460 protein-coding genes, 1 tRNA gene, 1 other RNA gene, 2 pseudogenes, 1 riboswitch and 5 other annotated features (2 of these 470 only partly in view) are annotated in these 461,373 nt (G+C 48.5%); of the genes and pseudogenes, 381 read left to right on the top strand and 83 right to left on the bottom strand.

Translation table 11 applies throughout. The annotated features are described in order from the left end of the window. From KNP03_RS08380 to KNP03_RS08350, 7 genes are all read left to right on the top strand, one after another. Positions 1-1,094, top strand: partial view of a heavy metal translocating P-type ATPase gene (locus KNP03_RS08380; protein WP_214828089.1) — the 3' portion only. The gene continues 1,018 nt to the left of window position 1, outside the view; 1,094 of the gene's 2,112 nt are visible here — the last part of the coding sequence; its start codon lies off the left edge, out of view; the stop codon is at positions 1,092-1,094. Further along, positions 1,091-1,297 (top strand): copper chaperone CopZ, encoded by a 207-nt coding sequence (gene copZ / locus KNP03_RS08375; protein ID WP_214828087.1) that lies wholly within the window; start codon positions 1,091-1,093, stop codon positions 1,295-1,297. Before KNP03_RS08380 ends, copZ begins: the two co-directional genes overlap by 4 nt. A 321-nt stretch (positions 1,298-1,618) precedes the next feature. Further along, positions 1,619-2,281 carry a response regulator transcription factor gene (locus KNP03_RS08370; RefSeq protein ID WP_214828085.1) on the top strand — a complete coding sequence of 221 codons (663 nt, stop codon included), beginning with the start codon at positions 1,619-1,621 and terminating at the stop codon, positions 2,279-2,281. Then, positions 2,281-3,651 carry a sensor histidine kinase gene (locus tag KNP03_RS08365; RefSeq protein WP_214828083.1) on the top strand — a complete coding sequence of 457 codons (1,371 nt, stop codon included), beginning with the start codon at positions 2,281-2,283 and terminating at the stop codon, positions 3,649-3,651. Before KNP03_RS08370 ends, KNP03_RS08365 begins: the two co-directional genes overlap by 1 nt. A 128-nt stretch (positions 3,652-3,779) precedes the next feature. Beyond that, positions 3,780-4,250 (top strand): competence protein ComK, encoded by a 471-nt coding sequence (locus KNP03_RS08360; protein ID WP_214828081.1) that lies wholly within the window; start codon positions 3,780-3,782, stop codon positions 4,248-4,250. An 88-nt stretch (positions 4,251-4,338) separates the two neighbouring features. Further along, positions 4,339-7,410: an efflux RND transporter permease subunit gene (locus tag KNP03_RS08355; protein WP_214828078.1), complete on the top strand. Its 3,072-nt coding sequence runs from the start codon at positions 4,339-4,341 to the stop codon at positions 7,408-7,410. A gap of 121 nt (positions 7,411-7,531) precedes the next feature. After that, positions 7,532-7,942, top strand: a complete 411-nt coding sequence (locus tag KNP03_RS08350) for a hypothetical protein (RefSeq protein WP_214828076.1) — start codon at positions 7,532-7,534, stop codon at positions 7,940-7,942. A 24-nt stretch (positions 7,943-7,966) separates the two neighbouring features. Here the strand turns inward: KNP03_RS08350 and KNP03_RS08345 are convergent, their stop codons facing one another. Both KNP03_RS08345 and KNP03_RS08340 read right to left on the bottom strand, forming a co-directional pair. Further along, positions 7,967-8,353, bottom strand: coding sequence for a hypothetical protein (locus KNP03_RS08345; protein WP_214828073.1), 387 nt, complete (start codon positions 8,351-8,353; stop codon positions 7,967-7,969). Positions 8,354-8,408: 55 nt separating this feature from the next. Further along, positions 8,409-8,789, bottom strand: a complete 381-nt coding sequence (locus KNP03_RS08340) for a truncated hemoglobin (protein WP_214828070.1) — start codon at positions 8,787-8,789, stop codon at positions 8,409-8,411. Positions 8,790-8,946: 157 nt separating this feature from the next. On the opposite strand from KNP03_RS08340, the gene addB reads away from it, so the two are divergent. From addB to KNP03_RS08280, 12 genes are all read left to right on the top strand, one after another. Then, the gene (gene addB / locus KNP03_RS08335) at positions 8,947-12,387 is read left to right on the top strand and encodes a helicase-exonuclease AddAB subunit AddB (protein ID WP_214828068.1); all 3,441 of its coding nucleotides are present in this window, start codon (positions 8,947-8,949) and stop codon (positions 12,385-12,387) included. Then, positions 12,371-15,982, top strand: coding sequence for a helicase-exonuclease AddAB subunit AddA (addA, locus tag KNP03_RS08330; protein WP_240544509.1), 3,612 nt, complete (start codon positions 12,371-12,373; stop codon positions 15,980-15,982). The genes addB and addA overlap by 17 nt, the downstream gene beginning before the upstream one ends. Positions 15,983-16,116: 134 nt before the next feature. Next, positions 16,117-16,623, top strand: a complete 507-nt coding sequence (locus KNP03_RS08325) for a MarR family winged helix-turn-helix transcriptional regulator (protein ID WP_240544508.1) — start codon at positions 16,117-16,119, stop codon at positions 16,621-16,623. Further along, the gene (locus KNP03_RS08320) at positions 16,616-18,340 is read left to right on the top strand and encodes an ABC transporter ATP-binding protein (protein WP_214828063.1); all 1,725 of its coding nucleotides are present in this window, start codon (positions 16,616-16,618) and stop codon (positions 18,338-18,340) included. Before KNP03_RS08325 ends, KNP03_RS08320 begins: the two co-directional genes overlap by 8 nt. Further along, positions 18,337-20,199: an ABC transporter ATP-binding protein gene (locus KNP03_RS08315; RefSeq protein ID WP_276313817.1), complete on the top strand. Its 1,863-nt coding sequence runs from the start codon at positions 18,337-18,339 to the stop codon at positions 20,197-20,199. The genes KNP03_RS08320 and KNP03_RS08315 overlap by 4 nt, the downstream gene beginning before the upstream one ends. A gap of 145 nt (positions 20,200-20,344) precedes the next feature. After that, positions 20,345-20,707, top strand: coding sequence for a response regulator transcription factor (locus KNP03_RS08310; RefSeq protein WP_214828060.1), 363 nt, complete (start codon positions 20,345-20,347; stop codon positions 20,705-20,707). Beyond that, the gene (locus KNP03_RS08305; RefSeq protein WP_214828057.1) at positions 20,704-23,259 is read left to right on the top strand and encodes a sensor histidine kinase; all 2,556 of its coding nucleotides are present in this window, start codon (positions 20,704-20,706) and stop codon (positions 23,257-23,259) included. Before KNP03_RS08310 ends, KNP03_RS08305 begins: the two co-directional genes overlap by 4 nt. 123 nt (positions 23,260-23,382) lie before the next feature. Continuing rightward, positions 23,383-23,763 (top strand): YisL family protein, encoded by a 381-nt coding sequence (locus tag KNP03_RS08300; RefSeq protein ID WP_214828054.1) that lies wholly within the window; start codon positions 23,383-23,385, stop codon positions 23,761-23,763. Between the two features lie 101 nt (positions 23,764-23,864). Then, positions 23,865-24,896 carry a class I SAM-dependent methyltransferase gene (locus KNP03_RS08295; protein WP_214828051.1) on the top strand — a complete coding sequence of 344 codons (1,032 nt, stop codon included), beginning with the start codon at positions 23,865-23,867 and terminating at the stop codon, positions 24,894-24,896. A 69-nt stretch (positions 24,897-24,965) separates the two neighbouring features. Continuing rightward, complete coding sequence (locus tag KNP03_RS08290; RefSeq protein WP_214828048.1) at positions 24,966-26,459, top strand: phytoene desaturase family protein; 1,494 nt, start codon at positions 24,966-24,968, stop codon at positions 26,457-26,459. Then, positions 26,456-27,934: a phytoene desaturase family protein gene (locus KNP03_RS08285; protein WP_214828046.1), complete on the top strand. Its 1,479-nt coding sequence runs from the start codon at positions 26,456-26,458 to the stop codon at positions 27,932-27,934. The genes KNP03_RS08290 and KNP03_RS08285 overlap by 4 nt, the downstream gene beginning before the upstream one ends. Continuing rightward, a complete protein-coding gene (locus KNP03_RS08280; protein WP_214828044.1) occupies positions 27,903-28,742 on the top strand; it encodes a phytoene/squalene synthase family protein in 840 nt (279 codons plus the stop codon). Before KNP03_RS08285 ends, KNP03_RS08280 begins: the two co-directional genes overlap by 32 nt. Before the next feature lie 415 nt (positions 28,743-29,157). On the opposite strand, the gene KNP03_RS08275 is transcribed toward KNP03_RS08280, so the two are convergent. From KNP03_RS08275 to ybaK, 6 genes are all read right to left on the bottom strand, one after another. Then, positions 29,158-30,624, bottom strand: a complete 1,467-nt coding sequence (locus KNP03_RS08275) for a phytoene desaturase family protein (RefSeq protein ID WP_214828042.1) — start codon at positions 30,622-30,624, stop codon at positions 29,158-29,160. Positions 30,625-30,647: 23 nt separating this feature from the next. Then, the gene (locus tag KNP03_RS08270; protein WP_214828040.1) at positions 30,648-31,715 is read right to left on the bottom strand and encodes a glycosyltransferase family 2 protein; all 1,068 of its coding nucleotides are present in this window, start codon (positions 31,713-31,715) and stop codon (positions 30,648-30,650) included. After that, positions 31,712-32,410, bottom strand: coding sequence for a lysophospholipid acyltransferase family protein (locus tag KNP03_RS08265; protein ID WP_214828039.1), 699 nt, complete (start codon positions 32,408-32,410; stop codon positions 31,712-31,714). The genes KNP03_RS08270 and KNP03_RS08265 overlap by 4 nt, the downstream gene beginning before the upstream one ends. Further along, positions 32,376-33,125, bottom strand: coding sequence for a carotenoid biosynthesis protein (locus KNP03_RS08260; protein ID WP_214828037.1), 750 nt, complete (start codon positions 33,123-33,125; stop codon positions 32,376-32,378). Before KNP03_RS08260 ends, KNP03_RS08265 begins: the two co-directional genes overlap by 35 nt. Positions 33,126-33,212: 87 nt before the next feature. After that, positions 33,213-33,911 carry a CDP-diacylglycerol--serine O-phosphatidyltransferase gene (gene pssA / locus KNP03_RS08255; protein ID WP_214828035.1) on the bottom strand — a complete coding sequence of 233 codons (699 nt, stop codon included), beginning with the start codon at positions 33,909-33,911 and terminating at the stop codon, positions 33,213-33,215. A gap of 19 nt (positions 33,912-33,930) precedes the next feature. Beyond that, positions 33,931-34,395, bottom strand: coding sequence for a Cys-tRNA(Pro) deacylase (gene ybaK / locus KNP03_RS08250; RefSeq protein WP_214828033.1), 465 nt, complete (start codon positions 34,393-34,395; stop codon positions 33,931-33,933). 149 nt (positions 34,396-34,544) lie between these two features. Here ybaK and KNP03_RS08245 point away from each other — a divergent pair, with 149 nt between their 5' ends. Next, entirely contained in the window at positions 34,545-35,279 is a 735-nt protein-coding gene (locus KNP03_RS08245; protein ID WP_214828031.1) for an enoyl-CoA hydratase/isomerase family protein, read from the top strand. A 27-nt stretch (positions 35,280-35,306) separates the two neighbouring features. Here KNP03_RS08245 and KNP03_RS08240 read toward each other — a convergent pair whose 3' ends face one another. Further along, positions 35,307-36,662 (bottom strand): MATE family efflux transporter, encoded by a 1,356-nt coding sequence (locus tag KNP03_RS08240; protein ID WP_214828029.1) that lies wholly within the window; start codon positions 36,660-36,662, stop codon positions 35,307-35,309. 155 nt (positions 36,663-36,817) lie between these two features. Beyond that, positions 36,818-38,602, bottom strand: a complete 1,785-nt coding sequence (locus KNP03_RS08235) for a glycoside hydrolase family 13 protein (RefSeq protein ID WP_214828027.1) — start codon at positions 38,600-38,602, stop codon at positions 36,818-36,820. 372 nt (positions 38,603-38,974) lie between these two features. Between KNP03_RS08235 and KNP03_RS08230 the strand changes: the two genes are divergently transcribed. The 7 genes from KNP03_RS08230 (at position 38,975) to KNP03_RS08200 (ending at position 48,684) form a co-directional block, all read left to right on the top strand. After that, positions 38,975-40,240 carry an extracellular solute-binding protein gene (locus tag KNP03_RS08230; protein WP_214828025.1) on the top strand — a complete coding sequence of 422 codons (1,266 nt, stop codon included), beginning with the start codon at positions 38,975-38,977 and terminating at the stop codon, positions 40,238-40,240. A gap of 105 nt (positions 40,241-40,345) precedes the next feature. Further along, positions 40,346-41,698 (top strand): carbohydrate ABC transporter permease, encoded by a 1,353-nt coding sequence (locus tag KNP03_RS08225; RefSeq protein ID WP_214828024.1) that lies wholly within the window; start codon positions 40,346-40,348, stop codon positions 41,696-41,698. Between the two features lies 1 nt (position 41,699). Next, complete coding sequence (locus KNP03_RS08220; protein ID WP_214828021.1) at positions 41,700-42,533, top strand: sugar ABC transporter permease; 834 nt, start codon at positions 41,700-41,702, stop codon at positions 42,531-42,533. Positions 42,534-42,556: 23 nt separating this feature from the next. Continuing rightward, positions 42,557-44,071 carry an alpha-amylase family glycosyl hydrolase gene (locus KNP03_RS08215; protein WP_214828018.1) on the top strand — a complete coding sequence of 505 codons (1,515 nt, stop codon included), beginning with the start codon at positions 42,557-42,559 and terminating at the stop codon, positions 44,069-44,071. Between the two features lie 39 nt (positions 44,072-44,110). Continuing rightward, a complete protein-coding gene (locus tag KNP03_RS08210) occupies positions 44,111-45,172 on the top strand; it encodes a LacI family DNA-binding transcriptional regulator (protein ID WP_214828015.1) in 1,062 nt (353 codons plus the stop codon). A 219-nt stretch (positions 45,173-45,391) separates the two neighbouring features. Beyond that, positions 45,392-47,689 (top strand): glycoside hydrolase family 65 protein, encoded by a 2,298-nt coding sequence (locus tag KNP03_RS08205; protein WP_214828012.1) that lies wholly within the window; start codon positions 45,392-45,394, stop codon positions 47,687-47,689. A gap of 146 nt (positions 47,690-47,835) precedes the next feature. Next, a complete protein-coding gene (locus tag KNP03_RS08200; RefSeq protein WP_214828009.1) occupies positions 47,836-48,684 on the top strand; it encodes a YitT family protein in 849 nt (282 codons plus the stop codon). A gap of 32 nt (positions 48,685-48,716) precedes the next feature. On the opposite strand, the gene KNP03_RS08195 is transcribed toward KNP03_RS08200, so the two are convergent. Then, positions 48,717-49,529, bottom strand: coding sequence for a Cof-type HAD-IIB family hydrolase (locus KNP03_RS08195; protein ID WP_214828006.1), 813 nt, complete (start codon positions 49,527-49,529; stop codon positions 48,717-48,719). Between the two features lie 162 nt (positions 49,530-49,691). On the opposite strand from KNP03_RS08195, the gene KNP03_RS08190 reads away from it, so the two are divergent. The 11 genes from KNP03_RS08190 (at position 49,692) to KNP03_RS08140 (ending at position 56,432) form a co-directional block, all read left to right on the top strand. Then, positions 49,692-49,886: a YjzD family protein gene (locus KNP03_RS08190; protein WP_214828003.1), complete on the top strand. Its 195-nt coding sequence runs from the start codon at positions 49,692-49,694 to the stop codon at positions 49,884-49,886. A gap of 67 nt (positions 49,887-49,953) precedes the next feature. Then, the gene (locus KNP03_RS08185) at positions 49,954-50,373 is read left to right on the top strand and encodes a thioredoxin family protein (protein ID WP_214828000.1); all 420 of its coding nucleotides are present in this window, start codon (positions 49,954-49,956) and stop codon (positions 50,371-50,373) included. Beyond that, entirely contained in the window at positions 50,370-51,152 is a 783-nt protein-coding gene (locus tag KNP03_RS08180; RefSeq protein WP_214827997.1) for a phosphatidylserine decarboxylase, read from the top strand. Before KNP03_RS08185 ends, KNP03_RS08180 begins: the two co-directional genes overlap by 4 nt. Before the next feature lie 127 nt (positions 51,153-51,279). Beyond that, complete coding sequence (locus KNP03_RS08175) at positions 51,280-51,906, top strand: YqeG family HAD IIIA-type phosphatase (protein WP_214827994.1); 627 nt, start codon at positions 51,280-51,282, stop codon at positions 51,904-51,906. A gap of 134 nt (positions 51,907-52,040) precedes the next feature. Beyond that, on the top strand, positions 52,041-53,153 hold the full coding sequence (gene yqeH / locus KNP03_RS08170) for a ribosome biogenesis GTPase YqeH (RefSeq protein ID WP_214828329.1): 1,113 nt from the start codon (positions 52,041-52,043) through the stop codon (positions 53,151-53,153). Then, complete coding sequence (gene aroE, locus KNP03_RS08165; protein WP_214827991.1) at positions 53,150-53,935, top strand: shikimate dehydrogenase; 786 nt, start codon at positions 53,150-53,152, stop codon at positions 53,933-53,935. Before yqeH ends, aroE begins: the two co-directional genes overlap by 4 nt. A 4-nt stretch (positions 53,936-53,939) precedes the next feature. Continuing rightward, positions 53,940-54,236: a ribosome assembly RNA-binding protein YhbY gene (gene yhbY, locus KNP03_RS08160; RefSeq protein WP_214827988.1), complete on the top strand. Its 297-nt coding sequence runs from the start codon at positions 53,940-53,942 to the stop codon at positions 54,234-54,236. Between the two features lie 14 nt (positions 54,237-54,250). Then, positions 54,251-54,802, top strand: coding sequence for a nicotinate-nucleotide adenylyltransferase (locus KNP03_RS08155; protein WP_240544538.1), 552 nt, complete (start codon positions 54,251-54,253; stop codon positions 54,800-54,802). After that, a complete protein-coding gene (gene yqeK / locus KNP03_RS08150; RefSeq protein ID WP_214827982.1) occupies positions 54,792-55,349 on the top strand; it encodes a bis(5'-nucleosyl)-tetraphosphatase (symmetrical) YqeK in 558 nt (185 codons plus the stop codon). The genes KNP03_RS08155 and yqeK overlap by 11 nt, the downstream gene beginning before the upstream one ends. A gap of 10 nt (positions 55,350-55,359) precedes the next feature. Further along, on the top strand, positions 55,360-55,707 hold the full coding sequence (rsfS, locus tag KNP03_RS08145) for a ribosome silencing factor (RefSeq protein WP_214827979.1): 348 nt from the start codon (positions 55,360-55,362) through the stop codon (positions 55,705-55,707). Continuing rightward, entirely contained in the window at positions 55,707-56,432 is a 726-nt protein-coding gene (locus KNP03_RS08140; protein ID WP_047795583.1) for a class I SAM-dependent DNA methyltransferase, read from the top strand. Before rsfS ends, KNP03_RS08140 begins: the two co-directional genes overlap by 1 nt. A gap of 43 nt (positions 56,433-56,475) precedes the next feature. Here KNP03_RS08140 and KNP03_RS08135 read toward each other — a convergent pair whose 3' ends face one another. Further along, positions 56,476-56,889: a VOC family protein gene (locus KNP03_RS08135; protein WP_214827976.1), complete on the bottom strand. Its 414-nt coding sequence runs from the start codon at positions 56,887-56,889 to the stop codon at positions 56,476-56,478. A 155-nt stretch (positions 56,890-57,044) separates the two neighbouring features. On the opposite strand from KNP03_RS08135, the gene KNP03_RS08130 reads away from it, so the two are divergent. The 6 genes from KNP03_RS08130 to KNP03_RS08105 all read left to right on the top strand — a co-directional run bounded on the left by KNP03_RS08130 (position 57,045) and on the right by KNP03_RS08105 (position 62,447). Further along, positions 57,045-57,641, top strand: a complete 597-nt coding sequence (locus tag KNP03_RS08130) for a DUF2238 domain-containing protein (protein ID WP_214827973.1) — start codon at positions 57,045-57,047, stop codon at positions 57,639-57,641. An 84-nt stretch (positions 57,642-57,725) separates the two neighbouring features. Further along, a complete protein-coding gene (locus KNP03_RS08125; RefSeq protein ID WP_214827970.1) occupies positions 57,726-59,195 on the top strand; it encodes a catalase in 1,470 nt (489 codons plus the stop codon). 155 nt (positions 59,196-59,350) lie between these two features. Continuing rightward, positions 59,351-60,247 (top strand): helix-turn-helix transcriptional regulator, encoded by an 897-nt coding sequence (locus KNP03_RS08120; protein ID WP_214827968.1) that lies wholly within the window; start codon positions 59,351-59,353, stop codon positions 60,245-60,247. An 87-nt stretch (positions 60,248-60,334) separates the two neighbouring features. Further along, positions 60,335-61,252 (top strand): alpha/beta hydrolase, encoded by a 918-nt coding sequence (locus tag KNP03_RS08115; protein ID WP_214827965.1) that lies wholly within the window; start codon positions 60,335-60,337, stop codon positions 61,250-61,252. Positions 61,253-61,265: 13 nt separating this feature from the next. After that, positions 61,266-61,706, top strand: a complete 441-nt coding sequence (locus KNP03_RS08110; protein WP_214827961.1) for a nuclear transport factor 2 family protein — start codon at positions 61,266-61,268, stop codon at positions 61,704-61,706. A 45-nt stretch (positions 61,707-61,751) separates the two neighbouring features. Then, positions 61,752-62,447 (top strand): SDR family NAD(P)-dependent oxidoreductase, encoded by a 696-nt coding sequence (locus KNP03_RS08105; protein ID WP_214827958.1) that lies wholly within the window; start codon positions 61,752-61,754, stop codon positions 62,445-62,447. Positions 62,448-62,654: 207 nt separating this feature from the next. Here KNP03_RS08105 and KNP03_RS08100 read toward each other — a convergent pair whose 3' ends face one another. Then, the gene (locus KNP03_RS08100; RefSeq protein WP_214827955.1) at positions 62,655-63,548 is read right to left on the bottom strand and encodes a DNA/RNA non-specific endonuclease; all 894 of its coding nucleotides are present in this window, start codon (positions 63,546-63,548) and stop codon (positions 62,655-62,657) included. A 170-nt stretch (positions 63,549-63,718) separates the two neighbouring features. Between KNP03_RS08100 and nfsA the strand changes: the two genes are divergently transcribed. Continuing rightward, positions 63,719-64,468, top strand: coding sequence for an oxygen-insensitive NADPH nitroreductase (gene nfsA / locus KNP03_RS08095; protein WP_214827951.1), 750 nt, complete (start codon positions 63,719-63,721; stop codon positions 64,466-64,468). A gap of 35 nt (positions 64,469-64,503) precedes the next feature. Here the strand turns inward: nfsA and KNP03_RS08090 are convergent, their stop codons facing one another. The 3 genes from KNP03_RS08090 to KNP03_RS08080 form a co-directional block, all read right to left on the bottom strand. Then, complete coding sequence (locus KNP03_RS08090) at positions 64,504-65,625, bottom strand: TlpA family protein disulfide reductase (protein ID WP_214827949.1); 1,122 nt, start codon at positions 65,623-65,625, stop codon at positions 64,504-64,506. A 63-nt stretch (positions 65,626-65,688) separates the two neighbouring features. Then, the gene (locus KNP03_RS08085; RefSeq protein ID WP_214827944.1) at positions 65,689-67,089 is read right to left on the bottom strand and encodes an MBL fold metallo-hydrolase; all 1,401 of its coding nucleotides are present in this window, start codon (positions 67,087-67,089) and stop codon (positions 65,689-65,691) included. A 52-nt stretch (positions 67,090-67,141) separates the two neighbouring features. Beyond that, a complete protein-coding gene (locus KNP03_RS08080) occupies positions 67,142-67,438 on the bottom strand; it encodes a rhodanese-like domain-containing protein (protein ID WP_214827943.1) in 297 nt (98 codons plus the stop codon). 115 nt (positions 67,439-67,553) lie between these two features. Here KNP03_RS08080 and KNP03_RS08075 point away from each other — a divergent pair, with 115 nt between their 5' ends. Together KNP03_RS08075 and KNP03_RS08070 are read left to right on the top strand one after the other, a co-directional pair. Beyond that, a complete protein-coding gene (locus KNP03_RS08075; RefSeq protein WP_214827942.1) occupies positions 67,554-67,925 on the top strand; it encodes a rhodanese-like domain-containing protein in 372 nt (123 codons plus the stop codon). 40 nt (positions 67,926-67,965) lie between these two features. Continuing rightward, positions 67,966-68,745: a sulfite exporter TauE/SafE family protein gene (locus KNP03_RS08070; protein WP_214827939.1), complete on the top strand. Its 780-nt coding sequence runs from the start codon at positions 67,966-67,968 to the stop codon at positions 68,743-68,745. Between the two features lie 43 nt (positions 68,746-68,788). On the opposite strand, the gene KNP03_RS08065 is transcribed toward KNP03_RS08070, so the two are convergent. Both KNP03_RS08065 and KNP03_RS08060 read right to left on the bottom strand, forming a co-directional pair. Continuing rightward, on the bottom strand, positions 68,789-69,526 hold the full coding sequence (locus KNP03_RS08065) for an ABC transporter permease (protein WP_214827936.1): 738 nt from the start codon (positions 69,524-69,526) through the stop codon (positions 68,789-68,791). After that, on the bottom strand, positions 69,504-70,436 hold the full coding sequence (locus KNP03_RS08060) for an ABC transporter ATP-binding protein (protein ID WP_214827933.1): 933 nt from the start codon (positions 70,434-70,436) through the stop codon (positions 69,504-69,506). The genes KNP03_RS08065 and KNP03_RS08060 overlap by 23 nt, the downstream gene beginning before the upstream one ends. A gap of 333 nt (positions 70,437-70,769) precedes the next feature. Here KNP03_RS08060 and KNP03_RS08055 point away from each other — a divergent pair, with 333 nt between their 5' ends. From KNP03_RS08055 to KNP03_RS08045, 3 genes are all read left to right on the top strand, one after another. Then, positions 70,770-73,625 (top strand): 2-oxoglutarate dehydrogenase E1 component, encoded by a 2,856-nt coding sequence (locus KNP03_RS08055; protein WP_214827931.1) that lies wholly within the window; start codon positions 70,770-70,772, stop codon positions 73,623-73,625. 18 nt (positions 73,626-73,643) lie between these two features. Then, positions 73,644-74,918 carry a 2-oxoglutarate dehydrogenase complex dihydrolipoyllysine-residue succinyltransferase gene (gene odhB / locus KNP03_RS08050; protein WP_214827928.1) on the top strand — a complete coding sequence of 425 codons (1,275 nt, stop codon included), beginning with the start codon at positions 73,644-73,646 and terminating at the stop codon, positions 74,916-74,918. 146 nt (positions 74,919-75,064) lie between these two features. Beyond that, the gene (locus tag KNP03_RS08045; protein ID WP_214827922.1) at positions 75,065-75,748 is read left to right on the top strand and encodes a DUF6241 domain-containing protein; all 684 of its coding nucleotides are present in this window, start codon (positions 75,065-75,067) and stop codon (positions 75,746-75,748) included. 49 nt (positions 75,749-75,797) lie between these two features. Here the strand turns inward: KNP03_RS08045 and KNP03_RS08040 are convergent, their stop codons facing one another. Continuing rightward, positions 75,798-77,387, bottom strand: coding sequence for a diguanylate cyclase domain-containing protein (locus KNP03_RS08040; RefSeq protein WP_214827912.1), 1,590 nt, complete (start codon positions 77,385-77,387; stop codon positions 75,798-75,800). A gap of 121 nt (positions 77,388-77,508) precedes the next feature. On the opposite strand from KNP03_RS08040, the gene KNP03_RS08035 reads away from it, so the two are divergent. From KNP03_RS08035 to KNP03_RS08020, 4 genes are all read left to right on the top strand, one after another. Then, entirely contained in the window at positions 77,509-78,168 is a 660-nt protein-coding gene (locus KNP03_RS08035) for a DsbA family protein (RefSeq protein WP_214827893.1), read from the top strand. A gap of 1 nt (position 78,169) precedes the next feature. Then, positions 78,170-78,583: a disulfide oxidoreductase gene (locus tag KNP03_RS08030; protein ID WP_214827890.1), complete on the top strand. Its 414-nt coding sequence runs from the start codon at positions 78,170-78,172 to the stop codon at positions 78,581-78,583. 4 nt (positions 78,584-78,587) lie between these two features. Next, a complete protein-coding gene (locus KNP03_RS08025; protein ID WP_214827881.1) occupies positions 78,588-79,175 on the top strand; it encodes an SCO family protein in 588 nt (195 codons plus the stop codon). A gap of 110 nt (positions 79,176-79,285) precedes the next feature. Then, positions 79,286-79,879, top strand: a complete 594-nt coding sequence (locus KNP03_RS08020; RefSeq protein ID WP_214827879.1) for a Crp/Fnr family transcriptional regulator — start codon at positions 79,286-79,288, stop codon at positions 79,877-79,879. Here the strand turns inward: KNP03_RS08020 and KNP03_RS08015 are convergent. Next, positions 79,850-80,572, bottom strand: coding sequence for a DUF4386 domain-containing protein (locus KNP03_RS08015; RefSeq protein ID WP_214827874.1), 723 nt, complete (start codon positions 80,570-80,572; stop codon positions 79,850-79,852). The two genes, KNP03_RS08020 and KNP03_RS08015, sit on opposite strands and share 30 nt — an antisense overlap. A 194-nt stretch (positions 80,573-80,766) precedes the next feature. Here KNP03_RS08015 and KNP03_RS08010 point away from each other — a divergent pair, with 194 nt between their 5' ends. Continuing rightward, complete coding sequence (locus tag KNP03_RS08010) at positions 80,767-81,861, top strand: MBL fold metallo-hydrolase (protein WP_214827872.1); 1,095 nt, start codon at positions 80,767-80,769, stop codon at positions 81,859-81,861. Between the two features lie 21 nt (positions 81,862-81,882). Here the strand turns inward: KNP03_RS08010 and KNP03_RS08005 are convergent, their stop codons facing one another. From KNP03_RS08005 to trhA, 3 genes are all read right to left on the bottom strand, one after another. Continuing rightward, the gene (locus tag KNP03_RS08005) at positions 81,883-83,100 is read right to left on the bottom strand and encodes an MFS transporter (protein ID WP_214827870.1); all 1,218 of its coding nucleotides are present in this window, start codon (positions 83,098-83,100) and stop codon (positions 81,883-81,885) included. Positions 83,101-83,196: 96 nt separating this feature from the next. Beyond that, positions 83,197-83,892, bottom strand: a complete 696-nt coding sequence (locus tag KNP03_RS08000; protein ID WP_214827868.1) for a DsbA family oxidoreductase — start codon at positions 83,890-83,892, stop codon at positions 83,197-83,199. Positions 83,893-83,978: 86 nt separating this feature from the next. Continuing rightward, positions 83,979-84,623 (bottom strand): PAQR family membrane homeostasis protein TrhA, encoded by a 645-nt coding sequence (trhA, locus tag KNP03_RS07995; RefSeq protein WP_074032708.1) that lies wholly within the window; start codon positions 84,621-84,623, stop codon positions 83,979-83,981. Between the two features lie 126 nt (positions 84,624-84,749). Between trhA and KNP03_RS07990 the strand changes: the two genes are divergently transcribed. Further along, positions 84,750-85,271 carry a DUF1836 domain-containing protein gene (locus KNP03_RS07990; protein WP_214827866.1) on the top strand — a complete coding sequence of 174 codons (522 nt, stop codon included), beginning with the start codon at positions 84,750-84,752 and terminating at the stop codon, positions 85,269-85,271. A 56-nt stretch (positions 85,272-85,327) separates the two neighbouring features. Here the strand turns inward: KNP03_RS07990 and KNP03_RS07985 are convergent, their stop codons facing one another. The 3 genes from KNP03_RS07985 to KNP03_RS07975 all read right to left on the bottom strand — a co-directional run bounded on the left by KNP03_RS07985 (position 85,328) and on the right by KNP03_RS07975 (position 87,746). Continuing rightward, entirely contained in the window at positions 85,328-85,942 is a 615-nt protein-coding gene (locus tag KNP03_RS07985) for a PH domain-containing protein (RefSeq protein WP_214827864.1), read from the bottom strand. Between the two features lie 12 nt (positions 85,943-85,954). Beyond that, on the bottom strand, positions 85,955-86,788 hold the full coding sequence (locus tag KNP03_RS07980; protein WP_214827862.1) for an aldo/keto reductase: 834 nt from the start codon (positions 86,786-86,788) through the stop codon (positions 85,955-85,957). A gap of 61 nt (positions 86,789-86,849) precedes the next feature. Continuing rightward, positions 86,850-87,746, bottom strand: a complete 897-nt coding sequence (locus tag KNP03_RS07975) for an MBL fold metallo-hydrolase (protein ID WP_240544507.1) — start codon at positions 87,744-87,746, stop codon at positions 86,850-86,852. A gap of 379 nt (positions 87,747-88,125) precedes the next feature. Here KNP03_RS07975 and abc-f point away from each other — a divergent pair, with 379 nt between their 5' ends. The 3 genes from abc-f (at position 88,126) to KNP03_RS07960 (ending at position 91,610) form a co-directional block, all read left to right on the top strand. Further along, the gene (gene abc-f, locus KNP03_RS07970) at positions 88,126-89,808 is read left to right on the top strand and encodes a ribosomal protection-like ABC-F family protein (RefSeq protein WP_214827856.1); all 1,683 of its coding nucleotides are present in this window, start codon (positions 88,126-88,128) and stop codon (positions 89,806-89,808) included. A 29-nt stretch (positions 89,809-89,837) separates the two neighbouring features. Then, on the top strand, positions 89,838-90,590 hold the full coding sequence (locus KNP03_RS07965; protein ID WP_214827854.1) for a hypothetical protein: 753 nt from the start codon (positions 89,838-89,840) through the stop codon (positions 90,588-90,590). Between the two features lie 117 nt (positions 90,591-90,707). Next, complete coding sequence (locus tag KNP03_RS07960; RefSeq protein ID WP_214827851.1) at positions 90,708-91,610, top strand: cation diffusion facilitator family transporter; 903 nt, start codon at positions 90,708-90,710, stop codon at positions 91,608-91,610. 39 nt (positions 91,611-91,649) lie between these two features. Here KNP03_RS07960 and KNP03_RS07955 read toward each other — a convergent pair whose 3' ends face one another. Together KNP03_RS07955 and KNP03_RS07950 are read right to left on the bottom strand one after the other, a co-directional pair. Further along, positions 91,650-92,489 carry a metallophosphoesterase gene (locus tag KNP03_RS07955; protein ID WP_214827848.1) on the bottom strand — a complete coding sequence of 280 codons (840 nt, stop codon included), beginning with the start codon at positions 92,487-92,489 and terminating at the stop codon, positions 91,650-91,652. Positions 92,490-92,583: 94 nt separating this feature from the next. Further along, positions 92,584-92,997, bottom strand: a complete 414-nt coding sequence (locus KNP03_RS07950) for an organic hydroperoxide resistance protein (protein WP_214827845.1) — start codon at positions 92,995-92,997, stop codon at positions 92,584-92,586. Positions 92,998-93,114: 117 nt separating this feature from the next. Between KNP03_RS07950 and KNP03_RS07945 the strand changes: the two genes are divergently transcribed. Further along, complete coding sequence (locus KNP03_RS07945; RefSeq protein ID WP_214827842.1) at positions 93,115-93,561, top strand: MarR family winged helix-turn-helix transcriptional regulator; 447 nt, start codon at positions 93,115-93,117, stop codon at positions 93,559-93,561. 18 nt (positions 93,562-93,579) lie between these two features. Next, on the top strand, positions 93,580-94,500 hold the full coding sequence (locus tag KNP03_RS07940) for a CAP domain-containing protein (RefSeq protein WP_214827839.1): 921 nt from the start codon (positions 93,580-93,582) through the stop codon (positions 94,498-94,500). 34 nt (positions 94,501-94,534) lie between these two features. On the opposite strand, the gene KNP03_RS07935 is transcribed toward KNP03_RS07940, so the two are convergent. Next, a complete protein-coding gene (locus tag KNP03_RS07935) occupies positions 94,535-95,008 on the bottom strand; it encodes a glutathione peroxidase (protein ID WP_214827836.1) in 474 nt (157 codons plus the stop codon). Between the two features lie 163 nt (positions 95,009-95,171). On the opposite strand from KNP03_RS07935, the gene KNP03_RS07930 reads away from it, so the two are divergent. Then, a complete protein-coding gene (locus KNP03_RS07930) occupies positions 95,172-95,690 on the top strand; it encodes a VanZ family protein (protein ID WP_214827834.1) in 519 nt (172 codons plus the stop codon). 289 nt (positions 95,691-95,979) lie between these two features. Next, a complete protein-coding gene (locus KNP03_RS07925) occupies positions 95,980-97,257 on the top strand; it encodes a murein hydrolase activator EnvC family protein (RefSeq protein ID WP_214827832.1) in 1,278 nt (425 codons plus the stop codon). Between the two features lie 245 nt (positions 97,258-97,502). Here KNP03_RS07925 and KNP03_RS07920 read toward each other — a convergent pair whose 3' ends face one another. Both KNP03_RS07920 and KNP03_RS07915 read right to left on the bottom strand, forming a co-directional pair. Beyond that, the gene (locus KNP03_RS07920; protein WP_214827829.1) at positions 97,503-98,348 is read right to left on the bottom strand and encodes a GNAT family N-acetyltransferase; all 846 of its coding nucleotides are present in this window, start codon (positions 98,346-98,348) and stop codon (positions 97,503-97,505) included. A gap of 76 nt (positions 98,349-98,424) precedes the next feature. After that, positions 98,425-99,639: a dicarboxylate/amino acid:cation symporter gene (locus tag KNP03_RS07915; RefSeq protein ID WP_214827826.1), complete on the bottom strand. Its 1,215-nt coding sequence runs from the start codon at positions 99,637-99,639 to the stop codon at positions 98,425-98,427. 216 nt (positions 99,640-99,855) lie between these two features. Between KNP03_RS07915 and KNP03_RS07910 the strand changes: the two genes are divergently transcribed. From KNP03_RS07910 to KNP03_RS07880, 7 genes are all read left to right on the top strand, one after another. After that, positions 99,856-100,071: a cell division protein ZapA gene (locus KNP03_RS07910; RefSeq protein ID WP_240544506.1), complete on the top strand. Its 216-nt coding sequence runs from the start codon at positions 99,856-99,858 to the stop codon at positions 100,069-100,071. A gap of 8 nt (positions 100,072-100,079) precedes the next feature. Next, a complete protein-coding gene (locus KNP03_RS07905; RefSeq protein ID WP_214827821.1) occupies positions 100,080-100,616 on the top strand; it encodes a CvpA family protein in 537 nt (178 codons plus the stop codon). Positions 100,617-100,683: 67 nt separating this feature from the next. Next, entirely contained in the window at positions 100,684-102,393 is a 1,710-nt protein-coding gene (polX, locus tag KNP03_RS07900) for a DNA polymerase/3'-5' exonuclease PolX (protein ID WP_214827819.1), read from the top strand. Further along, positions 102,394-104,748, top strand: coding sequence for an endonuclease MutS2 (locus KNP03_RS07895; protein WP_214827815.1), 2,355 nt, complete (start codon positions 102,394-102,396; stop codon positions 104,746-104,748). It begins immediately after the preceding gene. 13 nt (positions 104,749-104,761) lie between these two features. After that, a complete protein-coding gene (locus KNP03_RS07890; protein WP_214827813.1) occupies positions 104,762-105,172 on the top strand; it encodes a DUF350 domain-containing protein in 411 nt (136 codons plus the stop codon). 288 nt (positions 105,173-105,460) lie between these two features. Then, complete coding sequence (locus KNP03_RS07885) at positions 105,461-106,288, top strand: pectinesterase (RefSeq protein ID WP_338082721.1); 828 nt, start codon at positions 105,461-105,463, stop codon at positions 106,286-106,288. Positions 106,289-106,446: 158 nt separating this feature from the next. After that, positions 106,447-106,650 carry a hypothetical protein gene (locus tag KNP03_RS07880; RefSeq protein ID WP_214827810.1) on the top strand — a complete coding sequence of 68 codons (204 nt, stop codon included), beginning with the start codon at positions 106,447-106,449 and terminating at the stop codon, positions 106,648-106,650. 41 nt (positions 106,651-106,691) lie between these two features. On the opposite strand, the gene dptH is transcribed toward KNP03_RS07880, so the two are convergent. The 3 genes from dptH to dptF are packed head-to-tail and all read right to left on the bottom strand — an operon-like array spanning position 106,692 to position 115,567. Next, on the bottom strand, positions 106,692-111,869 hold the full coding sequence (gene dptH, locus KNP03_RS07875; protein WP_214827807.1) for a DNA phosphorothioation-dependent restriction protein DptH: 5,178 nt from the start codon (positions 111,867-111,869) through the stop codon (positions 106,692-106,694). Then, the gene (dptG, locus tag KNP03_RS07870; RefSeq protein WP_214827804.1) at positions 111,850-113,241 is read right to left on the bottom strand and encodes a DNA phosphorothioation-dependent restriction protein DptG; all 1,392 of its coding nucleotides are present in this window, start codon (positions 113,239-113,241) and stop codon (positions 111,850-111,852) included. The genes dptH and dptG overlap by 20 nt, the downstream gene beginning before the upstream one ends. Before the next feature lies 1 nt (position 113,242). Then, positions 113,243-115,567: a DNA phosphorothioation-dependent restriction protein DptF gene (gene dptF / locus KNP03_RS07865; RefSeq protein ID WP_214827801.1), complete on the bottom strand. Its 2,325-nt coding sequence runs from the start codon at positions 115,565-115,567 to the stop codon at positions 113,243-113,245. A 184-nt stretch (positions 115,568-115,751) separates the two neighbouring features. Between dptF and KNP03_RS07860 the strand changes: the two genes are divergently transcribed. The 5 genes from KNP03_RS07860 to KNP03_RS07840 all read left to right on the top strand — a co-directional run bounded on the left by KNP03_RS07860 (position 115,752) and on the right by KNP03_RS07840 (position 120,834). Next, positions 115,752-116,078, top strand: coding sequence for a nucleoside triphosphate pyrophosphohydrolase (locus KNP03_RS07860; RefSeq protein WP_214827798.1), 327 nt, complete (start codon positions 115,752-115,754; stop codon positions 116,076-116,078). Beyond that, positions 116,071-118,425, top strand: coding sequence for a DEAD/DEAH box helicase family protein (locus KNP03_RS07855; protein ID WP_240544505.1), 2,355 nt, complete (start codon positions 116,071-116,073; stop codon positions 118,423-118,425). Before KNP03_RS07860 ends, KNP03_RS07855 begins: the two co-directional genes overlap by 8 nt. Before the next feature lie 7 nt (positions 118,426-118,432). Then, complete coding sequence (locus KNP03_RS07850; protein ID WP_214827797.1) at positions 118,433-118,903, top strand: hypothetical protein; 471 nt, start codon at positions 118,433-118,435, stop codon at positions 118,901-118,903. A gap of 7 nt (positions 118,904-118,910) precedes the next feature. Further along, positions 118,911-119,168: a hypothetical protein gene (locus KNP03_RS07845; RefSeq protein WP_214827796.1), complete on the top strand. Its 258-nt coding sequence runs from the start codon at positions 118,911-118,913 to the stop codon at positions 119,166-119,168. A gap of 127 nt (positions 119,169-119,295) precedes the next feature. Then, on the top strand, positions 119,296-120,834 hold the full coding sequence (locus tag KNP03_RS07840; protein WP_214827795.1) for a hypothetical protein: 1,539 nt from the start codon (positions 119,296-119,298) through the stop codon (positions 120,832-120,834). 87 nt (positions 120,835-120,921) lie between these two features. Here the strand turns inward: KNP03_RS07840 and KNP03_RS07835 are convergent, their stop codons facing one another. The 4 genes from KNP03_RS07835 to KNP03_RS07820 all read right to left on the bottom strand — a co-directional run bounded on the left by KNP03_RS07835 (position 120,922) and on the right by KNP03_RS07820 (position 123,171). Continuing rightward, the gene (locus KNP03_RS07835) at positions 120,922-121,206 is read right to left on the bottom strand and encodes a putative quinol monooxygenase (RefSeq protein WP_214827794.1); all 285 of its coding nucleotides are present in this window, start codon (positions 121,204-121,206) and stop codon (positions 120,922-120,924) included. 15 nt (positions 121,207-121,221) lie between these two features. Beyond that, on the bottom strand, positions 121,222-121,860 hold the full coding sequence (locus tag KNP03_RS07830) for a nitroreductase family protein (protein WP_214827792.1): 639 nt from the start codon (positions 121,858-121,860) through the stop codon (positions 121,222-121,224). Between the two features lie 21 nt (positions 121,861-121,881). Continuing rightward, a complete protein-coding gene (locus KNP03_RS07825) occupies positions 121,882-122,295 on the bottom strand; it encodes a MarR family winged helix-turn-helix transcriptional regulator (protein ID WP_214827790.1) in 414 nt (137 codons plus the stop codon). Between the two features lie 105 nt (positions 122,296-122,400). Further along, positions 122,401-123,171, bottom strand: coding sequence for a hypothetical protein (locus tag KNP03_RS07820; RefSeq protein ID WP_214827787.1), 771 nt, complete (start codon positions 123,169-123,171; stop codon positions 122,401-122,403). Positions 123,172-123,349: 178 nt separating this feature from the next. Between KNP03_RS07820 and KNP03_RS07815 the strand changes: the two genes are divergently transcribed. From KNP03_RS07815 to mnhG, 16 genes are all read left to right on the top strand, one after another. After that, a complete protein-coding gene (locus KNP03_RS07815) occupies positions 123,350-123,751 on the top strand; it encodes a GntR family transcriptional regulator (RefSeq protein ID WP_214827783.1) in 402 nt (133 codons plus the stop codon). Next, positions 123,726-124,607, top strand: a complete 882-nt coding sequence (locus KNP03_RS07810; protein ID WP_214827781.1) for an ABC transporter ATP-binding protein — start codon at positions 123,726-123,728, stop codon at positions 124,605-124,607. The genes KNP03_RS07815 and KNP03_RS07810 overlap by 26 nt, the downstream gene beginning before the upstream one ends. Next, a complete protein-coding gene (locus tag KNP03_RS07805; RefSeq protein WP_214827778.1) occupies positions 124,597-125,721 on the top strand; it encodes an ABC transporter permease subunit in 1,125 nt (374 codons plus the stop codon). The genes KNP03_RS07810 and KNP03_RS07805 overlap by 11 nt, the downstream gene beginning before the upstream one ends. Positions 125,722-125,733: 12 nt before the next feature. Further along, positions 125,734-126,204: a DUF4825 domain-containing protein gene (locus KNP03_RS07800; protein WP_214827775.1), complete on the top strand. Its 471-nt coding sequence runs from the start codon at positions 125,734-125,736 to the stop codon at positions 126,202-126,204. Positions 126,205-126,341: 137 nt separating this feature from the next. Beyond that, positions 126,342-128,015 carry an AMP-binding protein gene (locus KNP03_RS07795; protein ID WP_214827772.1) on the top strand — a complete coding sequence of 558 codons (1,674 nt, stop codon included), beginning with the start codon at positions 126,342-126,344 and terminating at the stop codon, positions 128,013-128,015. 79 nt (positions 128,016-128,094) lie between these two features. After that, entirely contained in the window at positions 128,095-128,673 is a 579-nt protein-coding gene (locus KNP03_RS07790) for a TetR/AcrR family transcriptional regulator (protein ID WP_214827769.1), read from the top strand. A gap of 79 nt (positions 128,674-128,752) precedes the next feature. Further along, positions 128,753-129,526 (top strand): electron transfer flavoprotein subunit beta/FixA family protein, encoded by a 774-nt coding sequence (locus KNP03_RS07785; RefSeq protein WP_214827767.1) that lies wholly within the window; start codon positions 128,753-128,755, stop codon positions 129,524-129,526. A gap of 14 nt (positions 129,527-129,540) precedes the next feature. Next, a complete protein-coding gene (locus tag KNP03_RS07780; RefSeq protein WP_214827766.1) occupies positions 129,541-130,506 on the top strand; it encodes an electron transfer flavoprotein subunit alpha/FixB family protein in 966 nt (321 codons plus the stop codon). A 110-nt stretch (positions 130,507-130,616) separates the two neighbouring features. Then, entirely contained in the window at positions 130,617-130,931 is a 315-nt protein-coding gene (trxA, locus tag KNP03_RS07775; protein ID WP_214827764.1) for a thioredoxin, read from the top strand. 335 nt (positions 130,932-131,266) lie between these two features. Further along, positions 131,267-133,708, top strand: a complete 2,442-nt coding sequence (locus KNP03_RS07770; RefSeq protein ID WP_214827762.1) for a Na+/H+ antiporter subunit A — start codon at positions 131,267-131,269, stop codon at positions 133,706-133,708. After that, the gene (locus KNP03_RS07765) at positions 133,680-134,117 is read left to right on the top strand and encodes a Na(+)/H(+) antiporter subunit B (RefSeq protein ID WP_214827759.1); all 438 of its coding nucleotides are present in this window, start codon (positions 133,680-133,682) and stop codon (positions 134,115-134,117) included. Before KNP03_RS07770 ends, KNP03_RS07765 begins: the two co-directional genes overlap by 29 nt. Beyond that, positions 134,117-134,458, top strand: coding sequence for a Na(+)/H(+) antiporter subunit C (locus KNP03_RS07760; RefSeq protein ID WP_214827756.1), 342 nt, complete (start codon positions 134,117-134,119; stop codon positions 134,456-134,458). The genes KNP03_RS07765 and KNP03_RS07760 overlap by 1 nt, the downstream gene beginning before the upstream one ends. After that, positions 134,451-135,935, top strand: coding sequence for a Na+/H+ antiporter subunit D (locus tag KNP03_RS07755; RefSeq protein ID WP_214827753.1), 1,485 nt, complete (start codon positions 134,451-134,453; stop codon positions 135,933-135,935). The genes KNP03_RS07760 and KNP03_RS07755 overlap by 8 nt, the downstream gene beginning before the upstream one ends. 7 nt (positions 135,936-135,942) lie before the next feature. Then, the gene (locus tag KNP03_RS07750; protein WP_214827750.1) at positions 135,943-136,428 is read left to right on the top strand and encodes a Na+/H+ antiporter subunit E; all 486 of its coding nucleotides are present in this window, start codon (positions 135,943-135,945) and stop codon (positions 136,426-136,428) included. Then, positions 136,425-136,724, top strand: coding sequence for a Na(+)/H(+) antiporter subunit F1 (locus KNP03_RS07745; RefSeq protein ID WP_276313815.1), 300 nt, complete (start codon positions 136,425-136,427; stop codon positions 136,722-136,724). Before KNP03_RS07750 ends, KNP03_RS07745 begins: the two co-directional genes overlap by 4 nt. Beyond that, positions 136,702-137,061, top strand: coding sequence for a monovalent cation/H(+) antiporter subunit G (gene mnhG, locus KNP03_RS07740; RefSeq protein ID WP_214827748.1), 360 nt, complete (start codon positions 136,702-136,704; stop codon positions 137,059-137,061). The genes KNP03_RS07745 and mnhG overlap by 23 nt, the downstream gene beginning before the upstream one ends. 42 nt (positions 137,062-137,103) lie before the next feature. Here mnhG and KNP03_RS07735 read toward each other — a convergent pair whose 3' ends face one another. Next, positions 137,104-138,417: a dihydrolipoyl dehydrogenase family protein gene (locus KNP03_RS07735; protein WP_214827746.1), complete on the bottom strand. Its 1,314-nt coding sequence runs from the start codon at positions 138,415-138,417 to the stop codon at positions 137,104-137,106. Positions 138,418-138,490: 73 nt separating this feature from the next. Here KNP03_RS07735 and uvrC point away from each other — a divergent pair, with 73 nt between their 5' ends. Both uvrC and KNP03_RS07725 read left to right on the top strand, forming a co-directional pair. Further along, complete coding sequence (gene uvrC / locus KNP03_RS07730; RefSeq protein ID WP_214827744.1) at positions 138,491-140,275, top strand: excinuclease ABC subunit UvrC; 1,785 nt, start codon at positions 138,491-138,493, stop codon at positions 140,273-140,275. Continuing rightward, positions 140,272-141,045 carry an aminoglycoside adenylyltransferase domain-containing protein gene (locus tag KNP03_RS07725; protein ID WP_214827743.1) on the top strand — a complete coding sequence of 258 codons (774 nt, stop codon included), beginning with the start codon at positions 140,272-140,274 and terminating at the stop codon, positions 141,043-141,045. The genes uvrC and KNP03_RS07725 overlap by 4 nt, the downstream gene beginning before the upstream one ends. A 24-nt stretch (positions 141,046-141,069) precedes the next feature. On the opposite strand, the gene KNP03_RS07720 is transcribed toward KNP03_RS07725, so the two are convergent. Then, positions 141,070-141,462, bottom strand: a complete 393-nt coding sequence (locus tag KNP03_RS07720) for a YslB family protein (protein ID WP_240544504.1) — start codon at positions 141,460-141,462, stop codon at positions 141,070-141,072. A 219-nt stretch (positions 141,463-141,681) separates the two neighbouring features. Here KNP03_RS07720 and KNP03_RS07715 point away from each other — a divergent pair, with 219 nt between their 5' ends. The 22 genes from KNP03_RS07715 (at position 141,682) to KNP03_RS07610 (ending at position 165,125) form a co-directional block, all read left to right on the top strand. Then, complete coding sequence (locus KNP03_RS07715; RefSeq protein WP_214827739.1) at positions 141,682-142,299, top strand: succinate dehydrogenase cytochrome b558 subunit; 618 nt, start codon at positions 141,682-141,684, stop codon at positions 142,297-142,299. Between the two features lie 16 nt (positions 142,300-142,315). Further along, positions 142,316-144,073, top strand: a complete 1,758-nt coding sequence (sdhA, locus tag KNP03_RS07710) for a succinate dehydrogenase flavoprotein subunit (protein ID WP_214827736.1) — start codon at positions 142,316-142,318, stop codon at positions 144,071-144,073. Between the two features lie 8 nt (positions 144,074-144,081). Then, positions 144,082-144,870 (top strand): succinate dehydrogenase iron-sulfur subunit, encoded by a 789-nt coding sequence (gene sdhB / locus KNP03_RS07705; protein WP_214828320.1) that lies wholly within the window; start codon positions 144,082-144,084, stop codon positions 144,868-144,870. A gap of 8 nt (positions 144,871-144,878) precedes the next feature. After that, positions 144,879-145,319: an acyl-CoA thioesterase gene (locus tag KNP03_RS07700; RefSeq protein WP_214827733.1), complete on the top strand. Its 441-nt coding sequence runs from the start codon at positions 144,879-144,881 to the stop codon at positions 145,317-145,319. 74 nt (positions 145,320-145,393) lie between these two features. Beyond that, positions 145,394-145,657 (top strand): phosphocarrier protein HPr, encoded by a 264-nt coding sequence (locus tag KNP03_RS07695; RefSeq protein ID WP_015881106.1) that lies wholly within the window; start codon positions 145,394-145,396, stop codon positions 145,655-145,657. Positions 145,658-145,769: 112 nt separating this feature from the next. Continuing rightward, on the top strand, positions 145,770-146,576 hold the full coding sequence (racE, locus tag KNP03_RS07690; protein WP_276313814.1) for a glutamate racemase: 807 nt from the start codon (positions 145,770-145,772) through the stop codon (positions 146,574-146,576). Next, positions 146,569-147,318 (top strand): ribonuclease PH, encoded by a 750-nt coding sequence (gene rph / locus KNP03_RS07685; RefSeq protein WP_214827728.1) that lies wholly within the window; start codon positions 146,569-146,571, stop codon positions 147,316-147,318. The genes racE and rph overlap by 8 nt, the downstream gene beginning before the upstream one ends. Next, entirely contained in the window at positions 147,315-147,905 is a 591-nt protein-coding gene (locus KNP03_RS07680; protein WP_214827725.1) for an XTP/dITP diphosphatase, read from the top strand. Before rph ends, KNP03_RS07680 begins: the two co-directional genes overlap by 4 nt. 5 nt (positions 147,906-147,910) lie before the next feature. Continuing rightward, positions 147,911-148,423, top strand: a complete 513-nt coding sequence (locus tag KNP03_RS07675) for a metallophosphoesterase family protein (protein ID WP_214827722.1) — start codon at positions 147,911-147,913, stop codon at positions 148,421-148,423. A gap of 62 nt (positions 148,424-148,485) precedes the next feature. Beyond that, positions 148,486-148,559, top strand: a tRNA-Arg gene (locus KNP03_RS07670). A 70-nt stretch (positions 148,560-148,629) separates the two neighbouring features. After that, positions 148,630-149,589: a hypothetical protein gene (locus KNP03_RS07665; RefSeq protein WP_240544503.1), complete on the top strand. Its 960-nt coding sequence runs from the start codon at positions 148,630-148,632 to the stop codon at positions 149,587-149,589. An 89-nt stretch (positions 149,590-149,678) separates the two neighbouring features. After that, on the top strand, positions 149,679-150,971 hold the full coding sequence (tig, locus tag KNP03_RS07660; RefSeq protein ID WP_214827719.1) for a trigger factor: 1,293 nt from the start codon (positions 149,679-149,681) through the stop codon (positions 150,969-150,971). A gap of 210 nt (positions 150,972-151,181) precedes the next feature. After that, on the top strand, positions 151,182-152,450 hold the full coding sequence (clpX, locus tag KNP03_RS07655; RefSeq protein WP_214827716.1) for an ATP-dependent protease ATP-binding subunit ClpX: 1,269 nt from the start codon (positions 151,182-151,184) through the stop codon (positions 152,448-152,450). A gap of 73 nt (positions 152,451-152,523) precedes the next feature. Beyond that, positions 152,524-154,824, top strand: coding sequence for an endopeptidase La (lon, locus tag KNP03_RS07650; RefSeq protein WP_214827713.1), 2,301 nt, complete (start codon positions 152,524-152,526; stop codon positions 154,822-154,824). Continuing rightward, on the top strand, positions 154,825-155,418 hold the full coding sequence (yihA, locus tag KNP03_RS07645; protein ID WP_214827710.1) for a ribosome biogenesis GTP-binding protein YihA/YsxC: 594 nt from the start codon (positions 154,825-154,827) through the stop codon (positions 155,416-155,418). Between the two features lie 116 nt (positions 155,419-155,534). Next, positions 155,535-156,701 (top strand): AI-2E family transporter, encoded by a 1,167-nt coding sequence (locus tag KNP03_RS07640; protein WP_214827707.1) that lies wholly within the window; start codon positions 155,535-155,537, stop codon positions 156,699-156,701. A gap of 183 nt (positions 156,702-156,884) precedes the next feature. Beyond that, entirely contained in the window at positions 156,885-158,234 is a 1,350-nt protein-coding gene (gene hemA, locus KNP03_RS07635; RefSeq protein ID WP_214827704.1) for a glutamyl-tRNA reductase, read from the top strand. Positions 158,235-158,288: 54 nt separating this feature from the next. Further along, positions 158,289-159,206, top strand: coding sequence for a hydroxymethylbilane synthase (hemC, locus tag KNP03_RS07630; protein ID WP_214827688.1), 918 nt, complete (start codon positions 158,289-158,291; stop codon positions 159,204-159,206). Further along, a complete protein-coding gene (locus KNP03_RS07625; protein ID WP_338082719.1) occupies positions 159,178-159,864 on the top strand; it encodes a uroporphyrinogen-III synthase in 687 nt (228 codons plus the stop codon). Before hemC ends, KNP03_RS07625 begins: the two co-directional genes overlap by 29 nt. Continuing rightward, complete coding sequence (gene hemB / locus KNP03_RS07620) at positions 159,861-160,841, top strand: porphobilinogen synthase (RefSeq protein WP_214827685.1); 981 nt, start codon at positions 159,861-159,863, stop codon at positions 160,839-160,841. The genes KNP03_RS07625 and hemB overlap by 4 nt, the downstream gene beginning before the upstream one ends. Next, on the top strand, positions 160,838-162,142 hold the full coding sequence (hemL, locus tag KNP03_RS07615; RefSeq protein WP_214827682.1) for a glutamate-1-semialdehyde 2,1-aminomutase: 1,305 nt from the start codon (positions 160,838-160,840) through the stop codon (positions 162,140-162,142). Before hemB ends, hemL begins: the two co-directional genes overlap by 4 nt. A gap of 47 nt (positions 162,143-162,189) precedes the next feature. Next, positions 162,190-162,411, top strand: a binding site (T-box leader). A gap of 53 nt (positions 162,412-162,464) precedes the next feature. After that, the gene (locus KNP03_RS07610; protein ID WP_276313813.1) at positions 162,465-165,125 is read left to right on the top strand and encodes a valine--tRNA ligase; all 2,661 of its coding nucleotides are present in this window, start codon (positions 162,465-162,467) and stop codon (positions 165,123-165,125) included. 64 nt (positions 165,126-165,189) lie between these two features. Here KNP03_RS07610 and KNP03_RS07605 read toward each other — a convergent pair whose 3' ends face one another. Beyond that, entirely contained in the window at positions 165,190-165,384 is a 195-nt protein-coding gene (locus KNP03_RS07605) for a hypothetical protein (protein WP_214827679.1), read from the bottom strand. Between the two features lie 93 nt (positions 165,385-165,477). Further along, positions 165,478-166,914, bottom strand: a complete 1,437-nt coding sequence (locus KNP03_RS07600) for a protein adenylyltransferase SelO (protein WP_214827676.1) — start codon at positions 166,912-166,914, stop codon at positions 165,478-165,480. A 108-nt stretch (positions 166,915-167,022) separates the two neighbouring features. On the opposite strand from KNP03_RS07600, the gene KNP03_RS07595 reads away from it, so the two are divergent. Both KNP03_RS07595 and KNP03_RS07590 read left to right on the top strand, forming a co-directional pair. After that, positions 167,023-168,237: a bifunctional folylpolyglutamate synthase/dihydrofolate synthase gene (locus KNP03_RS07595; protein WP_214827673.1), complete on the top strand. Its 1,215-nt coding sequence runs from the start codon at positions 167,023-167,025 to the stop codon at positions 168,235-168,237. A gap of 75 nt (positions 168,238-168,312) precedes the next feature. Then, a complete protein-coding gene (locus tag KNP03_RS07590; RefSeq protein WP_214827669.1) occupies positions 168,313-169,824 on the top strand; it encodes a hypothetical protein in 1,512 nt (503 codons plus the stop codon). Between the two features lie 56 nt (positions 169,825-169,880). Here the strand turns inward: KNP03_RS07590 and KNP03_RS07585 are convergent, their stop codons facing one another. From KNP03_RS07585 to KNP03_RS07575, 3 genes are read right to left on the bottom strand one after another with little or no spacing between them, the layout of a single operon-like run. After that, positions 169,881-171,536 (bottom strand): hypothetical protein, encoded by a 1,656-nt coding sequence (locus KNP03_RS07585; protein WP_214827667.1) that lies wholly within the window; start codon positions 171,534-171,536, stop codon positions 169,881-169,883. A 16-nt stretch (positions 171,537-171,552) separates the two neighbouring features. Beyond that, positions 171,553-172,113, bottom strand: coding sequence for a PilW family protein (locus KNP03_RS07580; RefSeq protein WP_214827665.1), 561 nt, complete (start codon positions 172,111-172,113; stop codon positions 171,553-171,555). Then, positions 172,055-172,504 (bottom strand): type IV pilus modification PilV family protein, encoded by a 450-nt coding sequence (locus tag KNP03_RS07575; RefSeq protein ID WP_214827664.1) that lies wholly within the window; start codon positions 172,502-172,504, stop codon positions 172,055-172,057. The genes KNP03_RS07580 and KNP03_RS07575 overlap by 59 nt, the downstream gene beginning before the upstream one ends. Positions 172,505-172,662: 158 nt before the next feature. Between KNP03_RS07575 and KNP03_RS07570 the strand changes: the two genes are divergently transcribed. The 11 genes from KNP03_RS07570 (at position 172,663) to radC (ending at position 183,174) form a co-directional block, all read left to right on the top strand. Further along, entirely contained in the window at positions 172,663-173,847 is a 1,185-nt protein-coding gene (locus KNP03_RS07570; protein ID WP_214827663.1) for a G5 domain-containing protein, read from the top strand. Further along, the gene (locus KNP03_RS07565) at positions 173,844-174,134 is read left to right on the top strand and encodes a hypothetical protein (RefSeq protein WP_214827662.1); all 291 of its coding nucleotides are present in this window, start codon (positions 173,844-173,846) and stop codon (positions 174,132-174,134) included. Before KNP03_RS07570 ends, KNP03_RS07565 begins: the two co-directional genes overlap by 4 nt. Before the next feature lies 1 nt (position 174,135). Continuing rightward, positions 174,136-175,806 carry a GspE/PulE family protein gene (locus tag KNP03_RS07560; protein ID WP_338082718.1) on the top strand — a complete coding sequence of 557 codons (1,671 nt, stop codon included), beginning with the start codon at positions 174,136-174,138 and terminating at the stop codon, positions 175,804-175,806. After that, the gene (locus KNP03_RS07555) at positions 175,799-176,836 is read left to right on the top strand and encodes a type IV pilus twitching motility protein PilT (protein ID WP_214827661.1); all 1,038 of its coding nucleotides are present in this window, start codon (positions 175,799-175,801) and stop codon (positions 176,834-176,836) included. The genes KNP03_RS07560 and KNP03_RS07555 overlap by 8 nt, the downstream gene beginning before the upstream one ends. A gap of 6 nt (positions 176,837-176,842) precedes the next feature. Then, positions 176,843-178,060: a type II secretion system F family protein gene (locus tag KNP03_RS07550; RefSeq protein ID WP_214827660.1), complete on the top strand. Its 1,218-nt coding sequence runs from the start codon at positions 176,843-176,845 to the stop codon at positions 178,058-178,060. A gap of 142 nt (positions 178,061-178,202) precedes the next feature. Then, positions 178,203-178,706, top strand: coding sequence for a prepilin-type N-terminal cleavage/methylation domain-containing protein (locus KNP03_RS07545; RefSeq protein WP_214827658.1), 504 nt, complete (start codon positions 178,203-178,205; stop codon positions 178,704-178,706). An 82-nt stretch (positions 178,707-178,788) separates the two neighbouring features. After that, positions 178,789-179,541 carry a prepilin peptidase gene (locus KNP03_RS07540; protein ID WP_214827656.1) on the top strand — a complete coding sequence of 251 codons (753 nt, stop codon included), beginning with the start codon at positions 178,789-178,791 and terminating at the stop codon, positions 179,539-179,541. A 12-nt stretch (positions 179,542-179,553) separates the two neighbouring features. Further along, positions 179,554-181,101: a pilus assembly protein PilM gene (pilM, locus tag KNP03_RS07535; protein ID WP_214827654.1), complete on the top strand. Its 1,548-nt coding sequence runs from the start codon at positions 179,554-179,556 to the stop codon at positions 181,099-181,101. After that, complete coding sequence (locus KNP03_RS07530) at positions 181,098-181,796, top strand: hypothetical protein (RefSeq protein WP_214827652.1); 699 nt, start codon at positions 181,098-181,100, stop codon at positions 181,794-181,796. The genes pilM and KNP03_RS07530 overlap by 4 nt, the downstream gene beginning before the upstream one ends. A 137-nt stretch (positions 181,797-181,933) precedes the next feature. Further along, a complete protein-coding gene (locus KNP03_RS07525) occupies positions 181,934-182,521 on the top strand; it encodes a Maf family protein (protein WP_214827649.1) in 588 nt (195 codons plus the stop codon). 23 nt (positions 182,522-182,544) lie between these two features. After that, positions 182,545-183,174 carry a RadC family protein gene (radC, locus tag KNP03_RS07520; protein WP_214827646.1) on the top strand — a complete coding sequence of 210 codons (630 nt, stop codon included), beginning with the start codon at positions 182,545-182,547 and terminating at the stop codon, positions 183,172-183,174. Between the two features lie 180 nt (positions 183,175-183,354). Here radC and KNP03_RS07515 read toward each other — a convergent pair whose 3' ends face one another. Beyond that, positions 183,355-184,308, bottom strand: coding sequence for a hypothetical protein (locus KNP03_RS07515; protein ID WP_214827643.1), 954 nt, complete (start codon positions 184,306-184,308; stop codon positions 183,355-183,357). A gap of 229 nt (positions 184,309-184,537) precedes the next feature. Here KNP03_RS07515 and KNP03_RS07510 point away from each other — a divergent pair, with 229 nt between their 5' ends. From KNP03_RS07510 to KNP03_RS13605, 14 genes are all read left to right on the top strand, one after another. Then, positions 184,538-185,122 (top strand): GrpB family protein, encoded by a 585-nt coding sequence (locus KNP03_RS07510; RefSeq protein WP_214827640.1) that lies wholly within the window; start codon positions 184,538-184,540, stop codon positions 185,120-185,122. A 64-nt stretch (positions 185,123-185,186) separates the two neighbouring features. Beyond that, on the top strand, positions 185,187-185,627 hold the full coding sequence (locus KNP03_RS07505; protein ID WP_214827638.1) for a hypothetical protein: 441 nt from the start codon (positions 185,187-185,189) through the stop codon (positions 185,625-185,627). 196 nt (positions 185,628-185,823) lie between these two features. Further along, a complete protein-coding gene (locus KNP03_RS07500) occupies positions 185,824-186,861 on the top strand; it encodes a rod shape-determining protein (protein ID WP_214827635.1) in 1,038 nt (345 codons plus the stop codon). Between the two features lie 13 nt (positions 186,862-186,874). Then, complete coding sequence (mreC, locus tag KNP03_RS07495) at positions 186,875-187,765, top strand: rod shape-determining protein MreC (RefSeq protein WP_214827628.1); 891 nt, start codon at positions 186,875-186,877, stop codon at positions 187,763-187,765. Position 187,766: 1 nt separating this feature from the next. Then, positions 187,767-188,261 (top strand): rod shape-determining protein MreD, encoded by a 495-nt coding sequence (mreD, locus tag KNP03_RS07490; protein ID WP_214828303.1) that lies wholly within the window; start codon positions 187,767-187,769, stop codon positions 188,259-188,261. Between the two features lie 5 nt (positions 188,262-188,266). Beyond that, positions 188,267-188,935, top strand: coding sequence for a septum site-determining protein MinC (locus KNP03_RS07485; RefSeq protein ID WP_240544502.1), 669 nt, complete (start codon positions 188,267-188,269; stop codon positions 188,933-188,935). Between the two features lie 5 nt (positions 188,936-188,940). After that, positions 188,941-189,798: a septum site-determining protein MinD gene (minD, locus tag KNP03_RS07480; RefSeq protein WP_214827624.1), complete on the top strand. Its 858-nt coding sequence runs from the start codon at positions 188,941-188,943 to the stop codon at positions 189,796-189,798. Between the two features lie 49 nt (positions 189,799-189,847). Then, the gene (locus KNP03_RS07475; protein WP_214827622.1) at positions 189,848-191,173 is read left to right on the top strand and encodes a ribonuclease E/G; all 1,326 of its coding nucleotides are present in this window, start codon (positions 189,848-189,850) and stop codon (positions 191,171-191,173) included. 55 nt (positions 191,174-191,228) lie between these two features. After that, positions 191,229-191,302, top strand: a sequence feature (ribosomal protein L21 leader region). A 15-nt stretch (positions 191,303-191,317) separates the two neighbouring features. After that, complete coding sequence (rplU, locus tag KNP03_RS07470; protein ID WP_015881153.1) at positions 191,318-191,626, top strand: 50S ribosomal protein L21; 309 nt, start codon at positions 191,318-191,320, stop codon at positions 191,624-191,626. A gap of 3 nt (positions 191,627-191,629) precedes the next feature. Then, entirely contained in the window at positions 191,630-191,965 is a 336-nt protein-coding gene (locus tag KNP03_RS07465) for a ribosomal-processing cysteine protease Prp (RefSeq protein ID WP_078146561.1), read from the top strand. A 12-nt stretch (positions 191,966-191,977) separates the two neighbouring features. Then, positions 191,978-192,259, top strand: a complete 282-nt coding sequence (gene rpmA / locus KNP03_RS07460; protein ID WP_015881155.1) for a 50S ribosomal protein L27 — start codon at positions 191,978-191,980, stop codon at positions 192,257-192,259. Between the two features lie 66 nt (positions 192,260-192,325). Beyond that, positions 192,326-192,766 carry a Spo0B domain-containing protein gene (locus tag KNP03_RS07455; RefSeq protein ID WP_214827620.1) on the top strand — a complete coding sequence of 147 codons (441 nt, stop codon included), beginning with the start codon at positions 192,326-192,328 and terminating at the stop codon, positions 192,764-192,766. Beyond that, positions 192,767-194,056 carry a GTPase ObgE gene (gene obgE, locus KNP03_RS07450; RefSeq protein ID WP_214827618.1) on the top strand — a complete coding sequence of 430 codons (1,290 nt, stop codon included), beginning with the start codon at positions 192,767-192,769 and terminating at the stop codon, positions 194,054-194,056. Positions 194,057-194,101: 45 nt separating this feature from the next. After that, complete coding sequence (locus KNP03_RS13605) at positions 194,102-195,376, top strand: hemolysin family protein (RefSeq protein ID WP_214827616.1); 1,275 nt, start codon at positions 194,102-194,104, stop codon at positions 195,374-195,376. 41 nt (positions 195,377-195,417) lie between these two features. Here the strand turns inward: KNP03_RS13605 and KNP03_RS07440 are convergent, their stop codons facing one another. The 4 genes from KNP03_RS07440 to KNP03_RS07425 form a co-directional block, all read right to left on the bottom strand. Then, entirely contained in the window at positions 195,418-196,194 is a 777-nt protein-coding gene (locus tag KNP03_RS07440; protein WP_214827614.1) for an NUDIX domain-containing protein, read from the bottom strand. 113 nt (positions 196,195-196,307) lie between these two features. Continuing rightward, positions 196,308-196,886, bottom strand: coding sequence for a DedA family protein (locus KNP03_RS07435; protein ID WP_214827612.1), 579 nt, complete (start codon positions 196,884-196,886; stop codon positions 196,308-196,310). Positions 196,887-196,985: 99 nt separating this feature from the next. Further along, positions 196,986-197,525 carry a transcription repressor NadR gene (locus tag KNP03_RS07430; protein ID WP_214827610.1) on the bottom strand — a complete coding sequence of 180 codons (540 nt, stop codon included), beginning with the start codon at positions 197,523-197,525 and terminating at the stop codon, positions 196,986-196,988. Next, entirely contained in the window at positions 197,503-198,633 is a 1,131-nt protein-coding gene (locus tag KNP03_RS07425) for a cysteine desulfurase family protein (RefSeq protein ID WP_214827607.1), read from the bottom strand. Before KNP03_RS07425 ends, KNP03_RS07430 begins: the two co-directional genes overlap by 23 nt. A gap of 95 nt (positions 198,634-198,728) precedes the next feature. Here KNP03_RS07425 and KNP03_RS07420 point away from each other — a divergent pair, with 95 nt between their 5' ends. The 9 genes from KNP03_RS07420 (at position 198,729) to KNP03_RS07380 (ending at position 208,223) form a co-directional block, all read left to right on the top strand. Then, positions 198,729-200,162, top strand: coding sequence for an L-aspartate oxidase (locus KNP03_RS07420; RefSeq protein ID WP_214827604.1), 1,434 nt, complete (start codon positions 198,729-198,731; stop codon positions 200,160-200,162). Beyond that, entirely contained in the window at positions 200,116-200,985 is an 870-nt protein-coding gene (gene nadC / locus KNP03_RS07415) for a carboxylating nicotinate-nucleotide diphosphorylase (protein ID WP_214827601.1), read from the top strand. The genes KNP03_RS07420 and nadC overlap by 47 nt, the downstream gene beginning before the upstream one ends. Further along, entirely contained in the window at positions 200,948-202,027 is a 1,080-nt protein-coding gene (gene nadA / locus KNP03_RS07410; protein WP_214827586.1) for a quinolinate synthase NadA, read from the top strand. The genes nadC and nadA overlap by 38 nt, the downstream gene beginning before the upstream one ends. A 94-nt stretch (positions 202,028-202,121) precedes the next feature. Further along, positions 202,122-202,709, top strand: coding sequence for a Holliday junction branch migration protein RuvA (ruvA, locus tag KNP03_RS07405; protein ID WP_214827582.1), 588 nt, complete (start codon positions 202,122-202,124; stop codon positions 202,707-202,709). A gap of 10 nt (positions 202,710-202,719) precedes the next feature. After that, on the top strand, positions 202,720-203,721 hold the full coding sequence (gene ruvB / locus KNP03_RS07400) for a Holliday junction branch migration DNA helicase RuvB (RefSeq protein WP_214827579.1): 1,002 nt from the start codon (positions 202,720-202,722) through the stop codon (positions 203,719-203,721). Between the two features lie 18 nt (positions 203,722-203,739). Further along, positions 203,740-204,783 (top strand): tRNA preQ1(34) S-adenosylmethionine ribosyltransferase-isomerase QueA, encoded by a 1,044-nt coding sequence (gene queA, locus KNP03_RS07395; protein ID WP_214828301.1) that lies wholly within the window; start codon positions 203,740-203,742, stop codon positions 204,781-204,783. Continuing rightward, the gene (gene tgt, locus KNP03_RS07390) at positions 204,780-205,925 is read left to right on the top strand and encodes a tRNA guanosine(34) transglycosylase Tgt (RefSeq protein ID WP_214827576.1); all 1,146 of its coding nucleotides are present in this window, start codon (positions 204,780-204,782) and stop codon (positions 205,923-205,925) included. The genes queA and tgt overlap by 4 nt, the downstream gene beginning before the upstream one ends. A gap of 84 nt (positions 205,926-206,009) precedes the next feature. Next, on the top strand, positions 206,010-206,288 hold the full coding sequence (gene yajC, locus KNP03_RS07385; protein ID WP_214827566.1) for a preprotein translocase subunit YajC: 279 nt from the start codon (positions 206,010-206,012) through the stop codon (positions 206,286-206,288). Positions 206,289-206,453: 165 nt separating this feature from the next. Then, positions 206,454-208,223, top strand: a complete 1,770-nt coding sequence (locus KNP03_RS07380) for a methyl-accepting chemotaxis protein (protein WP_214827562.1) — start codon at positions 206,454-206,456, stop codon at positions 208,221-208,223. Positions 208,224-208,264: 41 nt separating this feature from the next. Here the strand turns inward: KNP03_RS07380 and zupT are convergent, their stop codons facing one another. After that, entirely contained in the window at positions 208,265-209,125 is an 861-nt protein-coding gene (gene zupT / locus KNP03_RS07375) for a zinc transporter ZupT (RefSeq protein WP_214827559.1), read from the bottom strand. 213 nt (positions 209,126-209,338) lie between these two features. Between zupT and secD the strand changes: the two are divergent. The 9 genes and pseudogenes from secD to KNP03_RS07325 all read left to right on the top strand — a co-directional run bounded on the left by secD (position 209,339) and on the right by KNP03_RS07325 (position 221,914). Then, positions 209,339-211,556 (top strand): annotated as a pseudogene (gene secD / locus KNP03_RS13515) (protein translocase subunit SecD). A gap of 36 nt (positions 211,557-211,592) precedes the next feature. Further along, entirely contained in the window at positions 211,593-213,950 is a 2,358-nt protein-coding gene (gene recJ / locus KNP03_RS07360) for a single-stranded-DNA-specific exonuclease RecJ (protein WP_240544500.1), read from the top strand. 1 nt (position 213,951) lies between these two features. After that, positions 213,952-214,470 (top strand): adenine phosphoribosyltransferase, encoded by a 519-nt coding sequence (locus KNP03_RS07355; protein ID WP_214827551.1) that lies wholly within the window; start codon positions 213,952-213,954, stop codon positions 214,468-214,470. 190 nt (positions 214,471-214,660) lie between these two features. After that, positions 214,661-216,850: a RelA/SpoT family protein gene (locus tag KNP03_RS07350; RefSeq protein WP_214827548.1), complete on the top strand. Its 2,190-nt coding sequence runs from the start codon at positions 214,661-214,663 to the stop codon at positions 216,848-216,850. Between the two features lie 16 nt (positions 216,851-216,866). Then, on the top strand, positions 216,867-217,310 hold the full coding sequence (gene dtd / locus KNP03_RS07345) for a D-aminoacyl-tRNA deacylase (RefSeq protein WP_214827546.1): 444 nt from the start codon (positions 216,867-216,869) through the stop codon (positions 217,308-217,310). A gap of 38 nt (positions 217,311-217,348) precedes the next feature. Continuing rightward, positions 217,349-217,582 (top strand) — a binding site (T-box leader). 46 nt (positions 217,583-217,628) lie between these two features. Next, on the top strand, positions 217,629-218,909 hold the full coding sequence (gene hisS, locus KNP03_RS07340) for a histidine--tRNA ligase (RefSeq protein ID WP_214828297.1): 1,281 nt from the start codon (positions 217,629-217,631) through the stop codon (positions 218,907-218,909). Next, positions 218,906-220,678: an aspartate--tRNA ligase gene (aspS, locus tag KNP03_RS07335; RefSeq protein WP_214827540.1), complete on the top strand. Its 1,773-nt coding sequence runs from the start codon at positions 218,906-218,908 to the stop codon at positions 220,676-220,678. Before hisS ends, aspS begins: the two co-directional genes overlap by 4 nt. A gap of 121 nt (positions 220,679-220,799) precedes the next feature. After that, the gene (locus tag KNP03_RS07330) at positions 220,800-221,222 is read left to right on the top strand and encodes a MarR family winged helix-turn-helix transcriptional regulator (RefSeq protein WP_214827537.1); all 423 of its coding nucleotides are present in this window, start codon (positions 220,800-220,802) and stop codon (positions 221,220-221,222) included. Positions 221,223-221,311: 89 nt separating this feature from the next. Then, on the top strand, positions 221,312-221,914 hold the full coding sequence (locus KNP03_RS07325; RefSeq protein ID WP_214827535.1) for an NAD(P)H-dependent oxidoreductase: 603 nt from the start codon (positions 221,312-221,314) through the stop codon (positions 221,912-221,914). Between the two features lie 19 nt (positions 221,915-221,933). Here the strand turns inward: KNP03_RS07325 and KNP03_RS07320 are convergent, their stop codons facing one another. Together KNP03_RS07320 and KNP03_RS07315 are read right to left on the bottom strand one after the other, a co-directional pair. Then, positions 221,934-222,128 carry a hypothetical protein gene (locus KNP03_RS07320; protein WP_214827533.1) on the bottom strand — a complete coding sequence of 65 codons (195 nt, stop codon included), beginning with the start codon at positions 222,126-222,128 and terminating at the stop codon, positions 221,934-221,936. After that, on the bottom strand, positions 222,125-222,475 hold the full coding sequence (locus tag KNP03_RS07315; protein ID WP_214827530.1) for an iron-sulfur cluster biosynthesis family protein: 351 nt from the start codon (positions 222,473-222,475) through the stop codon (positions 222,125-222,127). Before KNP03_RS07315 ends, KNP03_RS07320 begins: the two co-directional genes overlap by 4 nt. 119 nt (positions 222,476-222,594) lie before the next feature. Here KNP03_RS07315 and KNP03_RS07310 point away from each other — a divergent pair, with 119 nt between their 5' ends. Both KNP03_RS07310 and KNP03_RS07305 read left to right on the top strand, forming a co-directional pair. Then, positions 222,595-224,307 carry an ABC transporter ATP-binding protein gene (locus KNP03_RS07310; RefSeq protein ID WP_214827527.1) on the top strand — a complete coding sequence of 571 codons (1,713 nt, stop codon included), beginning with the start codon at positions 222,595-222,597 and terminating at the stop codon, positions 224,305-224,307. Between the two features lie 98 nt (positions 224,308-224,405). Next, entirely contained in the window at positions 224,406-225,446 is a 1,041-nt protein-coding gene (locus KNP03_RS07305; protein WP_214827524.1) for an alcohol dehydrogenase family protein, read from the top strand. Positions 225,447-225,471: 25 nt separating this feature from the next. Here the strand turns inward: KNP03_RS07305 and KNP03_RS07300 are convergent, their stop codons facing one another. Continuing rightward, entirely contained in the window at positions 225,472-226,125 is a 654-nt protein-coding gene (locus tag KNP03_RS07300; protein ID WP_214827521.1) for a YczE/YyaS/YitT family protein, read from the bottom strand. Positions 226,126-226,460: 335 nt separating this feature from the next. Here KNP03_RS07300 and KNP03_RS07295 point away from each other — a divergent pair, with 335 nt between their 5' ends. The 3 genes from KNP03_RS07295 to KNP03_RS07285 all read left to right on the top strand — a co-directional run bounded on the left by KNP03_RS07295 (position 226,461) and on the right by KNP03_RS07285 (position 228,801). Then, complete coding sequence (locus KNP03_RS07295; RefSeq protein WP_214827518.1) at positions 226,461-227,675, top strand: DASH family cryptochrome; 1,215 nt, start codon at positions 226,461-226,463, stop codon at positions 227,673-227,675. 75 nt (positions 227,676-227,750) lie between these two features. After that, positions 227,751-227,937, top strand: a non-coding RNA gene (gene ssrS / locus KNP03_RS07290) — 6S RNA. Between the two features lie 96 nt (positions 227,938-228,033). After that, a complete protein-coding gene (locus tag KNP03_RS07285; protein WP_214827515.1) occupies positions 228,034-228,801 on the top strand; it encodes a tRNA threonylcarbamoyladenosine dehydratase in 768 nt (255 codons plus the stop codon). Positions 228,802-228,829: 28 nt separating this feature from the next. Here the strand turns inward: KNP03_RS07285 and KNP03_RS07280 are convergent, their stop codons facing one another. Next, a complete protein-coding gene (locus KNP03_RS07280) occupies positions 228,830-230,137 on the bottom strand; it encodes a replication-associated recombination protein A (protein WP_214827512.1) in 1,308 nt (435 codons plus the stop codon). 60 nt (positions 230,138-230,197) lie between these two features. On the opposite strand from KNP03_RS07280, the gene cymR reads away from it, so the two are divergent. From cymR to KNP03_RS07260, 4 genes are read left to right on the top strand one after another with little or no spacing between them, the layout of a single operon-like run. After that, entirely contained in the window at positions 230,198-230,605 is a 408-nt protein-coding gene (gene cymR / locus KNP03_RS07275) for a cysteine metabolism transcriptional regulator CymR (RefSeq protein ID WP_214827509.1), read from the top strand. 17 nt (positions 230,606-230,622) lie between these two features. Continuing rightward, the gene (locus KNP03_RS07270) at positions 230,623-231,759 is read left to right on the top strand and encodes a cysteine desulfurase family protein (protein ID WP_214827506.1); all 1,137 of its coding nucleotides are present in this window, start codon (positions 230,623-230,625) and stop codon (positions 231,757-231,759) included. Then, positions 231,760-232,881: a tRNA 2-thiouridine(34) synthase MnmA gene (gene mnmA / locus KNP03_RS07265; RefSeq protein ID WP_214827503.1), complete on the top strand. Its 1,122-nt coding sequence runs from the start codon at positions 231,760-231,762 to the stop codon at positions 232,879-232,881. It begins immediately after the preceding gene. A gap of 10 nt (positions 232,882-232,891) precedes the next feature. Then, a complete protein-coding gene (locus tag KNP03_RS07260) occupies positions 232,892-233,551 on the top strand; it encodes a tetratricopeptide repeat protein (RefSeq protein ID WP_031421459.1) in 660 nt (219 codons plus the stop codon). A 59-nt stretch (positions 233,552-233,610) separates the two neighbouring features. Here KNP03_RS07260 and KNP03_RS07255 read toward each other — a convergent pair whose 3' ends face one another. Then, a complete protein-coding gene (locus KNP03_RS07255) occupies positions 233,611-234,159 on the bottom strand; it encodes a VOC family protein (protein ID WP_214827501.1) in 549 nt (182 codons plus the stop codon). A 114-nt stretch (positions 234,160-234,273) separates the two neighbouring features. On the opposite strand from KNP03_RS07255, the gene KNP03_RS07250 reads away from it, so the two are divergent. From KNP03_RS07250 to KNP03_RS07180, 15 genes are all read left to right on the top strand, one after another. Next, complete coding sequence (locus tag KNP03_RS07250) at positions 234,274-234,960, top strand: hypothetical protein (RefSeq protein WP_214827499.1); 687 nt, start codon at positions 234,274-234,276, stop codon at positions 234,958-234,960. A 67-nt stretch (positions 234,961-235,027) separates the two neighbouring features. Next, positions 235,028-237,238 (top strand): SF1B family DNA helicase RecD2, encoded by a 2,211-nt coding sequence (gene recD2 / locus KNP03_RS07245; RefSeq protein WP_214827496.1) that lies wholly within the window; start codon positions 235,028-235,030, stop codon positions 237,236-237,238. Positions 237,239-237,546: 308 nt separating this feature from the next. Beyond that, a complete protein-coding gene (alaS, locus tag KNP03_RS07240; RefSeq protein WP_214827494.1) occupies positions 237,547-240,189 on the top strand; it encodes an alanine--tRNA ligase in 2,643 nt (880 codons plus the stop codon). Positions 240,190-240,226: 37 nt separating this feature from the next. Further along, positions 240,227-240,493 carry an IreB family regulatory phosphoprotein gene (locus KNP03_RS07235; protein WP_214827492.1) on the top strand — a complete coding sequence of 89 codons (267 nt, stop codon included), beginning with the start codon at positions 240,227-240,229 and terminating at the stop codon, positions 240,491-240,493. 1 nt (position 240,494) lies between these two features. Further along, a complete protein-coding gene (ruvX, locus tag KNP03_RS07230; protein WP_214827490.1) occupies positions 240,495-240,917 on the top strand; it encodes a Holliday junction resolvase RuvX in 423 nt (140 codons plus the stop codon). Between the two features lie 13 nt (positions 240,918-240,930). Then, positions 240,931-241,227, top strand: coding sequence for a DUF1292 domain-containing protein (locus tag KNP03_RS07225; RefSeq protein ID WP_214827487.1), 297 nt, complete (start codon positions 240,931-240,933; stop codon positions 241,225-241,227). Positions 241,228-241,297: 70 nt separating this feature from the next. Then, positions 241,298-242,440: an endolytic transglycosylase MltG gene (gene mltG, locus KNP03_RS07220; protein ID WP_214827484.1), complete on the top strand. Its 1,143-nt coding sequence runs from the start codon at positions 241,298-241,300 to the stop codon at positions 242,438-242,440. A gap of 66 nt (positions 242,441-242,506) precedes the next feature. Then, positions 242,507-243,148: an O-methyltransferase gene (locus KNP03_RS07215; RefSeq protein ID WP_214827481.1), complete on the top strand. Its 642-nt coding sequence runs from the start codon at positions 242,507-242,509 to the stop codon at positions 243,146-243,148. A gap of 16 nt (positions 243,149-243,164) precedes the next feature. Then, on the top strand, positions 243,165-243,800 hold the full coding sequence (gene udk / locus KNP03_RS07210; protein WP_214828295.1) for a uridine kinase: 636 nt from the start codon (positions 243,165-243,167) through the stop codon (positions 243,798-243,800). Between the two features lie 67 nt (positions 243,801-243,867). After that, on the top strand, positions 243,868-244,341 hold the full coding sequence (gene greA / locus KNP03_RS07205; RefSeq protein ID WP_214827477.1) for a transcription elongation factor GreA: 474 nt from the start codon (positions 243,868-243,870) through the stop codon (positions 244,339-244,341). Between the two features lie 54 nt (positions 244,342-244,395). Further along, positions 244,396-245,106 carry a 5'-methylthioadenosine/S-adenosylhomocysteine nucleosidase gene (mtnN, locus tag KNP03_RS07200; protein WP_214827474.1) on the top strand — a complete coding sequence of 237 codons (711 nt, stop codon included), beginning with the start codon at positions 244,396-244,398 and terminating at the stop codon, positions 245,104-245,106. Between the two features lie 78 nt (positions 245,107-245,184). Beyond that, complete coding sequence (locus KNP03_RS07195) at positions 245,185-246,144, top strand: beta-ketoacyl-ACP synthase III (RefSeq protein ID WP_214827471.1); 960 nt, start codon at positions 245,185-245,187, stop codon at positions 246,142-246,144. Continuing rightward, on the top strand, positions 246,141-247,373 hold the full coding sequence (gene fabF / locus KNP03_RS07190; RefSeq protein ID WP_214827468.1) for a beta-ketoacyl-ACP synthase II: 1,233 nt from the start codon (positions 246,141-246,143) through the stop codon (positions 247,371-247,373). The genes KNP03_RS07195 and fabF overlap by 4 nt, the downstream gene beginning before the upstream one ends. 66 nt (positions 247,374-247,439) lie before the next feature. After that, the gene (locus tag KNP03_RS07185; RefSeq protein WP_214827466.1) at positions 247,440-248,972 is read left to right on the top strand and encodes a peptide ABC transporter substrate-binding protein; all 1,533 of its coding nucleotides are present in this window, start codon (positions 247,440-247,442) and stop codon (positions 248,970-248,972) included. Positions 248,973-249,174: 202 nt separating this feature from the next. Further along, on the top strand, positions 249,175-250,833 hold the full coding sequence (locus KNP03_RS07180; RefSeq protein ID WP_214827464.1) for a peptide ABC transporter substrate-binding protein: 1,659 nt from the start codon (positions 249,175-249,177) through the stop codon (positions 250,831-250,833). Between the two features lie 92 nt (positions 250,834-250,925). Here KNP03_RS07180 and trpS read toward each other — a convergent pair whose 3' ends face one another. Next, complete coding sequence (gene trpS, locus KNP03_RS07175; RefSeq protein WP_214827463.1) at positions 250,926-251,927, bottom strand: tryptophan--tRNA ligase; 1,002 nt, start codon at positions 251,925-251,927, stop codon at positions 250,926-250,928. 50 nt (positions 251,928-251,977) lie between these two features. Continuing rightward, positions 251,978-252,186: a binding site (T-box leader), on the bottom strand. Between the two features lie 42 nt (positions 252,187-252,228). Next, the gene (locus KNP03_RS07170; protein ID WP_240544499.1) at positions 252,229-252,501 is read right to left on the bottom strand and encodes a DUF3899 domain-containing protein; all 273 of its coding nucleotides are present in this window, start codon (positions 252,499-252,501) and stop codon (positions 252,229-252,231) included. A gap of 379 nt (positions 252,502-252,880) precedes the next feature. Here KNP03_RS07170 and KNP03_RS07165 point away from each other — a divergent pair, with 379 nt between their 5' ends. The 5 genes from KNP03_RS07165 (at position 252,881) to KNP03_RS07145 (ending at position 258,803) form a co-directional block, all read left to right on the top strand. Next, entirely contained in the window at positions 252,881-254,500 is a 1,620-nt protein-coding gene (locus tag KNP03_RS07165) for a peptide ABC transporter substrate-binding protein (protein ID WP_214827453.1), read from the top strand. 304 nt (positions 254,501-254,804) lie between these two features. Beyond that, positions 254,805-255,731 carry an oligopeptide ABC transporter permease gene (gene opp3b / locus KNP03_RS07160; protein WP_214827450.1) on the top strand — a complete coding sequence of 309 codons (927 nt, stop codon included), beginning with the start codon at positions 254,805-254,807 and terminating at the stop codon, positions 255,729-255,731. Further along, entirely contained in the window at positions 255,731-256,756 is a 1,026-nt protein-coding gene (opp3C, locus tag KNP03_RS07155; protein WP_420827880.1) for an oligopeptide ABC transporter permease, read from the top strand. Before opp3b ends, opp3C begins: the two co-directional genes overlap by 1 nt. A gap of 23 nt (positions 256,757-256,779) precedes the next feature. Continuing rightward, the gene (locus KNP03_RS07150) at positions 256,780-257,853 is read left to right on the top strand and encodes an ABC transporter ATP-binding protein (RefSeq protein ID WP_214827446.1); all 1,074 of its coding nucleotides are present in this window, start codon (positions 256,780-256,782) and stop codon (positions 257,851-257,853) included. Further along, the gene (locus KNP03_RS07145; RefSeq protein WP_214827443.1) at positions 257,853-258,803 is read left to right on the top strand and encodes an ABC transporter ATP-binding protein; all 951 of its coding nucleotides are present in this window, start codon (positions 257,853-257,855) and stop codon (positions 258,801-258,803) included. The genes KNP03_RS07150 and KNP03_RS07145 overlap by 1 nt, the downstream gene beginning before the upstream one ends. A gap of 74 nt (positions 258,804-258,877) precedes the next feature. Here the strand turns inward: KNP03_RS07145 and KNP03_RS07140 are convergent, their stop codons facing one another. Continuing rightward, positions 258,878-259,411, bottom strand: coding sequence for an HD domain-containing protein (locus KNP03_RS07140; RefSeq protein ID WP_214827439.1), 534 nt, complete (start codon positions 259,409-259,411; stop codon positions 258,878-258,880). 218 nt (positions 259,412-259,629) lie between these two features. Between KNP03_RS07140 and KNP03_RS07135 the strand changes: the two genes are divergently transcribed. The 4 genes from KNP03_RS07135 (at position 259,630) to KNP03_RS07120 (ending at position 262,473) form a co-directional block, all read left to right on the top strand. Next, positions 259,630-259,767, top strand: a complete 138-nt coding sequence (locus KNP03_RS07135; protein ID WP_214827436.1) for a hypothetical protein — start codon at positions 259,630-259,632, stop codon at positions 259,765-259,767. A 178-nt stretch (positions 259,768-259,945) separates the two neighbouring features. Continuing rightward, positions 259,946-260,344, top strand: coding sequence for a transcriptional regulator SpxA (spxA, locus tag KNP03_RS07130; RefSeq protein ID WP_015881217.1), 399 nt, complete (start codon positions 259,946-259,948; stop codon positions 260,342-260,344). 175 nt (positions 260,345-260,519) lie between these two features. After that, entirely contained in the window at positions 260,520-261,176 is a 657-nt protein-coding gene (gene mecA / locus KNP03_RS07125; protein ID WP_214827433.1) for an adaptor protein MecA, read from the top strand. Positions 261,177-261,240: 64 nt separating this feature from the next. Next, on the top strand, positions 261,241-262,473 hold the full coding sequence (locus KNP03_RS07120) for a DUF2254 domain-containing protein (protein ID WP_214827431.1): 1,233 nt from the start codon (positions 261,241-261,243) through the stop codon (positions 262,471-262,473). Between the two features lie 31 nt (positions 262,474-262,504). On the opposite strand, the gene KNP03_RS07115 is transcribed toward KNP03_RS07120, so the two are convergent. Continuing rightward, the gene (locus KNP03_RS07115) at positions 262,505-263,230 is read right to left on the bottom strand and encodes an SDR family NAD(P)-dependent oxidoreductase (protein ID WP_214827428.1); all 726 of its coding nucleotides are present in this window, start codon (positions 263,228-263,230) and stop codon (positions 262,505-262,507) included. Between the two features lie 83 nt (positions 263,231-263,313). On the opposite strand from KNP03_RS07115, the gene cls reads away from it, so the two are divergent. The 3 genes from cls to pepF are packed head-to-tail and all read left to right on the top strand — an operon-like array spanning position 263,314 to position 267,719. Beyond that, positions 263,314-264,825: a cardiolipin synthase gene (cls, locus tag KNP03_RS07110; RefSeq protein WP_214827424.1), complete on the top strand. Its 1,512-nt coding sequence runs from the start codon at positions 263,314-263,316 to the stop codon at positions 264,823-264,825. A 12-nt stretch (positions 264,826-264,837) separates the two neighbouring features. Beyond that, positions 264,838-265,899, top strand: coding sequence for a competence protein CoiA (locus KNP03_RS07105; RefSeq protein ID WP_214827420.1), 1,062 nt, complete (start codon positions 264,838-264,840; stop codon positions 265,897-265,899). Positions 265,900-265,916: 17 nt separating this feature from the next. Beyond that, positions 265,917-267,719, top strand: a complete 1,803-nt coding sequence (gene pepF, locus KNP03_RS07100; protein WP_214827417.1) for an oligoendopeptidase F — start codon at positions 265,917-265,919, stop codon at positions 267,717-267,719. A 202-nt stretch (positions 267,720-267,921) separates the two neighbouring features. Here the strand turns inward: pepF and KNP03_RS07095 are convergent, their stop codons facing one another. Both KNP03_RS07095 and KNP03_RS07090 read right to left on the bottom strand, forming a co-directional pair. Continuing rightward, entirely contained in the window at positions 267,922-268,695 is a 774-nt protein-coding gene (locus KNP03_RS07095) for a DsbA family protein (protein ID WP_214827414.1), read from the bottom strand. A gap of 87 nt (positions 268,696-268,782) precedes the next feature. Continuing rightward, on the bottom strand, positions 268,783-269,364 hold the full coding sequence (locus tag KNP03_RS07090) for a CYTH domain-containing protein (RefSeq protein WP_214827411.1): 582 nt from the start codon (positions 269,362-269,364) through the stop codon (positions 268,783-268,785). A gap of 108 nt (positions 269,365-269,472) precedes the next feature. Between KNP03_RS07090 and yjbM the strand changes: the two genes are divergently transcribed. From yjbM to KNP03_RS07060, 6 genes are all read left to right on the top strand, one after another. Then, complete coding sequence (gene yjbM / locus KNP03_RS07085) at positions 269,473-270,117, top strand: GTP diphosphokinase (protein WP_214827408.1); 645 nt, start codon at positions 269,473-269,475, stop codon at positions 270,115-270,117. A gap of 12 nt (positions 270,118-270,129) precedes the next feature. Beyond that, entirely contained in the window at positions 270,130-270,927 is a 798-nt protein-coding gene (locus tag KNP03_RS07080; RefSeq protein ID WP_214827405.1) for an NAD kinase, read from the top strand. A gap of 3 nt (positions 270,928-270,930) precedes the next feature. Then, entirely contained in the window at positions 270,931-271,845 is a 915-nt protein-coding gene (locus tag KNP03_RS07075) for an RluA family pseudouridine synthase (protein WP_214827402.1), read from the top strand. A 140-nt stretch (positions 271,846-271,985) separates the two neighbouring features. After that, a complete protein-coding gene (locus KNP03_RS07070; RefSeq protein WP_214827399.1) occupies positions 271,986-272,315 on the top strand; it encodes an ArsR/SmtB family transcription factor in 330 nt (109 codons plus the stop codon). Positions 272,316-272,557: 242 nt separating this feature from the next. Further along, on the top strand, positions 272,558-273,424 hold the full coding sequence (locus KNP03_RS07065; protein WP_240544530.1) for a permease: 867 nt from the start codon (positions 272,558-272,560) through the stop codon (positions 273,422-273,424). Between the two features lie 86 nt (positions 273,425-273,510). After that, a complete protein-coding gene (locus KNP03_RS07060; RefSeq protein ID WP_214827394.1) occupies positions 273,511-273,666 on the top strand; it encodes a hypothetical protein in 156 nt (51 codons plus the stop codon). 91 nt (positions 273,667-273,757) lie between these two features. Here the strand turns inward: KNP03_RS07060 and KNP03_RS07055 are convergent, their stop codons facing one another. Further along, the gene (locus tag KNP03_RS07055) at positions 273,758-274,924 is read right to left on the bottom strand and encodes an FtsW/RodA/SpoVE family cell cycle protein (RefSeq protein WP_214827391.1); all 1,167 of its coding nucleotides are present in this window, start codon (positions 274,922-274,924) and stop codon (positions 273,758-273,760) included. A 149-nt stretch (positions 274,925-275,073) separates the two neighbouring features. Here KNP03_RS07055 and fabI point away from each other — a divergent pair, with 149 nt between their 5' ends. Both fabI and KNP03_RS07045 read left to right on the top strand, forming a co-directional pair. Continuing rightward, a complete protein-coding gene (gene fabI / locus KNP03_RS07050; protein WP_214827387.1) occupies positions 275,074-275,847 on the top strand; it encodes an enoyl-ACP reductase FabI in 774 nt (257 codons plus the stop codon). A gap of 83 nt (positions 275,848-275,930) precedes the next feature. Continuing rightward, a complete protein-coding gene (locus KNP03_RS07045; protein WP_214827384.1) occupies positions 275,931-276,119 on the top strand; it encodes a hypothetical protein in 189 nt (62 codons plus the stop codon). A 1-nt stretch (position 276,120) separates the two neighbouring features. Here KNP03_RS07045 and KNP03_RS07040 read toward each other — a convergent pair whose 3' ends face one another. Then, positions 276,121-276,630 (bottom strand): YjcG family protein, encoded by a 510-nt coding sequence (locus tag KNP03_RS07040; protein ID WP_214827380.1) that lies wholly within the window; start codon positions 276,628-276,630, stop codon positions 276,121-276,123. Between the two features lie 178 nt (positions 276,631-276,808). On the opposite strand from KNP03_RS07040, the gene KNP03_RS07035 reads away from it, so the two are divergent. The 7 genes from KNP03_RS07035 (at position 276,809) to KNP03_RS07005 (ending at position 282,406) form a co-directional block, all read left to right on the top strand. Continuing rightward, positions 276,809-277,354, top strand: coding sequence for a phosphatidylglycerophosphatase A family protein (locus KNP03_RS07035; RefSeq protein WP_214827377.1), 546 nt, complete (start codon positions 276,809-276,811; stop codon positions 277,352-277,354). After that, positions 277,354-277,941, top strand: coding sequence for a phosphatase PAP2 family protein (locus KNP03_RS07030; RefSeq protein WP_214827374.1), 588 nt, complete (start codon positions 277,354-277,356; stop codon positions 277,939-277,941). Before KNP03_RS07035 ends, KNP03_RS07030 begins: the two co-directional genes overlap by 1 nt. Continuing rightward, complete coding sequence (locus KNP03_RS07025) at positions 277,938-278,474, top strand: hypothetical protein (protein WP_214827371.1); 537 nt, start codon at positions 277,938-277,940, stop codon at positions 278,472-278,474. The genes KNP03_RS07030 and KNP03_RS07025 overlap by 4 nt, the downstream gene beginning before the upstream one ends. Next, positions 278,467-278,655: a hypothetical protein gene (locus tag KNP03_RS07020; protein WP_214827368.1), complete on the top strand. Its 189-nt coding sequence runs from the start codon at positions 278,467-278,469 to the stop codon at positions 278,653-278,655. The genes KNP03_RS07025 and KNP03_RS07020 overlap by 8 nt, the downstream gene beginning before the upstream one ends. 146 nt (positions 278,656-278,801) lie before the next feature. Continuing rightward, positions 278,802-280,826 carry a BglG family transcription antiterminator gene (locus KNP03_RS07015; protein WP_214827365.1) on the top strand — a complete coding sequence of 675 codons (2,025 nt, stop codon included), beginning with the start codon at positions 278,802-278,804 and terminating at the stop codon, positions 280,824-280,826. Beyond that, positions 280,823-281,089, top strand: a complete 267-nt coding sequence (locus KNP03_RS07010) for a PTS sugar transporter subunit IIB (RefSeq protein ID WP_214827363.1) — start codon at positions 280,823-280,825, stop codon at positions 281,087-281,089. The genes KNP03_RS07015 and KNP03_RS07010 overlap by 4 nt, the downstream gene beginning before the upstream one ends. 54 nt (positions 281,090-281,143) lie before the next feature. Further along, a complete protein-coding gene (locus KNP03_RS07005) occupies positions 281,144-282,406 on the top strand; it encodes a PTS ascorbate transporter subunit IIC (RefSeq protein ID WP_214827360.1) in 1,263 nt (420 codons plus the stop codon). 56 nt (positions 282,407-282,462) lie between these two features. On the opposite strand, the gene KNP03_RS07000 is transcribed toward KNP03_RS07005, so the two are convergent. Next, on the bottom strand, positions 282,463-282,750 hold the full coding sequence (locus tag KNP03_RS07000; protein ID WP_214827357.1) for a hypothetical protein: 288 nt from the start codon (positions 282,748-282,750) through the stop codon (positions 282,463-282,465). Positions 282,751-283,023: 273 nt separating this feature from the next. Beyond that, complete coding sequence (locus tag KNP03_RS06995; protein WP_214827355.1) at positions 283,024-283,755, bottom strand: hypothetical protein; 732 nt, start codon at positions 283,753-283,755, stop codon at positions 283,024-283,026. 147 nt (positions 283,756-283,902) lie between these two features. On the opposite strand from KNP03_RS06995, the gene KNP03_RS06990 reads away from it, so the two are divergent. The 8 genes from KNP03_RS06990 to nadE all read left to right on the top strand — a co-directional run bounded on the left by KNP03_RS06990 (position 283,903) and on the right by nadE (position 289,455). Next, on the top strand, positions 283,903-284,475 hold the full coding sequence (locus KNP03_RS06990) for a GNAT family N-acetyltransferase (RefSeq protein WP_214827352.1): 573 nt from the start codon (positions 283,903-283,905) through the stop codon (positions 284,473-284,475). Further along, positions 284,472-285,194 carry an alpha/beta fold hydrolase gene (locus KNP03_RS06985; RefSeq protein WP_214827349.1) on the top strand — a complete coding sequence of 241 codons (723 nt, stop codon included), beginning with the start codon at positions 284,472-284,474 and terminating at the stop codon, positions 285,192-285,194. The genes KNP03_RS06990 and KNP03_RS06985 overlap by 4 nt, the downstream gene beginning before the upstream one ends. Next, a complete protein-coding gene (locus KNP03_RS06980; RefSeq protein WP_214827346.1) occupies positions 285,181-285,741 on the top strand; it encodes an NADPH-dependent FMN reductase in 561 nt (186 codons plus the stop codon). Before KNP03_RS06985 ends, KNP03_RS06980 begins: the two co-directional genes overlap by 14 nt. A 66-nt stretch (positions 285,742-285,807) precedes the next feature. Continuing rightward, positions 285,808-286,047: a hypothetical protein gene (locus KNP03_RS06975; RefSeq protein ID WP_214827344.1), complete on the top strand. Its 240-nt coding sequence runs from the start codon at positions 285,808-285,810 to the stop codon at positions 286,045-286,047. A gap of 84 nt (positions 286,048-286,131) precedes the next feature. Further along, the gene (locus KNP03_RS06970) at positions 286,132-287,223 is read left to right on the top strand and encodes a virulence factor (protein WP_214827342.1); all 1,092 of its coding nucleotides are present in this window, start codon (positions 286,132-286,134) and stop codon (positions 287,221-287,223) included. A gap of 244 nt (positions 287,224-287,467) precedes the next feature. Beyond that, positions 287,468-287,662, top strand: coding sequence for a hypothetical protein (locus KNP03_RS06965; protein WP_214827340.1), 195 nt, complete (start codon positions 287,468-287,470; stop codon positions 287,660-287,662). Between the two features lie 99 nt (positions 287,663-287,761). Continuing rightward, a complete protein-coding gene (locus KNP03_RS06960; protein ID WP_338082716.1) occupies positions 287,762-288,526 on the top strand; it encodes a BsuPI-related putative proteinase inhibitor in 765 nt (254 codons plus the stop codon). A 113-nt stretch (positions 288,527-288,639) separates the two neighbouring features. Beyond that, on the top strand, positions 288,640-289,455 hold the full coding sequence (gene nadE, locus KNP03_RS06955) for an ammonia-dependent NAD(+) synthetase (RefSeq protein ID WP_214827337.1): 816 nt from the start codon (positions 288,640-288,642) through the stop codon (positions 289,453-289,455). Positions 289,456-289,493: 38 nt separating this feature from the next. Here the strand turns inward: nadE and KNP03_RS06950 are convergent, their stop codons facing one another. Continuing rightward, positions 289,494-289,877, bottom strand: coding sequence for a disulfide bond formation protein B (locus KNP03_RS06950; RefSeq protein ID WP_214827324.1), 384 nt, complete (start codon positions 289,875-289,877; stop codon positions 289,494-289,496). A gap of 109 nt (positions 289,878-289,986) precedes the next feature. Here KNP03_RS06950 and KNP03_RS06945 point away from each other — a divergent pair, with 109 nt between their 5' ends. From KNP03_RS06945 to KNP03_RS06925, 5 genes are all read left to right on the top strand, one after another. Then, on the top strand, positions 289,987-290,865 hold the full coding sequence (locus KNP03_RS06945; RefSeq protein WP_214827322.1) for a LysR family transcriptional regulator: 879 nt from the start codon (positions 289,987-289,989) through the stop codon (positions 290,863-290,865). Further along, positions 290,862-291,983 (top strand): N-acetyldiaminopimelate deacetylase, encoded by a 1,122-nt coding sequence (locus tag KNP03_RS06940; protein ID WP_214827319.1) that lies wholly within the window; start codon positions 290,862-290,864, stop codon positions 291,981-291,983. Before KNP03_RS06945 ends, KNP03_RS06940 begins: the two co-directional genes overlap by 4 nt. Positions 291,984-292,250: 267 nt before the next feature. Next, positions 292,251-293,639: a cytochrome ubiquinol oxidase subunit I gene (locus KNP03_RS06935; protein WP_214827316.1), complete on the top strand. Its 1,389-nt coding sequence runs from the start codon at positions 292,251-292,253 to the stop codon at positions 293,637-293,639. A 14-nt stretch (positions 293,640-293,653) separates the two neighbouring features. Beyond that, the gene (locus KNP03_RS06930; protein ID WP_214827314.1) at positions 293,654-294,685 is read left to right on the top strand and encodes a cytochrome d ubiquinol oxidase subunit II; all 1,032 of its coding nucleotides are present in this window, start codon (positions 293,654-293,656) and stop codon (positions 294,683-294,685) included. Between the two features lie 144 nt (positions 294,686-294,829). Then, entirely contained in the window at positions 294,830-295,492 is a 663-nt protein-coding gene (locus KNP03_RS06925; RefSeq protein WP_214827305.1) for a potassium channel family protein, read from the top strand. Positions 295,493-295,524: 32 nt separating this feature from the next. Here the strand turns inward: KNP03_RS06925 and KNP03_RS06920 are convergent, their stop codons facing one another. Then, positions 295,525-296,301, bottom strand: coding sequence for a Cof-type HAD-IIB family hydrolase (locus KNP03_RS06920; RefSeq protein ID WP_240544498.1), 777 nt, complete (start codon positions 296,299-296,301; stop codon positions 295,525-295,527). A 212-nt stretch (positions 296,302-296,513) separates the two neighbouring features. Between KNP03_RS06920 and rnjA the strand changes: the two genes are divergently transcribed. Together rnjA and KNP03_RS06910 are read left to right on the top strand one after the other, a co-directional pair. Beyond that, positions 296,514-298,181 (top strand): ribonuclease J1, encoded by a 1,668-nt coding sequence (rnjA, locus tag KNP03_RS06915; RefSeq protein WP_214827299.1) that lies wholly within the window; start codon positions 296,514-296,516, stop codon positions 298,179-298,181. Between the two features lie 63 nt (positions 298,182-298,244). Beyond that, the gene (locus tag KNP03_RS06910; RefSeq protein ID WP_214827284.1) at positions 298,245-299,705 is read left to right on the top strand and encodes a phospholipase D family protein; all 1,461 of its coding nucleotides are present in this window, start codon (positions 298,245-298,247) and stop codon (positions 299,703-299,705) included. Between the two features lie 39 nt (positions 299,706-299,744). On the opposite strand, the gene KNP03_RS06905 is transcribed toward KNP03_RS06910, so the two are convergent. Next, positions 299,745-301,370 carry an alpha/beta hydrolase gene (locus KNP03_RS06905; RefSeq protein WP_214827281.1) on the bottom strand — a complete coding sequence of 542 codons (1,626 nt, stop codon included), beginning with the start codon at positions 301,368-301,370 and terminating at the stop codon, positions 299,745-299,747. 1 nt (position 301,371) lies between these two features. Further along, positions 301,372-301,911, bottom strand: a complete 540-nt coding sequence (def, locus tag KNP03_RS06900) for a peptide deformylase (protein WP_214827278.1) — start codon at positions 301,909-301,911, stop codon at positions 301,372-301,374. 331 nt (positions 301,912-302,242) lie between these two features. Here def (KNP03_RS06900) and pdhA point away from each other — a divergent pair, with 331 nt between their 5' ends. The 4 genes from pdhA (at position 302,243) to lpdA (ending at position 307,094) form a co-directional block, all read left to right on the top strand. Continuing rightward, a complete protein-coding gene (gene pdhA, locus KNP03_RS06895) occupies positions 302,243-303,328 on the top strand; it encodes a pyruvate dehydrogenase (acetyl-transferring) E1 component subunit alpha (protein ID WP_214827275.1) in 1,086 nt (361 codons plus the stop codon). A gap of 3 nt (positions 303,329-303,331) precedes the next feature. Further along, positions 303,332-304,309 (top strand): alpha-ketoacid dehydrogenase subunit beta, encoded by a 978-nt coding sequence (locus tag KNP03_RS06890; RefSeq protein WP_214827272.1) that lies wholly within the window; start codon positions 303,332-303,334, stop codon positions 304,307-304,309. A gap of 78 nt (positions 304,310-304,387) precedes the next feature. Next, positions 304,388-305,677 (top strand): dihydrolipoamide acetyltransferase family protein, encoded by a 1,290-nt coding sequence (locus tag KNP03_RS06885; protein ID WP_214827269.1) that lies wholly within the window; start codon positions 304,388-304,390, stop codon positions 305,675-305,677. A gap of 4 nt (positions 305,678-305,681) precedes the next feature. Further along, positions 305,682-307,094, top strand: coding sequence for a dihydrolipoyl dehydrogenase (gene lpdA / locus KNP03_RS06880; RefSeq protein WP_214827267.1), 1,413 nt, complete (start codon positions 305,682-305,684; stop codon positions 307,092-307,094). Positions 307,095-307,114: 20 nt separating this feature from the next. On the opposite strand, the gene aac(6') is transcribed toward lpdA, so the two are convergent. Then, entirely contained in the window at positions 307,115-307,567 is a 453-nt protein-coding gene (gene aac(6') / locus KNP03_RS06875; protein WP_214827265.1) for an aminoglycoside 6'-N-acetyltransferase, read from the bottom strand. A 76-nt stretch (positions 307,568-307,643) separates the two neighbouring features. On the opposite strand from aac(6'), the gene KNP03_RS06870 reads away from it, so the two are divergent. Continuing rightward, on the top strand, positions 307,644-307,949 hold the full coding sequence (locus KNP03_RS06870; protein ID WP_214827263.1) for a DUF3055 domain-containing protein: 306 nt from the start codon (positions 307,644-307,646) through the stop codon (positions 307,947-307,949). Positions 307,950-308,073: 124 nt separating this feature from the next. Here the strand turns inward: KNP03_RS06870 and KNP03_RS06865 are convergent, their stop codons facing one another. Beyond that, positions 308,074-309,555: an aminotransferase class I/II-fold pyridoxal phosphate-dependent enzyme gene (locus KNP03_RS06865; protein ID WP_276313810.1), complete on the bottom strand. Its 1,482-nt coding sequence runs from the start codon at positions 309,553-309,555 to the stop codon at positions 308,074-308,076. Positions 309,556-309,709: 154 nt separating this feature from the next. Between KNP03_RS06865 and KNP03_RS06860 the strand changes: the two genes are divergently transcribed. From KNP03_RS06860 to KNP03_RS06850, 3 genes are all read left to right on the top strand, one after another. Next, positions 309,710-309,976 carry a UPF0223 family protein gene (locus tag KNP03_RS06860; protein ID WP_214827261.1) on the top strand — a complete coding sequence of 89 codons (267 nt, stop codon included), beginning with the start codon at positions 309,710-309,712 and terminating at the stop codon, positions 309,974-309,976. A gap of 245 nt (positions 309,977-310,221) precedes the next feature. Next, the gene (locus tag KNP03_RS06855; RefSeq protein WP_015881266.1) at positions 310,222-310,410 is read left to right on the top strand and encodes a hypothetical protein; all 189 of its coding nucleotides are present in this window, start codon (positions 310,222-310,224) and stop codon (positions 310,408-310,410) included. A gap of 80 nt (positions 310,411-310,490) precedes the next feature. Next, entirely contained in the window at positions 310,491-311,744 is a 1,254-nt protein-coding gene (locus KNP03_RS06850; protein WP_214827258.1) for an inositol monophosphatase family protein, read from the top strand. Positions 311,745-311,793: 49 nt separating this feature from the next. Here KNP03_RS06850 and KNP03_RS06845 read toward each other — a convergent pair whose 3' ends face one another. After that, on the bottom strand, positions 311,794-311,970 hold the full coding sequence (locus KNP03_RS06845; protein ID WP_214827255.1) for a hypothetical protein: 177 nt from the start codon (positions 311,968-311,970) through the stop codon (positions 311,794-311,796). Positions 311,971-312,130: 160 nt separating this feature from the next. Between KNP03_RS06845 and typA the strand changes: the two genes are divergently transcribed. Both typA and KNP03_RS06835 read left to right on the top strand, forming a co-directional pair. After that, positions 312,131-313,975: a translational GTPase TypA gene (typA, locus tag KNP03_RS06840; RefSeq protein WP_214827252.1), complete on the top strand. Its 1,845-nt coding sequence runs from the start codon at positions 312,131-312,133 to the stop codon at positions 313,973-313,975. An 85-nt stretch (positions 313,976-314,060) separates the two neighbouring features. After that, positions 314,061-314,399 (top strand): YlaH-like family protein, encoded by a 339-nt coding sequence (locus tag KNP03_RS06835; protein WP_240544496.1) that lies wholly within the window; start codon positions 314,061-314,063, stop codon positions 314,397-314,399. A 47-nt stretch (positions 314,400-314,446) separates the two neighbouring features. Here KNP03_RS06835 and KNP03_RS06830 read toward each other — a convergent pair whose 3' ends face one another. Then, complete coding sequence (locus KNP03_RS06830; protein WP_214827239.1) at positions 314,447-314,647, bottom strand: YlaI family protein; 201 nt, start codon at positions 314,645-314,647, stop codon at positions 314,447-314,449. A gap of 114 nt (positions 314,648-314,761) precedes the next feature. Between KNP03_RS06830 and KNP03_RS06825 the strand changes: the two genes are divergently transcribed. After that, positions 314,762-315,211 (top strand): PNPOx family protein, encoded by a 450-nt coding sequence (locus tag KNP03_RS06825; RefSeq protein WP_214827236.1) that lies wholly within the window; start codon positions 314,762-314,764, stop codon positions 315,209-315,211. 33 nt (positions 315,212-315,244) lie between these two features. After that, the gene (locus KNP03_RS06820) at positions 315,245-316,561 is read left to right on the top strand and encodes a PhoH family protein (RefSeq protein WP_214827232.1); all 1,317 of its coding nucleotides are present in this window, start codon (positions 315,245-315,247) and stop codon (positions 316,559-316,561) included. 28 nt (positions 316,562-316,589) lie between these two features. Here KNP03_RS06820 and KNP03_RS06815 read toward each other — a convergent pair whose 3' ends face one another. Then, complete coding sequence (locus tag KNP03_RS06815) at positions 316,590-317,822, bottom strand: multidrug efflux MFS transporter (protein ID WP_240544495.1); 1,233 nt, start codon at positions 317,820-317,822, stop codon at positions 316,590-316,592. 77 nt (positions 317,823-317,899) lie between these two features. Further along, a complete protein-coding gene (locus KNP03_RS06810; RefSeq protein ID WP_214827229.1) occupies positions 317,900-318,364 on the bottom strand; it encodes a hypothetical protein in 465 nt (154 codons plus the stop codon). 170 nt (positions 318,365-318,534) lie between these two features. Between KNP03_RS06810 and KNP03_RS06805 the strand changes: the two genes are divergently transcribed. The 4 genes from KNP03_RS06805 to KNP03_RS06790 all read left to right on the top strand — a co-directional run bounded on the left by KNP03_RS06805 (position 318,535) and on the right by KNP03_RS06790 (position 325,012). Then, entirely contained in the window at positions 318,535-318,813 is a 279-nt protein-coding gene (locus KNP03_RS06805) for an Fpa/YlaN family protein (RefSeq protein ID WP_214827227.1), read from the top strand. An 86-nt stretch (positions 318,814-318,899) separates the two neighbouring features. Continuing rightward, positions 318,900-320,135: an FtsW/RodA/SpoVE family cell cycle protein gene (locus KNP03_RS06800; protein WP_214827225.1), complete on the top strand. Its 1,236-nt coding sequence runs from the start codon at positions 318,900-318,902 to the stop codon at positions 320,133-320,135. Positions 320,136-320,157: 22 nt separating this feature from the next. Then, positions 320,158-323,607 carry a pyruvate carboxylase gene (locus KNP03_RS06795; RefSeq protein ID WP_214827223.1) on the top strand — a complete coding sequence of 1,150 codons (3,450 nt, stop codon included), beginning with the start codon at positions 320,158-320,160 and terminating at the stop codon, positions 323,605-323,607. Positions 323,608-323,659: 52 nt separating this feature from the next. Next, on the top strand, positions 323,660-325,012 hold the full coding sequence (locus tag KNP03_RS06790) for a cryptochrome/photolyase family protein (RefSeq protein ID WP_214827221.1): 1,353 nt from the start codon (positions 323,660-323,662) through the stop codon (positions 325,010-325,012). 33 nt (positions 325,013-325,045) lie between these two features. Here the strand turns inward: KNP03_RS06790 and KNP03_RS06785 are convergent, their stop codons facing one another. After that, a complete protein-coding gene (locus KNP03_RS06785; RefSeq protein WP_214827219.1) occupies positions 325,046-325,951 on the bottom strand; it encodes a COX15/CtaA family protein in 906 nt (301 codons plus the stop codon). 333 nt (positions 325,952-326,284) lie between these two features. Between KNP03_RS06785 and cyoE the strand changes: the two genes are divergently transcribed. The 10 genes from cyoE to KNP03_RS06735 all read left to right on the top strand — a co-directional run bounded on the left by cyoE (position 326,285) and on the right by KNP03_RS06735 (position 334,114). Further along, positions 326,285-327,202 (top strand): heme o synthase, encoded by a 918-nt coding sequence (gene cyoE / locus KNP03_RS06780; protein WP_214827216.1) that lies wholly within the window; start codon positions 326,285-326,287, stop codon positions 327,200-327,202. A 110-nt stretch (positions 327,203-327,312) separates the two neighbouring features. Beyond that, a complete protein-coding gene (coxB, locus tag KNP03_RS06775) occupies positions 327,313-328,290 on the top strand; it encodes a cytochrome c oxidase subunit II (protein ID WP_214828279.1) in 978 nt (325 codons plus the stop codon). A 68-nt stretch (positions 328,291-328,358) separates the two neighbouring features. Further along, positions 328,359-330,197, top strand: coding sequence for a cytochrome c oxidase subunit I (gene ctaD / locus KNP03_RS06770; protein ID WP_214828276.1), 1,839 nt, complete (start codon positions 328,359-328,361; stop codon positions 330,195-330,197). Beyond that, positions 330,198-330,824 carry a cytochrome (ubi)quinol oxidase subunit III gene (locus KNP03_RS06765; RefSeq protein ID WP_214827214.1) on the top strand — a complete coding sequence of 209 codons (627 nt, stop codon included), beginning with the start codon at positions 330,198-330,200 and terminating at the stop codon, positions 330,822-330,824. Position 330,825: 1 nt separating this feature from the next. Continuing rightward, positions 330,826-331,155 carry a cytochrome C oxidase subunit IV family protein gene (locus KNP03_RS06760; RefSeq protein WP_214827211.1) on the top strand — a complete coding sequence of 110 codons (330 nt, stop codon included), beginning with the start codon at positions 330,826-330,828 and terminating at the stop codon, positions 331,153-331,155. Between the two features lie 132 nt (positions 331,156-331,287). Continuing rightward, positions 331,288-332,211, top strand: a complete 924-nt coding sequence (locus KNP03_RS06755; RefSeq protein WP_214827207.1) for a cytochrome c oxidase assembly protein — start codon at positions 331,288-331,290, stop codon at positions 332,209-332,211. 21 nt (positions 332,212-332,232) lie between these two features. Continuing rightward, complete coding sequence (locus tag KNP03_RS06750; RefSeq protein WP_214827204.1) at positions 332,233-332,694, top strand: DUF420 domain-containing protein; 462 nt, start codon at positions 332,233-332,235, stop codon at positions 332,692-332,694. Positions 332,695-332,715: 21 nt separating this feature from the next. Beyond that, positions 332,716-333,330 (top strand): SCO family protein, encoded by a 615-nt coding sequence (locus tag KNP03_RS06745; protein WP_214827201.1) that lies wholly within the window; start codon positions 332,716-332,718, stop codon positions 333,328-333,330. 5 nt (positions 333,331-333,335) lie between these two features. Further along, on the top strand, positions 333,336-333,611 hold the full coding sequence (locus tag KNP03_RS06740) for a hypothetical protein (RefSeq protein WP_214827200.1): 276 nt from the start codon (positions 333,336-333,338) through the stop codon (positions 333,609-333,611). Between the two features lie 107 nt (positions 333,612-333,718). After that, the gene (locus KNP03_RS06735; RefSeq protein ID WP_214827199.1) at positions 333,719-334,114 is read left to right on the top strand and encodes a hypothetical protein; all 396 of its coding nucleotides are present in this window, start codon (positions 333,719-333,721) and stop codon (positions 334,112-334,114) included. A 121-nt stretch (positions 334,115-334,235) separates the two neighbouring features. On the opposite strand, the gene KNP03_RS06730 is transcribed toward KNP03_RS06735, so the two are convergent. Further along, positions 334,236-334,598, bottom strand: a complete 363-nt coding sequence (locus KNP03_RS06730) for a YugN family protein (RefSeq protein ID WP_214827198.1) — start codon at positions 334,596-334,598, stop codon at positions 334,236-334,238. 100 nt (positions 334,599-334,698) lie between these two features. After that, positions 334,699-335,454 (bottom strand): ATP-grasp domain-containing protein, encoded by a 756-nt coding sequence (locus KNP03_RS06725; protein ID WP_214827197.1) that lies wholly within the window; start codon positions 335,452-335,454, stop codon positions 334,699-334,701. A 130-nt stretch (positions 335,455-335,584) separates the two neighbouring features. Here KNP03_RS06725 and KNP03_RS06720 point away from each other — a divergent pair, with 130 nt between their 5' ends. The 5 genes from KNP03_RS06720 to KNP03_RS06700 are packed head-to-tail and all read left to right on the top strand — an operon-like array spanning position 335,585 to position 338,386. Further along, positions 335,585-336,034 carry a YlbF/YmcA family competence regulator gene (locus tag KNP03_RS06720; protein WP_214827196.1) on the top strand — a complete coding sequence of 150 codons (450 nt, stop codon included), beginning with the start codon at positions 335,585-335,587 and terminating at the stop codon, positions 336,032-336,034. After that, positions 336,018-336,278, top strand: coding sequence for a DUF2129 domain-containing protein (locus tag KNP03_RS06715; protein ID WP_338082715.1), 261 nt, complete (start codon positions 336,018-336,020; stop codon positions 336,276-336,278). The genes KNP03_RS06720 and KNP03_RS06715 overlap by 17 nt, the downstream gene beginning before the upstream one ends. 53 nt (positions 336,279-336,331) lie before the next feature. Next, on the top strand, positions 336,332-336,898 hold the full coding sequence (rsmD, locus tag KNP03_RS06710; protein WP_214827186.1) for a 16S rRNA (guanine(966)-N(2))-methyltransferase RsmD: 567 nt from the start codon (positions 336,332-336,334) through the stop codon (positions 336,896-336,898). 4 nt (positions 336,899-336,902) lie between these two features. Then, positions 336,903-337,397, top strand: coding sequence for a pantetheine-phosphate adenylyltransferase (gene coaD, locus KNP03_RS06705; RefSeq protein WP_214827171.1), 495 nt, complete (start codon positions 336,903-336,905; stop codon positions 337,395-337,397). Further along, a complete protein-coding gene (locus tag KNP03_RS06700) occupies positions 337,394-338,386 on the top strand; it encodes a SepM family pheromone-processing serine protease (protein WP_214827169.1) in 993 nt (330 codons plus the stop codon). Before coaD ends, KNP03_RS06700 begins: the two co-directional genes overlap by 4 nt. Here the strand turns inward: KNP03_RS06700 and KNP03_RS06695 are convergent. Then, positions 338,365-339,495, bottom strand: a complete 1,131-nt coding sequence (locus KNP03_RS06695; protein ID WP_214827167.1) for a tRNA(Met) cytidine acetate ligase — start codon at positions 339,493-339,495, stop codon at positions 338,365-338,367. The two genes, KNP03_RS06700 and KNP03_RS06695, sit on opposite strands and share 22 nt — an antisense overlap. 156 nt (positions 339,496-339,651) lie before the next feature. On the opposite strand from KNP03_RS06695, the gene KNP03_RS06690 reads away from it, so the two are divergent. From KNP03_RS06690 to KNP03_RS06515, 36 genes are all read left to right on the top strand, one after another. Next, the gene (locus tag KNP03_RS06690; protein ID WP_214827165.1) at positions 339,652-340,179 is read left to right on the top strand and encodes a YceD family protein; all 528 of its coding nucleotides are present in this window, start codon (positions 339,652-339,654) and stop codon (positions 340,177-340,179) included. Between the two features lie 22 nt (positions 340,180-340,201). Further along, entirely contained in the window at positions 340,202-340,375 is a 174-nt protein-coding gene (gene rpmF, locus KNP03_RS06685; protein ID WP_015881300.1) for a 50S ribosomal protein L32, read from the top strand. Between the two features lie 106 nt (positions 340,376-340,481). Further along, positions 340,482-341,324 carry a ketopantoate reductase family protein gene (locus KNP03_RS06680; RefSeq protein ID WP_214827161.1) on the top strand — a complete coding sequence of 281 codons (843 nt, stop codon included), beginning with the start codon at positions 340,482-340,484 and terminating at the stop codon, positions 341,322-341,324. After that, the gene (locus tag KNP03_RS06675; RefSeq protein ID WP_214827158.1) at positions 341,318-341,677 is read left to right on the top strand and encodes a DUF3397 domain-containing protein; all 360 of its coding nucleotides are present in this window, start codon (positions 341,318-341,320) and stop codon (positions 341,675-341,677) included. Before KNP03_RS06680 ends, KNP03_RS06675 begins: the two co-directional genes overlap by 7 nt. A gap of 24 nt (positions 341,678-341,701) precedes the next feature. Further along, entirely contained in the window at positions 341,702-343,258 is a 1,557-nt protein-coding gene (gene bshC / locus KNP03_RS06670) for a bacillithiol biosynthesis cysteine-adding enzyme BshC (RefSeq protein WP_338082714.1), read from the top strand. Between the two features lie 158 nt (positions 343,259-343,416). Continuing rightward, entirely contained in the window at positions 343,417-344,355 is a 939-nt protein-coding gene (gene rsmH, locus KNP03_RS06665) for a 16S rRNA (cytosine(1402)-N(4))-methyltransferase RsmH (protein WP_214827155.1), read from the top strand. 24 nt (positions 344,356-344,379) lie between these two features. Then, positions 344,380-344,742, top strand: coding sequence for a cell division protein FtsL (gene ftsL / locus KNP03_RS06660; RefSeq protein WP_214827139.1), 363 nt, complete (start codon positions 344,380-344,382; stop codon positions 344,740-344,742). Beyond that, positions 344,742-346,889 (top strand): penicillin-binding protein, encoded by a 2,148-nt coding sequence (locus KNP03_RS06655; protein ID WP_214827136.1) that lies wholly within the window; start codon positions 344,742-344,744, stop codon positions 346,887-346,889. The genes ftsL and KNP03_RS06655 overlap by 1 nt, the downstream gene beginning before the upstream one ends. Positions 346,890-346,946: 57 nt before the next feature. Then, the gene (locus KNP03_RS06650; protein WP_214827123.1) at positions 346,947-348,251 is read left to right on the top strand and encodes a UDP-N-acetylmuramoyl-tripeptide--D-alanyl-D-alanine ligase; all 1,305 of its coding nucleotides are present in this window, start codon (positions 346,947-346,949) and stop codon (positions 348,249-348,251) included. Positions 348,252-348,272: 21 nt separating this feature from the next. Further along, the gene (mraY, locus tag KNP03_RS06645) at positions 348,273-349,235 is read left to right on the top strand and encodes a phospho-N-acetylmuramoyl-pentapeptide-transferase (protein ID WP_214827120.1); all 963 of its coding nucleotides are present in this window, start codon (positions 348,273-348,275) and stop codon (positions 349,233-349,235) included. Positions 349,236-349,250: 15 nt separating this feature from the next. Then, positions 349,251-350,588, top strand: a complete 1,338-nt coding sequence (gene murD, locus KNP03_RS06640) for a UDP-N-acetylmuramoyl-L-alanine--D-glutamate ligase (protein ID WP_214827117.1) — start codon at positions 349,251-349,253, stop codon at positions 350,586-350,588. Beyond that, positions 350,585-351,661, top strand: coding sequence for an undecaprenyldiphospho-muramoylpentapeptide beta-N-acetylglucosaminyltransferase (gene murG / locus KNP03_RS06635; protein WP_214827113.1), 1,077 nt, complete (start codon positions 350,585-350,587; stop codon positions 351,659-351,661). The genes murD and murG overlap by 4 nt, the downstream gene beginning before the upstream one ends. 14 nt (positions 351,662-351,675) lie before the next feature. After that, positions 351,676-352,446 carry a cell division protein FtsQ/DivIB gene (locus tag KNP03_RS06630; protein ID WP_214827100.1) on the top strand — a complete coding sequence of 257 codons (771 nt, stop codon included), beginning with the start codon at positions 351,676-351,678 and terminating at the stop codon, positions 352,444-352,446. A gap of 228 nt (positions 352,447-352,674) precedes the next feature. Continuing rightward, on the top strand, positions 352,675-353,961 hold the full coding sequence (gene ftsA / locus KNP03_RS06625; protein ID WP_214827097.1) for a cell division protein FtsA: 1,287 nt from the start codon (positions 352,675-352,677) through the stop codon (positions 353,959-353,961). 46 nt (positions 353,962-354,007) lie between these two features. After that, positions 354,008-355,153 carry a cell division protein FtsZ gene (gene ftsZ / locus KNP03_RS06620; protein WP_214827095.1) on the top strand — a complete coding sequence of 382 codons (1,146 nt, stop codon included), beginning with the start codon at positions 354,008-354,010 and terminating at the stop codon, positions 355,151-355,153. Between the two features lie 49 nt (positions 355,154-355,202). Then, positions 355,203-355,967, top strand: a complete 765-nt coding sequence (pgeF, locus tag KNP03_RS06615) for a peptidoglycan editing factor PgeF (RefSeq protein ID WP_214827092.1) — start codon at positions 355,203-355,205, stop codon at positions 355,965-355,967. Further along, complete coding sequence (locus KNP03_RS06610) at positions 355,964-356,617, top strand: YggS family pyridoxal phosphate-dependent enzyme (protein WP_214827089.1); 654 nt, start codon at positions 355,964-355,966, stop codon at positions 356,615-356,617. Before pgeF ends, KNP03_RS06610 begins: the two co-directional genes overlap by 4 nt. A 23-nt stretch (positions 356,618-356,640) precedes the next feature. Further along, positions 356,641-357,105, top strand: coding sequence for a cell division protein SepF (locus KNP03_RS06605; RefSeq protein WP_214827086.1), 465 nt, complete (start codon positions 356,641-356,643; stop codon positions 357,103-357,105). Between the two features lie 4 nt (positions 357,106-357,109). Then, positions 357,110-357,382, top strand: coding sequence for a YggT family protein (locus KNP03_RS06600; protein WP_214827084.1), 273 nt, complete (start codon positions 357,110-357,112; stop codon positions 357,380-357,382). Next, positions 357,383-358,153: a YlmH family RNA-binding protein gene (locus tag KNP03_RS06595; RefSeq protein WP_214827081.1), complete on the top strand. Its 771-nt coding sequence runs from the start codon at positions 357,383-357,385 to the stop codon at positions 358,151-358,153. An 18-nt stretch (positions 358,154-358,171) separates the two neighbouring features. Further along, on the top strand, positions 358,172-358,717 hold the full coding sequence (locus KNP03_RS06590; protein WP_214827079.1) for a DivIVA domain-containing protein: 546 nt from the start codon (positions 358,172-358,174) through the stop codon (positions 358,715-358,717). 3 nt (positions 358,718-358,720) lie between these two features. Continuing rightward, positions 358,721-358,938, top strand: a binding site (T-box leader). Positions 358,939-358,989: 51 nt separating this feature from the next. After that, complete coding sequence (gene ileS, locus KNP03_RS06585; protein ID WP_214827075.1) at positions 358,990-361,716, top strand: isoleucine--tRNA ligase; 2,727 nt, start codon at positions 358,990-358,992, stop codon at positions 361,714-361,716. Between the two features lie 58 nt (positions 361,717-361,774). Then, complete coding sequence (lspA, locus tag KNP03_RS06580) at positions 361,775-362,248, top strand: signal peptidase II (protein WP_214827072.1); 474 nt, start codon at positions 361,775-361,777, stop codon at positions 362,246-362,248. Next, positions 362,248-363,159, top strand: coding sequence for an RluA family pseudouridine synthase (locus KNP03_RS06575; RefSeq protein ID WP_214827070.1), 912 nt, complete (start codon positions 362,248-362,250; stop codon positions 363,157-363,159). Before lspA ends, KNP03_RS06575 begins: the two co-directional genes overlap by 1 nt. A gap of 202 nt (positions 363,160-363,361) precedes the next feature. Then, a complete protein-coding gene (gene pyrR / locus KNP03_RS06570) occupies positions 363,362-363,895 on the top strand; it encodes a bifunctional pyr operon transcriptional regulator/uracil phosphoribosyltransferase PyrR (protein WP_214827068.1) in 534 nt (177 codons plus the stop codon). 49 nt (positions 363,896-363,944) lie between these two features. Then, positions 363,945-365,246 (top strand): uracil-xanthine permease family protein, encoded by a 1,302-nt coding sequence (locus KNP03_RS06565; RefSeq protein WP_214827061.1) that lies wholly within the window; start codon positions 363,945-363,947, stop codon positions 365,244-365,246. Positions 365,247-365,377: 131 nt separating this feature from the next. Further along, positions 365,378-366,295, top strand: a complete 918-nt coding sequence (locus KNP03_RS06560; protein ID WP_214827059.1) for an aspartate carbamoyltransferase catalytic subunit — start codon at positions 365,378-365,380, stop codon at positions 366,293-366,295. Further along, positions 366,292-367,572 (top strand): dihydroorotase, encoded by a 1,281-nt coding sequence (locus tag KNP03_RS06555; RefSeq protein ID WP_214827057.1) that lies wholly within the window; start codon positions 366,292-366,294, stop codon positions 367,570-367,572. The genes KNP03_RS06560 and KNP03_RS06555 overlap by 4 nt, the downstream gene beginning before the upstream one ends. Then, positions 367,550-368,632 carry a carbamoyl phosphate synthase small subunit gene (locus KNP03_RS06550; RefSeq protein WP_214827055.1) on the top strand — a complete coding sequence of 361 codons (1,083 nt, stop codon included), beginning with the start codon at positions 367,550-367,552 and terminating at the stop codon, positions 368,630-368,632. Before KNP03_RS06555 ends, KNP03_RS06550 begins: the two co-directional genes overlap by 23 nt. Position 368,633: 1 nt before the next feature. Next, positions 368,634-371,837, top strand: coding sequence for a carbamoyl-phosphate synthase large subunit (gene carB, locus KNP03_RS06545; protein ID WP_214827053.1), 3,204 nt, complete (start codon positions 368,634-368,636; stop codon positions 371,835-371,837). Continuing rightward, positions 371,834-372,553: a dihydroorotate dehydrogenase electron transfer subunit gene (locus KNP03_RS06540; RefSeq protein ID WP_214827048.1), complete on the top strand. Its 720-nt coding sequence runs from the start codon at positions 371,834-371,836 to the stop codon at positions 372,551-372,553. Before carB ends, KNP03_RS06540 begins: the two co-directional genes overlap by 4 nt. Continuing rightward, positions 372,550-373,476, top strand: coding sequence for a dihydroorotate dehydrogenase (locus tag KNP03_RS06535; RefSeq protein WP_214827043.1), 927 nt, complete (start codon positions 372,550-372,552; stop codon positions 373,474-373,476). The genes KNP03_RS06540 and KNP03_RS06535 overlap by 4 nt, the downstream gene beginning before the upstream one ends. Further along, on the top strand, positions 373,451-374,155 hold the full coding sequence (pyrF, locus tag KNP03_RS06530; protein ID WP_214827041.1) for an orotidine-5'-phosphate decarboxylase: 705 nt from the start codon (positions 373,451-373,453) through the stop codon (positions 374,153-374,155). Before KNP03_RS06535 ends, pyrF begins: the two co-directional genes overlap by 26 nt. Next, on the top strand, positions 374,139-374,765 hold the full coding sequence (gene pyrE, locus KNP03_RS06525; RefSeq protein WP_214827040.1) for an orotate phosphoribosyltransferase: 627 nt from the start codon (positions 374,139-374,141) through the stop codon (positions 374,763-374,765). Before pyrF ends, pyrE begins: the two co-directional genes overlap by 17 nt. Before the next feature lie 91 nt (positions 374,766-374,856). Next, entirely contained in the window at positions 374,857-375,687 is an 831-nt protein-coding gene (locus KNP03_RS06520; RefSeq protein WP_214827037.1) for a DUF4097 family beta strand repeat-containing protein, read from the top strand. Continuing rightward, complete coding sequence (locus KNP03_RS06515) at positions 375,684-376,622, top strand: FUSC family protein (RefSeq protein ID WP_214827034.1); 939 nt, start codon at positions 375,684-375,686, stop codon at positions 376,620-376,622. Before KNP03_RS06520 ends, KNP03_RS06515 begins: the two co-directional genes overlap by 4 nt. A gap of 30 nt (positions 376,623-376,652) precedes the next feature. On the opposite strand, the gene KNP03_RS06510 is transcribed toward KNP03_RS06515, so the two are convergent. Further along, positions 376,653-378,341 carry an Rqc2 family fibronectin-binding protein gene (locus tag KNP03_RS06510; protein WP_214827031.1) on the bottom strand — a complete coding sequence of 563 codons (1,689 nt, stop codon included), beginning with the start codon at positions 378,339-378,341 and terminating at the stop codon, positions 376,653-376,655. Between the two features lie 132 nt (positions 378,342-378,473). Between KNP03_RS06510 and gmk the strand changes: the two genes are divergently transcribed. The 14 genes and pseudogenes from gmk (at position 378,474) to KNP03_RS06445 (ending at position 392,363) form a co-directional block, all read left to right on the top strand. Then, complete coding sequence (gene gmk, locus KNP03_RS06505; protein ID WP_214827028.1) at positions 378,474-379,121, top strand: guanylate kinase; 648 nt, start codon at positions 378,474-378,476, stop codon at positions 379,119-379,121. Beyond that, a complete protein-coding gene (gene rpoZ, locus KNP03_RS06500) occupies positions 379,121-379,330 on the top strand; it encodes a DNA-directed RNA polymerase subunit omega (protein WP_214827025.1) in 210 nt (69 codons plus the stop codon). Before gmk ends, rpoZ begins: the two co-directional genes overlap by 1 nt. A 58-nt stretch (positions 379,331-379,388) precedes the next feature. Continuing rightward, positions 379,389-380,579, top strand: a complete 1,191-nt coding sequence (gene coaBC / locus KNP03_RS06495; protein WP_214827023.1) for a bifunctional phosphopantothenoylcysteine decarboxylase/phosphopantothenate--cysteine ligase CoaBC — start codon at positions 379,389-379,391, stop codon at positions 380,577-380,579. Next, entirely contained in the window at positions 380,576-382,900 is a 2,325-nt protein-coding gene (gene priA / locus KNP03_RS06490; protein ID WP_214827020.1) for a primosomal protein N', read from the top strand. The genes coaBC and priA overlap by 4 nt, the downstream gene beginning before the upstream one ends. 11 nt (positions 382,901-382,911) lie before the next feature. After that, positions 382,912-383,343, top strand: a pseudogene (gene def, locus KNP03_RS13510) (peptide deformylase); the annotation flags it as partial. Then, the gene (fmt, locus tag KNP03_RS06485) at positions 383,323-384,312 is read left to right on the top strand and encodes a methionyl-tRNA formyltransferase (protein ID WP_338082724.1); all 990 of its coding nucleotides are present in this window, start codon (positions 383,323-383,325) and stop codon (positions 384,310-384,312) included. The pseudogene def (KNP03_RS13510) and the gene fmt, both read left to right, overlap by 21 nt. Then, the gene (gene rsmB / locus KNP03_RS06480) at positions 384,299-385,630 is read left to right on the top strand and encodes a 16S rRNA (cytosine(967)-C(5))-methyltransferase RsmB (protein ID WP_214827014.1); all 1,332 of its coding nucleotides are present in this window, start codon (positions 384,299-384,301) and stop codon (positions 385,628-385,630) included. The genes fmt and rsmB overlap by 14 nt, the downstream gene beginning before the upstream one ends. A 2-nt stretch (positions 385,631-385,632) precedes the next feature. After that, positions 385,633-386,718, top strand: coding sequence for a dual-specificity RNA methyltransferase RlmN (rlmN, locus tag KNP03_RS06475; protein WP_214827011.1), 1,086 nt, complete (start codon positions 385,633-385,635; stop codon positions 386,716-386,718). Between the two features lie 8 nt (positions 386,719-386,726). Beyond that, positions 386,727-387,461, top strand: coding sequence for a Stp1/IreP family PP2C-type Ser/Thr phosphatase (locus KNP03_RS06470; RefSeq protein WP_214827008.1), 735 nt, complete (start codon positions 386,727-386,729; stop codon positions 387,459-387,461). A 5-nt stretch (positions 387,462-387,466) separates the two neighbouring features. Next, entirely contained in the window at positions 387,467-389,419 is a 1,953-nt protein-coding gene (gene pknB, locus KNP03_RS06465) for a Stk1 family PASTA domain-containing Ser/Thr kinase (protein WP_214827005.1), read from the top strand. 43 nt (positions 389,420-389,462) lie between these two features. Continuing rightward, entirely contained in the window at positions 389,463-390,347 is an 885-nt protein-coding gene (gene rsgA, locus KNP03_RS06460) for a ribosome small subunit-dependent GTPase A (protein WP_214827002.1), read from the top strand. 4 nt (positions 390,348-390,351) lie between these two features. After that, complete coding sequence (gene rpe, locus KNP03_RS06455) at positions 390,352-391,008, top strand: ribulose-phosphate 3-epimerase (protein WP_214826999.1); 657 nt, start codon at positions 390,352-390,354, stop codon at positions 391,006-391,008. Positions 391,009-391,028: 20 nt separating this feature from the next. Further along, positions 391,029-391,129: riboswitch (TPP riboswitch) on the top strand. Between the two features lie 74 nt (positions 391,130-391,203). Further along, complete coding sequence (thiT, locus tag KNP03_RS06450; RefSeq protein WP_214826996.1) at positions 391,204-391,776, top strand: energy-coupled thiamine transporter ThiT; 573 nt, start codon at positions 391,204-391,206, stop codon at positions 391,774-391,776. Beyond that, the gene (locus KNP03_RS06445) at positions 391,776-392,363 is read left to right on the top strand and encodes a thiamine diphosphokinase (RefSeq protein ID WP_214826993.1); all 588 of its coding nucleotides are present in this window, start codon (positions 391,776-391,778) and stop codon (positions 392,361-392,363) included. The genes thiT and KNP03_RS06445 overlap by 1 nt, the downstream gene beginning before the upstream one ends. A 55-nt stretch (positions 392,364-392,418) precedes the next feature. On the opposite strand, the gene rpmB is transcribed toward KNP03_RS06445, so the two are convergent. Continuing rightward, complete coding sequence (gene rpmB / locus KNP03_RS06440) at positions 392,419-392,607, bottom strand: 50S ribosomal protein L28 (protein ID WP_015881349.1); 189 nt, start codon at positions 392,605-392,607, stop codon at positions 392,419-392,421. 253 nt (positions 392,608-392,860) lie between these two features. Here rpmB and KNP03_RS06435 point away from each other — a divergent pair, with 253 nt between their 5' ends. The 11 genes from KNP03_RS06435 (at position 392,861) to rnc (ending at position 403,018) form a co-directional block, all read left to right on the top strand. Continuing rightward, positions 392,861-393,223: an Asp23/Gls24 family envelope stress response protein gene (locus KNP03_RS06435; protein ID WP_214826984.1), complete on the top strand. Its 363-nt coding sequence runs from the start codon at positions 392,861-392,863 to the stop codon at positions 393,221-393,223. 22 nt (positions 393,224-393,245) lie between these two features. After that, positions 393,246-394,925 (top strand): DAK2 domain-containing protein, encoded by a 1,680-nt coding sequence (locus KNP03_RS06430; RefSeq protein ID WP_214826982.1) that lies wholly within the window; start codon positions 393,246-393,248, stop codon positions 394,923-394,925. A 63-nt stretch (positions 394,926-394,988) separates the two neighbouring features. Further along, entirely contained in the window at positions 394,989-395,651 is a 663-nt protein-coding gene (sdaAB, locus tag KNP03_RS06425) for an L-serine ammonia-lyase, iron-sulfur-dependent subunit beta (RefSeq protein WP_214826980.1), read from the top strand. Positions 395,652-395,663: 12 nt separating this feature from the next. After that, entirely contained in the window at positions 395,664-396,551 is an 888-nt protein-coding gene (gene sdaAA, locus KNP03_RS06420) for an L-serine ammonia-lyase, iron-sulfur-dependent, subunit alpha (protein ID WP_214826977.1), read from the top strand. Continuing rightward, the gene (gene recG, locus KNP03_RS06415; protein ID WP_214826974.1) at positions 396,538-398,568 is read left to right on the top strand and encodes an ATP-dependent DNA helicase RecG; all 2,031 of its coding nucleotides are present in this window, start codon (positions 396,538-396,540) and stop codon (positions 398,566-398,568) included. Before sdaAA ends, recG begins: the two co-directional genes overlap by 14 nt. A gap of 85 nt (positions 398,569-398,653) precedes the next feature. After that, a complete protein-coding gene (gene fapR / locus KNP03_RS06410; RefSeq protein WP_214826971.1) occupies positions 398,654-399,223 on the top strand; it encodes a transcription factor FapR in 570 nt (189 codons plus the stop codon). Beyond that, positions 399,220-400,209 (top strand): phosphate acyltransferase PlsX, encoded by a 990-nt coding sequence (gene plsX / locus KNP03_RS06405; RefSeq protein WP_214826968.1) that lies wholly within the window; start codon positions 399,220-399,222, stop codon positions 400,207-400,209. Before fapR ends, plsX begins: the two co-directional genes overlap by 4 nt. Before the next feature lie 18 nt (positions 400,210-400,227). Next, positions 400,228-401,148 (top strand): ACP S-malonyltransferase, encoded by a 921-nt coding sequence (fabD, locus tag KNP03_RS06400; RefSeq protein WP_214826965.1) that lies wholly within the window; start codon positions 400,228-400,230, stop codon positions 401,146-401,148. After that, entirely contained in the window at positions 401,141-401,881 is a 741-nt protein-coding gene (fabG, locus tag KNP03_RS06395) for a 3-oxoacyl-[acyl-carrier-protein] reductase (protein WP_214826963.1), read from the top strand. Before fabD ends, fabG begins: the two co-directional genes overlap by 8 nt. Before the next feature lie 57 nt (positions 401,882-401,938). Continuing rightward, a complete protein-coding gene (gene acpP, locus KNP03_RS06390) occupies positions 401,939-402,178 on the top strand; it encodes an acyl carrier protein (RefSeq protein WP_214826960.1) in 240 nt (79 codons plus the stop codon). Positions 402,179-402,238: 60 nt separating this feature from the next. Beyond that, a complete protein-coding gene (gene rnc / locus KNP03_RS06385; RefSeq protein WP_240544492.1) occupies positions 402,239-403,018 on the top strand; it encodes a ribonuclease III in 780 nt (259 codons plus the stop codon). Between the two features lie 50 nt (positions 403,019-403,068). On the opposite strand, the gene KNP03_RS06380 is transcribed toward rnc, so the two are convergent. Next, positions 403,069-403,263 carry a DUF1128 family protein gene (locus tag KNP03_RS06380; protein ID WP_214826958.1) on the bottom strand — a complete coding sequence of 65 codons (195 nt, stop codon included), beginning with the start codon at positions 403,261-403,263 and terminating at the stop codon, positions 403,069-403,071. 114 nt (positions 403,264-403,377) lie between these two features. Here KNP03_RS06380 and smc point away from each other — a divergent pair, with 114 nt between their 5' ends. The 63 genes from smc to KNP03_RS06065 all read left to right on the top strand — a co-directional run. Continuing rightward, positions 403,378-406,932, top strand: coding sequence for a chromosome segregation protein SMC (gene smc, locus KNP03_RS06375; RefSeq protein WP_214826955.1), 3,555 nt, complete (start codon positions 403,378-403,380; stop codon positions 406,930-406,932). Then, positions 406,929-407,954, top strand: coding sequence for a signal recognition particle-docking protein FtsY (gene ftsY, locus KNP03_RS06370; RefSeq protein ID WP_214826952.1), 1,026 nt, complete (start codon positions 406,929-406,931; stop codon positions 407,952-407,954). The genes smc and ftsY overlap by 4 nt, the downstream gene beginning before the upstream one ends. 120 nt (positions 407,955-408,074) lie before the next feature. Beyond that, positions 408,075-408,374, top strand: a complete 300-nt coding sequence (locus KNP03_RS06365) for a putative DNA-binding protein (RefSeq protein ID WP_240544525.1) — start codon at positions 408,075-408,077, stop codon at positions 408,372-408,374. A gap of 11 nt (positions 408,375-408,385) precedes the next feature. Next, entirely contained in the window at positions 408,386-409,726 is a 1,341-nt protein-coding gene (ffh, locus tag KNP03_RS06360; RefSeq protein WP_214826940.1) for a signal recognition particle protein, read from the top strand. An 82-nt stretch (positions 409,727-409,808) separates the two neighbouring features. Continuing rightward, positions 409,809-410,084: a 30S ribosomal protein S16 gene (rpsP, locus tag KNP03_RS06355; RefSeq protein ID WP_114165525.1), complete on the top strand. Its 276-nt coding sequence runs from the start codon at positions 409,809-409,811 to the stop codon at positions 410,082-410,084. Between the two features lie 52 nt (positions 410,085-410,136). Next, on the top strand, positions 410,137-410,652 hold the full coding sequence (gene rimM, locus KNP03_RS06350; RefSeq protein WP_214826937.1) for a ribosome maturation factor RimM: 516 nt from the start codon (positions 410,137-410,139) through the stop codon (positions 410,650-410,652). Beyond that, positions 410,642-411,358 (top strand): tRNA (guanosine(37)-N1)-methyltransferase TrmD, encoded by a 717-nt coding sequence (gene trmD, locus KNP03_RS06345; RefSeq protein WP_214826933.1) that lies wholly within the window; start codon positions 410,642-410,644, stop codon positions 411,356-411,358. The genes rimM and trmD overlap by 11 nt, the downstream gene beginning before the upstream one ends. 114 nt (positions 411,359-411,472) lie before the next feature. After that, positions 411,473-411,826, top strand: coding sequence for a 50S ribosomal protein L19 (gene rplS / locus KNP03_RS06340; protein ID WP_214826925.1), 354 nt, complete (start codon positions 411,473-411,475; stop codon positions 411,824-411,826). Between the two features lie 82 nt (positions 411,827-411,908). Beyond that, a complete protein-coding gene (lepB, locus tag KNP03_RS06335) occupies positions 411,909-412,451 on the top strand; it encodes a signal peptidase I (RefSeq protein WP_214826922.1) in 543 nt (180 codons plus the stop codon). A 12-nt stretch (positions 412,452-412,463) separates the two neighbouring features. Then, on the top strand, positions 412,464-413,324 hold the full coding sequence (gene ylqF, locus KNP03_RS06330) for a ribosome biogenesis GTPase YlqF (RefSeq protein WP_214826919.1): 861 nt from the start codon (positions 412,464-412,466) through the stop codon (positions 413,322-413,324). Next, on the top strand, positions 413,311-414,117 hold the full coding sequence (locus KNP03_RS06325) for a ribonuclease HII (protein WP_214826917.1): 807 nt from the start codon (positions 413,311-413,313) through the stop codon (positions 414,115-414,117). The genes ylqF and KNP03_RS06325 overlap by 14 nt, the downstream gene beginning before the upstream one ends. A gap of 12 nt (positions 414,118-414,129) precedes the next feature. After that, entirely contained in the window at positions 414,130-414,975 is an 846-nt protein-coding gene (locus tag KNP03_RS06320; protein WP_214826914.1) for a hypothetical protein, read from the top strand. Further along, on the top strand, positions 414,972-415,247 hold the full coding sequence (locus tag KNP03_RS06315) for an EscU/YscU/HrcU family type III secretion system export apparatus switch protein (RefSeq protein ID WP_214826913.1): 276 nt from the start codon (positions 414,972-414,974) through the stop codon (positions 415,245-415,247). The genes KNP03_RS06320 and KNP03_RS06315 overlap by 4 nt, the downstream gene beginning before the upstream one ends. Positions 415,248-415,352: 105 nt before the next feature. After that, positions 415,353-416,513, top strand: a complete 1,161-nt coding sequence (gene sucC, locus KNP03_RS06310) for an ADP-forming succinate--CoA ligase subunit beta (protein ID WP_214826911.1) — start codon at positions 415,353-415,355, stop codon at positions 416,511-416,513. Between the two features lie 12 nt (positions 416,514-416,525). Continuing rightward, complete coding sequence (gene sucD / locus KNP03_RS06305) at positions 416,526-417,443, top strand: succinate--CoA ligase subunit alpha (protein ID WP_214826909.1); 918 nt, start codon at positions 416,526-416,528, stop codon at positions 417,441-417,443. 56 nt (positions 417,444-417,499) lie between these two features. Then, positions 417,500-418,294: a DNA-processing protein DprA gene (gene dprA / locus KNP03_RS06300; RefSeq protein WP_214826895.1), complete on the top strand. Its 795-nt coding sequence runs from the start codon at positions 417,500-417,502 to the stop codon at positions 418,292-418,294. Positions 418,295-418,359: 65 nt separating this feature from the next. Then, positions 418,360-420,456 (top strand): type I DNA topoisomerase, encoded by a 2,097-nt coding sequence (gene topA / locus KNP03_RS06295; protein ID WP_214826891.1) that lies wholly within the window; start codon positions 418,360-418,362, stop codon positions 420,454-420,456. Beyond that, positions 420,456-421,766 carry an FADH(2)-oxidizing methylenetetrahydrofolate--tRNA-(uracil(54)-C(5))-methyltransferase TrmFO gene (gene trmFO / locus KNP03_RS06290; RefSeq protein ID WP_214826888.1) on the top strand — a complete coding sequence of 437 codons (1,311 nt, stop codon included), beginning with the start codon at positions 420,456-420,458 and terminating at the stop codon, positions 421,764-421,766. The genes topA and trmFO overlap by 1 nt, the downstream gene beginning before the upstream one ends. Positions 421,767-421,950: 184 nt before the next feature. Further along, complete coding sequence (xerA, locus tag KNP03_RS06285) at positions 421,951-422,832, top strand: site-specific tyrosine recombinase/integron integrase (RefSeq protein ID WP_214826885.1); 882 nt, start codon at positions 421,951-421,953, stop codon at positions 422,830-422,832. Between the two features lie 11 nt (positions 422,833-422,843). Next, positions 422,844-423,392, top strand: coding sequence for an ATP-dependent protease subunit HslV (hslV, locus tag KNP03_RS06280; protein ID WP_214826882.1), 549 nt, complete (start codon positions 422,844-422,846; stop codon positions 423,390-423,392). After that, on the top strand, positions 423,389-424,759 hold the full coding sequence (hslU, locus tag KNP03_RS06275) for an ATP-dependent protease ATPase subunit HslU (RefSeq protein ID WP_214826879.1): 1,371 nt from the start codon (positions 423,389-423,391) through the stop codon (positions 424,757-424,759). The genes hslV and hslU overlap by 4 nt, the downstream gene beginning before the upstream one ends. A 36-nt stretch (positions 424,760-424,795) precedes the next feature. Then, entirely contained in the window at positions 424,796-425,575 is a 780-nt protein-coding gene (gene codY / locus KNP03_RS06270) for a GTP-sensing pleiotropic transcriptional regulator CodY (RefSeq protein WP_214826875.1), read from the top strand. Between the two features lie 273 nt (positions 425,576-425,848). Further along, entirely contained in the window at positions 425,849-426,217 is a 369-nt protein-coding gene (flgB, locus tag KNP03_RS06265; RefSeq protein ID WP_214826873.1) for a flagellar basal body rod protein FlgB, read from the top strand. 2 nt (positions 426,218-426,219) lie between these two features. Then, positions 426,220-426,648, top strand: coding sequence for a flagellar basal body rod protein FlgC (gene flgC, locus KNP03_RS06260; protein WP_214826870.1), 429 nt, complete (start codon positions 426,220-426,222; stop codon positions 426,646-426,648). A 13-nt stretch (positions 426,649-426,661) separates the two neighbouring features. Beyond that, positions 426,662-426,943: a flagellar hook-basal body complex protein FliE gene (gene fliE / locus KNP03_RS06255; protein WP_214826867.1), complete on the top strand. Its 282-nt coding sequence runs from the start codon at positions 426,662-426,664 to the stop codon at positions 426,941-426,943. Between the two features lie 22 nt (positions 426,944-426,965). Continuing rightward, a complete protein-coding gene (gene fliF, locus KNP03_RS06250; RefSeq protein ID WP_214826863.1) occupies positions 426,966-428,534 on the top strand; it encodes a flagellar basal-body MS-ring/collar protein FliF in 1,569 nt (522 codons plus the stop codon). A gap of 5 nt (positions 428,535-428,539) precedes the next feature. Beyond that, entirely contained in the window at positions 428,540-429,547 is a 1,008-nt protein-coding gene (gene fliG / locus KNP03_RS06245; protein WP_214826860.1) for a flagellar motor switch protein FliG, read from the top strand. After that, positions 429,531-430,256 (top strand): FliH/SctL family protein, encoded by a 726-nt coding sequence (locus KNP03_RS06240; RefSeq protein ID WP_214826857.1) that lies wholly within the window; start codon positions 429,531-429,533, stop codon positions 430,254-430,256. The genes fliG and KNP03_RS06240 overlap by 17 nt, the downstream gene beginning before the upstream one ends. Further along, positions 430,243-431,559 carry a flagellar protein export ATPase FliI gene (gene fliI, locus KNP03_RS06235; RefSeq protein ID WP_214826854.1) on the top strand — a complete coding sequence of 439 codons (1,317 nt, stop codon included), beginning with the start codon at positions 430,243-430,245 and terminating at the stop codon, positions 431,557-431,559. Before KNP03_RS06240 ends, fliI begins: the two co-directional genes overlap by 14 nt. Further along, the gene (locus KNP03_RS06230; protein WP_214826851.1) at positions 431,559-431,993 is read left to right on the top strand and encodes a flagellar FliJ family protein; all 435 of its coding nucleotides are present in this window, start codon (positions 431,559-431,561) and stop codon (positions 431,991-431,993) included. The genes fliI and KNP03_RS06230 overlap by 1 nt, the downstream gene beginning before the upstream one ends. 4 nt (positions 431,994-431,997) lie before the next feature. Further along, complete coding sequence (locus KNP03_RS06225) at positions 431,998-432,555, top strand: MotE family protein (RefSeq protein ID WP_214826848.1); 558 nt, start codon at positions 431,998-432,000, stop codon at positions 432,553-432,555. A 25-nt stretch (positions 432,556-432,580) separates the two neighbouring features. Then, on the top strand, positions 432,581-433,651 hold the full coding sequence (locus KNP03_RS06220) for a flagellar hook-length control protein FliK (protein ID WP_338082713.1): 1,071 nt from the start codon (positions 432,581-432,583) through the stop codon (positions 433,649-433,651). Continuing rightward, the gene (locus KNP03_RS06215) at positions 433,623-434,057 is read left to right on the top strand and encodes a flagellar hook capping FlgD N-terminal domain-containing protein (RefSeq protein ID WP_214826835.1); all 435 of its coding nucleotides are present in this window, start codon (positions 433,623-433,625) and stop codon (positions 434,055-434,057) included. Before KNP03_RS06220 ends, KNP03_RS06215 begins: the two co-directional genes overlap by 29 nt. Before the next feature lie 11 nt (positions 434,058-434,068). After that, positions 434,069-434,956: a flagellar basal body rod protein FlgG gene (gene flgG, locus KNP03_RS06210; RefSeq protein WP_214826832.1), complete on the top strand. Its 888-nt coding sequence runs from the start codon at positions 434,069-434,071 to the stop codon at positions 434,954-434,956. Then, positions 434,956-435,174, top strand: a complete 219-nt coding sequence (locus KNP03_RS06205; protein WP_214826829.1) for a flagellar FlbD family protein — start codon at positions 434,956-434,958, stop codon at positions 435,172-435,174. Before flgG ends, KNP03_RS06205 begins: the two co-directional genes overlap by 1 nt. After that, a complete protein-coding gene (locus tag KNP03_RS06200) occupies positions 435,167-435,616 on the top strand; it encodes a flagellar basal body-associated FliL family protein (protein ID WP_214826826.1) in 450 nt (149 codons plus the stop codon). Before KNP03_RS06205 ends, KNP03_RS06200 begins: the two co-directional genes overlap by 8 nt. A 9-nt stretch (positions 435,617-435,625) precedes the next feature. Further along, on the top strand, positions 435,626-436,615 hold the full coding sequence (gene fliM, locus KNP03_RS06195) for a flagellar motor switch protein FliM (RefSeq protein WP_214826823.1): 990 nt from the start codon (positions 435,626-435,628) through the stop codon (positions 436,613-436,615). Further along, entirely contained in the window at positions 436,612-437,754 is a 1,143-nt protein-coding gene (gene fliY / locus KNP03_RS06190; protein WP_214826820.1) for a flagellar motor switch phosphatase FliY, read from the top strand. The genes fliM and fliY overlap by 4 nt, the downstream gene beginning before the upstream one ends. A 13-nt stretch (positions 437,755-437,767) precedes the next feature. Beyond that, entirely contained in the window at positions 437,768-438,133 is a 366-nt protein-coding gene (locus KNP03_RS06185) for a response regulator (RefSeq protein ID WP_214826817.1), read from the top strand. Next, on the top strand, positions 438,130-438,624 hold the full coding sequence (locus tag KNP03_RS06180) for a flagellar biosynthetic protein FliO (RefSeq protein ID WP_214826815.1): 495 nt from the start codon (positions 438,130-438,132) through the stop codon (positions 438,622-438,624). The genes KNP03_RS06185 and KNP03_RS06180 overlap by 4 nt, the downstream gene beginning before the upstream one ends. Then, positions 438,621-439,286 carry a flagellar type III secretion system pore protein FliP gene (fliP, locus tag KNP03_RS06175; RefSeq protein ID WP_214826812.1) on the top strand — a complete coding sequence of 222 codons (666 nt, stop codon included), beginning with the start codon at positions 438,621-438,623 and terminating at the stop codon, positions 439,284-439,286. Before KNP03_RS06180 ends, fliP begins: the two co-directional genes overlap by 4 nt. 11 nt (positions 439,287-439,297) lie before the next feature. After that, complete coding sequence (gene fliQ / locus KNP03_RS06170; RefSeq protein ID WP_214826809.1) at positions 439,298-439,570, top strand: flagellar biosynthesis protein FliQ; 273 nt, start codon at positions 439,298-439,300, stop codon at positions 439,568-439,570. After that, positions 439,567-440,337, top strand: coding sequence for a flagellar biosynthetic protein FliR (fliR, locus tag KNP03_RS06165; protein WP_214826806.1), 771 nt, complete (start codon positions 439,567-439,569; stop codon positions 440,335-440,337). The genes fliQ and fliR overlap by 4 nt, the downstream gene beginning before the upstream one ends. After that, the gene (gene flhB / locus KNP03_RS06160) at positions 440,334-441,428 is read left to right on the top strand and encodes a flagellar biosynthesis protein FlhB (protein WP_214826803.1); all 1,095 of its coding nucleotides are present in this window, start codon (positions 440,334-440,336) and stop codon (positions 441,426-441,428) included. The genes fliR and flhB overlap by 4 nt, the downstream gene beginning before the upstream one ends. 13 nt (positions 441,429-441,441) lie before the next feature. After that, a complete protein-coding gene (gene flhA, locus KNP03_RS06155; protein WP_276313802.1) occupies positions 441,442-443,463 on the top strand; it encodes a flagellar biosynthesis protein FlhA in 2,022 nt (673 codons plus the stop codon). Beyond that, positions 443,464-444,543, top strand: a complete 1,080-nt coding sequence (locus KNP03_RS06150; protein WP_214826797.1) for a flagellar biosynthesis protein FlhF — start codon at positions 443,464-443,466, stop codon at positions 444,541-444,543. Next, positions 444,522-445,361 carry a MinD/ParA family protein gene (locus tag KNP03_RS06145; protein WP_214826794.1) on the top strand — a complete coding sequence of 280 codons (840 nt, stop codon included), beginning with the start codon at positions 444,522-444,524 and terminating at the stop codon, positions 445,359-445,361. Before KNP03_RS06150 ends, KNP03_RS06145 begins: the two co-directional genes overlap by 22 nt. Before the next feature lie 19 nt (positions 445,362-445,380). Further along, complete coding sequence (locus KNP03_RS06140) at positions 445,381-447,360, top strand: chemotaxis protein CheA (protein ID WP_214826779.1); 1,980 nt, start codon at positions 445,381-445,383, stop codon at positions 447,358-447,360. A 12-nt stretch (positions 447,361-447,372) separates the two neighbouring features. After that, entirely contained in the window at positions 447,373-447,804 is a 432-nt protein-coding gene (locus KNP03_RS06135; protein WP_214826776.1) for a chemotaxis protein CheW, read from the top strand. Next, entirely contained in the window at positions 447,794-448,393 is a 600-nt protein-coding gene (locus tag KNP03_RS06130; RefSeq protein WP_214826773.1) for a chemotaxis protein CheC, read from the top strand. The genes KNP03_RS06135 and KNP03_RS06130 overlap by 11 nt, the downstream gene beginning before the upstream one ends. Beyond that, a complete protein-coding gene (locus KNP03_RS06125; RefSeq protein WP_214826770.1) occupies positions 448,386-448,871 on the top strand; it encodes a chemotaxis protein CheD in 486 nt (161 codons plus the stop codon). The genes KNP03_RS06130 and KNP03_RS06125 overlap by 8 nt, the downstream gene beginning before the upstream one ends. 13 nt (positions 448,872-448,884) lie before the next feature. Further along, on the top strand, positions 448,885-449,655 hold the full coding sequence (locus KNP03_RS06120) for a FliA/WhiG family RNA polymerase sigma factor (RefSeq protein WP_214826767.1): 771 nt from the start codon (positions 448,885-448,887) through the stop codon (positions 449,653-449,655). Between the two features lie 12 nt (positions 449,656-449,667). Then, entirely contained in the window at positions 449,668-450,069 is a 402-nt protein-coding gene (locus KNP03_RS06115; RefSeq protein WP_214826764.1) for a hypothetical protein, read from the top strand. 151 nt (positions 450,070-450,220) lie between these two features. Further along, positions 450,221-450,961, top strand: a complete 741-nt coding sequence (gene rpsB / locus KNP03_RS06110) for a 30S ribosomal protein S2 (RefSeq protein WP_015881415.1) — start codon at positions 450,221-450,223, stop codon at positions 450,959-450,961. Positions 450,962-451,078: 117 nt separating this feature from the next. Further along, positions 451,079-451,960 (top strand): translation elongation factor Ts, encoded by an 882-nt coding sequence (gene tsf, locus KNP03_RS06105; protein ID WP_214826761.1) that lies wholly within the window; start codon positions 451,079-451,081, stop codon positions 451,958-451,960. 110 nt (positions 451,961-452,070) lie between these two features. Next, positions 452,071-452,796 carry a UMP kinase gene (pyrH, locus tag KNP03_RS06100; RefSeq protein WP_214826758.1) on the top strand — a complete coding sequence of 242 codons (726 nt, stop codon included), beginning with the start codon at positions 452,071-452,073 and terminating at the stop codon, positions 452,794-452,796. Further along, positions 452,793-453,353, top strand: coding sequence for a ribosome recycling factor (frr, locus tag KNP03_RS06095; protein ID WP_214826755.1), 561 nt, complete (start codon positions 452,793-452,795; stop codon positions 453,351-453,353). Before pyrH ends, frr begins: the two co-directional genes overlap by 4 nt. Positions 453,354-453,437: 84 nt before the next feature. After that, positions 453,438-454,175 carry an isoprenyl transferase gene (locus KNP03_RS06090; protein WP_214826753.1) on the top strand — a complete coding sequence of 246 codons (738 nt, stop codon included), beginning with the start codon at positions 453,438-453,440 and terminating at the stop codon, positions 454,173-454,175. 1 nt (position 454,176) lies between these two features. After that, positions 454,177-454,974: a phosphatidate cytidylyltransferase gene (locus KNP03_RS06085; protein ID WP_214826741.1), complete on the top strand. Its 798-nt coding sequence runs from the start codon at positions 454,177-454,179 to the stop codon at positions 454,972-454,974. A gap of 13 nt (positions 454,975-454,987) precedes the next feature. After that, positions 454,988-456,145 (top strand): 1-deoxy-D-xylulose-5-phosphate reductoisomerase, encoded by a 1,158-nt coding sequence (dxr, locus tag KNP03_RS06080; protein ID WP_214826739.1) that lies wholly within the window; start codon positions 454,988-454,990, stop codon positions 456,143-456,145. Positions 456,146-456,148: 3 nt separating this feature from the next. Further along, on the top strand, positions 456,149-457,399 hold the full coding sequence (rseP, locus tag KNP03_RS06075) for an RIP metalloprotease RseP (RefSeq protein WP_214826737.1): 1,251 nt from the start codon (positions 456,149-456,151) through the stop codon (positions 457,397-457,399). 31 nt (positions 457,400-457,430) lie between these two features. Next, on the top strand, positions 457,431-459,131 hold the full coding sequence (locus KNP03_RS06070; protein ID WP_214828262.1) for a proline--tRNA ligase: 1,701 nt from the start codon (positions 457,431-457,433) through the stop codon (positions 459,129-459,131). A 71-nt stretch (positions 459,132-459,202) separates the two neighbouring features. Further along, a protein-coding gene (locus tag KNP03_RS06065) for a PolC-type DNA polymerase III (protein ID WP_214826736.1) crosses the window boundary here: on the top strand, positions 459,203-461,373 show its 5' portion. Its footprint extends 2,125 nt past the window's final position; only the first 2,171 of its 4,296 coding nucleotides appear in the window; it begins with the start codon at positions 459,203-459,205; the stop codon falls past the right edge of the window.

The raw sequence follows: 461,373 nt of genomic DNA, 5'->3' as shown, positions 1-461,373 counted from the left end.
GTGCGTTGACGTTTGCGGTATGGTCACTCGGATTCAACGATCTCGATACGGCCATTCGTGCATCGATTGCCGTCCTGGTCATCGCCTGCCCGTGTGCGCTTGGTTTGGCCACTCCGACATCAATCATGGTCGGAACAGGACGAGCTGCTGAGCAGGGCGTCCTCTTTAAAGGCGGAGGACAGTTGGAGTCCTTGAACGGTGCTGAAATTGTCGTTTTTGACAAAACGGGCACCTTGACGAAAGGCACGCCGGAAGTCGTGTCGACATTCGGTGATGAGACGGCACTTCGTCAAGCGGTCATGGCTGAACGTCAATCGACGCATCCGCTCGCGGCAGCGATTGGCCGTGGAGAAGGCAGCGGGGTTGTCGAACGGGTCGAAGAGATGGCAGGACGCGGGATTAAAGCGGTGGTAGATGGAAAAGAACTCATCATCGGATCCGTGAGAATGATGGAAGAACTCGGTTATCGTCTTCCGGAATGGGAGATGCATGCGATGACTCCGGTGTATGTAGCCGATGAGACCGGCATTACCGCTGCATTTGGTTTACAAGATCAGCTTAAAGAAAAGAGCGTAGAAGTCGTGCGTCGTTTGAACGAAACCCGGGACGTGTATGTGTTGACGGGGGACCGGAAAGAAGTCGCGTACGCCATCGCTGATGACCTGGGTATCCCCCACGAGCAAGTCATTGCTGAAGTACTTCCTGTCGAGAAGGCAGATCATATCGAACGATTGAAGAAGAATGGACGGGTCGCGATGGTCGGGGATGGGATGAACGATGCGCCAGCTCTCGCTGTCGCCGATGTCGGGATTGCGTTCGGAAGTGGGACGGATGTCGCACTTGAAGCAGCAGATGTTACAATTGTAGGGCAAGATATTGAGGGCGTGGCTCGAGCAATTGAGATGAGCCGGCTTACGATGAAGAACATTCGTCAAAACCTGTTCTGGGCACTCGCATACAATAGCCTCGGCATCCCGGTGGCGGCAGCCGGTTTATTGGCCCCGTGGATCGCCGGAGCAGCCATGGCGTTCAGTTCGGTTTCGGTCGTCTTGAACGCGTTACGATTAAAAACGCAAGGAGGAAATCAATCATGAAAGAGACAACATTAAAAGTAGAAGGTATGACATGTAATCATTGCAAAGCATCAGTTGAAGGTGCGTTGAATGAATTAAACGGCGTCGAGTCCGCAACCGTATCGTTGCAAAACGGAAGCGTCGATGTGGTTCATAACGATACGGTGTCGCTCCAAGAGATGGTGGATGCGGTAGAAGAACAAGGTTACGATGTAAACGCCTGAGTACAGAAGGGTCCCGATTAGATCGGGACTTTTTTTATCGTATTCAAAATGGATAGAATGTGCTATATTAATGGTGATAATGAGAATCGATATCAACGGGATGTCGACGGGAGGTCACCGAATATGGAACTCGTCATGATCAGCGGAGTGTTGGCGTTAATTGGCGGAGGGGCAGCTTTTTTAACACAACAATTGCGTATGAAGTCAGCACGTTAAGAAAGGGGAGACCCTTTCTTTTTTTGTGTTGTTGATGAAATGCTTTCCCATCATTCTTCGACAATTATTTGATATGATTATGAAAAACGTGTTGAGGTGACTTGAATGTATACGATCTACTTAGTCGATGATGAAATAAACTTGAATAAAATGCTCGTCACGTATTTGCAGCAGGAAGGATACGTTGTCCGTTCATTCTCAGATGGCACGTCTGCTCAAGCGGCCATCCATGATCAACCGGATTTGTGGGTACTTGACATTATGTTGCCGGACTTGGACGGCTTTCAATTGCTCAAACAGATCAAGGCGGTAAACGCGAATACGCCGACCATCTTTATCTCGGCCCGGGATGAAGACATTGATAAAATCATCGGGCTTGAGATGGGATCGGATGACTACATCGCGAAGCCGTTTTTACCACGTGAATTGGTGATTCGTGTGAAAAAATTGATTGACCGAGTGTACGGTTCGAAATCGAATGAGAACATCGAATATGGAGAGTACACGATTTATCCGGACAAGCGACTCATCAAGCATGGAGAAGAAGAGATTGATTTGACCTCCAAAGAGTTCGATTTATTGCTACTATTCTTGGAGCATCCGGGTTCCGCTTTGTCGCGGGAACAGATTTTAGAGGGCGTGTGGGGGCAGGATTACTTTGGTTCTGACCGGGTCGTGGATGATTTGGTCCGACGGTTACGCAAAAAATTACATCGTCTCGAGTTGGAAACACTCTACGGTGTCGGCTACCGTCTCGTTAAGCCATGATGATCAGCCAGTTAAAACCGAAGCGGCTCATGTGGAAGATTTGGGTGTTGATTTTACTGATCATCGTCACGCTGGCACTCATGATTTTACTGACCATTCGGTCGTCCATCACACAGTTCATAGATGAACAAGTTTATGAAACGTTGCAGGACGTGGATTATTACTTGGGCAATACGAATGAACTCGAGAATTATCCCCAAAATCCGATTGAATACGACCGCCGGCAACAAGAGTCGCGATCGGTGAACCAGCTAATTTTTTTACCGAACGGTCGAATTATTTATGGATCGGCACCGCTCGAGTTGACGAACCGGATGTACAGAGAAGCCTTGAATCAGACAGGAAACGTCAAAAAATATCAGACGACGATTGACGGGGAGGACGTCTACTACATCATCCGTCAAAATGAATATGACGGTACGACGATTTATCAGGCTTCCTATGCCTGGGATGCCTACAGACGGGAACTGGTCTCGACACTATTTTGGAGAATCTCGATTTTGATCGGCATCATCAGCTTATTGTCTCTCATTCCCGCACTCTGGATGTCTCGTGAATTGACCAAGCCGATCGTCGAAATGGAGCGGGCGGTCGAGAAAATATCCAATCGTCAGTGGGAGACAGTTTTACCGTTAGATCGCCAAGACGAACTTGGACAGTTGGCCCAATCGATTGATGCGATGAGAAAAGAACTGAAAGAACAAGACTTGGCACAACAAGCCTTGTTACAGAACATATCGCATGATTTAAAGACTCCAATCATGGTCATTCGTGGATACGCCCAATCAATCGGAGACGGTATTTATCCGACAGGCGATTTGAGAGGTTCCGCCGATGTGATCGACGAAGAAGCCTCCAGGTTAGAAAAGAAAGTTGTCGATTTGCTATATGTGACCAAATTGGAATACTTTAAAGGGCAAGAAATGAAACTTGAACCGATCAACCTGGATAAGTTGATTGAATTGCTCGTCGCGCGCTTCAAACTCAGAGGTGACGTGGAATGGATCGTGGAGGGCGAGGGCGGCGAAATGCTCGGTGATGGTGAACAAATCCGGGTGGCGTTTGAAAACGTTCTCGACAATGCGCTTCGCTATGCAGAAACCACGATTCGGATCAAACTGTCACGCAGCCCAGCCGGTGTGGAACTGTTTATCCTAAACGATGGTCCGCCAGTAGATGAAAACTTGGATTTGTTCCATCAGTTTTCCCGTGGGAAACAAGGGAAGTTTGGGCTCGGTTTGTTCATCGTGCAACGAATTGTAACCCTTCATAAAGGGGAAGTTTCGCTTGGGAATACGAGCGAAGGAACTGCTGTCCGCTTTTACTTTCCACATGTAAATGAGATCAGGAGTTTAAAATCTGACGAATAATTTTGAAAACCAGCCCATAGCAGGCTGGTTTTTTAATGGGAAATACTCTGTAGTCGGTTTGCAGAAGAAACGTAATCTTGCTATGAATGAAGTGTAATTCAATAGATCACGTTATGGGGGATGAAGAGATGACGAAACTGACAAACGAAACAAGAGCTTTGATTCCTGTTTTTAACGAATTTGGTGAGCCGGAAACGTTGGTTTATCAGCCTGAAGGCGTCAAACGGGTAGCGGGTTCGCCAGTTGATTTACTTGAAGACGCTTGCCTTTATTATGGTTCAAGCATACAAGGCCGGATTGAGGCGGCAAGGCATGTGTTGGGACCACACCGAAAAACACCGGTCGTGATGGATTGGCATGCGGATGCCGTCTTTTTCCCGACGATCGCGAAGGAAAGTCCAGAGTGCTCCTGGATCAATTTTCAGCATGTCACGTCGATTAAAAAGGATGGTACCAATACAGTCATTCAGTTTTTAACAGGAGAAACGGTTCGCGTCCCGGTTTCTGATCATACCGTCTCTCGCCAAAAACAACGATCAATCGAATTATCATACGCCTTTCAAAAACGATTTCATGACAGCACATTCCAGCACGTTTAAACGTTGAATTCGATATCAAACCCCTCTATGATGAAGAAGAAGCAATTATATGTGTATTTGCACATTATCTGAAAGTGAGGGGTTGTAAATGTTTTTTGAAAAGATGATTGAGCGAGGGAAACTGGTCATTGTGTTTCTGCTCGTGGCAATCGTAGTCGGGGTGCTAACTTTCTTCCAGCTCCCGAAGCGAGAAATTCCAGAGACGAGCTTTAACATCGTCCTCGTTCAAACACCATACCCGGGGGCGACGGCCGAGGCGGTCGAACGGAATGTGACGAGTGTCCTCGAAGAGGAGCTACGCGGACTTGAAGGTGTTGAAAACGTGACCTCTGTTTCCGCGTCTGAATTCTCAAATATCACAGTTGAATACGAGGATGGGACCGACCAGGCCGAGTTCCAAGCGAACGTCCGCCAGGCCTTGTCAGATGCTACACCAAAGCTTCCGGACAATGCATTGGCACCTACGGTGAACGACTCGCTGGGGCAGTTACCCGTGGCCTCATATTTGTTGACAGCGGGAGATCGTGCGTCTTTTGAAGAGGTGCGAGAAAACCTCGAATCATTGGAAAATCAGCTTCTTCGCACAGACGGTGTAACCGGAGTGACCATTAAAGGCCTACCTGAACAAGAATATGTCGTCTCGCTCGACTCTGAAAAATTGAGCGAACGTCAATTGGCGTTCCCGGATGTCTTGACGGCCATCAACGAAGAATACAAAACGACCCCGCTCGGTCGCCAGTCGACTGAAGAAGGAATCTATCAGTTGGCCATCGACAATTTAACGAACGTCAATGACATGGAGCAGGTCATCGTCGGATCTTTCGATGGAGAAGCAGTGCTCTTAGGTGATGTCGGAACGGTGCAGGAAACGGCTGAGATGGACACCGATCTCGTTTCAATCGACGGGGAACCGGCCGTCTCGATCACGGTTCCGATTGAGGCAGGACTAGATATCCCGACCATGCAGGAACGAGTGGATGACGTCGTGAAAGGGGAAATCGGAGATCTTGACGGTTTTGAGCTTGTCCCATACTACGAACAAGCCAAAGCAGTCGACGATATCTTCTCGTCGTTGACGCGTGAGTTCATCGTTGCCATCATCGCGGTTATCGCCGTGACGACAATCGGATTGACGTTCTCAGGATCAATTATCGTCAGTTTGGCGATTCCGTTGTCGTTCGTGCTTGCTTTGATCCCACTTCGTTTTACAGGAGTCGATTTAAACCAGATTTCGATTATTGGGGCCATCATCGCCCTTGGTATTTTGGTCGATGATGCGATTGTCGTGAATGATAATATTCTGCGACGCTATCGAAACGGAGATTCGGCGATGCTCGGAGCAGTGCGCGGGACGAAAGAAGTATGGGGGTCTATTGTCACCTCGACGCTCGCGGTTGTATTTGCCTTCTTGCCGCTCACACTGTTGTCAGGGGCGAACGGAAACTTCATTCGTGCCTTGCCGACCGTACTCGCATTGTCGGTTCTTGCATCGATGGTCATCAGTTTGACGCTCGTCCCGATTGCGCAGTATCGCTTGAATCGAAAATCTGTGAAGGTTTCAAAACGGGAACCGGGTTGGCTCGGTGGACCACTCCATAAATTGAGTACGTTCTACGCAGACCGACTGTTACCGATTGTGGCGAAACGCCCATGGACCTTCGGGATTGCCGGTTTCGTCATCACGACAGCGCTTTACGGATTGATTTTACTCACGCCGTTCGAGTTCTTCCCGGCTGCAAACCGTCCGGAAGTCGTCACAAGTGTGACGTTCCCGGTTCAGACCGAGTTGAAAGAAACGGAAGAACGATTAAAAGACATCGAGGCAGAATTCCAAAAAGAAGAAGGCGTCATCGAGACATCTATTTTTGCTGGAGGCGGGTTGCCGGGTCTCTTTACAGGCGGGCTCGATCAGTCCGGTGAAAACACGGGGCAAGTCGTGGTACGTGTCGATAACGAATCGATCGATGCGATCGAACTGATTGATGACTATACAACCATGCTGCGTGAAAAGTATCCGGAGGCAGAAATTTTCCTTGATACCCAACAGCAAGGACCTCCTGCTTCAGCGCCTGTCGAATTTACGATGCGTAGTGAGACAATCGACCAGTTAGTCGCTGCACGTGACCAGGTGAAAGCGGCACTCGAACAGGTCGACGGGGCAATCGTTCTGGATAATATTAAAGAACCGTTCCAGACACTCACATATGAATTGAATCGTGATGAGATGGCACAAGCTGGCGTAAGTGCTAAAACCATCAGTGATCAGATCCGTCTTGTCACAGACGGGATCCCAATCGGAACATTTGATGACGGTGTGGAGCAACGTGATGTGAAAATCGTGATTGATGCGGAGGCGAACCGTGAAGCGCTCGCACTCGACGACATTTTGATTCCGGTAGAAACAGAGGCAGGACCTCCGGTTGCGCCACTTAGTACGTTTGTTACAGAGACGAAAACGGAACAAATTCAACAAATTCCGCGCGAAAACGGAGAACGTTCGGTCACGCTCCAGATTTATGCAAGCGAAGGAGTGGATGAGGACGCATTCAAGCAGGAAGTGGAACAACTTTTGGATGATGCGAAGTCTGATTTGACAGATGAAGGCATCAGCTTTGATCAATCCGGGGCAAGTGAGACGCAAAATGAGTTCTTCTTGGAACTTGCAACATTGTTCGTCGTCGTCTTGTTCTTGATCTACTTGATTATCGCGTTCCAATTCAATTCTCTCTCTTTACCGTTACTCGTCTTGTTTACGATTTATTTGGCGATTGCGGGAGCGGTTGTCGGATTGTTCGTGACACAGACGCCATTCAGCTTTATGGCGTCAATGGGAATGGTGTCCCTCGCCGGAATCGTTGTACGGAACGCGGTCGTCTTGTTCGAATTTATCGAACAACGGATTCGTGACGGTATGGCCGTAACGACAGCGGTGTATGAAGCAGGGCGTGCGCGGATTCGGCCGATCCTCTTGACTGCCTTAACGGCGGTGGTCGCCTTACTACCGGTCGCGCTTGGCGAAGATCCACTTTTCAAACCACTTGCGATTGGAATTGTGTCCGGGATCTTATTCTCGACCATTTTAACGCTGGTGCTTGTTCCGGCCTATTATTTGATTTTGGCGAAACGTCGCCATCGGGACAAACCGTTCACAGATCAATAAACGGGAGGTATGACGTTCGAATGGGCGTCATACCTTTTTTTAAGCAGTTCGTCACATGTTTTAGGGGATGTTGTATGGGTATAATAAGAAGAGAGCTTGAATAGCATGGGAGGGAATGAGAATGAACGATTCGTATACATGGTTAAACCGTCGAAAAATACGACCGGCCTATAGCGTGACGGGCAGTCGTTCCTGGTCAAGTGAGCGTATCGTCCGCCCAGATATGGCGCGTGGAAAGATGGTGCGTGATGTAAAACGTGTTCGTCGCCCCTATACCGATGAGTTCGGAAATCGTCGTTGGACGACGGGGCGTGTCGTCGTCACAGATGCTTCGCGAAATGCACGTGCGCACGGTCATGGGGATACGGCAGTGCAGCTTGAGATTTCAACTCCAACACCTTATGAACGCGTGAAAGAAATGATTCCAACAAAACGCGTCCTTGTCCCTGTTGTGGCAGGGTTGGCCGTTGTCGGCGGGATTGCGGGAGTGGCCTATGCCCTTCGTAAAAAGAAACGGAATAAGAAGAATTAAAAAAATCGCCCTCGGGCGATTTTTTTATTTGAAGCGTTCAGCGAGGATTCGTTCGAGTTCGCGCTCGCCAAGCTCACGCATTTCTGCTTCGTTTTCTTCATCATATGAGTCATCGGAGAAACGACCGACAAATTCTACTTTTCCATTTCCGAGTTCACGGAACACAAGGTTTTTACGGTCGTTGTAAAAGACGACACGATATTCACGTCCATTTTCGTGATCGTAATTGAAGACGCCTTTGATGTGATCCATGTTCTTTTCTTCCGGCTGATCCTCGTCATCGTCCTCATCTTCTTCTGCTTCAGCTGCTTCGTTTGCTTCATCAAGCGCGTCGGCGAGGACTACCGTTTCTTCTTTTTCTTCCGTCCCTTCTTCTTCAGATGAGACGATTTCTTTTTCTTCTTCTGTCATGTGAAACGACCTCCTTTACTTACTTTCCTATCATACCCACTTTTTATAGTTGTGACTACTCAAAATGATGCGAACAAACGCGGACGACGTTCGAGGACGACATGATTAGTCGCTGAAAAAGCTGGCGTTTGATGGATTCCGGCGCATCGACCGTCTTGAGAGCTTGCTCCATGCACCCGAGCCAATGACCGGCATGTGTTTCAGAAATCGGGTGTTCATGATGAATCATCGCTAAATTGCCTCCGCCCCGTCGCTCTGAATAGAGTTTCGGACCGCCCAAGAGTTGAGTTAAAAATTCAAACTGATGTTGTTTTACCCGGTCTTTGTCTTCCGGGAATAAAGGTAGTAAAACAGGGTCCGCATAGACGAGGTCGTAAAATGCATCGACGAGCTGTTGGACACCTTGTTCGCCCCCAAATTGTTCATAAGCACTCATTATATTTCCCCCTCATACGTCCAGTCTAATCGATTTCAGCGGAAAAAGGGAATCAAGCGAGCTACCAATTTTTCTGACCGGGTATGGAATAGGTTTCCCTCTACAAATCAAGTAGGATGGGTCATAATGAAGAAAAAAGGGAAGGAGTGTTCGCAATATGTCAGTTACTTTTCATATCGGTCGATCGGGGACGGGAAAAAGTGAACAGATGATGCGTGATGTCATCGACGAGCTGAAAAGCGACCCGAGCGGACCGACGATCTATATGATTGTTCCGGACCAGATGTCATTTGAAATGGAGCGCAAGATGGCGATGGTCGATGGCTTGCATGGTTCCACCCGTATTCAGGTGTTATCGATGCGTCGACTCGCGTTTTTGATGATGCGTGACGCCGGGGTGGCCACCGAACAATTTTTGGATCAGACCGGGACACACTTACTATTACGGAAGGTCGTTGAGAATAGCGAAGAGCGTTTGACGTTATTCAGACGCACTATGAACCAGTTTGGATTTTATGAAGAATTGAACGAATTGATCACGATGCTAAAACGAGGTCTTGTAGAGCCTGACCATTTACTGCAGCTTAGTGAACAGGCGCAACACCGAGCACTGAAGCTTCAGGACCTCTCCATCATATACGAAGGATTTTTGAAGTTGACTGAAGGGAAATCATTACACGCTGAAGACTATTTCAACGTGTTATTACAACTGCTACCTGAGATCGACTTATCCGGCGTCCATATTTATGTCGACGGCTTCAATGAATTCTCAGAGCAGGAATTGGCAGTCCTTGTCGCATTGGCCGAGAAAGCCCCGTTGGACCTATTGGTGACAGTAGATCCTCATTCTTTATCTCGCCCGGACCCTTTGTTTGGACCAACCCAACGAACGTTAATGCGGTTCAAAGAACTGTTATCTGAGCGTCACCTTGAGTTTCAAGACCGTCTTTACCATGAAGTGAGGCGCTTTACACATCCTAGCCTCGCTTATCTTGAAGCAACATTCGATCAAGTGACGGCTGAACCGTATGCCGGTCAGGAGAATCGGGTCGACATTCACGCGGCGGTCGACCGAACGGTAGAAATCGAGGCGGCTGTCCGTGAAGTGATTCGACTCGTGCGGGAAGACGGGTATCGTTATCGTGACATCGCCTTCATTTCCCGGTCACTTGAGGAGTACGGGGATCTTGCGGCGCAGGCTCTCCAGAAGATGGACCTCCCGTATTTTCTTGATGAGCGTCAGCCGATGCTCGATCACCCGCTTGTAGAATTATTAAAGGCCACAATCGACATTGCGCTTCGCGGTTATCGGGAGGAAGCAGTCTTTCGTGCATTAAAAACGGAACTGGTTGTCCTTGACGAACATCATCGGCGGACGTCGGTTGACCGGTTGGAGGCGTTTGTCGTCGAACGGGGGATCAAGCACTATCATTGGCATGATGAATGGCAATTGCGTCGTCGGACAGGGGAAGAAGCACGTCTGACGAGCGAAGAACTGGACATGGAAGCTACGCTCAACGCGTATCGACAACATGTAGTGGACACGTTTGACCCGTTTTTACAGGAATTGAAAACAGCGAAGACGATGCAGGCCTACACGCATGCTGTCTATTCTTTCCTGGAGCGTGTCGGCGTTGCGGACTGTCTGACATACTGGCGAGACGAGGCAATCGAGGCGGCTCAACTTCTCGAAGCGCGTGAACATACTCAAGTGTGGGACGCCGTCCTGCATTTACTGGAACAGCTTGAGGCTGCGGCCCCGGAGGAGACGTTGTCGACCGATTTGTTCCTTCAAATGATGGACACGGGTCTCGACAGTCTTCGTTATGCGCTCGTCCCGCCGTCACTCGATCAGTTGACAGTGACCGATTACGTGAGGGGGCGGCTTCTGGATAAAAAAATCGTCTTTTTGTTCGGCGCCAACGAGGATCAGATTCCACTAGTGACGACTCAATCCAAGCTGTTGACCGACCATGACTTAGACTTTATGCATGAGCATGGGCTTCGAGCCGGAAAAGCGACCGAGCACTTGTTTGACGATGAGACCTATTACTTATATAAAGCTGTGACTGCTCCGAGTGATCGCCTCTACATCAGTTATGCGCTTGTCGACCGTACCGGCAAGGCGATCCAACCGGCCGGATTCATTTCTGATTTAAAGACCCGTCTTCTTAGCGGGAACGTGATTAAAACCCACTTTGCGGAAGCCGGGGAACATCGACCGTCCGATCAGTACACGTTCATTACGAACGTGAAACAAACAGCAGCTGTGACGGCGCTTGAACTTCAACGTTTGAGCCGCCATTACCCGATTCAAGACACGTGGTTCGCGGTTTACAATGAGCTGTTGAAACACCCGGAGGGAAGAGAAAGGCTACGACTGTTGACGAGTGCGTTGTTCTATCAAAACGTACCGAAAGCATTGTCAGATGATATTACGAAATCACTGTATACGCCATCAATCCGCGCCAGTGTGTCACGTCTTGAAACGTTCCAGGCATGTCCGTTCAAACATTTCGCAAGCTACGGGTTGCGTTTGAAAGAACGACGGTTATATCGTCTTGAGGCACCGGATATCGGGAACTTGTATCACCGGACGATTGAACACATGTCGCAAACGGTCAAGATGGAAGGAAAAGAATGGCGCGACGTCTCTCCGGACGAGTGTGAACCTTTGGCTGAACAGGCGGTCGAACTCGTGACGCCTGAAATTCAACACGCGATTTTGATGAGTTCGAACCGCTATGCCTATTTGAAGAAGAAATTGACCGATGTCGTCAGTAAGACCGCAGAAGTCTTGATTGAACAGTCAAAACGGGACGGGTTCGACCCGCAAGCATTTGAACTGGCATTCGGGAGCGGGCAATTCCCTCCTGTATCGTTCACATTATCGAATGGTGCGACATGCGAACTCATCGGGCGAATTGACCGGGTTGATACGGCGATGGTACACGATCAACTGTATGTTCGGATTGTCGATTACAAATCGAGCAAACGGGAAGTGGACTTTGCCGAAATTTATTATGGATTAGCGATGCAGATGCTGATCTATTTGAAAGTATTGATCGAACAGGCGGATGCTTGGACGAAAGAACATGTCTCACCGGCTGCGGCATTGTATTTCCATGTCCATCGACCGCTCGTCCCGCCGGCAGGGTCGGATGAGGACACGAGACGAAAAGTGCTCGAATCTTATCAGATGCAGGGACTGCTCGTAGACGACCCTGATATTTTAGAGATGATGGACCAGACGGCTAAAGGATCGTCAAACAAATCCATAGTCATCCCGGTCAAATATAAAAAGGACGGGACACCTGATTCGAACACTTTGAAAAAAGTTGTCACGCCGTCGCAGCTTGAACAACTGATGGACCATGCGTTTGATTTAGCAAAAGAGAGCGCAGAGGAGATGTATGAAGGAAAGATCGATGTCGAGCCGTACGAATATAAAGAGCGGCGACCATGTCAAACTTGTCCATATCAAAGTGTGTGTCACTTTGACGAGGCGCTCTCGAACGAGCCACGGAAATTGAAAAAACTTGAGAAAGACGAAGTCTTGGCAGAATTAAGGGGGGATGAGCATGAAATGGACGACTGATCAACAAGCCGCGATCGATGCGAGAGGGGCGCACGTTCTCGTGTCGGCCGCAGCAGGATCTGGAAAAACCGCGGTACTCGTTGAGCGGTTATCGAGCCGACTGCTGGATGAATCAGACGAGCTGACAGCAGACCGCATGCTCGTCGTCACATTCACAAATGCGGCCGCGGCCGAAATGAAACGGCGGATCGCGAAGGCTTTGGATGAGGCGCTGCGTGAAGATCCGGCAAATGACTATATTCGAAAGCAACGCCAAATGCTGAACCGGGCTCTGATCACGACCATCCACTCCTTCTGTTTGGAAGTGATTCGGGAGAATTATTATTTACTTGATCTTGACCCGGCTTTCAAAATTGCCGAAGAACGTGACCTGGTCCTCCTGCAGGACGACGTGCTCGAAGAAGTACTGGAAGAAGAGTATGGAAAACAGGACCGTGATTTTTTCGCGCTCGTCGACGCGTATACGTCCGATCGGGGAGATCATGAAATCGAAAGTTTGGTGCTTGGGCTTTATCACTACTCCCGCACCTTGCCGGACCCTGATGCATATTTACAACAACTCGTCTCCCTCTATCAGTTCGGAGAAGACCCGGACCAGGAAGCGATTTTGCGCGAGTATGGGGAACTGCTTTGGAAAGATATCTCCAAAGCCGTTCAGAGTCTTCGGAGTCTTGAGGCGGAGCTCCGTATGGCCGGCTATGAGGCCCAAGCAGAAAATGTGAGACAAGCAATCTTCCCAATCGAACAGATTGAAGAAGAGAACATCGTGTGGAGTGAATTTGAAACGGCAGCCCGGGCAGTGAAGTTCGGGACGATGAAGTCGGTACCGAAGAAAGAAGAACACCACATTTATCATGACGCGTTAAAGCCTGTTTACGACCAGGCGAAAAAGCGATTGATGTCTGCGATCGAACAAGCGAGGGTGAGCGGGGCAGATTTATTGGAATCGGTCTCGATGCAAAAACCGCTCGTAGAGACGCTCGTCCGCACAGTCCGGACGTTCGGTATCGCCTATGAACAAGCGAAGCGGGATCGTGCCTTTGTAGACTTCAGTGATCTCGAGCATTATGCGCTCACGATTTTACGTGAAGATGGAAAGCCGACGAACGTGGCTGAGCTGTATAAAGAGCGTTTCGTCGAAGTGCTCGTCGATGAGTATCAAGACACGAACGAGATTCAGGAAACGATCATCAATCTCGTCGCGAACGAAGTCGAATCGGTGGGGAATTTATTCATGGTCGGGGATATTAAACAATCGATCTATCGTTTCCGTCATGCTGAGCCGGGGCTCTTTATCGATAAGGCCACCCGGTTCAGACAACCTGATGCCGGGATGCGGATCGACTTGTCCCAAAATTTCCGAAGCCGTGCCGAAGTTCTCCACGGAATCAACGATTTATTTGTTCAACTAATGGACGAAGAGGTCGGGGAAGTCGAGTATGATGAAGCGGCACAACTTGTTCCAGGAAGAGAATACGATCCAATTCTAGCCGACCCGGAGTGGATTCTCGTCGACGGGACGAGTCGGGAACTTTCAAAACAAGAAGTGGAAGGACGAGCCATCGCGACGCGTATTTTGGAATTGGTGTCGGGAGATGAACCGTTCAAAGTGACGGATGAGGCGACCGGACAACTTCGTAATTGTGAATATCGGGATATCGTCATCTTAGTCCGCTCTAAAAAAGAACGGGTTGAACAGTTAATGGATATTCTGACACAATACAATATTCCCGCCTATACCGATTCGGATGGCGGATACTTTCAGGCGACGGAAATTCGGATGATGCTCGCTCTGTTAAAGGTGATTGATAACCCGTTACAGGATATCCCGCTCGCCGGGGCACTCCGTTCACCGATGTTTCAGTTCAGTGACGAGGAGTTAGCGAAAATCCGACTCGAATCAGAAGAATCGTTTTTTGAGGCGTTAAAAGCGAAAGCGGATGATGAGGATGAGCTCGGTCTGAAGTGCGGAGATGTACTCGACAAATTATCGCACTGGCGAACGTATGCGCGAAACCATAGCTTGTCCGAATTGATTCAGCAATTGTTCAATGATACGGGCTTCTTTGATTTCACCGGAGGACTTCCAGGCGGGAAAGGCCGGCAAGAAAATTTAAAAGCACTTTACGATCGGGCCCTGTCTTATGAACGAAGCGGTTATCGTGGACTTTATCGCTTCTTGCGAGTCATGGATCGTCTGCAAGACACGGGAGAGGATTTATCCGAGGCCCGTTCACTCGGGGACGAAGAAAACGTTGTCCGAATCATGACCGTCCATAAATCAAAAGGTCTGGAATTCCCTGTGACGATTGTGGCCCAGCTCGGGAAACAGTTCAACAAGCGGGACCAGATGCAACGGGTCATTTTCCATAAACGCTATGGCATCTCACTTGATGCAATCGATGTGGTCACCCGAACCAAATCGGAGACATTCGTGAAAGAGATGATTCGACGCGACTTGGACGCCACGATGAAAGCTGAAGAGATGCGTGTTCTCTATGTGGCGCTGACACGTGCCAAAGAAAAGTTGATCTTGGTCGGCACGGTAGGGGAGCCGGCGAAGCACCTCCAACAATGGCTAGCCGTCGGGCAATCGGGTCATGTCTTGTCTGCAGAAGCAAGACGAGAAGCGAAGACCTATTTAGATTGGATTGCACCGGCATTATTGAAGTTACCAAGTGCATCATCATTTCTCGAGTCATTCGGTGTGTCGGTGGCGAATTCGTTTCCTGAATCCACGACATGGACATATCGAATAATCGGAGAAGACGATTTGGCAGAAGTTGCGACGCTCCAAGAAATGATGGCCCAGCTCCATCATGTTCAACGCTTCGAAGCCATTGATTTTCCGATTCGGGATGAGGAACGGGTAGTCGACAGCGTGCATCGGGCGCTTTCATACGAATATCCGGCAAAAGACGCGACGCGGACGGCCGCCAAGCAAACCGTGACTGAGCTGAAACGAGCGATGCAACTCGAACAAGCGGCGTTTGAAGATCCCGTACGTCCGATTGACACGGCTTACCGCGAGCCGAAGTGGCGACAAGTGAAGCAGACCGGGGCAGAGCGAGGGACGACCTTGCACCTGATTTTCCAGCTCATCGACCCAAGTCAGGCGATTGACACACAAATCAATCGTTGGGAAGAACAAGGTATGCTCAGTCCGGTAGAAGCGGAAACAGCCCGACTTGCAAGAGCGGATATTGAAGCATTTTTCCAAACAGAGGTTGGGGTCGCGTTGGCTAAAGCGATTGAACAAAAGAAAGCCTGGCGGGAGTTACCGTTCACGTACACGGTGCCGGCAGAACGTGTCAATCCGACGGGAGAACTCACCAATGAACATGTCTTGATCCAAGGGGTGATTGACTGTTTGTATTACGACGGCACATCCTATGTGCTCCTTGACTACAAGTCGGACGCTGTGCGGTATCAATCCGATTCACGCGAAATGGCACAGGAACGGTTGCGAGAACGATACGCGATTCAGTTACAGCTCTACCGGGAAGCAATTGAAACGATTTGGAACATACAAGTGGACCACACGTTCATCTATTCACTAGATTTGCAAGAAATCGTTACCGTTCTAACTGAATAAATAATCAAAAGGTGATGGTGATTCCATCACCTTTTACTATGTGTAAAATCACATGGTGATTGTAGTTGACTTCCGTTTGAAAGAGGAGTAGTTTGTTTTATATAAATAACTGTTCCGATACGAACAATTTGTAAATGAACGATATCGAGGTGAAGCAATTGACTGAGATCAATACGGGGCGCGCCAGTGAAATGATGAAATCGTTTTGGAGTGTCCAACGGTATTTGGTGCGAATGATGCATCAAACCGCACAAACGAACGGTATCACGTTACCGCAGTTACATGGATTGATGATGTTGCATGAACAAGGGTCCATCACCCAAAAGGAACTCGTAAGACGAACCCGCATGCCAAAAAGTACATTGAGTCAATCGATCGACGGACTTGTGGAGAGGGGATGGGTATGTCGAGAGATCAATCCGGAAAATCGACGGGAAGTCGTGTTGGAGCTCGCCGATTCAGGAAAGCGGTTTATCGAACAACTCAAACAGCAAGAACAAAGTACCGAACATCAACTGAATCTCATTTTGTCTACCCTGGATGATGAAGTGTATCATCATATGATCGAGGCACATCATCAAATCGTGGAAGGATTGAAAGAGCAGTTTTCAGACTGCGAAGGAGGATGTCGTCATGACTAAATTATTGAAACGACTGGTTGCCTATAAGTGGGCGGTTCTCGCCGTGTTCGTGTTCGTTTTTGCCCAATCGTTAGCCGACTTGTTTTTACCGACTTTAATGGCAGACATCATCGATCAAGGGGTCGTGACCGGCGATACGGCATACATTTGGAAGATGGGCGGCGTCATGCTCGGCGTGACCGGTATCGGGGCCCTTGCCGCCGTGACGGCAAGCTATTACTCATCAAAAGCTGCGATGGGATTTGGTCGTGACTTGAGAAGTCGTGTCTTCAACCATGTCGAACGGTTTTCGCTTGAAGAGTTTGATCGTGTCGGTACGGCGTCTCTCATCACCCGGACAACGAACGATATCACGCAAGTTCAGCAAGTCATCATTATGATGTTACGAATGGTGGTCAGTGCCCCGATCATGTTTGTCGGTGGTCTGATCATGGCCACTTCGAAAGATGCAAAATTATCACTCGTCATCGTGGCGGCGATGCCATTCCTCGTGCTCTCGATTCTGTTGATTTTCTGGAAAGCGATGCCTCTCTTCGCGAAAGTGCAAAAACGATTGGATCAGCTGAATCTTGTCTTGCGCGAGAATTTAACAGGGATTCGGGTCATCCGGGCCTTCAACCGTGAACAAGAGGAACAGGTTCGAATGACGGAAGCGAATAAGCAACTAACCGATGTCTCCATCAAAGTGAACCAGATCATGGCATTCCTGATGCCTGTGCTCATGTTGGTCATGAACCTCACCGTTGTCGGAGTCATTTGGTTCGGGGGGATTCGAATTGACAATGGGGCGATGCAAATCGGGGATCTGATGGCGTTCATTCAATACGTCATGCAAATCATGTTCGCCCTCGTCATGGCCTCGGTCATGTTCGTGATGGTTCCCCGTGCCTCGGTTTCGGCTAAACGAATCAATGAAGTGTTAGAGATGGAGCCGTCCCTTGTGGATGAGGGCACTGGTTCGGCTGATGTGGCGCGCGGAACACTTGTTTTTGACCATGTGACGTTCCGTTATCCGGGAGCGGAAGAACCTGCTCTATCAGATGTAAGCTTTGCTGCAAAACCCGGTGAAGTGACGGCAGTCATCGGAGGGACCGGAGCCGGGAAATCGACACTTGTGAATTTGATTCCACGATTTTATGATGTGGCTTCTGGCCATATTCGTGTGAACGGAGTGGATGTTCAAGCTGTTCCTCAAAGTGAGTTGCGCTCAAAAATTGGGTTCGTCCCCCAAAAAGCACTCCTCTTTACCGGTACGATTTTTGAAAATATCCGCTATGGAAAACAAGATGCGAGTGACGAAGAAATTCGACATGCAGCGAATGTTGCCCAGGCGAATGAGTTCATCGAAAAACTTCCAAACCAATACGACGCCTTGATTGAACAAGGAGGTTCGAACGTTTCCGGTGGTCAGAAACAGCGGTTGTCGATTGCTCGGGCGCTCGTTCGAAAGCCGGATTTATACGTGTTCGATGATAGTTTTTCGGCACTGGACTTCAAAACGGACGCCAAACTTCGGAAGGCGCTAAAAGAAGAGACACGTGACGCGACTGTCTTGATTGTCGCTCAACGTGTGAGCACAATCATGGATGCGGATCGAATCATCGTTCTGGAAAAAGGAAAAGTGGCCGGGATGGGCACTCATGAAGAATTGTTTGCGACCAATGAGGTTTATCAAGAAATCGTCAAGTCGCAACTGTCAGAGGAGGAGATCGCATGAGTGACAAGAGACCAGCAGGCGGACCACCGCATGGCGGTCACGGTGGACCGGGTGGCGGCAATATGATGATGATGGGCGAGAAGCCGAAAGAGTTCGGTGTGACGTTCCGTCGATTGTTAGGTTATTTGAAACCTCGAAGAAACACACTCATCGCGGTGTTTGTTGCGGCAATCCTTAGCACAGTCTTTATGATTGCTGGCCCTAAGATTATGGGTGTGGCCATTACAGAATTGTTTGAAGGGGCTTATGCGAAGTTCTTAGGTGTCCCGGGGGCGGAAATAGACTTTACGAGAATCGGACAAATTTTAGCTCTTCTCGCCGGACTTTATGTGATCAGTAGCTTGTTCAGCTATGTTCAACAGTATTTGATGTCCGGTGTGGCCCAAAAGACGGTATACGAATTACGGGAAGATGTGAATAAAAAACTCGAGCGTCTCCCGCTCAAATATTACGATGGGCGCTCAAATGGTGAAACGTTGAGTCGGGTGACAAATGACATCGATTTAATCGGAAGTACCCTTCAACAAAGTGTGACGTCGTTCATTACGTCGATTGTGACGATTATCGGGATTTTGATCATGATGTTATCGATCAGTCCGTTGTTGACGGTCATTTCCCTCATCTCATTACCGCTCACCATTTTTGCGATCCGACCGATTTTGAAACGGTCACAACAATATTTTTCGGACCAACAGCGAAATCTTGGACACCTGAATGGTCACGTCGAAGAGATGTATACGGGCCATGCCGTCGTGAAGGCGTTCGGTCGTGAGACAGAGGCGGTACGTGAATTTGATGAAGTGAACGAACAGTTATATGAAGCGGGGCGGAAAGCCCAATTCATCTCCGGGATCATCATGCCGATGACACTCTTCATCGGAAACATCAGCTACGTCTTGATTAGTGTCGTCGGGGGAATTCTCGTGACACAACGGAGTATCTCCATCGGAGATATTCAAGCGTTCATCACGTATACCCGTCAATTTACCCAACCGATTACACAGACCGCAAATATCGCCAACATCGTGCAATCGACGGTGGCAGCGGCAGAACGGGTATTTGAATTGCTTGATGAAGAGGAAGAGGTGAAAGAGACGACCACCTATCATCTTGAACGGGCCAAAGGAGAGGTGACGTTCCAACATGTCGATTTCGGATACGGTGACGATTTACTGATCGAAGACATGAACATTCACGTGTCGGCAGGTCAGACGGTTGCGATTGTAGGACCAACAGGAGCCGGGAAGACGACGTTGATCAATTTGCTCATGCGTTTCTATGAATTGAATGATGGGGCGATTTTGATTGACGGAATGGATACGCGAGACATGTCGCGAAGAGATTTGCGCCATACATTCGGAATGGTCCTCCAAGATACATGGCTCTTCAACGGAACCATCCGGGAAAATATCGCCTATGGGAAAACAGGTGCGACGGAATCAGAAGTGGTCGAAGCGGCAAAAACCGCACACGCAGACCGGTTCATTCGGACGTTGCCAGATGGCTATGACACCGTGTTGAATGAAGAAGCGTCGAACATCTCGCAAGGGCAGAAACAGTTATTGACGATTGCACGTGCGGTGTTGGCAAATCCTCCAATCATGATTTTGGACGAGGCGACTTCGAGTGTAGATACCCGTACGGAAATCTTGATCCAACGCGCGATGAAGCGGCTGATGGACGGGCGAACAAGTTTTGTCATTGCCCATCGTCTATCCACCATCAAGGATGCTGATTTGATTCTTGTGATGGACCAAGGACGAGTCATCGAACAAGGAACGCACGAAACGCTTCTTGAAGCGGGCGGATTCTATGAAGAACTGTATACTAGTCAGTTCTCTGAAAAAGAAGTAGTCTAAATAGATTTCCGTTCTACAAGGATGTTTTATCCCAACAAGATATGGAAAAAGACGTATGAAAGACGTTTTCATGCGTCTTTTATTTTGTGTCAATTAAACAAATCCGTTAAAATAATAAAATGGGATAAAAAATGGAGGAACGATTATGGCTAAAATTCTACTCGCTGAAGATGAAGAAGTATTACGCATGCTCGTTTTAGATACACTGGAAGATGAAGGGTATGACATCGATGAGGCACAAGATGGCCTCGAGGCATATCGATTAATTGAAGAAAATGAATACGATTTAGTCATAGTAGACCATATGATGCCTGGTATGACTGGACTTGAAGTGATTGAAAAAGTACGGAAATTACCTGGGCGACAGGAGACGAAAGTGATGATGTTGACAGCGAAGAGCCAACAATCTGACCGTGATTGCGCGAATGAGATTGGTGTCGACTACTTCATTTCGAAACCGTTTAGTCCACTTGAACTCGTTAAAATAATAGGAGGCATCGTGAATTGAAAAGATGGTTTAAACAAAAACTCGGTCGCGACATCATGGTCGTTCTTTATTCCTTCCTCGTGCTGTCATTGGTCGGATCGATCATCACATATGTTCATATCGAGAATCGTCTTGAGGCGAACGAAGCACGTTTGCGTCAGGTGGATGAACGAATTAACCGTTTGACCACGCTTTGGGACGAATGGCAAGCAGATCAGTATGATACACGTGGCTATCTCCTGTTCGGGGATGTCGAATCGCTTGAACGTGCTAGTGCCAATAAAAATGAATTTCAACAGGAAATCAACTGGTTCAAGAGCACCATCAACACGAAACAAGGTGAAGTGTTTGCGAAACAGCTCCAAGATTTCCATGATTTTTACTACGGAGTCATTATTCCGGTAACGTATGAGTATGCTCAGGCACAAGTCGAAGGGGAAGTGACGGAGACGTTTATTGATCCGGAAACGGTAGCCAGCCTGCCGACTGCCCAGCGGTTGATTGACCAGGGGGTCGTCCAGTTTAACCCGAACCGGGGAATCGATATTCTTGGACCGATTGATGAAGTCGAAACGGCCTTGTTGGATTATCGGGAAAAAATGACGGCTGAAAAAGAAACAGTCTATGAAGAATGGCATCAAAATAACAATATTCTTCAATTTTTATGGATTGCGAGTATCATCTCGTTTGCAGCACTTATCCTCTTATTTGTGCAACCGTTTCTACGGAGACAGTCTCGTCTCATTTCCCGCTTATCGGTTGCTTCCAATCGTCTGTTAAGAGGAGAAATCGTCGATTTGAGCGATCAAATGAAACGCGAGGACGAGATTGGAACGATGTCACGTTCGTTTAACAAGATGGCAGAAACGCTTCGTGAGAACGAACGTCACTTGATTGAGAAAAACCATGAACTACAGGCGCAGCAAGAAGAGTTGATTGCGCAACAAGAAGAATTGCAAGCCCAACAGCAAGAACTTGAAGAGATTTTAGAGCAGACTCAACAAAGCGAACAACACCTGGCATATCGAAACGAATTGACAGAAACGCTCGCGTCACGAGAATCACTGACAGCTTATCCTGAAATTATCGAGAAGCTGGTCTCAATCACCGATTCAGAAGTTGGAGCCCTCGTGTTTGTAGAAGAGTCAGGCTCTTATTCAATTACGAGTCACGGGTTAAATGAAACGCTATCCCGTCAATTGTTAGAAAGTGAGAACTCGGTCCTTACCCGTGCGCTGACGCTACGCACGACCGTGCATTCATCGAAACAAGTGGCAAGTGACCATCCGCTCCCTTACCCGTACTACATGTATGAAACAGCGGTGCCGGTCCATGACCCGACCGATGACACGATTATTGCGTTTATTTACCTGGTCCGTTATAAAGACCGTTTCACGCAAACACAAATGGGCGACATCATGTCCTTTGCCCGTCAGCTCTCGCTCTCGCTACTACGGATGCGTCTGTTTGAAGAGATGAAGCGTGAAAAAGGGAAGACGGAACGCATTTTGGATTCAATTCGCGAGGCGGTCGTTTATATCGATAACGCGTCAGATGATGTATTCGTCAACCGTCCGCTATATGAAATGTTCCCTGAACTAAGCATCTCTACGGGAGAACTTGCAGAACAATCGTGGGAAAACTGGCGTGCAACGTTAGCGAGTACAGTCGATCAGGAAGATGATTTCATCAAGTTCACGAATCGATTGTTCACAGATGACTTCCCGCATGACAGTGTGAGCTTCTCCGTACGTAAGGGCGAAATGAACCTTCAAATGTACGCGGAGCGGATCGTTGTCGGCGGCTTATCAAAAGGGACATTGCTCGTCTTCCGTGACATCACAAGTGAGACGGAAGCGGAACGATTGAAGAGTGAGTTTATTTCAACGATTTCACACGAATTGCGGACACCGCTCTCGTCAATTTATGGCTTTACGGAATTGATGGTGAAGAAACAACTGCCAGATGATAAGCAAGCGAAGTACTTGCAGACCATCCATGCCGAGACGGAACGATTGACGAACCTTGTCAACGACTTCCTGGACGTGCAACGGATGGAGTCGGGAAGCCAACTGTACGATCGGGAACATCTCGATATCGAACCGATCGTCCAGGATATGATAACGTTCTACGAGGCGTCTTCCTTGAAGCACCAATTCGAATTGATTGCCGATGGAGACCGACCGTATGAGCTGTTCGTTGATTGCCATAAGTTCAAGCAATTGATGAGTAATCTCCTCTCGAACGCAGTGAAGTACTCACCGAAAGGTGGAAAAATCACTGTCGAGTTGGCACACGAAGAGCATATCGTGTCAATCAAAGTGAAAGATGAAGGGATTGGGATCCCGAAAGATGCAATCGATCGTCTATTCGATAAGTTCTACCGGGTAGATAATTCGGATAGTCGTGAGATTGGCGGAACCGGTCTTGGTCTACCGATTTGTCAGGAGATTGTCCGGGGACATAATGGACAAATTCACGTCGAATCGGTTCAACATGAGGGATCGACATTTATCGTCGAAATTCCGAGTTATGAATATGCAATTCAAGAGTCAGCAGCCACGGTTGAATGATTTGATTGAGCCATCTCTAGCAGATGGCTCTTTTTTCGTTCGGTTCACGAGGTGTGGCTTGACTTGTTTACAAACAATTCGTGTACAATAAAGGTTGTATATGAAAAAAAGGGGGAGTATCGAATGCCACTGATCGCATTCTTACACACACACGTCACGAGTTGGGTATTGTTGCTTGTTTTGTTCGCTGTCGCTTACATAGGATATAAAAACAACAACAAGAGCGGAAAAATCGCACATATGGTCTTTCGCCTCATGTTGCTCGTCGCGTTCGGAACGGGCTTGTACTTATACTTGCAATTAAACGGCGGCGGTGCGTTCTATCACGTGAAAATCACAGTCGGCTTGCTCACGTTGATTTTTGGTGAGATGACGCTCGTACGAGTGAAAAAACAGAAGCCGGCACAAGTCTTACTTGGCGGGTTTATCTTGCTTGCGCTTGTCACGATTTTCATCGGATACGCACTTCCGTACGGACAGTCGTTCTTCAGTAACTTCATTTGATTTTCTTCCCACTTCACACATCGAAGTGGGATTTTTTTGTTTGTCACCAAATTATTAGGGGAAAATAAAAAAATCAGTAATTTTGATGATGAGGTGAAACGATGGATCAACAGATGAACGAATGGACACGCGTCATGCACGCACGAAAATGGATGAAACAAACGGAATCATTCTTGCCCCTCTGGCACGGATATATCGGATATAAGTTTGGTTTGTTTGATGCACTTCAAGGGGGAGCGAGCCTCGCAGAGATGAATCTGCGGTTAAAACGTCCTTTGACGAAGCTGGCGCTGGAGCGTTGGTTAGAGGTCGGGGTAGCCGTTCGCCATTTGAAAAAAAGAGGGTGGCGCTACTATCCGTCTCGTCGTCTGAAGTATCAACTGTCCCAGCAGGATGAACGAAGTGTGGGGTTCATGTTGCAAGAGATGATGGAACTGCATATTCCGGCATTGATTGCCTATCCTGACTTTTTAGAGTCAGGGAAACAAAAGACATATGATGGTTCGGAGCACGGTCAAGTCGTTGCTAAAACGTCGACCCTAGTCGAAACCGTGGCCTTTCCGATTGTGCAACAGTTGCTTCGACAGACCGATGTGCAGTCTCTACTTGATATCGGCTGCGGTCACGGTGGATATTTGCGAAAACTTCATGGGTTAGAACCGAACTGGCACCTGAAAGGGATCGATTTGGAGGAAAGTGTCATTCAAGAGGCAATCGAACGTGACGACGATGGGTCGATTCACTTTGAAGTGGCGGATTTCATGGACTGGGAAAGTGATGAGCAATTTGATGTCGTCATGATGAACAATATGCTCTACTACTTCTCCCCGGAACAACGAATCGATTTGCTCGAACGGATGCGCGCACGACTCGAAGAGGGCGGAGAGGCAATCTTAGTGACCCCACTCGCAGAAACGCCGCTCGGTGCAAGGTTCGCCTCGGCGTTCAATGCGTTCATGACGCTGCACGATAATTTGTATCCACTCCCGACCGTTCAAAGACTGCGTATGCAAATGACGGAAGTCGGATTTGAGAACATTCGCTTTATTCCATTCATTCCGGAAGGTTCTTGGTATATTGTTATGGCCGAACGGGGACATGCGGATGTGCCGGTAGAGCCGATTGAAGTTTGAACTTGCCTCTTGTGATTTCTATAATGAAGAAGAAGTATAAGAGACTATTCACATAGGGAGTTGTTTAGCGTGTCGGAAAAAAGAGTTGCCGTCATCGGGGCGGGTCCGGGTGGTCTTGCTGCGGCGATGATTTTGGCTCATCGTGGCGTTGAGGTCACCGTGTTTGAAAAGCAACCATTTGTCGGTGGACGAACTTCTCGTCTTCAAGTTGGCGAATTTCGGTTTGATCGAGGACCGACTTTTTTGAATATGCCGTACATTTTAGAAGAAATCTTTGAAGAGACCGGCCGAAACTTGCGCGATTATGTCAATATGGTCCGACTAGAGCCGATGTATGATTTATACTTCGAGCGGGGAAATCGAAAGCTATCGATGACGACCGACCGTGACGTCATGCATCAGGCAATTGAAGAACAATTTCCGGGTAACGGTGAGGGGTATGAGCGTTTTATGGCAGAACAGGCGATCAAGCTGTCAAAACTCATGCCGGTTTTGCAAACAGCGCATGATCAGTTGACCGATTATGTGTCGACACGTGTGCTGAAGGCGTTGCCGTTTTTATCGATTGGAAAATCCCTATATGATGTTTTATCGGAGTATTTTACGAGCGAAGAGCTGAAGTATGCCTTCACTTTCCAAGCCAAGTATCTCGGGATGTCCGCTTGGGAATGCCCGGGTGGCTTCTCGATTTTATCCTATATGGAGCACGCGTACGGCGTGCATCATCCGATTGGTGGAGTGAATGAACTGTGTCATGCTATGGCGAAAGTCATTGAAGAAGAAGGTGGAACGATTCGTCTGGGAGAACCGGTGGAGCGTCTGCTGTTAGATGGGAAAGACGTGACGGGGCTGGTGGCGAACAGTGTCCATTATGCGTTCGATGAAGTCGTGATTGGAGCGGATTTCGCACATGCGATGACGTCACTCGTACCAGGAGGGACTCTTTCTAGGTGGAGTCCGGAACAATTGAAGAAAAAACGTTACTCCTGTTCGACGTTCATGCTCTATCTCGGGTTGAACCATGTGTATGACGATGTGGCGCACCATACGATTCACTTCGCGAACGATTATGAGAAAAACGTAAAAGAGATGACGCAGGAATTGAAGTTGAGCGAAGACTTTTCATTCTATGTCCAAAACGCATCACTCGTCGATCCGACGTTAGCGCCACAAGGGAAATCGTCGCTGTACGTACTGGTGCCGGTACCGAATAACTTGTCAAACATCCCTTGGGAACAATTCGAATCAAGGATGACTGAGCGTGTATTAGATGCATTGGAGACGAGATCTCCGTTTCATAATATCCGTGAAAAGATTGAAGTGATGCAAACCATCACGCCACTGGATTGGGAGGCGTTTGGAGTGTATGAAGGAGCCACATTCAACTTAGGACATAACTTGTCACAAATGATGTATTTCCGTCCGCACAATCAGTTTGAAGAGCTGGGGAATGTCTGGCTGGTCGGAGGCGGGACACATCCTGGGAGCGGTTTGCCGACCATTTTTGAGTCCGCTCGTATTACGACGAATCTTCTCCGTGACCGGGCAGGTGTTGGACGATGAAAATCAGTTTTGTGGGAGCCGGGATCGGGTCACTCTATGCGGCACTGCTCTTGACTCATAAGTATCCATCGATTCAAATCACGATTTATGAGAAAGAACATCGAGTCGGGGGACGATTGAACTTCGTCGAATTTGAGAATGGGGCAAGAGTTGATGAAGGACCGACGATTGTCTTATTACCAAATCAATTGAAGGAACAGTTGAGAGAAGCGGGTCTTCCGGAAGGGGAGATTGAACTTCTGGAAATCGATCCACTCTATCGACTCTATTACGAGGATGGGACATCATTTTATAAATTCCGTGACCTCGAGCGTCAAGCCGAAGAAATCGAACAACACTTCGGAGAAGGCATGGCGTTCCGAAACTATATGGCGCAAAAGCGTACAGAATATCAAATCGGGTTTAAGGCATTTTTGAACAGAGGCTACACCTCAAAAGCAGATTTATTTGAGCCGAGGTTACTCATGTTGCTCATGCGACTGAAAGCGTATGAGACAGCCTACACCAATATGAAGCACTATTTCCAGGATGAACGGTTGCGCGTTGCCTATAGCTTTCAAACCTTGTATATCGGTGGTAATCCTTATGCGACCCCGTCCCTATACGGACTCATCCCATACCGGGAGCAGGAAGAAGGGGTTTGGTACGTAAAAGGAGGATATTTCACGCTCGCGACGAAGATGGAACAAGAGCTCAGACGTCGAGGGGTTTGTTTCGAACTGGAGACACCGGTCGAACGTGTCCATGTTTCGGACGGCAGAGCGACGGGGATTACGGTCAACCATACGTTTATCCCGTACGATGCGGTCGTCATGAACGGTGATTTCCCACTTATGGAACGACTGGTGGAAGGAATCACACCGAAATCCTACGTCCCATCGAGCGGAACGCTCCTTCTTTATTTCGCGGTCGATGGACAATTGACGTTACCGGTCCATCAATTTGATTTGCCAAATGATTTCGCAGGAACGATGCACACCATCTTCGAGGATGGTAAACTGAGTGAGTATCCGGCGATGTACACATTCAATCCGTCTAAAGTCGACGATTCGCTCGCACCAGACGGCACAAGTGTACTGTATGTATTGGTACCGGTCCCTCGGAAATTAGACCGTGCAGATTTTGAAAAGAGTGGGACAATCGAACATCTCATGAACCGGATTGAGCGGTTCGTCCCTGATTTCCGTGAGCGGGTGATTGACATGAAAGTACGAACGCCGATGGATGCTGAACGGTTTGGATTGTTTGAAGGAGGAAGTTTTGGAATTGCTCCGAAACTATCGCAATCGGCAGCATTTAAAACACAAGCTCGTCCGTATTCGTATATTCAGCATTTATATGCCGTCGGGGCCTCGGTCCACCCGTGTGGGGGCGTCCCGATTGTGATGATCGGATCGCAATTGTTAGTGAAACGAATGGAAGAAGAAATGGGGGCAATGGACCATGACGACACAAGAAGCGTATCGTCAATGTGAAGCAATCATGAAAAAAGGCTCGTTGACTTTTTACCGGGCCTTCTCTCTGCTCTCGAAGCCGGACCGGCAGGCTGTCATGGCGGTCTATACCTTCTGTCGGACATTGGATGATACGGTCGATGAATCCGAGCATCCTGAGAAAAGCTTAGCGATGTTTTTAGACGAATTTCACCGCTTTTTGGCAGGTGAGGAACAGGACAACGCGCTTTGGGTTGCTTTACGTGATGTATGGCAACGCTACGATATGGACGTTACACCGTTTTTTGAGCTGGCAGAAGGAATGAAGTGGGATTTACATAAATCACGTTATGAGACACTCGAAGAAACCGAGCAGTACAGTTATTATGCAGCGAGTACGGTCGGATTAATGCTTCTTCCGATACTCGTCCCGAATCCTGAAGAAGGAACGAAACAAGAATTGCGTCAAGGTGCAATCGATCTTGGGATCGCCATGCAATTAACAAATATTTTGCGGGATATCGGAGAAGACTTAAGACGTGATCGGATCTACGTCCCTCAAACCCTCATGCGTCAATACGGTGTGACTGAATCAGATCTGAAGAAGCCGGAAGTCACCCCTGCATTCATTCAACTGTGGGAGGAAATGGCCGGACGTGCTGAGAAACTGTACGCACGTGCCCGCACAACGCATCATCTGTATCCTGTGGCCAGCCGGAAACCGGTACAGGCAGCGGCCCTTCTTTATGAAGGGATATTAGATGCGGCAAGATCGAACGGGTATGATGTGTTTACGAAACGGGCTTACGTGTCGACGATGCAAAAAGGAAAATTGCTTGCGAAGCTATGAAAAGAGGCAACTGCCTCTTTTTTTTGCACAAAAAAACCACTTTTGGCGGGGGACCAAAAGTGGCGTAAGCGTTATGTGATTCGTTCATCGGGGAAATGAACGAATCGATTGTGATGAAACCCTAAAGATGTGCCGAATTCATGGGGAATGAATTGATGGGACATCTTCGCTGAAACAGGATGCTTGATGGACTAAGGGGGAACATCAGATGCATGCTGTCTCAACTACGGGATACGAGTGGGGAAACTCGTTCATCACTTTTCTCGGGTGTGACAAGTTCAAAACGCGATAGGCTCGGGGAAGCCATTCGATCGCATCAGATGTAACAAAAGTTACATAACTGTTTGAACTCGAATATGATATTATCACGTCTTCAACTTGTCGACAAGTGTCGAATCCCGCGTTCACAAAATGTTCAAATTGTCAGAGGTATGTCCTCTAACATCGACCGTGCCGCAAATTGTCCAGAAAGCGTCACCATTGGACTTCCACCGCCAGGGTGAGTCGAACCACCGGCAAACCATATGTTTGAAATGTCTTCCGAACGGGCTGCCGGTCTGAAAAAGGCATCTTTCTTTGAATTGGCGGATGTACCATACAACGCGCCGTAATATGCATAAAAATCACGCGCCAAATCATGCGGGGTGACACGTTTATGGTAGATGACGTCGGAATCTTCCCAATCCACTCCAAACGCTCGCAGCCTACGACGGATCAAATGTTCATACGTGTCGGCATCGATTTCGGTCAAATGAGCCGGGGCATTCACAAGGATGAACAGGTTGTCGCCGGCTTCCCCCATCGAAGGGTCAGTGGAGGAAGAGTTCGAGATATAAATCGTCGGCTCGTCCGCATACCGTTCCTCATCAAAAATCGCACGGAATTCAGACTCGTAATCGTCGGAAAAATAGACATTATGGTGAGCGAGATGCAATCGTTTCGACAAGCCGACCATGAGAACGAAAGCCGAGACGGATGGCTCGACCGTATCCCGGGTCGGTAATGGGAAAGAAGGTCGGGCGGCACGTTCTACTAAACGGGGATATTGTGTCAACAGTTCGCCGTTCAACAGGATGGCATCACACGTCACGACTTCTTCATCATCAATGACGACTGCATGAGCTTTCCCGTTCAGCACTTCAATCTTCGTCACTTCGTGCCCTAATCGGAATGTCACGCCGAGCTCACTGGCTCGTTTGGCGAATCCTTTCGCGATGTTCCAGTTCCCGCCTTTGGCGAAATAAACGCCTTCGTTTAATTCGAGGTGGGAGATGAGGGCAAACGTCCCAGGGGTGACGTACGGACTGCTGCCGATGTAGGTGGCGTAACGATCAAGGGATTGGATGATTCGTTCATCTTTAAAATATTTCTTGTGCAAGGCATGGAGACTCTGGAGCGGGTGGACCCGCATCATGTCTGCCCATAAACCCGGATTGATTTTCGACTCCATTTGCGTAAAGAAGCGTTCATTTGCGATGTCGAACAGTTTTTTTGCCTCGTCTAAGTATGCAGACATTTGATTCTGCTTCGCCTTTTCCCCTGTCAGGCGTGTGACTTCCTCCTCCATTTTTGTTCGATCAGAGTGGAAGGTGAAGGTCGATCCGTCAGAAAAGTGATTGACGGTGTGGTGGTCAAGTTTAATCAATTCAAAATAGTTGTCAGGGTCTGCTCCGCTATTTCGAATCACCGAACGGAACACATCCGGCATCGTAATGGTATTCGGTCCAAAGTCAAATCGATGACCATCCGCAATCACAGGCATTAACTTTCCACCGACATGGTCATTTTTTTCAACGACGGTCACATCATACCCGCGTGATGCAAGGGTGACGGCCGCACTCAATCCGCCTAACCCTGCACCGATAATCACAATCTGTTTCATCATTGAAGCCTCCTCGACGTATTCTATGAATAACTGCGTCCTTTCCATGTGACTGGACGTTGTCTCCATTTTCGAATCACAGCACTCGCCAATAAAATTAAATACATCACGACACTCAGTGGATGCAGGAAGAACAGTCTTCCGCCCGATTTCGAATCAATGACGAGTCGGGCGAGAAGGATTGCAATCGCAGACCCGATCGTGTATACGGTCGGGTGAAACACCCAAGACACGAGAGCGGTTAACTGAATGGCGTAATAGAAGAAAAAGTAAAGCGCGAGCCCCACTGATTCATTCATTCCCTTGAATACGTTTTTTGAAAACCCTTCCCATACCTCTTGATTTGAAGCATACATATCACAGGAGATGTATGGAGAGACTTGAACGAGCGTGGTCACCTTTTGATGTCGCTTAAACGTGCGGCATAGGTCGATGTCGTCAATCAAAGACTGCTTGATCGCAGCATGACCACCCACTTCGTCATAACTTTTTCGTTCCATCAACACGTTCATACCGTTCGCTGCAGCAAAAGCCGGATGGCGCACTTTACGCCAAAACAGGGGGAGGTGTTGTGCGATTAACACATGCTGCATCGGAATGAGTAATTTCCCGAGAAATGTGGATGTCGGAAAACGGGGGAATCCTGAGATGAAAACCGCACCTTCTTTTTTAAGCGTGTGGTGCAAACGATCGATGAACGTCGGGTGAATCGTCACGTCTGCATCTAAAAACAGGAGATAAGGCTCGTCGGTACGTGACGCGAGCTGATGACAGGCGTGTACTTTCCCTGACCACCCCTCAGGTAGAGGTACCCCTCTGAAAATGGTGAAGCGTTCATCGGAATCGATGGCCAAGATGAGCTTTTCGTAAGTCGAATCTTCAGAGTTGTCTTCGTAAATGTACACATGACTTCTATCAGGCAACGTCTGTTTCAAGTTTTCAATCAACGAATCGACATGTCGTTCTTCATTCCGCATCGGGATACAAACGGCGGTAGAAGGTGAAGGAATCGGCTCTGCAAGGGAACGTAAAAACATCAAATTGATCACCGTGAAGCCAAGCATGAATAGGGCAATCAGAAAGAGGATCAAGATTTGTCCCTCCTTTTCTGAAACAGCCGTTCCGTCCAATCGGCAAGGTTTCGTCGCGGCTTAAACAGTGGCACATACCCGTCTGACTCATTGATTACATCGATGCGCACATCATCGTACAATTGTTCGAGTGCTTTTGCGAGCTCATGTTTTTGGTCACGGCGATTCGTCGAGACGACATCATGACGCCTGAACCGGATGTAGACAATCGGTTCAGCATGGGCTGAGAAGGCATAATACATCGCACACAAGTTGACCGGTGCGTCAGAGAGTAAAGAGGTCACCCCAGACCCGATTTCGAGTGGACGATATTCTTGTGGATACTCCCGCCCTTGGGGGAACAGCCAGACCGATTTTCCTTCCATCAACAGCCTGTTTGCGTATGCAAGAGAGGCACGGACTTCCGAGAGTTTGCCTTTCTTAATAGAAAACGCACCGAGATGACGAAAGAAAGGGAATCGTCGAAGGCCATCCTCATCCATCAATACATGTGTGTCATGATGTAAATAATGTTCATTCAACATATACATGATGAGCCCGTCCCACCAGGAACTATGCGTACTTAAAAACAGGCCGGGTGTCGGCACGTCATCGGCTTGGATATAAATATTATGAAACGACGGACGAACTTGCCGTTCTCTGACGAACGTTGAAAAGAGTTTATTGAACCATTTCTTTTTGCGAGCCTCGATCATGGCGATTCCTCCGTTTCACGAAAATAAGGATGGTTGTCAGCATACTGAGTACCCCGATCCCTTCGAGACCGGCATGAACAGCCGTTACACCGAACAAGGCGTGGAGCATGACGAACAAGTACACACCATGTGCCATGTACATGTCGTCAGAAGCTTGTTCCGTTCGATGAAGGAGGTAGGAAAACAAAAGGGACACGCCAAACCAGCCGACAAAGTTTTGAGAAGGAATGTCGTAAAATACCCCGTCATTTGCCCATACCCAATATCCTTTCACGTTAGCCGCAACGGGATCAATCGCCATATCGAGCCACACCGCAAGGAATGGGACGAGAATAAGCGTCCGGTAGGCGAAAGTAAACTGGCGCGCAACAGCAAAGCTCGATCCAATCACGGCGAGCCAGGCAGCGCCGATTGTGACGGGGACTCCGAAAAGGGAGGGTCCAAACGCCTCGGCATATATGTAATCACTGAACGGAAAGCCTGTTTTAACGCCAATCGTCTCGACAGCAATCGACCCGAAAAAAATTATGGAAACGACAACCGTTCCGTATCGAACAGACTGATAGAGGATGGTTCCCCCGATGATCCCGGCCAACCATAGAAAGACAGGATTGGCCCACTCCAACCACGGTGGGAGTAAGTCAAATCCGACCAAGATGACACCAAACACATACCACACGACAAACCCTTTCCAAACCCAAGGATACACTTTCATCAAATCACCTCCTCTTTATTCTAAAGCTCCTGCGTGAACGCGTCTAACAAATGCGTGCAACAAAAAACGAGCCTCCTGAGAGACTCGTCAATTCGCCATTCGTTTTCTTCTTTTTACGAATGAGAAAGCGATGAATAGGACATAAAACGGAACTGCAATAAACCAGAAGGACGGCCATTCTTTCCAACGCGCAAAGATCATATACGTCAAATAGACAAGACTGATCGTAATGATGAAGGAGTGACGCGGAAGTGGGACGTCTTTAAAGCTCGGGATGCGTACACGGCTGACCATGAGAAGCGCGAGCCCGGTAAAGAAGATTGGTGTGAGCAGTTCGCTTACGCGATCCCCGAACGTCGTGATGACGGCCAGCATCCCGCCGGCAGCTGTAATCGGGACCCCAGAGAAGTAGCTGGCAGCCACATTGGTTGCCGATAGGTTGAAGCGAGCCAAGCGGTACGCTCCAAAGAGCGGAAACAACGCCGCAAAAAATAATCCATAATTTCCGTAATCGATAAAAAATGTATAATAGGCCAGCATCGCCGGAGCGACACCGAATGTGACGATGTCCGCAAGTGAGTCGAGCTCTTTCCCGAAATCACCAGCTACACCGAGCATGCGCGCCAGACGACCGTCCAAGCTGTCCAACATCATGGCGATAATAATCAACAGTGTGGCATTTGAAAAATCGCCACGTGCCGCATAGACGATGGCGACGATACCACAAAATAAATTTCCGAACGTAAATGAGTTTGGAATCCACGAACGGATACGTTCTTTCCACATAATCTTGCCCCCAGTATGATCATTGAGTGAACCAGCGTCCACCGACAAATTTGAGTAAGTCATCCGGTTTCAGCTCGAGTTGAAACCCTCGTTTACCAGCTGAAATCGTGATCGTTTCTTTTTCTTTAGCCGCCTCGTGTAAAAAGACAGGGAACCGCTTCTTTGCTCCGATTGGAGAAACACCGCCACGGATGTATCCTGTCAGAGCTTCCAGCTCTTTCATCGGAACGGGTGACACTTTTTTCGTCCCCCATGCTTTGGCAGCTGCCTTCAAGTCGATCTCGTCTTCACCCGAAATGAGGAAAAAGGCATGTTGCTTCTTCTCGTTTGAAAGACAAATCGTTTTATACAACTCATCGAGCGGTTTGTTCAATGAGTGAGCGACATGTTTGGCGGAAACGTCTGTTTCATCCACTTCATACATATGATACGTAAACGGGACGTTCCGTTGCTTCAATTGCCGGGCGGCGTTCGTTAGTTGCATACGACTCATCCTTTCATGACCGACTTCTTTTAGAATAGCAAATACTTTGAGCTTCGGGCAATCGAACTTAAAAAACTTTACAGAAATTGAAGGAACTTTCTGTAAAGGTCACGAAATGAATAGTGATTCATTTTAAAGGGGGAATGACCATGGAAACGATTCAAGTGATTCGTCAGAACGGGGTAGGTTGGTTGAAATTAAACCGACCGGAAAAATTGAACGCATTGAATGAGACGCTTCTTCATGAAATGAAAACAGCGGTGGATGAGTTAGAGCAGGATGATGCGGTTCGTGTCATCGTGATGCTCGGGGAAGGGCGCGCTTTCTCTTCCGGACAGGACTTGACCATCGAGAGCGATGCGGACTACGGTGAGTATTTAGAAGAGGTGTATCATCCACTCGTCCGGGCACTTGCAGCGTGTAAAAAACCGCTCATCGCAGGCATTCACGGAGTCGTGGCCGGGGCGGGGCTCAGCTTGGCTCTCGCGGCCGATGTTCGAATCGTCGCAAAATCAACAAAGTTTAGCTCAGCGTTCATTAAAATCGGACTTGTTGCCGATGCCGGCGGGCCGCATCATTTGCGTCGACTCATGAGACATGACCAGGCTTTGGATTGGTTATGGAGCGGAAGTACGATCGATTCGGAAACGGCAGATCGTTTCGGCTTGATCACGAACCTCGTGGAGGATGCGATGTATCAGGAACAGCTGACAGCGTACGCAGAAGCACTCGCAGCAAAATCACCGGTCGCGGTTCAGGGGATGAAGGCGCTCATGCGAGCCGATTCGTTTGAAGAAGGGTTACAGGAAGAAATCGTTTGGCAACGGAAGTGCGGGGACACAGACGTTCATCGACAAGCGATGCAGGCCTTTTTGGCAAGATAAAAAAGAAGCGGCACAGGCCGCTTCTTTTTATGTTGTTTTCGCTTCGAACTGGAATCCTTTTTCTTGCCACGCACCACGTTTCCAACGGCGGAACGCGAAAAATCCGCGGAACCACTCGTCGAGTGAGAAGGCTAGCCAAATCCCTAGAATGCCAAGACCGAGCTGCAATCCGAACAAATAGCTGAAGACGACTGCGACGCCCCACATCGAAGCAATCCCGATCATGACCGGGAAGCGAACGTCCCCGACCGATTTTAGGGATCCCATCAAGACGATATTCATCGCACGTCCTGGCTCCAATAGAAGCATCGCCCATAAAACGGGAACCCCTACAGCGATAATATCAGGGTTTGAAGTGAACAGACCGAGAAGTTGCTCTCCGAATAGGGCGAGTCCGAATGAGGCGATGAGTGAAGCGGACATCGCAATTTTCAATGTCTTGATGGCACGAAGACGTGCCTCATTATAACGTTTTCCACCGATGTCACGTGCAATCAAAAGCTGAGTCCCTTGGGCGATGGCGATGGTGAACAACAATGCGACCATCGTCAAATTCATGACGTAGATCCGTGCGGCCAAGGAGGCTTCTCCCATCGTGGCGATAAATCCGGTGATCACGATTTGTGAGAACTGATACGACAGGTTCTCGCCGGCAGAAGGGACACCGATTTGAAGCAATGCACGAATATCTTCTTGTTTTGGACGAATAAGGTCACGGATTGGGAAACGGATAGACAAGTTTCGTTTGACGAGCCAGAACAACAGGATCAATGCTGAAAAACGGGCAATGACAATCGCCCAGGCGACCCCGGCTACGCCCGTGATCGGGAGACCGAACCACCCTGTAACGGCTAAAATCGCCCCCACAGCAGTAATGATATCAATCAAAAGAGTGGCCAGCATGGCGTGCTTCGTCAGACCATGACTGCGAAGGATCGAGCTGAGTGCGATAATGAGTGCTTCTGCAAACAGCGACAATCCGACGATTTGAAGGAACAGTACGCCATGTTCAACGAGCTCATCGGACAGACCGAATAAATTCAAAAACGTTTCGCCGAACAACAAGATGACGACGACCATCATGCTACCGAGTCCCATGTTCAACGTGACGGCAGATCGTGCGAAGTCGCGACTCTTCTTAATTTGCTTCGCGCCGATGGCTTGACCAATCAAGATGGTGGCACCTACCGAAGTGACGCTGAAGATGAGGATAAAGACGTTCAATATTTGGTTGGCAACTCCGACGGCCGAGGCGGCGGCATCGGAATAGTTGGCGAGCATGAGTGTGGCGATAATACCCGTTCCCATGTGAAGCGCCAGTTCGATAAAAATGGGCCAGGTCAGTTTAAAGAGGCTGAGCTGCTCCGTTTGTTTTGTCTGCATGTGATGAGTCTCCCTTTGTGATTATTCTCTCTCTTAACTATTTATCTTATAAAAATGTCAAAAGTCATCTTACTCCTTATGAAAGGAAAAAGAAAGGGATTTGCAAAATGTTTTTCAATAAAAAAATCGCCTGACAAAACCAGGCGATTTGTTGTTTACTTCATTTTTAAAATAGCTGCACTGAAAGGTGCCAATTCAATGTCAAGTGAAGCGAGATCACGGTCGTTTAATAAATCATACGCCTCACCCGTGTGACCGAGCGGGTTGAGCTTCGATACAGAGTCCGAGTTGTTGAAATAGATTAAATACGTTTCATCTTTCGTACACCGTTCGATGATGACGGCATTGTTCGTATCGTCAACAAGGTTGAAGCGGTACGATCCGGCGTTGGCAAGGAGGGGGTGATCTTTTCGCAACTGGATCAACTTTTGGATATAGCGGAACAGGTTACGGTCTTCTTCAGCCTCATCCCATGGCATACAACGACGGCAACCAGGGTCTTGTTCTCCTTCGAGGCCGATCTCATCACCGTAGTAAATACATGGGCTACCGGTATAGGTGAGCATCGCCGTCATGAGTAACTTGAATTTCCCTTTATGACCTTTTGCTCGCGTGAGGGCACGTGGCGTGTCGTGGGAGTCAATCAAGTTGAATGTGACTTCATTTACATTTGCCGTGTTCATCATTTCGACACGTGTCAATTCGTTACGGAATTCGGATGCGGTCGTACGGTCTAATGCAAAGTAGTTGAGACTGGCGTTCGTGAACGGGTAGTTCATGACAGCATCAAATTGGTCTCCTTGTAGCCAAGGCTGGGCGTCATGCCAAATCTCCCCGAGGATGTAGGCTTCCGGATTGGCCTCTTTGACCGTTTTACGGAAGTCACGCCAAAACGCATGGTCGACTTCGTTCGCGACATCGAGACGCCAGCCGTCGATGCCGAACTCCTCTACCCAGTAACGTGCGACTTCTAATAAGTAGGCTTTCAATTCAGGATGTTCGGTATAAATTTTTGGCATGTTCTTTTCGAAGGCAAACGTATCATAGTTCGGCTTTGGCTCGGTCACGATCGGGAACTCGCGAAGATAGAACCAATCCCGGTATTCCGAAGCAGGACCTTTTTCTACGACGTCCTGGAACCAAGGGTGGTGATAACCGACATGGTTGAAGACGGCGTCGAGCATGACCTTGATACCATTTTCATGAAGAAGGTCGACCATTTCTTTGAACTTTTCTTTCGTTCCGAACTGTGGGTCGATTTCCATATAGTCGAGCGTGTCGTATTTATGGTTTGTCGTCGCTTTGAAAATCGGACAGAAGTAGATGCCGGTAATCCCGAGTTCGACGAGGTGGTCGATATGATCAATGACCCCTTGGAAGTCGCCACCGAAGAAGTTTGTTGTCGTTGGTTCTGTCGAATTCCAAGGTAACGTTTCCGGAGGGTTGATCGAGGCATCACCGTTTGCAAAACGATCCGGGAAAATTTGATACCATACCGTATCTTTCACCCAAGACGGAGCGTGGAAAATATCGATCGGATTTAGGAACGGCACGCAGAAGTAATAACCTGTATCGTCTAGTGGCTTGTCTTCAAACCAACCTTTTTCAGTAAAGACGGCTGTCTCCTGTCCATCATTTAGACGGAAACCGTAACGCAGGCGACGGAAAGGCGGTTTGACAGCGATGAACCAGTAATCATAGGCATCGTCATGCCCGACTTTCTCCATCGGCGTCTCATATGTACGCCAGTAGCTCGGTTTGTCCGGGTCGAAATTCCACATGGCCGGATCTTCTGCATGCCAATCGTACGGGTCGTTCCAAATCAAATCGACAGAAACAATGTCATCTCGTTTCGTATGGAAACGGATATGAATCGTTTCGCGGTCATATTTGTAAACGAACGGGGACATGGCACGATGATAAATCGCTTCTTTCATCATAAGGAAAACATTCCTTTCTTTATATGGGGATGACATCAGTTTACAACACCATTCGATGGAATGAATAAGGAGTTGCGAAAACGTTTGCTCAAGCAAAGGTTAATAAAGCGTTTTCATTTTGTCAATTCCTTATTGCGATAAATCATGAAGAAACAAAGACAAAAAATTTAAAAAAAGATAAACGGGTCAACCATCCTAAAAAAAAGCAAAAAAAAGTCTTGTAAAACGCTTTCACAACTGTATAATAAAAATTGAGGTGAGGATGCAAACGTTTTCACTATCCCATCCATTTCGTAGCGGAGTTTTAAAATGGACGGGATGGTGCGATTGCGCAAATCTGACCATACTATTTCCTTGGGGAGGTTTTTCATCATGAAGATGAAAAAAATGGTAGCAGGACTTTCAACAGCAGTATTCGCTTTCAGTGCACTCGCGGCATGTGGCGGCGGAACGGACAATGAATCGACTACGGATAACAATGCTTCAAGCGACAACAAGCCTGAAAAGATCGTTATCTGGGAAGACATTGAAAAGTCTGAGACAACAAAAGAAGTAGCGAAGAAATTCGAAGAAGAGAACGGCGTAAAAGTTGAAGTCGTTGAAGTACAGATGACAGACCAAAAAGACAAGCTCGCGCTTGATGGTCCAGCTGGTAAAGGCCCAGACATCATTCTTGTACCGCACGACCAAATCGGTACGATTGCGGACCAAGGTCACTTGGCTCCACTTTCTGACGAAAGCGTTCTTGATACGTTCACAGACGCTGCGAAATCAGCTGTCATGTTCGACGGACAAGCATACGGATACCCGAAATCAGTTGAAACACCAGTACTTATGTTCAACAAAGATTTAGTATCAGAAGCGCCGAAAACAATGGATGAGCTTTACAAGTTGTCTAACGATGTAAAAGCTGACGGGCAGTACGGATTCCTCGCACTTTGGGATAACTTCTACTTCGCTCACGGCGTAATCGCTGGCTTCGGCGGATACGTGTTCAAAGAAGACGGTGGCGCACTCGATCCATCTGACATCGGATTGAACAACGAAGGCGCAGTTGAAGGATTCGAATACATCGGTAAGTGGTACCAAGAAGGACTCTTCCCTAAAGGTTTGGTTGGGGAGTCTGGTGGTCAAGCGATGGACCAACTCTTCACTGAGAAGAAAGCACACACAGTCATGAACGGACCATGGGCGGTTGCTGGTTACACTGACGCTGGTGTCAACCTTGGAGCGGCTCCAATGCCTACACTTCCAAACGGTGAACCAATCAAGACGTTCATGGGTGTTAAAACATATGCCCTTTCAGCTTACACTGAAAACCAAGAGTGGGCTGAGAAGTTCCTTCAAGAGTTAACAAACGAAGAGAACGCATTGGCGATGTTTGAAGCATACAACGAAATTCCACCAGTATCTGCACTCGAGTCGAACGAAACAATCACGTCGAACGAAGTAGCGAAAGCGGTATTCGACCAAGCGACAAACGCGATCCCAATGCCAAACATTCCTGAAATGGGACAAGTTTGGGAGCCGATGGCACAAGCGCTTCAGCTCGTGGCAACTGGCAAACAAGATGCACAAAAATCAGCTGACGATGCTGTGAAAGTCATCGAACAACAAATCCAAGCAAACAACCAATAAGGAATTGAAATGACGGGGTACGCCGCTTGGCGTTCCCCCTCATTTTCTAACATTGAGCAAACGTTTGCTTGATTGATTTGCTCAAATCGAAAGGAGAAACTGAGGATGGCTGCAATTGCGAACCCTAAAACACCGGACCAACGCCCGGACAAGCCAACGAACCATGCTCGGAACGCGGGATTACTTTCCATCATTCCGGGACTTGGACAGTTATATAATAAACAGATGGCGAAGGCGATTTCCTTCTTCATCATCATCGTATCTTACTTTGCAGTAAACTATGATTTGTTTTTCAAAGGAGCAGGCGCGGGACCTGGTGACCGTGGTGGCCTTTGGGGATTGATCACGCTTGGTGAAGTACCAGGACCTCGTAACGACCACTCCATCTTCTTGATGGTAGAAGGGATTGTCGCGTTAATCTTACTATTCTTCGGAATCGCATTCTATGTATGGAATATTCGTGACGCATACCGAGTCGGTCGCGCTCGTGATCAGCATCTAAACCTACCATCGTTCAAAATGCAGCTACGCAACTTGCGTGACCATGGATTCCCTTATTTGATGTTAATCCCGTCACTCATTTTGCTCGTCTTTACAGTAATCCTTCCGTTGATCTTCACATTCTTGATCGCGTTTACGAACTATCGTTACAACAACGCGCCACCGGCGAAGCTTGTGGAGTGGGTTGGATTTGAAAACTTCACGCGTATTTTTGAGATCGATATTTTCCGTGACACATTCTTTGGTGTACTCGGTTGGACACTCGTTTGGACGGTCGCATCAACGACCGGTGTTATTGCAATCGGGATTTTCCTCGCGATTCTATTGAACCAGGAAGGACTTCGTTTCCGTCGGATCTTCCGTTCTATCTTGATTCTTTCTTGGGCTGTACCGGCGTTCATCACGATCTTGATTTTCCGTTCGATGTTCAACGAATCATTCGGTGTGTTCAACACGACGATTCTTCCGGCACTTGGAATTGACCCGGTAGACTGGTTCACGAACCCGACGGCAACCCGTTCGGCGCTCGTTCTCATTCAATGGTGGCTTGGATTCCCGTTCATCATGACGCTCATGACAGGGGTCTTACAATCGATCCCATCTGATTTATATGAAGCGGCGACGATTGACGGCGCGTCAATCTTTGATAAGTTCCGTTTGATCACGTTGCCGATGCTCTTGTTCGCGACTGCACCGATTTTGATCACACAGTTCACGTTCAACTTCAACAACTTCAACATTATTTATCTCTTTAACGGCGGTGGACCTGCTGTGCCTGGACAAACAGCCGGTGGTACCGACATCTTGATTTCCTGGATTTACAAATTGTCTCTCGGGGCCAACCCGCAATACGGACTTGCGGCTGCGATCACCCTTATCCTGTCATTCTTCATTATGACGCTAGCGGTCATCCAGTTCCGTCGGACAAAATCTTTCAAAGACGAGGATATGATCTGATATGAAAAAACAAAAACGAATCAATTTGGCGATCTCGTATGTCATCTTGACGCTCGCGTCGATCATCATTCTCTATCCAATGCTTTGGGTTTTAGGGACGTCATTCAACCCTGGACGTACAATCACGTCAACGATTATTCCGTCGAATCCGACATTCGTTCACTATAAAAACTTATTTGACCTCACGGTTTCAGATTATAGTTTATGGTATGTGAACACATTGAAGATTGCCTTCATCACGATGGCACTCGCCGTTATGTTGGTGACAATCACAGGGTATGTATTTTCACGTTACCGTTTCGTCGGACGGAAGAACTCACTCGTCATGTTCCTCGTCCTTCAGATGGTGCCACAGTTCGTTGCCATCATCGCGATTTATGTATTGCTCAATATGCTTGATCTTCTTGACACGCATACAGCGCTCATCCTGCTCTATGCAGGGGGAGCCATTCCGATGAACACGTATTTGGCGAAAGGTTATTTCGATACGATTCCGAAAGAGCTCGATGAAGCGGCCCGGATGGATGGTGCAGGTCACCTCCGTATCTTCTGGCAAATCATCTTGCCACTTGCGAAGCCGATTGTTGCGACGATTGCACTCTTTAACTTCATGGGACCGTTCAACGACTTCATTTTGGCATCGCTCGTTCTTCGTTCACCAGAGAAACAAACCCTTGCGGTAGGTCTTTACAACATGATTTCGAGACAGTTCGATAACAACTTCACGTTGTTCGCAGCGGGAGCAGTCCTCTCTGCATTGCCGATCGTGATCTTGTTCTTCATGTTCCAACGCTACTTCGTTTCTGGCCTCACAGCGGGTGGTACGAAAGGATAATACTCGTAAAAGGAGGAAGCGATATGAGACGAAGCGTCGTGCTCGTTCTCTTGTCGCTTCTTTTGTTTCCGACGGTTGTCGGAGCGAAAGAAGCAGCAACTTGGGAGCAAGAACGCATGTATTTTATAATGGTTGACCGTTTCAACGATGGCAATCCAGATAACAATGAACAGGTGGACCGGGAGGACCCGAAAGCTTTTCATGGGGGGGATATCCCGGGAATCATCGAAAAGCTGGATTACATTGATTCACTCGGGTTCACGTCAATCTGGTTGACCCCAGTGTATGAAAACATGCCAGATGGCTATCATGGCTATTGGATTAAAGATTTTTATAACATCGACCCGCAATTCGGGACGAAAGAAGACTTACAGGAACTCGTCGAGGAAGCGCACAAGCGAGACATGAAAGTCATTCTCGACTTCGTCGTCAATCACGTTGGACCAAACCATCCGTGGGTCGAAGAAAAGCCGGACTGGTTCCACGAACAGCTACCCATCGTGTTCTGGAAAGACCAGAAACAGGTAGAAACGCATTGGTTGTTCGATTTACCGGACTTTAAGACAGAGGACCCGGAAGTTAAAGCGTACTTGATCGACGCGGCGAAATATTGGATCGAGGAAGCAGGGATTGACGGCTATCGATTGGATACAGTCCGCCATGTCGACAAAGCGTTTTGGAAAGACTTCGTCAAAGAAGTCCGTACAGTCGACCCAGACTTCTACTTATTAGCGGAAGTGTTCGACCCAGACCCGAGATACGTCGCCGAGTATGATGATTTAGGATTTAACAGTATTACGAATTTCACATTCTATGACCGGGTCTCAAAGACCATGACGCAAAAGCAAGCGAACGTTGAGGAAATCGATGTTGCCGCAAGCTACGCGGAGGCGTTCTTTAAAGATCCCAATCAAATGTCCATCTTCCTTGATAATCATGATGTCGAACGGTTCATGTATCAAGCAGAGTCCGGTGGAGTCGAATCGGCAGAACGTCGACTACGTCTAGGCTTATTCGCACTATATGCGTCACCCGGAATGCCCATCGTGTTCCAAGGAACCGAGAATGCGCAAGCCGGAGGTGCCGATCCGGCGAACCGTACGATGATGGAATTCCCGGGAAATGAAGATTTGCACGAATATGTGGCGACGATGAATCGAATGCGTGAAGAATATCCGGTATTTGCGACGGGTGACCAACGCATGATTGCCTCAGAGGATGGAATAGCCGTCTTTGAAAGAAAAGATGGGGATGACACCGCATTATACGCCATCAATATGAATAGTGAAGACCGGAAAATTGAATTCGATGCCAGTGAAGTTGGAGAAGACAAGCGTCTTCGGGGACTTTTGTTCTCTCAACTCGTCACAAACAAGCGCGGAACGTATACAATTGAACTATCCGGAGAAAGTGCGAACGCCTACATTGTCGAAGAATCACAAGTGAATCCATGGACAATCGGATTACTTGTTGTTGCAATCCCGATTTTTTTGACAGGTTTGGTCATGTGGAAGCGTCGTAAAGGCACAATGGAATAAACAGCAAGGAATGAAATAACGGAAGCAGGGGGGAACACCATGCAAATCACAATTAAAGATGTCGCAAAACATGCAAATGTTGCACCGTCTACGGTGTCACGCGTCATTGCAAACAGTCCTAGAATCAGCCAAAAGACAAAAGAACGTGTACGGAGTTCAATGGAAGAGCTCGGCTATCATCCGAATATTCACGCAAGAAGTCTCGCAAACCGCTCAACACAGTCGATCGGGCTCGTCATGCCAAGTGCTGCAACGAAGACATTACAAAACCCGTTTTTCCCAGAAGTACTTCGTGGGATCAGCACGAAGGCGCATCAAAATGGTTACTCACTTTACATGACGACTGGCGTGACGGAAGAAGAAGTCTTGTCCGGTGTAATCGAAATGGTGCAAGGTCGTCGCGTTGACGGTGTCATCGTATTGTATTCACGGGAAGACGATCAAGTCGTCCAATACTTACGTCAAACGAAGTTTCCGTTCGTCGTGGTCGGGAAGCCGTTCGGGGATGCTTCTTCGATTACGTATGTCGATACGGATAATTACCTCGCGGGTCGTGAGGTAACGAAACACCTTTATAACTTAGGTCATCGCCGGATCGCCTTCATCGGGGGTTCGGATAAGCTCGCGGTTACTCAAGACCGCCGTAATGGATATGCGACAGCCCTCATGGAGGCGGGGATTCCGGTAAGCGAGGACTACATTGCCAGGGCCGAATTCATGACGAAGGGTGGAGCGAAAGCTGTCCGTGAACTTTGGCAGAATGACCAGCCCCCTACAGCTGTTGTAGTTAGTGACGACATGATGGCGTTAGGGGTCATCAGCACGTTGAGCGAAATGGGATTGAAGATTCCGGATGATGTCGCAATCGTCAGCTTTAACAACGCGTATATCGCTGAACATTCCAATCCGCCGCTCACATCAGTCGAAATCAACATCTTTGGCCTCGGGTTCGAGGCGACGAATTGCTTGATCGAACAGATCGGTGACAGTGCACCGCCTTACGGAAAACGTGTGATCGTCCCGCACTATTTAGTCGTGCGTCAGTCGTGCGGGCAAAAGAAAGACACGCAGACGACTGAGTCGATGGATATTCGAAAATAAAACCGGAGCGATTTCGTTAAGGCGAGATCGCTCTATCTTTTGAATCTGATTTTGTGAGAGAAAAAAGAAAGAAAAGTTTTATGCAAACGATTGCATTCTGTGTTGAGTTGTGTAAAATGAAAGATGAGATTAAATACAGCGCTTTCATAGACAAACGGTTGCATGAAGTTGTTGTCCTTACGAAAGTAGCCTTGTTAAAGAAAAAGGAGTGGCAGACAGATGAAACGATTGTTTGCAGTCGATGAATGGAAAGTAACAGAAGAAGGTCTTCACCCGAAAGAGAACCGGCTTGCTGAGTCAATTACATCGCTCGGAAACGGGCATATGGGGATGCGTGGAAATTTCGAAGAAGATTATTCGAACGATACACACCAGGGCTTCTATGTGGCTGGTGTTTACTATCCGGATAAAACGCGTGTCGGATGGTGGAAGAACGGATATCCTGAGTACTTTGCGAAAGTATTGAATGCGACAAACGTGATCGGATTACGTGTTGCCATTAATGGAACTCCTGTTGACTTGGCAAAATGGGAAGTGAAGGACTTCACTCGTGAATTGGACATGCAACGTGGGGTATTGACGCGTACCTTTACTTTGATGAATGGAACGGAAGAAACAAAAGTTGAAGTCGTCCGCTTCTTCTCAATCGTGGACAAGGAAATTCTTGCGATTCGCTACAACGTGACACCGGTCAACTACGAAGCGAATATTGAGTTCACGCCTTACTTAGATGGAGATGTTGTCAACGAAGACTCGAACTATGACGAGAAGTTCTGGCTCCCTGTCGAACATGGGGTCGAAGAACGGTTCGGATTCGTGACGACGAAAACGAAAAAACTCGACTGGCACGTGACGGCATCGATGATTGCCGACGTCGAGGGTGCACGTTGTGAAGTGTTGGAAGCAACCGATACGTTCGTCGCGAATAAATTCACGGTGAATACGTCTGCAGGTGAGACGGCGACGGCATACAAATACGTCTCGGTCGTCACGAACCGTGACTACGAGGTGGATGCCCTCCAGTCGGAAGGAATGAAGCGTGTCGAAGCGGCGTTCGAAAAAGGATTTGAGACGCTCTTGGCTGAACAGACGGATGCCTGGCTCGCACGCTGGGAAGACGCGGATGTTCGCATCGATGGGGATGCAGAGGCACAACAAGGGATTCGCTTCAACATCTTTAACATGTACCAAACCTACACAGGTGAAGACTCACGTCTGAACATTGGACCGAAAGGCTTCACAGGTGAAAAATATGGTGGTGCCACGTATTGGGATACAGAAGCGTACTGTCTCCACTTCTACTTGGCGACGACTAAACCGGAAGTCTCTTGGAACTTGCTCAAATACCGTCACAACCAATTGCCGCAAGCGAAAGAAAATGCTGTGAAAAATGTCGGGATGGAAGGCGCGCTTTATCCGATGGTGACGATGAACGGGGAAGAGTGCCACAATGAATGGGAAATCACGCACGAAGAAATCCACCGGAACGGAGCAATCGCGCACGCCATCTACAACTACACAAACTTCACAGGCGACAAGTCATACCTTGGACAATACGGGCTTGAAGTATTGGTCGAGATTTCGCGTTACTGGGCAAGTCGTGTCAACTTTGTGCCGCACAAAGACGTGTACATGATCCTGGGCGTCACAGGTCCGAACGAATACGACAACAACGTCAACAACAACTGGTATACAAACTTGATTGCTGCCTGGACACTTGAATACACGCAAGAAGTGTATAACTACTTGAAAGACGCCGAACCGGCACGTCTTGAAGAGCTCGTGTCGACACTTGGCATCACAGACGCGGAGCTCGCGAAGTGGGCGGATATCCAAGCGAAGATGTACTATCCGAAAGATGACCTTGTTCCGGACGTCTTCATGCAACAGGACGGCTTCATGGATAAGGAACAGATTCTCGTTAAAGATCTCGATCCGAAGCACCTCCCGCTCAACCAAAACTGGTCTTGGGACCGGATTCTCCGCTCGAACTTCATCAAACAGGCGGATGTCCTCCAAGGACTCTATACGTTCGGCGATCGTTTCACAGTAGAGCAGAAGCGTGCGAACTTTGACTTCTATGAGCCACGCACGGTTCATGAGTCGAGCTTGTCACCATGTGTGTACTCGATTATTGCAGCAGAGGTCGGTTACGAAGACAAAGCGGTCGAATTGTACCAACGTTCGGCACGACTTGACCTCGACAACTACAATAACGACACGGAAGATGGTCTTCATATCACATCGATGGTCGGTTCGTGGATGTCAATCGTACATGGATTTGCAGGGATGCGTATTCAAAACGATGAACTTTCGTTTAGCCCGATGATTCCAAAAGATTGGAACGGCTATTCATTCAACATGCTTTGGCGTGATCATCACTTGACGGTCTCATCGACTCGTGAACAAGTGACGATCAAACAAACAGGTGGTACGGACGTGACGATTTCAGTTTACGGAAATGCGGTTACTGTACCGGCAAATGACTCGGTTACGATTGAAACTGTGAAAGCGTGACCAATCGCTATACATGAACAAGTCGGCTTTTGCCGGCTTGTTTTTCTATGGAAGAATGGGTGACGCTCCGACAGATTTAATGTATGCAGGGCGATTAAACTATGTTATCTTGATTCTTAGCTATTTTGAGAAAGGGGAGTTGAAGCTTGACGGAAGCCGTTAAAGAACACACACGAATCGGGGTCGTCTCGATTATTGGAGGGCTGTTTGTTGCCTTGTCCATGACATTATTCTTAATTCCAGCCGGTGTCTACTCGACCGGATTCACGGGTCTCGCCCAAATCCTGACGAAACTATTCGCCGGGACACCGTTCGAACTGGGGGAAGGGATTTGGTTCTTCGTACTGAATACACCGCTCTTGATCGTCAGTTATTTCATGCTCGGTCGAAACATGATGATTCACACACTCATCAGTGTTGCTGCTGTTACGGCGTTCATTCGTGTCCTTCCGCAGGCGACAATCCTTTCTGACGATCCGTTGTTGAATGCAGTATTCGGTGGGGTGCTTCTCGCGATCGGATCTGGGATCACGATTCGATACGGGGCCTCGACCGGTGGGTTTGATATCGTCGCTCTGATTTTGGCGAAATTCACGAACAACTCCGTTGGCGTCTATCTATTTCTGATGAACATGATGATTGCGCTATGGGCAGGGTTCTTGTTCGGATGGCCGACGGCGCTTTATACAATCGTCTTCTTATATGTGACTTCAAAAGTAATCGACGAGATTTATACGAACACGCAGCGCCAGACGCTCTTTATCGTGACGAACCATCCCGAGGAAGTGACGAAGGAACTGCATCAGCACGTGTTCCGTGGCATCACGCTCATGCCTGCTATCGGAACGTATTCCAAGGTTGAAAAAGCGACGCTCATGATGGTCGCGCAACGACATGAGGTTCGGGAAATCACACGGATCTGTAAAGATGCCGATCCGTCCGTTTGGATCAATATCTTGCCGACAGAAGACGTGGAAGGAACGTTCCGTCGATAAAGAAAACCCGCTGAACGTTCAGCGGGTTTTACTTATGCCTTGATTCCTAGTTTTTCTTCTAAGAACAATGCGATTCCATCATCCATATTGGAAGCCGTCACTTCATTAGCGACTGCTTTCAGTTCGTCGATGGCGTTCCCCATCGCGACACCGGTGCCGACGTAATCGAGCATCTCGAGGTCGTTTTCTTCATCACCGAACGCGATGATTCGGTTTCGGTCAATGTTTAAATGCTTCGATACCTCACGGATGCCGACGGCTTTCGACGTATGCTTGTTCATGACTTCAATCATATGCTCAGGCACGCGCCACTGACGATTTAAGACGACGTTTGCGTGTACGTCGTTGAGACGGGAGCGGACCTGGTCGACGTGCTGCTCCGTAGCGTGGATGAGGAGTGATGTCGGTTCTTCCTGCAATTGCGTGAGCAGGTTACCTGACGTGACACTTAACGCCCGTTCCGCGTATGGGCTATAAAACGTTTGCGGATCTTTTTGGAAGTAAACATGATCGGTCACTTCGACCACGATGTTGTGCGCTTTCGAGTCAGATACTTCGTGAATGATCTCATGTGCGGTTTTTAACGGAATCGGTCGGTGTGTGACCGCGAAGTTCGGATCTTTTGGATGGTGCACGAGTGCACCGTTGAAGTTGACGAGCGGTGTCGTCAATCCGAGTTGTTCATAATACATGATGGAGTGACGTTTCGGGCGCCCTGTAGCAATCATGACTTCGTGCCCCGCTTCTCTGGCCGCTTGAAGAGCACGTAGGTTTCGTTCACTAATCGTTTTATCATCTTGTAACAGTGTGCCGTCTAGGTCAACTGCGATTAAATAACGTGACATAAGTCATCCTCTTTTCTTCATCTATCTGTTTTTATGACCTTATCATATTTCCGGATTTGACGGAAAGAATATACAATCGACTTCACACATTTTCTGAGAACAATGCTATACTAGTGTCGTATGAATTTTTACGAATCATCTTTGAGATGGAGGGGACATTCAATGCGTTACATCGTAACTTTGTTCTGGGCGATTTTGCTCTCTAATACAGCGGTATTTATCATTTCTGCTGTTGACGGTGTAGAGTTCAACGCTATGCTCGCAACAGGTTTTGGCGTTGCCATCACAATTTTCGTTGCGCTTCTAGATATCTTGAACCAAGACATGGGTATCAGTGAAGTTGAGCCAGAAAAGTAATCCACTACAACCAAACTGACTCCAAGAGTCAGTTCTTTTTTTACTTCATCCACAGGAGGATTAGACAATGAAAAACAGTGCGAAACGTGCGAATTTCATTACATTCGCGATCATTGCAGCAATCATCGTCATCGGAATCGGTCTGTTGTTCTTTTTGAATAACGCCAATGAGGAAACGGGTGTCAATCCGGTGACGGCAGATGAACTACAACAAAAGCTCGATGATGAGAAGGAAGTCGTCGTCTATTTCTGGCAAACAGGGTGTGAATATTGTGCACAAGTAAAGCCATACGTTGAACCGATGATTGAAGAGTACGACGCGGTTTCCATCAACCTTGCGGACCATGACGTATGGAAAACTTACGGAATCAACGGCACGCCGACCGTCATCCGGTTTGAAGACGGAAAAGAGATCGGTCGGATTGAAGGCGCCGTCTCGGAGCAACAATATGAGACGTTCTTCAAAAACGAGGAGGCGAAACAGTGATCCGCCGCCAATTGTATCAAACGTTATTTGAATTGAACGCATCTCCGATGATTGCTAACCGGTTGCAGGCCTTTGCCCAATCGAATATGAGCCGTCACTTGATCCCATCTTTTGCGAAAGTATACGGCATCGATGTCGATGAGGCGGAACAATCCATTGAGACATACCCGAGTCTTCATGCGTTCTTTACGAGACACCTGAAAGAAGGGGCGCGCCCGATCGATTCACAGGAAAACTCGATCGTTTCGCCATGTGACGGGAAGCTTTCGGTCGTCCAGGACATCACGGACGACAGCCGGTTTGAAGTGAAAGGACAGACGTACACGCTCGCTGAACTGCTTGGTTCACAGCAAGAGGCGCGCCGTTATGCAGGTGGGACGGTTTGTGTGCTTTATCTGAGTCCGCGCGACTACCATCGTGTCCATGTGCCGCTAGCGGGCCGCGTGCTCAGTCATTATGAACTTGGGGACCGTTCAGCACCGGTCAATGAAATCGGACTGACAGAAACCGTACGACCGTTATCGCGTAACTACCGTCGAATCACAAGATTTGACAGCGCCGCCGGGACTTATGAGCACATCATGGTTGGGGCGCTGAATGTAAACACGATTGCGTGGACGCTCGAAGGGGAGCAAGCTGAAAAAGGGGAAGAAGTCGGTTACTTCTCGTTCGGGTCAACCGTGGTCCTCTGTTTTGAGAAAGACACCGTCCAAATCGACCGTGAAAAAATCGGTCCGGTTCGACTCGGTGAAGTCATCGGGACGCTTCAGTCCAGCTGATTTTTCTATCAATTTTCTTCCGACCAAACGATACACTAGTCGTTTGGTCGGTTTTCGTTTACCATAGAAGGGATATCAATACTTGTATAAGTAGTTGAATCGTTTAGCTAATTGGAGGAATTTTATCGTGTTTAATCGACTTTATCCGAAACAGTTCGTCGCGTCTGTGTTTGACATCGACTTAAAAGAATTGAAAGACCGTGGCGTAAAGGTCATCATGACTGACTTAGATAATACGCTCGTGGCTTGGGACGTACCACACGCACCCGAGCTTTTAATGATGTGGCTTGAAAAAGTGAAGTCACACGGTTTCGATGTCATCGTCGTGTCGAACAACAATGAAGACCGTGTGCGAACGTTTACGGAGCCGCTCGGCCTCCACTACGTCGCACGTGCCAAAAAACCTTTACCGTCCGGTTTTAAACAAGCACTCGCTAAATACGGCTATTCGCCGAAAGAAGCGATTTTCTTAGGCGATCAGCTCTTTACGGACGTCCTCGGTGCCAACATGGCAGGCATTCATGTCATCCACGTGCAACCGGTCGTCAAAACCGACGGGCTCGTCACGAAGTTTAACCGGATGCTTGAAAAAGTCGTCTTTGCGCACATGAAACGTCGTGGGAAGTATGTATTGATCACGAAAAAAATGGAGGAGCTCGCCGTCGACGCACAACGGGCGAAAGTGACCGTTGCGGAAAAAATCGGAGAAGCGATGCACTCCCGTTCCGAAGATTCACATAAAAAAGATGAATAAGGACCTCGAACGCACAGGAAGAAGGAGGCTGTCCTTGTACGGTGCATAAGGCATCGGAATTAACGCTTCAGGAGTGGCAGCGAGGTGCTACGAGGAATGAAGAAGGGGGAACCTAAATGACAGCAAAGGAAACTATGGAAGAAACAAAACGATATTGCGCCGGATGTGGTGTCGCTATTCAAACAGAAGACCCGAATGGCGTCGGCTACGCTCCGAAATCTGCACTTGACCGAGAAATCGTCATTTGCCAACGCTGCTTCAAGTTGAAGCATTATAACCAAGTGCAAGACGTAGAATTGTCAGATGACGATTTCTTACGTATCTTGAACGGCATTAGTTCACGCGAGGCGCTCGTCATTAAAATCGTAGATATTTTCGATTTCAACGGCAGCTGGTTGCCGGGTCTCCAACGTTCGGTCGGATCAAATCCTGTCCTGTTGGTCGGAAATAAGGTAGACCTTTTACCAAAATCGGTCAACCCGAACCGGATGGCGAACTGGATGAAGGCCGAGGCGAAAGAGTTGGGTCTCAACCCGATCGATGTCCATTTGATCAGTGCCAAAAAAGGTCACGGCATCGATGAGCTCGCTGAGAAAATCGAATATTACCGTAAAGGAAAAGACGTGTTTGTCGTCGGTTGCACGAACGTCGGGAAGTCGACGCTCATCAACCAGGTCATCAAGCGATTCGGTGAAGAGGATGAAGCCATCATCACCGTCAGTCACTTCCCAGGGACAACGCTTGATTTGATTGACATTCCACTCGATGACGATGCGAACCTATACGACACACCAGGAATCATCAATCGTCATCAAATTGCCCACTATGTGGATGCGAAAGACTTGAAGACGATCACACCGAAGAAAGAAATCAAGCCGCATGTGTTCCAGTTGAATCCGCAACAAACGCTCTACTTTGGCGGATTGGCGCGACTTGATTACTTGGAAGGGAACAAACGCTCATTCGTCGTCTATATGTCAAACGAGTTGAAGACACACCGTACGAAATTAGAGCGTGCAGAGGAATTGTATGAAAACCATATCGGTAAAATGCTAAATCCTCCGAACGAGAAGACGCTCGAAATCTTACCGCCACTCGTTCGCCACGAATTCAGCCTCCGTGACGGTGTGAAGACGGACATCGTCTTCAGTGGCCTCGGTTGGGTCGCCATCCACGGAAAAGGTGGCCGTATCGCCGCCTGGGCACCAAAAGGAGTAGCTGTCACATTACGTGAGGCGCTCGTATGAGACTGGCCGTCATCGGTCACCCGATTGCTCATTCGCTCTCTCCCCACTTGCACGAGCAGTGGCTGAGCGCGTCTGGGCTTTTCGGGCGTTATGAGGCGGTCGATGTCACAACGGATGAACTTGAGTCTTTATTCGAAGCGATGCGTGCCGGAAAGTGGGATGGTTTGAATGTGACGATTCCTCATAAAGAAGCGGTTATTCCGTTTTTAGATGAGCTCGAGGAGCCGGCAACCATTGCTGGCGCGGTCAATACCATTTACAAAAGGGAAGGCAGGCTGATTGGTACGAATACGGATGGGGCCGGTCTCGTCCATGCTTTGAACGCATGGACAGATTGGTCAGGGTCTGTTCTCGTCATCGGGGCGGGTGGTGCGGCACGAGGGATCCTCGGCGCATTGCCGACCCGGAATGTTACAATTGTGAACCGGACAGTCGAACGGGCAAGACACCTTGCTGAAGCATTCGCCGTCCATGCCACGACGTTTGAAGCAGTCGATGTTTCTCGATACGATGTCATCATTCAAACGACTTCGGTCGGAATGGACGGGGAATCGTCACCGCTTTCGCTCGAAGGATTACGACAAAACACGCTCGTTTGTGATATCATATATCGTCCGCTTGTTACCCCGTTCTTGCGTGAGGCCTCGTTGAAAGGGGCGCGAACGGTGACGGGTGTCGCCATGTTTGTCGGGCAGGGTGCGCTGGCATTTGAAAAATGGACAGGTGTAAAGCCGGACGAAACAATCGGAATGAAGTTAATTGAAAGCTTATTGGAGGAATAAATAAATGTTATCAGGTAAACAGAAACGATTTTTACGTGCTGAGGCACACCACCTCTCACCAATTTATCAAGTTGGTAAGAATGGAGTCAGTGAAGCAATGTGCAAAGACATCGGAGATGCACTCGAGAAACGTGAATTATTGAAAGTGCAAGTTCTTCAAAACTGCATGGACACACCAAAAGATGTGGCTGGCGAGTTGGCAGAAGGAACGAAGGCAGAAGTTGTGCAAGTGATCGGGAAAGTCATCGTCTTATATAAAGAGGCGACAGAGAAAGAAAATCGCCAGATCAAGCTCCCGTGAGCCGCATCGGATTGATGGGAGGGACGTTCGACCCGCCCCATCTCGGCCATTTACTCATTGCGGAACAAGCCCGGGAACAACTTGATTTGGATGAAGTGTGGTTTTTGCCGGCGGCCATCCCGCCCCATAAGGCAGGTTTCAGTCCGGCAGAGCATCGGATCGAGATGACCCGTCTGGCCATTTCAAAACAACCGGAATTCAAGCTGAATTTGATTGAGTTCGAGCGCAGCGAGCCGTCCTATACGGTCGAAACGATGAAGCGTCTGTTGGAACGCTATCCGGAAGATACATTTATCTTTTTGGTCGGGGCGGATTCACTCGATTCACTCGAATCATGGTACGACTATGAGACGCTCGTCCGTCTCGTCACGTTCGGGGCAGTTGCGCGCCCGGGCAGTCGCTACCGGATTCCGGAACTGGCTGACGTACGCACGATTGATTTGCCGCAACTCGAGATTTCGTCGACCGACATTCGTGAACGTGCGAAAAGAGGTCGGTCCATCAAGTATCTTGTCCCGACGGAAGTCGAGACATACGTGAAGGAGCATGACTTGTATGACGTTTGAAGAAGCGAAAGCATTGATTGAACAAACGCTGCCGGAAAAACGATTCATCCATACGCTCGGTGTCGTCGAGACCGCGGAGCGTTTGGCCAAAAAATATGGTGAAAATGTGGAACAGGCACGTCTTGCGGCGATGCTCCATGATTACGCTAAATATTTTGACGCTGCTGAGATGCGACAAGTCGTGCGTGAGGCGGGATTGGATTCGAACCTCCTCGAGTATGACGACGAACTGTTGCATGCACCGGTAGGCGCAGTGCTGCTGGGGCGGGCGTATCATCTAGAGCCTGCTGTCCTCTCAGCGATTCGAAACCATACGACCGGTGAACCGGGCATGTCACGACTGGATCAAATCTTATTTGTGGCAGACGCGATCGAACCGAACCGTCAATATCCTGGTGTAGAACGCCTTCGGATGGAGGCGGAGCACTCGCTTGAGGCCGCAGTTGTCGCGACGTTGCGTCAAACGATTCAATTTTTGTTGAACAAGTCGGTCCGGATTTTTCCACTGACGATTGAAACATATAATGATTTTGTGAATTTACCTTAGGAGGGTCTTTATGACTGCAAGAGAAGAATTAGAATTGATTGTAAAAGCGGCGGATGATAAACGCGCCGAAGATATTGTCGTCCTCGACATGGAAGGAATCTCACCGATCGCAGATTATTTCGTTATCTGCCACGGGAACTCAGAAAAACAAGTCGAAGCGATCGCACGTGAAATCAAAGATGTCGCGGGTGAGCACGACCTGCCGCTTCATAAGTTTGAAGGACTCGATACAGCACGCTGGGTACTCGCAGACCTTGAAAACGTAGTCGTTCATGTCTTCCACCGGGATGACCGCGACTATTACAACCTCGAAAAATTGTGGGCGGACGCTCCACACGTTGAAGTGGAAGTCGGCTAATGGCTTACGAAGGATTCGCCTATGTATACGACGAGTTGATGAAAGACGCGCCGTATGATGAGTGGGTCGCTTTCGTGCGTCGTCACGTCCAAGATGGCGCGACACTCGCGGATGTCGGATGTGGGACAGGATCGGCTACGATTCGCCTCGCCGAACATTACGACGTGATGGGGATCGACTTATCGGAGTCGATGCTCGAAGTCGCACAAGAAAAGGCACTTGAAGCAGAAATCGAGTTGCCACTTTGGGAACAAGATATGCGTGAGTTGGAACTGCCGGAACCGGTCGACGCGGTGACGATTCTCTGTGACTCGCTCTGCTACCTTCGGGATGAGGCAGATGTGATCGACACGTTCGAATCTGTCTACAACCAACTCAAACCGGGCGGACTGTTCATCTTTGATGTCCATGCGCCAAATAAGATGCAGACGCTCTTCAACCAAAAGACGTACGCGTCGAACGGGGAAGATTGCTCGTATATCTGGTTTGCCGACCCGGGAGAGGCACCGCTCTCGGTTGTTCACGATTTGACGTTCTTCGTCGCGCTTGAAGACGGGACGTACGAACGGATCGAGGAGACACATGAACAACGGACATATGAACCAGGGCAGTACATGCAATGGTTGATTGGTGCCGGGTTCCACGTCAAATCGGTCACATCTGATTTCACCGAACATGCACCGGGAGCGGATGCCGAGCGCATCTTCTTCGTAGCCCAAAAATAAGCAAATCCCCGATTCGTCAAGAATCGGGGATTTTTTGTCGTCCTTACGCTTCGTGGCTAAACTGCCATTGGACACCGAACTGATCTTCGATCATGCCATACGCTTTGCTCCAAAACGTCTCTTGAAGCGGCATCAAGACACGGCCGTTCACAGAGAGCGCTTCGAACTCGCGATGAATGGCATCGAGGTCGTCCGTGACGACGGCGAGTGTGACATTGTCCCCGAACGTGACCGGTCCGTCGGGCATCGCATCGGAAAACATGAGCGATGAGCCGTGAATCGATAGCCGGGTATGCAGAACGAGATCAGCCATTTCACTTGGCACCGGTTGACCGTCTGGACCAGGTTGATCACCGAACGTCATGATGTCTGGAGCGGCATGGTTGAATACGTCCGCATAGAAGTTCACGGCGTCGCGGCAATTCCCGTTAAAGTTGAGATACGGATTGATCGGCATAGCAAGTTCCTCCTCGGATTCATAATATTTATTATAGAACATACGTTCGTAAAAAACAAGTGAGTCCAACTAAATTCGATTGTGTGGTTGAACACAATTGAGACTTGGGAATAAAGCTAATAGAGAACAAATTAGACGAAAGAAGGCGAAGTATCATGAAGCTCACGAAAGGGCGTATCCTCGAATTCGGATTCGTCTTGTTCATGGCGGTCATGCTCGTGACATCGATCATTGAAGAATCCTGGTTCGATGCGAGTGTGGCGGGAGCCGGGATCATCTCTGGTCTCATCCCGTTTTTCATTGAAAAGACGTTTAAAACAGAGCTCGATAGCAAGATGAAGGTGGCATATATCCTGTTCTTGTTTGCCTCACAGTATTTAGGGTCGATTGTCGGATTGTATGGGAATGGCTGGTGGGACACGTTCCTACACCTCTTGAGCGGTATCTTTCTCGCATTTTTAGGATTCGACTTCTTCAGTCGACTTGATGATGACATTCGGATCGAAATCCCGAAACGATTTTTATTCGTCTATATCGTCGTCTTTTCCATGGCCGGTGCGGCGCTTTGGGAGATGTATGAATTCACGTCCGACGTCGTCTTAAACACGACGATGCAAGGGAATGGGAACGACGATACGATGGTCGACATCATCGCCGGGTCACTCGGTGGAGTGCTTGCCGCGTTCTTCGTCGTGACGCTTCATCAACGTGAAAAAGCCAAACAAAAAAGACATATGAAAAAAAGTTCGTGATTCACGAGCTTTTTTATTTGTAATCATTCTAATGTTTTATTAATATCAATATTGTAATAATTATAAATAATGGGAGGCAATCATATGGATCAACACCGTCAACTAACTACTAACCAAGGCGTACCAATCGGGGATAACGCCAACTCCATCACTGCGGGTCGTCGGGGCCCGACGCTTCTCGAAGACTACCAACTAATTGAGAAATTAGCGCATTTCGATCGTGAACGTGTACCAGAACGTGTCGTTCATGCGAGAGGGGCAGGGGCGCATGGTGTCTTCACTGTAAAAAATAGTATGAAACGATATACGAAAGCCGCATTCTTGCAAGAAGAGGGGCAAGAGACGCCAGTGTTTGCGCGTTTCTCGACCGTCATCCACGGTTTAGGTTCACCAGAGACGCTTCGTGACCCACGTGGTTTCGCCGTCAAGTTTTATACGGAAGAAGGGAACTATGATTTCGTCGGAAACAACTTGCCGGTGTTCTTTATCCGTGACGCAATTAAATTTCCGGACGTGATTCACTCGCTCAAACCGGATCCACAAACAAACCTTCAAGACCCGGACCGCTTCTTCGACTTCATGTCGCTCACACCGGAATCGACAAACATGCTTCTTCATTTATTTAGTGACGAGGGTATCCCAGCATCGTATCGCCATATGCGCGGATCGTCTGTCCACTCTTTCAAATGGGTGAATGAATTCGGAAACACGGTGTACATAAAGTTGCGCTGGGTACCGAAGCAAGGCATTCAAAACTTGTCAATGGAAGAAGCCGCGAAGATTCAAGCGGAAGACTTCAACCACGCGACACGTGACTTGTTCAACGCGATTGAGCAAGGAGATTATCCGGAATGGGATCTATATGTACAAATTTTAGACCCGGCAGACATGGACAACTTCGACTTCGACCCGCTCGATGCGACGAAAGATTGGTTCGAAGACGTCATCCCGTATCAATTGGTCGGAACGATGACCCTCAACAAGAACGTCGACAACTTCTTCGCTGAAACAGAATCTGTCGGCTTCAACCCAGGTGTTCTCGTCCCAGGAATCCAGCCGTCGGAAGACAAGATGCTCCAAGGACGCCTCTTCTCGTATTCGGATACACAACGTCATCGCATCGGGCCGAACTACCTTCAACTTCCGATCAACTGCCCGTTCGCTCAAGTCGCGAACAACCAGCGTGACGGGGCGATGCCATTCAAGCAACAGACGAGTCCAGTCAACTACGAGCCGAACCGCAATGAAGACGCGCCGAAGCCGAATGCGGATTACATCGAAACGCCGCAACCGATCACAGGCGTGACAGGTCGTCAGAAGATTGAGAAGACGAACGACTTCGGTCAGGCCGGAGAAGTGTATCGCCGTTATTCTCAAGAAGAGAAGGATGCGCTTATCCGCAACCTCGTCGCTCACATCAAAGAAGTTCGTCATGAGAAGACGGTTCTCCTCTTGATCTGCAACTTCTATCGTGCGGACCGTGAACTAGGGGAACGTCTCTCAAACGAGTTGAACGTTGATCTCGCACCATTCTTGAACCAAATGTCGAACTAAACGAGTAGCCGCGGTCACGTACCGCGGTTTTTTTTGTATGCATATCATTTTTTATTTATTAATTGTAAAAACAGAGTGATGATGTTCTAAAATTATTTCATTCGTAAATCAGGTATATAATAAAAAATGATATGCACTATGAAAGGGGAAAATCCATGAAAACTTTAATCGAATACTTTGACATGAACACCCATAACCGTTCATTTTGTGGTGATACATTACACATTGAGCAATCAAGCAGATTATTAGGATGGGAAGGTGTTTTATTAGAGAAAGGGACTTCTCCTTACTTTTATCCAAAACATGTCGAAACACCTACTTTCTATTTTGCTCTTGAACTAACACAAAAATATGATATCAATGTTATCGATGAAGAAGGTACTTTTTCATCACAAGTACAACCGGATGACATTTGGTTCAATCCTCCCTTTACACCATTCACACATAACATTGAAGTACCTTGTGATTTTATTATCGTGACAATCACGCCAGAGCGAATGGAGCGTAGTTTCGGTAGTCCTTTACCCGATAAGTTACTCTTTTTGAACAACTACAGTTTAAAAGATCCGATTCTTTTGAAATTAATTCAACTTCTTTATTTAGAAGTGATTTCACCTACTAAGAATGGCACATGGTATATCGACCATATAGTCGCTCTCATATCAAATCACGTCATTCGTAACTACTCCAACTATAATTCCTTACAGTCTGAACGCTCTCCTGACTCTTTTCGTGAAGTAGATTTCAGGACTGTAGACAGCTATGTTGATGATCATATTTCAGAACCCATTCATATTGAACAACTTGCGGACCTTGTAAATATGAGTAAATTTTACTTTCTGAAAGAGTTCAAACAATTTACCGCTGTTACTCCTTATCAATACATTATTCGTAAAAAAATAAACTACTCGAAGCGGTTGCTCTCTGAAACATCAGATTCTATTACCTCCATTGCACTCGAACTAGGATTCAATGATACAAGTCATTTTTCAAGGACATTCAAACAGCATGAACAGCTAACACCCAAACAATTTCGAGCACAGGTTCAATAATTTACAAAATACTTCGCAATATAATGCAATCTATCTTTTTCCTATTTTTTTATACTAGATTCATAAAGAAAGGGAGAGTGATGGATTATGAAGAAGCGCATTTCGTTTATGTCAGAAGATTCAACATTGGTTGGTGACTTGTATTTACCTAATCACTTTGAAGAAGGGAAAAGCTACCCAACCATTGTGGTATCAGGTAGCTGGACGACTGTAAAGGAACAAATGGCAGGACTATATGCAAAAAAATTTAGTGAAGAAGGAATGATTGCACTCGCATTCGATTTTCGAAACTATGGTGAATCGGAAGGAGAACCTCGTTTTTATGAAGAGCCTTCTAAAAAAGTCGAAGACATCAAACATGCTGTTTCATATTTATTGACGCTTGATATGGTCGATGCCAACAAATTATATGCATTTGGCGTCTGTGCAGGTGCGATGTACACGGCGATGGCAACGGCAACTGATTCACGTATCAAAGCTCTCGCTACAGCTGCAAGTTGGCTGCATGATGCAGAAGCTGTCAAACTCTTTTATGGTGGGGAAGAAGGTGTGAGAGAAAAACGAGAAGCTGGTCAACGTGCATTAAAAACTTACAAGGAAACTGGTGTGATGGAATATATCGAAACAATCTCGACAACGAATCCTGATGCAGCCATGTTCGGAGAATATGACTATTATTTAAATCCGAGTCGAGGAGGAGTTAAAGAATGGTCGAATGATAAATTTGCTGTAGCCACATGGGAAGAGTGGCTCACACTCGATCCAATGCCCTATGCGTCAGTAATTACCGTTCCTACAATTATGATTCATTCCGATGGTTGTGTTTTACCTCAATATACAAAAAACTTTTATGACAATCTTTCGTCTGTTGACAAGCAGTTGATTTGGCTTGAAAAAGAAATCGCTTACCCAATGGAACATCAATTTAATTTCTATGATCAGGAAGAAGAAACGAACTTCGCTGTTTCACATATTGTCAATTACTTGTCAGAGTTTAAGAATTAAGGCGGTGAGATTTATGAAAGAATTGGAACAATTAATTACAGAAGTATTTATGGCTACAGATACGCATGAATGGGAAACATTAAAAAAATGCTTTACGACACCATTTACACTTGACTATGAATCGATGTCAGACCAACCACCGTCTAAATTAACTCCAAATCAGTTAGTAGAATCATGGAGTAATTTGATGCCGGGATTTGATTCCACACATCATCAAATTGGAAATATTGTCATCACAAAAGTTGATTCTGGTTTTCACGTTACTTGTTACGGAACAGCAACGCACTATATTCAAGATGCGACTCCGCAAACATGGTCTGTGTATGGGACATATGAGTTTGATATATGTGCAGAAAATCAGGTACTTCAAATCGAACGAATGAAGTTTCGGTATAAATTTCAAACTGGAAATACGAATCTTCCCACATTGGCTATCGAACGTATGAAGTCTTGATTTAATTATGTGAAAAACTGTTTCTGTTGTTCAAGGAGGTGCGTCATGTATCACAATCAAGTCGTTCTGATCACTGGAGCCAATCGTGGAATCGGTCTTGCTACTTCGAAGAAATTTTTGGAAGAAGGTTATACAGTCGTATTAACAAGTAGAGACGCAGTGAAGGGACGCCAAGTTGTCGAATCACTTGGAATGTATTCAAATCTTTACTTTTTCCAGCTAGATATATCAGATGATCAAAGCGTAGAAACGTGCATAGATAGTGTCATTCAAAATCTAGGTCGGATTGACATTTTGATTAACAATGCAGGCGTTCATTATGATCCATGGCAAAATCCTTTGAACGTGGATATGAATCAAGTTCTCGATGCGCTCAACGTCAACTCATTAGGTGCTTGGCGTATGAGCAATGCCACAATTCCGATTATGAAACGTCAACATTTCGGTAGAATTATTAATGTTTCAAGTAGTATTGGCTCCTTGACTTCAATCAGTGCAGATACTCCTGCTTATAGTTTGTCAAAAGCAGCTTTAAACATTGTCACAATCAAACTTTCTAAAGCTTTAGAACATACACCGATTTGCATCAATGCATTGTGCCCAGGGTGGGTTCAAACCGATATGGGTGGAAATCATGCTCCAAAATCGCCTCTCGAAGCAGCTGAAGATATCTATTGGTTAACCCAGCAAGATCATCTAAACGGAAAATTTGTTCGCAATCAAAATATTATTCCTTTCTGACGTACAATAGATTTAAAAAGAAAGGAAGCTAACAGAATGAATCGCCCTCTTAACGATAGAAACGTCATAAAAAAATTACACTTGAATTATCCCGTAAAAGTCGTACATGAAAACTCGACTTTTACGGTTTTTTATATGGGCAAATTTATGAGGGCTCTTATGCAAAAAAGACGTTCCTCTCATGGAGAAACGTCTCGTCTATCAGCGTTATTCACCGACCATCCCGTCACCGTCACGGTCGTCCATATACTGATACAACCAATGGTCACGCGTGATCGGCATCTCAAATCCGGCATTTTTAGCTTCTTTGATTGTCACTTGCCCGTTTCCGTCAACGTCGATATCGGATAAGTCTCGCTCCTCGACCGGTTCCGTCGTCACGTCAGGTGGAGAGTCGTCCGTCAAATCGAGCGATTCGTTCACTTCTTCTGGGTCCGCGTTATCATACGTATCCGTGACCGTATTGCCTCGTACGGTATACGTATATTGGTAGCGGGAAGGAATCTGTGTCGTCGTGTTCGGATAGGTAATGATGGCCTCAAAGTCTTTCGCACCGCCAGCCTTTCGAATGACATCTTCCATGAACGCCTGGTCCCCGTAGCGGTTGAGTGCACTGTTTTGTGGTGTGATGTTATAGGCGTTCGAGACACCACCGAGCGAATCGGCGATGATATGACCTTCATCGAGATTCGGGTCTTCGACACCTGGGACTTTCGCTTCGTCTGAGTAATAGCGTCCTGACGAATTAACGTCTTCGGTCTTATCGTCTTGAAGCGTGATTTCGTCGGCAATGACACGAATCAATTGACCATGCTCGTTCGTGAACGCCCAGTACTCACGGTCGCCGAAGCCGATATCGACGACGACATTCGCTTCACGTGTTCCGGACTGATCACCGCCATCGACCTCGATTTGTGTATAGCCTTCAAATAAATCTTCTTCCTGTTCAGGTGAAAGCGTCTCGGTTGTCTGTTCTTCTTGTGTCTGTTCCTCTTCGACGGTTTCTTCAGTCGACGTCGGGACGCTCACATCGGCATCCGTACAACCTGAGAGGAGCAGTACCCCAAGCAGGAATGGAATGTAAAATGGTATTCTTTTCATCTATCTCGCTCCTTATTCGAAGTTACGCTGTCTTATTTACTATGTAAATTATAATGATAGCATAAGAAAACAAGATGTGAGCGTCCCCCTTCAAAATGTGCCCGATGGATTCCTCTCATTTGTGGATTCAGAAAGCTTGTGCCAAGATTGAAAAAAAGGGGGAAGAACGTATGAACGAAGTGATTGAGACATTATTGAACCACCGTTCCGTCCGGGACTTCACGGACGAGAAATTAACAGATGAACAAATCCGAACCATCGTTGAGAGTGCTCAACGTGCCTCGACGTCCAGTTTCATCCAAGCCTACTCCATTATCGGAGTGACAGACCTGCAAAAGAAACAGCAACTGTCCGAGATTGCGGGAAATCAGGCTTATGTCGTGGAGAACGGTCACTTTTTCGTCTTCTGTGCCGACTTTCATCGCCATGAACTGATTGGGGAGCTACACGAAGAAGCGGTTCAAAAAACGCTCGAGACGGATGAGAAGTTACTTGTGGCCGTCATCGATGCGGCTCTCGCCTCACAAAACGCAGCAGTGGCGGCTGAGTCGATGGGTCTCGGGATTTGCTATATTGGCGGCATTCGCAACAATCTGTTTGCAGTCAAAGAACTGTTAGAGCTCCCGGAACGAGTCATTCCACTTTTCGGGATGGCCGTCGGGGTACCGGCGCATGTTGAAGTTCAAAAACCGCGGTTGCCATATAATCATATTTATCATGAGAACACGTATGATGCGAATCCTGACCGGATCAAACAGTCATTGACAGCGTATGATGATGCCATCCACGAATACTATCTGGTTCGCGGTTCGAATCGTCGGTTTGATACATGGACGGGCCAGATGGGACGTATGCTTTCTAAATCGATTCGTTTGGATGTGAAAGACTTCTTGAAGGCCCAAGGATTCTTGAAGCAATAAACAAACCGCCTGCAAAAGCAGGCGGTTTGTTTATTTTAGTTTAGATGAAGATTTAACCATGAGCGGTCAATCGCACCGAATTGTTTTGCGATGATGACTCCTGTTTCGTCCAATACATACGTCGTCGGCATCACCTGAATCCGATAGGCGTCCCCAACGGTCCCGTCAACATCGTAGACGACGAGAAAGTCGTCCTCATACGGGGAAACAAACGCCTTCGCGTCGTCAGGTTGACGCTCGCTCGTTGTCGTATTGATTGCGACGATGGTGACATCTTCCCGGTCCTGCGCAAAGTTCGCCATATCCGGCATTTCCGCCTGACACGGAGGACACCAGGATGCCCAAAAATTAACCACGACCCGTTGACCGCGTAATGATTCCAAGCTTACCGTGCTGCCATCCGTCCGCTGAAGTTCGAACGGGGGCGGCGTCTGGCCGATATTCAATCCAGTAGAGGTCTCAGTCTGTTGCGCGACTGAACCGGTGTCCTGGGGGAGAACCGCGTTGATGACGGCGAAAATGACTGCGATGCCTGCTGCCCATTGGATTACTTTCCGGGAAGGTTTTGAAACATATAGTGCGAGACCGAACAAGCCACCCCACAACAGGAGCCACCACCATGACGGCGTTCCGATCGCGTAAGATTTCATGAGCCAGATCCCGAACGCCCCGACAGCAGTCCAACAGATAGCCCCGAACGTGGGGTGATGTATCCAACGCCAGGTCAATCCAATCAAGAAGAGGATCAAACCGGCGCTCCATAAATGAACCGGTTGAGAGGGGAACGATAAAAATGCCCCGTATGTCGGGATGGCCACTGTAACGGCAAGCCATATGGTGAGCGCCGTGAACACCCAATACCCGCGAAGATTTGGAGAAAGGAGGTAGACGAGCCAAGTCACCACGCTAGCCGCAATCAGTAGCGACCAGATGCCGCCTGTCGCGAACAACGCCAACCGGAAGTCCCCGGTCGACAACAGGCCGATGAGGATTGCGCTCGCTTTCCATACGAGAAATCCAGTAAACCATGTACCAAGGATGGCATCACGTTGTTTGTTCGACAAGCCGAACCATTTTAAGCCGATATAAAGAATCAATAATGTACCCATGAACAAGAGTAAATCGATTCGAATCGTGAGTGGACCAAGCGAGACCACATCATCCCTCCTAGAGAAAAGGCGCCCAAGTTCATGGGCGCCTTTTTTATTTACAGTATAGCATTAGCCGATTTGTTCAGCATTGAGAACAGTCTTCATTGCAGAATAGCCACCGAGGATGTTTTGGATATCCTTATAACCAAGTGATTGAAGGACACTTACTGCCATGCGCGAACGCACTCCTGAAGCACAGTGCACTGCAATCGTTTGGTCAGTCGGGAGACTCTCGTGCTCACGCGCAAGCTTGCCGAGCAGGATGCGTTCTGCTTTTTCGTAATGGCTAGCGTTCCACTCTGTCTTGTTTCGTACGTCGAGGACGAACACTTCGCCTTTTTCAGCAGCTTCAATCGCTTGTTCTGCCGTAACGTCCGTGTATGTCTCTGTCAACAACTCTTGGCCGAGTTCTTCGACAGGGACGACGAAGCGAAGGCGGTCGAGACCGATTGATTGAAGGTCTGTTTGAATTTGGTCGACCTGATCGGCACTAGCGATCACCGTGATATCTTTGTCGAAGTTTACGAGCCAGCCAGCCCATGTCACAAATTTATTGTTGTAAGGGATGTTGATTGTTCCTGGAACGTGACCGTTCGCGAAATCATCGCCTTTACGCGTGTCGACGACTTGTGTGTCTTCGACGAGTGTATCGAGACGGTCTGACCCGACCACTTCAGGACGAGTGATTTCTGTCGTTACTTGAATGCCTTCTTTGTTGACTTTTTTCATCATTGCGAAGTAGTTCGGTGGCTCTGGTTGGTCCGTTGTCAACTCTTTGATGAACGCATCTTTGTCTGTCATTTGAAGCGCCCAGTTTGTCGCTTTCTCATAACCGACTGTTGAAGTTGGAACCGCGCCTAACGCTTTTCCGCATGCGCTACCTGCACCATGACCTGGCCATACTTGAACGAAGTCAGGAAGCGCCATGAATTTCTTGAGTGAGTCGAACATTTGCTCCGCACCGATTGCCGTCGTTCCTTTCACGCCAGCTGCTTCTTCAAGAAGGTCCGGGCGACCGATATCACCGACGAAGACGAAGTCTCCTGTGAAGATCCCCATCGGTTGTGTCTGGTTGCGGTCATATAGTAAGAACGAAATGTGTTCTGGTGTGTGACCTGGCGTGTGCATGACTTCAAGTGTGACGTTCCCGACTTTAAACGTATCGCCATCTTTGACGAGTTGTGAGTCGATTTCTTTCGCAAATGCGTACTTCCAAGAAGCGTCTCCTTCGTCAGACAAATAGGCTTTTGAGCCTGTACGCTTCGCAAGCTCGAGTGAGCCCGAAACGAAGTCTGCGTGGATATGCGTTTCAGCAGTCGCGACAATCTTCATGCCTTCTTTTTCTGCTTCTTTAAGGTATGGTTCAATGTTACGGGCAGGGTCGATGACAACCGCTTCTCCCGTCATTTGGCAACCTACCATATAAGATGCCTGTGCTAATTTCTCATCGTAAAAATAACGTAATAACATGTGAAATCCCCCTAAAAATTTATTGACGTAAAGTAATTTGTTGTGAATTGAATTATTCCACTTCGCCTTGCCAGCTCATCATACCGCCATCAACGTTGATGACGTCGAATCCGAGTGAGTCAAGGTAAGCTGATGCGTTCATGCTGCGTCCACCTGCTGCGCAGATGACGTGAATTGGTTTCGAGCGATCGAGCTCATCGACTTTTGCACCGAATTCAGAAAGTGGTACGTTTTTTGCTTCTTTGATGTGACCTCCAGCGTATTCATCACGCTCGCGTACATCGATTAAGTTGAGCGATCCGTCCGCTTTGAGTAACGATTCTAATTCAGTCGTAGTAATAGTCTTCATGAGTCTTTGATCTCCTTTTCATGTCTTAGGTTTTTGGCAACGAGAATGTTTCGTTGGCTTTAATATACCCCCTAAGGTATAATGAACGCAAGTAAAAAGAATTGGAGGGGATAAAGTGAAGAAAATCACCTTGTTATTAGGCGTTTTAGTCGTTTCTGCTATTTTTGTCATTGTATTTACATCGGAAAACAATGAAATAACGAAAATTAACGTAGAAACACTACAAAACAAATTGGAAAACGAGGAAATAACGTTACTGGATGTCCGGGAACCCGACGAATACGAGGGGGGGCATATCGAAGGAGCGGTGAATGCACCACTTTCTTCATTAGATGCGACAGATTTACCCTACGAGAAAGATGAACCGATCTACGTGATTTGTCGAAGTGGGAATCGAAGCGCACAAGCAGCCTCTTTATTGAAAGACGCAGGGTACACCGAGATTTATGATGTGTCCGGTGGCATGATCGCCTGGGAAGCGAGATAAGGAAGAAAGAAATGATACGGAGAAAAATGGAGGAGTTTACATGGAGTTAAGTTTTATCATCACAATCTTTTTGATTGGTTTCATTGGGTCATTTATTTCAGGGATGGTCGGAATCGGAGGTTCCATCATCAAATATCCGATGTTGTTGTACATTCCGCCACTTCTCGGATTTGCAGCCTTCAGTGCCCACGAAGTATCGGGTATCAGTGCAATTCAGGTCTTCTTTGCGACAATCGGCGGGATTTACGCTTACCGTAAAGGTGGATACTTAAATAAACAATTGATTTTATACATGGGTGTATCAATCTTGATCGGAAGCTTCATCGGTGGTTACGGATCGACATTGTTGTCTGAAACGACCATCAACGTCGTGTACGCCGTTCTTGCAACGATTGCGACGATTATGATGTTCTTGCCTAAACCACAAGTCGATGACCTCCCGCTGGATCAAGTTCAGTTCAACAAACTGATTGCAGCCGGGGCCGCCTTCACGGTCGGTGTAGCAGCGGGGATCGTCGGAGCGGCTGGGGCGTTTATTTTGATGCCGATCATGCTCGTTGTTTTACGTATCCCGACGAAAATGGCAATTGCGAGTTCACTTGCGATTACCTTCATCTCTTCAATCGGTTCGACGTTCGGTAAGATCATCACAGACCAAATCGTCTGGGAACCTGCCATCATCATGATCGTCGCAAGTTTGATTGCGGCACCGATTGGCGCAAATGTCGGAAAAAATATGCATACGAAAGCACTTCAATGGATTTTGGCGTTACTCATCTTGGCAAGTACGGTCAAGATTTGGAGCGACTTGATTTCATAAAAAAACACGAAAGGAGCGTTTGCTCCTTTCGTGTTTTTTGTATTTATTCTGCAAATGTTTTACTTCGGAACATGAAGGCCGTGATGACATAAAAGGCGATGATGTGAAGAAGGACATAAAAGATTGAGAACCAGATTGTCACGTCCATCATTTCCATGATGTTCGGTTCTTGGAAATAAACCGACAAATCGGTATGAAGGAAAACGACCCACTTGGCGATTTCAGGCTTCCACGCAATCAATAGTCCCCCAATCATACCGGATACAAAGTTTGCCAGGACAGTGAAACCGATGACGACACCGACCGATTTGAACACGACCGAGAACATCAGGGTCAGGAAGATGATAAAGATGGGACCAGTCACACTGAGGAGCGTGGTTCGAAGAACTTCCCATGTGACCGAACCGTCCAATGTAAGCGAGAAGGCGAACGCGACGATTAAAATGAAGAAGAATTGGGCGAACATGACAAAGGTCGACATGAGTAATTTCGATAATAAAATTCGGTCCCGCGAATAGGGGCTCATCAATAGATGTTTCAGTGTATCGAATTTCAGTTCGTTCCCGATCATCTCGGCAGTGAAGACGATGGTGAAGATTCCTAAAAAGGCAATCGCGGCCATCGTGCCGTAGTTAAAGAAATCAGCCGCTTCAGGCGAACCGTCACCACTGATCATGATGATATAGGTCAGTAAGATGACCGCGAAGTACATGGCGAGGGCGATGTACGGTTTGATTGTTCGACGCCATTTCATCCATTCATTGCTGAGTAATGAACGCATTGTTGGATCCTCCTTCTTTTTTCGTTAATTTTAAGAACTGTTCTTCAAGCGATTCGTGCTTCATTCCGATTTGGTAGATCTGAATGTCCCGGTCGACGAGTTGTTTAATTAGTCGCGGGATATCGGACTCCGGACGCGGGACGACGAACGTCTCGGCAGACTGTTGAATGATTTTTACATCATCAAACGCAAGTGCTGCAACATCGAGCGCTTCGTTCATCTGTGAGCGGTCGACCTTACATAAAATGACGCTTTCCGCACGAGTTTCTCCATCTTGGACCGATTTGATCTGACCTTGGTCGATGATGGCGAACCGGTCGGTGATCAGCTCCATTTCACTCAGGAGATGACTCGAAATCAAAATAGCGATCCCCCGGTGGTCGGCGAGATGGCGTAAGTAGTTTCTGAGGTCGGCGATTCCGGCCGGGTCGAGACCGTTTGTCGGTTCGTCCAGAATCAATACTTTCGGATTGTGCAACAGGGCGCGGGCGATTCCGAGACGTTGCTTCATCCCGAGCGAATATTGCTTCACTTTCATATCGAGCTTGCCGTCGAGACCGACGAGGGCACCGAGGGCATTTAAATCGACATTTTTTAAATGAGGAATCAGGTTCATCGCGTGGATCAGGTTTTCTCGACCGGACATGTACGGATAGAAGGCCGGATTTTCGACAATCGCCCCGATGCGACTGAGCGCTTCCTGCCGGTCCGTGGCAACATCAAATCCATCAACGGTCACTTTTCCGTGTGTGGCAGGCATTAGACCGGTGATAATTCGAATTGTCGTGGTTTTACCGGCACCGTTTGGACCGAGGAACCCGAAAATTTCTCCCGGGACGACTTCAAAGCTGACGTTCGTAAGTACCGTTGTTTTTCCCATTTTCTTATGGACGTTCTGTACGGATAACATGTAGTCACCTTGCTTTCTTTAATAGATTTTCTGATGCTCGACACTTCTATTACGACACAGCTTGAAATAAGGTTTCACTTTAATTTGAAACGGGTGAAAGAAATGAGGGATGACACAAATTGTTGATAAGCAAAACTTATTGAAATAGTATGGACGAATTGTGAATTTGTAAGGGTCTTTCGTGAAGGAAAGGTGTAGTATGAAGTTGAGCGTAAGAGGCAAGAATTGGTTTCGTTCACCGCCTACGGAGAAAGGTGAACTGCTTCAGGCTACATGTTAAAATGAAAGCGTTCACAGGTCGGACGCATCGGAATGGATAGGGGGATTTATTCAATGGGAGAGTCGTCGAACGGTCACGAGCAATCACAAGCATTTTATGGTCCTAACTTAGGCTACATCATTGAACTGTACGAACAATACTTAGAGGACCCGACATCAGTAGATGAGGAGACGCGTCGCTATTTTGACGAGAACGGGGCACCTGAATCGGCAACGCCAGTCACGTCGGGTGCAGTAGAGCCGGGATTTAATTTGGAAAAGGTGGTCGCGGCCACACGCCTCGTCAACGATATCCGTGCCTTCGGTCATAAAGCGGCAGACATTTACCCGCTCAAGGATCACCCACGCGAACAAGAGTTGTTCGAACTGTCACGATACGAGTTGACAGAGGATGATCTAAAACAGATCCCGGCACACTTATTGACAGAAGACGTGCCGAAGCAAGGGGCAAACGCTCTTGAATTGTTCCGTCATTTGCTTGACGTCTATACAGGCACCGTCGCAATCGAGCTTCGTCACTTGGACGACATGGAAGAAAAGAAATGGATTCGTCGCCGTGTCGAGCAAGGGGCGCTAAAAGCGAAGTTCTCTAAACAAGAAAAAATCGAGCTGTTCGAACGTTTGGCAGAAACAGAATTGTTCGAGTCGTTTCTTCACAAGACGTACGTCGGTCAAAAACGCTTCTCAATTGAAGGACTGGACGCCATGGTACCGCTCCTTGATTCGATGGTCAACGGGCTCATCTCTAGCGGTTCAGAACATATCAACATCGGAATGGCACACCGTGGACGCCTGAACGTCCTGGCTCACGTTCTCGGTAAACCGTACGAGATGATCTTTGCTGAATTCCAGCATGCACCGAACAAGGAATTGATCCCTTCGGAAGGATCGATCGGCATCAACTTCGGTTGGTCAGGCGATGTGAAATATCACCTCGGACTCGACCGGAGAATGCTCGAAGAACATAAAGAAGTCCGGATCAACTTGGCGAACAACCCGAGTCACCTCGAGTTCGTCGGATCCGTCGTCGAAGGATACACGCGTGCCGCACAAGATGATCGTTCTGAAAAAGGAACGGCAACCCAGCATGATGATAAAGCGGCATCGATTCTCATTCACGGGGATGCGGCTTTCCCGGGACAAGGAATTGTCGCGGAGACACTCAACATGACGAATTTGAACGGGTATCGAACTGGTGGGACGGTACATGTCATCGCCAACAACACGATCGGGTTCACGACAGACCCGAACGACTCGCGTTCGACGCGTTATGCGAGTGACATCGCCAAAGGGTACGAAATCCCAGTGTTCCACGTTAACGCGGATGACCCGGAAGCATGTATCGCGGTTGCAAAATTGATCAGTGAATACCGCGCCAAGTTCCATAAAGATATTCTCGTCGACTTGATTGGTTATCGCCGCTATGGGCATAACGAGATGGATGAGCCGATGAACACGAACCCGATTCTTTATAAAGCAATCAAAGGACATCAGTCGGTTCGTCACGTGTATGCCGCTAAGCTCGAAGAAGAAGGCGTGATGTCGAAAGAAGAGAAGGCGAAAATCGAGCAGTCCATTGAGGAAGAACTCAAGGCGGCACGTGACCTCGTTCCTTCGGAGGAAGAGGATTCGGATATCGTCTTACCGGAAGCCGTTCATAAAGGATTCCCTCAAGTCGACACGGCAGTTGAACGGGACTTCCTGACCCAGCTGAATAATGAGTTATTGGATTGGCCGGAAGGGTTCGGAGTCTTCCATAAACTCCAAAAAGTACTGGACCGTCGCCGTGAAGCATTCGGAGAAGGCGGAAAAGTGGACTGGGGTCACGCCGAAACGCTTGCTTTCGCATCGATCCTCTCAGATGGCACACCAATCCGGTTGAGCGGTCAGGATTCCGAGCGCGGTACGTTCGCACAACGTAATATCATGCTCAACGATGTCGAGTCTGGGAAAAAGTTCTCGCCACTTCATCAGCTCTCTACGGCGAAAGCTTCCTTCTCGGTATACAACAGCCCCCTCTCTGAAGGGTCAGTCCTTGGATTTGAGTATGGGTATAATGTATTTGCACAAGACACACTCGTGTTATGGGAAGCACAATACGGAGACTTTGCCAACTCGGCACAAGTCATGTTCGACCAATTCATCTCAGCGGGCCGAGCGAAGTGGGGTCAAAAGTCAGGTCTCGTCATGCTCTTGCCACACGGTTATGAAGGTCAGGGACCTGAACATTCGAGTGCACGCATGGAGCGTTACTTGACGCTCGCAGGGGAGAAGAACTGGACGGTCGCAAACCTGTCGACGGCAGCTCAATACTTCCACATCTTACGTCGCCAAGCGCAAATGCTCGATAGAGAAGAAATTCGCCCGATGATCATCATGACACCGAAGAGTCTTCTCCGTCATCCTCTCGCCGCTTCATCGGTTGACGAGTTGACAGACGGACACTTCAAACCGATCATCGAGCAACCGGGTCTTGGGGAAGATCCATCAAAAGTAGAACGACTCGTTTTCTGTTCTGGTAAGATGGCCATCGACTTGGCAGATGCAGTCGGGAAGTCTGAAGAATCACTCGACTTCCTTCATATCGTCCGTGTAGAAGAAATCTATCCGTTCCCGGTACGTGAGATTCGCGATATTATCAGCCGTTACCCGAACGCACGTGAGATTGTCTGGGTTCAGGAAGAGCCGAAGAACATGGGCGCGTGGACTTATATCGAACCGCGTCTCGAAGCGGTCACGACGAAACGTCTCGATGTTCGTTACATCGGTCGCCGCCGCCGCTCAAGTCCGGCAGAAGGAAACCCGACCGCACACAAACAAGAACAAGCACGCATCATCCGTGATGCTTTATCTCGTGACGTTGTCTCGAGTGGAGCAGGCACGAGCACATACCAAAAAGATCGTAAATAAGTTAAGGGGGAACTCGTTGTGATCGAAATCAAAGTACCGGAATTAGCAGAGTCCATTACGGAAGGAACGGTCGCGTCATGGCTCAAACAGCCAGGCGACCAAGTTGAAAAAGGGGAAGCCATCGTCGAACTGGAGACGGACAAAGTCAATATCGAAGTACCGGCAGATGAAGCGGGTGTGTTAGAAGAACAGCTGGCAGGAGAAGGGGACACGGTGCAAGTGGGCGAAGTCATCGCCCGTCTTGGTTCAGGGTCTGGCGGCGGTACAGCTGTCGCAACGAAAGCGAAGACCGAAACGGCTGCTGAAACGAAGACAGAGGCACCGGCTGAGAAAAAGACCGAGTCAGTCGAAGAAGGCAAGAAAGTCGAGAAGCGTGAAGAGCACGTCGCGAGCCCAGGCAAAGGCCCAATCGCAACGCCGGCGGCACGGAAGCTTGCTCGTGAAAAAGGAATCGACTTATCTGCCGTTCAAACGAACGATCCGATGGGACGCATCAACGTCCACGACGTTTCAAAACATGAAGACAAACCGGCTGTGAAAGAACAAAAGCCGGCCGCATCAGCACCTGCGCCTCAACCGGCAGCAAGCGGGAAAGAGGAAGAGCGCATCAAAATGACGCGTCGTCGTCAAACGATTGCGAACCGCCTCGTCGAAGTGCAACAAACGGCAGCGATGCTCACGACGTTCAATGAAATCGACATGTCAGCCGTGATGGCGCTTCGCAAACGTCGCCAAGAGAAGTTCGTGAAAGACAACGACGTCAAACTCGGCTTCATGTCCTTCTTCACGAAAGCAGCGGTAGCGGCACTCAAACGCATGCCATACTTGAACGCTGAGATTCAAGGGAATGAAATCGTCTTGAAGAAATATTATGACATCGGAATCGCCGTATCGGCTCCAGACGGACTCGTCGTTCCGGTCGTCCGTGAAGCGGATCGTAAAAACTTCGGCGAAATCGAGAAAGATATCCTCCACCTAGCGGACAAGGCCCGTAACAACAAGCTTGGGTTGAGCGACCTTACAGGTGGAACGTTCACGATCACAAACGGTGGCGTGTTCGGTTCACTCCTCTCGACACCAATCTTGAACGGACCACAAGTTGCGATTCTCGGGATGCACTCGATTCAACTCCGTCCGGTCGCCATCGATGCAGATACGATGGAAAACCGCCCGATGATGTATGTTGCCCTCTCCTATGACCATCGCATCGTCGATGGACGTGAGGCTGTAACATTCCTCAAACACATCAAAGAAATGATTGAAGACCCAGAACAGTTGTTGTTCGAAGCTTAAATCGAAAGCCAAGCACTCGTTCCCATTCAAGGGGGCGGGTGCTTTTTTGTTAAGGGTAGTACATAAAAACCTTTATATGGAATTTTATGATGGGTATATATGTTATTCTAAATAAAAGAAAACTATATAAAGGTCGTGATGACAGAATGAAACAGAAAGGTTGGCTTCGGTGGGTGGGTCTTTTCGTAGTGGTCTTGCTCGTGACGGGAGCTACATATGTGCTTTATACGCATTGGATGGGACCAAACGAAAATGAGCTCGACCGGGAACAGTTGACGGAAGAAGAATATGCGCGCGCCCTCGAATTGATTGACATTATAAAAGAGGAAGACCCATTTGGACATCGTCAAAATGTGACGCGACGCATTAATCCGCAAGAGACGACAGGACTCGTCTTTGACGATGCGAAAAAATTGACCAAAGGGAATCTCGTAGAGGCGATGCATCTGATGACACATCAAAAAATCCTGGCGACGGAAAAAGCAGGGGCCATCCCGATGACGCACGACAATCTGAAAGCGGTTCGCGACTATTTGGAGTTACTCCATGATAAAAATAAAATCAAGCAGGAAGACTATCTTCAATTGGGACGAATCATCGAAAGATGGGAACAGGCAATTTTTGACGAAATCGATCAGGAACAAGATGTTCTTTTAGAGGAGATGTATGCCGTAATCGGATTCTCGGACGGATTGGCGACGCGTGCGGAAGAGGAGTTGTTCATCTTGAATAACTTTGGAGCGGAATACGTGTATACAATGGACTTGGAACCGATGCCGGAAAAGGAACGAGAGCAACAGGAAGATGAGAATGAGGAAACAGAACAATAAAACAAAAAAGGAGTTCGTGCTGAACTCCTTTTTATATGGACATGGGAAGTCATTCAAACGATTCATGGAATGAAAGCCGTTGTTTCCCGTTTGTTTTTGAACGATACAAGGCATGGTCCGCCTGTTCGATGGCGAGGTGAGGGGGTTCTGGCGGAATCCATGTTGCCGCACCGATGCTTGCTCCGACAGTGACAGTGGCGATGTCTAAAGTGACGGATTCAGACAACGTATCGATGATGGAAGTCCCGATTTGCCGAATCTCCTGTTGCGTTCGTTCACTCCGCGGGAACAAGAGGAAAAACTCGTCTCCGCTCAAACGGACAGGGAAACTCTTTTCGACATCGATTGCGCGAAGACGTTGTGCCACCTCAATCAATAACTCGTCTCCTACCGCATGACCGTACGTATCATTGACCGCCTTAAATCCATCGAGGTCGATGTAAAAGAATATGTACGGGTCTTTTGAGGAGTGGAGACGATTTAAATATTCTCGTAAGGCTACACGGTTTGCAAGTCCTGTCAGCGCGTCACGATTCGCCAGCGCTTCGAAATGGACACGCTTTGACTCGGAGTGTGTAAGGGACGTGACGAGTGATTCGAGTGCGAAAGCGAGGGATTCAATCTCTTGGATCCCCGACTGATGTGGAAATTTATTCGCTTTCCCTTGCTCCATCAAGGCGGCCGTCTCTGTGATCCGTTTGAGTGGTCGTGTGATGACCGAGGCGAGGAACCAACCGAGAATCGCTGTCACGATGGACGCCAATATCCCGATCCAAAGAATGGTTTGTTCGAGTGTGGCGACAGGGGCGAACGCCACGGTTGTCGGTTGCCGAACGACGACACGCCAACCGAGTCCGGGGTAATCGTCGTACCCTTCCCCGACGGCCATGCCTGTCAGATATTGCGCGCCATCCGACCATTCTCTCACGGATGCCCCTTCTTCTAACACGACAGGGAGCGGTTTACCGACCATGTCGTCAGGTCCTAATAAGACCGTATTGTCACGCTCGGATACGACGAATAAATCGGTATGGTCGGCCTGATCATGGAGGGTTCGATTGAAGTGGTCCAGCACTTCTTCTCCCCATTCCCAACTCAAATGCGTGGCGAGTACACCTTGAAATTCGCCGTTTTGCATGAGCGGGACACTGATATCGACAAATTGAAGCGGCTCGCCGGTTGGATTTGGCAACAGTTCAGCGAGCAGCACGGCCTCATGTACATCCCCGATGAACGGACCGTTTTTGGCTTCTTGATAGACGGGGCGTTTGGCGATGGACACCCCTTCTAAAATCCCGTTCGTGGATGCGGTCACTTCACCGTCTGAGTCCGTCACCCCGATCCAGGAGAACGCAGGGATGTTGGACTGGACTTGGTCGAGGAGGCGTCGCGTGTCTGCCTGCTCTTTCCAGTCGAGTCCCTGGAGCAATTGGACTTCTTTATATCGGGACCACATATAGAAATCGAGTTTATCGACCAATTGATGAGAGGTGGTCGAGAGCTGCTCCCCGATTTCCTGTTCAAGCGAATCGGCCGAGCGTTGACTGATGAGATAAGTCAAGGTGAGGGTCAATAAAAATACGAGCGTAGCGATGCTGAGTGCTAAGATGAGTCCGAGACGCATCGTAAAGGATTTCATAGGGTTACCTCCTGACGGGCATGCGATGAGCTGAATTGTGAAAAAAGAGTCGATTTCATCGCAGAAGTTTGGGATTCCGCTATAATGAAAGGCGAATCGACTAAAGATAGAGGTGAAGAAAATGAACAAAAATCAATTACTGGTCGTGTTCACCGTTGGGGTGGTCGCGCTTATCGCCGTCGTTTTCTTTTTGGTGAATCAATCGAATGAAAAAGAACAGACGGTTGATCGGGGTGACCATGTCTCCATTGCAGGACAACCGACGCTCGGTGACCCGAACGCGAAAGTATCCATCGTCGAGTTTGGTGACTACAAATGCCCTTCCTGCAAACAGTGGGGAGAAATGATTTATCCGCAATTGAAAGAGGATTATCTCGATAACGAAGACGTTAGTTTTAGCTACATCAACGTATTGTTCCATGGACAGGAATCGATTTTGGCGTCTCTTGCATCGGAGTCGGTCTACAAACAAGATCCCGATTCATTTTGGGCGTTCCACAAAGCCTTATATGCCGCGCAACCAGAAGTCCAACACGATGAAGTCTGGGTGACGGTTGAAAAATTAAAAGAAATTGCGAGCGAAACAACGTCGGTCGACCTGGGGCAGTTTGAAGCAGACCTCGGTGAGAACTCGACCGTGCTGGAAAACGTCAGCATAGACGACGGTCTCGTGAAAGAAAGCGGTGTCCAGTTCACCCCATCGATTATGATCAATGGCGTCATGTTAGAAGACCCGTTTGACTATGATCGGATCAAACAATTGATTGAGCAGGACTTGTGAGATGAAATCAATGGTTCAAAAATACGGATTATATCTCGCATGGCTCGTCGCATTGACAGCGACGCTGGGCAGTCTTTATTTCAGTGAAATCAGAGGCTTCGTCCCTTGTGAGTTGTGTTGGATTCAACGCATCTTTATGTATCCGCTCTCGATTATTCTCGGGATTGCTGTGTTCACAGATGACCGGACGGTTAAAAAATATGTGTTACCGCTTACTATCATAGGCGGTTTCATCTCACTTTACCATTACTTGGTTCAGAAAGTGCCAGGTTTTGCAGACATCAAGCCATGTGTCCAAGGAGTTCCTTGCAGTGCGCAATATATCAATTGGCTCGGATTCGTGACCATCCCGTTCCTCGCCTTGACCGCGTTCACACTGATCACGGTACTCTTGTGGAACGTAAAAAAGCGATAAGGAGATGACACGATTGAAGAGATGGTGGTTGATTGGCGTGACGGCACTCTTTTTTGTACTGGCAGGTTGCGGGCAGGAAATTGAAGACCCGCTCAATTGGGAAATCGAGCCGTTCGAATATATGAATCAAGATGAGGAAATGGTCAGTCTCGATGACTTGAAAGGACAAGTCTGGATGGCCGATTTCGTTTTCACAAATTGTGAGACCATCTGTCCGCCGATGACATATAACATGTCGAAATTGAATGAAGCCCTCGAGACAGAAGGGGTCGAAGGCGTACAATTCGTCTCGTTCAGTGTCGACCCGACAGTGGATACACCGGACAAGATGAAGGCGTTCATGGAAGGGTACGATTTATCAAAAGCAGATTGGAACTTCTTGACGGGATATACCCAGGAGGAGATCGAGGCGTTCGCAAAAGATAACTTTAAAGCGTACGTCTTTAAACCGGATGAAGGGACACAAGTCGATCACGGCACATACTTCTATTTGGTCGGAAAAGACGGGAAAATCATGAAAGCTTATCAAGGGTTCCAAAACGTTCCGATGGAAGACATCGTGAACGATATCAAAATCTTACAGCAGTCATAAAAGAGAGACCCGGGTCAAAGGGGGATACCTATGATCCGGGTCTCTTGTCTCGAACAAAACTGATATACTAGGAGGATAGGACAACGTGCTTCGAATAAGGAGTGAATCTCATGAAAGATGTTTTAATCGAGTATATGAAGCGTTTTTCCGATTTGAGCGAGTCGGAATTACGTCGATTGACTGCCGATGTGCCGGTCGCTTCTTTTCGGAAAGGGACCGTCCTGTTACACCAAGGCGACCTTCCCAATCAATGTTATTTTGTACTGGAAGGATGTATCCGGCAATTTGCTGTCGATGAGGACGGGAATGAGCATACGACCAACTTCTTCACGGAAGAACAGAGCATCACGGTCTTCACCCAGCATACATCCGACGGACTGTCCCCGTATTCTCTCAGCTGTCTAGAAGACTGTACGCTCATCGTCGGAGAGTTAGCGACGGAACAAGAGCAGTATGAGATGAATCCGGTGCTTGAGACGATGACGCGTCAGATGATTCAAGAAGACATGGGGGTGATGCGGGATGACTTTTCCTCATTCATTGCCTCTTCCCCTGAAGAACGCTATCAGACGTTAATGGAAAAGCGACCGGGTCTGATCGATCGGGTACCGCAGTATCAGCTCGCGAGCTACCTTGGGATCACGCCAGAGTCCTTAAGCCGAATCAAGAAACGTTCAGCCCGTCACCTCAGAATTGTGGAGTAGTGGGAACGTGTCGTCCACCTTTCTTCCTTTCACGAGTAACCAGATCCCGAACGCCAATTCACCGATAAACATCGGGGCAATCAGGACGAGTTCAAGTCGTGCGGTCAAGTCCGCCAGTTGCGGGAAGAAGCCGTATAGAAAATGAATGAGGGAATAGCTGACCCCGGCTAGGACGAGGAGAGCAGCGATGATTTTTGGAATACGTGTCGTTCCGAACGCGGCGAGTCCGACTGCTATAAGGTGAAGCCCGAACAGAATCAAGCCGAAGGACCATGTCCGTTCAAACGCAGTGAGGGAACGCATCACTTGCTCGGCTGATCCATCAGATGAACGGATCACTTGGTCGACATTCAAGAGATGGTAGACGGCAATGGCCAGGATGACAGTGTAAAAGACTCGAAGTCCGCCAGCCAGCAGTGCATAACCTGGTCGGTACGGCTTCAGGAATAAATAAAATCCCCATGCCACGATCAAGTCAAGCAAGACGATAAGGGACCAGCCGAAGAGCTCGAGTCTAAAAAGGGTGAGATTCGCCTGAATGTTCGAGAGCGTTGTTGTGGCATCGCCCTCGACGACCAATGAACTGTGAACATAACCCTGCGCAAAAAATGCGGCAACGGTCATGATGAGTAAAGCGACTCCTGAAAAGACGGCTGCTTTCTGCTGCGTGGTGTACCCTGTTGTGCTGTTCATACAATGAACCTCCTCAATATGATGGTAAGTTCACTGTATAAGATTTGTGGGAGACGTGCCTTGACTTAAGTCAAGGCACCGTATATTTCTAAATAAATGATACGTTTTAAGTGACCAAGATTTTTTCTCACCAGGATGATATTTTCGAGTAGTGGATTGAAACATCTCAACGATACATAGAAAAGAGGAGCAATATGAAAAAAGCGTTATTGTACTCATTAATTGGTGTGGCGGCTGTGACAGGGACGGTGTTGACGCAATATAAACCGCTCGGAAAAAAACCGAAGTCCTTACAATCGCCAAACCGTGTGAACGGCAAGTTTCGGAATCAAATCGAGACACCGATGCGTTTTTCAGCAGAGGATATGGTGTCGATGGCACGGGATTATAAGGACGTGACTTCGCTTCGAAAACCGACGGAACGGCTCCCGATTGTCCCAATCGACTTTACTGAAAAGCTCGGTTCGAGCTTCACACGTATCTTCTGGTTGGGGCATTCGGCTTTGATGGTACAGATGGACGGAAAGACGATGCTTGTCGACCCGATGTTCGGACGCAGTCCTTCACCGCTTCCGTTCGCCAAAAACGAGCGGTTCAGTGAAGACTTACCGTTTGAACTCGATGACTTACCTGAAATCGATGTCGTCTTGTTGACACATGACCATTATGACCATCTCGATTACGGTACGATTCAGGCGATCAAAGACAAAGTTGCGCTGTTCATCGTGCCGCTCGGCGTTGGAAGCCATCTGAAACGATGGGGAGTCGGGGCAGAACGGATTGTCGAGCGGGATTGGAACGAGTCTTACCAGTTTGGGACGTGGACGTTCGTTTGTACACCCGCACGCCATTTCTCCGGTCGATCCCTCAACGACCGCAACAGCACGCTATGGGCTTCATGGGTGGTACTAGGCGAGACAGACCGTCTATTCTTCAGCGGGGACAGCGGATATGGCCCGCACTTCAAGGAAATCGGTGAACATTACGGTCCGTTTGATTTTGCGGCACTCGAATGTGGACAATATGATGTGCGCTGGCCTGATGTCCATATGCAGCCGGAAGAAACAGCACAGGCGTTTAAAGATCTTCGTGCCGATCAAATGATGCCGATTCATTGGGGGGCTTTCACACTATCGTTCCATGATTGGTTCGACCCGGCTGAAAAAATGGCGACGTTATTACCGAAAGAGCAAGTCCTCACGCCGATCATCGGCGAACGGATCACACTCGACGGTCGGAACGATACGACAACGTGGTGGCGAGACATGAATGACGCAAACAAGCGATGACCGAGGTCACCGCTTGTTTTTTTATGAAGACAACTGCTCCGGGTCATCTTTGTCGAGGTGAAGTTGATGTTTACGTGAATACGATAAAAATACAGCCGTCAGGACGAGCGAACTGACGCCGAACAAGACGACCATTAGTTGAAGTCCAATCAAGTCGAGGAAAAATCCGGTCACGAGCAGTACGATTTGAAAGACGATCCGGTCGAGCATGTTACGGAACGAGAAGAAACGACCGTGATATTCTTTCGGCATCCGTGTCTGGAAGATCGTGACCGCTGTCGGGAAGAAACAACCGACCGAAAAACCGAACACGACAAAGGCGAAAATCGACATGAACGGAATATCCGCGAAGTACAGCATGAGCTGGGCGATTCCGATCATGAACGAGAACGTGAACAAAATCGTGAATGCAGAGAATTTTTCTCCGATTCGCTTGATCAAAAACGCACCCGTCATGAAGGCGAGCCCTTCTGCCGTATAAATCCAACCTTTGATGGCGGTTGAATCCTGAAGCTCGCTAATGTTGATGACGAGCAAGTTGAATCCACCGATGAAAAGAAGTGGAATGAGCGTCATGATGAGCGTCATGAAAATGACGGGGATGGACTTGATGATCGGGAAGACGTCCTTGAACCCGCTCGACGGTTTGGCATCCACCTTTTTAGCGGCAGGTGTCTTTGATTCATCAAGACGTAAAAACAACGTGGCGACAGCCAGTAATAAATAAGCGACGAGCGAGAGCGCATAAACGTTTCGGAGAGAGATGAGCGTGAGTAACACTCCCGCAATCGCCGTTCCGATGACCCGCGACAGCGTCGAGACATTCATATGAACCCCGTTCAAGGCGAGGAGTTCCCGTTCCTTCACGATGAGCGGAATCGCTGCCTGTAGGGCGGGGAAGTAAAAAGCGGCCGACCCTTGGAGGATGATCAAGAAAATGACCATCCAAGCGACGGAGTTCGTTTCAATGGCGACAAACATGAATAAAACACTGAGGGCACGCACGATGCTCGAGATGAGCATGATGTTCTTCTTCGATCCCTGATCGGTCAAGCGCCCCGCGAGCGGACCGATGGCGACGCCAGCGAGTAAGCCGATGGCGAGAATGACCGCCTTAATAAAGTCAGACGGCACACGGTCTTGCATAAACTCCAAGTTTCCGATGATGCCGAGCCATAGACCTAAACCAGCGATGAACTCACCGGTCAAAATGATCCAGACGTTTCGATTTTTCCACATAGATGTAGTCCTCGATTCTTTTATGCTAAACACTATTATCAAGTAGTGGGATGGAGAATACCACAAAAAAGAAGCCGAACGTCGGCTTCTCCTGAATCAAATGTCACAGTTGTCATCGGTGCAGGTCGCACCGTTTGAAAGGACTTGGATTGTCGGGTTGTTTTCAGACCATACTTTTTCGAGTACTTGCGTGAAGGCTTCCGTCGGCTGAGCACCAGATACCCCGTATTTGTTGTCGAATACGAAGAACGGCACACCTGTGATCCCGAGGTCGCTTGCGCGCTTCTCTTCGGCACGAACGTCTTCCGTATACACATCTGTCGTCAAGACTTCACGGACAGCGTCACGGTCGAGACCGACGCTTGTCGCGATTTCAAGAAGTGCATCGTGGTTCCCGATGTGTTTCGCGTCGACGAAGTAAGCCTGAAGCAATGCTTCCGACAATTCTTTTTCTTTTCCGACCGTCTTCGCATAATGCGTCAAACGATGTGAATCGAGCGTACCCGTGACGACCATGTTTTCAAAATCGTAATCGAGTCCGACCTCACGGGCTTGTGCCGCGACTTGCGCTGTCGTCCCTTTCGCTTGCTCAATCGGCATCTGATATTTCGTCGCGAGCGCCTCATAAATGGTACGTGAATCGTTCGTCGGCGCGTTTGGGTCGAGTTCAAAGCTCTTGAATTCGACTTCAACTTGTTCCGCATGCGGGAACTGTTCGAGCGCCTCTTCTAAGCGGCGCTTTCCAATATAACAAAACGGGCAGACATAATCTGACCATACTTGAATTTTCATCAATCATCCCTCCTACAAACAGTGTAGGAAATCTTGAATTCAAAGTACAGGAAACGGCTCATGAAAAAAGTCCTCACAAGGAGGACTTAGAACACGTACCAGAAGACACAGACGAAGTGGGCAAAGCTTCCGAACAAGATGAATAAGTGGAACACCTCATGGAATCCCCAACCGCGCCAGTTGACGAACTTCGGTTTGAACCCGTAGATGAGTCCGCCAATCGTATACATCACCCCGCCTAACACGAGCCAGAAGATTCCGGCGTTGCCGATCACGTCATGAAGCGGTCCAATGAAAAAGACCGACAACCAGCCCATCCCGATATAAAGAGCTGTCGACAAGAAGCGGGGGGCGTGGAACCAAACGAGTTTAAACACGATGCCAAACAAGGCGAGCGCGTGAACGGTACCGAACAGGACCCAGCGTGTCGGTCCTTCGAGCGCGAGGAGCGTGAGCGGTGCGTATGTACCCGCAATCAACGCATAAATCATCGCATGATCGATTCGTCGGAAGAACGCGATGACGTTCGGTGAGGCGATGATGCTATGGTAAAGACCTGACGATAAATAAAGAAAGACGAGGCTGATCCCGAATAAAATCGCAGCCATAATCGCAAGGGGTGAGCCAAGTAGTGAAGCTTTGACGACCATCGCAATCAGCGCAATGAAAGCGAGTACCGCGCCAGCGAGATGCGTTAGCGCGTTGATCGGTTCACGGAAAATCGAATTCATGTAAAACACTCCTTATTACGTCATGTAGTATCGATAACTACATGATATACTGAAGGAGAATAAACAGCAAGGAATACCTTTCGACAAATAGAAGATTTCTTTATACTGAGAAATGAGGTGAGACGGATGAAAGCGAAGCATATTACCGAAACGGAAGGGACGCTCCCGCGTGAAGTGTTGCCGACGATTGATTTATACATGGACCAGGTCATCCAATTGTTCGAGCAGCATTATGGCAAGATGAAACGTGACGAGGCTGAGACAATTTTGACGAAGACGATGATCAACAACTACGCCAAAGGCAAGCTGTTCCATCCCGTCAAAAATAAGAAGTATACGAATGAACATCTGATGTTACTCAGTTTGATCTATGAGATGAAGGGTCTTTTGTCGATCAGTGACATTAAGGAGACGCTCCGTCCGTTGAATGAGGCGGATGAGACGTTCTCACTCGAGGACTTCTATGAAGCGTACCAGGCGCAGAAAGTAAAGAATCTAGAAGCGTTTGAAGTCCAGGCGGATACACTTTTGAATTCGTCGGTCGAAAAAGAGAGCGGTGTCCAACGGTCTCTTGCTATCGCATCTGCCGTCCATATGAGTCACTTGTACCAGCGGCTGGCCGAACAGCTGATTGACGAGCAAACATAAAAACTCCTCCGCACCAGTCGTGTGCGGAGGAGTTTTTATCGATGTGAACGTCCTTCTCAATTATTGATGTACTTCTCGTAGACGTCGCCGAAATCTTTGCGGTTCCACTCATGATAGTGACGTTGTAACCAGTCGAACGATTGCTCGTTCAATTCCTTGAACGTGTTCGGCACGTTCATGTCCCCTTCACGGAGTCCACTTAAGATTGAGACCGAATGCGTGAGCGACGTATTCGCATACTCCATCATACGGCGTCCTTCCCGTTGGATCTCTTCGATCGCGAGGAGCGCTTTATATAAGTCTTTGACGTGTTCGATTTGCTTTTTATGAATATCAATCGAGTACGGTTTGTCACCGATGATGAACTTCACTTCCACATCGAGGTCGACCGTTCCGGCCGTCTCGAACATGACCTGTTTGATCGGGTGATGTGAATACGGATAACGGTGAAGCAGACGTTTCGAACTGACTGCACTCGTTCCGTCTAAATGAATCATGGCCAAGTTCGTGAAGCAATACTCATCAGATTTCGATTTGATCAAAAAGTAGATCTTCTCTTGATCCTCGTGGAGGACGTAATCGTCGGCGTCCGCTTTTCCAAAGTCCGACGGGTCGATGACCTCCCCGATATCGCTGAAGCCGGTCAAATCGGAAGCTAGTTTTTTGAACATGTCACTCACTCCTCAATAATGGATTTTGTGCATTTCTTTCGGGTCAGATCCTGTCCGTTCATGACGATTGAGCGCATCCATGGCAACCATCTCGTCTTCAGTCAACGTGAAGTCGAAGACTTGAATGTTTTCCTGGATACGGCTTGGTGTCACTGATTTCGGGATGACAGCGACCCCATTTTGTAAGTGCCAGCGCAAGATGACTTGAGCCGGTGATTTGCCGTGACGGTTCGCAATCTCGACAATCGTGTCATCTTCGAGCGCTTCGCGTCCTTTCATGAGTGGACTCCACGCTTGAATTTGAATATCATATCGTTTGCAGAAGGCAATCAAATCTTTTTGAGACAAGTACGGATGAATCTCGACCTGATTCACAGCCGGAACAATCGAGCACGACTGAATGATTTGTTCGAGGTGCTCGATTTCGAAGTTGGAGACGCCGATGGCGCGGACCCGTCCTTCTTCATACAATCGTTCGAGTGCTTTGTACGTTTCAATGAATTTGCCGTGACGCGGCATCGGCCAGTGAATCAGGAACAAGTCGACATATTCGAGACCGAGCCGGTCGAGGCTGTCCTGGTAAGCTTGTAACGCTTCATCAAATCCGTGGAATTCGTTCCAAAGCTTCGTCGTCACGAAGATTTCTTCACGTGGAATCCCTGACTCGCGAATCGCTTGACCGACACTCTCTTCATTTTGATAAATCGCTGCTGTATCGATCAGTCGGTAACCGGAATCGAGTGCTGCTTTGACCGTGTCGACCGTCACATCCCCATCTTCTACTTTGTAGACGCCGAGCCCGAGCATCGGCATGTTTACTTCATTGTTCAATGTAGTCCATTCCATGATTATTCCCTCCCTCTCATCTCTAACGTTACCGAAAATTTAAGTGTAGGGGAAGGGAAAACTAGAGGCGGACACTTTCTCCGTGCGACTTGATCACAATTTGGTCACGCTCGAGTTTCGCTGCTGCAATGAGACGGTCATATGGCTCTTCGACAGGTTCATAAGACAAGACGAACGTGTCCCAATGCATTGGGAAAAATCGTTTGGCACCGCTTTGTTTAAACATTGTCCAGGCTTGCTCAGGTGTACAGTGTGCTTCCTGGAACGAATCCGGCTGATAGGCACCGATCGGGAAGAAGGCAAGGTCGATCGGCTCCCGATCTGCCAGTCCGGTGAAAGTCTCGGTATAGGCTGTATCTCCGGCAAATAGCATCCGGATGCCTTTATATTTGAGCAGATATCCGTTATACCCCATATTTTTATCCCACGGGAAGCGGTTGCCCCAATGTTTGACCGGGATCGCCCGCACCTCTAACCCGTTTCCGAGCGTCACTTTATCCTCTGGGTGGAGCTCGATCGTCTGAAGGCTCGGGTAACGTCTCAATAACCGATTCGTTCCGGGTGCCGACACGACGATCGTATCTCGCGTGATGAGGCGCTTTAGGCTCTTATGGTCAAAATGATCCATATGGGCATGACTGAGCAGGATGACATCAATCGGTCCGATTTCTTCGATAGAGAGTGCAGGTGCCGTATGGCGTTTCATCCCGACGGTCACGGGACCGAGATGGACGCCGATTCGTTTTGAGAAGACAGGGTCTGTCAAAATTTTGAGCCCGTACCAATGGATGAGCACAGTCGAGTGCCCAATCCATGTCGCTTGGACGTTCGTGTCGTCAATCGTCTGCAGGTTTGGCTTCACGGAAGGGGTTTTAAAGTGGGGGCGAGGAAGCCGCCTTTTCAATCTTGTATATAAAAATGTACCGACACTGGCCAAAACGGCACTGGGAATGAGCATACGTCGTCGCATCCTAAATCACCTCGATGTTCGATTATAGTGCCATCATACCGTGACAAGGCAACGACCGCATCCGCCTTGAGGTGTAGAAAAAAATGGGAAATTGTGGGGAGGGTGTTGCGAACGCGCTTTCAATTTGTTAAAGTGGCAGTAGACTAGGAAAGGAAGGTACTTGGTGCCATGAAAAATTCACATTCACTCAACCGATGAGACGAATCATCACTGTTCGCACGAACAGTCTCGGGTGAAGTGTGTCCTTTTTCGAGCCAAGGGAGAAGCCTGCCTTTCTGCTTGAACGGATTCCTTCACACCATCGCCTGCTGGCGGATGGTGTTTTTTGTTTCATCACGTATCGGACGATTAAGCGAGGTGAAACGATATGCTACATGTAAAAAATGTCCGGTTTGACTATGACCGGAAACCATTATTTGAATCGGTCTCGTTCGAAGTCGCGGCCGGCGAAAGAGCCGTTCTTTTTGGGCAGAACGGAACTGGGAAGACAACGCTTTTCAAGTTGATTGCACAGGACATCCAACCCGATGAAGGGATGATTGAGGTAAAAGGAGAAGTCGGGGTCGTTGAGCAGACGATCGAAGACGAGTCCCAGACGGTGATGGAGTTTGTCTTGCGGAGCGATATGACGCGATTTCACCTGTATGAAGAAGTCTTTTCCGGAGACGACGAACGCGTGTTGTGTGCTTATGAACGCGCGCTTGAACAAGACATCTATTCATTTGAGTCGGAAGCGAGACAGGCGCTCAAACGTCTTGGGATTGATCATCTGGCAAACCGAAGACTCCGTGATTTGAGCGGGGGGGAGCAGACGCGGACGCAACTTGCGAGACTGTCGATGCGCTCAGTCGATGTCGTCTTATTAGACGAACCAACGAATCATCTGGATCTCGATTCAATTCATTGGCTCACTTCCTGGGTGAAAGATTTTTCAGGGACGGTTCTTCTCATCTCCCACGATCGGCAGTTCATCGAGGATGTGGCGACCGTCATTCTGGAACTTGAGGACGGACGAGTGACGCGTTATCCGGGAAACTATCGTGCCTACAAGCGTCAAAAGGAAGAGGAACGAGTGCGCGATGAACGGGCACATGCGCGTTACCTCACTCGAAAAGCGGAGTTAATCGATATGATCAAGCGATATAAAGGGTGGCACCTGCAAGCGAAAGCGACAGCGAGCGTCCGTAGTCCCGGCGCTCAAAAAGGGGTGGCCAATCTGGCCGTCAAAATGAAGGCGCGGGAGCAACAGCTTGAACAGCTTGAACAAGGACGTCCGACGAAACCGAAAGAAGAAACGCCCATCTCCGTACGTTTCCAGGCAGAGGAACTCGAGGCAAAAACTTGGCTCACTTGTGAGGATGTGACGTTCGGGTATGATTGCCCGTTGTACGACCCGATGTCGTTCTCAATTCAAAAAGGGGACCGGATTTCGATTATCGGACCGAACGGGAGCGGGAAGACGACCCTGATGAAACTGCTCATTGGTGATCTCGAACCGATGAGCGGGACAATCAGACGCCATCCCAAGTTGAAGATCGGCTATTTTTCGCAAACGCTCGAGCGGTTGCCACAACAGGGGACACTCCTTGAGGCGCTCCTTTCAAACAGCGACATTTCGGAGACGGAGGCGAGAACCTTACTGGCGCATTTCCTGTTTCGACGGGAGGAAGTGCATCGACCGATTCAAGAGGCGAGTATGGGAGAAAAGTGTCGCATCGCTTTCCTGATCCTTTACTTTTCGGATGCCCAACTTCTTGCGCTCGACGAACCGACGAACTACTTGGATGTGGCGACCCGGGAGCAGATCGAAGCGGCTTTGTCTGTCTATCGGGGCGGGTTAATCTTGATTTCCCATGATCGCTTGTTCCACCGCTTGACTTCGAGGACGATTGAACTCAGTCAGGACGGTTTTCTTATCTATGAAGGGAATGGGAAAGAAGAGTCTGTGGATGTGGAGGCGACCGTTCGCACGATGGATGAGTTATCGATGGCCCCAACGAAATATATCGATGAGGCAGGAAACGTGATCCCGTTTGACGAAACGGAATAAATGAATCGAATGGATTAGGAGTGGATAGGATGAAAGTAGGACGATTGTCACGGGCTGCGACGCGGAGGCGGAAGCGACTGTTTCGGACGACATCGGTCATTGCATTACTTCTTGCATTGGTCGGCATGATCGCATTGGCTGCACTATTAGACCCGAAAGAAGATACCGCGTTACCCAACTCGGATGAGATTGCGACGGAGATGGTCGGGGCAGAAACGGAGAAACCGGTTGACGGAGACTCGACGGATCACGTTTACATCGGAAAGCCGTTTACGACCGTGTATGCGGATGATCGCGAGACCGTCGTGTATGAGGCGGACCTCGGGGATAAGTATGAACGACTCGAGACAATCAGCGGATTTGTAAAAGTCCAGTTGAACGAGCGGATGACAGGTTGGGTGACCGAAGAAAGTGTGACAACAGATGCGCAGGCGTTGTCTGACGATGAAGTCGTTGCCGCGTGGCAGCAAGTCGTCCCTTCGGCGTCCGAGAGTGTGTTGGACTGGATTGGGAAAGACGTGGCGACCGTTCGTGAACAAATCGGTTCTCCCCTCGTCGTCCAACGGGATCAGGTGAACGAGTATCATTTTTATGATGGGTTTTTCTTAATGGTTCGAAATCAGCAAGTCCGCGCCGTGGATTGGGACAAACAGGCCGTCACTTCACCTGACGTGGAAGCGACGAGTGAACAGGCGTCTGGAATCTGGTACGAAGGGGAGAACTATCAGTTGAAGTTGTTCCCTTATAGTGGCGTCATGCGCGTCCGTTTAGAAAAGAAATAACGAGCTGGTCGAAGGGGGAGCACTTCTTCGACCAACTTTTTAAGTTAACATTCAAATGTTCGTTTGAATGTTTGTGGAAAATGGAATACTATAGAGAGTAGAAGGAGTGATTCGTTTATGGGACATCATCATGATCATCACAATCACGATCATCATTCATCAAACCAAAAAGCATTATTTTGGGCATTTCTATTGATTGCCACGTTCATGGTCGTCGAGGTCGTTGGCGGATTATGGACGAATAGCTTGGCCTTGTTGTCTGATGCGGGGCACATGCTCGGGGATGCGGCGGCACTCGGACTCAGCTTCTTAGCTGTCCGGTTTGGAGCGAAGAAAGCGACACCGAATCGAACGTTCGGTTATCGTCGATTTGAAATTTTAGCTGCGTTTATAAATGGGCTGACGTTACTCGTCATTTCGATTTATATCCTGTTCGAGGCCTATCAGCGCTTTTTCTCACCACCGAAAATTTTGAGCGGAGGCATGCTGATTGTGGCCGTCATCGGGCTCGTAGTCAATATTCTTGCCGCATGGATTTTGATGCGGGGTGAGAAAGATAACTTGAACGTGAAAAGTGCGCTCTTACATGTATTCGGGGACCTGCTCGGATCGGTCGGTGCCATCTCGGCGGCGCTTTTGATCCTGTTTTTCGGCTGGGCATGGGCAGATCCGGTCGCCAGTATTCTTGTCGCCGTCCTAATCTTGATCAGCGGATACCGTGTCACGCGGGATGCCATCCATATCCTGATGGAAGGCTCACCGGAACAGATTGACGTACGGGCGATGCAAGCGGAGATTGCTGAAGTGGAAGGCGTAAAAGAAGTGCATGATTTGCACGTCTGGTCGATCTCCTCAAGTGAGCATGCGGTCACCTGTCACGTCCTGATCGGTGAGGCGACAGATGACCAGGATGTATTGCGATTAGTGACAGAACGGATTCGAAAATATGGATCGTTCGAACGGTCGACCGTACAAATCGAACGGGAACATCAAGGTTGTGAAGAACGAATCATCTGGTAACGGCAAAGACGGCTCCCGATTATTATGGGATCCGTCTTTTTAGCCATGTACATCAATGACCACGATTTCCGGGGGATTGTAGATCCGAGGGATGCTGAAGCTATAATCGAACCCGCGCCCGATGATGTGGGTGAACGTCTCGTGTTCATACAGTCCGCCTGCATATTTCGGGAAAAAACCTTGGTCGGGTGCGAATAATCCATTCAGGAGATACGGGATTCGGAACTGACCGCCATGTGCATGACCGGACAAGACGAGGTCGAATGGGAGAGCGGCGTACGTGTCAATCAGCTCAGCGCGATGGGACAGAAGGATATTCAATGTATCTTCGGAATCAACATCCCCTAAGTCGGAGACGGCTGAAGCCTCCCAATCGGCATATATATTTTCTGTATAGATCCGGAGCGGATCCTCGAGTCCACCGATGACGAGCGGGATGTCATTGATCGTGATTTCTTCCCATTCGTTCTCTAAGACGGTCACGCCTGAGGAACGGAAAACGTTGACGACGTCGTGGCGAATGAAGTCATCGGAATCATCGATTTCATGATTCCCCGTGACAAAGTACATGGGAGCGATGCCTTTTAGTCCCTCAATTAAATCAAACGCAGCATCTGGTGAACGGAAGCGGTCGATCAAGTCACCCGGTAGGGCGATCAAGTCAGGCTGTTGCGCTTTGATGTTGTTGATTAAGATGGATTGCTTGTAGCCATAGGAAGCGCTATGTAAATCAGATAATAAAATGATCCGAAGGGATTGGTCGGAGCGGAGCTTGTCTGAGGTCACCTCATAAGTCCGGACGGTCAGACCGTTATAGGTTGCAGTGGCCAAAATCAGGCCGAGTATCAGGAATAGATACGTTCTCTTTCGTTTCCACACAGTCGTCCGCCCCCCTTTTTATGTCGTGCTATACTCTTACCCGTGAAGAGGTAAATGAAATCAAAAAATCCCACTCGAGGAGTGGGATGTAGGATTACGCAGCGATCGCCGTCAGTTTGACGTCCACATTGCCGCGAGTCGCTTTCGAGTATGGGCAAACTTGATGAGCTGCTTCGACGAGTCGCTCTGCCGTCGCCTGGTCGACCCCTTTAATTTCAACTTCGAGTTCGACGGAGATGAAGAAGCCGTCTTCACTTTGATTGAGCGTGACGTGACCGGTGACGCTTGACCCTTCAGTTTGGATGCGTTCTTTTCCGATGATCAAGTTGAGGGCACTGCCGAAACAAGCTGCATAGCCCGCTGCAAAGAGTTGTTCCGGGTTCGTCGCTTCTTCGGTTTTTTTAGCGCCAGGCATCGAGACGTTCATGTCGATGATTCCGTCAGTTGACGTGACACGTCCCTCACGGCCACCGATTGCAGTTGCTGAGGCTGTGAATAATGGTTTCATTCGAGATTCCTCCAATCAATTTTAAACAATTAAGTTGTGCACAATTTAAATTATAGAGGAGTCAAAAAGTTTCGCAAATGATATGCTTGGTAAAAGAATTGTACCGGAGGAAGACGCATGAAACGTTCATTACTGCTAGAGAACCAAATCTGTTTTCAATTGTATACTGCTTCTAAAGAAATGACGCGCTTGTATCGCCCAATCCTGGAACCACTGAACCTGACGTATAGCCAATACCTGGTCATGCTTGTTTTGTGGGAAGAGGATGGCATCGACTTGCGACAGCTCGGGTCAAGACTTAGTCTTGATTCGGGAACCTTATCCCCGCTCGTCAAACGATTGATTCAAATTGGGTATATAAAAAAAGAGAGAGTGAAGGAAGACGAGCGGCGCGTGGTGTTGACCTTGACGGACGATGGATGCGCGCTTCGTGAGCAGGCGGAGGAGGTCCCGCGTAAAGTCAGTGGTATGCTGAATGTAGATGAAGCGACATACACCGCCTATATGGAAATGCTCACCGATATCAAATCGCGCTTGTATGCGTTTGGAGGGCGTGAAAGCTAAGGTGAGAAAGGAGGAGCCATGTTCCGAAAATTAATGATCGTCTTGATCGCCATCGGATTGTACGCGGCCTGGAAGGTTGAGATTCCCAACGTATCTGCTCCGACAAGCGTTCAAGTGAAGTCGTCTGAAATCGCAGATGAGCTGGTCATGACCGATGCGCCCAAGTTTGCGAGTCAGTATGACGGGCATGAGTGGTATTTAGTCGAACGTGGGGGCAACCGGGTCTTAGAGTTGATTGACCAGAACGGTGCGAAGAAGGGATTTTATCAGTTTGAATCCGAGAGCACGTTTGAAGGGTTGATCCTCGATCAGACGACACGGGACGAGGTCGAAAAAATCGGATTCGAGTCCGTCCGTTCGTACAACAAAGGCTTGAACCGCTATTTGATTCCGGACGACCCGTCATTCGAGGTCTTCGCCATCGATGGGAGTTACGTGACTTTCTTTTTCGATCAACATGATGATGACCGCCTGAAAGGGATTTTATCCGTCGACCGTCGCGTCGAAGAAGCGAGTGACGGATATTACGGCGACCTCTCGAAAGAAGGGACGGTCGCAAACGAGCGACTGATGCGCATTTTGATGAACTGGGATCGTGAGAAATTTGGTCTCGACGCACTGGCGTATTATGAGCCCCTGTATCCTGTCGTCCGTGCGCACAGCCAAAACATGGCCGAGAATGATTTTTTCAGTCACACGGACCCGCAAGGCCGTGACCCGTTCAACCGGATGGACGAGGCTGGATTGACTTATACGATGGCCGGTGAAAATTTGGCGATGGGGCAGATGAGCGTGTTTCATGCTCACTGGGGACTGATGAACTCAAAAGGGCATCGGGAAAATATCATGCAGCCGAATTTTACACACGCCGCAGTCGGTCTCGCCTATAGTGAGGACGATAGTCCGTTTTATACAATCAATTTCATTACCCCACGATAAAAGGATGACTCCGAGGAGCCATCCTTTTTTATGATTACATCAACTTTCGAATCGCATCTTCGATCTCATCAGGTGTTGTTTGAGGGGAGAACCGCTCAATCACATTCCCTTGCCGATCGACGAGGAATTTCGTAAAGTTCCATTTGATTGTTTTTGACCCGAGAAGACCGGGTGCCTCTTTCGATAAATATTGGAAGAGCGGGTGTGCCTCTTTTCCGTTCACGTCGACTTTGGCGAACATAGGGAAGGAGACACCGTAGTTCAATTGACAAAATTCTTGAATCTCTTCATTTGACCCGGGATCTTGCTTACCGAACTGATTGCATGGAAAACCTAAAATTTGCAGACCTTGATCCTTATACGTATGATACAGTTTTTCGAGCCCTTCAAACTGCGGTGTAAACCCGCACTTGCTCGCCGTATTGACGATGAGCAGCACATCCCCCTTGTAGTCGGATAAAGGCTGTACTTGTCCTTTCATGTCCATTGCTTCAAAATCATAAATCATCTTACTTCCCCCTTTTACGACCATTATAGCAAGGCACGACTGCGAATCACGAGTTTCAATCGGCTGGCCGCAATCAAATTGTTATAAAATCATGATGTCACTGTTACATTAATCATTCTTCGTAACCCGTATAATGAAAAACGTTGTAGAAAGGAACGGTGTTATGCGTATTTTAAAAAATGAATTCTTATGGATTGCGATTATTCTACTTGGCTTGTTCTTCTCGAGTGCGACTCCGTACTCGGACCAAAGTATCGTCTCACCGCTTGAAAAAGTGAACTGGTCATGGATCGAGCCGACTTTGGAAAAGGTACAGTTCGATTATGCCTCTCATGAGGTGTCTCTCGAAACGAAAGGGACTGCCGGATTGATTGAATTTTTAATTCGAAAAGCCGCTCATTTCTTTACCTTTTTCGCACTCGGCTTCTTATTTGTGAAGGCTGTGTCCCGGACGAGCCTGCATGTCAGTCTGACATTGCTCTTTGCCTGGACCCTCTCCAACACGGTTGCAATTTTTGATGAGACCCATCAAAGTTTGACGCCTGAACGGACGCCGTTGTTGCAAGACGTCCTGTTAGACAGTACCGGAGCGATGTTCGGCGTGCTGTTGGTCGGCGGAATTTATTTAGCACTACGAAAAGGAAAGACTCAAAAGCGAACCGGGTATATTTCTTTGGGCTAAAAAGTAACGGTAGTTACTATGTGAAAAGCGCTTTCATCAGGCGCTTTTTTGTTTTCAAAAATTATTTTGTGACAGGATTTTGAGCAAATTTATACTTATACCCACGTTTTTTACAGTATAAAACCTAAATTAGGTCAATGTCATATGATTGAAATATAAGTGTAAAATAATTTTGGGTTTAGATTGATATAATGAGTCACAGAGCGAAAGAAATTCTCGCACTTCTTAATTAGAAACTACACGAACGATTATAGATAAAAATACACGAGACTCAGCGGAGGGAAGCACATTGTTTAACTTGAAGAAATTCGCAGCAACAGTCACTCTAGGCGCACTTTTGATTGGCGGCACGTCACCGACTTATGCGGCCTCACTTACAGAGAAGCAGAAGAAAGTACAAGAACAACAGAAGAAGAACAGCAGTGAACAGTCGCGGGCGAACGCTTCGATTAAATCACGTGAGCAAGCGATCAGCAAAGAGCAACAGGAAATCAATAAGTTAGATGCTGAACTCCAAGACGTCATCAACGACGTCGCTCAGAAAAAAGCTGAGATTCGTGCAACTGAAGAGAAAATCAAACAACTCCAAGCACAAATCAAAAAGTACGAAGCGAAAATGAAAGCACAGGAAGACCTCATGAAAGAGCGTATGGCGACGATGCAAAAGAACGGTGGCTCGTCAGTCAACTGGGCAGAGTTCATCTTCGGTTCGAAAAACTTCAGCGATTTGATCACGCGCATGATTACAGCGGGTACGATCCAAGAGAACGACAAACAAATCTTCGATGAGTACCAAGCGACGAAAGATAAGCTCGCTAAGGCACAGGCTGAGTTGAAGTCAGAGCGTGACTCACTCGTCAAACAAAAAGAAGTACTCGAGCAGCGTCAAAAAGAGCTCGACAAGAAAATGAAAGAACGCGCAGCGAAAATCAAAAAACTCGAGGCAGAGAAAGTGAAGTTCGAATCGAAACTCATGAGCCTTCAAGAGATGGAGTCAACACTCAAAGCGCAAGAGAAAGCGATTCAAGCTGAAATCGAAGCACAACGTCGTGCTGAAGAAGAAGCACGTCGTGCAGCGGCTGCGAAGAAGCAACAAAGCGCAAACAGCTCTTCAGGTACTGCAACAGCACCTGTGGCGTCTAAGCCTTCAAGTGGCGGCATGTTCCAACTTCCGGCAAACGGTCGCCGTTCACAAGGCTGGGGTCATGCTAGCGGCGCACATGGATACTCATTCCACAACGGATTTGATATCGCAGGTCCTGTCGGTACACCAATCTATGCTTCTCAAACAGGTACGGTCATCCGTGCAGGTTGGGGTGGCGCATACGGAAACCACGTCATGATCGCACACGTCATCAACGGTCAAGTTTGGACGACGGTATACGCGCACATGAGCTCGGTATCGGTTTCTGCCGGACAACGTGTATCACAAGGTCAAAACATCGGGAAAATGGGTAGCACAGGGAACTCGACAGGTTCACACCTTCACTTCGAGATCCACAAAGGCGGCTATTCTTACTCAGCTACAAGCGCGGGGAACACAGTCAACCCGTCATCATTCTTCTAAACACAATAAAAGTGATCGACGACCGCGTCGATCACTTTTTTGATGTCTGAAATATGATAAAGGTGAGTAATGCCGCCCCGATCACACTCAGCCAAAGCGTGTCCCAGTTCGGGTCGTTCAGGACACTTAGTCCACCGACGATCAACATGTACAAAAAGACAGCGACAAGTAAGGCGCGCTATACGAAACGAAATCGGTTCATCAAAATCGCCTCCACCTTTTCAGTATAGGGGAGGCGATGCATTTCATCTACTGAGTCGTATCCAAGTGGCGTTCATGATCGGGTAGTATCCAACTTCCTGATAGATCTTATTGGATGTCGGATTCGTAAGGTCCGTGTAGAGTGTGCAAAATGACTTTGTCTCGAGCAAGTGACGGCTGAGTTCGGCGACGAGGGTGCAGGCATATCCTTGCCCACGTGCGTCAGGGGACGTGTACACGAATGAGACGGTGATCCCGTTTGCGGTCGGTCGGGACTTTTTGGCGCACGACACGACGTGCCCGTCGACTTCCCAAAAGAACGCATCCTCCTTCTCGATCATCATCGTGACCGCCCGGGTGACTATTTCAGGAGCTGAGTCGCGGAGGCCGGATTCTTTCTCGAAGGCATGGTACCAGGCCTCAAGTTGAGGTTGGTCTTCATGTGTCGCCAGTCGCATCCTTCCGTTCGCCATCTCGACGTCATTCACCGTATCGAGGCGATATAAGCGCTGTGACATGAATGTCTCGGTCGATTGATGTGTCACCTCTTGCCAGACGGCGCCAAATCGTTCTGCCTGTTCTCTCTCGGAGACGACGTCGACGAACGGAATCTGGAGCTCGATGAGGTGAGGGATGACGAAACGGGCAATCTCGTCTTGTTTTTCTTTTGACAAGACGATGTAATGAAGCGGGTGCGGTGGCGTCACCTGCAGGATGGCAAGGAGTTCTCCATCCTCTTCTACCGTGAACTGATGATACGTCTCATAAACCCCTTGTTTGATATTGTCGAGCACCCCGATCATCAGACTGTGTTTCGCCTCTTCCTCAAGTAAGCGGGGCATGACCCGCTCTGCAAATTCAAACGTGTCCTTCCATTGAATCCATTTCATATGAATCTTTCCTTCCTATATGTAAGGTATGTAAGAAAAACGGGCAAACCTTCTGGCTTGCCCGTTCTGTGAAACATTATGCGGCTTCTTCTTTTGACGACTTCGTCTCGAGAAGATTTGTATGGTGCTTGAAGTAGTGGACGATTTTTGCAATGGCACCGTCACCTGTGACGTTCGTTGCCGTACCGAAGCTATCTTGTGCCAAGTAGAGGGCGATGACAAGGCTGAGCATCGTCTCGTCAAATCCGAGAATTGACCCGAACAATCCAAGGGCTGCCATGACGGCCCCGCCTGGAACGCCGGGAGCGGCAATCATCGTCACGCCGAGTGCGAGAATGAACTTGAGGACGAGCGCGTAAGAGAGTGGCATGCCATTCAAGTACATGAGCGCGACCCCGACAGAAGTGAGGGTGATCGTTGATCCGGATAGATGGATCGTTGCCGAGAGCGGGATGACGAAGTTGGCCACCCCTTCATCCGTCTTGTTCGCTTTCGCTTGGCGGAGTGTGACCGGAATGGTCGCGGCCGATGATTGTGTCCCGATGGCTGTGAAGTAAGCCGGCATCATCGTTTTCAGCAGCTTGAACGGATTCTCTTTGTTGAGACCGCCGGCGATCGAATATTGAATCATGAGCATTGTCATATGCAGGACGATGATCGTGACGAAGACGAGCGAGAAGACCGAAAGAATCTCAGCGACTTGTCCGGCATACGTCATGTTCATGAAGATTCCTGCGATGTGGAACGGGAGGAGCGGGATGATGACCTTGCTGATCAACAGCTCGATGATATCCCGGAAATCCATCGCCAGTTCAAGCGAGCGTTTACTCTCGATGGCGGCAATTCCAATCCCGATGACGAAAGCTAGAATGAGTGCGGTCATGACGCCGAACACCGGTGGAATCTCCATTTCCATGAATCCTTTTAAGAGGGCTTCTTCCGGATTTTCAGCCGACGCTTCCGACTGTGTCAAAATGCGTGGGAACAAATTGCTCGTTGCGAAGTAGGCGAGCGTCCCGGCAAGGACGGTCGACACGTAAGCGATGAGCGCTGTCAGCCCGACGAGCTTTCCAGCCCCTTTTCCAAGTTCCCCGATACCAGGGATGATAAAAGCAAGAATAATGAGTGGAATCGCAAAGCCTAAGAACTGCCCGAAGACCGTGTTGAACGTGACAAACGTCCGGACGATCCAGTTCTGACTTTCCGGTACGATGCTTCCTAATAAAATCCCGAAAGCGATCGCGATGATGATGCGACCTAGGAGGCCCATGCGTAATTTCAAATCAATCATCCTTTCTATCTGTTTGAATAGTTGATATTTTCGCACATTTTCGCACGCGTTGCCACCCTCCCGTTCAACAAATTGAAAGAAAGACGTTTGACAACTTCAAATTAGGGTATTAGAAAAACTTGTACATATCAAGTGAAGGGGCTTCTCCTTTTCCTAATATAAAAACGATGTTATGATTAATTTTGAATAGACGTAAAGGAGGGGTGACGCGTGCAGATGCAACGAACAACAATTCACATTGCGGGACAAGACTATACGATTGTAAGCGAAGAGCCCGCCGATCATGTGAGGGAAGTAGGCTTTTTGGTCGACAGTAAAATCCGCGAGATTCGTGAACAATCCCCTCATCTAGACGCTCGTCAAGCAGCGGTCTTGGCTGCGATTCAAATCGCGAGCGACCACGTCAAAACTAAACGAAATGTGGGAGAATAATTCAATCCATGGTTACGCTACTTATTCTGTTTTTCTTGTTTATCGGAATCGTCAATGGCTTCCGTCGTGGGGCGATTATCCAGCTCGGACATTGGGTCGCGCTCATTATCAGTTTTCTTGTCGCGAATGCCTACTATAAAGACTTAGCGGAGGCGTTCAAGCTTTGGATCCCGTATCCATCGCAACTGGACGGGACGTTGCCGGGCGGTGTCCTCGATTTGAATTCACTTTCAGGGATCGAGATGACATTTTATAACGTCTTTTGGTTCGTCGTCTTGTTCCTCATCACGAAACTCGTTTTGCATCTCATCCTGGCGATGCTCGATTTCTTGACGGACTTGCCGGTTTTACGCCAATTGAAAGGGTTGATCGGAGCAGTACTCGGATTTTTCGAAGCCTACGTCATCACGTTCTTCATTCTATGGGTGATTGCGTTCGTACCGATGGCAGGCGTCCAAAATGCCGTCGACAACTCGTCACTTGCGACATACATCATTCAAGATACACCATATCTTTCGGATTGGTTCTCAAATAAGATGTTGTGACACGACAGGCCGGAATGCAAGCTAGTGCTTGTGTCTCGGTCTTTTCTGTGTGAAGAGGGGGAAAAGCATGAATAAAGTGGAAGCGATGATGCTTTTAGAAAAGATTGCGCAGTATATGGAAATCAAGGGCGAGAACCCGTTTAAAATCAACGCGTTCCGTAAAGCGGCAACGTCTCTTGAAAACTCGGAGCTTGAACTTGAAGAAATGGAAGACTTCACCTCGATCCCTGGAATCGGGAAAGGGACAGCGGCCGTACTCGAGGAATATCGTGATACGGGACGTAGTGAAGTGCTCGAGGCGCTGCAGGAAGAAATCCCGTTCGGCTTGATGAAATTGCTCAAGATTCAGGGACTCGGTGGGAAAAAACTCGGCAAACTCCGTGAAGTCGGGGTCGTCGACCTCGAGTCGCTCATTCAGGTGCTCGAAGACGGGACAGCTGCTTCTCTTCCGGGCTTCGGTGCGAAAAGTGTCGAAAAGCTCTTGGCGGCAGCGAAAAACCTGGAGTCACGTCCGGAGCGCCTTGCCTATGCGGTCATGCGTCCGATCGTGGAAGAACTGAATAAAGTGTTGGAAGACGAACCGCTCGTCCTGCGTCATTCCGTCGGCGGGAGTTTCCGCCGGGCAGAAGAGACGTGTAAGGACCTCGACTTTATCATCGCGACAGACGAACCGCTCGAACTGCGTGAGAAACTGTTAGCGCTCCCGTTCATCAATGAAGTGATTGCGGCAGGGGAGACGAAAGTGTCGCTCCTCCTTGAGCGCGAAGAAATGGTATCGGTCGACTTCCGTATGGTCGAACCGAAAGCCTTTGCGGCGACGTTGCATCACTTCACAGGCTCGAAAGACCATAACGTCCGGATGCGCCAACTCGCGAAAGCGAAAGGTGAATCGATTTCCGAATACGGTGTCGAGACGGCGGACGGTCTATGGCAACCGGAGACGGAAGCCGAGTTATTCGAACGATACGGATTGCCGTTCATCCCGCCTGAACTACGGGAAGGGCACGCGGAGTTCGAGCACGACATCTCGAAACTCGTCACATTAGACGATATTAAGGCAGACGCCCATATGCATACGGTCTGGTCCGACGGAAAGCTGACGGTAGACGAGCTCGTCCAGGCGATGAAAGGTCGCGGCTATGAGTGGATGGCGATCACCGATCACGGGAAGCTAATGACGTTCGTCAACGGCTTGACCGAGGAGCGGCTCGAGGCACAAGGCGAGGAAATCCGGGAAGCGGCGGAGAAGCATGACATGAACGTGTTACGCGGCGTCGAGATGGATATCCGTCCGGACGGGACACTCGACTTCGATCCGGAGTTTTTACAGACGCTCGACTATGTCGTCGCCTCGATTCACCTGAAGATGGACCAATCCGTTGACGAGATCATGGAACGGCTTGAGAATGCATGCCGGTCGCCATACGTCAACGTCATCGCACACCCGACCGGACGACTCATCGGTCGCCGTGACGGGTACCCGATCGACGAGGACCGCTTGATCGCACTGGCAAAAGAGACCGGAACGGCGCTCGAGCTGAACGCCAACCCGAACCGGTTGGATTTGACGGCATCGACGCTAAAGAAAGTGAAGGCGGCAGGGGTCAAAGTGATGATCAATACGGATACCCACCACCCGGATATGATGGAAGATATGGCTCTCGGGGTGCTGCACGCCCGCAAAGCCTATCTCGAGCCGTCTGATATCATCAACTGCCTCTCGTTTGAGGACGCGAAGGCGTTCTTTGACGCGAAGCGAAAGAAAGGAACATGCTAGATGGACCACGCGTTACGCGTATTAGAATATGAAAAATTGCGCCAACAGCTCGCCGGTCACGCCGCGAGCTCGCTCGGTAAAGACATGGCGCTGAAGATGCAACCGGACTACACGTACGACCGGGTGCTTTCCAATTTGAATTTGACGAAAGAAGCGACCGAGGTCGTGCGTCTCCGTGACCGACTCCCGCTCGGCGGACTTTCGGACGTCCGCGCCGAGGTGAAACGGGCAGCAATCGGATCGGTTCTGTCGACAAGTGAGCTGCTTGCGGTTGCGGCCGTCATGTACAGCGGACGCCAAGTGAAGAACTTTTTCGAGAAGCTTCATGAGGACAACGAAGAGATTCGAATTCCACGATTAGATGAATACGTCGAGCGATTGACGAAACTCATCGAGGTCGAACAATCGATTCGTCATGCCATCGACGACCAAGGGACGGTCCAAGACTCGGCAAGCTCACAGCTTCGCGGACTGCGGACGCAGCTCCGGAGCTACGAAGGCAGTGTTCGCTCCCGGATCGACAACATTCTTCGAAACAACGCCAAGATGCTCTCGGACGCCATCGTCACGATCCGTAACGACCGCTACGTCGTACCGGTCAAACAAGAGTATCGCCAAGCGTTCGGAGGGATCGTCCATGACCAGTCGGCATCCGGTCAGACCCTCTTCATCGAGCCGCAAGCGATCGTCTCCATTAACAATGAGATCCAGGAGGTTCGATTGAAGGAACGTGTCGAAATCGAACGAATCTTGAGCGAACTCTCCAACCTGGTCGGTGGTGTCCACGACGCCATCATGACCAACTTAGACGTGTTGGCAGAGCTTGATTTTGTGTTCGCCAAAGTCGCTTATGGTTTGGAGATGAAAGCGGCAGAGCCGAAGCTGAACGACAATCGCGAGATTAAGTTGAAGCAGGCACGCCATCCGTTCATCCCGCAAGACGAGGTCGTGCCGATCACGGTCGAACTCGGTGAGGACTACACGTCACTCGTCATCACCGGACCGAACACCGGCGGGAAGACCGTGACGCTCAAGACAATCGGATTGCTTCAGTTGATGGTGCAGTCCGGTCTATACGTGCCGGCTGAATTCGGGACAGAGCTGTCCGTGTTCGATGCGGTTTATGCCGATATCGGAGACGAGCAGTCGATCGAGCAGAGTCTCTCGACGTTCAGCTCGCACATGACGAACATCGTCAGCATGCTCGACAAAATCGACTTCATGTCACTTGTCCTCTTCGATGAGCTCGGTGCCGGGACGGACCCGCAGGAAGGGGCTGCCCTCGCCATCGCCATCTTAGACGAAGTGAAGCGTCGCGGGGCACGTGTCGCGGCAACGACGCACTACTCGGAACTGAAGGCATACGCGTATAACCGCGAAGGCGTCATGAACGCCTCGATGGAGTTTGATATCGAGTCGCTCAGCCCGACATACCGCCTATTGATCGGTGTGCCGGGTCGCTCGAACGCGTTTGAGATCAGTCGTCGTCTCGGTCTGTCGGAGCAAGTCATCGACAAGGCACGGAGCCATGTCGGCAGTGACGCCGAGTCGGTCGAATCGATGATCAATGAGCTCGAGGCGGCGAAACAACGGGCCGAACAGCTCGAACAGGAACTGATTGTCAAACGTCACGACCTCGAAGAAGAACAGGCAGCGTTTGAGGCGAAGATGACCGAATTCGAGCAGGAACGCGATAACCTATACAGTGCGGCTGAGGCGAAAGCGGAGAAAGCCGTCGAACAGGCGAAGCGTCAGGCGAACGAAGTCATCGACCGCCTGAAGAAGCTTCGTGAGCAGGGAATCGTCAAAGAGCACGAGATTATCGCAGCGAAAAAAGATCTCGAGTCGGCAAAACCGACGTTACAAGATAAAAAGATCCAAAAAGTGAAACAAAAAGCCCAACAGAAACGTACGTTCAGTAAAGGCGAAGAAGTGAAAGTGACAACGTTCAACCAAAAAGGCTACATTGTGAAGCAAATCAACGATAACGAGTACAACGTCCAGGTCGGAATCATGAAAGTGAACGTCAAAGCGGACGACCTTCAGAAGATCGGTCCATCGAAAGAGAAGCCGCTCCAGTCGAAAGGCAGTTCGCTTAAACGTCAAAGCTCGACGAAGTCCGAGCTCGATCTCCGGGGTGTCCGTGTCGAAGAAGGCCTAAGCCGTCTCGACAAGTATATCGACGAGGCGCTCGTGTCTGGATATGATCACGTCCGGATCATCCACGGTCTTGGGACCGGAGCGATGCGTCAGGCGACACAGGAGTTCTTGAAAGGACATCGTCACGTGAAGAGTCAGCGCCCAGGCGGAATGGGAGAAGGCGGACTCGGGGTCACGGTCGTCGAACTGAAGTGAGGAGATTAGGTGAATGGGCACAGTTTCGTTTAATGTGATGCTAGAATCGCTTGGGCTGTATACGATTGCGGGACTCATGATCGTCGTCGGTCTCGCCATCTTTGAGGTGACGACGCCGTACAGCAACTGGCGAGAGATTCAAAAAGGGAATATTGCCGTCGCACTTGCGACCGGAGGGAAGATCGTGGGTCTCGCCAACATCTTCCGAGTCGTCGAGAGTCACAACGACGCGGCGTTTGATGTCATTGCCGGGGGCGGATTCGGCTTTTTGTTGCTCCTTGCGACCTATTGGTTGTTTGAGTTTTTGACGCCGACCTTAAAGGTGAACGACGAGATTCAAAAAGGGAATATTGCGGTCGGGTTATTGGCATTTTTGCTGTCTCTCGGGGTGTCCCTCGTGGTCGGCGCAGCTTTGGTGAGGTGAAGACATGGTATACGAACGATTGGCAAAAATCTTGTTTATCGGGGCCGGGCTGTTCTTATTGGCAGCGGCGCTCTGGTATATGTTTTATTGATTGAAGAAGGTGGAGTATCCTAAGGGCTACTCCACCTTTTATTTTTAGGTACCTTTGTTATAAATTGTATGGGTGAAAGGAAAATTATTTACAATTAATCGCTTTATACATATATACTTAAATTGAAGGTTGAGAATGGTTACATACTGCATTTCGTATTAAGACGAAATGGATTAGAAAAGGATGGGGTATACAAAGTGTCAAACGGAACAGAAGTGTTTGAAGTATTAATGACGAATGCGGTGAAACTTCCTGGAGTAAAAGTGGATCGGAAAGATTTTCTCGCTCAAAGTTTTAGTAAGTATGTACCGGCAGAGCAGTTATCCCTCGTGGTAGAAAAAGGACCGATCGAGGCAAATGTATCTCCTGCAATCATTAAAAAAGTAGCAAAACGCAACATTGCCAACCATACGATGAAGAGTTCCAGCGCCTCTTTTGCTGCAGGCCTTCCGGGTGGCGTGGCATTGGCTGCCACGATTCCGGCAGATACGGCACAATTTTTTGGATTCGCGCTCCGTTTGGCGCAAGAGACAGGTTACTTATACGGTTATGAAGACTTCTGGGAAGGTGGCGAACTTGATGTTGACCGGGTAAATGGTGATCTGGTGCTCTTCTTAGGCGTCATGTTCGGTGTCGGAGGTGCGACAGCCACGATCAAGGCGCTATCTGCCCAACTGTCGAAACAAGCGTTAAAAAAACTGCCGAACAAAGCATTGACGAAAACGGTTTACTTTCCAATCATTAAGAAGATGTCAGCGATGATTGGTGTGAAGATGACAAAAGATACGTTCGCTAAAGGGGTATCGAAAATGATTCCACTTGCTGGGGGAGTTATTTCCGGGGGACTTACGTTCTCTTCAATGACGAAGATGGGAAATCGACTATTGAATGCGCTCGAAGAGAGTATCAACATCTCAGAAGAAGAAGTGCTGGAAAGCTTTGAAGAACTAAAGAGAGAGAACCTGGATATCATCGATGCCGATTTCGTTGTGATCGAAGAGGCCATTCGAGAAGAAGGCGTATAAGAACGATAGGGGACGACGTTTTCGGACGTCGTTTTGTTTTGTTTTGTTCCACGATTAATGGGTGATGAGACGGGAAAAGAAGTTTAGACATCTAAATGATAAAGCCAAGTAAATGGACAGTCGGACGAAACTCAAACCGGTACAGGGAGTGAGCTATGATGAAAACGTATGAAATCGAATTCCACTTAAGAAATGGAGAAGTGCTGGCATACACGACAGAAGCAGGAAGTCGGTACGAAGCGCTAGAATCGATCTATCAATTATTTCGGCATGCGACGGATGGGTTTGTACAATTTGACGATGAGTTGATTATTTTTTTAGACCATGTGGGTTATGTGAAAGCGTTTGAGGTGGTGGAGTAAACTGAAGAAAGCGCGCGTCCATTTTGGGCGCGCGCTTTTCATTATTTCATTGGGGGTACTTTGACATGGTGAAATTCTTGATTGCTTAATTCCGATTCATTGATTTTGAATTGTCCAACAGCTAGACAATGAGCTTTTTTCAAACTTCGTAAGTCATCGAGTGAGACTGAACCGATTCGATTCGCGATAACTTTTAATTCACTGTCTGCTGGTGCAAAGTATATCTTTGTAGCGGCATTATCCAAAACCGCAAGTTCTTCCTTATCGAAGTTACTGAACGATTGTGTAGCAAACCAAGCAGACCAACCGAACTTTCGACCTTCTCTTAATATTTTCTCGGAAGGTGATCCTTTGCGGAAAGATAAATTCTGTGCTTCATCTAGGATAACTGGCATTGGTCGGCTCTCTGATCCAGATAAAGAGTAATACCATAAATCCCAAAGAATAAATTCGGCCAGTAATTTTTTGATTTCGTCTTGATCATATCCTTCGAGTTGAATGACGGTCACTCCATTATTGCTGTCAAAAATCTTACTCCAATCGTTATCTGATTCATAATCGAATGGATCCATATCAACCATTTGGGTAAGTCGACTGATGACAGATTGAACTGTAGATTTAGAGGACTCAAGGTTCTCTAATTCTTCGATAAGTAACTCCATTCGCATCTCATCACCGTATTTTTCAATCCCATTTTTTGTTGCCATATAGATAGCATTTTTTTGTTGGTCTCCTAAGCCTCTATAGACAGAAGCAAACACAGCTGCCACTCTTGTAGCAACAGAAGTAATCTTCTCAGGCTCTTTTCGACCACTAATTTCCTTTTCTCGTCTTTTGAATGGGTTTAGTGGAAACGACTCGTGGTAAACAATGCGTTCATTCAATTTTGAACCCATTCGATTCACAAATGTTTCGTCAAGTTGGCTTAACGTGTAACTGTTCGAGTAATCGATAACTAAAGCAGATTGATTTTGTTCGACCAACTGTAGTAGAAGAGATTGGACGAAATAGGTTTTCCCTTGACCAGATCGACCACCGATTAGGAGATGTCGATTGGATAGACGCGGGTGTCCATATTCCCAATAGTAGTCTTGATTAAATTCACTACCTAGAAGCAATCTGACATCGTCTAATGTAACTGACTTAGGTGTTGCAGGTTCAGTTATTGCCTGAACTGATTGAGGTGCTATTGAATCATTTTCAGTGACAATCTGATTTAGTTCTTCAACTGACTTTCTATTTATCAAAGCCTCATTTTCAGAATTATTTTGAATGACCGATGCAGGTGCAGCTGGAATTTCTTCTTTCTTGAAAGAATGCGTAGATGATTTTTCTTTATGGTGAGACTCAAGTGAATCTAGAGATTGTGTGAGTACTTCATAACCATATTGTTCGGGAAGTTCTAAGATTACGACACCCTGACTTCTTGTATGACGAACAGCGTCTGAATGTTTTTTAAATGAAACGAGGACGCCATTACCAAATTTGGCTCGCTTCTCATCGACAATCTCAAAATCATCATTCATCAATCGATCAATTAATTCTGGGTTTAAACAATAGTCTTTGCTCGGCCAAATTTCATTTTCTTGCATTTTATATGCGTTATTGATGAAAAGTCTAACAAAATAATTGCGTAAAAATCTCGCATCAAATGTTGTTAAGTCGAGTAAGTGATCATTTAAACGAGCTTTTAATTCTGTAATCTGTGAAATACCTTTTGTGATGACGGTATTATCATTCAGTCCTATTTTTACTTCTACCGGGAATAAATGGACTTTCAAATTAGATTGTCCCATCTCTAGACCAATCATCAATAAATCATCACTACAGTTTCCTTTTCGACCGATTGTTTTTCCTGAAAATAAACCTGCGCGTTTACTAAGTTTCACATTCCCTGTTACACGTACGACTTCTTCCATAGAAATTGGTACCCATATTGTGTTCTCTTCATTGAAAAGTAGGAGTGTCTCCTTAATTGCAGAAACGATGCTCATTTTCTCCCGCTTATCGTATCCTCTTCCTTGAACAGCTCGAAGCAACCATTCACCATTGAATGTATTGAAAGCACGAATAGTTTCTTCTATCTGTTCTTGGGTGGATGTGACACCTTGGGAGTTGATAAATTCTTCGATGACATTGAAATATTGTTTAGATTTATCAGTGACAGTAATGGCATCGTACCCATTTGTCGAGGAATATTGATCACTATAATGCACGATAATTAAGTTATCGGAAGAAGATTTAAAGAAATCTAATCCTACAGGTGGATCGATAAATGTGACCCAATGGGAAGCGTTATAAATACTTTCAAGTTCATCTTTATCAGCGACATCGATGTGCATTGTCAATGATACATCCTTCATATAAGAACTGTGTCCGCCATCTTTCATGTTTGCAGTAAGTTCATTAAAGAGAGAACCGAATTTTGTCATAAGACTTCGATTGATATCCGCACCTTCAGTACCAAATCCGACGCGGTAACCTGTTTCGTCACTCTGGACAGACGATACTGTAGTAAATAAGCCATCTAGATTCATGCTGTTTGCTAAGTCTCGCATTGGTTGGGTAACAACTCTTGATTCGTTCCCCATTTTATAAAACGAGACGTGAGCGTAAAGAATCGGGTCCTTTAGGTTTAACTTACGATAAAGAATAGACTGTTGAAGAACATGCAAAATTTCGTTTGTCTCAAATTCATGAACTGACAAATCAATGCCGAATACATCTTTTAATTGTTCTGCAGTCTCGATATCGTTCAATTTATCGAACGCACTTAATCCAGAAGCATCTGGAAGATATAGAGATACTTCAAGCGGCTTAACTGATTCAAGGTTACCTTTAGAGGAAATTTGTTTCTTGAACCAAGAAATGATTCCTTTTAATATCTCCTCATCGTTTGTGACATTAATGACATTGATACAAAGAGGAGCGGAACTTTGTATCGAGAATAAATAATCATAATGGTCAGTGAAATGAACCATTTTATCTTCGACAACTTTTGCTAAGTAAGAATTTGTTTCACCTATGCTAACTCGTTCTCTTATGACATACTCATGCCACTCAGGCAACGGTGATTGATCTGTAGGTTTAAGAAGCATCTCATGAATGTTGAACGCATAAGGCAAGGTATAGCTTGCTTTTAATTTTTTCAAAATGTTTGAATCAATGTCTTCAGACCCTAATGCTGAATTTACCTGCCATTGATAAGCAATATTTAATGGCGAAAACGGTGTTAATAATAGACCATCGACCGTTTCAATTTGTCCCAAACGATATAGATTTCGTTGCTGTACACTCATTAATGACTGAGAAGGAATTTTCTCGATTTCAGACAAATAGTCGTCAACAAAAGTATAGGCAGCTGTCAGAACCTCATCATCGTAATACAGTAATGAGGGGATGGTTCCTTTGTTTTTTACAGTGGTTAAAAAAAGATCATAGCTTTTTTCAACAGCAGCTGGTAATTCTAAAGGAATGCTCTCAAAAGTGTCTTCTGATACTTGTTTTCCATAACGAACATGGTTATCTAGCCATGCTTGTTCCATTTGGAAAAAGTTTCGATCAATTGACTTTGTCGAATATGTGCGTTGACCATTATGAATGGTTTTAAAATTTGAGTCGATGATAAATGATGCCTCATCTTTTCTTTTTCTTGTCCAAATGCTTAGTCCGTCCAAAGGTGTGGTTTTTAGCATATCATCTTTAATAGCAAGAGGGACTTCAACTCCAGAAAGCATCACCGAGAAACGAATACGAGATTCTCCTTCGTCTAGAACATTTAAGGGAACATTGAGCACATCATTATGGTCAATTTCGAGTGCTTCGGATGAACTGATGGCAACATCATTCGTATCTCCGGAACCATCACCAAGCTCAACCTTATGATGACCGTCTAGTATTAAGCGAATTGCTTGCTGACTTTTCGGAGTAGTATCAATCAAATACCTTGTCTGATATGGTTTTAAAAACTCGGGTGATAATGGAACGACAGCGATATTAAATAAATAGGTAGTCGAAGACTGCCCTTCGTGTTTATAACGGACTCGAGAAAAAGCGACTTGATTGGTTTCATTTTTAATAGTAGTAATAAGAGAATGTCCAGAACTTGTTGTTGTTTTTGCACTCTTGTTATCCAAAAACTGTTTCGATGTATGGCGATCGAAAGACAGGTGAATTTGAACTGTCTCAGTTTCTTGTGACGAAAAGACAATGATATGCCAAGTACGTTGTCCGGATTTCGTTTCAGACTGAGGACGTCTCCAAAAGTGTGATGATTCTAATTTGGAACCATCGACTTTTGCGGTCATTTTTTCTGAAATGAATTGAATATCGCGATTTGATTTTGCTTTTTCTTCCCATTCTCTCAAAACATTATAATCAGCGTGTTGCCAGGTATCTTCTTTCAATTTTGTAGCGCCATTATCAAAACGCTCTTCTAATTTTTCCCGAGCATTCCCTAAAGTGAAGTAACGTTCGACATCTTCAAACAACTCATGGTTATCTGTTAAACGATTTTCAATTTGTCTATTCATTTTTCTCCAAGGAGCTGAACCGACTTTTTGTTCGTCCCGTTCACGAATAAGTGAACTTAGGTCGCCGTCTTGAAAGTATTGTAAAGAAGTGTAGTCTTCCGAATCTAGCGTGTCTTTGTGTAATAGTCCTAAAATGTCGATGAAATCAAGAAACGAACCACTTATGATTTGTTTTTGATGGTTTCGTCTTTTTAAATAATCGGAGATAATCATCTGCTCAGATTTAGATAATTGACTGCTAGCCAGTTGCTTATCTAAATGTTGAATGATTTTACTAATGTGGAGTGGTCGTCCCTCAGAAGTTAAATCGATACTTCCCCCGCGGATAGAGTCATTTAAATTATCAGTTAGAATCATTAGGGAAGTGTTAGACCATTGTCCACTTTGCTCGCTCATCTCATTTCTCAAAGTGACGAGGAAATCAATATCTGTATCGAATGAACTTGCTACGACTAATTTCCCGGAAGAGAAGTTAAGTGAAGTTGTCACATAATCTTCGTTTCCAAACGGATGCTTGTAAGTGAATTTTTCAGATACATTTAGATTTGATAGTGCATCATACATCTCTTTTACATCTTTTTTTGTTGGAAGATAAACATAATATCGATCAGTTCTTTTCTGTTGAATCTCATTTTTAAAAAAATCGAGTAATTGCTGAGTAATAAATTTATAAAATTGATTTGACATACTGTGCATCCCCGCTATCACTTTTCTTTTCTAAGTAGTTTAATTTATCTAATAGTCCTACAATCTCTTCTTTAGAATGGTGATCAAAGAATAACCCTCTCGATTCAAGTTCATCCCAAAGTTTATTCAATTCTACTTTATCCTGTTTTACGGAACATGCTACTAGAGTCAATAATTGTTCCTGATTGATGGCAAGCAATGAGCCGAGAGAACCACCATGTTTTCTATAAAACTTTAAAACAAACGCCTCGAGTGCAGCTGGATATCGAGATTTCAACTCTTTATTCAATCCTATCGAAATCACCTCTGCTAAATCTCTGAAAGTGTCATCTAACGTTTTAGTAGAGCTATATTTTGGTGTTTCGATACCTTTATATTTTGTATAAAAATTATTCATCCAATCATACAGAGACTGAATATACTTTTTCTTAGGTTCTTCACCAGCTTCGCTCAACATTTCATCAAGATGATGATAGTACAAATTCTTTTGTGACTGAAAAGCCGGTGTTTGGCAAACGATATTCAATAGATGTTCATGCTTATAAAAGTCTTTTACTTGTTCTTTTAGTAAACGGTATCCGTTTGTATAACTCGTTCTCCAACGAGCGGCTTTTTCCCATTCCATTAAGAAGTAGATAGGAATCAGCATTTCACTATCAAATCTTGTGAAACGATTAGTGTGAAGAACAGTTTGAGAAATCATAATGAACGTATAATGAACTACCAGATGGTTTAAGTTGTCCAAGAAGAACTTTGGATTTCTAGACATATAGATTAAATCTTCTTTGAACTGTTCCTTTATATGCGGGAACAAACACGGATAGGGACTATTAAATGGAGCATCATTGGTAGAATGCGTACTCCGGAAAATTTGGGTCAAAAGATCATCACTTTCTTCATCCGAAAATAATGGTGAAAGCAATTCTTCGTTTCCTTCTATTAAAGTACCGTATACATAGTTAATAAAATCAATTTGACCATTTTTTTCTTTTTTCTCACTTAACGAGAGGAAAGATAGTTGCGATAAATTGGAGATTTCTGTTTCTTCTATTTTACGCTGTTGACTCTTGAGAAAATGTTTGAACCATTCACTTGTTTCTTTGGAGTCGAATTTTCCAATTGATAAAATGTGATCTACATCCATCTGATGATTATCAAGAATAAGTGATTCATTTGATAATAATCTTGCAAGACCACCGGTTATCGGCCAAAATCCGTTTTCAAACTTCGATCGTTCGGGTTCACGTGTAGGTAAAGGTAATACGTAAGTATTCTTACGTCGGGCATAGCGATACCCTTTATTGTGAATTAGAAAAGATTCGAGGAGTTTCCAATCTAACTCATAATGTTTTGTATCCTGAGCATTCATCATATTACTGTTTCACCTTTCTGATTTCGAACTTTGATTTACTGAATTTCGGTTTAGAGAGTTCCACCATTGAACCATCGTGCGTTGAAACTAGTAAAATTGACTTGGATTTATCTGTATATCGAATAAGTTCATCATAAAAATCAATAAACTGGACTGCGTCTCTTAAATCATTTCGGTTCGGACGGTATCCTTTTCTAATCTTTACCAATAGATTATAAAGCTTATAGTCAAGGTCAAACAGAATCTCTTTTCCACTAACCTCAAAACCGATTCGAATGAACGGATTGAAGCGATAAAAAGCAGAGTCTTTGATTTCAGCACTTTCAAAAAGACGTTGGTCTACAATTTCCTCTGCCTGGAACGGGTAGGCCACCCTGTACTCATTATTCGTGCTGTCGATAAATAAGTAGTTTTCTCGTGGAGAGCCTCTCCATAAATAGATGACGTTACGGACAAGTTCAAATAATGATTCGATATTTTCTCCATCTCCAAGGTAATATGCTTTTAGATATTGTAAAAAATCAACGTATGACTGATCGACCTCTTGAGGATTTAGGAGTGAATAGCTTCGAACGAGAAACGAACCTAATGTATTTATTGTGCTTTCACTTTCCGTTGAATGGTGAATGAAGCTATATACGTCACCTATTTCTTTTAATTCATTCTTTGCAATTTCTTGAGGGTTTTGTGCCAACACATATTTTGTAATAAGCTCATCGAAATATGGAATGCGGAATGAAATTGGATCGATTCGATGTAAAGCATTCAAAATATTTGAACGATCAGGATGACCAAAGATTAAGTTTGGAAGTGCAGCATGCGGTCTTTCTCGATCAAAGTTCAAGTCTGATGGAACAAGGATATCAAAAATAAAGTTGTAAAATGCACGAGTCGAAATAATGAGTTTTTCCTTTACCATCGTTTGAATAATGACATTCGCAACGGAGTCACGCACAGAAGGATTTGAAAGAAAATCATAATTATCATGCACAATAGAGCGATGACCATTTTCAATGTCCTCGCGATATGCAACATAAAAAGTATTATCATTTGAATCTGAAATAACTTTTTCAAGGATGTTCGAGAAAAATACAGATTGAGCTCCTTCTTCACCTACGCTGTATGTTTGAAAGCCGGCGATATTCAATAAGTGAGTTGAATTTGAAGAATAGACGATATTTTCTCCATTCCCAAAAATGTCTGAAGCATCGATAAAGTTTCTAAGCGATTCGTATAAATTCTCAGACTCTGCGAAATTATAGAAATTGTGTAGCACTCCAAGGTTAATGGCGATCAATAAGTGCTTGGCATCTGAATCTTGATTATAGAAGGATGACATGACACTATCTAAGGTTTCAATAGAGTTTTTTGATGGATCGAATGACTCAGTGGAATCGTTATGAATCCTAACGTTAGTGACTAAGTGCGGATATTTTTCTTTGACATAAGCGAGCAAGTGGCTTTTTCCGTCTCCGACGCTACCACTTAATAAAATTAATTGAGGAGCCGATTCCTTATTCACTGCCTCTAGAGTCTCAAGTAAAGAGTTTTGAATCGGTCGATCTATATGCATATACTCTCGAAAATCACCGAAACTATCGGCATTGACGACTGACTCCTTAGAAGAAGACTGAAGCATGCGAAGACGCTCTAATAATATACTCGTTTCTTCTGTACCTGTTATTTGTGTTTGATGATCAATACTTTCGACTAAAGATTCCTTTACTTCTAGATCTTGATGTACAGCTTCGTCTTCATGTTTTGCTATCATGCTGTTTTCTGTAAGGGGTTCATCAGAAGATAATTGCTGCTGCTCTTTATCGGTTACTTGTACGAAGTTGGGAAATTCAGTAACAGTTGATGGAGAAACATCAAAAGTATCGACTATATGGTCCTGACCAGTACTATCAATTGCTTCATCTGATTCTTGTAGAAATACTTCACTTAAGGCAATTAGTTTTTCGAATGCTTCCATAGTCTCTGTCTTCAATAAATTTCGTTTTGTATATAAGTCACTCAATTCTATGTATCGATGTGCCCATTTCAATTCTTTCATAGAAGCATTGAGCTCAACTTTCAGCTTTTGCCAACCAAATTTGATGACGTGGCGATCAAAGTATCGTTCCGAGAGCGCAGGACGTCTTGTTTTTTTTGATAACATATACATACGCTTCAAAGTCAACGATTGGAAAATGCCATCTAAGTAAACCATGGCCTCTGTAGGTGAATCAGTCATCCACTTACTGAATTCTTCATAAGTGAACTTCGTATCTTCATCTGGAACTAGATTTGTAACTAAAAACGACCAATTCTTTTGGGTGTTCATTGTTAATTCCCTTCCTGCAAAAAATGATATTTTACAAACATTGTAACAAAATATAGAAACATATTCATCGATTCTGACGAATTATCCATAACCATAACCAAAAAAAGTATAGGTTTGATACTTGAGATGATTTTCCAATCCAATTTTATTAAGATGTAAGTAGATGATTGAGAGGAGATGTGACATGATTTACAACAAGTTGGTAAGGGACGGTATTCCAAATATCATTCACGAAGCAGGAAAGGTCCCGATTGTGAGACAACTAAATCAAGCCGAACATTTCGAACAAGCACGATTAAAACTGTATGAAGAAATTAAAGAATATGAAGAGACAAACATTGATGAAGAGTCGCTTGAGGAGTTAGCCGACATCTTGGAGTTGGTCTATACACTTGGAAAAATGCATGGAGCTGACTTTGAAGAGTTGAATCAAATTCGTGAAGAGAAACGCAAAAAGCGTGGCGGTTTTGAGAAAGGGTTATTCCTAGAAGAGGTATTGGATCATGAATGATTTACGCCTTCATACGAGCAATCTCGGCACCCCTTTACAAGAACACATTGACGCGGCGACTGAAATTTATATGGTCGTCGCGTTTGCTCAAGTGTCTGGAGTAAAGGAATTATTTGCTTCATTAAAAAATGCGAGTGAACGAGGTGCGCAAATCAGGATTTTAGTCGGGGACTATCTGTATCTCACGAATCCGGATGCATTGGACATGCTACTCAAAATCCCAGATATCGAGCTCCGGTTATACCGTTCAAAAGGAAGGTCATTCCACCCGAAAGCGTATTTGTTCCGTACAAAAGATAGCGGTACGTTTTTTGTCGGTTCGTCGAACTTATCACATAGCGCATTGAACTACGGCGTGGAATGGAATGTTGAAATTCCTTCGAGTGTTTCAGAAACAGTATTTGAAGAATCCGTCGATGCGTTCCATGAATTATTTTATAGTGAATATGCGCAGACTATGAATGAGATTTCGTTGCAACCTTATCGCGAAGAGTATGAAGCACGAAAGGATCGGATGAAAGAGTTAGAGGTCGCTGAGAGTTCTCCTGTTTACATAGAAGATGACACCATCACACCAACGTCTGTCCAGGATGCAGCGTTGACTGCCCTTCGAGAAACAATAGGAGAGGGGCGTAAAAAGGCGATGCTCGTTTTGGCGACCGGATTAGGGAAGACGTATTTAAGTGCGTTTTTCGCTCGTCAATTCAAACGTATTCTTTTCGTTGCGCACCAGAAGGAACTCTTACTGCAAGCTGAAAAGTCATTCCTTAATGTGACAACGGATTGGAAGACAGGGTTACTACTCGGAGGGGAATCACGAGATCATGAAACAGCTGACGTCGTGTTCGCCTCGATCCAAACGTTGGCATCAAAGCAACGAATGGAACAGTTTGACCCGGAAAGATTCGATTTGATTATTATCGATGAGTTTCATCATTCGGCTGCACCGTCCTATCGTCGGGTATTGGACTATTTTCAACCAAAGTTTTTACTTGGTTTGACTGCGACGCCTGACCGTTTGGATGGGGGAGACGTGTATGCACTTTGCGATGATAACGTCGCCTTCCAAATGCATTTTACGGAAGCGATTGAAGAATCGTTTTTGACACCATTTCATTATGTAGGGATTTATGACGAGATTGACTATTCTCAAATTCGTTTGATTAATGGCCGTCGTTACGACCAGGATGAACTACTGGCGGAACAGTTGAAAGAGAGTGTCGCACAAAAAATCTATGAAGCTTGGCAAACTCACCATCAATCACGGGCACTCGGTTTTTGTTCCTCGGTCGTCCAAGCCGAGTACTTGGCAGACTATTTCCGTTTACAAGGCGTCCAGGCGGTAGCACTCCACAGCCAAGCAGAATACGACCGTGCGGAAGTGATTCATCAATTGAAACAAGGACAACTCGACATCATTTTTGCAGTGAACCTGTTTAACGAAGGTGTCGATATTCCTGAGATCGACACGCTGTTGTTCTGTCGGCCGACTGAATCCTTAACGGTCTTCACCCAGCAGATTGGTCGAGGTCTCCGGCTTTCAAAAGGAAAGACACACTGTACGATTATCGATCTGATCGGGAACTATAAGAATATTGATAAAAAGTTGGCGCTCTTGACGACCAAACGTCAGGATACAATCAGTTCCTTGCCGACAAAAGGAGACTTGCCAACGTCCTGTACAATCGAGTTTGATTTAGAAACAATCGATTTACTCAAAAAAATGGTCACTCGGTCCTCAACGCGTCATCAGTTACTGGAGCGGAATTATTTCATGGTGAAAGAAGAATTGGGTAAACGTCCAAGCTATTTGGAACTAATCCAACGTGGTGAGTACTCTATCGATGCTTACCGTTCGGAATGGAGAAAGCTGGGAGGTTTCTTCGGCTTCTTGCATAAGCTCGGAGAACTGACTGCTGAAGAAGCGAAAGTGTATGATGATGTGAAGTCACTTCTCTTTGAAGTGGAGTACACGAGCATGACCAAAAGCTATAAAATGGTCGTGCTGTCTATCATGTTAGAACGAGGGGAATGGAATTGGTACAAGCCACTTAGAGCAACTGAAGCGGCGCATCCTTTTTACGACTACATCGTAGAGAAACCATATCGTCAGCAGATTGATGGAAAGACGAAGGATTTTCAGCAACCATTCAATCAACAAAAAATAGAAAAACTTTTACTGCGTATGCCATTTGACAAAATCGCAAAAGGACCATTCTATGTCGAGAACGAAACGCTCCACATTGAGGTTCAAGAATCGCTTCAAAGTCCAATCGTGTATGAGTGGGTGCGACAAATCGTTGATGTACGATTGCATTACTACTTCAGTAAGAAAGCAGAGGGATGAGAGAAATATGACGACTTCGGATATGACAGAAACTAACGCTACAGTTACAGTATTCTGTGACTTCATTGAAAGCTTTGAACGGCAAGGTCCATATAAAATGAACGTCATCAAGATTATGCTTAAAAGAGGACATGAAGAATGGTTTCAGCCTATATCCGCAGATAGTATCGCAAATGAATATTATGATATGGTAAGAGAACAGTGTGAAACGCATTCGTTAACTGGTGTAAGCAAAGTTTTTCACGAGCCATTTTCACAAGCAAAAATTGAAAATCACTTATCGTCACTACCGTTCGAAAAATTGACGACAGAACCCTCTAAAACGGGTAAGTCACCATTCGAAGTCATAGATGGAAAGTTGGTTGTTAAAGAAGAGTTTTGTATTTCAACTAAAGAAGCACATGCAATGATTCAATTTGCGGTAGAAAAAAAGTTGGAGCAATATTTTGAAATGAAGGTAAGCACAACAGAAAGGTGAGGGGAACTTGAAACGCCTATTACTACGCAAAATCCAATTCGCCCTCGAGCATCATGGCGGGTCGGCATCCTTGAAAGACATTTATACATACGTTGAAAAATCGTATTATCAACTGGAACTCGATCGTTATAAAGATTGGAAGGCGCACGTCAACAAGCAAATCCGTGCCCATTCCAGCGACTCGGCCAGTTTTAATGGAACAGAAGATTTGTTTTATTCCACAGGAAATAAAGGCATTTGGGGCCTACGACAATCAAATCACTAACTGGAAGCGGGACCAATTTATTTGGTTCCGCTTTCAATGTTTACAATACGTCACACCCTATTGTCACATAATGTTCAATCCTGTACACTTCGATATTGTGTGAAAAAATAATGTTAGGGGTTTATGGATGGAACTTGTACAGCAATTATCTCAAATGCAACTCATCAACCAATTCTGGTTGCTCATGGCCTTCGTCATTCCGATGGTCATTTTATCACGGATGGTCGTAGCGGGGACGCGCTTTTCGCCAATCCTCGTCATCGTCATCTTCGGTCTCGGTCTCGGCTTCGGTATGGTCGAACTCGGCATCGCGACACCGGGGCTCCCTGAGTTCCCACTCGTCGACTTCCTCTCACGGACGACAATCATTGCTCTTGTCGTTTCGTTCTTCGTCGGAGGGCAGGAACTCCGTAAAATCTTGAGTAAGCAAGACCTCGAGATGGAAGATATCGTCGTACCGTCGAAAGAGGAGATGTTCCTCGGGACAGGTCGGACGCAATTTATCTTTATCATCCGTTCGTTTTTCTTACTCGTCGGTCTAGAAGGTTTCTTCCGCATGGTCATTCAAGAAGGGTCAGCAGAAGGGGTCGCGCTTTTCTATCCGATTCTCGCACTCATCGGTCTGGCGGCATCTTTCTTATTGATTGACCATAAGGCACAAATTCAGGACAAGAAAGTGTACATGCAAAAGGGTGTCATCGAGACAGTCCTCCTGCTTGTGGTCTTGTTCGTCTCATTCTTGATTGCGACAGCGGTACAGCCGGTCATCGCGCTTCCGCAAATCTTCTTTGCGATGTTGATTTCGTCGGCGCTCGGTGCCATCTTCCATAACTGGACGTATGGACCGACAGTCCGTGCACTCCTCTTCGCAGGGATTCCGGTCGTTTTGGCTGCCAACTTCATGGTCGGTGGTTCCCGGATCGGTGATGCGTTCGCCATCGAAGGCATGAACTCGATTCTCGTGTATGGCTTCTTCGGTCAGTTGTTCTGGATGTTCGGCGGAATCGCGCTCATCATGTGGTTCGCACGCACTGGTCACGTTCGTAACCTTGCACCGGGTATGGCCGGTTCACTCTCACACAGTGGTCTCACGGGTGCATGTACGGCCGGGGACTTCGGTCAAGTCGCGGCAAAACGTGCGCCAATCATGATCAACATCCCGTTCTTTGGACATATCTTCGTCTTTTCAGTCCTCGCAGTCAGTGCCGATAACGGTGCGCTCTGGATCTGGCCGACGATGATCATTGTCTTGTTCGGTCTCGGTCTCACGGCTCTTGCGCTTAAAAACTTGCGAGCGGCCAATGGTGAAGACTTTAAAGAAGTCAAAGCCCTCATGCAGTTCTCGTTCGGCTGGCAGATGATGGCCGTATTCGGCGGTCTCGTCATCTTGACGTTCAGCACGATTGCATTTGATTACACGACGATGGCTCAGTCGTCAGCGATCTCGCACTTCGGTCTGTTCGCAGCAGTTCAAGGCGGCATGTTCGGGACGGAAGCGTCGCTTCTCATCCCGCTCATCTTCTCGATGCCGTTCCTCGTGCACCCGATCGTCTTCTACATGTTCGGGAAAGCGCTCGACAACAATGGCGAAATGCCACGTGTGCCGGTATATGCGATGGCGCTCGTCGGTGTCGTCGGTGTATCGGCAGCGATTTTCGTTTTATAATACGATTCCGCTCTGACTTAGGTCAGGGCGGTTTTTTTATGGAGAGGGGGAACAAAAAAACGGCCGACATGAAGTCGACCGTTCGTTTTAGTTCAATTCTGCTACTTGAATCACCGGTTTCGCAGACACGTAGTTCGCGACGTTTTGTGCGAAGTTGAGGAGGACCGGGTTTTGGTTATGCTGCTCGAGAGCGGCTTGGTCTTCCCAGTTCTCGATCATGACGAAACGATTCTCAACCGAAGTTGACTCGTACAGGTCATACCCGACGCATCCCGCTTCCTGTTTGGATGAGTCGATCAACGTTTGGATGGCTTGCAGGAAGTTCTCGCGTTGCGAAGCTTGTATATCGAATGTTGCATTGACTAGGACCATGATTGATTCCTCCGATTATTTGAATGATGTGATCGTTTCAGCATCGAGACGTACAGACTTGTAACCTTCTTCTGCCGCTTTCCCGACAGAGAGGATCATGACCGGTACGTAACGATCTTTGTCGAGACCGAATGTTTCGGCGAGTTGATCTTTCTCGAAACCGCCGATCGGGTTCGTGTCATAGCCATGAGCACGTGCTGTGAGCATGAATTGCATCGCGGCAAGGCTCGCATCGATCTTCACGATATCGTTCATCTCTTGTCTTGAGAGATTTTTGTAGTAAGGGATGATCGCGCCGAGCTGTTGGTCACGGACTTCTTGTGGCATTTTGCCTGCTGCGACCGCTTGGTCATAGATTTGTTCGCCGTACTCGTAGCACTCCATGTCGCCGAAGATGAGAAGCATCGCTGACGATGTGTCATTTTGACGCGTGTTAAATTTGATGAGTGGCTTGAGCGTCTCTTTCGCTTCCGGGCTTTCGACGACGACGAAGCGCCATGGCTGCATGTTGACCGATGATGGGGCAGTTGTCGCTTCTTGGATCATCTCGAGCATTTCTTCTTTCGAGATTTTTACGTTCTCGTCATACACACGGATTGATTTACGGCCGAGCATCACGTCTGTGAATGTGTTGTTTTCGAATGTAGTTGCCATTGGTGAATTCCTTCTTTCTCTTTATAAAGCGTGACTGTTCAATTTTTGAAGCAGTCCGGATAATTGGTGAATCTCTTCATCGGACAAGGCTTTGAGGACAAGGTGGTTGGCCCGTTCGCCGCGTTCGCAATACCTTAGGTCTTGTTCTGCCTTTTCCGTCACACGGACGAACATTTCACGATGATTCTCGGCATTCCGTTCCCGAACGACATATCCTTTCTCTTCGAGGATTTTCAAATGTCGGGTGATCGCGGCATTGTCGATTTTCATTTCTTCTTTAATCACACGTTGCGTGCAGACGCCGCGCTCTTTGGCGACTTGCAACATCTCGTAGCGGGTCAGGCTGAAGCCTGTCTCTCGTTCAAAGGATGAGGCGACATGTTGATCCGCCAGCTTGATTTGATAGAGTAATCGGCTGATTTCTCGGAGATCCATTGCGTTCCACCTTTCTCAATTGACTTGTCAATTATTGACTCATCAAACAATACAGCATCTCGATTTTTGTGTAAAGTCAAACGACTCAAAAAAGACGACACCGATTTACGGTGTCGTCTGCATTTCATCTTCGATTTTCGTTCCGTCAAAATGATATTCATAGATAAACGTCGTACTGTCATACCCGTATAAGCGGTCATATGCATTCAAATCATCAACCGTTTGGATATCTAAGAAAGAGGTCGCGATAGAGTCGGCATTCCGGGACAGAAGCATATACCGTTCGGTGAAGTCGTCATTCCCACCTGGATTTCCGTCAAATGAGAAGTGAAACATATTCACATCGTCACGTAGTTGGTGAATGACGTCGACGATGCGCTGCTTCTGTTCATCGGTGTTGTTCCAATCCTCATGAAACATGATTGAGAGGTCAAGGAACTGCTCCGGGTGGACCTCATAGATGGAGGTCGGGGAGGGCAGGATTTGAATGTCACGGTCAAGATCGACGCCATTCGGTACGGTCGCACGAACCGTTTCCTCTTTTTGAAGAACTCCTGCCTTTACGAGTCGTTCATGCATGGAGGTCTCGGCTTCCTTTTGCCAATAGACCTCCATGACGTCATCGTACATCGAGCCGTCCGGATACGTCACGACCCAATAGCTTCCCTTGAACGGTTCTTCTTTTAAAGTGAACCTGCCGACATAACCACCTTGTTTCCAGTCGAAAGTAGCCTCCACATCCGCTTCTTCTTTATAAGTCGTTTGGACATAGTCCGCATACACGCTCTTTGCCTCGTGCTTCGCGAAACTCGTCCATCCAACGATCCCAAGCGCGATCAATCCCGCTCCAATTATGATCAGTTGCTTCTTCATCATCGTCACCTCTCCACCAATGTACCTGATAATACGAGGGGATACCTCGGTCCAAAGTCGTATTCAAAACTTTTCCAATTCCCTGTAAACTAAAAGTACCCTCAAAGAACTATTGTGTTTACGTGTACTAATACATATAATACACTTAGAGTAAGACCTTGACTAGGAGAGGGTGTGACCCATGTTATACAAAATGGATATGAAGAGTTCAGAGCCTTTATATGAACAAATCGTCAATCAGACAAAAGAGCTTGTCATTCGAGGGATCCTGCGACCGGGGGACAAGGTGATGTCGGTCCGGGAGTTGGCGACTGACCTTGTCATCAATCCGAACACGGTCAGTAAAGCCTACCAGGAGCTGGAGCGGCTCGGGTTGCTCGAGATGCATCGTGGGCGTGGTACGTTCGTATCGGAAGATTGGGTCGCGCAGCGCTCGGCGCGTGATCCGGTCATCGAGTCCATCAAAAAACTCGCCATCGACTGCCACTATGCGAACGTGTCACTGGAAGAGGCGATTTCAGTATTACGGACAGAATATAAGAAAGTAGGGGAAAGCCATGCTGACAGTAGAACATCTGAGTAAGAAAATCGACCGGCAGACCGTGCTTGATGGGATCGACTTTTCTGTCGAACCGGGGGAAATCATTGCGCTAGTCGGACGAAACGGTGCCGGGAAGACGACACTTCTTCGAACGATGGTCGGGATCATCCGTCCCGATACGGGCGATGTCGTATATGGGAAGAAGAGTATCTTTAAAGACGCGGGGTTAAAGCGGGACGTCATCTTCGTTCCGGATTCGGCCGATGCACTCAAACACTACACGGTAGACGAGGCGGTAGGACTGTATGAATCCATCTATCCGTCGTTCAGTCGTTCGGCGTTCCGGGAGACGCTCACGCGGTACAACATTGAAAATAAAAAAATCCGCCAGCTGTCGAAAGGACAAAAGGCGCTCGTGACACTATCGCTCGCTTTTGCCGTTCAGGCGAAGTATTATCTGCTCGATGAGCCGACGGACGGACTTGACGTCGTCGCCAAATCAGATGTACTGAAGCTCATGATCGCTCAGGTTGAAAGCCGAAACTGCTCGATCATCGTGTCCAGTCACCAGCTGCACGAACTCGAGCGGATCGCTGACAAAGTGATCATGATTGAAACAGGGCGTGTCAAAGCGATCATGTCGCTTGAAGAGGCACGCACCTCGAGCGTCAAGTGGCAGGTGGTCTTTAATGACCACGTACCGGTCGAATTGCTGGAGCGCAAAGACATTGAAATCGTCAGCGTGACAGGGCGGGTCGTGTTATTCATGGCAAAAGAACGGACCGAGGAACTCGAGGCGTTCATCGACGCCCATGACCCGATGCTGATTGAAGAAATTCCGATGTCCCTTGAAGACGTATTTCGGGTTCAGTTAGGAGGGGAAGCCCATGCTGTCTAAAGTATTGCTGAAGAAGGATTGGAAACAGGTGTCGCTACTTTGGATCTTGCTCGTCTTCTTAGGCGTCGTCGCCTTTACGGTGCCGGTCTGGACGCAAATGCAAGTGTATGAAGAACAGATTCGCAACATTCAAGAGAACCCTAGTGACTATTTGGATGTGGTTCAAGAAGATGTTGAGACGATGAACACCGAGGATTTCTTCAATAGTAATTCAGATTACGGGTATCTCGGTGGCCTCGAAGCACTCATCCCGATGGGGGTCGTCCTCTTCTTATATGTCATCTTCGGTGCACTCATGGCGTCCGTATTGATTGGGAGTGAGCGAAACAGTCAAATGTCGGACTTTTCGATGTCGCTACCTTACACCCGTACCCAGCTTTACATATCGAAGTGGGTGATTGGAATCACAGGTATCATTGCAACGACATTGGTTGGAGGGACATTGATGTTCCTCATCATTCGTCTTTCCGATTATTCATTTTTGTTGGAAGGGAATGAAATGAAAGTACTTGGGTTGATTCTTTTCTTACTATTATCGGGGATTTCATTCTTCTCGGTCTCGCTATGGATGGGATCGTTTGGAGGAGAGGCCATCTCCCAAGTCGTTTGGACGTTCGTCGCACTCGTTTTTCCGATGGGGATTTTACTACTCATTCAAGGGTCACTTTTTGCCTTTTCTCCAAATGCTTCCTATTTGTTCTTTGAGGAAGCATTCGAAAGTGTACCGATGCGAATCCTTTCACCTTTGAATAACATCATTAATACCGATATGTATTTAATCTTTGATTCTCGGGCGGAATGGACAGAGTTTCTCACAATCGGTTTATCTAGCCCGATTATATTTATTGTCCTCACGTTCGGTCTTGGGTTGTGGATGTTTAAAGAATCGCCCCAAGAAAACAATGGTCGCTTCTTCATGTTCTCGAACTGGTTATGGCTCATCCACATCATCATCATCATTTGCTTCGCGATGTTTGGCGGGGTATTCTTCTCGGGCATTTTTTATCCACAAAGCGTGACATTGTATCTCGTCGGCTTTGTGATTGGCGCGTTCTTGGCACACTTACTTGCCAAACGCCTGCTCTACCGTTTCAACTTGAAACTGAAATCATAAGGAGGATGTTCCATGAAACGCCTTGGTATGCTGTTCATAGCTGTTCTGATGTTGGCTGGCTGCACGCAAAACATGACTCAGTCGAACGCTTTTCAATACAAGGGTTCGTTTGTCGGGGACAATAATGCTGTGATTGGAATTACTCAAAATTTGCCGCTACATGACTCCTATCAGTCAATCGAACTCCAAACGAAGAATCGTCCGTATGGGGTGACCGTCCGCTACAACGATCCGGGGCTTGACGTGCAGGAACAGGAAAGGTTGGCCATCCGGAATGCGGCAGCGTATTTCACACTCCTCGACAATGCAGAAATCGTTCGGTTTGCATTCCCGAATCGGACGTATGCTTTCTCTCGTCCTGAGATGGAGGCGTGGTTTGAGACAGATTTCTCGACGATTGAATGGGAAGAGGATTTAAATGACCGGCTCAATGAAAAGATGAACGACGCGAATGAAGCGACGCCATATTTTAAGCAAGTCTAAAGCGATTGGATTTTTTTCATCCAATCGCTTTTTTTGATATTTTCTGAAAATTATAGGGTAAAGGGTAGATGAAAGCGTTTTCTTAGCATTATAATAGAGTTAACTGAATGACTATTCATTTTTAGGGAGGAACAGCGATGAACAAACCGTGGTTACAAGATTATCCAGAAGGTATGCCCCAGTCGATTGATTACGAGGTAAAGCCACTTTATGAGGCGTTGTCTCGCGCAGCAAAGGATTATCCGAATCGTACGGCCGTCTCCTTTATCGGGAAAGAATGGACATTCGCGGAAATCGATGATGCCGCACGCCGACTCGCCACGATGCTTCAAGCGAAAGGGCTTGAAAAAGGGGACCGCGTCAGCCTCATGCTTCCGAACTGTCCTCAATATGTGATCTCGTTCTATGCAGTGCTGTATGCAGGGGGGACGGTCGTTCAGACGAACCCGCTCTATACGGAACGCGAACTTGAAAACCTCGTCACGGACGCGGGCGTCAAAATCGTCATCACCCTCGACTTGTTATATCCGAAAACACTTCGCGTCAGTGAGAAAACGGAGATTCAAACCGTCATCACGACAAGTATCGCTGACTACTTACCATTCCCGAAAAACAAACTGTATCCGATCAAAGTGAAACGTGAGAATAATATCGTGATCGATACGACTGGTTCGACTCCATTTAAAGACTACAAAGACTTCAATCCGGTCACGCCGCTCGAAATCGACCCGAAAGAAGACGTTGCGGTTCTTCAATATACAGGAGGGACGACGGGACTCCCGAAAGGCGTCATGTTGACCCACTTCAACTTGACGGCGAATGCGGACCAAATCACGAACTTATTCTATAAATACAATCGCGGGGACGAAAAGCGCGTGCTTTGTGTCGTTCCATTCTTCCACGTATACGGAATGTCGTGCTGTCTAAACTTCGGGGTCACAAATGGCTATGAACTCGTGCTCGTGCCTCGATTTGAAGTGACCGACGTTTTGAAGACGATTCAGAAGAAGAAACCACACTTCTTCCCGGGTGCCCCGACGATGTATGTCGGGATTCTGAACGATCCGAAACTGAAAAAATACGATTTGTCTTCGATTGAGGCGTGTATCTCCGGTTCGGCACCGCTCCCTGTTGAAGTACAGGAAGAGTTCGAGAAGATCACAGGTGGTCGAATCGTTGAAGGATATGGTCTATCTGAGACGTCTCCGGTCACACATGCGAACTTCCTATGGGATAAACGGATTGTCGGCTCGATTGGTGCCCCGCTCTCGGATACTTCTGCTAAAATAGTAAAAGCAGATGGCGAGACGGAGGCTGAGGTCGGTGAAATCGGTGAAATCATGCTGAGCGGACCTCAAGTCATGAAAGGGTACTGGCAGAAACCTGAAGAGACGGCAGCGGTCTTGAAGGATGGATGGCTTGCGACCGGTGACCTCGGATATATGGGCGAGGACGGATTCTTCTATATCGTCGACCGGAAGAAAGACATGATCATCGCCGGCGGCTTCAACGTCTATCCGCGTGAGATTGAAGAAATTCTCTATGAACACCCAGCCGTCAAGGAAGCGGTCTGTATCGGGGTGCCTGACCCGTATCGCGGGGAGACGGTGAAAGCGTTCATTGTCTTGCGGGATGGGATGAACGTGACGGAAGAAGAGCTCGACAAGCATTGTCGTGAGAAGCTCGCGGCCTATAAAGTACCGAAGTTATATGAATTCCGTGACGAGTTACCGAAGACGTTCGTCGGGAAGATCTTGCGTCGCGTCCTCGTTGACGAAGAGAAGGCGAAACAAGTGAAACAAAGCAGTTGACACCAAGCCCATGCGTGATAGAATAATAAATGAATGAACCATCATTCATTTTTCTGCAGCGGTAAGGAGCTTGGGGTTTATGACAAATAACGGATCAAAAAGTGACCGCATCATTGATGCGGCAGTGAAAGTGATTGCAGACCATGGCTATCACGGTGCAAAGGTGACGGCCATCGCCAAAGAGGCGGGCGTCGCGGACGGCACAATTTACTTGTATTTCAAGAACAAGGAACACCTTCTCATCGAGTTGTTCCAGACGAAGATGGGGCTGTTCATCGATTACTCGAAGCAACAAATCGAGAAAGAGGAAACAGCCGGTGATAAATTGTACCAGTTGATTGAATCACATCTGAAACAGCTGTCGGTCGATTACGACCTCGCCGTCGTGACACAGATCGAGCTCAGACAGTCAAACTTGGCACTCCGCCAAAAAATCGGGGAAGTGCTCAAACCGTATTTGAACTTGATCGACTCGGTCGTCAAACACGGAATCGCGACGGGTGAGTTTGATCAAGCATTGGATTATCGACTCGCGCGTCAAATGATCTTTGGCACGATTGATGAGGTCGTCACGAGTTGGATGGCAAGCGGCTTCAAGTACGACTTGTTGTCGACGTTACCAAAAGTACACCATATGTTAAAAAAGGGGCTTGCTTAACAGTGAGCCCTATCACTAGCTCAAAAAATGAATGCTGATTCATGAATGATGGGAAGAATTGATAAAAGGGGGATCAACCATGAATATTTTTGTGTTGCTGAAGCGTACGTTTGATACTGAGGAAGCGATTCAGCTTGAAAATGGGGAAATTCAAGAAGACGGAGCTGAATTCATCATCAACCCTTACGATGAGTATGCGGTCGAGGAAGCGATTCAAAAACGTGATGCACTCGGGGGAGAGGTCACGGTTGTCACGGTCGGACCAGAGGATGCGGATAAAGAACTCCGTACAGCACTCGCGATGGGAGCGGACAAAGCAGTCCGGATCTCGATTGAGGACGATATCGAAGAGGCAGACCATGTGACGATTTCAAAAGTACTCGCCACGTTCTTGAAAGAACAAGAGGTTGACCTCATTTTCGCAGGGAACGTTGCCATCGACGGCGGAAGTGGTCAAGTTGCACCACGTGTCGCGGAATTACTCGACATGAACTATGTAACGACAATCACGGCACTAGACATCGACGGTACAACAGCGACAGTCACACGAGACGTCGAAGGAGACACAGAAGTGATCGAAGTCGGTCTCCCGCTTCTTGTAACAGCGCAACAAGGCTTGAACGAGCCGCGTTATCCAAGTCTTCCAGGAATCATGAAGGCGAAGAAAAAGCCGCTTGAAGAACTCGAACTCATGGACCTCGACCTCGATGAAGATGAAATCGAAGCGAAGATCGAGACAATCGAACGATTCTTGCCGGAAGAGAAGAAAGCCGGACGTATTCTCGAAGGCGACTTGTCATCACAAGTCAGCGAACTCGTTCAACTTCTTCGCACAGAAGCGAAAGTCATTTAAGGGGGAGATCATAGATGAAAGCTTTAGTACTCGCAGAGGCGCGTGAAGGCGCATTACGTAACGTATCATTTGAAGCAATCGCAGCGGCGAAACAATTGACGGACGATGTGACGGCAGTCGTGATTGGGGATCACGTGCAAGCACTCGCTCAAGAGCTCGGAGAATACGGTGCAGGCCGCGTTCTCGTTGTTGAAGATGAACGGCTCAAGCACTATACGCCAGACGGATACGGACAAGTCCTTCGTCAGTTGATTGACCAGGAAAGCCCGGATCTGATTGTCCTCGGACATACGGCCCTCGGAAAAGATATCGCACCGAAACTCGCGGCTCGACTTGATGCCGGTCTGATCAGTGATGTCGTTTCCATCGAGGGAACGGGGCAAGACGCGGAGTTTGTCCGTCCGATTTACTCAGGAAAAGCGTTTGAAAAAGTGAAGTTCAAAGAATCAGTCATGTTCTTCACGATTCGTCCGAACAACATCGATGCATTGCCGCGCCAAGCAGGTGCGAGCGTGACGGTCGAGACACCGGCAGTCGAAATAAAAGACCTTGCGATGATCGTCAAAGAAGTCGTTCGCAAAGCGACAGGGAAAGTCGACTTGTCAGAAGCGAAAGTCATCGTCGCGGGTGGTCGCGGCGTGAAGAGCGAAGACGGCTTCAAACCGCTCGAAGAGCTTGCTGAACTGCTCGGTGGAGCGGTCGGTGCTTCACGTGGAGCATGTGACGCGGACTACTGTGACTACGCACTCCAAATCGGTCAAACCGGTAAAGTCGTCACACCGGACCTTTACATCGCTTGCGGGATTTCAGGTGCGATCCAGCACTTGGCTGGGATGAGCAACGCGAAAGTCATCGTCGCCATCAACAAAGACCCGGAAGCAAACATCTTCAGCGTGGCGGATTATGGCATCGTTGGCGATTTGTTCGACGTCGTCCCGATGTTGACAGAAGAATTCCGTAAACACCTCGTCAATAGCTAAGAGGCAAAACGTTTTGGAGTTTTTACCCTCCGTGGTATACTCTGAACATGAAATGCATGAGGGTTCTTTATTTCGAGCTCTCTCATCTTATTGGGGAGGTATTTACTAAAATGGCTATTAAACATGCAACGACTCAATCATTTGAACAAGACGTAAAAGAGGGCGTAGTCCTCGTAGATTTCTGGGCAGCTTGGTGTGGACCATGCCGCATGATCGCACCGGTTCTTGAAGAACTCGATCAAGAGATGGGCGACAAAGTTCAAATCGTCAAACTCGACGTGGACGAAAACCCAGAAGTAGCGGGTGCTTTCCAAATCCAAAGTATCCCGACACTCATGATGTTCAAAGACGGACAACCTGTTTCGAAAACAATGGGCTTCCAACCAAAAGAAGCGCTCAAAGAGTTTATCGCGACAGCACAATAAGTCAATCGACAGCCGATCATCAGATCGGCTGTTTTTTTGTTTGGATTCAAGGGAAAAAGGATTAGATAGGAGAAACTGGTTCGGATTCGATTCAAGTTCAAATAACCATGACTTTGATTGGTTCCGTTTACATAACGTAGTCTCCTCAAAATTTTTTTTATGATTTTCTGTCGCGTCTCTTCATATTTAACAGAATGGGATGAATTCAAGGCGCGACGAACATACTGGAAGCTTTTATCATGGAAACAGACTGAAAATTTGCGCTATACTCATGAAGAAGATGTGATGGAGTCAAGTGAACTTACTTTACGACTCTGTTCGAAGGAGGAATTTTCTTGTCGGTTTTACATCTAGCTATTTTATTGCCGCTGCTCGCGGCTCCGTTCATCCCGTTATTCTTCTGGGGACTGAAGCGGATTCATACAGGATGGTTCGTCCTCATCGTACCGGTTCTTCTGTTTACGTACTTTGCCGGATACATGCCAACAACGAGTGCAGGAGAAGTCGTCACAAAGACAGTGTCCTGGATGCCTTCGCTCGGTGTGGAATTCACAGCGTATGTTGACGGACTCAGTTTGTTATTCGCTCTTTTGATTACCGGAATCGGGGCGCTTGTCGTCTTGTATTCCATTTACTACTTGGATAAGGACAAAGAGTCACTTGGACATTTCTACGTATACTTGTTGATGTTCATGGGGGCGATGCTCGGGGTTGTGCTTTCAGACAACATGATTGTGATGTACATGTTCTGGGAACTCACGTCGATTTCATCTTTCCTCTTAATCGGGTATTGGTATGAAAAAGAACGTTCTCGTTACGGCGCGCAGAAATCGATGCTCCTTACGGTGTTTGGGGGACTTGCGATGCTCGGGGGGATTATCCTCTTGGAATCGATGGTCGGTTCATACAGCATCCGTGAGATGGTGGCCAACCAAGCGGTCATCGCTGAGAGTCCGCTCTTCCTCGTCGCGATGGTATTGATTCTCCTTGGGGCCTTCACGAAGTCTGCCCAGTTCCCATTCCATATCTGGTTACCGGATGCGATGGAAGCCCCGACGCCGGTCAGTGCATACCTGCATTCGGCGACGATGGTCAAGGCCGGTCTTTATCTGGTCGCCCGGATGAGCCCGGTGTTCCAGGAATCGCCGGTTTGGTTATGGACGATCGCCTCGGTTGGGATGTTCACGATGTTCTGGGGGTCGTTCAATGCGGTCAAACAGACGGATTTGAAAGGGATCCTCGCGTTCTCGACCGTCAGTCAGCTCGGGTTGATCATGTCTCTTCTCGGTCTCGGGGCGGCAGCGCTTCATTACGAGGGGTTGGACGAGAACATTTATATGGTGGCGACCATTGCAGCCATCTTCCATTTGATCAACCACGCGACGTTCAAAGGCTCGCTCTTCATGATGGTCGGGATTATCGACCATGAGACCGGGACGCGGGATGTGCGAAAGCTCGGCGGTCTCATGACCGTCATGCCGATCTCATTCACCGTTGCCGTCATCGGGTCATTATCTATGGCAGGTCTTCCGCCGTTCAACGGCTTTTTGAGTAAAGAGATGTTCTTGAAGGCGACGACCAAAGTGGCCTCGATGGATTTCTTCGCATTGGATTCAATTGGTCTCATCTTACCGATTGTCGCATTTATCGGAAGTGTGTTTACGTTCATCTACAGTTTGTTGATTTTCACGCGGACGTTTATGGGGAAAGCGAAGTTTGAGCTGTTACCGAAAACACCTCATGAAGCACCGGTCGGCATGTTGATTTCGCCTGTCATTCTCGCGATTCTCGTCGTCGGATTCGGTTTGTTCCCGAACGTGTTGTCCCACTCTTTGATTCAACCGGCCGTCGAAGCGATTTATCCATCGCTTGTGGCAGGTGGGGAAGAGGTTGAGGTTCATATTTCCTTCTGGCATGGCTTGACTCCTGAACTCATGATGACAATCGGAGTCGTCTTGCTCGGAACGCTTCTGTTCTGGCAGATTGGAAGATGGATGGGCATTTATAACCGCATTCCGCATCGTTTGACGTTGAACGGGATGTACGACGGCTCGCTCGTCTGGTCGAATAAGGCAGCGTACCGGTTTAAGGATAACTATATGACCGGCTTCATTCGCTCTTACTTGATTTATATCTTTGTATTCTTGTCTGGCATGATGTTGTTCACGATGGCATGGCTTGATTTGTTCAACTTCTCATTCGAGAATTTGGCAGAGATTGCGCCATATGAATACGTGCTCGGCGCAGTCGTCGTGTTAGCGGCATTGGCCATTCTGTTCATGCGCTCACGTCTCCCGTCGATTATCCTGCTTGGTGTAGTCGGGTATGGGGTTGCGCTCTTCTTCGTATTCTTCGGGGCACCGGACTTGGCGCTTACACAGCTCGTCATCGAGACGGTTTCGGTCGCACTCTTCTTGCTCGTGTTCTACCACATGCCGGACATCAGTAAAAAAGAAGTTCGGATGCGTTTCAAGATTGGAAATGCGATGATTGCGATTCTAGTCGGGGCAACGGTCACGATGCTCAGCTTCATGGCCCTCTCGAACAAATCGCTCACATCGATTTCGGAATACTACAAAGAGAACGTATACGAGCTAGCTGCAGGGAAAAACATGGTCAACGTCGTCTTAGTCGACTTCCGTGGATTTGATACCTTGTTTGAAATCGTCGTTCTCTCGCTTGCTTCACTCGGGATTTACACGATGATTAAATTTAGAACGACACGACGTACGAAAGGAGAAGGTGCACATGAAGCGCAAAAGCAAACCCGTCAATGATGTCATTCTGCAGACGGCGGCCATCATCATCTTCTTCATCATCGTCATTTTCTCAATCGATTTATTCTTCGCCGGTCACTATTCACCGGGGGGAGGATTCATCGGGGGATTGATGACGTCTTCGGCACTTGTTTTATTGTTGCTCGCATTTGACTCGCAGACGCTTAAAACCGTCCTGCCGATCGATTACCGGTTAATGACCGCTACAGGATTATTGATTGCGTTAGGAACATCGTTACATTCAATCTTTTGGGGTCGCCCGTTCCTGACGCATGCCTATGATAAGTTTCACTTGCCGCTTCTCGGTGAGCAGACCCTTCATACGGCGATTGCGTTCGACCTCGGGGTTTATCTCGTGGTCATTGGTGTCACCATGACGATTATTCAAACGATTGGAGAGAGTGAATAATGGAAGTTTTCATCAGCATCATCATCGGCGTATTGACGATGTGTGCAGTCTATCTTGTTCTCTCAAGGAGTTTGTTGCGCATCATCATCGGTACGGCACTATTTAGTCACGCTGCCCATTTACTTGTGTTGACGACCGCAGGGTTGAAGACAGGAGACGCTCCTGTCCTCGTCCATGGAGTGACCGATTATACGGACCCGCTCCCGCAAGCGCTCGTCTTGACGGCGATTGTCATCAGCTTTGGGGTGACCGCGTTCTTCCTGGTACTCGCTTACCGGACGTACCAAGAGTTGAACACGGATAATATGGAGGAAATGAAAGGAACCGAAACATATGATTAACTTACCGATCTTTCCGATTGTCATCCCGGCCCTTGCCGCCATTATCATGATGTTTATGCCAAAGCGGGTCGTTATCCAGCGCGCCATGGCACTCGGAGCTTTAGTCCTTACGTTGATCGTGTCGCTCTTCTTAGTGCACACGGTCTCTATTGACGGCATTCAAACCCTCAACCTCGGAGACTGGATGGCCCCGTTCGGGATTACGCTCGTCTCGGACATGTTGTCGGCACTTCTTGTTACGACATCGACCTTATTGACGTTGTTCGTCGTCTGGTTCGCCGTCCATTACTTTTTCGAGTCCTATGAAGGGAACTACTTGTATGTCGCGATGTTATTCTTGCTTGTCGGGGTGAATGGAGCGTTCACGACGGGCGATATCTTTAACTTATTCGTCTTCTTCGAGGTCTTCCTGATGTCTTCATACGTCTTGATCGTCCTCGGGGGACGCGGTGTCCAACTACGGGAATCGATTAAGTATCTACTTGTGAACATCATTGCCTCTGCCCTCTTCGTCATGTCCGTCGCGCTCCTCTACAGTGTGACCGGCACGTTGAACTTGGCAGACTTGGCCATGAAGATCCCGCTCATAGAGAATCAGAACGTCATTACGGCCATCGGGGTCATGTTCATCATTGTCTTCGGGATGAAAGGGGCGCTTGTTCCCCTCCATTATTGGCTACCCGGGGCATATGTCGTCGCACCGACGCCGATTCTCGCCATGTTCGGGGCCTTATTGACGAAAGTCGGCGTGTACTCGATTTTCCGTACGTACACGTTGCTGTTTGACGGGAACGGAACGTTTCTTCAAACATTCCTCATGGTGCTTGCGGTCTTGACGATTTTCATCGGGATGACCGGAGCCATTGCCTACAACGATGTCAAACTGATCATCATTTACAACATCATGATTGCCGTCGGTGTCATCTTGTATGGGATTTCTGTCAACACGCAGACCTCGCTTGAAGGGTCACTCTATTATTTGATTCACGACATGTTGATCAAAGCCGTCTTGTTCATGCTCGTCGGAATGATGATCGGCATCACGAAATCTGGACTGCTTCGCGATATGGGTGGATTGATCACCCGTTTCCCAATGCTCGGGTGGACCTTCTTCGTAGCGGCCCTGTCGCTTGCGGGCATTCCGCCGCTTAGCGGATTCTTCGGGAAGCTCTTGATTGTCTCGGGCGGAATGGACGAAGGAGAACTGTTTGCTCCGATTCTCGTCTTGTTATCGAGCCTGTTTGTCCTCTTCTCCGTGATGAAAATTTTCATGTATGGATTCTGGGGTGAAGCGAAACGGGAATACGATGGACCGCTCGCACCGTTTGCGAAACGACTGGTCATTCCGGTTTTCTTGTTACTTGCCGTGTCCGTGGCCTATGGTTTTGGTGCGGAATGGATTCATCCGTATATCACACAAGCGATCGAGCCGCTCGTTAGCCCGGAAATCTACATCGATGCTGTACTAAAGGAGTGAGGACGAGATGGCATATCAATTATTGATTAACTTCTTCCTGGCGTTCATTTGGATGTTCCTCACGGAATCATTCACGTCCAGCGGATTTTTTATCGGTTATTTACTTGGGCTGTTCATCTTGTTCATGATGCGCCGATTCTTTCGCACGGACGGTGGGAGCTTCTATTTCGCACGTGTCTGGAGACTGTTCAAGCTGTTCGTCATTTTCATTCGCGAACTGTTCCTTGCGAACTTTGAAGTGTTGCGACTCGTGATGAGCCCGAAACTAAAAATTCAACCTGGGATTTTCCGTTACGAAACGGAGCTCGACAAAGGATGGAAAGTCAGTCTTTTATCGATGCTCATCACCCTGACACCCGGGACGCTCGTCGTCCAAGTGTCGAGGGACAATTCGGCATTGTACATTCATGCACTCAATATGCCGGATAAAGAAGTGATTAAAAAAGAAATCTATAAGAATTTCGAATTGAGTATTAAGGAGGCGACGGAATGATGAATGTATTGGATGTGCTCATCTATATTTCTCTCGCCATTCTCGTTCTGGCGATGATGTTGATGCTGTACCGTGTGGTTAAAGGACCGACGACAGCGGACCGCGTCATTGCCCTTGACTCGATCGGGATTGCCTTGATTTCCGTCGTCGCATTGCTCTCCATTTTGCTGGACACGACGATGTACTTTGAAGTCATTCTTCTTTTGAGTATTCTGGCGTTCATCGGTACGGTGGCATTCTCGAAATTCCTGGAGAGAGGGGAGATTATTCAAAATGACCGCAACGACGATCTTTGATATTATCACGGGCGTCTTCACGATCATTGGGGTCTTTTTAACGGTCGTCGCCGCCATCGGCCTCGTCCGGCTCCCTGATATTTATTCAAGGACACACGCCGCCTCGAAGAGCTCGACGCTCGGCGTCATGTTTGTCTTGTTTGCAGCGGTTCTCCATGTGTATGTGGATGAACGTGTCTTTGATGCCCGTCTGTTGCTCGGATTGTTTTTCGTCTTGTTGACCGCTCCGGTCGGAGGACATCTCATTTCTCGTGCGGCGCACGCAAAAGGTGTCCCGCTCTGGGAGAAGTCGTTACAAGACGCTTTGAAGGAAGACAAGGAAAAAGGAATCGAATAATCAGCAAAACGGGATTCGCAGTGGATGCGAATCCCGTTTTTTTCAAATCAGGTACGTCAAGTCAGAGGCGGCGGTCGGATAGGCGAACTCTAAGTGTTTCACATGCTGATGGGAGAGATTGTTCTGTATAATGAAAGAAAACAAATTGATCAGTTCGGGAGCGTGTTGACCGATGAGGTGTGCCCCGATGACGTGACCTTCTGCATCAATCAATATACGGGAGAATGCCGTCTCGTCATGAATCCGCTCATATGTGAGGAAATGGGACATCTCATGGTCTCTCACATCAAACTCAATTCCTTTTGCTTTCGCCTCTTCAATGGTCAGTCCGACTTTGGCGATCGGCGGTGTCGCATAGACGATGGTCGGGGCTGGACGTTCTGGAAGAGGACGTGTGTTGCCCCGCAACATGTTCAGGGCTGCAATTCTTCCTTCCTGTCCTGCGAACGGCGTAAGTGCTGGATTTCGACTGTCCGCCACATCACCGGCGGCATAAATGTCCGGATTGCTCGTTTGCAAAAAATCATTCACGATAATGCCTCGTTGATTGGTTTCGACCTCACCAACATCTAAATGTAGTCGCTCGATGCTCGGAATTCTTCCGGTGGCGTTAAGGACGAGACCTTCAAGGGTAGAGTCATCTGAAAGTGTCAGCGTGTCGCCATCAATGCGGACAGGCTCGACCCCATGCCGGATTTCAATCCCGATCCGTCTCGATTCGTCGATCAACCGATTCACGACTTTCCGGTCGAACGCTTTCAACGCTTGTGACCGAATCAGTAACGTCACCTGGCTGCCGAAACGGCGGAAAATGTGAGCGAACTCAAACGCGACATAACCGGCCCCAACGATTAGGATGTGTTCGGGTAAGTGATCGAGGTCGAACACCTCATCGCTCGTAATGGCATGTTCGCCCCCCGGAATATCGAGCGGGCGAGGGGTTTGCCCACTCGCAATCAAAAATTGATGGGCTGAAATCTCATGCCCGTCGATCTGAATCGAGTCTGCATCGACAAAGTGCGGCTCGCCTTGAAATAAATCGATATTTAATTCGTTCCAATGTTGCGTCTTCGATGTTGGAATGGAAAAACGGTATTCGTCGATTCGCTGCTTAAAGGTTGACCAATCAAGTGTGAGTGAACCATTTACCCCGAGCGGTTGCATCTGTTTGAAGCGGGCGATGAGGTCTGCTCCTTCGACGAGCATTTTCTTCGGGTCGCATCCCCGTTGCGGGCATGTCCCACCGAACGTCCAGTTCTCAACAATGGCGATTTCTTTCCCGGCATCGCTTAAAATCGATGCGGCTTGGCTCGCAGCGGAACCACTCCCGATGATGATTACATCGTACCGTTTCATGAAAAACTCCTCCTATACGAGATGTCACACTCTTTTTCCCGTCTCATAGGAACCTAAACTGAGGTGAAATCAATTGAGTCATACGGACCATATAAAACATAAACTAGCACTCCTGCCGGACGAGCCGGGTTGCTATTTGCATAAAAATGAATATGATGAGGTCATTTATGTCGGAAAGGCGAAGAACTTGAAGAACCGTGTCCGTTCGTATTTCACGGGGGCACATGACATCAAAACGATGCGACTTGTCGCTGAGATTCGTGATTTCGAATACATCGTCACGGCGAGTGAACTCGAGGCGCTATTGTTAGAGATGACCTTGATCAAAAAGCATGACCCGAAATACAACATCCGCTTGAAGGACGATAAGACGTACCCGTATATCAAGATTACGAACGAGCCTTATCCCCGTCTCCTGACGACCCGCAAGTTGAAGAAAGACGGAGGCTATTATTTCGGACCTTACCCGAACGCCTACGCGGCAAACGAGACGAAACGTCTACTCGATAAACTCTATCCACTCCGCAAGTGTCAACCGATGCCGAGGAAGCTCTGTCTGTACTACCATATCGGACAGTGCATGGGGCCATGCGAACTCGCGGTCGATACAGAGGACCAGAAGAAAATCGTCAATGAAATTCGCCGGTTCCTGAACGGGGAGACGAGCGAGACGCTCGCGAAACTGAATGTAGAGATGGGGAAAGCCGCGGAGGATATGCAGTTCGAACGCGCAGCAGAGCTTCGGGACCAAATCCGGGCGGTCGAGTCAATCATGAACAAACAAAACATGATCACAGCCGACCCGACGGCCCGTGACGTGTTCGGCTACACGCTCGACCGAGGCTGGATGTGTGTCCAGGTCTTTTACATGCGGGGCGGAAAAATGATTGAACGAGACGTCTCCTTGTTCCCGATGCACGGTGAACCGTCGGAAGAGCTGGAGAGCTTCATCGTTCAATTTTACGAACAAAACGTTGTCCCAAAAGAAATTCTTGTTCCGGAAACGGTTCGTCTGGATCTGTTGAACGAGGCACTGGCCACAAAAGTCATGCAACCGAAGCGGGGCGCAAAGCGTCAGCTACTGGAACTCGCGACGAAGAATGCGACGATCGCCTTGAACGAGAAGTTTGAATTGCTCGCCCGAGACGAGGAACGGACGCTTTTGGCAATGCGTGAACTTGGGGAAGCAATCGGGATCCCGAATTTATCCCGCGTTGACATCATCGACAATGCGAACATTCAAGGGGCGGACGCGGTATCGGCTCTCGTTGTGTTCGAGGATGGGAAGCCGCTCAAGAAAGAGTATCGAAAATATAAAATTCGGACTGTACAAGGGCCGGACGATTACGAGACGATGCGCGAAGTCGTTCGCCGCAGGTTCCGTCGTCTCCTGACAGAAGGGAAGCGTCTGCCTGACCTGCTCCTGATTGATGGCGGGATCGGTCAATTGAATGCGGCACTCGATGTCATCCAAAACGAGTTCGGCCTCGACTTGCCCGTCGGTTCCTTGAAAAAAGATGATCGTCACCGAACGAGTCAATTGTTGTTTGGGGAAACCGGAGCGATCGTCGAGTTGCATCCGCGATCCAGTGCATTCTATTTACTGCAACGGATGCAAGATGAGGTGCACCGGTTTGCCATCACGTTCCACCGGAGCTTACGAACGAAGAAGATGACGAAGTCAGTCCTGGATGAGATTCCAGGGGTCGGTCCGAAACGACGTCAACAGCTCATTCGTCACTTCGGGTCGATGAAGCAAATCCGGCTCGCCTCCCTTGAACAGTTGAAAGAGGCGGGACTTCCGGAGAAGTTGGCGGAGACGGTCCTGCAATACGTCCATGAGGAGACGGATGAATGAAACAGGTCTGGATTCCTCGGGACGTCGGGCATGTGATCCGTTCGTTTTTGACCGAGGTAGAAAAAGCGGTGCCCCACTTGAGGCATGTATACGTTCACGGGTCATTGGCAATGGGTGGATTTCAACCGGACCGAAGTGATCTTGATTTGCTACTCGTGACATCCCGTTCCCTTGACCAGACAGAAAAAGAAGCCGTCCTCAACCTTTGTTTGAAGTGGTCCGCTTCTCCCTATCCGCTTGAATTGAGTATTTTGTCACAGGATCAGCTACAAAATTGGTGCCACCCGAGTCCGTTTGAATTTCATTTTAGTGAAGGGTGGAGAGAGCGGTTCGAACGGGCGGAAGCGGCAATGAAGGCGACGCTTCAGACAGGGGTGCGTGACCCGGACCTTGCCGCTCATGTGAAAGTCATCATGGAGCGGGGAATCGTCTGGAAAGGAGAGGCAATCGAACATATTCTGAGCGGTTACGAGGAATCTCACTTTGAAGACGCGATCCATCGGGATGTGATGGATTGCTTTGATTCGGTCCAGTTCGATCCAGTATACGCATTACTCAATATGGTTCGTGCATTCGCTTATAAGAAAGAGCAATACCTGTTGTCAAAACAAGAAGCCTATTCATGGTTACGCACGCGAAATGATTTTCCGGGGAATATTGAAGCGACGGTACGGAAAGCGTCCCTTGTATATAGCGGGGAAGCCCATTCTTTCTCAAAGGAAGAACTGGACGAGGCGGTCGCTTTCTTTTGGGACCAATTCAAAAAATAAGAGCCGATGCAATCGCATCGGCTCTTATTCGTAGTCATCTTTACGGTCTAGTTGGACGGTGATTTGGACGGCTTTTCGTGACGGCTCGGCGTAGCCTTCCGCCACACATTGGAAACGTCCTGCAATCTGTTCGGCCAAAAAACCTGCTTCAAGCTGATAATAGCCAGTCGCTTTTTCCTGGGTCGCGGGTGGAGGGACCAATTCAAAAGTGAATTTGTTGCCTCTCTCTTTTACAGGGGTCAACAGTCCCCATCCAGCTTCCATGAAGAAAGCACTCAACTCATCGTTTGTCATTGTCGGGAACTTACGGGCGACCCGTTTTCCTGACCAGTAGATGACTTGGGCGTAATCATCGCCTAGCAAGTCCGTCAACACATAGTCGCGAAGTAATTCAATCGCGAAAATAGGTTGGCTCATCGTTTCCATTCCCTACCATCACTCCAATCTCTCTATATCATTATAACGAGCAATTCGGATTTGGTCACCGTGTATTTTAAAGAATGTGGGATAAATCGGTTAGGTTATCTTGTCATACAATTTTCACAAGAGTAGAATAGGAGTCAGAAAGCTATATCTGCATTTGAAAACGCTTTTATTGACAAAACGAGCCAGTGCTCGTAAAAAGGGGGAACTAGAATGGCTTCGCATCGTGACTACTTTAGTCGTAAAGTCCATTCGCTACTTGGGGTCATCCCAATCGGTTTGTTTTTGATCGTTCACTTGACGGTCAACTACTACATCGTTGATGGGGTGGAGTCTTATAACAAGGCAGCAGAATTTATGGAGAGCTTACCGTACCTGTATTTCCTTGAGGTGGCGCTCATCGCGTTACCAATGCTTTTCCACGGGGTATACGGCGTGTATTATGCGTTTCTCGGGTCAATCAACTCGAACCGTTACTCATATGCACGAAACTGGATGTATCTCTTCCAGCGCTTCACGGGAGTCATTCTCGTCATCTTCATCTCGTGGCACGTTTGGGAAACGCGTCTCGCGAAGTTGCGTGGCGTTGAGGTGAACGCGGAGATGATGCAAAACATCGTCGACAATCCGCTTATGCTTCTTTTCTACATAGTCGGGATCCTTTCGGCTACGTTCCACTTTGCGAACGGTCTTTGGTCGTTTGCAATCACATGGGGAATCACACAGTCACCTCGTTCACAACGCTTCATGAGCTACGTATCAGGTGCCGTGTTCTTGGCACTATCTTTTGTCGGCATCCGTTCGATTTTGACGTTTGCAGGCATCTTGTAATTAGGGGGAATTTTTCATGGCAAATCAAAGTTTGATCGTCATCGGTGGCGGTCTGGCTGGACTCATGGCGACCATCAAGTCGGCTGAGATGGGTGTTCCGGTAAAACTATTCTCGCTTGTACCAGTCAAGCGTTCACATTCAGTTTGTGCTCAAGGCGGAATCAACGGTGCCGTCAACACGAAAGGGGAAGGGGATTCTCCTTGGCAGCATTTTGATGACACGGTATATGGAGGCGACTTCCTTGCCAACCAACCGCCTGTTCAAAAAATGGCGGAGGCCGCTCCGAAAATCATTCACATGTTCGACCGGATGGGCGTCATGTTCAACCGTACGCCGGAAGGTCTCTTGGACTTCCGTCGTTTCGGAGGAACCTTGCACCACCGTACGGCTTATGCCGGGGCGACGACAGGTCAACAGCTCCTTTACGCACTCGATGAGCAGGTTCGCCGTTACGAGGCACAGGGCCTTGTAGAAAAATACGAGGGATGGGAATTCCTTCGTGCTGTCATCGATGAGGAAGGCGTCTGTCGCGGAGCGGTTTGTCAGGATCTTCGTTCGATGGAAATTAAAGCGTTCCCATCTGACGCGGTGATCTTAGCGACAGGTGGCCCTGGGGTCATCTTCGGAAAATCGACAAACTCGGTCATCAACACCGGGCAAGCGGCTGCGGCGGTTTACCGTCAAGGTGCCGTCTATGCGAACGGAGAATTCATTCAAATTCACCCGACGGCGATTCCTGGGGACGACAAACTCCGTCTCATGAGTGAATCGGCTCGTGGGGAAGGTGGACGTGTCTGGACGTATAAAGACGGGAAACCTTGGTACTTCCTCGAAGAGAAGTATCCGGCATACGGAAACCTCGTACCGCGTGACATCGCGACGCGTGAAATCTTTGACGTCTGTGTCAACCAGAAGCTCGGTGTCAACGGCGAGAACATGGTCTACCTCGACTTGTCTCATAAAGATTCGAAAGAACTCGATATCAAACTCGGAGGAATCCTCGAGATTTACGAGAAGTTCGTCGGCGACGACCCACGTAAAGTCCCGATGAAGATTTTCCCGGCAGTCCACTATTCGATGGGCGGACTTTGGGTCGACTACGATCAAATGACGAACATCCCGGGACTGTTCGCTGCGGGTGAATGCGACTACTCGATGCACGGTGCGAACCGACTCGGCGCGAACTCACTCCTCTCTGCCGTGTTCGGCGGGATGGAAGCAGGTCCTGCAGCCGTCACCTATATGCGCGGTCTCGACCAGGCAACCGAGAGTGTGCCGGAAGCGCTCTTCAACTTCAATGAACGTGAAGAAATTGAACGCTTCAACAACATCCTGACGATGGACGGTACAGAAAACGCATACCAAATCCACCGTGAGCTCGGTGAACTCATGACGGATAACGTCACGGTCGTCCGTTACAATGACAAACTTAAAGAAACAGACAAGAAAATCCAAGAATTGCGTGAACGTTTCCATAACATCTCGGCTACGGATACGGCACGTTGGAGCAACCAAGGGGCATCGTTCATCCGACAACTCGACCACATGCTCGACCTCGCACGCGTCATCACACTTGGCGCCCTCAATCGCGACGAGAGCCGTGGTGCGCATTACAAACCGGAGTTCCCGGAACGTGATGACGAGAAGTTCATGAAGACGACGATGGCACGTTACAAAGATGGGGAAGTCGATCTCTCATATGAAGATATCGACGTTTCGTTAATCCCGCCACGTAAACGGGATTACTCGAAGAAAGGGGCGAAGACGAAATGACGACGCCGATGCAATCTGAACAAAAAGACATCCGCTTCATCATCGAACGACAGGATGGACCGGATCAAGCGACCTATACAGAAGAATTCACGGTGCCATACCGTCCGAACATGAACGTCATCTCAGCACTCATGGAGATCCGCCGGAACCCGGTTAATGCGAATGGGGACAAGACGACACCGATCAACTGGGACATGAACTGTCTTGAAGAAGTGTGTGGCGCCTGCTCGATGATCATCAACGGCAAGCCGCGTCAGTCTTGTACTGCACTCGTCGACAAGCTCGAGCAACCGATCCGTCTCGCACCGATGAAGACGTTCCCGGTCATTCGTGACCTTCAAGTCGACCGTCAACGTATGTTTGACGCGTTGAAAAAAGTGAAAGCTTGGGTTCCAATCGATGGAACATACGACCTCGGTCCTGGACCGCGTATGCCGGAAAACAAACGCCAATGGGCGTATGAGTTGTCAAAATGTATGACGTGCGGGGTTTGCCTTGAGGCATGTCCGAACGTCAATGACAAATCGGACTTCATTGGACCAGCTGCCATTTCACAGGTTCGCCTCTTCAACTCGCATCCGACAGGCGCCTTCCATTCGGAAGACCGTCTCGAGGCACTCATGGAAGATGGTGGCATCATGCAGTGCGGAAACGCACAAAACTGTGTCGAGGTTTGTCCGAAAGGCATCCCGCTCACGACATCGATCGCTTCAATGAACCGTCAAACGACACTTCACTCGTTCAAGCAGTTCTTCGGAAGCGACAAAGATCGCACCGGTTCTGCGGTTAAGGCGTAAGATTGCCGATGACCAAGTACTTTCGAGAGCCCGATTGGGAGACACGTGTCAAAGCAGGGATTGCGTTAGATGTGAAGGTTCGCTTTTCGGAGTGTGACCCGTACGGACATATGAACAATACCATCCCGTTCATTTACTTCGAGGACGCCCGAATCGAGCTCCTCGAGGCGACGGGATTCTCTTTGAAAGATGGATTCGTCGTTGTGGCGGATGCGCAATGTGATTACGTCCGACAAGTCATGCCCCGTCAACAATTGACGGTGTATGCCAATGTCTTGACGGTCGGAAATACTTCATGTGATATTCATTACGGGGCATATGACGGAGCACAACTTCTGTTCGCCGGACGCACGAGCCTCGTCCATTTGTCGAAGCAAGGCCGTCCGATGGAATGGACTCCGGAATATAAAAATCGCTTGCAGAATTTTAGTGAATCCGCTATTATTTGATAATGAGTTCACAAACAAAAAATATTCTGCCGGTTCGCCTGTAGAATTGAATTTTGAAGGGAGACCATCATCTCATGGAAAAAACGTTCACAGTCGTTGCTGATTCAGGAATTCACGCTCGTCCAGCTACACAGCTTGTTAACACAGCATCTAAGTTCCAATCAGACATCAACCTCGAGTACAATGGTAAAACAGTAAACTTGAAATCGATCATGGGTGTTCTTTCACTCGGTATCGCAAAAGATTCAACAATCAAGATCACTGCTGAAGGTGAAGATGCAGAAGAAGCGATCAACACGCTTTCTGACATGCTCACAAGCGAAGGTCTTGCACAGTAATTCGGGTAAAGGACGAGGCGCCACTGGCGACCTCGTCTTTTTTTGTCATGGGACCGTTTCTTTTTCCGTGAGATGTTTTTTGATAAGATAAGTGGGAATGGAAGTGATGAATATGAAACAAGCGATTGGAGTGCTCGATTCAGGCGTCGGCGGCTTGACCGTGGTCAAAGAATTGATGCGCCAGCTCCCAAAGGAAGAAATCATCTACATCGGGGACACCGAGCGATGCCCGTACGGCCCGCGTCCACACGATGAGATTGAAGCTTACACGTGGGAACTGATCGAATTTTTATTGAAAAAACAAGTCAAAATGATTGTCATCGCCTGCAATACGGCGACGGCTGTCGTTTTGAAAGAGGCGCGGAAACGCCTTGATATTCCGGTCATCGGTGTCATCGACCCGGGTGCCCGGGCTGCCGTTAAAGGCACACGCAACAAACATATCGGGGTCATCGGAACGAAGATGACGATCGAGAGTGGTTCGTATGAAAAAGCACTGCGCCATGTCGCAGGTGAGGTCGATGTCTATTCGTTGGCGTGCCCACCGTTTGTCCCGCTCGTCGAAGCAGGCGAGTTGTCTGGCGATCGTGTTCATCAAATCGTCAAGGATACGATTTGTCCGCTGCAATCTTCGGAAATGGACACATTGATTTTGGGATGTACGCATTATCCGCTCCTGGCTCCGGTCATTCAAGATGTCGTCGGTCCGGAGGTTCATCTGATTTCATCCGGTGACGAAACCGCGCTTGAAGTGGCGGCGATTCTAGATTATCAGGAATTGGAGAATGATTTGGACACGGTGCCGGGTCACAAGTTCTTCGCAACGGGAGATGTCGAACTGTTCGACCGTCTTGCGACAGAATGGCTCGGGCATCCGGTCCATGCCGAGAAAGTCGAGGTGACCGGAATCGATGCGTAAAAATCGAGAAAACAACGAGTTGCGACCTGTTGAGATTGTGCCGCATGTGAATAAACACGCCGAAGGGTCTGTCCTGATTTCGATCGGAGACACGAAGGTCATCTGTACGGCCACCGTTGAAGAACGGGTTCCGAATTTCCTTCGTGGAAAACGACAAGGGTGGATCAATGCTGAATATGCGATGCTCCCACGGGCGACCGGAGACCGGACCGTCCGGGAATCGGTTCGTGGCAAACAGTCCGGACGCACGATGGAGATTCAACGTTTGATCGGACGTTCGTTACGTTCGGTCGTCGATTTGGAACGGCTCGGTGAGCGCACGATCTGGATTGATTGTGATGTCATCCAAGCCGATGGCGGCACACGAACGGCGTCGATCACCGGAGGATTTTGTGCACTCGTCTTAGCGGTCGATCGATTAATCCGTCAAGGAAAGCTAGACGATACCCCGATCAAGGAAGGCGTTGCAGCCATCTCGGTCGGGCGGACGGATGAACTGGTTCTTGACTTGAACTATGAAGAGGACGCTGCCGCTGAAGTGGACATGAACGTCGTCATGACGGCGAGCGGTCGTTTCGTCGAAGTACAAGGGACAGGTGAAGAAGCTACCTTTACCTTAATGGAAATGAACGACATGCTGGCACTCGCACAAGACGGGATTGAAAAGTTATTCCACGTTGCAGAGGAAGCACTCGGTGCCTCCTGGTGGTATGTCGGAGAACGTTCGGAGGAGACATTATGAAGTTGATTCTAGCAACACACAACCCGGGAAAAGTGAAAGAGTTGGAAGGAATGTTGACCCCGCTCGGTTTTGAGGTCGAATCGCTTTTGGATTACCCGGACGCGCCTGAAACGGACGAGACCGGGACGACGTTTGAAGAAAATGCGGAACTGAAAGCGACGGAAGCCGCCCGCTACTTCGGACATGCCGTCTTGGCGGATGACTCGGGACTCGAAGTCGATGCACTCGACGGAGCGCCTGGCGTGTACTCTGCCCGCTTTGCCGGTCCTGAAAAGTCTGATGAGGCGAACAACGCTTTGTTGCTTGAAAAATTGAACGGGACATCGAATCGCGGAGCCCGTTTCGTCTGCACGTTATGCTTGGCCAAACCGGACGGGGAAACCTTGACGGTACGGGGCACGCTCGAAGGCTCAATCGGATACGCGCCGCGCGGTGAGAACGGATTCGGATACGATCCACTCTTTATCGTGCCGTCGCTTCATAAGACGGCAGCGGAATTGGAGCGCGAAGAAAAAGCGGCAATCAGTCACCGCGGTCAGGCGTTGCGTAAGCTGCAGGAAGCCATCGTACCATTCATGAAAGGGTGAGGGTTATGCGATTTCTCATTGTGAGTGATAGTCACGGTTTAACGGAAGAACTGCTCGAAATTTTTAATCGGCACGAACAAGAGATTGACGACGCATTTCATTGCGGGGACTCCCAGCTCGCATTGGTGGATGAACATCTGCTTCCGTATCATACCGTACGAGGCAACTGTGACTTTGGCGGCGACTTGCCGCTCGAACGAATCGAGAATACACCTGAAGGAACGATTTTGATGGTCCATGGGCACCATCACGATGTCAAATATGACTTGAACCGACTGCGCTACCGGGCTGAAGAAATCGGGGCAAGCGTTGTCCTCTTCGGTCATTCGCATGTCGCCGGGGCATTGATTGAGGACGGGGTCCTCTACATCAATCCGGGCTCGATTCGGATGCCGCGTGGCCGGACGGACAAGACGTATGCGCTTCTCGAATTAGGAGACGGGGCGGCCTCGGTTCGTTTCTATCGTTCGGAGGACGGTTCGCATGTGAGTGACTTGGACGTAGAAGGAAGACTCTGAGGCATAAATGGAAAGAATCGATTGACAGAGAACCATTTTTCTATTATAGTTTTCATGTCAATGTCCCAATAGCTCAGCAGGATAGAGCAACGGCCTTCTAAGCCGTCGGTCGGGGGTTCGAATCCCTCTTGGGACGCTTCCATTAAAATAGAGATGGTCTCTACGGAGATCGTCTCTTTTTTCATTTTCTGGGAAATTGATTGACAATGAATCAAGTCCTAACGGAAGATGAAGAGGAGTGGGAGAAAGGGTGTGGGAAGATGGAGAAGGAAAAAGATTATCCGTTCCCGGGGAATTGGTCACGTCTTCATAAAATGATTCAAGAAGCGGATGCGGCTGGTGAGCGTCAGCGGATTGAGCCGATCTTATGGGACTGGTATCAGACGATTCCGGGGGACCCGTTTATTTTCATGGAAATCTTCCAGTGCGTGATGGAACGACCAGACGAGGCGGACACGATTGAAAAGCTCCAGGAATTGGTCGCCATTCACATGGCGGAAGCGGAAGAACCGGCATCGGGCGGACTGCAAATCGCACAGTATTACATCATGCGCGATCAGCCGTTTGAGGCGGCGCATTGGATCAATCGCTATCTTGAGTGGCAGGATGAAAAAGACACGGTAAACACGCAGGCACATCAGGTGCTACAAGTGTTGAAAATGACCGAGTTCCCTTCTGCCATCGCCAAGTTGAAACGGACGTTGACGCGTGGAAGTGCGGGAGAACAAATCGAGATGCTCCAGCATGTACATTTCAATATCGACGCGGTGCTCGACAATGTTTTAAACGATTTGCTTCTTTCCGATCGACCAAAGCTGGTCAAGCTGGTCGTATTGGAGAAGGCGTTCGTTGAACAACCGGTCGTCGAATGGAACGATCTCGGAACACGTCATCGCTTGTCACGTGATGAGGCGAGTGAACAGATTGCGACTTGGGAAACAGTCGTCACGACGCTTCAAAAACGGGTAAAAGGGGACGAAATCGGGACGCAGTTGTTGATGAACTATATGTATTCACATTATCCGTATGTCCCGGCAGAGGTGGAAGAGATTGATCGTGCCATCGAGTCTGCCAAACAGGCGATTCTGCAGGATGAAAAACCGGATGGTCTAGCCGCTGAAGTATTGGAGGCCGATCTACGCTTTACACAGGCGTTATTAGACTAAATCCTTGTGTGCACACCCCGGATTTATGCTATAATACGGATTGTTGTACATTTTTGTACGGTATAAACGAATTGTTGGAGGGACTTAGCATGACAGCAAAATGGGAAAAAACAGCAGGCAGCCAAGGCGTACTCACGTACGAAGCACCTGCAGAAGCTTTTGATAAAGCAGTTGACGCCGCATTTAAAAAAGTCGTCAAAGACTTGAACGTGCCTGGCTTCCGTAAAGGGAAATTGCCACGCCCAATGTTCAACAAAATGTACGGAGAAGAAGCACTCTACCAAGATGCGCTCGACATTCTCTACCGCGACACAATCGAAGGTGCGGTTGAAGAAGCTGGTTTCGAACCAATCGCGCTCGAAAACATCGATGTAGACGGCACGCTCGAGAAAGGCAAACCAGTTACGTTCAAAGTAACATTCGTGGTTGAGCCTGAAGCTGAGCTTGGCGAATACAAAGGTCTTGAGTACGAAGCTGTTGCGACAGAAGTGACAGAAGAAGAAGTGACAGCAGAACTTGAAACACTTCAACAGCAAGGCGCAGAGCTCGCTGTTAAAGAAGGTGCGATCGAAAACGGCGATACAGCTGTCTTTGATTTTGCAGGTTTCGCTGACGGTGAGCAGTTCGAAGGCGGTACAGCTGAGAACTACACACTCGAAATCGGTTCTGGTCAATTCATCCCAGGCTTCGAAGAGCAAATGATCGGCATGACGGCTGGTGAAGAAAAAGACGTTGAAGTAACATTCCCTGAAGAGTACCACGCTGAAAACTTGGCGGGTAAACCAGCGACATTCAAAGTCAAACTTCACGAAGTCAAAACAAAACAAGTTCCTGAGCTTGACGACGAGTTCGCAAAAGACATCGACGAGTCAGTATCTTCACTCGAAGAGTTGAAAGCGAAAATCCGCGAGCGCTTAGAAGCTGGCAAGAAACAAGAAGCTGAAGGAACAATGCGCGACCAACTCGTTGAGCAGGCAACTGCAAACGCGACAATCGACGTACCTGCAGTACTTGTTGAACAAGAAGTAGACCGCATGGTTCAAGAGTTCGGTTCACGTGTTTCTTCACAAGGAATCGACCTCAACATGTACTTCGAACTCACAGGAACTTCTGAAGAAGCAATGCGCGAAGAGATGAAAGAGCAAGCTGAAGAGCGCGTAAAAGCTCGTCTCGTCTTGAAAGCAATCGCTGAAAAAGAAGCTGTTGAAGTATCTGACGAAGATGCTGAAAAAGAGCTCGAAGAAATGTCTAAACTTTACAACATCGCGCCAGATCAACTCCGCACGATGCTCGCACCACAAGGTGGTCTTGAGACACTTAAAGGTGACCTCAAATTCCGTAAAGCGATCGACATCCTCGTTGAGAACGGAAAAGCGAAGTAATTCGATTTACAGTGGGACGACTGCTCAGCGGTCGTCCTTTTTTGTTGAGCAGGTTGCATGTGTAATTCTTTGAAGTCCTCTATAAGTTCATGCTACAATTATTTCAACGCAGAGATGTAAATGTTGTTTCGAGGTGGATGACACCAGAAAAACACAAATAGGCGATTTATCGCACTTACATCCATTTTCACCACAGAAGGGGTGTACCGAATGTTCAAATTTAACGAGGAAAAGGGGCAACTCAAGTGCTCGTTTTGCGGAAAATCGCAAGAACAAGTCCGTAAATTAGTCGCCGGTCCTGGCGTATACATTTGCGACGAATGTATCGAACTTTGCAATGAAATCGTTGAGGAAGAACTCGGTGTGGAGGAAGAAGTCGAATTTAAAGACATTCCAAAACCACAAGAGATTCGTAATGTCCTCGATGAGTATGTCATTGGTCAAGACCGTGCAAAACGCTCACTTGCTGTAGCCGTCTATAACCACTATAAACGAATCAATGCGGGTGGCCGCGCAGATGATGTCGAGCTTTCGAAATCGAACATCGTCATGATTGGACCAACAGGTAGCGGGAAGACGCTCCTCGCTCAGACAATGGCACGCATCTTGAACGTCCCATTCGCGATTGCGGATGCGACGAGCTTGACGGAAGCCGGTTATGTCGGGGAAGACGTCGAGAACATCTTGCTCAAGTTGATCCAGGCTGCCGACTATGATGTCGAAAAAGCAGAAAAAGGAATCATCTACATCGATGAAATCGATAAGATTGCCCGTAAGTCTGAAAACCCGTCGATTACGCGTGACGTATCGGGTGAAGGGGTTCAGCAGGCGCTTCTTAAAATTCTTGAAGGGACGACAGCGAGCGTACCGCCACAAGGTGGTCGTAAGCATCCGCATCAGGAATTCATCCAAATCGATACGACGAATATACTCTTCATCGTCGGTGGTGCTTTTGCCGGAATCGAATCGGTCGTCAAGCGCCGGATCGGGAAAAAAGTCATCGGTTTCGGAAACGATCAGGAAAACCGCGAGTTGACGCAAGAAGACTTGCTCGCCCGTGCGTTGCCTGAAGACCTTCAGAAATTCGGATTGATTCCTGAGTTTATCGGACGTTTGCCGGTTATGGCGACGCTCACGACGCTCGATGAGGCTGCCCTCGTTGAGATCTTGACGAAGCCGAAGAACGCACTTGTTCGTCAATACGAGAAGATGCTTGAGCTAGATGATGTCGAACTTTCGTTCACGGACGAAGCGTTGATTGAAATCGCGAAGCTTGCCATCAAACGGAAGACGGGTGCACGTGGTCTCCGCTCGATCATCGAAGAAATGATGCTTGATGTGATGTTTACCGTCCCATCGCGCGACGATATCGAGAAAGTCATCATCACTGACGATACGATTACGGGTCTTGCCGGTCCGAAATACGTACTCCGTGATGGTACTGTCGAACAGACAGGGGACAACAAAGAGACAGCATAATTCTTTTAATGAAGAAGGCTCAAACACTCGGCACACCCGAGTTTTGGGCCTTTTTGCACAGGAGGCGTTGTAAATGGAACAGTTACCCATCCTTCCTTTGCGAGGAGTCGTCGTTTATCCGCTCATCGGTGTAACCATCGATGTCGGACGCCCGCTATCCCTGCGGGCGCTCCTTGCCGCAAAGGAGCATGAGACCGATTTAATTGTCGTGACCCAAAAAGAAACGGGGAAAGAATCGCCCGAGCCGGAAGATTTGTATACGGTCGGGACACGGGTTCACATCGCAAAAATGAGTGAGCTCTCGAATGAGACGATTCGGGTTCGTCTCGTCGGTAAAGAACGTGTCCGAGTCGATTCGATCGAATCAACGGACGAAGGTTGGTTTGCCAATGTCGAACCAGTCGAACTCGTCGAAGGGGAAGAAGTCGAGCGGACAGCGCTCGTCCGGCTATTGAAAGAACAGTTCGGCAAACTTGTCGGGAAAATCAAAGGTTTGTCACCGGATGAACGCCGTCGCTTTGAAATGTATGAGCGGCTCGAGTCGCTCACGGATTACATTTCGTCAAAACTCGATGTCGACGTTGAAATCCGTCAAGCGATGCTTGAAGAAGCGGATGCCGTCAAACGGGGGCTTGAACTGCTTGAAATCATGACACATGAAGTCGAAGTCATCGAGCTAGAGCAAGAATTGCGCGAACGGACGAAAAAGACGATTGAACAGTCGCAACGCGAATACTACTTACGTGAACAAATGAAGACGATCCAGCAAGAGCTCGGAGACCAGTCCCAGGAGTCCGAACCGAACCGTCTCCGTGAAAAGCTCGAGGCACTCGACCTGCCGGAAGCGACACGCAAAAACGTGATGCGGGAAGCGGATCGATTGAACGTCGTGCCCGCGACTTCACCGGAATATGCGGTCATCCGTAATTACCTGGACTGGGTCGCTTCGCTGCCATGGGGGATTGAAACGGAAGACAAACTGGATGTGAAACATGCGGCGGAAGTGCTCGATGATGACCATTACGGGTTGGAGTCGGTCAAGGACCGTATTCTCGAATACTTAGCCGTCCGTCAATTGACGAACTCGCTCCGGGGACCCATCCTCTGTTTGGCTGGACCTCCAGGGGTCGGGAAGACATCGCTCGCCCGTTCCATCGCCTCAGCGCTCGAACGGCATTTCGTCCGCGTCTCACTCGGTGGAGTTCGGGACGAGGCTGAAATCCGTGGTCATCGCCGGACGTATATCGGCGCGATGCCGGGGCGGATCATCCGGGGATTGAAGCAGGCGGAAAGCAAGAACCCGGTGTTCCTGCTCGATGAAATCGATAAGATGGCATCTGACTTCCGCGGCGATCCGGCGTCGGCAATGCTAGAAGTGCTCGACCCGGAACAAAACGTCTCCTTCTCGGATCATTACATCGAGGAGCCGTTTGATCTCTCGAACGTCCTGTTCATCGCAACGGCAAACGATGTGTCGCAAATCCCGGCACCTCTTCTTGACCGGATGGAGCTCATTCAAATCGGTGGGTACACGGAACTCGAGAAAGTCGAGATTGCGAAGCGACACTTGATGCCGAAGCAATATAAAGAACACGGCTTGAAGAAGAGCCAGCTCAACATCAAAGAGGACGCACTGTATGAAGTGGTTCGCCGTTATACGCGGGAGGCAGGAGTACGTAGCCTCGAGCGCGTCATCGGTTCACTTTGCCGCAAAGCTGCGAAGCAAATTGCACTTGGTGAGAAAAAGAGCGTCACCATTTCGAAGAAAAGCCTGGGGAATTATCTCGGGAAGCCGAAATACCGGTACGGCAAGGGTGAGACGGAAGATTCGATCGGAGCGGTCACAGGTCTGGCGTACACGGCGTTCGGCGGAGATACGTTGACGATTGAAGTCGCGCTCGCCCCAGGGAAAGGGAAGTTACAATTGACGGGTAAACTCGGTGACGTGATGCAGGAGTCGGCCCAGACGGCGTATAGTTATGTCCGTTCAAACGCGGAGCGCTTCGGGATCGACCCGACGTTTTATGAGCGGCAGGATATTCATATCCACGTCCCGGAAGGCGCGGTACCGAAAGATGGACCGTCTGCCGGAATCACGATCGCGACCGCACTCATTTCGGCTTTAACCGGTAAAAAAGTGCATCGTGACATCGGGATGACAGGAGAAATCACGTTACGTGGCCGTGTCTTACCGATTGGCGGGCTGAAGGAAAAAGCACTCGCTGCCCACCGCGCCGGTTTGACGACCATCGTCATTCCGAAAGATAATGAACGAGACATCGATGACATTCAAGATACGGTACGTGAGAAATTGACGTTTGTTCCCGTAACCACACTCGATGAAGTATTAGACGTAGCATTTGGAGGAGAATAAATGAAGATCAATAAAGCAGAATTTGTGACGAGTGCCGTGGCACCAGACCATTATCCGGTTCATGAGTTACCGGAAGTGGCGCTCGCGGGACGGTCAAACGTCGGGAAATCGTCGTTCATCAATAAGATTTGCCAACGGAAAGCGCTCGCCCGCACTTCTTCGAAACCAGGGAAGACGCAGACGCTCAACTTCTTTAACATCAACGACGAAATCATGTTCGTCGACGTCCCGGGATACGGCTATGCCAAAGTCTCGAAGACGGAGCGTGAGAAGTGGGGCGTGATGATGGAGCAGTATTTGACGAAACAGGAGGCGCTTCGCGGTGTCGTCTTACTCGTCGATATCCGTCATGACCCGACCGGGGATGACGTGACGATGTATAACTTCTTGAAACATTACGACATCCCGGTCATCGTCGTGGCGACGAAGCTGGATAAAATCAAGAAGAGTCAACGGCAAAAGCATGAGTCGGCTGTGAAGCGGAAGCTTCAGTTCGACCCATCAGACCGCTTCGTTGCGTTCTCGGCCGAGACGGCAGAAGGAAAAGATGAAGCCTGGAAAGCAATCTACGATTTGATTTCGGACGGCGAATGAACAAGAGACGGAGGGGAAACCCTTCGTCTTTTCGTTTTCCTCGTCACGAGGTCGGGTAAGTATCGTATAATCATGATAGTACATAGTCATAATAGAATCATAAACGAGGTGAAGGCATGCAACGAATGTTCGAAAGTAAATGGTACCGCGCCCTTTTTTGGACGTTAACCATCTTTTTAGTCATTTGGGTCGGGACACAGATTTCCTTTGTCTTTGAACCGATTCAAGTGATTTTGGCACTTGTCACGGTACCGCTGATCATAGCGGGCTTGTTCTTTTATTTCCTGGTCGGGATCGTCGACTTTCTTGAGAAACGCTTGAAAGGAAAGCGTCCGCTCGCTGTAGCCATCACGTTGGTCGGACTCGTCCTTATTTTCACGATCGTCTTCAGCGTACTCGGTCCGGTGCTCGGGGAGCAGATTACAGCACTGATCGATGCGCTGCCAAGCATCGCGAAAGAGCTGCAACAACAGGCGTTCGCAGTTCGGGACTCACTGCTTGAGAATGACTTCCTGTCGCGATTCATGGCGGCGAACGATGAAATGTTCCGTAACTTGACGACGAGCATCACTTCCTATTTGGGAGACTTGTTTGGAAATATCGCGTCATCGTTCGGTCAGGTCATCGGCTTTGTCACGTCTGCAGTTATTACGGTCGTCGTCATTCCGTTCATGCTCCTTTACATGCTTCTTGACGGGAAGCGTCTGCCGGACGCCATCGTCAAATTGCTTCCATCGAGCTATGAAAAAGAAACCCGCCATATCTTGCACGATATGCATGAAACAGTCCGCAGTTACGTCAATGCCCAAATCCTTGTGGCTTTCTTCGTCGGGATCACCTCGCTCATCGGATTATGGATTGTCGGTGTCGATTATGCGATTTTATTAGCGCTCTTTATGATGGTGACGAACATCATCCCGTACGTCGGACCGTTCTTAGGGGCCGCACCAGCGGTCGTCGTGGCGTTCATCCAGGACCCAATCAAAGTGCTTTGGGTCATCGTGGTCATTATTATCGTCCAGCAGATTGAATCGAACGTCATCTCGCCACTCATTCAAGGGAAGTCGCTCAAGGTACACCCACTCACGATCATCATCGTCTTACTCGTGGCTGGAAACTTGGCAGGGCTCATCGGCATGCTGATTGCTGTTCCATTCTATGCCGTCGCCAAAACGGTCATTCAAAATATTGTACGCATCTATAAATTGCGCGAACGGGAGCAGTATTTAGAAAAAGAAGAGACGGAGAGCCCAATCATCACAGAACCGAACGCATCTGAATAAGGACAAGGGTAGAAATGGGAATTTGTCCATTTCTACTTCTTTTTGTCACAAAAAGTTCTTATTTTATTTCACAAAAATCAAACAGAAGATTATAGTTCGTACATGAAAATTGTTATAATGTACGGTAGAGATTGAAAAAGAAGAGATAACCGTCGGTGGATTTTAGATGAGGGGAAGAGATACATGCATATTGTCGTCGTTGGACTAAATAACAAGACAGCCCCTGTCGCGATTCGGGAGCAGTTCTCGTTTGGGGAGCAGGAAATCGTGGATGCGATGATTGCGCTTCGCGAAGAGAAAAGCATTTTCGAATCGGTTATTTTGTCTACGTGTAACCGGACCGAGCTATACGTCGTGACGGACCAGCTCCATACAGGTCGTTATTACACGAAACGTTTCTTGGCGAACTGGTTCGACTTGGAGATGGACCAATTCACGCCATACTTGTCGATCCGGGAGGGAGAAGAGGCAATCCGCCACTTGTTCCGTGTCACGTCTGGACTCGACTCGATGATCATCGGGGAAACACAAATTTTAGGTCAGGTGAAGACGAGCTTCTTCCGTGCCCAGGAGAATGGGACGACGGGAACGGTCTTCAATAAATTATTCAAAGAAGCAGTCACACTCGCCAAACGTGCCCATACGGACACACAAATTGGGGAAATGTCTGTATCGGTCAGTTCGGCTGCCGTGACGCTCGCACAAGAAATGTATCAGCAATTGGATGACAAGCAAGTGGTCGTCGTCGGGGCTGGTGAGACCGGTGAATTGACGACGCTCAACTTGTTTGAAGCGGGTGCGAAGCAAATCGCCGTCTTCAACCGGACCGAAAGCAAGGCGAAAGCGGTCGCCGACAAATTCCAGGGTCGTGCCCACTCGATTCGCGAGATCGCTTGCGGATTGCTCGATGCGGATATTTTGATCAGCTCGACGGGTGCGAAGGATGCCGTCATCACGTATGAGGATGTCGCCGCCGCGCAGTTGCTACGTCGAAGCCGTCCGCTTCTTTTGATCGACATCGCGGTACCACGGGATATCGACCCGGCCGTTGCGACGCTTCCGGGTGTCCACCTGTTTGATGTCGATGACTTGAACGGAATCGTCAATAAGAACTTGGCGGCCCGCCTCGTCGAAGCAGAGAAAATCGAAATGAAGATTGACGAAGCGATTCAAGAATTCCAATCCTGGCTCGTCACACTCGGTGTCGTCCCCATCATGAATGAATTGCGTGGACGTGCCCTCGACATTCAGGAAGAGACGATGACGAGTCTTGAGCGCAAGCTCGACCATTTGTCGGATCGGGATAAAAAAGTCATCGGGAAGCATATGAAGTCCATCATCAACCAGATGCTTCGTGAACCGATTGATTATATTAAGGATGCTGCCGCACAGCCGGATGCGAACGAGCGGATTGCTCAGTTCATTGAGACGTTCGGTTTAGATGTCGACCTCCCGACGCAAGAGACGGAGACGGACGTCGAAGAGACGGATGCGACGGCTGCAAAAGCACCATTACGCGCATTGATGCGCTAAACGAAAATCAACAGGCGACGTTCGTCGCCTTTTTTTATGAAGGGGAGACTCACTATGCGTAAAATCATCGTCGGCTCACGCCGTTCACAACTCGCCATGACGCAAACGAAATGGTTTATCGACCAATTGAAAAAAGCCGGTGCCGAGAATGAGTTTGAAATTAAAGAAATCGTGACGAAAGGTGACCAAATCGTCGACGTTCAATTATCGAAAGTCGGCGGGAAAGGGTTGTTCGTCAAAGAAATCCAACAACAGATGCTCGACGGAGACATCGATTTCGCTGTTCACAGCATGAAAGACGTCCCGGCCGAACTGCCGGAAGAGCTTTTCATCAGTTGTATGCCAAAGCGGGTTGATGCGCGGGACGTGCTCATCTGCGAGAACGGCTACACGTTCGAGACCTTGCCGAAAGGTGCGGTTGTCGGCACGAGCTCGTTACGCCGTGGAGCTCAGATTTTGGCGGCACGTCCGGACCTCGAGATTCAGTGGATCCGCGGGAATATCGATACACGCTTGAAAAAGCTTGAGACTGAAAACTACAATGCAATCTTACTCGCGAAAGCGGGTCTCGAACGGATGGGATGGACGGACCGTGTCGACTTTGAAGCGCTTGACGCAGACATCATGGTACCGGCTGTCGGCCAAGGTGTGCTCGCAATCGAAAGTCGTAAAGACGATGCGGAAGTGACGAAAGTGTTGCAGCTCCTGCATGACGACGTGACGGCAAAAGCGGCAACAGCGGAGCGGACGTTCCTCAAAGCGATTGAGGGAAGCTGCCATGTTCCGGTCGGCGGATATGCGACAGTGGACGGTGAAAACGTGTCACTTACAGGACTCATCGCTTCCGTAGACGGAAAAGAAGTGCTTCGCGTGACGAAGACATCGACCGACGTGGTCGCGCTTGGACAAGCTGTCGCAGACGAATTGCTCGAACGTGGCGGGCGTGAAATTCTCGCCTCGGTCAATGCGTGACGTCTGGTACACGGGATCAAAACGATTGACCGCTTCGCAACGGGCTAGGCTCGAAGCGAGCGGTCTTTCCGTTCATCACGTCCCGCTCATCCGAACGACGCTGACAGGTAAACCGATGCCGATCGATCGATTCGATTGGCTCGTCGTCACGAGTCAAAATGCCGTCCCGGCACTCCATGAGGTCCCGCGTGATGTACGTGTTGCGGCTGTTGGGGAGAAAACGAAAAAAGCACTCGAAGCCGTGGGATTCACCGTTTCGCTCATGCCGGAACCGTATACGGGAGAAGCGCTGTTTCGTGAATTGAAACAGATGCTGAAACCGGAGGAAACCGTGCTGTTCGCACGCGGCAACCTCGCGAATACGGATCATTTGTCGGTTTTTCCAAATGTGTATGACTGGGTCGTCTATGAGACGGAACCTGTGACGTTATCAAAAACAGAGCAAACGCAACTCGAGACCGTGGAGGCCCTGCTCGTCCTGAGTCCTTCCGCCGTCAACGCGCTCGTCCCCTATGTGGAACGATTCCACGGGACGTGGTATGCCATCGGTGAAGTGACGGAACAGGCCGTTCGAGAAGTGTCCACGTTACCGGTTCGAGTGCCAGAATGTTATACTATGGATGCATTAATACAGTGTGTAGGGGAGGATTTTTCATGAACCAATTCGATCGTCACCGTCGCCTTCGCTCGTCGAAGTCGATGCGTGCCCTCGTACGTGAAAACCATGTTCGAAAAGAAGATTTGATTTACCCGCTCTTCATCATCGAAGGGACCGATATCCGACGCGAAGTCAGTTCGATGCCTGGCGTCTTCAATTTCTCACTCGACCGTCTCGAAGACGAGATTCGTGAGATTGTCGACCTTGGAATCCAGTCGGTCATCCTGTTCGGTGTACCGGAGCATAAAGACCCGGAAGGAAGCGAAGCGTATCACGACCACGGAATCGTCCAGGAAGCGATTCGCAAAGTGAAAGAGTGGGCACCCGAGCTCACGGTCATCGCCGATACGTGTCTTTGTGAATATACGTCGACAGGGCATTGCGGCATCGTGAAGGATGGGGACGTCGATAACGACGCGTCACTTCCGCTTCACGTCCAAACGGCCATCACGCAAGCACGGGCAGGTGCTGACATCATCGCACCGAGTTCGATGATGGACGGATTCGTCGCAGCCATCCGTGAAGGACTCGACCAAAACGGCTTCAGCCATATCCCAATCATGAGCTACGGCGTGAAATATGCGTCCGCGTATTATGGACCGTTCCGTGATGCAGCCCAATCGGCACCAGGAGAAGGCGACCGCAAAGGCTACCAGATGGACCCGGCGAATCGTCGTGAGGCGTTCCGTGAGTCACAATCGGACGTCGAGCAAGGTGCGGACTTCATGATCGTGAAACCTGCGCTTGCGTTCATGGATATCATCCGTGACATGCGCGACTCGCTCGATATGCCAATCGTGGCATATAACGTGAGCGGGGAATACGCGATGATCAAAGCGGCATCGCTCAACGACTGGGTCGATGAGGAGCGAATCGTCATGGAGACGATGGTCGGCTTCAAGCGTGCCGGCGCAGACCTCATCATCACGTATTTCGCAAAAGATGTCTGTCGTTACTTGGAAGGAGACTACTCATGACTTACAAACAAACTCGCTCACAAGAAGCGTTCGAACAAGCACGTCCACTCATGCCGGGTGGCGTGAACAGTCCGGTCCGTGCCTACAAGTCGGTCGGGATGACACCGATCTTCGCAGAGCGCGGAGAAGGGTCACGTGTCTATGACATCGATGGCAACGAATATATCGACTACGTCCTCTCATGGGGACCGCTCATTCTCGGTCACCGCGATCCGGTCGTCACAAAAGCGATCCAGGAACAAGCTGAAAAAGGCTGGACGTTCGGGACGCCGACGGAGCTTGAGACGAAGATGGCAGAGCTCGTCATCGACCGTGTCCCATCAATCGAGATGGTCCGCATGGTCAACTCCGGTACGGAAGCAACGATGGCGGCGCTTCGCCTTGCCCGTGGCTATACAGGGAAGACGAAGATTTTGAAATTTGAAGGTTGCTACCACGGACATGGAGACTCGCTCCTCATTAAAGCGGGATCTGGTGTCGCGACACTCGGTCTCCCGGATTCACCTGGAGTTCCAAAAGAACTCGCGAGCCACACGCTCACGGTGCCTTACAATGACTTGGAAGCAGTCCGCGTCGCCTTTGACAAATACGGCGACGATCTCGCCGGTGTCATCGTCGAGCCGGCTGCCGGAAACATGGGCTTCGTTCCGCCGCAAGCCGGATTCCTTGAAGGACTCCGCGAGATCACGGAGCAAAACGGTGCCCTCCTCATCTTTGACGAGGTCATGACGGGCTTCCGTGTCGGCTACAACTGCGCCCAAGGCTACTTCGGAGTCACACCGGACCTCACGTGTCTCGGGAAAGTCATCGGTGGAGGACTTCCGGTCGGCGCATACGGCGGGAAACGCGAAATCATGGAACAGATTGCGCCGCAAGGTCCGATCTATCAGGCAGGTACGCTCTCAGGTAACCCGCTCGCGATGATCGCCGGTTATACGACACTCTCGCAACTGAAGCCTGAACATTACGAAGAGTTCGAGCGTAAGGCGGACCGTCTCGCCGAAGGCTTCACGAAAGCCGGTGAGAAGTACAACATCCCGCACGACACGAACCGTGCCGGCTCGATGTTCGGCTTCTTCTTCACGAACGAAAAAGTGACGAACTTCGAAAAAGCGAAATCGGCGAACCTCGAGATGTTCCGTTCGTACTATCAGAAGATGGCAGCACGCGGCGTCTTCTTGCCGCCGTCACAGTTTGAGGGCTTGTTCCTCTCGACGGCGCACACAGACGAAGATATCGAGAAGACGATTGCAGCGGTCGAAGCGACATTCAAAGAGCTTCAAGAAGAGTTTTCACTCTAATCTTGACGGCTGACGTTTCTGTCGCTACAATTATTGAACAGATACGATGAATTGCATTGATGAGGAGTAGTACGCATCATTCATTCCTTTATAGAGACGCGACCGCTTGGTGAAAGGTTGTGAGGGATGGACGCGGAAGTCGCCTCGGAGCTGACTTTCTGAATGGAGTAGGAAAGTTCGGTCCATCGACCGTTATTCGATTTTGAGGGCGCCAATTTTGGCGAACTAAGGTGGTACCGCGGAAGATCACGGCTTCTTTCGTCCTTAGCGTAGGACGAGAGTAGCCGTTTTTTGTTGAAAATTTTTAGAGGAGGTTGGGCACATGGCCAACGAAACAAACGAGACAAACGAAATCACCATGCCGACGAAGTACGACCCAAGTGCGACAGAAGCAAAATGGTACGACTATTGGTTAGAGAACGATGTATTTAAAGCAGACGAGGACGATTCGAAACAACCGTACACGATCGTCATCCCGCCACCGAACGTTACGGGGAAACTTCACCTTGGTCACGCGTGGGATACGACGCTCCAGGACTTGTTGACACGCCTCAAGCGTATGCAAGGCTATGACGTCCTCTGGCTCCCAGGGATGGACCATGCCGGCATTGCGACACAGGCGAAAGTCGAACAAAAACTTCGTGAAGAAGGCGTCATGCGTTACGACCTCGGTCGTGAGAAGTTCCTCGAGAAGACGTGGGAATGGAAAGACGAGTACGCGAAGACGATTCGCGACCAATGGTCTAAACTTGGTCTCGGCCTCGACTACTCGCGTGAACGCTTCACACTCGACGAAGGGCTCTCAAAAGCCGTTCAAGAAGTATTCGTTCGTTTGTATGAAAAAGGCTTGATCTACCGTGGCGAATATATCGTCAACTGGGATCCGGCTCAAAAGACGGCCGTTTCGGATATCGAGGTTATTTACCAAGAAGTCGAGGGTGCGTTCTATCATATGAAGTATCCACTCGCTGACGGATCGGGTCACATCGAGATCGCGACGACACGTCCTGAGACGATGCTCGGAGATACAGCGGTTGCCGTCAACCCGAAAGATGAGCGTTACACACACCTCATCGGGAAGACGATCATGCTTCCGGTCATGAACCGTGAAATCCCAATCGTTGCCGACGATTACGTGGACATGGAGTTCGGTACAGGTTGCGTGAAGATCACGCCAGCCCACGACCCGAACGACTTTGAAATCGGAAACCGTCACGAGCTTCCACGCATCCTCGTCATGGACGAAGGCGGGAAGATGAACGAGAACGCCGGCAAGTACGAAGGGCTCGACCGCTTCGAATGCCGGAAGCAGCTCGTCAAAGACCTAGAGGCGGACGGCACACTCGTGAAGATTGAGCCGCACACGCACTCGGTCGGTCACTCAGAGCGTTCAGGCGCAGTCATCGAGCCATACCTTTCGAAACAATGGTTCGTTGACATGGAGCCACTCGCGAAAGCGGCACTCGAAGCACAAGGAAACGACGACACGAAAGTCAACTTCGTCCCAGAACGCTTCGAAGGCACGTACCTCCGCTGGATGGAGAACATCCGTGACTGGTGTATCAGCCGTCAGCTTTGGTGGGGTCACCGCATCCCGGCCTGGTACCATAACGAAACAGGCGAAGTGTATGTAGGGAAAGAGGCACCGGCGGACAGTGAAAACTGGACACAGGACGAAGACGTCCTCGACACATGGTTCTCGTCAGCGCTTTGGCCGTTCTCAACGATGGGCTGGCCGGACACGGACGCACCGGACTTCAACCGTTACTTCCCGACGAGCGCCCTCGTCACAGGATACGACATCATCTTCTTCTGGGTATCTCGCATGATCTTCCAATCACTCGAGTTCACAGGGAAGCAACCGTTCAACGATGTGCTCATTCACGGTCTCATCCGTGACTCGGAAGGACGCAAGATGTCGAAATCCCTCGGAAACGGCGTTGACCCGATGGAAGTCATCGACCAATACGGAGCGGATTCACTCCGTTGGTTCCTCCTTACTGGTTCGACACCAGGGAACGACCTTCGTTTCTATTGGGAGAAGATCGAGTCGACGTGGAACTTCGCGAACAAGATTTGGAACGCGAGCCGTTTCGCCCTCATGAATATGGAAGGGCTCAAGTACGAGGACATCGACCTAACGGGCGAGAAGACGCTTGCTGACAAGTGGATCCTCACACGCTTGAACGATACGATTGACCAAGTGACACGCCTCGTCGACAAGTACGAGTTCGGTGAAGCTGGCCGTTACCTGTATAACTTCATCTGGGAAGAGTTCTGTAACTGGTACATCGAAATGGCGAAACTCACGCTCTACGGTGAGGACGAAGCGGCGAAGCACACGACACGTTCGGTGCTCGCGTACACGCTTGATTCGATCATGCGTCTCATGCACCCGTTCATGCCGTTCCTCACAGAGGAAATTTGGCAACACTTGCCGCACGAAGGTGATTCAATTGTTCGTGCAAGCTACCCGACGCGCCGTGACGACCTTCACTTCGCGGACTCGGTTCCAGCGTTTGAAGCCGTGATGAACGTTATCCGTTCGGTTCGTAACATCCGTGCCGAAGTGAACGCACCGATGTCGAAACCGATTCAGCTCTTCATCTCGACGAGCGACGATGCAACACAAGGCTACTTGAGCGCAAATGAAGCGACAATCGGCAAGTTCACGAACGCGACAGAGCTTGAAATCGGACGTGGCCTCACGGCTCCGGACAAGTCGATGTCCGCAATCATGACAGGAGCGGAGCTCTTCATCCCGCTCGCAGACCTCATCAACTTCGAAGAAGAAATCGCCCGTCTTGAAAAAGAAGTGGCGAAGTATGAGAAAGAAGTCGAGCGCGTGCAGAAGAAACTCGGAAACCAAGGCTTCATCGCCAAGGCACCGGCTCACGTCATCGACGAAGAGAAAGCAAAAGAAAAAGATTACCTCGACAAGCGTGACGCGGTCCGCGCCCGTTTGGAAGAGTTGCGTAAATAATAAAAAGTTCCCCCTTCTGACTGAGCTTGTGCTTTGTCAAAAGGGGGTTTTTTGTTGAAACCGATTAGGCTTCAGTTTCTTCTTTAGGAAGTGGTTCCATCAAATCATTCAAATGCCTTAAAAACTGAAAAAGTGAGATGAGTGAAAAGAATAGAGGGATGATTAGAAACCAATCTCGATGATCAGAAGAAAGTTGCAAAATCTCAAGAAATGACAGACAGGCGAAACCGAGCGAAACGACTGCAATCAATAGACGCATCACGTACCTCCGAAGTAAAAAGTATGTAGGCAATATATAGGTTGAGTGTATCGGATTGTTCCAAAAAAAACCATCCTACAGTGGTAGGATGGTTCACGTCCCGCAAAACGTCTGATACGGATACGTTCGAGGCGGACCTGGTGATACGTATTCGGACGAATGGTCGTAGTTATAAGGTTCGCGTAGTACCTGAAGCAGTGCCTCGGTCGGCCCGAAATCACCGCGCTCCGCTGAAAGGATGGCTTTTTCAACGTGATGGTTACGTGGGATGACAGATGGATTATATTGACGCATGATTCGAACGACGTCTTCGTTTGGCAATCCTTGTTCACCAATCCGTTTTCGCCAAGCCTGAATCCATGCCTTCCCATCTTCACGTGTTGCAAATGGAAGGGATTCAATCTCGCCGAGCGTCAACGAGCGGAACGTATTCGTATAGTCTGCCTCCGTCTCTAACATTAACCGAAGCAATTCATCGGTGAGCGCATCGTCACCTTCTTTTCGGGCGTAAAGACCGACTTTATGGGCAAGTCCGGTGAAGTACGTTTCTTTATACAGTTCGGTGTAGCGGGTGAGCTGTTTGTTCGCCACATCGACTGCCTCTTCTTTTGTTTCGCCAAGGAGTGGCAGCAATGTTTCTGCGAGTCGGGCAAGGTTCCACGAACCGATATACGGTTGATTTGCATAGGCATAGCGTCCTTCATGGTCAATCGAGCTAAAGACGGTATGAGGGTGATACGTATCCATGAACGCACACGGGCCATAGTCGAGACCTTCTCCGCTGATGAACATGTTGTCCGTGTTCATCACGCCGTGAATGAAACCGACAAGTTGCCAGTTCGCGATGAGTCGCGCCTGCCGTTCCACGACACGACCGAGGAATTGCTCGTATCGATTGGGTGCATCCATCAGGTCAGGGTCGTGACGTCTGATTGCATAATCTGCTAGTGCGATGACGTCATCGATCGAACCGGCCGCAGCGGCGTATTGAAATGTGCCGACACGAAGATGGCTCGAGGCGACACGCGTCAACACGGCACCGTGTTTCGGCCCTTGGCGCATGATGGCTTCACCGGTCTTGACGACGGCGAGGGCACGGTTTGTCGGAATGCCGAGGGCGTGCATCGCTTCGCTGATGAGATATTCACGAACCATCGGACCGACGGCGGCACGTCCATCCCCACCACGGGAGTATGCGGTCGGACCGGATCCTTTCAATTGAACGTCAACACGTTTGCCGTTCGGGGTCACCCATTCACCGAGGATCAGGGCACGTCCGTCTCCGAGCATCGTGAAATTACCGAACTGATGACCGGCATAGGCTTGGGAGAACGCGGTCTCCACCTGGCGATTTCCCGCAAACAAGTCAACCTCGTTCTGTATTGCCACTGGGGCAAGACCGAGCGATTCAGCCAATTGCGTGTTGAACAAGACGAGTTCCGGCTTGTCGACCGGGTGAATATTTCCCTGGTCATAAAAGATGTCCCGTAGTTCGAGGTAGCTCGCCTCGAAGTTCCAGTTAGTTGTCATGGCGATTCCTCCTTCTTCGCTTCGAGTATAGCACAGACGCTTTTTCATAACGGCTGTCACGAATTTTGATAAGATAGAACAGAAGTGGAAAGAGTAGGGGTGAGTCGATTGAAGACGAGACAAGATGTATTTGAATGGTTGAGCGGACAGCTTCGGTTTGGGATCAAACCGGGGCTTGAACGAATGAAATGGATGCTCGAACGGTTGAAGTTAGAAGAACTTCCGGCGATTCATGTGGCAGGGACGAACGGCAAAGGATCGACGGTCGCTTTTTTACGTACGATGGCCATGGAACAAGGATTGACGGTCGGCACGTTCACCTCTCCATACATCATCCAGTTCGAGGAACGCATCATGCTGAATGGAGAGCCGATCCGGGAAGAAGACCTTGTCCGGGTGGCAAATCGTGTGAAGGCTTGTGCCGAAGAGGCGCCTGAGACATTGACGGAGTTTGAACTGCTGACCACGATGGCGTGGTTATATTTTCATGAAAAACAACCCGATTTGGTCATCTGGGAAGTCGGTCTCGGAGGTCGGCTCGATTCGACGAACATCCTCGAGCACCCGCTTGCGACGGTGGTCACCTCGGTCGGACATGATCACCAAGGTATTCTCGGGGAGACGATTGAAGAGATTGCGATGGAGAAGTTTGGTGTTATGAAGCCAAGTGTCCCGATGTTCCATGCTTTAGAGGCGGAGAACCTTATTGAACTGATTGAGAAGGAAGGTCAAACCCATCGGTCTCCTGTTCAGTCTGTGCGGCTTCTGGTGAAAACGGTCGAAGACGGGACAGAGACTGTGGTCACGTATGAAGACATGCGACCGGTCACACTCGGCTTGACCGGACGACATCAGGCGGATAATGGGGCGTGCGCGGTCGCAGTCGCCCGTTATTTAAAGTGGGATGAGGCTGCGATTGCTTCAGGTTTGGAGAAAGCGCAACATCCCGGGCGCTATGAACTCATTTCGAGACAACCTCGTATTCTATTGGACGGGGCACATAATAAAGAAGGGATCGAGGCACTCGTTCACCAACTGAGTGTCGAGCGAGAGGTCGTGATCTTAACAGCAATTCTCGAAGATAAGGACCGGGACAGCATGATCCGTTCCCTTCAGTCGGTTGGTGAGGTATTTGAGACGACGTTTGACTTCCCCCGAGCGCGGACGAAAGAGAGTTTGCTTCAGGACGGGGCACGTTTCGTTGAATGGAAGGCGTGGCTGAGTGACCGGATCCAAGAGAATTCGAACAAGACGCTCGTCGTCACAGGTTCCTTGTATTTTATAAGCGAAGTAAGAACTTATTTCCAAACTTTGCAAAAATAAACTTGTATATTCCTTGGGGAAGGGGTATGAATTAATTGAAGTAGTGTGATGACAAACCGACTGGAGGAGCCCCTGATGCGTAAGCAGCTTAGATCCAAGTACGGCATTTTGATCCTGTTTGTCTTTTTACTCGCAAGTGCCATCATCACGAAAAGCTTTGCGAGCCAGCAAAACTTTACGAGTGTGACGAATCCGCTCATCGGTGAGATCTCGCGAACACTCTCGCCTGACACCGAAGTAGTGGGTTCTGTGTTTGAACTGACGTACACGTTTGATTTGGAGAAGGTGTTGACCCAAATCAGCGGACCGAATTTAAATTCGTATGAACTGATTCAATGGCAGGCCGAACTCGTCGAAGTGATCCCGGAAGGATTTGACGTGTTGTTCCCGTTACCGGACGGGGCCACGTACGATGCGAATACGCGGGAATTAAAGGCGAGCCTCGACTTTGAATGTGGGAAAACAAACTCGGGGGCTACCGTTACGTGTAAGGAAGGGACAACGAACTTGAAGCCGTCGATTGTCATTCAATTATTGGGTCATACGCCAGGGGAATACGCCTTCGGAGAAGGGAAGTTCGAGTATAACTTCTATGCGGATCATGCCGGGCAAGGAGCGAGCTCCGTGAAACATGACCGCACATACGAGGGGAACCCGGGGTTGTTGGGGACAAGAATCGCAACCGTGAAAGGTCTCGTGCTCGAACTGCCTGAATCGCTCACACTTTACATGAATGAGCGTGATTCGGTCGAAGCGAAACTATCCTCGACCATACCTGACAACGTCTCGATCGACTGGGAAGTCGCTGACGACGAAATCCTCGAACTGGCGAAAGAGACGGATACATCGACGGAGTTAACAGCAGTCGGGGTCGGAGAGACAGAAGTCCGGGCGACTTATACGTACCCGAACGGATTCACCGTTCGATCGAACGCCCTGAAGGTCACGACAAAATTACCGATGCTGTCGCTCGTCCCTGAACCGGATGTGCTTTGGGTATATAAAAACAGTGAAGGCGACATGGTCTATCAAACAATCGACGTCGCGTTGGAGCAATCGAAAGCAGATGGTACCGTTCTTCAGGATCGGTTAGGCGTGTCCTGGAAATCTGACTCCAGTGCGCTCACTGTCGCCTCGACGGGACTTCATACGGCGATGATTCAGGCACAACATGGCAGTATGCAAAGCGTGCAAATCACCGGTGCTTTGACCGACTATATCGATCAATCGAAGAGTGTGCTCGTTCAAGTGAATGAATACCCGCAGCTTGTGTCGACACCGAACGTCATCCTTTATATGAGTGACAGCCCTTATGCGTACCCGGTTTCGTTCTGGCCGGAGACGGCGAACGTGACAGGGTACGGTTTGACCGTGCTAGAGGGAGTGGACGTGCTCCAGGTCGACGGGGACAAACTGATTCTATTAAAACCGGGACTTGCGAAAGTCGGTCTCGTGACCGAGGACGTCAGTGGCTCGTTCCCGGAAGGGGAAGGACCGGAACCGATTTCCCAAACGTTTTACGTTCAGGTGAAGGACGGGACCGATCCGAATCCGGGGACGGAAAATCCGACCGGAGATTTTTATTAAATGAAATGCACATAAAAAGGAAGCCGCCTGTGAACAGACGGCTTCCTTTTTTGTAGTCATTGTTTGATCGCTTGTCCGACGAACAATTGGAGCTGATTCGAGACGGGGAGGGTGTCAATCTGTTGGAAGACCCCATCGTTATATTCCATGACGAGCCGTGATTGTACGATGTCATCTGTGGCGGTGACGTTTCCTGAGGCGAATCGTGCTTCTTTCGCACTTTGGTCAGGTAGCGAGCGGAACGTTCCGCGGAATGTATTGATCTCGAGAGGGCCTTTACTATAGAACCCACCGTTGATTTGAATGATGGAGCCTACCGCATACAATTGACTCTTTTCCGTCGAGTCACTGTAAAGAAACGCCTGCAACGGTTGCGCCGTATCAGAGAATTCATTGATCCGGTTCAACAGCACTTTCCCTTTTGCGAGTAAGACGAGCGAGCTGTCTTGCGAATGACTGACCCCGGTGATCTCCGCCCGGTCGATGAACGCATCCTCCAACGTATAGACGGTCGTGTTGAAGGAGACTTCCCCACGGATCGTCAAGTTTCCATTGATGAGTAACGGACGGCTGATGGTGATACCGTTCAGTCCATCAATCGTGACGTCCCCATCAAATAAAAGAGGGACGTTCGAACTCGCGACCGTCTCGGTAATCATCATCGGAGTCGCATTCGAATTAGGCGACCGGATGATCGTGAGAGAATCGATCGCATCCAGTTTTTGCGGGTCGAGGTATTCCGTCGAGCGGGTCAATGGTGTCGTCTCACCGGGTGCCGTGTAAGATTGCTGGACAAATGGTTCGATATCATCAGTTAGTAAGCCGCTCGAAAAGATGGAATCGATTGGCGGTGTGTCATATGAGAATTTTGGTAAAGACGATTTGAAGCGGTTGGCATACTGAATAATCGAGTAATCAAAGTGAAACGGTGAGAAGGAGGACTCGATTTGTCCGATGTTCGGTTGATCGTTTGCGCTCGGGGTGAGACTCGTTGCAAAATAGCCGGATGTTCCACATCCGGTACACGAGGTGCCGGGTGCCAGGTCGATTTGTCCGTCCAGGTAGAAGCGGCTCGTCGACAGGTTGTCGATGCTCTTTCTCGTCGTCCCGAGTTGATACATCGCCGTACGTTGTAAAGAGAGCGAGGTTTCCGCGTAAATGTCACCCGTGACCATCGGCGGTCCGTTGATGGTCAACGCATCGTCTGAACCGAGAACGTAGTAGAGGAATGACGGAAGGGCCGTCAAATACACTTCTTGGGAATAGGTCGCCGTTTGGGTCGGTTGCTCGGGTCTCGCGTTGGTCGTTCCGGTCGCCGTTAGCGTCAGAACGGTTGTGAAAGGAGCGTTGACCCGGTCCGTCGCGGACCGGCTGATGGAATAGATGACGGTATTGTTCCCTGAAAGGCGGGTGCCGGTATAGGTTTCGTTCGAAACGAGCACGCCATCGACCGCATCCTGAAACGCTTGCTGCGTCTCCATATAGGACGGGACGGTATCAACATCGTGAATCGGAAACGTCTTTCGTAGATCGGAGACGAGGAGGTTCAACGTACTTTTTACATCTGTGTCGAGTTGTGTCTCATCGACCCGGATGACCGTCTGCTTGTTCGTGGCTAGGTTCACTTGAATCGCGGCGAGTGACAGGACGGCTAGAGCGGCCATCGTCACGAGGACGAGAATGAGAACATAGCCTCGTTCATCTTGCTTCATACGGGTTCCACCTTTCCTAGAATGGGATTGTACTCGTGAACGTCTTTGCTTGTGAAGGGTTATTTGACGGGGCGACGGTCACCTTCACTTCAAACAGTCCGGATGTGTAATAAGTCTGGTCGATCATGCGGGCATCAGCCTCTGCCCCGACAATCGAGACGACGACCTCCTGAAGCACGACTTCATTCGATGAGGACGCAAGGGCGGTTGAGGAGAGGGTCTTCCCTGTATCGACGTATCCGTTCTCCCGGTACAAGATTCCATTTGACGACACTTTAGGGTCGGTCAATACATAAAACGTGTACAAGTCGTCGGTTTTTGTCACGGCATCAAATTTCGTCTGATTCAAATCCTGCATGACGGAAGATACGAGATAGTCCGCTTCCGCCCGAAGTGAACTCGTATCATTCGTCAGTCTGAATCCGAGTGAGCCGGATAAGAAAACGGTGATGACGATGCCTGCGAAAATAGATGAGATGACGAGTGCGAGCAACAGTTCGACCAGGGTCACGCCATCCTCATGGCGTCGAAGCTTCAGGATTACTGGTTTTAGGGAATTTTTCATGAAGTGACGCATGGGTGACGACTCCTTTCAGGGTGATCGGTTGAAGTAGTGTATCCGAATCAACGAGAATCGTGATGTTCATGACCGTCTCCGAGGACTCGGGTGACGTGATGGCAATCGAGAAGTCACGTCCGTTGATGCTGACTTGGCACAAGTTACATTGTCCGGTCGCATCTTCTGTCAGTGACTCGATATCGAATGCGGTAGCCGTGTCGCTTGCCCGACGTTCGATCGTATGTAGTGTGTTCTGAGCGATTTGGTTGGCGACAGTCCGATCCAAATCGGAGGAGGTGATTTGAAGACTTTTCGAGAATATACTCATCATCGACAGTGCTAGGATCGAGATGACGACGATTGAGACGAGTACTTCGACGAGGGTGAAGCCGGATTCTGAACGGGACATCGGTTGACCTCCTTTTCAAAATAAAATAAAAGAATAGGAAAAACTACCTACAAATACAAAGTAATTGTAATTTTCTGTACAATATCGATTATACTAAAGTTACATCAATAACGGATACATATTCTATAAGTCTCATCAAGATTACGGGGGGAATTTTCATGAAGCGGTTTGGGATGCACGTTTTCATTTTGGTCGGCCTCGTCTTACTCATCACCATGCCGACAATCGGTCTAATGAACTATTTGAATGCATCGGCCGAAACGAGCCGTACATACGAAAATACGAAGGTCGGAGGAGTCGACATTTCGGGGATGACGACAGATGAAGCATCGCTTCGACTCAACCAAGCCATTGAGGATTTCAATACACTCCCGTTCTCCGTCAACCTGATGAATGGGACGTTGATTGATATTGCAAAAGATGTCGTATCGTTCGATGTCGCGAAGACACTCGCCTCCATCGAAGAACCAGGAAATTATCCGCTTGAGGCAACCATTGACGAAATGAGGGTCGCCCCATATATCGAGAATCAACCGGTGACTGAATCGATGCTCATCCCTCTGATGAAAGAAGCCGCTTCAAACTTGAACTCGACACTCACGCTCGAACAGATCGCAAAAGAAAACGAGGTCGTCGCATCGTTCACGGTCAGTCAGACTCCGGCGATTCAATCTGTTCTTGACCGGATGAACGGCCTTGAGCTTACTGCGGGTGACATCTTCAGTTTGAAGGCGTTCGGAGAAGACATGGACGTCCTCACGAAACTGGGACCGTCCTTCTATCGAATGTTTGCCGCGACACCTTTTGAGATTCTGGAACGGGTTCCGCATACGAAGCTCCCGTCAGGAGTCGAACTCGGATACGATGTCAAAATCGATGTGCGCTCCAATTTTGCCGTCCAGAACCGGGAAACGTCGACCTACACGATGCTCGTATTATACGAAGGAAATACGGCAACCGTGCAGCTCCTCGGTCAGCCATTCTCGAATGCGTATGAGACACGGATCGAAGAGGTGATGACCGTGCCTTATCCGAAAGTCATTCGCTTCTCCTCTGCTCTCCCGTCCGGTACTTCGACGGTGACGCAAACCGGGAAGACTGGTCAAACCGGGAAACTCTATCGCATCATCGTAAAAAATGATACGGAAACGACCGAGCTTCTCGGGTTTGATTTTTATGAACCGACACCGGAAATCGTGACGAAAAGTTCGGTACCGGCCGAAGGACCGGCTCCGAGTGAACCGGTCATCCCGACTTTCCCTGACGATGAGGTCGAGGAAGACGAAAAGGATGAGCCACCCGTTTTAAATGAAGACCCTTCTGAACAGGGGGCGGTCGGATGATCGGCTATTTGATTTTACTCGGCTTTTGGGTACTGGCCACGCTCACTTTATTCGCATTGCCTGTCCCGTCCATGCTGAAGAAGGAAACGAAAATCGTGATCAGTTTGTCGGCTGCGCTCATCGCAGCCGGTGTATTTACCGGATATATCGAATCATACGAACGGACGTGGTGGGCCTGGCTTCTCCTCGTCCTTGCTTTCATTGGAAGTGTCTCCTTGAGCGTTTATGTGGAAGAGCGTGAGCTCGAACATGAGCAAGAGGAGGTCCCGCAAAGGATGGTGAAGTAAGGTGAGACGGACTAAAAGACGATTAGGCGAGATGCTGATCGAGGGTGGATTGATCACGACGGACCAACTCGATGAAGCACTTGAACAAAAGCGGAAGGGTGAGAAGCTAGGGGACACACTCATCCGCTTGAATTACATAACCGAGACACAGTTGATTCAGTCACTGCATGAGCAGTTGGATGTCCCTGTCATTTCCTTGTATTCAAGGGAAATCAAAGTGGCGGTGACAAAACTTGTCCCGAAAGTGATTGCCCAAAAGCACGACATCATGCCGATCGACATGGATGGAAACACGCTCTTTGTGGCGACGGCCGACCCACTCGACTTGATCGCAATCGATGACATCCGCTTGCAGACGGGAATGAATATCGACGTCGGGATCGCGACACGTGAACAAATTCGTAAAACGATCAGTCGTTACTATGAGATGGACCATTCCCTCGTAGAAATCTTGAAGGATGACGTACCGGAGTTAGAACGACAAGAGGCGATGAACCGCGAAGACGCACCGATCATCCGACTCGTCAATCAACTGTTTTTAAGTGCGATCGACCAACGGGCCTCGGATATTCATTTTGACCCGCACGAGAACCAGCTACATGTCCGGTTCCGGGTCGACGGTGACTTACGGACCGAGACGATTTATCCGAAAAAGATTCAAAGCGTCATGCTGACGCGTCTTAAAGTAATGAGCGACTTAGACATCACCGAAAGTCGTCTGCCGCAAGACGGACGCATCAAATACACGCTCCGAAATCGCGCATATGACTTCCGCGTGTCAACGCTCCCGACGATGTACGGAGAAAAAATCGTCATCCGGGTGCTGGATTCATCCCAAGGGCTGACCGACTTGACGAAACTTGGGTTTGGTAAGCAGAACGAGCTCGTATATCGGGACATGTTGAAGCGACCGAACGGCATCATCTTGATTACGGGGCCGACCGGTTCCGGTAAGTCCTCGACTCTATACGCCTCACTGAAGGAATTGAACGATGAGACGAAGAACATCATCACGGTCGAAGACCCGGTCGAGTATCAACTCGACGGAATCAATCAGGTACAAGTCAACACAAAAGTCGGATTGACGTTCGCGTCCGGACTGCGCTCCATCTTGCGCCAAGACCCGAACATCGTCATGGTCGGAGAAATTCGGGATACCGAGACCGCAGAGATTGCCATTCGCGCCTCGCTGACCGGTCACCTCGTCCTCTCGACCTTACATACGAACTCGGCGATCAGCTCCATCACGCGTCTCGTGGATATGGGGGTCGAACCGTTCCTTGTCGCCGCCTCGACGAGCGGACTGGTCGCACAACGTCTCGTGCGTCGCGTTTGTCGGGATTGTGGACAAGAAGAGCCAGTATCCAAACGGGAACGGATCCTTTTCGAGGCGGAGGATGTGCCGGTTGAACACATCATCCGGGGGAGTGGCTGCGCATCATGCAACTTCACCGGCTACCGGGGGCGCCTTGCCATTCACGAGGTCGTCCCAATCGATGAAGGGATGCGCCGGATGATTATGAACCAGGCGACCGAATCGGAAATGGTCGACTATGCCAAACAGTCGGGCGTCACCTTCTTGTTGAAAGACGGTCTTGAGAAAGTTGCGGCCGGTCTAACGACGACAGAAGAGATTTTAAGAACGGTCATAACGGAGAGTGCATATGATTAATCAATCGATTGAAGACATCTTAACGCAAGCGGTCACCCAAGGTGCATCCGATATCCATCTGACTGCGGGGGCGCCACCGATTATTCGGGTCGACGGCAGCTTGATCAACTTAGGGGACGAAAAACTTCTCCCGCCTCATATCGAGTCTTATTTGCAGGAAATCATGACCGAAGAGATGCGCGAGCGCCTCGATCATGACCGGGACCTCGACTTTTCGTTCGGCATCCCGCGAATCTGTCGTTTTCGGGTCAACGCTTACTATCAGCGGGGGACGATTGCCCTTGCCTTTCGTTCCATTTCCGGGGAAATTCCGACGATGAATGATTTGAACTTGCCGCCGGTATTAAACCGCCTCATCGAGAAACCGCATGGGCTGATCCTTGTCACGGGTCCGACCGGGTCAGGGAAATCGACGACGCTTGCGGCAATGATTCAAGAAATCAATCGGACACAGCGGAAGCGCATCATCACGCTTGAGGACCCGATTGAATATCTACATACGCATGACAAAAGTATCGTCGACCAGCGGGAAATCGGGACGGACGTCACGCAGTTCGTGAGTGGGCTCCGTGCCGCGCTTCGCCAGGACCCGGACGTCATCCTGTTAGGGGAGATGCGTGATCTGGAGACAATTTCGACGGCGATGACCGCAGCCGAAACCGGTCACCTCGTCATGGCGACACTCCATACGTCGAGTGCCATGTCGACCGTCAGCCGGATCATCGATGCCTTCCCGGCAGAACAGCAGGATCAAATCCGGACACAGCTCGCGAACGTTTTGGTCGGTGTCGTCAGTCAACGCCTGTACCCCCGAATCGATATTCCGAAAGGCCGGGTCGCAGCGATGGAAATTTTAGTCGGCAATACCGCGGTCGCGAACCTGATTCGAAATGAGAAGGAGTTCCAACTTCCGACGGTCATCCAGACAAACCGCCAGTCCGGTATGCAGTCGATGGACGCCGCAATTGAACAGCTCCTCCGGCAAGGCATGATCAATCCGAATCCAGTCGCAGTAGAAGAGATGAGGTGACGATGAATGGCCATATTTCAATACGAAGGGAAGCTATTGAACGGAAGACGCAAGAAAGGTCGGATCACGGCCGTCTCCGTCCGTGAGGCGAAAGAGAAGCTGCGGCAGGAGTCGATTCTTGTCACGGACTTGGCCGAACTGGAGTCGAAAGGGCTCAACCAGGAAGTGAACTTGTTACCGGAACGCGTCAAAATCGAACATTTGATCATGTATGTGCGTCAGTTCGCGACGCTCATCCGGGCCGGGGTCCCGATCGTCCGTGCGACGTCAATCCTCCGTGTTCAGACCGAGTCCAAGCTGTTGAAGCAAACGCTCAGTCAAGTCGAAGATGATTTGCGTGAAGGGATTTCCTATTCGGAGGCGATCAAAAAGCATCCGAAAGTGTTCTCGAACTTTTTCGTTGCGATGGCGCTGGCCGGGGAGACGAGCGGAAACTTGGAAGAAGTGCTCGATCAGATCGGTTTACAGCTGCAAAAGCAATATGACGTGAAGCGGAAAGTCGTTTCCGCGCTCACGTATCCGTTCGTCGTCTCGCTCGTGGCCATCGGGGTCGTCGCCTTTTTAATGGTGAGTGTCGTCCCGACGTTCGCAAGTATTTTTGGACAGCTCGGGAGTGAGCTGCCACTCATCACAAGAATCGTCGTTGCGGTCTCTGACTTTGTCGCCGCCTATTGGTGGTTGATCCTCGGTCTTGTCGTCGCTGGTATTTTCACCTTCACGTGGATGGTCAGGCATGAAAAAGAACGCCTCGTCATTGACCGTGTATTGCTGAAACTCCCGATTTTTGGTCCGCTCGTCCTGAAGTCACAGATTGCCTTGTTGACGCGTAGTCTTGCTGTCCTGATTCGCGCAGCCGTTCCGATTTTGGCTGCCATTGAGATCACCGAAAAAATCATCTCGAACCGGGTCATCCGTAAAGGCTTGACGCGAGCCCGGGAAATGATGGCTCAAGGTGTACCGCTTCATCAACCGCTCATGCGGGATCAAAAATTCCCGCCGCTCATGACTCAAATGATTGCCGTCGGGGAGGAGAGCGGGGACTTGGACGCCATGTTAAGTGAGGTGGCTGAGTTTTACGAGAGTGAAGTCGAGACGACGACCGACCGATTGAAATCGATTATCGAACCGCTGCTCATCGTTGTCCTCGCGAGTATCGTAGGGGTCATCGTCATTTCAATCGTCGTGCCGATGTTCCAAATCTACAGCGACATTCAAAATCAATAGAAGAAATATGCAGAATTGTTCATTTGTGCCTTTTCAATATGTTTTTTAGAAGGTATAGTAAAATTGTTCTACTTGATTTCTAGTACTTTAGTAATTGCTTTTGTTTTACACACAACACATTACGTAAAGGGGAGAATGAATCATGTTGGAAAAAATGAAGATGATTTGGCAAGACGCGAAACAACTGAAAGACGAACGTGGACTCACACTCGTCGAGTTGCTCGTCGTCGTCGTGATTTTGGGTATTATCGCAGCCATCGCAGTCGTTGCAATTGGCGGAATTATTGAGAACTCGAAGAAAGATGCGATGGTTGCGGATGCGAAGCAGATGGTAAGTGCGGCGAAGTTGTACACGGCTTCGAACCCGGTAGAAGATCCAACAATATTAGATTTTAAATCTGTAACGAATACAGCAGCATCCGGATCGGGCACTTCAGCTGTTTTAGCAACAGTTGGTACTCAATCTTATATTAGTGAATTAACTGATCCGTTTGGTGGTTCAGCTTATTCTACTGCAACAGTTAAAGTTACGGAAAACAGCGGAAATTATGAATACGAAGTAAACTTAGCTGGAACAGATTATAAATTTGCAGATAAGGCATCTTCAAGTCTCAAAAAAGACAATTTGGATAAAGTTACAAACTAATTTTTCCTCCGGCTGGCGCTGGGCAATCGCTCAGCCTGGCCGGTTTTTACTATCCACTTCATCTGAACAGGAGGGGCTTTGATTGGTTGATCTGATTGGATTGCTATACAGCATCGTCCTCGGTGCGGTCATCACATCATTCACGAACGTCGTCGGGCTCCGCGTGCCACGCAAACAATCGATCGTGACGCCGCGCTCACACTGTCCGTCATGCGGGCATGAACTGTCGGCTTGGGAACTCATACCGGTCTTCGGTTATCTTGCGTTACGAGGCAGATGCCGCGGTTGCGGCACCCGGATCGCGCCGACGTATCCATTATTTGAACTACTTGGGGCCATCGGGTACGGCTATAGCTATTCATTGTATGGTATGAGTGCGACGACCTTGCTCGCTTTCATCTTCTTATCGACGCTCCTCGCGCTTGCCATGTCCGATCTTTCGACGATGCTTGTGCCGAATGTGATCTTACGGGTGACAGCACCCGTTCTCCTCGTTCTTGCCTACATTTCAGGTGCGGACTGGTGGGTCCCGCTCGCCGGGGCGGCGCTCGGTTTCGCAATTTTAGCGACCGTGTTTTTCCTCTCAAAAGGGGGACTTGGGGCAGGCGATGTCAAACTCTTTACTATGATCGGACTTGTCCTTGGACCACGCGATGTGCTTGTCGCGTTGTTTCTCGCCAGTTTGATCGGCGCCATTGTCGGAATCGGTCTGATGGTCACGAAGAAAATCGGAAGGAAACAGCCGATTCCGTTCGTTCCATCGATTGCGCTCGGGACGATGTTGACGTTTTGGTTCAGCGAAAGCTTTTTTGATTGGTACTTTCACTTGATGTAGGGGGAAACGAACATGGGCCGCTTAATTGAGAAAGGAACGGTCGCGTACTTCTCGTTCGATGCGTTCAGCATCCACGGAGCCGTGATCAAGCAAGGGGTGTTCAAACGAAGAGCCTCTCTCCAGTTGGCCAAAGGGGCTTACGAAGAGGGGCGAATTAAAGATGAGACGGCCTTTGGTCTCGCTTTTGATGAACTATGTCGAAAGCTGAAGGTCCGTCGGGGGATGACATGCGCCGTCGCGCTCGATGAGACGGAAGTCTTGTCACGTAAAGTCGAGATTCCGCCGACCATCCCGAACGATGAAATCCGAGGGTACTTGTTCATGGAAATCGGCAGTTCGATCATCTTGCCGTTCGATGATGTCTCATTCGACTATGAGGTGCTCACCGAAGACGAGACGAAGACCGAGGTCATGCTACATGCCGTCTCCGTCGATTTGACGAAGTCACTTCGTACATATATGAAAAAACGCGGGCTTACCTTGAAAAAGATCGTTCCCCGCTCGGTCGCTGTTGCCAACGGGATCATCCGGATTTCTGACGTTGACCCGCTCCAGTCGACACTGCTGTGGCATGTGACCCCGTTCTCGCATCAGTTGCTTGTTTTAGAAGAAGGGCAGATCCGCTTCATCCGTTCCATCCAGACAAATCTTCCTTATCACGTCGATACGAGAGAAGGCATCGTCAACTATTCGTTTGATGGTACGGAAGAAGCGAAAGAAAGTCAGATGGATGACTGGTTGAACGAACTCGTCCGCTTCCTGGACTTTTATCGCTATTCACTGAGGGCAGATGGCCGTTCCATTGATAAACTACTTGTCTCCGGAACAGTGCCGGAAGTTGACGAACTCGTTCAATCGATTGAAACGGAGGCGCTCGTTTCGGTCAAGCGCGTATCCGATCCGCTCCCGATTGCCCACACGATTCCGCTCTCCCATCAAATGTTGCCGCTACTGGGAATGGCAACGCTAGAGCGTGACACGAATTTCATCAACTCGACGGACGTGACGTTACGTTGGCCGATTGTCGCTGGATTGTTTGCATTATTGATTGGCGGAGGGGCTACCGGTTACTTGTACTATGAGACAGATCGACTTGAACAGGATCAGGCGCGGATTGAAGAACAACTTCAACTCGTTCGGATCTATCAGACCGAACAAGTGAACTCGAAAGGTCAGCAGGTCCTGTCGCTCGACCAGACGGTGACAGCACTGAACGACATGGAGAAACAAGCCGTGCCGGCACTTCGTGCATTGACAGAGCAGTTACCGCCGACCGGTTATGTTCTCACGTACAACTACGCGGATCAATCGCTCTTGAGTGTCCGTGTGCAATTTGAGACGTTACCGGATTTGAATGCATTCCAACGATCATTGATGAATGATGAACGGTTCGACTCGGTCAACCTGCTCGGCGTCACAACGGAAACGAAGGCGGACCCGGACGAAGAAGAGTCCACCGTGGCAAAAGAGCCGCTCCCGCGCTATATCGGGGAGTTCACCTTTACGTATGTCCCTGTAGAAGAGGCAGTCGAGACGGATGAGGAGGTCGTGAGCCGATGAAACGTTCTACTATTTATACGTTGTTCGTCTGTTGTCTTCTTCTCGCCATCGCGGCCCCGGCGTATTACGGCTACGCCTTTTTCGTCAAACAAGGTGAGGTGAAGGCGCTCGAACGTGATTTGTCGCTCGAACAAACGAAACTTGAGGTGTTACGTCAAAAAGGCAAGACGGTCGATGTGGCCGAGTCGCAACGCCTACAGACGCGAGTCCCGACCGTCACTGCCTTAGATACTGTCATCGAATCGTTGTCACAAGCGAGCCTGTTGTCGAATGTCAATGTGATGAGCATCGCATTTTCGGATGGGGAGGGGCTAGCGTCCGACGTGCCTGTAGTCATTGACCCGTCCCCAACGAATACGACGTCTGAACCATCCGCATCGATTGATGTCGCACCGGTGAACGCTTCGACGGTTCGGACAACGGTGGCCCTGCAGGCGGAGACGTACGAAGAGCTCGTCCTGTTTTTAGAGGCGATTGAATCGATGAACCGGATTCAAGTATTGCGGACCGTCCAATTCACTGGACCTTCCGAGACGGGACCGAATACGACAGAAGAAGCGCAACCGCTCGACTTCACGGTCGAATTGAATGCGTTCTATCGACCGGACCTTGACCAACTCGTGCCGGACCGCTATATTCCGGCAGCGACGTTCCCGCAAAAAGATGTCCCGGTGTACGATTATACGTCACCTTGAGCGAACGCCCCTTCCAAATGAAGGGGCGTTTTTTCAGGCGGCAGTCATTGTGTTTGACTCGCACATTGCCTACAATCAACAGAGGAATGAGAAACGGGAAGGAAGCCCGTTTTAGAAAAAACGAAGGAGTCGGTACAATGAAGCCAACACAGAAACGTGTCATTCTCGCATCGATGTCGCCACGGCGGACCGAATTATTGAAACAGGCGGGGATTGCCCATGAGGTCATTCCCTCGAACGTGACGGAAGGAACGAACGGACGGGAGACGCCTGCCGAGTATGTCGGACGTCTCGCCAGAGAGAAGGCGATGGACGTCGCCCGGGGAAATCGGGATGCCATCGTCATCGGTTCGGATACGGTCGTCGTCTTAGATGAGGTGATCTTAGAAAAACCGGCAAACCGTGAGGACGCACACCGGATGTTACGCCGCCTCTCCGGCTCGACACACGAAGTGCTGACCGGTGTCAGTATCATCGGTCCGGACCGGCATGACCTGTTCGTGACGACGACGCACGTGACGTTCTGCGACATCCCGGACGCCTGGCTAGAAGATTATTTGGATTCGACTGAGCCGTATGACAAGGCGGGAGCCTACGGAATCCAAGGGTCAGGCGGATTGTTCGTCGAACGGATCGAGGGTGACTTTTATAATGTCGTCGGATTGCCCATCCATCCGCTCGTTCAAACGCTCGAGCGTCATGGGGTGAACCCGCGCTTTCTGTGAATGCCACGAAAGCAGGTGAAGGAATGACTATGGTGCTCGACCGAAGTGTAGAGACCGCGATTGCGAGATTGCTTCAGATTGGGGGACGTGGGTCCGACCCGATGGAGACGGCACGACGGATTTCGGACGTATATCCGACACTACGGGCGCTCTCGCAAGCTTCCGTCCACGATTTATGTCAAATCGAAGGAATGACGAAAAAGAAAGCCGAGCAGTTGCTTGCCGCGTTCACGATCGGGATCCGTTATGTGGAAGAACCGAAAGCGGACATGCCGACCATCCGTTCTCCGCAGGATGCGTATGAATTGTTGCGGGATGAGTTACGGCTGTTGAACCAAGAGCATTTCATTTGTCTCTATCTCAACACAAAGAACCAACTCATTTCCCGGAAGACACTCTTCGTCGGTGGGCTTAACTCGTCAATCGTCCATCCGCGAGATGTGTTCCGCGAAGCACTCAAACTCTCCGCGGCGTGCTTTATCGCCGTGCACAACCATCCGAGCGGGGATGCGACCCCGAGTCGGGAAGATATCGAAGTGTCCGAGCGGTTGGTCGAAGCGGGGAATATAGTCGGCATCGCGTGTCTCGATCACGTCATCCTCGGGGAAGACCATTATGTCAGCATGAAACAGCGCGGATATATGAATGGATGAGTTGGACAAGTGAGGCAAATAATTCGCAAAACGAAAACCACCTCGTGAAAAGGTGGTTTTCGTTTTGCGAAGGTGTACATAAGTAATCGCAGTTCAATCATACAATGATTTGAATTAGCTGATTCGTAAGTCTGAAAACTGATGTATTCGCACCACAGATTTCTTCAATACGGACTAAATTCAATTATAGTTGGCTACTAATGCAGCCGCTAACGCATCGAATCCGTCAATCATCTCTTCGGCTCTAGCTACCTCACTATCATTGCCGGTCTTTATACCGTTAAGTCCGACCGCGATTGAGTCTTGAACGAGTGCGACAAGATTAATGTAATCCGTTTTTGCCTGCGCTCGTGTTGCCGGTGCGTCCAATTTGTTCGCGGAAGAGAGAAGATCGTCCATGATGCCTGTCAGATCCGCTGCAGCGCCCGCGAAGTCCTCTGTCTGACCTACAAGCGGGTCTTCTGCGTAAACGAGGTCAAGTTCAGCCATAAACTCGATGGCGTATACTAAATTCGTAAATTCTTCATGGAGTGCGAGGTCAAAAGTGTCTTCTTCGATTTTTTGCTGCGATGCGTCTGCTTCATCAGTCGTTGTCTGTTCAACGTCTGTCTGTTCGGTTTGCTCCGCGTCTTCTTCCGTTGTTTGCTCTGTGTTAGTCTGTTCGGCTTCTTTTTGGTCGTTATTCGCGGTTTCTTCTTTTTTAGTCTGCTCTTGTTTCATTGCATCCGTTTCGGTCGTTGCTGGTTGTTCTTCTTCAGATGTGTCAGCTTTTACTGAGACCGATTGTTTAGTTTGCTCTTTGTCTTCCTTGTCGGCTTCTGTTGTGTCAACTTCCTCAGCATTCTCTTCCTCTATTTCAGTATCTACAGTGTCTGCCTCTTTTGTCTCTTCTTCATCGGACGTTTCTGCATCGACCGCTTCGGCGACAATCTTATCCTGCTTCGCAGTTGTTTCCGTTTTTGGATTGTTCAACGCAAAGGCCGTATAGCCGATAATCAAAGAACCGGCGAAAACGGAAAGGACAATGCGAGCACCTTTGTTGAACGTTTCATATTTCCACATCAAAAATAGCCCGACTGGGAAAAATACGATGAGCATCAGGATGCTAAACCAGGCTTGTTCGTAAAACTTCATGAATAAATACCTCCAAAATAATTATGATTCATATGTAATCATAGCATTTTTATTAATAATTCCCACCTCAATTAGAATTTTTTTCTAATTAATTAGTAAATTAGTATATTCTTTGACAATTTTAGTGTTTGATTTGTTCTATTTATTCGCTCGATATAAAAAACGATAGAATAGGGATGCATGATGCATATTTATTTGAAATGGAATGGTAAAAAGGAGTGGGTGAAACATGGGTAAAAAGCTATCGGAGCTTTCATTAGAAGAACTATGGCTGCTCTTCCCGATTATTCTCGAGGAATCGAATCCATTATGGAAAGATTGGTATCGTGAAGAAGCGGATGTTCTATGTGAGTTACTCGGTGCACCATTCATCGAACGGATGAACCATATCGGAAGTACGGCGGTCGTTGGGTTACTTGCCAAGCCGACGATCGACATCCTATTAGAAGTGAAGACAGAGAGTGATCTCCGACTGCTCATCGATTTGCTTGAAAGTGCCGGGTATATTTGTGAGCGACAACCGAACAAGCCAGCACCACACCTCGTGTTTATGAAAGGATATACGGAATCGGGGTTCGCCGAACGGGTATTTCATCTCCATGTCCGATATGTTGGCGATTGGGATGAACTCTATTTTAGAGATTACTTGAAAAAATACTCTGACGTTGCACACGCATACGCGGCCTTGAAGTCTTCCTTATCGCTTCCATATCGAAACAACCGGGACGGTTACACCGATGCGAAACACGAATTTGTTTCTACTTATTCAATGAAGGCTAAGCAAGAGTTCACCGGTCGCTATCAAGTTGAGTGAAACTTTATGAAATCGTTCACGTATGAATTGGCTATAATCATTTCATTCATATCGAGGTGTCTCTATGGAAAAAGTTATGTGGATTTTGATGTTTGGTGTCGCAATGGGTGCGGGCTTTCTTTCACTTGACCGAATCCCATTCGCAATTGTGATCTTCTTATTGCTCGTTTTCGTCAGTACGTCATTGTTCCATCGGTTTCAAAAAAATCATTGGTTAGACCGTGTTTCGCCGTTAGTCGGTGTCGGGATAGGCGTTTTGTCGCTCGTTTTGTATGCTCTTTTGTTCGTCACCTTCGCAAGCGTTTTTAGCACGAATGATGTGTGGAGTGTATTCGCTCATCTCGTCTTCATGTACGTCGGAATTTACTTGTTTGTGTTAACGACATCGAGCTTTTTAGCCGGTGCGACGCGGCGCAAACCGTCCCGCTTCTTCCGACCGCTCCTCATCTTTTCGGTCTTCTTCTATGGGACGATGCTACTTCTCCCGCTCCAACCGGGTTTGTGAGCAATAAAACGCATGGCAGGCGCGAAAGCGTCTGCTTTTTTGATTTGCCTTTTTACCGAAAAGAAGGCACACTAATATACGGTGAGACAGGACTGAGATGCGGTTATTGTAAATAACCTGTAATCGAATGAACGTTTTCAAACATGATTTTTCCGTTATAATAAAAAATAGTGTATTGAAGAGAGGAGCAACACCTATGTTTCGTAGTTTTAACCGAGAAATCGGAATCGACCTTGGTACAGCGAACACGCTCGTATATGTAAAAGGTCAGGGAATTGTAGTACGTGAACCGTCCGTCGTGGCGTTCCGCACAGATACAGGCAAAATTGAGGCCGTGGGGAACCAGGCCAAAGATATGATTGGTCGTACGCCTGGCAATGTCACGGCGCGCCGTCCAATGAAAGACGGAGTAATCGCCGACTTTGAGACGACAGCAACGATGATCAAATACTTCATGGAACAAGCCCAAAAATCAAAAGGCGGATTGTTCTCTTCGAAGACGAACGTCATGGTATGTGTACCGAGCGGCATCACGTCGGTCGAAAAGCGTGCCGTTGAAGATGCAGCGAAGCAAGCGGGTGCGCGTGAAGCGTACACGATTGAAGAACCGTTTGCAGCAGCAATCGGTGCCGGTCTCCCAGTTTGGGAACCAACGGGCTCGATGGTTGTGGATATCGGTGGCGGTACGACTGAAGTCGCAGTGATCTCACTCGGCGGCATCGTGACGAGCCAATCGATTCGTGTCGGTGGTGACGAAATGGATGATGCCATCATTCGTTACATCAAAAACAAATACAACCTCATGATCGGGGAACGTACGGCAGAAACGCTCAAGATGGAAATCGGTTCAGCTCGTATCGATGGTTCGAACGAAAATGAGAAGATGGAAATCCGTGGACGCGACCTCGTGACGGGACTTCCGAAACAAATCGAAGTATCGGCAAACGAAGTGTGTGAGGCACTTTCGGATACAGTTGAAGCGATTTTGGCCGGTGTCAAACAAACGCTTGAACAGACCCCTCCTGAACTTGCGGCAGACGTCATGGACCGTGGGATCGTGTTGACAGGTGGTGGCGCACTCCTTAAAAACTTGGATGACGTCATCTCTGACGAAACACACATCCCGACGCTTGTTGCGGATGAGCCGCTTGACTGTGTTGCAGTCGGTACAGGGAAATCTCTTGAAATGATGGACGTCCTCCGTTCGAAATCTGGCATTTCGTCTCGTCGATGAGAGGTGATCACCGATGAGCCGATTCGTTCGAAATAAAAAGCTCATCATCACGCTGATCGTGCTCATCTTGTTTTTCGTCATTTTAGGGCTTTCGATTCGAGGACGGTCGGAATCAGCCTGGTACCAAGACGTCACGCGTGATGTGGTCGGCACGTTCCAGCGAGTGTTCGCGGTACCAATCGGATGGATGGATACTACCGTTTCCTCCATTTCCGAAGTCCGGGACATCTATGAAGAGAACCGCCAGCTGAAAGAACACTTGACGAAGTATGCGGAAGTATCGGTCGAGGCGGATGACCTTCGCCGTGAGAATGAGGAACTGCGCAAGATGGTCGAGGCGAGCGAACAGTCGCTTCGGGATTTTGACCTCATTCCGGCGGAAGTCATCGGTCGGACACCGAATGATTGGCAGCGTTACGTGACCATTAACGTCGGTTCGGAACGTGGCGTTGAAAAAGGGATGGCCGTCACGGCCGCCGGCGGGATGGTCGGGCGTGTCATCCAAACGAGTGCCTATACGTCACAAGTTCAGCTCCTAAGTGACAACAACCGGACGAACAACGTCTCGGCGGTCGTCAAAGATGCGGACGGGAAAGCGACGTATGGAACGATTGACGGGTTCGATACGGAAACGAACGAACTGTTCTTCACGAAAGTATCGAACAGCGTCAAGTTGAAAGAAGGAGAAATCGTCTCGACTTCCGGGCTCGGTGGACGTTACCCGGCCGGTCTCGTCATTGGTACGATTGCGTCGATCGAGACGGACGAATACGGCGTCTCTCAAGTCGCTCGAATTCAGCCTGAGGCCGACTTCAACGAGTTCTCACAAATGTACGTGATTGATCGGACACTAGACGAACCGTTTTTGACGGGTCCCGAGGAAGGAGGAGCAGCGGGTGAGTAACATGAGAGTGTTCATCGCCCTGTTCCTCCTTTTTCTAATTGAAGGAACATGGGCCGCCATTTTTTCCTGGCACTATGCAACGCCTTATTTATTGTTGACGTTGATCGGATTGATGTTCGTCAGTCTGTTCGGCAGATGGGAGTCGGCTTTAGGATTCGGTCTCGTGTTTGGATTGTTGTACGATATCGTTTACACCGACTTGATCGGAATTTACGTATTTACTTTTTCACTCATTCCTCTCTTAGTCAGCTTCGTGTTAAAATATATAGGTGAGAACTTCTTCTCGGTCACCATCACCTGTACGTTCATGATTCTTGTCTTTACTTTTTCTATTTACAGCATCATGACGGCGATTGGTGGGACGATGATGACGGTTCACACGCTATTGGTTGAACAGATTCCAGGGACGATGATCGTCAATGCGGTCGCCATCGCGATTCTTTATTATCCGATGACCCGCTATGTGACGACACGGCCTGCACCGAAAAGAGGGTAGCCATGATGGAGCGTAAACGACACATTACGATTAAAGGACATCGCAACGGAATTGCCATTCATTTCAATCCGAAGAGTGGCATCGAGGACGTTCTTGCTGATTTTGAGGCGACATTAGATGAAATGGAGCCGCCATCCGGTAAGATTGCCCTCAAGTTGCACGCGGGTACTCGTCATTTGGACGAGGAGCTGACACGTCAAATTCGTGAGGTCGTCGCTCGTCATGGCGTTTTTTATATCGAAGATTTGGCGAGCGATGTCATGTTGACGGAAGAAGCGAAAGCGACTTATGGAAAGAAAACGTTCCACTATCACAGCGGGACGATTCGGAGCGGACAAGTTCTCTCGTTTGACGGCTCGGTCCTTGTCATCGGGGATATTAACCCGGGGTCCGAAGTTCGGGCGACCGGCAGTATATATTGTTTAGGCACGATACGAGGAAATGTCCGCGCCGGTGTCGAAGGATGGGAGGAAGCGGTGATTACGGCCAGCCTGCTCCATCCGAAGTTTTTAGCCATCGGTGAACAGATTCTCGCATCGGAAGATGGAGAAGAACTGCCGGAGATTGAGATGGGTTGTGCGTATCAAACGAATCAAGGCATCGAGATGACACGTCTCCGTCAAGTCTTGACCGGTTTGAAAGACGCTTATGCGATGGAATTACAGAGAGGGTGAGTGGAATGGAGCAAGTAATGGAGCCTGTACATACAGCAAAAGAAGTAAAAAACGGCAGAGCCATCGTCGTGACATCAGGTAAAGGGGGCGTCGGAAAAACGACGACGACCGCCAATATCGGGACGGGGCTCGCTTTATCGGGACATTCGGTTTGTCTCGTCGATACGGATATCGGACTACGTAACCTCGATATCATTCTAGGTCTCGACAACCGAAGCATCTACAATCTCGTCGATGTCATCACGGGGCAGTGCAAGCTGAATCAGGCGCTCGTCCGTGACAAGCGGTTCGAAGAGATGTACTTGTTGCCGGCTGCCCAGTCCAAGGACAAAACATCGGTGAATCCCGAACAGGTGAAAGAGATTGTGGATCAGTTGAAGACGGAATACGATTTCGTCTTGATCGACTGCCCGGCCGGAATCGAACAAGGATTCATGAACGCCATCGCCGGTGCGGACGAAGCGGTCGTCGTCACGACGCCTGAGAAGGCAGCTGTCCAAGATGCGGACCGGATCATCGGGATGCTCGAACAGGCAGAACATATCGATGCGCCGAAGCTCATCGTCAACCGGGTGAAGAACCACCTTGTCGAATCAGGCGACATGCTCGACATCGATGACATCATGCGTATCTTGTCGATCGATCTCCTTGGTGTCGTCGTGGACGATGAGGAAGTCATCTCGGCTGCGAACCGTGGAGTGCCCGTGACGATGAATCCGGACAATTACGCGGGACAAGCGTACCGTAATATCACGCGTCGTATCCTCGGGGAGTCGGTGCCGCTCATGTCGATTCAGACGGACAAAGAGCCGGTCGGCTTCTGGGCACGTCTCATGATGAAATTTGGAATGAAAAAAGCGTAACGGATCAAGGCGACGAAAGTTGCCTTTTTCTGTCGAAAGGAGAGTTCGTATGCGTTTGATTTATGAACGAACCCCGTCCATCGAGCGGGCGATGCTCGTCGATGGGGAACGGTTGCTCGAGGTCGAGGAACGCTTTGTCGATCAACTGTCAGTCGGGACAATCCTTGAAGCGGCGGTCGAGCGAATCCATCCGTCTCTCGGGGCGGCGTTTTTAACAGCCGGCGACACGACGTTTTTCTTACCGATCGCGGAGACATTGCGGTCGCTGGAGACGTATCCGGAAGTTCCGGCTATCGGTCAGGCGGCCGTCGTTGGGGACAAGCGTCTCATTCAAGTGACGAAAGAAGGGGTGAACGGCAAACACCACAAAGTGACGGAAAATATCCGTTTTGGTGGCCGCTATCTCGTCTACTTCCCGTTCGGGCGCCGAAAACTGTATAGCCGGAAACTCGACCTTGTCACACAGGACCGGCTGTCGAAGACGTTAGACCTGACCGAAAAAGAGGGCGTACTGTTTCGGACAGAGGCCGGACATGCCACACCTTCCGACTTGAGCGAGGAGTTAAATCTTCTGCGAACACGTGCTGCGTCCGTACTCGAGAGTCGTCGTGGTCAGGATGAACTGCTCTGTGAACAGTTCGCGCGCCGGCACCCGGTCGACTCGGTCTTACTGAATGACAAAGAGGCGCAGTCCAGGTTGGAACGTCTGGACGTGGCGGTCGAACGATATGTCGGAAAAGGGCGGATGAAAGAGGCGAAACGCCTGGACGCCACCATCGAGAAGCTGGAGAGTCGTGCGGTTTGGTTAGAGGGCGGGGCTTTTGTCCTGATTGAACAAGTCGAAACGATGACCGTGATCGACGTTAACAGCGGGAAAAACGTCGCCGTCAAAGATAAGGGACGCGCGGCCGACACGATCAATGAAGCGGCACTCTATTCGATCATGGAACAGCTTCGCCTCCGGAATATCGGCGGCATGGTCGTGATCGACTTTTTACGAGGGTCAAAAGATGGACAGACCCGGCTCCTTAAGAAAATGAAAGAGCTCGGGGCACGTGACCCGCGCCGCGTCGAGGTGTACGGCTTCACGCGGATGGGATTGTTCGAGATGTCCCGGGAACGGACGGGTCGCTCGATTCAAGACCGGATGACACATGCCGGAAAGCCGTCAAAGCTGGCTGTTTTCTCGCAGTTTGAACGCGCGCTCCTTGATCTTGGCGGGCAATATGAGGCGGTTGTCCTGTCCCTTCCGAAGAAGTGGCATGACTCATCCTGGAACGAATTCGATATCGAGGTGCTGCTCGTCGAAGGGGAGCCGGAGTTCGCTTTTTACGGCACGGTCGAAGAATGTCAGAATTTCATATCTCGCCGTTGACAATAATTATTTGAGAGTGGTATTATCTATAACGTTAGTTCGTTTGGAAGCACCCAAATGGCTACAACCGCACAGAACGGGTTTTTAAAGGTTTTTGCCCTGCCCAGGATGGCGAGTCTGAGTTTAACAAGGAGGTGCACGTATATGTACGCAATCATCAAAACTGGTGGTAAGCAAATCAAAGTTGAAGCAGGTCAAGAGATCTACATCGAAAAACTCGATGCTGATGTCGAAGGTACTGTAGAATTCGGTGAGGTTCTTTTCGTTGGTGGTGACGATGTTAAAGTCGGCGCTCCACTCGTAGAAGGCGCTAAAGTTGTCGGTACTGTGGTAAAACACGGCCGCGCTAAGAAGATCACTGTCTTCAAAATGAAAGCTAAGAAAAACTACCGTCGTAAGCAAGGTCACCGTCAGCCTTACACGAAAGTCCGCATCGAGAAAATCGAAGCGTAAGCTATGATTCGGGTCAAGGTAAGACGAGACGAGGCGAACTCGATTCGCTCCGTCGAAGTGACTGGTCATGCCAATTTTGCAGAACCTGGTTCTGACTTGGTGTGCGCCGGTGTTTCAGCCATCATATTTGGTGCCTATAACGCCGTCGAAACGCTTGCGGGTCAATCGCTTCTTGTAGAAATGGCAGATCAAACAGAGGGTGGTTACTTTTATGTCGAGACGTATCCTGACTTATCACCGCAGGATATGGAGCGCACCCAACTGTTATTAGAAGGGATGCTCGTGCAGTTAGACACGATCGCCCAAAGCTACGGTGAATATATCCAAATTGAACAATAGGAGGTGGACCTCATGTTACAATTGAACCTTCAGTTCTTCGCTTCGAAAAAGGGAGTTGGTTCGACTAAAAACGGTCGTGACTCAATTTCGAAACGCCTCGGTGCAAAACGCGCTGACGGACAAACAGTTTCAGCTGGATCAATCCTTTACCGTCAACGCGGTACAAAGATTCACCCAGGTGAAAACGTTGGCCGTGGTGGCGACGACACTTTGTTTGCGAAAGTTGACGGCGTAGTACGCTATGAGCGTCTTGGTCGCGACAAGAAACAAGTGAGCGTTTACCCAGTCGCGTAAGTTGAACGACGCAGAAGACTCTAGCCACTTATTTGGTTAGAGTCTTTTTTTCTAGGAGAGGATCATATGGATTCAGATCAAGTACTCACGTTATTATCGACTGTCCGTCACGAATGGATGAATCGGCTACAAATGATCTCCCTGTACGCGGCGCTCGAGCCGGCCAAGCTCGAGGAGTTGTACGAGCGTTATCGTCGACAAGCCGATGAGGAGAGTGCACTCGTCCGTTTGAACGTGCCTATGACAAGCCTCGTTGTCATTCAAGCGAATTGGGAAGGTCGATTGACGTATACGATTTCGACCGATCACCTTGCCATCAATGACGCAGAGGTCGCACAACAGCTTGCCCGTTTATTGGGAGCAACGGACGGGTCGATTCATGTGACGTTCACGGACGGACTGACGGTTCGCGTCACAGGAGAAGTACCGGAAGACGTGTTCACGTCAGAGGACGTGTACGAACAGGACGTAGCAAGTACTACGTTTCGCTTAAAGGAGGGGAAATAAATGTTTGTCGATCAGGTTAATATTTTTGTTAAAGCTGGAGACGGCGGAAAAGGGATGGTTGCCTTCCGTCGCGAAAAATATGTTCCAGACGGTGGACCTGCAGGTGGTGACGGTGGTCACGGTGGGGACGTTGTCTTTGAGGTAGAAGAAGGACTACGGACGCTCGTTGATTTCCGTTATTCGAAGAAGTTTATCGCCCATGACGGTGAAAAAGGGATGTCAAAAGGGATGCACGGACGTAAAGCGAAGCCGCTCATCGTCAAAGTCCCACCTGGTACCATTGTATTCGATGCAGAGACGGATACGGTCATTGCCGATTTGACAGAGCATGGACAACAAGCGACGATCGCCAAAGGCGGTCGTGGCGGCCGTGGGAACTGTCGTTTCGCAACACCAGCCAACCCGGCACCAGAGATCGCAGAGAACGGTGAACCAGGACAAGAGCGCGAATTGCGTCTCGAGTTGAAATTGCTCGCTGACGTTGGACTCGTCGGCTTCCCGTCTGTCGGGAAATCGACGCTTCTTTCAGTCGTCTCTTCGGCACGTCCAAAAATCGGGGCGTACCACTTCACGACGATCACACCGAACCTCGGTGTCGTCAAGACGGCAGACGACCGTAGTTTCGTCATGGCCGACCTTCCAGGTCTGATCGAAGGGGCAAGCCAAGGTGTCGGCCTCGGTCACCAGTTCCTTCGTCATATCGAACGGACGAAAGTCATCGTCCACATGATCGATATGAGTGGAATGGAAGGGCGCGATCCATTTGAGGACTACACGACAATCAACCGTGAGCTCGAGTCGTATAACTTACGTCTCCTTGAGCGTCCACAAGTTGTCGTTGCCAACAAGATGGATATGCCGGATGCGCAGGAAAACTTGGAAGAGTTCCAGAAGAAAGTGGGAGAGGACGTCAAAGTCTTCCCGATTTCGGCTCTTGCGAAAGACGGCCTTCGTAACTTGTTGATCGAAGTGGCGAACCTTGTCGATTCGACACCGGAGTTCCCGCTCGATGAGCTTGAAGAGAAGACAGCGACACCACGTGTCGTGTATCGTTATGAGAAAGAAGAGAAAGGATACCAAATCCACATCGACGAATACGATCGTTTCGTCATCACGGGACCACGTATCGAAAAACTCTTCAAGATGACAAACTTCGATCACGATGAGTCGATTAAGCGTTTTGCTCGTCAGATGCGTCAAATGGGCGTCGACGAGGATCTACGCAAAATGGGTGCCGAAGACGGTAGCGTCGTGGCCATCCTCGACTTTGAGTTCGAATTTGTCGAATAAGTACAAATTCTATTTAGTTAAGAAGAAACGGAGTGTGAAGCTAACGTGGACCCTGTGCCCTCGTCAAGTTTAATTCTATATGCAGTTCTAATCCTTTTGTCAGCGTTCTTCTCGTCAGCCGAGACCGCCTTGTCCAGTGTGAACCGGGTGCGGATGATTCGAATGGCCGAAGACGGGGACAAGCGCGCCGGACGCGTGCTCAGTCTCGTCGACCGCTTTGACGATACGCTCTCGACGATTCTCGTCGGGAACAATATCGTCAACATCGGTTCGGCGACCGTGTCGACGGCGATTGCGACATCGATTTTTAGTGGTGGGACGGGGCTTCTCGTGTCGACATTCGCGACGACGGTGCTCATCTTGATCTTCGGTGAGATTTTACCGAAGTCACTCGCAAAAGAGTTCGCGGAGAAGTATTCGCTCGCAATCAGCGGAATTCTCGTCTTTCTCGTCAAAGTGCTCAAGCCGGTGACGATACTGTTCACGGGTCTGAAACATTTGACGCTTCGGGTAATCGGCATGAAGGACAAAGAGCCTTCGGTGACAGAAGAAGAGTTGAAAGTGCTCGTCGACATGGGTGAAGAAGAAGGGGTGCTCGGTGAGACCGAGGCCGAACTCGTCCACAGTGCCTTTGCCTTCAACGATATCAGTGTCGATGATGTCTTGACGCCGCGGATTGATATTTTGGCCGTCGATATCGATGATTCACTCGATGAGATCAAAGATACGATTTTCAGTGGCGGACATTCCCGCTTGCCGGTCTACAAAGATTCCATCGATAATGTCATCGGTGTCTTGTCGGAACGGGATTTCTTGCGCTCGATGATGCGGGATGAAGTGACGGACATCCGTTCGCTCATCCGCCCGGTCACATTCGTGTCACCGCAGACAAAACTGATTGAACTGCTTCCGATTCTCCAACAAAAACAATCTCATATGGCCGTCGTCCTCGACGAGTTCGGGGGAACGGCCGGCCTCATCACCCTCGAAGATATGCTTGAGGAGCTTGTCGGCGACATTTGGGACGAACACGACGAATCCGTCGTCTATCTCCGTCGTTTACGGGATGGCGTCTATGAATGTATGGCTGACATGGACGTGGATGAGTTTGCTGAAGAGATGGGGATTGCTGAGCCAGACATTGATTCGAATACGATGGGGGGATGGTTCGTCGAGATGCTCGGCGACATTCCGGAGAAAGGGGCGCGTGTCACGTATGAGGACATGACGTTCACGGTTCTTCACATCGAAAAGCGCCGTGTCCGCAAGTTGTTAGTGGAGACGGGACAATCGAAACAAGAAGAGGTAGAACAAGCATAAACAAAAGGGATGACCTGCATAGCGGGTCATCCCTTTTTCGTTTATACCGATTGATGGCGTTCGACGCGCTCGATCAATTCATACGGACGAACTTTATAAATCGCGTGTGGCATAAAGGTTGGGTCAATCGCATCCAGGAAGCGCATTTGGAAATGCTCGCGACGGATGTAGTCAGAGACGTTGCTTGCGTCAATCGAATAGAAGCCGACTTCCTGCGTCTCACCTTCTTGTGGACGTAGTTCACCGGATACATACTTGGCGCGGAATGCGACGCAAAGGACGCGAGACGAGATGTTTTGATAAATGCCGGTGATCCCCTCGACCTCGATCTCGATTCCGGTCTCTTCCTTGACCTCGCGATGGATGGCGTCGACGATGGATTCATGTTCTTCGACTTGCCCACCCGGCATTTCATACGAGTCGTTTCGATGCATGTTTTTGACGAGCAGGACGTCCCCGTCCTCATTCGTGATATAGGCGGTCACCGAGACGATCGTGCGGGGCGGTGTATAGTGTCCGGTGGGCATCATGAACTCCTCGCTTGAGCGGATATATAACTCTTTACCGAGGCGGGCCCGTTTTTTCATCGCTTCACGCCGGAGCGAGCTGCTGCGGTAGTCGCGCTCGACTTGTTCGTAATGCTCACGGTCACGATACTCCCAGAGCGCCATGACTTCAGACTGGTCTTCAGTGACCCAGCGGCCGACGAGACGCGCTCCGTGCGACACTTGGATCGGATAAATATATGTATGGAAGAAGTCGGTGAACTCTTGCAGGCGTTCTGGGCGGATCGTGTACGTTTTACGGCGATGGAACATGATAATTCCTCCTTTGTAGTGAGCAAGCAGATTCTCTTTAACATGCTATTCTTACCCTCACTACTTCGACAAATCGAATCGATTTCCCTTCAAACAAAAAAGCCAGCCCGGTTTCAGGCTGACTCGTTAAATCGTTTTGGTTGGGTCCGGACGTGACGGATCAAAAAGAGGAGACCGATCCCGACGACGATATATGGACCGATGTCATCCATGAAATGTCCGATCATGCGCCAATTGCTACCGAGCATCATCCCGAGATGAATGAAGAGGAAGGACCAAAAGGCGAAAATCATGGTCGTAACGGACACGAACTTTTTAAAGGATAGGCGCATGACGCCGGCACTAAGTGCAAAAAGTTGACGCCAAAGCAGGCTCAGGCAGACAATCCAGGCCCCATACTTCTCAAACCACCGTTCTGCCCGGAGTTGTTTCTCCTGGCGGATCCGGAAATAGCGGTAGAGCCGAAGCGCGACCGGTCTGCCCCCTAAGCGGCCAATCCAATACAGGCCAATCTGGCTTAATGTGAAAGAACCCCAAGCCAGCAGGAACATGGTGAGAAAAGACGCGTCGTGCGAATCAACGAGAAAGCCACCGTATGCGAGAACGAGTTCGTTCGGGATAAATTGAATGAAAATGCCGATGGGAATGCTAAACACGCCGCATGCGAGGAGCAGATGCTCGAGGAAATGCAAGACGGGTCCCTCCTTTCTAATCATAGTTCCATCCCTCAGTATAACGGACATGACCAAAAACCTAAAGAAGAGATGTCACGTATTTGTGACATCTCTTCTTTAATCGAGTTCAGATACGAGAATTCCGAGTCGGTCCAGTTCCTCAATTGCCGCATCCAGTGCTTCTTTATGATCCGCTTCAAGCGTATGGATGTGGAGCCCTCCGGTCAAATGAGACAACGGAGAGGCACCATGTGTTTTGACACGTTCTAAGAAAGCGCGCACGTCCCGACGGCTTTTCACCATGAGCTGTCCGGTGAGCGAGCCGTAGACGGGGTGATCGATGATGACGTCTCTTAGGGTGACGCCTTCATCGACGATGGCATTCATCTCGGTCTCCATCTCGTCTGCCGTATGGCGGCAAACGACTTTTTTTGTAAAGACAGACGGGTTCACATCGTGTTGTAAATAAACATACCCGCGGGCAGTTGCGACGATTTGGTGGCCTTTCGCTTTTAAGAGCGACAAATCCTGGACGATGACTTGGCGGCTGACCGATACTTGCCGGGCGAGTTCGGACCCTGTGATGGGTTCTGTGCTCGATTCGATTAATTGGAGTAAAGTGCGCCGGCGTTCCTCACCGGCTATACGTTTGTTCATGATGATCGACTCTCCTTGCTAGAGTGACAATGGCATCGGCGAGAGAGGCGGTCGCCTCCAATGTAGTGAACTCACCGAAAGAAATGCGGACGAGGCCGTAGCAGGCACTCGATTCATAGCCGAGCGATTCGAGCATCCGGTTCGGTCCGTTCTGACCGGCGCGACATGCAGATCCGGCAGATACTTGGAAGCCGTGATCTTCTAACTCGGTCATCCACCATTGACCATCCCGCTGATGGGAGATGAATGAGAAAATCGCAGGGCTCTGATCGTCAAATTCGAGCCATTGTACGTATGATGAAGTCTTCTCTTTCAAGATAGCACGAAATGCCATGAAATTTCTTTCGAAACGTGACAATTGTTCCTGTCGCTCGGTAAATGCTTTAACGAATGAACTGATCCCAGGGACATCGATCGTTCCGGGACGTATCCCATACTGATGGTGCCCCGGATAGTATGCGGGAGGGAGAAGACGCTCCATGTAAAGACCACCCACTCCTTTTGGTCCCCCGACTTTGTGGGCACTGAACGAATAAGCATCGACCCCATTCACTGATACCGGGATCTTTCCGAGCGCCTGTACGCCGTCCACATGAAGCAGGATTTTCTTGAATTTGATGAGACATTGAATTTGGTGGAGCGGTAAGACCCATCCTGTGTCCGAGTTGACGTGCTGGAATGTGACGAGCCCGATATCACGATCTAATAGCTCGACGAACGTATCAAAGTCGAAACGACCATTCTTCAGCTTCAATCGATGCACGACGACCCCTTCTGCCTCCCATTCATCCAACAAGAGCGACACCGAGTCATGCTCGTGCCAGGAGGTGATCACTTCTTTTCCTTTCATCCGTTTCCGTAAGCTCGTCAAAGCGATGTAGTTACTTTCCGACCCACTCCCAGTAAAAATGATTTTTCCGCGAAGGAGGTCGAGGCCGAGTGCCAGTTTTAATAAGCGGCGCGCCTCGGTTAAGTAATCTTCGGCCATATATCCTTGTGTGTGCAGGGATGAAGGATTGCCATATACGTTTTTGGCCATGGCCACATAATGGGTGAGTGCGGAGTCTGTCATCGGGTGGGTAGCGGCATAATCGAAGTATCGGTTCATCGCGGATTCCCCTTTTCTCGTGTTGTCTTCTAAATAAAATTATGCGAAACTAGTTTACAAGTCAACTTTACATATGGAATACAGGTGATATACAGGTGTCTTTACAGTTAAAGAAAGTGGATGTGTTGATTGTCGGAACCGGACTTGCCGCCGTCACCACGGCGTTGCATCTTCCAAAAGCACTGAATGTCTTGCTCGTTGCGAAAGAAAGTGTGCATATGACAAATTCAGATTTGGCGCAAGGTGGGATTGCAAGCTCCTATTTGGAAGAGACGAGTGAGGCGCATGGTCGAGATACTTACGCGGCCTCGAAAGGGACGTCCGAAAAGAAGCGTGTCTCCTTGCTCGTCGAAGAAGGAAGGCGAGCCATCGTGGAGATGGAACGTTTCGGTGTCCAGTTCGATCGTGAAGAGGAAACATACCATCTTGGTAAAGAAGGGGCTCATGGTCTACCGCGCATTTATCATGCTGGTGGTGACGAGACGGGACGATATGTGATGCAAGCGCTAAGACGAGCGTTACCCGGGAACGTCACGGTACTTGAGCACGTGTTGGTGGACGACCTGATTGTTCATCAAGGCCGGGTCGTCGGTGCAAATGCATTTTTGCACGAGGAACGATTTCGAATCCTTGCCGGTGCCGTCGTCCTGGCAACGGGCGGAATTGGCGCCCTCGTCGACTGGACTTCGAATTGTCCGGCGGTGACCGGTGACGGATTGATCCTTGCCCACCGGGTAGGGGCAAGGCTGACACATTTGCAGCGAATCCAATTTCACCCGACGCTCCTGGCGGTAGAAGAACCGCAGCTTGTGACTGAGGCATTACGGGGAGCGGGAGCGTTGCTTGTCGACCGGTATGGACAACATGTCATGCGGCACCATCCGCTCGGAAGCCTGGCACCGCGTGATGACGTCTCTCACACCTTGACGAATCATGGTGGACCGGTCTATCTCGATACCCGTCACGTCGAACGATTGACTGAACGGTTCCCGAGACTGGCGAAGACGTGTGATCGTTGCGGGATTGATGTTGCTCGTATCCCGGTTCGACCCGGCCTTCATTTTCACATGGGTGGTGTGGAAGTAGATGAGTTCGGACGTACGGCTGTCGACGGACTGTATGCCGTCGGAGAAGTGGCGGATACAGGAGTCCACGGTGCGAACCGTCTCGCTTCGAATTCACTCCTCGAGTGCTGGGTGTTCGGAAAACGTGTGGCTGAATCGATGCAAGTGCAGCAAACCGATGCTCACGCATTCGAATCTGTTGCGTATGACCTGGACCGGTTGGGTTTCCAGACTCTCCGGAAGCAGATCGGAAAATGGTTAACGATTTCGCCTGACAAAGATGAATTGAAACTTTTCTTAAAAAATACCCAATCCTTGCCACTCACGAAACACGTGACAAGACAATTATGCGAACAAACTTTACAACTGGATGCGGCACGTCTTCTCGCACGTGCCCTCTTGGAAATGGAGAACGATGATGAACACGATATTACTGCGCGAACAACTCACGCAATTCCTAATTGAGGATATCGGCTATGGAGATATGTCCAGCTCCCTGATCGATCCAAACGATCAAGCAGTGGCAACGGTTGTAGCGAAGGAAAACGGGGTATTTGCCGGACAAGCGATTGTAGCCGCCCTGGCTTCGCTACAACAATTGACAGTCGAGTGGTGCACGGCAGACGGGACGACCGTCGCACCAGGTGAACCGTTAGTCGTATTGAAGGGAGATACCCGGACCATTCTTGAGACGGAGCGTGTCTTACTCAATTTGATTCAACACGTCTGCGGGATCGCGACGAAAACCCGACGATGCGTCGAGGCGTTGGCGGATCCGACGATTCAAGTCGTGGACACGAGGAAGACGACCCCGGGTCTCCGGATGATCGAGAAATATGCTGTACGTGTCGGCGGAGGACAGAACCATCGGCAACGTCTCGATGATGCAGTCATGCTCAAGGATAACCATATCGTCGCACTCGGCAGTATCCGGGCGGCTGTCGAAGCGGCGCGGAAACAGGTCGGTCACACGACGCCGATTGAAGTAGAGGTCGAGACATTTGAACAGTTGTTAGAAGCAATCGAAGCAGAACCGGATATTTTGATGCTCGATAATCGGACACCGGAAGATTTGAAGAAATGGATTCAACATGTGCCGTCCCATATCCGGACCGAGGCGTCCGGAGGCATCACGCTCGAGACGATCGCTACTTATCGTGGAACCGGTGTCGATGTGATTTCTCTCGGAGAGTTGACCCATTCTGTGAAAGCACTCGACTGCAGTTTGAACTTACAAGGAGGAATGAAAGATGCAATTGCTCGGCACACTACCCCCAACGTACGCTGAATTATCGACTGAAGAGATGGAAGCGCGTATTCGTACGATCAAATCTCGATTGGGTAACCGTCTCTTTTTACCGGCCCACCATTATCAAAAAGACGAGGTCGTTCAGTTTGCTGACGCGACGGGGGACTCCCTGCAACTGGCGCGTCTGGCAGAACAAATGAGCGAGGCAGAATACATCGTGTTCTGTGGCGTCCATTTTATGGCCGAGACAGCAGACATGCTGACGCGAGACGATCAACTCGTCGTCTTGCCCGATCTGCGGGCCGGTTGCTCGATGGCAGATATGGCCGATATCGATCAGACGGAGATTGCGTGGGAGGAGCTGACCGATCAGTTCGGGGAAGACATCATCCCGATTACATACGTCAACTCGACAGCGGCTATCAAAGCGTTTGTCGGAAGACATGGCGGTGCGACAGTGACTTCCTCCAATGCCCACGACATCGTTCAATGGGCGCTTGATTCTGGAAAGCGCATCCTGTTCTTACCCGATCAACATCTGGGAAGGAATACGGCGTTTGACCTCGGAATTCCGCTCGAGGCGATGGCAGTTTGGGACCCGTTGCGGGAGCAATTGAATATCGATGGGGCGATCGAGGATGTGCAGGTCATTTTATGGAAAGGGCATTGTTCCGTACATGAGAAGTTCAATGTGAACCAAATTAAGACGTTCCGTGAACGGGAGCCGGAGCGGCGCATCATTGTCCACCCGGAATGTGCGTTTGACGTCGTACAGGAGGCGGACGAGGCGGGGTCGACCTCATACATTATCCAACAAATCGAAGCAAGCGCACCGGGTACGAAGTGGGCGATTGGCACGGAGATGAATCTGGTCAATCGTTTGGCCGCGACACACCCGGAACTCGATATCGTTTCACTCAACCCGTATATGTGTCCCTGTCTTACGATGAACCGGATCGACTTACCCCATTTATTGTGGGCACTTGAATCACTCGAGACGGAACCGGTGAATGTGATCAAAGTGGACGCGGAGACGACGAAATGGTCAAAACAAGCACTTGAACGAATGTTAGGTCGATAAAAGGAAGAGGACGGGCTAAATGCCTGTCCTTTTTTCAGACCGGTCGTTATGGTACAATGAATGCAGTTTTTCCGACTGAAAAGGAGATTACAACGTGATTGAATTCGTAAAAGGACCCGTCGCCTATGTGTGCGCGGAATATATAACGTTAGATGTCTCGGGCGTCGGCTACAAAGTACATGTGCCTAACCCGTTTTTTTATCGTGAACAAGACGAACATGTAATCGTGTTTACGCATCATTATGTGCGTGAAGACCAACAAACCTTATACGGGTTCCGTTCCCGTCGTGAACGCGAACTGTTCAACAAGCTGCTCAGTGTGAGCGGAATCGGACCGAAAGGCGCGCTTGCGATTGTGGCGTCTGGCGACATCGATGCGTTGATCGACGCGATTGAAACGGAGAACGAGAAGTATTTGACGAAATTCCCGGGAGTCGGGAAGAAGACGGCCAAGCAAATGGCGCTCGATTTGAAAGGGAAGTTGTCTGAGCTCGCACCGGACTATGTACCAAATGAGGGCTTGTTCGCGCAAGGAGCATCAGAACTCGATGAGGCGTGTGAAGCACTCGTCGCGCTCGGTTACTCGGAACGTGAGATTACGAAAGTACGAAAAGCACTCAGCTCAGAGATTTTGACGACGGACGCGTACATAAAGCGCGCGCTACAGCTGTTATTGAAATAAGGAGGAAGCTATGGACGAACGATTGTTGTCACAATCCCACCAACAATATGAAGACTCAGAAGAGTGGAGCCTACGTCCGCAACGCTTCGAGCAATATATCGGACAGGAGAAGGCGAAAGGGAACTTGTCTGTCTTCATCCAAGCGGCAAAACTGCGGAGTGAGACGCTCGACCACGTTCTATTATACGGTCAGCCTGGACTCGGGAAGACGACGCTTGCTCAAATCATCGCGAACGAGATGGGGGTCGGGATCAAGACGACCGCAGGCCCTGCCATTGAACGTCCGGGGGATTTAGCTGCGATTTTGTCGACGTTAGAGCCGGGAGACGTGTTATTCATTGATGAGATTCACCGTCTGAGCCGGACAATCGAAGAAATTTTATATCCGGCAATGGAAGATTACTGTCTCGATATCGTCTATGGTCAAGGCGAGATGGCGCGAAGTGTCCGGATCGATTTACCACCGTTCACCCTCGTCGGTGCAACGACCCGGGCCGGTATGCTGTCCGCGCCACTGCGGGACCGATTCGGTGTCACGCTCAAGCTCGAATATTACGAACCGCACGAATTGGCGGCAATCGTCAGCCGCACAGCCCAATTGTTCCGTCTCTCGATTTCGCCGGAAGCGAGCGGTGCCATTGCGAAACGTTCACGAGGGACTCCGCGGATTGCCAATCGTCTGTTGCGCCGCGTCCGTGATTTTGCACAAGTCGCGGGAACAAAGGAAATCGACCCGATGTTAGCTTCGGACGCACTCGACCGGCTGCATGTTGACGCGCTCGGTCTTGACGAAGTCGATCACCGCTTGCTACGGGCAATGGTCGAACGCTTCGGGGGTGGACCGGTCGGGCTCGAGACACTCGCCGCTACCATCGGTGAGGACGCACAGACAATCGAAGACGTCTATGAACCTTATTTGTTACAACAAGGGTTCTTACAGCGTACACCGCGAGGACGTATGATCACACAGTATGCCAAGTCGCATTTTGGATATGAAGAGGAAGAGGAGTAAGGTATGCAAGACATTCAATTGAACGTGAACGATTATGATTTTGAATTACCAGAAGAACTGATTGCCCAAGTCCCGTTGCTCGATCGCACGAGCTCACGCCTTCTCGTGTTAGACCGTGAGACAGGGGACATCGAACACCGTCATTTCCGTGACGTGCTCGACTATTTGAACGAAGGTGATGCACTCGTCGTCAACGATTCACGCGTCTTACCGGCCCGCCTGTTCGGGGCGAAAAAGGAGACGGGTGGCAAAGTGGAATTGCTCTTATTGAAGCAGACCGAGGACGATGTGTGGGAAGCGCTCGTCAAACCGGCGAAAAAAGTCCGCGTCGGGGCCATCGTCGAGTTCGGCGATGGACTGTTGCGTGCGGAATGTGTCGAGGAATTGCCGGAAGGCGGTCGCCGTTTCAAATTTGATTACGACGGCATTTTCTATGAGATTTTAGACGAGCTCGGCACGATGCCGCTCCCGCCTTATATCCGCGAACAGCTTGATGACCAGGACCGCTATCAAACGGTCTATGCGCGTGAACGGGGAAGTGCGGCAGCACCGACAGCTGGACTTCACTTCACGGAAGAACTGCTCGAGGCGGCGAAAGCAAAAGGCGTCCGGTTGGTTCCCCTTACGCTCCACGTCGGACTCGGAACGTTCCGTCCGGTGACGGCTGAATCGATCGAAGAACATACGATGCATAGCGAATATTTCGAGTTATCAGCGGAATCAGCAGCCGCATTACGTGAAGTTCGGGCACAAGGCGGTCGCATTTTTGCCGTCGGTACGACATCGACGCGTACACTGGAGACCATCATGCGCGACCACGGGGATTTCGTCGAGTCATTGGGCTGGACGGACATTTTCATTTACCCGGGTGTCGAGCTGAAGGCGATTGATGGGCTCATCACGAACTTCCATCTGCCGAAATCGACGCTCGTCATGCTCGTCTCGGCATTTGCTACGCGCGACATCATCTTAAACGCATACCGGACCGCGGTCGCGGAACGTTACCGCTTCTTCAGCTTTGGAGACGCGATGCTCATCACGAGGAAGGAAGAAACAAAATGACAAAACACGCAGTCACATATGAACATATTCACACTTGTAAGCAGACGGGAGCGCGGCACGGAATCGTCCATACGCCGCACGGGTCGTTCGAGACGCCTGTCTTCATGCCGGTCGGGACGCAAGCGAGCGTCAAGACGATGGCTCCGGAACAAATCAAAGACATGGGTGCGAACATCATCTTGTCGAACACGTATCACCTATGGATCCGTCCAGGTCATGAAGTCATCAAGCAAGCCGGCGGACTTCACAAGTTTATGAACTGGGATGGGGCCATCCTCACGGACTCTGGTGGGTTCCAGGTGTTCTCACTCGCTGACCTCCGGAACATTCAAGAAGAAGGAGTTCATTTCCGTAACCACTTGAACGGGGACAAGTTGTTCTTGTCACCTGAGAAGGCGATGGAAATCCAGAACGCGCTCGGTTCGGACATCATGATGGCGTTTGACGAGTGTCCGCCATATCCGGCGACGCATGAATACATGAAGAAATCGGTTGAACGGACGAGCCGCTGGGCGGAGCGTTGTCTCGAGGCCCATGAGCGCCCGCATGATCAGGCACTCTTCGGAATCATCCAAGGTGGCGAATATGAAGATCTCCGTCGTCAAAGTGCCGCTGACCTCGTCTCACTCGACTTCCCGGGATATGCGGTCGGTGGTCTTTCGGTCGGTGAACCGAAGGATGTCATGTATCGTGCACTCGAGTTCACGACACCACTCATGCCGGAGAACAAGCCGCGTTATTTGATGGGTGTCGGCTCACCGGATGCGTTGATCGAAGGGTCGATTCGCGGAATCGATATGTTCGACTGCGTCCTCCCGACTCGAATTGCCCGAAACGGAACACTCATGACATCGAAAGGTCGTCTCGTCATCAAGCATGCGAAGCATAAGACGGACTTTGGACCAATCGATGAGAAATGTGATTGCTACACGTGTAAAAACTATTCCCGTGCGTACGTACATCACTTGATTCGTGCGGATGAAACATTCGGTCTCCACTTATGCACGACGCATAACCTCCATTTCCTCGTGAAGTTGATGGAACAGGTTCGCCAAGCGATTCGTGAAGACCGTCTCCTCGATTTCAAAGAAGAGTTCTTCGAGGAATATGGATACAATAAACCGAACGCGAAGAATTTCTAACACAACGTGTCGGACATTGTGTGACAATGTTTCAGTTTCACGGTATAATGAACCTGATATTGAAGGAAAGGGTGAATGTTACACATGGAAACAATCGTTGCATTATTACCAATGATTCTTATTTTCGTCGTGTTCTACTTCTTGTTGATTCGTCCACAGACGAAACGTCAAAAAGAAGTACAGTCGATGCAAAATGCACTCGAGCGTGGCGACAGCGTCGTGACGATCGGTGGCCTTCATGGCGTCGTGCATCAAATTGAAGACACATTTGTCGTATTGAAATGCGATCAGTCGCTTCTCCGTTTCAACCGCAGTGCGGTTGCTGAAGTCGTGAAGAAAGCGAACGCATCGTTCGAGGAATAAGTCGTGAACGTCTGACCAACGGGTCAGGCGTTTTTTTGTCTGTTTTTTTACAAATTTCATCAATCCGATGAATCATCGACCTCATTTCGAAAAATCAAATTGAATAGTGAAAACGTTTGCATTAATGTCAAAATGAGATGAAATCGAGATGAAGGAGAAAACAACATGGACGTAAAACGATTTGTACGACCAGTCAAGAGTTGGAAAGGGTTTAAACTAAAACGCTCTTCAAAAATGCAAAAACGATCTTCCCTGCGACGCAAGATGTCCGTCGCACTCGTACCGACCATCATCGCGTTGATGCTCGTCGGTGCACTCGGGTCATACCAGTTGAAACAGGCAACAGCCAAATATGACCGTGTGCTGAATGAAGGAATGCAGGAGATGTTCCTCGCCGAGAATTTGGCATTGGAAGTGACGGACGCTGAGCGATTCGTGAACTACTACATGTTAGTGGCCAATCCGAAGACACTCATCAGCTTGCAGGCGTCGCAGGAAAAGCGCGATGAATTGATGGCAGAACTGAAAGCTTCATCGTCGGATGAAAAAATTCAGAAATGGCTCAGTGATTTGGAAAAATTCAATGAATTGCTCGACCGGGAAATGGCGCGAGCCATTGAATTACGTCAACAACAAGATGAAATCGGATATAAGACCGTGTTAAATACGAGTGTGACACCGACGACGGACCGGGTTCGGATGACGGTAACCGATCTTGTAGCCCACCAGGGGGAGAACCTTGCTGCCGAAACGGAACAAGTTCAATCGGAGGCAGAAAGTTCAATCCTTTGGATGGTGCTCATCAGTATTGGGGGCATCTTAATTGGAGTCTTCTCGTTGCTTGCGCTTCAACGCTTGTTCTTAAAACCGATCAACGGACTCGTCCGCGAAGCACGTGTCGTTGCTGAAGGTGATTTGACGGGAGAAGACATCGAGGTCGGATCAAATGATGAACTCGGTGACCTCGTCACGGCATTCAACGATATGAAACGCAATCTTGTCGGACTGATTCGCCAAGTGGGGGACGCCTCAGACAAGGTGACAGCCTATTCCGAGGAATTGTATGCAAGTACGGAGCACGTCGCAACGACGACACAAGGCGTATCCGGATTATTCGAAGAGATGAGCGTGGCGGCGCAAGTCTCAGCGAAACGCGCCGAAGAAGGAACGACAGGGGTCAATCAGGCAGTCGAAGGATTGAATCAAATTGCCGCGGCATCCCAAGGTGTGAACGAACAGACCATTCATACGCTCGAAGCAGCGACAGGCGGATTAGAGACGATTCAAATTGCGGAAGAACGCATGCTAGACATTCAACGGGCGAACGAGTTGACCCAACAGATGGTCGAACGTTTGTCGAATCAATCGCTCGAGATTGAAAAAATTACCCGTTCGATTACGGCGATCACAGAGCAGACGAACTTGCTCGCATTGAACGCGGCCATCGAAGCAGCGCGTGCCGGGGAGCACGGAAAAGGGTTCGCTGTCGTAGCGGCCGAAGTAAGGAAACTGGCAGAAGAATCGAAGCAATCGGCCATTCAAATCCAGAAGGTCGTACGCGATATTCAACGCGACACGGAAGAAGTTGAGTCTGCGTTCGAAGAAACGAGCGGACACGTCGAAAATGGCGTCTCGCAAATGGGAGCGGTCGCTGAAGCGTTCCGTGAGATTGTGACGGTCATTCAGGAGACGTCGCGTCAAATGAGCGAGATAGCAGCCGCGACGGAAGAAGTCAGCTCAAACACGACGGAGGTAGCGGTCTCGGTCGAGGATATGTCTTCAAACGCCGTCACGACACAACGGAGTGTCGAAGAGGCTGGAGCAAACGTAGAAGAACAACTCGCAGCGATCCAAGAAATCAATGGCATTGCGGAGACGATGAGCCACATGTCGGTCGAGTTGAAAGATTTGGTACATGTGTTTAAAACCACATGAAAAAACGTCCTTGCGCAAATACTGCGCAAGGACGTTTTCGATTACATTAACAGGATTAAGCTTGTCGCCATGACGATCATGCCGGCGACCATCCCGTACATGGAATGGTGCGCATGACCGTATTCTCGTGCGGCCGGAAGCAACTCGTCAAGCGAGATGAAGACCATGATGCCGCCGACTGCTGCGAATAACAGTCCGAATACAGTGTCGCTTAAAAATGGCATCAGGATCAAGAAACCGATTGCGGCTCCTGCAGGCTCCGCCAAACCGGAAAGCAGGGAAAGCTTGAACGCTTTTTTTCGTGATCCGGTCGCATAGTAAATTGGAACGGATACGGCAATCCCTTCTGGAATGTTGTGAAGCGCGATGGCAATCGCAATCGCCAAACCGACAGTCGGGTCATCGAGCGCTGAAATAAAGGTCGCCAATCCTTCAGGGAAGTTATGAATCCCGATAGCGAGCGCCATGAAGATCCCCATCTTCTTCAAACGGTTTTGGGTATGTGGATTGCTCACCGTCGACGCTTCGTTCGTCGCCGTCGTTGCCAATTCTTGTGACGAGGCATCGTTTTGCATCGATTCGACGAATTTGACCTCATGCGGATTCTCGAGCTTCGGAATAAACTTGTCGATCAATCCGATGATGAGCATGCCGCCGAAGAAGGCGAGAACAGTATAGATCGTCCCCGTTTTCTCCCCGTGGGCACCGACCAGCTCGACTAAGGCTTTCGGGAAAATCTCGATGAACGAGACGTACACCATGACCCCTCCCGAGAAACCGAGCGAGACCGACAAGAAGGCCGTGTTCGTCCGTTTTGCGAAAAAGGCAAGCATACTCCCGATCCCGGTTGCGAGTCCGGCGAATAAGGTGAGTAAGAAGGCGTAGAAAATTGTGCTGTCCATATGTGAGGACTCCTTTATAATCATAATTTGATAAATTCATCATACACGAAGTTTTGCCCATGCGCAACATTTAGTCGTAAAGGCAATTTTAAGGGGAGAATCCGTGAACGCCCGTTACAATTTCAGGAAAACGATTGATAAATGTTTAGAATATTTGTAATGTAAACAAGAGAAGTTTTATCAAGAACATCGGTTTAGAAAGGAAATAGTCGTATGTACAAAAAAGGGAATATCGCGATTTTTGCAATCATCATGGTTGCGACAATCCTGCTCGCCGTATTCACGACACCATGGGTCGTGAAAAATACGAACCTTGGCCTCGACTTAAAAGGCGGGTTCGAAGTGCTTTATGAAGTACAACCACTCGAAGACGGCGACGTCATCGACGACTCGGCGATGAATGCAACCGTTCGCGCCATCAACAACCGGATCAACGTCCTTGGAGTCTCCGAACCGGACGTTCGAATCGAAGAAAATAACCGGATTCGTGTCCAGCTCGCGGGTATCTCGGACCAAAACGAGGCACGGGAAGTCATTTCCTCGACTGCCCAGTTGACGTTCCGTGACGTCGAGGACAATGTACTACTCGACGGGAAAGATTTGAAGCCGCGTGGCGCTGCGCTCGGGTATAAACAAACCGGCGAACCGGTCGTCGAATTGACACTTCAATCGGCAGAAAAGTTCGGTGAAGTGACGTCTGAGATTGCGCAACGTCCAGAACCGGAAAACCGTCTCGTCATCTGGCTCGACTATGAGGAAGGCGACACGTACGAAGAAGAAGTGCAAAAAGAGAACTCGAAGATCGTATCCGATGCTCGCGTTACGAGTCCGATCCTGTCAGATAAAGCCACCATTTCAGGTGGCGATATCACAGCTGAGAGTGCGAAGCAGCTTGCCGACATTTTGAATGCCGGGGCACTTCCAGTTAAATTAGATGAGATTTACTCGACGTCGGTCTCGGCCCAGTTCGGTCAGGACGCGTTAGATAAGACGGTGTTTGCCGCGATGATCGGGATTATTGCCGTATTCGTGTTCATGCTGGTCTTCTACCGCCTGCCAGGTCTCGTCTCGATCATCACGCTCATTTTGTATATCAACTTGATCATGCTGTTCTTTAACGGAATCAATGCGGTGCTGACACTACCAGGGATTGCAGCCCTCGTCCTCGGGGTCGGGATGGCTGTCGATGCGAACATCATCACGGCAGAACGGATCAAAGATGAACTCCGTTCAGGAAAGTCGGTTCTTTCCGCATTCCGTGCCGGTAACCGTCGCTCACTCAGCACGATCATCGATGCGAACTTGACGACGCTCATTTCGGCAGCAGTTCTCTTCTATTTCGGACAAAGCTCCGTCAAAGGGTTTGCGATCATGTTGATGATCTCAATTGCGATGACGTTCATCTCGAACGTCTTCATCTCACGTTATTTGATGCACCTCCTCGTCGCCAGTCGCCTGTTCGACAAACGCAAAGGATGGTTTGGTGTGAAGGAGAGTGAAATCCGTGAACTTTAAATTAACAGAATGGAATTACGTCAAGCACATGCGTAAGATGTTCTTGATTTCGACGGCAATCGTCATTCTCGGAATCGGGCTCCTCTTTTTCCGCGGGTTGAACCTCGGAATCGATTTCGCTTCAGGAACACGTGTAGAAGTGCAGACAGAAGAAAAAGTTTCGCAAGAAGAATTTACTTCGGCTTTCTCAGAGGCCGGTATTGACCAGGAATTTTCTGAAGTCCTGTATGCGGATAATGACCGTCTGGCTTACGTCACGTTCGTTGGTCAGCTGAAACAGGAAGAAGTGGCGGCCATCAAGACGACGTTCACGGAGAAGTTCGAAAGCGATCCAAACATTAGCACGGTCTCGGCACAAGTCGGTCGGGACTTGGCGAAAAATGCCTTGTATGCGGTCGCGGTCGCTTCAATCGGGATCATTCTCTACATCACGATCCGCTTCCAATTCTCGTATGCGGTCGCAACCGTCGTGGCGATGCTGCACGATGCGTTCTTCATGATTGTTGCGTTCTCCCTCTTTGGAGTGGAAGTCAACTTGTACTTCATTGCCGCGATCTTGACGATCATCGGGTACTCGGTCAACGATACGATTGTGACGTTCGACCGTGTTCGTGAAAACATCAAGGCGTATGAGAAGGATCGTAAAATCAAATCGATGGACGTATATGAGTCCCTCATCAACCGTTCGATTCAAGAGACGATCATCCGTTCTGTGAACACGGTCATCACCGTTCTCGTGACGGCAGTCGCGCTCTATATCTTCGGTGCCGATTCGATTCGCGGATTCTCGCTCGCCCTCTTGATTGGTTTGTTCATGGGGATGTACTCGTCGATCTTCATCGCGTCGTACCTATGGCTCCTCATCAAACGGACCACGATCAACAAGAAGAAAGAAACGCCGGCAACAGAGGCATAAGCAATGGGTCTCCCTCAAAAAGGGAGGCCTTTTTAAATGTCAAGACGGCACATCTCTGACGCGGTCTGCTATAATCAACAATTGATTGGAGTGAAGGACATGTACCATTCGAAAAAACAGTGGGTCTATCCGGAAACGAATTCCGAAGACGTGACCCGTTTACAAGAAGAACTCAATATATCCGAGCAGCTCGCACGCTTGCTTGTTCAACGCGGGCATCGTGATCTCGATTCGGCCAAGGCGTTTTTACACGTGGAGGACGAGCACGATTTTCACGACCCGTTCGCGTTCGAACAGATGGAAAAAGTGGTCGCGCGTATTCAACAGGCAGCCGATGAGGGCGAGATGGTGCTCATTTACGGCGATTATGACGTCGATGGTGTCAGCGCCTCGGCGGTCATGTGGCATGCGTTGACAGAAATCGGAGTCATGGCGGAATGCTATATCCCGAACCGTTTCACAGAAGGATACGGTCCGAACAAAGAGGCGTTCCAGTGGGCGGCGAACGAAGGCTTCACGTTGATCGTCACTGTGGACTGCGGCATCTCCGGTATCGAAGAAGCGACACTCTTGAAAGAGCTCGGTGTCGATTTGATCATCACCGATCACCATGAACCGAAAGAGACGCTCCCTGACGCATTCGCCATCATCCACCCACACATTGATCCGAGTTATCCATATGATAAATTGGCCGGGGCAGGCGTTGCGTTGAAAGTGGCCCATGCCGTGCTCGGACGGATGCCGGAGGAACTGCTTGATTTGGCAGTCCTCGGTACGATTGCCGACCTGGTCCCGCTGGACGGGGAAAACCGTTTGCTCGCCAAGAAGGGGCTGGCCGCCCTCGATGCATCGAAACGTCCCGGAATTTTGGCGTTACGTGACGTCTGTGGCTTAAACGATGGAGAGTTGAACGAAGAATCGGTCGGGTTTGCCTTTGGTCCGCGCATTAACGCCGCAGGACGGTTGGACTCGGCGATGCCCGCGCTACAGATGCTTCTTTCGGAACATGTGGAAGAAGCGCTTGATTTGGCGAAAAAACTCGACAAGCAAAATAAAGAGCGGCAAGACATCGTCAAGGCAATCGCGTCTGAGGCGACAGAGCTCGTCGAGTCCTCGATGAAAGATGACCGCGTGCTCGTCGTTGCCAGTGAAAACTGGAACCCTGGAGTCGTCGGAATCGTCGCTTCACGGCTCGTCGAAAAATATTATCGCCCGGTCATCTTACTCTGCCATGACCCGGAAACGGGGAAGGCGAAAGGTTCGGGACGATCGATTGATGGATTTGACCTGTTCAAGGAATTATCGAAGAACGAAGACATCCTTCCTCATTTCGGGGGGCACCCGGCAGCGGCGGGGATGACGCTTCAGTCAGAAAACGTCGCCGAACTTCGTGAGCGCTTAAACCGTCAGGCCGAGACGATTCCGGATGATGTGTTCGTTCCGCGTGTCAAGGTCGACCTGAAGTTATGTGTGAACGATGTGTCGCTCGACTTGATTGCTGATATCGGAAAACTCGCTCCGTTCGGGATGGGAAATCCGTCACCGCGTGTCGTCGTAGCCGATGCGAAACTTCGAGATATTCGCCAAATCGGACGCGATGCGACGCATTTGAAGGTGCAACTCGCAGGGGATAAACGTGAATTGGATGGTATCGGATTCGGTTTTGGACATGTCGTTTCAGAAATTTCGCAAATGGCACACCTCTCCGTCATGGGAAGTCTGCAAGTGAATGAATGGAACGGGATGCGTAAACCACAGCTGATGATTCAGGATTTACGTGTCGACGACTTTCAAGTGTTCGACTACCGGGGCAAGAAAAAATCGATTCACGAGTTGAAGGAGCTACCGAAAGAGCATACGTCTTTCGTCTCGTTCCAAGGGACGAACGAAGACTTTCCGATTCACGATGAAGAAGAACCACTCAACCGGTTTGTCGTCCTACTTGATCTCCCGGACGATGAGGCATTGCTCGCAGAACGATTACACGAAGGGGTCGAGCGGGTGTACTGCGCATTTGGTCAAGGCGATTCGTTCTTCGAACGCTTGCCGTCCCGTGAAGATTTCCGAACATATTATGTCCATATGGCGACTTGCGAACGGAAAAACTTGCGAGAAAACCTGATTCGGCTCTCAAAAGAACGAAAATGGTCAAAAAATACGATTCAATTTATGCATCAAGTATTCTCTGAACTCGAATTTCTTGTTACAATGGAAGACGGACTGCCTGGAGTAAATCCAGAAGCACCGAAACGCGATTTGACCGAAGCCCCGTGTTACAAACGACGGATTGGGCGCCAGCAACTCGAAGAGCGTTTCGTTTATGCGTCATTGGCAGAGCTCAAAGAGCGGTTACAATCGTTGCGGTCGAACACGATGCAGGAGGCATACACATAAAATGGATTTCAAACAGCATATTAAAGAAGTAGCGGATTATCCGAAAGAAGGCATCAGCTTCAAAGACATCACGTCACTCATGCAAGACGGTGAAGTGTATAAGAAAGCAGTCGATGAACTCGTCGTTTACGCACGTGAGCGTGGAGCAGAGCTCATCGCTGGACCGGAGGCGCGCGGTTTTGTCGTCGGTTGTCCGGCAGCGTATGCACTTGAACTCGGATTCGTTCCGGTTCGTAAAGAAGGAAAATTACCACGTGAGACGGTCCGCGTCGCATATGGTCTCGAGTACGGAACAGACATTTTGACGATGCACAAGGATTCAATCAAACCAGGGCAACAAGTGGTCATCTTGGACGACTTGCTCGCAACCGGTGGAACAATCGAAGCAACGATCAAAATGATCGAACAACTCGGTGGAGTTGTAGCAGGAATCGGGTTCTTGATCGAGCTCGACGGACTCGGTGGACGTGAGCGTCTTGAAGGATATGACGTGTTCTCACTCATCCGTTACGAGGACTAAAAATAAACGGGAAGCGATACGCTTCCCGTTTTTGAATAGTTTTTATAGGAAAGTAACCCACAACCTTTGACAGGTCGTCAGATTTTTTCGATAATGGATATAAAAATTATCGAATTTCGAATGAAAAATACTACCATGCTGCGACGAATCCGAGGCGATTGGAGCGGTAAGAAAAAGGGTGTCGAATGTTATGACCAAAAAACAAATCGTAAGTATTGAGGATCTTCTCGACGCGCTCGGGGAGTATATGGTTGACGAAGATATAGCCGAAGTGAAACGCGCTTACGAATACGCAAAACTTCATCATACCGGTCAGTTCCGACGTTCGGGCGAACCCTACATCCTGCACCCGGTCCAAGTGGCCGGCATCCTCGTTGATATCGGACTGGACGCCACGACGATTATCGGTGCACTCTTACACGATGTCGTGGAAGACACGGATGTGACGCTCCAACAACTCGCGAACGATTTCGGAGCGGACGTCGCCATGCTCGTTGACGGCGTGACGAAGCTCGGTAAGATCAAGTACAAGTCGAAAAAAGAAGAACTTGCGGAAAACCACCGGAAGATGATCATTGCGATGGCGGAAGATGTACGCGTCATTCTGATTAAGCTGGCAGACCGTCTTCACAATATGCGGACGCTTCAACATATGCCAAAAGAGAAGCAAGTCCAAAAAGCGGAGGAGACGCTTGAAATCTTTGCCCCGCTTGCCCACCGGATGGGGATCTCGACGATCAAATGGGAGCTCGAGGATATCTCACTCCGATATATCAATCCGCAGCAATACTATAAGATCGTCTCGATGATGAAGCAGAAACGGACCGAGCGGGAAGCGCTCGTCACGTCTGTCATTACAGAAGTGGACAGTGTTCTCGAAGAAGTAAACATTGACGCGGATGTAAATGGTCGTCCGAAGCACATCTACTCCATCTACAACAAGATGGTGAAACATAAGAAAGAATTCAATGAAATCTATGACTTGATGGCGGTGCGGATCATTGTCGACTCGATCCGTGACTGCTACGCAGTGCTTGGCATCATCCATACGCAATATAAACCGATGCCGGGACGATTTAAAGACTATATCGCCATGCCGAAACCGAACATGTATCAATCGCTCCATACGACGGTGATTGGTCCGAAAGGTGAGCCGCTCGAAGTGCAGATTCGTACGAAGGACATGCATTTCATCGCCGAATTCGGGATTGCGGCCCACTGGGCATACAAGGAAGGCAAAAACGTCTCGACGAACGGGTTTGACGAAAAGATTGCCCACCTTCGGGAGATTTTAGAGCTTCAAAAAGATACGACCGATGCCGAAGAGTTCATGGAGTCGCTGAAAGTCGATTTCTTTAGTGATATGCTCTACGTCTTTACGCCGAAAGGGGACGTGTTTGAATTACCGAAAGGCTCTGTCCCGATCGACTATGCGTATCGGATCCATACGGAAATTGGACATCGCATGACCGGTGCGAAAGTAAACGGGCGCATGGTCCCGCTTGACCATAAACTCGAGACGGGGGATATCATTGAGATTATTACCTCGAAGCACAGTTACGGACCGAGCAAGGACTGGTTGAAGCTGGCTGTATCGAGTCAGGCGAAAAATAAGATTCGTCAATGGTTCAAGCGGCAGCAACGGGAAGAGAACGTTGAAAAAGGAAAAGAACTCGTCGATGCGGAAATCAAAAAACTCGGGTTTGAACCGAAGGAAGTCATTGATGACCAATCGGTTGCGGTCGTCGTCGAGAAGTTCAACTTTGGAAACGAAGAAGAGATGTATGCCGCAGTCGGCTATCAGGGAATCACAGCAGCCCAGGTCGCCCATAAGTTGACCGAGCGCCAACGGAAAGAACCGAAGCTCGAGCTATCTGAAGCGATCAGCGGTTTGAAAGTGAGTCAGGCACCGAAAAAGAAATCGACCGAAGCGGGTGTCACCGTGAAAGGAATCGACAACATGCTCATTCGAATGAGCCGTTGTTGTAACCCGGTGCCAGGGGATGAAATCGTCGGCTACATCACACGCGGACGCGGCGTCTCGATTCACCGGAAGGACTGTTTGAACATCGTCAACGAGCAGCATCCAGAACGTCTTCTTGACGTGGAATGGGAAGCAGGACAGGCAAAAGAGAAGAATTATAACGTCGATATCGAAATCACCGGCTATGACCGTTCCGGCCTCTTAAATGACGTCTTACAAGCCGTTTCGGCGACGAATACGAATATCATCGCCGTCAGTGGTCGGGGAGACCAGAATAAACAGGCACGTATCTCGATGACGATTTCGATTCCGAACGTGAATCATTTGCAAAAAGTCGTCGACCGGATCAAGCAGATCTCGGATGTGTACTCGGTGAGCCGGGTCATGATGACGTGACGAAAGGAAGAGTGTAGTGCGAGTATTGTTGCAACGCGTGAAAGAAGCATCGGTCACGGTCGAGGAAGAAGTCGTCGGCAAAATCGGAACCGGCTATTTACTCCTCGTCGGTGTGAAGCATGAAGATACGGAAGAAGAAGTAAATTGGCTCGCCGACAAAGTGGCGGGGCTCCGCGTCTTTGAAGATGAATTTGAAAAGATGAACTTATCCATTCAAGATGTAGACGGTCAAATCTTGTCCGTCTCTCAGTTCACGTTATACGGAGACACGATGAAGGGTCGCCGTCCGGCCTTCACGAAGGCCGCAAAACCGGATGTGGCGGAGGCATTGTATGAAACATTCAATGCACGTCTCCGGTCTCACGGACTAATCGTCGAGACGGGGCGTTTCGGCGCCATGATGGACGTCGCGCTCGTCAATGATGGTCCAGTCACACTCATGCTCGAAAAAAACGCTTGACAGGAGCCGGCTCGATTCGGCATCATGAAGCATATAACCTAACACCTATGAAGAAGAGGAGTACGGTCACCCCACCAGCAAAGAGAGCGATGCCTTGGCTGAAAGCATCGACTGGATGATGACCCGAACGACACTTTGGAGGTGCTTCCTTGAACGTGAGTAGGGGAAGCCGTTATTCGGGCGTTAACCGATTTCGAGTGGCAGAGTTTCAAGCAATGGCTCTGCAACGAGGGTGGTACCACGGGAAACCTACACAGGCTCTCGTCCCTTTGCGGACGAGGGCCTTTTTTGTATTCATTAAGGAGGGAACAATAGATGATGAAAGCACCACGCGGCACACAAGATCTGCTCCCGGGCACGGTCGAGACGTGGCAATATGTCGAGGAGAAGCTCCGCGACATCAGCGCCCGTTACAACTATAAAGAGATCCGCACACCAATCTTTGAAACAACGAACTTGTTCACACGAAGTGTCGGGGAGACGACGGACATCGTACAAAAAGAGATGTTCACGCTCGTGAAGAAAGGGAAAGACGAGTACACACTTCGTCCGGAAGGGACGGCTTCCGTCGTTCGTTCTTTCGTGACGAACAAACTGTTCGGAAATCCGGACCAACCGACGAAGCTCTACTACATGGGACCGATGTTCCGTTATGAACGTCCGCAAAAAGGCCGTTTCCGTCAGCTTCACCAGTACGGCGTCGAGGCAATCGGCAGTAGTGACCCGGCGGTCGACGCAGAGGTCATCAGTCTCGCGTATTCGATTTACAAGTCGTTTGGACTTCAGAAAATTAAAGTCGTCGTCAACTCGCTCGGGGACGCCGAGAGCCGCAACGCCCACCGCGATGCGCTCATCCGTCACTTCGAACCGGTCGCTGGTGAGCTTTGCCAAGACTGCCAGTCACGCCTTCACAAGAACCCGCTTCGCATCTTGGATTGTAAAGTCGACCGCGATCACCCGTCGATGAAAACGGCACCTTCGATTCTCGAATACTTGAACGAAGAGTCGAAAGCCTACTTTGATCAAGTGCTTGAGCAACTCGATGCGCTCGGCGTCGCGTATGAAATCGATCCGACACTCGTTCGTGGACTCGATTACTACACGCACACGGCGTTTGAGATCATGTCGGAGGCAGAAGGATTCGGAGCCATCACGACACTTTGTGGCGGCGGACGCTACAACGGTCTCGTACAAGATATCGGCGGACCGGACATGCCGGGAATCGGATTCGGGATTGGGTTGGAGCGCCTCATCCTCGCACTTGAGAACGAAGGCGTTTTACCTGAACTCGAGACCGGACTTGACGTCTTCATCGTCGCGCAAGGCGGGAAAGAAGTCGAATTGACGGCGACACGCCTCTTACAACTCCTTCGTATGGAAGGGTTGAAGGCGGACCGTGATTACCAGGGACGGAAGTTCAAAGGACAATTCAAACAGGCGGACCGCTTGAAAGCCAAGTTCACAGTCATCTTAGGGGATGATGAAGTGGAACGCGGGGCAGCTGCCTTGAAAGACATGACAACTGGTGAACAAGTCGACGTGCCACTCTCGGCCGTCGCAGACAAAATTCGTGAACTATCGGAAGGAGCAGGACAATGATCGGACGCACACATATGAACGGCCGCGTGACAGAGTCACTGATCGGCCAAGAAGTACAATTAAAAGGATGGGTACAAAAACGTCGTGACCTCGGAGGATTGATCTTCATCGACCTTCGTGACCGTACAGGGATCGTCCAAGTCGTCGTACGTCCGGAAAACGAAGCAGTCCATCAACTCGCGGAGACAATCCGTAGCGAGTTCGTCCTCGACGTGAAAGGAACGGTTCTCGAGCGTGAGAACAAGAACCCGAACATGCCGACAGGAAACATCGAGGTTATCGCGTCCGAGATCAATATCTTGAACGCGGCGAAGATGACACCAATTCCAATCGGTGACGAAGCAGAAAACGTCTCAGAAGACCTCCGTCTCAAGTATCGTTACCTCGACCTTCGTCGTCCGGCGCTTCAGGAGACGTTCCGTCTCCGCTCGAAGACGTCAAACACGATCCGTAACTTCTTGACGGAGCAAGAGTTCCTTGAAGTCGAAACACCGATCTTGACGAAGTCGACACCGGAAGGCGCACGTGACTATCTCGTACCGAGCCGTGTCCACGGTGGAGAGTTCTATGCACTCCCACAATCACCACAGCTCTTCAAACAGTTGCTCATGGTTGCAGGATTTGACCGTTACTTCCAAATCGCGCGCTGCTTCCGTGACGAGGACCTTCGTGCAGACCGTCAGCCTGAATTCACGCAAGTCGACATCGAGACGAGCTTCATGGACATTGAAGACTTGATGGCGATGATGGAGTCAATGATGGGACAAGTCATGGAATCGACGCTCGGTCGTACGGACACACCAGCGAAGTTCGAGCGCATGACACATGAAGAAGCGATGCGCCGCTTTGGTTCAGACAAACCGGACACACGTTTTGGTCTCGAATTGATCGACGTGGCAGACGCGGTGAAAGGTGCCGGCTTCAAAGTGTTCGACGCCGCACTCGAATCAAACGGACAAGTCAAAGCGATCAACGTAAAAGGGGAAGCGGACAACTTCTCACGTAAAGACATCGACAAGCTTCAGGAGTTCACAGCGGTCTACGGTGCGAAAGGTCTCGCATGGCTCAAAGTGACTGCAGAAGGCTTGAACGGCCCGATCGCGAAGTTCTTCGACGAGACGTATGCACAGAAGTTGATCGAAGCAACGAATGCAGAAGCAGGTGACCTTCTCCTCTTCGTCGCATCGAAACCAACTGTCGTCGCAGACAGCCTTGGCGCACTCCGCGTCAAACTCGGACATGACCTCGGTCTCATCGACGAGTCGAAGTTCAACTTCCTTTGGGTGACAGACTTCCCACTCGTAACGTTCGAAGAAGAAGACGGTCGCTTTTATGCGAACCACCACCCGTTCACGATGCCGAACCGTGAAGACCTTCACCTTCTCGAAACAGACCCGGGAAGCGTTCGCGCGGTTGCGTATGACCTCGTCTTGAACGGTTATGAGCTCGGTGGCGGCTCACAGCGTATTTACGAACGTGACATCCAGGAGCGCATGTTCAAATTGCTCGGCTTCACACAAGAAGAAGCAGTTGAACAGTTCGGCTTCTTGCTTGAAGCGTTCGAATACGGGACGCCACCGCACGCAGGAATCGCACTCGGTCTTGACCGTCTCGTCATGATTCTTGCAGGTCGTTCGAACCTTCGTGACACAATCGCCTTCCCGAAAACGGCTTCGGCGAGCTGTCTCTTGACGCAAGCACCGAGCCCGGTCGCAGATGCGCAGCTTGAAGAGTTGTCGATTCGTACAGCGGTAAAAGAGAAAAAATAATACGCTTCAGACAGGATTCGTCGTTCTCGGCGAATCCTTTTTTAGTACGAAGAAATCGAAAAGATAAAATAAATGAACGAATATGGTTGACAAAAGTTAGATATCTAACTAATATGAAGACATGGCAAAGAAAAACGCAATTTCATTAATTGGTCGTATTCGAGATGAGTCGAACAAACTAATTTTATCGGAACTTGAGAAGCATGGTGTGACAGAAATTGCGCCATCTCACGGTGGAATCTTTTTAGCATTGTATCGACATCATCGGCTTACGATGAAGGAGCTATCTGAAGAAATCAGTCGTTCTAAACCGACAGTGACGGTTCTCGTAAACAAGTTATTGAAGCTAGGGTATATTGAAAAACGAAAAGACTTAACCGATCAACGTATCTCATATATAACGTTGACCGAGAAAGGCGAAGCGTTGAAACCGATATTTGATGAGGTATCTCATACACTGAACACACTGGTTTATGGAAATATGTCAGAGGATGAACAGACTAGATTCGAAGAGACGCTAAACAAGATTCTAGATAGATTTTAATCTATCTTAAATCTTGAACATATAGTTAGATATAAAACTAATAACTTTGCCAAATAGTTAGATATAAAACTAAAGGGAGAGAATTTTTAATGAAACATCTTATTTTGTACGCCCATCCAAATCCAAAAAGTTTTAATCATGCGATCCTTAACACTACAGTAGAAACACTCCAAGCAAATCATCATGAGGTTGTTGTTCGTGATCTCTATGCACTCGGGTTCGATCCTGTCTTAAAAGCAGAAGATTTCATGACGTTCCAATCCGGGAATATTCCTGCTGATATTAAGGTTGAGCAAGATTATATTTCTGAAGCGGATGTTATTACGTTCATCTATCCGGTTTGGTGGACTGGTCTTCCAGCACTTTTGAAAGGTTATGTGGATCGTGTCTTTTCATACGGATTTGCTTATGCCTATGATGGTGAAGGCAATCAACTGCAATTGTTGAAAGGGAAAAAAGGGTTTACTGTCAAAACACATGGTAACCTGAATGAGTACTACGATGCGACGGGGATGACTTCATCACTCATACAAACGACAGATACAGGAATCTTTGAATTCGTTGGAATCGAACCAGTCGGTCATATTGCACTCGGGGGAGTAGTTTCGGTTGATGATGTATCGAGACAACAGATGCTTGAAAAGATAAAGCAGACAATCACAACGACTTTTTCAGACAAAGTGAACGCTTAAAAGCAAAGCCATTCGGAATTCAATCCGAATGGCTTTGCTGCATATACTTTGCTGTTCGTTGCAATGCAAACCCGAATGCAAACAGCGAAGCGATGACTGCGGACATCGTGTAGACCGAATCGCTGAACGCCAGATAGATTCCGAACAGTCCGAGTCCGAAGCTTAGGAGAAACCATAGCCAAAGAATCGAATGTTCACGTAACGCCTGTTTCATCGGCTCGGTACGTTCAACTGACAGCCGGTGCCATCCGTGACGAGCAGATTCGCATTGAACACTTGACCATCACTCTTTAAAACGAGTGAACGTTTGTCTTCGCGATAGTCGATTTTCATCTGTTCATCCAAAAATACCTTCGTCCAGTTTTTGATCAAGATCGGACCCGTATTCGAATCGATTTCGACATCTTCCGAGTCTGTCTCGGTCACATAACGGATTTCGAAGATCCCGCTGTTCCCGCAGCCGCATCCTTCTGTCTCATAAAAGAGGTGCATCCGTCCTTTTCGTTCACCCTTTAACGCCTCGATCCGGTCGAGGGCGGATTCTGTAATGTGTACGTACATGTTGCATCACTCCTTATAGTTAGTATACTGCGTTGGAAAAAAGAATGAAAAAGAGGTGCTTCCCATTTTCCACATCCCATTAAAAGGCGTAAACTTAATGGTTAGAAGGGGGAAGGGGTATGATTTCACGTTTTTTCAGTTATTATCGACCACATAAAAAGTTGTTTATGCTCGATTTTTCATTCGCAATTCTCGTCGGACTGCTTGAACTCGGTTTTCCGCTTGCCGTCCAATGGTTCATCGACGACCTGTTGCCGGGTGGGGAATGGAACTGGATTATCACGGTCAGCATTGGTCTGCTCATACTGTACATATTGGCCATGATGATGCAGTATGTCGTCAACTACTGGGGACATAAGCTCGGCATCAACATTGAGACGGACATGCGGGAGGAATTATTCACGCACATCCAGAAACAGTCGTTCCGATTCTTTGATAACCATAAGACCGGACACTTGATGAGTCGTGTGACGAACGATTTGTTCGATATCGGGGAAGTGGCGCATCACGGACCGGAGGACTTTTTCATCGCCATCATGACGTTGCTCGGTGCGTTCGGGATCATGTTCTCGATCGACCCGGAACTGGCACTCGTCACCGTTGTCGCGGTCCCGTTTTTAATTGCGATGATCACGTATGCCAATAAAAATATGAACAAGGCATGGCAAAAGATGTACACGAACATCGGGGAAGTCAACGCAAGGGTTGAGGACAGTGTCTCCGGGGCACGCGTCGTCCAATCCTTCACGAATGAAGGGTTTGAAATCAACCGATTCCAAAAAGATAACCATTTCTATCGCCGCTCTAAGATTGAGGCGTACCGGGTCATGAGTACGTCGCTGGCGGGCATTTATATCACGACCCGCCTGATGACGCTTCTCGTCCTCGTATACGGCGCGTATTTAACGTATGAAGGTCAATTGTCTTATGGACAACTTGTCGGGTTTATCCTGTATATGAATCTTCTCATCAAGCCGATTGAAAAAATCACGGCACTTTTGGAGATGTATCCGAAAGGGATGGCCGGATTTAAACGGTTCACGCAGTTGCTCGATGAAGAGCCAGACATCGAGAACCGTGCGGATGCGATTGAGGTCGAGACACTGAAAGGCGATATCGTCTTCAACGACGTCTCGTTCGGCTACTCAGACTACCGCCAAGTGTTGACGGATATTGACTTGTCGATCAAAGCCGGGACGACCGTCGCTTTAGTCGGGACGAGCGGAGCCGGGAAGACGACCATCTGCTCACTCATTCCACGGTTTTACGACGTGACGTCAGGAGCAATCTCAATCGACGGCATCGATGTCCGGAATATGACGAAAGAAAGCCTTCGTCGACAAATCGGGATCGTGCAACAAGACGTCTTCTTATTTGCGGGCACACTACGTGAGAACATCGCTTACGGGAAACTGGAGGCGACAGATGAAGACATTCTGCGCGCCATTGAAAAAGCGCACCTGACGTCTCTAGTCGAGGAGCTCGAACATGGACTGGATACACAAATCGGGGAACGCGGACTGAAGCTCTCAGGTGGACAGAAGCAACGGATTGCCATCGCGCGTATGTTCTTGAAAAATCCGCCGATTTTGATTTTGGATGAGGCGACCTCGGCGCTCGACACGGAAACTGAGGCAATCATTCAAGATTCACTCAATGAATTGGCGGCGAATCGAACGACGCTCATCATTGCCCACCGACTGGCCACGGTGAAAAATGCCGACCGGATCCTCGTCGTGACGTCTGAGGGAATCGTAGAGGACGGGACACATGACGAATTGAGTCGACAAGGCGGGGTCTTCTCGAACTTGCTACAACGTCAACAGCTTTGACACAAAGCCACCTTTTGAAAAGGTGGCTTTTGTTGCGTGATATTAGTTAGTGTCGGGTAAAGACAATGGAGAATCATATAAAAGGAGGCGGCAAATCGATGAAAGCCGTGCAAGTCGTTGGCTACGGAGATGTCGATCAACTTCAGGTTGTAGACATCCCAAAACCTGTACCGAAAGAAAATGAGGTCCTCATTAAGGTTCGGGCATGTGCGATTAACAATACGGAAATTTGGATGCGTGAAGGGGCTTACGGAACCGGAGAAAAGTCGGGCTGGCGACCGGAAGGTGTCCAATTCCCGAGGATACCGGGTTCCGATATCACGGGAGAAGTGGTTGAGGTCGGTCGTGACATCGATTCATCGATGATGGGCCGGCATGTCGTCTTATTCCCGTTCACGTCTAGTGGACCGGAACGGAAAGAACATCTGTCTGATGACATGTCCTTTATCGGTTCGGAATATGACGGGGGATACGCAGAATATGTTGCCTGGCCGGCAGACCTGTGCTTTGATATGCCGCTTGATGACTTCGTTGAGAGCGCGGTGTTTTCCGTGAGCGGATTGACGGCGTGGCATATGAATGAACAGCTCCATATTCGTTCGGGGGAGACAATTGTCGTCACCGGGGCCAGTGGCGGCGTCGGTTCGCTCAATGTTCAAATTGCAGCGAATGTTTTCGGTGCGAAGGTGTTCGCCATTGTCGGTGATTTAAAAAATGAGAAAGAATTGAAAGCGTTCGGTGCGACCGAAGTCTTTTCATATCGTTCTGAGACGCTCGCGGAGGCGATCATCGCGGCGAACGGTGGTCCGGTCGATGCCGTGCTTGATGTCGTCGGGGATGCGCTGTTTGATGTATCCCTTCAAATTTTGAAGAAAGGTGGGAAGTTCTGCATTTCTGGTTCTGCCGGTGGACAGACGACCTATCTCGACTTCCGAACGCTCTACTTGAAGCATATTGTGATGTACGGGTCTGTACTCGGGACGCGTCATGAATTTGCGGAGATGTTGCGTTCGATTACAGAAGGGAAGTTAAAACCGGTCATCGACCGGACTTTCCCGCTTGAAGAGGCACGCGAGGCACAAACGTATTTCAAACAATCTGGTAAGTTCGGAAAAATTGTATTGATTCCGAACGCATAAAAAGAGAGGGGGGGTCCCTCTCTTTTTATGCAAATTTCACTTTAAGGCGATCGACGTAGGCGATGAGCAGGCGGAATCGTTCTAACCAAAACTGAAAGAACGGACCGATGAGGAAAATCGACAAGACGGTGCCGAAGAAGAGCGGTCCACCGAGCACCCATCCGATGAGACAAGCAGTCAGCTCCATCCAGGTCCGCATGGCGCGGACGGACGTTTGGAAACGGTCTGATAAGGCAAGTGTCAGTCCATCGCGGGGTCCGGCTCCGTACCCGACGGCGACGTAAAGACCGGCACCCATCCCCATGACGAATATCCCGAAGGTGAGCCAAACGACGTTTACCATCAGACCGTTGAATGTCGGGAGCCATTGCTCGTTCAAAATCAGGTTCATAAATACCCCGACAAAGACCGCGTTGACGAGCGTTCCGAACTGAGGGCGAATCCGATCGAGTATGTATTTGAATAAGACAAGTAAAAGTCCGACGCATAAAATCACCGTCCCGATTGAAATCGGAAGATGACGTGCAATCCCGATATGGAGAACGTCCCATGTGGAGACACCGAGATTTGCCGTGATCATGATCGATGACCCGAGTGCGAGTAAGAACAACCCGGTCATGAAAAGGACCCATTTGAAGAGAATACGTAAAAAGTGGATGGATCGGATGTACACGAACATCGCCTCGTTTCAATGAAATGGTTGATTTATCTTAGCACAATCGATTGGAAAACATGAAAAAAACGTCTCAGCTTGTTGGCTGAGACGCAGGAGTTATTTCTTCGGTGATTTCTTTGCTTTGTTCTTTTTATAGTAATCGTAGACGAACGGTGCGACCGCCGTCGCGATTTTGATCAATGTTCCCATTTTGCCTTTCTTAGCCAATGTGTAGCACCCCTTTCTCTTCTAAATGAATATATTCCACACAATTTAATTTTAAAAACATATTTCCAGCACACACCATCCTCATTGATCGTAATAAACCAGACATACAATGTAGTGGAGGAGGCCTATTCTTGAAAACAATCATTTGGTACCAAAACGATTTACGTGTCGATGATCATTTGCCCCTTGAAGAAGCATTGCGTCATGACGATCCGATTGAAGGTCATTATTTTATCAGCCCAAAACAGCTCGTTGAAAATCGTTATGGCGTTATTCCACTCGGGAGCGAACGGCTCCATTTCTTGAAAGAATCGTTAGAGGATGTGGCCGGTTCATTGGATGCGCTCGGGATTCCGTTTTTTGTCCACGTCGGTCATCCGCTCGAGACACTCGACCCAACCGACCGCCTCTTGTTTCAACGGGCAATCGGGTACAATGAGCGCCGACGTGAAGATGAGGTGATGAAAAAGTGGAAGGGGGCGTACGAAGCGTTCGATGGATTTACGTTATTTGAAGAAGACGACATTCCGTTTGAGAAAATGCCGTTTCTCTTCACAGAGTTTAGAAAAGCGGTCGAATATGATGTCCGTCCTCGCGAACTGATTGCCCGAAAGGCGACTGCTGCCACACGCGAGGTGACGTTCCCATTCTCTTTTCAAGAAATCGAGCAAGACCCAAGGACGGCATTTCCGTTTAAAGGTGGCGAACTGTCTGCGAAGCGCCGGTTGAATGACTATTTGTCTGTGCCGATTCGAACGTATAAAGAGACGAGAAATGGGTTTGGGGTCGACGACTCGACCAAGTTGTCTGCGTATTTGGCGAATGGGTCGCTATCAGTACGACGGGTTTTCTTTGAACTTGAGGCGCATGAGCGAACGCATGGGGTGAACGAATCGACCTATTGGCTCTACTTTGAACTATTGTGGCGTGAGTTTTTCCAATGGGTTGCGCTGGAACAGGGAAAACGCTTGTTTCGGGCACAAGGCATCCGGTCAAAACGAAAAGACTGGCGAGTCGAGGCGGATGTCATTGAACAATGGCGACGGGGAGAGACGGGCGTCGATTTCGTCGATGCCTTTATGCGGGAGTTGAATACAACCGGATGGATGTCGAATCGAGGACGTCAAATCGTCGCGAATTATTTTGCCAAAGAGCTCGGTCAAGACTGGCGGTATGGGGCGGCCTATTTTGAGTCGAAGTTAATCGACTATGACGTGGCCAGTAACTACGGCAATTGGGCATATCAGGCAGGTGTCGGAAATGACGCACGAAATCGACGGTTTAACATCGAGAGGCAACAATTCACTTATGACCCTGACGGTGCGTTTCGTAACAAGTGGTTGTGACGAAACTGTCACGAGAAGTCGGTGATTCTCATTGACTTCTTTTTGCATAGAGTGCTATAGTTAAGTCAACAGATGGGATACCTGAGGTGTACGAGAGCCGCCTTCGTTATTTTGAGCCAACACTTTGAATACGGGAGATCGAACTGCCAACCAGATCAACTGCCTCATCACGTGCAGGAGGACTTGTGAAGGGGACGCTAGATCACCCACCTGCATACGCAGGTTCAAAAGCAGGGCATCGTCACGGCACTCCGGGCCCCATCGATTTTTGTGTAGAAACGTCGCGAGACGTCTTTTTTTTGAATATAATTCCGAGTAAAATAGTATGAGAAAAAAGAATTAGTTGGAGGAAGAATCAATGTTACACCAATTTTCACGAAATGAATTGGCCATCGGCTCTGAAGGCCTTGATGCTTTAAAGAATAAAACGGTTGCCATCCTCGGTGTCGGAGGCGTCGGCTCGTTCGCAGCGGAGGCACTCGCACGGAGCGGGGTAGGTCGTCTCGTGCTCGTGGATAAAGACGACATCGACATCACGAACGTCAATCGCCAAATCCATGCCCTCATGTCTACGGTCGGGCAACCGAAAGTCGAGGCGATGGGGAAGCGACTGCTCGACATCAATCCTGACTTGGATCTTGTAAAGTTGAAAATGTTCTATACAGAGGAGACGTATGAGGAGTTCTTCGCTCAAAACATCGACTATGTCATTGATGCATCGGACACGATCATTTATAAGATTCACCTGATCGTCGAGTGTAAGCGACGTGGCATTCCGGTCATCTCGAGTATGGGGATGGCAAACAAGATGGACCCGACACGTATCAAAGTCGTCGACATTAAAGATACGTCATACGATCCGATTGCGAAGATGGTCCGCACCCGTCTCCGTAAAGAAAACATTTATAAAGGCGTGCCGGTCGTGTTCTCAGACGAATCTCCGATTGTGACACGTGAAGACGTGAATGAGGTCGTCGGGAAAAAAGATGCTGCCATTCGTAAGGCGAAGATGCCACCGAGTTCGAATGCGTTCGTCCCATCTGTCGCCGGACTCGTCGCTGCAGGCTATGTCATCAACGAGCTGCTTGAAGAAGCGGGTGTCGTAATCGAACGAGTCCACAAATAATGAAAAACGACGCGACTCAAATGTGGAGTCAGCGTCGTTTTTCCCAATAGTCGAGGCGTTTTTGGATTTGTTGTTCAAATCCCCGGCTCGTTGGTGTGTAATAGGTCGGTCGTTTTCTAGCCAAATTCTCCGGCCAGTAGTTTTGGGCGACGAACCCGTCTTTCTCATCATGCGGATATTTGTAGCCGACCCCGTTCCCCAGTTCACGGGCTCCTGGACTGTGGGCGTCACGCAAATGTACGGGTACCGGACCGCCCTCGACTGTCCGGACATGATGGAGTGCTTTGTCGATGGCTGTGATGACGGCATTGGATTTTGGTGCTGTTGCGAGATAAAGGACAGCTTCGGCAATCGGGATCCGGGCTTCCGGAAATCCGATATACTCGCTTGCCCTTGCAGCGGCATCGACGACGAGCAAGGCGTTTGGGTCGCTCAATCCGATGTCTTCGGCGGCGTGGACATAGAGACGTCGCATAATAAAGCGTGGCGATTCGCCAGCTTCGATCATGACCGCGAGCCAATAGAGCGCCGCATCAGGGTCTGAACCACGAATCGATTTGATGAAGGCGGAGATGACGTCGTAATGACGGTCCCCTGACTTATCGTATTTGATCGCCTTCTGTTGGATTGACTCCTCTGCAACTTCTAGTGTGATGGTGATTTGACCATCGACTTCCGGGGTCGTCAACACGGCGAGTTCGAGCGCATTTAACAACACGCGGTAGTCACCGTCTGCCATTTTGATATAATGGTCAACAGCTGCCTCTTCCATTTTGACCGGATAGTGACCAAGACCGCGCGGGTCGGTCAATGCACGATCGAGGACGCGTTTCAGTTCATCTGGTCCAGGCGGCTCGAGCCGAAACACCGTAGCGCGGGACAACAGTGCCGCGTTGACTTCGAAACTTGGATTTTCGGTCGTCGCCCCGATCAGGATGAGCTTTCCGGATTCAAGAGCCGGGAGCAGGGCGTCTTGTTGTAATTTATTGAAACGATGGATCTCATCTAAAAATAAAATGGTGCGCTCGTCTTCGTAATCAAAGCGTGATTCGGCTTCTCGAATCACGTTGCGCAATTCCTCCAATTTAGCGGTGACGGCATTCAATTGGACGAATGTCGCTTTCGTATAGTTGGAAATCACGCGAGCGAGCGTCGTTTTACCGGTCCCGGGCGGTCCATACAAGATGATGGTCCCTAACCGGTCGGCCTCGATGGCCCGTCGGAGCAATTTTCCTTCGCCTATGATGTGCCGTTGACCGATGACATCGTCTAGCGTCTCGGGACGCATCCGATTGGCGAGCGGACCACTATTGGATTGATGAAACAAATCACTCATGCGTAACCATTCCTTTCAACAAACGTTTGTTCGATTAGTATAACAGAAGGAGACAGGAACATGAAAATATCTACTAAAGGCCGCTATGGGCTAACGATTATGATTGCATTGGCACGAGAAAATGATAACAAGCCACTCAGTTTGAAAAAAATCGCGGCGCGTCATGAACTCCCTGAGCATTATCTCGAGCAATTGATCGGTCCCCTCCGTAACGGTGGACTCGTGAAAAGTGTACGCGGGGCATACGGCGGCTATCAACTCGTCAAACCTGCTGATGAGATCACGGCCGGTGAAATCATTCGACTACTCGAAGGCCCGCTCACAATCGTGGAAGATTCTGAAGCAGATGATGCGGTCAAACGGAAGCTTTGGGATAAAATAAAGTCTGCCATCGAGGCTGTTCTCGAAGAGACGACGCTAGCAGACCTGGCTGAAGAAGAGTCAGAAGGTTATATGTTTTACATTTAAGAACGAGGTGACACAGAATGAACTATTTTGACCACGCCGCGACGACGCCCATGCGACCTGAAGTACTGGAAGCGATGACGCCATATTTTCTCGAGACATACGGGAACGCTTCTAGTATCCATGGGATCGGACGAAAAGCTCGAGCGGCGCTTGATGCATCGCGCCGTTCGCTCGCAAAATGGATTGGAGCGACCCCGAACGAGATCATTTTCACATCGGGCGGGACCGAATCGGACAATTATGCGTTATTTGGAACGGCTTATGCTTACCGTGAACAAGGGAACCATATCATCACATCAAAAGTTGAACACCATGCGGTCCTCCACGCGTTGCAGCAACTCGAACGTGAAGGGTTCGAGGTCACCTATCTGGATGTCGATGCGTCAGGCGCGGTATCGGTCGAGTCCGTTCGAGCGGCATTGCGGGAAGATACGATTCTCGTTTCTCTAATGTACGGGAACAATGAGGTCGGGACGCTTCAACCGATTCAACAAATCGGTGAGTTGCTCGAAACGCACCAGGCTGTATTTCACACGGATGCGGTCCAGGCGTTAGGGACCGAACGGATTGATGTAAATGCGTTAGGTGTCGATTTATTGTCCGCCTCGGCCCATAAAATCAACGGTCCGAAAGGTATCGGTTTCCTTTTCGTGAAAACAGGTGTAAAATTAGCGACGCGTTCTTTTGGTGGACAACAAGAACGGAAACGTCGAGCCGGCACGGAAAATGTTCCGGGTGCCGTCGGATTCCAAAAAGCGGCCGAACTCGTCATGTCGGAACGAACGGAGCGAATCGAGCGATATCGTATGCTCGAAACGACTTTGCTCGCCACATTGGACGAACTCGGTGTCACGTATGAAGTGAACGGAGCGAACCGTTTACCGCATATCGTCAACCTATATCTCCCGGGAATTGACCTTGAACCGTTCTTGATCATGATGGACATGCGGGGCATGGCAATTTCGAGCGGGAGTGCTTGTACGGCAGGGTCGGTCGAACCATCGCACGTATTGACGGCGATGTATGGTGAGTCGAATCGGACGAAACAATCGGTACGCATCAGTTTTGGTTACGGCAACTCGGTCGAAGATGTGAAACGGCTCGCAGAACGACTGGATGAAGTCGTCTCGACATTTACGAACGGAGTGAGATAGATGAACTTACGCACGAAAGCCCCTGAAGACACGACAGTCGTCGTCGGCATGTCGGGTGGCGTCGATTCATCGGTGACAGCACACGTGCTGAAAGAGCAAGGGTACAACGTCATCGGAATCTTTATGAAAAACTGGGATGACACGGATGAGAACGGTGTATGTACGGCGACGGAAGACTACGAAGACGTCATCGCCGTGGCGAACCAAATTGGGATCCCGTATTATGCGGTCAATTTCGAAAAAGAATATTGGGACCGTGTCTTTGAATACTTCCTGGCGGAATACCGTCTAGGCCGTACGCCGAACCCGGACGTTATGTGTAACAAGGAGATCAAGTTCAAGGCATTCCTGGACCATGCGCTCAAGCTCGGTGCCGATTTTGTCGCAACCGGTCATTATGCGCAAGTGAAATACATTGACGGAGAACATCGTCTGTTGCGTGGGAAAGACGACAATAAGGACCAAACATACTTCTTGAATCAGTTGTCTCAAGACCAATTGGCACGCACGATGTTCCCAATCGGTCACATGGACAAGAAAGATGTGCGTGCGATTGCTGAAGAAGCAGGGCTCGCGACTGCGAAGAAAAAAGACTCGACTGGGATCTGCTTCATCGGTGAGCGGAACTTTAAAGAGTTCTTGTCGGAATACCTTCCGTCACAGCCAGGTGAAATGCGGACGCTCGATGGTGTCGTCAAAGGACGTCATGACGGGTTGATGTATTATACGCTCGGACAACGCCACGGTCTCGGAATCGGTGGAGACGGGGACCCGTGGTTCGTCGTCGGAAAAGATGTCGAGAACAACGTCTTGTTCGTCGGACAAGGATTCCATCACGACGCATTGTATTCTGATGCACTCGTCGCATCGAAATTGTCGTGGACTGGTGCTGCACCGACGGGAGAATTCCGGGCGACGGCGAAATTCCGTTATCGTCAACAAGACGTGCCGGTAACGGTCGCGCCACTTGAAAACGGCGAAGTGCTCGTCAAATTCGATGAGCCACAACGTGCCATTACACCGGGACAAGCAGTCGTCTTTTATGACGGTGACATCTGTCTCGGCGGGGCGACGATTGACGAAGCGTTCCGAAATGGAAAACGACTCGACTATATCGGATGAGGTGATTGATATGAACGCAAACGAACAAGGCATCCAAGCGATGCAACAAGGTGAATTCGAACAGGCAGCCAAACATTTCAATGAGGCGATTGAAGCGAACCCGACAGACCCGACTGGTTTCGTCAACATGGGGACGTTGCTTCAGGCAATCAACGATTACGATCGTGCCGTCATCTTCTATGACAAAGCGATCGAACTCGATGGTTCGTTCGGTGCCGCGCACTATGCGAAAGGTGCTCTTGCCTATGAACTCGAGCAATTGGAGTCCGCAGAGGCGTCGCTTCGCCAAGCGCTCCTCTCGGGAATGGATGATGCCGATCTTCATTTCATGCTCGGCTTGACGTACAAGGCGATGGGTGACTTCGTTCGTGCGATGCCACGCCTGCGTGAAGCGAAGAAGCAATCGCCGGAAGACGTAGAAATCACGTTCCAATACGGACTAGCACTCGCACAAAGTGAACAACTTGAAGAGGCGGTCGTCGCGTTAGAAGAGACGCTCGACCTCGATGCGAGTCATACGGATGCCCGTTACAACTTGGCAATCGCGTATGCGTTCTTAGGTGACCAGGAACGGACGTATGCCGAGCTTCAACGTGTCCTTGAGATGCAACCGGATCATGAACTCGCACGTGACGCCATCGCGAAGATGGACGCACTGCTTGGAAACTGATCTCTTGAATAGGAAAGTGCCATCGCAATGGAGCGATGGCACTTTTTTGGTGCTCGTGATCAAAGTTGTTTCGTTGTGATGCGAACCGGTTCCCCAGCAAAATCACCATATGCATCATCCATATTTTTCGTATACAGCTCGATGATATTATGGTTCGGGTCTTTAAAATAGGCGGAACGCTCTTTTACGTTCTTTGTCTCGTCCTCGTCCCACGTCCGTAATTTGACCGGAACATCCGCCTCATCCAACACGTCGAGTGCCTGTTCGAACGACTCCATCGGAACGAAAAAGGCACAGTGCACGTGGGCGCCCCCTTCATCGTATAAGGTGTCCCAATCGGTCACTTCCTGACGACGATTTGCCTCCTCTGCTTCTGTGAAGTTTCGTTTCAACCATAAACCGAGTCGTGTATTTCCACCGACATAGAGCCAGGTTGCCCATGGCTCGCTTGCCTGTTCCTGTGCCTCACTCGGCTCGGCATCATCACCAACCCATTGTTCGACGATCGGGAGTCCGAGCTTGCCGTGCCAAAAATCGACGGCTTCTTGCATATTCGCCACTTCAAGAACAAGTTCGCACAATCCGCTGATCGGGATTCGTTTGCCCATGCCTGATTCCTCCTTCATTGTGTCACTCGAACAGTTCCCCGTTTCCTGTTTTCAAAAACGCGACTAGCTGGGGACGAGGGAGGGAATGATTTCCTTAGAAGGAGGGTGAACAGGTTGAGGAAATGGAGCATTGTCAGTGTCGTCATCTTTTTTGTGTTGGAGTATTGGTGGCTCAACCGATTAATCGACAGAGTGAACGTACGGCTTGAGGACGGAAAGTGGACGAATACCATTTTGTATCAGGTCGTGATTGAACCCCGGGGAATGGTGAGTCTACTTTTCATTCTTCTCGGAAGTCTATTCGTAGTGGGATTTGTCATTCATTATTTGTTTTACACCCCGAAATCATGGCAAGCGACGATGGCACATGTGGGGATCGGATGGACAGTACCGCTCCTTCTCGTCCTTCTTGCGCTTGTAATCCCGAATGTATACGTCCAAGTCGGGTTACTTGTTTTACAATTTACGTTCATCCCGCTTATTCCTTATGTGGGTCAAACGGTTCCGTTTTGGAAAATCGTCACGAATTGGCTCGTTCAGTTAGCGGTGATTGGCGTCATTTTGTATGGGGGACGTGGCATGGTAGAGGACGTCATTCGGGTTGAAAAGACCGAATTGTTCTCGCGTCTTGAGTCGTATGAGGCATCCGGTGATTTAGAACGAATCGAGCGCCTGATGGAGCAAGTCGATCTCGAACAGGTCGAACGAATATTGGACAAAGTGGATATCGAACAGCTGATTCGAATTTTGGAAGTCGTTGATTTGGACAGAATCGAGCAGCTTTTGGATTTGTTCAGCTAGACGATTTGTCCGATCGATTCAACTCGGGCTATAATGAGGGATGGAAAAATAGCTGGAGGTGTCAGATATGATGACAGCACCTTACGAGTTGACAGGTAAAGTCATTCGAGTCCTGTTTCAATCAGAAGAAGAGGCGCATACGATTGCGCTTGTACGCATAAAAGAAAAGAACTTTGAGACGGACGAGACGGAAATGGTCATCGCTGGCGTCGGGGTCGGTATTGAAAAAGGGGAAACGTATAAAGCCCATGGCCGACTCGTCGAACACCCCCGGTTCGGGAAGCAGATGAAGGCCGAATGGATTCGTCGCGTCGTGCCGATGACAAAACGGGCCGCCGTCCGTTTCTTGACGAACGGTTCCTTTCCGGGCATCGGACAAAAAACGGCACAAAAAATCGCAGACACGCTCGGTGATGATTGTATCGACCAGATCGTGAAACATCCGAGTGTCTTATCGAATGTGGACGGGCTGAAAGAAAAGCAGGCGCGCGTGATCACAGAACGGTTAAACGTGCTATACGGTGTCGACCAGCTCCTGCTGTTTTTGGCGCCGTTTGACGTGACGCCCCGTCTCGCTTCAAAGATTCATAAAGAGTATGAAGGCCGGGCGATGGAGACGATCGAGAAGAATCCATATGCGCTGATGTATGATGTCCAGGGCATCGGGTTTAAGACAGCCGATGCGATCGCCGCGCATTTCGGGATTCAAGGGATACATCCGGAGCGGATTGCGGCAGCCGTCTTATACGTGCTTGAACTCGAGCAGGGGAACGGACATCTGTACGTGACCGCCGAGCAGTTGGAGTCCGAGATGCCACGTATTATCGGGGCAGACCCGGGAGAGGCGCTGGTGTCGGCGCTCGAGACACTCGCCAAGGACGAACGCGTCGTCATCGAGGACGGCGTCGTCTATCATCCTCGTGTCTATCGGGCGGAACGAAAAGCGGCAGAGGAATTGGCGCGTATCATGGCGACATCTTCAACTGAGGAAGTAGATATGACGACAATCTTTGATGCGATCGGTCGAGTCGAGGAGATGTTCTCGATCGAATATGCGACGCAACAGCGTGAGGCAATCGAGCTCGCACTCAAATCACCGCTCATGGTGCTTACCGGAGGACCGGGTACCGGAAAAACAACAGTAGTCCGAGGCATCATTCATGCGCTCAGTGATGTGTTCGATTGGAAACTGGAGCCGGTACCGAATCAACCGTTCCCGTTCGTGTTGGCCGCACCGACCGGCCGGGCTGCCAAACGATTGAGCGAATCGACCGGATTACCGGCTTCGACCATTCACCGCCTGTTGAAATTCGACGGGAGTTCGTTCCAAGTCGATGAGACGAATCCGCTAGTCGGGAAAGTCCTCATCGTCGACGAGGCATCGATGATTGATATTTTCTTATTCAGAAGCTTGCTTAAGGCCGTGCCGAACGGGATGAAAATCTTATTTGTCGGGGACCGCGATCAACTTCCTTCGGTCGGTCCGGGTCAAGTGCTCGCTGATTTGATGGCGACCGACGGCATCCCGGTCGTCCGACTTGACGTCGTTCACCGTCAGGCATCCGAGTCGAGTATTCTTCGCCTGGCGCACTCGCTCAATGCGAAACGAATGCCGGATGATCTGCTCGCGGCTCTGCCGGATCGCCGCTTTTATACGGCAAATCAGGAGACGGCGCTCCAAGCGATTTGTCAAATGGCGGATGCGGCGCTTCGGAAAGGCTATTCCCCGTTTGATATTCAAGTGCTCGCTCCGACGTACCGGGGGGTATGCGGGATTGACGGCTTGAACGAGGCGCTTCAAAACGTCTTTAATCCGAAGTCGACGGCGCGGGAAGTGAAGCATGGTACCCGGATCTATCGGAACGGCGACAAAGTGCTTCAGCTCGTGAACAACGCCGAGGAGAATGTCTATAACGGCGACATCGGAGAAATCACCAATATTTTTTATGCGAAAGAGAATGTCGACAAGGTCGATAAGATTTATATTCGATTTGATCAGACGGAAGTCGAGTACAACCGGAGTGACTGGGATCAATTCACGCATGCCTATGCGATCACGATACACAAATCCCAAGGGTCAGAATTCCCAATCGTGCTCATGCCGGTGTTCTTTACGGGGGGCTTCCGTTCATCACGGAACTTGATCTATACAGCCGTTACCCGGGCGAAGAAAAGTCTGCTCCTATTCGGAGACGTACGGGCGTTCGAAGCGGCAACGCGTGAAGAGGAACCGGTTCGTCGAACAAAATTGGTCGAGCGACTCGGAGGCAAGTCTTGACGTCCTCGCAGGCGCGTGTGATAATGACGAATAGACAACTGAAACGAAAAAGACGATGAAGGAAATGAGTACGTCGTCACCGCCTCTACAGAGACATCTTCCAAGGCTGCGAGAAGATGGGGGTCGGCCGACCGAAGCTATTCTGGAGTCCCCACTCAACCTGGGCGCCTCATCCCCGTTACCGGATGTTCGAGGCACGGTGTTTACCGTGCGAACGAGGGTGGTACCACGAAGCGATGCTTTCGTCCCTTTCCAGGGGCAGGCATCGTTTTTTTTTCGTTTCGCTTTAGAACAAGGAGGAATTGCAGATGAAACCGCTCAAACCATTAACTGGCGCACAGATTCGCCAAATGTACTTAGATTTCTTCAAGTCAAAGGGGCACAGCATTGAACCGAGTGCCTCACTCGTACCGGTCGATGACCCGACCCTTCTTTGGATCAACTCAGGGGTGGCGACGTTGAAAAAATATTTTGACGGTCGCGTCATTCCGGAAAACCCGCGAATCGTGAACGCACAAAAGTCGATTCGTACGAACGATATCGAAAATGTCGGAAAGACTGCACGTCACCATACGTTCTTCGAGATGCTCGGGAACTTCTCGGTCGGTGAATATTTCCGTGAGGAAGCGATCACGTGGGGCTGGGAACTCTTAACGAGTGATGAATGGTACGGACTTGACCCGGACCGTCTCTCTGTCACCATCCACCCGGATGATGAAGAATCGAAGCAAATTTGGTTGAAGCTCGGAGTACCGGCAGACCGCATCATTCCGCTTGAAGATAACTTCTGGGAAATCGGTGAAGGCCCATCAGGTCCGAACACAGAGATCTTCTTCGACCGTGGACCGGCGTTCGGTGACGACCCGACTGACCCTGAACTTTATCCGGGCGGAGAGAACGAACGATACCTCGAAATCTGGAATATCGTGTTCAGCCAATACAACCATGACGGCCATGGCAACTACACAGAATTGCCGCGTAAAAACATTGATACCGGGATGGGACTCGAACGGATGGCAAGTGTCATGCAGGATGTCCCGACGAACTTTGACACAGACCTCTTCATGCCGATTATCCGCGAGACAGAACGCATCAGCGGTATGAAATATCGTGAGGATAGCAGTAAGGACGTCGCATTCAAAGTCATCGCAGACCACATTCGGACTGTTTCATTCGCAATCGGCGATGGAGCGCTCCCGTCGAATGAAGGACGCGGTTACGTCCTCCGTCGTCTCCTCCGTCGTGCGGTTCGTTATGCGAAGATGCTCGGCATCGAGCGTCCGTTCATGTATGAGCTCGTCGATGTGGTCGGAGACATCATGGTCGACTTCTATCCGCAAGTGAATGAGAAGAAAGATTTCATCAAGAAAGTCATCAAGAACGAAGAAGAACGTTTCCACGAAACGCTCAATGACGGGCTTGCAATCTTGAATGAGGTCGCGAAAGCACAAAAAGCGGCAGGTTCGAACATGATCAGCGGCCAAGATGCGTTCCGTCTCTATGACACATACGGGTTCCCGCTCGAGTTGACAATCGAGTATGCAGAAGATCACAAATTGACGGTCGACGAAGACGGGTTCAAAGAAGCGATGAATGAACAGCGGGAACGTGCTCGTCAAGCGCGTGCGGATGTCGACTCGATGCAAATCCAGTCAGGTGTATTGGCAGATATTAAAGTGCCATCGACGTTTGTCGGATATGCAAACTTGCAGACAGAAGCGAAAATCGTCAGCTTGATCCATGAGGGTGAATTGGTGGATGTCGTCGGTGCAGGGGAAGAAGCGCAAGTCATTCTCGACCAGACGCCGTTCTATGCAGAGAGTGGCGGTCAGATCGGTGACAAAGGACAAATTGTCGGAGCTGATTTTGTCCTTCAAGTAAAAGACGTCTCTAAAGCACCGAACGGTCAAAACTTGCATACGGTAACAGTCGAGTCAGGAGTCGCGAAAGCGGAAGTCGCGGTCACCGCAACAGTTGACCAGGCTTCACGCCAGGCCATCGTGAAAAACCATACGGCAACGCACCTCCTTCACCGTGCACTCAAAGACACGCTCGGTGAGCACGTCAACCAAGCGGGCTCACTCGTCACACCGGACCGCCTTCGTTTTGACTTCTCTCACTTCGGCCAAGTGACGTCTGAAGAACTCCAGTCGATCGAACGTCAGGTGAACGAGAAGATTTGGGCATCAATCGGCGTCGACATCGAAGAGATGAACATTGCGGATGCGAAAGCAAAAGGCGCAATGGCGTTGTTCGGTGAAAAATATGGAAATGTTGTCCGCGTCGTGTCGGCAGGCGATTACTCTGTCGAACTTTGTGGAGGCTGCCACGTATCGAACACGGCGGAAATCGGACTCTTCAAAATCTTGTCGGAGTCAGGAATCGGTGCCGGAACACGTCGGATCGAGGCGGTAACAGGTGCAGGCGCATATGAAGTCATGAACGAACAAATCGAGACGCTCGAAGCGGCTGCAAAACTTCTCAAAACGAAACCGCTTGAAGTACCGGCACGCGTCCAGGCGCTCCAAGCTGAAGTGAAAGAAGTCGAACGGGCTTCCGAATCACTTAAAGCAAAACTGGCTAACATCGAGGCGTCATCGCTCACAGATGCGGTTGAAACGATTGGGGATGTTCAGTTGATCGCAAAACGCGTCGACGGACAAGACATGGATGCGCTTCGCAGCATGGTCGACGACTTGAAAGGCAAGCTCGGATCAGCCGTCATTATCCTCGGTTCGGCGAACGGTGAGAAAGTCAACCTCGTCGCGGGTGTGACAAAAGACCTAAATGATCGTGGTTTCCATGCCGGAAAACTGATCAAAGAAGTGGCGACGCGTTGCGGCGGAGGCGGCGGTGGCCGTCCGGATATGGCGCAAGCAGGTGGGAAAGATGCGACAAAACTTGATGAAGCATTGAAGTTTGCTTCACATTACGTCCAATCACTGGCATAATAGAGTGTGAAGTGCAAACGGAAAGAGGTGGATTCTTGTGAGCCAAATGGATCGCACGATGCAATTCAATTTTCCAGAAGATGATCAACGAGCCAACACTCGTGAAACACTGATTACTGTATATCAGGCACTCGAGGAAAAAGGTTATCAACCGATCAATCAAATCGTGGGATACTTGTTGTCAGGTGACCCTGCCTACATTCCACGTCATAATGATGCGCGAAACTTGATTCGCAAAATTGAGCGAGATGAACTACTCGAAGAGTTGGTCAAATCGTATTTGAGCGATCGTAGAGAGGGATAATATGAAGCGAGTCATGGGACTCGATGTCGGTTCGAAGACAATCGGGGTTGCAGTGAGCGACCTCATGGGATGGACGGCGCAAGGTGTGGAGACGGTGTATTGGACCGAACCCGACTTTGATGAGGCCGTTCGTCTCCTTCGTCCGTTTATCGAGCAGTACGATGTGAAAGAAGTCGTCGTCGGTCATCCGAAAAACATGAATGGGACGATTGGCCCACGTGGAGAAGCGTCTGAAGCGTTCGCTGAAGCGTTCACTGCGCAAACCGGCCTACCGACAATTCTTGTAGATGAGCGGTTGACGACGATGCAGGCGGAGCGGATGCTCATTTCAGCAGACGTTAGCCGAAAAAAACGCAAGGCCGTCATCGATAAGATGGCAGCCGTCATGATTTTACAAAATTACCTGGACCGTTCCGGGAAATAAGGAGGAATTCCTCATGGCAGAAATCCGTCGTGAAGAAGAAATGTACCGTATCCCAGATGAAAATGGAGACGAGCATTTATTTGCAGAGATTTTCCGTATGACAAGCGACCGCACGAAAAAGACATTTGTCGTTCTCGAGCCGGTCGGCGCCCCGGAAACAGAAGATGAAGATACAATCGAAGTATATGCGTTTGAAATTGAAGAACTTGAGGATGGCGAGTTCATCTTGAAGCTTGTCGAAGACGACGAAGACTTCGAAGAAGTGATGGAAGCATTCGACATCGTCAGTGACGAAGTCGGTCTAGACTAAACATGGGAAGGGCGACCAGGGTGCACCCCTCGTCGCCCCTCTTCATAACAGAAGAACAGGGGAGAAATGCATGAACTATCCATCGATGCCAGATGAGAAGCGTGCACGTAGCCGGATTGTTCGTCGAATCACGGTTGTCATCCTTGCAGTCTTTCTTCTCGTCATCGCCACGGGATCTGCTCTCGCGTACGTATTCGTGAAGCGCTCGGTTGAACCGATTGACCCGACTTCTACAGAAACCGTTGAAGTCGAGGTGCCATATGGTGTTGGTTCAGGATATATCGGTGAACTACTTGAAGAGAAAGGCCTCGTAAGGAGTAGCACGATTTTCCGCTTATACACACGGTTTAAAAATGAATCATCGTTCCAGGCGGGGACGTATACGCTGTCTCCGTCATTATCGCTCGATGAAATGATTTCGACACTGAAGACCGGTAAAGTGATTGTCGTTCCAGACATCAAGCTGGTCATTCCGGAAGGGTTTACCATTGACCAGGTAACCGCACGTCTAGCGAAGACGGCCGATCTTCCGAAAGAACAGATATCGGAAAAGTTGAGTGACCGTGAATACATCCGTTCGCTCGTAAACCAGCACGAGATGTTGACAGAAGAAGTCCTTGCCGATGGAATCTATCATCCACTCGAAGGCTACTTATTCCCAGCAACGTACGAATTCAACAAAGGTGTGACGCTTGAAGAAATCATTGAAAACATGCTTGAGCCGACAGAACGTTTGTACCAGGAAAACAAAAATCAAATCGCAGCATCTGGTCGAACGTTCCATGAATTATTGGCCCTCGCATCAGTGGTCGAGAAAGAAGCCGTCACGTCAGAAGACCGTAAGGAAATTGCAGGCGTGTTCGAGAATCGTCTAGCAGATGGAATGAAACTACAGTCCGACCCGACAGTTTGGTATGGGACTGGAGAATCATCGATCTTCACAACATTCGCGGATCTTGAAAATGATTCGTTGTATAATACGTATCGATATGGAGGAATTCCAATCGGTCCGATCGCATCGGTCAGTCGGGACGCCTTCGAGGCGACACTGAATCCGAACGATACGGAAAACTATTATTTCTATGCCCGTCCTCCGCGGGAAGATTTCCCGAAAGGGGAGGTCTTGTTCGAGGTGAGTTATGAGGACCATCAAAAAAATGTGAGCAAGTATCGTTCTGAATGGGAAGAATTTGAGGAAGCAAACAAAAATTGATGGGACTGCGACCGGAAGCTGAAGCTTCCGGTCGTTTGAATGATGAGAGAGTAAGAGGTGTAACGAGTGGACCATGCATCCTATGAAGGATATGTAGAAGAGTTAATCAAAGAACGCTCCCCGTTGCTGATGGAAATGGAGGCATTTGCCCGTGAACACCACGTGCCCATCATGGACTTGACGGGGTCGGAAGTGTTATTGTCACTGTTGGCCATGCAACGTCCTGCCCGGATTTTAGAGGTGGGGACGGCCATTGGATATAGCGCGATTCGAATGGCGGAACTTTTACCGGAGGCACAAATCGTCACGGTCGAACGAAACGCCAGAAGATATGAAGAGGCACTCGGCTTTATCGGACGGTCTGGTGTCTCAGACCGTATTACCGTCATTCACGGGGATGCCGTAGAGTTGATTGGGTCCATCGAAGGGCCGTTTGATGCGGTCTTTATCGATGCGGCGAAAGGTCAATATCAAAAATTCTTTGATGGGTATGGCGCTTTAGTACCGATTGGTGGTACGATTTACAGCGATAATTTGTTTTTGAGAGGGGATGTGCTGCTCGAAGACGTGTCTGTACTAGACCGTCGCCGACGCCGGCTCGTCCGTCTTGTGAAACAGTTTACTGAGCAATTGATGGCACGGACCGATTATCATACTGCAATTTTGCCCCTTGGTGATGGCCTAGCAATCAGTCGTAAATTACGATGAGGAGGACTTAACTTTGATGCAACATAAACCCGTCATTATTGGCGTGGCCGGGGGTACCGGTTCTGGAAAGACGACAGTAGCCCGCGCGCTCGTAGATGCGTTTAAAGGACAATCGGTCGTCATGATCGAGCAAGACGCGTATTATAAAGACCAGTCAGAGATGACGATGGAGGAGCGGTATAAGACGAATTACGACCACCCCTTCGCCTTTGATAACGATTTGTTGATTGAACACATTCAACAGTTACAAGCCCACCAGGCAATCGAGAAGCCAGTCTATGACTATGCGGCTCACACCCGTTCCGACGAGACGATTTTAATCGAACCGGTCGATGTGGTCATCGTAGAAGGGATTCTCGCGCTCGAGGATGCCCGTTTGCGTGAACTGATGGATATTAAAGTGTTCGTGGATACGGACGCGGATGTCCGCATCCTACGCCGGATGCAGCGGGACATCAATGAACGTGGACGTTCAATCGACTCTGTCGTCAAACAATACACGAATGTCGTCCGTCCGATGCATTTGCAGTTTTGTGAACCGACAAAGCGTTACGCAGATATCATCGTTCCTGAAGGCGGAGAGAATTTCGTCGCGATTGATTTACTCGTGACCAAAATACGTTGGGTGCTCACTGAGCGTAACCGGGCGTGAGGAAATAAAACGTTTTCAAATCACCCCTAGCTGTAATATACTAGGAGACAATGAAGGAGTGACAGAAATGGCTGAAAAACAACATTACATGACGTTAGACGGAAAAGCGAAGATTGAAAATGAATTAAACGAACTGAAGACGGTGCGCCGTAAAGAAGTCGTTGAAAATATTAAGATTGCTCGTGATTTCGGAGATTTATCAGAAAACGCGGAATATGACGCGGCAAAAGAAGAGCAAGCGATGGTCGAAGGCCGAATCGCACAACTTGAGGAAATGCTCCGTAACTCGGTCATTATCCAGGATGATGCAGCGGACAACTCAGTCGTCTCGATCGGGAAGACCGTGACGTTCTTCATTCAAGAAGACAACGAAGAAGAGACATATACAATCGTGGGTGGCGCAGAGGCGGATCCGTTCACAGGAAAGATCTCGAACGAATCACCAATCGCGAAAGCACTTCTTGGCCGTACGGTCGGAGAAGTGGTGACGGTTCAAACACCAGGCGGCGACATGATCGTCGAGATCAAAGAAATTAAATAATCGTACAGAGCGACCTCCACTCGGAAGTCGCTCTCTTTCTGAGGAGGAATCATGATGAAAATTGGCATTATCGGCGCAATGGAAGAAGAAGTGAACTTACTTCGGAATGAATTGACGGAGCGCGTTGACACGGAAATCGCGAACTATCATTTTTACGAAGGGTACCTCGGCAACATGGAAGTCGTCATTTTGAAATCCGGTATCGGGAAAGTGAACGCGGCGATTGGGACCACGCTTCTTCTCGACAAGTTCAAACCGGATGTCGTCATCAACACCGGATCGGCCGGCGGGTTCAAAAAAGGGATGAAAGTCGGAGATGTCGTCGTCTCGACAGAAGTTCGTCACCATGACGTCGATGTGACCGCGTTTGGTTACGAATATGGGCAAGTCCCGGGCATGCCGCCGGCGTACGAAGCCGATGCGAAACTCGTCGCCGTCTGTAAGGACGTCATTGAAAGTTTACCGGACGTAAATGTTCACCAGGGACTCATCGTCACAGGTGATTCGTTCATCAACGACTCGAATCGAGTGGCCGACATTTTAGGTCATTTCGACGGCGTGGCGGCGGTTGAGATGGAGGCGGCTCCGATCGCACAGACGTGTTACCAGTTTGGCGTGCCGTTCGTCGTCACCCGTTCGATCTCAGACAGCGCGGATGAGGAAGCGAACTTGTCGTTCGATGAGTTTTTGGAGACCGCGTCAATCAACTCTGCGAAGATGGTCATGGCCGTCACAAAACGGTTAGGGCAAGAATCTGCATCATGAAAAACAAGGGGGATGCGTTGACATCCTCTTTTTATTCCCTTATATTAGTACCAGATACTAAGAATAGGGGTCGACGATATGAATATTGGAATCATCGGCATCGGGTCGTTCCTGCCGGACAACCGGGTGACTAATATCGATTTAGAAAAACAAATGGATACGAGCGATGAATGGATTCGGACACGTACGGGAATCGAGGCACGTCATCTAGCGGAAGAAGACGTCACAGTCGCGGATATGGCGACGAAGGCTGCTCAACGCGCGCTTCAGAGTGCGGGTGTATCCATCGACGAGATTGACGCCATCATCTGTGCGACAGCGACAGCACCTGCATTTCCGGCGACAGCCTGCCTTGTGCAGGCGAACCTCGGGGCGAAACGTGCCGTCGCATTTGATGTCAGCGCGGCGTGCAGCGGATTCATATTTGCAATGGATACAGCGAAGAGCCTGATGCAGTCGAAGGGATACAACCGAGCGCTCGTCATCGGGGCAGAAAAAATGGGAAGCTTAATTGATTGGGATGATCGATCGACTGCCGTTCTTTTCGGAGATGGAGCCGGGGCTGTCGTCCTTGGGGAAGACCCAATCGCTTCAATCGATTCGATTCTCTTAGGCAGCGATGGAACGGGTGGAAAACATTTATACGAGAGTGAAGACGGAAAAATCGTCATGAACGGTCGTGAGGTATTCAAGTTTGCGGTCCGTAAAATGCCGGAGATCGTCTTGGAGTCATTGAAGATAGCCGGGAAGTCTCTGGATGATTTAGACGTCCTTGTACCGCATCAGGCGAACCGTCGTATTATTGACGCGGCGATGGAACGATTAGACCTGGAAGAAGATAAAGTCGTCGTCACCATCCAGGATCATGCGAATACGTCCGCGGCATCGATACCGCTCGCGTTAGCAGAAGCGGTCCGTTCAGGAAGAGTTCAAGAAGGTCAGACGATTGTCATTGCCGGTTTTGGAGCCGGTTTGACGTGGGGGGCAAGTTGTCTCACATGGAATAACGCAACAATCACGGAGGAGATTAACACATGAAACGAGTAGTAGTGACAGGACTGGGTGTCGTATCACCGTTAGGTAACGATGTCTCGAAAATGTGGGAACGGTTATTAAACGGGGAAAATGCAGTCGACACGTTAACGAAGATTGATATTAGTCAGTATCCGGCAAAAGTCGGTGCGGAAGTGAAAGAGTGGAATATTGATCACCTGGTCGAACCGAAAGAAGCGAGAAAGATGGATTCTTTCATTCAATATTCGATTTTGGCAGCGGATGCCGCACATAAAGATAGTGGGCTCGACGTCGAGTCGATTGCGGACGAGGTCGGCATTTGGATTGGGAGCGGAATCGGAGGCGTCGAAACAATCGACAAGCAATCGGTCATCTTACACGATCGCGGACCGCGTCGTGTCAGTCCTTTCTTCATCCCGATGATGATTCCGAACATGGCGAGCGGTCAAGTCTCGATCTATCTTGGTGCAAAAGGGCCGAGTAACTGTTCCGTCACAGCCTGTGCTTCGGGAACGAACTCAATCGGGGAAGCGTTCCGGGTCATCCAGCGAGGCGATGCAACAGCGATGTTTGCCGGTGGGGCGGAAGCACCGATCACACCGCTCTCATTCGCAGGATTCTGTGCGAACAAAGCGTTATCAACAAATCCGGATCCGGAAACGGCATGCCGTCCGTTCGATGAAAATCGCGACGGGTTCATTATGGGCGAAGGGGCAGGGGTTCTTGTTCTGGAAGAATATGAACATGCGAAAGCACGTGGTGCGAAAATGTATGCTGAAGTCGTGGGCTATGGAATGAGCTCGGATGCGTACCATATCACGGCACCGTCACCGGAAGCGGAAGGCGGTTCAAAAGCGATGAGTGAGGCGATTCGTGACGCGGGGATCACTCCAAAGGATGTTCAATACATCAACGCCCACGGTACGAGCACGCCGTTAAACGATATGTTGGAGACGAAAGCCATTCGCAATGTTTTCGGGGAACATGCGGATCAACTGGCCGTCAACTCATCAAAATCGATGATCGGTCACCTTTTAGGTGCAGCAGGCGGAGTGGAAGCAGTCATTACGGCCTTATCAATCTATGAAGGCAAGATTCATCCGACGATTCATTGTGAATCACCGGCCGCTGATTGTGACCTTGATTATGTACGTGAAGGCAATCGGGAACTTGACATTCGGTACGCACTCAGTAACTCACTTGGCTTCGGGGGCCATAATGCAACACTTGCATTTGCAAAAGTGACGGACTGATAGTAGAAAAATCATTCAAAAAAGGTTAGGGTATAAGGGTTGGTCTAACAGAAAGGAGCACAGCGGATGAAACGAAAATCATTCCTCGCGGCCGCCTTGTTAGGTGCAATCCTTATGCTTTTTTTCATTGTGTGGATTGTACAACGTGAGCAGGCACGCGAGTTGGTACCACCTGAAGAACAAATTTTAAGCATTCATGGGGAATCTCTCCCAGAGCAACCGGACGTCATGCTCGCCATCGATCCGAGCTCACAAACGGTATTATCTCATTTATACGAAGGACTCTATCGATTCGGGGTCGATGGTTCCATTGAACCGGCACTCGTTGAAACGTTAGAACGTTCTGACGACGGAAAAGTCTATACGTTCACGCTAAGGGAAAGCGTCACATCAAAAGGGAACGCGATCACGGCACAAACGTTCGTCGACCACTTCCGAAAGTTGGCCGACGATGAGACGAATTCACCGTTCAGCTTTTTCTTGGCAGATGTGAAAAATGGAAAGGAAATCAGTCTCGGTCAAGCGGAGCCTGACACATTAGGAGTCAAGGCAATCGATGACAACACACTCGAACTGACGCTCGTCAGACCGATGGAAGGATTCGAGCAAATGCTCGCAATGCCAGCCTTCCTGCCTCAACTATCTCCCGGACCTTGGGAAGAACTGGAGACGAACGGCCCGTTCCAGGTCGAAGCGTTAGATGAAAACCAACTCACGCTACATAAGCATGACGGTTATCGTGAAGCAGAGAAGGTAACACTTGAGAAAATCCTCATCCACACCGAGCGAGAGTCGGAAAAACAAGAAGGGGTCCAACCTCTCCCTTACGGATTCGATGTCTCCACACTAGATGAGGAAATCAGTAAAGTGGTGGACGTCCCACGGAGTGGGGTGTTCTATTTGAAGCCGAATGTTAAGAAGGCCCCGTTTGACGATCCCGAGTTCCGTCGTGCGCTCGCCCTCGTAATCAATCGGAACGAGATTCAGACGTCACTCTCTCGTGCGGAACAGACGACAGAACGACTGTTGGTCATGGATGAAGGGGAGTCGACGACGGCGATTGAAGGGGAGGCCGAGTCTCTCTTTGCCAACGTGAAAAAACGCCTCGGAAATGAGACGGTGGAAATTGAACTTCTTAGTTTTGTTGACGAAGAAGCGCGTCAACTCTCAACACGTTTGAAAAATAATTTAGAAGAGCTGGAAGGTCTTAAGGTCAACGTGACGGAGCTTCCGCTTGGTGAGAAAGTTAGGAAAGAAGTCTCAGGAAACTATGAATTTTCTATTTCGGGATGGCAGCCGGACTATCCACTTCTATCCGCCTATTTGACTCAATTCGAGACGAACAATTATTTAAATTCGAGCCGTTACTCGGATGAAACGTTCGATGAATTGATGGAAAAATCTCGTGTAACCGAAAAATTGTCAGAGCGAAATGACATATTGCGGCAAGCGGAAGCACGATTGCTCGAACAAGGTGTCGTTATTCCAATCTATCAAGCGGGAGTCTCATATCGCGTGGATCAACGTTATGAAGATATCGGATATCCAATCATTGGTCCTTCTTACGTCCTAACCTTTTCGAAAATTTATAAAAAATGAGCTAAAAGCCCGCCATACCAGGCGGGCTTTTAGCCTATGGACAAAATTTTTTAGAAAAATCAAAATAAATACTTTGCAAAATTATCAGAATATTGTATTATTGCTTCAACGGGATTGTGGTAGCAAATACTGTAAAGTGAAAAAACTGAATTTTCTACCATCGTTCATTTCGTTAAAACGAAAAAATCAGGGGGTCATCGCAATGAATAAGAAAAAAGGTTTTGCTTTAGCATCATCGGTAACGCTTCTTTCGAGCGCGTTCCTAGCTGCATGTTCTACAGGAGACGAAGAGAATTCTTCAACTGACACACCAAGTAATGGATCAGGAGACGAAGCGCAAGTCCTCAACTTGCTCGACAGCTCAGACATTCCTTCACTTAACCCAACACTTGCAACGGATGCAGTTTCGTTCAACGTATTGAACAACGTAAACGAAGGTCTTTATCGCATGGACGAGAAAGATCAGCCAACACCAGGTGTTGCTGAGTCTCACGAAGTGTCTGAAGACGGAAAAACGTACACGTTCAAAATCCGTGAAGGTGTTACTTGGTCAAACGGGGAGCCTGTAACAGCGAACGACTTCGAATACGCTTGGAAAGAAGTTCTTAACCCAGACAACGGTTCACAATATGCTTACGTTATGTCAGTTATTGAAGGCGCAGACGCTTACAATGCTGGTGAAGGCGAGCGTGACGCTGTTGGCGTTAAAGCAATCGACGATCAAACACTTGAAGTTAAATTGACTGCACCTGCAGAATACTTCCTCGGCTTGACAAGCTTCGGCGTCTTCATGCCAAAACTTGAGTCATTCGACAAAGAACAAGGCGAGAACTTCGGTACATCTGCTGAAACGACTCTTTACAACGGACCGTTCAAACTCGAAAGCTGGGAGCGCGAACAAGGTTGGAAGATGGTCAAAAACGACGACTACTGGGATGCTGATACAGTCAAACTTGACGAAATCAACGTTAAAGTCGTTAAAGAAGTTTCAACAGGCGTTAACTTGTACGAAAACGGTGATGTTGACCGCACTGGTTTGACTTCTGAGCTCGTTGCTCAATACCAAGACAACGAAGACTTCTCAACTATGGTTGAACCTACACTCTTCTACCTTCAGTTCAACACGAAAGTGGAAGCGCTCAACAACACGAAAATCCGTAACGCGATCGACCGCGCTTACGATAAATCAGCGATCACTGGCACACTTCTTGCTAACGGATCTGAGCCTGCATACTTCCTCGTACCGAAAGACTTCGTAAAAGGTCCAGACGGTAAAGACTTCCGTGAAGCAAATGGCGACATCGGTGAGTACAACGTAGAAGAAGCTCAAAAACTTTGGGAAGAAGGACTTAAAGAAGTCGGAACTGACAAAGTTGAACTTGAACTCCTTAACTACGACTCTGAATCTGCGAAGCAAATCGGTGAGTTCATCAAAGGTGAACTTGAGAAGAACCTTCCAGGTATGAGCGTTTCAATCAAGCAACAGCCGTTCAACAACAAACTTGACCTCGAGAACAAAGGTGAGTTCGAATTCACGTTCGCTGGTTGGGGACCTGACTACCAGGATCCAATGACATTCGTTGACCTCTTCGTCACAGACGGACCATACAACCGTGGTAAATGGTCAAACGAAGAATTCGATAGCCTCATCAAGTCTGCGAAGACAAGCACAGATGCTGATCAGCGTTGGGCTGACCTTCAAGAAGCAGAGAAAATCGTTCTTGAAGAGAACGCAATCTCGCCTGTTTACCAACGTGGATCTGCTCGCCTCACGAAGCCTTATGTTAAAGGAATCGTTGAGCACGGATTCGGTGCAGACTACTCTTACAAGTGGGCTTACATCGAAGGTAAAGAGCAATAAGAATAAGCTTTCAAGAGAGACAGGGACGCCTGTCTCTTTTTTTTGTACAGAGGGAACAATAAAACGACTCTCAATGTGAGAGTCGTCGATGATCATTTCTTCACTTTTGCCCGCTTGCGGTTAAGGCCCATTGCTTTTTCAATCTTCGCTAGATTTTTATTGGCAACGGCTTCAGCTTTCGCTCTGCCTTCATCAAGAATTGTATCCAATTCAGGAGAATTGACGAGTTCGTGGTATCGCTCCTGGATTGGTTCTAATAGTGCGACGACTGCCTCGGCAACGTCCTGCTTGAATGTTCCGTAGTTTGAATCTTTGTATTGCTCGACTAAGTCATTGATAGGTGTACCGGTTGAAAGAGAGTAGATCTCCAATAAGTTCGAGATACCGGGTTTGTTCGCGCGGTCGAAGGCAATCACACCGCTTGAATCCGTCACTGCACTCTTAATTTTTTTACGAATCACGTTTGGTTCATCAAGCATCGAGATGAAGCCTTTGACGTTCGTATCCGATTTTGACATTTTCTTTTCAGGGTTTGTCAAACTCATGATGCGTGCGCCTTCTTTTTGGATGAGCGGTTCTGGAATCGTGAACGTCTCGTAGTATCGTTTATTGAAACGTTCCGCCAAGTCACGCGTCAATTCGATATGTTGTTTTTGATCGTCCCCGACTGGAACGAGTTCCGTTCCGTAGAGTAAAATGTCTGCTGCCATGAGTGTCGGGTAAACGAACAGACCGGCACCGACGTTGTCACTTCCCTGCGACTTGTCTTTATACTGAGTCATTCGACCGAGTTCACCCATACCGGTGATACACGTCAGCATCCATCCGAGTTGAGCGTGCGCCTTCACTTCGGATTGTACAAAAATCGTTGCTTTCTCGGGGTCGAGCCCGCAGGCAAGGTAAAGCGCCGCAAGCTTTCTTGTATTATCCATCAATTCGACCCGGTCGAGAGGAACCGTAATCGAATGAAGGTCCACGACACAATAATACGCATCGTGTTCATCTTGCAAATCGACAAACTGCTTCATTGCACCTAAGTAGTTACCAAGCGTTACGACGCCGGTCGGTTTAATTCCAGAAAAAATAGTTGCCATTTCGACACACCTCCAATAAATATAAAAAACCGCAGTCGTCCACCCGAAAAAATCGGGACGAATAACCGCGGTGCCACCCAAATTTGCATACATATATGCCACTTGAACGCGTTAACGGGCGTGAACCGTCCCGCCATACTTGAGTTCAGGCGGGCCACTCTAAAGTCCATTCATTCAATCGCTTCTCATCTACTCGCAGCACCGTAGACTCTCTGAGGAGAAGGGAGATTCAATTACTTGTCTTTTTCATCGTGTTCTTATTCTGGTTTTAGTTTAGCATACGTTTGATGAAACCAAAAGATTAAACCAATGCAATCAAGAAGGAAAGAACGACACTAACGACCCCAATCAGCACCCAATACCAGGCTGCCTGTTTTCGAAGTTGCCGTTCTTCAACTGACTCTTCTTCGTCTTCTTCATAGTCCGGGTCGATCTCTTTTAATTTGGCACGACGGTTCCGTTTAAAACCGTACATGATGCCATCAAACAGGCCGGTTGCGCTCATATGTGAAAACATACCGATTGCAAACAGCACCATCCCCGATACGAATAGCCCTCCACTTACATGAAACATTATATTTTCGTCACGATAGTAAGAAAAATAGGACCATATAGTGTAGATTGTCGTGAAAATGAGCCACACAAATAATATATTTCTAAACTTTTTCAAACTGCTGTACTCCTTTCGGGAAAATCGAGTGAAATCTGACCGAATTCACGTTCTTTCTATGATAATAGCATGTTGTGATAAATGACGAGTAAGAATTTGAAATGAATGTGAGCGTTTTAATAAGGAGTTGACAGTTTGATTAAAAATTTCTTACAATAGCCCTAACGTTCTTTCGTCGAATACTTTATGAAATATTCAGAAAATTAAAGAAAAAAGTAAGATGTTCCTTCATAAGGTTCATTTGACGAACGGCTATCTTTTCAAAAAGAAAGGGGATATCGCAATGAAGAAAAAATCGATTTTGCTCATGATGACGATCATCTTGGCACTCGGTTCAGTCCTCGCAGCTTGCTCGACAGGCGGAGACTCTGATGGCGGCGGTTCTTCTTCAAATGGAGAAAAAATTCTTCGTTTGACGGATACGTCTGACATCACGACGGCCGACCCGGCCCTCGCGACAGATGCGGTCGCATTCAACTTGATCGCCAACACAATGGAAGGTCTTTACCGTCTTGATAAAGACGGAAAAGCTGTACCAGCTCTCTCGGATGGGGAGCCTGAAGTAAGCGAAGACAACACGGTTTATACGTTCACACTTCGTGACGCTGAGTGGTCAAACGGTGAGCCGGTAACAGCAAACGACTTTGTTTATGCATGGCAACGTGCAGTTGATCCGGCTACGGGTTCACAATACGCATACATCATGAACACGATTAAAAACGCAGAAGCAATCAACACAGGTGACACACCGAAAGAAGAACTTGGTGTAAAAGCAATCGATGAGAAGACACTTGAGGTTACACTCGAACGTCCAGACCCATCATTCCTTTCCCTCACTTCATTTGGAACATTCACACCAATCAACGAAGCATTCGCAACTGAAAAAGGTGAAGACTTCGCGTCTAATCCGGAAAACCTTCTCTACAACGGACCGTTCACTTGGTCTGAGTGGGATCGGGAACAAGGATATAAAATGACGAAAAACGACACATACTGGGACAAAGACAACGTCGCACTTGACACAGTTGACGTTCGTGTCGTAAAAGAAACATCAACAGTTGTAAACTTGTACGAAGCAGGAGAAGTTGACTACGCTGGACTTTCTTCAGAGCAAGTCGCTGCCTTCGAGGAAGATGAAGACTTCAACACAGGACTCCGTTCTTCTGTGGCTTACTTCAAGTTTAACCACGAAGATGAAATCTTCAAAAACGTCGATGCACGTAAAGCAATCGCGCGTGCAGTAGACCCTTCAGGAATCATCGACCAGTTATTGAACAACGGTTCAATCGCTACGACGACGTTCATTCCAAAAGACTTCATCAAATATGAAGATGGAACGGACTTTACTGAAGGCATCAAATACTTTGAGACAAACGCTGACGAAGCGGCGTCACTTTGGGAAAAAGCGACAGGTGGGGAAGCGACGACAATCGAACTTCTCTCATTCGATAGCGAAGTATCAAAACAAATCTCTGAGTACATGAAAGGTCAAATTGAGTCGAACTTACCGAACGTAACGGTAAAAATCGCGCAACAGCCTTTCAACAACAAACTCGATCGTGAAGCAAAAGGGGACTACCAAATGTCATTCGCCCTTTGGGGACCTGACTACCAGGATCCACTTACGAACCTTGGTATCTTCACATCAAACAACGGTCAAAACGACATCAACTACAAGTCAGCTGCATACGACAAGTTGATTGATGAAGCATCGGCTGAAACAGCAATCGATGCCCGTTACGACAAGTTTAAAGAAGCTGAAAAACTCTTGATTGAAGAAGATCAAGCAATCATGCCGATTTATCAAGCCGGTGTTGCTTACTTGATTCGCCCGTCGGTCGAGAACTTCAACCGTCAATTATTCGGTGCTGACTACCAGTACAAATACGTTGACATCAACTAATGGAATGAGGGGGCATGCGATGCGCATGTCCCCGATTTTCTAAAAAATTCTGAAGAAGTAAGAGAAAATACTATTCAAATGTTTTGTTGGTAAAGTATAATGGAGTAACAGTGAAAATTCAGAATAATCTTTAGATAGGGGTATTCTTTATTTTCCATCGCTGTACTAAGAGCCTTGAGATGACGTTTAACCTATTCTTTCAGAAAATTCCTTTCATTTTGTGAATTTAAAAAATGGGTAAGATGTCATAGTGAAGCTGTTGGTGCAAGTGTAGAAAGATTTAGAAAACAGGGGGTTTTTATTAATGGGACGTTATATCCTACAACGGCTGACTTACGGCCTCATCACGTTCTTCTTGATTGCCACGTTCACGTTCTTCCTGATGGACCTGCTCCCAGGTTCTCCGTATCAAAACCAGGAAAAACTGACAGAATCACAAATTCAATTATTGAATGACCGCTATGGTTTGAACGATCCGCTTCCGGTTCGTTACGCGACGTACATCGGAAACATGCTCCAAGGAGATCTTGGTGTATCATTCCGTACGGCTAACCGTCCAGTAACGGATTTGATTTTGGAACGAATCGGCCCATCCGCACAATTAGGGCTCCAGGCATTAGTTCTAGGAACTCTAGTAGGTATTTTGTTAGGTGTCATTGCGGCGATTCGTCATAACACTGTAGTCGATTATGGTGCGATGTTCGTATCCGTTATCGGGATTTCTGTCCCATCGTTCGTTTTTGCAGCCCTCCTTCAGTACTATGTTGGGGTTAAGTTGCAGTTGCTTCCGGTTGCCTTCTGGGAATCACCAGCGCATACGATTCTACCAACAATCTCCTTGTCGCTCGGTGTAACAGCGTCGATTGCCCGTTTCGTACGGACTGAGATGCTTGAGGTCACAGGTCAAGACTATGTTACGCTTGCGAAAGCAAAAGGTCTCAGCGGGAATGCAATCGTATGGAAACATATGGTCCGTAACGCGATGATTCCAGCGATTACGATTCTTGGACCAATGACGGCGGCTCTTTTGACGGGTACATTCGTCATCGAGAAAATCTTCGCGGTCCCTGGACTCGGAGAACTCTTCGTCACATCGATCACATTGAACGATTATACAGTCATCATGGGTACGACCCTCTTCTTCTCGGCTGTATTCATCATTATCATTTTGCTCGTCGACTTGCTCTATGGAGTTGTTGACCCACGTATTCGTCTTGGGGGGAATAACTGATGATTGAAAACAAAAAGAATTTCGAACAGTTTGACCAAGACATGTTCACGCCCGTTGAGATGAATGAACAGCTTGGTGAACGAATTGCCGGCAAAAGTCTAAACTTCTGGCAAGATGCATGGATCCGTCTAAAGAAAAACAGAGCGGCCATCGTCTCGCTTTCGATTATTTTGATTCTCGTATTGCTCGCACTCTTCGGCCCGATGCTTTCAGGTCGTGATGCATACGAGCAAAACATTTCACAAGCGAAGCTTCCACCAAAAGTCACAGGTCTTGAATGGGCCGGATTTGACGGAATGGCGACGCTCGGTAGCCGGGATATTGACTTCTATGAACAAAAGAAAGTAGAAGAAAACTTCTGGTTCGGGACGGACTACCTCGGACGTGATCTTTGGTCACGTATTTGGGAAGGGACGCGAATCTCGCTCTTCATCGGTTTGATGGCTGCCATCATTGATACAGTCATCGGCGTTGCTTATGGTGGAGTCTCTGCCTACTTCGGTGGCCGAGTTGATAACATCATGCAGCGTATTGTTGAGATTTTGACAGGTGTACCGAACTTGATCTTGATCATCTTGTTCATTCTGATCTTCGATCCGGGTGTCTTCACGATCATCCTGGCGATGGCGATCACAGGATGGATCGGGATGAGCCGACTCGTTCGTGGTCAGATTTTGAAACTTAAAAACCAAGAGTTCGTCTTAGCGGCACGCACGCTTGGTGCCTCAAGCGGACGCTTGATTTTCAAACACTTAATTCCAAACACATTAGGTGCGATCATCATCACACTCATGTTCACGATTCCATCTGCCATCTTCTTCGAGGCATTCCTCAGCTTTATCGGGATCGGACTTCAACCGCCACAAGCTTCACTTGGTACGTTGATCAACGATGGATACAAAGAGTTACGGACATTCCCGTTCCTCCTCGTCATTCCATCAACCATCATCGTCTTGCTCATGGTCAGCTTCAACTTGCTTGCCGATGGCTTGCGTGATGCATTCGATCCGAAAATGCGTAAATAATAAAGAAAGAGGGGGACTCGTGCATGGAAACGATTTTATCAGTCCGAGACTTAGCGGTCTCGTTCCACACATATGCAGGTACGGTACAAGCCGTCCGTGGCGTATCGTTTGATTTGAAAAAAGGCGAGACGCTCGCCATCGTAGGAGAATCGGGTTCAGGTAAATCCGTTACTTCGAAGGCGATTATGCGTCTCATTCCGAACCCTCCAGGTGAAATCACGAACGGAGAAATCATGTTCGAAGGAAAAGACTTGGCGAAGCTTTCGGAAAAAGAAATGTTAAAAATTCGTGGTCGCGATATCGCAATGATTTTCCAAGACCCGATGACATCACTCAACCCGACAATGACGATTTATAAACAAATCGCAGAAGGGTTGAAACAGCACCAGGGATTAACTGGTGAAGATGCGAAAAAACGTACGCTTGAGTTGCTCACACTCGTAGGGATTCCAAACCCTGAAGCTCGTTTGAAACAATATCCACACCAACTTTCTGGTGGGATGCGTCAACGGATCGTAATCGCAATCGCACTTGCGTGTAACCCGAAAGTGTTGATTGCCGATGAGCCGACGACGGCACTTGATGTAACGATTCAAGCGCAAATTCTTGAATTGTTAAAAGACATCCAACAAAAAACAGGTACAGCGATCATCTTCATCACGCACGACCTTGGTGTCGTCGCAAACATGGCTGACCGTGTCGCTGTTATGTATGCAGGTCGTCTTGTTGAAAAAGGAACGGTTGATGAGATTTTCTACGAGCCACGTCACCCATACACGTGGGGACTTCTCGGTTCGATGCCGCGTCCGACAGATGACCGTAATGAAGCGTTACCGGCAATCCCGGGTACGCCTCCAAACTTGCTCGATCCTCCTAAAGGGGATGCGTTCGCACCGCGTAACCCATACGCGATGAAGATTGATTTCGAGAAAGAGCCACCGATGTTCCAGGTAAGTGATACACACTTTGCATCAAGCTGGTTATTACACCCGCAAGCGCCAACGGTTAACCCGCCACGCGCGATTCGTGAACTCGCTCTCAAGTATCGTCCGGACAGTGCGTTCGCTAAATCGTTTACGAAAGGTGGTGCTGAATAATGGAACGCGAGAAATTACTCGAGGTAAAGAACCTGAAGCAGCACTTTAAAATTGGTCGTGGCCGTGTCGTAAAAGCGGTCGACGGCATCACATTTGATATTTATAAAGGTGAAGTGCTCGGACTCGTAGGAGAGTCGGGTTGTGGGAAGTCAACGACAGGACGTACGATTATCGGTCTTTATGATGCGACTGATGGCGACGTTGTGTTCAAAGGCGAAAACGTCCACGATAAAAAATCAAAAGCAGACAAGTTGAAATTCAACCGTGCGATGCAAATGATTTTCCAAGATCCATACGCCTCTCTTAACCCGCGTATGACGGTTGCGGATATCATTGCAGAAGGGATCGATATCCACGGTCTTGCGAAAACGAAAGAAGATCGCATGAACCGCGTATATGACCTTCTTGAGACAGTTGGTTTGACGAAAGAGCACGCTAGCCGTTACCCACACGAATTCTCGGGTGGTCAGCGTCAGCGGATCGGGATTGCCCGTGCTCTTGCGGTAGAACCGGACTTCATCATCGCCGATGAGCCGATCTCTGCACTTGATGTATCGATTCAAGCACAGGTCGTCAACTTGATGAAAGAATTACAACGTGATCGCGATTTGACGTATTTGTTCATCGCCCATGACTTATCGATGGTTAAATACATCTCAGACCGTATCGGTGTAATGTATCAAGGTCACCTCGTTGAGCTAGCGACAGCTGATCGTCTCTACGAGAACCCGATCCATGCTTACACGAAGTCGCTCTTGTCTGCGATTCCACTTCCAGACCCAGAGCACGAACGTACTCGTAAACGGATTGTGTACGAATCAACATCTAAAGGACCAGTCGGTCGTGCGGACGAAGATTCGAGCATCCCGCCATTACGTGAAGTCGAGCCAGGACACTTCGTCTCACTTACAGACGAAGAGTACGAAGCGTATAAAGCGCAGCTCGTATAATAGTAAAAAACCCCTCACTTCGGTGAGGGGTTTTCTGCATAAAAAAACATCACACTGAACGGTCAGGTGATGTATCAGCCGTTGGAGATACGAGGAAGATTAGAGAGTCTTTCGACCACTGCGTCAATTCGGCGGACACGTTCTAATGCATCTTCAATCTCCATCGTCTCGTAGTGGTGGAGCCCGCCCGGTTGTTCCACGTACGTATCCGCATCGTGAACGAGCTGCTGAAGTGGTGTACGCTGAATGCGGTTAGGTGGAAGATAGGAGTCGGTGTGAAGTAGGATCATGACGGAAATCTCTTTTGCCCGAGCTGGATCTTCTCCTAAGCGAATCAACAGCTTATGAGCACGCTCTGCACCTTTAATGGCATGGATGTCGTTCTGTCGATACAAGTCATAATTCCATTTACCTTCTGTATACCATTCATAGTGACCGATATCATGAAGTAGGCCGGCTTTTGTCGCGAGGTCGGTATCGAGACCGCGACGAGTGGCCATTTCGAGAGCGCGTTCACATACATCGACGGCATGTTTCAGGCCAGATCGCGTCAAATACTTTTGTGTAACAGGGTGCTGCATAATCGTCTCTAACGTGATTCTCATCATCGCTCTCCTCCTTAAAGAAAAAGGTTATTTCTATAAACTATACAGGTTTTTCGTATTGTTTGCAAACCTCAAGTGTTAAAACAACGGAGAATATTCAAAGAATGATTCACACTTCACATACATGTGTGCTATAATTTGATTATAGATTTAGTGCAACTTCAAGATTTTCAGAATCGGTAATGGTCAGTGGGTCCTTGTGAAGTTGGGGGTGAGAGACCATGAAAGAGCGCGACAAAGTATTGCGCGAAAAAAAGAAATTACTAAAAGAAGTGCTGAAGAAAAAATTGAAAGACTTGCAAGTCAAGCCTGGTAAAGAAACGGTATCTCAACCTGTTTCACGCATCCCGGCGTCCTGACTTGAGTCATTCAAGGTCGCATTCTCTTGGGTGCGTCCTCTTTTCTTATATGAATGAGAAAGAATATCATTGAAGTTTGAATAAATAAGAATTATTATAATTAAGTGGATACGATTTTGGGTATACAAGTAGAGTCACGAAAAAAGAAGGACTTACACTTGATCAGGGAGGAAGGAATATGGTTACACTTTATACGTCTCCGAGCTGTACGTCTTGCCGTAAGGCACGAGCTTGGCTTGAGGAACATGATATTCCGTTTACAGAACGAAACATATTTTCAGAACCGCTCTCACTAAATGAGATTAAACAAATTTTACGTATGACAGAAGATGGGACAGATGAGATTATCTCGACTCGTTCGAAAGTTTTCTCAAAAATCGATGTATCGGTTGATGCGCTATCCCTTCAACAGTTATACGATTTGATTCAAGAATATCCTGGCTTATTGCGTCGCCCGATTCTTATTGATGAAAAGCGTCTTCAAGTCGGATATAACGAGGATGAGATCCGACGCTTCCTTCCAAGGAAAGTCCGGACGTTCCAATTACAAGAAGCGCAACGCCTCGTGAATGAATGAGAGCATACTGTGTAAGCAGTGTGCTTTTTATTATCCGATATTTCCTATAAAATAAAGGTACAACCCCATCACATCAAGATTGACATGTATAAAAAAGGGTACAAGGATAACAAGACAATTTCCCCTCTCCTCCTGATAAACAGATAGGAGCGAGGTGAGAAGGGAGTGGACAATCGTGAAAATTGAGCGCATCAACGACAATACGGTCAAGTTTTTCATCACCTATGTGGATATTGAGAAACGCGGGTTCGCACGTGATGAGATTTGGTATAACCGAGAACGTGGTGAACAGCTGTTCTGGCAAATGATGGACGAGGCGCATGAACGCGAAGATATCTCGTTTGATGGTCCACTATGGATTCAAGTACAAGCATTTGAAAAAGGACTAGAAGTGACAGTGACGATTGCGAAAAACGTCATTGATACAGAAGATGATTCTGAACTCGGATCATTGCTCCGCTCAGCGATTGATGAGGCACGAGACCAGCAATCCGTGCTCGATCAATTGAGCGAGTTAGATGAACTCGAGGAAGAGACGGAGGCGTGGGCTCCGCTCGCCATGGAAACCGATGATTTTGAATCGATGATTTCGTTAAGTAAGCGTGTAGATGAGACGCTGAACAATCTCGATTTGAAGCTGTATCACTATCAAGATCGTTACTACTTGTGGATTGACTTCCCGGATGAAATGGAACCGGAAGAAGAAGAAAATGCACTGAGCTTACTTGCTGAATATTTAACGTTCAGTACGCAGACCCTTCCGATGTTACAAGAGTATGGGAAGCTGATTCTCGACGGAGATGTGTTTGCGAAAGTACGTCACTATTTTTAAACAAAATCGCCTGTTCATATGGACAGGCGTTTTTTTGCAAAATCATAGGTGAAGAGGTGTTGGTATGATGAGACGAATTCGATTGTTACTACAAGAGAGCGCATGGTTTGTTCCGTTCTTATATGGCGCAGCCGGCATTGTCTTGACACTTATCACGCAAGTGTTTGGATCTTATTTTCGTGAACTGTTGCCGGAGTTCATCTATTTGGATTTAGACTCGGCAGCCTCCGTGTTATCTTCAACGTTCACGAGCTTGATGACGATGATGACGTTTAGTTTTTCGACAATATTAGTCGTTCTGACGACATACTCATCCCAATTCTCTCCGAGGACCGTCAATAACTTTTTAACAAATGCCGCTGCAAAGCATACGCTCGGCCTTTTTATTATGACGACGGTTTACGGGATTTCGAATCTGTTTCTCGTTCGAACCGCCGATGAAGGGGTCGTCCTTTCTTCCGGAATCAGTGTCATGCTCGTCATTGGATCGATTTGGGCGTTTGTAAAATTCATTCAAACAATCAGTGAATCGATTCAAGCAGAACGATTGTTGTCGACGCTACATAAAGAAGCTTTATCGGTCATTAGTAATCAAAAAGAAGCAATCGAAGAAGAACGGGTCAAACTTGTATTGAAGCGTTCTGTCCATTCCTTTGAAGGGACGGCCGTCCGTGCGCCTCGAACGGGTTACGTACGGTTATTTATGAGTGAGAAACAGGAGGAACACGATGTGGATTTTGAATCGGTCGTGGCTGTAGGGGATTTCGTCGCAAAGGGAGACCTTTTGGGGTATTGGAAGGGTGACGAGGCACTTGATATCGAACTGTTTCAAATCGGGGAAGTCCGTTCGTCGATTCAAGACCCTTCGTTCGCCATCGAAAAGTTGAGTGAAGTCGCCCTGAGAGGGATTTCGCCGGGGATCAACGACCCGAACACGGCAATCCATGCGATTCACTACATCGGGGATATCCTGCGTGAATTATGCGAGCTTCCGGATGGGGACTTCCTTCATTCGAATGGGAAGTCCGACTGGCACGTGAAACGGAAATCATTAGATACGATTTTGTTTGAGTCATTGTCTCCTATGAAGACATATGCCAGCTCCGACGTGTTTGTCATGGGCGCCGTGTTTGAGGCGATTCGCATGGCACGAATTAAAGCCCATTCTTCCCTTCATTCAACGTTTGAAGACATCATCTCTTATTTTGATGACATGATTGAATGGGAGAAGTTTCATGAGAAAGAACAGCAATATTTGAAGAACAAGATGTCCGATGCGAAAAAAATGGTCACATAAAAGAGCCTGTCATTGCGACAGGCTCTTTTTCCTAAGACAATGTGTATCCGCCATCTACAGTAAGTGTTTGACCATTCATATAAGACGCACCGTCGCTCAATAAGAAGGCGACGACAGGAGCCACCTCTTCGGGGGACGCAGCATGTCCCCGGAAATGATGTTGCATCGCCTCTTTGAATTTTTCTTCGCCCCCATACAGTTTATGGCTGAGCGGCGTATCGACGGGACCGAAGCAGATCGCATTGAATCGGATTTTTCCTTTCATTCGGTGGGCAAACGTCTTCGTCAAAGCGATGACGGCTGCTTTAGAGGCGGCATAGTGAGCGAGCATCGGTGGAAATTTAACGTGCCCAACGATGGCAGCATTATTGACGACGCTTGCTCCTGACCCCAGTAGAGGAATTGCCAATTGGGTGATGTAGTTCGTAGCGAATAAATTGACATCAAACACTTCATTGAACGATTGATGGGACAGTCGTTCGGGTGTTCCGGGTCGCCCAAACGTTGCAGCATTATTAAATAGCCCGTTCAATGTCACCCCGTCCTGTTTCAATCCAGACATCATTTGATTGATTTCTTCCTCGGAAGCTAAATCACATTGTAAAAACGTGACACGACCTTCAGAAGCGGCTTCAAGGTCTGCTCCTTTTGAAACATCCCGTCCGACGCCGTAAACATGATGCCCTTCGGTTGCTAACAACAAAGCCACAGCGCGCCCGATCCCGCTTGTGGCCCCTGTGATGAGAAAAGTCCCCATTTTTTCTTCGCTCCCCTCAAAAGAATACCGTTACGATGTATAATTAATGATAATACATGACAGAAACGAGGTCAGGTTATAATATGTTGCGACGCATACAAGTGTTATTTTCCCTCATTCTGCTCGCGGGGCTCATTGCTGTATTATCTTATTACTGGAGTTCACAAGTGATCGGCCTGTTCTCGATCCTTGTGTTTTTGACGACGTTCAGTATATTGCTCGTCATTCTACTTGAGAACCGAAATCCGCAACGTACGTTGATTTGGGCGATTGTCATGATCGGCTTTCCCGTCATTGGTCTCTTCGCATACTTTGTCTTTGGTCAAAATTATCGGAGAAAGCGGATGTTTAAAGAAAAGGCGATGCTGGATGAAGAGACGTACCTCGCGTATCGCCAGAAAGCCATGACGGTCTCGCCGTCGCTCATGTTTGCCCATGATGATTATGAGAAATTGTTGCATCTCACCTCATCGTTGAATCAATTGCCGGTCTCGTCAAACACCTATACACAAATCTTGACAAACGGCGAAGAAAAATTCTCTAAGCTCTTACCGGCGTTACGTGGTGCGACCCGTCATATTCATTTGGAGTATTACATTTTTCGCGATGACCGTATTTCTCGGGAAATACAACGTATTTTAATCGAGAAAGCGAAATCAGGGGTCGAAGTACGTTTTTTGTATGATGCTGTAGGGTCCATTCATACAAGTGGTTCTTTTTTTGAGGAAATGAGACAAGCCGGCATACAAGTTCAAGCGTTCTTTCCGGTTATTCTTCCGCTCGTATCGAGTAAGACCAACTATCGAAATCATCGTAAAATCGTCGTGATTGATGGGACGGAGGCGTTTACAGGAGGGTTGAACGTCGGAGATGAGTATTTGGGGGAACACTCGAAATTCGGATTTTGGCGGGACACTCATCTGTATGTCAGGGGTGAAGGGGTATCGGAGTTGCAGCTTGTATTTCTACAAGATTGGTACTACATGACTGGAGAGCGGTTGTTCACACCGTTTTATTTAGAACCGCTGGAAACGGTTCGGAGTGCGAGTGGCGGTGTCCAAATCGTGGCGAGTGGTCCGGATGAACCTTATGAGACGATGAAGTCGATTTATTTCGCTTTAATTAATTCGGCGAAAAAGTCAGTATATATTTCCTCGCCATACCTTATTCCGGACGAAGACATCATGAGTGCCCTGAAAACGGCATCGTTATCCGGTATCGATGTCCGGATTGTATTGCCGAGCTACCCTGATCATAAGATCGTGTTTTATGCGAGCCGTTCCTATTATGAGGAATTGTTACTCGCCGGGGTCAAAATCTACTTGTATGAAGAAGGGTTTATGCATTCAAAAGTGATTGTCGTCGATGACGGTCTGGCGACCATCGGAACGGCAAATATGGACTTTCGGAGTTTCCATCTGAATTTTGAAGTGAACGCCCTTCTATATAACACGAATTCGGTACACAAGTTAAAACAAGACTTGTATCAGGACTTCGAAGGTTCTCACGAATTGGAACTGACCACTTTTGAAAAACGGTCGTTCTTTATAAAATTGATTGAATCACTCGCCCGAATGTTTTCACCACTACTTTGAGGAGGGAGCAAGATGCGGTTTGCAATCGGAAAGGAAGGGGACATGGTCGATGCCTATACCCTAAAACCGACGCAGATCAGGCAACTTGCTCCTTTCGCATGCCCGGTTTGCAATGAAGGGGTGATTCTCAAACAAGGGACAAAACGCCGGCTTCATTTCGCCCACATCCATACGTGCGGTCGGGCTGAGTCTGTCGGGCATCATCAGGACAAATGGAATGTTCGGCAATGGCTGCAATCTCGTGGCTATGAAGTCGACCAGGAAGTGCGCATCGGTTCCCGTCGGGCCGATCTCGTGGCTAAAAGAGATGGGAAATCACTGATTGTCGAAGTACAAGCCTCTCCACTCAGCGTCGAGCAATATGAAAAGAGAACGGCGGACTACATGCGTGCGGGGCTGGATGTCATTTGGATGGCCAGTGGGTTCGAAGTCAATCAAGCGGCAGCCTTCAAACCATGGATGCGTTTCGAGATGAATCGCTTGCACACCTTGATGGCGATCTCTCAGAAAACCATCTATCGTTATGTCGGATTTCCGGTTTCCTTGAAATATGCGCATGGGACGTGGATGGAAACGTCTTGCCTTGAGGGATTCCCGTATGAAGCATATTATCACTTTGATCATCATGGTTGGGGGGAGGTCGTTCGAAGGAAACGTTCAATGCCTCCTTTTCCATCATCGGTCAATCGTCGTCTCATCTTAAACCGCTTGTATCCGCTTGGAATTCCGCCTTCCTTACTTCCGTCAGCGTGTTATTTACCGTTGACCGGTTTATGGGGGATTCACATACACCCTTTTGATTTCCAAACTGTTTTGTACATTAATCGTCTGGAGCGACCGAACGATGCAGTCGAGTGGAGTATCGAGAAGACGTGTCGTCAATTTGGGATCGTACCGACAAGCGACTTTTCCCCTCGATTTCATGTACAATGGAAACAACTCTTGAACGTGTGCCATTTATCGGAAAACGTTTGTGACTGGCCGATCCCTCAATCACCAGAAGAAGCACGACGTCACGATAAACGGATGTTTCAAGGAATTCAACGATTGATTGAAAAATCGTACAAATCATAGGAAAAGGGAGTGGACATATGTCTGAAGTATTAACACGACAACAAGTTCCGGTCGAGGAGACGTGGAATTTGGAAACCATCTATGCAGATGATCAGGCTTGGGAAGCAGATTTTTCATCTTTGAAAGAAAAAGTTCCAGCATTACTCGCGTATAAAGGCCGCCTTGGGGAGGCAGCTGAAACATTATTTGAAGCGTTACAGCTTCGTGATGATTTATCGCGTCAGCTACATAAACTGTATACATATGCGCATATGCGCTACGACGAAGATACGGCGAATAGCCATTATCAGGCGTTAAATGACCGGGCGGGATCGCTTGCCTCGCAAATCTCTGCTCAACTCGCTTTCATGACACCGGAGCTCTTGGCTATTGAAGAAGAGAAAATTCAATCGTTCATGGATGCGCATGAACCGCTGCGTGTTTATCGTCATGCGTTCGACGAATTGGCGCAAGAGCGCCCTCATGTATTGACAGAGGCAGAAGAAGCGATTCTCGCGCAGGCGGGGGATGTGCTCGGTCAATCCAGTTCGACATTCGGGATGTTGAATAATGCGGATTTGAAATTCCCGAAAGTCAAAAATGAAAAAGGTGAGGAAGTCGAGTTGACGCATGGCCGCTACATCACCTTCCTTGAATCGTCAGACCGTAGTGTGCGCGAAGGCGCGTTTAAAGCGATGTATGGGACGTATCAACAATATTTGAATACGTTCGCCTCAACACTTTCAGGAAGTGTGAAAAAAGACAATTTCTACGCTTCTGTGAGAAAGTTTGAGAGTGCAAGACAAGCTGCGCTTCACCATAACGCCATTCCTGAGTCTGTATACGATGGACTAGTCGAAGCAGTCAACGAGCGTCTGGATTTGTTACATCGGTATGTGGCTTTGCGTAAGCGTGCCCTTGATGTGGAAGAGTTGCATATGTATGACTTGTACACACCGCTCGTTAAAGACGTTGAAATGAAAATTTCATACGATGAAGCCAAACAGTTGATGATTGATGGGTTGGCACCACTCGGCGAGGAGTACAGTCAGATTGTGAAAGAGGGTCTTGCTTCTCGTTGGGTAGACGTCCGTGAGACGAGAGGGAAGCGGAGCGGAGCGTATTCTTCCGGGGCATACGACACGCAACCATTCATCTTGATGAACTGGCAAGATAACGTCAACAACTTGTTCACGTTAGCCCATGAATTCGGTCACTCGGTCCATAGTCATTACACTCGAGCATCACAGCCCTATCCGTACGGCGATTATTCCATCTTTGTCGCGGAGGTTGCATCCACGACGAACGAGGCATTGCTCAATGATCACCTTCTCAAAACCCGGACGGCGAAAGAAGAGAGACTCTATCTATTGAACAACCAATTGGAGACATTCCGAGGTACGTTGTTCCGTCAGACCATGTTTGCGGAATTCGAACATATGATTCATAAAGCGGCTCAAGAAGGCGTGTCGTTAACACCAGAATACTTGAATGAAACGTACCTTGAGTTGAACAAGCGATACTTCGGAGAAGAGATTGTGATTGATGAAGAAATCGCTTATGAGTGGGCACGAATCCCGCACTTCTATTACAACTACTATGTCTACCAGTACGCAACGGGCATCTCTGCATCAACCGCGCTCTCGCAACAGATCATGGAAGAAGGAGAACCGGCAGTCAGACGCTACATCGATAACTTCTTAAAAGCTGGTTCTAGTGACTATCCGATTGAAGTATTGAAAGCAGCGGGTGTCGATATGACGACGAAACAACCGGTCCAAGCTGCACTCGAACAGTTTGAAGCGGTCCTTGATGAAATGGAATCATTATTGTTCGCGTGAACAATATGTGACAGTGTACACAAAGAGGTTGTCAAATGAATCTACACTCGGTATATTATAAGTGTGAAATCAATCACAAACCCCTTTATTGACCGTAAACTTTCTCCCATCTTGCAGGCCTTCCCCGGGCCTCAAGACAGATGTCTCTTGTCCCCGCTTGAGACATCAAAAACCCCACGGCTCCCCGGCCGTGGGGTTCTTTTTATTTCGTTTTAGCCCATGCCTCACCGCTGCACCCTGGTACAGGTCGGCAGCGTTGCTGGAGGGAAAGCTTTTTTAACTCTCGTTCGATCGCCGTTTTGTCTAAATCTAGAATATAAGCGAGTTCTGTGATTGTCGAAGCATCATAACGTGCGAGTACTTTTGCAACGTCCCAATCTTTGGAGCGGACGGGCGTGTAGCCCAATAACTCTGCCATAACAGACTGATAAACGTCGTAAGGATATACGCCTTCAATTTTAAGAGCCTCATCCCGTGTCACGAATGTGAGGGCGGGCAATGACTCAATCTCCCAGTCCTTCAGTACTTGATGGTCAACGGCCAGGGCACTGAGAAGCTGATTGGAATGAAAATCGGCTTCCAGCTCATTCAAATCAAGCCCGTAGTCTTCGAATGAACGTGCGATTTCCCATAAATCAGCCGTAGCAGATTGTTTGTCTGAAAAGAGATCATTTATATGCAGATGGCGCAAAAAGCGCATCGCATGACGTTTTCCTTGAAGTTCTAACGCTTTGATCATCGTGAGAAGGCGAACCTCTTCCTGACATCCGCCAACACAGCTAGGAACGGTAGAGACCATACGAAAACGAATCACATGACCGTATTCGAGCTCTAATTTTTTAATGAGCGTCATCACTTGAAAGTTATCCGGATTAGAGATATCCATGAAATAGAATAGCTCTAATGGCTTATACGTGACTTGTATAGGAGATTCTTCCAGAGAACAGGATGACCCATTACATTGTTCAAGTTCCATTTGTGTCGCCTCCTCTCGGCAAAAAAATCATGTTCAACTTGTATGCTCATTGTAGCAACGACAAAAAAAGGTTGGCAAAGTATCTGCTCAACCTTCAGTGCGTCCCGCTTTCAATTCCATGAACCGTACGATTTTATTTTTGGCCGGGCGTATTGGGATTTCGTGTTTGGCCAGCAGTTGTTCGAACGCAAGTTTTCCGGCTTCTTCATCCGATACTTCAAATTCTATTTCGTAGTCGGTTGTCTCCAAATAATGGCTTTGGTCCAGGACAAGAAGTCCGTCCGGTGTCTCTAGTTCGGCCCGATTCGTTTCAAGACGTCCTAAGTGTTCGAGTGGGGAAGACAGCTCGAATGGAGCAAGTGCTTCTTTCATCTTTTGATCATGAATGATCCCGTATTTGAATAAATCTTCCGCTTCTGATTCCGTGATAGAGGCATGTGTTTCCAACAGACCGACTTCATGCGGTTGCTTCAATGTCAAAACCTGACCATTCTTTTTTTCGCGAATTCTGAGGGCGGCCCCATGACGTTTCAGGTCAAAATTTGACGTATCGAAATAATCGTTTGCTTGCCATTTAATCGAGTTGTCGAGTTGATAGGCATGTAGAAGCGTTTCATATTCTTCTTTTGTTAACATCGATTTGAATTCAATTTCCACTTCTTGGGTCATGAATCATCGCTCCATTCTATGAACAATTGTTCGTTTATGATACCATACATACGGACACATACGGAAAAATCGTGTTTTTCCTGAAATGAACGAAAGTGGTGACAACGTATGCAATCAGTGAACTGGGATCAATTTTTAGTACCGTATCAGATTGCGGTCGACGAATTGAAAGTGAAGCTAAAAGCCGTCCGAAAGCAATTTAAGTCGCAAAATGATCATTCACCCATTGAATTCGTCACGGGACGAGTGAAGCCGGTGGGAAGCATTTTGGAAAAAGCGAAGCGCAAGCAGATTGCCGAGGATGAACTTGCGACCGATATGCAGGACATCGCAGGACTACGAATTATGTGCCAATTCGTTGATGATATCGTTCACGTATTGGACCTTTTGCATCAGCGGACGGACTTCAGAATCGTCGAAGAGCGAAACTACATCACGAATCAAAAAGCATCAGGGTACCGTTCATACCATGTCATTTTAGAGTATCCTGTCCAGACGATCCATGGAGAATTCCCGACCTTGGTCGAGGTACAGATTCGTACACTGGCCATGAACTTTTGGGCGACCATCGAACATTCATTGAACTATAAATACGACGGCGACATGCCACTTGAAGTACAGGAGCGGTTGCGTCGGGCAGCGGAAGCGGCGTTCTTACTGGATGCGGAAATGAGCCAACTCCGTGTCGAGATACAGGATGCGCAACAAGTGTTTCGGGATAAAGAGATGAATGTACAATCGGATCAGGAATAGGGGGAGTAACGCATGCAGTTTGCGATTGTGACTAGGGGAGATGCGCGATCGGCGGAAATCGCACACGAATTGACCGAGAAACTTCAAGCCGCGGGGCACACGATGTCGGAACAACCGAGGATTGTCGTGTCGGTCGGAGGTGATGGAACGATGTTGCAGGCGTTTCATGAATATGTCGATCGACTGGACGAGACGTTGCTTGTCGGGATTCATACAGGTCATCTCGGATTTTATGCCGATTGGCAGCCGGATGAATTGGACGAGCTCACGGACATGATTACGAGTGAATCGTTCGAACCGGTATCGTACCCACTTGTTGAAGTGTTGATTGACTATGAAGACGGGACGTCGGACCGGCAGTTGGCAATGAACGAATGTACCATCAAAAACTATAAGCGGACGCTTGTTTGTGATTTATCCATTCGAGAAGATTACTTCGAGACGTTCCGGGGAGACGGATTATGCATTTCGACTCCGTCCGGTTCGACAGCGTATAACAAGGCACTCGGCGGAGCGATCGTTCATCCGTCAATCGAAGCGATCCAAGTGACCGAGATGGCATCCATCAACAACCTGGTTTATCGTACAATCGGAGCCCCGCTTCTTTTGCCAAAACATCACCAGGTTGAAATCAAGCCCCATACGAAAACAGAATTTGAATTGGCGTTTGACCACCAGGAAGCCTTATCCTGGTCCGATGTCGTCTCGATTCGTTGTGCGGTGGCAAAAGAGAAAGTGACATTTGCACGTTTCCGACCTTTTCCGTTTTGGAGACGCGTCAGAGAATCGTTTATCGAAGAAGGGAAGTAACACATGTACGGATTTACATTACGTCGCGTCGCAGAGACGACAGTCTCGCTTCGCGATTTTTTACGGGAAGAGATGGGCATCTCCCGAAAAATGCTGACGCAAGTGAAGCACGGCGGTAAAATCGAAGTGAATGGTCTGGAACGAACGGTGCGCCACGAGCTGAATCCTGGCGAAGAAGTCATCGTTTACTTCCCTGAAGAGACACCTTCTGCGACGATGGTCGCTTCGAATCGACCAATCACCATTCTATTCGAGGACGAGTACTTACTTGCGGTGGATAAACCGGCAGGGATTGCGACGATTCCTTCTCGTTTGCACCCTTCCGATACGCTTGCGAATGCGGTGCTCGGCTATTACCATACGATTGGTCTGAAATCAGCGATTCATGTCATCAATCGTCTCGATCGGGACACGAGCGGTGTCGTGTTGTTTGCTAAATACTCATATATCCATCATTTATGCAGTGAGCTTCAAAAAAAGAGTGAGCTGTCCCGTTCCTATTTGGCACTAGTAGAAGGGGAACTCGAACCCCAAACAATCGACGCCCCGATCGGTCGTGCTGCTGACTCGATCATGGAGCGAGTCGTGACAGAAGATGGACAACGGGCCGTAACACATATCCGCAAAGTAGAGCGTTTTGGCGAAGTATCGGCATTGACGATTCAACTTGAGACGGGACGAACCCACCAAATTCGTGTCCACTTGCGTCATATCAGTCATCCCCTCATTGGGGACACGATGTACGGTGGTGTGACCGTGATGGGGCGTCATGCACTCCACAGCATGTCAGCTCGACTTTGTCATCCGATGACGGGGCAGGAGCTGATTATCGAATCCCCGGTACCGAATGATTTTTACCTTGTGATGAGCCATCATCTCTCACCTGGCGAAATGGCCGCTACCGGAATCGATGCATAAAACCTACATGAACGGTGCAAGGTGTAATGTCGTGAGACGTTACACCGTTTTTATTTTTATGATTTAAAAGAGTTGTTATTTTTTATGACAGGCGCTACAATACAATTAATCAATAAAATTTGATTAAAGGAGGCGGACGAATGAATGCTCAATCAGAACGACTTCCGGACGCTTCATTGGAAAGTACTTTTTCTCATTATGAAGCGAAATTCAAAGCGTTAGCCGATCAAAAACGACTGCATATTCTGAACCAACTATGTCGTGGACCTATCAATGTATGTGATCTGTCTGAGATTTTTGATATGCCACAATCTAAGTTGTCTTATCATTTGAAAATCTTATTGAACGCAGATTTGATTACCAAAGAGACAAAAGGAACTTGGAGTTATTATGAGATCAATGAAAAAGAAGTGAATCACCTTTTATCTCCAGAGTTATGTTGTTTATTTAGACCTAACAATGTTTGTTAGGTCTAAATATAAATCAATTAATCAATTTTTTTTGATTATTAAATCAATATTTTTTGATTAAATAAGGAGGGAAGTCATGTTTTCGTTCCAGCAAGAAATGATGATCGTTCAGTTAAAGCAAGAGGAATTGGAAAGCAGTTCAAGAGAGGCATGGAAGTATTTTGTGTTGCCTGAAGAACCGAAACGGAATTCTGAGTCATTGCCATGTTGCCATTGTACTTGTGAAGTCTAGGAGGATGAGTCTGATGCTTGATGTTTTGAAAAGTTTTGGAGTGATCGTGCTAGAGCTGACCGTGTTATTTGTCGTGATTTCGCTAGTTATTCATGTTTTACAGGGATACATCCCGTATGAACAGTTAGAGAAACGGTTCACCGGAAAAAACAAGATATGGGCCAGTCTGGCAGCACTCCTTTTCGCATTTATCACGCCGTTTTGTTCCTGTTCAACCATCCCAATCATGGTGAATATGTTAAAAAATAAGATTCCGTTTTCAATTGTGATGGTCTTTCTTTTTTCATCCCCTGTCCTCGATCCGACGATTTTGACGGTGATGGGTGTCGTCATGGGTTGGAAAGTGACATTCTTATACACGGTAATCACTGCGGTATCTTCTATCATGATTGGGTTTACACTGAACCGTTTCGGTTTCGAGAAATATGTGAAAAACGTGTCGATGACGGGGTTCAATCAATCGAGGACTTCAGTAAATTGGAAAAGCGCGCTGACAGAGACCTGGAACTTGATGAAAACCGTCTATCCTTATTTGGTTGTTGGGGCAGCAATCGGGGCTATTATACACGGTCTCGTCCCCACTGAATTTATCGTGAAATGGTTTGGTCATGATGCCTGGTGGCTTATTCCTGTGGCGGCCGTCATTGGAATACCTTTGTACATTCGTTTATCCAGTATGATTCCAATTTCACAAATCCTGATCATGAAAGGAATGGCATTAGGTCCGGTCATGGCGATGTTAATCAGTTCGGCAGGGGCGAGCTTGCCAGAAGTCGTTCTCATGAAATCAATCTTTAAAAAGCAGCTCATTGTGGCATTCATCTTATCGGTCGTATCGATGTCGACGGTTTCGGGGATCATCTTTTACCTATTGTAGCGCTTTGTCACGTATAGGCTCGTCGTACCGAACGAATACGTTTAATCTATTCATCAATAAAATTTGATTTAAAGGAGAGAGTGAACATGATCAAATTCATTAATCAACTGCTCGGGAAACAATCCAAAAAAGATTGTTGTGACGTATTAATCCAAGAGATTGAAGAGAGACCACAAGGTTCCTGCTGTAGAGCGGATGAGGATCAAAGTGAATGGGTAGAGAAAGGTCATCCGATCGAATGAACGGTTTGACTGTTGCATACAAAAAGACAGAATGACCGGAGACGTGTCCTCCATTCATTCTGTCTTTTTGTTTATAGCGCAGCGGGAAACATCAATCGTCGTCAAACATATACGTTTTCGACTTCGATGCCACATTCATGACCAGTCCGATGGCAATCATGTTCATGAGGAGCGAAGTCCCCCCGTAACTGACGAACGGGAGAGGTAATCCTGTGATGGGAAGGACGCCGATCGTCATCCCGATATTCTGGAATACTTGGAATGTGAACATGGCGACGATTCCGGTTACGATATAGCTGCCAAATGGGCTGCTTGATTCTAGCGCGATGTGAATCATCCGGTATAAGAACAAGAAGAAGACGATGATCACGAGAGCTGCGCCGATGAAACCATAATGCTCGGCGATGACCGCGAAAATGAAGTCTGTCTGCGATTCTGGTAAATAAACAAGTCCCTGCCCGTATCCGGCACCGAACATTTGACCGGAACCGATCGCTTGAAGTGATTTGATCAGCTGAAATGCGAGGTCATCTGAATATTCGTACGGATAGATCCAAGCCTGGAAACGGTTCAAGGCATGACCGGGGAAAATCTTCGACAATGTCTCAAACTGGAAGAAGAACAGATACATGAATCCTGTGATCGCAACCCCGGCCGCAGCAAAGAGACTGAGTAACCACTTCCACCCGATACCGGAAACGATGATGACGGCACCAAGCATGGTGATGAGGACGAGACCAATCCCTAAGTCAGGCTGTGTGACGACAAGTCCCAATGGTGGCAAGGTCACAAGGACGAGCTTTGCGAGGAGCCACGTGTCCAGTTGCGACGTTCCATATCGTTTATTGTGGTCATAAATGATCGTCGATAATGAAATAAGCAGGAACAGTTTCATGAACTCGGCAGGTTGGAAGCTGATCCCGGGCAAGTTGTACCAGCCATACGCCCCGTTGATGTTCGGGACGAGCGACGTGTCACGAAGTGGAATCAGTCCGATCAGCAAGATGAGGCCAAGCGCATACAAAAACCAATGGATTTTTCGAAGTTGCTCATACTCGATGGTCATGACGGCGAGCATCGCAACGAATCCAATCATGTACCAGGTCGCTTGCTGGAAAGCAAAATTGATCCCTTGTAAACGAACCGGAAGCATCGGTTGTGCTGTATAAATGGCACCGAGGCTAATGACCATTAACATGAAGACAATGGACAGAAGCGTGGTGTCTAAACTTTTTAAATATGATTGAATACGATTCATAATGGAGTCGAGTCACCCTTTCTATACGTATTTTATCTTACCTGAACTTAAAAAAATCGCAATACGTATTGAGGCGGTTGACAAAACAGAAACCTTTCTGTAATCTGATAACAGTTATTATAACCAGGTACTAAAAAGGGGAGTTTACGATGTCCATTTTTCCATCATTAACGAATAAAACATATGTCGTCATGGGAATCGCCAACAAGCGTTCAATCGCGTGGGCGATCGCCAAAACATTAGATGAGGCTGGTGCAAAACTCGTGTTGACGTATGCGGCTGAACGATTCAAGTCGGGGCTTGAAGCACTTGCGTCAGAACTTAACAGCGAGCCGCTTCTTTTAGAATGCGACGTCACGAATGACGAGGCAATTGAAACGACATTCCGCGCCATTCATGATCAAGCTGGAGAAGTACAAGGGATCGCCCATTCCATCGCTTTCGCAGATAAAGAGGCGTTACGAGGCGAATTCTCAGAAATGACACGTGCGCAGTTCGCACAGGCGTTGGATATCTCTGCTTATAGTTTGACGGCAGTCGTGAAAGCCGCCAAGCCCTATTTTGCAAAAGATGCTTCTGTCATCACGTTGACGTATCTCGGTGGTGAGCGAGTCGTGCCAAACTATAACTTGATGGGCGTGGCGAAAGCGGCACTGGATTCAAGCGTGAAGTATTTGGCAAACGAATATGGTCCGCATGGTGTCCGCGTTAACGCAATCTCGGCCGGTCCGATCCGTACACTTTCAGCAAAAGGAGTTGGCGATTTTAACAGCATTTTGTCTGAGCTCGAGCAAAAGGCGCCGCTTCGACGTAACGTATCGGCGGAAGAAGTCGCTTCGACAGGATTGTTCCTTTTGTCTGGTATGGGCAGCGGTGTGACAGGTGAAATCATCCATGTCGACAGCGGATATCATATTTTATAAGTTTGGGGAATGGCGCAGTAATGCGCCTTTTTTGTATTATCGATTCATTGATTCGGGTATGTACCTATGAAGGAGGTCATGTCATGGGTCCATATCAAATTGATTTTACGATTGTGCAATACGTTAACCGTCAAGTGCAACCATCCGGTCGAGCGAGTATCGAACCTGTGACACGAATCAACCGTGTCCAGCGGATTCGACCTCGACAAGAAGAATGGTTAGAAGAAGAACAAGCAAAAAGCCCCGGTCGTCTGATTGACCGGAGCGTATAGATTATCCGCGGAACCGGAACGTCTCATAGACGTTCCACGTTTCGTTTTCGAGTTCATACATGACTGCCATGCGCGTGACGGTCTCTTCAAAGTGAACTTGCTCCATTCGTAGACGCTCGAGGACGTCGAACAATTCAGCGTCGGTCAAATCTTGACCGATGGTGATGTGAGGGAGAAATTCGTATTTTGGTGCCTGGTCGAGCGGACCTTCGTGGAGCCGGTCATGCAATGCCGCCAGTTCCCGTGTCGGAAGTACTTTCAAATACAATACGTTGTTTGTCGGAGCGAATGAACGAACCCCGTCGACTTTCAATTGGATCGGCTTCGTCGATTCGGCAACCTGTTGCAGGTACTCTAACACTTTCGGCAAGTCCTCTTCGGAAACTTCCGTGCGCTCCTTGATGGTGACGTGAGGCGAAATGAGCGCGTATTTTGTATCATAACGTTTTCGATATGAGTTCGCAAAATCTTGAACTTGTTTAGATGGAAATAAGACTACCCCAATCTTCATTCCAGTTCCCCCTTTAGTCGTTTAACCTACAGTTTTATGATGAACGATTTATGAAGGGAAGTCAAAGCGGGGGTTCGTCTTTTTTTCAATTTTTCAGTATAATAGCCATATGATGATGAGAGCGATTGACTCTCAGAAACGAAGGGATGTGAAGCGGGATTGATTTCCCGCCATAACGATGAAACATGTACCACACTCAAGAGATGTTCGTGAAGCAGCCCGAGCCCGTTTGCTCGAACGCGGTGTCACGATTGAAGCGATTGGTGAAATCGTATATCAAATGCAGGCCCCATATTCTCCGCATTTATCATTGAAGGATTGTATGGACTCTGTCGAAGCGGTTCTTGATAAACGTGAGCTTCAACATGCGATTCTCGTCGGATCCGAGCTAGACATTTTGGCTGAAAAGGGTCAGCTCTCAGAGCCGTTATTGTCGATTATTACCTCAGACGAAGGTTTGTTCGGGGTGGATGAGACGATTGCGATCGGGGCGGTCAACACATACGGGTCCATCGCCGTCACGACATTCGGATACTTAGACAAAGCGAAAATCGGTATTATCAAACAGCTTGATACTAAAATGGACGATGGTCAGGTTCATACTTTCATGGATGATCTCGTCGGTGCCATCGCCGCAAACGCATCCGGACGTCTTGCGCACCGTCTTCGTGATATGACGGACTTTGGCGAAGAAGAAATGCGCGAGCGTAAAGGACTATATTAATGAAACCGACACCGAGAGCAGTGACAATCACCGGAATCATCGCCTATGTCATTTTATCTCTATTTGTTGTATCAGAAGCCGTTGCGCCGATGAACACATTCGTTTATGAACTCGTTCAACCGTTATCGGGTCGGGTATTTGCGTATTTGACGGAGCTTGGAAGCGCACAAGTCGTGGTCGTTCTGACATTTATCGCCATGCTGTATTGGATATGGCGTGGGGAAAAGGTCGAAGCGTGGAGACTGGTTCTTGTAGGGGTCGTCACGTTACTGCTCACTCAAACTTTAAAAATACTCTATGGAATTGACCGGCCACTCATTGATGCGTCGTTAGACGCGACAACGTATAGTTTCCCGAGCGGACATGCATCGGGCTCGCTCGCTTTTTACGGCTTGTTGGCCTATGTTTTTTATCGCCGGAACAGCTCACCTCTCCTGGTGGGGTTACTCGTACTGTTCGTCTTGATTATTTCGATGAGCCGTGTCATTTTGAACGTTCACTACTTTAGTGATGTGCTCGGAGGATGGCTAGTGGGATTAACGGTCATTGCTGCCTCGGAATGGTTTTTAAGGAGGAAGTCTGCTTGATTCTTTTAGTAGATGTAGAAAAATGGTTGTTCGTGAACAAACAGGAAGCAGACGCTGCTTCGGTCCCTACGATCTTAGTGGAAAAAGACTCGGAGGGTGCGAAGCGGTTCACATCGATGCGAATCCTGTTCCAATTAAAGAAATGGACGAGCGAACGTCGTTTCATACCGATTTTATCGTGTGATGAAGCGGCGTATCGTGCGTATGAGGTGTTTCATGTCGATGCAAAGCCGTCGATGGCGCTATTGGATCGCGGGCAAACGCTGTTGATTGATAATGAGAAAGACTCGGCATACTCGACAAAACTAATCGAGAGCGGTCATACGTCCACTCAAGACGTGATGCGCTTCGCAATCGAGTATATCGAAGGCTCAACGGGTGATGTCGTCGTAGTGGCCGATTCAATCGATTGTACTCCTCGTACGACTGTCCCTGAATCTTTGTATGATGAAAAACAGCCACTTGATTCGGGACGTCGCCTGTTTGAATGGGCGAAGGAACAAGGGGTAAGAAAGGAGAGTCCGTATGAATGAATGGATTGAAAAGTTGAATCAATTGTTCGAACAGAACGTGGAGGAAGTGCTCGTACCAAAAGAGGATTTTTTGACCGTGCGGACACTTCTCATAGAAAAAGAATGGCTCCAACGCGTCGTGGGTGAAGCAAAGCATGGCGGCATCACGATTTATCGACTTAACATAATCGAGAACGAATAACACGTTTGGCGGGGGATTCCTCGCCTTTTTTGTATACATAAAACTATGAAACAGAATTTTGAGAAAGCGTGATACAAAATTCTTTCGTAAACGCTTACATTATTTTTCTTGGTTTGGGCTATATTAAGAGTGTAGGAGGCCTCTACATGCAACTAAATGAAAAAAGTAAACGGATTTTAGATGTGATCCTTCACGAAAAACAAATGACAGTTGAAACCCTCACCCTCATGCTCCCTTACTCGAGAAGAACCGTTGAGTATGAATTAGAGCGAATTCAAGAGTGGCTTGTGGCCAACAACTTGTCTAATTTGAAAATCGAAGGAGTCCACATCGCATTGGACGTGACGAAGGAATTATTCGATCACGTCGATCAAGCCGAATGGGTATGGTCGGAAGAAGAACGGGAACTATTGATTGTCCTGTATGCACTCACGAACGAAGAGTTTTTGTCAGCTTTTCATTTTCAGCATTTACTCGACGTATCCAAGTTTACGGTGCAGGAAAGCTTGAACGCTGTAAAGAAAAGTGCTGCTCGATTCGGGATTGATTTTGCGTATACACGCAAGCACGGGTATCACTTCAACGGTCACTTTCAAACCGTTACCTTGTATCTTTATCGCACGATCGAACAGTTGATGGACAAATCAACGAAACATCAGTTGCTCGATTTATGTTTGAACGAATGGCAAGAACAGTTCGACCAGATCATCGACCAGATTGAACAGTACGAAGCATTGAAGCAATTTCAATTCGTCGAGGAGCATCGCGAGAAAATGGCTTATTTTCTTTTGATGGGTCGTCATCTGGATCCGGATTCGTTCGTTCGTGATGAAGAGAATGCGTTATCTGAAAATGTAGAGCGGTCGGTCCGTGAATATTTTCAGGATGTCCCCCATCTATGGGCGACACTGACGATGTTGATTCAAAGTGGACCTAAAGTGTCGGAAGAGATGGATGAAGAAATTCAACAGAATTTGGCGCAGACGATGTTCGAGGTCATTGATCGTTTCGAAGCATTCAGTTGTACGCGTGTCATTGAACGTGTTGCATTATGTGAAAAACTCGTGTTGCATGCAAAAGCGACTTTGCAACGAGTCTACACCGAAATCATGCCTCCTGAAGAACTGGAACGCTATGTGATGAACGAGCACGGTGTATTGAATGTCCTTGTCGACAAATCGCTGGAGCCGTTCCGATTACAACTTGGGACGGATATTCCTCCAACGGAAGTAATGTATTTCACGCTTCACTTTGCAGCACACCTTCATCAGCAAGGTCAAAACCTGGACGAAAAGATGAAAGCTATCGTCGTCTGTCCGAGCGGGATCAGTGTGTCCCACATGCTGGACCATATCTTGAAAAATCAGTTTCCGGAATTCGTCTTTTTACCGCCAATCTCACAGCGGGATGTCCAACAATTCGCGCCACTTGTTGACTTGATCTTCACGACAGTTCCGCTCCCGTTAACTGTTCAGGAGCAGGCGCACGTCACGTTAGTACCGACGCTTCCGACGCGTTTGGAACAGCTGGCGTTAAAACGTCAAATCGGGAAGCGTTTTTTGAACACACACGAACTACCTTCTCTTCAAATCGAAGATGTACTCGAAGTCATCAAGCATCATGCGACAATCCATAACGAGAAGCAGTTGCGACGTGACTTGAAGACGATGTTCCAAAATGAACAGAGGATGGATGATTGGAAAGGAGGGCAACCTGTGCTCAATCAATTAATAACAAAAGAGGAAATTCGACTAGGGGACCGGATTCCGGATTGGAAAGAATCGATTCGGGTCGCAGCAAAACCGCTCGTTGAAAACAAATCAATCGATGTGAGTTACATCGAGACGATGATTGAGAATGTCGAAGAACATGGACCGTATATCGTCCTAATGCCGGATGTCGCCATTCCGCACGCCCGTCCTGAGGATGGGGTGCACCAACTCGGAATGAGTATCTTGAAGTTGGATGAACCGACGATGTTCCCGGGCGATAAGCCTGTACGAATTTTCTTCGTCTTGGCTGCGATCGACCAGACGACCCATTTAAAAGCGCTCGCTCAATTGACAGAACTATTAGGGAATGAGACGGATTTGTCGACCGTTTTGGCAGCGAAGTCATCGGATGACATTCTCGAAGTGATTAACCAATATTCAGAGGAGGAAGAAAAATGAAAAAGATCTTAGTGGTATGTGGTAATGGATTAGGTTCGAGTTTCATCATGGAATTGAACGTGAAAAAAGCACTTGAGCAAATGGGGAAAGAGGCTGAAGTGTCGCACACGGATATCACGACTGCGCGTACTGAATCAGCGGATATTTACCTTGGAGCACAGGATATCATCGGGACGTTAGATGATGGTTCACGTGAAATTGTGGCACTTGAAAATGTCATGAATGTTGAAGAAATTAAAACGAAGCTGGATGGAAAAGTGTAAACCTACGCAATACGATATGTAATCACTCACAACTACTCAAAGGGGGCACGGCTTATGCTTGATTTGATTATGCGAGATATACTGGGGACGCCAGCGATCTTGGTTGGTCTGTTCGCACTGATCGGGTTAGTACTTCAGAAGAAGGATATTGCGTCAATCGTTTCCGGGACATTGAAGACGATCATGGGGTTCGTGATCATCGGTGCGGGTGCTGGGGTAATCATCGCAGCACTCGACATCTTTGGTCAAATGTTCGATGAGGCATTCAATATTCGGGGTGTCATTCCGAACAACGAAGCGATTGTAGCAGTGGCGCAAGACGCTTTTGGTGTCGAGACGGCCATGATCATGGTATTCGGTATGGTGATGAACATCGTACTTGCCCGCTTTACGCCATTTAAATATATTTTCTTAACAGGGCATCACACGTTGTTCATGGCAAGCTTACTCGCCGCGATCTTATCCGTCTCTGGTCTTGACGGAACATGGCTCATCATTATCGGTTCGGTCTTACTTGGATTATGTATGGTATTATTCCCAGCGTTGCTTCAACCATACGTCCGCCAGATCACAGGATCAGATGACTTTGCAGTCGGACACTTCGGCTCACTCGGTTATTTCGTTTCCGGTACAATCGGAAAATATGCAGGGAACAAAGAGCATTCGACAGAGCACATTGAAGTGCCGAAACAACTTGGTTTCTTACGTGACACATCTGTCGCCGTCTCTCTGACGATGACGCTGTTGTTCGTCGTCGTAGCGCTATTCGCAGGACCGACATTCATCGAATCTGAATTGTCTGGCGGCTCGAACTATATCGTCTTCTCGGTCATTCAGGCCATCACGTTCGCTGCAGGTGTGTATATCGTTCTCGCAGGGGTTCGGATGTTGATTGCTGAAATCGTTCCGGCCTTCAAAGGGATTGCAGACAAGATGGTTCCAAATGCGAAACCGGCGCTTGACTGTCCGACAGTCTTCCCATTCGCACCAAATGCCGTGATCATTGGTTTCTTGGCAAGTTTCGCGGCAGGGCTCGTCTCGATGTTCCTCTTACCATTCTTCGGACTTGCGGTGATTGTTCCGGGACTCGTACCTCACTTCTTTACGGGTGCGACGGCCGGTGTCTTCGGAAATGCGACAGGTGGACGACGTGGGGCAATTCTCGGTTCACTTGCGAACGGGGTATTGATCAGTTTCCTCCCAGCGTTCCTGCTCCCGTTACTCGGTAACCTCGGGTTTGAGAGCACAACGTTCGGCGATTCTGACTTCGCACTTGTCGGGATTTTGGTCAGCTGGCTCGTTTCACTATTCAGCTAAAATGAATAAATAAGCAAACGGTCCGTCCTAGTTCATAGGACGGACCATTTTTGTCGTTAAGCGTTTGAGGCCAATTTAATTTTTTGTCGTTTCAATTTGTGTAATAGCCATGCGTGTAGTACGTCGCATGAATTGTGAGGAAGGGTCAATTCCACGAGTGGGTGGCTCTGACCGAATATAGTGAAGCGCGAATGGTCTTCGTCGAGTAGCGACACTTGAATATCAGTCGCTTCCTGGAGTGAAATCCGTTGCTCGCCGGCATGTGCATCTTTTAGTTTGAGTACTTTTCCATTCGTCGCAAACTTGGTGAACGAAGAGACTCCCTGTACTTTCAGTTGTTCCATTTCGTGTATCTATCCATCTGCGTGATGAATAGATTTTCACCTCGCTTTCTCTATATTGCCTTCTGTTCCTCTAGAAGGTTATTCCTAGTATACCGCCTCATCCCGAAAAGAAAAGTGTTAATTTAACAAAAAATTAAGACAATTTGTTATCAATTTTTAAGAATAGTTCCTCATTGCCAAGGCAAGGCGTTTTTCATTGAAACATTCGGCGTGGAAATAGCAAAAAAAGACCTGTGGCAACCAGGTCTTTTTGGATTGGGTACATACATGACCTTATAATCGTTCAATCTGCCAAGTGCGCCGGCGATAAATCAATTGCCCTTTCAAGGCGATGGACTCTTTTTTAGCCGAAAAATCTTCTTCGAGGACGGACATATCCTCGTATCGACCGGCCACATAGAATGAGATGTTGATTTGTCGGTTAAACAGGCTGCGTTTTGTGTGATCGAAGTCGATGATTAGCCCTTGCGGTGCAAGTGAAAGCAATTCATCGATTACAGTCAACGGAATGGGAACAAAGCTAATGTTTCGAAGATCCCGGTCTAGTTTACTTTGCAAAATGTTTTGCAGAAATTTGTTGACGACCGACCAGTCCCGGATATAGAGACTGCTATGACGGTCATTGGCTTCATTGAAATAAGCAATCTCGTTTTCGAGCGAATCGAGGAAAGGTCTTTTCAAACCTCGTTCCATATGACTCAGGAACAAGATCTCTGCGATTTCGTGGTCAGAAAGTGTCTCAAGTGTATTGTAATCCGGGAAATCGATTGCTGTGAATGTCGTTTGGTTGTTCAAGTATTTTGTAGAAAAAGATGATAGCTCATGGGCTTCAATGTATCGGAACCTCGAGCGAGACGATTGCCGCATGCCTTTTATGTCAGTTCGACAAATAATCATCGGCCGGGTTAACGATAGCGCGTCCGTTACATCTGTCAAAGTCACTCCGTGCAACGTGAAGCGTTGCTGTTCACGGTCTTGTTTCAAGTAAAATAGTTGTTTTGACATGTTTATCCCCTCAGTTCGAATTACTACTCTCATAGTAGCAAATTCACATGTCTGGTGCCATGTCCGATGCTTCGGATGGGTTGAGTAGAGTGCTTTTGGGAAAAGAGAAGTATAATTGAGGAAACAAGATGGAAAGGCGGATTCCATATGTGGGGATTGAAACGAAGTTTTCCAGAGCTCGCTACGCCCCGGTTTATGTTGAGAGAGCTTGAACCGCGCGATGCTAGAGCATTGTATACGATTTTGTCCACGGAAGAAGTCATGCGCTATTATGGCTCTGACCCTTTATTAGCTGTATATGAGGCAAAAAACGTCATTGCTTATTTTAAAGATCAGTTCCAACAAGGAAAAGCGATTCGATGGGCGATTTGCGATCGAATGACAAATGAATTGATCGGTACGATTGGTTTTCATAATTGGACCCCGCAGTATTATCGAGCTGAAATCGGGTTCGAAGTGGCGCCGACCCACTGGCGGCAAGGGGTCGCGTTTGAAGCCGCGACTGCCGTGATCAACTATGGGTTTGATGAGTTCAAGTTTCATCGGATATCGGCGCTCGTTGCACCCGATAACGACGGGTCGAATCGGCTCGTACAAAAATTAGGGTTTGTGGAAGAAGGACTATTACAGGATTATGCTTACAGTCACGGGCAATTTATGGACTTGACCATGTATCGTCTACTAAAACATGAATGGAGAGAAAGGGAGAGTCGCAGATGAAATCAATCGTACTGTTGCACGGACTATGTGGGTCACCTGCTTATTTTGAGGAATTGGAGCCGTTGCTCGATGCGAACGTGGTGGCACTGACTTTGCCCGGACATGCCGGTGCAGAAGCCGGACCGGATACAATGGATCAATTCGCGGACTGGGTCATGGAAGAGATTCGGATAAGAGCCATTCATAAACCAATTGTTCTCGGTCACTCGTTTGGCGGTTATATCACGACCAACCTGGTTCGTCGTTACGCAGATGAACTATCGGGTTTTGGATTGATTCATTCTACAGCGGCGGATGATTCAGAAGAAGCGAGAGAAAAACGAAACGGTGCGATCAATAAGGTGATCGAGGAAGGGGTCGTTCCATTCATTGATGTCATGATTCCTGGCGTCTTTTCTGAAACATCTGATTCCATACTGATCGAACGAGCCAAAGCGATCGGCTACGAGATGACGAAAGAAGGAATCATATCTGCTCAACAAGCAATTCGGGATCGCGAGAATGAGGTTGAGACGGTTCGTTCCACAACTCTACCCGGATTATTCATATACGGGACGAAAGACCCGAACATGGACGAGGAGCGCGCATTCCTCGGAGCAGAACGGCATACGACATCTGTCGTTCCGTTTAGTCACATGGGGATGATGGAGGCACCGGTTCAGGAAGCAGAAATCATTAACAAGTGGCTGAAGGGAGTGGGCATGAATGGAGAAGTATAAGTTGATTGCCCTTTCAGGAAGCTTGCGAAAAGCCTCCTATAATACAGCCTTGCTTCATTCGATTATTCAACTCGGGGAAGATCGCTTTGACATGGAAATTGCCTCGATCGAACTGCCACTTCTAAATATTGATTTGATTGACCCGGATGAACCCGAAGTTGTCCTTTCGTTTAAACAAAAAGTGCGTGAGGCGGATGGACTACTCGTCGTCACACCGGAATATAATCACAGTATTCCGGGTGTGTTAAAAAACGCGATCGATTGGTTGTCGTTAGAGCCCGGGACACCGTTACGCGGTAAACCCGTCATGATTGTCGGAGCCTCGCCCGGTATATTGGGGACGGCGAGATGTCAGATTCACCTCCGACAAGTATTTGCCACAAATCGCACAAATACTTTACCAGGAAACGAAATCTTCATCACGCATTGTAAGGATAAAATTGATGAGAACGGTCTCCACGACGAAAGGTCGATTCGGCACATTGATAAGACATTATCGGAGTATCATGATTGGATCACTTTTTGGAAGCGTAACACAAAAAATTAACTTGAAGTCGCTCATATTGTCTGATAGAAATGAATTGTGAAAACAAACACAAGAGGAGCGACTACAATGGAAACTTACATTGAACTGTACAACGGCGGCGAATTAGGCGATCAAGCGGTTATGAATGACGGGATGACTTTTGGACGTTTGACCATCGTTGAATTGTTCTATCAGACCAGTCATATTTTTGGCTATGTGAAAGAAAACGGACAAAAACGTTTCTTCCTTGAACCGCTCACTGCGGATGACACATTTATGGTAGATGGGGAGACGTATTCCCTTCAACAGTTCATTGCTCTCTTTTAATAAATTGATGTACGACCGAAGACGCAAGCGACTCGCTTGCGTTTTTTTGTCGTTTTCGTCACGATTGATAATGAGGTGATGAAGATGAAACTAGTCGCAATTGAACCGACACCAAGTCCAAATAACTTAAAAATTATTGTGGAGCCTGCTTTTGAAGGAAGAGGGGTCACGTACGACCAAGCCAGTACAGATGTCCCGGAAGTGATTCGGGACATCGTTGCGCTAAGAGGCGTAAAGTCTGTTTACGCCGTATCCGACTTCTTGGCGGTCGAGCGTCATCCGAAACATGATTGGCACGACGTGATGAATGATATTCGTCGCGCTTTCGGGGAAGTAGTTGAGGAAGTCGAGACGAAGAAGATGAATGCGGACTATGAACCGGTCCATGTATCTGTTCAGTTTGTACTGGACGTCCCGATGCAGATGAAACTCGTCAAAGGGGATGAGGAGAAACGGGTAGGATTGTCGAAACGCTTTGTCGACGCTGCGATGGAAGTTCAAGCCCAAGTTAAAAATGTCATTCAAGATCGCCGTTGGGTCGAACAAGCGCCTCGATATGGGGAGTTGGAGGAAGTAGGGACCGTCGCACAGGAAGAGCTTGAGGCAGCCTATCCGCCAGAACGGGTTGAACGAATCGTAGCCCGAGCATTTGGACGAGAAGCGGATTTCCAAGCAAACATCAATCATTTGCAGTCTGATGACTGGAAAGTGAGGCTGGCGTTTTTAGATGAACTCGAAATCAAGCATGAGAACATGAAGTATTTCCGTCGTGCATTAGAAGATAAAGTCATGGCAATCCGACGTCAAGCTGTTGTCATGATTGGCATGTTCGAAGAACGGCGTGAAGATTATGTTACGTATATCGAACAAGCGCTCGTGGACCCTTCTCCAATTGTAAGGAGAACCGCGGGGGACACCGTATCTGACTGGGCACTGCCACAATCACAGCCATCGATGATCGAAGCATTGAAAGACAAAAACAAACTTGTCCGTTGGCGTGCGGCACGCTTCCTGTTTGATTGTGGTGATGAACGCGCGGTGCCCGCTTTGACAGTAGCGGAAGAGGACCGGGAGTTTGAAGTCTCTCTTCAGGCCCGTCTGGCAAAAGAACGGATTACAAGTGGTGAGACTGCCTTAGGAACGGTCTGGCAACAAATTTCAAATCGCGCGAAGTAACATTCGTTCGACAATCGATTGTTTCACTTCATTTACAATAATAGGAATTGAGAGGAGTCTAGTAAGTAGATTTCCTCTCTTTTTGTTCATTTGATATGTACAATTCACCAACTGATTAACAATACATACCAATGTTTCGACAATGGGACAAACGTCATGACTCGACTGTCGAACGATGGGACGTTTTTCAGGGTTTAATCTTGGTACACTAGGCATATCACATATGAACAAAGGAGTTATACTTATGATGTTGTTTGCAGAAACACCGGAACTTGTTGCGTATAAAGAAATTGTTGGAGATCGAATGGTAGTCACTTTTGAATCGTCCCAAAGTGAAACGTTTTCGATTTCGGCTCAAGTTCGGTCGGACGTCGATGTCGCCGATTCGTTGTTCATGACTGGTTGGCAACAATATGTTCAAGAGGCCCAAGTTTCGTAAAAAAGGTAAATATTATATAGGAAATTATCACAAACGTCTGCACCTCGTATACACTAGTGCTATAGACGTTTTTTAATTTGGTTGAGGAGTGTGGGAAGTGTGAAAAAAACTTGGTTACTCACCATGATCACGGTATTCATATTAGTCATCACAGCGTGTGGGAAAGAGGAGGAGAAGCCGAGTCAAGTGAATGGAGACTCTTCGCAGCCGCCTGCTTTGTTAACGCTCGAATCGGATGTGTCTTACGATCCGGCTTCTAGTAAACTATCCGCGACGGTTTCGATGACAAACCCTAACGAAAATGCGGTTGATGTGACATTCAATTCTTCACAACGTTTTCAGTTGACTGTCATGCGTGATGGGGAGACAGTGTTTGATTACGGTAGCGACTATTTATTCACAGAAGCCCTCGTGGAAGAAACGTGGGAAGCGGGCACGACAAAAGTTTTTGATGAGGTATTTCCTTTAGAGTTGGAAGCGGGAGAATACACAGTTGAAATCGTTGGCCTTGGACAAGTGGAAGGTGCGCCTGAAATGGCTGTGACAAATCAGCATTCCCTTCAAGTTGAAGCGACATCGACTGAAGGGGACGAAGGGACAGCCCCGCAATCGGAAGGACCTTTCCAGGACGTGCGCATTCAATTAAACGAGCAGACGATTCAAGTAACCGGGTTCACGGATGAGCCTGAATTCGAATGGACCGTATCAGATGGTCATAATATTTACGCACAAGGTGCAGCGGAAGTAACAGGTGGTGGCTTCACATTTGGTGTGTTGTTAGATGAGGCGCCAACTGCTGACCAACAACTCTTTTTAGAACTAACACCGATTGGTGGAAGTGTGACTTCCTTCCGAATCCAATAATTTTGTGACGGGGACCCTGGTTCCCGTCTTTCTTTTTTTATCGTAAAGAGTTGACGGGTATTCCGGATTGTCAGACAATAAAGCAAACTGAGAGAGAATAGGGAGGACCTGGCATGCAACAGCATATTATTGAATCCACGCACGTCAAACCAGCAATCGATCCACAAGCAGAAATCCGCCTGCGCATTGACTTTTTAAAAGCATATGTGAAAAAAGCAGGAGCGAAAGGACTTGTACTCGGAATTTCCGGAGGACAAGATTCGAGTCTCGCCGGTCGACTTTGTCAATTGGCGGTAGAAGAACTACGAGCTGAAGAAGAAGGCGACTACACATTTTATGCCGTACGTCTTCCTTATGGAGAGCAGCATGATGAGCATGACGCACAGCTCGCCCTCAATTTTATTCGTCCGGACCAGTCGTACACGGTGAACATTAAACCGGCCGTCGACGCCTCTGCCGAAGCGTTCGAAAAAGCGACAGGACAAAAGCTAAGTGACTTCCATAAAGGGAATACGAAAGCGCGCGAACGAATGAAAGTACAATATGATCTCGCTGCCACGTTCGGCGCTCTTGTAGTCGGTACAGACCATGCCGCCGAGTATGTGACCGGTTTTTACACGAAACATGGTGACGGAGCGGCTGATCTCACGCCGCTGACCGGTCTCAATAAACGTCAAGGAAAAGCCTTGCTACATGAGCTCGAAGCGCACGAAAGTGTGATTTATAAAGTGCCGACAGCTGACTTGGAAGACGATCGTCCTGGTCTTCCAGACGAAGTGGCACTCGGGATGACATATGATCAATTAGACGACTACTTAGAAGGAAAGTCGGTTGACCCTGCCATCGCAGAACGCATCGAAACGATTTTCCAACGGTCACGTCATAAACACCATATGCCTGCATCCCTTTATGATGAGTGGTGGCAATAAAAAAGAGAAGTCGTCCTTTTACCGGACGACTTCTCTTTTTATTTCTTTGTGGGCATGAATTGAATGATCAGAATCAGTGTGAACGCGACGAAACTGAGCAATGGGATGGTGATGAATCCGAAATAGTTAATCCAGCGAATCAGACAGTCGTTCGTACAAAAAGCGTCACCGTTCGGAATACGCTCTAAGATGACATGATACAAGCTGATCAACCATCCTGCTCCTGCCATCAATCCGACAAAGAGACGATTGACGTTCCGTTCTGTCAATAAGACCGTCAAATAATAGATTGCCAGCGGATACATAAAGATTCGTTGGAACCAACATAGTTTACACGGAAGAAATAACATGACTTCCGAAAAATACAAACTACCCAATGTGGCGACCGTGGCGACAATAAAGGCGAAATGATGTCGTTGCATCCGAATTCCTCCTGAGACTCAAAAATATAGAACAAACATGATATGATACAGTGAAACAAATCCTTATTCAGTATACAAGCTTTTAATCGATAGAGAAACAGGTGACGTTATGCAAGTATCGGAAGTTGAAGTGTTGATTATCCTAGCGGAAGAATTAAACATGCGAAAAGCGGCAGAGCGTTTATTCGTCTCTCAGCCAGCCTTGAGTCAGCGACTCGTCACGATTGAGCATCAGTGGGGGAAAAAGATTTTTGTCCGCTCCACAAGGGGGTTGGCTTTGACACCGGCTGGGGAGAAGATCATCGAATTCGCTAAAAAAATGTATAGTGAAGAACAAGAACTGAGGGGTGAGCTCACGGCCAATCAAGGAGAGGTATATGGAACCTTGAAGATTGCTGTCGCCTCGATTATGGGGCAATACTGGCTTCCCGAAGTATTGAAGCGTTTTGTCGAACGTTATCCATCTGTCCGGGTCAAGTTGGTGACAGGCTGGTCGAGCGAGATGATGCGCTATATGCTCGAAGAAAACTTTCACATCGGAATTATCCGGGGGAATCCGGACTGGCGTGGTGAACGGATGAAGCTGTTCGCTGACTCGCTGCATCTTGTCGATTTGAAAATGACAAATCTCGAACAATTGAAAAATAATGAACGGTCATTTATTCAATTTAAAAGTGACTCTACCTATTACCAGGAAATTTTAGAGTGGTGGCAAGAGCGATTCTCAAGTCCACCACTCACCACACTCGTCGTCGATCAAATCGAAACATGTAAACAAATGGCGTTGCACGGGATTGGATTTGCGATCTTACCGGAGTCGACGATTCAAGATGTGAATGAGATGAACAAGATTCCATTGACTTCTTCGGATGGTGTACCGCTTGTGCGGGACACGTGGATGTTGTCGACAGAGTCGATGTTGGAATTGGCACAAGTGAGAGCGTTTTGGGAAATCGTTGAAGAAGTAACGAAGGAGAGTACATCATGAATTGGGCAATTGAAGCAAGAAGACAATTACATTTGATCCCTGAGCCAGGGTACGGCGAATATAAGACACAGGCATTATTGGAACAGTTAATCCGTTCTCTTGATTCTCCAAGAGTCCATATTTCTCATTGGAGGACCGGACTCTTCGTACGAGTAGATGGACTTGTCGGCGAAAAGACAATCGGGTATCGGGCAGACATGGACGGACTCCCGATATTGGAAGAAACCGGACTTGATTTTGCATCGATTCACGAAGGGATGATGCATGCATGTGGACATGATGTCCATATGGCGATCGCACTCGGATTGATTAAACGGGCGGTGGAAGTACCGTTCAATCATCACCTCGTCGTCTTCTTCCAACCGGCCGAAGAAGGTCCCGGAGGAGCTGAGCCGATGGCGATGTCCGAGTTATTTTATCACTTCCGCCCGGATGTGATGTTCGGCCTCCACGTCGCGCCGGAATATCCGGTCGGAACGATTGCTTCACGCCCTGGTGTCCTGTTCGCGAGTGCACGGGAGCTTCATATCACCATTCATGGAAAAGGTGGACACGGTGCATTTCCTCATGCGGGAATCGATGCGATTATCGTGCAGGCGGCATTGATCATGCAACTTCAAACGATCGTGTCCCGGAATATTGATCCGATGGGAAGCGCCGTTATTAGCATTGGCAAGGTGTCGGCGGGCACGAAGGAGAATATCATCGCTGAGAAAGCAAAGCTCGATGGGACGATTCGTGCGCTATCTGATAAAGAGATGGTTGTGTTAGAAAGTCGTATTCGTCAAATCATTGCAGGTGTCGAGATGACTTACAACGTCCAAATCGACCTCGAGTTCGGCAACCGGTATCATGAGGTCGTAAACGACGAACGATACTTGTATCAGTTTGAGGAAGCTGTCGAAGAAATCGGATACTCGTATAAAACCTGTGTCCCGGCCATGACCGGTGAGGACTTCGGTTATATGCTGAAACAAGTGCCCGGGTTTATGGTATGGCTTGGTGTAAACGACATGGCTTCCGGACTTCATCAATCGACATTGAATCCGGACGAAGGGGCGATTGAAGTGGCAGTCGAGCTATTCGATCATTTCTTCCGAACGGTCATTATTCAATAACTTTTCAAGCGAACACTTTTGTGTTCGTTTTTTGTTTGGAACGTGTAATGTTGTGTCTCATCCGTGATAGAAAAGGGAAATAAAGATGTTGTAAAGAGACGAATTTGTGGCGATTGTGCAAATGTGAACATTTTGCGAACTCAAGCATTCAGACATTACATCGCAATATAAAATCATTATGATGTAAGTATCGAAGGGTATTCATCTGTGATGTGCGCTTCTTACATCGGTTCGAAGCGGTAGAGAGAGATAGGAGGTAATCAATAGATGTTTCAAGATCCTGTCCTGATGAGTCGAGCGTTAACGGCACTCACGTTAGGTTTCCATGTGATATTTGCCACACTCGGCGTCGGGGTTCCACTTTTGATTTTATTGGCAGAATTTTTAGGGATTCGTAAGAACGATCCAAAATATACGTTAATGGCTCGTCGTTGGTCGCGCGGGTATGTCGTGACTGTCGCAGTCGGTGTCGTCACGGGTACGGCCATCGGTTTACAGTTGTCACTTTTATGGCCGAATTTGATGCGGGTCGCCGGGCAGACGATTGCGTTACCGCTCTTTATGGAGACGTTCGCATTCTTCTTCGAAGCGATTTTCCTCGGTATTTACCTGTACACATGGGATCGCTTTAAAAACCCGTGGCACCATATGCTAGTTGGGATCCCGGTTGCGGTCGGTGCGTTGTTCTCGGGATTCTTTATTACGACGGTTAACAGTTTTATGAACCAACCGGTCGGGTTTGATATCATTGATGGCCGTTTGGCAAACGTGAGTCCGCTCGAAGCGATGTTCAGTCCTGCTATGCCGACGAAGATGGCTCACGTGTTGACGTCTGCCATTTTGACATCAGCCTTCATTCTGGCTGCGGTTGCGGCGGTCCAGTTATTACGTCGACAACGAAATCAATTGGACGACATGTCTGTTGATTACCACAAAAAAGGGTTACGTTTGACGATGACGGTCGCGCTCATTTTCGCGATTGCGACGGCATTGGTCGGTGACTTCTCAGGGAAATATTTGGCGCAGTATCAGCCGGATAAACTGGCGGCAGCTGAGTGGCACTTTGAATCTTCATCCGAGGCCGAACTCATTTTGGGTGGATGGCTAGAAGATGATGGTGAAGGTGGATATGAAGTGCGCGGGGCACTGAAGATCCCGTATGCGCTCTCGATTCTCGCCGGTGGCGTCCCGAATTACGAGGTCACGGGACTGGATGAGTTCGCGAAGGAAGACCAACCGCCTCTCTTTGTACATTATTTGTTTGACGCGATGGTCGGGATTGGCATGTTACTCGCCCTCATTTCGTTCTTGTTCGTCCTAGGGCGGTATTTAAAACGATTGAATCAGTTCAGTAAGCCGATGCTCATCGCAATTGCTGCAGGTGGCCCATTGGCAATGGGAGCAATCGAGTTCGGTTGGTTCTTTGCAGAGTTTGGTCGTCAGCCATGGGCGCTTTATGAATTGATGCGTACGAGCGAAGCGGCTACTACGTCGGCGAACGTCGGCTGGATGCTTGTCGCCTTTGCCATCCTCTATGCAGTGCTCGGAACAGTCACAGTCATCGTCTTGACTCGTTTGTTCAAAGACAATCCTGTTGGGAAAGAATTAAAACAATCGGAACATCGTGGTGAAGCGATGTTTGCGGATGAAGTGTGATCGGAGGATATGACATGCAAATTCAAGAACTAGGGATTGCCGTCCTCTGGACATTTTTGTACGGTTATCTCATTGTCGCATCGATTGACTTCGGTGCAGGTTTCTTCGCCTTTTATAGTCGCTACACGAAGCGGGATCAGATGGTGAACCGTCTGATTCAGCGTTACTTGTCACCGACATGGGAAGTGACCAATGTATTTTTCGTCTTCTTCTTTGTCGGCATTGTAGGATTCTTCCCGGACACGGCGTATTACTATGGGACGGCGTTGCTCGTTCCGGCATCCGTTGTCCTTATCTTACTTGCAATCCGTGGAAGTTTTTATGCGTTTGCTAACTACGGATCAAAAGAAAGTATGCTCTACATGTTTTTGTATGGGGCGACAGGTTTACTGATTCCGGCATCGATGTCAACCGTACTGACAGTCAGTCAAGGTGGTTTCATCAATGAGACGGACAGTGGGGTCCTCTTTAATGGGATGAAGTTGTTTACGAACTTTTACTCCTGGACGGTTGTCCTTCTCGCGATCGTGTCTGTCTTGTACATTAGTGCCATGTTCCTTCTGTTTTATGCAGACAAGGCGAAGGATTACAAGGCAGTCGAGCTCGTGCGGAAATGGGCACTTTTCTGGAGCGTACCAACCATTATTGCATCAGGACTCGTCTTCTTCGGGTTAAAATCACAGGCCGCTTGGCACTATGAGAGTATTCTGAATGGGAACTGGTGGTGGTTCGCGACGAGCTTTGTCTTCTTCGTGATTGCCGTCTCGTTCGTTTATATGAAACGAAACTACGGTATCGCCTTCCTGATGGTCATGGGACAATTCTTTATGGCGTGGTTCGGCTACGGGTATACACATCTCCCGTACATCCTGTACCCGTATATCGACATTAACGGAAGCGTCGTCAACGAAACGATGGCAATCGGATTGGTCATCGTCTTCATCCTCGGTCTTCTGTTACTCGTGCCTGCGCTCTATCTGTTACTTCGCTTGTTCCTGTTTGACAATGATTATGTTCGAGGGAAACGATCGAGCGGGAAAGCTTAAGACTGAATGTGAACCGATGTCGCACCATTTATGGGGCAGGCGGTTCACGGTCAGTCTTTTTTTATATAGTGTTTTGTAAGAGAATCAGGTAAACTGAACGAAGAATCAAGAAGAGAACATGTGTAGGAAAGGGATGTAGCATACATGACAGGAGAATTTGCAGTCATCGGTTTAGGTCGATTTGGCGGTTCGATTGTTCGTGAGTTATCGTCAAACGGATACGACGTCCTTGCAATCGATGCTGACGAAGAACGTGTCAATGAATTCATGGGATTGGCGACACACGCCGTCATTGCAGATACGACCGATGAAAATGTATTAAAGAGCCTAGGAATTCGTAACTTTGAACATGTCATCGTCGCCATCGGTGAAAATATCCAAGCGTCGATATTGACGACACTTATTTTAAAAGAACTCGGTGTTCAAATCATTACTGTAAAAGCGACGAACGATTACCATGAGAAGGTGTTGCGTCGCATTGGAGCGGATAACATCGTTCACCCGGAGCGGGACATGGGGGTCCGGATTGCGAACGGCTTGATGAGCCAAAGCATCCTGGACTATCTCGAATTGTCTAACGAACACTCGATTGTCGAGATTAAGGCGTCAGACAAACTGTCGAACAAGTCACTGATCGATTTAGATTTACGTGCGAAATACGGAGTGAACATCGTGGCGATTCGTCGGGATGACGATGTATTGATTTCACCACAAGCAGACGAGATGATTTTACCGGAAGACATTTTAATCATCATCGGAAAAGATACGGATTTGGATCGATTGGAACGAATGTTGCGTTCAAAATAAAAATGAGGAGCCAGTTGGCTCCTCATTTTTTGTTAGATCAATTTCATTGCTTTCAAGCCGTATTCGATTCCATCTTCGAGGATCGGTTTTGTAATGAAGTCAGCCACTGCTTTTGTTTCGCTACGGGCATTTCCCATCGCAATTCCTGTCCCGACATACTGTAGCATCGCCAAATCGTTTAAAGCATCTCCGAATGCATACGTATTCTCAAGCCGATAACCATTTGTCTCAATGAAATGTCGAATTCCGTCCGCCTTGCTCGCGCCGCGATTAATAACGTCCATCGCATGGGGATGCCAACGAATGAAATCGAACTCGCCGTACGCATCTACATAATGATGCTCATCTTCCGGAGTGCAGTATAGCAAGGTTTGATACACGTCTTCTGCAATATGGAAATTTGGTTCGAATGTTGGGACCGGAATCTCGAGTTCACTTAACGATTGTTCGACAACGGTATCGTGTTCTTTCGTCGCACCGCCACGGTGTTGACCGAGGTAGACGAGTGTGTGGTCGTGGGTCGAGGCTTGTGTCGTCAAACGGTTTAATGCATCTTTTGGCAATGTATTTTGATAGACAACTTCTCCTTTATGCACGACGATTTGTCCATTGTAGCAGACGAGACTGTCAATCCCGAGGCGTTCCGGGATATCGGACATCATGGCCGGTCCACGACCTGTCGCGATAAACGTTTCCACGCCGTTTTGCTGCAGGGTTTGAATCGCGGCGATGGTTGACGGAGGGATATAACTTCCTTCATGCAACAAGGTTCCGTCAATGTCGAAAAATACAACTTTTTGATCTTCCATTTGTTTCACCATTCTTTCTCTATGTCTAAAACAGGTTTCACTATCCACTAAAAGGATAACATGAAATGGAGAAACTACCACGAATCATACATCGATAGTGAAATGTGGTTGCCATATGAGCTATAATGAAAAAAGAATCTTACGGACATATATGGAGAATCACTTATGTTTCACATAGATGGAATTAATTAATTGGAGTAAGGAGAGATTAAATGAAGTTTGTTAAGAACCACCAAACAGCCGTGTTCGCATTAGGCGGACTGGGAGAAATCGGGAAAAACACATACGTCGTTCAATTCCAAGATGAAATCATTGTCATCGATGCAGGAATCATGTTCCCAGAGGATGACTTGCTTGGAATCGACTATGTGATTCCCGATTACTCGTATTTGATTAAAAACAAGGACAAAGTAAAAGGGGTATTCATCACACACGGTCACGAAGACCACATTGGCGGGATTCCGTTCTTGCTCAAGCAGGTCCAACTGCCAATCTACGCGACGAAGCTCGCACTGGGACTCATTAAAGTGAAGTTGGAAGAGCACGGACTATTGCGTGATGCTGAACTGCATGAAATTGACGAGGATTCGCTCGTGAAATTCCGTAAGACGAGTATTTCGTTCTTCCGGACAACGCACTCGATCCCGAACTCTCTTGGGGTAGTCGTCAAAACACCGCAAGGAAACATTGTCCATACCGGAGACTTTAAGTTCGATTTCACACCGGTTGGAGAACCGGCGGACCTTGCCAAAATGGCGGAAATCGGAAAAGAGGGTGTCCTTTGTCTCTTGTCTGACTCAACGAACGCTGAAGTAGAAGGGTTCACGATGAGTGAGAGTGTGGTCGGAGGCACAATCAGTGAAACGTTCCGAAAAGCAGACGGACGGATCATCTTTGCCACATTCGCCTCAAACATTTATCGACTTCAACAGGTCGTTGACGCGTGTGCCGAGACGGGTCGTCATCTCATGATTTTCGGTCGCTCGATGGAAAAAGTCATGACGATTGGTCAAGAGCTCGGTTTCATCAACGTGCCAAAAGGGATGATTATCGAACCGAATCAGATGCGCAACCATGACCCGAATGAGATCACGATTCTCTGTACGGGTTCACAAGGGGAACCGATGGCCGCACTCAGTCGCATTGCCAACGGAACACACCGTCAAGTGTCGATCATTCCGGGTGACACGGTCATCTTCTCTTCTTCACCGATTCCGGGGAATGCCATCTCGGTTGGGAAGACGATTGACCAGCTGTATAAAGCAGGGGCGGACGTTGTCTACGGGAAGTTGACGAACATCCATACTTCTGGACACGGATCGCAACAGGAGCAATTGCTCATGATCCGCTTGCTCAACCCGAAATTCTTTATGCCGATTCATGGAGAATATCGAATGTTGAAAAAACATGCTGAGCTCGCAGAGTCGGTCGGCATCCCGAAAGAGAACAGTTTTGTCATGGATAACGGGGAAGTATTGGCAGTGGATTCAGATTCAGCTGCCATCACCGGAAAAATCTCAGCCAATGCCGTATATATTGATGGGAATGGAATTGGTGATATTGGGAATATAGTATTAAGAGATCGGCGTATTCTTTCAGAGGATGGTCTCGTCGTTGTCGTTGTCAGTATCGATGGAAAGACGCGAAAACTCGTTTCAGGGCCGGACATCATCTCACGCGGTTTCGTTTACATGCGTGAATCCGGCAGTTTGATTCGTGACGGAGAACGCCTCCTGAAGAAGACGGTCGAACAAGGGTTGTCGAACAAACAGATGAAGTGGTCAGAATTGAAACAGTTGGTTTCAGATACACTTACGCCGTATTTAGCTCAAAAAACACGGAGACACCCAATGGTTCTTCCGATCATCATGGAAGTTTGAACAAACGGGCTGTAGGGGACTACAGCCCGTTTTTCGAACAAGTAGGATGGGAGAGATGGAAGTATGAAGGGGAATCAGAAAAAGAAAAAGAAGGGTTGGGTCAAATGGGGACTTGCCCTGTTCGCGTTACTTTTTTTGATCACACTGATTTATCACCAGGTGAAACCACTGCCTGAGGGGGTATCTCGTGAATCAGATGCGATTACGATTTCAGATGATCAAATTGACTTTATGTCTGACCTGACCTATACGGCTGACGGCGATCGTGTGGTGGAACAAGAGATATTTGATGAGGTCGAACGTGCGATTCGGGATGCGAAAGAATTTATCGTCATGGATTTTTTCCTGTTCAATCCCTATTCGAACGGAGATCGTGAATATCCTGAAATCACGAAACGACTTTCGACAGCCATAGTGGAGCAGATGGAAAAGTATCCGGACTTAAAAGTCGTCTTCATCACAGATGAAATCAACACGACGTATAAAGGGCACAAGTCCGAACACTTTGATTTACTCGAGGAAAAAGGGGTCGAAGTCGTTTATACCGATCTCGACGATTTACGTGACCCGAACTTGCTGTATTCGACACTTTACCGGATCGGATTCCAATGGTTCGGTCATAGTTATGACGGCTGGTTGCCAAATCCGATGGCTAAAACTGCCCCGGATATCAATATCCGTGCGTACTTAAGACTATTGAATATTAAAGCGAACCACCGGAAAGTGATGGTCACGGAAAACGAAGGATTTGTATTATCCGCTAACCCGCACGATGCAAGCGGGTATCACTCGAATGTCGGTGTACGACTAACTGGCCCGATCTTATCCGAAATCATTGAAGGGGAAGAGGCCGTCGCCGCATTTTCAGAAGGAGATTTAGACCGATTCCCGGACGAGGATCAACGTGAGGCATTCGGCCCGGAGGCGGACGGTGACATGGAAATACAATTTGTCACGGAATCAAAAATTCAAGATGCCGTCATTGAAGCAATGGATGGTGCGGAAGAAGGCGATGCTATTTGGCTTGGTATGTTTTATTTGGCAGACCGGAACATCATCCAAGCAATCGAAGATGCCGCTGGTCGCGGTGTGGACGTCCGAATCATCTTAGACCCGAATACGAATGCGTTCGGTCGACAAAAATCGGGTCTTCCGAACCTGCCTGTTACGGCTGAGTTGGATACGGTAGATGCGGAACATATCGAGATTCGCTGGTACGATGTCGGAAAAGAACAGTATCATTCGAAAATTCTTTACGTCGATGGGAAAGAAAAAACGGTCGTTTTAGGGTCGGGGAATTACACGACCCGAAACATGAACGACTACAACATCGAAGCGGACGTAGCAGTGAGGGGAACGACGGACACGGCATTCTTCGACGAGGTAGACGGTTATTTCAATCGTCTCTGGAACAATGAGGACGGGGTCTTCACAGTCGGGTATGATGAGATCCAAACGGATATACCACTCACGAAGTATTTGCTCTATTGGCTACAGAAGATCACCTGGACGATGACTTACTAACACGAAAGCCCGCCTTTAAAAAAGGCGGGCTTTTCAGCGTCATTGCGTTTCGACCGGGTTGAATTCATTCGAATATTCGTACAGGAATTTTCCGGTCTCTTTGAGTACATTACTTTTTCGATGCAAGGAGAAATGGTCGTAAGGAACCGTTTCTGTCAGAATATTGTTCGTATATTCTTCAAGTAATAAGGAACTCGACGGCTCGATCAGATTGAACTCGCCGCCATGCCCTGAAAACGATAGGACTTGGACCGAGCGTGGCCATGTTTCGAGTTTTGCCTGAAAAGCTTTCAAACCGTCCGAACTCGGAGACAGGTCTCGGATTGCCGGGCTCCCTGTATTGATTCCGAAATTGCTGGCTGAAAGACCGAAGTTAGCGAGTCTTGTGCCGGCGAATGGGCTATCAAACGAGACGAACTTATCGATGAGATATTGATCCTGATTGAGGATGTAGTTCGCAGCAGCGACACCGCCCATACTGTGTCCGAGAATATACATCCGTTCAAACGATTTGTTCCGCTCTTTTTTATACGTTTCAATCGCTTTATTCAACCACTTCGTCTGATTGTTCAATGAGGCCTCTGCGTCTTCAAACTCGACGCGGACAATCGGTCGATTCGAGCTGAAATCGTGAACCTCGCAGTCAGCCTTTCCTTTGTCCGTGATCGTACATAGACCGCCGTCTGTTGCTAAGCTGTTTTGCTCCATAACTTGTGTGAACCGTAAAAATGTCCGATCGGTTCCGAGTAGTCCGTGGACGGCGAAGGTCGGAATAAATTCATCCGTCTGGGAGGCTTGTCTGATCGCATCCATTTTTCTCTCGGTCGTCAATTCCTTATAGGCAGTGACGACGATCAAGGAAAGGGAGAGGGTGACAATCAGTAAGCCGAGTAACCGGGAACGGATGGATGTGATGCGGGGATTCCCGATGTTCCGTCTGTAGCGCCGCCACACGAAATAGGCAAATACGATTGCTGCAACGGCGATAATGCCTGTAATGATCCATGCCTTCACGTTCGGGACATGGGCGACAAGTGTCAGGTTGTTTTGTCTGCCACCATACACTTGCCATTCGACATGTTGCATGGAGCGGACGTCGAGCCCGGTGCCGTCTTCCACGAACACGCCTGTTGGGACATTCAAGTTAAACTGAATGTCCGCTTGACGGACGTATCGCTCTGCCAGTTTTTTCGCGTTCCCGCTTAATTTGACGCCAGGTACATTGATTTGCTCGAGACGAAGGTCGAGATTGGTTTGAAGTTCATAGGAATCAAACCAAATCCCGTCTTTCTTCTCGATGTCAAATTGAAGATCGGGCGGGACGAGGATTCCTGCCGGACCGGTCTTCCATTCTTCTTTAATATTTTGAAGCTCTTCTACATTTTGAAATGTCTTCTTCAGGACCATGCCTTCGTAGTCATCGTTACTTGCATAGTCTTCCGTTGCGTAACCGTTCGCTTCAGCTTGTTGTTTCCACGTGTCCCAATCAAGACGAAGGTTTAACAGCTTCATGACCGGATGATCACGAAATGCGTACGTCGTCTCGAGGGTGACGGACTGGTCATAGTGCACGGTCGCGTCATAGTTGATGCGGACACATCCCCCGATTAAAAGAAATAAAAATGGGAATAGTAACAACAGTGCCCTTTTTCTCGAGCGTTTCATGTTAAATCGGTTCGCCGTAAGTCTCTAACGGGTTCGTCGTATTGATGCGATCATAGAACAGAATCCCGTCGAGATGGTCGAGTTCATGTTGACAGACAATCGCTCGCATCCCACGAAGTCTTAACTTGATCGGCTTGCCGTCACGGTCGAATCCTTCGAGTGTGATTCGTCGGAAGCGCGGCACGTTCCCTTTCACGACGCGATCGACGGAAAGGCAGCCTTCACCGCCGTTCAAGTACGTCATTTCGACGGAGTGGCTCGTGATTTTAGGGTTGAAAATCGAAAGCTTGAACGTCTCTTCTTCTTCGGGTAACAGAACGGAGAAGAAACGACGATTCACACCTAATTGAGGGGCTGCGATGCCAACACCGCCGCGCAGCTCGTATTTTTCGCTTATTTCAGGGTCCTGGCTATTGACGAGAAATGTCTCCATTTCGTCGAGTAAGGCAAGGTCCTCCTCTGTAGGTGGGATTGGTACTTCAATTGAGTGTGCCCGGAGTCGTTCGTCTCCTTCACGAATCACGTCTTTCATCGTTAACATACACAACTTCCTTTCTAAAAAACGATTATGAATCATTATATCATATTTAAACAGGAAAGAAGTCTGATGGTACAGAAAGTGAAATGCAATTGATACAGCGATGAAACAAGAATGTAAGTGTTGGAATGTAAGCGTTTTAATTTAGTAAGCATATTTTTTGCGTTATTATAACAACCCGTTTTATACTGACAAAGAAACGGCAGGATAAAATAACTTTCCTGAATCACGTTAATACAGATTGCTTTTTTGGACAGATACACGTAAGATTTGAGGTAGTGTTTGATCACAAAAAAGACAATTGTCTCATAGTTGAAAGGATGAGGTGAAACGAATGAACAACGTTCAGGTACTTCAAAACGTGGAAGAAAACTTCCAAACGTTCCGTATTCTCGACGAGAAGGGTGAGGTCGTCAACCAAGACGCAATGCCTGACTTAACGGACGAGCAACTTCAGGAACTCATGCGCCGCATGGTCTATACTCGAATTTGGGACCAACGCGCCATCTCACTTAACCGTCAAGGTCGCTTAGGATTCTATGCGCCAGTGGCAGGTCAAGAAGCGACAATGATCGGGACGCAATACGCGCTCGACAAAAAAGACTGGATCCTTCCAGGATACCGTGATATCCCACAACTCGTGTTCCACGGACTTCCGCTTTATCAAGCGTTCTTATTCTCACGTGGTCACATGGCAGGAAACCGTATTCCTGAAGATGTCAACGTATTGATGCCACAAATCATCATCGGTGCACAAATCATTCAAACTGCGGGTGTGGCAATGGGCCTCAAACGCAACGGCAACACAAACGTCGCCATTACTTACACGGGTGACGGCGGATCGTCACAAGGTGACTTCTACGAAGGTTTAAACTTTGCGGGTGCATTCAAATCGCCAGCTATCTTCGTCGTCCAAAACAACCGTTTCGCTATTTCGACTCCAGTTGAGAAGCAAACAGCAGCTAAAACGATCGCGCAAAAAGCTGTTGCAGCCGGAATCAACGGAATCCAAGTAGATGGAATGGACGTTCTTGCGGTGCTTGCGGCAACACAACAAGCTCGTAAAGACGCACTTGATGGAACACCAACACTCATCGAGTCACTCACATACCGTTACGGACCACACACACTCGCAGGGGATGACCCAACGCGTTACCGTACGAAGGAACTCGATACAGAGTACCAAGAAAAAGATCCACTCGTTCGTTTCCGTCTCTTCCTCGAGAACAAGAAACTCTGGAACGAAGACATGGAAAACGAAGTCATCGAGCAAGCGAAAGCTGATGTTAAAGAAGCAATCGGTCTCGCTGACAAAGAACCAAAACAAAAAGTTTCGGACTTCATCAACCACATGTTCGAAGAACTTCCTTCAAACTTGAAAGAACAGCTTGAAGAATATACTGCAAAGGAGTCGAAGTAAGTTATGGCTCAAATGACAATGATCCAAGCGATTACTGATGCGATGCGCGTTGAAATGAAACGCGACGAAAAAGTTCTTCTCTTCGGGGAAGACGTTGGTAAAAACGGTGGGGTCTTCCGTGCGACGGAAGGTCTCCAAGACGAGTTCGGCGAAGACCGTGTATTCGATACGCCGCTTGCTGAGTCAGGTATCGGTGGTCTTGCAATCGGTCTCGGACTTACTGGCTTCCGTCCAATCATGGAAGTTCAGTTCTTCGGATTCGTATTCGAAGTGTTCGACTCAGTGGCAGCTCAAATGGCACGTATGCGTTACCGTTCTGGCGGTGCTTACAGCCAACCGGTAACAATCCGTTCACCATTCGGTGGTGGAGTAAAAACACCTGAGCTTCACGCAGACAGCCTCGAAGGTTTGATGGCACAGACTCCAGGTCTTAAAGTCGTTATTCCATCGACTCCGTATGATGCTAAAGGTCTCTTGATCGCGTCAATCCGTGACAACGATCCAGTCGTATTCCTTGAGCACATGAAGTTATACCGTTCATTCCGTGGCGAAGTACCTGAAGGTGAGTACACGATCGAGCTTGGTAAAGCAGACGTGAAACGCGAAGGTACAGACGTTTCAATCATCACATACGGTGCGATGGTTCATACGTCACTTAAAGCAGCGGAAGAACTTGAAAAAGAAAACATCAACGTTGAAGTCATCGACCTCATGACAGTGAGCCCACTTGATATCGACACAATCGTTGAATCTGTTAAGAAAACAGGTCGTGCGATCGTCGTTCAAGAAGCACAACGTCAAGCAGGTATCGCGGCAAACGTTGTAACTGAAATTCAAGAGCGCGCAATTCTTCACCTCGAAGCTCCAGTACTTCGAGTAACTGCACCAGACACAGTCTTCGCATTCGCACAAGGTGAAGATGTATGGTTACCAGACCATAAAGATGTCGTTGCAAAAGTTAAGGAAGTTGTGAACTTCTAAGATCGTGTCGAATAGACGATGAGGGAGATTGGTCTCCCTTGTCGTGTTTACATGATGAATTGATGGGAGGAAAAACCAGTGGCAGTATTTGAATTTAAATTACCAGACATCGGTGAAGGAATTCACGAAGGTGAGATCGTCAAGTGGTTCGTAAAAGCAGGGGACACTGTCAAAGAGGACGACGTTCTTTTGGAAGTACAAAACGACAAAGCAGTCGTTGAAATCCCGGCTCCAGTCGACGGTACAGTCAAAGAAGTCAAAGTATCTGAAGGAACAGTTGCTGTAGTCGGCGATGTTCTCGTTACATTTGATATCGAAGGGGATGCACCAGCAGGTGAAGAAGAGACACCTGAGCAACCTAAATCAGAAGAGAAGACTGAAGACGTGAAAGAAGATGTGAAAGAAGACGCGCCACGCGACGTTCAACTTCACAAATCAGAACGCGTCATCGCAATGCCTTCTGTTCGTAAATATGCACGTGAAAAAGGTGTCGACATCCGTGAAGTGAGCGGTTCTGGCGACAACGGACGTGTATTGAAAGAAGATATCGATGCATTCGCGAACGGTGAAGCACCGTCTGCAGAAGCTACGACAGAGAAAACAGATTCTGTAGCACCAGCAGCTGCTGAGAAAACGGAAATCAAGCCTTACGAGTCAGCGACTCCGGAACTTGAAACACGTGAGAAAATCCGTGGAATCCGTAAAGCCATCTCGAAAGCAATGGTTAACTCGAAACACACTGCACCGCACGTTACACTTATGGACGAAGTCGACGTTACAAAACTCGTCGCACTCCGCAAAGACTTCAAACAAGTCGCGGCTGACCAAGGCGTGAAACTCACGTACTTGCCATTCGTCGTAAAAGCATTGACTGCTGCAGCGAAAGCATTCCCAACAATCAACGCTTCAATCGATGACGTGAACGAAGAGATCGTTTACAAAAACTACTACAACATCGGGATCGCAGCTGACACGGACAACGGACTCGTTGTACCAGTCGTAAAAGATGCAGACCGTAAATCAATCTACGCACTTGCTACAAACATTAACGAACTTGCAGGTAAAGCTCGTGAAGGCAAGCTCGCTGGGGAAGACATGAAAGGCGGATCGATCACAATCACAAACATCGGTTCAGCTGGTGGACAATGGTTCACTCCTGTCATCAACCACCCGGAAGTTGCGATTCTCGGTATCGGCCGTATCGCTGAGAAAGCTGTCGTGAAAAACGGTGAAATCGTTGCCGCGCCAGTACTTGCACTCTCATTCAGCTTTGACCACCGCCTCATCGACGGTGCGACTGCACAAAACGCTCTTAACATGGTGAAACGCTTGCTCGAAGACCCAGCACTTCTAATGATGGAGGGATAAGAACATGGTAGTAGGAGAATTCGCACAAGAAACTGATTTGCTTGTCATCGGTGCCGGTCCTGGTGGATACGTTGCCGCAATCCGTGGCGCACAGCTCGGAATGAAAGTAACAATCGTTGAGAAAGGCAACTTCGGTGGTGTTTGCTTGAACGTCGGCTGTATCCCATCGAAAGCGTTGATCACAGCGGGACACAACTTCCAACACGCAAAAGGACACGATTCAATGGGAATCACGTCTGACAACGTGTCAGTGGACTTCACAAAAGTTCAAGACTGGAAACAGTCAGTTGTTAACAAATTGACTGGCGGTGTCAAAGGTCTCCTTAAAGGAAACAAAATTGAGATCGTTCAAGGTGAAGCTTTCTTCGCTTCTGAAGACACAGTGCGTGTCATCACAGAAGACAGCTCGACTCCTTATAAATTCAAAAAAGCGATCATCGCGACTGGTTCTACTCCAATCGAGATCCCATCGTTCAAATGGTCTAAACGTGTCCTTTCTTCAACTGGCGCATTGAACCTTCCTGAAGTACCGAAGAAACTCGTCGTCATCGGCGGCGGATACATCGGTATGGAGCTTGGTACTGCATACGCGAACTTCGATACAGAAGTCGTCGTTGTAGAAGGCGCGAGCGACATCTTGTCTGGTTTCGAACCACAAATGACGCAAATCGTTAAGAAGAAGCTCAAACAAAAAGGGAACGTCACAATCCACACGAACGCACTTGCTAAAGGTGTCGAAGAAACGGAAGATGGCGTAACAGTTAAGTTTGAAGTGAATGGTGAAGAGCAATCTGTTGAAGCGGACTATGTCCTCGTCACAGTTGGTCGTCGTCCGAACACTGCTGACATCGGTCTTGAGAACGCGGAAGTGAAAATCAGCGACCGTGGCATCATCGAAATCGATGACCAGTGTAAGACATCGAACGAAAACATCTACGCAATCGGTGATATCGTTCCTGGACCACCACTTGCACACAAAGCTTCTTACGAAGCGAAAATCGCAGCAGAAGCAGCTGCAGGTAAGCCTGCTTACCTCGACTACTCTGCAATCCCTGCAGTCGTCTTCACAGACCCTGAACTCGCAACTGTCGGGTACACTGAGCCACTCGCAAAAGAAGAAGGACTCGAAATCACAGTTTCGAAATTCCCATTCGCAGCGAACGGTCGTGCCCTTGCACTTGACGAGCCAGACGGCTTCATGAAGCTCATCACGCGTAAAGCAGACGGTCTTTTGATCGGTGCACAAATCGCGGGTACTGGCGCATCAGACATGATTGCAGAGCTTGGCCTTGCAATCGAAGCTGGTATGACGGCTGAAGATATCGCACTTACAATCCACGCTCACCCATCACTCGGTGAGATGGCAATGGAAGCTGCTGAAATCGCAATGGGTATGCCAATCCACGTCGTTAAATAAGAACGCCAATAAAACCTCTCTCACGTTTCGTGGGAGAGGTTTTTAATGTAGGTGACAACGCGCTCGACTTCCTTAAATCCGGATTTCTTGTGGAACTGCTGACTGATGAAATTTTCGAGCTCCGTATCCGAAGCAAGCTGTATGCACCCTTTTGACACGGCAAAAGCGGACGCATGTTCGACGAGCTGTGTCGCAATGCGTTGATGGCGAGCCGTTTTGACGACATAAAGTCCTTCTAAATATGCGGTAGGAGAAGAGAGCGAGCCGGGGACATAGTCGTATCGGAAACTTAACTGGCAGAAGCCGAGCGGTTTCCTGGTCTGATCGATTGCGATGAAATAATGCATATTTCCAGAACGCAAACCGAGCCGGACTTCTTGCGTGAGTTCATCTGCAGAAGCGTGGGGCCAGAGCTCTTGCATAAGCTGCACGAGCCGTTTCAGATCCGCTTCGTTCGCTTTCAGGATTCTCATGAACTTTGCCTCCTTATGTTTCGTACGTCTAGTATAAAGGAAAATAACTACTGAAGTGAGAAAGGAGGGAATTCTAATGGCATTCGATGAGGAGTTACTCTATACAGTCTCCGAAACGAGTCGTGTACGGTTCAGTGGGATTGAGACCGAAGCAGCCCGTTATGATTTTGGATTTGTTTACACGCATCAATTCATGGGCAAAGTCCTTGTTGTTTGTATGCAAACCGGTCAATCAGCCCTGTTGGACGGGCATGCGTTAGAAGAACCACGTCAACTCTATCCGATGCTCGGAATCGATTTGAAAGACACAGAACATGTTGCCGAATTTTTGCGACTTTGTATAGAAGAGGGTACAGTGGAAAAAGAAGAAATTGAAGAATAACCCCTTGCAAAAATGTAAGCGTTTTCTTATAATGGGACACAGGGGAAGCAATTCGATCATACACAGCCACCTTTTCTGTGATGATAGTAAAAGAGCCGGTCGTCATGACCGGCTCTTTTTTTATTTAACGGATCGCTTTCGTTTGTTGAATCACTTTGATCATTTGCAAGGATTCATCTTCAAGTCCCTGAACAGGTAGGCCTGCCTCGATATTCGCCATGATGTAGTTCAACGTCGAAGTCGTGATCAGCTCGCCTGGGATGATGATTGGAATTCCCGGCGGGTACACCATGATGAACTCGGCAGAAATACGACCGACCGCATTTTCTAACGGAATCGTCTCCGTCTCTTCATAGAAAGCATCACGAGGACTGAGCGCGAGTGGCGGAATTTCAGGCAACATGATCGAGAGTGAATCGTTTCCTGACTGATTATAGACAGACACCACGTCACGCATCGCATCGATCAAGGCTTGGATTGTCGATTCATCGTCAGCTGACGTCACGATGAACAAGACATTCAGCAAGTCTGACATTTCCACTTCAATCCGGTGGTTTTCACGCAAATATTTCTCTACTTCAAAACCGGTCACTCCGAGTTCACGGACGGACACGAGGACTTTTGTTTCGTCGAGTGCGTACGTTGATTCTGAGTGAAGTTCGGCATGACCGTATACAGAAAGGTTTGGCATGTTTCCGATTGCCGTGCGGGCCGTTCTTGCAAGATACAACGCACGTTCGTTCATCGCTTCCCCTTTTGTCGCCAACTGGCGGCGAGCCGCGTCCAATGAAGCGAGGAGAAGGTAAGATGTCGACGTTGTAGTAATCATTGAAAGCATTGCGTGAATGCGTTCAGGTGAAACGAGGCCACGTCGTACGTTCAAGATTGAGCTGCCGGTCATTGAACCGCCAAGCTTATGAACGCTCGTCGCGGCGACATCTGCCCCTGCCTGCATCGCTGATAGCGGCAATTCGTCGTGGAATGGTAAATGTACCCCGTGTGCCTCATCGACGAGTACAGGCACGTCCTGGGCGTGGGCGACCGCGACGATTCGTTCTAAGTCACCAGCTACCCCGAAGTAGGTCGGGTTGATGACGAGGACAGCTTTCGTGTCGGGATGCAGTTCCAATGCCCGTTCAACCGCGCTTGCCGTAATCCCGTGTGCGATACCATACGTCTCATCGAACTCCGGATGGATGAAGACCGGGTGCGCGCCCGTTAGAACAAGGGCGGACATGACGGATTTATGGACGTTTCGTGGAACGATAATTTTTTCGTTCGGTCCGACGACTCCCATAATCATCGCCATGATGGCACTCGATGTACCCTGCACGGAGAAAAAGGTTTCGTCAGCACGGAACGCCTCTGCCGCTAAGCGTTCCGCTTCAGCGATGGCCGCTTTCGGATGATGAAGGTCATCAAGCGGCGCAATGTTAATCAAGTCAATTTTCAGAGCGTTCTCGCCAATAAAATCACGAAACTCCGGGTCCATTCCTTTTCCGCTCTTATGTCCTGGAATATGGAATGCAATCGGGTTTGTGTCAACGTGTGACAGCAACGTATCAAATAATGGCGTTTCGAGCTGAGTAGCACCTTTCAATTTCAATCGTAAGTCCCCCTTGGAATCAGTTTATCTATTCTTATAAAAACATCAATTTTCACTGTTCGAAAAAAATGAAGCAACAAAAAAACTATAGAGATTTCTTCTTCAACTTGCAATAGTTTTTTTTGTTGATACAATGGTTGTCGAGGTGAAGCATATGCAAATCAATTACCCGATCAATCCGGATTGGACGACAGAAGAGCTGATCGACGTCGTCGAATTCTATAATCAGGTCGCTCTCGCAAACGAGGGCGGTGTTGACCGCGAAGTGTTTATGGATGCCTACCGTGCATACAAACAAATCGTAACATCAAAGTCTGAAGAGAAACAATTAAATGCGGCTCACGATGAGCAGACCGGATACTCTACCTATCGTACGGTCCAAGCCGCCTTAAAATCAAACAGTAAGATTGTCAAGCTGTGAGGATGTGAAAATGTGCCTTCCATATATAATTTGGAGGCGCATTTTTGTTTTTTTCTGAATTTTTCGGGTACATATCATTAACAGTTAATTAAGGTTTACGAGGATTGAATGTGGGAATATATCCAATAAGATAAAAAATTCAAAATAGTCAGACAATTCTCTTTATTTTTTGAAATTTATCTGATATACTCGATTCAACTCATTAAACCGTAACTTGTAGCCCAACAAAAGGAGTGTGGCATCTTATGAAACAAGTGATTGAGGCATTCAAAAGAAAAGACGCAGAAAAACGGATTCCGGTGCTGCGCTTGGAGATTGACTATGAATTGGCAACACTCTTCGATGCGATGGCGTCACAAGACGATGCCACAGTTCAGGCTAGCAAGCATCGGTTAGAGAAGTACCGCCAAGAACTCTTGCGTCTCGAAGCCTGACCGACATACACACACATTCAGCCAGTATTCCGAGCGGATACTGGTTTTTGTTTGGTACAATACAGTTGAGGTGATGATCTATGTTGGAATGGTTTGCGATCGATATGATCAAACAGGCAGGGGAATTAATCCGTCGGAAAATCGACGAAAACTATGAAGTAGAACGAAAAACCGGTAAAGGGGATTTAGTCACAGAAATCGATCGAGCCGTCGAGCAACTGATCGTTCGTCGCATTCAATCGAGATTTCCGGATCACCACATCATCGGCGAGGAAGGAATGGCTCCTCAACCGGATGATTTATCCGGTACCGTCTGGTTCGTCGATCCGATTGATGGCACACTAAACTTTATCCACCAAAAGAGGATGTTTGCGATATCGGTCGCCATCATGATCGATGGGGTGATCGAGTACGGTTTTGTATACGACGTCATGGCGGATGAATTGTTCGTCGCCCGTCGTGGGCGCGGGGCGACCTTGAATGGTCGGACATTAGTTCCGATTCAAGAGCATCATGTACGAGATGCCTTCTTAAGTATGAATGCGACATGGGTGACACCGAACCACCAAATCGCTCCCGAGATATTGGCACCGATTGTCCGTGATTCGATTGGTACGCGTGCACATGGTGCGGCTTCACTTGAATTGGCATGGCTCGCGGCAGGGCGGGTGGACGGCTATATTACGATGCGAAACATGCCATGGGATTACGCGGCTGGAAAGTTACTTGTTGAAGAAGTAGGTGGGCGTGTTGTTTCATTATATGGGGAGAAGGTACGCTACGAGGGGAAAACCTCTGTACTTGCAGGTAGCGAGACGTTTGTGAAGGACGTGGTGAAGCATTACGTCATTGCCAAAGGTGCAACTCCGGAAGTGCGCCCTGATCTTCAAATCGAAAAAAACACGAACTATGACAACGTGCGCGATCTGCTCATTTTGGCGAATCCGAATGAGGCGATGGTACGTGAACAATATGCGGTCGGTGAGACCTTTGAGGCACTGCTCGGTGGAGAGCTTGTCGGGGTGTACATGCTCGTTGAGCGTGAACGGGGAAAAATGGAGTTAGTAAATATTGCTGTGAAACCGGAACGGCAAAACCAGACGATCGGTCAACGGATGTTACAAGATGCCATTCGTCGTGCAGAAACGACAGGGGCAAGCGAATTGATTGTTTGTACAGGAAATTCGAGTGTGATGCAGCTGCGATTTTATCAGCAGGCTGGCTTCCGATTTGAATCTGTGGAGCGGGATTATTTTCCGAACCACGGGTATGAGCCGATTGAAGAAGATGGGTTAGCACTTCGCGATCGAATTTGTCTGTCCCGTTCACTATAATGAAAAGGATAAACAAAGAGAGGCTCAGACAATTTGTCTGAGCCTCTCTTCATGGCTGGCGGTTGGCAAGGACACGTCGACGTAAATTAATTCCGAAGAATGTGGCAATACCGCTTAACGCGAGACTGCCGAATATGATGGCGGCGCTTCCTTCCGCGACACCGATTCCAATGCCGACGAAGCCTGCGACGACGGCAGTTGCTATAAGTACAAACATGAGTTGCATGGAGACTCCCCCTTTTTCTCTAGTCTTCTACATTGTAAGACAAATTTGCTCCAATGAAAACGTTCACAGTCAATAACGCTCGACAAAGGTACTGTGACGTGTGCTATACTCTTAAAGTTGAAGAAAAGCTGAAACTTTTAAATAAGAGAGGAATAACTACATGAACGTAAGAACAAACCTTCGGAACGTAGCCATCATCGCGCACGTTGACCACGGGAAAACAACGTTAGTTGATGAATTATTGAAACAGTCTGGTACATTCCGGACAAACGAAGCAGTCGCTGAACGTGCGATGGACTCGAACGATATCGAACGTGAACGCGGAATCACAATTCTCGCGAAAAACACGGCAATCGATTACAAAGATACACGCATTAACATCGTAGATACGCCAGGTCACGCAGACTTTGGTGGGGAAGTTGAGCGAATCATGCGTATGGTTGATGGCGTTATCCTCGTCGTCGATGCACGTGAGGGCTGTATGCCACAAACTCGCTTCGTATTGAAAAAAGCACTCGACCAAGGACTTCGTCCAATCGTCGTTGTTAACAAAATCGATAAGCCGATGGTTCGTCCACTCGACGTTGTCGATGAAGTCGTCGATCTCTTGATCGATCTTGGCGCAGATGAAGATCAACTTGAATTCCCTGTCGTCTATACTTCGGCTGTCAGCGGTTCAAGTTCGTTCGATCCTGACCCAGAAAAACAAGAAGATACAATCACACACGTACTCGATACGATTCTTGAGAACACACCGGCTCCAGTAGACAACTCAGATGAGCCGCTTCAGTTCCAAGTGACAATGCTCGACTACGACAACTATCTCGGTCGAATCGGTGTCGGTCGCGTCTTCCGTGGGGAAATCAAAGTCGGTGAGCAAGTATCACTCTGTAAGACAGACGGTACGGTGAAGCAACTCCGTGTCACGAAATTGTTCGGTTACTTCGGCCTCAAGCGCGTCGAAATCGAAGAAGCAAAAGCAGGTGACTTGATTGCTATCGCCGGGATGGAAGACATCAACGTTGGTGAGACAGTTACGCCAGTCGGTAAAGAAGAGCCACTTCCGCTCCTTCGTATCGATGAGCCAACACTTCAAATGCGCTTCATGACGAACAACTCGCCGTTCGCAGGACGTGAAGGGGACTTCGTCACTGCACGTAAGATCGAAGAGCGTTTGATGAAACAATTGGAGACAGACGTATCACTCCGCGTAGAAAACACCGATTCTCCTGACCAGTGGGTCGTATCAGGACGCGGTGAGCTTCACCTCGGTATCTTGATCGAGAACATGCGTCGTGAAGGCTACGAGCTTCAAGTGTCGAAGCCACAAGTTATCATCCGTGAAGACGAAAACGGTACGAAAGTTGAGCCGTTTGAGCGCGTGATCATCGACGTACCAGAAGAGTACACAGGTTCAGTCATGGAGTCGATCGGTCTCCGTAAAGGTGAACTTGCTAACATGAACACGAACGATAACGGTCAGACACGTATGGAATTCATCGTTCCATCACGCGGTCTCATCGGTTACCGTAACGAATTCTTGTCGGCGACACGCGGATACGGAATCTTGAACCACACGTTCGAAGAGTACCGTCCGTATATCGCAGCTGATATCGGTGGTCGTCGCAGTGGTGTTATGGTTTGTATCGAAAACGGGAAGTCAACGGCTTACTCAATCGGTGCACTTGAAGACCGTGGAACGATCTTCATCGAGCCAGGTACGGATGTATACGAAGGAATGATCATCGGTGAATGTAACCGTGACGTCGACCTTGCGATTAACGCCGTTAAAGGGAAGCAATTGACAAACATGCGTGCTTCTGCAAAAGACTCGACACAAGTCTTGAAACGTCCGCGCGTCTTCTCACTTGAAGAGTCGCTCACGTTCTTGAACGATGACGAGTACTGTGAAATCACGCCGGAGTCAATCCGTCTTCGTAAGAAAGTCTTGAATAAAAACGAACGCGAGAAAGCGGAAAAACGCCGCAAGCTCGGTAAAGAATAATTCAGAAAAGGGAACGCCGAGGCGTTCCCTTTTGTATAGAATAGTGTAGAATGGATGTGTATGAATTAAAGGGGGACTATCTGTCTTGAATGCTTCTCAAACTATAAATATCACACAAATTGATGTTCCATGGATTGCTTCAATGCTCGGCGTCGGAAGCGACGCGAACAATGTGGCGGCCGGTTTTAACGCCTTGGTCATCGTCGTTATTCTATTGACGATTCTTGTTTTTAAACTCGGTTTTGCCAAACAGCTGACATGGTGGAAATCATTGATCGTTTATTTTTTACTCTCGCTCGGTGCAGGGACGATGGCGCTTGTTTTCTTTACATGGCCAATCCCAGAAGTCTTGTCCATCATGGCAGTCGTCCTCGCGATTTATCGCGGTCGCCTCTGGTGGAACCGTCGGCAAGAGGTAGCTTGATCAAAAAAAAGGGGGGTTCACGTCTTTTCGTGAACTCCCCTTTTTGATTACCAATTTCGTTTTTGGCGGAATGACGGATATAGTTTGAACTGACCAGAAGCGATACGCTCAGCTGTCCGTTCACTGATTCTGTCATGGCACGCTTGACACATATATGTTTTAGCTGGTTTGTTGCGAAGTCGTTTTGCTTCGAACGACCATGAATCAATCGTATCGATTTTATCGCAAAGAGAGCACTTTACGCGCATAGTTTCACCATCCTCTATAGATAGAGTATAGCATGATTTCAACATAGGAAAGCAGGGAATGATATCGATAAGGGCGAATGGTTAGGTAAGCCCGCTTGATAAGGAGGGGAGTCTATGGCAAGCAAGGCGACATTTGAATTGACCACATCCCAACAACAACTTTTAAATGACATGCCGTTGACCTTTCTCGTCGGTTTTGACGATGCGAAACGGTGGCCGATTACCCATGCGATCAGCTGGATTCAAGCACTCGATTCCGTAACGCTGCGACTGGCACTGACCCGGAATTCACACTTAGTGACGATTCTGTCAGCTGAAAAAACGGCAGGACTTATTTTTATCGAGGACGGTCAAGCCTATCACATTTTACTTTCATCTGTGGCTGAATTTGAACCGGCCGTTAAACCTAACCTTCACCTCCGATTTTTTGAAGGACATATCGAAGAAGTGCGCAACATCTCTTTTTACGGAGCATCGTTTACGCAACCGGAAATAACCAAGACCTATGATCCTGAAGCAGCAGAAAAACTGGACCGTGAAGTCAAGGAAAGTTTGCATTCCTGATCACCATCCTATTTTCGAGGGGCGGCAAAGTCTATGAAAAAAACGTATGTGCTCGATACGAACGTACTTCTACATGATCCGCTTTCCTTATTCCAATTTGAAGAACATGATGTGGTAGTTCCGGCTATCGTGTTGGAAGAATTAGATGGCAAAAAGCGCAATATGGATGAAGTTGGCCGGAATGCCCGCGAGACGGCTCGTGTGCTCGATCAATTGCGAACGACCGGAAAACTACATGACGGGGTACCGCTGGAAAATGGCGGACGGCTGTTTGTGGAAATCGGTCATGAACATACTGTAGATTTCCCGTTTGACGTAATGACAAATGATAACCGGATTTTGACGGTTGCCCTTGGACTCATGAAACAACTTGAAGGGGATACCGAGCGAAAAGTCGTCGTCGTCTCAAAAGATATTCTGGTTCGTGTCAAAGCCGACGCGATTGGAATTGAGGCTGAGGATTATTTGACAGACCATATCGTCGATACGACAGACCTTTACGCCGGATACCGGGAGTTTGAAGTGGACCAGTCGATCATCGACGAGTTTTATAAAGTACGTCAACTGCCGACGTCCGCACTGACAAAACAAGCAATGTATCCGAACTCTTTCATCATTTTGAAGAGCAATGTCTCGAAAGCGAGCGCATTGGCTGTTGTTGACGCTTTGCAACCCATCGTTCGTCCGTTAGCGCTCGATGCCGAACATATTTGGGGCATTCACCCAAGAAACGTGCAACAACGGATGGCGCTTGACTTGTTGCTTCGTGATGACATCCCGTTTGTCACGCTCCTGGGTAAGGCAGGGACCGGAAAGACGTTGCTTGCACTGGCAGCGGGCCTTTCACTCGTTGAAGATGAGCATCGATATAATAAATTAGTCGTTGCCCGACCGGTCGTCCCGATGGGGAATGATATCGGCTATCTTCCTGGAGAAATGGAAGAGAAGCTGAGACCGTGGATGCAACCGATTTACGATAATCTTGAGTTTTTGTTTAACGCCAATTCGAAGGATGAACTTGGCAATATTTTAGCAGGAATGAAGTCCATTCAGCTTGAGGCGCTAACGTATATCCGTGGTCGGAGCATGCCCGACCAGTTTATCATCATCGATGAGGCGCAAAATTTGACGAAGCATGAAATCAAAACAATTCTGACCCGGGTCGGTGAGAACTCTAAAATTGTTCTCGTCGGAGACCCTTATCAAATCGACCATCCGTATTTAGATGAATATTCGAATGGTTTGACGTATGCGGTCGAGCGCTTCAAAGGACAAAACGTATTCGGTCACGTTCAACTCATCAAAGGAGAACGTTCGTCACTCGCTCGATTGGCTGCCGATCTACTATAAAAAAATGACGCTGAGCAAATGCTCGGCGTCATTTTGTGTTCGGGTGAAGGACATGGACGTTTGTCCGTTCCAAAAATGCGTTTGAAACCATAATCAATCCGGTCACGATAAAGAGAGAAGAGAATCCGAAGTGGGCGACGATTTGTGAGCCGAACAACGGACCGAGAAGGTTTCCCATGAACTGTGCGGACTGATTGTAAGAAAAAATCCTACCTGTGGCTGTAGACGGCGTGTTCTGGCGCAACAGCGATTGGACAGATGGCATGAGCGCCGCTGTCGCAAAGCCGATGCCGAAGCGTAAGAATACGAGCTGCGTCGTTGATGTGACGAACGCTTGCGGAATCAAAAAGGCACTGTAAATTAAAAGCGCCCAAAACAAGATGCGTTCTGCACCGTAACGGTCGGATAGTCTGCCGAGACGCTGGGCTGATAAGAGTGCGGCTAAACCCGGGGCGGAGGCGACGATGCCGGCCATGAATGCGAGCGATGACGCATAAGGGTTTAGTTCGCGGACATAGAGCGTCAATAATGGACCGATCGACTGGGTCGAGAATTGAATCAGGAAAGTCGTTGCGAACAATCCGATAATGAGTTGCGGGTGTTTCAGTGAAGTGAAGATAGTTCGCATCGAAGCGAGTTCTTCCCGTTTGACCGGTACAAAGTCTTCCTTAATAAAGATCAGGGTGATAATAAAGGTGAGGAAGAGCGCACTTCCTGTAAAGAGAAAAACGGATCGAAGCCCAATCCAGTCTGCGAGCAGTCCGCCAATCAAGGGACCGAGTAGACCGCCTGTTATTCCGCCGGTCGAGAGTGTCCCGAGCGCCCAGCCACTTTTCTCTTTTGGAGTTTGTGATGCAACAAGTGTGATGCCTGCGGAGATGAATCCTGAAACGGCACCCATCAGAAGGCGTAAACCAACGAGCTGGTATACATTTTCGACAAAACTGATTAATACCATGACAATCGACATCCCGAGACTTGCCCGAATCAGCATTAATTTTCTCCCTTTACGGTCGGCGAGGCGTCCCCATAGCGGGGAGACGATCGCGGCCACAAGAAACGTTGCGCCAAAAGCGACTGCTGACCACGTGACCACATGATCGGGGTCGCTTACGCCCAAGTCCTCAATGAACAGAGGGAGAAACGGTAACACGAGGCTCATCGATGCAGCGGTTAAAAAGCTGCCGAGCCAAACAATCCATAAATTCTTTTTCCATAACGGTATCGTAAGCGTCACGACCTTTCTATATTGTCTATTCATAAGTAGTGTCAACATGCTATATGTTACACTTTGTGAAGTAAAATGTCCAAAAAAAGAGAAGGGGAGACCCCTTCTCTTCATTGTGAAAGTACGGTGATGTGATTGACGTTTCGAATGACTTGGTGGTCGTACAACACATAGACCGGACCGTCGCTCAATACCTTTCCATTTTGAGAAAACTGAAGGTACACGGTTGATGCCTCATCCAGCGGGAGCGTCAACACCGTGTCCCCGTAAAACCGGACGTGCGTCGCATGCTCTTCGGGCTCCGTATTTTGGAGAAACGGTGCGAGCGGCATCGCGAACGAATCGCGTAATGCAGCGTCTTTGTCCGCCCGGCTCATCGGCTTATTGTGATCAATTTTTGATCCTTGGGCTAAACCTTCGTCCCATGCTTTCCCCATTTTCGCATAGTATGCCTCACTGTCGTTCTCTACGGTCTTGTCCAACTCCTCGACATTTCGCTTGCGCTCGTCAAAAATCCATACGGTCGGATCGATTGTCAATGGATGACGAACCGCCCCATCCAGTGGAAAAATCATATAAGCTCCCCCTTTATAACCAATACATTTTTCATTATAGCGTTCTTTTTTGTAAAATGGAAAAGAGAGAAACTCGTCTTGAGAGTAGACTGTACATTGAATTATGATGAAATATAATGTACAGTTGATATATGACAAACAGTCTGTCATCGTACGGAGGAGGGGTCGTAGTGGCAACAAATTTGGCCGCAATCCAACGGGAGCAGGCGCTTCAGTTACTTGAAGCGGATGCTGAGAAAATCCGTTGCCTGATTGAAGTGCAGTTAGAAAACCTGAAAATGCCGAAATGCCCTCTTTATGAAGAGGTGCTTGATACACATATGTTTGGACTTTCGCGCCAAATTGATTTTGCTGTCCGCCTTGGACTTATTTCTGATATTGAAGGTAAGGGACTGCTCGATTCATTGGAACAAAAGCTATCTGCACTTGCGGATGCTTCAGAACTATGAACCTTATACTCAAACTGTGCAAGTGGCGCTGTTTGAGTATTTTTTTATAAAGGTTGTCGGATTGTATTACATAAGGAAGTGAATATATGAAAGCTCGGTTTCGGTATTTTGATTTTTCACTGTTCATTGCGGTGCTCATGCTCGTAGGGCTCAGCTCCATTATGATTTATAGTGCGAGTGTTTGGAATCGCGGTGATTACGCGAACAGCGGTTTGTTTTATCGACAGCTGATCTATGCGGGAATTGGGATTGTCGTCTATTTCATCGCGACGATGTTCCGCTATGAAAACTTTAGAAAACCAAATATCCTGTACAGCCTCTATTTTGTCTCGGTCGTGCTCTTGTTCGTCACGTGGGCGATGCGACCGCTCAACGGGGCGCGGGCTTGGCTGATTATCGGGTCGTTTACGATTCAGCCAATCGAGATTGCGAAGTTTGTTCTCGTCTTGCTGCTCGCCAATTATTATCACCGGTTGTGGAATGGTGAGTTGAAAGGATTGCCGGGTCGACTTGCGCGGGCGGCGATTACGAAAAAAGGAATTCGGCCTCAAATTGGAGCATTCTTCTTAATTCCGGTCATTTATTTCTTTTTCCCGTACGCAATCGCAATCAACGGGCAGCCGGATATGGGAGGACTGTTCGTCCTCGGCTCGATCATGTTTCTCATGTGGCTCGCCGTCGGGGCACCGCTCCGTATCATCATTCCTTCCGTGCTCGCAGGGATTGGGATCGTCTATTTGATGTTCACAACAATCTTCACGGAAAACCAGCGGAGCCGGATTGAGGTCGTATTCAATCCGTTTATGGATCCTGAAAACTATGGCCACCAATTACTCATGTCAATCATCTCGATTGTGCACGGAGGGTTGACCGGTGTCGGGCTCGGGAACAGCTTTCAAAAGTATGGGTATTTGCCAGAACCTGAGACTGACTACATCATGTCAATCATTGCTGAGGAGTTAGGGTTCTTCGGTGTCATGGCAGTTTTGGCGCTACTCTTCTTCATCGCCTTCCGGGCTGTCAATATCGCCAATCACAGCGATAGTCATTTCGCGATGTTCGTCGCGTTCGGCATCGCCGCGCAAATCATTGTCCAGACTGGGATCAACATTGGTGCCATGTCCGGCTGGTTCCCAGGTACCGGCGTCACGCTTCCGCTAGTCAGTTACGGGGGGACATCGCTGATCATGACCATGGGCATATTAGGAGTGTTAAGTAGTATCTCGATGCGAAATCGTCATCGGGAAGCAACCAGACGGGCTGAAATACGTGAAACGTCTGAACAAAATGTTCAACGTTCTTCGCTACATGTTGTAAGGTAAGGGGCTTTATACAATTTCAATAATGGGGGGATTTCATTTGAAACCAATTAAGAAGTTACTTGTAGCAAACCGTGGGGAAATTGCGATTCGTGTATTCCGAGCTGCTTCCGAGCTAGGGATGCGTACCGTAGCAGTCTATTCACAAGAGGATAGTGGCTCATTACACCGTTTTAAAGCGGATGAGGCCTATTTGGTCGGACTGGATCAAAAGCCGATTGATGCGTATCTGGATATTGAAGACGTGATTCGAATCGCAAAAGAGTCAGGGAGTGACGCAATCCACCCTGGCTACGGTTTCTTATCTGAGAACATTGAGCTCGCTCGTCGTTGTCGTGAAGAAGGGATTGTGTTTGTCGGTCCTCATGAGTCTCATCTACATGCGTTCGGGGATAAAGTGCGCGCGCGCCAAAGTGCGATTGCGGCAGGTCTTCCTGTAATCCCGGGTTCGGACGGTCCGTTGACGTCGTATGAAGATGCAGAAGCATTTGCGAACGAGCACGGTTTCCCGCTCATGGTCAAAGCGGCGATGGGTGGCGGTGGCCGCGGGATGCGTGTCATCCGTACGGAAGCGGAGATGAGAGATTTAATCGAGCGCGCCAAATCGGAAGCGAAGCAGGCGTTCGGTTCGGACGAAGTGTACATAGAAAAACTGGTCGAACGGCCAAAACATATCGAAGTTCAAATTTTAGGGGATGAACATGGAAACATCGTTCATTTGTTTGAACGAGATTGTTCGGTACAGCGTCGCCACCAAAAAGTGGTCGAGGTGGCCCCGTGCGTCACGTTGACCGAAGCGTCACGTCAAGCAATCTGTGATGCGGCAGTCCAACTTATGCGACACGTCGGCTATGTGAATGCAGGGACGGTCGAGTTCCTCGTCACGGAAGATGAATCGTTCTACTTCATCGAAGTCAACCCGCGTATTCAAGTCGAGCACACGATCACCGAGATGGTGACCGGGTTTGACATCGTTCAAACCCAGCTCATGATTGCGCAAGGTGAGTCCTTGCACGGGGAAATGATTCAGATGCCGAAACAGGAAGAGATCAAATTGTTAGGCTATGCGATTCAGTCTCGTGTCACTTCTGAGGATCCGGGAAATAACTTTATGCCGGACACAGGGAAGATTATGGCGTATCGTTCACCGGGTGGCTTCGGGGTGCGCCTTGACGGGGGGAACGCCTATGTCGGAGCTGAGATTTCGCCTTATTACGATTCCCTTCTTGTAAAATTGTCTACACACGGGATGACGTTTGAACAGGCGGCCTCAAAAATGGTCCGTAACTTGAACGAGTTCCGGATTCGTGGAATCAAGACGAACATCCCGTTCTTGATCAATGTGATGAAACATCAAAACTTTATTAGTGGGGATTACAATACGTCGTTCATCGATGAGACGCCAGAACTGTTCGTCTTCCCGAAACGAAAAGACCGGGGCACGAAGCTTCTGAACTATATCGGAGATGTGACCGTAAACGGATTCCCGGGTGTCGGGTTGAAAGATAAACCGATCAGTCGTTCGGTTCGGATTCCGCACAATTTGCCGAAAGAAGCAAAACCGGGCACGAAACAAATCTTGACGGAACTTGGTCCGGAAGGATTAGCGGACTGGATTAAACGTCAACCTGAACTGTTATTGACGGACACGACGATGCGAGACGCGCATCAATCCCTCTTGGCGACACGTATGCGTACGCAAGACATCATCAATATCGCTGAGCCGACAAGTAAGCTCATGCCGGAGTTGTTCTCGGTCGAGGCGTGGGGCGGTGCGACGTTTGACGTAGCCTACCGTTTCTTATCGGAAGACCCGTGGGCTCGTCTCATGAAACTTCGTGAGAAGATGCCGAACGTCTTGATTCAGATGCTATTACGCGGTGCGAATGCGGTCGGTTACAAAAACTACGCCGACAATGTGATTGAGAAGTTCGTACATGAGGCAGCTTATGCCGGTGTCGACGTATTCCGTATTTTCGATAGCTTGAACAACTTGGAGTCCATCCAGCTCGCGATTGATGCAACATTGCCAACAGGGAAAGTTGCGGAGGCTGCTATTTGCTATACGGGTGACCTATATGACGGCAATCGTCCGAAGTATCACTTGCCATACTATGTCGACCTCGCGAAAAAACTTGAGGCGAGTGGAGCTCATATTTTAGCAATCAAAGACATGGCAGGTCTCCTGAAACCTGAATCTGCCTATGCTCTCGTCTCTGCGTTAAAAGATGCTGTCGACTTGCCGATCCATTTGCATACGCATGATGCTTCAGGGAATGGGATTTTCACCTATGCCCGTGCGACTGACGCTGGGGTGGACATCGTTGACGTCGCGGCGAGCTCGATGTCAGGTATGACGTCGCAACCGTCCGGAGGAAGTTTGGTTTACGCTCTCAATCATCATGAACGTCAACCGAAAATTGATGCGAAGCAATATGAAGTCATCAGTGATTACTGGCAAGATGTACGTCATAACTATGAACCGTTTGAGAGCGATATGCGTGCACCACATCCATCGGTATATGAGCACGAAATGCCAGGTGGACAGTATTCAAACCTTCAACAGCAAGCGAAAGCGGTCGGTCTTGGCGACCGTTGGGGTGAAGTGAAAGCAATGTATGCCCGTGTGAACATGCTGTTTGGCGATATCGTGAAAGTGACGCCTTCTTCGAAGGTTGTCGGAGACATGGCGCTCTTCATGGTACAGCACAATCTGACAGAAGAAGACGTGATGACTCGTGGTCATCAGCTCGACTTCCCGGATTCTGTCGTTGAAATGATGCGTGGTGAACTCGGGACGCCTCCAGGAGGATTCCCGGAAGACGTACAAAAAGTGATTCTAAAAGGGGAAGAACCGTTAAACGTTCGCCCTGGTAAATTGATCAAACCATATGACTTTGAAGCAGCGCGGACCGAATTGTTCGAGAGATGGGAACGCCCGGTCACAGACTTTGAATTGCTCGCGCATGCGTTATATCCAAAAGTCTACGAAGATTATGTCAAACATACGAAGACGTACGGGGATGTCTCCGTTCTCGACACGTTGACATTCTTCTACGGATTAAATGTTGGAGAGACGATTCAAGTTGAAATTGAGACTGGGAAGACCTTGATTATCAAACTCGTTCAGGTCAGCGCACCGAACGATGAAGGTGTCCGTCTCGTATCATACGAAATGAACGGAGTGCCGCGTGAAATCGAAATTAAGGATGCGAACATCAAGTCTGCGACGACGAGTCGTCCGAAGGTTGATCGCTCGAATCCGAAGCAAGTCGGTGCATCGATGCCAGGTTCGGTATTGAAAGTGTTGGTCGAGCCGGGAAGTCGTATTCACCGTGGGGAGCAGTTGCTCGTCACAGAAGCGATGAAGATGGAAACGACCGTTCAAGCAGCGCAAGACGGTGAAATCAAAGCGATTCATATCAAAGAAGGCGACACAATACAAAGTGACGACTTGTTGATTGAGTTTGTATAATGAGAAGAAGCATAGTTCGCTATGCTTCTTTTTTTAGATGGGAGAGGGGAACATGAAACGAGTTTGTTGGTTTCGATCAGACTTTCGGTTAACGGACAATCATATGCTGCACCGTGTGCTGACAGACGTTGAGGACGGAGATGAGATCGAGTTCGTATTTTGGCTCAATCCGAAATACTGTGAACCGTTTGATACACGACATGATTACTTCTTTTCGACAATGCGAGTCTTCATGGACGACTTGAACTCGAAAAAATTGGGGTTACGTGTGATTGTTACTGAAACGAGCGAACAATTTGTTGAAGAATTAGGTGAGGTCGATGCGCTGTACTTCAATGCTGAATATGTAGAACCATTTAAGCAGCGGGACGATGCGGTCATCAAATCGCTTGGGGAGCAGGTGAAAGTCGTTCGCTTACTCGACCGGCACTTGTTTCATCCGGATGCATTTTCCACAAAAGACGGGAACCCCTACAAAGTATATACACCGTTCAAAAAAGCAGCATATAGCGAATCTCCTCCGAAGCCGTACCATGTTGACGTCGATCAATTGAAACGCTTTGTCGGATTGTCATCTGACATCCCGAAAGAGCTCAAAGAACAGTTTGAACGCTGTGAGCGGGACTGGAAAGCGCTCGGCGAGACGGAGGCGAAAAAACGACTGACCCGTTTTGTGAATGAGCGGCTGACGAATTATGCAGATGACCGGGACATTCCGAGTATTGCCGGTACGAGTCGACTGTCTCCCTATCTGAGGACAGGTGTACTTTCCATTCGCACCGTGGTGGAACAAGTCCTCGCTGCGCCGAAATCCAAAGGGCGGGATATGTACTTTGATGAACTGCTTTGGCGTGAATTCTATTATATGGTCATGGCGAAATTTCCAGGATTGAAAGAGGAACCGTTTAACGAAAAGTATAAGCGGCTTGTGTGGGAAGACGATGAAGCACATTTTGAAAGATGGTGTAAAGGCGAAACAGGTTATCCGCTCGTCGATGCGGCGATGCGTCAACTGAATGAGACCGGCTGGATGCATAATCGACTCAGAATGGTCGTCGCCTCCTTTTTGACGAAACATTTGTTGCTGGACTGGCGTAAAGGAGAACGGTTTTTTGAGCAGAAACTGATCGATTACGAGGCGGCGTCAAATATTGGAGGATGGCAATGGGCGGCATCGGTCGGGACGGACGCGGTCCCTTACTTCCGCATATTCAACCCGGTAACACAATCGGAGCGATTCGACCCGGAGGGGACGTTCATCCGTCGATACGTTCATGAATTATCCCATGTCACAGGGAAAGACATTCACTTTCCGAAAAAAGAGGATCGCCAAGACTACATCGATCCAATCGTTGATCACAAAGAGGCAAGGGAAAGAGCGTTATCACGTTTTAAGGATTTATAGACACAAAAAAAGCGCAGGAGCGCTTTTTTTGATTCAACCGTTCACTTGATCAAGTGAGGAGGTCGAGTGTTGGTTTGAAGTTCGGTATGCGTGATAAGCCAAATATGAAATGATTCCGAAATAGCAAGTAATCAGGAAAGCATGCAGTAGCGGAACATATGTGGCGTGACCACCAAGGACAATCCATGCCCCGGTACCGACTTGGAGCGAAATGAAGAATAAAGAGGCGAACATGCCCCGTTCAATTAATCGATTCGCTTCAGTACGGGCCAAATAGAGTACGTATAACGTATACATCACGAGGAGTCCCGCCATCACGCGATGCCCCATTTGGACATATGACTCGAACGTCCAGATGTTCTGGCTACAAACCGGCCAACCGACGCAAGCGTACGTGGCTCCGAGATGGCGTACATACGCCCCGGTGTAGACGACAATCATCGTATAAAGGGTCAATCCATAAAGATGACGTTTTAATTGGCCTGAAACGGATTGGTGCGTTCGCTCTCCTTCGAACAACAAAATCGTCAAGATGAGTAGAGAAGCGAAGGACACTAGCGAGATACCGAAATGGAGGGCCAAGATAGCATCAGATTGTTGCCAAATGACGGCACCGGCTCCAATGATCGATTGGATGAGCATGAAGATAAATGCGAGAAACGCAAAAATTTTCACGTCGACGCGATGTTTCACCGCGATAAACGTCCAAATCGTCAAAGCGATGATTAACAATCCTTCAACACCAGAGACGACACGGTGGCTATATTCAATCATTGTTTCGACACTTGGGTTCGTCGGAATCAACTTGCCATGACACAATGGCCAGTCTGTTCCGCAACCGTCACCCGAATCCGTCTTCGTCACGGTTCCACCCATGATGAGGACGAGCATCATCCCAAGGGTGACAATCCCTGAGAAGAATGCGAGTTTTTTATGCATTCGATACCACCTGCTTTTTATTCAAAATCCAAAAAAATGCGCCTTGTTTATTTATATTTTTTTCGCCATACTTATTATACGGCTTTCTGTTCAAAAAACGAAATGGAAAAGCTTGCAATCGTTATCAAAAACGTTATTCTAATATTAGTATTGAACACTTACTGTGACAAACATCACACTAACATCATAAAAAACTCGCTATTTTACAAGCATAAAAGGCGTATTTTTTATAAAATTATGGTATCTTTGTAGAGAGTTAAGTGTATTTTGTTCATATTGTGTTTTTTCTGTGAAGAGAATGCGAGGAATTCGTGATTATGTGGGGGGGTCAGTATGACAAAAGTCAACCCAGGAATGGCGGCAGATGTAGAATATACAGAATCCACGTCATTTCGTGATTACGTTGCCTTAGCGAAGATGGGAATTGTTCGTGCCAACCTGATGTTGGTGTTCGCCGGTTTCTTCGTAGCAGCAACGTATCAGAGCGACACGCCGATACTTTATTTACTTGAGGTTTGGCCACAGCTCTTATTAACGATGTTAGGAAGCGCACTCGTGATTTCGGGGAGTTGTTACCTAAACAACTTTGTGGACCGGGATATCGATTACTTGATGGATCGTACAGACAATCGACCGAGTGTAACCGGCAAGATAACAGGAGAACGGATTTTACTCCTCGGCTTGACGCAACTTGCTATCGGAACACTGATGTTATTGATTGTATCGTACGTCGCTGCAGTATTCGGTCTAATCGGGTCATTTTTTTATGTCGTCATTTACACGATGTGGATGAAGCGCACGAGCACACTGAATACGGTCGTCGGAAGTATCTCTGGTGCAGTACCGCCACTGATTGGTTGGGCTGCGATCGACCCGGCTCTTCATATCGATGCTTGGCTCATGTTCCTGGTCATGTTTTTGTGGCAACCGCCACATTTTCTTGCACTCGCCATGCGCCGGGTGGAAGAATATCGAGCAGCGGGCATTCCGATGCTACCGGTCGTGAACGGTTTTGCGATTACTAAACGACAAATCATTTGGTGGATCGCTACGCTCATACCGGCTTCACTCTTATTCATGCATTACGGTCCAGTATACTTGGTCATTGCGGCTGGTTTAGGGGGCTACTGGTTGTATCTCGGTTTGAAAGGATTCAATGCCGATGATGAGATCAAGTGGGCAAATAAGATGTTCTTTTATTCATTAATTTATTTAGTCGTGTGGATTATCGCGCTCATATTAACCGCTTAACGGGCTCAGGTAATCGCACTCACTATATAGAAAACCAATACACATCATTTTGGGAGAAAGTGGGGATTGTTGTGAAATCATTTAAGAAGCTTCTGTTTGGCATCGTCCCGATGATGATGTTCGCAGTCCTGTTATCAGGTTGCGGTCAAGAGGGATTGTCTGCATTGAAGCCGATGGGAGAAGGGGCTGAACTTCAGCTCCGCATCATTCTCATCAGTTTGGCAATCATGCTCTTCGTACTCGTCGTCGTATCGATTATTTATGTGTACGTACTCATGAAGTTCCGTCGGAAAGATGAATCGATTCCGAAACAAGTGGAAGGAAGCAGTACACTTGAGATGATCTGGACAGTTGTACCAATCATCCTCCTCATCATTCTCGCTGTACCGACAATTTCAACAACTGTCGAACTCGCGAAAGCGAAAGAAGCGAAAAAAGAGGAAGAAATCAATGTTACAGCCAACCTTTATTGGTGGGAGTTCGAATATCCGAACGCGGGCGTTGTAACAGGTCAAGAACTCGTCATCCCAGTTGGGAAACGCGTTGGAATCAACTTGACATCAAAAGATGTTATTCACTCGTTCTGGGTACCGGCTTTGTCAGGTAAAACAGATACGAACCCAGGGCTTGATAATGAAATGTGGTTACAAGCAAATGAACCAGGTACTTATTACGGAAAATGTGCGGAACTCTGTGGTCCGTCACACGCGCTTATGGACTTCAAAGTCGTCGCACTCGAGCAAGCAGAATACGACAAATGGCTAGAAGATATGAAAGCGAAGCAAGATGAAAACGCAGAGAAACTCGTTGCAGACAACGCAGACTTGACACAAGGTGAACAAGTCTATGTCCAAAGCTGCTTGAGCTGTCACGGCGGTGGTAAAGTTGCGCCGAGCTTGACGAACTTCGGTGATCGCGAATGGCTCGCAGGTTACCTCGAAAATAACGAGGATAACTTGAAAGAGTGGATCCGTGACCCGCAAGACAAGAAACAAGGTGCTAAAATGCCAGGTTTCAATGAAGGTCAAATCAGCAACGAAGAACTAGACGCACTCGTTGACTTCTTGTATGAGCAGAAGATTGACTAACGGGAAAAGGGGGATTTCACGTGGCACAGACCACTGCTTTGCAGCAATCGCGTAAATACAATGGCATTATGGATTGGATTACGACGGTTGACCACAAAAAAATCGGTATTTTGTATTTGTTCTCAGGAATCTTCTTCCTCCTTCTCGGTGGAATTGAAGCCCTATTGATTCGTTGGCAGTTAGTACAACCAATGAATGACTTTGTCGATGGAGAAACGTTTAACCAATTGATTACGATGCACGGGACGACGATGATTTTCCTTGCAGCGATGCCAATGTTATTCGGATTCATGAACGCGGTTGTACCGCTCCAAATCGGAGCTCGTGACGTTGCGTTCCCATTCGTTAACTCACTTGGCTTTTGGTTATTCTTCTTCGGTGGCGTCATGCTCAACTTGAGCTGGTTCTTCGGAGCTGCGCCGAACGCAGGGTGGACAGCATACGCACCACTCTCGACTCAACCCGAAGCAACGGGTGTTGACTTCTATGCACTCGGTCTTCAGATTTCAGGTTTCGGTTCATTGATGGCCGGAATCAACTTCTTAGTTACTATTTTGAACATGCGGGCACCAGGTATGAAACTCATGCGGATGCCGCTCTTCACATGGACAACGTTCGTTGCATCGGCATTGATCGTCTTCGCATTCCCGCCACTTACGGTCGGATTGTTCATGTTGATGTTTGAACGCCTCTTCGGAGCTGCGTACTTCGACCCGGCACTTGGCGGGAACGTCGTCATCTGGGAACACCTTTTCTGGATTTTCGGACACCCGGAAGTTTACATTTTGATCTTACCGGCATTCGGTATTTTCTCGGAAATCATTCCGACATTCGCTCGTAAACGTCTCTTCGGTTACACGACGATGGTGTTTGCAACGATGCTCATCGGTTTCCTAGGATTCATGGTTTGGGTTCACCACATGTTTACAGTCGGCCTAGGTCCGGTTGCGAACTCGATTTTCGCAGTTGCGACGATGGCGATCGCTGTCCCAACAGGGGTGAAAATCTTCAACTGGCTCTTTACGTTATGGGGCGGACAAATCAAGTTTAACGTCGCGATGCTTTACTCGGTTGCGTTTATTCCTTCATTCCTCGTAGGTGGGATGACTGGGGTTATGCTTTCAGTAGCACCAGCTGACTATCAGTACCACGACAGCTACTTCGTTGTCGCTCACTTCCACTACGTTATCGTAGGTGGGGTCGTGTATGGTCTCTTCGCAGGACTTTACTACTGGTTCCCGCTCATGTTTGGAAAAGCACTCTCAGAGAAACTTGGTTTTTGGCAGTTCTGGTTATTCTTCATTGGTTTCCACTTGACGTTCTTCCCACAACACTTCCTCGGATTGTTCGGGATGCCACGTCGTGTCTTCACTTACATCGGCGACCAAGGTTGGGATACGTTGAACTTGCTATCAACAATCGGTGCATTCTTCATGGGTGTGTCGACAATCGTCTTACTCGTTGCAGTTGTGAAAGCATTCTTGTCTAAAGAACGCGTCAAACCGGATCACTGGGGTGACGGACGTACGCTTGAGTGGACATTACCTGTTCCGACTCCCGAGTACAACTTTGCACAAACACCGCTCGTCAAAGGGCTCGATACGTTCTGGCTCGAAAAAATGGCAGGCAACAAACGGGTGTCAGTCGCTGAACAAGTGACAGATATCCACATGCCGAACAACTCAATTATTCCGTTCTTCATGTCACTTGGTCTCTTCATCGCGGGACTCGGAGCAATCTTCCGTCTCGATAATGATGTTGTAGGTTGGGTCTTGATTGGATTTGGTTTGCTCGTGACGTTTGTATCGATGTTCCTTCGTTCTTGGATCGACGATCATGGATACTACATTCCGAAATCACAGATTGAAGCGGATTTGAAAGCGATTCGTGAGAAAGGAGACCAATAAATGGCACATGCAGTTGAAAAACACCCGGTGACCGGTATTCCGGCCCATCCAGAGAAAGCTACTTTGGAAGGGAAAAATAAATATGTGGCCTTCTGGTTCTTCCTTGGCGGAGAGACAGTCCTCTTTGCTTCACTCTTTGGAACATATGTTGGTCTTCTAAACTCTGGTGCGCCAGAAGAGTTACGTTCTTACAACATCTTCGAGATGGAACTCGTATTCCTTATGACGATGCTCCTTCTCACAAGTTCCCTTACAAGTGTTCTCGCAATGATGAACATGAAAGCGAACAACCCGGGGCGTATGAAGCTTTGGTTGATCGTGACACTCCTTCTCGGTGCAGGATTCCTAAGTGCTGAGATTTATGAGTTCATTCACTACTACCATATCGGTCATACGTTCACGTCGAGTGCATTCGGTTCAGCCTTCTATACACTCGTTGGATTCCACGGAGGTCACGTAACATTTGGTCTTCTCTGGATCACGACACTGTTGATTCGTAACTGGAACCGTCCGATCGACGTTTACAATGCACCGAAGTTTTACGTATCGAGCTTATATTGGCACTTCATTGATGTCGTATGGGTATTCATCTTCTCAATCGTTTATCTCCTAGGGATGGTGAACTAATATGGAAAAACGGACATTGCACGAATCACACAAACAGTTGGAACTGGAAGTAAAAGCAGAATCAAAGCGTGAGTATCAGCTTCAATTAATCAGTTTTGCGATGATGATTTTACTCACATTCATCGCGTTCGGAGCAGTACATGCTGAACTCATGCCAGTTTGGGCAGCCGGTGGATTCTTGATTATCTTGGCGATTATTCAAGTATTCCTGCAGTTGTACATCTTCATGCATATGAACAACCGTGGAAATACGTGGATTGTTGTCATGATGTGGCTCGGAATCTTTGTAGCCATCATCACGGTCGCTGCGCTTCGTTTACTCATTTGGTAATTGTGACAAAGGATTGAACATCTGTGGAAACACAGATGATTCGGTCCTTTTTCCTTTACTTCAAAAATGAATGAATAGTAATCTTAAAGTGAACGGTTTCAAAGGTTAGGGAGAGAGAGAAGGGGTGAACGGATGATTTGGAATACGTCCGATTTACTCAATCAATTTGATTGGGTAACACTATGGAGTCCGTGGTTTGGTGTGTTGATGGTCGCTTTATATGTATTATATGCGGACGTAACAGAAAAAATGGCGAAACAAGGCTACGCCTCAACCACATTGTTGCAAAAGTTTAGTATGTTATTCGCGATTTTATTGTATTACATCGGATTTGGGAGTCCGGTGGACGTGTTGGCGCACATCATTTTATCGGTGCATATGTTCCAAATGGTATTGGTCTATGTACTGGCACCTGCATTGGTTATATACGGTTTGCCTCATTGGGTGTTTGAAAAACTATTTAGCTATAAAGTGATCGGACCGACATTTAAGTTTATGACGAAGCCGTTAATCGCACTTATTTTGTTTAATGCGTTGTTCACGTTCTATCATATGCCATTCATCTTTGATTATGTCTTAACGAACTATGGTGTGCATCGTATATTCCATAGCGCGCTCGTCCTTTTCAGTTTGACGATGTGGTATCCGGTCATCGTGCCGCTCGTGTCGGATGAAGAAGAAGGAATGTCCGACCTGAAACGCATGGTCTACATCATCGCGAATGGTGTGTTATTAACACCCGCCTGTGCCTTCATCATCTTCAGTCAAAGCGTACTGTATGATGCCTATACCGATGTCCAGACATTTGCGACTGTGCTCGGATATTGTATGCCTAACGGTGACGTGTCTGGTATTAATTTAGAGGCATTACTCGGTGCGACGAGCAGTGCGCTTGAAGACCAACGCTTCGGCGGCGTCTTAATGAAACTCGGTCAAGAAATCGTTTACGGTTTCTTCTTCGGCTGGACATTCTTCGGTTGGGTACGCCGTACGAAATCACTCGCGGTCGATGAAGGGATGTCATTCTCACCACAAGAGACACAAGAAAAAAATTGATTGTATAAAGGGGAAACATTGATGAACTATCTTGCTTTAATAAGTGTGTCGTTTATTGTCATCAGCGCCATTTTAGTTGCGATTGGCTGGGTCATCATCGCTCGAGACCGCAGCGCGATTGAGAAACATAAGAAAGTAATGACGGCAGCAGCTGTTGCGGCCACTACATTCTTCATTTTGTATGTCTCTCGCACTATTTTTGTAGGAAATACGGCATTCGGTGGTCCGGATGCTGTCAAACCGTACTATTTAGGATTCATGATTTTCCATATCCTTTTAGCGACAACCGGAGGGGTTCTCGGACTCATCTCTCTTTATCTCGGCTATAAAAATAAAGTCGAGAAGCATCGCAAGATTGCTCCTAAAGCGTCTGTCATTTGGTTTTTAACAGCCATTACGGGTGTCACGGTGTATACATTACTGTATGTCGCCTACGACCCGGGTGAAACGACGAACGTGTTTCGGGCGATTATTGGAGGATAACGAAGAAAGAGGGAGAACATCATGAAACGAAATAGTTATCTAACCGTTGTGATTTCCGTACTTGTACTCGTCGTGATGGGACTCGCTGTCTACTTCATTTTCTTCAATGAAGACGAGCTGCCTGTGATCCAAGAGCCGACTCCATTCACGTTGACGAATGCTTTGAATGGGGAAACGTACAACTCAGATAATGGCAAGGTTAAAGTCGTCACCTTTTTCTACACGAATTGTCCGGATATTTGTCCGCTCACTTTACGTGATTTTATGAAACTGGAAAAAGAGTTGAAGGCGGAAGGCTTGTACGGCAACGATGTGGAGTTGGTCGCGATTACCGTCGATCCGGAAGTCGATACGGTTCCTGTCCTAAAGAACTACGGGGACGCATTCCAAGCTGAACCGACGGGATGGAAGCTGTTGACGGGTGAAAAGGTCGATATCGACCGCATCACACGCCAACTGCAGTTCTACTATTCAAAAGCGAATAGCGGTCTCGTCACGCACGCCACGACCATGTATGTGATCGATCGAAACCATGATGTGCGTGCTGTCGCCCAAATGGCGACAGCAGGTGATGAACCGGTGGATATCGAATCTATCATGGAGGACGTAAAAGTGCTCGCTAACGAAAAGGAGTGAACACAATGAATGATACGATGGCAGTCATCGGAAACGACTATTCATATGGTGACGTGACAATCGCAGAACGCGCCATTAAAGATTTGATTGCGTGCAGTGCAATTGAATTCGGACTTCAGGAAGTGAAAATCGTCTCATTATCAAAAGATCGCTATGATTATGAAATGATTGCGCCGCTCACTCTAGTAGAGGCGGAGCGTTTATACCGATATGTTCGCGATCAATTTAATCTCTTGCTCGGGCAAGTGGATATCACATTAAATGTGATTGCGACATCGTGAAGAATTTGAAACCAGCAGGACATGCCATGTCAGACCTGTTGGTTTCTTTTTTTATATTCATTAAAACGGTCCAGGGAGGAACGGCAGTGAAAAGTAGGAGAGGTATCGTGATCACGACAATTGGAGTCATGATGTTAGGCTTTATATGGTGGTCAAGCCCGGTTCATTTTCTGAAAGATGTCCTGCCGGAGGAGATTTCCCGCATCGATGTATTTGATGGAAGTACCGGGTATCAATTTCAGATTGAACGTCCGGAAGAAATCGAGTACATCATATCGAACATTCAAAATCGGGAGATGAGGCGGGAGAAAGTTTCCCTTGGGTATATGGGAACCAGTTATCGCCTTACGTTTTTAGATACACAGGACCGAGTCGTTGAGGAGTTCATTGTCAATCATGCTGAAACGATTCGAAAAGATCCGTTCTTTTATACAGATGCGTCAGCGGGTCTCTGTGTAGACTATCTCGAGCGTTTGGGGGAACAGCTTGTAAAGGGTCAATAAGGCGACTTCTGCCAAAATCAAAGAGAGGGCACCGGAAAATCTGTGCTCGCCTCATTGTGAGAAAGAAAAAAACGATTGGGCCGGGACGTCCCGGTTCAATCGTTTTTTATCTTTCCTTCCATTACGAAAGGGGTTTTACTTCTAATGTCTCAGCGAGTGCTGCAAGACGACGTTCGCAATCGCGAACGATTTCTTCCGGGAAGACTTCATCGTACTCGACGCCGTGCGGGTAGTAATGTTTTCCTAGAATCGGAGTCAACATTTTGACGACAGCGTGGCGATCTTCAATTTGTCCTTCGATTGCATATACAGGTAAGCGAAGGTAGAACGTTTCGCCAGTCGATTGTTTCTCATATTTCATATCATACGTGGCACGCTCGTAGTCCCAAGCACCTTCACGGATGAAATGATGATGATCCATGATCGTCTCGAGCAAACCAAAACGGATTTCTTTTCCCTCGATGTGGAACTGCTCAAATTTCATCATAATCCCCCTTTTCGATTAAACCTCATATGTCATCATACCATATTCAAAAACGTTCTTGGAATAACGTGTGTTTAAATTGTGAAAAAAAGATGAACGATCATGACAAGGAATCGAGATATTCTTCAATTTTTTGAGGAAGTCTTACTCCGAGCGGCAACAAGCCTTCTGAACCGAAAAAGACATTGAATTCGAGAATATAGAATCCGTCTTCTGTCACGATGACATCGAATGCGGCATGGTTGACGTTAAGCGTCTTCGCAATGGACTGAACTTCGTTGACCACATCTTCCGGGATGTCATCATAGGAGAAGTGCGCTCCTTGGGCGACGTTGTTCAAAAAGGCCTCACTGACACGCCAGTAAGCTCCGACGACCTGTTCACCGATGACGATGATTCGAAGATCTCGGTCGTTCGGGATGAACTGCTGTACATAAAACGTATCGTGTTTTTCAACATACTCCAACCATTCTTGATCGTTTTTGATGAGCCATACCCCTTGTCCCATCGACGATTTTGCTTTTTTCGCAACGAACGGGTATTCAAACTCCTCAAGCACCCGCTCAATCGTGTAAGGGTTTTTCCCATAGATGAGCGTTTTCGGAATACGGTGCGGATACGTCGCTTGGAAAGCACGGGTCATTTCAATCTTGTCGTGTCCGAGGTGATAGGTGGCTGGAGACGGGAAGATTGGTTTATTCAGTCCGTAAATGATGGAATTGACCATCCAATATTCCGGGAATAATACGAGGTCGGCTTCCCGCACCTTATCGAGTTGGTCGTAATAATACTCCGGTTTAGCGTAGTCTGTTTTGATGCCGGCAGAACGAATCATGTTAAATGAAACTTTTTTCATGTTAAGACGTACATGTACGTCTATTCACTTCCTTTCTCTGTTGAACGACACGAGTCTTCTTCAATTATAGTGTGGATTGCTTACATAGGGAAACAATTGTGGTAAAATCATGGCAGAAAGGGTGAGGCGTATGATAATCACTGAACAGACAATTGCCCTGCTCGATCAAACTGAAGAATTGACCGATTTGATTGAAGCAAGCGAATCGTTTCAAACATATATCCGCACGAAGCAGGCGAGACTTGCCTCAAATGAAGCGCGGGAAATTGAACGAGAGTTCCTTCAGATGAAAGAAGGGTACGAGTACGTTCAACGATTCGGGAAGCATCATCCCGACCATGACCGCATCAAAAAGGACATGCATCTCGTCAAACGACGTCTTGATGTCCAGCCGGAGGTCGCTGCGTTCAAAAAAGCAGAGCGTCAACTGGATAAATTGCTGGGAGAAGTGAGTGGGATTTTAGCTCATGCAGTCTCTCCTCAAATTAAAGTGCCTACAGGAAATCCATTCTTCGACCAGGGAGGATGTTCTGGAGGCGGAAGCTGTGGAGGAGGCGGAAGCTGTGGATGTGCCGTCTAAGTCGTCGATGAAGGAACGGATTGGATTCGTCGTCTATGTGAAGTCGATGAAACAAGTGAAAGCGCTGAGACGATATGCGAGTTTATATTTTGTCTCACGCCGGGAAAAATATGCGTTTTTATACACAGACCTCGAAAATCATGAGGATGTATTGAATCAGGTTCGAGAGTTACCGTTCGTCGAATCGGTCGTGAGAAGTGAACGACCGTTTATCGCGGAAACGTATGAACCGAAATCGAAATAAATTGAAAAGATGAAGGTGGTGACGCCTTCATCTTTTCTGCTGGAGGGAAACCAATGCGTGTCATTTCAGGAGAGCGGAAAGGGACCCGGTTAAAGGCGGTTCCAGGGTCGGCGACACGACCGACCACGGATAAAGTGAAAGAATCACTCTTTAATATTATCGGCCCTTATTTTGCCGGGGGGCAGGCGCTTGATTTATATGCCGGGAGCGGGGGTCTCGGCATCGAAGCCTTGTCGCGAGGGTGTGAGCAGGCAGTCTTCGTCGACCGGCAGTCAAAAGCGATTCAGACGATTCAAGAAAACCTTCGAGCGACACATTATGAATCACAGGCGACGCTTTTGAAACAGGACGCTCGCGCCGTGCTCGAACAAATGGTTGCACGACAGGAGTCGTTCAAACTGATTTTTATGGACCCCCCGTACCATGAAGAGAAACATATTCCATTTTTAGAAATCATTGAACAGAACAATTTGTTAACGGACAACGGTGTCATCGTCTGTGAACACGGAAGTGACGTGACGTTACCCGATCGGGTTGGACGATTGGAAAAAATTAAGACTCAACGCTACTCAGATGTGATCACGATCAGTTTTTATGAGTATGCGATGTATGAGGAGTGACAAGATGAAACGGATTGCAATTTGTCCTGGGAGTTTTGATCCCATTACGAACGGACATTTAGATATTATTGAACGGGCCGCCGCAATTTTTGACGAAGTGATCGTGGCTGTGCTTGAAAACTCGAGTAAGGCACCATTGTTCGATGTAGAGGAGCGTTTAGCCCTGATTCGGGAAGTGACGACTCATTTACCAAATGTGACCGCGGATGCCTTCGGCGGCTTGCTCGTCGAATACGCGGCAAAACGTGAGGCCGCGACCATCGTTCGAGGACTTCGCGCCGTCTCTGATTTTGAATATGAGTTGCAAATTGCTTCCATCAATAAAAAGTTGAACGAAGACGTGGAGACGTTATTCATGATGACAAACAGTAAATACTCGTTTTTAAGCTCCTCCATTGTAAAGGAAGTTGCCAAGTACGGAGCGTCCGTGAGTGAGCTCGTCCCTGAGAAGGTGGAAGTGGCGCTACGTAAAAAATACGAAGTGAGAACGGGACAATGAAAACCATTAAAGTGGGTCTTGGGCTATTGATTACGGCTCTTCTCTTCATTTTTGTGCCGCTTCCTTATTACATCACGTCACCGGGGTCGGCCACGACAATTGAAGACTTTATGACGGTTGAGGGCGGTGAAAAAGAAGCGGGTGAGTTGATGATGGTTACCATCTCTCAACGGCGTGCGACCCCTTTTTGGCTGGTGGAGAGCTGGTTGACACCGTTCACGGAAGCGAATTCAGCGAGCCGCTATCTGTTTGAAGGGGAAAGTGAAGCAGACTACGAACGTCGTCAACAGCTACTGATGTCTTCTTCGCAACAAGCTGCCATTCAATATGCATACGAGCTGGCTGAAAAAGATGTCACGGTACTATTTGACGGGATTTATGTATCGGCGCCTGTGCCGGGTTCACTCGCTTCAAACGTTTTGAAAGCGGGGGATGTCATCACGGCAATCAATGGCACTTCGTTTGCGAACCGGATTGACTTCATGGAACGAGTCGCTCAGTTTGAGGCGGGAGACGAAGTGGAATTGACCATCGAGCGGGACGGGAAAGAACGTGTCGTCAAGACGTTGATCCAGCCGATCGACCAAAGTGGAAACCGAGTTGGCATCGGGATCTATGAACCGCTCCCTGTTCAGGAAGTGGTGGCAGACCCGGAAGTTGATTTTGCTTTAACGAACGTAGGCGGTCCTTCGGCAGGGTTAATGTTCACGTTGGAGTTATATGACCAACTCACTCCTGGTGACTTACCGAACGGGAGATTGATTGCAGGGACTGGGACCGTTGATGAAGAAGGCAATGTCGGTCCGATCGGCGGTGCCTGGCAAAAAATTGTCGCGGCAGACGAGGCCGGTGCCAAAGTCTTCTTCGTCCCGGAGGGGTCAAACTATGACGAGGCGATGGAATCACGTGACCGCCTTGATAGTGACATCAAAGTCGTACCGGTCAAGACGGTCGAAGACGCGATTCGTTATTTAGAAGAGATAAATTGAGGACGCTGCTGATGTTCGATGAGCAAGTCGTTTTGTAAGGGAAGACGATAAGCTTCCGTTACGCGGGCTTCGAACGCGAGGCGGTCATCATATTTACTCAGGAGCGGGATGTCTTTTTTCACATCCCGTAGGACACGACGGCCTGTCTCATTGAACGCGAGTGGTCTGATGTAAGGGACCTCATCGAAACGTGAAGGCAGTTCATCTTTCGTCCAATGAAGTAACACGGCAACGAAGGCGCGTTGAATCGCCGTGCGTGTATAACGCCGTGTCGCCACCGTGGCGAGCGCACGCTCGAACGTCGGCTCTAATCCGGCTTGGATGAGTCGGGGGGCGAGAGAGGCGTCAATACCAACTAGTTGAACAAGTAGGTTTGCCGGTGTCGTTCGAAGCTTATATTGTAAAACCGGCCAATAGTTCGACCAGTGGTTCATTGGCGCACCGGCAAACATTTCCCTTGTTGAGGCGGGGACGGCCCTTGCTTCCCCCGTCTCCAAATAATGTGCTCTAATGCCGGTTGCGGACATGACATCCATCACGGATAACTCATGGTAATCTGCTCCAAGCCGTTTGACGGTGTGGAGTTTGATTGACTTGGCTGCTTTGGCGTAATGATAGGCTAAAATGTTATTAGGACGTGTAAGGTCGAACGCTGGATATACTTCGTGAAACGCGAGGCTCGATGCTTGTGCAGGTGACTTGCCTTCCTGTAGCGCGTTCTGTAGCGCATGTTGATAAGTCGAAGTCTGTTCGACTTCTGCGTGAGCCGCGTGTTCAATCGCGGTCACGTCCCCGCTCTCGCTTCCGAACGACAAGGTCTGGCATTGAAGTTGTTCTGCGATCGAGACGGCGGCGGCCGCGAATCGGTCGGCGCGTTGTACACCGTAGCGGGTAGGGAGTTCCACGACGAGGTCGATGGCCCCGCTTTTCACAGCTGCTTTTGCGCGTTGCCATTTGTCGAACGAGGCCGGTTCGCCGCGTTGAGTGAATTGTGCACTCATGACCGCAATCACGGCGTCTGCGCCCGTTTCGGTACGTGCTGTTTCAGCTTGATAGAAGTGCCCGTTATGGAATGGATTGTACTCTGCGATAATGGCCGTCTTTTGCATGATTTACTCCTTTGCAATGTCGAATGGATTGGTGTAAGATGGATAAGTACGCTTTGGCAAAGCGCCGTCGTCAACTGATTTTAGTGTAAAGAAAAAACATTGACAAAACAAGTTGGCCTATCTATAATTCATATTGTTGCAATTGAGGTGATTCGGATGAAATGGTCTATTGCACAGCTACTTAAGCTCCGAAACCAGGGTGACAGATTCACGATCGATGAGATGGTGGAACTACCAGAGCTGACTCAGCTCCATCCGGATATCCGTTCGATTCGCCCGGTGCATGTGCACGGGGATGCATCGTTCACATCTAATCAAGTTACATTCAATTTGAAGATTCAAGGTGATCTGACGTTGCCAGATGCGCGTACGTTGGAAGATGTCACTTATGAATTCGATATTGAATCGCTCGAGCCTTTCTTTTTGGAGAATGGGCGTTATACGGAGCAATTCGATGACGTGAATTTGCCAGAAGGAAATACGATTGATCTTGTACCAATCGTAAAAGAGCTCATCATGTTAGACGTCCCGATGCAAATCTTCGGGAACGAGACAGACAAAACTCAGGTTGAAGGGGAAGGCTGGTCCCTCATCGAGGAACAGCCAGACGCACAACCAAAAATTGACCCGCGCCTCGCGGGGCTTGCCGACTTGTTCTCTAAAAAAGAGGACGAGGAAGGCTAACTTTTCAAGGAGGTGGACAACGATGGCAGTACCATTCCGTAGAACGTCGAAAACTCGCAAACGTCTTCGTCGTACTCACTTCAAACTCAACGTACCTGGTATGAACGAGTGCCCGAACTGTGGCGAAATGAAACTTTCACACCGTGTTTGCAAATCTTGCGGACATTACAACGGGAAAGAAGTAACAAGCAAATAATGCAAAAAGAAGCGACCTTTTAAAGGCCGCTTCTTTTTTTGTTTTTGGGTCATGGAATTGAGTTATGGTAAAATTTTTGTGCGAAGACGTATGAAGGAGGGAAGACATGATGCATTCCATTGAACGAATCGGAATCATCGGGAACGGCGCTGTCGGCATGCTGATGGCATCCTTTCTGAGTCAGGATTATGAAGTGACGTTGTATGGTCGGGTAAGTGAGGAACAAACAATCAGAATTGAACGAACGGGTGTGACGAGTGCGGACGTACCGGTTCGGCTTGTTCCGACTCATTTATTGAATGAACGCAATCAGGACGTCTTTTTTGTGACGACAAAAGCACATCAACTGGAACAGGCGACGAGTGGGTTGAGTGGTGCGGTTCCTGTCTTTATTTGTTCCAACGGGATTTCTCATCTTGAGTTGGCGAAAGCGCGTGGGTTTCATCTTGGTGTCGTCGAGCATGGCGTGATTCGGCATGGATCCATGATTGAACACCGTGGACTGGGTCGGGTACGGATCGGCAGTCAAACAGGGCTTCGACCGATTCGATTCAAGGATTCGTTATTGCAGATTGTCTGGGAAGAGGATATTGAACAGGTGGTCATCGAAAAACTGTTTGCGAATGCCATCATCAATCCAATCACGGCACTCTGTCGTGTATCGAATGGGGCGTTGCGTCAACCACCTTACCGAGAGATTGCTGCCTCCATCTATGAAGAACTGACGCTGTTATATGGCGATCGCGTCCCTTACAGCTACGTTGAGGCTGTCATCGCCAATACGGCAGAAAATCGATCGTCGATGTTGAGAGACCTGGAGGAAGGGCGACCGACAGAAGTTGATGCCATCTTGGCCCCATTAGTACGACAGGCTGAAGAAAGTGGGATTTCGCTAAGTGTGATCCCGTTACTACATAAACTGATTTTAGGAGCGAGCGCATCGTGTTAGTGTATATTGTTTCATTTCCACTTATCGTATGGTTTATGGTGTATATGATACTGAATAAAATTTTGCCGAAATCAATCAACTCATTCAAGCTCGTATGCGATGCGGGAGTCGTTCTTTGGTTCTACGCATGCGGGATTTTACTCAAGGCGATTGTGGGAACTGACGTGTCCTGGGTTTTGCTCGTGACATGTTGCGCCATTTTTCCACTCAATGCGATTTGGCAACGGGTTCGTCACGAGGAAGTACTGTTCACGAAAATGTTCGTACACGGGTGGAGAATCTTGTTTTTGGTGCTCGTTCCCACGCATGCCATCCTATTTGTATTTGGAATCGCCCAAGAAATGATTCGTTGATTGATTGAAAGGAAGTTGTTACACGTGAGGATAGAATCGTTCGATGCCTTATATGGCAAGACGTCCCCGATGATGCAAGTGAATGATGGGTACGTAAAGTGGCTCGACTATAAAGGGATCGAAGAATTAGAGCAACGGGCGATGGAGTTAGACGGACGAACGTTCCCCCACCTTGATCGACTTGTGCAGGTCATTCGCTCCCAGCAACGAACGTTTGGAGACGTGACCGAACCATTGGATGAAAAACTGTCACTCCTTGCGAAAGGGGAGGCCTATACGATGGTGACGGGACAGCAAGTCGGGGTCTTTGGTGGTCCGCTCTTTGCGGTATATAAATTACTAACGGTGATCAAACAATCAAATCGAGCGGAGCGGATGTTAGGGAAGCCTGTCATCCCGATCTTTTGGATGGCGACAGAGGACCATGACTATGCTGAGATCAATCATGTTTTCACAACACAGTCGCTTTCCCGAACCCTCAAAAAAGACGCTTTATCATCCATTCCGTTGGCAGGGAAAGCCTCGGTCGGAGATTTGGAATTTGAGCGATTGAAAATCGAATTGGTTCAAATGCTTCAGCGTCTGTTAATGAGTGAGACAGAGACGGCGCATACCCCGACGTTGTATGCTGAGCTCGTCGACTTGATTCAGGAAAGTCATTCGTTTGCGCAATTTTTTGGAGGGATGATGCGGAAGTTTGTCGGCAATGATTTTGTGCTGCTCGACCCGCATCATAAAGAAATTCGTGAACTGGAAGTCCCGATGTTTAAACAGATCGTCAAAAAGCATGATTCCATTCTTAACACGTTCAGACATACGTTTGAAGAAGGTATGCCGGAAGTGGAATTGAATAAAGAGGCGGCCCACTTGTTTTATCACGATGGAACGCGAGAACTGTTGACGAAAACAGAGGATGCGTTCACGACAAAGCGGGGGCACCGCTTCACGGAGACGGAATTGTTGGAAATGATCGAACAGCATCCGGAGCGCTTTTCGAATAATGTCGTCTCAAGACCTTTGATGCAAGATTTCCTGCTTCCGACCCTCGGCTATGTGGGAGGTCCTGGTGAAATTTCTTACTGGTTGCAATTGCGTCCTCTCTTCCATCTATTTGATTGGAAGATGCCTTTGTTGCTCCCGCGCCTTGGAGCACTGATTGTATCGAGCAATGATGAGAAGAAGCTGTCACAAGAACACGTTACAGTTGAGGAATATATTCAAGCGCCGCTTCCGGACCATCTGTTCGATGATGAGGCATTCGACCTTGACTTGTATCCGTTTCGAACGTTGACAGAGTCCGTGAGCCAGGAGGCGAAAAAACACGGAAGACGGTTTGAGTCACAGGCGCGCTATGCCCTTGAAAAATTGGCCGAAGAGATGCGGGCGGATGCGAAACGGCGTCAATATCGTCTGAATGAGCGGCGAATTCGCCTTTCGACACGGTTGATGCCAATGAACGCCCCACAAGAACGAATCCTCTCCATGGTCCCCATGTTAAATCGCCATGGCGTCGAACTGTTCAAACGAATAAAATCTGAATATGAACGTTCTGAATATGAACGTTGTCTCATTAAAGTTTGATTTTGATGAAAGGCTCTTGACACGCGTCAAAAGCCTTTTTTTCTCTGTTACCTTTTTGTTTCCTCTTTTCGTTAAAAACCGATGTGGTTCTTGACATTTTTATGATAAAGTAAGTGTAATAATACAGTTGAAATATGTAGGTTGAGAGGGTTTTTTGAATGTTTGAGCATGAAACGGTTTTAAAAATGGAGTCCATCGACGGATTGAACATCAAACCGGATGGAATTTACGTAGATTGTACGCTTGGTGGAGCTGGTCACAGCGAAGAAATTGTCAAGCGTCTCACTACAGGACATCTGTATGCGTTCGACCAGGATGATGTCGCACTTGCTCACGCCGCAGAGCGATTGGCTCCGTATTCAGACCGGGTTACATTTATAAAGAGTAATTTCGTCCACTTGAAAGAAGAGTTAGGGCAACGCGGAATAACAAAAGTGGATGGCGTGCTATTCGACCTCGGGGTCTCTTCTCCACAACTTGACGAGGCGGAGCGTGGATTCAGTTATAATTATGACGCGCCACTTGATATGAGAATGGATCGTTCACGTGAGTTATCGGCTTATCACGTCGTAAACGAATGGTCGTATGGAGAACTTGCTCGCATTTTCTTTACATACGGTGAGGAAAAGTTTTCGAAGCAAATTGCACGAAAGATTGAACAAGCTCGTGCCGATAAACCAATTGAGACGACGTTTGAACTCGTCGACTTGATTAAAGAAGCCATTCCGGCACCAGCAAGACGCAAAGGAGGTCATCCTGCGAAGCGGACGTTCCAAGCGATTCGAATCGCTGTCAACGATGAATTGAATGTATTCGACCGTGCCGTTCAAGACGCGATTGATTTACTCGCCATCGGTGGTCGCATTTGTGTCATCACGTTCCACTCGCTTGAAGACCGAATCTGTAAGCAAGTGTTTAAAGAGCGAAGCCAGCATCCTCCATTACCACCAGGATTGCCGGTCATTCCAGAAGAATTCGAGCCTGAACTTAAACTCGTTACCCGAAAGCCGATTGTGGCGAGTGACATAGAACTCGAAGACAACCGCCGCTCACGCTCAGCTAAACTGAGAGTTGCGGAAAAACAAAAACAAAAATAAACAAGCAAGTAGGAGGGATACCTGATGCCAGAAGCTGCCCGTAAGGCGTTGCAGCCTCAAGTTTCACCGAATCGTAATCCGATTCCGCAAGAACGACCGATACCTGCTCCGAAACGACGAACGTTGACCTTGTTTGAATCGATTCTGTACCCTGTCATGATTGGTTCAGTCGTCATGTTCGGTGGCATCACGGTGTCGAAACACAATGAAGCGTATAACATGATGCGCGACACTTCTGCAATCAACCAGCAAGTGAATACGGTTGCGAAAGAGAATGAAGAACTAAAGTATGAAATCGCCCAATTAAGCTCGCCTGAAAGAATCTATGCGATTGCTGAAAAGCTCGGAATGAAGTTCAATGAGAAGAACGTCAAGGTGATTGATTGATGAATTCTCTACAACAGAGTAAAAAAAGAGTGGCGTGGGTGGCGATAGTCTGCTTCACACCGCTCTTTTTATTTTTTGTCGGATGGTTCTTTTATTTAGCTGTTTTTCATACGTATAAAGGCGAGAATATGCTTGCTTTTGCGGAAGAAGAACGTTGGAAGTCAGTCAGCACGTTAAAGGCGGAGCGTGGTGAAATATATGACCGGTTTGGTCAACCGATCGCAATCAACATCCCGTCCTATCGTCTCGTCGCCGTCTTGAAGCTTGGCGGGGAACGGGTGGAAGGGAAGACGCTGTTACCTGAAGAGTTTGCAGAGGCGGCAAAACAGCTCGCGACCGTCCTATCCATGACCGAGGAAGATTTGTTGAAGCGGCTCGAGCAAAATGTCGACCGTGGGCAGATTGAATTCGGGATCCCGGGACGAGATTTGAGCGTCGAACAAAAAGAAAAGATTGAAGCCTTCGATTTACCGGGAATCACGTTTGTCGAGGAACCGAAACGCTATTACCCGAACAAGGTATTCGCATCCTCTGTCGTCGGATATGCTCAAAAGATTGACCAGGACGGACGAATCGAACTCGTCGGTGAGATGGGTATTGAGAAATCGTTAAATGATATCTTGAGTGAGTCGTACGGGTTATATCGATTTGAAAAAGATTTGGCTGGTCGTCAGCTTATTTCAAGCGATGAATGGTTGAAAGTAGAACCGGAGGACGGAGCGGATGTCCAACTGACGCTCGACCACCGGATTCAACAATTGTTAGAAAAGAAGATGGATGAACTTTACGAAGAATACGAACCGAAGCATGCGACAGCCATCGTCATGGATCCAAAGACGGGGGAAATTGTCGCGTTATCCGACCGACCGTCCTTTGACCCGAACACACGGGAGATTACATCATATAGTAACTTCTCTGTTTCTTCCCGCTTCGAGCCGGGGTCGACGATGAAGATTTTCACCCTTGCTGCAGCCATCAATGAAGGGGTCTTTCATCCGAATGAGTTATATGAATCGGGTTCATATAAGTACGGAAAGACAACATTCAATGATTACAACATCACGGGATGGGGTACCATTCCTATGGTAGAAGGGGTTTGGCACTCCTCCAACGTTGCGTTTTCCATCCTGGCGAACGAACGTCTTGGGTTAAGCCGATACGAAGATTACTTTAAAGCCTTTAAGTTTGACCAACGAACAGGTGTCGACTTGCCGGGTGAGGTAAACAGTCAATATAACTTTGAAAGCCCGATGAACGTGTTGATCACGGCGTGGGGACAATCGACTGCCGTCACGCCGATGCAGATTTTGCAAGCGACGTCCGCCATTGCGACCGACGGAACGATGAAACAGCCTCATGTCATCAAAAAAGTTGTGAACCGTGAAACCGGTGAGACGATCCGGACAACCAACCCGAAAGAGGTCGGTCAACCGATCACGGCCGAGACGGCAGAGAAGACACGGGAGGCATTAGATGGTGTCGTCAACAGTGAAGTCGGGACCGGACGACTGTACGCGTTAGATAATTATCGCGTCATAGGGAAAACGGGAACGGCACAGATTGCTGAAAACGGGAAGTATTTGAGTGGTCAGTATATTCACTCATTCGTCGGGATGGCGCCAAAAGACGACCCGGAACTCGTCATGTACATTGCGGTCGACCGCCCGAACAGCGACTCTTCCACGACTGGTCCACGCGTCATGGCACCGCTGTTTAAAGACGTGATGGACGTGGCTCTCCGGTATCGGAGTGTCGAACCTGACAAACAGAAGAAGACGGTTGAAGCTTCAACGAAAACTGTTGAGACGTATATCGGCACGAAACGGGAAGAAGCGGTCGATCAAGCACAGGCTGCTGCGTTTGAACCGATTGTACTCGGCAACGGTGAAGCAGTAACTGCACAAAGTCCTGTGAAAGGTCAATCTTACGTCGTCGGGGAGCGATTATTACTCAAAACGAGTGAGACGTTCAACATGCCGGTCTTGAAAGGTTGGTCACTACGGGACGTGAAGCGGTTGGCGACGTTATATCAACTGAATTTAGAAATCAATGGGACGGGGTATGTCACTTCTCAATCAATTGGGAAAGGGAAGCCGGTGAAAAATGGGGCGACCTTAAAAGTGAAACTGGAAACCCCGTCGAATTAACGCACAAGAGGGAGAGGGCTGCGGCTCTCTTTTCCTGTGTCACAGGAGGAAATAGGTATGGAACAATTGACGATTCAAACATTGGCATCATGGTTCGGAGTTGAAATCGCCGACCAGCGGCTCGTCGAACGCGTCGCAACCGACTCTCGGGACCACAACGAAGAGGGACTGTTCGTACCGATCGTGGGTGCCCGTGTCGATGGACATGACTATATCGATGCAGCCATCAAGCAAGGGGCAATCGTCACGTTTTGGGAGAAGGGAAGACCGGAACCAGAAGGCATCATCGTCATTCCGGTCGAATCGACAGTGGAAGCACTTCAAACTGCGGCAGCCCGTTATTTGGCGGAGATTGCCCCGCTCGTCGTCGCCATCACCGGATCCAACGGAAAAACGTCGACGAAAGACATGGTCGCCGTCGTCCTAGAAGAGAAGTATAAAACGCATAAGACGGCTGGGAATTTCAATTCCGACGTTGGGTTGCCGCTTACGGTGCTCCGCATGCCTCGGGATACGGAAGTCGCTGTACTCGAGATGGGAATGAACGGGTTCGGCCAAATCGAACTGTTATCCCAGCTCGCCAAACCGGACGTCGCATTTGTGACAAACATTGGAGAGTCTCACGGCGAACAAGTCGGTGGACGCTCCGGGATTGCGAAGGCGAAACTGGAAATCAAGTCCGGTTTGAAGTCGGACGGACGTTTGATCGTCGATGCGGATGAGCCACTATTAGAAGGACAGGGCTACCGGGTCGGCTATGATTCATCGGCAGATGGAAAAATCGAGGTCGTCGAGACGACATTTGATGCTTCGATCTTTAAGTACAACGGAGATCTATACGAGCTGAAAGTGCTCGGTGCCCACCAGATTCGTAATGCAGCATACGCCATCGCATGCGGCCTTCATCTTGGACTGGATCACGAGATGATCCAGCGCGGACTCGATCGGATCAAATTGACATCGATGCGCATGGAAAAACAGATGTTTGGCGATGCCCATCTGATCAATGACGCCTACAACGCGAGTCCGACTTCCATGATTGCGGCAATCGAGACGGTCAAATCACTCGAAGGTTTTAGTCGGCGCGTGCTCGTCCTTGGCGATATGTATGAGTTAGGCGAAGAGGAACAAATGCAACATGAGCGTGTCGGGCATGTCGTGACAAGTCCAGTGACCGATTGCATTCTTGTCGGGGAGAAGGCGAAGTGGATTGCTGACGGCATTTCTGATTCGCGGGTGAACGTTACCATCGTCCCGACGATTGAGGAAGCGAAGGCGTTACTGAATAATTATCAACGTCCACAGACTGTGGTATTGTTAAAGGCATCTCGAGGGATGGCGCTTGAGCGTCTCGTTCAATAAAAAAGGTAGTGAGGGAACAATATGTTATTAACTAGTCTAATTGTAGCAATCAGTTCATTATTGACGGTATTGATTGCGATGCCACGTGCAATCCCGGCATTGCATAAATTGAAGTTTGGACAAGAAATTCGGGAAGAGGGTCCTGATTGGCATCAAAAGAAATCGGGGACACCGACGATGGGCGGGATGATCATCCTGCTTGCGATTTTGGTCGGCTTCGTCGTTTCCATTGTCTTTGGAGAGGCGGCAGTCGGGTTTGGAACATTACTGTTCGTCACGTTGGCGTTTGGTGTCATCGGGTTCTTGGATGACTACTTGAAAGTCGTAAACAAACGAAACCTTGGTTTGACGTCGCTTCAAAAGTTGATCGGGCAAATCATCGTGTCTGTCCTCTTCGCCTGGTTCTTATCTCTTGGTGGAGAACTCGATACGACCATTTCGATCCCGTTCACATCGATTGCGTTTGAAACGGGTTGGTTCTACATCGCGATTGTGATTTTCTGGCTCGTCGGATTCTCGAACGCAGTGAACTTGACGGATGGATTAGACGGACTCGTTTCATTCTCAGCTATCCCGACGTTTGCATTCTTTGGGATTTATGCGGTTGGACAAGATGAAGTCGGAATCGCCTGGTTCGCTTTTAGTGTGGTCGGGGCATTGCTCGGCTTCCTCGTCTTCAACAAATACCCGGCAAAAATCTTCATGGGCGATACGGGCTCGCTCGCACTCGGTGGGGCTGTCGCAGGATTGGCTCTCATGCTGAAACTTGAATTATTGCTCGTTTTTGTCGGCATCATCTTTGTTATTGAAACGTTGAGTGTCATCCTGCAAGTCATCTCGTTCAAAACGACAGGAAAGCGGATCTTTAAAATGAGTCCGATTCACCACCACTTCGAGATGGTCGGCTGGTCGGAGTGGCGGATCGTGTTGACGTTTGGCGGGATCAGTTTAATCACAGCAGTATTATCATTACTACTCATGTAACGGACGGTGAGATCAATGGAGCAACAGTGGCACGGTAAAAAAGTACTCGTTCTCGGTGCTGCTAAAAGCGGGATCGCGGCGGCGACTTACCTGCATCAAGCGGGGGCGGACGTCACCATCAACACAGGGAACATTCCATCTGAAGAGGAACAACAAAAAATCAAGGCGCTCGGAGTGAAGTCGGTTTACAATGACCATCCGCTCAACTTGTTGAATGAAGCCGAAGTAATTGTGAAGAACCCGGGGATCCCGTATCATATTCCGTTACTTCAAGAAGCACTTCTTCGCGAAATCCCGATCTATACAGAAGTCGAGCTCGCCTATTTGGCGACGGACGCAGAATTTGTCGCCATCACGGGCTCGAATGGGAAAACGACGACGACGACACTTGTCCATGAATTGCTCAAAGGGGGAGAGCGTCCAGTGCATCTGGCTGGAAACATCGGATTCCCGGCGATTGAAGTGGCGGCAGAAGCCAAAGTGGGTGATGTGATCGTTATCGAGCTTTCCAGTTTTCAGCTGATGGGCGTGGATGCGTTCCATCCCCGCTCGGCGGCTCTATTGAACTTATCTGAAGCGCACCTGGACTACCACGGGGACTTTGACTCGTACGCCGACGCCAAAGCACGAATGTTCCGGAACATGACGGAACAAGACCGTGTTGTCGTGAAAAAGGCGGACCCGGAAGTGATGAAACGAGTACCAACTGGAATTTCGCCTCAGACGTTCGGTTATAACGAAGGAGATGCATGTGTCAAAGAGGGATGGATCACGTTGCATGGAGAGCGGATTTTACAAGTGAAAGAATTGGCTCTCGGAGGTGCCCATAACGTTGAAAACGTATTGGCGGCATTGTTGTTGGTCGAACCGTTTGACATTCCACATCATCATATCGAACGCGTCCTGCGTACATTCGGCGGAGTGTCGCACCGTACGGAGAATCTTGGACAAGTGCTTGGGCGTTCCGTCTATAACGACTCGAAAGCGACCAATAATGTAGCTGCTGAAGCTGCACTGAATGGATTTGAAGAACCGATTGTTTGGTTATGCGGCGGTCTCGAACGCGGGGCAGATTTGTCTTCGCTCGTTCCTGCGCTGAAGCATGTCAAGGCAGTCATTGCATACGGTGAAACGGCTGAACGGTTCAAAGAATTAGGGGAATCACAACGCATTCCTTCATTCTCTGTTGAAACATTGGCTGAGGCGGTACCGTTGGCGTTTGCTCAATCTAAAGCGGGCGATGTGATTTTACTGTCACCAGCTTGTGCGAGTTGGGATCAATTCAAAACGTTTGAAGAGCGTGGCGAGCAGTTCGTGAAACTCGTTCGTGAAGTAGAGGAGGCGAACCGATGAGAGTGATGATTTCCGGAGGCGGGACCGGGGGACATATTTATCCGGCCCTTGCTTTGATTGAAACATTAAAAAAACGTCACCCTGAGTTAGAGGTCCTTTACATCGGGACGGAGAATGGATTAGAGGCGGATCTCGTTCCTCGAGCGGGCGTGCCGTTTAAATCGATTCAAATCGCAGGGTTAAAACGTTCGTTATCTCTTGAAAATCTTAAGACGGCCTATTGGTTTTTGCAGTCCGTCCGTTCATTGCGTAAAGAAATGAAATCATTTCGTCCGGATGTTGTCATCGGGACAGGAGGGTTCGTGTCAGGTCCGGTCGTTTACACGGCTCAGCGACTCGGCATTCCGACGATTCTTCATGAACAAAATAGTATCCCAGGTTTGACGAACAAGTTCCTCTCCAAGAAAGCGGATCGAGTAGCGCTTTCGTTTAAGGGGTCGGAAGAACATTTTCCAGGCGCGAACGTTCGGCTCATCGGGAATCCCCGTGGCAGCGAAGTGCTGGGCACAAAAGTTGATGCTGCGAGCGTCCGTGCTGAGTATCAGCTTGATGAGCGTCCGATTGTCCTGATCTATGGGGGGAGTAGAGGAGCCGATGCAATCAACCGTGCTGTCATCGAGGCCATCCCGGATTTATCGAATGAAGACATTAACGTTTTATATGTGACCGGGAACGTTCACTACGAGACCGTCATTGAGAAAGCACCAAAAGCAGAAAACGTTCATATTCATCCGTATGTGTACGATATGCCTGCCGTTCTCGCATGTGCGAGCGTTGTCGTCTCTCGAGCGGGTGCGTCCACGATTTCTGAGTTGACCGCGCTCGGTTTACCGAGTGTGTTGATTCCGAGTCCTTACGTGACAGCTGATCATCAAACGAAAAATGCTTCGGCATTAGTCGAAAGTGGGGCAGCAAAACTAGTAAAAGAAGATGAACTGAACGGGGATACACTTTTATCAGCCATTCGTCATGTGCTCGCACATGAGGATGAAATGGCGGCTGCATCGAGACGACTTGGCTTCCCGCAGGCGGCAGATGCGTTGGCTGACCTTGTGGAGGAAGTTATTCGGTAAAGGAGATTAACCCGATGGAACCACGTCAAAATACCGTCCGAAGCTTGGAAGACCGCATTCCGTACATGAAACGACAACGTCAAAAGAAGGCGAATCGCCGTTTGCTGTCTGTTCTATTGCTATTCGGCTTACTCATTGCACTTGTCGTTTACATGCAAACCTCAATGTCTGATGTGAAGGAAGTTCGTGTGAACGGTCTTTACTGGTTGGATCAATCCTATGTGTTAGACGGAACGGGACTTGATGAAAAGGCGAAGATTGTCTCGATTTCACCCAAACGGATCGTTTCAGAGATGGAGGCCCGCGCCGGCATTAAAAACGTTGAAATCGACCGATCTTGGTATAATGTTGTGACGGTCGATGTGACCGAAGAAAAAATGATTGCCTACGCAAAGTCAGAAGAAACCGATGTCGTCGTTCTTGCGGACGGCACCCTTCATCCGACAGGTACGATTACTGACCCGAATAAGTTAAAAGATGGGCCAATCCTTCGAAAATTCGAAGACCAGGCAGATTTAGAAAGAATTGCCAGCGAATTGGAGTCGGTCGACGATGCGACACGTGCCCGCATGTCTGAAGTCGTTTTGTCCAGAAAAAAAGGCGAACCGACTCGTTATGAAATCTTTATGAATGACGGTAACACGATTCTGACACCGACGTTAAAGTTAAGCCAGACGGTCTCGAAATACGGAGATATTTATGAAAATATCCCGAAAGGTCAACGGGGAACGGTCGTCATGGACGGCGGGTATTATTTTGTTCCGTATGAAAAAAAGAAGGAATAGTCAGTTTTTTAACAGTCCTTAGACAGTTTAAGGACTGTTTTTTTATGTTTGTAAACGAATTGATAACGCGAAACCGCTTAAATTGTAGGATTCTACCTTTTCTCACTATCTTATTTGTTGTAAACTTAGACGTGAGATATCTTAACAAAACATGCGCCATTTTCGGATATCTGTAAAAATTGTCATGGAATTTGGTAAGGAAAATTTTAGAGCGGAGGTGTTTCCCTTTTGGAAGCGAATGGTTATGTAGCCGCATTAGATATAGGAACGTCAGAAATTAAGCTCGTCGTTGGCGAACTTCTTGGCGGTACACTTAATATTTTGGCGGAAGGGTGCGCTCCGTCTGCAGGAGTGAAACGTGGAGCTGTCGTAGATATCGACAAGACAGTCCAGGCAATCAAGCAGGCAGTTGAGCACGCCGAAACATCATTAGGTGATCAAATTCGATCTGTATACGTGGCCATCGAAGGGGAGCATATCCAAATTGCCCCATGTCACGGAATTGCTTCAGTGAAGCGAGATGATCAAGAAATTACGGACGCAGACGTCATGGAAGTCATCAATTCAGCACAAGTCATGCGGTTGCCGGACGAAATGAGCGTGATTGACGTCATTCCATCCGCATTTACCGTTGACCAACAGACCGGGGTCATCGACCCTAGAGGAATGATTGGTTACCGCTTAGAGATGCACGGGAAAATGGTCACCGGTTCAAAGACGATTTTACATAGTATTCGGCGGTCGATTGAACGTGCAGGACTGAAGCTCGAGGGATTTGTCCTTGGAAATCTAGCACTTGGTATGAGTGCAGCATCCGTAGATGAGATTGATTTAGGAATTGGACTCGTCGACGTCGGTCATGAAAAAACGACCGTTTCGGTATTCTATCGTGGAGACCTCGTGTATTCTTACATCCTGCCGGTTGGTGGCGATCACATGACACGTGACTTGGTATACAAGTTGAATTGTAAGTATCAAGACGCAAAAGTCGCGAAAGAAGAATATGGACTTGCCCTCGAAGAAATGGCTGATACGACTGAAGGTTTCTCCTATACGAACATCAATGGGGAAGTGTCGTTCGAACCACAGGCAGAAATCAGTTATGTTTTAGAGGCGAGAATAGAGGAAATGTTCAGTCTCATGTTGAATAAGGTTCAAAAAGTAGGCGTTCCAATGTTGAATGGTGGATACCTGCTTTGTGGTGGCGCTGCAGCCCTACCTGGGATTCAAGAGCTAGCGACACGTATCATGGGTCAAAAGACGAGATTGTATCAACCATCGTCCATCGGCGTCAGACATCCGAAATATGCAACTGCAGTTGGCGTTTTGAAATATGTATTGATGAGTGACCATCATGTATCGAAATCTCAGCTCGAGAAGCCGGAGGATCGTGTAGAAGTACATAAACATAATCCGAATGCGGCCGATACGTATATTGAAGATCCAGATTTAGAAATGGAACGTGAAACCAAAAATGGTTTTGGTCGTTTGATGGAAAAATTATTTGGCGTTTAAGCTGTGGATAAAAAACAACTTGGAAATTATGTAGGGGGATACCTTAATGATGTACTTTGATGAGGCGATTGACGCCGTAGCAAAAATTAAAGTAATTGGAGTCGGCGGCGGCGGTTCTAACGCCGTCAACCGAATGATCGAACACGGTGTGCAAGGGGTAGAATTCATCGCGGTCAACACGGACGCACAAGCGTTGAACATGTCAAAAGCTGACGTGAAGCTTCAACTTGGCGCTAAATTGACTCGCGGCCTCGGGGCAGGCGCGAACCCTGACATCGGGAAAAAAGCGGCTGAAGAAAGCCGTGAACAATTGATTGAAGCGCTCGATGGAGCTGACATGGTCTTCGTTACTGCCGGAATGGGTGGCGGAACAGGTACAGGTGCCGCACCGGTCATCGCTGAAATTTCAAAAGAAATTGGCGCACTCACGGTCGGTGTCGTGACGAAGCCGTTCATGTTTGAAGGTCGTAAACGGATGCAGCATGCCCAGCAAGGGATTCAAGCGTTCAAGGAAAAAGTAGATACTTTGATTGTCATTCCAAACGACAAGTTGCTCGAGATTGTGGAACGCAACACACCAATGATCGAAGCTTTCCGTGAAGCGGATAACGTTCTTCGTCAAGGTGTCCAAGGGATTACCGACTTGATTGCGATTCCTGGTTTGATCAACCTTGATTTCGCTGACGTGAAGACAATCATGACGGAAAAAGGATCTGCTCTCATGGGTGTCGGCGTGGCAACGGGAGAAAACCGTGCTGTCGAAGCTGCGAAGAAAGCAATCTCATCACCGCTTCTTGAATCTTCGATTGAAGGAGCAAAAGGCGTCTTGATGAACATCACAGGTGGTCTCAGCCTCAGCTTGTTCGAAGTGACAGAAGCGGCTCAGATCGTTCAAAGTGCTGCGGATGAAGAAGTCAACTTGATCTTCGGTTCTGTCATCAATGAAAACTTGAACGATGAAATCATCGTGACGGTCATTGCGACAGAGTTCGCTGAAGAAACGCAAGGAGCAAATCCATTCTTGCAGCAACCGAAAAAACAGCCAGAGATGGATTCGAAAAAAGAAGCACAACCGAAGTCGAATGAATCGGCTCAATCAGAAGAAGGGAACTTCCATCGCCCAGTCTATGGAGGAGACGTCCCAGACGAGACGATCAACATCCCTGCGTTCGTGAGACAACGCCGTAACTAAACAAAAGGGATGCCTGCAGGCATCCCTTTTTCAATAAAGGAGAAGGTTTATGCGACTCATACATACTTGGGAGACAGAAACAACTCGATATCATGCTTACGTGACGACGCGAATGACCGATAAACCTAATGAAGGGAACGTCGGCTTACATGTGGGGGACGATCCCGCACAAGTTGTGGCGAATCGCGAACAGTTCTTTCAAACAGTGAATTTGCAATTGGCGGACTCCGTGTGGGCCGAACAAGTGCATGGCACGCACGTGACGCAAGTGGACGAGTCGGATCGAGGTAAAGGGGCGTTTCGATATGATGAGGCGATCCCGGCCACGGACGGTTTAATTACGATGAGTGAAGACGTCCCGCTCGCCCTCGTCTTTGCTGACTGTGTTCCTTTATTCTTTTGTGCAAAGGAGAGCGGGGTCATCGGTGTCGCACATGCGGGATGGAAAGGAACGGTTGGAAACATCGTCTCCTCGATGATTGAATCGTTCGAACGACTCGGTGTGAATGCCGAAGACATCGATATGTTGGTCGGACCGGCCATCACGGCAGAAAATTATGAGGTAGACCAACGCGTGCTCGATGCCGTGAAAGCTGTATCGACCGAAGCGTATGAACAATCGGTGTTTCATGAATCAAACGGACACGCACAGCTGTCACTTCAATCGGTCAATGAGACGCTCGCGAGAGAAAAGAGAGCCCGCGTTGACCAGTCCCGGTTGGCGACAGGGGGAGACACTTCCTTTTTCTCTTATCGAGATGGAGATTCGAAGCGACGCTTTGCGGCCGTCCTGGTGAAGGAGAGGAAAGTGTGAGTATTGCGGAAAATGTTAGACGCGTGAAAGCGGCGATTCAAGCACATCAAACTGGCGACGACGTGACAATGATTGCGGTCACAAAATCTGTCGACCCGGACGTGGCGCTTGCGCTTTATGAAGAAGGAATTCGCGACTTCGGCGAAAACCGGCCGGACAGCCTGCTTGAAAAAGTGAATGCGATGCCAGAAGATGCAAGATTTCACTTCATCGGCACGCTCCAAACGCGAAAAGTGCGGCAAATCATCGACAAGGTGACGGCGATTCATTCGCTCGATCGCCTCTCACTCGCTGAGGAAATCAATAAGCGGGCCGATCGGGTCATAGATTGTTTCGTACAGGTCAATATTTCCGGCGAAGCTTCAAAACATGGACTGGAAAAAGAGGAAGTTCTCCCATTCATCGAGAACTGTATTCAGTATCCTCATATTCGGGTCATCGGTTTGATGACGATGGCTCCTTTAACCGAAAATGATACCATCATTCGTCAAACATTCCACGAATTACGGCTACTGCGTGACGATATAAAGCGTCGAGACCTTCCTCATGCGCCTTGTACGGAATTATCCATGGGGATGTCGAATGACTTTAACATCGCAATCGAAGAAGGCGCATCGTTTGTTCGTATTGGAACCATACTTGTGCAATAATATATTTTAAGGAGGAATCCGTTATGTCAATCAAAAACAAGATGAAAGACTTCTTTGGTCTTGAGGAAGATCCGAATAACACATATGAGGAAGAGTTTCATCTTCCTGAATCTGTCGTCTCCTCATCGAACGAATCAATGGTGAAGACTGATGATCGTCCGAAATCATCAAACAATATCGTCGCCTTGAACTCAAAGAAAAAAGAACGCTCGAAGGTTGTTCTTGCGGAGCCACGTGTCTTTGCTGAAGCGCAAGACATCGGTGATCACTTGAAGGAGAACCGTGCGGTCATCGTGAACCTTCAGCGGATGTCAAAAGAACAATCGCGTCAAGTCGTCAATTTCCTGTCAGGTGTCGTGTATGCACTTGAAGGATCGATGACATCGATTGGACATAACACGATTCTGTGTACCCCGAACAACGTCGAATTGACTGGTTCAATTTCGAATCTTATTTCGGAGGACGAACTTCACAGTAAAGGGTGGTAATTGAATGGAAAATGCAATACCTGCGTTAGGACAAACGATTTATACGTTACTCGGCTATTACAGCTGGGTACTCATTGGTTATATTTTATTGTCGTGGTTCCCGAACGCGCGTGAATCAAAGTTTGGTCAAGTTTTGTCATTCCTTTGTGAACCTTTTTTGGCTCCGTTTCGCCGCATCATCCCGCCAATCGGTGGCATGCTCGACATTTCGCCGATCGTTGCCCTATTCGTATTACGAATGGCGCAAGCGGGTGTGCGCGCCATTTTCGGTCTGTAAATGAGCGTCTTCGACCATTATCGACCAAGTGAGCGGGCATTCGTCGAACAAGTACTTGATTGGGTCCAGCAAGTCGAACAGAACTATGTGCTGAAATTGACTGATTTTTTGGACCCGCGAGAGCAACAGATTGTAAAACAACTCGTCGGGAAGCAACTCGTGATTTATGACGACGGGGGATTTGAAGGGGCAGAACGCCGGCGAATGATTTTAGCGCCAGACTATTATGTGCTCGAACCGGACGATTTTGAAATCGAGATTCGGCAGATCGATTATCCGACAAAGTTTGTTGAGTTGACACACCGTCAAGTGACCGGGACATTGTTGAATGCCGGAATGAAACGCCAAAAATTTGGTGATATCGTCCTCGCTGACGGAGTGGCTCAATTTGCGACGACGCGAGAAGCGTCCGCATTTATCGAAATGAATGTGGACCGGGTCGGGAAAGCGAAGGTCCGAATTTCGAAGGTTTCGGAGGAAGACCTCCTGACTGTGCCGAAGACAGAATGGACGGATGAGTTTGGAATTGTCTCCTCATTACGATTTGATGCTGTCGTCAGCGAAGTGCTTGGTATTTCAAGACAAAAAGCACAAGCCCTCGTGAAACATGGGGATTGTAAAGTGAATCATAAAGTGATTGAAGATTCGAGTTTCATCCTCGAACCCGATGACCTGTTGTCGGTTCGCGGATATGGTCGTGTCAAACTGATGGCGATTCTCGGGTCTACAAAACGTGAAAAAATTAAAATACAGTATGGAATCATACGTTAAATTTAGGAGGAAAGTCGAATGGCGTTGACACCGATTGATATTCATAATAAAGAGTTCTCTTCCCGTTTTCGTGGGTACGACATCGATGAAGTCAATGAATTCTTGGACCAAATCATTAAAGAGTTTGAATTATTGATTCGTGAGAATAGAAGATATGAAGAACTTGTCAACGATATGCAAGCCCGCATTGACTACTTCTCCTCGATGGAAGACACGTTAAACAAGTCGATCATCGTCGCACAGGAAGCTGCTGAAGAAGTGAAGACGAACGCACAGAAGGAAGCGAGTCTCATTTTGAAGCAGGCAGAGCGTGAAGCACTTGCCCGTGAAGAAGAGGCTGCTCGAAAGGAACAATTGGCGGAACGTGAAGTTGTTCAAATGTTGAAAAAAGTTGAATTATACCGTACGCGATTCCGTGTGCTCGTTGACGCACAAATGGAACTGCTTAATAGTACGGAATGGGATTCGATTGTCGGAGAACCACCTGTCCAGACGGTTCTTGACGACTCAACTGAACTTGCGTATAATGACGACGAAGTCACACAGAATGAACATCATGGATAATTGTCGAACACGTTGAATAGGACGCGTCGGTCAAGTCAAACCTACGAAGCGACTTAGGGGTGGTGAAAGCCTAAGAGAAAGACTTGAATCGGTATCCCCTATGAGTGTCACGCTGAAACGAGTAAGCGTGAACGGCTGACCTCGTTATCGGTTACCGAGAGCGGTCTCACAACGGTGAGACTAGTAGGGTGGTACCGCGAGTCAACCAACTCGTCCCTATCAGGGATGGGTTGGTTTTTTTGTTTTCTAAAAAAGTTGATGGAGGAGTTTCGATGAACTACAAAGACACGTTATTGATGCCAAAAACGGAATTTGCGATGCGTGGGAATTTACCAAAACGCGAACCGGCAATGCAAGAAGAATGGGAGAAGATGGACTTATACAACCGGGTCCAAGAAAAAAATGCGGGGAAACCACAATATATCCTTCATGACGGTCCCCCGTATGCGAATGGCGACATCCATATGGGCCATGCGATGAACAAAGTGTTGAAAGACATCATCGTCCGTTTCAAGTCGATGAATGGCTACCAATCTCCGATGATTCCGGGATGGGACACACACGGTCTTCCAATCGAAAACGCCCTTCAAAAAGCTGGCGTGAATCGTAAAGAGATGACGGTCGCTGAATTCCGTCAAAAATGTGCGGAATACGCGATGGAACAGGTGAATTCGCAGCGTGAACAATTCAAACGTCTCGGTCTCATGGCCGACTTTGAGAATCCATATATCACGCTCCAACCTGAGTACGAAGCGGCACAGATCCGTCTATTTGGAACGATGGCTGAAAAAGGGTACATCTACAAAGGGAAAAAACCGGTCTACTGGTCACCGTCTTCTGAATCAGCCCTTGCTGAGGCGGAGATCGAGTACTACGATAAAAAATCACCTGCCATCTACGTGGCATTTAAAGTCGTTGATGGAAAAGACGTCTTGTCTTCAACTGACCATTTCGTCATCTGGACGACGACGCCATGGACCATCCCGGCCAACCTTGGGATCGCAGTCAGCGATGAGTTGACATATACACGAATCGAGCACGACGGCAAGGGCTACATCGTCGCAGAGACGCTCGTCGAGGAAGTGACGACTGCACTCGGATGGACAGATTATTCAGTGAGCGGCTCATGGAACGGACGCGAGTTCGAATACATGACGGCGCAGCACCCACTCTATGACCGGACGTCGCTCGTTATGCTCGGAGACCATGTCACTGCCGATGCGACAGGTCTTGTTCATACGGCTCCAGGACACGGGGAAGATGACTATCGAGTCGGACAAGTGTACGGTCTCGACGTCCTTTGCCCGGTCGATGACCGTGGATATATGACAGATGAGGCACCAGGATTTGAAGGTCTCTTCTATGAGGATGCCAATAAACAAATCGGGATGAAGCTCGAGGAGAACGGCTACCTGCTCAACTTGAAATTCATCAAACACTCGTACCCGCATGACTGGCGTACGAAGAAACCGGTTATCTTCCGTGCGACACCACAATGGTTCGCCTCAATCAAAGATTTCCGTGAGGATATGCTCCGTGAGATCGAAGAAGTGAACTGGGTCCCTGAATGGGGGATGACACGTCTTTATAACATGGTCCGTGACCGTGGGGACTGGGTCATCAGCCGTCAGCGTGCATGGGGTGTTCCAATCCCGATCTTCTATGCAGAAGATGGAACGGAAATCATCACGAACGAAACAATCGACCACATCGCGAACTTATTCCGTGAGCACGGATCGAACGTGTGGTACGAATGGGATGCAAAAGACCTTCTCCCAGAAGGATTTACGCACCCGAACAGCCCGAACGGGGAGTTCCGTAAAGAACTCGATATCATGGATGTATGGTTTGACTCAGGTTCGTCACACGCCGGCGTATTGGAAGAGCGTGAATACCTCCGCCGTCCGGCTGACCTTTACCTTGAAGGATCGGACCAATACCGTGGTTGGTTCAACTCGTCACTCTCGACAGCTGTTGCCACGACAGGCAAAGCGCCTTACCGGAACGTATTGAGCCACGGCTTCGTACTCGACGGCGACGGCCGCAAAATGTCGAAATCATTGGGGAATACGATTGCACCAAATGACCTTGTGAAGCAATACGGTGCTGAAATCGTTCGTCTATGGGTCGCATCTGTCGACTATCAATCAGACGTTCGGGCATCCCACGATAACTTCAAACAAGTGTCAGAAGTGTACCGTAAAATCCGAAACACAATCCGTTTCTTGCTCGGTAACTTGAGTGGGTTCGACCCGTCGATGCGCGTCGCACTTCAAGATATGCCAGAGGCGGACCGTTTCATGGCGACGAAATTGAAACAGCTTCAGGCAAAAGTCGTCAAAGCGTATGACACATTCGACTTTATGGCGGTTTACCATATCGTCCATAACTTCTGTGTCAACGAACTTTCGTCATTCTATCTCGATTTCACAAAGGATATCCTTTATATCGAGCGTGAGGATGATCTCCGTCGTCGTGCCGTTCAAACGGTGATGTACGATGCGGTCGTCACGTTGACGAAACTTCTCGCGCCAATCCTTCCACACACTGCGGATGAGGCGTGGCAAGAAGTACCGGCGAAAACAGAAGACAGCATCTTCTTGACAGACCTTGAGGAAGTCGAAGCATTGACAGAGGACGAACAGGCTCTCCTTGAAAAATGGTCGAAATTCCTTGTCTTCCGTGACGATGTCTTAAAAGCCATCGAAGTGGCACGTGGAGAGAAATTAATCGGGAAACCGCTGGAAGCGAAGCTCGTTCTCGCTCCTAAAGGCGAGACAGCAGCGTTGCTCGAGACGATTGACCACGTGAGTCAGCTCCTTCAAGTGTCGCAACTTGAATACGCAGACACGGCTGATGTGGATTATGCAACTGCCAAAATTACTGTATCGAAAGCAGACGGGGAAGCTTGTGCCCGCTGTTGGACATACTCAACCGAGCTTGGACAAAACGAAGAACATCCAGAGCTTTGCCCACGCTGTGCATCAGTAATCGGTTAAGTCGGACCGGAGTGGCGTCGTTCACTCCGGTTTCTTAACGACTTGAAAGGAGAAGCGAATGAAACGTTACTATGGATTAGCACTTTTCCTCATCCTGATTGATCAATTGACAAAATGGATCGTCGTTCAGACGATGACGATTGCTCAATCGATTGAAGTGATTCCCGGATGGCTCTATTGGACATCTTATCGGAATAAAGGGGCCGCATGGGGAATGTTAGAAGGACAGATGTACTTTTTCTTTGCCATCACCTTACTCGTCATCATCGGGTTGATTTATTTCTTGCATAAAGAAGTGAACGGCTACCGTTTACTTGGTTACAGTGTAGGATTATTGCTCGCAGGAGCCATCGGAAACTTTATTGACCGCCTGTTCCGCGGGGAAGTCGTTGATTTTATCGACACTTACCCGTTCGGCTATAATTTCCCGATCTTTAACGTGGCGGATATGGCTCTGACATTCGGGGTGATCTTTATGATCATCGCCGTGCTATTTGAAGAAAAATTACACAAAGAAAGGGGACAATCGTAATGGAAACCTATACTTTTGTCGCCGATGAAAAGGCAAGGATCGATAAATGGGTAAGTGAGCAAGGCGAATGGTCACGCTCACAAGTTCAGGAATGGATCAAGGCGGGCGACCTGCTCGTCAATGGAAGTAGCGTAAAACCAAACTATAAACTCCAGGTCGGTGACGAAATCGAACTGAACGTCCCGGAAGCAGTCGAACTCGAAGTGCTGCCGGAAGAGATTCCGCTCGATATCGTGTATGAGGACGAAGATGTGATTGTCGTCAACAAACCTCGTGGAATGGTTGTCCATCCTGCGGCAGGACACACATCCGGTACGCTCGTGAATGCCTTGCTCGGACATTGTGATGACCTCTCTGGGATCAATGGTGTCAAGCGCCCTGGAATCGTGCACCGGATCGATAAGGACACGACGGGACTACTCATGGTGGCAAAAAATGATTTGGCACATGAGTCGCTTGCAAGCCAATTGAAAGACAAGACGATCAAGCGCGAATATACGGCACTCGTTCATGGCGAACTCGTTCATGAGCTCGGAACAATCGAAGCACCGATTGGCAGAGATACGAATGACCGTCAACGTATGACCGTGACGGATAAAAATGCGAAAGAGGCAGTGACGCACTTCCGCATTCTCGAGCGGTATAAAGATTTCACGCTCGTCGAGTGTAAGCTCGAGACAGGACGTACCCACCAAATTCGTGTGCACATGCGTTACATCGGCCATCCACTTGCAGGAGACCCGAAGTACGGCCCACGCCGGACGATTGATTTAGGAGGGCAAGCCCTTCATGCAGCAACGCTCGGTTTTACCCACCCGCGCACGAAAGAGTGGTTAGAATTCGAGGCACCGCTTCCGGAAGACTTTAAAGCAGAGCTTGCGAAGTTGGATAAAATCGAGAAAACTCGTTGACATTCCTTCGATTCCGTTTTATAGTCTAGAAAGCAAAACACCTTTAAACCCAGTCCAGAGAGGCTGTGAAAGGATTGTGACTGCGGTCACGAACAAGTCGCTCATACAATGGCAGAAGACTGCCGTTTTTTATGAAGACTCCCTTTCCAGCAGGATGAGGGAGTCTTCTTTTTTGTAAATAAAAATCGAGAGGAGGAGAAACGTGAAAAAATCTGTTATTTTGGATGAATCAGCGATTCGGCGTGCGTTGACACGAATTGCCCATGAGATCATTGAGCGTAACAAAGGAATCGATGACGTCGTCTTGGTCGGCATCAAGACAAGAGGCGAGACACTCGCTGACCGACTCGCTCGTAGAATCGAAGAGATTGAAGGGAAGCCGGTCGCCTTAGGGAATCTCGACATCACGATGTACCGAGATGACCTTTCTAAGAAATCACTTGACCCGGAAGTGAAAGGGACTGAACTGCCACACGACATTAACGGGAAGACAGTCGTCCTGATAGACGACGTCCTCTACACGGGTCGCACGGTCCGTGCCGCGATGGACGCACTCGTCGATCACGGTCGACCGGATTATATCCAACTTGCGGTCTTGATCGACCGTGGACATCGGGAACTGCCGATTCGGCCTGACTTTATCGGTAAGAACGTCCCGACCTCCAAGTCAGAACAAGTCGTCGTCCGACTCAGTGAAGTCGACACGGCAGATGAAGTAACCATTAATCAGCAATAATCCAAAACCTTTAAGGTGGTCCAGAGAGGCCAGGAAGGAGAAATTCAATATGAAACAACCTGTTCTAAACATCCACGAGCGTCCAGCTCATTTCCCACAATGGCTTTTATTCAGCCTTCAACACGTCTTCGCCATGTTCGGAGCGACGATTTTAGTGCCGATTTTAACGGGATTGAACACATCCGTCGCACTCGTCGCCTCCGGGGTGGCCACGCTCTCATTCTTAGCCATCACCCGCTTCAAAGTCCCAACATACCTCGGCTCAAGTTTCGCATATATCGCTCCAATCATTGCGGTCAGTCAGCAATGGGGAGTCGAAGCCGCCCTCTTTGGCGGAATCGTCGCCGGTTCGGTGTACGGGGTCGTTTCCCTGATCATCTATAAAACAGGCGTCAACTGGTTATTGCGTTTACTTCCGCCAATCGTTGTCGGTCCGGTCATCATGGTCATCGGATTGTCGCTTGCACCGGTTGCAATCGATATGTCAATGAATAAAGACGGTGCCTATAACGGGACGTACATCACGATCGCATTACTTACGCTCGGTATCACGATGCTCGCTATGACGAAACTAAAAGGGGTTTGGGGCGCGGTCCCAATCTTGTTCGGAATCGTCGGAGGATATGCGGTTGCCGCCATGTTCGGTATCATTGACTACTCGGCCATCAGTCAAGCGAGCCTGTTCCAGCTTCCAGACTTCACCATGGTGTTCGTCGACTACATGCCGATGTGGCAAGCCGGTGCGCTTCTTGCCATCGTTCCGGTTGCGCTCGTCACGATGACCGAGCATATCGGTGACCAGATGGTGACATCAAAAATCATCGGTCGTGAAACGATGAAAGACCCAGGCCTTCACCGTACACTTCTCGGAGATGGCGTCGGAAAAGCGGTGGCCTCGGCACTCGGTGGTCCGCCATGTACGACATACGGTGAAAACAACGGGGTCATGGCAATCACACGAGTATACAGCGTCTACGTCATCGCCGGTGCGGCACTCATGGCGATCAGCTTCGGCTTCCTCGGTCATATCGAAGCATTCATCTCGACGATCCCGAACCCGGTCAAAGGCGGTATCTCGATTCTCTTGTTCGGTGTCATCGCTTCGAACGGATTACGAACAATGGTAGAAAGCAAAGTCGACTTGGCCGAAAAGCGCAACTTGATCATCTCATCTGTCATCCTCGTCATCGGACTCGGTGGTGCGATGGTTCAAATCGGTAGCTTCCCGATTCAAGGAATGGCACTCGCGACAGTCGTCGGGATCTTGCTCAACGCGATCTTGCCGAAAGAAGAAGTGGAAACAGTGGTTGAAGCGAAAACTGAAAATACGAAACAAGCAAGTAACTTTTAAATCGATCCCGTGAGGTCGGCAAAGTGAAGGCTCGTTTATTTGGGTGTGGTTTGCCCGAATGAAGGCGTCCCTTCACGACAGGTGAAGAGGCGCCTTTTCTCTTTGCCTTTACAACAAAGGAGGAGACGAACATGAATACTACCCAATCCAAGTCCGTACAAGAAACGAAGCATTTTGTGAGCTTAGAATCACTCTCGCTTGAAGAAATCATGGGCATGATTGAAGAATCCTTGCGCTATAAGCAAGGGGATTTGCCGCCCCTCTTTAACGGAAAGACCGTGGCAAACCTGTTCTTTGAAAACTCGACACGGACAAAAAATTCTTTTCAGATGGCGGAGCGTCACTTGAGCATCCAGGAGATTCCATTCGATGTGACGACTTCATCGGTCACAAAAGGTGAAACGCTCTACGATACGTGCAAAACACTTGAGGCAATCGGTGTAAACGCCCTCGTCATCCGCCATCCGGAAGCGGGATACTACCATGAACTCGTTGAGAAGTTGAACATCCCTGTATTAAACGGCGGAGACGGGAGCGGCGAACATCCGTCTCAGTCCCTGCTCGATCTTGTCACCATCTTTGAGGAGTTCAAGACGTTTCAAGGATTGAACGTTGCCATCTGCGGTGACCTCGTCCATAGCCGCGTGGCCCGTTCAAACGCAAGCGTATTAAAACGTCTCGGCGCCAATGTGGTCGGCTGCAGTCCGGAATCTTGGTGGGATGACTCGATGGGATTGGAACGAAAAGAATTGGATGACGTCCTCGCGACGTGTGACGTCATCATGTTACTGCGCGTCCAGCACGAGCGGCATATTATGGGCGACATCTTTTCAAAAGAAGAATATCACGAGCGATACGGATTGACGGTTGAACGGGTTGCAAAAATGAAAGACGGGGCGATCATCATGCACCCCGCTCCGGTAAACCGGGATGTCGAAATTGCGGGGTGTTTGATCGAGCATGACAAATCACGCATCTTTCCGCAGATGACGAACGGGGTATACGCGCGGATGGCCATTTTAAATCGAGCACTAGGGGGACAATCATGATACTTCAACACGCGACGTGGTATGACGGGGAAACAAAACGGACAGGTAACATTCTCATTCAAGACGGCTTCATTCAATCGCTTGATTACAAAGGAGATCAGGGCGGGCACGAGGTCATTGATGCGGCGAATTATCTCGTCGCACCGGGGCTCGTTGACGTACATGTTCATTTACGAGAACCTGGCGGTGAAGCGAAAGAAACGATTCAATCCGGGACAAAAGCGGCTGCTGCTGGCGGGTTTACAACCGTTTGTGCGATGCCGAATACGAGACCTGTACCGGATGACCGAAAGACGATGGATGATTTGTTATCACGAATCGACCAGGATGCACGTGTACGGGTTCTCCCGTATGCGGCAATTACGAAACGTCAACTCGGGCAGGAACAGGTGGACATGGCATCCTTGTCTGATGCGTTCGCTTTCACGGATGATGGCGTCGGCGTGCAGTCAGCTGCGATGATGCGTGCAGCGATGAGAGAAGCCAAAAGGCTGAACAAGGCGGTGGTCGCACATTGTGAAGATAATACGTTAAAAGCAGGCTCCGTGCACGAAGGGAAATTCAGTGCAGCGCATGGGATCCAAGGGATTCCTAGTTTGGCCGAAAGTATTCATATCGCAAGAGACGTCTTGATCGCAGAAGAGACAGGTTGCCATTATCATGTGTGTCACGTCTCATCCAGACAGTCGGTACGGGTCATCCGCGATGCGAAACGGGCAGGAATTCATGTGACGGCCGAAGTGACGCCGCACCATCTCGTCTTGAGCGAGGATGATATTCCTGGACTCGATGCGAACTTCAAAATGAATCCGCCGCTACGAAGTGAAGACGACCGGCAGGCATTGATTGAAGGACTATTCGATGGGACGATCGATTTGATCGCCACCGACCATGCTCCACATACAGCCGAGGAAAAGGCGCAGGGGATGGAACGGGCACCATTTGGCATCACAGGATTTGAGACAGCATTTCCCCTCCTTTATACACGGTTTGTCAAAACACGGATGATGAAAGAAAACGAGTTGATCGAGTGGATGACGAAACGGCCATGTGACGTGTTCGACTTGCCTTACGGGGTGATTGAAGAGAATGCGGCGGCCGACTTGGTGTTGATCGATACAGAGACAGAACGATTGGTCGATCCGGTTACGTTTTACTCGAAAGGAAAAAACACGCCGTTTGCTGGTGAGACACTGGTCGGATGGCCAGTGATGACGATTGTCGGGGGAAAAATCGTATATAAGGGGAGATTCGATGAAACGAACATTATGGCTTGAGGACGGGGCATCATTTGTTGGAAAAGGATTCGGTGCAATGGCAGACACGATGGGGGAAGTCGTTTTCCAAACCGGGATGACCGGCTACCAGGAGATCTTATCGGATCCTTCTTACTGTGACCAAATGATTGTCCTCACAAATCCGTTGATTGGAAACTACGGCATTAACCGCGAAGATTTTGAAACGACGGTACCTGTTGCGAAAGCATTGATCGTGAAGGAAGCATGCGACACGCCGTCAAACTTCAGATCAACGGCGACACTTGGAAAGACGCTCGAACGATTTGGAATCCCGGGACTGTCTGATATCGATACGCGCATGTTGACACGTCATTTACGAGCTCAAGGTGTCATGCGAGGCGTCATGGTTGATGGTGAATCGACGTGGGAGGACGTATCGGCGCGATTCCTCGCTTCGTCACCCGTCGATCAAGTAGAGCGTGTCTCGACAAAACGGACGTATGTAAGTACAGGGAAGGGTCCGCGGATCGCATTGATCGATTTTGGGGCGAAGCTCGGCATCATGCGTGAACTCATGAAACGGGACTGTGAGGTCGTCGTGTTCCCGCATAATGTGACAGCAGAGGACGTTTTGCGTTACGAACCGGACGGCGTCATGCTGTCAAACGGACCCGGAGACCCGAAAGACGTCCCGACCGCTCTGCCACTCATTAAGACACTCATGCCAAACCTGCCGATGTTCGGCATTTGCCTCGGCCATCAACTCATTGCCTTGGCAAGCGGGGCGAATACGTTTAAACTTCCGTTCGGACACCGTGGGGCCAACCATCCGGTGCTCGAGCTTGACACAGGGGCCGTGACAATCACGTCACAAAACCACGGATACGCAGTAGATGAGGTCACGCTTCCATCCACCTCGCTCGTCGTGACACATCGTGCGGTAAACGATGGAACGATTGAAGGACTCAAGCACCTCCATTATCCGACGTTCTCTGTTCAATATCACCCGGAAGCCGCACCCGGACCGTTTGATGCGAATGATTTGTTTGACCGCTTCATGCAACTCGTACAAGAAAACAAACAGAAAGTGGGAATTTGACATGCCAAAACGTCCAGATATTCAAAAAATCCTTGTGATCGGATCCGGTCCAATCGTCATCGGACAAGCAGCAGAGTTTGATTACGCTGGAACTCAGGCATGTCTCGCCTTGAAAGAAGAAGGCTATGAAGTGATTCTCGTCAACTCGAACCCGGCGACCATCATGACTGACCCGACGACGGCGGACCGTGTCTATATCGAACCGTTAGAACCAGAATTTGTCGAGCGGATCATTCGTCAGGAACGGCCCGATGCGCTTCTCGCAACACTTGGGGGACAGACAGGGTTGAACCTGGCTGTAGAGCTTGAGCAGCGCGGCGTCTTACGGGATTGTGGTGTGGAACTGCTCGGTACGAAGTTGACCGCAATCGAACAAGCGGAGGACCGCGAGCAATTTCGGAACTTGATGTTTGAACTCGGGCATGGCGTACCTGAAAGTGAAATTGTCCACTCACTCGATGAAGCATGGGGATTTGCCGAGCGTATCGGGTATCCGATCATCATTCGTCCGGCGTATACACTTGGGGGGACCGGGGGAGGGATTGCCCACGACCGGGAATCATTTGAACGAATCGTCGAGTCCGGATTGAAAGCGAGCCCGGTCACACAAGTGTTACTCGAAAAATCAATTGCCGGCATGAAAGAAGTCGAATTTGAGGTGATGCGCGACTCGAGTGACCAGGCCATCATCGTTTGTGCGATGGAAAACTTTGACCCTGTCGGCGTACATACGGGTGATTCGATTGTATTCGCCCCGACGCAGACACTTTCAGACCGTGACTATCAAATGCTTCGAAGCGTCTCACTCGATATCATCCGTGCGCTTGGGATTGAAGGGGGATGTAACATCCAGTTCGCCCTCGATCCAAACAGTTTCACGTATTATGTCATCGAAGTGAATCCGCGCGTATCAAGAAGTTCTGCCCTCGCCTCGAAAGCGACAGGATATCCGATCGCGAAACTCGCTGCAAAAGTCGCGGTCGGCTACAAGCTCTCAGAACTTAAAAACCCGGTCACGGAAACAAGCTACGCATCATTCGAACCGGCACTCGACTATGTGGTCGCCAAAATCCCGAGGTTCGCTTTCGATAAATTTGAGTCCGCGGATCGCCGCTTAGGCACACAAATGAAAGCGACGGGTGAAGTCATGGCCATCGGTCGAAACTTAGAAGAAGCGTTATTGAAGGCCGTCCGTTCCCTTGAACTTGGGGTAGACGAACTGTACGTGCCGCAACTAGCCACATTGTCGAAAGATGCGCTCGACCAAGCGCTACACACACCGACGGATGAGCGATTGTTCATGATTTATGAGGCGTTGCGTCGAGGCTATTCGACTGAAGACCTTCATCGGTTGACCCAGATTGACCGCTTCTACTTGCATAAACTCGAACGGATCTGGGAAGCGGAACAGGCCCTTCTCCGAGAAGACATGACGGCAGACCGCTTGCTTGAAGTGAAACGGATCGGGTTCAGTGATGCTTCTATCGCCCGTATCAAACAGACCGATGTGGATTCAATCCAAGCGTTACGCACGGACTGGGGGATCAAGCCGGTTTACAAGATGGTCGACACGTGTGCGGCCGAGTTCGCATCGGAGACACCGTATTTTTACGGAACGTATGAAGTGGAGAACGAAGCGGTGAAGACCGACCGACCGTCGATTCTTGTCCTCGGGTCAGGACCAATCCGAATTGGTCAAGGTGTCGAGTTTGATTATGCGACCGTTCACTCGATTCAAACGATTCGAGATGCAGGTTATGAAGCCATCATCATCAACAACAACCCGGAGACGGTCTCGACGGACTTCTCCATCTCGGATCGTCTCTATTTCGAACCGCTCACAACGGAAGATGTCCTTGAAGTCATTCGGAATGAACAACCGCTTGGTGTTATCGTCCAGTTCGGTGGACAAACCGCCATCAACCTGGCGGCTTCCCTTGAAGCGAACGGGGTGAAGATTCTCGGGACGACGCTTGAGGATATCGACCGCGCCGAAGACCGGAAAGCGTTCGAAGCGACGCTTACAGCTGAACGACTGGCGCAACCACCGGGCAAAACTGCGACCAACGTCGAAGAGGCCGTCGCTTGCGCGAATGAACTTGGCTATCCGGTACTCGTCCGACCATCATATGTCCTCGGGGGACGGGCGATGGAAATCGTCTATGAACAAACAGAGCTCGAACGGTATATGCGTCATGCGGTCGTCGCCTCGAAAGATCGACCGGTACTCATCGACCGGTACCTGACAGGGATTGAAATCGAGGTTGATGCGATTTGTGACGGGACAGACGTCTATATCCCGGGCATCATGGAACATATCGAACGTGCCGGCGTTCACTCGGGCGACTCCATCGCGGTCTATCCTCCCCAACGCTTGAGTGCTGAACTGAAACAAAAAGTCATGGATTATACAATCAAGTTGGCCAAAGCATTTAACATTAGAGGCCTGTTAAATATCCAGTTTGTGTATGCGGACGATTTATATGTGATTGAAGTCAACCCGCGCGCGAGCCGTACGGTACCTTTCATCTCAAAAGTGACCGGACTTCCAGTCGCCCGAATCGCCACACAGACGATTCTAGGTACAACACTGAAAGAGCTTGGACTCGGGACCGGCATTCATCCGGAAGCGGAGAGCATTTCTGTCAAAGTACCGGTGTTCTCGTTTGCGAAGTTAAAAGAAGTCGATCCATCGCTTGGACCGGAGATGAAATCGACCGGAGAAGTCATGGCAACGGATCGAACGTTAGAAAAAGCACTGTATAAAGGTCTTGTCGCAGCCGGTATGAAAATCGCATTAAAAGGAAATGTGCTCATGACAATCGCTGACCATGATAAAGAAGAGGCACTTGCCTTGGCAAAACGTTTCGATGAGCTCGGGTTCCGCCTTATGGCAACGAGTGGTACGGCCGATCGCCTTGAGGCAGAGCAGATGCGCGTCCGCCGCGTCGGGAAGATTCAGGAATCGGGTGAGACGATGCTCAGTGTCATCGAACGGGGAGATGTTGACTTGATCATCAACACGACGAGTCGTGACGCGCTCGTCACAAAAGACGGCTTCCTAATTCGAAGAACAGCTGCCGAACAAGGGACACTTTGTCTGACGTCACTTGATACGGTTGAGGCTCTCTTAAAGGTCATCGAAAGTCTGTCGTTCCAAACTGTCAGGATTCCGGCTTTTACACAATTCGGGGTGACGGTATGAGACGTGACGTAACCATCATCAGCAACCAACAAATCGCCAAAGCGACGATGGAGATGAAAGTCCGTTGTCCCGGGGTCACAGTCGCCCCGGGGACGTTCTTTCACATTAAAACGTCAGGCTTGTTACGGCGACCGCTCTCGGTCGCGAATGTAGAAGGAGACATCGTTACATTCCTGTATAAAGTGGTCGGGGAAGGGACAACCGAGTTAGCCGGAAAACGAATCGGGGATGTGTTAGACGTCCTCGGTCCACTCGGGAACGGGTTTCCGCTCGAACAATATGGCAAACGTGTCGTATTGGTCGGTGGCGGGATCGGTGTACCCCCGCTTTACTATGTGAGGCGAAAACTACAGGCGATGGGGATTGAAACGGTTGCCATTCTCGGGTTTGATTCTAAAGACAGTGTGTTTTATGAGCAGGCGTTCCGTGAACTTGGGGAGACCATCATCACGACGGTGGATGGGAGTCACGGGGAACGAGGATTCGTAACGGGACCGCTTGCGCGAGTCGAAGCGGACGTTTTGTTCAGTTGTGGTCCGGAGGCGATGTTGAAGGCAGTGGCAACCTCATCAATCCCGGAACGATATTTGTCGATTGAAAATCGGATGGGGTGCGGGATCGGGGCATGCTTCGCCTGTGTCTGCCAAGCACCGGACGGGTATGTGAAAGTTTGTATTGACGGTCCCGTCTTTAAAGCGGAAGAGGTGTTGTTATGAGGATGAATGTTGATTTGCCAGGTCTTCGACTAAAGAATCCAATCATCCCGGCTTCCGGGTGTTTCGGGTTTGGAGAGGAGTTTGCCAAGCTGTACGACTTGTCCATCCTAGGCGGGATCATGATCAAGGCAGCGACCGGCGAGGCACGATTTGGGAACCAGACACCCCGGGTAGCGGAGACGGCACAAGGCATGTTGAATGCGATCGGACTTCAAAATCCGGGGGTAGAAACGATCATTGCCGAGAAATTACCTTTTCTGTCCACATTTGATACAGAAATCATCGCGAACGTGGCCGGGTCGACTCCGGAAGAATATATCGAGGTCACAAGACAACTGAGCGCCGACCCAACCGTAAAGGCGATTGAGTTAAATATTTCGTGCCCGAATGTAAAGTGTGGGGGTATGCAGTTCGGAACGGACCCTGTGATGGCAGCAGAACTCACGCGACGTGTGAAAGCAGCGTCATCGAAACCGGTATATGTCAAACTCTCTCCGAATGTCACATCGATTGTGGAGATGGCAAAAGCCGTGGAGGCAGCGGGTGCTGACGGTTTGACGATGATCAATACGCTCGTCGGGATGCGAATTGATGTGCAGACCGGAAAACCGATCTTGGCGAATCGAATCGGCGGATTATCAGGTCCAGCCATTAAACCGGTGGCGGTCCGGATGGTATATGAAGTCGCACAAGCGGTCGATATCCCAATCATCGGCATGGGCGGAGTTCGGACGGTCGACGACGTGCTCGAATTCATCTATGCGGGAGCGTCCGCCGTTGCGGTCGGCACCGCAAACTTTGAAAATCCATACGTTTGTCAAGAAATCATCGAGGCATTACCGGCACGACTCGATTCACTTGGAATCGATCATATACTGGACGTGAGGGGGAAAGCATATGCACAACTTGTATCTCGCCCTTGACGTGGAGACATGCGATGAGGCATTTCATTTATTAAAACCGTTCCCGGGGCGACCTGCTGTCAAAGTGGGGATGGAACTGTTTTATCGGGAAGGTGGACGCTTTGTTGAAGAGTTGGTCGACCTCGGGTATCCGGTCTTTCTCGATGTGAAAGTACATGATATTCCAGAGACGGCACGTCGCACGATGCGTCAAATCGGAAAGCTTGGGGTCGCGATGACGAACGTGCATACGCTAGGCGGTGAAAAGATGATGCGCTACGCGTTGGATGGGCTTCGCCAAGAAAATGACACGACCCGTTTGATTGGTGTCACCCAATTGACGTCTACGGATGAACAGATGATGCAGACGGAGCTCGGGATTCCGGGTCGCCTCGACCAAGCCGTCATTCGTCAGGCATCGCTCGCCAAACAGGCGGGACTTGACGGTGTCGTCGCATCTGTTCAGGAAGCGAAGATGATTCATCAGGAACTCGGTGACATGTTTATGACGGTCACACCTGGGATTCGACTCGGTCAAACAGATGACGACCAAGTACGTGTGGCGACGCCGCGTGAAGCGAGACTAGCCGGTGTCCATGCAATCGTCGTCGGTCGCCCGATCACACGCGCAAATGATTCGGTGGCCATGTATGAACAATTTATGATGGAATGGGGACAATCATATGAAACAAATCGCTGAAGCCTTATTACAAATCAAAGCCGTCACATTATCACCGACGGAGCCATATACATGGTCGAGCGGGTTGAGAAGCCCAATCTATTGTGACAACCGATTGACGCTCAGTTATCCCGACATCCGTAACATGATCATCGATGGATTGGTGGACGCACTCGGGTCAACAGAAGTCGATGTCATCGCGGGAACGGCCACAGCCGGTATCCCACACGGAGTTTTACTTGCCGACCGTCTCGGCCTTCCATTCATTTACGTCCGTTCGAGTGCGAAAGGTCATGGGAAAGGGAATCAAATCGAGGGGAAACTCGACAGCAGAGCACGCGTACTTGTCATCGAGGATTTGTTGTCGACGGGTATGTCGAGTATCGATGCAGCCCATGCCATTCGTGAAGCGGGTGGTGAGGTAATCGGCATTCAAGCCATCTTCTCTTACGGATTGCCGATTTTAGAGAAGAATTTAGCGAATGCAAATCTCAGTGCTACTTCATTGACGACATTCCCTGAATTGGTCGAGGTTGCGGAATCGACAGGGAACTTAAACGAATCAGAGATTCACTCTCTTCGCGAGTGGCAACAAGACCCTCGCGCCTGGAGCGACCTCGTCACATCTTAAGAATCCACCTTCGGGCGGATTCTTTTTCATGTGGTACCATGTGATACTGAACATGGTAAAATAGGAGAAGCAAGTCTAGAAGGAGAGTCTTATGGCGTATTCAAGAACAAAAGAAAAATCATGGAGTGCCCGTTTCAAAGCCGTTCCGGGACATCGAAAACTTGCCTTTGGTCTCGTCTTTACCGTGATCCCTGTCTTATTTTTTGTGAATTTATTTGTATTCAGTCACTTGTTGGCGCTAGGGGATCGATATGAAGACCGTTATCAGATGAAGAAGTTGCGTCTTGAGACGAGTCACGGGAACGTAGAATTTGTACGTAGTCCGAACGAGAAAGTTCAAATCGAGGTACTGCAGACGAATTCGAAAGAACGACGAATCAAAGTGAAGGCGGTCGGCGATACGATGTACGTCGTCGAACGTTACGGTTGGTCGAGTTATTTCGGAAGTCGGGCCAGTACACAACCGTCACGGTATAAATTACGTGTATATTTACCGAGTTCGATGACCTCGATTCATTTAGAGGCGGAGCAAGTGACCGGACAAGGACTCAGTGCAAAAACCATTGTCCTGGATGCGAACGCGGTCAACGTGAAAAAAGTAGACAGTGACCGGCTGCGTGTGGAAACGAAAAGTGATACGACGATTGAATCGGCCCGATTCGTGACCGGTACAATCCGCTCGTATCGTCACGCCACGGTACGGGACGTCGTCGTCAATCAAGCGATGACGATTCAAACGGAGGCCGGCACATTAAGTTATGAACCACGTCATGCTACCGGTCAAGTCAATGTAGCCACTGCGGGAAAAGTTTCAAGTTCGGATCGTTATGAAGAAATCGAACCTGGAGTTTACCAACTGTCGACATCGAATCGACCGGTCGTTGACTTGATTTCTGAGACAGGAAAGGTCGAATTGAAATGAACGTGAAGCGCTATATCCCCAAAGTTGGTTTGCGCACGCTGAAGACCGGGATTGCCGTGTCGATCACCGTCGCCATCTCGTGGTACGTATTTGGAATCTATTCGGGTATGGGAGCAATCGCAGCAGTCGTCGCGATGCAACCGACGGTCAAACGTTCTTCTAAAATTGTCTTCAGTCGTATTTTTGGAACGATTGTCGGACTCATGTGCGGACTGTTCATCGTCTATCTGTTCGGTGTCAATCCGATCTCGATCGGGTTGGCTGTCATCGTCGCCCTGACACTCAATACAACATTCGATAAAACGCACATGTCAACGTATGCCGCGTTTGCGATTGTGATGATGCTCGAGAGTCCTACGTCGGACTTCTTCCATTATGCATGGACGAGGTCGCTTTTGACGGCCGTTGGTGTGTTCGTCTCGTTAGGCGTCAACTATGCCTTCATGCCGCCCCGTTATGAAGACCGGCTGTTAAATGAGATTCGAAAGACGTCCTCTTACATGTTTCATCACTGGCGGGAACTTGTCGGGTCTCCGGCTGAACTGTTAGAGACACGGGCCCGAATCCTGAATCATCAGGAATTGCATATGATGCTCCAGGAAGACATGAAAGTGACGAACGTCAAATTAAAGCATTTGACGATCAAACAGTATCGACTATTGATCCACCTTGAAGACAAGCTCGTATTACTCCTCGAAAGCCTTGCCGAACACCGTGAGGCACTGCTTATGATGAGCGAGGAAGAACGGCAGACGTTTGAAGCGGAGTTTCTATTTTTATTAGCCCATCATCACGATATTCTTTATACATGCGACAAGCCGTATTCGTTATTCAAGCTTCCGCATGAAGATTTATCTGTTTCTGAAATTTTACATGGGCATCTACTCGATTATCATGAACAGCTCGAAGCATTTAAACATCAACCGAAATCATAAACCCCGCGTGCACATCACGCGGGGTTTTGGTCATTGCTGCAGTTGTTTGACGAGTTGTTCGTCCGGTGTGACATAGATTGTCTGTTGGTCCGTATAGATGACGAAACCTGGTTTTGCTCCACTCGGTTTTTTCACAAAGCGGGCTTTCGTATAGTCGACCGGCACCCCGCTTGAGGCACGTGCTTTTGAGAAATAAGCGGCGACGGTCGCGGCTTCTTTTAAGGTCGTCTCGTCCGGTTCGGTCGAACGGATGATGACGTGAGAGCCGGGGATCTCTTTCACGTGAAGCCAAATCTCATCACGGCGTGCGAATTTGAACGTCAAATAATCGTTTTGCGTATTGTTCTTCCCGACGAAAAATTCGGTGCCGGTGGAAGAAGTATACGCTTCAAGCGAGATTTTTGTGCTCGCTTTTTTCTTTTGACGTTTTTGACGAATATAGCCTTGTTCGGCGAGTTCTTCACGAATCTCTAAAATATCGGCAGGTGAGGCGACGTCGAGTTGGGCGATCAAGGTTTCCAAGTATTCGATTTCCGCCTCGTTCAACTCGAGTTGCTTTTTCACTTCAACCTTCGCGACTTTCAGTTTGTTATATTTTTTATAGTATTGTTGCGCGTTCTCATTCGGTGTTTTGAGCGGATCGAGCGGGATGTCGAGGGTGCGCCCTTCTTCATCGTAGTAATCAACGACAGTTGCGACACGCATTCCTTTTTCGAGCTGGAACAGGTAGGTCGTCAACAACTCACCATATTTCTGAAGCTCGTCGGCACGATCTGTTGCTTGTAAGTCCTCGTTCAAACGTTTACGTTTCAGCTGATTCTTTTCAAGCTCAGACTTCAACAGACGTTCGACGTCGTGAGCTTGTTGCCGTACCCGGTCGCGGTTCGCCTTCTCATAGAAAAACCGGTCGAGCACTTCTTTACTCGAGTCGTACGTTTCTTCGTGTGCAATGTCACCAGTCGTGAGAACAAGCGGGGCGAAGCGTTCTTTTCCGTTTTCGAGTCGTTGGAACACATACGGTCCGGTTAACTGTTCAAGCACTTCCTTGAATGCAACCTGTAAGGAGGTGCGATTTGGTAATTTGGCCCGGTGCACGATTTCCTGAGCGATTTGAGGACTGAGACCGGCAAATGTCGCCACGAGCTGTTTGTCTAAGCCCCCGGCGTTCCAGTCAATTCGTTTTAAGCCTTCTTCCATCTCTGTGAGCGGGTCGGCTTTATGTTGAGCGGGCGGGAGTAAATAGTCACTGCCCGGCATGATGGTCCGATAGGTGTTTTGAGAAGGCGGGAGGTGCTTGATGGCATCTAAAATTTTCCCGTCTTCGTTCGTCAAAATGACGTTGGAATGACGGCCCATCAATTCCACGTATAGTTTCTTCTGTTCTTCGTCGCCGAGCTCGTTACGTGAGCGGACAGAGAACACGATGACGCGGTCCCGTCCGATTTGCTCGACCGCCGTAATAAATCCGCCCTCTAAATGTTTACGGAGCATCATACAAAACATCGGAGGTTCCTGCGGGTTTTTGGTCGGTGTATCCGTCAGTTGCAGGCGGGCATACATCGCATTTGCAGATACGAGCAATTGCGCGTTCTGTCGGTTCGAACGGATTTGAAAGAGCAAGTCGAGTGCATAAGGCTGGTGTACCTTATTGATCCGTCCGCCGACGAGCGTTTGTAGTTCTTTTACGACACGATATGTCATTAATCCATCATAAGCCAATTGATCTCATCACCTTTGTTCATTTTCTGTCTCTACGTTATCAGAAAAACGGAAAATATGGTACGATGGAGTAGGAAAACCGAACTTCTTCTTGCCGTAACAATTGATTGACTGCTATTATAATTAAATGTGATGTTAGAAGATGGAGGGCTTGCAGTGAATTTTAAAGAACGAGGACTATTGATCGTCTTATCTGGACCAAGCGGTGTCGGAAAAGGGACCGTTTGTCGTGCTCTTCGTGAAGAAGAGAACAACAACCTTCAATATTCTGTGTCGGCAACGACGCGGAAGCCGCGTGAAGGCGAAGTTGAAGGCGTACATTACTTCTTTAAATCTAGAGAAGAATTCGAGGATATGATTAAACATAATCAACTGCTCGAGCATGCCGAGTTCGTCGGTAATTATTACGGAACACCGGTAGAGTGGGTAAAAGAAACGCTCGAAAGTGGTCAGGATGTCATTCTTGAAATTGAGGTGCAAGGAGCGTTCCAAGTAAAAGAACTTCTCCCGGAAGCCGTCTTTTTATTCTTGGCACCACCTAGCCTTCAAGAACTCCGCAACCGCTTGATTGGTCGCGGAACAGAATCAGAAGAAGTCATCAAGCAACGCCTTCTTGTCGCGCGCGAAGAGATTGAGTTGATGGACGCATATGATTACGTTGTCACAAACGACGAAGTCGATAAAGCCATCGATCGAATCAAAGCGATCGTGACAGCTGAGCATTGTAAACGTGAACGTGTTGCGTCACTCTATAAAAAAGCCATGATGGAGGTCATTTAATGTTATATCCTTCGATTGATGCCTTACAACGTACTATCCCGTCAAAATATACGATCGTCACGGTCGCTGCAAAACGGGCGCGTCAGATTCAAGATGGAAAAGCACCAAAAATCGCCGAGCCAAAATCATATAAGCCGGTCGGTCAAGCGTTAGAAGAACTATTTTCGGGTGATACGACAATCATCGTGAACGAAAAGAACAACGGATGAATTGTGACCCAAGTCGTTTGCGACTTGGGTCTCATTGTCTATAAGGGGGAGTTTGGGAATGGTGAAGGATCGACAGATTTTATTGTGTGTGAGTGGCGGAATCGCTGCGTATAAAGCGTGCGCGCTCACATCAAAACTGGTTCAAGCCGGAGCGAACGTGCGCGTGGCGATGACAAAATCGGCAGAACAGTTCGTGGGTCAGGCGACCTTCCAGGCGCTCAGTCGAAATCCGGTCTATACGGATGTGTTTGAAGAACATGACCCGACAAAAATCGCACATATTGATGTTGTCGACTCAAGTGATTTGATTGTCGTGGCGCCAGCAACGGCGAACATCATCGCGAAATTGGCAAACGGGATCGCGGATGATTTTATCACAACATCGATTTTAGCGGCGAAGTGTCCGGTCATCGTTTCGCCGGCGATGAACGTCAACATGTTAGAGCATCCGGCGACACAACGGAATATCGAAACGTTAAAATCATACGGTTATCAGTTGATCGAGCCCGGTGTCGGGAATTTGGCATGCGGCTGGATCGGTGGGGGGCGCTTGCCTGAACCGGAAGACCTGGTCCGCATCATTGAAAGCCAATTTATGCCGAAGCTCTACCTCGGAAAACGTGTGCTGATCACAGCAGGTCCGACCGTCGAACGCATTGATCCGGTCCGTTACTTATCAAACGACTCTTCCGGTAAGATGGGGGTCGCCCTTGCGGAAGTGGCACGTGACATGGGGGCGAATGTGACACTCGTCCACGGTCCGCTCCAAGTATCCGTCCCTGATGGAGTGAACGCCGTCCCAGTCATGTCGAGTGAAGAAATGTTTGAGCAGGTGCTCGCCCATTTCCCTGAACAGGATCTTGTCATCAAGTCGGCAGCGGTGGCGGATTATCGTCCGAAGTCCGTATATGCCGAAAAACATAAAAAAATTCATGGACAACTCACGATTGAACTTGAAGAGACGACAGACATTTTGAAAGCGCTCGGCGAAAAGAAGACGCATCAAGTGTTAGTCGGCTTCGCTGCGGAGACGGAACGGCTTGAAGAACATGCGGTTGCCAAATTGAAACGGAAAAACGTCGATTTTCTTGTAGCCAACGATGTGTCGAACAGTGAAATCGGCTTCCGCTCAAATGACAACGAAGTGACCTTGTTCCGGGCAAACGGGTCTTCTGTTGAATTTCCGAAACAAACAAAAAAACAGTTGGCGTTCGAGTTGCTCACTTATTTTAAGGAAGAAATCCGATGATTGCGCACGTCCATGTCGATGCACCGGTCATCACAATCGATCGACCATTTGATTATGAGGTCCCGAAACAGTTCGAAGCGTTGATCGAACCGGGGATGCGTGTCTCGGTCCCGTTCGGTTCGAGACGGCTTCTCGGGATTGTCGTCGGAACATCAGATGAAACGAGAGAAGGGTTGAAGCCACTCGAAGCCCTGCTCGATGAGGAATCTTCTTTCACAGAGGAACTGCTCGAATTATCGATTCATATTAAAGAAACGACGCTCTGCTTTCGGTCTTCCGCTTTGCTTGCGATGCTGCCGGCTGCGCTGAAAGTCAGTTACGACAAGGAAATCAAGGGAGATGCGCTCCCAGAAGGGGTACGGGCGGGAACACACTTGTCCGAATATCCAAAAGACGTCCAATCGACGATTCTTAGCCTTGCCAAGCGAGGCGAACTGACGCTGTCTCCGGTCTTGAAAGAGAAGAAGACAGTAAAAACGGATCTCGTCGTTGAACTGCTGGATGCCTCCGTCGTACCAAAGCGTGCCAAAAAACAGCTTGAGGCGGTTCAGACGTTAGAAGAAACGCCACGGATGTTTTGGTCGTCCTTACGTCAGATGGGATTGACTAGACCCCAACTTTCCAAGATGGAAGAATTGGGTGCAGTCCGCGTGACGGAAGTCGAGTTAAATCGTGACCCGTATGCTACGATTGAACAAGTGAATGAGTCGGTTCAATTGAACGAGAGTCAGGCTGCTGCGGTGCAGGCAATCGATGAAGCGGAGGCTGGTGAGACACTACTCGTCCACGGAGTAACGGGGAGCGGCAAGACAGAAGTATACCTGGAAGCGATCGGACGGGTGATCGATGAAGGTAAACAGGCGATTTTACTCGTACCCGAGATCAGTCTGACTCCGATGATGGTCAAACGATTTAAACGTCGATTCGGCGATCGTGTGGCCGTACTTCATAGTGCCCTGTCTAAAGGTGAGAAGTACGACGAGTGGCGGAAGATCAAACGACGAGAAGTCGATGTCGTAGTGGGTGCCCGTTCGGCCATCTTTGCTCCACTCGAGCGGATCGGTCTGATGATTTTGGACGAAGAACACGAGACGACCTATAAACAAGAAGAAAATCCACGATACCACGCCCGGGACGTCGCCATTTGGCGTGCCCGCTATCATGGATGTCCGGTCGTCCTCGGGAGTGCGACACCGTCCCTTGAGTCTTACGCCCGTGCCCAGAAGGGTGTGTATCGCTATCTGCATTTGAAAGAGCGCTACGGAGGCGAGATGCCGCCGGTTCATATTATTGACATGCGCCGTGAGCTCGCAAAGGGAAACACGACGATGTTCTCAGAAGATTTATTCAATGGGATCGTCGACCGGATCGAGAAAAAAGAGCAGTGTGTCATCCTGTTGAACCGCCGCGGTTTCACAACGTTCGTCATGTGCCGTGATTGCGGAGAAGGATTGACATGCCCGCACTGTGCCGTCAACCTGACGTATCATCAATACGGTGAACGGTTGAAATGCCATTATTGCGGATACGAGATGGGGATGCCGTCGACTTGTCCGACGTGTAACAGCAAAAAAATCAAACAGTTCGGGACCGGTACGCAAAAAATCGAGACCGAGCTGTTGAACCGGATCCCTGAGGCGAGAATCATTCGAATGGACCAGGACACGACTTCTCGCAAAGGAGCGCATGAACAGTTACTCAAGCGTTTCGAAGAAGGCGAAGCGGATATTTTGCTTGGTACCCAAATGATTGCCAAAGGGCTCGATTTTCCAAATGTGACACTCGTTGGGGTGTTGGCAGCCGATGCGACGCTCGGGATGCCTGATTTCCGGGCGACCGAACGAACGTTTCAACTCGTTACGCAAGTGGCCGGCAGAGCGGGCAGAGGGAAGCTTCCGGGAGAGGCGTTCGTCCAAACATATAACCCGGACCATTACGTGATCGAGACGGCGAGTCAGCATGACTACGAGACGTTTTTCGCGAAAGAGATGCAACTCAGGCAAGTCGGGAATCACCCGCCGTACTGGTATGTGACGCTCGTGACGTTCGCTGCGGAAAGTCCGCTCGTTGCCAAAGCGGAGGCGGAAGTGTTCGCATCTGACTTTTTGAATGCACACGTTGAGCAGAGCCGGTTGGCCGGACCGATGCCGGCTCCACTTTCGAAATTGAAGAACCATTTCCGGTATCAGGTGTTCATCAAAACGAAGCAACCCGAACCGTTATATGAAGAGCTGGCGCGACTGCAACAAGCCCGTGCCAAAGCAATTAGCAAAAAAGAATATCAAATGAGTATCGATGTGAACCCATACGTATTCATGTGAGGTGGAAAGAAATGTATAAAGTAGTAGAAGTACCAAATGATATTTTACGTGTGACATGTGAACCTGTGACAAAATTTGATAAAAAATTGCGCCAAACAGTCGACCGTCTGTTCGATACGATGTACGAATATGACGGGGTCGGCGTCGCAGCACCGCAAGTCAATTTGAACCAGCGATTGGCCGTCGTGCATACAGACGATGAAACCGGTCCTCTCGTTTTAATCAACCCTGAGATTGTGGAGGCATCGGGTCACGAGGTCGGACTTGAAGGTTGTTTGAGTATTCCAGGCGAATTCGGCTTCGTTGAACGTCATGCCTCGATCGTTGTTAAAAACCAGGATTTAAAAGGACGGACGCATACGGTTAAAGCGAGCGGATTTTTCGCCCGGGCGATTCAACATGAGATGGATCATTTAGACGGTGTGCTCTTTACGGACAAATTAGCCGTACCGAACGCAGGGAAAGATAAACGGATCGTGTTCATGGGAACACCGACCTTCGCGGTATCTGTCCTTGAGCGTCTGCTGCAAGAAGGGTACAATGTCGTAGGTGTCGTTTCTCAACCGGATAAACCGGTTGGGCGAAAACGCGAGTTGAAACCGACCCCGGTCAAAGAATGTGCCCTCCGTCATGGAATTCAGGTGCTTCAACCGGAAAAAATTCGAACAGATTATCAAGCTGTCCTTGATTTAAATCCTGATTTGATTGTGACTGCGGCATACGGGCAAATCGTACCGACCGAACTGTTGGACGCACCCCCACACGGCGCAATCAATGTGCACGCCTCGCTTCTTCCAAAATACCGTGGTGGCGCACCGATTCACCAAGCCATCCTTGATGGAGAATCAGAGACGGGTGTAACCATCATGTATATGGTCGACAAACTCGATGCCGGTGATATGATTGCCAACACGATTGTGCCGATTGAAGAGACGGACACAGTCGGTACACTGTTCGATAAATTGGCGGAGGCAGGCAGTGACTTGCTCATTCGTACCCTGCCAGCATTTTTAGAAGGTTGGATTGAAGCGGTTCCGCAAGATGAGCGGGAAGTGACATTCGCTCCGAACATCAGCCGGGAACGTGAACAAATCGATTGGGCGAACGATGGGGAAGTCATCTATAATCATATTCGCGGGATGAATCCATTCCCGACCGCATATACCATCATGGACGGCGAACGAGTGAAACTGTTTATGAGTGAGAAAACGACAGGGACGGGCGAACCGGGAACCATCATTCGATTAGAAGAAGATGGATTTGTCGTCGCTACCGGGAATCATGTCGCCATTAAAGTGACGGATCTTCAACCTGCCGGTAAGAAACGAATGGATGGTGCTACATTTATGCGTGGTGCCGGGCAGAAGCTGACGGTCGGTGAACGATTAGGAGGAACACATGAACGTACGTGAAGCAGCACTAGACACGCTGATCAAAATCGAACAAGGCGGCGCATATTCGACGATCGCCGTGAATGATTTATTGAAACAAAAGAAACTGGCCGCAAAAGATACGGGACTCTACACGGAACTTGTGTACGGGACACTCAGTCATAAAGGGACGCTCGATTATATTTTAAAAGAGCGCATCCGCTCGCCGAAAAAGTTAGACAAATTCGTCCTTCCGTTGCTTCGAATGAGCGTCTATCAGCTATTCTATTTAGATAAAATTCCGGATCGGGCTGTTTTACATGAAGCAGTGGAGATTGCGAAAAAACGAGGACATCACGTGGGGACGAGTAAATTTGTCAATGGCGTGTTGCGAAACGTGATTCGTGAAGGGTTCCCTGACTTCAGTCATTTGACTGATGCCGAACGCATCTCGATTGAACACAGTCACCCCGAGTGGCTCGTTTCCGATTGGATTGAAACGTACGGTGTTGAGGCGACTGAAGCCATGTGTAAAATAAACAATGAACCGGCTCCCGTGACGGTACGGGTGAATCGGAAGCAGGTGACCGTAGAAGAGATGATGAATCGGTTGGCTGAGGAAGGTGTGATGACTTCCCGTTCGGAGTTGTCAGTCGATGGATTGGTCGTCGAATCCGGAAATGTCCACTCCACTTCCTTCATTGAGGACGGGTATTTGTCCGTCCAGGACGAAAGTTCGATGCTTGTTGCAGATGCGGTAGGCGTAAGTCCGGATGACCGTGTATTAGATGCGTGCGCAGCACCAGGCGGAAAAGCGATGCACACCGCAGAACGGATGAAAGACGGCACGTTGACGGCGCTCGACCTTCATCCGCACAAGGCCAAACTGATTGAACAACAAGCAAAACGATTACACATCGATGGAGTGACCGCACTTGCCCTTGATGCCCGTCTTGCCGGTGAACAGTTTGATCAGGAAAGTTTTGACCGCATCATTTTGGACGTCCCTTGCTCCGGACTCGGTGTCATCCGACGTAAACCGGATATTAAATGGACGAAAGATCGGGCTGCATTAGCCGGTCTTCCAAAGATTCAACGTCAAATCATCGATGCTGTATTGCCACTATTAAAACCAGGTGGTACGCTAGTTTACTCGACATGTACAATCGACCCGTCTGAAAATGAGGCGCAAGCGGATTATATCTTGTCAAAAGGACTGGAATGGGACGCGACACTTCGCGACCGCCTTCCGTCATCTGTCCGATCGATGGTGACATCGGAGCGTGCAGAACTCAAATTATTACCGACGACATTTGGTACCGACGGCTTCTATATTGCCGCATTTAAGAAAGAGGTATAAACATGAATCCAAAAGCAGTAGAAAAAAATCCTTTAATCGGCGCTAAGCCGTCACTCTATTCCCTTACATTCCCTGAACTCGAACAGTGGGTGGTCGAGGCAGGAGAAAAATCATTTCGTGCGAAACAATTATATGACTGGATGTACGTGAAGCGCGTGACGTCGTTTGATGACATGACGAACGTTCCGAAAGCACTCCGTGACAAACTCGACGCGTCGTTCCAATTGACGACGTTGAAGGAATTGGTCAAACAAGAATCACAAGACGGTACAATCAAATTCTTATTTGAACTTCAAGACGGTTATTCCATTGAAACGGTACTCATGCGTCATGAATACGGAAACTCGATTTGCGTCACGACACAAGTCGGCTGCCGCATCGGCTGTACGTTCTGTGCGTCTACGCTCGGCGGATTGAAACGAAACTTAGAAGCCGGTGAAATCACGGCACAAGTACTCGACGTTCAACGCGCGCTCGACGCGACAGGTGAACGTGTCGATTCAATCGTCGTTATGGGAATCGGCGAACCGTTCGATAACTATGATGAGTTGATGCGATTCTTGCGCACAGTCAACCACGATCACGGACTTAACATCGGGGCGCGCCACATTACCGTCTCGACGAGTGGAATCGTTCCGAAAATTTACAAGTTCGCAGATGAAGGGATGCGCATCAACTTTGCGATTTCACTTCACGCGCCGACGACTGAACTTCGTACACGCCTCATGCCAATCAACCGTGCCTTTAATTTGGATAAATTGATGGATGCAGTCCGTTATTACACGGAGAAGAGTGGACGACGAATCACATTTGAATATGGCTTGTTCGGTGGAGTGAACGATACGGAAGAGCATGCACATCAATTGGCTGACCTCTTGAAGGGGATTAAATGTCATGTCAACTTGATTCCAGTCAACCACGTACTTGAACGAGACTATGTGCGTACACCGAGAGCTCAAATCTTTGCCTTTGAAAAAGTGCTGAAAGACCGCAACGTCAATGTGACGATTCGTCGCGAACAAGGTTCGGACATTGATGCAGCATGCGGTCAGCTTCGAGCGAAGGAGCGCGAACAAGAAACGAGGTAACGAGAAAGATGGAATTTGCATTTCGAACAGATCGCGGGCGAGTGAGGACGCAAAATGAGGATGCCGTCTTGATCGTCGGGGATGAGCATGCCGGGATCGCCCTTGTTGCGGATGGAATGGGCGGACATGAAGCGGGAGAGGTCGCCAGTCAAATTGTCATTGAACAATTTCGGCGGGCGTTCCCGTCGCTTCCGTCGACGCCTTTAGAAATTGAGCAATGGTTTCGTGAGCAAATCAATCAAGCGAACGGACAAGTGCTAAATTTTTCCAAACAGGCCAACTTAATCATGATGGGAACTACGGTGGCCGGAATATGCTGGCATGGAGAGACGATTGTGATCGTCCATGTAGGCGACAGCCGGGTATATGCGCTTCAAAATGATGGCTTGAAACGATTGACTGAAGACCATTCCTACGTCAATGTATTAAAGCAATTAGGTGAGTTGACCGAGGAAGAGATGCGGGTCCATCCGAAACGGAATGTCATCACACGTGCCATCGGATCTAGTGAGCATGTCGAACCCGACATACAAGTGTTAGCCGATCCTGAATTCGATACGATGCTCATCTGTACAGATGGGTTGACGACACATTTGACAGATGAAGCGATTCGTGACGTCTTACAACGGTCTGCTACCGCTGACATGAAAGCGGATTGGTTAATAGAAGAAGCGAATCAATTGGGAGGGAGCGACAATGTAACCGTTGCCCTCGTTCAATTTACTGATAGAAAGAGAGGATGAATCCGATGCGAAGCGGAGACCGAATCAACGATCGTTATCGGATCGAACAGCAAATCGGCAGCGGAGGCATGGCAAATGTCTACCGGGCTCATGATGAGATTTTAAACCGAACCGTCGCCATCAAAGTGTTACGATCTGAGTTCTCGCACAATGAACAATTTATACGAAGGTTCGAACGCGAGGCACATGCGGCAACGAGTTTGAACCATCCAAATATCGTCGCCATCTACGACGTGGGTGACGAAGATGATTTGTACTATATTGTCATGGAACATGTGGATGGCATGACGTTGAAGCAATATTTGCAAGAAGAATACATATCTGTCGATGAAGCGTTACGCATCATGGGGCAGATTTGTGATGCGATTGATCATGCGCATGCGAACCGAATCATTCATCGGGATATCAAGCCACAAAATATGATGATTGACCAGACTGGGAATGTGAAGGTGACAGACTTTGGGATTGCCGTGGCCATGTCGAATGCGACGTTGACCCATACCATGTCTGTATTGGGGTCGGTGCATTATTTCTCTCCCGAACAGGCAAGAGGGAAGTTTGCCGACGAAAAGTCAGACATTTATTCGCTAGGTGCGGTCTTATACGAACTTGTCACAGGACGTGTTCCGTTTATCGGTGAGACACCTGTCGCGGTGGCCCTTCAGCATTTACAGGACGATCCTATCCGGCCGATGGATTTGAACCCGAATGTTCCACAGGCACTGGAAAACTGCATTACGCAAGCGTTGGCGAAATCGCCTGGAGAACGTCACGCCTCGGTGGCGGCTTTCAAAAAAGATTGCATGACCTCACTTAGCCGGGAACGGAGCAATGAACCAAAACGGTCTCTCACGGATGAGGACCCGTTCGATAAAACGCTGGTCATGGCACCGATTGTCACAGATGAAGTGAAGGAAAAGCAACGTCCGGTAACGCCAATCGCATCTACAGAAGAGACACCGGTCTCAAAAATCACACCACCGAAGAAAAAGAAACGAAAATGGTGGATTTGGCTTTTACTCGTGATTGTGTTGATCGGCGGAAGTATCACGGCCTACGTCGTGGCAGACGAGATGTCCCGTGCAGTCGTACCGGATGTGGTCGGAATGAGTATCGGTGATGCGACGACGGAACTGGAGGCGTCCGGTTTTGAAGTTGAAGTAACCGAACGTTCGAGCGACAACATTGAAGAAGGAAATGTGATTTCGCAAAATCCGCAGGAAGGGCGTAAACCGAAACGGGGCACTACGGTCAACATTGTGGTGTCAGCAGGGAAAGATACGGTTGATATGCCGAATGTGGAAGGCTTGTCACAGACGGCTGCCGAGCGGATGTTGAAGGACTTGGCTTTCATCGATTTGGAAATCAAAACAGAGCCGTCTGAAACAGTCGATAGCGGCGATGTCATCTCTCAATCGATTGACCCAGGGGATGAAGTCATTCCTTCGGAAGTGACGGTGACGCTCATCGTCTCAACCGGTAGTAATAAAGTAGAACTGGCAAACTTGGCCGGCTATACGTTTGAAGAAGCAACGACCTATGCGGAGCAGAATAAATTGAAAATCGTTCGCCGTGATGAATTTTCAACGAGTGTACCGAAAGGGCAAATCATTCGTCAGCTTCCGACCGCTGGAACCGCGGTTGACCCGGATACAGAGCTTACTGTCATCGTCTCGGAAGGGGTAGAACCTACGGACGTTTCGATCGAACGGGAAGTCGACGTAGAAGTCGAACAACCAGGAAACGGGAAAAAATCAAAATCGGTTGAAGTCGTCATTCGTACGGTCGATGCGAGAGGTGAAATCGAAGTATTACGTGACAAAATTACGGAAACAACGACATATTCCTATACGCTCGTCATTGCTCCGGATGAAGTGGGGACAGCAACGATTGAAGTAAATGGTGATGTCGTTCGGACCGACTCCGTCACATACGCTCAAGCAAAAGAAGCACAATAAGGGATGGCGGGAACGTCATCCTTTTTTTAAAGGAGGACCATGAATGAAAGGGACAATCATTCGTCTGCAAGGCGGGTTTTATGATGTCATGACGGAAACGGATCAAGAGATTCGCTGCCGGGCACGTGGGAACTTTCGAAAACGAAACATCTCTCCTGTGGTGGGGGATGATGTCGTCATTCAAGACCAAGGGGACGGGACCGGCTATATTTTAGAAGTCGAGGAACGTGAAAATCATCTCATTCGTCCACCGATCGCCAATATCGATCAAGCGTTTCTTTTATTCTCAGTGAAAGAGCCGGCTTTCTCTTATCACTTGCTGGACCGCTTTCTCGTCTTGATCGAATCGAAACAGATTCATCCGATCATCGTGTTGACGAAAATGGATTTGCTTGATGATGAAGAGACGGAAAAAATTCGTGAGGCAACGACCCTCTACCGTCGAATCGGCTATGAGGTCATCGAGACATCGACCGAATCGAGTGTTGGCGTTGAGCTGATCCGATCGGCATTCAAGCAGAAGACGAGCGTCTTTGCGGGCCAGACAGGTGTCGGCAAGAGTTCTTTGTTGAATGCGGTGGCGCCAGAGCTTGCATTGGCGACCGGGAAGATTTCAAAATCTCTCGGACGCGGGAAGCATACGACACGCCACGTCACACTCATTCGATTAGCGGAAGGGCTCGTAGCCGATACACCGGGCTTTTCGAGTTTAGAGTTTCCACAAGAACTTGAAACGGAAGAATTACGCTGGTGTTTCCCTGAGTTCGTCGAGCTGCATGATGAATGTAAATTCCGTGGCTGCGTGCATATGAACGAGCCTGGGTGTGCAGTAAAAGCGGCAGTCGATTCGGGCGAGATCGCTTCCACGCGATATGAGAATTATGTTACGTTTATGGAAGAATTAAATGACCGAAAGCGGAGGTATTGAACAGATGATTAAAATTGCACCATCTATCTTGTCGGCCGATTTTGCCAATTTAGAAGCGGAAGTAAAAGCCGTTCAAGACGCCGGAGCGGACTATATTCATTTTGATGTGATGGACGGCCAATTCGTACCGAACATTTCGATTGGTTTGCCGGTTCTTGCTAGTTTGCGTGCGAAATCGGATATGGTTCTCGACGTGCATTTGATGATTGACCAGCCCGAACGTTTTGTCGAAGATTTCGTCAAGGCGGGGGCAGACATCGTGACCGTTCACGTTGAAGCGACGAACCACCTGCACCGTGTCTTGCAACAAATCAAAGCTGCCGGAGCCAAATGTGGAGTTGTTTTGAATCCGCACACACCGCTCTCAACAATCGAGCACATCCTCGGGGATGTAGACATGGTTCTTCTCATGACAGTAAACCCTGGATTCGGGGGACAGGCATTCATTGAGTCTGTCGTACCTAAAATTTCAGCGTTGAGTGAAATGCGTGCGGCGCGTCAACTCGACTTTGAGATTGAGATTGACGGAGGGGTGAACCCGGAAACGGCGAAATTATGTATCGATGCAGGAGCTGATGTACTCGTTGCCGGTTCTGCCATCTACAACCAACCGGATTATAAAGTCGCAATCGATAGCATTCGCGACGCATCTCGTGTATAATCGAAGTCAGAACAACAAGATAGAGTCGCAAGGGGTGTCACATGATGTGGCTGAGAGGCATACGCTAACCCTTTGAACCTGTTCCGTTCACACGGACGTAGGGATGTGGCGAAAATGCACGTTGCGAATCCAAGCAGCATGGCGTTTACGTCATGCTGCTTTTTGTCGTTCATTATCATGAAGGAGGAGATTTTTATGAACCAACGATTTAAACTGCAAACGCTGATCGAAATTTCACTGTTTGCGGCGCTCGGGATCATTTTTGACTTACTGATTCCGTTTCGATTACCACAAGGAGGTTCGATCAGTTTAGCGATGCTCCCGATTTTCGTTATGGCATTCCGGCACGGGGTGAAAGGCGGACTGGCTACCGGTGCACTCGTCGGAACGATGCAATTCATGTTCGGGGTTTACATTTTTACACCTGTTCAATTTTTACTCGACTATACGGTCGCATTTGGATTGGTCGGAATGGCCGGCATCTTTGCCGGTCGTGTGAAACAGGCTGCACAGCAAGGGGCGATGAAAACATTGACCACGTATTTGATTCTCGGGTCTTTCTTGGGTGCATTCCTGCGTTTTCTCGCCCACTTCATCTCCGGGGTCGTCTTTTTTGCCGAATATGCTGAAGGTCCGGTCGTGACTTACTCGATCCTCTACAATGCGACGTACATGGTACCTTCCTTTATCCTATGTGCGATCGTGCTTGTCACGCTCTTTACGGCTGCGCCACGTTTTGTAAGTGTCGCGACAAGAGACGTACGGTAATGCGTGTACTCATCGTGGCGGCAAGTCCGGATCCTGTTCCGGACTTGCCGCATGACGCGGATGTGATCATCGGTGTGGACGGGGGATATCAAGTCCTGCTCGATAAAGGGATCACACCCGATCTGATCGTCGGTGATTTTGATTCGTTTACAGGGACAGTTCCTGCTGATGCCGTTCGCTATCCCTCAGAGAAAGACGTGACCGACCTTGAGATTGCACTTGAAGCTGCGCGGGAGCGAGGGGCGTCAGAGATTGAGGTTTATGGCGCACTCGGCGGAAGACTTGATATGACGTTAGGAAATATCGGGTTACTCGAGGCTTATCCGGAAATGAGGCTCCACGCTGTGGGGCAGGAGGTATTTCTCGCAACGGAAGGGGAACATTGGATCGAACGGAAAGAAAACCATTATCTTTCGTTCATTCCGTGGAAAGAGGCAACGCTCTCGATTGCCGGAGTCAAATATCCTCTCCGTCACCGAGCGGTGTTCAGTCATGAGGCGTTGACCATTTCGAACGAGTGGTCAGCGGATGTGGCCGAATTGAAGGTTCATCGTGGGAAAGTACTCGTCATGCTCATAAAAAAATAAACAAAAAAATCCCATCGGCGCATGCCGCTGGGATTTATTCGTTCGTGTATAAGTATTATACGCGTTCAACGAGACCTGATTTAAGTGCGCGAGCTGAAACCCAAACGCGTTTCGGTTTACCGTCAACGAGAATACGAACTTTTTGTACGTTTACACCCCAAGTACGTTTTGTCTTGTTAAGTGCGTGCGAACGGTTGTTACCTGATTTAGGTGATTTACCTGTTACGTAGCATTTACGTGCCATGCGTTTCCCCTCCTTTTTTATGTGGGTTCGTCCTAATAGACACTCGTTTATATTAGCACGGCTTTTTTATCGATGCAACTAGAAAATCGTACCATGACAAGAAAAAAACTTGACATTACTCTCAAGGATTTGAATAATGAATGAGGTTATGACGTTCATTGAACGATGTTTCTGGAGCAGGTTCTTTTAATAACTAGGTACTTATTGTAGAATATACTGTAGGAATCATTCCGAATAAAGGAGGCTACTCCATATGGCAATTGAAATGAAGACAACATATGGCAATATTGACATCACAAGTGACGTCATCGCGACGCTTGCAGGCGGTGCGGCGATGGAATGTTTCGGTGTCGTCGGCATGGCATCACAAGCACAGTTAAAAGACGGGATCGCAGAATTATTGAAACGTGAAAACTATGCGCGTGGAGTCGTCGTGCGTCAGGATGATGAAGACGTACATATCGACATGCATATCATTGTGAGCTACGGAACGAAAGTATCTGAAGTCGCATACAACGTGCAAAGCCGAGTCAAGTATACGCTCGGAGAAACTTTAGGATTAAACGTTTCGTCGGTAAATATATTTGTTCAAGGCGTTCGTCTGACGAATGACTGACGAATACGGAGGAGGATTTGGTGTGGGTTTAAAACGTTTAGATGGATTGGCGCTCGCGAACATGATTGCAAACGGAGCGGCCAACTTGAGCCAAAACGCGGATTATGTGGATTCGCTTAACGTCTTCCCGGTTCCAGATGGAGACACGGGGACGAACATGAATTTGACGATGACTTCAGGTGCCAAGGAAGTCGCGGCATTGAACACGGAAGATATCGCTGAAGTATCATCGAAATTCGCACGTGGATTACTCATGGGAGCACGCGGGAACTCTGGTGTTATTTTGAGTCAATTGTTCCGCGGATTCGGAAAAGCGGTTGAAGGAAAGACTGAACTTTCTACAGTCGATTTTGCCGAAGCGCTCAAACGCGGTGTCGACACAGCTTACAAGGCGGTCATGAAACCGGTTGAAGGGACGATTCTGACGGTTGCTCGTGAAGCGGCAGACGAAGCGCTCCTAGCGTCTGAGTCGACGAGTGATTTTAATGAATTTATGGAACGTGTCGTCGCGGAAGCGAAAGCATCACTCGATCGTACACCTGACTTGTTGCCGGTATTGAAAGAAGTCGGTGTCGTCGATTCAGGTGGTCAAGGACTACTCGTGATCTATGAAGGGTTCCTTGCGACACTCGAAGGGAAAGAACTTGAAAAGCCGCACGCTCCAGTAATGGACGCGTTGATCGAAGCAGAGCATCATGCTCATGCGGCTCAAGGCTTCATGTCGACGGAAGATATTGAGTTCGGTTACTGTACTGAAATCATGGTACGCTTCCAGGATGAGAAGTTGAAGGATGCCCCGTTCAATGAAGATGCATTCCGGAACGAATTGTCTGAGCTTGGTGACTCACTTCTCGTCGTCGCTGACGAAGAGTTATTGAAAGTCCACGTCCATGTTGAAACGCCGGGTGAAGTCATCACGAAAGGGCAACGCTTCGGTGAACTCGTTGCCGTTAAGATTGAGAACATGCGTCAACAACACTCGACAATTCTTGAAGAAGAACAAGGAGCAAACCAACATGGGGTTGCAGCTCCTGCCAAACCGAAAGCGCCATTTGCAATCGTGACGGTCGCGATGGGCGAGGGTGTCAGTGAATTGTTCCGTTCACTCGGAGCAGCACATGTGATTGAAGGCGGACAGACAATGAACCCGTCGACGGAAGATATCGTGAAAGCGATCGAGTCTGCAAATGCGGATCATGTCTTCATCTTCCCGAACAACTCGAACATCATCATGGCGGCTGAGCAAGCAGCATCTGTCGCACCATGTGGTGTATCGGTCATCCCGACGAAGACGGTTCCACAAGGTCTTGCTGCGGCAATCGCCTTCAACCCGGAAGCGGATGTGGAAATGAACGAACAAGCGATGAATACAGCGGCAAATACGGTCAAATCTGGCCAAGTCACTTACGCCGTTCGTGATACAAGTATCGACGGTGTCGAGATTCGTAAAGACGACCATATGGCAATCGCTGAGAAGAAAATTGTTGCGTCGTCACCATCGAGCCTTGAAGCGGCAAAACAACTTGTCGACGCTCTCGTCGATGCGGATGATGAAATCATCACGATTTTGACGGGTGAAGGTTCTTCAGAAGCGGACGTCGCTGAATTGACATCCTATATCGAGTCTGTGAACGATGAGATCGAGATTGAAGTTCATGACGGTAAACAACCGCTCTACTCCTACATTTTTAGTGTGGAATAAGCTGTTTCTAGTCCCTACCTTCTGTATAATGAAGGTAGGGCTTTTTTGAAAGGGGGAAAAGTGATGAAATATCGTAGCGTGTTTGATATTATCGGGCCGGTCATGGTCGGTCCGTCGAGCTCACATACGGCCGGAGCAGCCCGAATCGGTTTAATGGCGGGGAAACTGTTCGGTCGGACACCGAAAGTGGCTCGAATCACCTTTTATGGATCGTTCGCTGATACGTACCGGGGTCATGGTACGGACGTGGCGATCGTAGGGGGGATTATGGGGTTCGATACGTTCGATCTCAGGATTCCCGAGTCACTCGACATCGCTCGAGAGAAAGGGATAGAAGTTATCTTTGAGACGAGCGACTTATTGACCGAACACCCGAATACGGCTCGGGTCCATCTTGAGGATGAAGCTGGGACATTTGAGATTGTCGGGATTTCAATTGGAGGGGGAACGATTGAAATTTCGGAATTGAATGGGTTCCCGTTGAAATTGACGGGAGGTGGACCGGCGCTTGTTGTGTTACACCATGACCGCTTTGGGGCGATCGCGGCTGTGACGGGCGTCCTGGCCAACCATCAATTGAACATCGGCCATATGGAAGTGAGTCGTCATGAGAAAGGAAAACAGGCACTCATGGCCATCGAGATTGATGAACCGATCTCATCGGACGTTATTGCAGAACTTGAACGGTTGCCGCAAATCGAACGGGTAGCCATTTTTGGGGAATAAGGAGAATGCTTCATGTTTAAATCAGTTGAAGAATTAGTCACGATGGCAACGGAACGGGGGATTCCGATTTCAGAAGTGATGATTGAGCAGGAAATGCATGTCAGACGCTCGACACGTGAAGAAGTCGTGGGCATGATGGACCGGAACCTGGAAGTAATGGAAGAAGCGGTCGAACGGGCGCTTCAAGGCGTCACTTCGGTGACAGGGCTTACCGGGAATGACGCAGTGCTCATGCAAGAATATATCCGCTCAGGAAAGTCGCTTGCAGGGGATTTGATTTTGGACGCCGTCTCGAAAGCGATCGGAACGAACGAAGTGAATGCGGCCATGGGACGCATCTGTGCGACACCGACAGCGGGTAGCGCGGGCGTTGTACCTGGAACATTGTTTGCGGTGAAAGACCGGCTCGGTATGGATCGTGAGGCGATGGTCCGTTACTTGTTCACCTCAGGAGCTTTCGGATTTGTCGTAGCAAACAATGCTTCGATTTCCGGGGCGGCTGGAGGCTGTCAAGCAGAGGTCGGCTCGGCGACAGGGATGGCCGCTGCGGCGATCGTCGAGGCGGCAGGAGGCACGCCGGACCAGTCGGCGACTGCATTTGCGATCGCCTTGAAAAATATGCTTGGTCTGGTCTGTGATCCGGTTGCGGGTCTGGTCGAGGTCCCGTGTGTGAAACGAAATGCGATGGGCGGGGCGAATGCAATCGTTGCGGCGGATATGGCGCTTGCGGGCATTACCTCGCGCATTCCATGTGACGAGGTCATCTCTGCGATGCATGAGGTCGGGCAAATGATGCCGACCGCCTTGAAAGAAACCGCCCGTGGAGGACTGGCGAACACACCGACAGCCCGTCGGCTTGAACGAAATATTTTTGGAGAGAAAGAAGATGCCAAACAATGATGCAATCACGACTCTGAAAGGAGTCGGGCCGGAAATGGCTAAAAAATTAGAGACGATGGGTCTTGAGCGAATCGAGGACGTGCTGGAGCACGTCCCGTTTCGTTATGAAAATTATAATAGCGGCACGGTGACGACAGCCGTACATGGCGACCTCGTCAAATGGAGCGGGACGGTACAAGCGGAAGCGCTCGTCCGTTATTACAGTAAAGGGAAAAACCGTTTGCAGTTCCGACTCCTGCTTGAAGACCGCTATGCCGTACAAGTGACGATGTTTAACCGTGCTTTCTACAAAGATAAGCTGACAGTCGGGACGACCGTAACGGTGAAAGGGAAATGGGATATGAATCGGATGACGATCAGCGCTACCGATTTAGAGTTTGGCGAACAGTCAAACGGCCTGCAACCGATCTATTCATTACGGGCCGGGCTGACCCAAAAGAACTTTAGCCGCATCGTGAAACTGGCATTTGATCAGGTGGATGCGATTCCGGAACGTGTGCCGGAACCAATCCGTGCCCGATACCGGCTTGAAGACCGAATGTCGATGCTTCGCGGAATGCATTTCCCGGACACGGTGGCAACATACAAACAGGCAAGAAGAAGCTACGTCTACGAAGAATGTTTACTGTACCAATTGAAATTGCAGGCGTTTCGGAAAATGGAGCGCTCCGGAAACGGCCGGGCACTGACTTTAGACAAAGAGCGCTTAAATGATTTTGTCAGACATCTCTCTTTTCCGCTCACCGGTGCCCAGACACGGGTTGTGAGAGAGATTGTATCCGACTTGGAGAAAACGGAACGGATGAACCGCCTATTACAGGGGGATGTCGGGAGCGGGAAGACCGTCGTTGCCGCGATCGCCTTGTATGCGACTGTCATGGCAGGGTATCAAGGGGCACTTATGGTACCGACTGAGATTTTGGCCGAACAGCATGCGTCGTCTTTGCAGGAATTGTTTGAGCCATACGGAGTGACCATTGCTTTACTGACAAGTTCGGTGAAAGGAAAGGCACGAACCACCCTGCTTTCGGCGATTCGATCAGGTGAAGTGGATATCATCGTCGGCACCCATGCGCTGATTCAAGGACCGGTCGAGTTTCATCGGCTCCATTTGGCTATTACCGATGAACAGCATCGCTTCGGTGTGGAGCAACGGAAAATGCTCCGTGACAAAGCAGAGTTAGCGGATGTGCTGTATATGACGGCGACTCCGATTCCGCGGACTTTGGCAATCAGTGCGTTCGGGGAGATGGATGTCTCGACGATTGATGAGATGCCGAAAGGGCGAAAACCGATCGAGACGTACTGGGCAAAGAATGACCAGATTGATCGTGTCCACGCAATGGTCGACCGTGAGTTATCCCTCGGAAGACAGGCATATGTGATTGCGCCGCTGATTGAAGAATCCGATACACTTGAGGTGGAGAGTGCGACGGCACTTTATGAGCTGTTAAAAGAACGCTTCCCGGCCTATGCGGTCGGTCTGATGCACGGGAAGCTATCGAGCGCGGAAAAAGATGAAGTGATGAAATCGTTTGCCGAGAATAAAACGCAGATTCTCGTGTCGACAACCGTCGTCGAGGTCGGTGTGAACGTCCCGAATGCCTCAGCGATCATCATTCATGATGCGGAGCGCTTCGGACTGGCGCAACTTCACCAGTTGAGGGGACGTGTCGGCCGGGGGGCGCATCAGTCCTATTGTATTTTGGTCGGTGATCCGAAGTCGGATGTCGGGAAAGTCCGGTTGAAGACGATGACTGAAACGAATGATGGCTTCGTTCTCGCGGAAAAAGATTTAGAATTGCGTGGCGCCGGGGATTTCTTCGGAACGGCACAAAGCGGACTCCCGAGTTTCCGTGTCGCAGACCCGGTCCTCGATTTGAAGGTGATGGAGGTCGCGCGGCAAGATGCGGTGAAGTTGCTTGAAAGCGAAACGTTTTGGGAGGATTCGATTTATCAGACACTCCGCACCTATCTAAAACGGCTCGACCTGCTTGTTGGAGAAAGGTTAGAATAATACTTGAAAATGACGACTAAAGAATATATACTGCTATTAGTACCAGGTATTAAGTTCTTTAGCGAATAGTTTAGGAGGGAACTGAATGCGGGTACCTAAGAAAGAGCGGCAACGCTTGTTGCAAGAGACGATTGAACACAACCCGTTCATTAAAGATGAAGAACTGTCAAAACAGTTCTCCGTTAGCATCCAAACCATCCGGCTCGATCGAATGGAATTGAAAATTCCAGAGGTTCGGGAACGGATCAAACATGTGGCTTCTGAACACCTCGATGAAGTCAAATCGCTCGCTTTGAGCGAGGTCATCGGGGATATGATCGACTTAAAACTCGACGATTCGGCCATTTCTGTCCTCGATATAGAAAAAGAACACGTCTTTAGCCGTAACGAAATTGCCCGTGGACATGTATTGTTCGCGCAGGCCAACTCGTTAGCGGTGGCGCTGATCGACGATGAGTTGGCGTTGACCACTAAAGCGGAGATTCGCTTTAGTCGCCAAGTTCATCTCGGTGAGCGAGTCGTTGCCAAGGCTCGTGTCGAAAAACTTCGTCGGGACGGACGGACGGACGTGACAGTGGAAAGTTTTGTCGGTGAGGAATGTGTCTTCAATGGAGAATTCACGATCTATCGACGTGGTGAGGAGGAACAAGCATGAAGCTAGCGATTGATGCAATGGGTGGAGATCACGCACCAAAAGCAATCGTCGAAGGGGTCAAACAGTTCATAGAACAGTTCCCGAATACACAGATGGAGCTCTTTTTAGTCGGAGATGAAGTGAAGATTGCTTCCTACGGCATAGAAGACTCACGTGTGACGATTGTACCGGCGAGCGAAGTGATAACGGGAGAGGACGAGCCTGTCCGTGCGGTCCGCCGCAAAAAAGACAGTTCACTCGTCGTGGCTGCCCGACTTGTAAAAGAAGGAAAAGCCGATGCACTCGTGTCTGCAGGAAATACCGGGGCACTTATGGCGGCATCTCTTTTCATCATCGGGCGCATCCCGGGAATCGAACGCCCGGCGCTGTCTCCAACATTCCCTACATATACGGGCAATGGTGTCGTCGTATTGGATGTAGGGGCAAACCCGGACGCGAAAGCGGAACATTTGGTTGACTACGCAATCATGGGGTCGCTTTATGCGGAGCATGTGCGAGGAGTCAAACAGCCACGCGTCGCGCTCTTGAATATCGGAACGGAGGCTGGCAAAGGAAATGCGCTCACAAAAGAAGCGTTCCCCCTCCTTGAACAAGCACCGGTCCACTTCGTCGGTAACGTCGAGGCGAGAGAGGCGATGTCTGGTGACGTGGACGTCATCGTGACAGAAGGATTTGCCGGCAACATCCTGTTAAAAGGGGTAGAAGGCTCATCGGCCATGCTCATGAAGATGATGAAAGAGCAATTCACAAGTAATCTTGTCTCGAAGCTCGCCGCTCTCATCTTAAAACCGAAATTGACAAAATTGAAGCAAACGCTCGATTATCGAGAACATGGGGGTGCCGGCCTATTCGGAATCAACGCGCCGGTCATTAAAGCACACGGTTCAAGCGATGCCCTCGCCGTGATGAGTGCTTTGAAACAGGCGAAGATTATGGTCGACCATGATGTTGTCTCGAAAATCAAGCAAGCGAAAGCAATAGACTAATTGAAAGCAGGTGAGGACATGGGGAAAGTAGCATGGGTGTTCCCAGGACAAGGATCGCAGGCGGTCGGTATGGGACAGACGTTCTTGCATGACCCGGAAAACTTCCAAGCAATCGGTCGCCGACTTGGCTTCGACCTTCTTGATGTCATGTCGTCTGGTTCAAAAGAAGACTTACAGGAAACAGACGTAGCACAACCGGCCATCGTGACACATGCAGCAACGCTTGCCCTTGCTTACGAGAAGCAAGGCGCAAAACCGGATGTCGTCATCGGTCACAGTGTGGGCGAATATGCCGCACTTGTACTGGCTGGTGTCATCGATTTGGAGGAAGCGGCGGTGCTCGTACATGAGCGCGGAAAGTTGATGTCGACCGTCAAAGACGGTACGATGGCAGCGGTCGTCGGTATGACGGATTTACAGGAAGCGTTCCACATCACGGAAAAAATTAGTGCGAGCGGTGACTTAGTACAAATCGCAAACTATAATTGTCCGGGGCAATTCGTTATTTCTGGACATGTCGATGCCGTCAAGCAGGCGGGTGAAGAATTGAAGGCTGCCGGAGCCAAACGTGTATTACCTTTAAACGTGTCCGGAGCGTTCCATAGTTCTTATATGATGCCGGCTGCGACCCGCTTCAAGGACATCTTGGCCTCCTCACCGTTTCAACAGGCTTCAATCGACTTCATTTCGAACGTCGATGCAACGATTCATCGCGAACCGGTGAAATTGAAGGCGTTATTGACCGAGCAATTGTATGCCTCGGTCCGATTCGAAGACTGTGTCCGCAAGGCAATCGAAGAAGGTGTGGATACGTTCATCGAGTTCGGCCCGTCCTCACCGCTATCTGGACTGATCAAACGCATCGACGGAAACGTGACGATTCGAAAAGCGACAACCTTGGAAGAGGTTGTTGCGTTAGGAGGAGAAGTACGTGCATGACCATGTAGCCATCGTGACCGGTGCGTCCCGAGGAATCGGGGCCGCCATCGCGAAGCGTTTAGGGGAAGACGGCTTTCGGGTCGTCGTGAATTACTCGGGTAGTGAAGCAAAAGCACAGGCTGTCGTCTCTGCGATTGAAGAAAGCGGTGGAGAGGCGATTGCTGTGAAAGCGGACATTTCGAATGCGGATGAAGTGAAAGCGCTCGTTAAAACGACGCTGGACCAATTCGGACGCATCGACTGTCTCGTCAACAATGCCGGGATTACGCGTGACGGTTTGTTGATGCGAATGAAAGAGGCGGACTTCAACGATGTGTTGTCCACCAACTTGAAAGGGGCCTTCTTGACATCTCAAGCGGTGACGCGGTCCCTGCTCAAATCCCAAACCGGGCGAATCATTAACATCGCTTCGGTTGTCGGCATCACGGGGAATGCCGGTCAAGCGAATTACGCAGCGGCAAAGGCTGGCTTGATCGGCTTGACGAAATCTGTCGCACGGGAGTTGGCAGGTCGTCATGTGACGGTCAACGCCGTCTGCCCGGGATTCATTCAAACGGACATGACAGACGCCTTGACAGAAGCGCAGCGGGACGCTACACTCGAGCAGATTCCGTTTAAGCGTTTCGGACAAGTGGACGATGTTGCGAACCTCGTCTCGTTCCTGGCGTCAGAACAAGCCTCTTATGTGACCGGTCAGACGATTGCTGTCGACGGTGGCATGACGATGGCATAAAACAGAACTTTACCATTAGACTGACATTTTATATACTTTACTTGGAGGGATTTTATCATGACAAAAGAACAAATTTTAGTAGATGTGCAAGAAGCAGTGGCAGAAAAGCTTGGAAAAGATGTTTCAGAAGTGACACCTGAGAAATCATTCAAAGATGACCTCGGTGCGGACTCGCTCGAAGTGATGGAAATGGTCATGGACCTCGAAGACAAATTCGACATCACAATCGAAGACGAAGATGCTGAAAAACTCGCGACTGTTGGCGACGTCGTTGCCTACATCGAAACAAAATTGTAATCAAGCCTTCCCACCGCTCGTTCACGGGCGGTGGGCTTGTGCTTATTCACGGAGGGAATTATGACAAAAGACAAACGGCGGTTCGACCGTCAAAGCTCGGCGCAGCGTCGCCGGCGACAAGAGATCGAACGGGCACGGATCATCGAGCTGTTCAAGTCACTCGAAGATCGACTGGGCGTTCACTTTACAAATCAAGACTTGCTCATGCAAGCCTTTACCCACTCTTCCTATGTCAACGAACAGCGCGGTTTGCGAAAAGACAACGAACGATTAGAGTTTCTAGGAGATGCTGTACTTGAGTTGACCGTGTCCCGCTTTTTATATGAGACTTATCCGGAGCGCTCCGAGGGGGAATTAACTAAATTACGAGCGGCGATCGTATGTGAGCCGTCTCTCGTCAATTTTGCGGAAGCTTATGCTTTCTCTGAATTTATCTTACTTGGAAAAGGAGAAGAGTTGACTGGTGGAAGAAAACGTCCGGCACTTCTGGCCGACGTATTCGAATCTTATATCGGTGCTCTCTACTTGGACCAAGGGATTGAATCAGTGGAACGATTCCTCGCCGAAGCGGTTTTTCCGAAAGTCTTAGCCGGTGTGTTTGAAGAACAGACCGATTATAAAAGTCAGCTCCAAGAAAGTGTACAACGTGAAGGTCTCGGTCCGGTCTCGTATGAAATCATTGAGGAAAAAGGACCGGCGCATAGTCGTGAATTCGTCGCGCACGCCCGTCTCTCTGACGGGATCGTCGGGGAAGGGGTCGGCCGTTCGAAAAAAGAAGCCGAACAGCTTGCAGCGAAAGAAGCGCTCATCGCCTTTAATCGTAGCTATGCGGATCTATAAAAAACTATAAAAAGAAGTGGGTGCCGAGTAATTTCGGGACCCACTTCTTTTTATGTCAATTGTCCGAGTTCTTCAACGATGCCGTCGACTTCTGAAAGGGAAAGTGAGGCTCTCCCCATCACGTAATCGTAAATTTCTTTTACGGCTGTTGCATCGGCTTGATTATATTCTTCCGCCTTGATTGCGCCGCGATTGATGATGTTCATTTTATCAAGGATGGCTTCGATCATTTGTTCGTTTGTCATCTGTATACCCCTTTCTACAGTTCTTTTAAGAATAGCATGATTCGGGCATTTTGACGAACTGGTAACTGTGGTAAAATAAACTGATGAATGCTTACTGCGGATAGGATGGTCACGATGCACTTAAAACGAATCGAACTCGCTGGCTTTAAATCATTTGCCAAGCGGATTGAATTAGATTTTCGTCCCGGCGTCACTGCGGTGGTGGGACCGAACGGAAGTGGGAAATCAAATATATCGGACGCTGTTCGCTGGGTACTCGGGGAACAGTCGGCCAAATCGCTCCGTGGAGCGAAAATGGAAGATGTCATCTTTGCGGGTAGTGAAGGGGAGAATCACCGGAACGTCGCGGAAGTGACGTTGGTTCTTGATAACCGTGATGAACATTTACGTCTTCCATACGAAGAAGTGAGTGTGACGCGTCGTGTAACCCGTAGTGGGGACAGCGATTATTTTTTGAATAAAAAACCATGCCGATTGAAAGATGTGATTGAGCTCTTCATGGATACCGGCTTATCGCGGGATGCGTTTGCGATCATCGGTCAAGGCCGTGTCGAACAAGTCATCTCGGGGAAACCGGAAGACCGTCGTGCCGTCATCGAAGAAGCGGCAGGCGTATTAAAATATCGTCAACGGAAAAAACAAGCTGAACGAAAGCTCCAGGATACAGAGTTGAATTTGTCTCGGGTGGACGATATTCTGTTCGAGCTCGCTGACCGGGTCGAACCGTTACGCGAACAGGCAGCACTCGCGAGGGAGTACCAGGTCGCAAAAGCCAGACATGATGAATTGGAGACCGGGATCCTCGGTGCTGAAATCAAACTTCTCCATACCGAAATCGGTCAGGCGACAGAACGTCGTCTCCAGGCTGATTCGAATCTTGAGCAGCAAGATGCAAGTTTAAGTGAGTTACTGGAAAAGCGGACAGCACTCGAGACGTCTTTAGCGACGATGCGCGAACAATTGACCTCGCTTCAATCGGAAGAACGGGAGCAAACAACGGCTGTCGAACGATTGGTCGGTGACATCAATCTGGCGAAAGCGCGTGAAGAGCACGGCGCTGAAATGAAGGGCCGCCTCGAGCGCCAGCGTGATGAGATTGAACAGGAAGTCACGCAACTCGAAGGACGCTTAGCCGTCGTCGAACAGGAATTGGCAGACAAAACAAGAGCACTGCAAGCTGTCGAGTCGACACGGGCAGGACTTGAAGCAAAATTGTCTGACGCAACGCGGGACTTTGCCACAGAAATCGAACAACTGCAAAGTGAGGCGTTCGAGCTCGCGACGGCACGTGCGACGCTCAGCAACCAACAAAAACGCGAGCGTCGTGATATCGAATTGGCTGAAGAGGCTAGAGAGCGACTTCTCCATGAAAACAAACACCGCTTGGAAGAACGGACGTCTCAAGTGGCGTCACTTGAAACAGAACGCCGAAAATTCGAGGAGGTCCAATCCGAGTGGACGCGTCTGAATGAACGTGAATCTGAGCTGGTAGAGCAGGAATCGACGACCCGCGACAAACTGGACCGGGCTGAGAAGTCATACCACGATCTCGATCGTCGTCGTCAGAAGACGGAAGACCGGATTGAGATGCTTGAGCGGATGAAGCAGTCGTACGAAGGGTATTTCCATGCCGTTAAATTCGTTTTGAAAGACCGTTCGCCTGGTGTACTTGGTGCGGTTGCCGAATTGATTCGTGTCCGTCCATCTTACGAGGCGGCCATTGAAACCGCACTCGGGCAGACGCAACAACATATCGTCGTAGAAGATGAAGCGGTCGGTCGTCGCGAAATCGATCAATTGCGTAAAGCCAACGCAGGACGTGCGACGTTTGTCCCAATGACGACGGTGAAAGAACGATACGTGCCATCGGAAGTCATTCATCGTCTCGAGTCGATGCGTGGGTTTGTCGGCGTTGCCTCAGATTTGGTCGATACAGATGAACGTTTTGAAAAATTGAAACGCTCGTTACTCGGTGCGGTCATCGTTGCCGAAACGTTAGAAGTGGCGAACCGGATTGCCCAAACGACGGGCTATCGTTTCCGTATCGTCACCCTCGAAGGCGATATCGTCAACGTCGGTGGTTCGATGACGGGGGGTAGCCGTAAACAAGGTGTCGCGCTGTTTACCCAGTCACGGGAATTGGATGACTTGAAGCAAGGGCTCACGCAAGGAATGGCCATGCTCCACGAACAACGCTTACGCGTCAATGAATATTCGGAAGAACTGACACGTGTGAATCAAGAGTTGAAATCTCTACGTATCGAGAAACGTTCCGTCGAGGAAGCGCTTCGCGCAGCCGAGGCGTCGTATCGAACGATGGAGCGTGCTACGCAGGATGCCAAATCGCAGCTCGAGCTGTATGATCACGAAATGAACCGATATGAAAAGACGATTGAAGCGGCGACTGCAGAACTGGAGCGGATCACGGTCTCATTACAAGAAACAGACGAACTACAGTCTAAAATCCGTGAGCAACTCGAATCACTTCGTGAAGAACAGGCGAAAGGCGCCGAGACGACGGAGCAGATTCAAACGGCGATGCGGCAAAATGAGTTGGATGTCCAGCGTCATACACTCGAACAAGAACGCGTCCAGCATGAGGTGGACCGCTTGGTGTCTGAGCGAGACCGCCAACAAGAACGACTTGCCCAAATCCGGCATGAACTTGAACGTCTTGAGAGTGGGGATGTCGTTTCCTCTGAAGAGCTTGAACGGAAACATGTCGTCGCTGTAGAGGCGCTCGAGACGCTCCGGACGCAACTTGAACAACAAACGGGAGCGCTTCGGACGGAAGAAGAAGCGTACCGGATTATGCGTCAACGTGTCGATCAGGCGACTGAGGCTCGTCGCCAGGCGGAAGGGATTGTGCGCAAAGCTGAAGCAGAAACGAAAGAGTTGGAGTTGAAGCGACAGTGGAAGATGGATGCGCTTGAAGAGAACGGTCTTGTGTATGAATTGTTGCCTGAGCTTGAGATTCCGTTAGAAGAAGCGAAAGAAGAGTTTAAATTGCTCGTTCGCCAAATTGACGAAATCGGTCCGGTCAACATGAACGCCATCGAAGAGTTCGAGGTCGTCAACGAACGGTTCACGTTCTTGTCCGAGCAACGGGATGACCTGGTCAATGCCAAACAGGATCTTTATGAGGTCATTAATGAGATGGACCAGGAAGTGACGCGTTTGTTCAAGGAGACATATACGACCGTCCGCATGCACTTCAAGCAGACGTTCACCGAATTGTTCGGAGGTGGCGAAGCTGACTTGAAGCTTGTGGATGAGACCGACCTGCTCAACACAGGGATCGACATTGTGGCAAAACCACCAGGGAAGAAATTACAAACGCTCAGTTTATTGTCCGGTGGAGAGCGTGCATTAACTGCCATCGCCTTGTTGTTCGCGATTTTGAAAACACGGCCGGTACCATTTTGTGTGCTCGATGAGGTTGAGGCGGCGCTCGATGAGGCGAACGTCCATCGATTTGGGGAATACATTCGTACGCTCTCAATCGATACGCAGTTCGTCATCATCACCCACCGTAAAGGGACGATGGAAGCGGCGGATACATTATATGGCGTGACGATGCAACAGAACGGAGTCTCCGAAGTGCTTTCGGTTGAACTATCTGAAGCAAAACGTGTCATAGATGAAGAAGAGATGGAGGAATCACGTTGAGTTTTTTTAAGAAATTAAAAGAGAAGTTATCGACATCGACACAGGAAGTGTCTCAAAAGTTTACGGATGGACTGACGAAAACGCGTGACGGATTTGCAAGTGCCGTCAACGATCTCGTCTATCGTTTCCGGGAGGTCGATGAAGACTTCTTTGATGAATTAGAAGATCTACTCATTCAGGCCGACGTCGGGGTGACGACGACGATGGACCTCGTCGAGGATTTGAAAGAAGAAGTGAAACGCCGTAATTTGAAAGACCCTGTTGCGGTACGGGATGCGCTTGTCGAAGTGGTGGCGAACCGTCTGCAAGAAGACGAGTCAGACCGTGAACTCAACATGCAGGACGGGCTCACTGTCATCTTGTTTGTCGGGGTCAATGGTGTCGGGAAGACAACAACGATCGGCAAGCTGGCGCATCAATTGAAGTCAGAAGGACGTTCTGTCATGTTGGCCGCCGGTGATACGTTCCGTGCCGGTGCGATTGAACAGCTTCAAGTATGGGGAGAACGTGTCGGCGTCCCTGTGATTCGACAAACGGAAGGCTCCGACCCGGCAGCCGTCGTATATGACGCCGTCCAATCTGCGAAATCGCGTAACATGGATGTACTCATCTGTGATACGGCCGGTCGACTCCAAAACAAAGTCAATTTAATGAAAGAACTCGAAAAAGTAAAACGGGTGATCGAACGGGAAGTACCGAATGGACCGCATGAAGTGCTACTCGCGTTAGATGCGACCACGGGACAAAATGCGATGATCCAAGCGAAGGCGTTCAAAGAAGCGACAAATGTGAGCGGAATCGTCTTGACGAAACTCGATGGTACGGCCAAAGGCGGGATCGTCCTCGCGATTCGAAATGAACTCGATATCCCTGTGAAATTTGTTGGACTCGGGGAGAAGATGGATGACCTGCAAGTGTTCGATCCGGAGCAGTTCGTCTACGGCCTCTTCGGGGACATCTTCGAAGAAAAAGAGCAATCGGATGATTCCGAAAAAGAAGAGTCAAACGAAGACCTCGCCTAACTTTTACTGTTAAGAAAAAAACTTGACAAGTTATAGGCACGGCTGTACTATTGGTAGTTGTAAAGGGATTTCACTTAACATGTGGAGGTGAAAGGTTTGACGCTCGAAAAAACGAATCGAATGAACTATCTCATCGATTTTTATCAAGCGCTCCTCACACCGAAACAGCGCAACTATATGTCTCTTTATTACCTAGATGACTACTCGCTCGGAGAGATTGCGGAAGAGTTTGAAGTCAGCCGTCAAGCGGTCTACGATAACATAAAGCGTACGGAAACGATGCTTGAACAGTACGAAGAAAAGCTCGGTCTATTCGAAAAATTCGAAGAGCGGCAGCAACTTCTTCAGACCCTCAAACGTCAAGTCGAGCTCACGGATGATGTGAGTGCCACGATTTCTGCGCTTGAGAATTTAGAGTAGGGGGCTGAAGCATGGCATTTGAAGGATTATCAGAACGGTTGCAATCGTCGCTGGCGAAAATGCGCGGCAAAGGGAAAATCTCTGAGGCAGATGTCAAAGAGATGATGCGTGAGGTGCGCCTCGCCCTCTTAGAAGCCGACGTCAACTTTAAGGTTGTTAAACAATTTGTCAACGATGTGAAAGAACGCGCGGTTGGACAGGACGTCATGAAATCACTGACACCTGGACAACAAGTCGTCAAAATCGTTCATGAAGAATTGTCGAACCTGATGGGAAGCGATGTCGTCCCGATCACTTTTAGTCCGAAACCTCCGACAGTCGTCATGATGGTCGGGTTACAAGGTGCCGGTAAGACGACGACGACCGGGAAGCTAGCGAACTTGATTCGTAAAAAGCATAACCGCAGTCCACTTCTCGTCGCGGCGGATATTTATCGTCCGGCGGCAATCAAGCAGCTCGAGACGCTTGGAAAACAACTCGATTTGCCGGTATTCTCACTTGGAGACCAAGTGAAGCCGGAAGAGATTGTCACGAAAGCACTTGAGTACGCAAAAACAAATCATCACGATTTCGTGTTGATCGATACGGCGGGTCGCCTCCATATTGACGAGACACTCATGGGTGAGCTTGAAAATGTGAAGACGATCGCCAAACCAAATGAAATCTTCCTCGTCGTCGATTCGATGACGGGTCAAGATGCGGTCAATGTGGCCGACAGCTTCAATGAGAAACTCGGAATCACCGGGGTCGTGTTAACAAAACTCGATGGAGATACACGTGGTGGGGCAGCCCTTTCAATCAAGGCAGTCACGGGAGCGCCGATTAAGTTCGTCGGTCTCGGTGAAAAGTTGGATGCCCTCGAACCGTTCCACCCTGAGCGCATGGCGTCTCGGATTCTTGGAATGGGGGACGTGCTCTCGCTCATTGAAAAAGCCGAGACACAGATGGACCAAGATGCCGCGAAAGAGCTTGAAAGCAAAATTCGTGACGCATCGTTCACATTCGATGATTTTATCGAGCAGTTGGGTCAAGTGAAAAACATGGGCCCAATCGATGAATTGCTCTCGATGCTACCTGGTGCAGGTAAGATGAAAGGGTTGAAAAACGTCCAAATCGACGAAAAACAACTCGATCACGTAGAGGCAATCATTCGTTCGATGACCAAACACGAGCGCGCGAATCCAGAAGTGCTCAACGCGAGTCGCCGAAAGCGAATCGCAAAAGGGAGCGGTCGCTCAATTCAAGAAGTGAACCGTCTCATCAAACAGTTCGATGACATGAAGAAGCTGATGAAGCAAATGTCAGGACAAATGAAAGGGAAGAAAAAAGGCCTAGGTCTTCCATTCTTCTAACAAAAACTTTTGTCAGTCGGACAAAAAAGCTGTATACTATTAAAGTTGTCAATTCTTAAACACATGATGGAGGTATATTACCATGGCAGTTAAAATTCGTCTTAAGCGCATGGGCGCAAAAAAATCACCTTTCTACCGGATCGTTGTAGCAGACTCACGTTCACCACGTGATGGTCGTTTCATCGAGCAAGTCGGTCACTACAACCCGGTTGCAAAACCAGAAGCAGAAGTTCGCATTGATGAAGAACTCGCGCTCAAATGGTTGGCAGACGGCGCGAAGCCTTCTGACACAGTACGTAACTTGTTCTCTAAAGCAGGGATCATGGAGAAATTCCACAACGCGAAAAACGCGAAGTAATCATGAGGCCGACCTTTTCTGAGGTCGGCCCATTTTTTTGAGGAGGGATAAGATGGAGTGGTTATACGTTGGTAAAATCGCCAATACACACGGCTTAAAAGGAGAACTCAAAATCCTCGCCGCAACTGATTTTCCCGAGGAACGGTTTAAAAAAGGAGCGGTTCTGTACCTGGATGTCGATGGGGACAAGAAAGAGCTTGAAGTGACGACATATCGTCCGCACAAGCAATTCCATCTCGTGACGTTCAAAGGGCTCGAAAACATTAACCTCGTGGAGAAGTATAAAGGATTGAAACTATACGTTCACGCAGAGGATGTACATGAACTCCCGGAGAACGAATATTATTATCACGAAATCATCGGGTGTGAGGCGATTGTCGATGGTGAGACGATCGGTATCGTCGATGACATATTTGAAACAGGGGCAAACGATGTTTGGGTCATTAAGCGACCAGGAAAATCGGACGCACTCATTCCATATATTGAATCGGTCGTAAAAGAAATCGATGTAGACGCCAAACGGGTCGTCATCACACCGATTCCTGGAATGATTGACGATGAAGATTGATGTCCTGACGCTGTTCCCTGAAATGTTTTCGGCGTTGGACCATTCCATCGTTGGCCGGGCGAAAGCGCTCGGACAGGTGGATATGACGTTCATCAACTTTCGGAACTTCTCAACGAACAAGCATCATAAAGTCGATGATTATCCATACGGCGGCGGAGCGGGCATGCTGCTCACACCACAGCCGATTTTTGATGCGTTTGACTCCCTTGAGGCGAAAAAGCCTCGAGTCATCCTCACAACTCCTACCGGGAAGCCGTTCAATCAACAGATGGCGGAAGAATGGGCACGTGAAGAGCATCTGATCTTTCTGTGCGGGCATTATGAAGGGTTTGACCAGCGCATCCATGATGAACTGGCGACCGATGAGGTATCGATTGGTGACTTCGTCCTGACGGGCGGAGAGCTCGCGACGATGGTGATGATCGATGCGACCGTGAGACTGCTTCCGGATGTACTCGGCGATCAGGCGAGTCATGAAGACGATTCGTTCTCGACCGGTCTCTTGGAATATCCGCATTATACGCGCCCGGCAGATTTTCGTGGGTTGAAAGTACCGGATGTCCTTCTTTCTGGGAATCATGCCAAGATTGAGACGTGGCGGCGCGAGCAATCACTCGAACGGACGTACCGACGACGGCCGGAGCTTCTTGACCGGATCGAGTTGCGTGATTCGGATAAAAAGTTCCTTGAATCGTTGCGCGATTGAAGAATATGTGCTATGTTTGAGCATGTGGGTTAAACCCATCGATTACCGATGTTCCGCTGTTGGATGCCTGGGCATATGAAGATATGAACATTGAAGAAAAAGGAGATATGATTCATGAACACACAAAAACTGTTCCGTGAAATCACAGAAGAACAATTCAAATCGGACGTACCTGCTTTCCGTCCTGGTGACACAGTACGTGTCCACGTTAAAGTTGTAGAGGGAACGCGTGAGCGTATCCAGATCTTCGAAGGCGTTGTCATCAAGCGTAAAGGTGGCGGCATCAGCGAAACATTTACAGTCCGTAAAGTATCTTACGGTGTAGGTGTTGAGCGTGCATTCCCGCTTCACTCACCACGCGTTGCACAAATCGAAGTTGTACGCTACGGTAAAGTTCGCCGTGCGAAACTTTACTACCTCCGTAACCTTCGCGGTAAAGCAGCACGTATTAAAGAAATCCGTCGTTAAGATGGGGACTGAGCTTGTCGCTTGCGACAAGCTTCTTTTTTTCTAGTACAATAAGTTCAAATGGATAGAGGAGTGAGTGAAGTTGAAAGAAGTGTTCAGCTGGTTGAAAGCAATCGTCGTTGCACTCGTGATTGCCTTTGTGATTCGAACATTTATTTTTGTTCCTGTGATCGTCGAGGGTGAATCGATGATGCCGACGCTCCATAATGCGGATCGAATGATTGTCAGCAAAATTTCAAACTACGTGGGAGAATTGGAACGCGGCGATATTGTCGTCTTCCATGCGACAGAATCTAAGGACTATATTAAACGTGTCATTGCCATTCCTGGTGATACGCTCGAATATCGTGACGATATGCTCTATATTAATGGTGAAGCTGTCGAAGAACCTTATTTGGAGGAGTTTCGTGCTCAAATGAACGGATTCCCGCTCACAGAAAACTTCACTCTCGAACAAGTGACAGGCGAGTCAGTCGTCCCTGAAGATTCTTATTTTGTCATGGGCGATAATCGTCAAAACTCGAAAGACAGTCGAGAAATCGGATTTGTCGGAAAAGAAAAGATTGTCGGCAAAACGAATTTTATATTCTGGCCGCTCGATGATTTCGGTACGGTAGAAGATTAAGGTGGTGCTTTTTTGGCAATTCAATGGTTTCCTGGCCACATGGCCAAAGCAAGAAGACAAGTTACTGAAAAATTAAAATTGATCGATGTCGTGATCGAGCTCGTGGACGCACGTGTCCCGCAATCGAGCCGTAACCCGATGGTTGATGAGATCACGGCAGGGAAGCCGCGACTCATCGTCCTCAACAAAGCGGACATGGCCGATCCCGTCGTGACGGACGCGTGGTTACGTGCCCTAAAGCGAGAAGAGGTCGAAGTCGTAGCAGTTGATGCGAAGCATAGCAAAGGCTTGAAACAGCTCATTACAGGCGCTCAAAAGTTGATGAAAGAAAAACATGATCGCATGCGTGAAAAGGGACGTAACCCTGGCCCAATCCGTGCCCTCATCATCGGGATCCCCAACGTCGGGAAATCCACGCTGATCAACCGTTTGGCAGGCCGTAACATCGCCATCACAGGGGACCGCCCCGGTGTGACGAAGCGTCAACAGTGGATCAAGATGAAAGGCGGCGAGATGGAACTGCTCGACACGCCTGGGATCCTGTGGCCGAAGTTCGAAGATCAGATCGTCGGATATCGTCTCGCCGCGACAGGCGCCATCAAAGATGAAATTTTGAACTTGGATGATATCGCGCTTTATACGGCACGTGAATTAAGCGCTCGTTATCCGGAACAATTGAAGGCTCGTTTTAAATTGGACGACCTTCCGGAGGACGGGGTGGAGCTGCTCGAGTTGATTGGAAAGAAACGTGGACTCATCAGTGGTGGGTACGTTGATTTCGAAAAAGCGAGTGAATTATTATTGAATGAACTACGTCATGAAAAAATCGGGCGCATCTCTCTCGAGACGCCAGAAGATCATGAAATGGCGTAAGCCCTGTGGAAACAGGGCTTTTTTGAATAGGAGGGGCACCGTGACGATTCAACAGATTAAACAACGATTGCAGCAAGTCCGATATGAAGAGTGGAATGACATTTTAATGGAGTTCGGGCAGGACCCGCGGGCGGGCGTTCAGGCACTGATCCGTCAGAAAGAACGGCAATTCAAACGGGAGCAGGAGCTACGGGAAGACTTTGAGCGTCGTATGCACTACGAGCGTGAGATGAAAGCGGAGGGACACGGACTCGTGGCAGGAGTCGACGAGGTTGGCCGCGGACCGCTCGCTGGTCCGGTCGTCGCTGCTGCTGTGATTTTGCCGGAGGGTTTTTATGCCGCCGGTCTGAACGATTCAAAAAAGATGACGAAAGCGGCGAGAGAAGCCGCATATGACTTAATCATGGAGCAGGCTACAGTCGGAGTCGGGATTGTGGAGGCTGGAGTCATTGATGACATTAACATCTATGAAGCGACAAAACTCGCCATGGGAGAAGCGGTTCGACAACTTGGTGATGTAGAGGCGCTTCTCATCGATGCGATGAAACTCGACTTGGACGTTCGCCAATTGTCCCTGATCAAAGGGGATGCGAAAAGTGTGTCGATTGCAGCGGCAAGTGTCGTCGCAAAAGTCGTTCGAGACAGGATGATGGAAGAGTATGCCGAACTTTATCCGGGTTATGGTTTTGAACGGAATGCGGGGTATGGAACGGATACCCACCTAAAAGGACTCGAACAATTCGGTGTCACCCCGATTCACCGACGTTCGTTCGCACCTATCAAACATATGTAAAGGAGTGGGGAGATGCGGGTCGATCATCAGGGGGTATTGCCGTTTAAAGTGACGGAACAGACCCCTCGTCAATTGTTGCTCGGCAATACGGTTGTCGGAAAAGTATTACAGTTGTTGCCAGGGAACGAAGCCGTCATGCAATTGCCACAAGGGTTGTTTCGTGTCGGGGTCAATGCGAACGTGAAAGAGAACGTCACGTACAAAATGGTCGTGACCGAGGTCGAGCCTAAGCTCGTTTTAAAGGTTGTCCCTCAGTCGACCGATACCAGTCTTCAAATGAGGTCGCCCCTACAAATTCTGGGCGAACAGCTCGCACGATTGATGCGGGAACCACAACAGACTCCGGACTCTCTCCAAGCAGCTGGGAAGAAGGCACTTGAGAGCGGGGCGGGGAGCGACGTGAAGGCGCTCGTCGGTGAACTGTTCAAGGCGAAAGGGGATCTGAAGTTCGAGCAATTCGTCCGAGCACAAGAAGCGTTCAATGCGGCACAGTCCCCACCGTACGTTGCACAAGCATTTCACATACCGCAAGTTGGTCCGTTTGAACACGTTCAATTTCGAATCGAGGCACCGAAACGGGAGGCGATTGATGCAGACCACGCGCGAATCGTCCTGTTTTTGGAGACACCGCGCTTTGGCGAGACCGGGGTTGATTTACTCATACAAAAACGCTATGTTTCCGTCAAAGTGTATAATGAACAGCATGATTTGTCCTCCTATGTCCGTGCATATGAACCGTTGCTAAAAGCCGGGATAAATCGGCTCGACTACGAATTGTCCTCTTTTTCATATGAAGAAAAACGAGAGCGTGTGCCGGAAGTATTTGCCCCTCTCGGAAAGGTGGATTTTCAAGTATGAACGATAAGAAACGGGCCATCGCGCTTTCGTATGAGCAATCGATGGAGTCTCCTCATGTAGTCGCCAAAGGGGCAGGACTTGTCGCAGAACGCATGCTTGCCCTTGCACATGAGAATGGTGTGCCGGTTCACGAAGACCCGGCGCTATTGGCGTTACTGTCTTCCCTGGATATCGAAGACCAAATTCCGGAAGAATTGTATCAAGTAATTGCGGAACTTTTTGTGTTTCTGTATAAGATGGAACAAGATAAGATTCAAGATGTCCAGGGGTAGATGTGAAAAAAAGATGAAAACTTAAAGCAAGAACAATAGACAGCGCTTTCAGTTTTTCGTTACAATAGACGTGCCGATATTAAAGGGGACTAAGGGGGAAAACATATGAATATCCATGAGTATCAGGCGAAAGAATTGTTAAGAGAATTTGGGGTGGCCGTACCGACTGGCTATCCGGCATTCACCGTCGAGGAAGCTGTGGCAGCTGCTGCGAAGCTTGAAGGCGAAGTGAAAGTAGTTAAAGCACAAATTCATGCAGGTGGCCGCGGGAAAGCCGGCGGTGTCAAACTTGCTAAGACAGACGAAGAAGTGAAGCAATACGCTTCAGAGATTCTCGGTAAAACGCTTGTGACACATCAGACTGGTCCGGAAGGAAAAGTCGTGCAACGTCTTTATATCGAAGAAGGATCTGCCATTGACCAAGAATTTTACTTAGGACTTGTGCTTGACCGTTCGATCGGCCGAATTGTCATCATGGGTTCATCTGAAGGTGGTATGGACATCGAAGAAGTCGCTGAACATACACCGGAGAAGATTCATAAGGAAGTTGTCGACCCGGTTGTGGGCTTGCGTCCATTCCAGGCCCGTCGTCTTGCTTTCAAGATGGAAGTTCCGACGAAGCTTGTCAACAAGTTTAGCGACATGGTGATGAAGCTTTATAAAGTATACATCGAGACAGATTGTACGATTGCGGAAATCAACCCGCTCGTTACGACGAAAGATGGCAATGTCATCGCACTTGATGCGAAGTTAAACTTCGACAGCAATGCGCTCTATCGTCATTCGGACATCCTTGCACTACGTGATACGACGGAAGAAGATCCGCGTGAAGTAGAAGCCTCAAAACACGACCTCAGCTACATCGCACTCGATGGAAACATCGGTTGCCTTGTAAATGGTGCTGGTCTTGCGATGGCGACAATGGATATTATCAAACATTACGGCGCTGAACCCGCTAACTTCCTCGATGTAGGTGGCGGTGCGACGAAAGAAAAAGTTACAGAAGCATTCAAGTTGATTTTGTCGGATGACCAAGTCAAAGGGATCTTTGTCAACATCTTCGGGGGTATCATGAAGTGTGACATCATCGCTGAAGGCATTGTCGCGGCAACGAAAGAAATCGGTCTTGACTTGCCACTCGTCGTTCGTTTAGAAGGAACGAACGTCGACGCCGGGAAACGCATTCTCGATGAATCTGGACTTGCGATCACGACAGCCAGCTCGATGGCTGACGGGGCAGAAAAAATCGCATCACTCGTTCGATAAGGGGGAAACGACATGAGTATTTGGGCGAATAAAGACACGAAAGTGATCATTCAAGGGATCACAGGAAAACAAGGTCTGTTCCATGGTGAGCAGATGCTAGCATATAACACGAAACTAGTCGGTGGCGTAACTCCTGGTAAAGGTGGCACGACAGTTCTCGATAACGTACCGGTATTCAACACGGTCTCAGAAGCGGTAGAAGCGACAGGTGCCAACGCCTCGATTATCTATGTGCCGCCAGCATTCGCAGCGGATTCAATCATGGAAGCTGCAGATAGTGGGATTGAACTCATTATCTGTATCACAGAAGGCATTCCGGTTGTGGATATGATTCAAGTGAAACGCTATCTCGAAGATAAACCAGCTCGTTTGATTGGGCCAAACTGCCCAGGAATCATCACACCGGGTGAAGCGAAGCTTGGAATCATGCCGGGTTATATTCATACGAAGGGTCACGTCGGGATCGTCTCTCGTTCGGGGACGCTCACGTATGAGGCCGTTCATCAGTTGACGACAGCAGGCATCGGTCAATCGACTGCTGTTGGAATCGGGGGAGACCCGGTCAACGGTACGAACTTCATCGATACGCTCAAAGCGTTCAATGAAGATGAAGACACGAAAGCTGTCATCATGATTGGTGAGATCGGTGGAACAGCGGAAGAAGAAGCGGCTGAATGGGTGAAAGCAAACATGAAGAAACCTGTCATCGGCTTCATCGGCGGTCAAACTGCACCTGAAGGTAAACGAATGGGGCATGCCGGTGCCATCATTTCAGGTGGTAAAGGGACTGCGGCTGAAAAAATCAAAACGTTGAACGCGAATGGAATCGAAGTCGCGGAAACACCAGCGGTCATCGGTGAAACATTGATTCGTGTATTGAAAAATGAAGGTCTTTACGAGGCTTGTGTCACAGGCCAGCCTACGACGTAAGACAAACGATTGTGAGGGATGCGTGCATCCCTCACTTTTTTGAAAGGGAGATTGTGATGAATCAAACAATTGCTCGGTTTGCAGCAGAACGACTGCCTGTAGAATTTATTCATCATTATTTGTCCGGGACGGTGGACCGACACATGAACGAGTTTCCTCCAGAAGTCATACGTCGTGCTGAAAAGGCGTCGCGGCAGCCACACACGTATAAGGATTTTGTGACGTGGGAAGATGATCGGTTCCCGAAACGTTTACTGGACATTCCAAATCCACCGTACTGTCTGTTTTACAAAGGGGATTTAGAGGTACTACAAGAGAGAACGACCGCATTGGTCGGAAGTCGTGAATTGAATCGGATTAGTCGTTCATTAGTACGACATTATCATTCTTTAATAGAAGAAACTGTTTCTGTTTCGGGCGGGGCGCTCGGAATCGATGGTCTCATTCATGAGGCGGCTGTCTCAAGTGAACGCCCGACGGTTGCCGTACTAGGTTCAGGATTTAATCATCTGTATCCGGCGGCAAATCGGGAATTGTTTCAGAAAATCCCAAAACAAGGGATTTTGCTCACTGAATACGCACCTGGGACAACTGTTAAAAAATTTCAGTTTTTAGAAAGAAATCGATTGGTCAGTGGATTGGGAGACGTCCTTGTCGTCGTTCAAGCAAGGCAGAAGAGCGGAACGATGAATACGGTCGGGCATGCCCTCGAGCAAGGGAAAACCGTGTTTGCAGTCCCGGGCAGCCCGCTCGATCCTCTCGCGGAAGGACCGAATCGATTGATTGAAGAAGGAGCGATTCCATTGACGAATTCCGATCAAATTATTCGTGATCTTTGGATTGCACGTTGACAAACATAGGAGAACATGAATATTATGGTAGGGATTTAAATGACCTCTAAAAGGGGAGCAGATGTATGGCAAAATATTTGGTGATCGTCGAATCACCTGCGAAAGCAAAAACGATTAAACGTTATTTAGGTCCGAATTATATGGTCAAAGCCTCGATGGGGCACGTCATCGATTTACCGAAAAGTCAGCTCGGTGTCGACGTGGAACACGATTTTGAACCGAAATATATCACGATTCGTGGTAAAGGACCTGTGTTGAAAGAATTGAAGACGGCCGCAAAAAAAGCGACAAAAATCTTTCTCGCGGCCGACCCCGACAGAGAAGGGGAAGCCATTGCCTGGCATTTGGCTCGGGCGCTAGGGGTAGATGAAACGACGGAGTGTCGTGTCGTCTTCAACGAAATTACGAAAGACGCAATCAAAGAGTCGTTTAAGCATCCACGTAAAATCAATCATGATTTAGTAGATGCCCAACAAGCACGACGGATTTTGGACCGTCTAGTTGGTTATGGAATGAGTCCTTTATTATGGAAGAAAGTTAAAAAAGGTTTGTCGGCAGGACGTGTTCAGTCTGTAGCTGTAAAAATGATCATCGACCGTGAACGCGAAATCAATGCGTTCGACCCGGAAGAATATTGGACAATCAAACTTAACTTAAATCATGATGGGGAAACGTTCGAGACTTCTTTCTACGGTAAAGATGGTAAGAAGATGGAATTGAAATCAGAGCAGGATGCTCAAGCCGTGCTTGATGCCATCGGTGAAACGTTCAAAGTCATCGATGTGACGAAGAAAGAACGGAAACGCAATGCATCCCTTCCATTTACTACGAGCTCACTCCAACAGGAGGCTGCCCGTAAGTTGAATTTCCGAGCGAAGAAGACGATGATGCTCGCACAGCAACTTTACGAAGGGATTGACCTCGGTAAGAAAGAAGGGACAGTCGGTCTGATCACATACATGCGTACCGACTCGACTCGAATCTCGGACTTGGCGAAGGCAGAAGCGAAAGACTACATCGAATCAACATTCGGTGAAGAATACGTTTCGTCCCAAAAGCAAAAAGAGAAAAAAGCGGCGAACGCACAGGACGCGCACGAAGCAATCCGTCCGACCTCGGCGCTACGTGACCCGGCATCACTTAAAGCCTACTTGTCCCGGGACCAGCTCCGTTTGTACAAACTGATTTGGGAGCGGTTGGTCGCGAGTCAAATGGCTCCAGCTATTTTAGACACTGTGAAAATTGATGTCGAGTCAAACGGTATGATTTTCCGTGCGAACGGATCGACCGTTAAATTCCCTGGTTTCATGAAAGTGTACATCGAATCGAAAGATGACGATATCGAAGATGCGAACCAGGAAAAGGAAGGCTTGCTACCAGCGCTTGAAGTTGAAGATGAAGTGACGTTCGAAACAATCGAACCGAAGCAACACTTCACGCAACCGCCACCGCGCTATACCGAAGCACGATTAGTACGTGCGATGGAAGAACTCGGGATTGGCCGGCCGTCGACTTACGCACCAACACTCGATACGATTCAACGTCGCGGCTATGTCGTCTTGGAAGAGAAAAAATTCGTCCCAACCGAACTGGGTGAGCTTGTAATCGAGATGATTGACGAATACTTCAACGACTTCATTACCGTCCAATTCACAGCGGACATGGAAACGCTTCTCGATTCGATTGAAAATGAGGAAGTGACTTGGACAGAAGTTGTCGCACCGATCTATCGCTCGTTCGAGAAACGGTTGAAGCGTGCCGAAGAAGAGATTGAGAAGATTGAAGTGAAGGATGAACCTGCCGGAATCGATTGTGAGGTCTGCGGGTCTCCGATGGTCATTAAAATGGGACGCTATGGGAAGTTCATGGCATGCTCGAATTTCCCGAACTGTACGAATACGAAGCCTGTCCAGGTCGAGATCGGCGTACCGTGTCCTGAATGTGAGGACGGGCAAATCGTCGAACGACGCAGTAAAAAAGGTCGTCTCTTCTATGGCTGTTCGAACTATCCGGATTGCGAGTTTGTCTCTTGGGACAAACCGGTCTCGAAACCGTGTCCGGTATGTAATAGTCTGATGGTCGAGAAGAAGATTAAAGACGGCGTGAAATATCAATGTACGAACTGTACCCACACTGAGGTACATCAGCAAGAGGAGGAGTAATGTTGCAACAACGTGTAACTGTCATCGGAGCCGGCCTTGCCGGTTCTGAGGCGGCTTGGCAACTCGCAAAGCGTGGCATTCAAGTCGACTTATATGAAATGAGACCGGTTCGGAAAACGCCGGCGCACCACACGGACCAATTCGCAGAACTGGTTTGTTCGAACTCATTACGAGCGAACGGACTTCAAAATGCGGTCGGTGTCCTGAAAGAAGAAATGCGTACATTGGATTCGCTCATTTTGAAAGCGGCTGACAATGCAAGTGTACCTGCAGGCGGAGCGTTGGCAGTTGATCGCCACGATTTCGCTGGTTATGTAACGGAGACGTTAAAAAACCATCCGAACGTCACTGTTCACAATGAAGAGATTACAGAGATTCCTGAAGGGATTGTCATTGTCGCAACCGGCCCATTGACGTCACCTGAACTCTCGGCATCTCTCAAAGCCTTCACAGGAGAGGACTACCTCTACTTCTATGACGCGGCAGCCCCGATCCTTGACGGCGAGACAATTGACCGTGACAAAGTGTATTTGAAGTCTCGCTACGATAAAGGGGAAGCGGCTTACTTGAACTGTCCGATGACCGAAGAAGAATTCAACGTCTTCTACGAAGAACTCATTAACGCAGAAGTCGTGCCGCTTAAAGAATTCGAGAAAGAAATCTACTTCGAAGGCTGCATGCCGTTTGAAGTCATGGCGGAGCGTGGGAAGAAAACCCTTTTATTCGGACCGATGAAACCGGTCGGTCTTGAAGATCCGAAGACTGGGAAACGTCCATATGCCGTTGTCCAGCTCCGGCAGGATAATTCGGCTGGAACACTCTACAACTTAGTCGGTTTCCAAACGCACTTGAAATGGGGCGAGCAAAAACGAATTATTCGTCTCATCCCTGGACTTGAAAATGCCGAGATCGTTCGGTACGGCGTCATGCACCGTAATACATTCATCAACTCACCGAGCTTGTTGAAACCAACTTATCAGGCGCGCACACGTGATACCCTGTTCTTCGCAGGGCAAATGACTGGCGTGGAAGGATACGTTGAATCTGCTGCATCCGGACTGCTAGCTGGAATTAATGCGGCGAAAATGATTGCAGGTGAAGAACTCGTCGTCTTGCCACGTGAGACGATGCTCGGTTCGATGGCCCATTATATTACAACAACTGACGGGAAACACTTCCAACCGATGAATGCAAACTTTGGTCTCGTACCGTCTCTCGAAGATGCCCCGAAAAAAATGAAAAAACAGGAACGTTATGAGCGCTATGCAAACCGTGCGCTTGAGACAATCCAACAATTTAAAGATCTTTAAACAAAAGAGCCGATTTTGGCTCTTTTGTTTTGAAGTTAAGTTTCAATTGTGTAATTTGTACAACACTTTGAAAATTTTCAGATTATTGAAGAACAATCTATTGTCACCATACTGTCTGTATGCTATGCTAATTTCGATTTGACGAGAACATGCGTTTTTGGACGGAAGATGAGGAGGCAAAAGTATGGGATTCTTAGAGGATCAACAAGCATTTCTGCGCTTTTGTCAGATAGAACGACGACTTTCTCCTCATACGAAACGTTCTTACGAGCAGACGCTCACCCATTACGCCGCATATTGCCAATCGACACATCAAGATCCTTACGATGTGCAATCGGCGCGGCGTTATTTATATGTCCTTTATGAAAAGGATGTCGCGACGACGACCGTTTCACAGAAAGTCTCTTGCCTGAAACAGTTCGGGAAGTATTTGGCGAGAGAGCATGGAGGAGAGCCGTTGTTTCATGAATTGACGGCACCGAAGCGGCGAAAGACGTTACCGACGTTTGCCGTTCCAACAGAAGTGGAACAACTTTTGATGGCAGCAGAAGATCAAGACGATTCCTTCTTACAGGCTAGAGATGTCGCCATCATCGAGGTGTTATACGGCACCGGTGTACGGGTCGCTGAGTTGTGTGGGATGGATGAATCCTCTTTCGATGCAACACTTGGGTTTGTCCATGTCGTCGGAAAAGGGAAGAAAGAACGGTACGTTCCGGTCGGGAAATATGCTATTGAGGCCATTGAACGGTACCGGAACATTCGTCGTGAAATCGTACAACCATCAGAAAACGCATTATTTTTAAGTCAAAAAGGGAATCGAGTGACAACGGACCAAATACGGTACATTTTGAAACGTTTGCGAAAACAGAGCGGGCTTCACAAACCATTGACCCCCCACTCATTACGACATAGTTTCGCAACAGACCTACTGGAACGCGGGGCCGACTTGCGTGCAGTCCAAGAATTACTTGGACACGAGTCATTGTCTACGACCGGACGCTATACCCACGTATCCACTGAGAGATTACGGTCAATTTATCAAGCGACACATCCAAGAAAGTAGGAGGTTACGATATGTTCCATGCAACAACGATTTTCGCCGTTCGTCATAACGGACAAGGGGCGATGAGCGGAGACGGACAAGTCACATTTGGCAATGCGGTCATCATGAAGAACAAAGCAAAAAAAGTAAGACGTCTGTATGGCGGAAAAGTCGTAGCCGGCTTTGCTGGAAGCGTGGCCGATGCGTTCACGTTGTTTGAGAAGTTTGAATCAAAGCTCGAAATGTACAATGGCAATTTACCGCGCGCAGCGGTAGAGTTGGCGAAAGAATGGCGGGGGGACAAGATGCTCCGTCAGCTTGAGGCCTTGTTGATTGTCATGGATGCAGATCATCTTCTGCTCGTCTCCGGAAACGGGGAAGTGATTGAGCCGGATGATGGAATTCTTGCCATCGGGTCTGGCGGGAATTACGCCCTCGCAGCCGGAAGGGCTCTCGTTCGTCATTCTTCTGAGAAGACAGCAGAAGAAATCGCACGAGCCGCGTTAGAGATTGCCGGTGAGCTTTGCGTGTATACAAACGACCAAGTCATTGTCGAAACGATCGGAGGCGATTCTGAATGAAACGAGAATTGACACCTAGACAAATCGTGTCAGAGCTTGACCGGTTCGTCATCGGTCAAAAGGATGCTAAACGGGCCGTGGCGATTGCGTTACGAAATCGTTATCGGCGCCAAAAGCTGACGGCAGATCTACGAGACGAGGTCACGCCGAAGAATATCTTGATGATCGGACCGACCGGTGTCGGGAAAACAGAAATCGCGCGGCGTTTGGCGAAACTGGTCGGAGCTCCTTTTGTTAAAGTAGAAGCGACCAAGTTCACCGAAGTCGGATATGTGGGGCGTGACGTGGAATCGATGGTTCGTGACCTTGTGGAGGCGTCTGTTCGCCTCGTGAAGGAAGAAAAGAAAGAAGACGTAAAAGAACCGGCTGAAGCGGCTGCCACGGAGCGAATTTTAGATGCGTTGCAAGGAAAGGCCAAAGTGACACCGAATGCTTCGAACCCGTTTGAAGCGTTGTTCGGTGGACAACAGCAACAGTCGGAGCAAACCTCATCTTCTGATACAACAGATCGGAACCAACTCCGCCGTCTGTTAGAACTTGGCGAACTGGAAGAACGCACGATTGAAGTAGAACTTGAAGAAAAGCAGACGGTTGATCTATTCCAAGGTCAAGGGATGGAGGGGCTGTCTAACCTTCAAGATATGCTCGGACAAATCGTTCCGAAGAAACGTAAAAACCGTAAACTCACTGTACGTGAAGCGAGACCCCTACTCATCGCAGAAGAGGCAGAGAACCTTCTCGATATGAACGAGGTGCATGACGAGGCAGTCCGGCGCAGTGAGCAGATGGGGATCATCTTTGTGGATGAGATTGATAAAATCGCAACGAAATCGCAGGACCACGCCGGTGTTTCTCGTGAAGGTGTCCAACGGGATATCTTACCGATTGTCGAAGGTTCTACTGTGGTCACAAAATATGGCCCGGTCAAGACCGACCACGTCCTCTTTATGGCGGCAGGCGCCTTCCACATGGCGAAGCCTTCCGATTTGATTCCGGAACTTCAAGGGCGCTTCCCAATCCGTGTCGAACTGAACAGTTTGACCGAAGAGGATTTCGTCAAGATTTTGACGGAGCCGTCACAAGCATTGATCAAGCAGTATACGGCCCTTTTAGAATCAGAAGAGATCAGTGTTGAATTTACTGCAGAGGCAATCGAAGAGATTGCCAAGATTGCAACCCATGTGAACCGGGAAACGGATGATATCGGAGCACGTCGTCTGTATACGATCATGGAGCGTGTTCTTGAGGATCTATCCTTTGAGGCCGCCGACATGCCGCAGACACATGTTCAAATCACACCGGCATATGTACAAGAAAAAGTAGGTTCGATTGCAGATGATCGAGACCTAAGCCAATATATTTTATAAGATTCTGTATGCATATACAGGGAGGAAATTTACATTATGAACTTACTAGACAAAACACGCCAATTAAACACAATGCTTCAACAGGAAGCCAGTGCACATGTTGACTTCAAAGAAATGGCGGACAAGATGCGCGAAGTGCTCGAGTCCAATACGTTTATCGTGAGCAGACGGGGCCGCTTACTCGGATTTGCTATCAAACAACAGATTGAGAATGAGCGGATGAAGGCGTTTCTTGTCGATCGACAATTCCCGGAACCGTATGCTTCAAACTTGTTTAACGTGAAAGAAACGACGGCGAACATTGATATCGATAGTGAATATACAGCCTTCCCGGTTGAGAACCATGACTTGTTCCTCAACTCGAAAACGACGATTGTCCCAATCATCGGTGGAGGAGAGCGTTTAGGTACACTCGTACTCGGTCGCTTGACTAATGAATTCACTGAAGATGACCTCGTTCTTGCAGAGTATAGTGCTACAGTCGTAGGCATGGAGATTCTTCGTGAAAAAGCGGCAGAAGCTGAAACATCGGCCCGTAAAAAAGCAGTCGTCCAAATGGCAATCAATTCACTTTCTTATTCGGAACTTGAAGCCATTGAGCACATTTTTGAAGAGCTTGGAGGAAACGAAGGGTTGTTAGTCGCTTCCAAAATTGCCGACCGTGTGGGAATTACGCGCTCTGTTATTGTCAACGCGCTTCGTAAACTAGAGAGCGCCGGTGTAATAGAATCACGTTCACTCGGTATGAAAGGAACATATATCAAGATACTAAATGACAACTTTTTATTCGAGTTACAAAAACTAAAATCGAATTAAATGACAGGATTTTATGTGTATTTACCCATGAATCTCCTTCGTTTAGGGACTTTTTTCCTAAAAAACCGCTTTCTTTTATGAAGAAGCGGTTTTTTTTAGTGCGAAAGTAATCATTTTCAGAATTTGTCGTAAATTCGACAAATTCGGGTCATACCATTTACCTGTTTTAACAAAAATATCTTTCAGTTCTGTTACAGATTTGTTTCAATGAAATAGTACAATTTCCAAATCAGGTATATACATGTATTCATCTATCGAAAGTGAGTGAGGTTCATGAGTTGGATCGGCAGCGATTATCAATTATTAAAACAAGCAGTCAATCATGCAGTCCTGAATCAAAAAGTGATCAGTCATAATCTCTCGAATATTGATACTCCGAACTTTAAAGCGAAGCAAGCCGTCTTTGAAGAGACATTGCACACCGAGATGCGACTAAAACTAGAGGGCGGACGACCTAGCGATTCGGCGACTTCAAAAATTGTCGATCGGGCAGGCGGTGCAATGAGAAGTGATGGAAACAACGTAGATTTAGATTATGAAATGAGTGAGTTGGCACGAAACCAGCTTCAATATGAGGCGATGATGGAACAATTGAATCGTCGACTTGGGGGAATAAAATCAGTCATTAGAGGAGGTCGTTAACGATGGGAATGTTCGATAGCTTTCATATATCTGCTACTGCACTGACGTCTCAACGGTTACGCATGGACACTGTGTCCGCGAACATTGCCAACGCACAGACAACGCGTGGCAAGCTCGTTGACGGTGAATGGCAGCCTTACACACGGAAAATGACGGTTCTTCAAGAGGCGCCGTTTCGAAAGCGGTTAAATGACGTTAGCGGAGGGGTCCAGGTGGCTCAAATCGTAGAAGATGAGAGTCCGTATAAGTTGGTATACAACCCGAGCCATCCGGATGCGGATGAACGAGGGTATGTTCAAATGCCAAACGTCGACCTGTTAAAAGAAATGGTGGACCTCATGGGGGCAACAAGGTCCTATGAAGCGAACATCGCGGCGATGAATGCCTCAAAGGCAATGCTCGTAAAAGCGATGGAGATTGGAAAAGGATAAGGAGTGAAGGTGGATGCAGATTAACCCAATTCAGTTGATGCCGATTGAACAAACGGTTTCAACAAAACAAACAAGCCCATCTCAATTCGGGTCATATTTGAATGAAGCCATTAAATCGCTAAATGAGACACAGCAGGCGACAAGTGCGGCGCGAGTCGATTTAGCACTTGGCAAAGCAGACCTTCATCAAGTCATGATTCAAAGCGAAGAGTCGTCGATTGCGATGCAACTTGCCATCGAGGTGCGGAACAAGGCTGTGGAAGCCTATCAAGAAATGATGCGAATGCAAGTTTAATTGTAGAGGATGACGAGTTGCGATGAATGAAAAGCTAAAAGAACGTTTCAAGTCAGTGACCGATTCTCTAAATGCGATGCCTTCAAGCCGGAAGAAGTTTTGGGGAATCATCGCCGCGGTAATCCTGATTGCCGCTTCGGTGCTGACATTTATGATAGCAAGGCCAAACATGGCCCCTCTATATACAAACTTGTCTGCTCAAGAGGCAGGTGAAGTGACCGAACAATTGACTGCTGACGGTGTGAAGTCCGAAATCAAGGCGACATCGAATGGCGTGAGCGTCTACGTACCGAGTGCGATGGTCGACCAACTGAAAGTGAGCTTGGCGGCAGCCGGGATTCCGAGGTCAGGCTCGATTGACTATAGTTTCTTCAGTGAGAATGCAGGCTTCGGTACGACCGACCGGGAAATGGCGGTAATCGAAAGAAGTGCAATGCAAACCGAGTTGGAACGCTTAATCACCCAAATCGAAGGAATCAATCAAGCGAAGGTCGTCATCTCGATACCTGAAAAGTCAGTTTTCCTGGCAGAAGATCAAGGGGAGCCAACCGCTTCGATTGTGTTGAACCTTGGAGCAGGAACCAACTTAGAACCAAATACGGTTAAAGGCTTGTATCACTTGATTAGCAAAAGTGTACCGAACTTAAAACCGGAGAACATCTCGATCATGGACCAATACTTCACTTACTATGATCTGGACCAAACGGTGACAGCAAGCGGGGGATCGACGGACCCGTTGGCGCTGAAGCGACAAGTCGAAAAGGAAGTACGTCAGCAAATCCAACAAATGTTAGCGGTTCTTCTCGGTGAACGGAGTGTCTTAGTATCTGTGACAGCTGATATCGATACGACACAAACATCGGAAGAACAAAAGCTCGTCACCCCAGTGGATGATGAAAACATGGAAGGGATTGTCACATCGGCTGAGCGAATCGCCGAGGCTTACACCGGCGGGACCGGAACAGCCACCGGGGCAGGAACAGGGGACAATGATACCATCAATTTCCCTGCGGCAACGGGCGATAGCTCAGAAGAAAGTGAAAAGAATCATGAAATCATCAATTATGAAGTAAACCGTATTACAAAACAAATCCAAAACGCACCGTACACAATCCGTGACCTCGGTGTCCAATTGATTGTCGAACCCCCGGATGGCGCGACGACGATCGATCCACAACTTGAAGGCGATTTGGAGACGATGATGTATTCGATTATTCGGACATCCCTTGCCAAAACAGACGAGGCGTTGACAGACGCCGAACTCGAGCAAAAAGTAGTCGTCGTCTCAAGACCATTTGCTGAAGTCGAAGAAGTCGCTGCATCTGTCCAGCAACAGGAATGGTGGATGTACGCTGCAGGTGCCGGAGCAGTTGTCTTACTTGCTCTCTTATTCTTTGCGATGCGAAGACGTAAGAAAGATGACGGGGAAGAACGAAGTGAGTGGGAAGTTCCTTACGAGGACGAAGTGCCGGACCTTGATCTTGAAGAACGAGGTGAAGGGGCAGTCAAGAAGAAACAGTTGGAGAAATTGGCAGAAAGTAACCCAGAAGAATTCGCCAAACTTCTTCGTACATGGATGTCTGAGGAGTGAGTAACGTGAACTACGCAAAACAATCAAATCGAGAAAAAGCAGCGATGCTCATGATTTCCCTAGGTCCTGAAGTGGCGGCAAACGTGTATAAGCATTTGTCTGAAGAAGAAATGGAACAGCTGACGCTACAGATTTCAGCATTGAAAAAAGTGTCTCCTGAAGAAAAGGAAAGCATTCTTGGTGAGTTTCATGAACTTGCGATGGCTCAAAGTTATATCACGCAAGGTGGAATCGGATTTGCAAAAACCGTTTTGGAAAAGGCGGTAGGAGAGGATAAGGCGATGGCATTAATTCATCGCCTGACGTCCACTCTCCAAGTACGTCCGTTCGAGTTTGCCCGTAAAGCGGACCCGAAACAGCTGCTCAACTTTATTCAAAATGAGCATCCCCAGACGATCGCATTGATATTGGCCCATTTAGAACCAGTCAAATCGGGTCAAATCTTATCCGAATTGACCCCTGAGATTCAATCAGAGGTGGCGAAACGGATTGCGACGATGGATCGCCTGAACCCGGATGTGATTCATGAAGTCGAACAAATATTAGAGAAGAACCTGTCTCAAACGGACATGCAAGACTATGCCCAGTCTGGTGGCATCGAGGCTGTCGTTGAAGTGTTGAACGGTGTCGATCGAACGACTGAACGGACGATACTCGATGCACTTGAAATCGAAGACCCAGAACTCGCCGAAGAAATCAAAAAGCGGATGTTCGTATTCGAAGACATCGTCACGCTCGACTCTCGTGCGATTCAGCGGATCATTCGGGAAGTGGCGAACGACGATTTACTACTCGCGCTCAAAGTATCTTCGGAAGAAGTCAAACAAGTCATCTTCAAGAACATGTCACAGCGAATGGTCGAAACATTCAAAGAAGATATGGAATTTATGGGTCCTGTTCGATTGCGTGACGTCGAAGAAGCCCAAAGCCGGATCGTCGGGATTATTCGTCGCTTAGAAGATGTCGGTGAGATTGTGATTAGTCGAGGTGGAGGAGATGACATCGTTGTCTAACGTGATTAAACGGCAACGGGCGACTACGAATGAGCCCTTGCGAATTGAGTCCAAGTCCCTTTTGAAACCGGTACTAGAACAGAGCCCGACCCTTGATCATGAACAAACGATCCAAGAACGCTACGCAGAACTAGAGCGTGCGGAAGAAGCATTTCGACAGTATCAAGAGCAAGAGTTGAAACAGTTGGCAGAAACGAAGAGTCAAACGCTCGATCTCGCAAGACAAGAAGGCTACGAAGCGGGCTTCATACAAGGGAAGTCCGAAGGAAGAGCGGAGTTTGAAGAGGTGACCACTCGGTTGAACTCGGTATCCGTCGAACTTGAACAATGGTATGAAGAAAAATGGCGACAGTCGGAGCAGGATTTGGTGAAGCTAGCCGTGTCCATTAGTGAACAAGTGACAACGGAACTTGTGAGAAATGAGGAGGCGCTGTTTGCCGACATGATTCGTCGCCAGCTAACGCACCATGTCGATGCCGAGTCTTTGATGATTTTTGTACACCCAACCCGATTGGCTTCGATTCAACGCTTTGAGTCGGAGTGGGTCACACCGGATACTCCCCCACTCAAATATCGGGGAGATGCTTCCGTGAGCGAGACCTCCGTGCGAATCGAATCTCCTCAAAAAGGGGCTGAGATTGACTTAGCATACAGCTTCGAACGCATTCAGTCCAAAATCGAGGAGGTTTTATCCGATGGCGCTTATTGAACGGATGATTGAGACAATTGAACGTTCAAACGAAGATGAATACTCCCGGAAAATCGGCCGTGTTTGTCGTGTTGTCGGACTGATGATTGAATCGAACGGCCCGAGCGCTTTCGTCGGGGAGCGCTGCCTCATCCATTTGCCATTCGGAGAACCGGTAGAGGCTGAAGTCGTCGGCTTTAATGAGGATCGTGTGCTATTGATGCCTTATGGGGAAACGATGCAAATTGCTCCGGGATGTCTTGTCAAAGGGACGGGACGGATGTTGCAAGTACCGGTTGGTGAGGAATTGATCGGTCAAGTCCTCGATGGACTCGGCCGGCCATTGTCAGGTGAAACACTATCGACCGGCTTCCGCTACGATGTGCAACGTAAACCACCCAATCCGATGAACCGTCCAAGAATACTCGATGCCCTGTCGACGGGAGTTCGGATGATTGATGGGCTACTTACGGTTGGAAAAGGACAGCGCGTCGGACTTTTTGCCGGATCAGGAGTAGGGAAGTCGACTCTCCTCGGGATGATTGCGAAACGTTCGTCAGCAGATATCAATGTCATTGCCCTCATCGGAGAACGGGGACGGGAAGTGAAAGAGTTCATCGAGAAAGAACTAGGTCCTGAAGGAATGGCCCGATCAGTCGTGATCGTTGCAACGAGCGACCAGCCACCGCTCGTTCGATTAAAAGGCGCATACACGGCGACGGCCATCGCGGAATATTTTCGGGATCAGGGGAAAGAAGTCGTCTTGATGATGGATTCGGTGACTCGTTTTGCAATGGCACAACGTGAAATCGGATTGGCAACCGGGGAACCCCCGACATCGAAAGGATATACCCCTTCCGTGTTCGCTCTGCTTCCACAACTGTTGGAACGCAGCGGCACATCCGCGAATGGCTCAATCACGGCCTTCTACACGGTACTAGTAGATGGCGATGATATGAATGAACCGATTGCGGATGCGGTCCGCGGGATTTTAGACGGACATTTCGTTATGGACCGTTCCCTTGCGAACAGAGGGCAATTCCCGGCGATTCATGTGTTGAAGTCAATCAGTCGAGTCATGAATCAGATTGCGACTGAACCACATCGGGAGTTCGCACAAACGTTCCGAAGCTGGCTTGCCACTTACTTAGACGCAGAAGACCTGATCAACATCGGGGCTTATAAGAAAGGAACGAATCCTTCCATCGATACAGCAATCGAGATGTATCCGCGGTTGCTGACGTTCCTGAAACAATCCATCGAAGAAGATGCTGATTTTGAGCAAACTTTGAAGCAACTCGCTGAGATTGCACGAGGTGAATGATGAACAAACTCATATTAGAACGCATCATGCCAATCGCAGAACACGAAAAAGAAGGAGCGGCCACTGAGGCGAGAAGCCTGAAGGCACGCTTTGAATCAGAGATGGAAAAATTATATGAGTTGCTTGTTACATACGAGACGCTCATCAAACATCAGGACGAGCAGTTCGGACAAATCGATTTACTGATGTCTCAATATCGCGAAAAAACGCGAGAGCAAGTGAAGCGTCAAATCGAAACACAACAGTTAGTCGTTCAACAGGCTCGCAACCGCTATCATGCATCGCAGGAACGGTTGCTCGGAAAAGTCGTTGAGGAAAAGAAATATATGACGCTACATGAGAAGGTAAGCGAAAATGAAATGGCCGCGACCAAGCTTGCAGAACAAAGCATGCTCGATGAGCTCGCCGTCATTCACTACGGGAAAGGGAAATGATTGAATGGGTTCAGAGAACAACAAGCGTGGAAAACAGATGATCGTTGCGTTAGTCCTTGTCCCAGCCATCTTTTTACTCGTCGGTGGGATCGTCGTCATGAATTATGCGATGGACCGCCCGCTATTATCCGTTCCATTTCTTGAAGTCGGAAGTGGAAGCTTGACGGATGAGGCAACCGAGAAGACGGTCAACGTGACAGGGATCGATTCTGAAACGACGAATCGCTTGAAAGCCGCAAACAGTGAGATTGAAAAATTGCGTGCCGAAAATGTCGAGTTGACGAACGAAGTGAAGGCGAGACAGGAAGAGATTACAGATCTCATTCGTGAACGCGATCAATTGAACGCGCAGATCAAATCCGCCGAAGAAGCGGAGTCCACTTCGGACATTACGAATGTATATGAAGAAATGTCCGCGAAACAAGCGGCAGCCATCATGGAACAGCTTGAAAGTCCGCAAGTGGCCGAGCTGCTTAAAGAACTTTCACCAAAGCAACAGGCAGATATATTAGGTCGTATGGATGCTCAACAAGCCGCCGTCGTCACGCAACTTCTAAAATAAGGATTTCAGGGGAGGAGGAAACATCGTGAATATCGCATTACTTACGCAGGGGATGCAGGGATTATCGGGAAGCACGAGTGAGACAGGTGACGCGCCGCAAGGTATGTTCTTAGAGTTGCTCTCCTCGATGCTCGGTAGTACGAATCCGCTTTTGTCATTAGAGGAAAACGCAGACAAGGAGAGCAACGGCTCTCTTACTGGTGAGACGATTGATGTAGACGGTTTGCAAGAACAGCTTGAAACCTGGTTACAACAACCTGAAACCTTGCAGTGGCTGAAGACTTTACCAAAAGATGCTTATCGAAGCTTCATGGATGCGTATATTGGTTTACTGGCTCAACTTGCTCCAGTTTCGACGAGTGAAATGACCGCTACTCCAGAAGCGTCCTCTCAAATCGGCATGCAGGCTACCGCCTCGTCCGTGATGAGCACGCTCATTCAACCAAATGGAAAAAGTGCGGGTGGAGAAGTTGCGTCAAAGGTTGAACAAAACGTTCAAACGCTTCGCCAAATCGTCAGTCAATTCAGCGGGACGCTCGGTCAGTCCTCTAAACCGCTTCCGTTCCAAGCAAAACCTGAACCGTTGCCGACAACTGGTCCGGTACAGGATAAGGCGGTCACCGACTGGGTACCGAAAGGGTTGAACTGGTCCAAACCACAAATCGATGCAGAGTCTGTCATGTACGCTTCAAAAGGCTCTTTACCGGAAAATCTACAGGCGCGGATTGAGGCAGCGCTTCAAAAAGCGCCGTTCAAAAGTGGTGCTGACGGGTCAAAGGTCTTCACCGTCCGACTTTATCCCGAACAGCTGGGTGAGCTCGTCGTGAAGTTGGAACGACAAAACGGTGAACTGGTTGTCAAACTGTTCGCAAGCAACCAGGAAGCGAAGCAGTTGTTGCAATCACAAGTTCAACAATTACAGCAAACGCTACACCCGTTGTCGCAGCAAGTTCGCGTCGAAGTGAGCATGACGCAACAGGCACTAGACGTGAAGTCGAACCTGTTTGACGGTTCGGACCATCCGGATTCAGAGCAACCGCAGGAACATGCGAAAGGAGAAGCAGAAGATGACGACCATCCAACCGAAGATGAATGATTATACGTTGCCGGATCAGTCGATGCCAAAAGCAACCAATCAATATGATAAAGACATGTTTATGAAATTATTGCTCGCTCAAATTGCGAACCAAGACCCGATGTCACCGATGGAAGACCGTGAGTTCATCGCACAAATGGCTCAGTTCTCATCACTTGAACAAATGCAGACCATCTCCAAGCAACTGGATTCGGTATTAGTCGACCGGCATATGGCTTCGATCTCCGAATTTAGTAACATGATCGGAAAAACGGTCGACTATACGATTGAAACCGACAAAGAAACAACAAAAGGTTCAGGACAGGTGTTGTCAATCTCTCGAACAGATGAGACTGGATATATGGCCGACCTGGACGATGGCACGTCAGTCAGTGTTTACAATATTACTTCCATCAAACAAGCATAGGGGGATTTATCATGTTAAGAGCAATGTATTCTGGTATTAGTGGTTTGAAGAACTTCCAATCGAAGCTCGATGTTGTAGGTAACAACATTGCCAACGTCAATACATTCGGTTATAAAAAAGGCCGCGTCACATTCAAAGATCTTGTGAGTCAACAAGTTGGTAGTGCTTCAGGTGGAAACGGGACGACAACCGGAGGGATTAACCCGAAAGAAGTAGGTCTTGGGGGAACGATGGCGACAGTCGATAACGTCTATAACCAGGGCGCTATGCAAAATACTGGTCGTGCCTTGGATGTCGGAATCTCGGGTGAAGGATTCTACGTCACACGTACGGAGGCTGGCTTCCAATATACGCGAGCGGGTAACTTCTATACGGATAATGACGGGAACCTGGTAACAGGGGACGGGACATTCCTTCTCGCGTCGCTCACAGATACACCGCCTGCAGCCGATCCGACTTTGGCTTCAGTGGAAACAGCACTTACGCCATATGATCCGACAGCAGGGGCGCCAGCCGATGCATACGGTCGAATCCAAATCCCGCCAACGGCAAAAGCCGTCTCAGTCGCGAAAGACGGGAAAGTGAGTTTTGTGGATGACACGGGCGCACTTCAAGTGGCAGGTTATATCATAACGGCGAACTTTGCCAACAACGCGGGTCTTTCAAAAACAGGAGCGAACAACTTCTCGGAATCACAAAACTCCGGTGCACCACAATTCGGAATTGCGGGAGCTGAAGGCCGTGGAACACTCGTCTCGGGTGCACTTGAAATGTCGAACGTCGACTTATCAGAAGAGTTCACAGAAATGATTGTCGCACAACGTGGTTTCCAGGCGAACACACGAATCATCACAACTTCAGACGAGATTCTCCAAGAACTCGTAAACTTGAAACGCTGATGATTTCCGTCACAGCTTTTCGCGGGGAGGAATTCGTGCTTAACGCGCTATTCATCGAGACGGTGAAAGCAGAGCCAGACACGATCATCCATCTGTATAACGGTAAGACGTATATCGTCAAAGAAACGAAAGAACAAGTCCTCGAGAGAACGACAGCTTTCTACCGTTCAATCGGACTTGTCGGAACCATGGTCACAAGAGGTGAGGAAGATGAGTGAGGAAAAGAAAAAGGGAGGCGGCATGAAAGTGCTGATCATCCTGATCGTTGTCCTGCTCGTCATGGGCGGTGCCGGATTCATGACATATAAATATGTCTTTGGGGACAATGTCACAGCAGAAACGAAACCGGTCTCAGCGGAAGAACTGTCAGAGCGAAGCTTTATGACAGATGACATGACGACAAATATTCAAGATGAGCGCTTCATCAACGTTCAATTTACAATCGTTACCGACTCGATCGAGACGAAAGAGGACTTGGAATTACGAAAGTTTCAAGTGAATAACGTCATTCTTGGTGATTTGGCGGGGATGACAAAGTCGAAACTCACGACAAAAGAAGATATGCAAAAGTTTGAGCAGACATTGCGAGAACAAATCAACGGGCTTCTCGAAGAAGGCGAAGTCCAGCGCGTCTATATGACGAAGAAAATCATTCAGTGAGGTGGCATCATGGGAGAAGTACTGTCTCAACAAGAAATTGATGCCCTGTTATCCGCATTAAGTAGCGGTGATGTCGAAGCGGACTCATTTCTGGCTCAAGAGGAAGAGAAAAAAGTTCGTCAATACGACTTCAAACGAGCGGTCCGATTCTCGAAAGATCAGATCCGAAGTTTGACTCGAATCCATGAGCATTTTACAAGGATGCTGACGACGTTTTTCTCCGCACAACTGCGGACATACGTACAGTTCACAGTGAATTCGGTCGAACAATTGCCGTATGATGAATTTATTCATTCCATTCCAAGCATGACGATGATCAACTTGATTGAAGCACCACCGCTGAACGGACGGTTTATCATCGAAGTGAACCCGAACATCTCTTATGCCATGTTAGACCGGCTACTCGGCGGTCCGGGTGTGGAGATGGATAAAATTGAGACGTTCACTGAAATTGAAATGCGGATTTTGACACAGCTGTACAGACGGGCCTTCTCGACATATGGCGATGCATGGGAATCCATTGCCGAAGTAAAGGCTCAAATGTCGGCGGTTGAAGTAAATCCACAGTTCCTTCAGCTCGTTTCACCGAACGAAACGGTCGTGTTGATTTCGATTGGTGTGACAATCGGTGAGGTCAGCGGAACCATCAACGTATGTTTGCCATTTGTCACGATTGAACCGGTCCTTTCAAAATTATCGAGTCACTATTGGATGCAAGAGGCGAACAGACGAAACGCAAGTGGAACGAGTAAAGAACCACTGAAGGCACAATTGATGAATTCAACGGTGGAAGTTGTTTCCTTACTGGGTGAAACGACCATCACATTCGGTGATTTGTTGCATCTTGAGGTGGGGGACTGTTTGACATTAGATCAATTGGCGAAAGAACCGCTATCGGTCATGGTAGGGGACAATAAAGTGTTTAAAGGGCAAGTCGGTGTGAGCGGTAAGCGAATGGCGGTCCAAGTGCTTCACCGCGCGAAGGAGGAAGAGCAATGAGTGAGATGTTGTCACAAGATGAAATCGATGCGTTACTGCGCGGGACGAGCGACAATGCGCCGACGCCAAAGGTCGAGACGAAAGTGGAAGAACATTTAGATTCGATGGAAAGCGATGCGCTAGGCGAAATCGGAAATATTTCATTTGGTAATTCGGCGACTGCTTTGTCTACGCTGTTACAACAAAAAGTTGAAATCACGACGCCTGTTGTCAGTGAAGTGACAGTAGATGCGCTACGTGAACGATATCCGACACCGCATGTCGCATTGCGTGTCGGTTATACAGAAGGAATCAAAGGGGAAAATGTCCTCGTCTTGACACGAGGAGATGCAGCGATTATTTCAGACCTCATGCTAGGGGGGACAGGGGAGAATGTTGACCCTGAAAGCCTGGATGAGATTCGCTTATCAGCTGTACAAGAGGCGATGAACCAAATGATGGGTGCCGCTGCGACCTCTCTATCAACAGTGTTCGCGAAGAAAATTGATATTTCACCCCCGCTCGTCGAAGTGTTCGATGCGACAAAAAACCAAACGATCATCGATCGACTCGAGTTATGGGATACGATGGTTCTGATCGAATTCGATTTGAAAGTCGGTACATTGATCGATTCAACAATCGTTCAAATTGCACCAATCGAATTTGGGAAACAGCTCGTCAACGAATTGCTAAACGCGACAACGAGTTCTGCTACACCCAAAGTGGAAGCTCCCAAAGCGCAGCCTGTCAAACAGGAAGCGCCGAAGATGGAAGCCCCTCAACCGCAAGCTGCACCGCAAGTGACGCCGCAAGTTGAGCGTCAACCAAAAGCGATGCCGGAAGTGGCGGTGAGTCAGGCGGAATTCATGCCGCTCCATTCGCCTTCGGCACAAGAAGCGGCTCCGGCCAACCTTGGCTTACTATATGATGTCCCCCTCAATGTAACAGTTGAACTCGGGCGGACGAAAAAGTCGGTTCGGGAAGTGCTCGAACTTTCCCAAGGCTCGATTATCGAACTCGACAAGCTTGCAGGTGAACCGGTTGATATTTACGTCAACCAGCAACGAATCGCCCGTGGAGAAGTAGTGGTCATTGAAGAAAACTTCGGGGTACGTGTAACAGAAATTATTCAACCGCATGAGCGGATCGGAATTGTTTAAGGAGGAATTATAAATGAGTGCAAAAGTATTAGTAGTAGATGACGCAGCTTTCATGCGTATGATGATCAAGGACATTTTGACTAAGAATGGGTATGACGTGGTAGGCGAAGCGGAAAACGGTGCAGAAGCGGTTACGAAATACCGTGAATTGACTCCGGACCTCGTCACATTAGACATCACGATGCCTGAGATGGACGGACTCGCAGCGTTGAAAGAAATCCGCAGCTTCGATTCAAATGCAAAAATCATCATGTGTTCTGCGATGGGACAACAAGCGATGGTAATTGATGCGATTCAAGCGGGCGCGAAAGACTTTATCGTGAAACCGTTTAACGCAGAACGCGTCATCGAAGCAGTTTCTAAAACGGTCGCACAATGAATAAATGGTGGTTGATTATTCTTCTCGTGGTCGGACTTTACGTTCCGACCACGGTTGAGGCCGCCACCGTTGACCAACAATTCGAGCAACAACAAACAGACGTACAAGAAAAAAACGTTCCATCGGCAGCTTCATCGATTGGTAGTTTCGTGAAAGTCGTGTTGAGTCTCGTAGTCGTGGTCGGCGGATTCATCGTTTTGATGAGATGGCTTAGTTCGAAAACACAAGGTATGAAAGCGACTCAGCATATGAAGCATCTTGGTGGTGTACCGCTTGGGAAAGATCGATCGGTACAAATGGTCAAGCTCGGAGAACACGTGTATGTGTTAGGAGTAGGGGATTCCATCCAACTGATTGATCGGCTGGATGCGGATGCGATTGATGAAGAGCAAAACGATCAATTGAAGCTCCGTACAGCGAATTCTTCCGCTTTCTTGGAAACGTTTAAGAAGCAGCTTGCTCAAATTGAAGAAGTGAGGAAGAAATCATGACGACAATTGAGCAATTGATTAATTTAGATACACCGGACAGTACCTCAACCTCCATCAAACTCTTGATTTTGTTGACGTTACTGACACTTGCGCCGTCTTTCCTGATTTTGATGACTTGTTTTACCCGGGTCGTCGTGGTGTTGTCCTTCATTCGTCCTGCTCTCGGGACGCAACAGACGCCACCGAATCAGCTGATTATTGGATTGGCCCTGTTTATCACACTATTCATCATGTCACCAGTGTTGACGGATTTGAATGACAATGCGCTTCAGCCGTATTTAGATGATCGAATCAGTCAAGAAGCAGCATTCGATGAAGCGAGTGGTACGATGAAAGAATTTATGTCGAAGTATACGAGGCAAGAAGACTTACAATTGTTTTTAAAATACGGAAATTACGATCAACCGGAGACGATTGATGATGTGCCGCTTCTCGCGCTCGTACCGGCATATGCCATCAGCGAGTTAAAGACAGCGTTTCAAATCGGATTCATGATCTTTCTTCCATTCTTGATCATTGATATGGTTGTCGCCAGTGTCCTCATGTCAATGGGGATGATGATGTTACCGCCTGTCATGATTGCCTTACCGTTTAAACTATTGCTCTTTGTGTTAGTGGATGGATGGCATTTGATTGTAGAGTCATTGCTTAGAAGTATGTAGGAGGAACGAACATGACACAGGAAATGGTCATTTATTTGGCAACAGAGAGCGTGTGGACATTACTAAAAATAGCGATGCCGCTTTTATTGATCTCTCTTGTCGTCGGACTTGTCATCTCAATCTTACAAGCGACGACTCAAATTCAAGAACAAACACTCTCCTTTGTGCCAAAGATCATTTCGGTTTTCATTGGTCTCGTGCTGTTTGGACCATGGATGCTTCAACAAATCGAAGGATTTACCCGGATGATTTTTGAGTTGATGGTCGAGGTCGCCTCGAAATGAATGCCGTAGATTTTATTAGTCTTTACGGATTGACGTTTGCACGATTGACCGGCTTTTTTGTCAGTGTGCCGCTGTTCTCGTCGAAACAGCTACCCGTCATGCATCGAGTCGCCTTCAGTGCCTTCTTGGCCTACTATGCGATGTTCACATTGACTGAACCTGTTCAAATGAGTGAAGGGTTTGTCGTACAAGTCTTGTACGAAGTATTAATCGGGCTGTTGCTCGGGATCTTGATCAATATTCTATTCTTCGCCCCTCAAATCGCAGGGGGAATCGTTGATGTACAGCTAGGTTTAGCGATGGCGGCGTCCTATGATCCAATGTTCGGCGGACAGTCCCCGTTGCTTGGACGGTTTTATTACATCTTTACATTATTCATCTTATTATCGAGTAACTTGCACCTACTTTTGATCGACGGGATTTACTATAGTTTTCAAATCTTCCCGCCCGGTCAGCCGATGATCAATTTCACTGAAGCATCTTTGACGATGATGATCAAAGTTATCTCGATGACGATGATGGTTGCGTTGCAATTGGCTTTACCGATGATGGCCTCTTTATTTCTCGTTGACTTGGCACTTGGATTTCTAGCGAAGTCGGCGCCACAGTTCAACATTTTTGCCATCGGATTTTCTTTCAAGCTCGTGGCCGGTTTTTCGGTCATGGTGCTATTGATGGGATTGACGTTAAACGGGATCAGCCACTTCATCCCGCTACTTCAAGAAGTGATGCATGACTTTATGCTTATTTTAGGAGACACCACATGAAGAAGCCTCTATATCCTTTATCGGTCGATCTTCAATATTTTGCAGGCGAAAAAACAGAAAAAGCGACACCGAGGAAACGTGAGGATTCCCGGAAAAAAGGTCAGGTCGCCAAATCAGCTGATTTGACCGGGGCTTTTGCACTATTTGCCATGTTCCTGATGCTCTCTTTTTTAGGACCGTATATCGGAGGGCAAATGTTCACGCTCGTCCAGGAACTGTTAAGCCCGCATTATTTATTGGTGGACCTCACCGGAGGGATATCCGGAATGATGATTGACTTGCTGTTACGTGTCGGCATGATTATCGCCCCGTTCTTTATCGTAGCGGTCGTGTTCGGTGTGTTGATCAACTATCTGCAGATCGGCTCTCTCTTTTCTTTAGAAGCGATTCAGCCGAAACTGGAGCGAATCGATCCGATCAAAGGGGTCAAACGAATCGTCAGCATCAAGGCGGTCGTCGAATTTTTAAAGTCCTTATTCAAACTATTAATCATTTTGTCGACGGCTGTCGCTGTGTTATGGCAAAACCAGAAAGAACTCTCTCGAATGGCTGTCGAGAACGTTCGTGAATCGGTCATCGCCTTAGGCAGCATCACGATTCAACTCGGATTGTGGGTGAGTGTGGCGCTCTTGGCTTTGGCATTACTCGATTTCTTCTATCAACGCTATGACTTTGAGAAGAACATTCGCATGTCCAAACAAGACATTAAAGACGAATATAAAAATACCGAGGGGGATCCCCTCATTAAGTCTAAAATTAAGCAGCAACAACGGGAGATGGCAATGCGGCGGATGATGCAGGAAATACCGAATGCCGATGTCGTCATTACCAACCCGACCCATTTCGCAGTCGTCATCCGATACGATGACACGAAAGACTTTGCGCCGCTCGTCGTCGCAAAAGGGGTGGACCGGGTCGCGTTCAACATTCGCGATGTCGCGAAAGAACACGACATTCCCATCGTGGAGAACAAACCACTCGCCCGAGCGCTCTACGCACAAATCGATATCGGCGAAGTGGTAGACGAATCATTCTATCAAGCGATTGCGGAAGTATTAGCTTTCGTCTATCAATTGAAGCAACCGTCTTGAGGAGGAGTATGTGTTGGCAGTAAAAGCGAAAGACTTTGTTATTCTGATCGGTGTCTTGATGATTGTCATCATGCTGATCATCCCGTTACCGGGACCTATGTTAGATTTTTTGATCATCGTAAATATTTTAATTGCCATCATGATTCTACTCGTGGCGATGAATGCGAAAGAAGCACTCGACTTCTCCGTGTTCCCCTCCCTCCTATTGATTGTGACGCTGTTCCGTCTCGGCTTGAACGTCTCGACGACGCGCTCGATTCTCTCAAACGGATATGGCGGGGAAGTCATTGCCACGTTCGGTGACTTCGTTATTGGCGGGAATGTGCTCGTCGGATTCGTCGTCTTCTTGATTCTTGTCATCATCCAATTCGTCGTCATCACGAAAGGAGCGGAGCGGGTGTCTGAAGTCTCGGCCCGTTTCACACTCGATGCAATGCCGGGGAAACAAATGGCAATCGATGCGGATTTGAACTCCGGCTTGATCGACGACAAGGAAGCCCAAATCCGTCGCCGTAAGATTCAAGGCGAGGCGGACTTCTACGGTTCGATGGACGGTGCCTCGAAATTCGTAAAAGGGGACGCCATTGCCGGCATCATCATTGTCACGATCAACTTGATCTTCGGGATCATCATTGGTGCCGTTCAGATGGGTTTGCCGGTCGGAGAAGCGTTTGAGAAGTTTTCGCTCATGACGATCGGTGACGGGCTCGTCAGTCAAATTCCGGCACTTCTCATTTCGACTGCGACCGGGATCATCGTCACACGTGCCGTCTCAGACGGTAACTTAGGAGAAGACGTTGTGGACCAACTCGGCCAAAATCCGACACTATTCTATATTGCCGGTTCCATCGTGTTCTTATTAGGCTTCGTTTCACCGTCGCTGCTGCCTATAACCGCCATCATTGCCGGAACGGCCTTCTTCGGTGCATATACGATGCGACGTAATATCCGGCAAGCAGTCGAGGAACCGATTATGGAAGAAGAAACGGCGACCGGTCCGACTGAATCCGTCGTCTCGTTACTTCAAATCGATTCGATCGAATTCGAATTCGGGTACGGATTGATTCCATTGGCGGATGAGTCTCAAGGAGGCGACCTGTTAGACCGTGTCGTCATGATTCGTCGACAGCTTGCACTTGAACTCGGATTCATCTTGCCGACGGTACGGATTCGTGACCATCTCCAATTGTCACCAAACGCCTACCGGATCAAGGTGAAAGGCAACGTTGTCGCTGAAGGCGAACTGCTTCTCGACCATTACCTGGCGATGAGCCCTGGCATCGATGACCCGGAAGTGTTCGGTATTGAGACGACGGAACCTGCATTCGGCTTACCGGCTCTATGGATCGATGAAGAAACACGGACCCGTGCCGAAATGAGCGGTTATACCGTCGTCGACCCTCCATCAGTTGTGGCGACACACTTGACGGAGACGTTGAAGAAGCACGCTTCTGAATTACTAGGTCGGGAAGAGACGAAACAGCTCGTGGAACACTTGAAAGAGACGCATCCGGTGTTAGTAGAGGATGTGACCCCGTCTGTCTTGTCGATTGGGGAGATCCAAAAAGTGTTGCGTCATTTGTTGAAAGAACACGTTTCGATTCGCAATTTGCCGCTCTTGTTTGAGACGATGGCAGACTACGGAAAAGTGACGAAAGACTCGGAGATTCTCGGGGAGTATTGCCGCCAAGGGTTGGCGCGACAATTGACCGACCAAGTCAGTCCTCCGGATGGTCCGTTATACGTCGTGACGTTAGGCGGTCAGACGGAGCAACTCATTCAGGATGCGGTTCAGAAAACGGAGTTTGGGAACTATTTGGCTCTCGACCCGGATCAAGCCCGTGACGTAATCGAACGTGCAGGCGAACAGTTGTCACTGTTTGAACGGTATGGTGCCTCAGCGGTCATCTTGTGTTCTCCGACCATTCGATTGTTCGTCAGACAGCTGTTGGAACGGTATTATCCGGATGTTCCTGTGTTGGCCTATAACGAGTTACTCAGTTCTGTCGAAGTGAAAAGTATTGGGGTGATTTAAATGCAAATAAAAAAATTCACAGCAAAAACGATGACCGAGGCGATGGCGAAAGTGAAAGAAGACCTCGGTGAAGACGCCGTCATCCTGAATTCACGACAAGTGAAGACCGGATGGTTCGGATTATTTTCTTCAAAGCAGGTGGAAGTCATCGCAGCGCTGGAAAAAGAACCGGTATCACTCAAACCTCGAGTTGAACAAAAGCGTGTCGAACCGAAGAAACAGCGTGAGTTGAACGGACCACCCGTTATGCCGCCATCTCCCCCTGTTGTGTCGAATTACGGAAGTGGGGGACCGAGGTTGCATGCTTCACTCGGTCATATTGAACAGTTGATGGCGTCGGAATCTTTTCTGAATGAGCCGTGGGAAGAAGCCATCAATGAGTTGTACTACACAACGAAGTCTGTTGATGCTGTCGAACAATATGTATATGAACAAATTAAACAATCGTTCACCCCAACGAAAGCGGCAAAACGATATGTCATGCTTGTTGGGCCGACAGGTGTCGGGAAAACGACAACGCTTGCGAAACTTGCTGCTTATTACAAGCTGGAAGAAGGAAAGAGCGTCGGTCTGATCACGACGGACACTTACCGAATCGCAGCGATTGAACAATTGAAAACGTATGCGGAAATCATGAACATTCCTGTCGAAGTCGCCTACGATTTCCATGACTTCAAGCGGGCGAAACAATTGTTTGCACGAAAAGATATCGTATTGATCGATACAGCTGGCAGAAACTTCAGAGACCCGGCCTACGTTCAACAGTTCAACGACCACCACGATTTCTCTGAAACGAATCTTTCGCTAGTCCTAAGTCTCACATCAAAAGTGAAGGATATGGACATGATTTATGAACAGTTTGAGACGTTACCGCTGGATTCGCTGATCTTCACGAAAGCGGATGAAACGAGCGATATTCACGCGATGTACAGAATGGTGAAAAAGAGTGACCTTCCGATTGCATGGCTGACGGATGGTCAGGAAGTTCCGGATGATTTGGTACCGGGTGATGCCGAACAATTGACTAGACGACTGCTAGAGAAGGAAGGGTGGACACGATGGACCAAGCAAGGCGTTTAAGGGCCAGAAATGAAGTCCCTCCGACTACGATTGCATTCGCTAGTGGTAAAGGCGGCGTCGGAAAAACGAACGTCTGTGTCAACACGGCAATCGCACTTGCTGAGCTTGGAAAGCGTGTGCTGATTGTCGACCTCGACATTGGGATGGCGAATGTCCATATTCTGATGAATGCAACGAAATCCCGTACGATGGTCGAATCGGTGAAAGCAAGGATTCCTCTGGCCTCAGCTGTTCAGAAAGGCGTCTTTGGTGTCGATATATTACATGGGGGGAGCGGACAGGATGTCCTCGTCCAATTCTCAGAAAGCGACATGCAATTCTTGATGCGTGAACTTGAAGTGTTGACCGAGTATGACTACGTCTTATTCGATATGGGGGCAGGCGCGACAGACACGTCGCTTCAGTTTATTGCCGGGTGTGATGAAATGTTTCTCATTTTGACTCCGGAACCTACTTCATTAATGGACGGATACGCTTATACAAAGCTTGTTCACCATCAATACCCGGACTTGCCATTGGGCGTAATCGTCAATCGTGCACAGTCAGGGGAAGAGGCACTCCAATGCTTCGAACGAATGGAAGTCGCATGTGTTCAGTTTTTAAATAAACCGATTCGATTCCTCGGTTTTTTGCCGGATGATCCATCCGTAAGGAAGGCGGTCATCGCGCAAGTCCCGTTTTATCAGTACGACCGGAAAAGTGATATTAGTTGGAGGCTTGAGCGTATTTTGACAACGCTTACGGGGACCCCGCCGAAGCCAAGACATTTCATGGACCGATTGTTCGGAAATTTGCGGAAACAGTGGAACCGAGTCTAATGACAGGGAGGCAATATAGATGGACGTGAACGAATACTTAGGATTATTTTTGGATGAATCGCAGGAACATATTCAGTCAATCAACAACCAGTTACTTAAGTTAGAGCAAACGGCGAGTGCGGATGTTGTACAAGAGATTTTCCGCTCGGCTCATACGTTGAAAGGAATGTCTTCGACGATGGGGTATGAAAGTGTCGCGAACTTGACGCATGAGATGGAAAGTGCGCTCGACCTCGTTCGTGGCGGGAAGAAAGAAAGCAACCAATTGTTACTCGATACGATGTTTAGTGCGATGGAACAGATGGAAGACATGATTGCGGACATCGAAAATGGCGGTCGCGGCTCAAACGTAGATGTGAGTGAAACGGTAGCAGCATTCCAATCATTTATCGGCGGGAAAGAAGTCGTCGCAGTGAAATCTTCGGATTCCAGTTCGTTTGAAGTCGATCTCTACACGAACTCGGTCATCGAACAGGCAAAGCAAAGTGGATTTGAAGCTTTTCAAATTCACGTGAAGTTATCTGATGCGGTCGTGTTAAAAGCGGCTCGCGCCTATATGGTGTTTGACCGTCTTCAGGAATTAGGAGAAGTCGTGAGCACGCAACCGGAAACAGAAGAAATCGAACAAGAGAAGTTTGACTTGTCATTTGATGTCCTGTTCTTGTCCCAGGAAACGGCGGATGACATTGAACAAGCCGTCGCACAGGTTTCGGAAGTGGAGCGAGTGGAAGTCAAGGCGTTCACAAGCACCGCAGTCAGCGCACCGGAACTCGCCGTCACGACTGAGGCGCCAACTCCTGAACCGGCAAAAGCAAAAACAGAGGCCGAAGAACCGAAAGAACAAGCCGCTGCACAGGCGCAAGCGAAGACGATTCGAGTCAACTTGGAGCGGATCGATCGACTCATGAACTTATTTGAAGAGTTCATCATCGACCGCGGTCGCTTAGAACGCTTGGCGGATGAAGTCGGACAAGCTGAATTAAACGAGACGGTTGAAAAAATCAAACGAGGCACAAACGAGTTACAATCGCTCGTCTTGACGCTTCGCATGATGCCAATCGAACAAGTATTCAATCGCTTCCCGCGTATGGTGCGTTCGGTGGCCAAAGATATTCATAAAAAAGTTCAACTCGATATTTCGGGTGCGGAAACAGAGCTCGACCGTACGGTCATCGATGAAATCGGCGACCCGCTCGTACACTTGATCCGTAATGCGATCGATCACGGAATCGAACGTCCGGAAGTTCGTCTTCAAGCTGGAAAGCCGGAACAAGGGATGTTGGCACTTCGGGCATACCATGGCGGTAACCGCGTCTTCATTGAAATCGAGGACGATGGTGCCGGCATCAATGTCGACAAAGTGCGTGCCAAAGCGCTTGAACGTGGCGTCATTACGTCTGAAGAGGCCGGTATGATGTCAGAGAATGAACTGGCGATGTTGATTTTCGCCCCAGGGTTCTCGACAGCGGATGTCGTGACAGACCTCTCAGGACGAGGTGTCGGTCTTGACGTCGTGAAAAATAAAATTGAATCACTCGGTGGCGTCGTTTCACTCGAAACGGTAGCGGGACAAGGAACGAAATTCCAAGTCAGCTTGCCACTCACACTTTCCATCATCTCAGCGATGCTTGTACAGGTGGGAGATGAATCGTACGCGATTCCATTGTCTTCAATTCTTGAAACAACGCTTCTTGATGAAGCGGACATCTTGACTGCTCACCGTGAACGTGTCTTTGACTTCCGTGGACAGCTTGTACCGCTCGTCTACCTTAAAGAAATGTTTGGCATCGACAGCGAAACGAAGTCTCAGTTCCCGGTCGTCGTGGTACGTAAAGGAAATAAACTGGTTGGCGTTGTCGTCAACGATTTGATCGGTCAGCAAGAAATTGTCATGAAGCCACTCGGTACGTATCTCGAAGGAATTCCTGCTATCTCAGGTGCGACCATTCTCGGGGACGGACGTGTCGCCCTAATCGTAGATAGTAACGATCTCTTTTAAGGAGGAATAAAGATGGAACAAAAATGGGTAGTCTTTTCACTTGAATCAAACTCATACGGCATCGACGTCCAGTCGGTCCGTTCGATTGAACGTCTGCAACCGATCACGCGGGTACCAAACTCACCTGCACACGTGAAAGGGGTCATCAACCTTCGTGGAGTCGTCACACCGGTCATCGACCTTCGTTTACGCCTCGGATATGAAGAAATTCCACCGACAGACGAGACACGGATTTTAATTGCTTCACTCAACCAAGGGGATGCCGGCTTTATCGTCGACCGTGCCAATGAAGTGGTAGAAAGTGACGAAGTCCGGATTGAACCAATTCCTGAATCGAGCAGTGACATGTTGACGGATCATCTGACGGCTATCGCCAAAGGTGAGGACAAGTTGTTCTCGCTCCTCGATGCGAACGCACTGTTCGAGGATCATCATGCTGAGTGAGTTCGAACAGGATTTATTGAAAGAACTCGGTAACATTGGTTCTGGACATGCGGCGACCGCGCTATCGTCCATGCTCGGAAAGCCGGTGAACATTACGGTGTCATCGGCTGAAATGGAACCTATTACGTATTTACCTGAACGCCTCGGAGGACCGGAACGACATGTGGCATCCGTCTTGCTTGAGCTCGATGGAGACATTCGCGGCATGATTTTAATCCTGTTCGCTGTTCAAGATGCCGAACAAATGGTGTCATCACTCATCGGGATGCCGTTCTCGTTTGACGACTTTGACGAACTCGGTCAGTCGGCTTGGGAAGAAATCGGTAATATCATGAGCGGTGCTTATGCGCGAGCGCTTGGAGACTGGTTACAAACACCGATCATGATTCAGGTACCTGCTACCGCGATTGATATGGCAGGCTCGATTGTCGAGTTTGTCGTCACATCGGTCCAGCCCGAAGAAGACGCAGCCTTGTACATTGATACAACGTTCATGATTGATCAGAAAGTTAGTGCAGGACATGTGTTGTTCCTACCGACACATGGATCGCTCCATCAGATTCAGCAACGGTTGATGGGCCATGGCTGAAGTGTTAAAAATCGGGATTGCCGAGTGGAAGCAAACAACGGCCCCGAATCGACTTCGTACTGCCGGATTAGGGTCATGTGTCGGTGTGATTCTTTACGACGTACGGCTCCAGCTGGCGGCCATGGCACATGTCATGTTGCCGGATTCGACAATCGCAAGAAAAAATCAATCGCTTGAAGTAGGAAAATACGCAGATACTGCCATCACGGCACTCGTCGAATCACTGCGGCGGGAAGGGGCGACCCGCCTCCAGGCAAAAATGGCGGGCGGTGCCCAAATGTTTCAATTTAAATATGAGAACGAAGCGATGCGAATCGGTGAGCGGAATGCCGAAGCGATTCGACAAGCGCTGAAAACACACCGTATCCCGTTAGTAGCAGAGGACTGCGGTGGACATAACGGACGAACGATTGAATTTGATGTTGCCACATCAGTCTTATCGATTCGGACCGTCAGTGTAGGAACAAAAGAAATTTAAAGGGGGGATCGACATGACGACTCATCTTACACAGTTGTGGGATCGATGGAATACGGACCGTGATATGGATACAGCAAACGAGTTACTAGCGCATTACGAGTTTTTAATCCATTACCACGTGCAACGAATGATCGTGACGCTCCCAAAGAGTGTCGAACGCGACGAATTGAAAAGTTTGGGTTACATGGGATTGTACGATGCCCTTATGAAATATGATCCAGAACATAACAATAAATTTGATACGTATGCTGCTTTTCGAATTCGAGGAGCCATTATTGACGGCTTGCGAAAGATTGATTGGTTACCCCGTTCTGTCCGTGAACGTGTGAAAAAAATTGACCAGGCAGCTGAAAGGTTGGAACAATCGCTTCACCGTGCACCGACGAAACAGGAACTGGCGAAGGCGTGCGATTTGCCGGTGTCAGAAATCGAACGGGCGATGGCAGAAGGGTACTTCGCAAACATGTTATCCATTGACGAAGCGGTGACGCTTCAAGAAGAAGGAAAAGTCATGTCTGTCACGTATTTCGACCCGGATTCTGAAAAACCGGAAGATACCTTATTGCAACGCGAGCTCGTTGATGTTTTAGCAGCGGAGGTTGAACACCTTTCCGAAAAAGAGCGATTGGTCGTTTCACTGTTTTACTTCGATGAATTGACTTTGACAGAAATCGGAGAAGTACTCGAGTTGTCCACTTCGCGTATTTCTCAAATTCATTCGAAGGCATTGAAAACATTGAAACACGCACTCGGTCGATCGTATCTAGAAGAGAAGACGTCTTAAGGAGATGAACAAGTGATTATTTTGTATATTGCATTGGCTTGTTTGATTGCCTACGGCTTTTTATTCGGCTACCGTCTGATTCAGTCGCTCCAAGAGCGTGTTTCGCACCTGGAGTCAGAAAAGCAGGAAATGGAATCATTACTATTAACGTTCATGGAATCGATGAACGACCTAGTCAAAGACGATTCGAAATCGATCCCTGAATCACAAGAATCACGGGAGCCAGAGAAGAATTCTGTGCCAGTTGATTCGCCTCCTGACACGATACTTGAAGCGGCAACTGAAACGGTTGCCGTCTCGAGTCAATTAGACGTGGAGGATGTACTTCTCCGTCACTCGGTTCGCGACGCGGCTCGATTGCTCGGTAAAGGCGAAGGGGAGATGGCGCTTTATGCGAAACTTCGCAAAAAGTGACAGTTGCCGGATTCGGTGACATATGCTATAGTAGTTCTCGGTGTTAAACACATCACACACGTCTCGGGATGATATTCCTCGGTGCCGAAAGGTCGGAATACAACAATGAACGAGGCGGAGGACTTTTTAAACCACAAGGAGGAAATTTATCATGGCAGTAATTTCAATGAAGCAATTGCTTGAAGCTGGTGTACACTTCGGTCACCAAACACGCCGTTGGAACCCAAAAATGGCGAAATACATCTTCACAGAACGTAACGGGATCTACATCATCGACCTTCAAAAAACGGTCAAAAAAGTAGACGAAGCTTACAACTTTGTACGTGAACTTGCAGCAGAAGGCGGAAACGTCCTTTTCGTTGGTACGAAAAAACAAGCTCAAGATACAATCAAAGAAGAAGCAATCCGTTCTGGTATGTTCTTCATCAACGAACGTTGGTTGGGTGGAACACTCACTAACTTCTCAACAATCAAAAAGCGTATCAACCGCTTGAAGCAACTCGAAAAAATGGAAGAAGACGGTACGTTCGAAGTACTTCCTAAGAAAGAAGTCATCATCTTGAAAAAAGAAATGACTCGTCTTGAGAAGTTCCTCGGCGGAATCAAGGACATGCCTGGTGTTCCTGATGCCCTCTTCATCGTTGACCCACGTAAAGAGCGTATCGCAATCGCGGAAGCTCACAAATTGAACATCCCGATCGTTGCGATCGTCGATACAAACTGTGACCCAGATGAAATCGACTACGTTATCCCAGCGAACGACGATGCAATCCGTGCTGTCAAATTGCTCACTTCGAAGATGGCAGATGCAATCATCGAAGCGAAGCAAGGCGAAGAAGAAGTTGCTGAAGAAGCTGTAGCAACAGAAGCTGAAGCTACAGAAGCTGAGTAATCAGTGAGACAATAGGTGATAAAGGGAAAGCCTTTTATCACCTTTTTTTAGGACACGTATCCGAAAAAGCCTCGTGCTTTTCTTAAAATTTGTTAGTTTTACAAGGAGGAATTTCCGATGGCAGTTACAGCAGCAATGGTAAAAGAACTTCGTGAAAAAACAGGAGCAGGTATGCTCGATTGTAAAAAAGCACTCACTGAAACAAACGGTGACATGCAAGCAGCAATCGACTTCCTTCGTGAAAAAGGAATCGCAAAAGCAGCAGCAAAAGGCGATCGTATCGCCGCTGAAGGTTTGACAGCAGTAGCAGTTGAAGGCAACAAAGCTGTGCTCGTCGAAATCAACTCAGAAACAGACTTCGTTGCGAAAAACGAGAAGTTCCAAACACTCGTGAACAACGTAGCGAAAGCAGTTCTCGCTTCAGGCGCAACAACTGCAGAAGCAGCACTCGCAGCTGACTACGAAGCAGGTAAAACACTTGAAACGTACATTCAAGAAGAAGCTTCTACAATCGGAGAGAAAATCTCGCTCCGTCGTGTAGCTGTTCTTGAAAAAGCTGACGATGCAGTATTCGGCACGTACCTCCACATGGGTGGTCGCATCGGTACAGTTGTTGTCATCGATGGCACATCTGACGAAACAGTAGCAAAAGACGTTGCCATGCACGTTGCAGCAGCACGTCCGCTTTACGCAACACGCGACGAAGTTTCTGCAGAAGAAATCGATCGTGAGAAGAAAGTCTTGACTGAGCAAGCTCTTAACGAAGGCAAACCTGCTAACATCGTTGAGAAAATGATTGCTGGTCGTATGAACAAGTACTTCGAGGAAATCTGCCTCGTTGACCAAACGTTCGTTAAAGACAGCGACTTCAAAGTTGGTAAGTACGTAGAATCTAAAGGCGGAAAAATCAACTCGTTCGTACGCTTCGAAGTAGGCGAAGGTATGGAAAAACGTGAAGATAACTTTGCTGAAGAAGTTATGAACCAACTTAAAAAATAATTTGCGTCATCACATGTGATGCAATCAAAACTGGGAACACGTCTGTATAACCTTGAGTTAGTTCGTTAAGGGAGCGTGTTCCCTTTTTTCAAGCAAGAGGAGGCAAAGTTATGGAACCGAAATATAATCGAATTGTGTTAAAATTGAGTGGAGAAGCGCTCGCTGGAGATCAAGGGTACGGGATTGACCCGACCATCGTCAATTCAATCTCAAGTCAAATCAAAGAATTGGTTGAGATGGGCGTCGAAGTCGCGGTTGTAGTTGGTGCAGGGAACATTTGGCGTGGTAAGACGGGCAGTGAACTCGGTATGGACCGGGCGAATGCTGATTACATGGGTATGCTTGCCACAGTGCTCAATTCACTCGCTCTACAAGATAGCCTTGAAACATACGGTGTCCAAACGCGCGTCCAAACGTCAATTGAAATGCGCCAAGTCGCTGAACCATACATTCGTCGTCGTGCGATGCGTCATCTCGAGAAAGGTCGAGTCGTCATCTTTGCTGCAGGAACAGGGAACCCTTACTTCTCAACAGATACGACTGCCGCACTTCGTGCCGCCGAGATCGAGGCAGATGTCATTTTAATGGGCAAAAACAATGTGGATGGTGTCTATTCAGCCGATCCGAAATTGGATGCGTCAGCAGTCAAATATGAGACATTATCATACCTTGACGTGTTAAAAGACGGACTTCAAGTCATGGATTCAACAGCGACATCTCTTTGCATGGACAATCATATTCCATTGATTGTATTCTCATTGCTTGAAGAAGGAAACATTAAACGTGTCGTACTCGGGGAACATATCGGGACGGTAGTAGGAGGAGTCAATTCATGAGTGTCAACGAAGTATTGAAAACAGCTGAAGAAAAAATGGAAAAAGCACACGAATCATTAAAACGTGACTTTGGAACGCTTCGCACAGGCCGTGCGAGTGCGTCAATTTTGGACCCAGTACAAGTCGAATACTATGGTGTGCCGACGCCGCTTAACCAAGTGGCGAACATTAACACGCCGGAAGCTCGTTTACTCTTGATTCAACCTTGGGATAAATCAATGGTTTCTGAAGTCGAAAAAGCGATTCAAAAAGCAGATCTCGGCTTGTCACCATCTTCAGATGGTACGGTCATCCGTTTGGCAATCCCGGCTTTGACAGAAGAGCGTCGTAAAGAGCTCGTCAAAGTAACGAAAAAATATGCAGAAGAGGCGAAAGTTGCGGTTCGTAACGTGCGTCGTGATGCAAATGAGAACTTGAAAAAACTCGAAAAAGACGGCGAGTTAACTGAAGACGATCTCCGCGGATATGCAGAAGACGTTCAAACGTTGACGGATTCGTATATCAAAAAGATTGATGAGTCTGCAGCAACGAAAGAAAAAGAAATCATGGAAGTGTAATCACGGAAGTGGTATACCAAAAAGCTGTGTGGGGACCCTTTTTCTGAGAGGGTCCCTCTTTCATACAATCAGGAGGACAGTGGAATGTTTAAATGGGTGAATCCTAAAACAAAAATCGAGGCAGAATTGAGCGTCCCTGAGCACGTCGCCATCATCATGGATGGAAATGGACGATGGGCGAAAAAGCGTGGACTTCCTCGCATCATGGGTCACCGGGAAGGGATGAAGTCGATTCGTGAGGCGGTTCGTACTGCACAAGAGCTTGGAATCCAGTCTTTGACGCTCTATGCGTTCTCAACAGAAAATTGGACGCGACCAGAAGAAGAGGTCAGTTTCTTAATGAAACTTCCAAAACAATTTTTAGAGACAGATTTAAAGGAATTGCATGCTCAAAATGTACGGGTGCTCGTTGCGGGTGATACGTCGAAGCTGCCACGTGAGACGCGCGAAGCAGTCGACGAAGCGCGAACGCGTACAGCCGCGAATACAGGTCTTGATCTCGTATTTGCCTTAAACTATGGCGGCCGGGATGAACTCGTGCAAGCGATGCGGGACATTGCCTATGATGTGAAGGCCGGAGTGATTCAACCTGAAGCGATTGATGACTGTCTGATCGGTGAACGGTTGATGACCCAGATGCAGGATGTGGATCTGATTATCCGCACGAGCGGGGAGCAACGTCTTTCAAACTTTTTGTTGTGGCAAAGCGCATACGCCGAGCTCCATTTCACAGAAGTGCTGTGGCCGGAATTTAAGCGTGAGCATTTTGTAGAAGCGATTGAATCATACAACGCGCGCACGCGACGTTTTGGTGGGGTGTAACATGAAAACTCGAATCATTACAGGACTTTGGGCAGGCGCGATTTTCATCACCGTCATCGCACTCGGTGGCAGTGCATTTGTCACGTTGATGGGAATCCTTGCTTTGATTGGATTAAGTGAATTTACGATGATGCGCAAACATAAACTAGTGGCCATACCGTTTTTGGTGACGTCGCTTTTAGTTGCCTTCCCATTCGTGATTTTATTATTGAATAACTACATCTCGGTGACTGACCTCCCGTTCTCCATTGAACAGTGGATGGTACTTGGACTTGTCATCTTGCTATTTTGGACGGTCGTGACCAAGAACCGTTTCACGTATGAAGATGCAAGCTTCTACTTCGTCTCGGCGGTATATCTCGTCATCGGATTCTCAAGTTTTGCACTCGTCCGCTTATCTGAAGATGGCTTGTCAAAAGTGCTACTCGTCTTATTTATGATTTGGGCGACTGACTCAGGTGCCTATTTCACAGGGAAAGCCATTGGAAAAACCAAGCTCTGGCCATCGATCAGTCCGAATAAAACGATTGAAGGAGCGGTCGGCGGTATCATTTCGGCGATTGTCGTCGGAGTGGTCTTCGTCTTCATCGATTCGATCTTACCGGTGTTTGAAGTAGTCATTTTGGCTGTGGTTGTCGCGGTCGTCGGTCAACTCGGCGATTTGGTACAATCTGCCTATAAACGACAGTATGGCGTGAAAGATTCAGGTCACCTCTTACCGGGACACGGCGGGATTTTAGATCGATTCGACAGCATGATTGCTGTTTTCACCGTGATTTGGGTATTTAATCTGCTATAAAAGGAGTGTCAAGATGAAGCGAATCAGCTTAATCGGGGCGACCGGTTCGATTGGTGTCCAAACGTGTGATGTAATCGAACAGCACCCCGATCTGTTTGAACTGGAAGCCTATGCATTCGGAACAAATGTTGAAATTGCAAAAGAGTGGATCAACCGCTTACGTCCAAAATATGTATCGGCGAAAAGTATTGAGGTGCTTGAACAGCTGAAACCGCATCTTACATACGAGCCGCTCTATTATATCGGGTTAGAGGGGTTGGTAGAATGTGCGACCGCTGAACGGGCCGATATCGTGGTGACAGCTGTCGTCGGAGCGGTCGGTCTTGAACCGACACTTGCTGCGATTCAAGCAGGAAAAGATATCGCCCTCGCCAATAAAGAGACCCTTGTAACGGCAGGGCACCTCGTCAAGGCGGCTGTAAAGGAATATGGCGTACGTTTGCTACCAGTCGACAGTGAACACTCTGCAATCTATCAATGTTTAAATGGTGAGCGTCGTGAGGATGTCTCGAAAATCATCTTGACTGCCTCAGGCGGAAGCTTCCGGGACCGGACGAGGGATGAGTTGCAACATGTAACGGTTGAAGATGCGCTGAACCATCCAAACTGGTCCATGGGTGCTAAAATCACCATCGATTCAGCGACGATGTTCAATAAAGGACTTGAAGTCATCGAAGCGCATTGGTTATTCGATATCGATTATAATGATATTGAGGTGATTCTACATCGGGAATCCATCATCCATTCGATGGTAGAGTTCAAAGATGCGGCTGTTATGGCGCAACTTGGAAACCCGGATATGCGTGGACCGATTCTCTATGCCCTCTCTGAACCGAAGCGGCTTGAAATTGAAGGGAATAAGCGGTTAAACTTGAAGGAAATCGGTAAGCTGCATTTTGAAGAAGCGGATTTTGACCGGTATCCGGCTCTCCGTTTAGCCTTTGAGGCTGGAAGAGCAGGGGGCTCGATGCCGACCGTATTGAATGCAGCGAACGAAATAGCCGTAGAACTGTTTTTACAAGGGAAAATCGCCTTCTTAGAGATTGAACGAATCGTCGAACAAGCGATGACCAACCATACGGTCATTGAAGAACCGACACTAGATCAAATTCTTGAAGTCGATCGGACGGTGCGTGAACAGATTCAGCAAGGAATTGAAGGTGGGGAATAAATCATGACGACTTTTATCGCCATCGTTTTGATGTTTGGAGTGCTCATTTCGGTACACGAATGGGGACACCTCGTCATGGCGAAGCGGGCAGGGATTCTCTGTCACGAGTTTGCGATTGGATTCGGTCCGAAAATTTTATCGTTCCGAAAAAATGAGACACTTTACACGATTCGTATTCTCCCAATCGGGGGCTACGTCAAAATGGCGGGTGAAGACTTCGAGCCAATCGAAGTGAAAGCCGGTCAACACGTAGGATTGCGTTTAACGGAGCAAGGTACGGTTGATCGAATCTATTTTCAACCGGATGCTGCAAAGGATGTTCAAGTCGTCGGCACTGTTGATAAATTCGACGACACGCATGAATTGAAGATTCAATTATTGATCGATGAAGAAGTGCGTGTGTTTCATCTTGAGCGCGACACACTTCTTGTCGACCAAGGTATGGAGATTCAAATTGCGCCACATGATCGGACGTTTGGTGCCCAGTCTGTCTGGAAACGCTTTTTAGCAATCGCAGCCGGCCCGGCGATGAACTTTGTACTGGCTTTCATTTTGCTGGTCATCGTCGGTCTTGTTCAAGGGACCCCGACGAATGACGGTCAAATCGGCACGGTGCAGCCTGACTCGGCGGCCGACGAGGCGGGTCTTATGAGCGGTGACGAAATCGTTTCGATCGAAGGTCAATCGATTCAGGATTGGATTGATTTACGCGGAGCGCTTGCAGATCGCGCGGACACCCCGACAGAAGTGACGTTTCTCCGCGACGGGGAAGAAGAAACCGTGACACTCACACCTCAAGGCGTCGAGCAGAACGGGGAGACTGTCGGTATTCTTGGTGTCACAAACGCACTGGAACGCTCTCCTGTCAAAGCCGTAACCACTGGAGCGGAAACGACGTGGACGATGTCGACGTTGATTTTCTCAGCCGTCGGAGATTTGGTGACAGGTCAGGTAGGGGTTGATCAACTGGCAGGACCGGTCGGAATCGTTCGCATGACGGACGAAGTCGCAGCGAGCGGACTCGTCATGTTAATGAACTGGACGGCGCTCCTTTCGGTTAACCTGGCAATCTTTAACTTGCTGCCACTTCCGGCATTAGATGGTGGTCGTCTGATTTTCCTACTATTCGAAGCAATCCGGGGACGTCCGGTCGACCCGAAAAAGGAAGGGTTCGTCCACTTCATCGGCTTTGCTTTATTGATGATTCTCATGTTGATTGTCACATGGAACGACATTCAATCATTTTTTAAATAATGTTTGGTAGAGAAGGGAAACGTTGAACTTTATGAAACAATCCAGATTGTTAATTCCTACACTGAGAGAAGTGCCTGCTGACGCAGAAGCGGTCAGCCATCAGCTACTCGTTCGTGGTGGGTTTATTCGTCAAAATGCGGCGGGAATTTACTCGTACCTCCCGCTCGGATATCGTGTATTACAAAAGATCCAACAAATTATCCGTGAAGAAATGAATCGTGCCGGTGCACAAGAACTCTTGATGCCGGCCATTCAGCCTGCTGAATTGTGGGAGGAGACTGGACGTTGGGATATTTATGGTCCGGAATTGATGCGTCTAACTGACCGTCATGACCGCCGGTTTGCCCTCGGTGCAACACATGAGGAATTGATTACGTCGATTGTACGGGATGAGCTCAATTCTTATAAAAAACTTCCGGTCAACCTTTATCAGATTCAAACAAAATATCGTGATGAGCGCCGACCACGTTTCGGCTTGCTTCGTGGACGTGAGTTTTTGATGAAGGACGCCTATTCGTTCCATGCAACGCAGGAAGACTTAGATGAAGAGTACACGAACATGTATAACGCGTATTCACGGATCTTTGACCGTACGGGCCTCAAATATCGCCCGGTTGTTGCGGACTCAGGCGCAATCGGCGGAAAAGATACGCATGAGTTCCAAGCGCTCGCTGAAATTGGTGAGGATACGATCGTATATACGGATTCGTCCAACTATGCTGCAAACATCGAGATGGCGGAGACGCTTGACCGTTATGACATGCAACAAGCGGACGTTAAGCCGCTTGAAAAGGTCGATACAGAAGACAACAAGACGATTGAGGACGTGGCACGTTTCTTGAACGTTGATCCGAAAACGACAATCAAATCGGTATTGTTCAACGTCGACGGTGAAACGGTCATGGCAATCGTGCGTGGCGATCATGAAGCGAACGAAGTCAAAGTGAAAAATGCTTTAGGCGGACTGGATATTCAATTGGAAGACGACGCGAAAATCGTAGAATTGTTCGGCTGTGAGCCAGGGACACTCGGACCGATTCATGCCCCGGTCAAAGTTGTCGCGGACTATGCGGTCAAATACTTGGTCGATGCGGTATGTGGCGCGAATGAAGCGAATACGCATTTCGTTCACGTGAATGCAGAGCGTGACTTATCCCACTTGACATACCATGACCTCCGCTTCATTGTCGAAGGGGACATGGCAGCGGACGAGTCTGGCCCGGTTCGTTTCGCACGCGGGATTGAAGTCGGCCAAGTGTTCAAGCTTGGAACGCGTTACTCTGAATCGATGGGCGCAACGTTCTTAAATGAAGAAGGCCGCGCAGAGCCACTCATCATGGGATGTTACGGCATTGGTGTTTCACGGACGCTATCGGCAGTCGTGGAACAACACCATGACGACCGCGGAATGATTTGGCCACGTAATGTTGCACCGTTTGAGGTACATCTCATTGCCATTAACGCAAAAGATGAGACACAACTCGAGCTTTCGAACCGCTTGTACACGGAACTTGGTGCCACTTACGATGTGTTATTTGATGACCGTAAAGAACGTGCCGGCGTGAAGTTCGCGGATGCTGACTTGATCGGAATTCCACTCCGGGTCAATGTCGGGAAAAAAGCGGCAGAAGGAATCGTAGAAGTGAAAGTACGTGCTACTGGTGAAGTAGTGGAAACATCCGTCGACGAATTGAAGCAAGTACTTGCAGAGAAATTCAAAGAGACGCATTAAATCGATGAAGGTGACAGCGAAAGCGGTCACCTTCATTTGTCGAGAATGCGAAAAGGGGGGACGACTTACCCGTGGAAGCAAACCAAAAAATGCTTTTATTACTAAATGACCTCGGGATTACGACCGAGACAGATTTATTTGATGGGGCGGAGTTATCCCGGCTCGTCGTCAATAAACAACGACGGACGTGGACGTTTTATTTTCACCTTGCCCAAGTTTTGCCGTATGAACTGTACCAACTATTCATAAGTCGACTGGAGAGCCGCTATGCGTCATTTGCCGATGAGGTGTACGCCCGCTTTTCGACGACTGCCGGAGGGACAGATCAGGATTATATCGACTACTGGCCGCGAATCGTCAGTGAATTGAGTCAAGTGTCCGGAGCGATGCGCACCTATTTCGCATCTGTCACGCCACGCTTTGAGCAAAACAAACTTCTCATTCCGGTTCGATCTGCACCGGAAGCGAACTATGTGGATAAAGAGCTGTGCCAAGAAGTTCAAGCGCTCTATAGTGCCTACGGATTCACCAAAAAACCGTGTCAGGCACACTTCTCTGAAGACGCGGAAGCCAATCAGGCGCTTCGCGAACAAGTTGTTCAAGAAGATATCGAGCAGGCGAAGATGGCACTCGCGGCCCAATTTGCGAAAGCGACCGAGTCATCGAGCGAAGAACCGATTACGGAAGTCCGGATGGGTGCTTTGATCAAAGATGAAATCGTCCCGATCAAGACGATTGTCGAAGAGGAACGACGGGTCGCGATACGCGGTCTGGTCTTCTCGGCTGAACGGAAAGAACTGAAGAGCGGCAAAAAGCTGTTCACGTTTAAAATGACCGATTACACCGACTCGCTCATCGTCAAAGTGTTTGCCAGAGACGATGATGACGACCGGATGCTGAGTGCGGTCAAAAAAGGGATGTGGATTCAAGCGGCCGGTCGTGTCGAAGATGATACATTTATGCGTGAATTGTGTATGATGGCCTCGCAACTTCAAGAAGTGAAAGTGGAACCGCCACGCGATGAATGGGCGGGAGAAAAACGGGTTGAATTACACGCCCATACTCAAATGAGTCAAATGGATGCTGTGACAAACGTTTCTGCCCTCGTATCAAGAGCGGCCAAATGGGGACATCGTGCCATCGCCATCACCGACCATGCCGGTGTTCAGGCATTCCCGGAAGCGTATTATGCCGGTAAGAAAAACGACATTAAAGTGTTGTTCGGTGTAGAGGCGAACGTTGTCAATGACGGCGTACCGGTCGCCTATAATGCGACTGACGTCTCGCTCGATGAAGCGACCTATGTCGTATTCGACGTAGAGACGACCGGACTTTCAGCGGTATACAATAAGATCATTGAATTGGCCGGAGTAAAAATTAAAGACGGAGAAATCATCGATCGGTTCGAGGCGTTCGCCGACCCGAAACATGCGCTCTCTGCAACAACGATTGAACTGACGGGAATTACGGATGACATGGTACAAGGTCAACCGGATCCTGAAGTTATCACGAAGCAATTCGTGGAATGGTGCGGCGACAGTATCCTCGTCGCGCATAACGCTTCCTTCGATATGGGCTTTTTAGAGGCGACGCTCCGGAGCGGAGGGCATGAGCCGGATGACTATCCGGTCATCGATACGCTCGAACTTGCCCGTACGCTGATGCCGACGTTGAAGAATCATCGACTCAATACGCTCGCCAAACGATTTGATATCGAGTTGACCCAACACCACCGTGCGATTTATGACGCGGAAGCGACGGCGTATCTTTTGATGAAACTATTGGACTTGGCGAAACAAATGTTTGAAATGACCACCCATCGCGCACTGAACGCGAAAGTCGGAAGCGATGTTTCGAAAATCCGACCGTTCCATGCGACGATTTATGCGAAAAATAAGAAGCCGGGTCTACGTCATTTATATGAACTCATCTCACTTTCGCATATTGATTATTTATACCGCATGGCCCGTATGCCACGGTCTGAGATCGTAAAGCGCCGAGAAGGCTTGCTCATCGGTTCAGCATGTGACAACGGAGAGATTTTTGATGCCGCGCTCAACAAGTCAGATGATGAACTCGAGAAAATGATGGCTTTCTATGACTTTATCGAGATTCATCCCCCTGCCTTATATATGCACTTGATCGACAAAGAGATTGTCGCGAATGAATTAGAACTTCGTGAAATCATCAAGCGGATCATCCGGGTCGCCGAAAAGGCGGAGCGCCCGGTATGTGCGACGGG

This window comes from Exiguobacterium algae (genome assembly GCF_018617875.1).
Lineage (GTDB): Bacteria > Bacillota > Bacilli > Exiguobacteriales > Exiguobacteriaceae > Exiguobacterium > Exiguobacterium algae.
The sequence above is the reverse complement of the archived record's forward strand: the minus strand, read 5'-3'. Positions and strand labels throughout refer to the sequence as shown.

Coding starts and splice junctions, on each gene's coding strand:
- copZ (WP_214828087.1), top strand. CDS start 1,091: ATGAAAGAGACAACATTAAAAGTAGAAGGTATGACATGTAATCATTGC.
- KNP03_RS08370 (WP_214828085.1), top strand. CDS start 1,619: ATGTATACGATCTACTTAGTCGATGATGAAATAAACTTGAATAAAATG.
- KNP03_RS08365 (WP_214828083.1), top strand. CDS start 2,281: ATGATCAGCCAGTTAAAACCGAAGCGGCTCATGTGGAAGATTTGGGTG.
- KNP03_RS08360 (WP_214828081.1), top strand. CDS start 3,780: ATGACGAAACTGACAAACGAAACAAGAGCTTTGATTCCTGTTTTTAAC.
- KNP03_RS08355 (WP_214828078.1), top strand. CDS start 4,339: ATGTTTTTTGAAAAGATGATTGAGCGAGGGAAACTGGTCATTGTGTTT.
- KNP03_RS08350 (WP_214828076.1), top strand. CDS start 7,532: ATGAACGATTCGTATACATGGTTAAACCGTCGAAAAATACGACCGGCC.
- KNP03_RS08345 (WP_214828073.1), bottom strand. CDS start 8,353: ATGACAGAAGAAGAAAAAGAAATCGTCTCATCTGAAGAAGAAGGGACG.
- KNP03_RS08340 (WP_214828070.1), bottom strand. CDS start 8,789: ATGAGTGCTTATGAACAATTTGGGGGCGAACAAGGTGTCCAACAGCTC.
- addB (WP_214828068.1), top strand. CDS start 8,947: ATGTCAGTTACTTTTCATATCGGTCGATCGGGGACGGGAAAAAGTGAA.
- addA (WP_240544509.1), top strand. CDS start 12,371: ATGAAATGGACGACTGATCAACAAGCCGCGATCGATGCGAGAGGGGCG.
- KNP03_RS08325 (WP_240544508.1), top strand. CDS start 16,117: ATGAACGATATCGAGGTGAAGCAATTGACTGAGATCAATACGGGGCGC.
- KNP03_RS08320 (WP_214828063.1), top strand. CDS start 16,616: ATGACTAAATTATTGAAACGACTGGTTGCCTATAAGTGGGCGGTTCTC.
- KNP03_RS08315 (WP_276313817.1), top strand. CDS start 18,337: ATGAGTGACAAGAGACCAGCAGGCGGACCACCGCATGGCGGTCACGGT.
- KNP03_RS08310 (WP_214828060.1), top strand. CDS start 20,345: ATGGCTAAAATTCTACTCGCTGAAGATGAAGAAGTATTACGCATGCTC.
- KNP03_RS08300 (WP_214828054.1), top strand. CDS start 23,383: ATGCCACTGATCGCATTCTTACACACACACGTCACGAGTTGGGTATTG.
- KNP03_RS08295 (WP_214828051.1), top strand. CDS start 23,865: ATGGATCAACAGATGAACGAATGGACACGCGTCATGCACGCACGAAAA.
- KNP03_RS08285 (WP_214828046.1), top strand. CDS start 26,456: ATGAAAATCAGTTTTGTGGGAGCCGGGATCGGGTCACTCTATGCGGCA.
- KNP03_RS08280 (WP_214828044.1), top strand. CDS start 27,903: ATGACGACACAAGAAGCGTATCGTCAATGTGAAGCAATCATGAAAAAA.
- KNP03_RS08275 (WP_214828042.1), bottom strand. CDS start 30,624: ATGAAACAGATTGTGATTATCGGTGCAGGGTTAGGCGGATTGAGTGCG.
- KNP03_RS08265 (WP_214828039.1), bottom strand. CDS start 32,410: ATGATCGAGGCTCGCAAAAAGAAATGGTTCAATAAACTCTTTTCAACG.
- KNP03_RS08260 (WP_214828037.1), bottom strand. CDS start 33,125: ATGAAAGTGTATCCTTGGGTTTGGAAAGGGTTTGTCGTGTGGTATGTG.
- pssA (WP_214828035.1), bottom strand. CDS start 33,911: ATGTGGAAAGAACGTATCCGTTCGTGGATTCCAAACTCATTTACGTTC.
- ybaK (WP_214828033.1), bottom strand. CDS start 34,395: ATGCAACTAACGAACGCCGCCCGGCAATTGAAGCAACGGAACGTCCCG.
- KNP03_RS08245 (WP_214828031.1), top strand. CDS start 34,545: ATGGAAACGATTCAAGTGATTCGTCAGAACGGGGTAGGTTGGTTGAAA.
- KNP03_RS08240 (WP_214828029.1), bottom strand. CDS start 36,662: ATGCAGACAAAACAAACGGAGCAGCTCAGCCTCTTTAAACTGACCTGG.
- KNP03_RS08235 (WP_214828027.1), bottom strand. CDS start 38,602: ATGATGAAAGAAGCGATTTATCATCGTGCCATGTCCCCGTTCGTTTAC.
- KNP03_RS08230 (WP_214828025.1), top strand. CDS start 38,975: ATGAAGATGAAAAAAATGGTAGCAGGACTTTCAACAGCAGTATTCGCT.
- KNP03_RS08225 (WP_214828024.1), top strand. CDS start 40,346: ATGGCTGCAATTGCGAACCCTAAAACACCGGACCAACGCCCGGACAAG.
- KNP03_RS08220 (WP_214828021.1), top strand. CDS start 41,700: ATGAAAAAACAAAAACGAATCAATTTGGCGATCTCGTATGTCATCTTG.
- KNP03_RS08215 (WP_214828018.1), top strand. CDS start 42,557: ATGAGACGAAGCGTCGTGCTCGTTCTCTTGTCGCTTCTTTTGTTTCCG.
- KNP03_RS08210 (WP_214828015.1), top strand. CDS start 44,111: ATGCAAATCACAATTAAAGATGTCGCAAAACATGCAAATGTTGCACCG.
- KNP03_RS08205 (WP_214828012.1), top strand. CDS start 45,392: ATGAAACGATTGTTTGCAGTCGATGAATGGAAAGTAACAGAAGAAGGT.
- KNP03_RS08195 (WP_214828006.1), bottom strand. CDS start 49,529: ATGTCACGTTATTTAATCGCAGTTGACCTAGACGGCACACTGTTACAA.
- KNP03_RS08190 (WP_214828003.1), top strand. CDS start 49,692: ATGCGTTACATCGTAACTTTGTTCTGGGCGATTTTGCTCTCTAATACA.
- KNP03_RS08185 (WP_214828000.1), top strand. CDS start 49,954: ATGAAAAACAGTGCGAAACGTGCGAATTTCATTACATTCGCGATCATT.
- yqeH (WP_214828329.1), top strand. CDS start 52,041: ATGGAAGAAACAAAACGATATTGCGCCGGATGTGGTGTCGCTATTCAA.
- aroE (WP_214827991.1), top strand. CDS start 53,150: ATGAGACTGGCCGTCATCGGTCACCCGATTGCTCATTCGCTCTCTCCC.
- yhbY (WP_214827988.1), top strand. CDS start 53,940: ATGTTATCAGGTAAACAGAAACGATTTTTACGTGCTGAGGCACACCAC.
- KNP03_RS08155 (WP_240544538.1), top strand. CDS start 54,251: ATGGGAGGGACGTTCGACCCGCCCCATCTCGGCCATTTACTCATTGCG.
- yqeK (WP_214827982.1), top strand. CDS start 54,792: ATGACGTTTGAAGAAGCGAAAGCATTGATTGAACAAACGCTGCCGGAA.
- rsfS (WP_214827979.1), top strand. CDS start 55,360: ATGACTGCAAGAGAAGAATTAGAATTGATTGTAAAAGCGGCGGATGAT.
- KNP03_RS08140 (WP_047795583.1), top strand. CDS start 55,707: ATGGCTTACGAAGGATTCGCCTATGTATACGACGAGTTGATGAAAGAC.
- KNP03_RS08135 (WP_214827976.1), bottom strand. CDS start 56,889: ATGCCGATCAATCCGTATCTCAACTTTAACGGGAATTGCCGCGACGCC.
- KNP03_RS08130 (WP_214827973.1), top strand. CDS start 57,045: ATGAAGCTCACGAAAGGGCGTATCCTCGAATTCGGATTCGTCTTGTTC.
- KNP03_RS08125 (WP_214827970.1), top strand. CDS start 57,726: ATGGATCAACACCGTCAACTAACTACTAACCAAGGCGTACCAATCGGG.
- KNP03_RS08120 (WP_214827968.1), top strand. CDS start 59,351: ATGAAAACTTTAATCGAATACTTTGACATGAACACCCATAACCGTTCA.
- KNP03_RS08115 (WP_214827965.1), top strand. CDS start 60,335: ATGAAGAAGCGCATTTCGTTTATGTCAGAAGATTCAACATTGGTTGGT.
- KNP03_RS08110 (WP_214827961.1), top strand. CDS start 61,266: ATGAAAGAATTGGAACAATTAATTACAGAAGTATTTATGGCTACAGAT.
- KNP03_RS08105 (WP_214827958.1), top strand. CDS start 61,752: ATGTATCACAATCAAGTCGTTCTGATCACTGGAGCCAATCGTGGAATC.
- KNP03_RS08100 (WP_214827955.1), bottom strand. CDS start 63,548: ATGAAAAGAATACCATTTTACATTCCATTCCTGCTTGGGGTACTGCTC.
- nfsA (WP_214827951.1), top strand. CDS start 63,719: ATGAACGAAGTGATTGAGACATTATTGAACCACCGTTCCGTCCGGGAC.
- KNP03_RS08085 (WP_214827944.1), bottom strand. CDS start 67,089: ATGTTATTACGTTATTTTTACGATGAGAAATTAGCACAGGCATCTTAT.
- KNP03_RS08080 (WP_214827943.1), bottom strand. CDS start 67,438: ATGAAGACTATTACTACGACTGAATTAGAATCGTTACTCAAAGCGGAC.
- KNP03_RS08070 (WP_214827939.1), top strand. CDS start 67,966: ATGGAGTTAAGTTTTATCATCACAATCTTTTTGATTGGTTTCATTGGG.
- KNP03_RS08065 (WP_214827936.1), bottom strand. CDS start 69,526: ATGCGTTCATTACTCAGCAATGAATGGATGAAATGGCGTCGAACAATC.
- KNP03_RS08060 (WP_214827933.1), bottom strand. CDS start 70,436: ATGTTATCCGTACAGAACGTCCATAAGAAAATGGGAAAAACAACGGTA.
- KNP03_RS08055 (WP_214827931.1), top strand. CDS start 70,770: ATGGGAGAGTCGTCGAACGGTCACGAGCAATCACAAGCATTTTATGGT.
- KNP03_RS08045 (WP_214827922.1), top strand. CDS start 75,065: ATGAAACAGAAAGGTTGGCTTCGGTGGGTGGGTCTTTTCGTAGTGGTC.
- KNP03_RS08040 (WP_214827912.1), bottom strand. CDS start 77,387: ATGAAATCCTTTACGATGCGTCTCGGACTCATCTTAGCACTCAGCATC.
- KNP03_RS08035 (WP_214827893.1), top strand. CDS start 77,509: ATGAACAAAAATCAATTACTGGTCGTGTTCACCGTTGGGGTGGTCGCG.
- KNP03_RS08030 (WP_214827890.1), top strand. CDS start 78,170: ATGAAATCAATGGTTCAAAAATACGGATTATATCTCGCATGGCTCGTC.
- KNP03_RS08025 (WP_214827881.1), top strand. CDS start 78,588: ATGACACGATTGAAGAGATGGTGGTTGATTGGCGTGACGGCACTCTTT.
- KNP03_RS08020 (WP_214827879.1), top strand. CDS start 79,286: ATGAAAGATGTTTTAATCGAGTATATGAAGCGTTTTTCCGATTTGAGC.
- KNP03_RS08015 (WP_214827874.1), bottom strand. CDS start 80,572: ATGAACAGCACAACAGGGTACACCACGCAGCAGAAAGCAGCCGTCTTT.
- KNP03_RS08010 (WP_214827872.1), top strand. CDS start 80,767: ATGAAAAAAGCGTTATTGTACTCATTAATTGGTGTGGCGGCTGTGACA.
- KNP03_RS08005 (WP_214827870.1), bottom strand. CDS start 83,100: ATGTGGAAAAATCGAAACGTCTGGATCATTTTGACCGGTGAGTTCATC.
- KNP03_RS08000 (WP_214827868.1), bottom strand. CDS start 83,892: ATGAAAATTCAAGTATGGTCAGATTATGTCTGCCCGTTTTGTTATATT.
- trhA (WP_074032708.1), bottom strand. CDS start 84,623: ATGAATTCGATTTTCCGTGAACCGATCAACGCGCTAACGCATCTCGCT.
- KNP03_RS07990 (WP_214827866.1), top strand. CDS start 84,750: ATGAAAGCGAAGCATATTACCGAAACGGAAGGGACGCTCCCGCGTGAA.
- KNP03_RS07985 (WP_214827864.1), bottom strand. CDS start 85,942: ATGTTCAAAAAACTAGCTTCCGATTTGACCGGCTTCAGCGATATCGGG.
- KNP03_RS07980 (WP_214827862.1), bottom strand. CDS start 86,788: ATGGAATGGACTACATTGAACAATGAAGTAAACATGCCGATGCTCGGG.
- KNP03_RS07975 (WP_240544507.1), bottom strand. CDS start 87,746: ATGCTCATTCCCAGTGCCGTTTTGGCCAGTGTCGGTACATTTTTATAT.
- abc-f (WP_214827856.1), top strand. CDS start 88,126: ATGCTACATGTAAAAAATGTCCGGTTTGACTATGACCGGAAACCATTA.
- KNP03_RS07965 (WP_214827854.1), top strand. CDS start 89,838: ATGAAAGTAGGACGATTGTCACGGGCTGCGACGCGGAGGCGGAAGCGA.
- KNP03_RS07960 (WP_214827851.1), top strand. CDS start 90,708: ATGGGACATCATCATGATCATCACAATCACGATCATCATTCATCAAAC.
- KNP03_RS07950 (WP_214827845.1), bottom strand. CDS start 92,997: ATGAAACCATTATTCACAGCCTCAGCAACTGCAATCGGTGGCCGTGAG.
- KNP03_RS07945 (WP_214827842.1), top strand. CDS start 93,115: ATGAAACGTTCATTACTGCTAGAGAACCAAATCTGTTTTCAATTGTAT.
- KNP03_RS07940 (WP_214827839.1), top strand. CDS start 93,580: ATGTTCCGAAAATTAATGATCGTCTTGATCGCCATCGGATTGTACGCG.
- KNP03_RS07935 (WP_214827836.1), bottom strand. CDS start 95,008: ATGATTTATGATTTTGAAGCAATGGACATGAAAGGACAAGTACAGCCT.
- KNP03_RS07930 (WP_214827834.1), top strand. CDS start 95,172: ATGCGTATTTTAAAAAATGAATTCTTATGGATTGCGATTATTCTACTT.
- KNP03_RS07920 (WP_214827829.1), bottom strand. CDS start 98,348: ATGAAATGGATTCAATGGAAGGACACGTTTGAATTTGCAGAGCGGGTC.
- KNP03_RS07915 (WP_214827826.1), bottom strand. CDS start 99,639: ATGATTGATTTGAAATTACGCATGGGCCTCCTAGGTCGCATCATCATC.
- KNP03_RS07910 (WP_240544506.1), top strand. CDS start 99,856: ATGCAACGAACAACAATTCACATTGCGGGACAAGACTATACGATTGTA.
- KNP03_RS07905 (WP_214827821.1), top strand. CDS start 100,080: ATGGTTACGCTACTTATTCTGTTTTTCTTGTTTATCGGAATCGTCAAT.
- polX (WP_214827819.1), top strand. CDS start 100,684: ATGAATAAAGTGGAAGCGATGATGCTTTTAGAAAAGATTGCGCAGTAT.
- KNP03_RS07895 (WP_214827815.1), top strand. CDS start 102,394: ATGGACCACGCGTTACGCGTATTAGAATATGAAAAATTGCGCCAACAG.
- KNP03_RS07890 (WP_214827813.1), top strand. CDS start 104,762: ATGGGCACAGTTTCGTTTAATGTGATGCTAGAATCGCTTGGGCTGTAT.
- KNP03_RS07880 (WP_214827810.1), top strand. CDS start 106,447: ATGAAAACGTATGAAATCGAATTCCACTTAAGAAATGGAGAAGTGCTG.
- dptH (WP_214827807.1), bottom strand. CDS start 111,869: ATGTCAAATCAATTTTATAAATTTATTACTCAGCAATTACTCGATTTT.
- dptG (WP_214827804.1), bottom strand. CDS start 113,241: ATGATGAATGCTCAGGATACAAAACATTATGAGTTAGATTGGAAACTC.
- dptF (WP_214827801.1), bottom strand. CDS start 115,567: ATGAACACCCAAAAGAATTGGTCGTTTTTAGTTACAAATCTAGTTCCA.
- KNP03_RS07860 (WP_214827798.1), top strand. CDS start 115,752: ATGATTTACAACAAGTTGGTAAGGGACGGTATTCCAAATATCATTCAC.
- KNP03_RS07855 (WP_240544505.1), top strand. CDS start 116,071: ATGAATGATTTACGCCTTCATACGAGCAATCTCGGCACCCCTTTACAA.
- KNP03_RS07850 (WP_214827797.1), top strand. CDS start 118,433: ATGACGACTTCGGATATGACAGAAACTAACGCTACAGTTACAGTATTC.
- KNP03_RS07840 (WP_214827795.1), top strand. CDS start 119,296: ATGGAACTTGTACAGCAATTATCTCAAATGCAACTCATCAACCAATTC.
- KNP03_RS07835 (WP_214827794.1), bottom strand. CDS start 121,206: ATGGTCCTAGTCAATGCAACATTCGATATACAAGCTTCGCAACGCGAG.
- KNP03_RS07830 (WP_214827792.1), bottom strand. CDS start 121,860: ATGGCAACTACATTCGAAAACAACACATTCACAGACGTGATGCTCGGC.
- KNP03_RS07825 (WP_214827790.1), bottom strand. CDS start 122,295: ATGGATCTCCGAGAAATCAGCCGATTACTCTATCAAATCAAGCTGGCG.
- KNP03_RS07820 (WP_214827787.1), bottom strand. CDS start 123,171: ATGATGAAGAAGCAACTGATCATAATTGGAGCGGGATTGATCGCGCTT.
- KNP03_RS07815 (WP_214827783.1), top strand. CDS start 123,350: ATGTTATACAAAATGGATATGAAGAGTTCAGAGCCTTTATATGAACAA.
- KNP03_RS07810 (WP_214827781.1), top strand. CDS start 123,726: ATGCTGACAGTAGAACATCTGAGTAAGAAAATCGACCGGCAGACCGTG.
- KNP03_RS07805 (WP_214827778.1), top strand. CDS start 124,597: ATGCTGTCTAAAGTATTGCTGAAGAAGGATTGGAAACAGGTGTCGCTA.
- KNP03_RS07800 (WP_214827775.1), top strand. CDS start 125,734: ATGAAACGCCTTGGTATGCTGTTCATAGCTGTTCTGATGTTGGCTGGC.
- KNP03_RS07795 (WP_214827772.1), top strand. CDS start 126,342: ATGAACAAACCGTGGTTACAAGATTATCCAGAAGGTATGCCCCAGTCG.
- KNP03_RS07790 (WP_214827769.1), top strand. CDS start 128,095: ATGACAAATAACGGATCAAAAAGTGACCGCATCATTGATGCGGCAGTG.
- KNP03_RS07785 (WP_214827767.1), top strand. CDS start 128,753: ATGAATATTTTTGTGTTGCTGAAGCGTACGTTTGATACTGAGGAAGCG.
- KNP03_RS07780 (WP_214827766.1), top strand. CDS start 129,541: ATGAAAGCTTTAGTACTCGCAGAGGCGCGTGAAGGCGCATTACGTAAC.
- trxA (WP_214827764.1), top strand. CDS start 130,617: ATGGCTATTAAACATGCAACGACTCAATCATTTGAACAAGACGTAAAA.
- KNP03_RS07765 (WP_214827759.1), top strand. CDS start 133,680: ATGAAGCGCAAAAGCAAACCCGTCAATGATGTCATTCTGCAGACGGCG.
- KNP03_RS07760 (WP_214827756.1), top strand. CDS start 134,117: ATGGAAGTTTTCATCAGCATCATCATCGGCGTATTGACGATGTGTGCA.
- KNP03_RS07755 (WP_214827753.1), top strand. CDS start 134,451: ATGATTAACTTACCGATCTTTCCGATTGTCATCCCGGCCCTTGCCGCC.
- KNP03_RS07750 (WP_214827750.1), top strand. CDS start 135,943: ATGGCATATCAATTATTGATTAACTTCTTCCTGGCGTTCATTTGGATG.
- KNP03_RS07745 (WP_276313815.1), top strand. CDS start 136,425: ATGATGAATGTATTGGATGTGCTCATCTATATTTCTCTCGCCATTCTC.
- mnhG (WP_214827748.1), top strand. CDS start 136,702: ATGACCGCAACGACGATCTTTGATATTATCACGGGCGTCTTCACGATC.
- KNP03_RS07735 (WP_214827746.1), bottom strand. CDS start 138,417: ATGAAACGGTACGATGTAATCATCATCGGGAGTGGTTCCGCTGCGAGC.
- KNP03_RS07725 (WP_214827743.1), top strand. CDS start 140,272: ATGAAACAGGTCTGGATTCCTCGGGACGTCGGGCATGTGATCCGTTCG.
- KNP03_RS07720 (WP_240544504.1), bottom strand. CDS start 141,462: ATGAGCCAACCTATTTTCGCGATTGAATTACTTCGCGACTATGTGTTG.
- KNP03_RS07715 (WP_214827739.1), top strand. CDS start 141,682: ATGGCTTCGCATCGTGACTACTTTAGTCGTAAAGTCCATTCGCTACTT.
- sdhA (WP_214827736.1), top strand. CDS start 142,316: ATGGCAAATCAAAGTTTGATCGTCATCGGTGGCGGTCTGGCTGGACTC.
- sdhB (WP_214828320.1), top strand. CDS start 144,082: ATGCAATCTGAACAAAAAGACATCCGCTTCATCATCGAACGACAGGAT.
- KNP03_RS07700 (WP_214827733.1), top strand. CDS start 144,879: ATGACCAAGTACTTTCGAGAGCCCGATTGGGAGACACGTGTCAAAGCA.
- KNP03_RS07695 (WP_015881106.1), top strand. CDS start 145,394: ATGGAAAAAACGTTCACAGTCGTTGCTGATTCAGGAATTCACGCTCGT.
- racE (WP_276313814.1), top strand. CDS start 145,770: ATGAAACAAGCGATTGGAGTGCTCGATTCAGGCGTCGGCGGCTTGACC.
- rph (WP_214827728.1), top strand. CDS start 146,569: ATGCGTAAAAATCGAGAAAACAACGAGTTGCGACCTGTTGAGATTGTG.
- KNP03_RS07680 (WP_214827725.1), top strand. CDS start 147,315: ATGAAGTTGATTCTAGCAACACACAACCCGGGAAAAGTGAAAGAGTTG.
- KNP03_RS07675 (WP_214827722.1), top strand. CDS start 147,911: ATGCGATTTCTCATTGTGAGTGATAGTCACGGTTTAACGGAAGAACTG.
- KNP03_RS07665 (WP_240544503.1), top strand. CDS start 148,630: ATGAATCAAGTCCTAACGGAAGATGAAGAGGAGTGGGAGAAAGGGTGT.
- tig (WP_214827719.1), top strand. CDS start 149,679: ATGACAGCAAAATGGGAAAAAACAGCAGGCAGCCAAGGCGTACTCACG.
- clpX (WP_214827716.1), top strand. CDS start 151,182: ATGTTCAAATTTAACGAGGAAAAGGGGCAACTCAAGTGCTCGTTTTGC.
- lon (WP_214827713.1), top strand. CDS start 152,524: ATGGAACAGTTACCCATCCTTCCTTTGCGAGGAGTCGTCGTTTATCCG.
- yihA (WP_214827710.1), top strand. CDS start 154,825: ATGAAGATCAATAAAGCAGAATTTGTGACGAGTGCCGTGGCACCAGAC.
- KNP03_RS07640 (WP_214827707.1), top strand. CDS start 155,535: ATGCAACGAATGTTCGAAAGTAAATGGTACCGCGCCCTTTTTTGGACG.
- hemA (WP_214827704.1), top strand. CDS start 156,885: ATGCATATTGTCGTCGTTGGACTAAATAACAAGACAGCCCCTGTCGCG.
- hemC (WP_214827688.1), top strand. CDS start 158,289: ATGCGTAAAATCATCGTCGGCTCACGCCGTTCACAACTCGCCATGACG.
- hemB (WP_214827685.1), top strand. CDS start 159,861: ATGAACCAATTCGATCGTCACCGTCGCCTTCGCTCGTCGAAGTCGATG.
- hemL (WP_214827682.1), top strand. CDS start 160,838: ATGACTTACAAACAAACTCGCTCACAAGAAGCGTTCGAACAAGCACGT.
- KNP03_RS07610 (WP_276313813.1), top strand. CDS start 162,465: ATGGCCAACGAAACAAACGAGACAAACGAAATCACCATGCCGACGAAG.
- KNP03_RS07605 (WP_214827679.1), bottom strand. CDS start 165,384: ATGCGTCTATTGATTGCAGTCGTTTCGCTCGGTTTCGCCTGTCTGTCA.
- KNP03_RS07600 (WP_214827676.1), bottom strand. CDS start 166,914: ATGACAACTAACTGGAACTTCGAGGCGAGCTACCTCGAACTACGGGAC.
- KNP03_RS07590 (WP_214827669.1), top strand. CDS start 168,313: ATGCGTAAGCAGCTTAGATCCAAGTACGGCATTTTGATCCTGTTTGTC.
- KNP03_RS07585 (WP_214827667.1), bottom strand. CDS start 171,536: ATGAAGCAAGATGAACGAGGCTATGTTCTCATTCTCGTCCTCGTGACG.
- KNP03_RS07580 (WP_214827665.1), bottom strand. CDS start 172,113: ATGCGTCACTTCATGAAAAATTCCCTAAAACCAGTAATCCTGAAGCTT.
- KNP03_RS07575 (WP_214827664.1), bottom strand. CDS start 172,504: ATGTCCCGTTCAGAATCCGGCTTCACCCTCGTCGAAGTACTCGTCTCA.
- KNP03_RS07570 (WP_214827663.1), top strand. CDS start 172,663: ATGAAGCGGTTTGGGATGCACGTTTTCATTTTGGTCGGCCTCGTCTTA.
- KNP03_RS07565 (WP_214827662.1), top strand. CDS start 173,844: ATGATCGGCTATTTGATTTTACTCGGCTTTTGGGTACTGGCCACGCTC.
- KNP03_RS07555 (WP_214827661.1), top strand. CDS start 175,799: ATGATTAATCAATCGATTGAAGACATCTTAACGCAAGCGGTCACCCAA.
- KNP03_RS07550 (WP_214827660.1), top strand. CDS start 176,843: ATGGCCATATTTCAATACGAAGGGAAGCTATTGAACGGAAGACGCAAG.
- KNP03_RS07545 (WP_214827658.1), top strand. CDS start 178,203: ATGTTGGAAAAAATGAAGATGATTTGGCAAGACGCGAAACAACTGAAA.
- pilM (WP_214827654.1), top strand. CDS start 179,554: ATGGGCCGCTTAATTGAGAAAGGAACGGTCGCGTACTTCTCGTTCGAT.
- KNP03_RS07530 (WP_214827652.1), top strand. CDS start 181,098: ATGAAACGTTCTACTATTTATACGTTGTTCGTCTGTTGTCTTCTTCTC.
- KNP03_RS07525 (WP_214827649.1), top strand. CDS start 181,934: ATGAAGCCAACACAGAAACGTGTCATTCTCGCATCGATGTCGCCACGG.
- radC (WP_214827646.1), top strand. CDS start 182,545: ATGACTATGGTGCTCGACCGAAGTGTAGAGACCGCGATTGCGAGATTG.
- KNP03_RS07515 (WP_214827643.1), bottom strand. CDS start 184,308: ATGAAGTTTTACGAACAAGCCTGGTTTAGCATCCTGATGCTCATCGTA.
- KNP03_RS07510 (WP_214827640.1), top strand. CDS start 184,538: ATGGGTAAAAAGCTATCGGAGCTTTCATTAGAAGAACTATGGCTGCTC.
- KNP03_RS07505 (WP_214827638.1), top strand. CDS start 185,187: ATGGAAAAAGTTATGTGGATTTTGATGTTTGGTGTCGCAATGGGTGCG.
- KNP03_RS07500 (WP_214827635.1), top strand. CDS start 185,824: ATGTTTCGTAGTTTTAACCGAGAAATCGGAATCGACCTTGGTACAGCG.
- mreC (WP_214827628.1), top strand. CDS start 186,875: ATGAGCCGATTCGTTCGAAATAAAAAGCTCATCATCACGCTGATCGTG.
- mreD (WP_214828303.1), top strand. CDS start 187,767: ATGAGAGTGTTCATCGCCCTGTTCCTCCTTTTTCTAATTGAAGGAACA.
- KNP03_RS07485 (WP_240544502.1), top strand. CDS start 188,267: ATGGAGCGTAAACGACACATTACGATTAAAGGACATCGCAACGGAATT.
- minD (WP_214827624.1), top strand. CDS start 188,941: ATGGAGCAAGTAATGGAGCCTGTACATACAGCAAAAGAAGTAAAAAAC.
- KNP03_RS07475 (WP_214827622.1), top strand. CDS start 189,848: ATGCGTTTGATTTATGAACGAACCCCGTCCATCGAGCGGGCGATGCTC.
- rplU (WP_015881153.1), top strand. CDS start 191,318: ATGTACGCAATCATCAAAACTGGTGGTAAGCAAATCAAAGTTGAAGCA.
- KNP03_RS07465 (WP_078146561.1), top strand. CDS start 191,630: ATGATTCGGGTCAAGGTAAGACGAGACGAGGCGAACTCGATTCGCTCC.
- rpmA (WP_015881155.1), top strand. CDS start 191,978: ATGTTACAATTGAACCTTCAGTTCTTCGCTTCGAAAAAGGGAGTTGGT.
- KNP03_RS07455 (WP_214827620.1), top strand. CDS start 192,326: ATGGATTCAGATCAAGTACTCACGTTATTATCGACTGTCCGTCACGAA.
- obgE (WP_214827618.1), top strand. CDS start 192,767: ATGTTTGTCGATCAGGTTAATATTTTTGTTAAAGCTGGAGACGGCGGA.
- KNP03_RS07440 (WP_214827614.1), bottom strand. CDS start 196,194: ATGTTCCATCGCCGTAAAACGTACACGATCCGCCCAGAACGCCTGCAA.
- KNP03_RS07430 (WP_214827610.1), bottom strand. CDS start 197,525: ATGAACAAACGTATAGCCGGTGAGGAACGCCGGCGCACTTTACTCCAA.
- KNP03_RS07425 (WP_214827607.1), bottom strand. CDS start 198,633: ATGAACCGATACTTCGATTATGCCGCTACCCACCCGATGACAGACTCC.
- nadC (WP_214827601.1), top strand. CDS start 200,116: ATGAACACGATATTACTGCGCGAACAACTCACGCAATTCCTAATTGAG.
- nadA (WP_214827586.1), top strand. CDS start 200,948: ATGCAATTGCTCGGCACACTACCCCCAACGTACGCTGAATTATCGACT.
- ruvB (WP_214827579.1), top strand. CDS start 202,720: ATGGACGAACGATTGTTGTCACAATCCCACCAACAATATGAAGACTCA.
- tgt (WP_214827576.1), top strand. CDS start 204,780: ATGACAAAACACGCAGTCACATATGAACATATTCACACTTGTAAGCAG.
- yajC (WP_214827566.1), top strand. CDS start 206,010: ATGGAAACAATCGTTGCATTATTACCAATGATTCTTATTTTCGTCGTG.
- KNP03_RS07380 (WP_214827562.1), top strand. CDS start 206,454: ATGGACGTAAAACGATTTGTACGACCAGTCAAGAGTTGGAAAGGGTTT.
- zupT (WP_214827559.1), bottom strand. CDS start 209,125: ATGGACAGCACAATTTTCTACGCCTTCTTACTCACCTTATTCGCCGGA.
- recJ (WP_240544500.1), top strand. CDS start 211,593: ATGTCAAGACGGCACATCTCTGACGCGGTCTGCTATAATCAACAATTG.
- KNP03_RS07355 (WP_214827551.1), top strand. CDS start 213,952: ATGGATTTCAAACAGCATATTAAAGAAGTAGCGGATTATCCGAAAGAA.
- KNP03_RS07350 (WP_214827548.1), top strand. CDS start 214,661: ATGACCAAAAAACAAATCGTAAGTATTGAGGATCTTCTCGACGCGCTC.
- hisS (WP_214828297.1), top strand. CDS start 217,629: ATGAAAGCACCACGCGGCACACAAGATCTGCTCCCGGGCACGGTCGAG.
- aspS (WP_214827540.1), top strand. CDS start 218,906: ATGATCGGACGCACACATATGAACGGCCGCGTGACAGAGTCACTGATC.
- KNP03_RS07330 (WP_214827537.1), top strand. CDS start 220,800: ATGGCAAAGAAAAACGCAATTTCATTAATTGGTCGTATTCGAGATGAG.
- KNP03_RS07325 (WP_214827535.1), top strand. CDS start 221,312: ATGAAACATCTTATTTTGTACGCCCATCCAAATCCAAAAAGTTTTAAT.
- KNP03_RS07320 (WP_214827533.1), bottom strand. CDS start 222,128: ATGAAACAGGCGTTACGTGAACATTCGATTCTTTGGCTATGGTTTCTC.
- KNP03_RS07315 (WP_214827530.1), bottom strand. CDS start 222,475: ATGTACGTACACATTACAGAATCCGCCCTCGACCGGATCGAGGCGTTA.
- KNP03_RS07310 (WP_214827527.1), top strand. CDS start 222,595: ATGATTTCACGTTTTTTCAGTTATTATCGACCACATAAAAAGTTGTTT.
- KNP03_RS07305 (WP_214827524.1), top strand. CDS start 224,406: ATGAAAGCCGTGCAAGTCGTTGGCTACGGAGATGTCGATCAACTTCAG.
- KNP03_RS07300 (WP_214827521.1), bottom strand. CDS start 226,125: ATGTTCGTGTACATCCGATCCATCCACTTTTTACGTATTCTCTTCAAA.
- KNP03_RS07285 (WP_214827515.1), top strand. CDS start 228,034: ATGTTACACCAATTTTCACGAAATGAATTGGCCATCGGCTCTGAAGGC.
- KNP03_RS07280 (WP_214827512.1), bottom strand. CDS start 230,137: ATGAGTGATTTGTTTCATCAATCCAATAGTGGTCCGCTCGCCAATCGG.
- cymR (WP_214827509.1), top strand. CDS start 230,198: ATGAAAATATCTACTAAAGGCCGCTATGGGCTAACGATTATGATTGCA.
- KNP03_RS07270 (WP_214827506.1), top strand. CDS start 230,623: ATGAACTATTTTGACCACGCCGCGACGACGCCCATGCGACCTGAAGTA.
- mnmA (WP_214827503.1), top strand. CDS start 231,760: ATGAACTTACGCACGAAAGCCCCTGAAGACACGACAGTCGTCGTCGGC.
- KNP03_RS07260 (WP_031421459.1), top strand. CDS start 232,892: ATGAACGCAAACGAACAAGGCATCCAAGCGATGCAACAAGGTGAATTC.
- KNP03_RS07255 (WP_214827501.1), bottom strand. CDS start 234,159: ATGGGCAAACGAATCCCGATCAGCGGATTGTGCGAACTTGTTCTTGAA.
- recD2 (WP_214827496.1), top strand. CDS start 235,028: ATGATGACAGCACCTTACGAGTTGACAGGTAAAGTCATTCGAGTCCTG.
- alaS (WP_214827494.1), top strand. CDS start 237,547: ATGAAACCGCTCAAACCATTAACTGGCGCACAGATTCGCCAAATGTAC.
- ruvX (WP_214827490.1), top strand. CDS start 240,495: ATGAAGCGAGTCATGGGACTCGATGTCGGTTCGAAGACAATCGGGGTT.
- KNP03_RS07225 (WP_214827487.1), top strand. CDS start 240,931: ATGGCAGAAATCCGTCGTGAAGAAGAAATGTACCGTATCCCAGATGAA.
- mltG (WP_214827484.1), top strand. CDS start 241,298: ATGAACTATCCATCGATGCCAGATGAGAAGCGTGCACGTAGCCGGATT.
- udk (WP_214828295.1), top strand. CDS start 243,165: ATGCAACATAAACCCGTCATTATTGGCGTGGCCGGGGGTACCGGTTCT.
- greA (WP_214827477.1), top strand. CDS start 243,868: ATGGCTGAAAAACAACATTACATGACGTTAGACGGAAAAGCGAAGATT.
- mtnN (WP_214827474.1), top strand. CDS start 244,396: ATGAAAATTGGCATTATCGGCGCAATGGAAGAAGAAGTGAACTTACTT.
- KNP03_RS07195 (WP_214827471.1), top strand. CDS start 245,185: ATGAATATTGGAATCATCGGCATCGGGTCGTTCCTGCCGGACAACCGG.
- fabF (WP_214827468.1), top strand. CDS start 246,141: ATGAAACGAGTAGTAGTGACAGGACTGGGTGTCGTATCACCGTTAGGT.
- KNP03_RS07185 (WP_214827466.1), top strand. CDS start 247,440: ATGAAACGAAAATCATTCCTCGCGGCCGCCTTGTTAGGTGCAATCCTT.
- KNP03_RS07180 (WP_214827464.1), top strand. CDS start 249,175: ATGAATAAGAAAAAAGGTTTTGCTTTAGCATCATCGGTAACGCTTCTT.
- trpS (WP_214827463.1), bottom strand. CDS start 251,927: ATGGCAACTATTTTTTCTGGAATTAAACCGACCGGCGTCGTAACGCTT.
- KNP03_RS07170 (WP_240544499.1), bottom strand. CDS start 252,501: ATGTTTCATGTAAGTGGAGGGCTATTCGTATCGGGGATGGTGCTGTTT.
- KNP03_RS07165 (WP_214827453.1), top strand. CDS start 252,881: ATGAAGAAAAAATCGATTTTGCTCATGATGACGATCATCTTGGCACTC.
- opp3b (WP_214827450.1), top strand. CDS start 254,805: ATGGGACGTTATATCCTACAACGGCTGACTTACGGCCTCATCACGTTC.
- opp3C (WP_420827880.1), top strand. CDS start 255,731: ATGATTGAAAACAAAAAGAATTTCGAACAGTTTGACCAAGACATGTTC.
- KNP03_RS07150 (WP_214827446.1), top strand. CDS start 256,780: ATGGAAACGATTTTATCAGTCCGAGACTTAGCGGTCTCGTTCCACACA.
- KNP03_RS07145 (WP_214827443.1), top strand. CDS start 257,853: ATGGAACGCGAGAAATTACTCGAGGTAAAGAACCTGAAGCAGCACTTT.
- KNP03_RS07140 (WP_214827439.1), bottom strand. CDS start 259,411: ATGATGAGAATCACGTTAGAGACGATTATGCAGCACCCTGTTACACAA.
- KNP03_RS07135 (WP_214827436.1), top strand. CDS start 259,630: ATGAAAGAGCGCGACAAAGTATTGCGCGAAAAAAAGAAATTACTAAAA.
- spxA (WP_015881217.1), top strand. CDS start 259,946: ATGGTTACACTTTATACGTCTCCGAGCTGTACGTCTTGCCGTAAGGCA.
- KNP03_RS07120 (WP_214827431.1), top strand. CDS start 261,241: ATGATGAGACGAATTCGATTGTTACTACAAGAGAGCGCATGGTTTGTT.
- KNP03_RS07115 (WP_214827428.1), bottom strand. CDS start 263,230: ATGGGGACTTTTCTCATCACAGGGGCCACAAGCGGGATCGGGCGCGCT.
- cls (WP_214827424.1), top strand. CDS start 263,314: ATGTTGCGACGCATACAAGTGTTATTTTCCCTCATTCTGCTCGCGGGG.
- KNP03_RS07105 (WP_214827420.1), top strand. CDS start 264,838: ATGCGGTTTGCAATCGGAAAGGAAGGGGACATGGTCGATGCCTATACC.
- pepF (WP_214827417.1), top strand. CDS start 265,917: ATGTCTGAAGTATTAACACGACAACAAGTTCCGGTCGAGGAGACGTGG.
- KNP03_RS07095 (WP_214827414.1), bottom strand. CDS start 268,695: ATGGAACTTGAACAATGTAATGGGTCATCCTGTTCTCTGGAAGAATCT.
- KNP03_RS07090 (WP_214827411.1), bottom strand. CDS start 269,364: ATGACCCAAGAAGTGGAAATTGAATTCAAATCGATGTTAACAAAAGAA.
- yjbM (WP_214827408.1), top strand. CDS start 269,473: ATGCAATCAGTGAACTGGGATCAATTTTTAGTACCGTATCAGATTGCG.
- KNP03_RS07080 (WP_214827405.1), top strand. CDS start 270,130: ATGCAGTTTGCGATTGTGACTAGGGGAGATGCGCGATCGGCGGAAATC.
- KNP03_RS07075 (WP_214827402.1), top strand. CDS start 270,931: ATGTACGGATTTACATTACGTCGCGTCGCAGAGACGACAGTCTCGCTT.
- KNP03_RS07070 (WP_214827399.1), top strand. CDS start 271,986: ATGAATGCTCAATCAGAACGACTTCCGGACGCTTCATTGGAAAGTACT.
- KNP03_RS07060 (WP_214827394.1), top strand. CDS start 273,511: ATGATCAAATTCATTAATCAACTGCTCGGGAAACAATCCAAAAAAGAT.
- KNP03_RS07055 (WP_214827391.1), bottom strand. CDS start 274,924: ATGAATCGTATTCAATCATATTTAAAAAGTTTAGACACCACGCTTCTG.
- fabI (WP_214827387.1), top strand. CDS start 275,074: ATGTCCATTTTTCCATCATTAACGAATAAAACATATGTCGTCATGGGA.
- KNP03_RS07045 (WP_214827384.1), top strand. CDS start 275,931: ATGGGTCCATATCAAATTGATTTTACGATTGTGCAATACGTTAACCGT.
- KNP03_RS07040 (WP_214827380.1), bottom strand. CDS start 276,630: ATGAAGATTGGGGTAGTCTTATTTCCATCTAAACAAGTTCAAGATTTT.
- KNP03_RS07035 (WP_214827377.1), top strand. CDS start 276,809: ATGAAACATGTACCACACTCAAGAGATGTTCGTGAAGCAGCCCGAGCC.
- KNP03_RS07030 (WP_214827374.1), top strand. CDS start 277,354: ATGAAACCGACACCGAGAGCAGTGACAATCACCGGAATCATCGCCTAT.
- KNP03_RS07020 (WP_214827368.1), top strand. CDS start 278,467: ATGAATGAATGGATTGAAAAGTTGAATCAATTGTTCGAACAGAACGTG.
- KNP03_RS07015 (WP_214827365.1), top strand. CDS start 278,802: ATGCAACTAAATGAAAAAAGTAAACGGATTTTAGATGTGATCCTTCAC.
- KNP03_RS07010 (WP_214827363.1), top strand. CDS start 280,823: ATGAAAAAGATCTTAGTGGTATGTGGTAATGGATTAGGTTCGAGTTTC.
- KNP03_RS07005 (WP_214827360.1), top strand. CDS start 281,144: ATGCTTGATTTGATTATGCGAGATATACTGGGGACGCCAGCGATCTTG.
- KNP03_RS07000 (WP_214827357.1), bottom strand. CDS start 282,750: ATGGAACAACTGAAAGTACAGGGAGTCTCTTCGTTCACCAAGTTTGCG.
- KNP03_RS06995 (WP_214827355.1), bottom strand. CDS start 283,755: ATGTCAAAACAACTATTTTACTTGAAACAAGACCGTGAACAGCAACGC.
- KNP03_RS06990 (WP_214827352.1), top strand. CDS start 283,903: ATGTGGGGATTGAAACGAAGTTTTCCAGAGCTCGCTACGCCCCGGTTT.
- KNP03_RS06985 (WP_214827349.1), top strand. CDS start 284,472: ATGAAATCAATCGTACTGTTGCACGGACTATGTGGGTCACCTGCTTAT.
- KNP03_RS06980 (WP_214827346.1), top strand. CDS start 285,181: ATGGAGAAGTATAAGTTGATTGCCCTTTCAGGAAGCTTGCGAAAAGCC.
- KNP03_RS06975 (WP_214827344.1), top strand. CDS start 285,808: ATGGAAACTTACATTGAACTGTACAACGGCGGCGAATTAGGCGATCAA.
- KNP03_RS06970 (WP_214827342.1), top strand. CDS start 286,132: ATGAAACTAGTCGCAATTGAACCGACACCAAGTCCAAATAACTTAAAA.
- KNP03_RS06965 (WP_214827340.1), top strand. CDS start 287,468: ATGATGTTGTTTGCAGAAACACCGGAACTTGTTGCGTATAAAGAAATT.
- nadE (WP_214827337.1), top strand. CDS start 288,640: ATGCAACAGCATATTATTGAATCCACGCACGTCAAACCAGCAATCGAT.
- KNP03_RS06950 (WP_214827324.1), bottom strand. CDS start 289,877: ATGCAACGACATCATTTCGCCTTTATTGTCGCCACGGTCGCCACATTG.
- KNP03_RS06945 (WP_214827322.1), top strand. CDS start 289,987: ATGCAAGTATCGGAAGTTGAAGTGTTGATTATCCTAGCGGAAGAATTA.
- KNP03_RS06940 (WP_214827319.1), top strand. CDS start 290,862: ATGAATTGGGCAATTGAAGCAAGAAGACAATTACATTTGATCCCTGAG.
- KNP03_RS06935 (WP_214827316.1), top strand. CDS start 292,251: ATGTTTCAAGATCCTGTCCTGATGAGTCGAGCGTTAACGGCACTCACG.
- KNP03_RS06930 (WP_214827314.1), top strand. CDS start 293,654: ATGCAAATTCAAGAACTAGGGATTGCCGTCCTCTGGACATTTTTGTAC.
- KNP03_RS06925 (WP_214827305.1), top strand. CDS start 294,830: ATGACAGGAGAATTTGCAGTCATCGGTTTAGGTCGATTTGGCGGTTCG.
- KNP03_RS06920 (WP_240544498.1), bottom strand. CDS start 296,301: ATGGAAGATCAAAAAGTTGTATTTTTCGACATTGACGGAACCTTGTTG.
- rnjA (WP_214827299.1), top strand. CDS start 296,514: ATGAAGTTTGTTAAGAACCACCAAACAGCCGTGTTCGCATTAGGCGGA.
- KNP03_RS06910 (WP_214827284.1), top strand. CDS start 298,245: ATGAAGGGGAATCAGAAAAAGAAAAAGAAGGGTTGGGTCAAATGGGGA.
- KNP03_RS06905 (WP_214827281.1), bottom strand. CDS start 301,370: ATGAAACGCTCGAGAAAAAGGGCACTGTTGTTACTATTCCCATTTTTA.
- def (WP_214827278.1), bottom strand. CDS start 301,911: ATGTTAACGATGAAAGACGTGATTCGTGAAGGAGACGAACGACTCCGG.
- pdhA (WP_214827275.1), top strand. CDS start 302,243: ATGAACAACGTTCAGGTACTTCAAAACGTGGAAGAAAACTTCCAAACG.
- KNP03_RS06890 (WP_214827272.1), top strand. CDS start 303,332: ATGGCTCAAATGACAATGATCCAAGCGATTACTGATGCGATGCGCGTT.
- lpdA (WP_214827267.1), top strand. CDS start 305,682: ATGGTAGTAGGAGAATTCGCACAAGAAACTGATTTGCTTGTCATCGGT.
- KNP03_RS06870 (WP_214827263.1), top strand. CDS start 307,644: ATGGCATTCGATGAGGAGTTACTCTATACAGTCTCCGAAACGAGTCGT.
- KNP03_RS06860 (WP_214827261.1), top strand. CDS start 309,710: ATGCAAATCAATTACCCGATCAATCCGGATTGGACGACAGAAGAGCTG.
- KNP03_RS06855 (WP_015881266.1), top strand. CDS start 310,222: ATGAAACAAGTGATTGAGGCATTCAAAAGAAAAGACGCAGAAAAACGG.
- KNP03_RS06850 (WP_214827258.1), top strand. CDS start 310,491: ATGTTGGAATGGTTTGCGATCGATATGATCAAACAGGCAGGGGAATTA.
- KNP03_RS06845 (WP_214827255.1), bottom strand. CDS start 311,970: ATGCAACTCATGTTTGTACTTATAGCAACTGCCGTCGTCGCAGGCTTC.
- typA (WP_214827252.1), top strand. CDS start 312,131: ATGAACGTAAGAACAAACCTTCGGAACGTAGCCATCATCGCGCACGTT.
- KNP03_RS06830 (WP_214827239.1), bottom strand. CDS start 314,647: ATGCGCGTAAAGTGCTCTCTTTGCGATAAAATCGATACGATTGATTCA.
- KNP03_RS06825 (WP_214827236.1), top strand. CDS start 314,762: ATGGCAAGCAAGGCGACATTTGAATTGACCACATCCCAACAACAACTT.
- KNP03_RS06820 (WP_214827232.1), top strand. CDS start 315,245: ATGAAAAAAACGTATGTGCTCGATACGAACGTACTTCTACATGATCCG.
- KNP03_RS06815 (WP_240544495.1), bottom strand. CDS start 317,822: ATGAATAGACAATATAGAAAGGTCGTGACGCTTACGATACCGTTATGG.
- KNP03_RS06810 (WP_214827229.1), bottom strand. CDS start 318,364: ATGATTTTTCCACTGGATGGGGCGGTTCGTCATCCATTGACAATCGAT.
- KNP03_RS06800 (WP_214827225.1), top strand. CDS start 318,900: ATGAAAGCTCGGTTTCGGTATTTTGATTTTTCACTGTTCATTGCGGTG.
- KNP03_RS06795 (WP_214827223.1), top strand. CDS start 320,158: ATGGGGGGATTTCATTTGAAACCAATTAAGAAGTTACTTGTAGCAAAC.
- KNP03_RS06790 (WP_214827221.1), top strand. CDS start 323,660: ATGAAACGAGTTTGTTGGTTTCGATCAGACTTTCGGTTAACGGACAAT.
- KNP03_RS06785 (WP_214827219.1), bottom strand. CDS start 325,951: ATGCATAAAAAACTCGCATTCTTCTCAGGGATTGTCACCCTTGGGATG.
- cyoE (WP_214827216.1), top strand. CDS start 326,285: ATGACAAAAGTCAACCCAGGAATGGCGGCAGATGTAGAATATACAGAA.
- coxB (WP_214828279.1), top strand. CDS start 327,313: ATGATGATGTTCGCAGTCCTGTTATCAGGTTGCGGTCAAGAGGGATTG.
- ctaD (WP_214828276.1), top strand. CDS start 328,359: ATGGATTGGATTACGACGGTTGACCACAAAAAAATCGGTATTTTGTAT.
- KNP03_RS06765 (WP_214827214.1), top strand. CDS start 330,198: ATGGCACATGCAGTTGAAAAACACCCGGTGACCGGTATTCCGGCCCAT.
- KNP03_RS06760 (WP_214827211.1), top strand. CDS start 330,826: ATGGAAAAACGGACATTGCACGAATCACACAAACAGTTGGAACTGGAA.
- KNP03_RS06755 (WP_214827207.1), top strand. CDS start 331,288: ATGATTTGGAATACGTCCGATTTACTCAATCAATTTGATTGGGTAACA.
- KNP03_RS06750 (WP_214827204.1), top strand. CDS start 332,233: ATGAACTATCTTGCTTTAATAAGTGTGTCGTTTATTGTCATCAGCGCC.
- KNP03_RS06745 (WP_214827201.1), top strand. CDS start 332,716: ATGAAACGAAATAGTTATCTAACCGTTGTGATTTCCGTACTTGTACTC.
- KNP03_RS06740 (WP_214827200.1), top strand. CDS start 333,336: ATGAATGATACGATGGCAGTCATCGGAAACGACTATTCATATGGTGAC.
- KNP03_RS06730 (WP_214827198.1), bottom strand. CDS start 334,598: ATGAAATTTGAGCAGTTCCACATCGAGGGAAAAGAAATCCGTTTTGGT.
- KNP03_RS06725 (WP_214827197.1), bottom strand. CDS start 335,454: ATGAAAAAAGTTTCATTTAACATGATTCGTTCTGCCGGCATCAAAACA.
- KNP03_RS06720 (WP_214827196.1), top strand. CDS start 335,585: ATGATAATCACTGAACAGACAATTGCCCTGCTCGATCAAACTGAAGAA.
- rsmD (WP_214827186.1), top strand. CDS start 336,332: ATGCGTGTCATTTCAGGAGAGCGGAAAGGGACCCGGTTAAAGGCGGTT.
- coaD (WP_214827171.1), top strand. CDS start 336,903: ATGAAACGGATTGCAATTTGTCCTGGGAGTTTTGATCCCATTACGAAC.
- KNP03_RS06700 (WP_214827169.1), top strand. CDS start 337,394: ATGAAAACCATTAAAGTGGGTCTTGGGCTATTGATTACGGCTCTTCTC.
- KNP03_RS06695 (WP_214827167.1), bottom strand. CDS start 339,495: ATGCAAAAGACGGCCATTATCGCAGAGTACAATCCATTCCATAACGGG.
- KNP03_RS06690 (WP_214827165.1), top strand. CDS start 339,652: ATGAAATGGTCTATTGCACAGCTACTTAAGCTCCGAAACCAGGGTGAC.
- rpmF (WP_015881300.1), top strand. CDS start 340,202: ATGGCAGTACCATTCCGTAGAACGTCGAAAACTCGCAAACGTCTTCGT.
- KNP03_RS06680 (WP_214827161.1), top strand. CDS start 340,482: ATGATGCATTCCATTGAACGAATCGGAATCATCGGGAACGGCGCTGTC.
- rsmH (WP_214827155.1), top strand. CDS start 343,417: ATGTTTGAGCATGAAACGGTTTTAAAAATGGAGTCCATCGACGGATTG.
- ftsL (WP_214827139.1), top strand. CDS start 344,380: ATGCCAGAAGCTGCCCGTAAGGCGTTGCAGCCTCAAGTTTCACCGAAT.
- KNP03_RS06655 (WP_214827136.1), top strand. CDS start 344,742: ATGAATTCTCTACAACAGAGTAAAAAAAGAGTGGCGTGGGTGGCGATA.
- KNP03_RS06650 (WP_214827123.1), top strand. CDS start 346,947: ATGGAACAATTGACGATTCAAACATTGGCATCATGGTTCGGAGTTGAA.
- mraY (WP_214827120.1), top strand. CDS start 348,273: ATGTTATTAACTAGTCTAATTGTAGCAATCAGTTCATTATTGACGGTA.
- murD (WP_214827117.1), top strand. CDS start 349,251: ATGGAGCAACAGTGGCACGGTAAAAAAGTACTCGTTCTCGGTGCTGCT.
- murG (WP_214827113.1), top strand. CDS start 350,585: ATGAGAGTGATGATTTCCGGAGGCGGGACCGGGGGACATATTTATCCG.
- KNP03_RS06630 (WP_214827100.1), top strand. CDS start 351,676: ATGGAACCACGTCAAAATACCGTCCGAAGCTTGGAAGACCGCATTCCG.
- ftsZ (WP_214827095.1), top strand. CDS start 354,008: ATGATGTACTTTGATGAGGCGATTGACGCCGTAGCAAAAATTAAAGTA.
- pgeF (WP_214827092.1), top strand. CDS start 355,203: ATGCGACTCATACATACTTGGGAGACAGAAACAACTCGATATCATGCT.
- KNP03_RS06605 (WP_214827086.1), top strand. CDS start 356,641: ATGTCAATCAAAAACAAGATGAAAGACTTCTTTGGTCTTGAGGAAGAT.
- KNP03_RS06600 (WP_214827084.1), top strand. CDS start 357,110: ATGGAAAATGCAATACCTGCGTTAGGACAAACGATTTATACGTTACTC.
- KNP03_RS06595 (WP_214827081.1), top strand. CDS start 357,383: ATGAGCGTCTTCGACCATTATCGACCAAGTGAGCGGGCATTCGTCGAA.
- KNP03_RS06590 (WP_214827079.1), top strand. CDS start 358,172: ATGGCGTTGACACCGATTGATATTCATAATAAAGAGTTCTCTTCCCGT.
- ileS (WP_214827075.1), top strand. CDS start 358,990: ATGAACTACAAAGACACGTTATTGATGCCAAAAACGGAATTTGCGATG.
- lspA (WP_214827072.1), top strand. CDS start 361,775: ATGAAACGTTACTATGGATTAGCACTTTTCCTCATCCTGATTGATCAA.
- KNP03_RS06575 (WP_214827070.1), top strand. CDS start 362,248: ATGGAAACCTATACTTTTGTCGCCGATGAAAAGGCAAGGATCGATAAA.
- KNP03_RS06565 (WP_214827061.1), top strand. CDS start 363,945: ATGAAACAACCTGTTCTAAACATCCACGAGCGTCCAGCTCATTTCCCA.
- KNP03_RS06560 (WP_214827059.1), top strand. CDS start 365,378: ATGAATACTACCCAATCCAAGTCCGTACAAGAAACGAAGCATTTTGTG.
- KNP03_RS06555 (WP_214827057.1), top strand. CDS start 366,292: ATGATACTTCAACACGCGACGTGGTATGACGGGGAAACAAAACGGACA.
- KNP03_RS06550 (WP_214827055.1), top strand. CDS start 367,550: ATGAAACGAACATTATGGCTTGAGGACGGGGCATCATTTGTTGGAAAA.
- carB (WP_214827053.1), top strand. CDS start 368,634: ATGCCAAAACGTCCAGATATTCAAAAAATCCTTGTGATCGGATCCGGT.
- KNP03_RS06540 (WP_214827048.1), top strand. CDS start 371,834: ATGAGACGTGACGTAACCATCATCAGCAACCAACAAATCGCCAAAGCG.
- KNP03_RS06535 (WP_214827043.1), top strand. CDS start 372,550: ATGAGGATGAATGTTGATTTGCCAGGTCTTCGACTAAAGAATCCAATC.
- pyrF (WP_214827041.1), top strand. CDS start 373,451: ATGCACAACTTGTATCTCGCCCTTGACGTGGAGACATGCGATGAGGCA.
- pyrE (WP_214827040.1), top strand. CDS start 374,139: ATGAAACAAATCGCTGAAGCCTTATTACAAATCAAAGCCGTCACATTA.
- KNP03_RS06520 (WP_214827037.1), top strand. CDS start 374,857: ATGGCGTATTCAAGAACAAAAGAAAAATCATGGAGTGCCCGTTTCAAA.
- KNP03_RS06515 (WP_214827034.1), top strand. CDS start 375,684: ATGAACGTGAAGCGCTATATCCCCAAAGTTGGTTTGCGCACGCTGAAG.
- gmk (WP_214827028.1), top strand. CDS start 378,474: ATGTTAGAAGATGGAGGGCTTGCAGTGAATTTTAAAGAACGAGGACTA.
- rpoZ (WP_214827025.1), top strand. CDS start 379,121: ATGTTATATCCTTCGATTGATGCCTTACAACGTACTATCCCGTCAAAA.
- coaBC (WP_214827023.1), top strand. CDS start 379,389: ATGGTGAAGGATCGACAGATTTTATTGTGTGTGAGTGGCGGAATCGCT.
- priA (WP_214827020.1), top strand. CDS start 380,576: ATGATTGCGCACGTCCATGTCGATGCACCGGTCATCACAATCGATCGA.
- rsmB (WP_214827014.1), top strand. CDS start 384,299: ATGAACGTACGTGAAGCAGCACTAGACACGCTGATCAAAATCGAACAA.
- rlmN (WP_214827011.1), top strand. CDS start 385,633: ATGAATCCAAAAGCAGTAGAAAAAAATCCTTTAATCGGCGCTAAGCCG.
- KNP03_RS06470 (WP_214827008.1), top strand. CDS start 386,727: ATGGAATTTGCATTTCGAACAGATCGCGGGCGAGTGAGGACGCAAAAT.
- pknB (WP_214827005.1), top strand. CDS start 387,467: ATGCGAAGCGGAGACCGAATCAACGATCGTTATCGGATCGAACAGCAA.
- rsgA (WP_214827002.1), top strand. CDS start 389,463: ATGAAAGGGACAATCATTCGTCTGCAAGGCGGGTTTTATGATGTCATG.
- rpe (WP_214826999.1), top strand. CDS start 390,352: ATGATTAAAATTGCACCATCTATCTTGTCGGCCGATTTTGCCAATTTA.
- thiT (WP_214826996.1), top strand. CDS start 391,204: ATGAACCAACGATTTAAACTGCAAACGCTGATCGAAATTTCACTGTTT.
- KNP03_RS06445 (WP_214826993.1), top strand. CDS start 391,776: ATGCGTGTACTCATCGTGGCGGCAAGTCCGGATCCTGTTCCGGACTTG.
- rpmB (WP_015881349.1), bottom strand. CDS start 392,607: ATGGCACGTAAATGCTACGTAACAGGTAAATCACCTAAATCAGGTAAC.
- KNP03_RS06435 (WP_214826984.1), top strand. CDS start 392,861: ATGGCAATTGAAATGAAGACAACATATGGCAATATTGACATCACAAGT.
- sdaAB (WP_214826980.1), top strand. CDS start 394,989: ATGAAATATCGTAGCGTGTTTGATATTATCGGGCCGGTCATGGTCGGT.
- sdaAA (WP_214826977.1), top strand. CDS start 395,664: ATGTTTAAATCAGTTGAAGAATTAGTCACGATGGCAACGGAACGGGGG.
- recG (WP_214826974.1), top strand. CDS start 396,538: ATGCCAAACAATGATGCAATCACGACTCTGAAAGGAGTCGGGCCGGAA.
- fapR (WP_214826971.1), top strand. CDS start 398,654: ATGCGGGTACCTAAGAAAGAGCGGCAACGCTTGTTGCAAGAGACGATT.
- plsX (WP_214826968.1), top strand. CDS start 399,220: ATGAAGCTAGCGATTGATGCAATGGGTGGAGATCACGCACCAAAAGCA.
- fabD (WP_214826965.1), top strand. CDS start 400,228: ATGGGGAAAGTAGCATGGGTGTTCCCAGGACAAGGATCGCAGGCGGTC.
- acpP (WP_214826960.1), top strand. CDS start 401,939: ATGACAAAAGAACAAATTTTAGTAGATGTGCAAGAAGCAGTGGCAGAA.
- rnc (WP_240544492.1), top strand. CDS start 402,239: ATGACAAAAGACAAACGGCGGTTCGACCGTCAAAGCTCGGCGCAGCGT.
- KNP03_RS06380 (WP_214826958.1), bottom strand. CDS start 403,263: ATGACAAACGAACAAATGATCGAAGCCATCCTTGATAAAATGAACATC.
- smc (WP_214826955.1), top strand. CDS start 403,378: ATGCACTTAAAACGAATCGAACTCGCTGGCTTTAAATCATTTGCCAAG.
- KNP03_RS06365 (WP_240544525.1), top strand. CDS start 408,075: ATGAACTATCTCATCGATTTTTATCAAGCGCTCCTCACACCGAAACAG.
- ffh (WP_214826940.1), top strand. CDS start 408,386: ATGGCATTTGAAGGATTATCAGAACGGTTGCAATCGTCGCTGGCGAAA.
- rpsP (WP_114165525.1), top strand. CDS start 409,809: ATGGCAGTTAAAATTCGTCTTAAGCGCATGGGCGCAAAAAAATCACCT.
- rimM (WP_214826937.1), top strand. CDS start 410,137: ATGGAGTGGTTATACGTTGGTAAAATCGCCAATACACACGGCTTAAAA.
- trmD (WP_214826933.1), top strand. CDS start 410,642: ATGAAGATTGATGTCCTGACGCTGTTCCCTGAAATGTTTTCGGCGTTG.
- rplS (WP_214826925.1), top strand. CDS start 411,473: ATGAACACACAAAAACTGTTCCGTGAAATCACAGAAGAACAATTCAAA.
- KNP03_RS06325 (WP_214826917.1), top strand. CDS start 413,311: ATGAAATGGCGTAAGCCCTGTGGAAACAGGGCTTTTTTGAATAGGAGG.
- KNP03_RS06320 (WP_214826914.1), top strand. CDS start 414,130: ATGCGGGTCGATCATCAGGGGGTATTGCCGTTTAAAGTGACGGAACAG.
- KNP03_RS06315 (WP_214826913.1), top strand. CDS start 414,972: ATGAACGATAAGAAACGGGCCATCGCGCTTTCGTATGAGCAATCGATG.
- sucC (WP_214826911.1), top strand. CDS start 415,353: ATGAATATCCATGAGTATCAGGCGAAAGAATTGTTAAGAGAATTTGGG.
- sucD (WP_214826909.1), top strand. CDS start 416,526: ATGAGTATTTGGGCGAATAAAGACACGAAAGTGATCATTCAAGGGATC.
- dprA (WP_214826895.1), top strand. CDS start 417,500: ATGAATCAAACAATTGCTCGGTTTGCAGCAGAACGACTGCCTGTAGAA.
- topA (WP_214826891.1), top strand. CDS start 418,360: ATGGCAAAATATTTGGTGATCGTCGAATCACCTGCGAAAGCAAAAACG.
- trmFO (WP_214826888.1), top strand. CDS start 420,456: ATGTTGCAACAACGTGTAACTGTCATCGGAGCCGGCCTTGCCGGTTCT.
- xerA (WP_214826885.1), top strand. CDS start 421,951: ATGGGATTCTTAGAGGATCAACAAGCATTTCTGCGCTTTTGTCAGATA.
- hslV (WP_214826882.1), top strand. CDS start 422,844: ATGTTCCATGCAACAACGATTTTCGCCGTTCGTCATAACGGACAAGGG.
- hslU (WP_214826879.1), top strand. CDS start 423,389: ATGAAACGAGAATTGACACCTAGACAAATCGTGTCAGAGCTTGACCGG.
- codY (WP_214826875.1), top strand. CDS start 424,796: ATGAACTTACTAGACAAAACACGCCAATTAAACACAATGCTTCAACAG.
- flgB (WP_214826873.1), top strand. CDS start 425,849: ATGAGTTGGATCGGCAGCGATTATCAATTATTAAAACAAGCAGTCAAT.
- flgC (WP_214826870.1), top strand. CDS start 426,220: ATGGGAATGTTCGATAGCTTTCATATATCTGCTACTGCACTGACGTCT.
- fliE (WP_214826867.1), top strand. CDS start 426,662: ATGCAGATTAACCCAATTCAGTTGATGCCGATTGAACAAACGGTTTCA.
- fliF (WP_214826863.1), top strand. CDS start 426,966: ATGAATGAAAAGCTAAAAGAACGTTTCAAGTCAGTGACCGATTCTCTA.
- KNP03_RS06240 (WP_214826857.1), top strand. CDS start 429,531: ATGACATCGTTGTCTAACGTGATTAAACGGCAACGGGCGACTACGAAT.
- fliI (WP_214826854.1), top strand. CDS start 430,243: ATGGCGCTTATTGAACGGATGATTGAGACAATTGAACGTTCAAACGAA.
- KNP03_RS06230 (WP_214826851.1), top strand. CDS start 431,559: ATGAACAAACTCATATTAGAACGCATCATGCCAATCGCAGAACACGAA.
- KNP03_RS06225 (WP_214826848.1), top strand. CDS start 431,998: ATGGGTTCAGAGAACAACAAGCGTGGAAAACAGATGATCGTTGCGTTA.
- KNP03_RS06215 (WP_214826835.1), top strand. CDS start 433,623: ATGACGACCATCCAACCGAAGATGAATGATTATACGTTGCCGGATCAG.
- flgG (WP_214826832.1), top strand. CDS start 434,069: ATGTTAAGAGCAATGTATTCTGGTATTAGTGGTTTGAAGAACTTCCAA.
- KNP03_RS06205 (WP_214826829.1), top strand. CDS start 434,956: ATGATTTCCGTCACAGCTTTTCGCGGGGAGGAATTCGTGCTTAACGCG.
- KNP03_RS06200 (WP_214826826.1), top strand. CDS start 435,167: ATGAGTGAGGAAAAGAAAAAGGGAGGCGGCATGAAAGTGCTGATCATC.
- fliM (WP_214826823.1), top strand. CDS start 435,626: ATGGGAGAAGTACTGTCTCAACAAGAAATTGATGCCCTGTTATCCGCA.
- fliY (WP_214826820.1), top strand. CDS start 436,612: ATGAGTGAGATGTTGTCACAAGATGAAATCGATGCGTTACTGCGCGGG.
- KNP03_RS06185 (WP_214826817.1), top strand. CDS start 437,768: ATGAGTGCAAAAGTATTAGTAGTAGATGACGCAGCTTTCATGCGTATG.
- KNP03_RS06180 (WP_214826815.1), top strand. CDS start 438,130: ATGAATAAATGGTGGTTGATTATTCTTCTCGTGGTCGGACTTTACGTT.
- fliP (WP_214826812.1), top strand. CDS start 438,621: ATGACGACAATTGAGCAATTGATTAATTTAGATACACCGGACAGTACC.
- fliQ (WP_214826809.1), top strand. CDS start 439,298: ATGACACAGGAAATGGTCATTTATTTGGCAACAGAGAGCGTGTGGACA.
- fliR (WP_214826806.1), top strand. CDS start 439,567: ATGAATGCCGTAGATTTTATTAGTCTTTACGGATTGACGTTTGCACGA.
- flhB (WP_214826803.1), top strand. CDS start 440,334: ATGAAGAAGCCTCTATATCCTTTATCGGTCGATCTTCAATATTTTGCA.
- KNP03_RS06150 (WP_214826797.1), top strand. CDS start 443,464: ATGCAAATAAAAAAATTCACAGCAAAAACGATGACCGAGGCGATGGCG.
- KNP03_RS06145 (WP_214826794.1), top strand. CDS start 444,522: ATGGACCAAGCAAGGCGTTTAAGGGCCAGAAATGAAGTCCCTCCGACT.
- KNP03_RS06140 (WP_214826779.1), top strand. CDS start 445,381: ATGGACGTGAACGAATACTTAGGATTATTTTTGGATGAATCGCAGGAA.
- KNP03_RS06135 (WP_214826776.1), top strand. CDS start 447,373: ATGGAACAAAAATGGGTAGTCTTTTCACTTGAATCAAACTCATACGGC.
- KNP03_RS06130 (WP_214826773.1), top strand. CDS start 447,794: ATGCTGAGTGAGTTCGAACAGGATTTATTGAAAGAACTCGGTAACATT.
- KNP03_RS06125 (WP_214826770.1), top strand. CDS start 448,386: ATGGCTGAAGTGTTAAAAATCGGGATTGCCGAGTGGAAGCAAACAACG.
- KNP03_RS06120 (WP_214826767.1), top strand. CDS start 448,885: ATGACGACTCATCTTACACAGTTGTGGGATCGATGGAATACGGACCGT.
- rpsB (WP_015881415.1), top strand. CDS start 450,221: ATGGCAGTAATTTCAATGAAGCAATTGCTTGAAGCTGGTGTACACTTC.
- tsf (WP_214826761.1), top strand. CDS start 451,079: ATGGCAGTTACAGCAGCAATGGTAAAAGAACTTCGTGAAAAAACAGGA.
- pyrH (WP_214826758.1), top strand. CDS start 452,071: ATGGAACCGAAATATAATCGAATTGTGTTAAAATTGAGTGGAGAAGCG.
- frr (WP_214826755.1), top strand. CDS start 452,793: ATGAGTGTCAACGAAGTATTGAAAACAGCTGAAGAAAAAATGGAAAAA.
- KNP03_RS06090 (WP_214826753.1), top strand. CDS start 453,438: ATGTTTAAATGGGTGAATCCTAAAACAAAAATCGAGGCAGAATTGAGC.
- KNP03_RS06085 (WP_214826741.1), top strand. CDS start 454,177: ATGAAAACTCGAATCATTACAGGACTTTGGGCAGGCGCGATTTTCATC.
- dxr (WP_214826739.1), top strand. CDS start 454,988: ATGAAGCGAATCAGCTTAATCGGGGCGACCGGTTCGATTGGTGTCCAA.
- rseP (WP_214826737.1), top strand. CDS start 456,149: ATGACGACTTTTATCGCCATCGTTTTGATGTTTGGAGTGCTCATTTCG.
- KNP03_RS06070 (WP_214828262.1), top strand. CDS start 457,431: ATGAAACAATCCAGATTGTTAATTCCTACACTGAGAGAAGTGCCTGCT.